The sequence below is a fragment of the Alteromonas sp. ABV4_150 genome (assembly GCF_056311745.1).
In genome coordinates this window covers 2,479,359-2,940,731 of record NZ_CM149971.1, presented here as the reverse complement: position 1 = coordinate 2,940,731, position 461,373 = coordinate 2,479,359, and the positions used below count along the sequence as shown (strand labels likewise).

Here is a 461,373-nt window from a genome sequence, read left to right as displayed (position 1 = left end):
GCTTATCGGCAAACAGACACCAACGTAGAAGGCTATATGCTTGGCGGCCGCCAATTAGGCCCCGCTGTAACCGCACTTTCAGCAGGCGCATCAGATATGAGTGGCTGGATGCTCATGGGTTTACCTGGTGCCATGTACGTATCGGGCTTATCTGCAGGCTGGATTGCCGTTGGGTTAGTTTTAGGTGCACTCGCAAATTATATGTTGGTCGCTCCGCGCCTTCGCGTTTACACCGAAGTGGCGAACAACTCCATTACCCTCCCCGACTATTTTGAAAACCGCTTCGCCGATAATTCTCGTCTACTAAGAGTTATTGCCTCAGTTGTTATTGTTGTTTTCTTTACACTTTATACGTCTTCTGGTGTTGTCGCCGGTGGAAAGCTCTTTGAAACATCATTTGGATTGACCTACGAAACGGGGTTATATGTTACTGCTGGTGTTGTCGTTGCCTACACCCTCGTAGGTGGATTTATGGCAGTGAGCATGACCGATTTCGTGCAAGGCTGCATAATGTTCGTATCACTCATTATGGTACCTGCTGTGGTCATCAGTGAGCTTGGCGGCATTGGGGCTTCAATTGACGCGCTAGATACCATTAACCCTGCGCTATTTGATGCATTTATGGATGCCTCAACTAACGAAGCACTTAGCGTAATCGGTATTGTTTCACTAATGTCATGGGGTCTAGGCTACTTTGGTCAGCCACATATTATCGTTCGTTTCATGGCTATCCGTTCGGTAAAAGATATTCCTACCGCTAGAAACATCGGTATGAGTTGGATGATTGTTTCTATCATCGGCGCGCTAATGACGGGTTTATTTGGGTTGGCTTATATTACCGGTAACGGCAATGACATTGACCCAGAAACAGTATTTATCTACCTTTCTCAAATTTTATTCCATCCGCTTATTGGAGGCTTCTTACTAGCTGCGATCCTAGCGGCTATCATGAGTACCATTTCGTCTCAGCTACTAGTAACGTCTAGTTCACTTACCAGCGACTTTTACCAAGCCTTCCTTCGCAGAGATGCGTCAGATAGTGAGTTGGTAATAGCGGGGCGCGTAAGCGTTGTTGCTGTTGCGCTAGTGGCTATTTACCTGGCTTATGACAGAGACAGCACGATATTGACTTTAGTAAGTAATGCGTGGGCTGGCTTTGGTGCAGCATTTGGTCCGCTGGTGCTGTTTAGCTTATTTAAACGTGAGATGACTCGCCGCGCGGCATTAGGAGGTATGATCGTTGGTGCTGTGACTGTACTACTGTGGATTTATCTTCCGTTAGAAATTGGTGGTCAAAAGCTTGGAGCTTGGATGTACGAAATTGTACCTGGGTTCATTTTATCGAGCTTAACCATAATGATTTTGAGTAAATCAGGTACACCAAGAGAAGGTGTGGTCGATACGTTCGATGCTTTCCAAACCAAGCTGAATGAAAAGTAACTAGAAATAACGCGTAAATAAGACTAAAAGTAAGGCCCTGTTTAGTTTTCTAAGCAGGGCCTTATCTTTTTCTACCCCTCCAAAATAGGGCCTTATGCTTCAATTGTATGACAGTTTTATTTACTGGAATAAGATAGCTATTTTAAATAGCAAAATCGCATACTACTTTTAAATTTAAATATGTTATCGTTCTATGCAGAAAAATAACCCGCATATAACTTTTTTATATATAACATAAATTCGGACTTCAAAATGACTGCTAGTATCCCGTCTGTAACGCATTTGAAACAACTCGAAGCCGAGAGTATTCAAATTTTTCGTGAGGTAGCTGCTGAGTTTGAAAACCCAGTAATGCTTTACTCTGTAGGAAAAGACTCTTCAGTGCTGCTTCACCTTGCCCGTAAAGCGTTCGCGCCAGGCAAAATTCCTTTTCCACTTCTACACGTAGACACCACGTGGAAGTTTGGCGAAATGATCAAATTCCGCGACGAGCAAGCAGAGAAACACGGTTTTGATTTGCTTGTTCACATTAATGAAGAAGGTGTTGAAGCTGGCGTTGGTCCATTTAGCCACGGCTCATCGAAACACACTGATATCATGAAGACTCAAGCGCTTAAGCAAGCGTTAAACAAATATAAGTTTGACGCAGCGTTTGGTGGTGCACGACGCGACGAAGAAAAGTCTCGTGCTAAAGAGCGCGTTTATTCTTTCCGCGACAGCAACCACCGCTGGGACCCTAAGAACCAGCGCCCAGAACTTTGGAATATCTACAACTCACAAGTTAACAAAGGCGAAAGCATCCGCGTTTTCCCAATGTCTAACTGGACTGAGCTAGATATCTGGCAATACATCTACCTAGAAAACATTGATATTCCACAGCTGTACCTTTCTAAGCCTCGTCCTGTGGTAGAGCGTGATGGCGTGCTTATTATGGTTGATGACGACCGTATGCCGCTTGAAGAAGGTGAAGTTCCAGAAATGCGCTCTGTGCGTTTCCGTACTCTTGGCTGTTATCCATTGACCGGTGCGGTAGAGTCAGAAGCAGCAACCCTACCTGAAGTTATTCAGGAAATGCTGCTGACCAAGACTTCAGAGCGTCAAGGTCGCGTTATTGATCACGATAGCGCGGGCTCTATGGAGAAGAAGAAAATGGAAGGGTACTTCTAATGGCCACAGACAACGTTGTTTGGCATAAACATGAAGTAAACAAGACCACCCGCTCTGAAAAGCTTGGTCAAACGCCTCGTGTATTTTGGCTTACGGGTTTAAGCGGCTCTGGTAAATCGACATTAGCAAACCTGCTTGAGAAAAAGCTCCACGAGCAGAACAAGCACACCTATCTGCTTGATGGCGACAACGTACGTCACGGCTTATGCGGCGACTTAGGCTTTAGCGACAAAGATCGCGTTGAAAATATTCGCCGCATCAGTGAAGTTGCGAAGCTGTTCGTTGACGCAGGTACTCTTGTGCTTACCGCTTTTATCTCTCCGTTTAAGGCAGATCGCGATTACTGCCGTAGCCTAATGGATGACGGTGAATTTGTAGAAGTGTTTGTTGATACGCCACTTGAGGTGTGTGAAAAGCGCGACCCGAAAGGGCTATACAAGAAAGCGCGCAGCGGTGAGATCAAGGACTTCACGGGCATAGATTCAGCCTATGAAGCACCTGAATCACCAGAAGTGCACCTAACCTATCAGGATGAACCGGCAGAGCAAACCGCTGAGCGTTTATATGCTTTGCTACAAGAAAAGGGATTGGTGTAATGACACAGCCTTTAAATACCCTTGCACAAAAAGTGCTAACTATTGCCAAAGAAGCTGGCGATAAAATTATGGCGATTTATGAAAAAGATTTCGCCATTTATGAAAAGCAAGACACCAGCCCCCTAACCGAAGCTGACCTTGCCGCCCATAATGTTATTGTAAAGGCCCTTGAAGCGGAATCTGATCTGCCTATTTTGTCTGAAGAGTCAGCTGATATTTCGTGGAACGAACGCAAAACATGGTCGTCATACTGGCTGGTAGACCCGCTAGACGGCACTAAAGAGTTTATTAAGAAAAACGGCGAATTTACGGTAAACATTGCACTTATCGAAAATGGCAAACCGACAATGGGTGTGGTTTACGCGCCTGCGCTAAACAAAAGCTATGTCGGTATTGTAGGTGAAGGTGCGTGGACCGAAGTAGATGGTGAATTCACTGCCATTTCCGCGCGCAAGCACGATGGTGCACAAGTGTGGAAAGTGGTGGGCAGTCGTTCTCACCAAAGCCCTGAAATTCAAAATTTATTGGCACAGCTTGAAGGTGAAACCGAGCTTGTGGCGATGGGCAGTTCACTAAAACTTTGCTTAGTGGCAGAGGGCGAAGCACATCTTTACCCTCGTTTGGGCCCAACATCTGAGTGGGATACAGGCGCTGCACATGCAGTTGCACTGGCTGCTGGGGCAAATGTAACTGTCCTAGACCCAGAAAATCCGTTAGATGACAACGCCGACGCTCTTACCTATAACCAAAAAGAGTCTGTGTTAAACCCCTTTTTCCTTGTGAGCGCATAACATGAACAACGAAAACGAATTATTAAGACAGGACGTTCTGTCTTACCTTGAGCAACACGAAAAGAAAGACATGCTACGTTTCCTTACCTGCGGTAGCGTAGACGACGGTAAGAGTACTCTTATTGGTCGCTTACTTCACGATTCAAAAATGATTTATGAAGACCAGCTTGCTGCCATCACAAAAGACAGCAAAAAAGTAGGTACTACGGGAGAGAAAGTTGACCTTGCCCTTCTTGTAGACGGCCTTCAGTCTGAACGTGAACAAGGTATTACAATTGACGTAGCATACCGCTACTTCTCTACCGACAAGCGTAAATTTATTATCGCTGATACCCCAGGGCATGAGCAGTACACACGCAACATGGTAACGGGCGCGTCAACGTGCGACCTTGCTATTATCCTTGTTGATGCACGTGGTGGCGTTAAAGTGCAAACCAAGCGTCACTCTTTCCTAGTGTCTCTACTAGGCATTAAGCACGTTATTGTTGCTATCAACAAAATGGACTTAATGGACTATTCAGAAGAAGTGTACAAGCAGATTCAGGAAGATTACCTGAAGTTTGCTGAACAGCTTGATATCCCAGACATTCAGTTTGTTCCTATTTCAGCACTTGAAGGCGATAACGTTGTAGGTGTCAGTGAAAAAACACCTTGGTTTGACGGCACGCCACTAATGGAAATGCTAGAAAGTATTGAAATTGGTGAAGATGACAATCAAGAAGATTTCCGCTTCCCTGTTCAGTATGTTAACCGCCCTAACTTAGACTTCCGTGGCTTTGCTGGTACGGTAGTATCAGGCCAGGTTGCACCAGGCGATGAAGTGACGGCGCTTCCTTCAGGCAAAAAATCAAAAGTTAAGCAAGTGGTTACATTTGAAGGTGATCAAGAACGCGCTTATGTACCTCAAGCGGTTACGCTAACGCTTGAAGATGAAATTGATATCTCTCGTGGCGATATGATTGTGAAATCAGACAACTTGCCACTGCTAAACACCCAGTTCAAAACACATTTAGTGTGGATGTCTGAAGAGCCGCTAATGCCAAACAAGCAATACTTGTTCAAATTCGCGACTAAGTCAACGCCAGGGGTTGTTGCTCATATCGATAACCAAATTGATGTGAACACGCTGGAAGAAACAGATGCCATGCATCTAAATCTTAACGAAATTGGTGTGGTAGACGTTAAGTTCACACAGCCCGTCGCCTGTGACCCGTACAAGCGCAATCGTCCTACAGGTTCATTCATTGTTATCGACCGTCTAACCAATGGTACGGTAGGTGCAGGTATGATCATCGATGAAATTGCCGGTGATGCACAACATACTTCGCCTAACTTCTCTGAGTTTGAACTTGAATTCAATGCATTAGTTCGCAAGCACTTCCCGCATTGGAACTCTGTGGATATCAGTAAACTATAAGCAGGACTGGAGCAATATGGATGTGACCCAGTTCATCGTACTGGCAATTTTTGTCAGTACGATATGCGCGCTGATTTTTACCAGTCAGCGCCCTTCCACTGTGTTTTCTGGCGCAGTGTTAGCTTTACTGGTTACCCAGCAGTTATCTCTTGATGACATCTTGCTAAATTTAACGAACAAGGGCCTAATCACCCTTGTTTTGTTGCTTTTAGTAAGCAGTGCTATTGATAAAACCGCGTTAATAAAACGCATTGGTAGAAAACTTGTTAGTGCTAACTTTACGCAGTCTTACTGGCGACTGTTTTCACTTACTTTCGTGTCGTCAGCGCTACTCAACAATACAGCAATTGTGGCAAGTCTTATTGGCCCTATTAAGCAAAACCAGTATCACCCAGCATCCCGATTACTGATCCCACTTTCGTATGCTGCAATACTCGGTGGTACAGTGACTTTAATCGGTACCTCAACCAATCTAATCGTAGATAGCTTTCTACAAGAGCACGGGCACCCAGGCTTCAATTTCTTCGACTTCACTTTGTATGGCTCCATTGCTGGGCTAAGCTGTGGCCTTCTCATGTTCATGTTATTACCTTTGCTGCCTAATATCGGCAACAAAAATAGTAATTACCACGAGTACATGGTTGAGGCAGAAGTTGAATCAGGTTCAGAGCTAATCGGCAAAACCGTGGAGCAAAACCACTTACGTAACCTGCCTGAGCTTTTTTTGGTAGAAGTAGTGCGCAATGGCAACCTAATCTCGCCTGTTGGCCCTGACTTAGTTATTCTGGAAAACGACAAGCTTATCTTCTCTGGTAATGTCCAAAAACTGGATAACTTAAGCCATATAAAAGGCTTAAGCATGTTCGCAGAAACCGATGGGGTATTGCGTGAAAGCTTAACTGAAGTTGTGGTGGCAAACCGCGCTCAAATAATTGGGCAAACCATTAAAAATCTCGGTTTTAGAGCTTTGTTTGATGCGGCCGTTGTAGCCATTCGCCGCGATGGAGAGCAACTATCAGGGAAGTTAGGCGAAATAAAGCTTCAGGCGGGTGACTTCTTGCTTTTAGCTACGGGCCCAGACTTTGCGACTCGTCAAAATTTAAATAAAAACTTTTTTATTTTGTCAGAGCAAAAAATCGCCCGCCCACTAACCAACAAGCAAGAATGGATTACCCTTGGCGGCTTCCTTACAACAGTGTTATTGGCCGCGACTAATGTCATCTCATTGGCTATCGGTCTATTGTTCTTAGCCGCAGTACTTATCGGCGTTAGGGTTACGTCAAACGGCGAAATGAAGCGAAATCTCCCGCTAAACTTGATTGTTGTAATAGTCGGTGCATTGAGTTTAGCCACTGCACTAGAGAACTCTGGGGTCATTACCACTACAACCGAAGCACTAATGCCTCTTTTGGCGGGCACTGATTGGTTTGTAGCGCTCGTGGTTATCTACTTATTCACCCTACTCTTAACCGAATTTGTAACTAACAATGCGGCTGCGGCATTAATGTTCCCGTTTGCTTATGGGCTAGTGCAAATTATCGGCGCACCGCTAATGCCATTTGCTTTAGCCGTTGCCTTTGCGGCAAGCGCGAGCTTTATATCGCCATTTGGTTACCAGACTAACCTTTTAGTCTATAACGCTGCCAACTACAAATTTGCGCACTTTATAAAGATAGGCCTACCTATATCTGTGATGTACAGCACAATAGTGCTATCGCTGCTGAGTATAACTTATCTATAGATTGTTTATGGTTCACTACCATAGAAAATAAGAGGGAAGCCTAGCTTCCCTTTTTACTGCTCTTTAACCGAATCTGCGCGCTACAATTAACTAACTTTATTCATTTCCCCTTACAAAAAATCTCTCTTTATCAGAATCTTGTGCTGTACATAATGTGTGCCCGCCATTACTCTTTATACTCATCCACGTGTAAACGAACAATAATTTACCATCATTGTTTTACACAAAATCTAAGCAGCAAATAAAAACGAAGAAAGAGGAGCAAGGGATGCACACTGTGACGAATCCTTTCCAAGCGTGTAATGATATCTTTTTTAAACCGAATGGCGTCTTCAAAGCGGTTGGCGAGCACAACAACTGGAGCTGGATGCCATTTATCTTGGTTATGGCTATTACGCTGGTATCACAATATCTTTATGTGAACTTTGTCGACATTGAGTGGTTTGCAGAAATGAACATCGCTTCACAAGGCGATATGAGCCCGGCTGAAGAAGAGCAGATGAAGTCTTTTTTCACAAGAGATGCGCTACTTTGGTCTTCTATTATCGGCGCTTTTTTTGTTCCTATCATTGTTAACGCTGTTTATGCCGTGTACGTAAACTTGATGACCCGCTCAGACGATAGCCATGTTTTTGGTTTCACAGATTGGTATGGTTTTGCATGGTGGCTTTCAATGCCTTACGTTCTGACTGGTTTAGTGGGTGTGGCGCTGCTGTTATTTGCAGGCGACCACCAGGTGGCACCATCAATCTTATCGCCAGCATCCTTAGGCTTTATTGCAAGTATTCCTATGGACTCGCCTTGGTATGCTTTCGGACAAGCTTTAAGATTAGAGCTTTTTTGGGGAATTTATTTAGCCACAGTAGGCATCTCCCAGTGGACGTCTTTTCCTCTTAAGAAGGCTGCACTCATTGCAAGCGCACCTTATGTGGTTATTTACGGCATTTGGTTGATTGCTTTAGCGCTATTCTAAAATAACATTTTCAGGAGCCCGCCTTCCATTTGGCTTTTTGTTTGCGCTGCCCCGATATAACAGGGCAGCGCCATGCCCTTAAGACCACAAAGGTAGCTGAATTGTCGGCTTACTTCCCTCACGTAGCGGTCTAAAATAGTCTTTATTCTGATAAAACACTTCATCTTGTTGACCATGCCACAGTGGTACACCAAGCAAAGGCAATGGCTTTAAAAGCGGTGTTTTTTCAAAATAATTTAACGCTTTGATGCGTGCTGTCATCGCATCGTCTAACAGCAAGCGCTGCTGCCATTTATTGAGACGGCTAAAACCATGTGGTACAGCTACTGCTAACCACTTGCCCGTAAGACCTATAAATGGGTTTAACATCATTTCCAAATTCGCGTGTCCGAAGATAAAAGGGCTAACCTGTGTGTGCCACAGCCCCCGTTTTTCGACAAAGACACGCTCCCACTGATGGGACGCTAATTCCGCTAAAAACGTTTCAAGGGTGTCACTATCACATGGCGCACCTTGCATGACTTTACCTGTTGCTTTGCTATATGAGTTAGCAAGTGTTGCTGTTCGCTTAGGCTCATTTAAAGCAGTGTTCTCAGAGGCTTCAATGGCAAGGACTACACCACACTCATCGAAGTGAGTAATGCGATTGCGGCGCGCCGTTCTGGGGTTTACACCGTGTGCATTGATATCACTAATATGTAGCGCGTTTAACAAAGATTTTGTTTTTGGAAACTGCAGCCAGATAAGTGCATTAAACAAGTCGTGCCAGCTATGCTCTCGGGTAGGAACTACACCGTCTTCACTAATGATGGTCTCGTAATACCGCTCGTCATCATGTGAAAACTGGCTTTGTCCCTTAAACAAGGGGCCTTGCCAATGATCATAATATCGAGTCGTTAATTCATTTAGCTGTTCAGGCGTAGGAAATTCGTCGTTACTAAGCAAGCCAACCTCTTCAAGAAGCGCCGTAACCAGTTTACTGGCGTGTTTTAGTAAGTAGTCTTTACAGAAGGGGATTGAGTTTGATTGCATATCAACTATTGGTTCGCTTTGGGGTTTTCTCTATACTGGTCGCGTATTGTAGAGCAAACAGAGACTAACAATGAAAAAAATGTTTTTGCCATTGCTTGTACCTACCCTTTTAGGCGTAAGTGCTTGCACTCCTAACAACGACAGCACCTCAACAAACGAATCAGCGCAGAAGACTATGCCTGCGGCTTCTAACTTCGACAGCGTTTACAGCAGTATTTCTGATGCTGACATTCGCGAGCCGCTAAAAGTTTTGTCTTCTGATGAGTTTGAAGGTCGTTTACCAACGACTGAAGGTGAAAAGAAAACCATTGATTACTTGGTCAGTGAATTTACTAAAGCTGGGCTTAAGCCGGGTAATGGAGATAGCTTCCTTCAAAAAGTAGCGCTTATGGAGATCACTGCTGATCCTGACATGACCATGACCATTGGCGACAATACATTTGCCTACAAAGAGCAAATGGTTGCCTCTTCGAAGCGTGAGCAAAGCTCAGTATCTCTTGAAGATTCGGAACTGGTGTTTGTAGGTTATGGTGTAAATGCGCCAGAATACGACTGGAACGATTACGAAGGGTTAGATGTTAAAGGCAAAACCGTTGTTATGCTAATTAACGACCCAGGTTTTGAAAACCCAGAAAGCGGGAAGTTTCAAGGCACTACCATGACCTATTATGGCCGGTGGAGTTACAAATACGAAGAGGCGAGTCGACAAGGGGCGGCGGGTGCCATTATCGTTCACGAAACCGCGCCAGCGTCTTATGGCTGGTCTGTTGTTGCAAACAGCTGGAGTGGTCCTCAGTACGGTCTAGTGAGTGCCGATAAAGGTGCGAGCCGCGTTGCCGTTGAAGGCTGGCTTACGTTAGATGCAGCGAAAAAAGTGTTTGCCGATGCCGGCCTTGATTTTGACACAGAGAAAGCTAACGCGATGCAGGGTCCATATAGCAAAGCAATGGATATTAAAGCGTCAGTTACCGTGAAAAACACGTTCGAAAAGTCAGAAAGCAACAATGTTATCGCCACATTACCGGGTACCGAGTTTCCTGATGAGCATATCATCTACACGGCACATTGGGATCATCTAGGTAAAGATGAAAGCAAAGAAGGCGACCAAATCTATAACGGCGCCCACGATAACGCCACGGGTACTGCAGCTATACTTGCAATGGCTAAAGCCTATTCAGAACTTACGCCTGCACCTAAGCGTTCAGTGTCGTTTTTAGTAGTGACGGCTGAAGAGCAAGGGCTTTTAGGCAGTAAATTCTATGCCAGCAACCCTGTTATTCCTATTGAAAATACCGTTGCTAACATCAATATGGATGCAATGAACGTGCTGGGTAAAACCAAAACCGTTGCTGTTGTAGGCATGGGTAAATCAGAAATGGAAGACTACCTTGAAGCCGCTGCAGCTAAGCAAGGTCGAACGCTTACCCAAGAAGACCGACCTGAAGCAGGTTACTACTACCGTTCTGACCACTTCAGCTTCGCTAAACAGGGTGTACCGGCACTTTATGCAGAGGGCGGGAATGAACCAGCAGACGAAGAAACGGCTAAGTATAGAAAACGTATGAACGTTATCGTGACAGGCTGCTACCATCAAGTGTGCGACCAATACCGCGATGACTGGGACCTAAGCGGTATCGTACAAGACACTCAGATGCTGTTTGACGTGGGCGTAGGCGTTGCAAATGCTGACGCTTGGCCTAAATGGAATGAAGCAAGTGAGTTTCAACGCAAAAATTAAAATCCGCACCGACTTCTAAGCGTTAAAAATGCTTAGTTATGCAGTGAAATCAAAAGGGCCTTTTTATAGGCCCTTTCTTATTTCTCACTTCCAGAATACTGATTCAAGCGGCTTCGAACTGCTATTTTCTATTACTCAGCAAACTCACTCACAACATAATTATTCACTCGAAATAGGATAAAAATGTTAATAAACGGCTATTTTGGGATAAAAGGAATAAGAATTTCCATTTTCTCATCATAATGTACTTGCAATTTCCTGTCAGACTGGCACATTCAAGGCACGCGAAAAAAGAATAAAAACAATCCTTCGCCCACTCGTACGCGAGTACCGACAGAAAAAACTTCTATTATTTTTTTCAACAAGTGAACAGAGAGAATCCGTTATATGTGTGGTATTTTCGGTATCCTTGATATCAAAACCGATGTGTCTGAACTCAGAACCCAAGCCCTCGATTTATCAAAACTTTTGCGCCACCGTGGCCCTGACTGGTCGGGTATCTGGAATAATGACAATACCATTCTTTGTCACGAAAGACTGGCGATTGTCGACGTAGATACAGGGGCACAGCCTCTTATCAGCCAAAACGATAAGCAAATTCTTGCTGTTAACGGCGAGATTTACAACCACAAGCAGCTAGCCGCTGACTTAGATGAGCCGTATCCATTTAAAACCCGCTCAGATTGTGAAGTTATTCTTCCGCTTTTTCAGCAAAAAGGTATTGATTTTATTGATGACCTAGAAGGCATGTTCGCGTTTATTCTTTACGATGAAGAACAAGACGCTTACCTGATTGCCCGTGACCATATTGGTATTATTCCTCTATATACGGGTTACGACGAACACGGTAACTTCTATGTTTCGTCAGAAATGAAAGCATTAGCCGGCGTATGTAAGACAATTAGTGAATTCCCCCCAGGCCACTACCTGTGGAGCAAAGAAGGAAAAGTCACTAAGTACTACAAACGCGATTGGATGGAATACGACAACGTAAAAGACAACGCAAGCGATTTAGACGAGCTGCGCGTAGCATTTGAAAAAGCAGTGAAGTCACACATGATGTCTGACGTGCCTTACGCAGTGCTGCTGTCTGGTGGTCTAGACTCATCACTGGTTTCTGCAGTGGCTGCGCAGTACGTAGCCAAACGTGTTGAAGATGAAGATAAGACCGACGCCTGGTGGCCACGCCTACACAGTTTCGCCGTAGGTCTTGAAGGTGCTCCTGACCTTAAGGCCGCAAAGAAAGTTGCAGATATGATTGGTACTGTGCACCATGAAATCCACTTCACTATCCAAGAAGGTTTAGATGCCATCCGTGATGTTATCTTCCACCTAGAGACCTACGATACAACCACTATCCGCGCTGCTACCCCAATGTACCTTATGACCCGCAAAATTAAAGCAATGGGTATAAAGATGGTACTTTCCGGTGAAGGCTCTGATGAAATTTTTGGTGGCTATCTATATTTCCACAAGGCGCCAAATGCCAAAGAATTCCACGAAGAAACGGTACGTAAGCTAGATCGACTTCACATGTTTGATTGTGCTCGTGCCAACAAAGCGACGTCAGCATGGGGTGTTGAAGCACGTGTTCCTTTCTTAGATAAGAACTTTATTGACGTAGCCATGCGCCTAAACCCACAAGACAAAATGTGTCTTGATGGAAAAATGGAAAAGTGGATCCTTCGTAAAGCATTTGATAATGGCGAAACACTGCCTGCGGAAGTATTGTGGCGTCAAAAAGAACAATTTGGTGACGGTGTAGGTTATTCGTGGATTGACTCAATTCGCGACTTTGTTGAAAACGAAGTAACCGACCAACAGCTGGCTACTGCGGAGTTCCGCTTCCCAGTAAATACGCCTGACACCAAAGAAGGCTATTACTACCGCACTATTTTCGAGAGCTACTTCCCTCAAGAAAGTGCTGCGCGCTGTGTACCTGGCGGCAAGTCAATCGCCTGTAGTACTGCAGAAGCCCTTGAGTGGGACGAAAGCTTTAAGAACAATGCCGATCCTTCTGGCCGTTCAATGAAAGACGTTCACGCTGGCGAGTCTTAATAGAGGCAACGAAACAACGATAAAAAAACGCAGCTTAGGCTGTAATGCCGTTCACTTAAGGTGAGCGGCATTTTTCTTTCTGCTGTATTGCTGTGGCCTCTGCTTAACAGTTCGGAGTAAGCTTCGTTCTCGTCGTGGGGCCAGAATAAGATTCTCAGCCATTTTATGCAGGTATTTATATTGCCTTGGAATAGCGCCGGGCGTTGAATAAGGCAGACCGACCAGCAGCGACGTCACCTGAGCCAGCGCGCCGTTAAAACTAAGCTGGTAAGGTAGGTAGTTGCCTTTAAGGTTAAAGCACATCTGAACCATCTGGTATCGCACCAGATTGTAAGTCAGCAATACGCCCCACAGTTCTTGCTTCACTAATTCAGGCAGGCGACTACGCAGGGTCAGACGGTTTCCCAGCATGTGTTCTCTGTAACCCAGCTCAATCTCCCAGCGATGCCCGTATAAGTCAGCGATGTCGGCTGCATGATAGCGCATGGCATCGGTCATTGACGTAAGCACTTCATAGGTTTTGCCTTTGATTTTTCGGCTCACAATTCGAGCATTCAGGGTATCGGGCAATCCTGGCCATAGCTTCCTGGAGCGGGGATTACAGCTCAGACTGACCAGTTTATCATTGCGTCCTAGAGAGCGAATTTCCTGATATAACTAGGTATAGGTTTTGATACGGATGAAATGATGTAGTGATAATGCCAAAATTAGACCAAAGCACAGTTTATTGCGCTGTAATTCAGAGTTGATTTGATGTGTAATATGGTGTTTTTGAACTTACCTCAAAATCAAGTCTGTGTAGATTGACCGGGACAATTGCTATGGATGCTTCTGTTTATTTTGAACTAAATGGATTTACTTTTAATCGAGTTGAAAACACGATTGAAAAAAATGAAGCGGTCGTAAAGCTAACTAACAAGGTTTCTGAAGTACTTGCACTGTTGTTAAACGCGAACGGCGCGGTGGTTACGCGAGAGAAATTGCTCGAAGAAGTTTGGCCTCAAAGGTTCGGCGCTGATGAATCACTCTCCAGAGTTATTTCAGATTTGAGAAAAAAACTTGAGTCGCTAGAGCCAGGTTTGAGTTCCGCTGTTGAAACAATTCCGAAACGCGGCTACAAATTCAATACTTCAGTTATCAAACCAAAACAAAATGAAACTGTTAGTGCCAAGAAGCTCAATTCATTAAAGCCGCTGCGCTATATAGCTTATTTTGCAACTATGTTTCTTATTGTAGCGTCACTGTGGGTTTATTTTTCTCAAAATACTAAAGAACCTGAGCTCACGCTTGATGGTGTTGCGGTACTTACGTTTGATGACCTTTCTAATGATCCCAATTTAAAGAACTTACCTGTTGGAATTACAGAAGAAATACTCCAAATACTCGCAAATGAAACTGACATGCGAGTCATCGCTAGAAAATCATCACACTACTTTTCGGTAAAATCATTACCTATCACAGAGGTTGCCAGAGAGCTGCAGGTACGCTTTGTAGTGGAAGGGACTATTCAGTACCATGATAACCTCGTAAAAATATCAACAAGAATAATTGATGGCAAAAATGGAGAACTCATATCCAATGCGGTTTTTTCATTTAATGGTAATAATATCTTCAATATACAGCGTGATGTCGCTAGAAGTATTGCGATGACGACATCATCATTATCTATAGCTGAACAACAAACTAATGTAGAAAACAACATTAACTATAACGCTCAACTGAAATTTTTGTCATTGAAAGCGAGCCTTCTTAATTTAGCGCCTGAAAACCTAAAAGCTTTACAAAACGATGTTCAACAATTGGTAAACAGATATCCTGATTTTCAAGATGCACAGTTTTTACTGTCTAGCATTCTTAGTTTACGCGCTAATTGGGTACAGATTGAAGAAGCTGTTGCACTAGAGATGTCATCTGCAATCTTAAAAGACAAAGAAGAATCAAATGAATTAAATGCATTGTTTTGGTTTGCAAAAGCTATGATGGTTAGCCCAAGGGCGACAACGCCAAGAAGCGGAGATATCGAGCAAGCACTCAAGTATTTTGACAAAGCATATCGCTTAGAACCAAATGATACCCTTATTCTGGAATGGTACTTATTAACGCTACAGATTGTGGGGCAAGCAGATTTCGCTAAACAACTAGCTGAAGATAAATTGCACAGCGACCCGTTCAACAACACATTACTGGACGGATTGGCAATGTATCATTACGCCCATGGGCAGTACGATTTATCTAGAAAATACGCATTGCGTCTAAGCGCAGTTGACCAGATAAGCCCAGAAGGGCCAAATCGGTTGGCATACATTCATATAGTGAAAAATGAAATCGTTGATGCAGATGCTCAAGCACAAGAGTGTCTTGAGCGCAGTATACAATTCATGAATTGTTGGGTACACAAAGCTGAAGTTCATGAATACGCCGGAGAAAAGCAGGTTCTCAATCAAATCTACGACGTAATGAAGAAACTTGCACCACCGGTAACAAAAGCAATTACTTTGCATCAACTCAATCACAGCGAGTCAGAAAACAAAATAAAGCGTATTGAAGCGTACGTAAATAGTGTTAAAGAATACGACTTCAACGTTGGATTCTTTCCTCAAGTATATCTGTACGCGCTTACACAAGTGCCTAATGGACAGCAAGCTCGTTATATTGATCTTGCTTTGTCAAAAATATCAGGCGGTCAAGCGCTCTTGTTCAGACGACTACTTTATCCGAACGATGTCAGCAATGAATTACCGATCGTCGAAGAGATTACGCGAGCGTTGGAGAATGAGCAACGAAGTCGTTATTATGACTATTACTTAGCGCAGCTTTATGCTCAGATGGGCCAATACGATGATGCACTTAACATATTGACAAACCTAATAAACAACAGTGCTGTTCCCGCGAGTTTTCAGCGTTTTTATAGTATCGAGAGTGACCCGTTCTTAAAAAGAATGAAAGAGATACCCAGGTTTAAAATGCTTTTAGAAAAACAAAAACAAAACAAACTCGCACTAAAGCTGGTGCTTTCAGAGACCAATAATACGGTCAACCTTATTGAGCGAGTCAAGACTCTCTAGAGTGTATTATTTAATTGCTCTATGTTGGCTTATTTGTCTATTGGTTAGCCCCAAAAATGTTGCTGCGTTATTATAAAAAATGTCAGCTTTTTGCTGAAGTGATAGCACGTTACTCTCATTTATTGTTGCTATTGCATCATCAATGATTTCGGGCCAAACCATCTGATCACTCCCGTACAAAATACGGTTTCCAAAACCCGCATCGGTTAATGCGATTATATAATTAATGACCTCTTTTTCGGGTAGGATCCAATTAACAACGGCAATATCAACATAAACATTGGGGTGCATGTATAAAAGTGACTTTAAGTCTTCAATAAAAGGCCAACCTCCGTGCATTATGTATAGCTTCAGTTTGGGGTAGGCTACTAACAGTTTTTCTATTTGCTTTGGCGATGCATTCATTGCACGCATACCTCCAAGCATTTCTGGCAAATAGTGCATGCCAAAATTTGGGCCGCCAGGAAAAATATGCACTCCAATCGGTACACCAAGTACTTCTGCAAGTTTGAAATAGCCCTCGAGTGAAGGGTGGTCTAATTTTTTACCTTCATAAAATGGTGCTAATTCAGCGATAACATCCAAATAACCAAGCTCGTGTTGTTTCTTCAATATTGAAGTTGGTTTCGCAGCATTTGCAACCAGGATAGTATCTGGCGCATCGTCTAACCACAGCTCGCCTGCAGTCACAACAGCTTTTACGATATTGTATTTGTGGAATCGCTTCAGTACTTCTTGTTTGAGGTGTAAAGCGCTTTTCGCCGGTTGGTAGGTTTTTCTGCGAAGAGTGGGTGGGTGCTCTAGGCCAAACAATGGACTGCTGTCGTCGTAGGCATGAACATGTACATCAATGATAGGCCCAGTATATTTTTGTGAAGAAAAAACAGATAACGGTAACAAGGTGAGTATTACTGCGGTCATGAATTGTAAACGTAGAGTAGTCATTAGAATGTTATCCAAATAAGTTTAACTAGAGCAAAGGCGTACAAATGGGCGTTGAGGCGATCTATTGCATCGCCTCTTAGTTATCTTAGAAGCGGTAAGCTAATGATGCCGACCATGTCGACAAATCTACTTCTCCGGTACCACCCAAGTCTCCATTTGAATATTGGAAATACTCAAGTCCCACTATAAAATCCTGAGATACATTCCAGTTTACTCCGGCGCCGTAAGAAAACTCGTTACTGTAATTTTCCCTTCCGAACTCAGGACCATCAGGCATAAACGCTGTTAAAACAATATTTGTAGTTGTGCCCAGCATTACATAAGTCGAAAGTGTTTGATCGGAAAAAAATCGATAGCCAATAGATGCGTTAGTTAAGCCATCAAGTTCAATGTCTAACCCCCTAGTTGATTCACCACCTCGAGGTGTCACTTTACTCTCCGACTTTGAAAACCCCATTCCATGACGAAATTCTACAAAAATGCCATTGTCGAAAACGTAACGCAATTGAGCTACCGCCAAATCGATATCTACCTCCGCTTCAATATCGGTTATAGCCCCGTCGGTTGTGCATGCGCATTGATCGTAATTTTTGGGTTTACTTGTACCTAAACTTAGCCCTATCTCAACGTCTGCAAGTACGTCAAAAGATGAAAGCGTTGTAAACGCAAATAAAGCAGTAAGTGTTTTGTTAAGTGAAATTTTCATTTTAATCTCCATGAATGAAATAGCCCTGAAGGCAATAAAATCATGGGGTTTGGCGATAAACAAAACCTTCGCTTTTACGGAATTAAATATGAGTTAAAGGTGATTTCTTTCTGAGGTATAAAGAAAAAGGCCCCTAAAAGGGGTAATGCCGTTCACTTAAGGTGAGCGGCATTTTTCTTTCTGCTGTATCGCTGTGGCCTCTGCTTAACAGTTCGGGAGAAGCTTTCGTTCTCGTCGTAGGGCCAGAATAAGATTCTCAGCCATTTTATGTAGGTATTTATATTGCCTTGGAATAGCGCCATGCCTACAAGCAGCCACACCAGTGATTCAAGCGATAACTTACGTTTGCGCAAGGTGCGCCGTATCAGACATCTGATAAGCTTGCTCAATCAACTCTAATGGAATGAGGTCAGACAGCGCTTTGGCTTGTGGCTGCTTAACGGTATTGATGATGTCTAAAGCTTGAGAAACGTCCATAAAAAAATCCGATATCAGTTACCTGATACCGGATTTTGAAGCCTTAAAAAGATCGGTCGACCGATCATTCAATTCTTAACTGATCGGCATTACAGCTTGGGCTGCGTTTTTTATTTCTTTTTTACTCTTTATAACGTAGGTTTATACCAAAGTGCAGAATTAGTAAGAGGCGTTTCAATGGGGAGCAATGGATTTTCTAAAGTAAAAATTTTGCGCTTATTAACGTCTAAAGATTCTAAAATAGGCGCGTAAGTAGACTCAAAAAGAGCGTCGAATGAGCCGTCTTCTATGGCTCTATTTAAGCCCGTCTGAATGAGGTTTTCTAGTGTTTTGTTATTGCCATTCACGAAGTAGTACATGGCAGTGGGATAATAAAGCGCCATTGAAGACTCTAGATAGAGTCTGGTGCGACGGCCCTCCTCTTCAAGTTCAGCACCTACTTCCATCACGGAACGAGGAAAAAAGTCTCCTTTGCCCCGTTTAACCATGTCATACCCTTCGCGAAACTCAGGTACGGTAAAAACATTAAAGCCGTTGGCTTGCAATATTTTAGTATCTGGCCACTCTTCTCCCTGAATAGGAACAAGTTTACGCATATCGTTCAACGACAATACGTTATCAAATTTTGACTTCTTATCTTCGTTTATAACGAAGACCCGCAAGCCAATAAGTCCTTTGGCGATAGGTATTCGAATGGGAGTCAGTTCTTTTTCACGCTGGCTATCGGTCATGCTCCACACAACGTTCACTTCTCTGTTTTCTCGAAGCTGGCGCATAGCCTTACTCGTCAATAATATTCGGTCCGAGGGACGAAGTTCATAGTTTACCCCCGTTTTATCGAGTGCTAGTTTCAATAATGCAATAGGATATTGTGCACGTGCGTCGGAGTCATCGATCGGCCTGGGATAGGTAATCGTCCATGTAGCGCCATCAGCCATTGGTACAATAGCCCAAAGACATAAAGCAATAGCTGCAGTAACGACTTTTTTAAGCAAGTTGAAGCTGTGCATTTTCTTTATGCCCACGTTGAATTAAAGAGTGAGTTAAAAAATGAGTTGAGTACTTATTATCGCGTTTTGTTCTTTCGAGAAGCCAATGCATATTAAACATTTACTCAATGCCAATGTATTTATGTGTTTGTAAAGATAGCCGCCAGTTGCGCTCAATACAAGTACGAACAGCCAGTTCAGTTGCTCTCTTCTGCTGGCTAATTGGTTGTAAACAAACCTGTTTTCCTTCCAGCGATGATACGCTGCTCAGCAGAGCGTCAAGTTCATCAATATGCTTTTGCATAGCAATAGGATGCTTAATTTCGTTTGCTCTTTCTAATGCGCTGACCAAAACATCGTATCCGCCTTTCATATTTATTTTAGGTGAAACAGTTACGTAAGTGCGCTCATCACAGAGCACTTCAAAGGTACCGCTGGTCTCAATTTGTGTGGTATACCCGTTATCGTGTAGCAGGGTTGTCAACGGACGTAAATCATACATACAAGGTTCCCCCCCCGTGATGACCACGTGTTTTGCCACGTATCCTTGTTTACTAAATTCGGCCAGCAAGGCGTCTTCGCTTGAGATGAAATAACTTTCTGACTCTTCGCCTTTGGTTATCACAGCCTGAGGCGAAACACTTAAATCAGGTTTAATTTCCCACGTATGTTTAGTATCACACCATGGGCAGCCTACAGGGCAGCCCTGCAGGCGAACAAAGATAGAAGGAATACCTGTGTGAGCACCCTCACCCTGGATAGTTTCAAACATCTCATTGATGTTTAATGTGGACATTACAGACAATTTGACACCCTTTAACGATTGTATGTTGGGATTTTACCAAGGATCACATAAAATTCGGGGATAATTTCTTAAATCTTCAAAAACTATGTCAGAAAACGTTGTTGTTATCTATTCAGGAGGCATGGACTCTTTCACTGTACTGCACAAAGCACTAAAGGCAGGTAAAAAAGTCCACGCATTAAGTTTTAACTACGGTCAGCGCCATAAGAAAGAACTCGATTATGCAGCGAACGTGTGTAAATCGCTTAATGTGCCCCACAAAATTGTCGATATTAGCGCTATTAATACACTTATTGGTGGCTCTGCCCTAACGTCAGATATCGATGTGCCCGAGGGTCACTATGAAGAGCCAAGTATGAAGCAAACGGTAGTCCCTAACCGAAACATGATATTGCTGTCATTGGCGGTTGGTTATGCTGTGAGCTTGGACGCCAATGAAGTCTACTATGGCGCACACTCAGGCGACCATGCCATTTACCCCGACTGTCGCCCAGAATTCGTACATAAAATGAATGACGTTTGCGGTATTGCGAACTACACCCCTGTTACCATAATGACGCCCTATATCGACGACAGCAAAACAGCTATTTTGACTGACGGGTTGTCGATGGGTTTGGATTACGGGCAAACATGGACGTGCTACAACGGCAGAGAAAAAGCCTGCGGGAAATGCGGTGCATGTGAAGAGCGTTTAGAAGCTTTTAAGGAAAACAACGCTACCGACCCACTAGAGTACGAATAGGTACTGCTCATACAAATAAACAGACTCAATAAAAAAAAACCTCTTGTTCCCTGCGTATTTATGAACGCGTTAGAACAAGAGGTGTTTTTATATTAGCTGTATTGATGAAACTACTTCTGGCTTTCAGAAATAAAATAACTCAACTCTTTAATGCAGTGGCGTAATACCGGGTTTAACCGTGTGTTTTTACCATTCATGACGAATAGCTCGTGGCTAAAGTTAAAAAGACTCCCTTGTGCAATAGGCACAAGTCCTAACGCCGCCCCCTGCTCTTTCGCCATGTAATCGGGTAATAAACCGATATATTCGCCCGTCATAATTGCGGACATAGCAGCATCAAAAGAATCAGAAAAGGTTTGGATGGATAGTCTGGTTTCATCTTCAATATAGTTAGCCGACGACAGGCCAGCGATACCAATCGCAGGATAGTCACCAATTTTCACATTATCAGGCAATTCAGTATCGCGATACTTCGCCAAAGGATGAGTTGGCGCGCAGTACAAGCGCCCTTCAGTTTCAATCCCCACCGGGTGAAAAGTGACAGATTCTGGCTTTACCATGTCATAGGTCGAAACCACAAGGTGACACTCCCCCGATAACGCTACATGTTCTACTTCGTTGTATAAACGAGTTTGGATATTCACATGAATATCGTCAAACTTTTTCATCGTGCTTTTAACCGCTTTACTAACGGCCAAGTGCATTGATAGCGGCAGACCTGCCATTAACACGAGGGTGATATGGCCAGAATAATCATCGTGTAGCGATTTTAAATTAAAAACAAAGTTATCGAAGGCATTGAAGATGCGCTTGGTTTCTTGAAAAACCACCTCACCTTCTTTTGTCATTTGAAAACCACCACGACCACGATGGCATAGCACCAAATCTAAACGCTCTTCCAGCTTTTTAATGGCGGCACTGATATTTGGTCGTTGCATACGCAACACGGGTTCTGCCGCAGTAAATCCGTTGCAGCTCGCTACAGCATAAAACACACGCAGTAGCTTGATATCTGACTCCTGAAGACGATTAAGCATGTTAGCACCTGTTTATAGGTATAGTTATCGATACTCTAATTAGAACTATATGTAACTAGTAGCGCTATTACAACGACATTTTGCTACTTTTCGTCTCATTTGCTAATAAAAAACCAACTTCCCTATTACGCAAACAGCTATCTAAGCGAATATTTTTACATAAGTAAAAAGAACATAAGTGAAAATAAAAACAAAGGAGTGATGTGTTATTTAAAACAATACGAAACAGAGGGTATAGCAGACGCAATGTAGAATATAGGTAAACTGAATAAAGACGTGGTTGGGCGACTAGAAGTCCCCCAATAAGCATTGGGGGACCTTGGTAATGAAAAATGCCTAAGAAAGCGCTACCACTTGTTTTCTCAGTGACTCAATATCGTCACGAAGTGAAGCCGCTTTTTCGAACTCGAGTTCTCGAGCGTATTCAAACATCTGTTTTTCCAACTCAGTAATTTGATCCATCAACTCAGTCGCACTTGCTGTTTTCTGTTGCTTCTTCTTCTCTTCAACTTTGCGCAGTCTTACTTTACCAGAAGCAGGATGTGCACTATCACCTAAGTCCATGATATCGGTAATAGGCTTATTGAGTCGCATTGGCGTAATACCGTTGGCCTCGTTATGCGCCATTTGTTTTTCGCGACGACGATCCGTTTCGTCTATCGCTTTTTTCATAGATTTGGTTATGCTGTCACCATATAGGATGGCTTTACCGTTCACGTGACGAGCAGCACGACCGATAGTTTGAATAAGCGAGCGCTCTGCGCGCAAGAAGCCTTCTTTATCTGCATCTAAAATAGCGACCAGTGACACTTCAGGCATATCTAAGCCTTCACGCAGCAAGTTTATACCTACTAGTACATCAAATTTACCTAACCGTAGGTCGCGAATAATTTCAATACGCTCAACAGTATCAATATCAGAGTGTAAATAGCGCACCTTTACGCCATGCTCATTTAAATACTCGCTTAAATCTTCGGCCATACGCTTTGTAAGCGTAGTAATAAGCACACGTTCGTCGAGCTCAACACGCTTTTGAATTTCAGAGAGCACATCATCAACTTGAGTTGCTACAGGGCGTACCTCAATAACTGGATCTAATAAGCCCGTAGGGCGCACAACCTGCTCAACAATCTCGCCGTCGGTTTTCTTAAGTTCGTAGTCGCCCGGCGTAGCGGAAACATAAATAGTTTGAGGGCAAATTTGCTCAAATTCTTCAAATTTTAGCGGGCGATTATCTAACGCAGATGGCAATCTGAATCCAAATTCAACTAAGGTTTCTTTTCTAGAGCGATCACCACGATACATAGCTCCTACTTGGGAAACGGTTACGTGAGACTCATCGATAAACATCAGGCCGTCTGCTGGGAAGTAATCTAATAAGGTTGGAGGTGGCTCGCCCGGCGCTCGTCCCGACAAGTAGCGGGAGTAGTTTTCAATACCCGAGCAGTAACCTAGCTCCATCATCATTTCGATATCAAACTGGGTACGCTGTGAGATACGTTGCTCTTCAATAAGCTTATTCGTTTCTTGAAGCTGTTTTTTGCGATCGCCTAACTCATCCTTAATATGCTCAATAGCATTAAGAATTTTCTCTCGCGGTGTTACATAATGGGTTTTTGGGAAAACCGTCGCACGAATAACAGACTTATCTACCGCGCCCGTTAACGGATCGAATAGACTTATTTTATCTATTTCATCGTCAAACAGCTCTACCCTTACGGCTTGCTTTTCAGAATCGGCTGGGAAGATATCTATTACATCGCCTCGCACGCGGAAGGTACCGCGCTCAAAGGCCAAATCGTTGCGCTTATATTGCAGTTCAGCAAGGCGACGTAAAATATCACGCTGGTCCATGGTGTCACCCTGGCGAAGATGCAACAGCATTTTCATATAAGATTCTGGGTCGCCCAAGCCATATATAGCCGAAACACTGGCTACAATGACAACGTCGCGGCGCTCCATAAGTGCCTTAGTAGCAGATAAACGCATTTGTTCAATGTGATCATTTATCGACGCGTCTTTTTCGATAAAGGTATCGGTACTAGGAACATAGGCTTCTGGCTGGTAGTAATCGTAATATGAAACAAAGTACTCTACGGCGTTATTGGGGAAAAACTCTTTCATTTCACCGTAAAGTTGAGCCGCTAGTGTTTTATTGTGTGCCAGTATAAGCGTGGGTCGCTGCACTTCTTTAATGACGTTAGCCATAGTAAAGGTTTTACCTGACCCTGTAACACCCAGCAGTGTCTGGCCGGCCAAGCCACTCTCCAAGCCATCTACCAAGGCTTCGATAGCCTTAGGCTGGTCACCAGCTGGTTTGTATTTAGAATGAAGCTCAAAACCTCTGCTCATTAACTTAACCTTTCCTTTAGCTTACTGCTTAAATATCGCTTGCGGACACATCCGTTAAAAAATCGCGCTAACCGGGATTGGCATTCGCCGCACTAAGAATTTACCGAGTCTGTTTCAAGCTGAGCTAACGCTCGCTTGAAAACAATAAGTGAAACGCATGCCATTGCGATATTGGCAATGACGGTTCCGGCAAATAGCCCTTTTAGATCGAAGAAAAAACTACCCGCAACGCTTATTGGTACGAAGAAAACAAATAAGCGGATGACACTTAATATCAATGCCGTCATGGGGCGGTGCATAGCGTTTAACGATGAGTTAGTCAAAATGATAATTCCCTGCATACCGTAGCCTAACGGTACTATCATCAAAAACAGCTGTATTAATATACTGACTTCGACTTCATTAGCAAAAGCGACAGCTATCCAGCTAGACAGTGCCCACATGACAAGAAAAATGCCGAACTGCCAAATCAGAACAAACTTCAGCGTAAGCGAATATGCTTTTTTTACCCGCTCTATCTGTCCTGCTCCTACGTTTTGACTAATAAAAGGAGGCAGCGTCATAGAAAGTGCTAGCACGACAATACTAGCAATGGACTCCATTCTATTACCTACTCCCCAAGCTGCAACCGCTTCAGCACCGTAACCAGCAACGACAGCAGTCATTACACCACCAGCGACAGGGGTCAGCATGTTTGCACCTGCCGCAGGCAGTCCTATCTTGAGAATTTCACGGCTGCTATCACGCAACTCGGCGAGTGTCAGAAGCCGAGGCAACATAAGCTTTCGGCGAACAGCCAAGATATAAAGTATCCACAAAGCGCCAACAATCCACGCGATAAAAGTAGCTAGAGCAGCACCTTTTATTCCCATTGCAGGGATAGGACCAAAACCGAAAATAAAGAGAGGGTCGAGCAAAGCGTTCAGCCCGCCACCCGTAGCCATAACGATACTAGGTGTACGCGTATCACCACAGGCTCTCAAAACGCTGTTTCCCACCATCGGCATAGCAAGGAAAATACTCGAAAAATACCATAGCCCCATATAATCAGAAATATAAGGCATTAGATTCTCAGAAGCATTTAGCAGTTTAAAAACTGGCTCGATGGTAAGAAAGCCAATTATTGCCAAAATCCCAACAAGCAAAACAGACAGCATCAGCGAGCCTGTAGCATAGTGTCGGGACTTGGTTACCTCCTTGCTACCCTGTAATTTCCCTATAATTGCCGACGTACCTATACCTAAACCAATATTCAGGCTGATTACAGTAAAAGTAACGGGAAAGGTAAAACTAATAGCGGCCAAAGGATCGGTGCCCAACAAGCTCACGAAAAAGGTATCGATCAGCCCAAAGCTCATCATCATTACCATCCCCAATATCATAGGAATAGTCATACGCTTTAACGTTGTGCCTATGTCTCCTTCCAACAAGTCGGAAGTACGTTGTTTAGCGTTACTTTTTATCACTAGAGCTCCGGCTGACTAAAATCCCCTCATTAACTGCGCGCTAGTGTAAAAGAGTAAACGCTATTTAGCTATGCTGTTTCGATAAACATAGCAAAGCATAAGAGGGAGAGAAGAAATACTGTGTTTTTAACAAAAGCACATGCACTTTACGAATTTGGTCGGTATTCGACAAAAGCAGTACTTTGTCAGTAATTTTGTGCAACTAATGTGTCGATGAATCCATGACAGTTTAATTTCTAATTCATTTCACTTTTAATATAGCTACTAGCGAATTACATATACTCTAGGTTTTCATAGCTTAACGGTTGAAAGACCAACAAAAATGTTAATGAATCGTAAACCGGCAAAGGTTGCCACCGATTTAGTTGGATAGCATTTAGTCATTCGTTGAATTAACACACAAGCTACTTTTTGCTCAACCGATCTATTTAGATCGAGAATAACGATCACAAAAACACACCTAAGACATTGTATAACAAAGACTATTATAATGTTTAATGCAATATTCACTTAGATCAAGTGATACTTGATCTCGCAAAAACAGTAGACGAATCTAAGCTATCAACATAGTTATCCACAGATTTAGTGGATAACTACCGCCAGACCATATTCGGCGGGATTTTGTGCTCGATTAATTTCTCATCACGTAAGTGGTGACTAACCTTTTAATCCTCAGGTACAGGTTACAGATTTATTAAAGGCTGTACATAATAACAGTATGGAAGCGATTTTTTATTCTTTTTAGTTATAGCCTTTAACTTTACTGGGATATATAAGAAAAAAGAAAAAACCATTTCTTTAGAAACTAAAACCACACTTGTTTATAAACAAAGAGGTCATAATGGGCAGTTATTAACCATCACTTTCTCAGCATTGACGACAAAATGAACATAAAAGCCGTAAAAAGCTATTTTTTGCGCAGTCAGCACAAATATTTCATTTATGTTGTTGACAGTTCCTAAGTACGTCTTTAATATTCGCCTCCGTTGAAGCACAGGTCCCCCTTAGCTCAGTTGGTTAGAGCGACGGACTGTTAATCCGCAGGTCCCCCGTTCGAGTCGGGGAGGGGGAGCCAACTTCAGCAAACAACTTAGGTGTCGATTCCCCCTTAGCTCAGTTGGTTAGAGCGACGGACTGTTAATCCGCAGGTCCCCCGTTCGAGTCGGGGAGGGGGAGCCACTTAGTTGGCTCTTAATCGCCTCACCCACTTCATTCTATTTTAATTCCTAAAACAACGCGTTTAGACATTAAATAACCCTAATTCAATCAAGTTGTTAAACCCGTTCTAAAAAGGGATAATAGACCTAATCTGTTTTTCTTTTTAATTCGCGGGCATTGTCCGTCAAAATTCCTCGAAGGAATTGCGTTATTCATGACTGAATTTTTACTGCTATTGATTGGTACAGTACTGGTTAACAATTTTGTGTTGGTTAAGTTTCTCGGCTTATGCCCGTTTATGGGTGTGTCTGGCAAACTAGAAACCGCCATGGGCATGTCTATGGCTACCACATTTGTACTCACCCTTGCCTCTGCATCGAGCTACCTAGTTGAAACCTATTTACTTGCTCCACTGGGTATCGGTTATCTTAGAACGCTAGCCTTTATTCTTGTTATCGCGGTGGTGGTTCAGTTCACAGAAATGGTCGTGCACAAAACCAGCCCTACCTTATATAGATTGTTAGGTATTTTCCTTCCTCTTATCACAACCAACTGTGCAGTGCTTGGTGTAGCGCTATTAAACCTTACCGAACAGCATAATTTCATGCAGAGTCTTATTTATGGTTTCGGCGCTGCTGTGGGGTTCTCTCTTGTACTGGTGTTATTTGCGGCCATGCGTGAGCGTTTAGCTGCTGCTGATGTACCTGTATCTTTTAAAGGTGCCTCAATCGCTATGATAACCGCTGGTCTCATGTCCCTAGCATTTATGGGCTTTAGTGGTCTGGTGAAAGTGTAATGACGATATCTACCGCAATTATATTCGCCGTTGTTGCCATTGGCGTCCTTGCGCTTATTTTTGGCTTGGTTCTGGGCTACGCGAGCATTCGCTTTAAAGTTGAGGGCGACCCGCTTGTTGAGCAAATAGATGCCGTACTACCACAAACTCAGTGTGGCCAATGCGGATATCCGGGCTGCAAGCCTTATGCTGAGGCAATTGCTGAAGGTGATGATATTAATAAGTGCCCACCTGGTGGTGAGGCAACGATTAAAAAACTCGCAGACTTGATGGGAGTTGAACCTAAACCCCTTGATGCAGCTCATGGCGAAGAAGACGTTAAAAAAGTCGCGTTTATACGCGAAGACGAATGTATCGGCTGTACCAAATGTATTCAGGCCTGCCCTGTCGATGCCATTTTAGGTGCCGCCAAACACATGCACACGGTTATTACTGATGAATGTACAGGGTGTGACCTATGTGTAGATCCCTGCCCTGTCGACTGTATCGATATGGTGCCAATTGCTCAAACAACTTCTACATGGAAGTGGGATTTTGAATCATCGCCTAAAGGTGATATCCCCATCAAAATGGTGTCGTAATTGTGATGTATCCAAGTTTTGATTCAATTATAGAAACCCTTGAAGCGGGAAAGATGTACTCATTTCCAGGTGGCGTACATCCTGACGATAAGAAATCTCTATCTAATACATCAGTAATAAAGAAACCGTCGTTACCCGAATTATTGATTGTTCCTTTAAGGCAGCACATTGGCTCAGACGGTATCTGCTGCGTAGAAGTTGGCGATACCGTATTGAAAGGCCAAATTCTTTCGCAAAGCTCATCGCCTTTTTCTGTGCCAGTTCATGCGCCAACCTCGGGCGAGGTTGTTGCGATTGCTCCGCATGTTGTAGCGCACCCTAGCGGCCTAACAGAAATGTGTATTTCGATACGTCCTGACGGTAAAGACACATGGTGCGAGCTATCTCCAATAGCAAATTATAGCGGCATAGACAAAAACAAGCTTATAGAAGCTATTTGCCAAGCAGGAATTTCAGGAATGGGTGGTGCCGGCTTCCCTACCCATATAAAAACCTCAACGTCTAAACCTGTTGAGTTTCTTATTTTAAATGGGATTGAGTGCGAGCCTTACATTACTTCTGATGATCGATTGATGCGTGAGCACGCCTGGCAAATACGCCAGGGTCTAGACATTCTTACTCACCTTATTGGGCCGAAGGCCATTGTAGTTGCGGTTGAAGACAATAAGCCCGAAGCGTTTGAGGCGCTCAATATTGCCTGCCAGGATAAAAAAGACTATCGCGTTGTTAGCGTTGAAACTAAATACCCTGCCGGCGGCGAAAAGCAGCTAATTCAGGTAGTTACTGGTCGAGAAGTGCCAAGGAATGGATTGCCAGCCGACGTAGGCGTGATGATGTTTAACGTGGGTACCTGCTATGCCATTGCAGATGCTATTTTACACGGCAAGCCGCTGATTGAACGGGTTGTAACCGTAACTGGTGAAGCCGTTGAATCACCAAGCAATTTTAGAGCGTTGTTGGGTACGCCCGTCTCTCATCTATTGGATGAAGCAAACTACAACCCGAAAAAACAGAAAGCACCTAAAGTGATTATGGGCGGGCCTATGATGGGCTTTACCTTATCAGACGCTACGATCCCCGTGGTTAAAACCACAAACTGTTTGCTGGTTCCTGCAAAAAAAGAGCTAGTAGACGACAATGCAGAGCGCCCCTGTATTCGCTGTAGCGCATGCGCCGACGCATGCCCTGCGTCGTTGCTCCCCCAACAAATGTTTTGGCACGCCAAAGCAAAAGAATACGATAAAGCCGAAGAATACGACCTTTTCGACTGTATAGAGTGCGGCGCATGTGCTTACGTTTGCCCCAGTGAAATCCCACTAGTGCATTACTACCGCCAGGCTAAATCTGAAATACGCATTCAGCGTGATGAAAAAAATAAAGCTGAGAAGGCCAAACAGCGATTTGAGGCACGTAAAGAGCGCTTAGAACGCGAAAAGCTAGAGCGTGAAGCTAAACATAGAAAAGCAAAAGAAGCACGCTTAGCCGCGAACAAGGCCAAAGAACAAAATGCTGCAGCTGTGGATAATGCAAATAACACCGTTGATGCTGGCGCAACTGAGGCTAAGGACAAAGTAGCGGCGGCGCTTGCGCGTGCGAAAGCGAAAAAAGCGGCAATGCAAGCCAAGGTTAAAGACGACAACACACCAGTAAACGCTGACGAACTTAACCCAGCAGCAGACGATAAAAAAGCCCAAGTAGCCGCTGCAATTGCCAGAGCAAAAGCGAAAAAAGCAGCCCAAGCTAAAAGTTCAGATAAGGCTGAGAACGCCAGTGAGCCGGCGGCTCAGACACCTTCGCCAGACGATGATAAAAAGGCCAAAGTTGCCGCTGCTATCGCCAGAGCGAAAGCCAAGAAAGCAGCACAAGCCGGCCAGCATTCAGATGCGTCGACAGAAAACCAAGTGGCTTCTCAAGACCAAACAACTGCGGCTCTTTCAAGTACTAATCCTTCCAATACTGAAACTAATGCAGAGCTATCAGTTGAGGAACAGAAAAAAGCGCGAATTGCAGCGGCAGTTGCTAAAGCTAAAGCGCAAAAAGCCGCTAAAAGTAACGCTAGTGGGGAAGCCGAGCAGGCTACGCCAACTCAATTAGGTGAGCAGCAAGACGATCAGTCTACAGAACAGCTAGATGAAATGGGTGCTAAGGACGAAAAAAAGGCTAGGATAGCTGCTGCCGTTGCTAAAGCTAAAGCCAAAAAGGCCGCGTTGCAAAAAGCACAAGCATCTAGTCCTGTTGGTGAAGCTGACACAGAGAACCAAGACGTTAGCTCGCCAAAAGATGAGAACCCTCAAAACGTCAGCAGCCAAGGCAATGGTGAACAGAATAATAACGCCCTAGATTCATCTAGTAACTTAAGCGAAGCGGAGCAGAAAAAGGCTCGCATTGCTGCCGCAGTGGCAAAGGCTAAAGCAAAGAAACTTGCTCAAAGCGGTAATGGCGATATAGCAGCCTCACAAGATACTGCTGAACAAGCAACAAGCGTACAAACAACTTCTCATCCTACTGCTCAAGATGAAAAGAAAGCACGTATAGCAGCAGCTATTGCAAAAGCAAAAGCGAAAAAAGCGGCAGCTGAACAAGAGAAAGAATCAGAATGAAGTTAAGTTTATCGAGTTCACCACACCAACGGGTTAAACGCGATACCGGACAGGTCATGCGCATAGTCATTTACGCCATGATCCCGGGCATGATAGCCCAATCTATCTTTTTTGGTTGGGGCATGCTTATTCAAGCGGTTATTGCAGTAGTAAGTGCACTGGTAATTGAAGGGGTTATTTTATTTTTAAGAAAACGCCCTATCGAACGCACTCTTACTGATTACAGCGCGGTTTTAACAGGCTTGTTAATTGCTATTAGTATTCCGCCTACTCTGCCGTGGTGGATGACGGTCATTGGGGTATTTTTTGCGATCGCGGTTGCTAAACAAGTCTATGGCGGGCTTGGTTTCAACATTTTTAACCCCGCAATGATAGCCTACGTGGTTTTGCTTATTTCATTCCCGGCAGCCATGAGTCTATGGCTACCCCCTGTAACCCATGCCGGGGTTACGCCAAGCTTCCTTGATTCGCTATCACTGATATTTACCGGCTTCACCACCAGCGGCTACGATGTTACTCAGCTTAAAACTATTGCCGATGGTGTAACCATGGCGACGCCGTTAGACACATTGAGAACCGATCTAACACAAGGCGTAACATACTCAGAGTCATTAGCTAAGCCAATTTTCGATGGCGGAGTATTCGACGCTGCGGGTGCAGGATGGGGAATGGTGAGCCTTGCCTATTTACTTGGCGGTCTCTACCTGTGGAAGACCCGCGTTATTAGCTGGCATATCCCAGGTGGCATGCTGCTGAGCGTATTTGTTTGTGCATCAATGCTTCATTTAGCTAACGCCGATTACTATGCTTCACCGCTATTCCATCTGTTCAATGGTGCTGTAATGGTAGGCGCTTTCTTTATCGCAACCGACCCGGTTTCAGCGTCGACAACGCCAAAAGGCCGAATTATATTTGGTGCTGCGATTGGTTTTTGGATAGTCATAATACGTACGTTTGGTGGTTATCCGGATGCGGTAGCGTTCGCGGTGATCATTATGAACATGGCGGTACCACTTATTGACTATTACACCCGCCCTCGCGTTTACGGTAAAAATATGGGCAAAGGCCGAGGTAAGCAGTAATGATGAAAGAAAGCTTGGCCAAAAACGGCCTTATGTTAGGTGCGTTTGCCGTTGTCACCACAGCGTTAATAGCGTTAACCTTTTTCGGCACCCAAGACAAAATTGAGCAACAAAAGCAGCAAAAGCTTCTAAGCGTACTTAATGAAGTTGTGCCTGGTGAATTCCACGACAATGCCCTTTACGCCAACTGCACAAAAGTCGATGCCCCCGAACTTGGCATGAGAAAAACTCATCAGGTATACCGTGCTACGCTAAACGGCCAACCTAGCGCGCTTGTGTTGGAAGCCACTGCCCCAGATGGTTACAGCGGTGATATAGATATTGTTGTTGGTGTAAAAGTAGATACGTATATTGGCATTGATAAACAACGAAGTATGCAAAACGAATCCCGTAATAGTGAGAGTGAAAATCTCAATACTTCTGCACTGTCAGTTACGGATATAGCAGAACTCGAGACGGGTTCTCTCGCTATGGATACGCCTGAAATGAAAACAACCAATATGAGAGTGCTTGGCGTACGCGTTATCGAACACAAAGAAACCCCTGGGCTTGGTGATAAGATAGAGCTTGCAGTAAGCGATTGGATCACAAGCTTCAGCGGCAAGTCTTTCTCACCAAATAATTTAGCGCCATGGCAAGTCAAAAAAGATGGCGGCGAATTTGACCAATTCACAGGCGCTACTATAACGCCAAGAGCGGTAGTTACAGCCGTACGTGAGGCTTTAGTTTACGCACAAGCTAACCAAAGTGCGCTATTCACTGCTCCCAACACCTGTGCAACAACAGATTCGGTTGAAACAATAGATACCGTTAACGTGGATGAATCGCAACCTCACAGTGTAGAGGAGTTATAACGTGACTGACTTTCGCGACCTATCCTTGCAAGGACTTTGGAAGAACAACCCTGCGTTAGTACAGCTGTTAGGATTGTGCCCCCTACTAGCCGTTACCGCTACCTTTATTAACGGTTTAGGACTTGGCCTGGCTACCATGTTGGTATTAATTGGCAGTAACGTTACCGTTTCACTCGTTCGAAATGTAGTAAGAAACGAGATCCGCATCCCTGTTTTCGTTATGATAATTGCAGCATTTGTAACCATTGTTCAACTATTAATGAATGCTTACACCTACGACCTTTATTTAGCATTAGGTATTTTCATTCCGCTGATTGTAACTAACTGCGCCATTATAGGTCGTGCCGAGGCTTTTGCGTCAAAGAATGGGCCACTCGCCTCAGCCTACGATGGACTTATGATGGGATTGGGCTTTACTGCAGTGCTGGTTATTTTGGGTGGTATGCGCGAAATATTGGGTGCAGGTACGTTGTTAGCAGGTGCTGATAGGCTATTCGGGCCAATCGCTGCTAACTGGACCATAACGCTATTTGACACTGAAAACCCGTTTTTGCTTGCGGTTTTACCGCCGGGCGCCTTTTTAGGCATGGGCCTGCTCATTGCTATCAAAAATAGTATCGATGCGAAGTTAGCCGCTAAGCAAACATCGCCGGCAGTGAAGGCCGAGCGGGTACGAGTTACCGCTGAGAGCTAAAAGCTAATTTAATGTCTAGAAATGTGTTGCCGCTTACTGCTCAATTACCTATGCAGCATCACTCAGATATTAAAATGTACTAGACCAAGCATACACAAAAAAGTATATAGAAATGAATGATGTAGTTAAGCCGGCTAAGCCGCTTTCTAAGCAGGAAAAAGTAAAAGAAATCATGCGAATTTTGGATGACCTTTATCCAGAAATTCCTATCTTTTTAGATCACAAAGACCCATATACGTTACTCATTGCGGTTCTATTATCGGCCCAATGTACCGACGAGCGCGTTAATCAAATTACGCCAAAGTTATTCGCTCGCGCGGATAACCCCTACGACATGGTGTTGATGAGTATTGAAGAAATACAAGACATTATCCGCCCTTGTGGATTATCGCCTATGAAGTCGAAAGGCATCTGGCATTTGTCCGATATGATCATTAAACAACATAATGGTGAAGTTCCAGCAAACTTTGAAGCGCTGGAAGCCATGCCTGCTGTTGGCCACAAAACAGCCGCGGTGGTTATGTCTCAAGGCTTTGGTATTCCTGCTTTTCCGGTAGATACTCATATTCATCGTTTAATGTACCGCTGGGGTTTATCGAATGGAAAAAGCGTAGAGCAAACAGAACGCGATGCAAAACGCCTGTTTCCCAAAGAGAGATGGAACGACCTGCATCTGCAGATTATCTTGTACGGCAGAGAATACTGCCCCGCCCGCGGCTTTGATCTAAATAAGTGTATTATTACCCGTGAATTCGGTAGAAAAAGTTTTATAAACGAAGTGCTAAAAGAGCAAGAGAAAAAGCAAAAATTGGCGCTTAAGAAGAAGCGTAAATAGAACTTAAGGCGAGCCCTTACGAATCAAACAAGGAGTCTATAGACTCCTTGTTTATATAGTCGATAGCCTTAATCTTGAGGGCTAAATTGGCGAAAAGCATAAGCTCTCGATGAGGCCTCTGATGCTATGACAATACCATTTCTCTCAATAATTGAGTTCTGATACTCAAAGGGAAATACGCCATAAGCGAGAAGCCCTTCATAATCGAAATCTTCAAAGCATACCTCTGCTTTAATCTTAATATTGAAAAGCGAACTGATCCCGCTAATTGGCTCAACAGAGCCTGAGTATATGCAACCATTAGTATCTGAACCGCTGATCATCCCTTCGTTATCGATAGCGAACGAACGAGTGTAAGCACCATCAGACCAAGAACTTGCATAATTGCCAGCAATATCGATAAGTGAAACATCCTCGGTAGCGCTGACTTTGTTGACAGAGAAATCAAATGTGAGACCCGATACTGTCGCTGAGCCTTCTAAACTGTCACCATTCGCTGTGAACTGCATTGTGCCATGCTTAGTCATGCCTTCTCCTGGATACAGCATGGTATCGTCAGAAGTAAAGGTATCTTCGCTTATGTCGCCGTGAGCAATAAGCGTGTCTCGCGAGGCCTGCGAAAATACAATAGTCTTACCCTCAGAGGAGACCGCAATAACAACTTCTTCTTGCCCATCTTCAGCTGTTGAAGTTTGCCCAAACCATACGCCTAGTACTGAATTTGGCCTTACTACACTGTCATTATCATTTGAGCTACCGCCACAACCAACAAGCAAGAATGCACAAACCAGTGAAGCGAAGTAAGTCTTATCGTTGATAAAGCCAGAGAAGGTTAATGTGCTATGTTTGAAATAAGTATAGAGTGACATTTTCATATTTACTTTCCTTGTTATTTTTTTCCTTTTCAAAAGGTAACATTATTTTTGACAACCAAGTAGACCTGCTTTGCGATTAACTTACGACTTCGGCTTGTGGTTTACCTCGAAAGCACATCTCAATTTGGCTATGATAAGCACGTCATATTTTTGCTCAAGCAAATAAACAAAAATATAAAAATAATCCACGGAGAACACATGTCCCGATTGAATAACATCGCTAGGAATCTAGCGTTTGGTGCACTAGTAAGTGCATGCAGTTTCGGTGTTTTTGCTGAAACTTCCCCCATTACTGACGAGCAAAAGAAAAATGCCGAGACGCTAATTCAAAAAGCGCTGAAAAGTAACTTAGGCTATAGCATCGTAGAATCACTCACTACAGAGATAGGCCCACGCCTTGGCGGTTCAGAAGCAGAAAAGCGCGCCAGAGATTGGGGTGTTAAGGTAGGAAAGAACCTTGGGTTTGATAAAGTGAGCATTGAAGAGTTTACCATGCCCTTCTGGGACAGGGGTCACTTACATATTTCACTTACTGAGCCATACATGCAGCCCCTTTACGGTACCGCGTTAGGTGGAGCGGCTCCTTCAGAGAGCGAGATCAACGCTGACATCGTGTATTTCAGGGATATTCATGCACTAACCGCAGTTAAAAACGGCGCGCTGAAAGGCAAAATTGCGTTTGTCGATGGCGACGCCATGGTAAAAAGCCAAACGGGTGCAGGCTATGGTCAAGCGAATCAGCGCCGCCGTATTGGTTGGCAACATGCGCAACGCGGTGGTGCTGAAGCCTTAGTTGTACGTTCGGTAGGCTCAGACTCTCATCGCTTCCCTCACTCTGGCATGATGAGCTCAGACGGTGATGAGTGGGCTGATATCCCAGTAGTTGCTATTTCTAACCCCGACGCAGATCATTTACGACGCCTACATAATTTAGGCAAACCACTGTCGTTATCGCTCCATTCTGAGTCAAAGTGGAAAGGCGAAGTAAACAGCGGCAACGTAATACTGGATTTAGTCGGTAGTGAAAAGCCTGAAGAGATTGTGCTCATTGGTGGTCACTTAGATAGCTGGGACCTCGGCACTGGCGCTGTAGATGACGGTGCGGGCGTTGCTATTACCACAGCGGCAGCCGCATTAATTGCATCACTGCCTGAACGCCCTAAACGCACCATTCGTGTAGTTATGTTTGGCGCTGAAGAAGTAGGCTTGTTAGGCGCGTTTGCTTATGCAAAACAGCATGAAAAGAACCTTGCTAACCACGTACTTGCTACAGAGTCTGATTTTGGTGCGCAAACAATTTGGCAACTTGTGTCCAATGTGAACCCTGAAGCAACAGCGCTGGTAGATGAAATCGCAAAATTCCTGTCCCCGCTAGGTATAATTCGCGGTGGTTCAGACGTTGCTGGTGGCGGCCCCGACATTATACCGCTAGCAGCGAAAGGCGTACCTACTATTCGGTTAAATCAAAACGGACGAGATTATTTCGATCTTCATCACACGCCTGATGACACATTAGATAAAATTAACCCTGATGAACTGGCGCAAAACATTGCAGCTTATGCAGCAAGCATATACCTGTTAGCAGATTCAGACGTCGACTTAAAAGCCAAACAATAACCACAGGTTACTTCTATAATGACGTTGGTTAGTACACACCCGTACTAGCCAATGCTTTTCTTGTAACAGCACACCTTTATTTACAGCGCTTAATACATACGACGCAGTTGCACGACTGAACACGCAAGACCTATAACCTTTTAGCCTTTTAGCCTTTTAGCCTTTTAGCCTTTTAGCCTTTTAGCCTTTTAGCATCATTATTGACTATACAGCGATAAAGTCTCTTAAGCGCTTGTTATTAAGCACGAAAGCATAGAATGGGTAGTTAGAACTTAATTAGCTCTCTTGAATAAGCTGATCAATAAATCGCTTTGCTTCTTGTCTTGATGATAACTGAACATGTCGGTAGGTATTCGCATGTTTAAAGGCAACAGCAGTTTTATTTATAGAGATATTTGAAATTAACGCACCTGGAATAAGGCTGTTAATGGTAGAGATAGAGTTTTGAAATTGCATATTAAATACTTCTTTATTGATATTGTTTGTTTTGAATTCCTCGCAGGTTGGGTTAAGAAATCTAAAAACGAAAATTAGGCTCTTTTCACATTTTATGTGAAAAAGAGCCCATCTTTGCGGGTTACTTCAGATAAGAGAAATAACCCTAAGCTTGCTTACAGGTCTTAAAGAACTGTTACGTTAGCAGCTTGTGGGCCTTTTTGGCCTTGCTCAACTTCAAAGCTAACCGCTTGACCTTCAGCAAGAGTCTTGAAGCCGTCAGAAGTGATTGAACGGAAGTGTACGAATACGTCTTTGCCACCAGCTTCAGGAGTAATGAAACCGAAACCTTTTTCTTCGTTAAACCACTTAACTGTACCGTTTACAGAATTAGACATAATAATAACCTTTTAAAAAATTGATGTAATGGTGGAAGCCACCGAATAGCAATAGACATAACTAAGCTAGTAAAGCAGTTGTATATCTATCTAGCACTTCAATTTGAAGGTATAAAGAAAGGTACAGCGCAGTATTAGGTAAAGCATAAAACATATCTAGAGCGGGCGAGACAGTACAGGTTATTGACCGCGATGTCCAACTATTTCGGGATTATTTTTTAAGCATTGCAATGCGATCTAATTACGCCTCCCACAATGAATACGTATGTTTGTATAACGCCAATACCAGCTAAGTTAATCTTATTCTTTTTTCGCTAGGTTTTAATTATGACAGATATGTATTTGTTATCGGGTAAAACCGCCATTGTGACAGGTGGCGGCAAGGGGCTGGGTAAAACTATAACTCACTTTCTATTAGAAGCAGGAATGAAAGTAGCTATCTGCGGACGCACTGAAGAAACGATAACCAAGACAGTTAAACAGTTAGATGCGCTATTCCCCGGTAAAGTCATTGGGGCAAAATGTGATGTATCAAAGAGTGATGAAGTCGCAAGTTTCGTAAAAGAAGTTAAAAATACATTTGGCGAACTTCACGTTCTTATCAATAACAGTGGGTTTGGTAAAGAAACGCTCATCTGGGAAACCAGTGAAGACGATTGGGACGAAGTGATGGATACCAATGTAAAAGGTTCCTTCCTTATGTGTAAGCAAGTGGTGCCCCATATGATTGAAAATCGAGAAGGTTACATTATTAATATTGCCTCTCAGGCGGCACTAAATGGATATGCCAATGCGGGCGTTTATTGCGCGTCGAAATTCGCATTGGTGGGATTTGGTAAAGCTCTTCAAGAGGAAGTGCGACCTTATGGCATTCACGTTCACTCGCTCAACCCTGCGCTAATTCAGTCACAGAAAACAGGATCAGAGAAAGTAGACAAGGGGCTGATTCAAAACGAAGACTTAGGCAAAATGGTGGTTTATCTGTTAAGCCAACCACGTAGACTTAAAATTGATAATATCGGCATGTGGGGTTTTTAATACGTTTAAGTGGAATTGTAAAACTGTCTTAAAGCGTTAACATTTCCCCATTATCATGGTGCGTTGTTTGTGTATATCAATGAATGTGCTCTGTATGAGTGGAGTTCTGGATACATGTGGCAACTGCAAACGCGCACTTACAATGCAGTGTACCATCGGGTAATTCTGATGGTTCAAATAGGAAATAGTTATGCGAATGCTTCACACCATGCTTCGAGTTGAAAACTTAGAGGCTTCACTTCACTTTTACACCTCATTGATGGGCATGCACCTTCTCAGACAATCAGAAAACAAAGAGTATGAGTACACCCTCGCTTTTGTAGGATACGGAGAAGAGACCGATAGCACTGTGTTAGAGCTTACCTATAACTGGGGTGACAACACCTATGATAAGGGTAACGCGTACGGCCACATCGCCATTGAAGTAGACGACATCTATCAGTTTTGCGAAAACTTAGAAGCAAATGGCGCTGAGGTGTATCGTAAACCCGGCCCTGTAAAAGGTGGCTCTACCGTCATCGCTTTTGTACGCGATCCAGATGGGTATGCCATAGAACTTATTCAAAATAAGTCTATTTCACTATAGCAGCACGACGTCGCCAATATCTTCTAAGCGCTTGTAACGTAAGCTTTCTGTGAAATGTACGGCATAAATAAGATGGCGATAAAAGTAAACACATGGAGTGGCAGTCACATGCTAGGTAACCGCTTATTATTTTCTTTAAACTGGGTAAGCAAGGGTATAGCGGGTTCGTCGAACCAGCTCAAGCTGCTATTAAAGGGCAATGCTAGGTTGCGCAATAGATACACGACTAGATTGGCATCGTTACTACCTGCTTTGGTGGTGCTATTTACAGGTGCCCTTGCCTCTGTGAGTGCGTTTGCAGCTGATGCTACGAATAGTAAAACCTCGCACGCTGAAGCAGAACATACCACTAGTGAAAAACTGCATTTTACCGTTATCGCCCATCGCGGTGCTTCTGGCTATTTGCCGGAGCACACCCTAGAAGGCAGCCACGCTAGCGTTCTCGCTGCGTCCTGACTTTATAGAGCAGGATGTTGTTATAACCAAAGATGACATTCCGGTGGTACTACACGACATTCACTTAGAGACAGTCACTAATGTAGAAGATATTTTTCCAGCACGTCACCGAAAGGACGGACGCTATTACGCCCGTGACTTCACCCTCGAAGAGCTTCGAGCATTGCGGGTACATGAGCGTGCCAACAGTGATGGCAAACAAGTTTTTAAAAGTAGGTACCGCGGCTCCCAGGCTAATTTTAAAGTGGCCACGTTAAGTGAACACTTTGAGCTAATCAGCGAGCTTAATCGCCAATTCGGCACGTCTGTAGGCGTATATCCAGAAGTAAAGTCCCCTGCTTTTCACATTGCTGAAGGTGTTGATGCCAGTAAGATGGTTATCGACACATTAAATAACTACGGATTTGCGGGTGAGAGTGGCAATAGCTACCTGCAGTGCTTTGACTTTAACGAAGTAAAGCGCATTCGTGAAACCCTTGGCTATAAGGGCAAAGTGGTAATGCTGATTGGCGAGAACGATTGGGGTGAAAGCGACACCGACTACGATTGGCTGCGTACGCAAGAAGGCATGAAGCAAGTTGCGACGTACGCGAACGGAGTAGGCCCTTGGTTAGGCCATTTAATGGATAATGAGGCGATGGCTAAAGGGGAAATAAAGGCAGCTAGCTGGGTTAAGTACGCCCACGATAACAAGCTAACCATTCATCCCTACACTTATCGTCAGGATGCCCTTCCGACGGGCATGACTGGAGAACAAACTTTGGACGCATTACACAAGGTCGTGAAGGCTGATGGCGTATTCACCGACCACTTAGTGCCTGTATTAACCTGGCGAGACAAACCAAACTAACGCAACCTCACCGGGTTTGAGGCGCTTGAGCAAGGGCCTAAGACTTAGATAATCGCACCACTACGCGTCTGTTTTGCGCGCGGCTTTCTCGCGTATCGTTAGGCGCGATATGACGTTTTTCACCGTGCCCAGTCAGCTGGATCCTATCTTCAGGTACACCTAGCGTAGTTAGATAGCTTTTTACTTCATTAGCCCGTCGAATAGACAATTGTTCATTGTTGTAACGGCCACCGTAACTGTCCGTGTATCCATCAAGAAGCACAAGCTCCAATTCGCTGTCTTCTTTTAAATATTCGCCAATCATAGTTAAACGCTTTTGTGAATACTTAGTAAGTTCGGTGCTGTTATTCTGATAAGACAATACGGTGTAAGCAATGTCATCAAAACTAAAAGGAAGCAGGTTCGACACGCACTTAACAAAGTCGCGATACACGCCTGAGAAGTTGCTTGCGTTTAATGCCACGCTCACCTGGTCATATTTGTTATACCAGTCTTGATAGTAAATCGTGGGCCAAAAGCCTTTTTCTAATTCAGATAGCATGGTCCATGCTGCATCTTGTGGCAGGTCGCCATTGTACTGCTTGCGAATAGTCATATCCGCAATGGTCTTTGGCGCTACACCGGGCATCCATTTCGGTGGGACAGAGTAAACCGCAGCTACACCAAACTTGCTTGGCAACAAATACATGTCCAATTCAAATTCCATGTTCAGCTGCTTCGAAGCTGAACTTGTGAACATGGCTTCGCCGTAACCGGGCAATTCGTGATTAAGTGTACATTGCAGGCGCGTGTCAGTATCAATACGCCAGTTGGAGCTTTCTATGGTTGCAGAATATTGCCGCATGGCAGCATGGGATGACAATGACCCCACCATCCCCAATAAAGCGATATATTTTAATTTCAACACCATTTCGACACCATAACGAAAGTCACACTAATATTGATGTAGGCCTTAGATACGCCCACCACTTATCAAGCGCCATGAATCGTACTCAATCTTCCTAACCCGCAAACTGAGTTTTTAAAAAATTCATGATTAATATAATTATCGTCCAAAGTGTAGAAAAGTTTAGCGCTTAATACCATCACCGTTTCGTACTATTATCACTTTCATCCTACGCGGTTTTTAAATTGAAACTAGCAACTCGAAGATATCCTTGCGATAATTCTGTTTTCCATAAGTTTCGCAGGTAGGTGCGCATGTAAGCGGCCAACCAGTTTCTGCAATCTAGTCTTACAAGAGTGTTTATGTCTGCCAATCCGCCCCTTCTTTGCCAGCGCTTTCGAGGTTATTTTCCCGTTGTTATCGACGTTGAAACAGCCGGATTTAACGCAAGTACTGACGCCTTATTAGAGTTAGCTGCGGTTACTGTGAAAATGGATGAAAACGGAATACTGCATCCTGATCAAACCTTTCACTACCACATAGATCCGTTCGAGGGTGCTAACCTTGAGCCCGCGGCGTTAGAATTTAATGGCATTGATCCAAATTGCGCATTACGAGGTGCTATTGAGGAAAGCGAAGCCATGAAGGATTTATGTAAAGGCATTCGCAAAGCACAGAAAAATGCAGACTGTCAGCGTTCTGTTATCGTTGCTCATAACGCAACGTTTGACCAAAGCTTCGTTAATGCGGCGATTGAGCGCTGCAATATAAAGCGCACGCCCTTTCATCCATTTGTTTCCTTTGATACCACCAGCCTAGCGGGCCTTGCTCTTGGTCAAACTGTACTGGTAAAAGCATGTCGAGCGGCGGGTATATCGTTTGACCAAAATGAAGCACATAGCGCCCTTTACGATGCACAAAAAACCACCGAACTATTTTGCTATATGGTAAATCGCTATAAGGCGTTAGGTGGTTGGCCAGTAGAAAATCAAGAATAGTTTTTTCAATAAACGCCATAAACAAAAACAGCGCCAAAAGGCGCTGTTTTTCTATTATCTTTTAACAGGTTTGCTTATAGCTTATCTGCTTCTTCAGATAGGTATTTAGCTACACCTTCAGGTGATGCGTCCATACCAGATTTACCTTCAGTCCAACCTGCTGGGCAAACTTCGCCATGCTCTTCGTGGAACGCTAGTGCATCAACCATGCGAAGCATTTCGTCAACGTTACGGCCAAGTGGAAGGTCGTTTACTACCTGGTGGCGTACCATACCTTCTTCGTCGATTAGGAATGAACCACGGAAAGCTACACCATCTTCCGGGTGCTCAACATCGTATGCTTGGCAGATGTCGTGTTTCACGTCAGCAACAAGAGTGTATTTAACTGGACCAATACCACCTTGGTTTACCGGGGTATTTCTCCAGGCATTGTGTGAAAATTGAGAGTCGATTGAAACACCAATTACTTCAACACCGCGCTTTTTAAACTCGTCGAAACGCTTGTCAAAAGCGATAAGCTCTGACGGGCATACAAAGGTAAAATCTAGTGGGTAGAAGAATACAACCGCTTTTTTGCCCTTAATAGCTTCACTTAGTGTGAAAGAATCTACGATTTCACCACTACCAAGTACCGCAGCTGCAGTAAAATCAGGTGCCGGACGGCCAACTAATACACTCATGAGTCTCTCCATTTATATTTGGATTGTAATAATAAAGGTGATTACATTGCGCAATCACTTTGATGAGAAATTTCCTACCCAGAAAATAGGTACGAATAGAGAAATAACAATGCTAAACAATGAGTTTTTTTACTGCTCCTACCAATAACTTGTCAGTATAAAGCGAAACTGCCCAGTCATTACCCAGTTCCGGTTCATTAAATCTGCCATTATCTACTTGCCAAAATAAAGAATAACAATTATTATCATTTACAGATTTATTTGGAGTACGTTTAATGTTTGTTTGCATGTGCTATGGGGTAACGGATAAAAGCATTCGCGCGGCGGTTGAAGAAAACGGCGTGGGAAATGTGCGTGAGTTACGTCAACATTTAGAACTGGGCTCACAGTGCGGTAAGTGCATCAGCATGGCGCAACAGATTATCGACCAAACCATTATTGATGAGTCGCTTTTTAAAGACGTAGGCTAACTAGCGCAACGTGACTCCAGACAAGCTTACCCTATCTATTAACTCGAAGTTTTATCCATCTTGGATGGTGCCTTTTAGCACCTTCTCCTTACTGCAAATCAGCTTCGTCAGAACTATTAGCTATTTAAAGCGATACTCCACACCAGCATAGTAAAACGCACCATTAATGCCGCCCGGAGATGTGGGTGGATAAAGCGCTCCAACCTCACCTTTAAACGGATTTTCATCCGGCAATGCATCAAATAGGTTTTGTGCACCAAAAGTAAGTTGAGTATCAGGCGACACTTTCCAAGCGAGTTGAGCGTCAAAAGTGGTTAGTGCACTGCCGTAGATATCTAAGCCTGCCGAAGCGTCAAGATGGTCCTCATAAAATTTACCATAGTAGTTTATACGCCAAGTGAAGGCCCACTCACCTCTTGACTGCTCTAACGTAATGCTCCCTCTATGAGCAGGAAGGTTGTCTTCTAACATACGTATTCGAGCCTCTGTTAAGTTGGGCAAAAGCGTTGTTTCCCCATCGCTTAACACCGGATACAGAGATACGCGTTCAACTTGCGTGTCTGTCCAGTTATAGGCAACTAACACAGAGTTTGACCAGTCACTTAACGCAAAATTGTAGTTTACAACTAAGTCGATACCCTGGGTTTTAGTATCAAAATCGTTGGTAAAATACTTAGCTGAATTGTATCGAGCTGCATCGGGGCGTCCTTGCGCAATAAGCGCATTAACGTCGTTATCGGTTAAAGGAATGGCCGATGTAGTACTGATGCGATCTGAAAGACGAATATTAAAATAGTCTAGCGTAGCAAAGAAATTCTCACTTGCTTGCATAACCAAGCCCAAGCTAAAGTTTACTGATTCTTCAGGCGTCAGCGGCGTGGCGCCAAGCTGCTGCGAGATAAGGTCGGTTGGCGGCAAGGTTGCTTGATCTTCCAAACCATTAATACCATAGGCAGTGGTCACGTTTATAACATTGCTTTGCCCCACAGTCGGTGCTTTAAAGCCCGTATTGACAGAACCTCGCAGTGCAAACATCTCGTTAAGTGTATAGCGTGTACTTAGCTTCCCATCAAATGTTGACCCGAAATCGCTGAAATGCTCTACCCGCGCTGCTAAACCAAACTGCCACGCTTCGGTTGCATAAAACTCCACATCAGCATACGCAGCCCAGTTGCTGCGACTCCAGTGACCAGCCGACTGAGGTTGATAACCTGGAAAACCGTTAGAGCCTATTGAGAAGCCTTCACTTAAGCCTATCGGTGGTTCTAAAGCAAAAGGGCCTGCAACATACGAGGCTTCATCGCCCGCTTTTTGGAAATAGGTCTCTTTTCTCCATTCAACCCCAGCAGCAATGCTCACAGGGTCCTCAAAAATAGTCTGGATAAGTTTCGTAAAGTCTAGGTTTAGTGTGCGTTCTACCTGCGATACTCCGCCTGGCGAAAAGGTCGTTGGGCTTTGCGGGCCAAGAGAAGGATTGACCGTATTTGATATAGTGTATTCAATATCGCTATAGCCCAAGGTGGCACTAATATCCATCGCCCACCCCTTAGGCAATTCATGCTTTATACCCATTGCAATAGAAGCATCGGTAATCGTTCCACCGAAGCGAGGAGTAAAACCACCAGGGAACCATTCATTGAAGGCAAAACAATTTGCTCCAAGTGAGGTCGTGTTATCTGCGATAAGTTGGTAATCGGAGTTTTCTAATACGTTGTCATTTGATAAAGATATTGAAGGGCACGCTATACCACTACTTAGCCCATCTAAATCGGCAACAATAAGGCGGCTTTCGCCGGTATTCGGATCCGTTCGGCTAAATACCCCTTCGCGAGTTTGCGGGTTTCGAAAATAAAAGCCGCCGTTTATTTCTCTTCTCGCAGCAGTTGCAAAACTGTAAAAATGAGAGGTTGTAGAAATATCAGCACCCGCATTGAGCGCGAGCTTAACATCCTCGCTAACATCAAGGGCTCCCCAAATTTGAGACGGCGAGGCAATAAAGCTATTTCCTTGGTCGATTAGCGCCTGAGCATCGTCTCGCTGTACCGAACGGGATGTGCCGTTTTGCTGTCGATATTCTGCAGTAGCGTTGAAAAACCCGGACTCTCCTAAAGCAAAGCCTTTATTAAGCTGAATTTGAAAAAGTTCGCCATCGCCCTCGCTATACTCTCCTACTTTAAGCGCAACGCTCCCCCCCTCGCGGTCATTTTTAAGCACAAAATTGATCACACCAGCAATAGCATCTGAACCATATTGGGCAGACGCCCCGTCTCGCAGTACTTCAACTTGTTTTAACGCATAGGCAGGTATTACGGAAATATCAGGGCCTTGAGCACCATCAGATAAACCACCACCTAAAAAGGTAATAACCGCCGAGCGATGGCGTCGCTTGCCATTTAATAACAGCAAAGTGTGATCTGACGACATCCCCCTTAAATTAGCGGGTCTCACCAAACTGCTAGCGTCATTGATGGGCTGGTCATTCACGTTAAGAGAAGGCACCATAACGCTCAGCATAGAAAGAACGTCGCTATTACCCTGTGAACTCAGTTTATCTGAGCCAATAACATCAAGAGGAACCGCCGAGTCGACTGCACTTCGAGGCGCGTTACGAGAACCAACGATAGCAATTTTTTCGAGCCCGTTTACGCTCTCGTCATCTTGCTGTTCATTATCTTCAGGTTGTTTATTTCGTGCTGTCAGCGATGCACGGGAACGAATGCTCAACGCCCCATTTTCATCGGCGACCACCGCTAATTCCGTCCCCTCAAGTAGCTGTGCCAATGCTTCACTCAAGGTAAAGGTTCCTTTAAGCGCATTGGTCGTCACTTTTTTCGCCAAGTCAAAAGGAAATAAAAGCGTGGTGTTGGCTTGTTTAGCTAATTCGGTTAAGGCTTCGTTAGCGTTCTGTGCAGGAATAGAAAAACTAAAAGCATCAGGCGCTGTTACCGTAAAAGTTTCAGAGGGTGTAGATTTCTTTAAAGGTGAAGGTCTCTCGTCTTGCGCATGAAGTGACTGTGTTGTGAATAAAAACAAACATACACTTGAAGCAACATGTAAAGGCGATGTAAGCGAAAAATATGAAGACCACTCTGTTTTTTTTTGCGAAAAACAACTTGCCGAACACGCAAGGGCATGCAGCTTCTCTATTGCCTTTTTGGTTTGCCTGCTTATCGCAAAATTGCTGTGGTGCAAGATATATAATCGATGTACTTATTATTTTAATTATAGTGTCACATTAAATAATTTGATGCCAACAAGGAATACCTCATAACATCTAACTTTCCGAAATATTTAACTTTTCACCAGCTTGAGCTCAATGCTGGTCTCTGTGACTTTCTCGTAGGTAATATTAAAGCTGCTCTCCAGTGCCGATAACAAACCGTCTATATCGCCAACTTTGAAATAGCCCGCCACTCTGCGTTTACGCAAACTGTCGTCAGAAATATGAAAACGAACTGGCGTGTATCGCCCAATTTCAAGAAGGACAGATTCAAGGGGCTCGCCTTTGAAAACAATCATCCCCTGCTGCCACGCTAGGTCATCATCGATTTCATTTTGAGACATACTTTCACGAGCTTCTACTTTACCTAAAACAGTGGCTTTCTCACCTGCAAACATCAGCAGGCCTTCTTCTGTAACAGGGCGCTTTCCAAACAAAGACTCATTGGATGATGAGGCTTTGAAGCGATCTTTAACTAACACTTTCCCATCGGTAACAACAAGTTCGAATGCATTGTCATCAACATACTGCATATTAAACGCTGTACCCACCGCGGTCACCGTATTATTTCCTGCGGTAACAGAAAAGGGCCGCGTTTTATCGTGAGCGACGTCAAAGTGAGCCTCGCCTTTCAAAAGTACAATGTTTCGTGCCGTCGATGTAAAGTCTATGGTTACCGTAGAGTTAGTGTTCAAGTGAAGCTGTGAACCATCGGCAAGCGTGACATTCTTCTGCTCACCAACGCCGGTTTGTACTTTATGGCTTACCGCAGCGAATTCAGGCGCGCTATTTAACCATGTACGCTGAACAATAACGCCAACAGCAATTGCCATAACTAAAAACGTAGCAGCGATGCTCCATACTGCTGCCTTTGGCAGGCTTTGATTTTTAGCCGTATTGCGAGCTGTCGGTTGAGGGAATAAGCCGCTTAGTTCATTAAGTACAGACATATCATCCCACAAGCTTGCGGCATCTAATAGAGCTTGGCGATGGGCATTACTCTCTGCCAACCATGTGTCTAATTGTTGCTTTTCGTCACTTTTTAAACCGCGATCGAGACGGCTCACCCAGAGGCACGCTTGCTCTTGGATATCTTCTTTGCTTGAAAACTGGCGAATATTATTCATGTTAACTACTGCTTATGTCCTGAGTCGCGGTAGCAGTGGCACGGGGAGATGCACTGTCATTTGAAAGCTCGGCTAAATACCTAGAGCACATCATTAAACCTTTGGCGACATGCTTTTCTACGGTGCTTTCGCTTAGCCCCACAAGCTCTGCAATCTCTTTTTGTCGCATGCCATAGACTTTTTTAAGTAAAAATACGCGTTTTACATCAGCAGACAGCGTGTCTGTCGCTCGGCAAAAATGAATAAAGCGCTCTTTACTCTCTACATTTTTTTCTAAACTGTGCCCCACTAGTTCGTAAGGCAAAATATCCATGTCATCTAGCTGCTGCTTGTTTTTATTTTCTGCTTTTGCAACATGGTTCAACGCTAAATTACGCGCTGTTTTGAGCATGTATGTTCGCTCATATTGTATTTCTTGTTTTAATTCTGCTTCGTAGCTTTTTATGAAAGCTTCTTGCACGATATCTTCAATGTCGTCGGCGCCAACAATAGAACCTACCGCGCGCATTAACTTCGAGCGGTATTTTAAAAAGGTTTCAGCTACTGTCGACTTTCTCGTCATAATAATAAAAGTTGTGTGTTTCGAATTGCTTACAATGGCATCAATAATGCCTGTTTCTTCATGACTTTTCACGTAAATGATGTTCAATATAGAAAATAAAAGGGGAGCTAACGCTCCCCTCCACGTCGAAATAATTGTGAAAGTTGTTTTCGCTAGTATTAGCGATTAGAACGTGTAAACACCTCTTAGATAATAGAAGCCACCGTTAATACCGATTGGTGAGGTAGTTGGATACAACGAACCTGCTATACCGGCATACTGTGTATTCTCATCTGGGTATTCATCAAAGGCGTTTTTCGCGCCTACTGTTACAGTAAACTCTTCAGTGAAGTTATAAGCCACTTCTAAGTCCACAGTAAACTCTGAACCTACTTTATCAATAGGCAATGCAGAATCTAAGTGATCTTCAAAGATGCTACCGTAATAGTTCAAGCGTGCAAGGAAGCGCCAGTCACCGTTGGTGTGATTAGCTGTTGCACTGTAGCGCACTGCTGGAAGGTTGTCTTCTAGCATGCGAATACGCTCAGGTGAAATATTCTCTGACGCGCGGTCTACTTCGGTCGATGTCCAGTTATAAGCAAGCGAGAACTTAGTTTCACCGCCCATCATTTCCATTGCGTAGTTGGCTACTACGTCAAGACCTTCAGTGGTTGTATCGAAGTCATTCGTAAAGAAACTGATCTCTTGGAAACTAGACGCATCATTAATGCCTTGCGCTAGAAGTGCTGCAATATCGTCTTCAGTCAAGGCAATACCAGATGCCGTGCTAATGCGGTCAGTCAGCTCGATGTTGTAGTAGTCAGCAGTAATGAATAAACCATTTTCAAAGTCTGCTACCACACCAAATGTAATGCTTTCTGACTCTTCAGGCGTTAACTGCTCACCGCCTTTAAGCTGTGATACTGGGTCAGTTGGCGGTAAGGTTGCACGGTCAATAAGCTCACCGCCTGTACCGAACGCTGTGGTTACATTACGAACGTTACTTTGACCAAGCGTAGGTGCTTTAAAGCCTGTTGAGAATGCACCACGGAATGCAATGTTCTCAAGCGCTTGCCAACGGAAAGCAATTTTACCTTTCGTGGTATCGCCAAAATCAGAGAAGTCTTCGTAACGTAGCGCACCGGCTAACATGAAGTTTTCAGTGATATAGGCTTCTGCATCAATGTAAAGCGCGATGTTGTTGCGGGACACACGACCTTGGCTATTGGCCGCCAAGCCAGGGAAACCATTTGAGCCAATGCCAAAGCCTTGTGTCGCCAGCGGACCTATTTCATAAGAGGCAGTATCACCTGCAACGCTCTCATAACTTTCGTTGCGGTATTGGAAACCAGTCGCTACGAATAGCGGCTCATACAAACCAACATCGAAAGGTTTTGTAAAATCAATATCAAGAGTTTGCTCAGACTGCGTGTAACGGCCTGGGCTAAATGACGTTGGCGTTTCTGGGCCAAGCGACGGGTTGATAGTGTTACTAATAGCAAAATCAACTTCGTTTTGACCAAGGTTTAAACTTACGTCATAGGTAATGTCGTTGTCTAACTCGCCTTTAGTACCAAAGACAAGAGACATGTCTGTTACCGTACCGCCAAAGCGAGGTGTGAAGCCACCAGGAAGCATTTCGTTAAACGCGAAACAATCTGGGTTGTTCGCAACTTCGTCGATGTAGCGTTGATTCGTAAGTACATTTGCACCAGGAGCAATATCATTAGGGCAATTACCTGACATATCGTCCGTTAGGTCTGCTACTAATAGGTTGCCATCTGGATCAGCGTATACTTGACTACGAGTATGTGGGTTTCGGAAATAGAAGCCACCTTCAACTTCACGCTCGGCAAAGTTACCAAATATATAAGCTTCTGACGTTGCAGAAAGCTCTAGTCCCGCGTTAGCGAAAAGCTTGATGTCATGCTTAATTTCAGGCGAACCCCAAATTTGTGCAGGGTCTGCAACAAATGTGTTGCCCGCAGCGATAAGGTCTGCGGCATCGTCACGCTGTATGCTGCGAGACGTATCGTCAGCAGTACGGTATTCGGCTGAAAGGTTTAGAAAGCCCTTGTCAGATAATGGTAAACCCACGTTACCTGACAGCTGAATCATATCGCCGTCGCCTTCGTAGTAAGAGCCATAGCGGGCTTCAAATGTGCCGCCTTCCGACGCATCATTAAGTACGAAGTTGATTACACCAGCAATGGCGTCTGAACCATATTGCGCCGCTGCACCGTCACGAAGGACTTCTACCTGCTTCAGTGCCGCTGCTGGAATAACAGAAATATCAGGACCTTGTGCACCGTCTGATAGACCGCCACCTAGGAAAGTGATAACCGCAGAACGGTGACGACGCTTACCATTTACAAGCACTAGCGTGTGGTCCGATGCCATGCCGCGAAGGTTTGCAGGGCGAACTAGCGTCGATGCATCGTTGATTGGCTGGTCGTTAACGTTAAAAGACGGAACGACAGTTTGCATCATAGATACCATATCTGTGGCACCCTGCTGCTTGAACTCTTCGTCAGAAATAATGTCAATTGGAACCGCTGAGTCTGCTACAGAGCGAGGCGCTGCGCGTGAACCAACGACGGCGATTTGTTCATAATCTTCAGCTTTAGCACTCTCTTCAGCTTCTTGCGCATAAACAGGTGCTGTAGCCATTACTGAAAACGCCGCAGATGCAGCTAATACGCCGCGCACGTTTTTAGTCAATAAAGACAAGGATGTATTCATGGTGGTTTCCCGGATTTTCTCTAAAACACTTTCAGCGTTATTCACACAATAAAAAAGTATTTCGAGAGGTTGTTGTTTTATACCTTCAACACTGACTCATTTGCGGCCAGCTGCATGTTTTATAGAACGCAAGATATTAAAAAACAAACCTTTTCCGACAAAATAAGAATATTTTTTCAAACCATAGAGGATCTCTATTTCTGACCTGTCTATATAGTTTTTACGGGAATGAAAGTGAGAAGTTTTTGGCGGTTTTTAATGAGAAAAGCTGGCATAAAGCCAGCTTTTTAATCGATATTTTAAATATCAGAAATCTGCTACAAATCGACAGATTTACTCTTCTTCTTTGTATTTTTCAGCTGTCTCTTTGATAAGCGGCTGAAGTTCGTTTTGTTGGAACATTTCGATAATAATATCGCAACCACCAACAAGCTCACCTTCTACCCATAGCTGTGGGAATGTAGGCCAGTTCGCGTATTTAGGTAGTTCAGCACGAATATCAGGGTTTTGTAGAATATCTACATAAGCAAATGGTTCGCCACATGACATCAACGCTTGTGATGCTTGTGAAGAAAAGCCACAGCTAGGTAGTTTAGGAGAACCTTTCATATACAACAAAATTGGGTTTTCTTCGATTTGCTGCTTGATTCTATCTAGCGTTGATTGATTTTCAGTATTATCCATTTGATTCCTCTGAGCACAAAAGTGTATTCCCTCTAAGATGGGAATGCATGAATGATTTATCAAGGCAAAGAGTACCATAAAATTGCCTTTAATTACCCATTACTGAATTGATCTTTTAGTACGCTCTATCCCTATCTACCTGTATATCTACCAACGCTAGATTTTCACAAAATAGTTTTTGAAAAAAATTCACAATTTTGTCATTGAGTTATAAGACTTTATCCCCACATCTGGGATATGCTTTAGCGTCTAAAGTGATATAGTCAGCTAAGCGTTGACTGGCACTTATTGAACAGGCGAAGATAAGTGTGCTTTAGACTACAATACTAAACCAACATGGAGACCGTCATGGCTTTTGAACTACCAGCATTACCATACGAACAAAATGCACTAGAACCGCATATTTCTGCTGAAACGCTTGAGTACCACTATGGCAAGCACCACGCTACTTATGTAACTAAGCTTAACGGCCTAGTTGAAGGTACTGACATGGAAAACAAAAGCCTAGAAGAAATCATTAAATCTTCTGAAGGCGGTGTTTTCAATAACGCAGCACAAGTTTGGAATCACACGTTCTACTGGCACTGCCTAAGTCCAAACGGCGGCGGTGAGCCAACTGGCGCACTAGCTGACGCGATTAACGCAAAATGGGGCTCATTCGCAGACTTCCAAGCTGCGTTTAACGACAAAGCAGTTAACAACTTTGGCTCTAGCTGGACATGGTTAGTTAAAACTGCTGATGGCAGCCTAGACATTGTTAACACTAGCAATGCTGAAACACCTATCTCTGGCGACGACCTAACTCCAGTACTTACTGTTGACCTTTGGGAGCACGCTTACTACATCGATTATCGCAACGCGCGTCCTAAGTACCTAGAAAACTTCTGGGCACTGGTTAACTGGGAATTCGCAAGCAACAACTTTGCATAAGCTAGACGCCGTTTTGTAGTACACACTGTGTGCTACACGGTGTTGAAAAAACAAATGAAAAGCCCCGCTATTTAGCGGGGCTTTTGTTTATGTAAAAGCTTCATTAACAGACACTAAATTCTTATTAAAGTTGCATTTTTTATTAGACGAAAAGATTAAAAACTATACACAATAATTACTATCCTTTTCTCAAATACCTACTAAGCTGAAATTACGGGGTTCCGTATTTAAGGGGTATTCATGGGTATTTTTGAACACTATCAAAGTCGCTATGAAGAGCGAAAACAGGAAGAGTTCACCATTGGGGAGTTCCTTGAAATTTGTAAGGAAGATCAAAGTGCTTACGCAAACGCTGCAGAACGTTTGTTACAAGCCATCGGTGAGCCAGAACTAATCGACACTGCAAACGACCCGGCGCTAAGCCGCATTTTCTCTAACCGCGTCATTTCTCGTTATCCAGCTTTTTCAGAATTCTATGGCATGGAAGAGGCCATTGAACAAATCGTCTCTTACCTCAAGCATGCCGCACAAGGTCTTGAAGAGAAGAAACAAATACTTTATTTACTCGGCCCAGTTGGCGGCGGTAAATCGTCACTGGCTGAAAGACTTAAAGAGCTAATGCAGCACGTGCCTATTTACATGCTTAAAGGCTCACCAGTAAATGATCATCCATTCTGTCTATTCGATGTCAAAGAAGATGGCGACATATTAGAAAAAGAATATGGCATTCCTAAGCGCTATCTAAAAACTATTATGTCACCTTGGGCTCGCAAACGCCTTCATGAGTTCAATGGTGATATTACCCAGTTCAAAGTGGTTCGGGTTTATCCATCTGTGCTTGACCAGGTGGGCATAGCTAAAACCGAACCGGGAGATGAGAATAACCAGGATATTTCGGCTCTTGTGGGTAAGGTTGATATTCGCCGTCTAGAACAATATGCACAGAATGACCCAGACGCTTACAGTTATTCAGGGTCGCTGTGTAAAGCCAACCAAGGCTTAATGGAATTTGTAGAGATGTTCAAAGCACCGATTAAGGTGCTGCATCCCCTATTAACTGCTACACAAGAGGGTAACTACAACCCGACAGAGGGCTTCTCAGCCCTTCCCTTCGACGGGTTAATACTGGCACACTCAAACGAATCTGAGTGGCAATCGTTTAGAAACAATAAAAACAACGAAGCGTTTTTAGACCGTGTTTATATTGTTAAAGTCCCTTACTGCTTAAGAGTAAGCGAAGAAATTCGCATTTATAAAAAATTACTCGATAGCAGTGAACTTAGTGGCGCTCCCTGTGCACCAGACACTTTGGAATGCTTAGCACAGTTTACCGTGCTATCCCGTTTAAAAGAGCCTGAAAACTCTAGCATGTTTTCAAAGATGCGGGTCTATGACGGAGAAAGCTTAAAAGACACCGACCCGAAAGCGAAGTCTTATCAGGAGTACAGAGATTACGCAGGTGTCGACGAGGGCATGGAGGGGTTATCCACCCGCTTTGCATTTAAGATCCTCTCTCGCGTGTTTAACTTCGATCATCAAGAAGTGGCAGCGAATCCAGTTCATTTATTCTACGTATTGGAACGTCAGATTGAGCGGGAACAGTTCCCCCAAGAAACCGCTGATAAGTATTTGGAGTTTTTAAAAGGCTACCTGATCCCCCGCTATGTCGAGTTCATAGGCAAAGAAATTCAAACCGCTTATTTAGAGTCATACTCTGAATACGGGCAAAACCTATTTGACCGCTATGTGACTTATGCTGATTTCTGGATCCAAGACCAAGAGTATCGCGACCCAGAAACCGGGCAGCTGTTTGACAGAGCATCGCTTAATGCTGAGTTAGAAAAGACAGAGAAGCCCGCTGGGATTAGCAACCCGAAAGACTTCCGTAACGAAATCGTTAACTTTGTTTTGAGAGCCCGTGCAAATAACGGCGGCAAAAATCCAGCATGGACAAGTTATGAGAAGCTTCGCACCGTCATTGAGAAGAAGATGTTCTCTAACACGGAAGATTTACTGCCCGTTATTTCTTTTAACACCAAAGGCTCAGCAGAAGAGCAGAAAAAGCACGACGACTTTGTAAATCGTATGACCGAAAAAGGCTATACGCAAAAACAAGTTCGCTTGCTTTGTGAATGGTACCTACGCGTACGAAAAGCGTCATAGCCTAAAGGCTAGAAGCTTCTAGAACGTAATTGGTACTAAAGCGTGCGCTAAGCGCGCTTTAGTACCGGTATTTGTAGTTCACAACAACCCAAGCAGGTGTGTATGGCGCATTTCATAGACCGAAGGTTAAACAGTAAAGGTAAGAGTACGGTAAACCGCCAGCGCTTTATCAAGCGTTACAAACAGCAAATAAAGCGTGCTGTATCTGATGCTGTGGGAAAACGTTCTGTTACCGACTTAGATTCTGGGGAGCAAATAAGCATTCCAGCCAGAGATATTTCTGAACCTATTTTTCATACCGGCCGCGGCGGCAGTAGAGATATTGTCCACCCAGGCAACGACCAATTCACTGCAGGAGATAAAATTGACAGACCGCCAGGTGGCGGCGGTAAAGGCGCAGGTGAAGGCGACGCTAGCAACGAGGGTGAAGGGCAAGACGAGTTCGTATTTTCAATATCCAAAGACGAATATTTAGACTTACTATTTGAAGATTTAGCGCTTCCAAATTTAAAGAAAAATCAGTTCGACAAAGTCACCCAATTCGAAACCTACCGCGCAGGTTATCAGACCGACGGCGTACCAAGTAACCTTGATATTGTTCGCTCACTCAAAGGTTCTGTAGCAAGGCGTATTGCCCTAAGCGGAAGTGATAGAAAGAAACTCAAAGAACTTGAAGAAGAATTGGTACTGCTTGTAGAAGACAAGCATGACAATATGCTGGCTATTAATGCACTAAAAGAAGAAATTGAAGCACTTAAAGCCAAAATAGCTCGAGTGCCTTTTATCGACACGTTTGATTTACGCTTTAAAAACTACGACAAGCGCCCGCTTCCTTCAAGTAAAGCGGTTATGTTTTGCCTTATGGATGTGTCTGGCTCTATGGACCAAGCCACTAAAGAAATGGCAAAACGCTTCTATATTTTGCTGTATTTATTTCTAACACGCACCTACGAAAACGTAGACGTGGTGTACATTCGTCATCACACCCAAGCGAAAGAAGTGGACGAGCAAGAGTTTTTCTATTCTCAAGAAACCGGCGGCACTATTGTTTCAAGTGCCTTGAAACTAATGGATGAAGTAGTGCGTGAGCGCTATAGCGATGGAGACTGGAATATCTATGCAGCACAGGCGTCTGACGGCGATAACTGGGCTGACGATTCGCCACAATGCCGCGATTTGCTTACCACTAAACTGCTGCCGGCCACCCGCTATTATGCCTATATCGAAATAACAGAAAGGCAACATCAAAGCTTGTGGCGTGAATACGAGAAAGTCGCCGCCACTCACGATAATTTTGTATGTAAGCACATACAAACACAGGCCGACATCTATCCTGTGTTCAGAGAGCTATTCAAACGCTCTGAGCAAGATGCGCAGCAAGGAGCCTAATATGACAACCGACGCTATCGCAAGAGAAAACAGCAAGCCTAAATCATCAAAGCGACATTTGCTAAGCGATGGGCCCGACTGGACATTTCCGCTTATCGAAGAGTATGAGCAACACATCGATCGCATCGCTAAAAAGTTTAAGCTAGACACCTACCCTAATCAAATTGAGGTCATTACCGCCGAGCAAATGATGGATGCCTACGCCAGCATAGGTATGCCGCTTAATTACACGCACTGGAGCTTTGGCAAAAAGTTTATTCAAACCGAGCAACAATATCGTCGCGGGCAAATGGGCTTGGCTTACGAAATTGTCATTAACTCTGACCCCTGCATTGCCTATTTAATGGAAGAAAACACCATTACCATGCAAGCGCTGGTGATGGCCCATGCCTGCTACGGGCACAATTCGTTTTTCAAAGGTAATTACTTATTTAAAACCTGGACCGATGCTAGCTCTATTATCGACTACCTAGTATTTGCTAAAAACTACATTGCCAAGTGCGAACAAAAGTATGGCTACGAAGAGGTCGAAAATATGCTCGACTCGTGCCACGCGCTGATGAATTATGGCGTTGACCGATACAAACGCCCGCAGAAAATCTCACTGCAAGAAGAGAAGAACAGGCAGGAAGAGCGCGAAGCCTACCTTCAATCTCAGGTGAATGAACTGTGGCGCACCTTGCCCGATAGCCCGCACAGCAAACACAAAGAAAAAATTCGCTTTCCCAAAGAGCCACAAGAAAACTTGCTCTATTTTATTGAGAAAAACGCCCCACTACTTGAACCTTGGCAGCGGGAAATTGTGCGTATTGTACGCAAAGTTTCACAGTATTTTTATCCGCAGAAACAGACTCAAGTGATGAATGAAGGATGGGCCTGTTTTTGGCACTACCATATCCTCAATGAGATGTATGATGAGGGCTTAGTTAGCGACCGCTTCATGATGGAGTTTTTGCACAGTCATTCAAGTGTAGTGATGCAGCCAGAGTACAACAGCCCTTATTACTCTGGCATCAATCCGTACGCGTTAGGCTTTTCCATGTTCATGGATATTAAACGGGTATGTCAATCACCCACTGAGGAAGATTATAAATATTTACCCAGCATTGCGGGTAAGGACTGGCTGGAAACCGTGCATTTCGCTATGCAAAACTTTAAAGACGAGAGCTTTATCAGTCAGTTTTTATCGCCAAAAGTGATTCGAGATTTTAAATTATTCGCCCTTGAAGATGATACCGCTAAACCCTTTATCGCAGTCAGTGCTATCCACGATGAAAGGGGTTATCAAATTATTAAAGAGAAGCTTTCCGCCCAATACAATTTGAGTAATTTAGAGCCCAACATTCAGGTACATAACGTGGATGTGCGCGGAGATCGCTCACTGACCCTTCGCTACATTCCTCAGCGGGGTATACCGCTTGGTGAGTCTAAAGATGAAGTCATGCGTCACTTGCACAGGCTATGGAAATTCGACGTACGTTTAGAGCAAGATAATGGGGATAGTGGCGTTGAAGTGATATCGGAGTGTAAACGCGCACCGCAGGGATAAGCCTGCGGTACGCCCTTAGAAAAAGGTATTAAGCTGCTTGTGCGCTTTCCATTTCTTTTCGTGAACACATTAGTAATGACAGCGCGCCGACTGCGGCAAACACCGCTGCAGTGACGAAAGTCTCGTAGGCGTTAGTGCCCTGCTGCCATTGCTGACCCGCCATGTAATTACCCAATGCGCCACCCAGTCCAAAAGCTACACTAATGTACACTGCTTGCCCTCGGCTGTGATACGCCTTAGGTAAAAACTGGTGAATAAAGTGTACCGATACCGCATGGGTTAACCCAAAGCTTAACGCATGAATAAGCTGGCTTAATACGATCACCATAAAGCTGTCAGCAAATGCCGCCATCACATACCAACGTAGCCCTGTGAGCGCGATACTTACAAACAATAAATTCCACACACCAAATTGACTAATAAGCCTGCGGGCAAGCAGAAATATCCCCACCTCGGCAAGTACCCCCAGCGCGATAAAGATGCCGGTTTGTTGTCCGCTGTAATCAAGGTCTCGCATGTAGAGGGCAAAAAAGCCGTAATACGCACCAAAGCTAATTTGCAAGCACGCTGAAGCGAATATAAAGATGGCGAAAGGTTTTTGTTTGGCGTATTTCCAAATACTTCCCGCCGTAGACGTTTCAGGCGCAGCTTCTTTGGGCGCACGTATGAACAGGGTACTGATGAACAGTAACGCGAGTACGCCAATACTGGCGTGTACTGGCGTATCGGTAGAAAAAATATCTAGGGCCTTTCCTACACCGACCGTCAAACAAATAAAGCCAACGCTCCCCCATAGCCTTACCTGCCCATACGTAGCCTTGGTTTTCGCCACCGTGTTCATGGTGATAACTTCAAGCTGAGGCAATACCGCTGTCCAAAACATCATCATTAATCCGAAAGCCAGCGTAAGCCCCCAGAAACTAGTGAAGTAAAAGACAGAGCTAAAAGTCAGCACCGTAAGAAAGCAGCCTAAACGCATAACGCCTATAGCATTTCCAGTTTTATCAGCAACGCCTGCCCACAAGCCAGGGCCCAAAATACGCGCTAGGGTAATGACGGCAAAAAGCTCACCGATTTCGGCAGAAGAAAAGCCCCGCCCATCGAGAAAGATCCCCAAGTATGGAACAAGCACGCCAAGTTGCCCGAAGTAAAGCCAATAGGTAATAGCAAGGATAAAGAGCGCAGCTTTGCTACTTTTTGCGCCTGGATCAGCGCTTTTGGCGTGGTTTAGACCATTAGATGACAATTCACATCTCCATATGCAAAAACGCCACTAGCGCAAAACGGGTAGTGGCGAATAGTAAAATTCATTGGCGCAGCATGTTTTTATTGCTGCGCGTATTTGTAAACCGCGTGAATGTGGTGGTTTTAAGATTGCGGTGTTTCGATTATATACCCTATGCCTGACCTGCAATCGGCTTAGTCGTTGATAGCACGCCCGCATTTTGCGCGCGGTGACGTAGCAAGTGATCCATTAACACTAGCGCCAGCATGGCTTCAGCAATAGGAACAGCACGGATACCCACACACGGGTCGTGACGTCCTTTTGTGACGATATCAATCTCTTCATTGTCTTTATTGATAGTTTTACCCGGTACCGAAATGCTTGAGGTTGGCTTAAGCGCCATGTGTACTTCAATATCCTGACCAGTAGAAATGCCGCCTAGCACGCCACCGGCATGATTAGACGTAAACCCTTCAGGCGTTAACGTATCGCGATGTTCACTGCCCTTTTGATTAATAACATCAAAGCCATCGCCAATTTCAACGCCTTTCACCGCGTTAATGCCCATCATAGCGTGTGCGATTTCAGCATCCAGCCTATCGAAAACAGGCTCGCCTAGACCCACAGGGACATTTTTAGCTACAACCGACACTTTCGCGCCAATGCTGTCACCAGACTTTTTAAGATCACGCATGTATTCGTCCAGCGCATCTAACTTAGACTCGTCTGGGCAGAAGAACGGGTTAGTGTTGGTGACGCTATGGTCAACTTTATCTACCGTTACAGGGCCAAGCTGAGACAAATAGCCTAACACCTCGATACCATGCACTTCTTTCAAGTACTTTTTCGCAATACCGCCAGCGGCTACGCGAATAGCTGTTTCGCGGGCTGACGAGCGACCACCACCGCGATAGTCACGGCTACCGTATTTTTGATCGTAGGTATAGTCAGCATGACCTGGGCGGAAGCGGTCTTTAATATTGCCGTAATCTTGGCTACGCTGATCTTTATTTTTAATCAACAAACCAATGCTAGTGCCGGTTGTCTTGCCTTCAAATACGCCAGATAGAATTTGTACTTCGTCGTCTTCTCTTCGCGCTGTGGTATAGCGCGAAGTGCCTGGTTTGCGTCTGTCTAAATCAACCTGAAGATCTTCTTCTGTGATCTCAAGCCCTGGAGGACAACCGTCTACTACACCGCCAATCGCAATGCCGTGGCTTTCACCAAACGTGGTTACAGTGAAAAGTTTTCCGAAGCTGTTACCTGACATAATTAACTATTAATCCTTACTACTAAAATACTGTACTAATGTGTTTTTTTGCACGGCAAAAATACCTGAACCACCATTTTCAAATTCTAACCAAATGACTTCTAAGCCAGGAAACCTTTCGCTCATGTGCACTTCACTGTTGCCTACTTCTACGAATAACCAACCGCCATCATTAAGGTAAGCTGGCGCACTTTTGAGCATAATGTCCACAAGGTCTAAACCGTCGTCACCTGCGGCAAGCGCAAGTTCAGGCTCGTGGTGATACTCTTCGGGTAAGTCAGCCATATCCTCTGCGTCAACGTAAGGTGGGTTAGACACGATAAGATCGTACTTCTGCCCTTCTAAACTTGAAAACAGATCTGACTGGATTGGATACACACGGTGGCTGAGACCATGCTCCTGAATATTAATGTCAGCCACTTCCAAGGCATCTGTGCTGATATCTACCGCGTCCACCTGCGCTTCTGGATACGCATGAGCAAGTGCAATAGCGATACACGCACCGCCTGTGCACATGTCGAGAATAGTGTTAGGCGTCGATTCTACAAAAGGAGCAAATTCGTTTTGAATAAGTTCGGCAAATGGCGAACGTGGAATAAGCACACGCTCATCCACGTAAAATGGCATACCGCAAAACCATGCTTCATTAGTGATATAAGGCAGTGGCATGCGCGTCTGCACGCGTTTTAAAACAAGCTCTGCAATCTTCTCTCGCTCGCTTTTCGTTAAGCGAGACGCCATAACGCTATCGCCCACCTGCTCTAGTATAGGGTGAGGCAAATGTAAGGCTTGCATAACTAGGCTTGTCGCTTCGTCCCACGCGTTATCAGTACCATGACCAAAGTACAAAGCCGCATCGTTAAAACGGCTGGTTGCCCATCGTGTCATATCTAACAGGGTGTGCAGATCTTCAATGGCTTCTTCAAGGTAAAACTTATCGGTCATGGCGTTTGGGTACATCAAAAATTTCAAAGCTGGTATCATACCCAAACTTCATACCGATTCACATAATTAACTACGTACCGAATCTTTCTATTCGTTATAATTTAGGCGTTTTGAATCATTAAACTCGAGTGTATTAACCCAAGCTATATTTGATGAAAACCTTTAAAAAAGAACTCAAAGCATTAAAAAAGCAGCTGGCTGAACCAAAGCGTCCTGTAGGGCGAGCTGGGATAGAGGGCGCTAACAAGCAAAACCCGTCATCGAGCGTTGAAGAAGAGGCCTTTTCGTTTGCTGATGTAATGCAGGGCGTCACACCTTTGTCACAAGATAAGGTAGAGCCTGATAAGCAAGTTGAGTTATTTAAGAAATCGCAGCAGGTAAAAGGTAAACACCTAAAACACAGCAAGCAACTTGCAGCTAGTTTCAATTTTTCTGACATGTATCAAGCGGCTTTACCACAAGAGGGCCCTATGCGCTTTTGCCAGGAAGGTGAGTCTACGCATATTTTGAAACAGTTGCGCCGTGGTGATTACTCGCCAGAAATGACCCTGGATTTGCATGGATTAACCCGAGAAATGGCAAAAGCAGAGCTTGCGGCGCTAATTCACACGGCGAGAAAAGAACTGATTGACTGTGTTTGCGTGATGCATGGTTTCGGGCAGGGCGTGTTAAAAGCAGCCCTTCCCCATTACTTGGTTCAGCATCCACACGTACGTGCTTTCCATCAGGCCCCTCTCGAATACGGCGGTCAAGCAGCGTTGCTAGTACTTATTGATATACCGCTTCAAAACAATAAACGTTAGGGCAATGCTGCGAATTGCGACCTATTTATCTTCGTCTGCACTGTTGTGCATAAACAGATAGGTATAATACATCATCATCGCAATAATAATGCCGATACCTAATAGTGAGCCCCACACCACTGGGTCTTTCATCATCGTCCACATCATAATAGTCTCCTCTTTAGCTAAATGAATAATAGAGAAGACTTGGCTTGAAGATTATGATCTAGATCAATAGCAAAAATTAGTCTTATGACTGCAGCTATCGTGCTTGATCTATGTCAAATTATGATGCGCTGTTAACCCTTTTCAAAAGTAGTTAGGGTTATTGCTGACCAAAATTACAACCCTATTGCGTTCCAAACCGATTAAAGATATTGAGCTCGTTTACATTTCCTAACATTAGCTCAGCAGACCTACAGAGCGATTCCATAGACTCACTCACTTTCACATCAAAGTTAGAAGGTGTAGCTCTCAAACTGTGTTGAAAAATTTTAGCGTTAGTGTGTGATGCTAAAAGCAAAAAGCCAAGGCAGCCGTAAGGTTTCAAATAAGGCAATCGATTACAGAGTTGCTCTGCTGCACTGTGGGTGACGGTTAAACTTTTATCTGGAATAGAAAATATTACCCAATGCTCTCGCTTTCCCCCTTCTTTAACAATCGCGGTAAACCAATCGTCCACTGTTCTGTCGTCGTACACGTTGCTTGGTATATCGAATAACACGTTATTGACGTTGAAAAAGCGATACTGATGGTGACTTCCTATCATGGCTACCTCCTATAATGCCTCATACGATTGATAAGACATATCGCTATGCTTAGATCATTTCAAAAGGCTGGGAAAGTGATAAAAAAACGCACTACTTGGAGCGTTACTTTGTTAATCCTTACCTTAAAACGTTGTTGTTTTGATAAACGCCCTTAGCACGCATAGCAGAAGCAATTTTCTCGCTCAACCACTCTGAGGCCTTCGGTGTTTCGCTAAAAAATTGGAAAGGGAGTGTGGATGCATCATAAATTCTAGACCAAAACTTTTGCTGCAGTGCGAGCCCCTCTGGTTCATGGAGTACTACGGCCGTGGCAACAAGCCCTGAATCAACGGCTTCATCCACTATCATTTGTGCATCTACCGTCGCTTCCATGGGAGCTAGCGCTAGGCCGTGAACGTTTACTAAGCTGGCCCAACAAGGGACATTGATCTTTTTCCTTTCAGCGCCCACCACCCGTTGATATTTACGGATAAACTCTAAATTGAAAGGGCCTTTTAAGTCGATAGCTAAAATTCTTCTTTCTTGGATAAAGTAAGCCTTAACATCACCATGCGCACTAAATTTTTCATTGTCCATAAGTCACAGTTACCACTTTCTTTAATCTGCTAGAGCAACAATCGCTACACATAGAGTATAAGGCAGTTATTAAAATAGCGCCTAAGAACCGGCAAACAAAATGTGAAATTATCGTAAGGGCAAGTCGACACCTAAAGAAAATAAAAACAACACCAAAAAGATATTGCAAATCATTCTCATTTACACTATCTTGTAAATGCCTGTTCGACGTTGGGTAAAAAACGGTCTTGGCTTAGCGTCGCTGAGGGATAGACGCCCGTCTATCCCTCATTTTTTATTTTACGACTCATTTTGTTACTGGCATAAAAAACGCGACTTAAAAGCCGCGTCTTTAATACTAAATAAATACTCGCTTTTAAAAGCTAGCTAAACAGCTTCATAAACCAACCTTTTTGAAGGTCCTCTTCGCAGGTTTTAAGTTGTGTCGCGTAGCGCAACGAGCGGGCTTTTACTTTTGACGCCACTTTCTTAAGCCAAGGTTTTCTGTCATAGCTTCTGCGTTTATAGCCGCCCCATCCTTCGTGATAATTAAGGTATTGTGCATAGGCGTCCCATTTAGAAATACCGTTCACTTTTTGCGATTTATAAATAAACCACCCCATAAAGTCGATGGCATCTTCAAAATCATCCCTATCAGCACCGCTATTATCAGTTTCGCGCATGTAGTCTGACCACGTCGGTGTTTTGGCTTGGGAATAACCATACGCCGAACTGACACGTCCCCAAGGGATTAGCCCGAAGAACACATAATCTCGAGGTGGCAGTGCATCGTGACGAAATGAGCTTTCTTGATACATCATGGCCATTGGAACATGTATAGGCACACCCCATTTATCGCGGGCATCAGCAGCTGCATCATACCAATCGTCCTTTTCGTAGAATATTTCGCACAAATTACTGATGTCTTTAGGAGGCGTAGTTGCACACCCAGCGATAAATAGCGGAAAAAGAACGATGAGAGTTGATAAAAAAACAACCAGTTTTTTGAACTTTTGGTTCATAGCTTGTCTTAACTAATGTTCTAGTAAAATGTGTGTTTCCCTGGAACCCTTCGATGCCTGACCTATGTCAGGCATTTTTTTTTGCTGGGGCCTCAGCGAAATAATCACGAATAAATGTATCAAAGTCTTTCACATCAGCCGCTTCTATTTCTTTTTGAGCAGCAAACGACACGTCAGCTTGGGCAGCGAATCCAGCAGCGTCGGTATCCGTATATTCAAAAGACTTCATCTCAGCTTGATAAGCCTGAGCAAGCTCCAACCCTAGCACACCATTGTCTTTGTCACCTTCTAAAAGCATAGAAAGCAGTTTGCCTGACGGCGTTAAATCGGGGTCTTGTACTTTGGCGAATTCAGTTTTTACTGCTTCACTGTAGCGACAAGTATCGTTAGCCATATCAAGTAATTCAGCGGCCTGCTCGAAAGACTCAAACAGAGAAGTACACCACTGGGGTAATGTGATATCTACGCCGCCATTTTTTAGTACTAGATTTGGATTTCTCCCTTCTAGTACTACTCGGTTCATATTCTCTTTCGCTTCGTTAAGTTGGGTTTCGTCGAGCTCAGTACTTGGCATTAGTAAACACGCAACTAAAAATACATCTAAGAAATCAAACTGGGTTTGTGAAATACCCACTGCCGAAAACGGATTAACGTCTAGCGCTCGTACTTCAATGTAATTGATACCGCGGCGAACCAAAGCGTCTGTTGGTTTTTCCATTGACTTAGTAGGCTGCTTGGGTCGTATAGGCGAGTACAGCTCATTTTCAATCTGAATAATATTACGGCTAAGCTGCTGATAATTGCCCTCATCCCCAGCAGCAAACTGGCTGAAGCGCGTAGACGGCGTATTCATGGCATCCCGCAACAGCTTGACGTAGTTGTCGAGCTGGTTGTAACAGATTTTAAGGGACGATTGCTCGGCACTGGTGTAGCCTAAGTCACTCATTCGAAGGCACGTGGCATAAGGCATGTAAACCGTACCTTTACCCACTTTCTCAAACGGCAAGGCGTGCTTTTTACCTTTCAGGAATGAACCACAAAGTGCAGGAGATGCGCCATAAAGATAAGGTATTAGCCAACAAAGGCGACGATAGTTGCGAATTAACCCAAAATAATCCGCTGAAACCTGATCTTGCGAATATTCTTTTCCGTTCAGTTCAGCCCATAGTTTCCAAAAGCTATTAGGTAGAGAAAAGTTAAAATGAACGCCAGCAATAGCCTGCATCATACTGCCATAACGGTTTTTAAGCCCTATGCGGTACACTCGCTTCATTTTTCCTACATTTGACTCACCGAAGTAAGCGATAGGAATGTCGGCTTCATCTTCGATGAAACACGGCATGCTTAGTGGCCATATCTGCTCGTCACCAATGTTATCGATAACGAATTTATGGATATCTTTTAACTGATTGATAGTTTTGGCTGCGCTATTCTCTGGCGGTGTAATGAACTCAAGCAGCGATTCAGAAAAGTCTGTAGTTATTGAATCGTGAGTCAGTGCAGAGCCCAGAGGTTTAGGATGAGGCGTTTGCGCCAACGTACCGTTCGGGTTTATACGAAGGGCCTCGCGCTCTACTCCGCGCTTTATGTCTTTAAGCGCAGCTAGGAACTCGGGTGACTTAAGCGCAGCGATGCGCGCTTCAAAACGGGATAAGTCTACAGTCAAAATGGTGGTCCGTTATGTCAATATTGCCCCTGTTATGGGGGGCAATAGTGTTAATTCAACAAAAATCAATCTATCAGTTTAACGTTTCTCGGGTATTACTCTCTACTGATAACTCGATAATTGGCATTGATAGCGCGTTTAATTGAGGCAAAATTTTAGTTTTATCACCTACTACAATAATTTGCATCTTATCGAGATTCAAATATTGCTTTGCTAACGCATCCACCGTTTCCTTGTCAATATTGTTGATAATAGCGAGCTGCTCTTCACGGTAGCCTTTTTCCAAATCGTAGCTCAGCAGCTGTCTTAGGAAGCGTGCTTTGCTAGCAGGCGTTTCAAATTCTAACGCATCGCTTAATGTAAAGGCGTTGCGCATGAAGGCTATTTCTTCCTCAGTCACGCCTTCAGTGCGGTAGCGATTAATCTCTTTTAAAATTTCAGCGATACCTTCACCTGTGTTAGCAGCAGTGAGGTCGGTACTTGCTTCAAACCATCCAAGTGTTTTACCACCCACAAAGCCGCTATTTGCTCCATAGGTGAAGCCTTTATCTTCTCGCAAGTTAAGATTTATACGGCTATTAAATGCCCCACCTAACGGGAAGTTCATAAGACGGGACTTAAAGTGATCGCCTGTTGCATCAAAAGGTAGGCTTCGATCAACTAGGTATACCACTGACTGTACCGCCTCTGGACTGTCTACCAGGAATATCTGATTTTCTTCATACTTAGGAAAGTCACTGTAATCAGCGAACTGATAGGTTTTACCTTGCCACTGACCGATGAAATCTAAAGTATTTACCATAGTCTCTTTTGGTAAGTTGCCGACAACAACAATACTCGCTTTATCAGGTGAGTAATAATTAGCATAAAACGCTTTAACGTCTTCTAACGTGATGTTTTGTACTGATTCTAATGTACCTTCGTCAGGCAGGCTTACGCGATTCTCTTCCCCAAACAAGATTAGATCTCGTGCACGACGCGCCAGGCTTGAAGGCGTTTTCGCTTGCTGCTGTAGCCCCTGTACAACACGCTCTTTCATGCGGTTGAAGTCTTCTTGCGTAAACGCAGGGTTGAACAACTTTTCTTTTAACAGTGCTAAGGTTTCATCTAAATGCTTAGTTAATGTTGATACATAGACTTGCGAGTACCTACCAGCAGTGCTGAACCGGATAGCACTCCCCAACTTAGCAAGCTCGTTAGCCAATTCTTCGTTACTATAATTTTTTGTAGTTTCATTCATTAGTAAAGCTGTCAGATAAGCCGTGCCAGCTTTACCTTCAGGGTCTAGCAACATACCACCATCCATGCCTAGGGTTAACGTTACCGTTGGTGTTTCTGCGCTGGTAACGCCAAGCATTTCTATACCGTTAGCAAGTTCAGCTTCCCAATAATCAGGTACTTCTACAACTGGTGCCTCGCCAGCCTTTGGCATTTCGCTTCTATCGAAACTAGATTCTGCGCTGGTAAAGGCTTCCTCATTTGTAACCTCTGTGGTTTCTATCTCAATATTTCTTACCGGGCGCTCAAAGTTCTGCTCGGCAGCAGCAAGTTGTGCCTGCCCTTTTGGCACTACACTTAGCACTACGCTATTAGCACCTTTAATGTACTTATTATACACGCGCATGATGTCTTCAGCCGTTACCGCGTTGTAGCGCTCAATATCTTCGGCTATTAAATCGGGCGTTTGATAAAAGGTTTCGTTTGCAGCAAGCGCTGACACCTTGCCAGACACACTTTGTAAACCAAACACCGTACGCGCCTCAATTTTACCTTTCGTTCGCGCTAAATCATCGGTGGTGACACCTCTTGTTTCAAACTCTTCAAGTGTTTTATTCAGCACATCTTGAAGTGTTGAGAGTGAGGTGATTTTTGCTGGATTAGCCAAGGCAAGTAGCTGAAACTCACAGGCAAGTTCACGGCAAGGGTGAGACACTACGGCCTGCACTGCCATGCCCTCTTTAACTAAGTTTTTATAAAACAATGAAGTTTTACCACCACCTAAAATATCGGCTAAAACATCAAGCGGCGCTTCATCTTCGTGACGACCGTATACCGTGGGGTAGGTTATTTGAAGAAGAGGAAGATGGACTTTATCTTCTAACGTTACATAACGGGTTTCCTTTAACGTCACCTGTTGTGGCTCAGGCTCTTCTACTGCAGGGCCAGCGGGTATTTCGCCGAAGTACTTATTCACCCAAGCTTTAGTGTTAGCTACATCGATATCGCCACCAATGGTAAGCACAGCATTGTTAGGGCCATACCAGCGCTTAAAGAAAGCTTTCAGGTCGTTTACGTCTACTCGATCTAAGTCTTCTACATAACCAATAGTCATCCACGAATAAGGATGCCCTTCAGGATAAAGCGCTTCGCCATTGAGCTCAAAACGCAACCCGTAAGGTTGATTGTCTACCCGTTGTGCGCGTTCGTTTTTAACTGTCTCTCTTTGATTTTCAAACTTAGTTTGGTCTACGGCTTCTAGCAGGTAGCCCATTCTGTCAGACTCAAGCCATAACACTTTTTCTAACTGGTTTGCCGGCACAGTTTCAAAGTAGTTAGTGCGATCGGTATTAGTCGTGCCGTTTAGATTGCCGCCAGATTCTGTGATAACTTTAAAATGCTGTTCATCAGCAACGTGTTTTGACCCTTGAAACATCATGTGCTCAAAGAAGTGGGCAAAGCCAGATTTGCCAATTTCTTCTCGTGCCGAACCAACGTGATAAGTTACATCGACGTGCACAAGCGGGTCAGAATGGTCTTCGTGTAGGATGACGGTCAGCCCGTTATCAAGCGTATATTTTTCGTAAGGAATAGAAACGCTATTTGATGTAGTCGCGGCGGTATCTGATTGACTATTCGCCTGTTCTTCCTGCACGTGCTGACACGCTGATACTGCGATGACGCCTATGGCCATAAAGAGGGTACGAAGGGTCAGTTTTCCTGACATGATGATTCCTTTTAAATTACTACCTGTTTTCGCTCGTCTTCACTCTAACTACATTTTGCCGTAACCACTTAACTTGACGGTTAAGAATGAAGTTGCGATTTCAAAAGCGCGAGCGAATTTTTGAAGACTACCAGACTTTTTAACGCTTTACTTGCTTCGACTTTGCTATGGATGTATTAATTTGTGTATTTCTGAAATACACTTACACTTCGTAGTCTTTAGTAATAAAGGCTTTAGCCAGTTGAATTCGTTAAGTGGTACGAATGAACTGACAAATGGTTTGCGTTTGGACTAGAAATTGTCCGAAAAGAAGTTGCGAAATAAAAGGATAGATGTATGGATCAGTCAACAACAGTACTTGATATAGACTTCGGAATGTCACAGTTAAGTGGTAACAAAAAACTGTTGTTCACCCTACTAGGTAAGTTTACGGACGAATACCGTTCTCTAGATGCTGACTTACAAGCGCATATTGCAAAGGGTGACTTCACTGAGGCTTATTCACTTGTTCATACCCTTAAGGGAGTAACGGGAAATCTAGGTATGTTTGCGCTTCACAACGCAAGCAAGCCAGTTGAAAGTAGCTTTAGAAACGACGGACAAGTCGCTGATGAATACCCTGCGTTTGTCGCCGTGCTAAATGAGACAATTACCACGGTAGATGCATTAATCAAAGAGCCACAAGTTACCGCTTCTGCCCCTGCAAATGGCGCTGCCGCTGAGCAAGCTCGAAAGCAGTTATTGGCCGCACTTAAAGCCAGTGAGTTTATTGCACAGGATAAACTAGACGAGTGGCTAGACGCCCTTGCCTTACCGCAAGAAAAACGCACGGCTATTATCGATGCAGTTGACGAGCTAGATTATGAAGAAGCTATCGAAGAGTTAGAAAATAGCTAGTGCGGCACATTCCTATCCTCTTTGAAAACACCGATCTTATTGTCGTTAATAAGCCTGTTGGCGTTGCCATGCATGACGCTGGCGTAGAACAAGAAACAACTAAAGGAATTAAAGCAGGAAAGGTAGACGGCATTGTTACTGTTCTAAAAAAGCAGCTCGCCGTTAAAGAATTGCACCTTTGTCACCGTTTAGATACCGGTACCTCAGGTTGTTTGTGTCTGGCCAAAAATGCCACAGTGGCGGCAGAAATCGGCGAGCTTTTTTCATCAAGACGGGTGAGCAAATACTACCTAGCCTTAAGCGATAACAAACCTAAAAAGAAGCAGGGCACGATAATCGGCGATATGAAAAATCGTCGCGGCGGCCAGCGCATTTTACTTAAAACTCAGGACAGCCCAGCGATAACTCAGTTTTTTAGTAGCGCAGCTAAACCCGGAACCCGTGGCTTCCTTGTTAAACCTCATTCAGGGAAAACCCATCAAATTCGAGTAGCGCTCAAAAGCGTCGGAGCCCCTATTTTAGGTGATACACTATACGGCGGCGCGGCATCAGACAGGCTCTACCTTCATGCTTGGCACTTGCGCCTTCCTTTATCTTCTGGTGAATTATTGGTTACTGCACCTTTCGATACAGGTGAAGTCATAAACGAAGCCGATGTGCAGACTTGGTACAACGGGCTTAATGCGCCCGAAACTTATCCATGGCCTTCCCTTCCCGCACGCTTTTTGCCGGCGTGCTAGGGGAAAACGCGAACGGCCTAATAGGTGCCAATAGTCATAATAAAATAGAAGCTACTGTGAATGTTTAATAGATGCTAATGGGTAAACTACATATAGTCGGCGGCGGTGCCATAGGAAGCCTAATTGCTGCGAGCGCCCAGAAAAATGGCGTGCCCTATGATTGCTACCCCAGAAATATTAGGAACATGCCAGCTCGCGCAAAGTGGCAAGGCGGTCAAAGCATTGAACTAAAAGCTGCTATGCCTGCGCCTGTCGTTCTTGAAAAAGGTGACGTGTTAATACTTCCACTTAAAGTGTATCAACTTAACGCTGCTCTAAAGCAATGGCTTCCCTACCTCAATCAAAAACCGACGGTTGTGCTGATGCACAATGGTATGGGCGGGCTAGAGGTTGCACGAAACTTGTTAGGCGGCGATTATCCGCTGCTTCTTGCTACAACTAGCCACGGCGCGTTAAAAGAAAGTACATTAAGCGGCGATTTTCATGTGAATTATACTGGGCTAGGGGCAACGCAAATTGGCGCGCCTAATTTAGCTGAGCCAATACCTCAAACACTGGCCGCCCTTTCACAGATAGCGCCCCAGCTATCCAGCGCAATTGCTACCGTAACTAGTGCGCTTCCGCCCGTGCAATACAGTGGTGATATTTTAAAAGCACTCTGGACTAAGCTTTCCGTTAATGCCGTAATTAATCCACTAACAGCACTTCACGATATTCAAAATAAGCACGTTGGTAACACTGAATTTGAACAAAGCCGTATTGCTATATGCAATGAGTTCACACAGGTAGCAAATGCATACGGGCTAGATTTCGATGCTCGGTCAGTCCACGAAAACGTACTCTCGGTAGCCAAAGCAACAGGTGAAAACTACTCCAGCATGCATCAAGATATTGCACATGGCAGGCAAACAGAAATCGATGCCATTAACGGTTATATTGTGGAAATGGCAAAGAAAAAGGGTATCCCCGTTCCCGAGAACACCCTTTTGGTAGAGCGTGTTAAAGCGCTAAGTGTTTAAAGCCTTAGCGTTTATAACCGTTTTTTAGTCTTGCTCACCCGCTTCTTGCGCGTCTTTCGGCGCCTGAGGCTTCATATGTGGGAACAAGATAACATCTTTAATCGTTGAGCTATCGGTAAACAACATCGCTAGACGGTCGATACCAATACCTTCACCCGCTGTTGGCGGTAAGCCATATTCAAGCGCACGAATGTAATCGTCGTCAAAGTGCATAGCTTCATCATCGCCAGCATCTTTTTCTTCAACTTGCTTCGCAAAACGCTCTGCTTGGTCTTCTGGGTCGTTAAGCTCGCTAAAGCCATTCGCTAACTCACGCCCACCTACGAAGAACTCGAAGCGATCGGTAATAAATGGGTTATTGTCATTACGACGCGCAAGCGGTGATACTTCCCAAGGATATTCTGTAATAAACGTAGGCTGCTCAAGCTTTTCTTCAGCGGTTGCTTCGAAGATTTCGCAAAGGTACTTACCTGCACCCCAAATACCGTCAACTTCAGGCTCTTTAATGTGAAGTTGTTTCGCCATTGCTTTAAGCGCATCAAGGTGAGCTTCTGGGTCGCGGATAGCGGCTTCATCAGCTTCTGGCCAATACTTAAGAATAGCTTCACCCATGCTTAAGCGGTCAAACGGCTTACCAAAATCGTATTCAACTTCAGACGTTACGTTACCTTCAGCGTCTTTGGTTGTGTTTTTGATGATGCTTGTTCCAAGAATATCTTCTGCCAAGGTGCGCAGCATATCCTCTGTTAGGTTCATCAGGTCGTTATAGTCTGCATACGCTTGGTAGAACTCAAGCATAGTAAACTCTGGGTTGTGACGGGTTGATAGACCTTCATTACGGAAGTTACGGTTGATTTCAAACACACGCTCAAAACCACCAACGACTAAGCGCTTAAGGTATAGCTCTGGCGCGATACGCAGGTACATATCAATGTCTAGCGCATTGTGGTGAGTCACGAATGGCTTCGCCGTCGCGCCACCAGGAATAACCTGTAGCATTGGCGTTTCTACTTCAAGATAGTCACGTTCAGTAAGGTAGTTACGAATGCCGTTTACAATCTTACTGCGGATCATGAAGGTTTTGCGAGTTTGTTCACTTGTGATCAGGTCAACGTAGCGCTGACGATACTTCGTTTCCTGATCGCTCAAACCGTGGAATTTTTCTGGCAATGGACGAAGTGCTTTCGTTAGCAACTCGTATTGCTCCATATTTACGTATAGGTCGCCTTTACCTGACTTATGCAGGTCACCTGCTACGCCAATGATGTCACCAATATCCAGTGCACCGTATTTTGCTTTTAGGGCTTTTTGCGTGTCTTTATCAGCGTAAGCTTGTATACGGCCAGTCATGTCTTGAAGCAGCATGAAAGGACCACGCTTTGCCATAATACGGCCAGCAATGCTTACCTTGTTACCCTGTTCTTGCAGCGTTTCCTTGTCGAATTCACCGAACTTAGCTTGAAGCTCATCCGCATAGTTTTCGCGACGGAAGCTGTTTGGGAAACCGTTCGCACGGCACTGCTCGCGAATAGCGCTTAGCTTAGCACGGCGCTCTGCAATCAATTTGTTATCGTCTGTTTGTTGGTCAGTCATAACCTTTCACTTCGTTGTTCGGTTTACAGCCCAGATTTAAGGCTGGCTTCAATAAATTTGTCCAAGTCGCCATCTAGCACGGCTTGAGTGTTACGTGTTTCCACGCCAGTACGCAAATCTTTAATGCGAGAGTCGTCCAAAACGTAAGAGCGTATTTGGCTTCCCCAGCCGATATCAGACTTGCTGTCTTCCATCGCTTGTTTTTCAGCGTTTTGTTTTTGCAGTTCAAACTCATAAAGTTTGGCTTTTAACTGCTTCATCGCCTGATCTTTGTTCTTGTGCTGCGAGCGATCATTTTGACACTGCACCACAATACCCGTTGGCTCGTGAGTAATACGTACCGCAGAGTCCGTTCTGTTTACGTGCTGTCCACCTGCGCCTGATGCGCGATAGGTATCGATACGTAAGTCAGACGGGTTGATATCTATATCAATATCGTCGTCAATTTCTGGGTATACAAACGCTGATGAAAATGACGTATGACGGCGGTTACCCGAGTCAAACGGTGACTTACGAACCAAACGGTGCACGCCGGTTTCTGTACGTAGCCAACCAAATGCATATTCGCCCTGAATACGCAAAGTTGCACTTTTAATCCCGGCTACATCACCGTCTGATACTTCAATAAGTTCAGTTTTAAAACCGTGGGCTTCACCCCAACGCAAATACATGCGAAGCAGCATATTGGCCCAATCTTGCGCTTCTGTACCACCAGAGCCCGACTGAATATCAATGTAGCAGTCGCTTTCATCATTTGGACCAGAAAACATACGGCGAAACTCAAGCACTTCTAGCTGCTCAATTAAGCTTTCAAGTTCACTTTGAGCCTCGTTGAAAGTATCTTCATCTTCGGCTTCAACGGCCAATTCAACAAGACCTTCAACGTCTTCAGTTCCCTGATCGAGCTTATGGATCGTTTCAACGATTTGCTCTAGGGCCACTTTTTCCTTGCCAAGTGCCTGCGCTCTGTCTGGCTCGTTCCAAACATCAGGACTTTCTAACTCTCGGCTAACTTCTTCTAAACGCTCTGACTTTGCATCAAAGTCAAAGATACCCCCTAAGCGCTTCGGTGCGCTCGCGGATATCTTTTATCGCATTAGTAACGGGGTTTATTTCAAACATAGTCCGCTTATTTCGTTATAAATTTAAGACCGCGGATAGTACCGAATTTGAAGGAATTTTGATAGGGGTTGGCGCAAATATTGCGACCCAGTTTTTGCACACGCTAGCGAACGTTTTTTAGTCGCTTAAGGTGAATTGAATGATATTACCGTTAAACGGCTTACAGTAGGCATTGGTAATACATTCAAAGCCCATAAGATTAAACTTATGAAGCACCCAACGCTTCTTGGCATCTTAGTTCGATGCACTTGTTTAGCACATTCACGCCTTGTTGAAGTGTGCAGTGCAAACCGTAAAGTCGTTATAAGCGATAAATGGAAAAGTAATAGGAAAGGTATGTCGTTAAATAATTTGTCTTATGCTGTTATCGGAGTACTGCTTGGTCTCTTAGTATTGGCATTAGGCCAACTTGTTGACTGTCAAAATCTAGCCGGCGCAACCATGGCGCTACAGTGCCCTAACGGTAATCCTGTTTCAAAACTATGGCTGATCGCCTCAATAGTAATAGCTGGAAGTGGTATCGCCGCTTGGCTATTTCGAAACCGCAACTTCTAGGCGCGGTGTGATATTTCAATCGCATTGCTATTGGCCGAACGTAAATTAACTAAAAACACTAACGTTTTCTTAATTATAAACTGCAGCGCGTATAGATAGTTAAAAAAGCGCATAAAGAAGCCTAGTTCCTTTATGCGCAGCAGTGTTCACCCCGTAACATTTACGGCTATTTAGCAAACGTATAATCTGTATAGCCTTTCTCACCGCCACCAAACAAGGTATCTGGATTGTGCGTATTTAACGGTAAATTGTTCTCTAATCGATAGGGTAAATCTGGGTTCGCCACGAAAGGTCGACCAAAACCAATCATATCTGCCCAGCCTTCAGTTAGAGCTTGTTCGGCACGCTCTGTGTCGTACTTTCCGGCATAAATGAGCAGACCGCTATAAGCTTCACGAATAGCCATCTTGAATGATATTGGCATTTGCGGCGCATCATCCCAGTCGGCTTCAGCAATATGCATATAGCCAATCTTGAAACTATTAAGCATAGAAGCAATCGCAAGATAGGTCTCTTCGGGATTGTCGTCGACCGTCCCGTTTAATGTTGTTAGGGGCGCCAAACGTACACCTACTTTATCAGCGCCAATTTCCTCAGTCACAGCCTGTACCACTTCTTTCAAGAATCGAATACGGTTCTGTACACTTGTGCCGTATTCATCAGTTCTTGCATTACTCTGAGAATCAATAAACTGGTTAAGCAAGTAACCATTAGCAGAATGCAGCTCAATACCATCAAAACCGGCATCAACCGCGTTTCTTGCAGCGACGCGATACTCTTCCACCACCGCTTTTATATCGTCAATGGTCATTTCCCTTGGCATGACTGAGTCTACAAAGCCAGGGTTGCCATCTTCATCCACGAATACCTTAACCCCTTTTGCTTGAATTGCCGATGCACTGATAGGCTGCTGCCCTTCTGTATTTGATGGATGAGAAACACGACCCACGTGCCAAAGCTGCGCAAACATCGTACCGCCCGCTTCATGTACTTTATCTGTTACTATTTTCCAGCCTGCAATTTGCGCCTTGGTATAAATACCCGGCGTCCACGCATAGCCCTTACCTAGCGCAGAAATTTGTGTGCCCTCGCTGACAATTAGCCCTGCGCTTGCGCGTTGGGCGTAATAATCTGCCATTAACGCATTTGGCACGTCACCAGGCTGGGTTGAACGGGAACGGGTCATCGGTGGCATAACAACTCGGTTTTTAAGCGTTTTTCCAGCCAGCGATACTGTTTCAAATAATTTCATATTTCGGTTCCTTTAAGTTTTTCATTTTTAAAATTTCATCTTGTGTAATCTTATAAATGAGGCCCATTATCTTTGTTAGAACCCGTACTTTTTACAAAGCACTTTTGCATTTTTCGCAAAAGTATTAGCTCATTTCGACGACGTTACACCAAATATTCACTATCACCTCTTGACGCAAAAAAATTTAAACTTACACTTGTACGCCGAAATAGCGTACACTTGTACGCTTAAATATTCTTATCTTTTTTGTATTGAAAATATTCGACGATAAATAGGTGTGATTTCTACATTGAGACTATTACTAGATAAATTTACTGATCGCATATTCCACCACGGCTCTTGGAAGGGCTATTGGGAAGTACTGATTCAGCAAATTAAACCCGCATGGCGCGATGGGTATTTCAGAGCCAGAGTTATAACAGTAAAAAGCTTAAGCACGGATATGCTCGAGGTGGTACTTGAGCCAGATAGTTCGTGGCCCACACATACCGCGGGGCAGCATATCGCGTTAACCATAGAGGTTAATGGAAGGCTCACCACCCGCGTATTTACCATAGCAAGTGGTGCTAATAGCCACCAAAGAGACAAGCAGATCCGCTTGGTCACAAAGGTAAAAGCCCGAGGCGCGCTAACCCCTTACCTACATACCTGTGTGCCTAATCAATGGGTAAATATCTCAGCCCCCAAGGGAGAGTTTGTATGGCCTGAAACGCAAAAGCCTCTGCTCATGATTGCGGGCGGCTCAGGTATTACCCCTTTCATTGCCATGCTTGACGATGCTATTAACAATGCGCAGCTAAATCAAAAAGCAGTACATTTGCTTTATTTTGCCAAGCCCAATGAACACATATTGCTTAATGAGCTTTCTGCCTTCAGTAAACGCTGTGAACACTTCAGCTATGATATTTTAACTAAGCAAAAAAATGGGGACGTAGAAGCCCATTTGTCTTATTTCGCCAATGCACACTGGTTAGTGTGTGGTCCACATGCCATGTTCGAGCAAGTTGAAAGTTATGCAAAAACGATCAACGTACCTGTTTCGAGCGAGCACTTCGCTGCGCTTCCTGTGGTGAACAGCACCAGCCTTACCGAAAACGAAACCTTCTCTTTAGTTCACAATGGCCAATCTTTGGCTATCGACAATCAGCAAACCCTGCTTTCACAGCTTCAACAAGCAGAACAACCCGTGATCTACGGATGTGGAATGGGGATTTGTCACCAGTGCCAATGTGTTAAGAAAAGGGGCGTAGTGAGAGACACCCGTACTGGCGAACTTTCAGATAGTGCAGAGCAACTTATTCAGTTGTGTGTATCACAAGCCGTTACCGATGTGGAGATTCAACTATGAACACTAGCGTTTCAATAGACAAACAACACCGTGAAGCAGCCATCGAACAAGCGCATTTTCCGATAAGTGAAACCAAAGCAATTCGGCCAACGAGCACTAAAGAGAAACCGAACTACGAGTTACTTGCCGCTCAGCTTGATGAAATTAAAGCTGACATTAAACGAAAAGTGGGTGCTGAAGATGCGGCCTATATCCGACGTATTATTCTTGTTCAGCGAATTTGCGAGTGGAGCGGACGGATACTTTTAATGTTGGGGTTCATTCAACCGCTGCTCTGGGTTGCCGGCGTATTGAGTTTAGCTACAGCAAAAATTCTCGATAATATGGAAATAGGCCACAACGTGATGCACGGCCAGTACGATTGGATGAACGACAAACACATTAATTCGAAAGGCTATGAGTGGGATATCGCCTGCGATGGTTCGAGCTGGAATCGCGTTCATAATTACGAGCATCACACGTATACCAATATTATTGGGAAAGACAGAGACTTTGGCTATGGTTTGCTTCGCCTGTCTAACGATTTCAGATGGCGTGTAAAAAACCTATGGCAGTTCGCAACTTATATCGTACTTAGCGTGATGTTTCAGTGGGGCGTGTCTTATCACGAGATGGCTGCAGAACGGGTCTTCTTTGGAAAGAAGAAAGACAACCGCAAGAATCAAGTTACCCATAATGAACTTAAGAAACGCTTTTTTAGTAAAGGCGCACGTCAGTTAGTAAAAGATTATGTACTATTTCCTTTATTAGCGGGGCCGTTATTTTTATGGGTATTTACCGGCAACCTTATCGCCAATTTGCTACGCAATTTATGGACATCTACTATTATCTTTTGCGGCCATTTCACTGGCGACGTGGAAACGTTTAAACAAGAAGATTGTGTTAATGAAACACAAGGACAGTGGTACTACCGACAAGCGCTGGGCTCGTCGAACATAAAGGGCGGAAACTTGTTTCACGTGCTTACTGGGCACTTAAGCTTTCAGATTGAGCACCATTTGTTCCCGGATATCCCCGCTAGGCGCTATAGAGAAATGGCCCCCAAGGTTGAAACCGTATTCAAAGAACACGGCATGCACTACAACACTGGCGGATTTCTAAAACAGTACGGTAGCGTATTAAAGCGCATTATTCGCTACTCTTTCCCTTAACCAGTTGAAACCCTAACCAGCCGGCCATTGCGCTTGCGCTGGTTAGGCACGTGCCCCACGCCCAATCAATCAACATGATAAACAAAGTAAAACCTTCAATAATGCTGTACGCCGTTAAATTGTAGGCGCCATAACTGGCCAACCCTAGAAGCGCGCCATCGATCCCAGCATAAAGTAACGACTTATCTCTGTTCGCCACCACAGCAAGTACAAACACCACACATCCATACATGAGGTAAAAAACCACCCAAGGCCACGTGATAAATTGACTTCTAAGCAGAGGAGCCATTTCACTTTGATACCAGCCATCCGCAATAACGCCAAGCCACAAGAAGTCGAGCACACCAAAACACACAAAGATTGCAATTAACGACACGACGATGTTTTTCGCAAAGCGAATGATGTTGGAAAGCATGAAACCTATCCCTGTAAATAAGCAAATTGCGGATGCAAGTGATTTAAAATATGAATACGCAAGTGTTGCACAATAAGCGCATCGGTAAAACGGTAAACCTCTTTACGGCGCATGATTACTTTACTTAAAACTTACACTGGCAACTGCAACTTAAAAGACCATTGAGTCTCAAAGTGATGTGGTTCAAATAAGCGTAAAATAGAATGAAAAAAACACTTTTAGTAATAACAACTTCTTTAATTGTCAGTGCGTGTGCCCATCGCCCTCCGCCGTTAGACATGGACGAAATATTCTTTGAAACTCAAATTAAGCAAGATGGTACCAAGCTCTTCGCGTTTAGCATTCCGTTAATGCAGCATCGTGACGGTGCCAAAGGTGGCGGTAAAGGCGGCCGTGGTCAGGGAGGCGAACGAAGTGGTCGTGGCGGTCGCCAAGGACAGGAAAGTCGCGAAGGCTCGTCACATAGCAGCGATAGAATGACTGAGCAACTTTATACATCTCTTGATGAGAAACTGGATGAGACCGGTTACTGCCAAACGGGCTTTCTAGAAATAGATACACACCAAACCGAAGATAGACTACACCTATTAGGGGAATGTAATGAAACGGCGAGCGAACTGGACAAAATCGAGTTCCCCAACGTTAATTAACCCGCGTTGTTGTGAAGCGCATTGCCGATGGCGTGCGCTTCATTCAACGTTCGTTTGCTAAACAACCTCTTAGTCAACACACAAGGTATGCTCCACAACGCCGTTAGACACATAGGCTCGACAGCCGAATAAGTCCGTACTTTCTAAACACACGCCGCGCGCCTTTTCTCCCGCTTCCATATTATTGTTTTCCGTAACACAAGCCACTTCGCACTCGCTGCTGTCATTACACGCATTACCAGCATCGTTTGCTGGTAGCACACAAGTATGCGCCTGCTGTCGGCCTACTTTCTTCCAGTTACCACCGTGTTTATCGCACACTTTTTCAGACTCAATGGAATAGGCCTGCTGTACCAACGGTAAAGAGGTATCAACAACTTGCTCTAATCTTTCGACGTCTTCAACACTCGCGATTGGCTCATCAATAGGTTCTGGGGGCTGAGCGCCACAAGCAGACAAGGCTGCACACACGCCTGCTATTAACCAGATCCTAAAACGCTTCTGTGCTCTACTGCTTGCCTGTTTCATTCTTTCCCTCTATTTGTTTTACTTATTAAACAACCACTACTTAAAAGCCACGCTTTTTTAAACCTGCGATACATATGACCACTGCTATTAGATAAGTTCTTATTTTTCCGATAAATCCTTATTCGTGCGCTGCGCTATGCCTAATAAATTATCGAACCTATGAAATTTTAGTGTTACCTCGACAGGTCTCTACATACACTTCGCAAAACTTGCAGTATTTACGGATGCTTTATGACACTACACCAAACCGAAAACCTGGTAACCGCTTTAATAACTTTCAGCTTCGCTGTTCTTGGCCTAACATTTTTACTGGGCGCAAATCCTAATGCACTAATAACTACTTTTAATTTCTATTCGTTAGGCGCAATAGTTAGTGAAAGTGCACTTGGTGCTATCACTGGGATTACATTAATGCTGCTAGCCTTAATGACATTTGCAGCACGATTTAAGCTAGTGTCAGCAAAAATGGTTACGCTATTCGCCGCATTGGTTACCGCTCCCCCCCTACTCACCTTGTTATCGCCCGAGCGATGGATGGCTGATTTAGGCGGCTTTCCGATTATTGGAAGTGGTCAAGGGATCATCAAGTACTTCGCAGTACTACCGCTTTTTCTGTTCTTGTTTTATCGCGACAAACTTTCGCATAAACAGCTGACTTACCTTAACTTTGCACCTGTAGCCATGGTTTTACTATGGATAGGAAGCATGAAGTTTTTCGAGTTTGAAGCCAATGCAATTGTTGGGTTAGTAGAAACCTCGCCGTTTATGTCGTGGCTTTATGATGTGTTCAGTGTACAGGGAGCATCCAATGTAATAGGTGGTTTTGACGTCTTTTTTGCGCTTGTTTTGGGCGTGGGTATTTACACTAAGAACAAGCCAATGATTATTGCGAGTGGAATCGCTTGTTTGTCCGTATTTTTGATGACTCAAACGTTTTTATTTAGCGTGCCTGATACCTTTAATAGTGCCACCATCATTAACCGTTTAGGTCAGTTCGTTATTAAAGACCTTTGGTTTGTCGCTAACTTAGCGGTAGTGGCCTACTTCACAGTATTTAATTCGGTGTCAGACCAAAACCGAGAAGCGCAGATAGACTAAAATGTGCTAAATTTAGTTACATAAGGCCGCTTGCCGCGGCCATCCCCAGTGATATAAAACAACACGTAAATAATGAGCAATCGTTTGATGGTCTTTATTTATCTTGTTCTAGCGACAAGCTTACCCAGACCAACCTATGATCTGAGCTGGCAGCACGGTCTTTAACTAATCGATACAGGTCACTTGTTTTAGCTGGCCAAAAAACGCCTGCATCATGTACATCGAATCCATATTGAGATGGTAGAACATAGTCGGCTCTGGCACCCCAATAGGCGGTAAAACGCTTGCTAAACGCAGCGCCGGATGCGCCCGCGCCACCGGCGCTTGTAGGAATGGTGTCGTTATTAACAAGCGGATTTTCGGTTAGCTGTTCTATTACGCCTTCTCTGTGTTTGTCCCCGATATCAGCAGCATTAAAATCACCTACAAGCACAAAGCGCGTATTATTTGATAGGCTAACTTTATCACCCGTATCATCATAGATATATGCGCCTTTGTCAGGAGAAAGGTAATCTGCCATCAACCTTATTTCATCAAAGTTGCGCTTACCATTTCTGTCCTCTTTTCCATCAAAATTAGGTGGTGTTGGATGCATTGCAAGTATGTGAACGGTCTTACCGCCCACTTTGATTGGTACGTCCCAGTGAGACTTCGAGCTTAACCTCAATGCCTCCCATTCAGTTACATCGTACCAAGGGGTGCCATTGTCCACACTGCCACTTTCATCAGGAATAATGGGGACCTGTGGGTGAGGCATATGATGCCATTTAAACGTCTGGAAAGTACGAATACCCTCAACATCAATTGGGTATTTTGACAGTAGCGCCATACCGTATTGTCCGGGATATAATCCAAACCCATAGGCATCGCCACCAAAACCTTCTGCCTTACCATTATTGTCTAAGTCGAAGGTGGTGGGATCGCCGGTGTTTACTGGCGCTACATACGTGTAAGGGTAGTCAACCGGTTCAAGCCCTTGTTGCGAAATATTCAGGTAGTTTTCTATAAAAGCCTCTACCCCTTTTCGTTTATCTGCAATGTAATCAAACTCATTGAGCAATAAAATATCAGGGTTAACACGCTGAATAATTTCAGCAATATTTTTAACTTGAGGGTGCTCGCCCGTAGACAGAACATGCTGAAGTACTTTTTCGCTCGGCTTCATGCCCAACGCTTTATAGTTAGTGGCTTCCATACTTACGTTAAATGTAGCAACTTTTAGCATTTGCTCTTCTTTCGAATAAGCCAACGTGGATACGCATAACTCGGGTAGAATAGCTGTGGCAAGAAAAAGCGCCCTAATTTTCATGTTGTTACCTTTTAATAAAGTCGTTTGCCAACGATACCAATACAGATGAGGATTCTGAACTTTTTTGTACTGAATAATAGCTAGGGTCTATTTAGCGTTAGGTGCAATGAACCTTGCCCAACGTTACCTTCTTTTCGGCTATTTTTGGCCCTTGTCTTCACAACCTTCGGCCAGTTTCAATTTCTCAAACTCACGCGCCATCACCATTTTAAAAAATTATTGCGACATTTATGCAATTGATACAATTAAATTTTATAAAACCATCTTTATAGTGGAATAATAGAATCTATTACTCATAATGTATTGATATTCTTTTTCTGGCGTTTAGAGAGGACAGCTCTCCCCTGAGCTTTAACTGCAGCGGGCATTTTTAAGTAATGGCCAAGAATTTAATAGAAAGAGATAAGTTTTATGAAAAACTGGGTTTCAAAAGCGATTAATACCATCAATGCAGATTATCAGCGCTCTGCAGACACCCATCTGATAAAGCTTGAGCAAATAGCATTTCAAGGTATCGACATCTATCTAAAAGATGAGAGCACTCACCCCACGGGCAGCTTGAAACACCGTTTGGCTCGCTCCCTTTTTCTTTACGCCCTATGTAACGGAAAAATTGTAGAGGGAACGACTGTGGTAGAGGCATCATCAGGCAGCACGGCAGTGTCTGAAGCTTACTTTGCAAAAATGATTGGTGTGCCGTTTGTTGCCGTCATGCCTAAGTCTACCGCCCAGAGTAAAATAGCGCTTATTGAACGTTACGGTGGTCAGTGTCATTTCGTCGACTGCCCTACACAAATGCATAGCGAAGCGACTAGGGTAGCGAAAGACGTTAATGGCTACTTTATGGATCAGTTCCTTTACGCTGAGCGCGCTACAGACTGGCGCGGCAATAATAATATTGCTGAAAGTATTTTTGAGCAGATGAAAGCCGAGCCCCATCCTGTACCACACACCGTGGTTATGAGTGCAGGTACAGGCGGTACGTCAGCAACCATAGGCCGCTACATACGGTACAAAGGCCTCGCTTCTAAACTCGTTGTAGTAGACCCAGAATTCAGCGTGTTTTTTGATAGCTTCCGGCAAAAGGATCATACACTTACCGCTACCCGCGGAAGCCGTATAGAAGGGATTGGACGCCCTAAAGTTGAAGCCTCTTTTCAGCACGACGTTATAGACGACATGATTTCAGTTCCCGACGCGGCCAGTATTGCTACTATGCATTGGTTAAACAATACCATGGGAATTAAAGCCGGCCCGTCTACCGGCACAAACCTATGGGGCGCATTAAGTATTGCCAAACGAATGAAGCAACAAGGCGAAACTGGCTCAATTGTTACGCTTATGTGCGACAGCGGGGAAAGGTATGGCGACACCTACTACAACGCAAAGTGGGTACTAAGCAATATTGGTTGTACAAGTGTATTTACTGACAAACTGGAAAGTATCGAAAGCTGAATTAAAACCAACGTTGCGTGGTTTACACTATAAGCTGCTACTTAAAGTGCTGGCACGCTATATGTAGCGCAGCTCTTTATTCAAATCACGGTTCACTATACATTGGCGATAGATTTGTAATTAAAAAAGCTCACAAAACTATGATGAAAATAAAGATGAAAATAAAGAACTTTCTTCGCAGCAGTATTGCGTTAACTGCCATAATCGCTACCCACAACGCCTTCGCTACTAGTACACCGACAGCTGAAGCCGTTAGCACCAGCAGTACTGATACAGTTGCAAACTCCTCAGCCGGTACTTCTAACAACAGCTACGAAAGCGTTTTTTCCAATCTAGCACTTCACTGCATTCACCAAGAGTTTCCGAATGTAGTGAAACACATGATGAATAGTGCTGATGACGTTAAAGCGCCTAATAAACTTTACCCAGCATTTTACGGCTGTTTAGACTGGCATTCATCGGTCCATGGCCATTGGCTTTTAGTAAGAATGCTAAATACTGCGCAAGACGCGGTGAATAAAGATGAGATCATCGAAAGGCTTAATATCAGCTTTACGAAGGAAAACATTCAAGGTGAACTTGCGAGCCTTAAGCGCGAAAACAATGCCTCATTTGAGCGCCCCTATGGCCTTGCTTGGTTCCTGCAGCTAACCGCTGAACTACGTCAATCTTCGCTTCCTGAAGCAACAAGATGGCTAAATACCTTACGTCCTCTCGAGGACGAAATTGTGGCAAGAGTAAGTGCGTGGTTACCTAAATTGGCTTACCCTATTCGAACGGGTGAACACAGCCAAACCGCCTTTGCTTTTGGACTAATGTTAGACTGGGCGAAGGTAGCAGATAACAGGGACTTTGAAGCACTGCTTACATCTAGAGTAAAAGAATATTACCAGGCTGATAAGCAATGTCCCCTAGCCTACGAGCCTTCAGGGCAGGATTTTCTATCACCGTGCTTGGCTGAAGCCGACCTAATGCGCCGAGTAATGGCTAAAAAAGACTACAGCCAATGGCTTTCAGCATTCTTTCCAGACCTAACCGCTGAAACATCAAGTTGGCTAGCGCCTGCAACTGTGACAGACAAAACGGATGGTAAGCTCGCTCACCTAGACGGGCTGAATATCAGCCGTGCGTGGATGATTGAAGGCATTATAAGTGCGTTGCCAGATAATGATGCACGCTTACCAGTACTGAAGAGAACACTCAAAGCACACCGTGATGCAGGATTAAACGCGGTGTTTGGTGATATGCACTATATGGGAAGCCACTGGCTTGGTAGCTTTGCCAGCTACTTAGAAACACAGCGCGGCATAAAATAGCTCAAACATAGCTCTAGGAAATATAGTGAGGAAGCCGCTCTCGATTAAGCGGCTTTTTTCGCCACGGTCAACAATTTAAAATAAAGGGTTGAAACATGATACCTTAATCGATGTTGCCTGCTCTCGATTTATCTGTACTTGAGAGCTTCGCAACCTTTTGAAGAATTGCGAGTAAGAGTAAGTTCTGAAACTCAGGCTCTGTTAGAAGCGAAAACCCTTCTGTAGAGATAATACTCTCAAAAAGAGAGATAATATTAATTGCAACAAGAAACCAAAATGCTACGTGGCTATAATTTTTCTTTTCCATGATTATTTACTTTGTCCATGCTTAACTTAAGGTAAAGAAGCAGACCTAAGCCTGCTCGATTAATATTAAGGAATTTCTGGCTCGTTTACCCCATCGTAGAACCCGCTGCCAAGTCCTCTGCCGAATTCATAGGCCAAATCAACCAAAGCCATATAGGTCAATACACGACCTAAGTAACCGCCACTACATTGCATTAGTTCTTCTTGATTCAACTCTTCCATAGCAAAACTCCTTAAGGTAGTAAGAATTCAGCGACATCGTCTAACCAGCGGTTTGACGTCATCACATGACTATAGAAATAACCACCCGCATACCCAGCACCATAATAAAGCTCCTTTTTCAATTTAAGTGATGTGCGAGAGCACTTAGCTAGACTATGACATCAAAGCGATATTGGCGACTGGCCAAGAGTTGGTTTTTATGTTGTCTCGTGAACTAAAATTCATTCTTGCTAAGAAAGGTAATGAGAAGGCTTGATGGTGCTATCTGTTTGTCGTGTTAGGTAGCGCACCATTTAATTGAGGCAATTTCAAAAGCATATTTATTTAACATGGATACGAAAACTGCGCTATGCGTAGCTAGAGTGTCGAAGGCTTACTCTAGCTACTCTGTTCTTATGTCTTAAGCTAGCTTACCTGCCAACTCAGCAGTTTCTTTACCCAAATTTTTAAGCTGCTTAATCGTCTTTTCATCCGTAATTGCGCCATCTTCCATAAGCGTATTTACCTTCGCAATAGCTTTTTGGTTCGGCAGCACCATAGTACCTAGATTTTCAAGTAACATTCTCAGTACCACTAGCACGCGCATGCCACCTAGCCCACCAGCAGACGCAGCCATAATTCCAGCCACCTTACCGCGATATGCTTGTAATGGCTTTTCGCCTTCGCTCATGCGTGATGCCCAGTCAATGGCGTTTTTGAGCAGTGCTGGGTAGCTTGAGTTGTATTCTGGTGAGGCAATAAGAAAACCATCATGACTCATTAGCAATTCTTTGAACGCCTGTGCTTTTTCAGGCATGCCAAACTCGGCTTCCTCATCTTCATTAAACAGTGGCATTTGAAAGTCGGCCAGATCTATAACGGTAACCTCTGCGCCAGCCTCACGTGCGCCGTCAGCGGCAACCTGCATAATCGCTTGGTTGAATGAACCTTTACGAGTACTACCTGCAAAAGCAAGGATTTTAGTCATTTGAGTTTCCTGTCGTTAATTAAAATAGGTTTTAGTTGTTTAGTTTATAAGGCGCTATTGCTCTGTCGGTGCAAATCGAAATGTAATACAGCCATACCTTCGGTAACATGCCACAATTCCGAACATTTTAAATTTCGCTGAATACGCAATTATCTATGTCCATTGGTAAAACGAGCGTTGTAGGGTTGACGCTTATGTTTCGCATAAAAAAAGGCTGACAATCAATGTCAGCCTTTTCAATATCAATACCTATGTTGTACCGCGAACGCTACATTTTTTCTAGTGTTTCGATACCTAGTAGGGTTAATCCTTGCTCTAACGTTTTGGCAACCAGAGCTGACAACGCCAGACGACTATCGCGTACCGCCGGTTCAATACCTTCTTTTAACATCGGGCACGCTTCGTAGAATGACATAAATGCTGAAGCCACATCGTAGAGGTAAGTACATAACACATGAGGCGTCGCTTCACGAGATACAGTACCGATAACTTCTTCAAACTGCATAAGTAACACAGCTAGCGCGTGCTCTTGTTTCTCAACAATATTGATATCCACCGGCATAGTAGCCATATCCACACCCGCTTTTCTGAATAAGCTTTTCACACGGGTGTAGGCATATTGAAGATAAGGCGCGGTGTTACCTTCAAAGCTTAGCATTGAGTCCCAGTTGAACATGTAATCGGTTGTGCGGTTTTTAGATAGGTCAGCGTATTTCACAGCGCCAATACCCACCTTGTGAGCGACTTCTTTAAACTCGTCTTCGCTTAAATCGTTGTCGCGCTCTGCGATAAGCTTACCCGCACGCTCAACGGCTTCATCCAGTAATTCGACCAGTTTAACCGTGCCACCGGTACGGGTTTTAAATGGCTTACCGTCACTGCCTAGCATCATACCAAACGGGCAGTGCTCGTAAGTTTGCTCTTCTTTCATGAAGCCTGCCTTACGGCCTACAATTTCAGTTTGCTTGAAGTGCAGTGCCTGACGCGCGTCAGTAAGAATCAGCGTACGGTCAGCGTTTAACTTGCCGCTGCGATAGCGCATTGCCGCAAGGTCTGTTGTTGCGTATAGATAACCGCCGCCCGACTTTTGAACGATGTAAACCGCAGGGTTGCCTTCTTTATCAGCAAGCTCTGGAATAAATACTACCTGTGCACCTTGGTCTTCTACTGCAAGGCCTTTCGCTTTAAGGTCGCTGATTACGTTGGCTAAATCGTCGTTGTAAGCCGACTCACCCATAATATCTTTACGGGTCAGGCTTACATTTAGCTTGTCGTACACTTCTTCGGAGTGAGCAATAGACACGTCAATGAACTTTTCCCACAGCGCCAGACACTGAGCGTCACCGCCCTGCAGCTTAACTACGTATTCACGGGCGCGGTCGGCAAAACCTTCTTCTTCGTCAAAGCGTACTTTGGCTTCGCGGTAAAAGTCTTCAAGATCAGAGAGCGCAGTTTCAGCCACTTCATCTTGTAGCTTGTCTGAAAGGTGCGCAAGCAACATGCCAAATTGTGTGCCCCAGTCGCCCATGTGATTTTGACGAATAACGTTGTGGCCCAAGAACTCAAGTACTTTAACCACAGCATCGCCGATGATAGTAGTACGCAGATGGCCCACGTGCATTTCTTTAGCCAGGTTAGGCGATGAGTAATCAACAACAATGTTTTGTTCTTTTGACTTAGCAATACCTAAACGTGGGTCGGTTAGCGACAACTCACATTGATTAGACAGCCATTCATCATTTAAATGTACGTTGATAAAACCAGGGCCAGCCACCTCTAGCTTGCTGGCAATATCGTCAAGTTTAACAGTCTTAACAATTTTCTCGGCAATATCGCGCGGCTTTTGCTTAAGCTGCTTGGCTAGCGCCATCGCGCCGTTAAACTGATACTCACCAAATTCAGGTCGAGCGCTGCGCGAAACTGGCACTGGCGCATTTTCTACGCCCATTTCTTGTAGCGCTTCAGTGAAACGGTTAACTAATAGTGCATGTATATTCATAGTATATTGTGTCTTTATTTAATCTTTATTAGCTTAATTTTCGCGCGTGTTCGTAAACTGGATGTCTGGGTAACGCTCTTGCGATAGCTGCAGGTTTACCATTGTTGGCGCGATGTACGTCAGGTTATCGCCGCCATCTAGTGCAAGATTCTGCTCACCTTTACGGCGGAATTCGTCCAGTTTCTTCTCATCATCAGCGTAAACCCAACGAGCTGTCGCTACATTCACGTGCTCATAAAGCGCATCTACGTTGTATTCGGCTTTCAGTCGTGCCACTACCACATCAAACTGAAGCACACCAACCGCACCCACAATCAAATCGTTGTTTGCAAGGGGTCGAAACACCTGTACCGCACCTTCTTCAGATAGCTGAATAAGCCCCTTAAGTAACTGTTTTTGCTTAAGCGGATCTTTCAAGCGAATACGCTTAAATAGCTCTGGCGCAAAGTTTGGAATGCCAGTAAAGCGGTAGTTATCGCCTGACGTAAAGGTGTCACCAATTCGAATAGTACCGTGGTTGTGCAAGCCAATAATATCGCCTGCATAAGCTTCTTCTAGTAAAGCACGATCGCCTGCTAAGAAAGTCAGTGCATCAGAAATACGCACATCTTTGCCTAAGCGACTGTTGCGCATTTTCATGCCTTTCTCATACTTGCCCGACACAATTCGACAGAACGCAATACGGTCGCGGTGTTTCGGGTCCATGTTGGCCTGAATCTTAAAAACGAAGCCACTGAACTTGCCGTCAGTACTTTCAATCGTCCCTTCTTCGGTTTCACGACCAAGTGGTGCAGGTGCCCACTCAACCAAACCGTCAAGCATGTGGTCAACACCAAAGTTACCTAATGCTGTACCGAAAAATACTGGCGTTAACTGGCCTTCACGGAATAGCTCTTGTTCGAATTCGTTTGATGCACCGCGCACAAGCTCAAGCTCGTCACGCAAGGTTTCAGCGAGGTCGCTCCCTACTGCGGTATCAAGCTCTGGGTTATCTAACCCTTTAATGATGCGTACATCTTGAATAGTGTGACCCTGGCCGCTCTGGTACAAAATAGTTTCGTCGCGGTGAAGGTGATATACACCTTTAAAGCTTTTTCCGCAGCCAATTGGCCAAGTAATTGGTGCACACAGGATATCAAGCTCGGTTTCTACTTCATCAAGCAGTTCCATAGGGTCGCGGATATCGCGGTCTAGCTTGTTCATGAAAGTCACAATTGGCGTATCGCGCAGACGGGTAACTTCCATAAGTTTACGGGTTCTGTCTTCTACACCTTTCGCGGCATCGATAACCATAAGGCATGAGTCGACCGCAGTAAGCGTACGATACGTATCTTCAGAGAAGTCTTCGTGCCCCGGAGTATCCAGCAGGTTTACTAAGTGATCGCTATATGGAAACTGCATGACCGAGGTTGTTACCGAGATACCACGCTCTTTTTCCATTTCCATCCAGTCAGACTTGGCATGCTGACCTGACTTTTTACCCTTTACGGTACCGGCAGTTTGCAGGGCGCGCCCGAATAACAATACTTTTTCAGTAATCGTGGTTTTACCCGCATCCGGGTGCGATATGATTGCGAACGTACGTCGCTTTTTAATCTCTTCTAGAAGCTTCTTATCTGACATCAATACTTATCTTCGTTATCTATTATCCCTGTAAACCAATTACTTACAGGCGCGCTTTATAACGGAAAAGCAATGCCTTTCCGCGCAAATTCAATATTGCGGTAAAACGCTTGATACGGCTTGGTAATTAATTGCGCGGATTTTAGCATTTTACTGCACGTAACAGTAGAGCGAAATGACAGAACACACGTCGCTCGAGCAAAAATGGAGAATTTCTTTAAGCACTCCATTCTTTTCAGTACAAAATTCCGATAAATCACATCAAAAGCAACTTTCAATACCAGCAAAACTCTCGAAAAAACAATTTCTTAAATTTTAGCACTACACTCTATTGAAAATGTACAAAATTTATGCGAAGAATATTGAGTGTTCAAAAAACACACTAAAAATAATTAAAGAAAAAAATCAAAGTCAAGGGAGACTAAAATGTTTTCAAACCACAAACTGGCCAAGTCGGTGCGACTGGCCTGCGCGTTTGGCGCTGCTGCATCAATGGCATTTTCTGCCAATATCCACGCCCAAGAAGAAGATGAATCAGAAAAAGAAACCGTTGAGAAAATCGAAGTTACGGGTTCGCGTCTACTTTCAAATCCCAATGTTGCAGCGGCCACACCTGTTTTAAGTGTGTCAGGTGCCGAAGCAGCGGCTCGCGGTAACTTACGTGTAGAAGATTTCGTTAACGTGCTTCCGCAGGTTTTCGCAGGTCAAGCATCAGAAGTTTCAAATGGTTCAACGGGTACTGCAACACTTAACCTTCGTGGTTTAGGTGCGAATAGAACACTAGTACTTATTGACGGCAAACGTCTTCCATATGGCTCTTCGAGTACCAGCGCAGCCAACGTTGACCTAGTCCCTACGCAAATGTTGGAGCGCGTTGACATCCTTACTGGTGGTGCATCAGCGGTATACGGTTCTGACGCGGTTGGTGGTGTTGCAAACTTTATTCTTCGCGACGACTTTGAAGGTGTCGAGTTTGGTGGTCAGTTCAGCACAAACTACGCTGACAACGATAATGGTCTGTATGAAGGCGTGCTAAACGCGGCGCAGCAACCCGTCCCCGGGTCAACAATGGATGGTGACGAAACACTAATTTATACTATGTTTGGCGCTTCATCTGCTGACGGCAAAGGCAACGTAACCATTTACGCTTCTTACGAGGATCGCGAAGAAATCATTCAGGCTGATAGAATTTTCTCTGCATGTACCTTGGGTCAAAGCAACGGCGCATCAAGTTTCGAAGGCTTTGGCTGTGTAGGTTCAGCAAACTTTCGGTTGTTTGGCGGTCCTGGCGGGTTTGCGTTTCAAGAAGAAAACGGCAATATCATCTCTTACGCTGGTGGTCCAACACAGACCTATAACTTCGGTGCAACCAACTTTTTCCAGCGTCCATCAGAACGCTATCATTTCTACGCAAAAGGCGACTATGAACTAGCTGACAACTTAGAAGCTTATGCAGATTTTTCATACATCAACAACACCAGTGATGCCCAAATTGCACCAAGTGCTTCGTTTGGTATAGGTGCCTATGACATCAACTGTGGAAACCCGTTAATTCAAGGTAACAGCGGCATCGCATTTACTGATATTTTTGGTTGCTCGGCTGACGATATTGCGAACGATGTAATTGTTAGCGGAATCACAGCATCTCACCGTAACGTAGAAGGTGGTTCGCGTAATTCTCGTCTTGAAAATAGCGCTTGGCGCTTTGTTGGTGGATTGAACGGTTTCATCGACGACATTTGGGCGTGGAATGTATTTGGTCAAGTTTCTGAAACCCGTGACCAGAGTTCGGCAACTAACGATTTCGTTGTAGCAAACCTTCAACAGGCCTTACTAGCAACAACGGATGATAATGGAAATGTAGTATGTATTGATCAGTCAGGAGGCTGTGTACCCTACAATATTTTCCAACGCCCTGGCGGTGAAAGTTCTGTTACCCAAGCTCAGTTAGACTTTATTCAAGGCATTGGTATAGTAAATGGTGAAACTTCGCAAAAAGTTTTCGGTGCTGATATTCAAGCTAACCTAGGCGATTACGGTATTAAGATTCCTTCGGCAAGTGAAGGTATTGGCGTTCTGTTCGGTATCGAATACCGCAAAGACGAACTAGCCTCTTCTCCAGATGAAATCAGCCAAATACAAGGTGGCGGTTTTACCGGTGTTGGCGGCGCAACGCTCGCTGTTTCGGGCAAGATTGAAGTGCGTGAATTCTTTACCGAGGTCCAGGTGCCACTTGTTTCGGGTGCAGAATTTGCCGAAGAACTCGTATTGAGTGCACAGTATCGTTTCTCTGACTATGACGCAGACGGAAATGGCACTACAAACAGTTTTGACACCAATGCGTATGGCTACCAATTATCGTGGACACCAATAGACGACGTTAAACTGCGCGCTCAATACCAACGTGCGGTTCGTGCGCCTAACGTTATCGATTTATTCACTGGTCAAAATACAGGACTACCCAATCTAAGCCCTGCGGGAACCGACTCTAGCGGCGAGCAGTTGTATGATCCATGTGCAGGTGCAAACCCAATTGCTTCACTTGAAACCTGTGCAAGAACAGGGGTTACAGCAGCTCAATACGGTAACATCCTAGACGTTATCTCTGGCCAAACTCAGTCTCTTACCGGTGGTAACCCACAACTGTCTCCTGAGACTGCAGATACCGTCACGTTCGGTGTTGTAATTACGCCAGCAAGTATCGAAGGCCTTTCTATTAGTGTGGATTACTTTGATATTGAGGTAGAAGATGCGATTTCTGCAGGTATTCCAGCGCAAACTATCTTCGATAACTGTCTTGATTCAGGTGATCCAACCTTCTGTAGCTTAATTACACGCTCTTCAGCGGGTTCACTTGCAGCAGGTACGTTTGGTGTTGGTTTCCAACAAACAAATCTAAACATTGCTACGCTTAAAACTTCAGGTGTGGACGTCCAAGTGGGCTATAACTTCGACACTGAACTTGGTGATGTTAGATTCGACTACGCTGCAACCATGCTTGACGAATTAAGCACTGTACCATTCCCTGGTGGTGATGCCATTGAGTGTGCCGGATTCTTTGGTAACGCATGTGACGCACCAAACCCTGAATATCGTCATAGATTCATGGCTACGTGGAATACTAACCTAGACATTGATATAACTGCGACTTGGAGACACTTCGGTACAACTGATAACGATGATGAAGGTGATACACTTGAAACTGGATTCAGAGCTATCAACTATCTTGATGTCTCTGCTACTTATTTCATGAATGAGAACCTAGAGTTCACTCTAGGTGTTCTCAACCTTCTCGGTGAGCAACCTCCAATTTATTCTGGTGCAGGCCCCGCTCTTGGTAACGGTAACACGTATCCAACAGTTTACGACACTAGCACAAACTGGTTTGCTTCGTTTAGAGGTAAATTCTAAATCCAAATCTCCCTTTGGACCTAAGCCAAAAGCCGTTTATTCTTAATAAACGGCTTTTTTATTTTTTATGAATATTCCACTTCACCCTGTACTTGCTCAGTGCTCAACAGCACTTAGTTAAAGCCTATATATCTGTTACAAACACAGCTTTATATAATTATCCATTTACGCTTTTCCTAATAAGCGCTCAGCTTACAAAATATCATCCTCATCTCAATATTATTTACTTAGCATGCTAAACAATTAAACTAGTTAGCATGCTAAATAAAATCAAGGATGCCGATATGTCATTTTCAGAACCCATGCCACTTCATCTTATTGCGCTTTTTGCCCGTACAGCGCAAAAGTGCAGAAGAGCTGTCACTGAATCTGTCGCACACCTCGACCTTACAGAGTCTAGATGGCGCGTAATGATTCATATGTCGTTACTTGGTGAAGGCTGTACACAGCAGATGGTGGCAGAAAGCTTGGAAATAGAAATGCCTAGTTTAACGCGCACCATCAAGCAGCTTGAAACTACGGGTTTAATCAAACGCGTTACAGGTGATAACGACAAACGAAGTCGCTTGCTTTATTTCACAGATATGGGCAAAGGCCGAATGAATGATATCGAAAGTACGTTAATAGCACTTCGAGATGAAGTGTACGCAGGAGTATCGGACGAGGAATTACGCACTATGGCTAGATGTGTTCAGAAAATTGAAGCCAATGCAGCAAAATTGTTGGAGTCATTTAAGTGAGTCAACGAACACCAGATCAGGAGTTTGCTAGGTATATAAAACTGTCTTTGGTCGGTTTCGCCATCTGTTTTGTCTACTTCATTATTGCAGATATACGCATGCCTATGACGCCACAGGCGAGGGTTTATCATCAGGTCACACAAATCTCACCCCAGATAAATGGGCCTATAAACGAGGTGCTTGTCAAAAATAATCAAACCGTAAAAGAAGGACAGGTTTTGTTCACTATTGACGAAACACCTTACCTAATTGCGCTTGAGAAGGCGCAGATTGCTTTGGCAAATGTGGAACTAGAAAATGCTCAAATTGATGCCAAAGCAGAAGCGATAAGAGCCAAATTAGAGGCAGCATCCGCAATTTACGAAGAGCGTAACAATGAATTTCAACGGCTGCGTTCCCTAAAGCAGACCAAAGTGGTATCTCAACAAAACGTAGATAAAGCCTACGCTCAGCTTAAAAGCGCCGAAGCTGAAATTAGTACGCTTGAAGCCGAACTAAACCAGCAAGTTGTTGCTAGAGGCAAGCAAGGCAACAAAAACCTGAAATATTTAGACGCGGTAAATGCGGTCAAACGGGCAGAATTAAACTTAGCCTATACAAAAATTAAAGCACCGCATAACGGCGTCATGGCAAACATGCAGGTAACTCAGGGTACTTATGCTAAACAAAGTACGCCGCTTGCCTCGGTAGTCGATAATACGTTAGATGTGGTTGCAGACTTTCGAGAGAAATCGCTAACCAATGTAAAGAAAGGCATTCAAGCTAATGTGGTTTTTGATGCGCTACCTGGCAAAGTGTTTAAAGCGAAAGTGGCTGAGTTTGAAGCTGGTGTAAGTGACGGTCAACTCGCTGCCAACGGCACCCTTGCAAGCGTTGAGAAATCGAACCGATGGGTACGCGATGCGCAGCGCCAACGAGTCCATATTAAGCTTGATGAACAAAAAATATCGTTAAAACATCTCACCAGTGGTGCTCGCGCTACCGTACAAATTGTGCCAAACAATCCTGTTGAAAGGGCGGCAGCAAATATTCAAATTCACTTTATAAGCTTACTGCACTTTATTTATTAAACTTAAATTATGGTTTACTAGACATAAAATATGGAATCACAGCTAAGTAAAAATGATGTTCAGCAGATGCTTCGGATCGCGTCAGGTGCCACGTTAGGGTTTGCTATATCGAAAGCGTTGGATTGGCCTAATCCGATATTTTTCACTTTGTATCCAATTCTATTGCTTGGACTGGTGGCCGTTATAAACGGTCACATTGTTCGACAATTTCTTGCCGCAACCATCTTTCCTGCGGCTACTGTTTTAGTGATCTACGGCTTGTTCGGCAGCCACCCATTGCTGATCACACCGCTAATTGCCGCCACTTTTTCCTTTCTGTTTTGGCAGATGAGTAAAGGTACGCTGTATTTATTCGGGGCCTTTTCCCTTGTAGGATTATCGCTGCAACTTCATTTTGCCAGCTACAGTAGTGATGGAATAGATATCTATGCATTGGTCATATCAAACATAGGTGCAGTTCTGTTGGCATTGATAATTGCATTCGCCTTGCATATTGTTTTTCCAGATGAAGCGCCGCGCACGCCTTTGCCCAAAGCGACAAAAGATAAAGCGAGTATTCGTCACGAAGTTATTTTATGTACGACAGTCGCCACATTATCCTTTGCTGTGTTTCAAACCTTTGACTTAGTAGATTCGATATCAGCACAAGCTGCGAGCGTCTTGATACTATTTCCACTTTGTTGGAAAGGCGCAACGATGAGTGGATGGCAACGGGCACTGGGTACACTCATTGGTTGTAATCTTGCCCTGCTCGCCCAGCTCATTTTGCTCAATTATAGTGATACGTTATTTTTTGCTAGCTTTAGCTTGTGGATATTGGTGTTTTTCATTAGCCGGCAACATGTCTTAGGCGGAGGTGGTGCTGGTACTGGCTTCGGTGTGCTTACGACCTTTGGCATTTTGTACGGCCAGTCACTCTCACCTCAGCAGGATATTATTTATAGTGCGCTGTATCGCTTTTCATCGGTAGTGGTTGCCATTGCACTCAGCCTGTGTGTTATTTACGTTGTACATCGCGCTCTCAATGCCTATCAAGTGACACGACATCACACATTTTATTAGCTTCGAGTTCTCTAACGACCTTAATTAGTTATCCACGCTAAAAACGCAACAAGAAATAGGCGATTTACCTATACTTATGTTTTATTTGATGCGTACTAAATTTTTGAAACTATGTGTTATATTGAGTTGTAGATAAAAAAACCAATAAAACAAGGACGATGAATGCTGCGAATATTGCTCGCATGGCTTGTAATAGCATGCTGTTGCCAAACGGCCAACGCAGCTAATTTCAATAACTCACAAACTATGTTGTCTTTAGATAACGATGTAGTTTTTGCGGTAAGTGACTCAGCAATTATAACCGGCGAAGAAGAGTGGTTTTATAGCGCTGATGTTATTGATAGGTCGCCATCACAGTATTTGCATTTCAAAGTTCGTATTTACAATCAGTTAGATACACAAGTTCCCGTCTGGTTTTCAGTTAGTTTCCCTGCAATGAAAACGTTAGTTGTCACCGATGGCAATTATCAATGGGAAACCGGCGACAGTAAACCTTACAGTACTCGAGCGGTAAACACGCCCAACTATCACTTCCCGTCTGTATTGCAGCCTTTGTCTTATACCGAGTTCACCGGCAGCATGTCAGGCGAAATACTTAGATACAGTTTCTCTGTTGCTACACCGGAATATTATAGCAACCTTTACATGAAAACCTTGCAGCGTGATATGGCGTTTTTCGGCGCAATGGGGCTGCTTACTGTTCTCTGTACATTGGGTTTTATTGCTAGCCGCAATTTAGTTTTTCTTAGCTTTGCGTCATTTATCTTTGCCACAACGTTTTGGTTCTTCCGAGTTTTTGGCTATGCATTTGAACTACTGTGGCCTAATACACCAAGTTTGAACGACATTAGCTATGCCGTAAGTATTTACTCTGTTTTGATTACCGCCTTTTGGGTATTGTTTCAGACACTGGCCAGAAACAACCATGAAGTGTACGGGGCAAATACGGTTAAACGTTTTTGCATAGTGCTGCCTTTTATGGGGATTTTACTTTGGCAAACGGTGGGGTTAGATATTGCTTTAAAGCTTCCTGTTGTCCTCTTTTTCCCTTACATACTGATAGCGGGTATAGTTATCGTCGTAGAGCACAAGCGGGGCTCTGATAGAGCCAAGTGGCTTGCTGCCGCAATGTTTCCTGTAGCCTTCAGTACGCTAATTTTGACCGTCATTGCTCTTTTTGAGGTTGACCTTTACTTAGAGCCCATCGCCACTTTTATGTCTGGGCTAGTTATGACATGCCTATTTATGGTTGCACTTACCGCCAGCTATATGGTGAAAGTTGTTCAAAGGGAAAGAGACGCGCAGAAAGAAACTGCACAATTAAAAAGTGAACAGGCATCTAAATTAGAAGCGCTGGTAAAAGAGCGTACCCTTGCGCTCGAACAAACGAATAGCACTCTAGCAGAACTGGCTTCCAAAGATAGTTTAACGGAGTTGCCCAATCGTCGTACGCTGGATATGTTTGTGGACAATACGTTTGATAAAAGCTTACACGATCATGATGCGCTAGCCATTGCGCTAATCGACTTAGATCACTTCAAAAGTATCAACGATACATTTGGACACGATGTAGGTGACGAAGTACTTAAGGGCATTGCTAACATTCTTGCGCCGCTTAATGATGAGGGACAAGTAGCAGCGCGCTATGGTGGTGAAGAGTTTGCCATTGCAAAGCGCGTAAAAGCGCTCAATACAAGCAAGACCACCCAAGCCGACGAGTTTGCAAAGCAACTGGAAACTGTCCACAGTGCCATCAACCAGTTAGCCATTGCATCGATTGATGACAGGAATTTGGGAGCATGTATAGGTTGGACACTATGTAAAGGCTCCGACGATATTGTCGAAGCCTTTAGGCGAGCTGATAAAGCCCTCTACATTGCTAAAGATAAAGGAAGAAACCTAATCGTTCCGGCTTTATGACACGGTTACCACCGCCTTTTGCTTATCTTCTTTTGAAAATTGCAGCGCCTTGTTCAAATTATCAAATTCAAAAAGGTTGGGGATCTCAACCACCAAAGATTGCGCAGCAACTTGTTCAAGTAGAGCTTCACCGTCTTTCACCAATCGCTGCCACTGTGCTAAATCGCCATAATCATGCAGCGCGCCTAGGGCTATTTCATGATAAGAAATAGTGCGCGTAAAAGGCGCATCAACAGGCTCTTCAATCCTGCCTAAAATGCTTACCACGTGCCCATTGGCTTCAAGAAGCGGCACAAGTGACACCGCATAGTCTGAACCATTCGCGTCAAAAAGCGCGTAAAAGGTTTGCCCTTCAGGTTTACCGCGATGGATGGCTTTTACTCCCATCTCATCGGCTTGCTCTTGCGTAAAGCTACCTGAGATAACATGCACACTAAAACCTGCTTGTGAAAGCATTTGCGCCAGCAATTTGTTAACTGCGCCCATACCGCTGACTAACACTTCAGCCCCCTTTCGGACCGGCACTTTACTGAACGCTTGCCAGGCAGTAAGCATTGGACATGGCAACGCAGCAGCTAGTGCAAAATCAACGCTTTCCGGCACCACCATTACGCGGCTAGCATACACCTCACTGTGATCGGCAAAACTTCCGTTTTCACCTAGGCTATGATGGTAAGCCACACGCTTACCCAATAGATTGTTATCTACGCCCTCACCTACAGCGACAACAACACCCGCACCGTCCACACCGGGAATATGCCCTTTTTCCCAGTCGCGCGGATTATCATCGATAAATTTCCAGTCAACTGGGTTAATGCCAATAGCATAGTTGCGCACGACAATACGCCCTGCCTTCGGCTCAGAAAACTCGCGTACCTGCTTTACCAGAGATGCGCCAGCTTGTTCAAATTGCCAAACGTTAGCTTGCATAAAAGCTCCTTAACACAGTGATTTTTCCGATTAGTCCCACGCAGGTGAAAAATCTGGGTTAGCTTGACGGTCGCCACAATCTAGCGCGTCAATCTTTGCGATATCGTCAGCGCCTAAGGTAAGTTCAAGCGCTTTGAAATTGGTTTCCAGATTCTTGCGCTTAGTCGACGATGGAATAGTGACTAAACCATGGGCCAGCTCCCAGGCTACCACTACCTCAGCAGTGCTCACGCCGTGCTTATCTGCAATTGCAATGATGGTCTCGTCTTTTAACACTTTACCAACAGCAAACGGCATATATCCTGTCACTGTGATACCGTGTTTCTCACACGCTGCACGCACTTTTTCATTAGTAAGATAAGGGTGTACCTCTACCTGATTCGTGGAAATAACGCCCTCGCCCAAGATACTCACCGCTTCTTCAATTTGTGCCACGGTAAAGTTAGAAATACCAATTTCTTTTGTGAGTCCCAGCTCCTTAACGCGCAGCAATTCACCTAGGTACTCTTCCATGCTTTCGCCGTTTTCCGGTGACGGCCAATGAATAAGTAGCAGGTCAACGTACGACAGTTGAAGCTTTTCCAAACTCTCTTTTACGCTATCCACAAAGCTTGCTTTATTCAGCTTGTCATTCCACACCTTAGTGGTGACGTATAGGTCTTCACGTGCAACAAGATTGTTTGCAATAGCGTCTTTAATAGCGCGACCTACCGCTTCTTCATTGCCGTAAATTTGCGCCGTATCAATGTGACGGAAACCCACTTCAAGTGCCATTGTCACGCTGTTATAGGCTTCATCGTCTTTTAAGCGAAACGTGCCTACACCTAGCGAAGGAATTTTAGATTGTGACTGATTTACATTCGGCATGATGCCTCCTTGTTGGTTCCGTTATTTATGAAAGTGAGGTAACACCTTGTCAGCAATGCGCTGCATAGCGCCTTCTACTGGTTGCGTATTACGTCTGAAGTGCAGGCCAATATGATCAACCCCCGCATCTTTCATTGCATTGAGTTCTTTGATAAGCCCCTTTACACCAGTTTCAACCCCGAATCGGTGGCGTTTTATGGGCGCTTCGTCGTCTTCAACCAAATTAAGATGAATAAAACTAACGTAAGGCTTATTGCCCGCGACATTTCGCCATAGTTCTACGCGCTTTGCATGGTCGTTTGGTGTACCTGGATACGCCAACCAACCGTCCATATTTTCTCCAACCCACGGAGGGCTTTGCTGAGCGAGACCTGCAACGTACAAAGGCGGCGTGGTTGAGCGCGGTAACAGCGACATGCCAGGCTTAAGGGCATTCTCACCGTGTTTTACAATTTCAAGTGACTGCCTGAATTGCTCGCCGCGACTGTCAAAATCGACATCGAACAACGGATACTCAACCGGTCTATCTCCACTAGCGACACCGAGTATAAGGCGGTCGTTACTTAGCTGCTGCACCGTTGCTGCCGCCTTTTTAACAAGCCATGGCTGCCTAAGAGGTAAAACAACAGCGGCTGTGCCTAATAAAATATTGTCTGTGATACCCGCTAAATAGCCCAGGTAAGTGAAGGTTTCGAAAACCTGAGCGGCGTCACCAAAGCTAGGATCGTAAACTGGTACATCTCGTACCCACGCGGCTTTAAACCCTAATTTGTCGGCTAGCTGAATACGACTGTGATGCTCGGTCATATCAGGTACGCCGAATGGCGTACCTTTTGTGGCGTCGAAATGCGCCCAGTCGTTATCTAGCGGAAGCTCTACACCTACAGAGAACGTATGTTGTGCAAGCTTATCAAAGGTATTTGTCGTCATTGTGACCTCCCTACGCGCTCGTTGTGTTATTCGCCGTATTTGCAGTACCGAGTGCACGCTTGTCTAAATAGCCGCTGTAGCGAGTAACGACCAAGGCTGCGACAGAAATAAGTGCACCAATCCATGCGGTATCTGATAACTGCATACCGTCTACAATTGCACCGCCCAGAATTGAACCCACTGCTATGCCAATGTTAAATGCCGCAATGTTTAAACCTGAGGCTACATCAACAGCATTTGGGGTAAACTTCTCTGCTAATTGAACAACGTACACCTGAAGTCCTGGGACATTGCCAAAAGCAAAGGCGCCCCACACTAAAACGGTGATCACTGCGGCAACTTTACTGCCCATGGTAAACGTCAGGGCAAACAAGATGACTGCAAGGGCTGAAAAGATGATAGTTAACGCGCGGATTGGGCCTTTTTTGTCAGCAAGCTTGCCGCCATAAATATTGCCTACCGCGACAGATACACCGTAAACCAGCATAATTAAGCTGATGGCTGAGGGCGCAAACCCCGCCTCTTCCTGCAATATAGGAGCGAGGTAGGTGAATGCCGTAAACGTGCCGCCGTACCCCAAAATCGTCATTAGATACACTAATACCAGACGAGGCTGAACCAACACTTTCATTTGTTCACCCAAGGTGGCAGGCTTACTTTGTTTAAGATTGCTCGGTACCAACAACGCACTACCAATCAACGCAAGCGTACCTAGCGCAGACACCACAAGGAAGGTTGCTCTCCAACCGAAGTTTTGACCAATCCAAGTTCCCAAGGGTACACCGGTCACAAGAGCTACGGTTAAACCCGTAAACATAATGGCAATAGCACTGGCCTCTTTTTCTTTCGCCACAAGCCCAGTAGCAATAGTGGACCCTATGGAGAAGAACACTCCGTGGGCAAGGCCTGTCAGTATGCGGGCTAAAATTAAGCTCTCGTAGCTAGGGGCTTGCCAGGCAAGAATGTTACCTGCCACAAATAGCGCCATTAAGCTAAGCAGAACGTGCTTTCTATTCCACTTCCCCGTAAGGGCGGTAAGAACCGGTGCGCCAACGGCAACACCAACGGCGTACAAGCTTACCAATAAGCCTGCGCTCGGTAACGTAACGCCAAGATCGGTAGCAATGGTAGGCACAAGCCCCACTATCACGAACTCTGTTGTGCCAATAGCAAACGCACTTAACGTTAACGCAAATAATGCAATAGGCATTTCAATTATCCTCAAAAAGTAATTAACGAGATGGCTTGATTAACAACGCCACCATTGGCTTCTAGAACGAACAACTACACCGTTTTTTGAAAGCCATTAATAAAGTGCGTACAGTTTGACGATAAATTTATTTGCAAAAAACAGCACTAATGACAAAATACTTTTGCGATATTTGAAAATATAAGGTGTGCGATGCCAGTCTCATCAAAAACTGAAGATTTAGAAGCGTTCTTAACCGTTGTGGATACAGGTAGTTTTTCCAGTGCTGCCAATCTACTCAATCAGCAGGTTGCAAAAGTGAGTAGAGCGGTTACCCGTCTTGAAGATGGCTTAGATGTAACTCTATTGAATCGCACTACCAGACGGCTAGAGCTAACAGAAGAAGGTGAGCTTTTCCTGCAATATGCCAGAGACGGGCTAAATATATTAGAAAAAGGTGAAGAAGCATTACGACTATTAAAGCGCGCCCCTTCCGGAAAACTTCGGGTCGATGCTGCGAGCCCGTTTGTATTTCACCAGCTAGCGCCGTTAGTGGGCGAATTTCGAGAAGCATTTCCTGACATTACACTCGATATCACCAGTCACGACAGCATTATCGACCTGTTGGAGCATAAAACCGATATCGCAATACGTATTGGTGATTTAAGCGACTCTAACTTGCACGCTAGACGTTTAGGAAAAAGTAAGCTGCATATTGTGGCGAGCCCACAGTACCTTGAAAAATATCCTATATCTGAAGGTGAGGATGGAATTAGCACGCTAAACAAACACAAACTGATTGGCTTTAGCGACTCACCAAGTCTAAATAAATGGCCGCTCAAGCAAGATATTAACTTGCAGTACAGTCTTCGTGCGTCAAGCGGCGAAACTATTCGCCAGCTGTGCTTGGCAGGTCAAGGTATCGCGTTACTTTCTCACTTTATGGTACACAAAGATATCAGTGCAGGCTCGCTGGTAGAGCTATTTCGCGACGATATCGTCAGTCCAAACCGCAGAGAGCCGGTACAAGCGGTATACTATAAAAATAGTGCAGTATCGTCTCGTATCTCTGCGTTTTTAGATTTTATACAGCCTCGACTAACTCTTTAACTTACCTTTATTTCGCGTGGCCTTTACCTAATATCTTTTTAAGTGTGCTTTGAGGAAGGCCATTTACTATTAGCGCGGCTATCATCAATATTGCACCGGCCATAACCATAGGCAGTAGCGTTTCTTTAAGCAATATCACAGAGCTTACATAGCCCACTATCGGCGTAAGTGTACTAATAAGCACGATTTTATCTGGGGGTAATTTAGGCCCCGCCGCTACCATGAGTCCAAAACCGAGACCCGTTGCCACTGGACCAATGTACGCCAGCAGTAACCAATCGCTTATATCGTAAGCCCCAAAATTAGGTGTTGGTTCAACTATCAGTGCAATAGCAAGCATGGCGAGACCTGCGATGGTAAACTGCCAGAAGACAGCTTCAATGACGCTTCCCTTCCACTTGTGAAAAGACACTCTTCGAATAGCGACCGCCCACAATGCAGATGCCAGCAACATACCAAAGAGCGGTAGCCATGCGCCCGGTTGTCCCGAAGCAAATAAAATCATTGCACAGCCAATGGTAGATATACCGGTTAGAATTAATCGCTTAGAAGGCGGGCGTTGCCGATACCATAGGGTGTCGATAAGCAGCATCCAAAGCGGTGTGGTGTAAATAAGAATACTGGCCGTGCCGGCAGGAATAAACTGCAGTGAGACAGTAATAAGCCCCATTGATAGGATAAACTGGAAAAAGGCAACGACAAACACCACCGAGCGATCTTTACGATTGAGCACCGGTAAACGTTTTTTGGTGATTAATACAAACAACGCAAGTACGGGAAGACTTAACAAAAAACGTAAGCACACCATCCATACAGGCCCCACAATCTCGAGACCTAACTTCATACCAGGCCAATTAAGTCCTAAGCACAACACCGCAACCAAAAGCATTTTAATACCTTTTGATTGCTCTTTTTCCGCCACCGATGATGAAGACATGCGTTTTAAAAAATCCAATTACACGAACTGCGTTAAGAGAAGTTTCTACCGCCCGGTAAGCTGAATGTAGGCGGAGAATTTTAAGGGCGCAAATATAAGTGAATTAGCATGGGATTAAAACCTTCCTGACCGTGTAAATACGCCAATTTATCGACCAAATGGTCAACTTTTTAAAACCTTGTGGAAACTTTGCTATACGGGTGGTTAATCACTGATAAACACTTTGACTTACAGGTACAATGCAACAGACAGCAGCTTCCGCTCCCCTCTTTCTATTTTGCTTACGCTGTGCATGTACTTATCTGGCCGAAAAAAGTAAATGCGGTTAAAGAGATTAAAGATGACTTTCTCTGCCCAAAATTGACCGCCGCGCTTCGGCTTTTTTAGTACTACATTAAATTTAAAGTAACGCCCGCTGCCCATAGGGTCATTATGCTCTAACACGCTATGACCCTCTTTGTAGGTAACCACATTTATAGCAAATCGTTTTGAAGAGATTAAAGCCTTGTTGAGCACTTTAGCCATGCTATTTCTACCTTTACTGATGGGAACGTATCCTAATTTAAACACGCGAGGCTATGGTCTGGAAGCGTATGCTGAGTTCGGATAATGCTTTGATATACGCGAAACGTATATGCCTAGGAATACGAAAGCTAGGCTAAGGTGGGGTTTGTCCACTTCATGATTTTAGCGTTTTCTTTTTGCGCGCTGTTTCCATTACTTTTGTCTTTCCCGTCATCATTACTTTTTACGGTGTAATAATTTTTGCGGGTTTCTATATGCTCAAACCCCGAGCTCTCATAAAGCGCAATAGCAGTATGGTTACTTTCACGCACTTCTAGCCACATTTCACGCAGTGCATTATTCACCGATGTCTCAATGACAAAATCAACTAAAGCGCGACCTATACCCTTGCCTCTAGCGCCACTGTCTACCGCAATATCCATCAGCGTAGCTTCATCAACAACTTCAAGCATGATGGCATAGCCAACAATCTTGTCACTATCAAAGGCGAACACCCCGTAATAGGGTTTGGTGAAACAATCCGCGAAGGTACTTAGTTTCCAAGGCGACACTTGTGCCTCTTGATGGATAGCATGCGCAAGTTCAATGTGCTCGTTAAAGCCTTGTGGCGGTACGATTGTTAACTTCATCGACGCGACTACTGGCCGTTAGCGGAGTGATTTAATGCGCGTGCTGCGCTGATAAGCTGCGCCCACAGCTCCCTTTTTTGCACAGTTGTGAGTTTTAGCGGTGTGGCTGGCAATATAATGGCCGTTTCGGTTACCGATAGCGTACGGCCAATCATTATGGTGTTAGCCCACTGTGACGGTATACCCAACTGAACACAGGCTAGCTGCAAATCTTTTAGCCATTGCTGTGATTTTGCTTTCTGTTCGGCACTTAACGGAATACCTTCAGGCGATACCGGCCCTTTTGCGCCCATAGACTTTGTTAAAGACTCTTGCGAGGTAACCGCATTGTCGAAAGACGGCGAAATGTTGTGTGACTGTGAAGCACCTGTTTCGGTTTGCCCTACTTTCCCTTCATTGTGCGACGCGCCAGGTGTGGAAAGTTTTGCTGCCCCGCCGTCTTTAGGCTTAGCCTTATCTTTCGCGCTACTGCCAACATTTGCCCGCAACTGAGCAAGACGTGATTGCTTTTCTTCTTGAGATATTGGCGTTGAAGGTGGCTTATTGGTTTGAGCGTTTTGGCTGAAGGGTAATTGTGTCGATGAACTACTACCAGTGCCGACGTTGCGTTGTACTGCATTAGTATTGTTTTGTTTCGCTTGGTCTTTCTGCTTTAGCTCAGTGTAGGCTTCTTTGGTGATCCAAACCGGGATCCCCATTTCCTGTAAAACCGCCTGCTGATATGAAGTAAGAGACATTGCGCAAAAACACCTAACGTGGTTAGTTCATTGTATTTGTTTAGTTTACTAAAGTTGCAGGCTTGGTTGAATAACTATCGCGTTCTTTTGTTCGGATTGCACCTGCTGTTTAATGCTCAAGCGTTAATTCATAAGGGTTATTCGCGAATTTATAATGCCTAGCCCTTGGTATAAGAGGAAATAAAACAGCTGCAGAAAATTAAGCACTAGCAACAGAAACCAATAAAATTGAAGAAGAATTTAACAAAGAAACGATTTAGGGTTTGAACGTAAACGTTCACAAGAAGAGAAAGTGGCAGGGGTGGAGGGACTCGAACCCCCAACCATCGGTTTTGGAGACCGCTGTTCTACCAATTCGAACTACACCCCTAGCGCGCTGTGCATTATACGGATGACATTAAAAAGGTAAAGCCTTTTTATCACTACCATGCACTGCATGCTTAATTAACACGCAATGCGCTGTTTTTTCAATCGAATAACGTCAAATATGCCTTTTCAAGCTAACTATTAAACTGGCTTTACCCAAAGGCAAGCCTATAGCGCTTCACGCTTTGCGTCTAGTTACTTTTATTCGCATTAAGCGCAGCAAACCACAGGTCGTTTGTTATATGAACAATGTTGGAATGTAGCTTAAATTTATCCAATGCATCGCATTTGTCGATATTCAGGACGTTTGCGTAGTGAGCAACTAATTCTTCGCTTTCATCCACGTCGAGTTTATTGATAAGGCTGCAGCTTGCTAAATCGAAGTAACGATTTCCCATTGCTGCATACTCCCAATCAATGATCTTGACTGCGCTCTCTTTATCAAGCAATAGGTGATTGATCAATAAGTCGTTGTGGCACAACACGCAGTCTTCATCGTCTTGTTCGCTTTTAATTACGCTCTTTTCAAGAGCCTGCGCCTTCAAGTAAAGCTCACTATTGGTATCAAGCTTTGCAACATTGCTGTAATGCTGCCATCTTGCAATTAGATTTAATGGCTTGGCGGTAATAGACAGCGAATGAATACGCACGAGGGTTTCAGCCAACGTGTGTACAGGACGTCTAGTTGAAGAAAGCTCATCGCTTGCATTATGACTTTCCCACTGTTCTACCCAGATGGTTTCTTCATCGCTTAACCAAATTGGCTGCGGCGCTATCCCTACTTCATACAACTGTTGCTGCAAAGCAAACTGATGTTTGCGTTTCACACCACTGAAATCATCATCGCCCAGCCACTTAACGGCTAAATCGATGGGGACATCTTCAAGCTTTTGATGAGCAGTAATTTGAGGATTACCTTCACTTAAACTTAATAGGCTATTTGCTGGGTCTTGAACGCGATAAACACGGTTTACCGCACCAGCAGGATGTACCGTAACCTCTGCACTCTCGCTAAGATTAAGCGCCTTTTGCAGCGTGGCGATGATATCCAACCTGTTCACCTTGTTTTTTATATTGTACTAGCCATTGGTAATACCCAAATACCGCAAAACCAACATAGCCTAAGAACAGGCAGGCAGACAATGCATACCCCACTTGCAGGTATAAATAGGCGGACGCTAGATTAATGAAAAACCAGTAAACCCAGTTTTGCAGAATTTTATGTGCCACCATAAATGTGGTAACCACACTCAGTAAGTTAATGCTTGCATCTAATAGTAGGTACTCACTATTAAATTGCGAACCAGCCACTTCTGAAAGACCCCAAGCAAGTAATAGCATGCTTGGGACAATGATCAAGTGCAACCACAGCGGCCAATGAAGCACTGGCTTAACCTCGCCCTCTTCCGCCCCTTTCGACCACTGATAATAACCATACCCCGCCATTATCATGTAAAAGAAGTTAAGTGCCGACTGGAATGGCAAGGTTACTTGCCAAAATAGCCAGGTGTAAATTGCTGTACTTACAAAGGCGCACAGCCAACACCAGCTATTTTGTTTAGCTGCTAATAATACATACGCGATGGCAAGTACAACCGCTACCCATTCTAACAATGAAGTAGCGGCAATTTGAGAAGTAAACTCTGAAAAGAAGTTAGCCATTAAGATGACTTTCTTGCTTGCATAGCATCGAAATTTAAAAACTTAGCAACGAATATAGCCTGCCCCACTTCTTCGTGAGTTCTCTGCATTTCGTCGCCGAGTATTTTCATTACTACAGCGTAATCCCCCGTAACCTGGGTGCTAGTAGAGCATGTTGTCACCGTGATATCGCTATAGCTATTTAACCTATCAATAAAGTCTTGAATAGGCGGAATATATTCGTTAACCAAAGGGTACAACGACAGTTCAACCATAACTTGCATGTCTGTTTCCTTTTATTTTAAAACGCGTACTTAACAGTGATACCAAACTGGCGACCGTTACCTATTTGGTAATATGGTTCGTTAAACGCGTATTCATCGCGAGGGTCGTTGCTGAAACCACCAAAACCTCGAGTGTAATACTCGCGGTCAAATGCATTTTGGATCCATAATGAGGTCTGCCAATCACCGTGTAACACAACAATTTCAGAGTTAACCAGAGTCGTACTTGGCGCAGTTACATCATGGCCGTCAGAAAAACGGTATTCGCTTTTATAGTCTACATCTACTCGCCATAGTATGGTGTCTGTAAGTGCGTACTCACTGTAAAGGTTTGCCGTCCACTTAGGTGATTGAGCCTGTCTTTGCTCGGACACTTCAGTACCGTCTGCTAGTGTATACCCTTCAAATGTGGCGCTTAGGTAACCAACACTTGCATCTAACTGCCATGCATCGCTCGCAAACCAGCTTAGTTCAAGCTCTGCCCCTTTGTTTGTGCCTAAGTCAGCATTATCGATAATATCAACAAAACCGGCCGTGCCGTCATCACGGGTAACAACATCAAAATCACTTACCTGCGTATCTGTCCTGTCCATGTAGAAAATCGCAGCACGAGCAATAAGATCAGGCGTTAGTAACGGGCCTTTTACACCCACTTCATAGTTCCAGTTGTATTCTTCTTCAAAGAAACGTTGATTATCGTTTACTCGGCTATCGGGATTAAAGCCAGCACCTTTAAAACCACGTGAAATGCTGCCGTAGTAGAAGTGATCACCCTGCGTATACTGAAGCGCTACTTTCCCACCAACCATGGTGGTGTCAAACGCGCGTGTAAGTTGGTTGTTATCAGCGTAATCGAAGTCATAGTTTTCTACTCTCACTCCGGCTACAAGCACTAAGTTGTCCTTCAAACGGCTTTCCGTCTGAGCATAGATAGCAGTAGTCGTTGGGGTATATTCACTGGCAAAGTCACTATCCAAATATGTGTACTGACGCAGTAACTTTTCTTCTGTATTTTTATAGAATATGCCTAAGGTCCAATCTGTCATACCGTCAAAAAGCGCAGCACTGTCAGACGACACGAAACGCACCTCACCGGTTTGCGTTTCAACGTCTCGGTAGTACGCATCAAAAGAAGTGTATCCCCAAGGGTGAAAGCCCGTGAATGTCCAATCTTCATCGTATCCATAAGCGATATTATGAGACGCATGAGTGGCAATAAGTATGAAGTCGCCCGCGGCTGTACTCGTTGTTGAGCGCGCGCTTACTGCGTGGGTTTGGTGTTCGTCAAAGCCTGGCTCGTCAGACAGTGTTTTATTGTCGTTATCAAGTGAGAAGGCATCGTAGCCGTTGTCAATATCGTACCAGCGGTAGGAAAGTGCGAGCGTGGTTCGTTCATCCACGCTGCCTTCAACAGCAAATCGCAAAGCAGTTTCGTCAATATTATTGGTATCGCTTCTATCTAGGAATGTATTCTCTACAAAGCCATCGCTACGGTTATGCACTAACGCTACGCGATAACCCCAGTCGGAATTGATATCGTTACCCGTTGCTCCCTCGATGCGGTAACTGTCTTTGTTACCAATGCGGGCTTCAACGTAGTCTGGCGCTTCGCTACCCACGTTATTGCTGGATAATTTAACCGCTCCAGCCAGTGCACCTGTACCGTAAAGCGTAGCCTGAGGTCCGCGATAAACTTCTAATTGTTTCGTGTCAAAAATGATACCTGCTGCAGCAAGGCCTGAAAAATCAAATTCATCGACAATAAAGCTTACCGAAGGATTGATAGGCTCGGCGAACTGACTACGCTCTCCAATACCGCGAATTTGCACGAAGCGGCCGCGAGACGCACCAGCTGCAAAGTTTACGTTTGGAATACTGTTTAGCACACTGTCGATATGGCTCGGCTGCCTACTGCGAAGACGTGCTTGATCTAAAATGGTCGCGCTAGCACTTAACTGGTCGAGTGTAGTTTGACGAAAATCACCAGATACGACGACTCGCTCAATATCTGATGGCGTGCTATCTGAAGTGTTACTTACATTGACTTGTTGCGCATAGGCCGCAACGGAACTAGCAAGCAGTGAAAGTGTGAAAAGTGTTTTATACATGGGATCTCTTATTCTTATTTAAGAAAAAAGATCCGGGTCTAACGGCAGGTGATAAGGCTATATTGTGAACCATCCCTACGCCGGTATTATCCGGATCAGGTTTAAGGGTTCCCACGAATGTGGATCTCAGACCGAAAACGGACACCCCTTGGTATAGTGTTGAGCCACTCAAATAGTAGCCTCAACGTCTGCGACGGAGTCTACCAGTTCGATACACGCCGTCAAGCAGATAAGACATCAAGCTAAGGTTATAATTTTTATATGATATAAGGTATTGAAAGCCCGAGGCTATTCAGCGTCAATATTCATATTAAGACGACGTACTTCATCGTCAGTCTGTGCTTTTAACCCTTCTAGCGTTTTGCCGTGTGCTGTTGGTTGGCGAGTATCCGGATCAACCTTTACGAAAACGATGTCATCTGCAAAGCAGATAGTTTTTTTAGTAGCCTTGTTTCTCACCAAACAGCTTACAGTAATCGAAGTGCGGCCTACCGCCTTGGTTTCCAATCCAAACTCTACTATGTCACCCTGCATCGCAGGTGATTCAAAGCTAATTTCACCAATATGCTTAGTCACCAAACAATTGGTCTCTAACTGGCAAATTGCCCAAATGGCAGCCTCTTCGTCTATCCATTCTAACGCGCGGCCACCGAACAAAGAATTGGCGTAATTAAGATCATTTGGCATAACTAAACGCCGAGAAAGAAAGCGCATTCGAATTCCTCACAATAAATCGCTAATATAGCGGAAGATTATACCTAAAAAGTTGATTCATGGCGCTAACTCAATTACGCGAATGGCTTCTTGCCCCCTACAGTAAAAATAACTGCGAAAATGGCTCACGTGTTACTACTCTACTTCACCGAAGAATGTTGGTTATTTCAGGCAGTAATAGCTTTTGTGAAGCTACTTTATCCAACCTTCGAAACTTAACCGATGAGGTGTCATCCTTAAGTATTTCGAACCTCACTGGCAACGCTTTAAAAGGAAAGATGCGAAAACAAGTGCTTGGCGTCGAGTGTGACATTGCCATATTGGATTGCCGCGACTCTTTTAAGCCTGGTGACATTATGGCAGTAGCGGGTATTGTTAAGCGTAGTGGTTGCTTAATACTTATTTGCCCAAAATCTGACGAGTGGGTCGAGAATATATCGGTGCCGTTCTTATCAGAAGGGTTTACGCTCAACAGTAGTCGATACCTTTCTCGCTTTATTAAGAACTTGCGTGAAAACCCATACGTGGGCTTTCATACTGAAATAGAGACTGTTCTTCCCGATATTTCTAGTTACTTTGTAAAACAAGAATCCATTCACAATGAGCATACACATGCCCGATTTCGCTCTATTGAGCAAAAGCACGCGTACTATCAGTTGCATCAAGCATATATGCTTAATTGCCTTAACGCGCTAATCACGGCGCCAAGAGGTAGGGGTAAATCATCCCTCTTAGGCCTATTTATTGATAGCCTTATCAAAGAAGGTAAGAATGTTCTGCTTACCAGCGAGCGTAGTGAAAATGTAACTCATGTTTTATCCCGCTTTACAGAATCTGAAGAAGCAGACAACCTGAACGTCAAAATGTATATGTCGCAAGTGGCAAGTTTGGAAACTCAGCGAGCTAAACAACAAACTGCGCCTAAAGGATTAGTTAAGTGGGTTCCGCCCGATAGTGAGTTGCTTTTTGACATAGAAGATAAGAAATATGACCTCGTAATAGTGGATGAGGCTGCGTCCATGCCACTTCCCGTTATCAAACGTATAATTGCCTATAACCCACAGTGGGTTTTAAGCACAACACTTTTAGGCTACGAAGGCTCAGGAAGAGGGTTTATTCATAAACTCATTCCCAACTTGCCAAAGGGGACTTTACGCCTAACGCTATCGACTCCCTTACGTTGGGCCGAAAACGATCCAATTGAGGCCTTTTTAAATCGAACCTGTTTGTTTGAAAATAATTGCGTGACAGATGCTGGTTGGAACGACAACTCAAAAAGTAGCATACAAAATAACATAGCCTTTCTTACATCACTCAGTACTTCTGAGCTAATAACGGCGTGCGAGTTTACTATTTGCTCTTTTGAGGATGTAGACGAAAGCATGCTGCAGCAAATCATGTCTTTGCTTTCACTTGCTCACTACCAGACCACGCCTGACGATTTCATGCGCCTAATGGACAGTCCAGATGTTCTGGTCGTGACTTTTAAAGTCAAAGACCTAGTACTTGCTACAGCAATAATTAACATAGAAGGCGGAGACTGCCTAAGCGATCTTGCTCTTGATATAGCAGAAGGAAAGCGACGTCCCAAAGGTCACTTAGGAGCGCAACGATTAACACTGCTGTCTGTCGACTTTAAAGCAGCTACACAAAACTATTGGCGAATTAACCGAATTGCTGTTCACCCAAAGCTTCAAAATAAAGGTATTGGCGGCCAATTAATCAAAAAAATAATAGAAAAAGCCCATGAGCGCGCTATTGATGCAATATCAACGTCTTACGGAGCGACAAATAGGCTTGATGGATTTTGGTCTTGCAATGGCTTCCATATCGTTGATTATGGTCGAAAACCTAATAAAGCCAGTGGTGAAACAAGCGCTTTGGCTGTGTTACCTCTTAACAAATATACCGGAGAACTAGTTGAAAAAGCTTTAGCCCTCAAAGTGAGTTTCCTTAGTACACTTAACCTCCACGAACTTCCTAGCTCTGTGCTAGAAATCTATATAAACAAGCTAAACCACTTTACCCAAGGAACGCGAACGCTAGATGATATTTGGCCCATACTGAGAAAATTATCAAGCGATGCCAAACTCCGCCCTGAAGCGATAAGTGACAAGCAAGAACACAGGTGCAGTAGCGGCACTGAATTGCTTAGTGCTCACCTATACGTACTCAATAAGCTTATAAAAATAATGAATACAAAAAGTTACCTCATATCATTATTTGAAGCATCAGATATGAATATGACGCTCGTAAGAGAGGTATTGGAAGAAAACGGTTTTAAAGTGAACGGTGTGAAGGGGTCTACAGCAGCAATTAGAGCAATATTGCGCCCTGCATTCGAGTAACTTTCTTGGACACTGTTAAGTGAATTACCGTTAGATGCGTTATACGCTGTCACCATTCTAACAAGTCACTTTCACGACGTTTTTTTCTACTCTAAAAGCTTACACTTAAACTAAAAGCAAAAAAAAAGCCTCCCAAGGGAGGCTTTCATAGCTAATTCCGGATATTAAATATTAATACCGCGGTTTTTCGCCTTTTCCTTTATGTAAGGTTCCCACGCTGCCGCATTACGACGTAGTGAGCGATCTTTTTTAGCCTCTTGAACGTGCTTGTACGCAGCTCGATAATCTCCAGCATAAAAGTTCGCTTCCATAAGCGTAAAGTGCACTTTTTCCGGATTTTCGATACCACGCTCAAGAGCATTCTCGAGAGCTTTAACCGCTCCTTTGTAATCTTCAGCGATAAGCAACAAGGTACCTTGCTTGCGATAATATTCTGGATCAGAAGTCTCTGCTGCGGCTTTCGCATATAGCTTAGCTGCAGTTTTGAAATCTTTAGCAGCGTGATAAGCATTCGCTATACTAGCCGTTAATTCAGCGTCTTCTTCAAGCACACCAGCTTTGATGAACTTTTCCAAAGTCTTCGCACCGCGGTACGGCATACCATTACTTTGGTAGAGCTGAGCTAGCGCTTTAGCTTCACTTTCTTTCTTCAAGAAACCTTGCATATCTGCAAGTTCGAAAGAAGACAATGCTTTCTTATACTCTTCGACCTGTAAGTAGAACATACCTAGCTGAGTCCACCACCGTGGCTCTTCAGGGAATTTACGAACAAGTTCTTCTGCAACAAGAACCGTCTGGTCATACATCTTACGCTCGTAATAAGAGGTAAGTTTCAAAACATACGGATTCTTGTTTGGCTCTTCGTATAAAGCAATAGCTCTATCTGCTGGCTCAATCATTTTATCTAATTGCTTAGATTCATAATAAGCCTGAGTCAAGCGAGTATAAACGTCGGCATCTTCTTTACACGTGAAGTCCATCCAACTGTTATACCATTTTACAGCGTCGGTATACTTCTCTTCCTGCATGCTCAAGTCACCTAAAAGCTTAAGTGTTTGAGCGTGCTCTAGGTCGTTTAGCACTTTGTTTTTAACAGAATCGACAAGGTAGTTATAAGCCTTTCCACCTTGGCCTTCCTGCGCTGCAAGTAGGTTACCAATGAAGCGATTAACGTATGCCTTATCAAAATCGTCGGAAGGATCGATTTCATAAAGAACGTTTAACGCCTCATCTACCAGGTCTTCATTGTAAAATTCGAAAGCTTTTTGAACTTTCTTACCGGTACGCTCACCTACAAGCGTTGTTTTTCCTTTCTCATAGCCAGGACAAACAACAGGTGATGTCTGCGCTAGGGCAGCGGGTGCTGAAAGCACCGCACCTGCGCCTAGCACTAAAGCAACGGCTGACATTTTGAATGTACGTTTCATCATGATCATTGCTCCAGTTTAAAGTCTAGCTGTACGAACATGCCAGGTTGCTTAACCGGCTTGCCATCTACAATCTTAGGCTTGTATTTCCACTTACGTAGAGCACGACGTGCTTCACGGTCAAATACACGCTTAGGTTCAGCTTCGATAACTTCGATATCTTCAACACCACCAACTTCGTTGATAGTGAAAGACAGTCTTACCCAACCTTCACGGCCATCACGGGCTGCATCAGGTGGATATTTCGGGTCGATACGAACGATAGGTGTAGCTTCACCGTCACGCTGCATTGCACCAACACCACCAATGTTTACACCAACACCACCTGTATCGATAGCTGGAATAGCTAAGCTAAAGCCATCTGCATCAGGTTCTGCTGCTTCCGGTTCTACTTGCTCCATTTTAGGAGGCTGTGGAGGCGGAGGCGGCGGTGGTGGTGGAACACGAGTACGCGTTTGCGTCTGGTCGTCTGGTTCCTGCATTACAATATCGATAACCGGTGCAGGCGGAACTTCGTCTGCTGGTCTAGATGAGTTTTCAATCAACTTAGCCATTAGAACGAAAAGGGCAAATGCAACACCAGCACCTAAAAGTATAGATACAATTATACGTAACATCTTATCCCCTTGCCGCTACCGAGACTCGGTTAACGCCAGCGGCTTTAACCTGATCCATAATTTCAACTACTAAACCATGCTTTGCTTTTACGTCAGCTTGGATGATTACGTAGTCAGTTGGCTGCTCGGTAAGCAGTCTTTCAATATTCGCTCTTACGCTGTCCGGCGCTACTTCACGCTTATCTAGCCATACATTTCCGTCTTCAGTTACGGCGATGAAAATGTTTGCATTTTTGTGAAGAATCGCCTGGCTCGCATCTGGCTTGTTGACTTCGATCCCTGCTTCTTTAACGAAAACAGTGGTAACGATAAAGAAGATCAGCATGATAAACACGATGTCCAACATGGGCGTCATGTCGATCTGTGCATCTTCTTCCTCGGTTCTGACTTTTCGAGCCATAATCTCTCTCTCTAATGATGTGGCAGGCTATCAACTAGCCCTTCTCTTGCCAGCTTCACTTTCGCTTCAAGACGTGAACTGATGAACAGTCCAGATAGCGCAGCTACCATTCCCGCCATTGTCGGGATAGTTGCCATAGAGATACCAGCTGCCATTAGACGTGCGTTGCTGGTGCCCTGTGTTGCCATTGTCTCGAAAACACTGATCATACCGGTTACTGTTCCAAGTAGACCGATTAGTGGACACATTGCGATAATGGTTCTGATAATCAGCATTCTAGCGTTTAGATCGTCTGACGCTTGAGAAATCCACGCGTCACGGATTCTATGCGCATACCATGATGTGGTATCTGCTCGGGCATCCCAATTCGCGATGATGTTTTTCTTCACCTTTGGGAAGACCGAGGTTAAATACCAGTAACGCTCAATCATTAAAACCCACATGAGAAAGAGCGCGGCAGCAACGAAGTAAAGTACGTCACCGCCGGTAGCGATAAAGTCCCTGACCGATTCGAATAATCCAATCAGGTAATTCATATTACGCTTTCTCCGACTCTGTGTGAGCAGCTACGATACCCGCAGTTTGCTCATCAAGAATGTGGATGATTGACTTGCTACGAGAAGCTACGATGCTGTGAGTAAGGATTAGAGGCAGAGCCGCGATAATACCTTGAGCAGTAGTTACAAGAGCCATTGAGATACTTCCCGCCATCATACGTGGGTCACCAGTACCGAATAGTGTGATAGTTTGGAACGTCTCGATCATACCTAGTACTGTACCAAGTAGACCTAGTAGAGGAGCAATTGCTGCGAAAATCTTGATTACGTTGATGCCGCTTTCAATTTTAGGAAGCTCGCGAAGAATCGCTTCATCAAGTTTAAGTTCAAGGTTTTCTGCATCAGCAGTTTTGTTCTCTTGGTAAACTTTAAGAATACGACCTAGAGGGTTACCTTCTGACGGGTTGTTTACATTCTTAAGTTGTGAACGCATTTTACCACCAGTGATGGTCAACGTGATCATCTTATAAAGACCAATTAGTAGGCCAACAGCTAGCATTAGCGTAATTGTGTAACCTACTGGACCACCCGCGTGATAACGCTCAGACATTGTCGCTTTTTGCTTCAATAGACCAAGGATACCGCCTTGAGAAGGGTCAGCGTAGAAAGGCGTGAAACCTGAAGTCGCGTCGATTAGATCTTCAGCAGACGCTACGAAGTGACCGTCTGGTTGACGACCTAGAGGCTGAACAACTTCAGACTCAGCATCGTATGCTAGGTAACCTTCTTCGCCAACAAGGTTGAAAGTACCAATACGAACAACTTCTTGCTGTGAAGAACCGCCGTCTAGGTTAACTACTTCAGTAGTAAACTTAACAACTTCACCACCTTCAGTCATTTCTTTTTGAAGTGCAAACCATAGGTCTTCTAGTTCTTTAATGTTAGGAAGACCTTTAGAGTCTTCTGACATTTCTGCTAGAAACTGGCTACGGCCAGGGAACTGTGCACTAACGATTGATGTAGAGATACGACCGTAAGCTTCAGAAGATGCTTGACGTACCACACCGAACATCTCACCAAGCGTACCAGTAGCTTGGTCAAGCTCAGCGGCTTTTTCGTTAAGTGTTACTTCGTTGTCTGAGAATTGCTTCTGTAGACGATCGCCACGGTCTTGCTCAGCTTTAAGGTTTGCTTGAGCTTTGCGTAAAAGCGCTTGCTTGTCAGCACGTGCTGATTGGAACTCAGCTTCACGCTTTTTGTCTAGACGAGCTTCAGAAACACGGTTCTGTTGAACCTGGTCTAAAAGATCTTTCAGGCTCTTTGCTTCCTGAGCTTGCGCTCCGGTTGCCGCAACTGCAACTGTCGCAGCGGCTAAAAGAGATTTGAATACTGGTTTCATTAACAATTACTCCGCTGCGCTAATTGGTAGTTTAACAAGAGCCGCAGGAATGGTGCCGTTAGCCATTTTTACTGCGTCAATAGTTGAAGAAAGGTACTCATCACCTAGCTTCTCCCAAGTGCGGCTTTCATTGTTCCAAACCCATGCGTGCGTTTGGTCAAGAGAAAGAGCTAGTAAAGCTGTACGACCTAAGTTAAAGAAGTCAACAGTTACTTCAGTACCCGCATCATCGATAGTACCTTGGTAAGAATTGATCTTAGTACCGTACTCAACTTCTACTAGGTAAGCTTCTAGTACCTGACGGAACTGCTCAGAAACAGTAACGTTAGAGTTAGCCATCAGGTCACGAAGACGCTCAACGCGCTGTAGACGCTCTTCCAAACGAATTGGACGGTCTAGCTTGATGAACTGCTCTAGGCTGTCAATCATGCGGAACATAAGAGGAACAATGCCCTGCTTAGTTTGTTCGATGCTGTCGATTTGACGCTGTAGAGAGTCGATTCCACGCTGCTGGTCTGCAACTAGGCTAGCGATGTAATCGTTGTAGATTTTAAGGTTTTCTGTCTCATCTACTGTTTGACGATACTCAACAAGTAGTTCTTGAGACTGTTCAAACAACGTGTTGATTTTTTCTTGAGATTTCGCTGCAGCCGCGTGGATTTTCGCTTCTTCTTTATGAAGATCTTCAAGCGTATCTGCAGAGACTGCACTACCTGTTAGTGCGAATGCACCCATAACAGTAGAAGCAATAAGAGTTCTCTTGCTCATTTTGGACATAGTTCCCAACCAAATTTCTTATTTGAATCCTCGCCGATAAGGAAAATATTCGGGCAAGGGGCGTATAAAACTTTCACAATTTTGTTTCAGGAATGTAGCACTGACGTCAATGTTCAGTACTACGAACGTAGTATACTCACACGGAACGGTGTAATGAGTCAAGTAACGACCTCTTTACATCTACAACTTTCGAGATTGATCGCTTAAATTATATTCATATACTTAAGCGTCTTTTTCTAAATCAATTAAGTCAAGTTGTAGCTTGCCGCTGCGGGAGTTGGTCAAATACCTAGCGAGTTCCAAACCATCCAGTTAATGCGTATCGCGGTTTCTTAGCGAAAGGTGTTAAGTACGTGACGCTATGTATATGTTTCACGTCAAACAAACTTAGTGTATTGAATGTGGGAGTCCAGCTTTCTAAGGTCTCACCATCTTCTTTGAAAAATTGTAGCAATCCTCCCCAATCAGGATGCCACTCTGGCGACAAATTGAAAACATACGCCAATTTTCTGCCTTCAGATTGAACGTCATCTCTATGCCGAGTTAAAAACTGGCCTGGAATATACTTCGTTGCTTGCATGCTAGCGTAGTTAATATCATTTATTCCTGTAATGTTACTAACTGCATCTAACAGCTCCTTACTATTTACAAATTTATAAAAGTTGAGCAGAAACGGGTCTTTTTCTTCGGCTGTTATGTACTTACGCCCGTAAGAGAAACCATTACCCATTGCTGCATTTTCCATCAAATTGAAATATATCTGCTGACGCTGCGTGTCTTCTAACTCAGTCCATTCTTTTTTACTCATCACAGCATTTTTACCATCCACATACATGGCGGTATCGAATTCAACTCTCTCGTTTAATGCTTGAAATGAAAGTGCAGCAAACTCGAAGTCCAATACTTTGTTAACTCTTACTTTGCCGTCTTTAGCGAAGTTCGATTTAATTTCATCGAAGTTTATGTCTTTGTTCCAAAAATTTTTCATTGTTGTCTCTTTTTATTATTCAAGAAGATGAGATATCAAATGCTATAGTTAAACGCTTTTCATCAGATTTAAATGGGATGGTACCGTGCCAAAAATAAGAGGGGAAAATAACTAGCTTTCCAACTTCAGGACGAACAGTGAACTCATGAGTTAGATCAGTTTTAAGGTTAAAATTTGGAGTACCAAAAGACAGATATCCCTCATGTTCCTCATGTGCTAATTCAGATGGTATTTCAATATAAAAAACAGCACTTAATCGTCCTTCTGGATGGACATGATTGGTATGGTAGCCCTTATCAGATAGAAAAACAGACCACGCTCCTACGATTGTAAAATCGTTGTTCGGCAAAACAACGAACTCATGCAGATCGTCTATTGCCTCGACTTCTGATATGTATTTCCTGACCGAATCTTCAAAAAAAAGGCGTAATTCTGCTAGGTGCTCATTATTCGAAGACAAGACATTCCCACGAGTTTGAGTACCACCATTGACCGTCTGTTGAAGAGGTGCCGATTTGGCATTATGCAACTGAGATACATGATCTTTTAACAAAGCAATAAAGTCGCTAGCTGCTTTCCCTCCAACCACTTCAGGTAACTGGAAAGTTCGCACTAACTTTGAATAGCGACAGTAACTTTTTCGATGCAGATTGCGTTTTGAAAGTCTCTCTGCCACAGTCAAATAGGCCTTTGCCATAACAGATGAATCGCTTGTTTTTGTTAGTGGTGGCATAGCATTAAGTACATAGTCTGGCTCATCTACCTGCAATGCGTACTGCGCGGCGTCTAGCATCAAAGCTGAGTCTGTTTTATCCTTTAATAGCATAAAGGCTTCTTGGTAATTTTCACCTGCATGGTATAGCCGTGCCTTGCATTGTAAATACGCTGCCGACGAACGATCTAAATTAGGGTGACTATTCAATAAAGTTTCAGCTAACTCAACGTTCCCCATTCGCAAATATTGTTCTGCTAATGCAATAAGCATTTCATTGCTAGTATTCCCGCTTTGAATGGCAGACTCAAAAATCGCTAACGATTTATTGATTGAACCAACTTCTGCGTATATTGATGCAAGATTTTTATAGCTGTCGACGTAATAGGGGTTTAACTGGATGGCCCTTTCATATGACTCAATTGCGCTTTCAAGTTTATTCAGGTCTGAATACGCATTGCCTAGGTTATGATACAGCTGAAAATTGTTAAGCCCGTTTAATTTAGCTCGCTGTAAAAGGTTTAGCGCCTCTTCAGAATCTTCTAAACGCCTTAAAACTGTCGCTAAGTTATGCAGCGCTGTAGTATTATTCTGGTCCTCTTTGAGAACAGTTTTATAAAGTTCAGAGGCCTTTGTAAGCATTCCTCTACTATCGAACAGACCCGCAACATGATTGGTTAAAGCAATATTATTTTGAGAGGTTTTTAATTTTTTATACCAACTCTCTAGTTCGATGTCATTACAAACACCGCTAGCGGCTCGTAGAAACAGCTTTGTTGTTTCGAATGAATTGTTATTAAAAGGTGCTAGACAACGATAGGCGTCTTCATATCTGTTTAGGCCTAGAAGACATTTAGCATATTCACATAGTACGGTAATATTGGATTGAGTCTTTTCATATGCATATGTCAAAAGCGGCAAAGCATTTTCGGCTCTGTTAGTATCGAGAAGTAATTTTCCGTATAGATAATTTAAGTTTATATCAGAAGCATTCTTATCAAACAGTGATTTATAACCTGCCTCAGCCTCTGTCAAATGGCCTTTCTGATGAAGGCTCATTATGCTTTCAAGCTTTCTCATTATTCACTCTTTTATTAAATCTCAAATCCCATGCTACCGGTAATTCTTTATTTTTGAGTAAAAACGGGCGAACACCCCAGCTATCTGAGTATTCTCCACTGATTATCTGTTTTATGTCAGATGTAGATAATGCAACGTCACAAATAGCTGAGACGCGACGATAGATCGTCCCTAACTGCTGCTCAAAGCCCTTTATCCATGCCAATATATCAGAATGGTCATATTGTTTGTAAGATAGAAATAACTGCTTAATTCCATTGACGAAGTGAAGGCTTCCCGCACACCACTTGTAGTCTAATGTTGATAAATGAGATAGATATTGTTTAGCACGATTTTCATAAGCGTTTGGGTCAGTCGCGATCAGATTAGCTATCTGCAATGCATTTTCGAAGGCATGAATTTCAAATAAGCTCTCCATCCCCTCCTTTTCACGCTTATATCGAGAATATATGTGTCCGTCTTTGTAGTGACAAAGTGCAATGAATTTCGAGCCTTCTTTCATCATCGTTGGCATGTTTTTGATTGCGTCGACACCTAAATACTCGATACCGAACTGACTTACAATAAAATCAAACTCGAGCAGTTTTTCTTTTGGAAGATTGGACGTCTTATTCAAAATAACCTGGGCATCAGGAACATTTTTTTTCAAGGAATTTAGTGCATCTTTACTACAGTCTAAACCTACTTTGCGATTAAAAGGTTTATCTCCGAAACTTTGAAAAAGAGCACCAGCACCGCAAGCTATATCTATTACGCTCTGCATTTCTGTATCATTTGGTATATTTTGAGACCAAAACTGCTCAAAATCTGAAATGCTTTTGCCATTGTCTTCAGTGAACAACACTTTACTATCAGGATTTTCTTTCCAGTACTGATTCCAGTCGTCTATTGTACCCATGATTCTCCTTATAAAGAGCAAAAAAAAAGTGGGCAATGCCCACTTTTTTATAAAGCAATAAGCTATTAGAAGCTAGCTGAGATACCTACGAAGTAAGTTCTACCAAATACATCGTATGTTGCAGGATATGTATTTGACTGCTCAGCATTACCACCGAAGCGAGGCGCTTCACGGTCTGCTAGGTTACGAATACCTGCGTTTAGACGATAGTTTTCGCCAATGTGGTAAGTACCTGACAGATCGAAGTAGCTGAATGAACCAGTGTCTTCTTGGAAGTAAACAGTACCATCATCATCATCTTCAGTTGCACCGATAAAGCGCCATAGAAGCTGAACGTCAAAGTCGTCCATACCCCAAGCAACTGTCATACGGTGAACGTACTCAGGAGTTGGCTCGCCACAGGTATTACCAAATGTACCCGCACAATCGATAACCTCTGAACCAGCGAATGACTGGAACGAGCTCTCAGTTGTGTAAGTAGCAAGGTAGTTAAGACGCATGTCACCGCCCGCTACTTCCATAGCGTAGTCAGCTACGATATCAACACCAGTAAGTTTGATTGAACCTACGTTCTGGCTAAGAATTTCTACGAAATCAATAGAGCCATCTGGGCGACGGTTAACAACATCACAGAATGCAGAACCTACACCACCTAGTTCATTTGACGGGTCATAACACGTAGAAAGAACGTTGTTGGTACCACCACCAAAACCGAATACCGCGTCTTCAATATCAATATCGAAGTAGTCAACAGACACGCTTAGTTCGTCCATTGGCGTAATTACGAAACCAACAGACATTGTGTCAGCTGTTTCTTCTTGGAGATTAGGGTTACCACCACTTACCTGACGAGTCTGGCCAGATACCGCGTCTAGTGTTGGAGTAAACACTGCATCAGCAGGAACGCCTGTCGCTGTACAAATTGCGCGAACTGCATCTGATTGATCAGACGCTTTTGATGAACATGGATCTTCAGCTGGTGGGAAGCCTTCGTTCTGTGGAGAGAAAAGCTCGCCAATGTTCGGAGCACGTACCGCACGGTTGAAGCTTGAGCGGAAACGAAGAGTGTCGTTAACAGTCCATGAACCCGCAATCTTATAAGCGTTTACGCCGCCTACCGTTGACCAGTCTGCGTAGCGATATGCTAGCTCTAAATCAACAAGTTCAGCAAACTCAACACCCTCTACAAGAGGTAGATACGCTTCAACAAAATATTCGTTTACGTCGAAGCCACCAGCAACTGGGCCTGAACCGTTGAATCCAGCAATTGTACCTGCTGCAAGATCCTGTGATGGGTCAAAAGAGAAGCTCTCTTCGCGACGCTCAAAACCAAACGCGATTCCAATTGGGCCACCTGGAAGTTCAAAGAAGTCCATTGTGTCGCCGCTGATGTTGAAACCGTAAAGTTTCTGTTCGTACTCTGACGTAGAGTTTACGCGAGTGCGAAGGAAGTCTGCAGCATCAGCAGAAATGTTGCCTTCACCGAATAGATTCATAGGTGAACAGCTAACTAGTGAACCATTCGCTGCAGTGTTTGCACAGCTTGGGTTTCCATCTGCATCAAGAACAACATTGCCCGCTTCATCTGTAGCAAGAATAAGCGCTTGGTCAAAACGTGCACGGTTAACGTTACCTAACTGAATAGAGTTTTGGTTAACACGGCCAGTTTGGAAGTACGTGTCGTATGTCCATGCTGAATCACCGAATGAACCACGAAGACCAGCAAGCATTGAGAACATCGTGTTGTCATCTTCAACAATACGAGGACCAACTTCTAGCAAACGACGACGTAGGAAAGCAGTACCTGTGTCTGCAATACCATCACCATCAGTGTCAACACCATCACCTACAGCATCAGATAGGATTTGCTGTGCTGCTGGGTCAATAAATGGGTTGCCGTCAAGCGTAAACGTCGATGTTTGGAAAATAGGTGTAGCTGCTAGCTGCTGAGGAACGTCACTGTTTGCAAAACTACCGCGCATATACACTTCAGTAGTGTCATTGATTTCGAAATGACCCATTGCAGTAATGTTATGACGCTGCTGTGGCAACTGTAGATAGTTTACTGGAGCGAAGTTATAGAAATCATTCTCAGCACCACCCTGTACGAATGGACGAATGCTTCCATCTTGGTTGAAAATGGCGCCACTGTTGAATGAATCTGGTAGACCAGCGGTGAAGATTGACGTACCTGGTACGCCAGATGAACCGAATGGTTCTAGGAACAAGCTACCGTCATCATTTTGAGCGTCTGTTAGTGCAACGCTAGAGATATCACGAGAGTCGGCAAAAAGCGCTGAACGCTCTGTGTACTGCATACTTACAACAACGTTACCGCGATCATCTGCGAAGTTACCGCCTAAAGTAAGTGAGCCGTTCCAAATTTCAGCGTCGCCTTCTTCAGTAGTCTCAAAACTTGTATTGAAATCTACGCCTTCAAAGTTCTTTTTAAGCGCAAAGTTAACAACACCCGCTACCGCGTCAGAACCATATACCGCAGATGCACCACCTGTTAGTACTTCTACGTTTTCGATAAGCGCAGCTGGGATTGTGTTGATGTCAACTGTACCACCAGATGTAGTAGGAACAGCGCGAACACCGTCGATAAGAACTAGTGTTCTGTTTGTGCCAAGACCACGAAGGTCAACTGTAGCGATACCACCACCTGGGTTGTTAGACGAACGGTCTAGACCTGGAATTGTTTGTGGTAGTGTGTTTAGAAGCGCTTCGGTGTTAACCGAGTTGGTTAATTCAAATTGCTCGATACCAACAGTAGCAACTGGCGCGTTGCTTACGAAGTCAACCTTGCGGATACGAGAACCAACAACCTGCACTTTTTCAACTGCAGCTTCATCTACCTGTGCATCTTCTTGAGCGTACGCTGGTACGCTAATTCCTGTCGCAGCTACCGCACCGAATGCGCACGCTAACTTTACTGACTTAGCCAGCTTAGAGTTTGTAAACATGTATTGTCTCCCTGGACCACTAAAACTCTTAGTGTGTGTTTCTTAAATCGTTTATATAACGAATTATTATTAGTAAGGTCAAAGCCTCACTTTGATAATAACCACATCCTAAGCGAGCGGTCAACTGAGATCAGACGGGTGCTCCACAAAAGTTCAATTTTTTTTCGACTTTTTATCTCCTTTTGTAAATATTAACTTACATTTAACATTTGGAGCTCAAAAAACAACCTTCGCGATTATTTTTTGTACACCCATGTGACAAGGCGTGAGTTACACTTAAAGTCTCACCGCGCCCTGCCTTAATTTTTGATTATATTCATTGTTTTAAACGAGTAATTTGAGCTGAAACGAATGTATCTAGGTGTTTTTCCATGCGGTCAACAGACCGAAGTGTGAATCTACATACATCGGTTGTTAATTTGCCTATCTGTTCGTGTTAATTTGCTTCAAGGCTACTGCAAATAAAACCCTAATTGCTTTCTCACAGCTTCGGGCAATTCAGGCAATGCACTTTTAGGCAATAAGAATGTTGCCATGTTAAAGAAGTCTAGAAAAATGCGATTGGATTCGGTGGTTTTCTTTAGATAGTGGTGACCAGAAGAGCCGCCCGTCCCTATTTTAGTACCCAGCATACGCTGAACCATCATTGCGTGACGATAGCGCCATATCGTTAACTGTTCGTCTACTTCAGTAAGTGCTGTGATTAATTGAAATGGAAGGTTGAATATTGGCTCTTCAGAGTATTGCTTTATAAATAACGCAGAAAGCATCGCCTTATGGCTTAAACGGAACTTATCTTCACCTCGAAGCTTTTCAAATTTAGTTTCATCAAATAACGCATCGAAGTTTTCTTTAGTGGTCTGAAGATCTTTTAACTCCTGACGCTTGTCAGTCTCCGACAACATATCGCTCGTAGAAATAGTATGATGATCATCATTTAACATCTCGTCTGCTGCATTTTTATAATATTGCCAAAAGTCGAAAGCTTCTGTTTTTAAAAGGGGCATACGAGAAAGCCAATCATCTACCAATTCAAACAAGCTTGGTTTGCTTTCTAGGCTTTCGAGCAGTGCCCGGTCTTTATCGTTAAGTCGGTTATAAAAGCTTTGCTTGTCGAAATCGATTCGGAAATCACGTTTTAGACCGAGAGAAATTTCTAAACGCTTAAACTGTATACTTTGGAAGCCAGACGCAGGAACAAGATAATCTCGAAACGACAAAAATTGCTGTGGCGTCATGGTTTCCATAATAGCAATTTGGTCATTCATAAGTTTCTGAATTTGTATGATTCGCTGCAGTCTGTGCACAACTAGTGTTAGCTGCTGGTCTTTCACTGTTTCTTGGTTAAAAGTATCGATAACCGCATTAAGTTCGTGAAGTACCTGTTTGAACCACAGCTCGTAAACTTGATGTACGATAATGAACAACATCTCTTCATGCGCTGCCTCGCCGTATTTTTCACTTTGCAATTCTTGCGCGCCTAGCACTTTGTCTAAATGTAAGTAATCGCCGTAGTAGCATGGCTCTATATTTTTTTTCATTTTATTGTTGCCTTATTACTGATTTGAACTGTGTTAATCTAACACCCCCGCCTCGACATCCACAGAATACAAGCTATACATAGTAAGGTTACACAGTTATTAGTAATGTCTTAGCACTGTAGCGTAAACGAATGTATCCATTCCAAGCTTGAAGGCTTTGTATAAGCTAAAGACTCTTTTAAGTCTTAGGCTTGTTGTGTAACTTATTGCTTGCACACTATATAAACCGCTAAAGCACGATGCTCACGAAAATTATAAGGGGAACGAAGGTGAAACTAGATGATGACATTCACAACTATTATGAACACCTAGTCTTAGAACGAATTTCCAAGCTTGGTCTTGATACGACTAAAAGCCCCGATTATTTGGCGGATTTATGCTGTCTCGCGCTAAATCAGGTTCCGCCGCGTTATATTCGATACGAAGTTGATATGGCATTTTACCTGCCGCAAAGTGAGCGCAATCAAATGGAAATGAATGTTGAGCACGCGATTAGCAAAGCAATAAAATATTTAGACGAAACAGAGAAAAGTAAGAAAGAAAATACGGAAGAAGATATAGAAGAAGTAGAATAAGAGATTTGGGTGGCGGGCCTCCAGCCACATCCCGGCACATGAGTCGTCTGCTGCGGCTGCTCCCTTCCAGGCCTGACCGGGTTCACAGAGTATCATTGCGGGAGGACCAAAAGCCCACCATAGAAAATTGCATTCAAAGCAAAGTCATTCGCCCCTGCTTGAGTGCGGGGCGCATTATGACTATTTGGCCATGAGTTTTCAACCCTTTATAGAAAATCTCTCTTCAGCGATAACATTTGCTACACGGTTAGTCGCCGCTCCCTCTTGCTCAGCGCGAGTATAAATTTCTTTAAGCGTAGCGCCTATTTGTTCAATGTGTGCACGAAGCGCTTCATTTGAACTCGATTCCATACGCTGATGGAAAATATCAATAACACCACCGGCATTAATGACGTAATCTGGCGCATACAATATGCCACGCTGCTGAAGTAACTCACCAATGTCTTCGCGAGCAAGCTGATTATTAGCCGCACCAGCAATCACTTTTGCTTTAATCGCCGGTAGCGTTTGGTCATTTATTGATGCACCTAATGCACATGGTGCAAGTACATCCACATCTAAACTTAAAATTTCCTCTGGCGCTACCGCAGTTGCGCCGAACTCAGCTACCGCTTTCTCTACGCCCTCAGGAAAGATGTCTGCCACATACAATTTAGCACCGTGTTCATGCAAATGTTTAGCAAGACGATAACCAACGTGTCCCATCCCTTGAATAGCAACACTTACACCATCAAGGCTACGTTTCAAGCCATATTCTACAGTAGCCTTAAGACCTACAAAGACGCCATAAGCAGTTGACGGCGCTGGGTTTCCATCAGGTATTTCACCAGCGTAATGGTACTGAGCTTTGACACCCGCTATGTAATCAGACTCTGTCGCCATGGTTTGCAAATCAGTTACTGAAATTCCCGAGTCTTCAGCAGTGAAGTATTTCCCCCCCAATGACTCTACAAATTTCCCCATCGCTTTCATCATTTCTGGCGATTTTGCTTTTCGGGGATCACCAATTATTACCGATTTTCCGCCGCCAAGTTCTAAATTGGCCATGGCAGCTTTATATGTCATCCCTTTAGACAATCTCAATACGTCGGTCAACGCTTCCCCACTATTAACATAGGGCCACATGCGGCAGCCGCCAAGTGCTGGACCGAGGTTGGTATTGTGTACAGCAATAATGGCACTCAGGCCCGCCTTTTCGTCATGATAAAACGCAACGTGTTCGTGATTATCGAACTCTGGGTGATCAAAAACTGACATATTTTCCCTATTAATACTGTAATGAGTTAAGGCCTATCCAAGTCTGAGCTGTCACGAATTCTAAACGGTGCTCATTTGGATTGAAGTGAGAGTCTGATAACGATTTGCGATACACTTAGTCAATTAGCGTCGGCCTCGCAATAATCGTCAACATTTTAGAAAGTGTATCCGATGGTTCTGAGGACATGCCTTGCAAAGTTTGTTAATGAATTTTACAAACTGAAACGCAATAGAATTGAATACTATTTTTCTAGGACAGCTATCCTAGAATTTTTTTTGATATATAATAAACATCATAAAAACGACGGAAACAGTGTTAATGAAATTGGATAAGTTTGACCGTGAAATTTTACGCGTGCTTCAGCAAGACGCCACGGTATCAATGGCAGATTTAAGTCAACGTGTTGGATTATCACACACTCCATGTTGGCGCCGCGTTAAAAGAATGGAAGCCGACGGAATTATCTTAGGCAAAGTTACCTTACTTAACAGCAAAAAGCTGAACCTGGGCGTATCGGTTTTTATCTATGTCACGCTTAAAAATCATGATGGTGATTCGCTGACCGACTTTGAAAATGCAGTTCAAAATATCGATGAAATAGTGGAGTGCCACACTACTAGCGGCGAAAAAGACTATTTACTCAAAGTAATTGTGGAAAGTATTGAAGAATACGAATTCTTACTTAAAACGAAATTGACGCACCTTCCGCTCGTGGATCATTTAAGTTCAACATTCGCATTGAAGCAAGTCAAAAACACCACCGAACTTCCAATCAAACGTCAATAGCAAAAACTAATGGGGTCAGAGTCATGACTCTGACCCCATTATTTATGACTCTAAAAATTAAAGTGCGTCGGTTTGATTCTCAGGCCTCGCCTTTTCAAATGCATTCAGCTGATTACAATTATCCGCTATTTTACTAATTAGCGGGTAGCGAGTCATGTCCACATTAAAACGCTGTGCGTTGTACACTTGCGGTACTAAGCAGATATCAGCAAGTGTAACGTCAAAGTCGAAGCAATACTTGCCAGCTTGAGTTTGTAGGCGCTTTTCAATTCCATCGAAGCCCAGTGTAATCCAATGCGCAGCCCACTTAGCCACATCACCTTGAGAGGCCTCAAAGTTACCTTTAAGCGCATTTAACACTCGAAGGTTGCCTATGGGTTGTATGTCACAGGCGATATCTTGCGCTAACGCTCTTACTCTAGCACGCTCTGTTCTGTGCTCTGGCACTAGCTTGTACTCACTTTCATACCGCTCATCAAGATATTCGATAATGGCTAAAGATTGATTAAGAATGATATCTTCATCTTCATCAACAAAAGTTGGGACAAGGTGTGCTGGATTTAATCGTGAATATTCACTGCTATGTTGCTCACCGCCGTTGTTGACAAGATGCACTGGCACATACTCGTACTCGACACCTTTTAAATTAAGTGCAATACGCGCTCGATACGACGCGGTTGAACGCCAATAACCGTAAAGCTTGATGCTCATGCTAATACTCCATCGGTCAAACATATAGCCAAAGAAAGCGCCAGTGATCGTTATGCATCAACGCTTTCACTTCTATAAAATATAGTGAGAAAAGCAACGAACAGCCCTGTAAACAAGGGCCTGCTCAGTGAACAAAAGGATCGTTGCCGCTTTTACCACTTTCCCCTGCTAAATCTTTAGTTCAGTGGCTTCACCTGTTGTTCGATAGCCCCGAATACTGAGTTGCCCTCTGTGTCTAGCATTTCAATGCGAATACGATCGCCAAATTGCATGAAAGGCGTAGAAGGTTTTCCGTCGCGTATAGTCTCAATCATGCGTACTTCAGCAATACATGAATAACCTAGCCCGCCTTCTGCAATGGCTGACCCATGGTCTGTGCCCTGTTTATTGGACACCGTACCTGAGCCAATAATTGCTCCTGCCCCCAAGTTTCTGCTCTTTGCGGCATGTGCAACTAACTGGCCGAAGTCAAAGGTCATGTCTTGCCCAGCATGTGGCTTGCCAAACAGTTCCCCGTTATAAGTTGAGCGTAACGGCAGGTGAACTTTACTCTCTTTCCATGCATCGCCTAACTCATCTGGTGTTACTGCAACCGGCGAGAAGCTAGAAGCAGGTTTGGATTGAAAGAAACCAAATCCTTTTGCCAGTTCACCGGGGATCAAGCCTCGAAGGGATACATCGTTTACTAACATGATAAGACGAATGCGCTCAGAAGCTTGCTCAGGTGAACATGCCATCGGCACGTCATCAGTAACAACGGCGACTTCGCCTTCGAAATCAATTCCCCAGTCGTCACTTGGCAGTATTATGTCATCAAGAGGCCCAATGAAGTCATCTGAGCCACCTTGATACATGAGCGGATCAGTCCAAAAACTCTCTGGCATTTCTGCATTACGAGCTTTTCTCACTAACTCAACGTGATTTACATACGCACTTCCGTCTGCCCATTGATACGCTCGTGGTAAAGGCGACTCACAGCGAGAGGCATCAAACGGAACGCTATCGCAGGTGTTGTCGTTAAGTGCTTGGTACTTCAACTGAAGCTGGGGTGCTATCTCTTTCCAGTTATCCAACGCTTGTTGCATTGTTTTTGCAATGTCCTTTGCACTGCAAGCGCGAGAAAGATCCTTCGACACTACCATCAGGCAGCCATCGCGGGTTTCGTTTTTATAGGTAGCTAATTTCATTGTTCTTTCCTCGACATATTTCTTTTGCTTGGAACATGTGCCTAATCTCTCAATTTGTAAAATTTGAAATGAGAGTCGCCTTGCTGTGCCAGCAGATGGTAAGCATTGTGTGAGTACAGTTATGCCACTAGTTGGTATGTGTTGAGAAGTGTTTGAGAAACGAAGTTTTGTTTAGCTGTAAGAAAGGATGTACGCACAATATCGGTTACCGAGAAGGAAAGGCGCTGATTATCTGCCTCTTAGGCGATGTAAATTTATCGTAACGGAGGCGTAGCCTTACTATAAAGCATCAAGCCGTGTTGCCCTTTGTCATTAGGCATGAACCAAAGGGCATTACTTTTTTCGATGGTTAGAGCTTAACAGTAGCTTTGTTGATGCCATACTCTCGCAGCTTGTTTGCAATCGCAGTATGACTCAAGCCGAGCTTTTTCGCTAATTGTCGCGTACTTGGATAGGAAGGGTATAAACGCTTGAGCAGGTCCTTTTCAAACTTCTTTACTTCCTCATCTAATGTCCCGTCAAAGTTCTCATCTATATAGGTTACGCTGGGGGCACAGCTTGGCAGCTGAATATCTTCTTTCGTTATTTCCTTTCCATCAAGCAATGATAATGCGCGATAAAGAGCATTTTGAAGCTGTCTTACATTGCCAGGCCATGGATACTGCTGAAGAAAATCTACGCAAGACTTGCTTAGTTTTGCTGGACGACGGCCCAGTTTAGTACTGTGCTGTACAATAAAGGACTCGGCCAGCGGCACAATGTCCTGCCTTCTATCTTTTAAGGACGGCATAACCAAGCTCAGTACGTTTAGGCGATAATATAACTCTTTTCTAAACCGTCCCTCTTCCACCAGCTGTCCCAAGTCACGGCATGTGGTACAAATAAAGCGTACATCGACTTTAACCGGTTCTGAATCGCCAACGCGTCTAAATTCACCATCCTCTAAAACCCGAAGCAGTTTGGCCTGAAGCTGAGATGACATATCGGCTATTTCATCAAGTAATAGCGTGCCGCCTTTTGCCTGTTCTAGGAGCCCAACCTTAGCGCTTGGCTGATTAAACGCACCAGCCGCATAACCAAACAGTTCAGTCTCTGCAACACTGTCGGGTAGCGATGCGCAATTAAGTGCTAAAAATGCCCCTTCGCTGCGACGGCTAGACTGATGACATGCCCTGGCAATCATCTCTTTACCCGTGCCCGTCTCTCCAAAAATTAGTATAGGTGCGTCTAAATCCGCTATTCGTTTTGCTTCGTGGACCACTCGTTTCATAAATGGCGATTGAGTGATAAAACGATCGAAGCTATCTGTAGGCGACTGGTGGAAAGCAGTAAACTGCTGGCCAAGGCGCATTTCCGATTTTAGAATCACCACGGCACCCGCCATGATCATGTTTTGCTCGCCATCAGGTACGGTAATCGGCAGCATATCAGCAAGGTAATCCTGCTGAATGAACTTCACTTTTGACGACTGTGGGCCCGGTGACTTTCCATCCATCCATTTAGTGAAGTTGAAACCCTTAACAACCTCACTGATCTCAGTACCAACAATTTCATTGCTTGGCGTTTCAAGTCCAGCGCTTACCGCTTCGTTACACAATAAGATGCTGCCCTTAGCATCTATTGAGAAAACTGGGTCAGGCAGGGTTCGCAAAATGGCAGAAAGTTGATTTTTCTCACGCTCTCCCGGCATGAATAAGGTTGTTTTTACATCATCGATACCATCGATACGACGTATTTGAGGCATAAGATGCTGAAAATCAGCAAACTCAATATTGGGAAAATTAAGGAAAATTTTACCTGCGGGATCAATTTCAATACCGCGCAAATCTATTTCTTTTGTAACAAGGATATCTAATACATCTTGAGTGATCCCAAGACGGTCCTGACAGCTTATTTCTAGACGCATAGGGTGTTATAGCTTTATTGTAAACATATATGTACAGGATATCACACTTTTACAAAAAGATAACAAGATAAATGTTACAGAACTTTAAATTTGCGATAAGCAACTACTTTTAAAGACGTAAACAGCACGAAAGAAGAGGACTAAGCCGCAGAAATTAAAAATGCCGCTTCAATGAGCGGCATCCTATATAAAACACATTTGATTAACAATAGTACTAGCTGGCTTTTTTCTCTTTCGGTGGGAAAAGTGGGGAAAATAACCCTAAGGATTTCGCTTTTTGTACTAGCGCCATGATATCCATCTCTGCTAATTCGAACAGATGATCGAACTCTGGCAGAATGTAATAAAGAGGTTGCATAATATCGATACGATAAGGCGTACGCAGAGCATCGATAGCAGTAAGTGGATTACGCAACGGCGTGTCGCTGTCTAACGCATAAATAGTTTCGCCAGGTGAAGACAATATACCACCACCATATATCTTTAACTCATCCTTAGCCCTAACCAGTCCAAACTCTACGGTAAACCAATAAAGACGCGCTAAGTAAACTCGGTCTTCTTTACTGGCCGCTAAACCCAACTTGCCATATGTATGGGTAAAATGAGCGAAGGCTGGGTTTGTTAACAGCGGGCAGTGACCAAATACCTCATGAAAAATATCAGGCTCTTGCAAGTAATCAAATTCTTCTCGTGTGCGAATGAAAGTAGCAACCGGAAATTGTTTGTTTGCCAGCAACCTAAAAAACTCACCAAAATTTATTAATGCCGGCACCTCAGCGGTTTGCCACCCAGTTTTTTCCATTAGAACTTTGTTGATGTCTGGTAGCTGTGGAATTTCTTTTTCATTTAACTTCAACAAATCAAGCCCGTCCAAATACTCTTGGCACGCTCTTTCCTTTACCAGTGGAATTTGTCTCGCATAAAGCTCCGACCAAATTTGGTTCTCTTCGTCTGACCAATGGATAATGCCATTTTCATCAGATTGTCTCGACTGGTATTGCGTTGATTTTGGCATAAATTCTGTGACCAATAGGTTTAAAAAAACTTGCCTTTTAGTCTAATGAAATTCGCGACGCCGAAAAGTAGATGCCCCCATGGCACGTTTGCATTCGCTGTAACAAGAATTTTACATGGAGGACTAAAACCCTTGATTTAAAAAATAAAAACCGCTCATTGCGAGCGGTTTTTTGTATAAAATGTTTATAGGGTATTAGGTCAGTTATAGACGACTAATTTCTTTATTCAGCTGATATTCGCGAGACGTTACATAGGTTTCCATTTTACGTAGACGAATCTCTGCTTTTTCAAAGCGATTGCGAATATCGTGAAAGGCCTGTTTTGGTGGCTCTCCAGCCTGCCAAACTTTAGTTTTCACCTCAACTTTGGGGCTTTTCACTTGTCCAGCGTTTGAATTCGTCCAGCCTTTACCTTTTGAAAAAACCGGTGGTGTGGGTGCATTTTCTAAGCCGGCTGGTCTCTTGTCTAGAATGAACCACGCAGCAATGTAGGCAACAAAGATAAAGGGGCCAGCAAGTAAAAAGAAACCAGTAACGACCAAAATTCTTACAAGCCAGGTTTCTAATCCAAAGTAGTCCGCTATGCCTGAACATACACCTGCAATGCGTGCATTTTCGGGGTTGCGATAGAGCTGCTTACCATTTCTCATGCTCTGTTCCTCCACTCAGGCGCCTCGCTATCTAGAATAGCCTCTAATGTCTCAATGCGCTCACTCATTTTTTCTGCTTTTTCAGCAAGGTCTTGTAAAGAAGCGTGCTCCTCTGCACTCAATCCTTGATTCACCTGCTTTTTGCTTCGGTAATGTAAAATTAGCCAAATGGGAGCAACAAATATTGAGAACACCACAAGGGGCATAACCAATACTGCAATTGTACCTTCATCCATCTCAATGTCTCCTACAAACTCTGATGTAACTACCCTCTTCACGGTATTCCATCAAGAGGGCATACCCTATTCTTATTATTCTGATTTTTCAGTGCTTTTATTTGCACCTTTCACCTTGGCTTTAAGCGCAGCTAATTCGTCCTCGACTTTGTCGCTCGCTTCTAGTTCAGCAAATTCATCTTGCAATGTCTTCTTACCCAAATCATAAGCTTCTACTTGTGATTCAAGATCGTCAATTTTACGCTCGTATTGCTCAAAGCGTCCCATTGCATTATCTACCTTCGTACTGTCTAACGTCTTCTTGACCTCTAGACGAGAACTTGCGGTTTTCTGACGCATGATAATGGCTTTCTGGCGGCTCTTAGCATCGGCAAGTTTCTCTTGCAGCTGACCAATTTCGTCCTGAAGCTTGCTGATTTGTTCATCAACAATAGCTAATTCTTTACTTAGCGCTTCACCAGCTTCTGCAGACTTTTTCTTTTCTTGCAGCGCAGCTCGAGCTAAGTCTTCTCTATCTTTACTTAACGCAAGTTCTGCCTTTGCTTCCCAATCATTTGCATCGCTTTCATGCTTTGCAATTTGATTAGCAATTTCCTTTTTATTGGCTAGCGTCTTTGCTGATGCAGAGCGCACCTCAACCAATGTGTCTTCCATTTCCTGAATGATTAATCTAACCATTTTCTCAGGATCTTCGGCTTTGTCTAAAATCGCATTAATATTCGAATTCACAATATCTGTAAAACGCGAGAAGATACCCATAATAATTACCTCTTGCTAAAAATGGTAAGTGTTAAAAAACACCACACTTGATAAATAGGTTACTCTTGGTATAGGTAGTATTCAATATACTTGCCAACTTTGTTTAAACGCTAACCTGCTATTTTTTATACGCTTTTTGGACGTTCAAATAATACTCGTTTATCAACATGTTTTGTTCTACACTATTAATTGGTCGAAATGACTAATTTTTGAGGGATTTAATGAGTAGGTATCGACAGCAAGACAATTTGCTTGGTCAAGCGAATAGTTTTCTAGAAGTTCTAGAGCAAATTTCACAGATTGCCCCATTAGACAAACCCGTCCTCGTTATTGGCGAACGAGGCACAGGTAAAGAACTGATTGCCGCACGTCTGCACTTTTTATCAAAGCGCTGGGATCAAAACTATATTAAGCTGAATTGCGCCGCACTAAGTGAAAGCCTATTAGAAAGCGAGCTTTTCGGTTATGAAGCCGGTGCCTTTACCGGCGCTTCCAAACGTCGCGAAGGCCGTTTTGAAGTGGCGCACAACGGTACACTATTTCTTGACGAACTGGCTAATACATCGGGTCTTATTCAGGAGAAGCTGCTACGGGTAGTTGAGTATGGTGAATTTGAGCGCGTGGGTGGTAGTAAGTCAGTGAAAACCGATGTACGCCTAATCGCAGCCACAAACGAAGATTTACCTACTCTTGCCGATGCAGGTGAATTTCGCGCAGATCTTCTAGACCGACTTGCTTTTGACGTTATCACCATCCCTCCGCTTCGCGAGCGCCGAGAAGATATCATGATGTTGGCCGAAAACTTCGCCATTAACATGGCCCGTGAAATGGAAATGGAACTGTTTAGCGGCTTTACTGAAAAAGCAAAACGTATCCTGCTTGATTATGACTGGCCTGGTAACATTCGTGAACTCAAAAATGTGGTTGAACGTGCGGTTTACAGAACGAATAATCCTCACCTTCCCGTTCATGAAATAGTCTTAGACCCCTTCGAATCAGTCTACCGCCCGAAAGGCAGAGTAAAAACAAATGATAGGGTGGGCGTTTCAGATTCGTCTGATGTTGTTGCACCGCTAAACACGCCTATGGCTAATGAACGTATTGAAAGTGCTGACGTTACACCGCTTACCCCTGTCAAAAAGCAAGAAATTGTTGAATATCCCATAGATTTAAAAGAACGCTCTCAACAACATGAGATAGATATGATAAAACAGGCACTTGCTGACAGTCAGTTTAATCAAAAGAAAACCGCTGAAAAATTGAGCCTGACTTACCATCAGCTGCGAGGCTATCTCAAAAAATATAACTTACTAGATTCTTCTGCTGAAAACGTCGAGGCGTAAAGCATGTCCCATTGTTTGGTGAAGCGTTTGTCATTATGTTTATGCACAGCGCTTCTTGTTGCATCCTGTGCGAAGCAGAATAAACAAGCGTTTTATAATACAGGTATCATCTATTGTTCTGAAAGTAACCCAGTTACTTTCAATCCGCAGCTTGACACATCAAGCACAACATCAGACGCGTCATCTCACCAACTGTACGACAGACTACTTGATTTCGACCCTGGCTCAGGTCGCATTGTGCCAAGTCTTGCAAGCAGCTGGTTAGTTAGTGACGATGGACTAACCTACGCCTTTCAGCTTCGTAGAAACGTATGGTTTCACACTACGGGCTATTTTGAACCAAGCAGAAACTTTAACGCCGACGACGTCATCTTTAGCATCGACCGCTGGCGCTTAAAATCACACCCCTATCATTACGTGTCGGGCGGAAGCTATCCATACTTTGAAAGCATTGGTATTGCTCAAAATATTGCATCTGTTGAACGAGTAAACGGTTATCGTGTTGAGATTACACTAAAACGGCGGGACAGCTCATTTTTGGCAAATTTAGCCACCGATTTTGCCGTTATACTGTCAAAGGAATATGCAACGGAGCTAGCACAGGCCGGTACGCCAAGCAAAATTGACCAGCTTCCAATTGGCACTGGGCCCTTCAAATTTGAGAGTTATCGTAAAGATCACTTCATTAAGTATTTGCGCCACGACACCTACTGGCGCACACAAACACATGAAGTAAAAGGGAGTGATTTAGCTACCGAGCTACAAAATGTGAGCGAAGAGCAGAAAATTACTCAGGTCGAACAACTCATTTTCGATATAACACCACGAAGTTCATTGCGACTGGCTAAACTAATGACTGGGGAATGTGACGCCACCGCATTCCCGGCACAAACTGAGCTTGAAGTTATTCGCACTGAGGATGACCTAACGTTGGCCGAAAAACCGGGGCTTAACGTGGGGTTTTGGGCGTTTAATACGCAGCGCCCGCCGTTTGATAATCCCGATGTAAGGCGTGCACTCGCCGCGGCTATAGATAAGAACACTTTGTTAGAGGCGGTTTACTTCGACAGTGCAACACGGGCTAAAACCCTGCTGCCCGCGGCAAGTTGGGCATTTCAAAACGATGCCGATGACACGGCTTACAACCCCGTTTTAGCGCGGAAATTACTGGCTGATGCCGGTATAGCCCCCGGATTTTCAATGACAATATGGGCGATGCCGGTCGAGCGCGCTTACAACCCTAACGCGACAAAAATGGCAGAGCTAATTCAGCGATACCTTCGCGATGTAGGTGTAGAAGCAACTATCGTAAGTTACGATTGGGCTACATTTAGACGCCATCTACAAGAAGGCTTGCATGACTCTGTACTTATAGGGTGGTCTGCCGATAATGGTGATCCTGATAACTTCTATCGCCCACTATTGAGCTGCGGAGCAATCCCATCAGGGACAAATCGAGCGATGTGGTGTAATGATGATTATGACAAGTTACTTAACGAAGCACTTCAAACCGATGATATCGACGAGAGATCGGCTATTTACAAGCAAGTAAATAGGCTATTATACGAACGTCTTCCTGTTGTACCCATTGCGCATGCCTACCGCTATCAAGCATACAGGAATGAGTTAAAGGGCATGGCTATTAACCCCTTTGGCGGCGTGCGTTTTGGCGGGGTAGAGAAAAAACTGTGATCCAAATTCTCCTGAGATACTGCACTTTATTTGTATTAACGCTACTCGTGTTAACGATTATTTCGTTCTCGCTCGCCTACCTTTTTCCGGGTGATACATTAGAAAACTTAACCGGGCTTGTGCCACAAAATGAGATGCAGCGCGCAGCGCTTGAGCAACAATTTAAGCTAGACCAGTCTTATATATTTCAGTTTTTATATTATGTAGGTAATTTGCTGACCGGTGATTGGGGCTATAGCTTCACGTCTGGTCTCCCCTTAAGAGAAGAAGTGGGGATTGCAATGCCTGCAACAATGGAACTGGCGACGTATGCAATGCTGACGGCCTTATTTATCGGCATTCCCTTAGGCTACTATGCCGGCATTCGCTGCTATTCAACCTCTGACCACCTAATAAATAGTGCAAGCATTACTACTTATTCTTTTCCCGTTTTCTGGTTCGCACTCCTGCTTATTCTCGTCTTCAGTTTGGAATTGGACGTGGCCCCGCTATCTGGTCGAATAAGTCTAATTTACGACATAGAGCCTGTTACAGGCTTTATTCTAATAGACGTTTTACTGTCAGATAATGAAAACAAGACTCTGGCATTTAAAGATGCACTGTCGCACTTAGCGTTACCAACATTTGCTATTGGCGCCATAACTACTGCTTCACTGATTCGCATAACCCGACGCTCAGTTATAGATGTAAAGCATCGCGAGTATATTGCTGCAGCCCAGTCTCGCGGTCTTTCTAGCTGGCAGATATTTTTTCGCCATATTCTACGTAATGCACTACTACCGATTTTGCCACTGATGGCAATTCAGATTACGACGCTCATTACCAATGCAATGATTGTTGAAACCTTGTTTTCATGGCCTGGAATCGGTAACTGGCTGATTCAAGCCATCTATCAACGAGATTACCCCGCCTTGCGTATCGGTATGATGGCAGTATCAACGGTAGTGATTACCCTTACGATTTTGGTCGATGTATTAAATCGTATGATTGACCCAAGTAGAGAGAAATACGAGCGTGCCACAGTTTAGTTTGTACGAAGAAGAGTTCCATCCATCCCCTTGGCAACGGACTTGGGCTTCGTTCAAGGCCAGCCACATTTCTATGCTGGGTTTAATTATGCTCGCGCTATTTGTGGTGTGCGCCTTATTTGCTCCTCTCATTACACCTTATGACGCTGTAGAACAGAACATTGACGGATTGTTAATTCCGCCTAGTTGGCAAGCGAATGGATCTATCTCCCATTTGTTCGGCACAGACGCGCTTGGAAGAGACTTATTTACCCGTATCATTTACGGCTGCAGAACAACGCTGGGCTCAGCCTTCTTAACCGTAGTACTTGCGATGCTAGTTGGCGTAAGTTTAGGTACGCTGGCTGGTATGCTGCGAGGGGTTCGCTCAAGCGTCGTTAATCATTTACTTGATGCGCTTATGGCAATCCCTACTCTACTAATTGCTATTATCATAGTTGCAATACTGGGCACGGGTTTAGTCAATAGTATGTGGGCCATTACCTTAGCGCTTATTCCCCAGTTTGTGCATCACACGCGAAGTTTCGTGCGCGCAGAAATGAAAAAAGACTACATAGTTGCTTCGACGCTTGATGGCGCAAGCAAGTGGCAGCTTTTCGTTCATTCTATCTTACCTAATATGACAGAAATGCTTGTTGTTCAGGGAACGCTGGCCCTTTCTATTGCGGTTATCGATATCTCAGCGCTTGGTTTCTTAAACCTGGGCGCCCAATCGCCCCTGCCAGAGTTAGGCGTTATTCTCGCCGACGGATTAGACGTTACTTACTTAGCGCCTTGGAACGTAGCGGTGCCGGGTATGGCGATATTTTTTATTGTACTGTCCATCAATATCGTGGGTGACGGCTTGCGTTCTTCACTAAGAAAAAGAGTGAGTCACTAACATGCCGATGCTTGATATCAAAAACCTCACCCTAGAAATGCAGAACGGTGATAGCACCATTAAGGCTCTGGATAAAGTAAATTTGTCAGTGAGTTCAGGCGAGATTCGCGCACTGGTGGGCGAATCAGGTTCTGGTAAAAGCCTTATTGTATCGGCGATCTGCGGTGCGTTGCCAAACCAGTGGAATTTAACCGCCGATCGCATGAGCTGGAATGGTGAAAACCTACTGGGTATGTCGGTTCAACAGCGCCGCGAAGTGATGCGTCGTGAAATCGCGGTGGTTTTTCAAAACCCACAAGCGGCGCTTGACCCGTCAGCCACACTTGGTGAACAGCTTGAAGAAAGTATTCCTGATGAATTTGTTGAAGGAAGCTGGTTTTGGCAACGCGCTCAGCACAGAAAGAAGGTAGCCATTAGTACCGTGCATAAGGTGGGCATAAAGCACCATAAGCATTACCTAAGTGCATTCCCTCACCAAATTCCCGCTGATATTGGGCAAAAGTTTATGATAGCGATGGCGCTGGTGTCTCAACCCAAATTACTTATCGCAGATGATCCTACCCGAGGCATGGAGCCTACGACTAAGACGCAGATCCTTAAACTCTTTACGCGTCTTAATCAAACTCGTTCCCTATCGATTTTGTTTGTCAGCCATGATTTGCTCGCCATCGCGAGTATGTCACATTCAATGACAGTGCTTTACGCGGGGCAAACGGTGGAATCGGGAAAAATGAAGCACATTAAAAAGCGTCCTCTCCACCCTTACACTAAAGCGCTATTAGACAGTGCGCCAAGCTTCAGAAAAGATTTACCGCCTAAATCTGCATTACCTACATTAAGCGGTTCTATACCAACGCTACAACATTTACCTATTGGTTGTCGTTTAGGCCCCCGCTGTCCACGAGCTCAGCGCGCCTGTGTACAAACGCCCGCCGTACGCAAAATTCACGACCATAGCTACAGCTGTCATTACCCGCTACATATGGAGAAGCTGTGATGGATATTTTGCAGGTAAAAGACCTCACATTTATACATAACGAAAAGAAGCGCTGGTTAAAGCGACCTGAAGTATTTCAACTTGGCCCGGTGAATATGAGCGTTAAACGGGGGGAAACTATTGCCATCATAGGGGAAAACCGTTCGGGTAAATCCCTTCTTGCTAAATTATTAGTTGGCGCATTACCTGCCGATGCAGGCGAAATTGAAATAAACACTCACAAGTATTTAGCTAAGTATCAGTCAAAAGACGGGCAACGCAAGCGTACCCACGACATTCGAATGATTCTGCAACATAGTGCTGAATCGATGAACCCATCGGTTCCAGTAGGCAAAATCCTAGATGAACCCTTGCGGTTAAATACGGGTCTTAGCGAGGCGGAACGCAAGCCTATTATCGAAGATATGTTGGTAAAGGTAGGGTTGCTTCGCGAGCACTATTACTTTTACCGGCACATGCTTTCTGACGGCCAACAGCAGCGCGTGGCGTTGGCTAGGGCTATAGTTCTAAAACCCAAAGTGCTCGTGGCAGATGAGCCCTTTGCTGCGTTAGACCCTACTATTCGCTCGCAAACGGTGAACCTAATACTGCAACTACAACAAGAGCTGGGCTTGGCATTCATCTTCATAAGCCATAACTTAGGGATTGTCCGGCATATTGCCGATAGAATTGTGGTGATGGAAGGCGGCGAAATTGTTGAGGAAGGTAAAACTGAAACTATTTTCAGGTGGCCGCAGCACACTCGCACTAAGAAACTAGTCACCGCTTACCAGTCGCTAGTGCCGCAAAATACAATCCGTTAAAACGCTAGGGGCAGTAACCTGCCCCTGCAGCATCAAATATGCCATTACGCTTTTTAGCCAACCAGAGCTAACAAAATACCAGCAGCAACTGCACTACCTAACACACCGGCTACATTAGGCCCCATTGCATGCATAAGTAGGAAGTTGTGAGGGTTTGCCTCTAAGCCAACCTTATTTACGACTCGCGCAGCCATAGGCACGGCAGACACTCCGGCTGCACCAATTAACGGGTTAATACTACCACCGGATAACTTACTCATTAGCTTAGCCATCAACACGCCAGCAGCGGTACCGATACCAAAGGCAATTGCGCCCAAGCCCAAAATACCCAATGTTTCCACCGTAAGAAATGCTTCAGCCGATAGCTTAGAGCCCACGGCTAATCCTAGGAAAATGGTCACAGTGTTAATAAGCTCGTTTTGGGCTGTTTTACTCAGCCTGTCAACAACGCCACATTCTTTCATTAAATTACCAAAGCAGAACATACCTACTAGCGGCGTAGCTGCCGGTAAAAACAAAATGGTCATAAACAACACGGCGAGTGGAAAGATAATTTTCTCTCGCTTTGACACAGGCCGAAGTTGACCCATTTTTATTTCGCGTTCCTCTTTTGTGGTCAGCGCTTTCATAATTGGCGGCTGGATGATAGGCACTAGCGCCATGTAAGAATATGCGGCAACCGCAATAGCACCGAGTAAGTCAGGCGCTAAACGTGAAGCAAGGAAGATAGCCGTTGGCCCATCTGCGCCACCTATAATGGCAATAGCACTGGCATCTTTTAGCGTAAATTCAAAACCCGGAATAAGATTTAATGCTATTGCACCAAATAGGGTAGCAAAAATACCGAATTGAGCGGCTGCGCCAAGTAGCAGCATTCTTGGGTTTGCAATAAGCGCGCTAAAGTCTGTCATTGCCCCGACCCCCATAAAAATGAGCAAAGGAAATACGCCTGTATCAATGCCAATTTTATAGATATAGTGCAATAAGCCACCCGCTTCTGAAAAACCAGCAATTGGAATATTCGTAAGCAGTGCTCCAAAACCAATGGGTAACAAAAGCAGTGGCTCAAACTTTTTTACAATGGCTAAATAAAGTAACCCGAAGCCTACCGCCATCATAATGAGCTGGCCGGCTTCAAAATGCGCAAGCGCGGTACTATCCCAAAGTACCATTAACTTATCCATGTATTACCCCAATAAGATTAACGATTGACCGCTAGTTACAGCATCGCCTTCGCCCACGGTAATGTCAGTGACCGTGCCGGTAAACGCCGATCGGATCTCTGTTTCCATTTTCATGGCTTCAAGGATCATCACTACATCGCCTTCGGACACATTATCGCCGGTTCTTACTAATACTTTAAACACGTTACCCGCTAGTGGCGCATCAATAGACTGGGACGAGGCCGCAGCGGCTGGAGCTGTACTAGCAGTCTGTGGCTGAGATTGTGACGTATCGGCAGGCGTAACGCTCGTTAGCGTACCTGAAGGTGCCACCTCTACGCGATACACTTTACCGTCTACGTTCACGTCGTAAGTTTCACTCGCGGTAGCCCCCAGTGAGTTTGACTTAGCTTCAGCAGGCTTGGGCGCATTTGTACCTTGCGACTCTGGAGCGCCCGGTGCAGGTTCAAACGCATCAGGGTTGCCGCGATTTTCGATAAACTTAAGGCCGATCTGCGGAAATAGTGCATAAGTCAGCACATCATCGATTTTGTCATCTGACAGCGAAAGCTGCTTTTTCTCGGCCAGTTCATCTAGCTCTTTACTCAGCGCTTCGAGCTCTGGGGCAATATTGTCAGCAGGTCTGCAAGTAACAGGCTCAGTACCATCTAGTACACGCTCTTGTAGCTCTTTGTTTACTGGTGCTGCAGTAGCGCCATACTCGCCTTTGAGCACACCAGCAGTTTCTTTGGTAATGCTCTTGTAGCGCTCGCCTGTCAGCACATTAAGTACCGACTGCGTGCCGACAATTTGCGAGGTGGGCGTTACAAGAGGGATAAATCCAAGATCTTCACGTACCCGTGGGATTTCTTTCAACACCTCTTCGAATTTATCTTCAGCCCCCTGCTCTTTTAGCTGACTTTCCATGTTGGTTAGCATGCCACCTGGCACTTGGGCCAGCAGGATACGTGCATCTACGCCTTTAAGGCTTCCTTCAAATTTGCTGTATTTCTTTCTGACTTCTCTGAAATAACTCGCAATGTCTTCCAGTTCAGGCAGCGATATTCCCGTATCGCGTTCTGTACCTTCAACGATTGAAACCATGGTTTCAGTTGCGCTGTGACCGTAGGTCATGCTCATTGATGAGATAGCTGTATCGAGCATATCAATGCCGGCGTCGATGGCTTTCTGATAAGTTGCCGTGCTCAACCCAGTTGTGGCGTGACACTGCATGGCAATAGGCACATCGACGGTCTCTTTTAACCCTGTAATTAATGCTTCGCATTCATAGGGCTTCAAAAGCCCGGCCATGTCCTTCACACAGATAGAGTGCACGCCGAGATCTTCAAGTTGTTTTGCCATATCAAGCCATAGCTCAAGATTGTGCACTGGACTTACTGTGTAGGAAATCGTGCCTTGCGCGTGAGCGCCGCTGTCTATGGTAGCTTTAATAGCGGTTTTCAAATTTCTGATGTCATTCATAGCATCAAAAATTCTGAAGACGTCTACTCCGCTCTCGTGAGCGCGCTCTACAAAGCGAGTGACAACATCGTCAGCATAGTGGCGATAACCTAATAGGTTTTGACCACGCAGTAACATTTGCTGTTTGGTATTGGGCATGGCTGCCTTTAACTTACGAATGCGCTCCCATGGGTCTTCTCCCAAGTAACGGATGCAGGCATCAAAGGTCGCACCGCCCCAAGATTCAACAGACCAAAAACCTGCTTTATCCAACTTTTCAGCAATTGGAAGCATATCCTCAATACGCATACGCGTAGCAAGAAGAGATTGATGGGCATCACGCAGGACCAGCTCAGTAAGGGCCAGAGGCTTAGACATGGTAACTCCTGATATGGATTATTTTTTTGAATTTTGGCGATGGGTATGAATTGCGGCAGAAATAGCAGCGATGACATTACCGTCTATCCCCGGTTGTACCGCTTGATTATCTCGAGCAAAGTTGGCTGAAGAACGTGTCGCTACATTATCAGGCGTTTCACCTGGAAATGCTTCACAAAAACGTGCAATTAAATGAATGCCAACAATAAGCAGCCCCAAGAACGAAAAGACAAATACCATTCCTATGAGCATAAGAGAGCCTGCTTCAATGAGCAAACTAGCGACGGATTCCGAATTCATATTCAATCCTGTTGTTATTTTGTACTTGAATAAGTATCACGAGGTTTTTAAAAACACAACAAAACAGCATAAAAAACCACTTAAATTTGAATAAAACCCACCGATGTGCAACTTAATGCATAATTACTTAATAAATTTGCAACAAAAACATAGTATCAATAGCATACTGAGATATGTTGCTTTAAGCATCGCAGTTAGTTTTTAAATAAACACGGTTTAATGAAAACCAGTATTCTCTGTAAAGTCGCTGTCTAACCGTTTTGCAAAGTCTTTAGCATGCATAGCTACTAATTCTAATTGCATATGCTGCTCGTCTTCTGGAATGTATGAAGGCACGATCACCTGGTTGCCGTCGCAATCTACCGCCATAAATGTAATGAAACAACGGTTAGCTACAGTGGTTGTGTTGGCCGTTGCGTCCCCCGATTTAACCACCACATAAATGTGCATACTCGAACTACCCGTATGAACGAGAGACGCAGTTATCTCAACAAGTTGACCGACTTTTATAGGTTTTATGAAACGTATGCCGTTAGCGGATACCGTAACGCAATAGCATTTCGACCACTGAGCAGCACACGCATAGGCCGCTTGATCAATCCACTTCATGACAATACCGCCGTGGACATTACCGCCGAAGTTAACATCGGTAGGCTCTGCAAGAAATCGAAAAGTAGTGGATGGATGTGCCATAGCGTACCTCGCGCTTAACTGCTGTCAGATACATTAAGTTTAGTTTAATTTTTAAACAACGCGCTTATACAAAAGTAGCGTAAAAAGAAATAAGGCGATAAAGGAGTCAGAAATGAAAAAGCCCACCTAAAAAGGTGGGCTATTCAAAATGGCGCGTGTGGAAGGATTCGAACCTCCGACCGCCTGGTTCGTAGCCAGGTACTCTATCCAGCTGAGCTACACACGCGTTAACTTGTATACTTTTGAGTTTTACTTCAAAAGGTGACGCTTTAAAATAAGTGGCGCGTGTGGAAGGATTCGAACCTCCGACCGCCTGGTTCGTAGCCAGGTACTCTATCCAGCTGAGCTACACACGCGCAAAACTTGTTGTTGACCGCCACTGCCAACTAATAATGGCGGAGAGGGAGGGATTCGAACCCTCGATACGCGTATATGCGTATGGTTCCTTAGCAGGGAACTGGTTTCAGCCACTCACCCACCTCTCCTTGACTGCGGGGTGCATTTTACGGATTCATTGGCCTGAGTCAAACCTTTTTTATAAAGAAATTGTTCACCCGCTGCCATTTTAAACGATTCGAGCAAAAAACCAGTAATTTGTTCGCAATACAAACAATTAAATCAAAAGTTATAAAACGCTTGGCATTAGTTTCCGTTTGAATTTAATCAGTCACTCAACACTTCCTACTGAATTTTTAACTAATTTTTGAATTTACTCGTTTATACCTACTTCGCAATTTGGCTCCAATTGTACTTAAAAGGAAAAAATCCAAAAAATTTTCTGGCCTAAAACAAAAAAGGCCAGCGTAAGCTGACCTTTTCCAATGAAGCGAATAACGCAATTATTCTGCAGAGCCTGGCTGACCGCCTTTTTCTGCCTGAATGCGCATGTATATCTCTTCACGGTGCACAGAAACTTCTTTTGGTGCATTCACACCGATACGTACCTGATTCCCTTTTACACCTAGTACGGTAACGGTTACATCGTCACCAACCATAAGCGTTTCACCAACTCGACGAGTCAAAATAAGCATTCTCTTGCTCCTGTTCCTTAATACTGAACATCATCCATTAAGATTTGCCAACCCATCGGCACGACCCGATGGAGGCGACAGTGATTCCATGTTTCTGTGTCACTTCAAAAACTCACTGTTATAAACACTAATAATTATAGCTTATCTTGTAACCAAGCGTTAACCGAATCTAGCGCCTGGCCCAAGTTCTCAGGCTGATCACCACCTGCCTGTGCCATATCTGGACGACCGCCCCCTTTGCCACCTACTTGTGATGCGACAAAGTTAACTAGCTCGCCCGCTTTAACTTTACTAGTGAGGTTTTTAGTAACGCCAGCAATAAGATTCACTTTCGCGTCATTAGCCACACCTAATACTACGATCCCTTCGCCAATTCGGTTTTTAATGTCATCCATCATTGAACGTAATGACTTCGCTTCAACACCTTCCAAATTAGCAATAAGAACTTTAACGCCATTTATCTCTACTGCATTACTAAGCATATCAGCACCTTGCTGACTCGCCAGTTTTTGTTTCGCAGAATTGAGCGCTTTTTCTAGTTCTTTAGTCTGATTTTGTAGAGAAACTACACGATCAAGTACATTTTGGCTGTCTGTTTTTAATAATGCAGACAATGAAGACAGTGTCGCTTGCTGTGTTTGCACAACTTCAAGTGCGTGTTCGCCAGTGACCGCTTCAATACGTCGAACGCCCGATGCAATACCCGCTTCACTGGTAATTTTGAACAAACCTATGTCACCAGTACGCGTAACGTGAGTACCACCACATAACTCAACAGAGAATGGCCCCATGGTTACCACACGAACTTTTTCGTCGTACTTTTCGCCAAATAGCGCCATAGCGCCTGATGCTTTGGCTTCATCCAAATCCATTAGTTCAGTTGCTAACGTGTGGTTTGCTCGTATTTCTTGGTTAACTCGTCTTTCAGTCTCAGCAAGCTGCTCTGCCGTTACTGCCTCAAAATGCGAGAAGTCAAAACGCATGCGCGGCGCTTCAACCAATGAACCTTTTTGCGTTACGTGCTCACCAAGAATTTCACGCAGCGCCGCGTGAAGTAAGTGTGTAGCACTGTGGTTCTTTTTAATGGCTTCACGGTTTGCTGCATCAATCGCTGCGGTTGCCGTATCACCTTTAGATACAGAGCCTTTAGCAACACCTTTGTGTGCAAACGCATTGCCCATTTTTTGAGTGTCGGTAACAACAAATTCACCGTTTGCCACGCGAAGCACACCTTTGTCACCTGCCTGACCACCGCTTTCAGCATAGAACGGCGTACTGTCTAGTACCACAACGCCTTCCTGACCGTCTTCTAGCTTTTCTACAAACGCATTGTCGGCAATAAGTTCAACCACATTCGCTTGGCCTTCTACATCGGTGTACCCAGTAAATGATGTTGCGTGGTCAATGGCAAGTTTGCTGTTGTAGTCTGCCCCAAAGTTACTTGCCTGCTGAGCACGGGCACGCTGCGCCTGCATAGCCGCTTCAAAACCTTCTTCGTCAATCTTAAGGTCATGCTCACGCGCCACATCATTGGTTAAATCTGTAGGGAAACCGTATGTGTCGTAAAGCTTAAATACTACATCACCTGGCACTGTATCGCCTTCCAGAGTTTCTAGAGTGTCGTTTAGGATAGCCATACCACGGGCTAGGGTTTTGCTAAATTGCTCTTCTTCAACACGCAGTACTTTTTCAATAACAGGCAGCTGATCGACAAGTTCTGGGTACGCCTCGCCCATTTCTTTAGCCAGTGATGCCACCAGCTTATAAAAGAAAATATCATTTGCGCCTAGCTGGTAGCCATGTCGAACCGCACGACGAATAATACGGCGCAACACATAGCCTCGCCCTTCATTGGTAGGCATTACGCCATCACAAATTAAGAAGCTGCACGAACGGATATGATCGGCAATAACACGCAGAGATTTGTTTTCTAAGTCGTCAGTACCAACAACTGATGCCGCCGACTTAATCAAGTTTTGGAACAGGTCAATCTCGTAGTTACTGTGCACGTTCTGCAAAATAGCGGAAATACGCTCTAGGCCCATACCGGTATCTATTGAAGGCTTAGGGAGTGGCTCCATGGTACCGTCAGCTTGCTTATTAAACTGCATAAATACCAAGTTCCAAATCTCAATGAACCGGTCGCCGTCTTCTTCAGGCGTTCCTGGAGGACCACCCCAGATGTGTGCACCATGATCGTAGAATATTTCAGAGCAAGGACCACAGGGGCCAGTATCACCCATAGACCAGAAATTATCTGATGTGCTGATACGGATGATTTTCTCTTTAGGCACACCGATGTGGTTTTCCCAAATATCAAACGCTTCATCGTCGTCAGAGTAAACGGTAACGAGTAACTTTTCTTTTGGTAAACCGACTTCTTTAGTTAGAAAGTTCCATGCAAACTCAATCGCTTCTTTTTTGAAATAATCGCCGAAGCTAAAGTTACCCATCATTTCGAAAAAAGTATGGTGACGGGCGGTATAACCCACGTTTTCAAGGTCGTTGTGTTTACCACCGGCGCGCACACAGCGCTGCGAAGAGACTGCTCGGGTATAACTACGCTTTTCTGCACCTAAGAAGCAGTCTTTAAACTGGTTCATGCCCGCATTAGTAAAAAGAAGCGTGGGATCATCTGCCGGCACCAGTGACGAGCTTGCCACCGCCTGGTGGCCATGGCTTTTAAAATAATCGATAAACTTGTTACGTAAGTCAGCAGTTGATAATGTCATTGAAAACCTAACTTCCTTTATTCTATTTTTGAAACGTGCGAATTGCCTGTTTGATAAGACTTATAATCGGGACATTTCGTCATTACTCAATGTGCCATATCCTATTACCGTTCTTTGAATAATAAAAATGCGCACAAATTTGCGCAACAATACCACGGAAAGCGCAATTTTGTTAAGTGGCAAGGGCACGAGATACCGCCAAATTTTACCTTAATTTAGTAAAAAATAGCGGATATTCATTAGGGTGATTAGTGAGGAAGGTGCGGTGCTTGGCAAAACTGGCCAAAAGGAAACGTTTAGTTTAATTAGCACTGACAGCATAATCGATGTGTTCTTGGTAAAAACCACGATACTGCAAAAATTGTTTTTGCTTTTGTCTTAACGCGAATTCGGTTTCATAAAACTCGCCAAACTTTTTCTCTTTTACTTTTTTCGCGCTTTCAAACCAGTCAGCATCAATCTCTGTCATTGCATGTTCAGCAATACTCTCATCTACACCATATTGTTGTAGGTCTAGTTTTATTGAACGAGGTCCCTTGCCTTTCAAATACAGTGCGCGCGCCCGGCTTTCAGCAAACCTGGCGTCACTTTGAATATCAGCGTCTTTAAATTCCTCCAGAATAGGCATGAAAGCCTCACTCGCGATTCCTTTTTGCTGTAGCTTGCGCATTACCTCGTTAAAGCTATGCTCTCGTCGTGCCAGCATGCGAGTAATCGCGTCGGTAATGATTTTTCGATCGAACTCTGACATTTTTGTAAACTTACTCTTCTGTATTAAACGTAGAAACCGCGTTATTTTAGCGCTAAATACTCGTATATTGCGACTATCTAAGCGTTTTACGCACAAAACCTCTACATGATATTAACTGCATGACAGCACCTGACTATCGCATAACAGTAATAGATTCTATCGAACAGCTTTCGAAAGAGCGTTGGCAACAACTTGCAAAAAATGCGGGCCCTTTTCTTTCTTATGAGTTTTTGCATGCATTGGAAAACAGCGGTTCGTGTAAAAATGAATCGGGTTGGCAACCTTGCCATATTGCTATAAGCCATGATCAGGAAGAAAAAGTCAGCATCATTATTCCTGGTTTTCTAAAAACGCATAGCTATGGCGAGTATGTATTTGACCATGCATGGGCCAACGCATATGCGCAGCACGGGCTCGACTATTATCCTAAATGGATATCAGCAATTCCTTTCACCCCTGTTACAGGCCCAAGGATACTTTGCGATGATAGCGTAACCCTAACGCACGCTCTTATGGAGAAACTGGAGCATGCTTTGACAGAGTATGTAGCGTCAGTGTTTGGGGAAGAGCTTTCTTCTTTTCACTACCTGTTTCCCAATGAGAGAACATCGGCACAACTTTCAGTTAGCAGTGAAACACAAGCTTCGGATTTAACCCATGCTGCAAGGCGATATTTAACCCGTTACGCCGTTCAGTTTCAGTGGCATAACTACGGGTATGGTGACTTCGACGATTTTCTTAACGCACTGACATCCCGCAAAAGGAAAGACATAAAGAAAAGTCGCCGTAAACTCAGTGACCGAGGCGTTCGATTTACCCACCATACGGGAAGTGAAATTAGCCCAGAAACTCTGCAGTTTTTCACAAAGTGTTACAAAGCAACCTATTTAAAACGCAGCGGCCACGTGGGATATTTAATTGACGCGTTCTTTGAGCAACTTGTCGAGACCATGAGCGACAGCATGCTTATTGTGACTGCAATAGAAAATAAAATTGCGGTAGCCAGCGCCTTATTCTTCTATGATGAAACAGGGCTGTATGGCAGATACTGGGGAGCACTGAAAGAAATAGACGGGCTACATTTTGCCTGCTGTTATTTTGAAGGCATTGAATTCGCCATTGAGAAAAAGCTATCGATTTTTAATCCCGGTACCCAAGGTGAACATAAAATACTTCGAGGCTTCGAGCCCATTTATTGCCGTTCTCATCACAAATTACAACATCCGTCGTTTCACACTGCTGTAGCAGACTTTTTACAGCGAGAAACGCCGCATATCGCAAGCTATTTTAATCAGGCACGGAATGCATTACCGTTTAACAAGGAATTTGTGCCTACTTTAAAAACAACGAGTGTCACTGCACCTAACGACGACACTTATAATCACAACGAGAAAAATGATGAAACATAAACTTTTAGCCGTAGCGATTGCGGCATCTTTAGGTCTTGCAGGCTGCGGTCAGCCTGAGCAAGCAAAAGAACAAACTCAGGAAAGCACTGTTGAGGCGAAAGGTGAAGCAGAGCTAGGTTCTTTCGGCGTTGATTTAAGCGCGCGCAACGAAGCAGTAAAACCTGGTGACGACTTCTTTATGTACGCCAGCGGAACATGGTACGACAACTATGAACTTCCTGCAGATAAAACCCGCTATGGCGCGTTTACTGGTCTAGCGGAACGCAGTGAAGAGCAAGTTAAAAACATCATTGATGGGCTAATGGAGAAGTCTTCGCTTAATGCAGAAGAGAAGCTTGTTCATGACTTCTTTGTTGCCTATATGGACACCGATACCATTAATGAAAAAGGTATTGAGCCAATTAAAGACGTACTTACGTCTATTGATAGTATTGAGAACAGAACTGACCTAACGAAAGCGTTTGGCAACAGCTGGTTGGTAGGTTCAAGCACACCTATTTACGGTGGCATGTGGTACAACCGCCTTGACCCGAACGAATACCAGCTAAGCGTTGGTGTAGGTGGTTTAGGCCTTCCTGATCGTGACTATTACTTAAGCGATAGCGAACGCTTTGTTAAGATCCGCGAAGCTTATGTAGCGCACATCGAGCAAATGCTTACTTTTGCAGGTGAAGAAAACGCAGCAGAAAAAGCAGCGAACATTCTTGCTCTTGAAACACAAATTGCAGACATTCAGTGGCCTCGCGAAAAACGCCGTGACCGCGACCTAACGCTTAACCAAATTGAGCGTAGTAAACTGTCTGACGCATACCCAGGTTTTGATTGGGACACGTATTTTGCTCAAACCGGCTATAAAGTGCCTGAGCTAAATATTTCACAGCCAGAGCCTGTAAAAGACGTTATTAAAATTATTAACGAGGCTGACTTAGCCGATTGGAAGTCGTACTTGAAGTATCACACTATTTCAAACAACGCAGGCTTCCTTTCTGAAGATATCTACTTAGCGAATTTTGACTTCTTCGGTCGCACGCTAAGCGGTCAGCAAGAGCCTCGTCCTCGCTGGAAACGCGCGGTAAGCCAAATGTCTGGCACTGAATCACTGGGCTTTGCAATTGGCAAGATTTACGTAAACGAATACTTCCCAGAAAGCTCGAAAGAGCAAATGGCGGAGTTGGTTGAAAACTTACGTACCGCGCTGGGTGAGCGTATTGAAAACCTAGACTGGATGAGCGAAGAAACCAAGGTTAACGCCAAAGAAAAGCTAATGGCGTTTAACCCTAAAATTGGCTACCCAGACGAGTGGCAGTCTTTCGACGGCGTTACCATTAGCGACAAAGACTTAGTGGGCAACGTGCGCAACCTGCGTACTTTCTTCCAAGACCAGTCGGTAGAGCGCGAGCTAGAAAAAACTGACCGCAACCGCTGGGGTATGACACCGCAGCGCGTTAACGCCTACTACAATAGTTCGTTCAATGAAATTGTATTCCCAGCAGCTATCTTACAACCGCCATTCTTCGACCCTAATGCCGATGCAGCTGTTAACTACGGTGCTATTGGTGCGGTAATTGGACATGAGATGGGCCACGGTTTTGACGACCAAGGTTCAAAATCTGATGCAAACGGTATTCAGCGCAACTGGTGGACAGATGCCGACCGTGCAGCATTTGAAGAAAAAGCAGACATGCTGGCCGAGCAATACAGCCAGTACGAGCCTATCGAAGGTAACTTCGTAAACGGTCGCAACAGCTTGGGTGAGAACATTGGCGATGTAGGCGGTCTAGCAATGGCCTACCACGCCTACAAGCTTAGCCTTAACGGCAAAGAGGCGCCGGTAATTGACGGCCTAACAGGCGACCAGCGTTTCTTCTTAGCTTGGGCACAAGTATGGAAAGAAAAGCGCACGGAAGAAAGCATGCTGAATCAACTTCGTGCAGGTACACACGCACCAGGCCGTTACCGTGCTCAAGCGCCAAGAAACCACGATGCATGGTATGAGGCTTTTGATGTGAAGCCAGGCGATGCACTTTATCTTGCGCCAGAAGAGCGTGTAAGAATTTGGTAATTCGTTGAGTTAATCACTTAGTGAGCTCATGCTAGATTTTCGCGCCGGATAGCGACTTGTATCTGGCGCCAGCTAATACCAGTCCGCATAGATCATTTAGAAATGTGTAGTTAATTAAAAAGGGCGGTTCGATTTATCTCGAACCGCCCTTTTTTAGATTTTCTACTCAGTATTCGCTCCGTGGTTTTTCTAAAGTAACAGCAAGTGCTTATTTATCTTGCGGTTATTTTTTATCTTCTCTATACGTGTTTATTTTCCGTATTGAGCCACTAAATCGCGAACGTACTGCTTACAGCGCACCACAGCTTCCGAAAAATCCCCGTTCCCTACGCTTCCCATAGAATAGCGCAGCCAATACCCATCAATGAGTGCGGCGGTGGACGCAGCAGCATTTTTAACCTGTTCCGGTTGAAGTAACATGCGGTAGCTAAACGCTAAGTTACGTTCTAAGCGTTTATGGTTAATAGTTTGCAAACGGTGCAGGCCTTCATTGTGTAGCGATAGCGCCCAAAAGTTAAACCAGGTATTGGTGGCTGAACTTGCCCCTTGCGTTTGCGAAAAGTTGTTCTCAATGATGAAGTCAATACGCTCTAGCGGATCATTAATGCGCTGCGAGATTTTAAGAGCATCGAGAAGGTGGCGCATAGTTGCTTCAATTAACCCTTGTTTATCACCGAAATAGTGACTGATTATCCCTGAAGAAAGCCCAGCTCTTTTACTAATTAAGCTGATCGTTGTGCCGTGATAGCCAACCTCTGCCATCACTTCCAGCGTTGCTTCAATTAATTGCTTCTTACGAACTGGCTCCATTCCCACCTTGGGCATGCTACAACTCCAAACCTTAAATCTAAAAATTAACCTGCAACAGCACTATGCTGTCACAGGCATGATATCACGATTAAAAGGTTAAGCGTGCGTTGACTGCTACTGCTCTTGGTGCACCAATCCAAAATGCACCTGGGGCGATAGTAGACGCATAGTCTTCATCAAACAGGTTATTTACTGTTAAACGCACTTCCAACTCTTCAACACCTGGGCCAATGTTTTCGATAAAACCGCCAATATAGAAGTCGCTAACTATGTAGTCATCAACTTGTGCGGCATTATCAATATCCAAGTAACGACTATCAACGTACTTTGTAGACAAACCAGCAAAGTAGTTATCGCGTGCCCAATCAAGGCTAATTACAGCCATAGTGTCAGGCGTACCGATAACCGTATTACCTTCAATAGCTACCAGTGACACTTCTGGGTTTTCAGGGTCAGCAATGGCTGCCAGCGCATCGTCAAGCGTATCGTATTCCGTGCCTGAACTTCCTACCGTAGCAACGTATTCAGAATCGCTTAGAGTTATAGAGGTAAACAATGAGAACTCATCGGTTAGCATAACGTCTGCTGAAATTTCAAAACCGCTAGACTCTATACCACCCACGTTTTTGTAACCACCAGCGGCCGCTTCAAGAAAGTCTATTCCCTCTGAAGTTTCGTTACTGGTAAATTGGATACGGTCGTTAAACTCAATATTGTAGTAGGTCACACTGGCATTGAAGCCTGGTGATGCATAGCGGAAGCCCACGTCGATGTTGTCAGCGGTTTCTGGCTTTATAAAACGAAGGTCAGTGTCGTTACGCTCTAGCTGCGCGTCTTTAATTGCCGCAAAGTTTTCACCGTAGCCTGCAAAGACTTCTAATCCTTCAAATGGCAATGGTGCGACAATACCGGCTGAAAACAGCGTATCTGAATCAGTATTCACCGATAAATTGTTAGCTGAATCAAAGTTGTCCGTTTTTTCAATATCGACGTTAAATTTCTTCGCACCCGCGCGGATGCGCGCAAAGCCTAAATCTAGCTCGTCTTCCACATAGTACATTAGAGTATCAACCGGGAATGTTCTGTCGTACTGCACCCAATAAGGCGCGTTGTCATAATCTACGCTAATAGATGAATTGGTGATCTTATGCCAGTCCCGAGATTCGCCGCGCTCATAGTCTTCCCACCAAATGCCGAATCGAACCGTATTATCAAAATCACCAACTTTTGTGTACCACACTGCATCGGCATTTATACCGAAACGCTCTTTATCGTAATGAGTATGTCGGTAAGAGCCTACCGGGATAGCACCTTGTTCGTGACAGCCCGGATCGTACTGTGCGCCTGCACCGCCATAAGGGAAAGTAAGCGAGCTTTGACACCCTTCAATAGGGCTTAGCTGATTGCCTTGTCTATCTACGAAGTAGATTTGACCCAGCTCTTGCCCACCAAATACCGTGTTGCCAACAACAAGCTCTGAATGGCCTTCTGAGCCGTCATCAGTAATATCAACGATATATGGAGGCACCCACTCCCCTCGGCCTTCGTTGTCGTGATAGTACACGTTAGTCATAAAATCGACTTGGCCAATGGTGAATTCAGCCTGAAGATAGGCAAAAAGGTTTTCCCGTAATGTAGACCAACCTCTGCGATACGCCTGATCTTGATAAGGAATCCCTGTCCACTCGTCTGTTAGCTGATCCCAGTCTGGATTTTGCTCATATTGCGCTAAGCCATAAATACGCTGGTAGTTATCTTCGTGAGTATCGTCGTAAGACAGGTAACCCGTGAGCGATACGTCGCTCACGGTAGAGATAAACTTCATAGCTAAATGGTCGCGGGTGTTTTCCGCCGCCTGCTGCATAAAGTCAGAGCTTTCTTGGGTTGAAAGACTGATCCAAGCGTAAGTGTCTTTTAATATCTCACCGGTTTCATAACGGACATAATATTTTGACGCATCAAACTCGCCTGCGGTAATGCTAGTGACTAGACCTTGCTCCATAGACGGGTCTATGGTGGTAAAATTGAGCGTGCCGCCTAAAGCTTCGTGTGAACGAGAAGCAATATCTGCTGTACCCTGAGACACTTCTACACCATTCACGTTTTCAGTATCGATATAGCGATTCGCTTTTGCACCACCACCGTAGTTTGAATTACCGTTGGCAATGCCATCTACCGTCATACCTATTTGCTGTTCGTTTAGATTTACCTGAAACCCACGAATAACAATGGACGTCGACCAATCGTCAGCACCAAAGGTATCGCCTTCGTTAATAAGGACACCGGGCAAATTGTCTACCGCGGCTAAAACACTGCTAAGATTTGCCTGCTGTTTAAACATATCGTCGCTAGTTGCGTTATTCGCGTACGAAACGCTGCGCCCTACAACCGTAATTTCTTCTATGCGCTCTTCCTCTGCGCGTTCCGCCTCTTCTGCCAAAACCTGTGACGGTGCAGCCATAGATGAAAGAGCAGCAAGTATTGCTATAGATAATTTGTTCCGTGATTTCATGTGTTTCCCAAAGTAGTTGTGCATTGTTTGCGCACTACTTTAGGCGGGTATTGTTACACTTAGGTTAAGTTTAATTGAACAATCAATTAATTAAATTGCGAATATTGTATCCAAGTAAGTTAGTGGTACATCGGGTTTGAAGAGCTCTTGCATCTCCTTATTCATCTCCAAACGACAAAAGAGAGCTGAACTTCAGGTATAAAAAAGCCCTCCAAAGGAGGGCTAAAAAGGGAAAGGTTTTGTTTACGTCAAACTCTTATTACGATTGCGTTGCGGCTTGAAAACTCGTGTTGCTTTCAGTCCCGGCTACTTGCTTTTTTGCATAAAGCAAGGCGTCGTGAAGTGTTTCGAAGTTAGGTATACCTGGGTGCGCTTCGTTTACGCCTTCAAGCACCTTATTCACTTCAGCGTTAGCACCGCAAATCACAAGCTGTCGACCAGCTGCAAGTGCGTCTGATGTTACCGTATCAACTGCCATAGCTGCCGATACATCCATCAATGGTACTCGAGAGAAGTCTAGAATAGTCACTTTCGCTCCAGGTCTAACTCGCTCGCGTACATGGTGACCTAAATCAGCTGCCGCGCCAAAGCTAAGTGGACCACCAAAGCTAAAGATTGAAACTTTGTCTTTAAGTGACTCTAAAAGCTCATTCTCTTTAGGGTCGTTTAGCGACTCAGGGATCTTTTTAAGTTCTTCAATTTGAAGCTGCGCAATTTGCTTAACGTATGCAAGTGCCGCAAATACAACGCCCACACCTACTGCTGTAATTAAGTCTACAAACACCGTTAGTGCAAGAACCATAATCATTAGGCCGAAGTCCCAACGCGGACCTTTATGTGCGCGCTTCAGGTAGCTCCAGTCGATGATGTCTAAACCAACTTTAACTAGAATACCTGCAAGTACTGCATGAGGAATTTGCGCGGCTAGTGGGCTAAGACCCAACACAATAGCAAGAAGTACTAGCGCGTGAACCATTCCTGAAATGTTGTACTTACCACCGCTGCGAATGTTAACAACCGTACGCATTGTCGCGCCCGCACCCGCGATACCGCCAATAAGGCCAGCAAATGTGTTACCGATACCTTGTCCAATAAGCTCTTTATTACTGTCGTGACGAGTACGTGTCATGTTATCAGCAACAAGTGACGTCAACAGACTATCGATAGCGCCCAATACAGCAAGAATGAATGCTGCTTCAAGGATTAGCAGTGCCTTACTTTGGTCGAAAACAGGTAGGTGTAGACTTGGTAAACCAGTAGGTATATCACCCAGTACAGGTACTGAAAGCGCCAAACTTACTAGCGTGCCTATGATTAGCGCGGCAAGCGCACCTGGCACGTACTTGCCTAATTGAGGTGGCCATTTGTAGGCAATGACTAATGTACCTAAACCTAATGCAAGGGTAGCAAAGTCAATATCAGCAAGGGCTGTAGGTAGGTAAGACAGTGCGCCAATGGTACCGCCCGGAGGCTCATGACCCAATAGTCTTCCTAATTGAAGGATAATAATGATGGCACCAATGCCCGACATAAAGCCCGATATAACCGGGTAAGGCACCAAGCGAATGTATTGGCCCACACCTAAAACGCCAAACACGATCTGGAATATACCGGCCAATATCACGGCGGTGAAAATAAGGCTAGCGTCGCCTGAAAGGCTCGCAAACAAACCCGCAAGTACAACAACCATCGGCCCTGTAGGGCCTGAAATCTGGGCAGGTGTACCACCAAATAGCGCCGCAAAAAAGCCCACTGCGATTGCACCGTAAAGGCCGGCCATTGGGCCCAAACCGGACGCTACACCCAGTGCAAGCGCTAATGGCAAAGCAACAATACCGGCAGTTAAACCACCGGTAAAATCGCCTCGTAAATTAGAGAGATTAATTTTAACCATAATGTTTGACCTTATTCGCCGCGCGTAAGCTGCGCTTCAGCCGCGCCCTGGTCCATGGCTTCAAACTCACCAGTTTCAGCGTTGTAGCAAAGCACATCACCTTCACCTATGTTATAAACCCATCCGTGAAGCTTAACCTGACCTGTTGCAATTTTTGCAGCAACAGCAGGGTGAGTGCGAAGGTGCTGAATCTGCTGAACAACGTTTTCTTTTGTTACTGCTTCTAAATCTTCTAGCGACAAATCTGAATGACCGCAGCGCTCTTTAACTACGTCAGTTGCCACACGACAATGGCCTAGCCACTCTTTAACGTGTGGCAATGAGCTCAAACCTTCTGGGTTAATCGCACCTTTCATCGCACCACAGTCGGTGTGACCACAAATAACAATGTGAGAAACGCCTAGTGCAGCAACTGCAAATTCGATAGATGCTGTCATGCCACCGGTTTGATTACTGTGAGGAGGAACGATATTGCCTGCGTTACGGCAAATGAAAAGTTCGCCTGGGTCAGTTTGTGTTACTAGGTTAGGGTCGATACGTGAGTCTGAACACGTAATGAAAAGCACTTCTGGGTTTTGGCCGTTTGCTAACTTTTGAAACGTAGCCTTTTTGTTCGGATAAACTTCTTTCTGAAATTTAGCCACACCAGAGATAACGTGATCCATATATAACTCCCAATTTTTTTAATAATTGTAATGATTATGTAATTACGTCAGTTTCACCTGATAGATTAATAGTTTAATATACTAACTCGCGATAGCTAAATACTATCACGTGTTAAACATCATCAACTATAAGTCTAGTAAGAGAAGGCTATTTTCACCATGCAATTTAACGGAAAGACCCCGTCAATAAACCAAATCCGCTATTTTGTAGCTGTGGCTAAGTACTTGAGCTTCAGACAGGCTGCGGGAATACTAGGAATTAGTCAGCCTACTCTGACCAGTCAAATTAGTGCACTGGAAAACCTTTTAGGCTTAACTTTATTTGAGCGCTCACGCACCGGCACGCTTTTATCACCGCAAGGTAAGGCGCTGCTAGATGCGGCTGAAGAAGTTTTACAAGCATCTCAGAGGTTCGGCGAAATTGCTCGTGACTTGTCGCAAGGGGAAACGGTGACGTTTAGGCTGGGTATTCCTCCGACGTTAGGGCCCTACTTACTCCCTTTTGTTTTGCCCGATTTGCACAAACGTAAACCTGGCTTGCGTTTTTATGTTCGTGAAGGCGCACCGAATGCCCTACAACATGGCCTTTTACGGGGCGAGTATGACTTAATTTTGTCTCCACTTTCGGGCGAAAACTCACAGTTGATTACCCAGCCACTTTTTAAAGAGCCATTAAAATTTGTCACACCCTCGGATCATAAACTTTCGGGTAAAGCCTATGTTAAGCCAGAAGAAATAAGTGGTGAAAAAGTACTAACGCTAGAAGACCGACATCATTTTCATCATCAAGTACAGCGTATCTGCGATGAAATTGGTGCCGACTTACAGCGTGACTACGAGGGCACTAGTCTAGATACCTTACGCCAAATGGTAGTAATGGGTATGGGCGTGGCCTTTCTACCAGGCCTTTATATTCACTCTGAGCTACACAAACCTGAAGCTCTACATGTGTGTGAAATAGCCGATATGCCCATAGAGCGTCAGCACTCTCTGGCTTGGAGAAATACAGCTCCTGGTAGAAAAACATTCAGAGAGATCTCTATTATAATAAAGGAGATCATCGAATCTCGTCTTACTGACGCAGTCACTATTGTTAGCTCTGCATCTTGTTCACCTCTGATACGTTAATCTGAATATAGCCACTATGATTGATAGACACCATTTAAAAATAGTACGAGCAATTGACGCAGAAGGCACCATGACGGAAGCAGCGAAATCGCTTTTTCTTACTCAATCTGCGCTAAGCCACGCAATGAAAAAGTTAGAAGCGCATTTTGACGTGCCGCTTTGGAAAAAGGAAGGGAGAAGGCTAACGCTCACCCAGGCGGGTCAAAGTGTTTTAGGCCTTGCCCACAGGGTTTTACCCCAGTTTGAACACACCGAAGCTCAGCTTCAAAAATTTGCCGACGGAAAACAAGGCATATTGCGCATAGGCATGGAGTGCTACCCCTGCTTTGAATGGCTGTTAAAAGTAGTAGCGCCTTTTTTAAAGGCCTTTCCCGATGTTGATGTTGATGTACGCCGTGCATTTTCGTTTGGCGGATTACAGGCACTTCACGGATACGATATAGACATCCTACTTACGCCCGACCCGTTGCACCTCGACACCATTACCTACACCCCCGTATTTGAATACGAGCAAGTACTAGTTATGGATAAACATCACAGCTTAGCAGAGAAGTCATTTATAACTGCAAAAGATTTAAGTAATGAAACCCTTATTACTTATCCGGTTGAGCATAGTCGCCTAGACATATTTACTCATTTTCTTACTCCCGCCAACTGCACGGTCAAACAGCACAAAACCATTGAAACCACTGAAATCATTTTGCAAATGGTCGCTGCGGGGCGTGGTGTTACAGCTTTGCCTAAGTGGCTAGTTGAAGAAGCAAAGGAAAGTGAACTGCTATGCACGAAATCTATGGGAGAAGCTGGCGTTACTAAAACCCTTTATTTGGGTCATCGAAAAGCTACTGACGTGTTGGGGTTTGTAGATGACTTTATCACGATGTCTCAAACACTTTCGCTAGGTAATAAGTAGGTTATTTCGCGCTTCGTGTTTTTATTAAAGATAGATTAGGTAACTAAAGAGCTACGCAATATTGATATAGAAGGCAAGATTGCGTAGCTATTAGGTCTTTTACGTTTAGCTGTAAAAGCAAAGGTAAGCGGTAGGCGTAGACACTTTTACGTCAAAAGATACATCTGCAGGCACATTAAAACTGGTACCTGTGGCGAAAGATTGCCATTCATCACTTCCCGGTAGCTTCACCACTAGCTCACCTTCAACCACTTTCATCAGCTCTTTTTGAGAGGTAGAAAATGTGTATTCACCCGGCGACATTACGCCCGAGGTACAGGGTCCATTTGCAGATTCAAATCCGATCGAGCTCACTTTGTTGTCGAAATAATGGTTTACTTTAAAGCTCATAGTTACTCCTTTGATGTAAGGGCTGTTGCTCTTTGCTTTAACTATTCGTAAGGCAAATCACCACAGCCCTGGTGCTTATTTAGCGCTTTTCCCAAATAAGCATATGGTTGTTGGCGGGCATGTCGATTATGTCTTGCAAGCTTAACTCGCCTGCCCAAGCAGTTAGCTCGTTAATATCGCGGTAACCACCATATCCTCGCTCTAGCAGCGAAATGTGGAAGGCTTGGTTACTTTCAGAAGTGAACTTGCCGCTGTGTGTAAAAGGGCCATACTGACAGAATATGCCCCCTTTAGGTAAGTGCAACGCTACTGATTCCATTAGTAGCTTTGCCTCTTCTTTCTGCATGATATGTGCGGTGTTTGCCGTAAAGACGCCGTCTACGTCGAGACTGGGAAAGTCATCTTGCCCAACGGTAAATGCTATGGGAGGTTTTATATTCCCCGCATTTGAATCACTCAGCCACGCGGCAATGCCTTCGTGATAGTGCGGTTGGTCGCTTGTGTGCCAAATAAGATGGGGCAAGTGTTCAGCCAAAAATACGGCATGTTGACCTGTCCCGCTTCCTATCTCTAAAACTTGTCGGCAGTTAGCAAATGTACGTTCAAGCACGCTCAAAATAGCACGCTTGTTGTTTTCACAGGCCTGACTAAAAGGCTTTTCGATTTCCATATACCTTCTCTGCCTTATAAGCGTTAATCACTTAAGTTAGGACCTAACCACTTTTCAGCTTCTTCTAGCGTCCACCCTTTACGTGTAGCGTAATCTTCTACCTGGTCGGCTTGAATTTTAGCAACGGCAAAGTATTTAGCATCAGGGTGAGCAAAATACCAACCCGATACCGACGCGCCCGGCCACATGGCGTAACTTTCCGTAAGCTTCATACCTGTGTGCTGCTCTGCTGACAATAAATCCCAAATAAGCTGCTTTTCGGTGTGTTCTGGACACGCAGCGTAGCCTGGTGCCGGTCTAATGCCCTGATATTTTTCGCGGATAAGTTCTTCGTTACTTAGTGATTCGTTAGCGGCGTAGCCCCAATAGTGCTTACGCACCTGCTCGTGCAGATATTCCGCAAACGCTTCGGCAAGTCTGTCTGCCACCGCTTTAACCATAATACCATTGTAGTCATCACCTGCTCGAATATAACTATCAGCAAGTTCGTCTTCACCTATACCACCGGTGACGGCAAAAGCACCTACATAATCGTTTACGCCGCTGGATTTCTCCGCGACAAAGTCTGCCAGGCAGTAGTTGGCATATTTGTCTTTCAGCGTTTGCTGACGCAAATGATGGGCAACACCTTGAACCTGTTTTCGCGACTCATCTGTATAAATTTCAACATCGTCATTAACGCGGTTAGCAGGAAACAAACCGATTACGCCTTTTGCCTGAAGGCTGTTCTCTTCAATAACTTTATCTAGCATAGCGTTGGCGTCTTTAAACAGTGACTGTGCCTGCTCCCCTACCACTTCATCTTCAAGTATACGCGGGTACTTGCCCGCTAACGACCAGGTTAAGAAAAACGGCGTCCAATCAATGTAGTTGCGCAGCGTAGCTAAATCAGCGGTTACTGGTGTTACGCCTAGGCTCGCAGGTTTTACTGGCAAAGTCGTAAAATCTGGCTTAAAAGCGTTTTCTCTGGCCTGAGCTAGCGTCACCGGCTTGCTGCGCGGCTTTTTACGGGCGTGCTGCTCACGTACCGTATCATATTCTTTTGCCAGTTCCTGTGCGTAAATATCGCGAGACGCTTTGTTCAAAAGACGCTGACACACGCCTACTGCTCGACTTGCGTTTGGAACATAAGCCACAGGCGCATGGTAATTTTGTTCAATTTTTACTGCGGTATGCGCTTTAGACGTCGTCGCCCCGCCAATCAGAAGTGGGATATCAAAGCCCTGACGCTCCATTTCTTTGGCTACGTGAACCATCTCATCAAGTGATGGCGTAATAAGGCCTGACAAACCAATCATATCAACGTTTTCATCTTTAGCGGTTTGTAAAATTGTTGCCGCTGGCACCATTACGCCTAGGTCAATCACTTCAAAGTTATTACACTGAAGTACCACGCCTACGATATTTTTACCGATATCGTGAACATCACCTTTTACCGTAGCGAGAAGAATTTTACCGTTGCTTTTAGCATCGTCTGACTTTTCTTCTTCAATGTATGGCTGTAAATGGGCAACCGCTTTTTTCATAACGCGAGCCGACTTTACCACCTGCGGAAGGAACATTTTTCCTTCACCGAATAAATCCCCTACTACGTTCATGCCATCCATTAACGGCCCTTCAATAACGTGTAGTGGACGTTCAGCTTGCTGGCGCGCTTCTTCGGTATCTTCAATAATATAATCGGTGATGCCTTTAACAAGCGCATGCTCTAAGCGCTTATTCACTTCTTGCTCGCGCCAACTTAAATCTTCTTTCGCGGCAGCCTTACCACCACCTTGATAATTAGGGGCTATATCAAGCAGACGCTCGGTGGCATCGCTTCTGCGGTTTAAAATAACGTCTTCCACTGCATCGCGAAGCTCTGCTGGTATCTCGTCGTATACCTCTAACTGACCGGCATTAACAATAGCCATATCCATACCCGCGCGAATTGCGTGGTACAGGAACACAGAGTGCATGGCCTCTCGTACTGGGTTGTTGCCCCTGAAAGAGAAAGAGATGTTAGAAAGGCCACCAGAAATATGGGAATACGGACAGGTTTTACGTATCTCACGGGTCGCTTCAATAAAATCAACCGCGTAATTATCGTGTTCTTCAATCCCCGTTGCTACTGCGAAAATATTGGGGTCAAAGATAATATCTTCAGGCGGAAAACCAACTTCTTCAGTCAAAAGCTTGTAGCTACGCTGACAAATTTCAACTTTGCGGGCTTGTGTGTCGGCTTGCCCGGTCTCGTCAAACGCCATCACTACGGTTGCAGCACCATAGCGCTTTATTAGCTTAGCTTGATTTAAGAAGAGTTCTTCACCTTCTTTTAAGCTAATCGAGTTAACTATCGCTTTACCTTGTACACACTTAAGCCCGGCTTCGATAATTTCCCATTTAGACGAGTCGATCATAATGGGAACTCGGCTAATATCTGGCTCAGAGGCTATCAAGTTTAAAAAGGTGATCATGGCCTGCTTTGAATCAAGCATGGCCTCATCCATATTGATATCGATGATTTGGGCGCCGTTTTCTACCTGCTGTCTTGCGACATCAAGAGCGGTTTCATAATCACCTTCAAGAATAAGACGTTTAAAGCGAGCAGAACCTGTAACGTTAGTGCGCTCACCGATATTAATAAATGTTGAAAATTCTGCGCTCATAATGCCCTCCTAGTGTACAAACGGCTCTAGGCCTGACAAACGCATTTTAGGCTTAAATTCGGGAATCTTGCGTGGCGCGAGACCTTCAACCGCACTGGCTATATCGCGAATGTGCTCTGGGGTACTGCCACAACACCCCCCTACGATATTTACTAGCCCTGATTGCGCCCATTCTTTGATATGCTCGGCCATCTCTGGACCTTCCATATCGTATTCACCAAATTCGTTAGGTAAGCCTGCATTAGGGTGTGCGGATATGAAGCACTCACTCACATTGGCTACTTCATCTACGTATTGACGCAATAGGTCTGGACCCAGTGCGCAGTTTAAGCCGAAGGAAAACGGACTAATGTGTCGCATTGAGTAATAAAATGCTTCCGCGGTTTGACCCGAAAGCGTACGCCCTGAAGCGTCGGTGATAGTACCTGATACCATCACAGGTAAAGACTTTCCGAGTTTTTCAAATACCGACTCTACTGCAAATGCCGCCGCTTTCGCGTTTAACGTATCGAAGATAGTTTCAAGCATGATTAAATCAGCACCGCCTTCAATAAGGGCTTCAGTAGATTCGCTGTACGCTTCCACTAGTTCGTCAAACGTGACGTTGCGCTTACCTGGGTCATTGACATCAGGTGAGATGGAAGCGGTGCGGTTTGTTGGACCAAGTACACCGGCTACGAAACGGGGTTTCTCAGGTGTTTTTGCGGTGAATTCGTCGGCAGCTTTACGCGCTAACTTAGCCGCAGCCACATTAATATCCCGTGATTGAGCCTGCATATCATAATCGGCCATAGCGATAGTCGTCGCATTGAAGGTATTGGTTTCAATAATATCTGCGCCAGCTTCAAAATAATCACAGTGAATCTGATAAATAATGTCTGGCTGGGTAAGAACCAACAAATCATTATTACCCTTTACGTCGCAATGCCAGTCTGCAAACTGTGTCCCGCGGTAATCTTCTTCTTCCAACTTGTGGCGCTGGATCATGGTGCCCATCGCACCGTCTAGTATAAGAATGCGTTTTTTAGCGGCTTCTGTAAGCGTTGCCTGCGCGCTAGAAATTTCTCTTTGGCTCACGTGCTACCTCTTTGGCTGTGACTTTTCAGCAAGCTGACTTAAATCGTAAGGCGTGGTCTGATAAACATAATAATTCAGCCAGTTTGTAAACAATAGGCTGCCGTGCGAGCGCCACTGTACTATAGGAGACTTGGCTGGATCATCCCCTTCAAAATAGTTTTTCGGCATTGCTGGAGTTTGACCCGCGGCAATGTCCCGTAAGTATTCGTCTTTAAGCGTATCAGGGTCATATTCTGGATGGCCTGTTACAAACACCATTCGCTTGTCTTCTGACGCTACGATATAGGCACCCACGTCCTCAGATTCTGCCACAACGCTAAGGCCTTCAACACTGTTATACAGAGAAGTATCGATATGCCCGTAGCGAGAATGGGGAGCGTGAAAAGTTGGGTCGAAGCCTCTTAAAAGCTCATTGTTCGGGTCGTTCACTTTATGTTGAAAAACTCCTGAAAACTTTTCATCTCTAATCTTTCGAGTTATGCCGTAAAAGTGATACATAGCAGCGTGAGCAGCCCAGCACAAATACAGAGTAGAGTTAACGTGTCGCTGCGCCCATTCCAATATCGTGGTCATGGTCTCCCAATACTTCACTTCTTCATAGTCGATAAGCGCTAGAGGGGCGCCGGTTACTATAAGCCCATCGTATTTTTTATTCGCGACCGCTGAGAAGTCGTGATAAAAGGCATCCATATGTGATTGCGGGGTATTTTTTGGCGCTTGATTATCAATTCGAATCAAATCTACGTTTATTTGTAGCGGCGTATTTGACAACAGGCGAAGCAACTGCACTTCTGTTTCTATCTTATTCGGCATCAAATTAAGAATGCCGACTTCAAGAGGACGAATATCCTGATTAGCAGCCCTGTCCATGTCCATGGTAAAAATATTTTCACCTAGTAGTACGTTCTGCGCGGGTAACTGCTCAGGAATACGAATTGGCATAGAGGACTCCAGTGATAAATTACAATATCTGTATTGTGTCTATAACTGGCGATATGTCAACATCTTTACGTCTAGACGTCTAAACGTTTTTTTTTAAAACGTACTTACTGAAGTAAGATAACTAGCTGTTTTGCTTGTGCACCATAACTAACATCTCAGCTTCAGCGCGAGGTATATCACAGGCTTCGATGATCTCGTCGATACTGGCGCCTTGCTTAACAAGGTCTGCCGCTCTTTGATATAGCCGCAACGAGGGGTCTTGGAGCTTGAGCTCACGAAGCTGGTTTTCAAGGTCAGTTTGTTTCTCGTCTAGCTCTTGAAGGTGGCGAGTAATAACTAATGTACGAGCTTGGGCTTCAGTTTGTTGATTATTTGCGTTTTTAGCAAGCGCTTCAATGCGCGCAATGGCCGACACACAGTTCTGCTCACTTTCACTTAATGATGCGCGCAAATGTTTAATCTGTGAGTACAAAATACTCATAGCAACAACAAGTACAACAATTCCGACGCACAAGATAAGTTCAATTAAGGTAGGTGCAGCAAGCTGCCAATCCATGGACGTAACCCTTGGGGAAATCTAGGCGGCATTAACAATATATACCGCCTATTCATTTATTTAGATATTACTAAGCTCATCCCACTCTTCGTCGCTTAGCAATTTATTAAGGTCGACCAGAATAAGCAGCTCGCCATCGCGGTTGCTTACACCCTGTATAAACTTAGCACTTTCCTCAGTACCAACGTTAGGCGCACTGTCAATTTCTGAAGATTTCAGGTACACCACTTCGGCTACACTATCCACCAAAATACCGACAACCTGTTCGTCAGATTCAATAATCACTATACGTGTATTGTCCGTGATTTCCGTTGGCGGTAGCCCAAAACGTGCGCGGGTATCAATGACGGTTACCACGTTACCACGCAAGTTTATTATACCAAGCACATAATCAGGCGCGCCGGGTACAGGGGCTATTTCGGTATAACGCAAGACTTCTTGTACTTGCATTACGTTAATACCGTAAGTTTCTTCACCTAAGCGATACGTTACCCATTGAAGGACTTCGTCGTTGCTGTCAGTAGCGTTATTATTCATTCTTTCGTCGCTCATGAACCTGGCTCCCAATACTATGGCGTCTGGTCGTTACTGCCTAAGCCTCTGTTAAGCATAGATATTAATTCTTCAACGTCAATTAACGCGCACATTTTTTCTTTAACCATCCCTGCTAACCAGGGACGCTTACCTGTGGACTCGCGCCATTTTACGTCATCGGTAGTCAAATTGACCGTGTTTACAAGCTTTTCGCTTGCTAATCCCCACGCACTCTCTCCTAACATTATAAGATATCGGTAGTTGAGCGATTGTGCGAGATTTTCGTCGTATTTTTCTGGCATTACCCATTTTGCAGAATCTACAACATTTAGTTTAGACTCTCTGTGCAACATTACACCCATAAACCAGTCAGGTTTTCCAAATAAGGGGCCTATTTTTTCAATTTGATGGATACCACCTAGCGATGTTAGGGGTACCGCAAGTGTTAGCCCTGCAACCTCAAAGAATAGCGCCTGAAAACGAAAACCGAGAGTATCCTTTAGTGGAGTTTTTAACTTCTCAGGAGTACTTAACTCACTTTCTTGTTCCGATTGAGCAGGGACGTCAGCGAACGAATGCTGTTTTTCACTTACACTCGTTTGTGAATTCTGACTTTCAATTAACGAAGAGGCCTCTTGTGCTAACACTTCTTCATCATTGACCAGCGGTTCGCTAGTTGTAGAAACAAGCGTTGACTCAGCCATTTGTTGAGAGGCTTGCTCAAGCAGTCTTGCCGTGCGCGCAGTAACATCCTCAGGAGCTTCAGGCTCTTTCAGAAGGCTGTCTAAATATGCCTCCATTACTTCTTCACGGGCAAATGGCGATTGCTTGCTCATGGTCTTGTTATTTCTCCAATACGGCTAACAGTTTATCGTAGGCATTTACACCTCTTGTCCTTGGGTAAGCAGCAGAGATAGGAAGCTGCACCAAACTAGCATCCCTGAAGTGAGTATCCACCGGAATGACCCCCTCCCAAACACGTTCACCGTAATCACTCATTAATCGCTTTCTCGACGCCAGTGCGGCATTTGTACGTTTATCAAACATAGTAGGAATGATTAGGGTGTCAAAAGACTTATCTAACGAACGCCCCATGATTTCCATAGTACGAATCATTCTATCCAAGCCTTTAAGGGCCAGATACTCTGTCTGAGTCGGAACAATTACCTTATCGCAAGCCGCCAGCGCATTGACCATTAACACGCCCAAAACAGGAGGGCAGTCGATGATAGCAAAATCAAATTCATCGGATATCTTTGCGAGTGCTTTTTTTAACACTAAACCCATACCCTGTTCGCTGCCCATTGTTCTGTCTAAGGTTGCCAGAGCCATGGTCGCTGGTAGCACATATAAATTGTCGAGTTTTGTAGGACTGAGACAGTCCATTACTTTATCGGCAGTAATCTGATTAGAATTAATAAAAATGTCGTAAACAGAATGACTTGTCGCCTCTGCATCAATACCAAAGTAATAACTGAGCGATGCGTGAGGATCAGTGTCAATCATAAGCACTCGTTTGCCCTTTTGAGCAAGCAAGCCGCCAAGGCTTACGGTTGTAGTAGTTTTACCTACTCCGCCTTTTTGATTTGCCACAGTCCACACTTTCATAATTACTGTTCCATTACAGTTCAAACTGCTATCGCATTTCGGTTTGAACGCAACTGCTCATATCGTCAATATTGATATTTTTACTGGATATATTAGCCACAGCGACAGCTTGAGGCATTCCGTAAACCACACATGAGTCTTGATCTTGCGCCCAAATAGTCGCGCCTTTATCTCTGAGTAACCGACACCCTTCTCTTCCGTCAGCACCCATTCCCGTTAAGATAATACCAAGTACGTCGCCTCCATAGACTTTAGCTAATGAGCTAAACGTCAGGTCAACGCTTGGCTTGTAACTCACCTTATCAGATTGGCTGGCATCAACGATAGAAATTCGCTTATTGCTGCCAATTGTTTCAAGCAGCATCTGCTTTCCTCCAGGAGCAAGGTAGGCATGTCCAGGCATTAAGAGATCGCCATGCTCTGCTTCTTTTACTTTAATTTTACAATTGCTATCTAAACGCTGTGCAAATGCAGTAGTAAAAGTTCCGGGCATATGCTGCACTAACAATATAGGGTAAGGGAATTCTGCCGGCAGGGGGGAAAGCAATTTTTGCAGTGCAACCGGCCCTCCCGTGGACGCCCCTACCGCTAAACATTCGTACTTTTTCCCGGTTGCTCTTACCGAAGAAACAGTAGGTTGCTTATCAGCATCTTTGTGACCAGATAGCAACCCCGATGTTTTGAAAAAAGCTTGCTTTGGCGCGTTGTCAGGCAGTTTTCGAGTTTCCATTGTGCGAAGAGAAGGACGCTTTACACCTAGCCCTCTTCGCGCTATTAACCTAACTTTAGTGCAAAGTAAGCGCGAAGCATCTTTCCTGTCTTGCGCAATATCTTCGAACTTCTTTGGTAAAAAATCGAGGGCGCCGGCTTCTAGTGCGTCAAGCGTAGCCTGTGCGCCATGGTGCGTTAGCGAGGAAAACATCAAAATTGGCGTTGGACGTTTATCCATAATAACCTTAACGGCTGAAATACCATCCATAACTGGCATTTCAACGTCCATGGTTATTACATCTGGTTTAAGTGCTTCCGCTTTGTTTAATGCATCTTGCCCATTTCTCGCTTCTCCAACAACTTCAAGCTCTCTATCGCCATCGAGAATTTCTCGTACTCGACGGCGATAAAAGGTCGAGTCGTCGACGACTAGGACTTTAAAGACCATGGATTATCATTCCTGTTAATTCATCGCCTTACTTGATTGGTTTACGCGCGTACCGTTTTAGCAGGCTCGGAACATCTAAAATTAATGCAATACCACCGTCTGAAGTAATTGTCGCACCAGCCATACCAGGTGTACCTTGTAGCAATGCGTCAAGGGGCTTAATAACTACTTCTTCTTGGCCTATCAGCGCGTCAACGACAAACCCTACTTGCTGCGTACCAATTTGCACCACAACTACGTGCCCCTTTTCTTTATCGATGTTTTTGGGGCCTCGGATCAACCATTCGCCAAGGAAGAACAATGGAATTGCTTTTGAACGAACTATCATTGTGAGCTGGCCATCCACCGTATTGGTCTTCTTGATGTCCATATTTATTATTTCGTTCACCGCACCTAATGGTAACGCAAAGGTCTGTTTCCCCACAACAATCATTAATGTAGGTAAAATTGCTAGCGTTAGCGGTACTTTGATATCTAATCGCGTGCCTTTGCCAAGTTGCGAATCGATATTGACGGTACCGTTTAGTTGATTAATTTTGGTTTTAACCACATCCATGCCAACGCCGCGACCTGAAATGTCACTAATTTCAGTCTTCGTTGAGAAGCCTGGCGCAAAAATAAGGTTAAACGCTTCAACATCTGACATTCGTGCGGCTGCATCCGCATCTAATACGCCACGACTAATAGCTATCTCTTTTAGCTTCTCCGCATCCATACCCTTACCGTCGTCCTCGATAGTAAGAAGAATATGATCGCCTTCTTGAGATGCTGATAGCTGAACCGTACCCATGCGAGGCTTACCAGCGGCCGCGCGGTCATCTGGCATTTCTATTCCGTGGTCGACAGAGTTTCTAACCAAATGCACAAGCGGGTCGGCCAATGCTTCAACCAAGTTTTTATCTAAATCCGTTTCTTCACCTACAAGCTCTAAGGTAATCTCTTTCTTTAAGCTTCTGGCTAGGTCACGTACAACGCGAGGAAAACGCCCGAAAACTTTCTTAATGGGCTGCATGCGGGTTTTCATTACCGCACCTTGCAAGTCACCCGTCACTACATCTAGATTAGCAATGGCTTTCGACATGCTTTCGTCGTTGCTGTTGATACCCAAGCTTATCAGTCTGTTTCTAACCAGAACTAGCTCGCCGACCATGTTCATAATCTGATCTAAGCGTTTGGTGTCTACACGTACCGTCGTCTCGGCAGGCGGTGGAGCAGGAGCTCCTTTCTTATCATCTTTCTTGGCAGCCGTTTTTGGCGTAGATGCTGTGCTAGCTTTCGCTGGGCTCGCCGCACTGGATGCAGGCTTCACCTCAGGCGCAGAACTAGGGGTTGCTTGCTTTGCCTTCTGAACAGCTTCGGTGGCCGCTTTATCTACAGGAGGTTCAGGTGCCGTTGCAGCAGAGCCTTGTTTAGTAGGCCCTTGACCGGAGCCGTGGAGTTGGTCTAGCAGCGCCTCAAACTCATCGTCGGTGATTTCTTCATCACCTGCACCGGTTGCTGGAGCTGATGCCGGTGCAGCCACGGGAGCACTCTTTTCTTCCCCTCCAAACTGGCCTTTTCCGTGGAGGTCATCTAAAAGCGCTTCAAACTCTTCATCTGTGATGTCATCACTATCTGAGCTCGCCGCGGGAGCTGTTTCTTGAGCTGATTTGGCTGTAGCTGGTTCCGGTTTTACCGACGCAGACTTCCCTGGGGCACCACCGCCATGGAGCTCATCGAGAAGAGCCTCAAATTCATCCTCAGTAATTTCGTCGATACCACCGTCACTCTCACTGGAAGTTGACGCTGAAGGAGCAGGTTCCTCTATAACTAACTCCGGTTCTTCTTCAACAACCTCGGGGTCAGCCACAGGCCCATTAGCGTTTTCAAAAATGTTTTCATCTGGAGATTCAGGGCGACTTAGTTTGTGTAGCAAGTCGACAAGATGTGCATCTGCTGGCTCTAGCGGCTCTTGTGCTTTTACTCGTTCAAACATTTCAACTACCACATCAGTGGCTTGCAAAATGATATCCATTAACTCAGGCGTTAGCGTTCGTTGGCCATTGCGCATAACGTCAAAGACGTTTTCAGCACCGTGACAAATTTCAACTAACTCAGTAAGAGAAAGGAAACCTGCTCCCCCCTTTACTGTGTGATAGCCGCGAAAAATTGCGTTAAGCAAATCCGCATCTTCAGGATTGTTCTCAAGATCAACGAGCTGTTCTTGTAATTGTTCAAGTATCTCTCCAGCTTCAACTAGAAAGTCCTGTAATATTTCCTCGTCAACATCAAACGACATGCACCCGCTCCCCTAAAAACCTAAGCTAGACAGAAGATCATCTACATCATCTTGACCTGAAACGACGTCATCTCGTTTTTCAGCATCAATAATTGGGCCTTCCGCCTCTACACCATCAACCTTATCGGCCTTAACGCTAGATGGTTTAGTTTGTTCTGCACCGTCACGCTCGCCAAACATAGTCAACATGTTTACAAGGCTGTCTTCTACCTCTTTAACCAGGTCTATAACGCGGCGAATAACTTGCCCAGTTAAATCTTGATAACCTTGTGCCATCAAAACTTCAGTAAGTAACTGTGTAAGTTTAGCTGACTGATTCGAACCGTCTTCCAGCAATTCGTCTAAATCTGCGCATAATGCCTTAAACTCACCCAGTTCAATCTGACGGTTCATCAGCTTTTTCCACTCTGGCATTACCTTTTCGATTCGCTGTGAAAGCAATTCAGCTATCGGCATACTCGCTTCGACGGCATCCATAGTAGTATTAGCAGCTTTTTCAGTTTCTTCAATAACGTAGGTAAGGCGGGACTGTGCATCAGGAATATCATCTGTGGCTAGATTTTTGATGCGATCGTCTATTTGGAAGTTATTCAATGCGTCGTGAAGTTGACGCGTTAACTTTCCTACTTCAGCAAACAACTCAACATTTTCTTTCATTGAGACGGCTTCAAGTAGAGCGTTAGCTGAAGTCTTGTCACCCTCTTCAAGATAAGTGACAAGCTGCTTTGCTTCTTCTAACGATATTGGAACGTTTACATTCGTTGACATCCAGTAAACCTCATTTATCTGTTGAGCGTCTGGATCAACCTAAACGTTCGAATATTTTATCTAATTTTTCTTTTAACGTTGCTGCGGTGAAAGGTTTAACGACGTAGCCGTTAACACCTGCTTGCGCGGCGGCTACAATTTGTTCTTTCTTCGCTTCAGCGGTAACCATAAGCACAGGCAAGTGCTTAAGCTTATCATCTGCCCTGATTGCGCGTAGTAAATCTATGCCCTGCATGCCAGGCATATTCCAATCAGTAACTACGAAATCAAAATCACCTTGTTGTAACATTGGCAATGCAGTGCTGCCGTCATCCGCTTCCTGAATGTTGGCAAAACCCAAGTCTTTGAGTAGGTTTTTGATGATACGTCTCATGGTTGAAAAGTCATCGACCACGAGAATTTTCATGCTTTTATCCAAAATAGCCTCCACTGAGGGGTTAATTGTTATTAATTTCTATTCTTCGTCAGCTTGCCACGACTTCATTCGTGATTTGAGTTTTAACATGGCTTGACTGTGAATTTGACTGACTCTCGACTCGCTTACGTCAAGAACCTCGCCTATTTCTCTTAAGTTTAGTTCTTCATCGTAATAAAGTGAAAGAACAATCGCTTCTCGCTCGGGTAATGTCGTTATTGCATGGGCCAACGCTTTTTGAAAAGCCCCCTGCATCAAATCTTCCAGCGGTGCATCACTACCTCTGGTTTGCTCTGTGGTGATCACATCTTCCGACACCCCCAAATCTTCAATGCCCACCAACTTCCCGGCATTGACTTCATTGAGCATCTGGTGATAATCCTGCAAGCTCACATTCAGCTTCTCAGCAATATCAGCATCTCTTGCGTCGCGCCCAGTTTCACTTTCTACCTGAGATATCGCCTCAGTAATCGCGCGACCATTGCGGTGAACAGAACGAGGTGTCCAATCACCTTTGCGTATTTCATCAAGCATTGCGCCGCGAATACGGATGCCCGCGAAGGTTTCAAAGCTTGCGCCTTTTGACCCGTCAAAATTTCGCGCGGCCTCAAGCAACCCAATCATGCCAGATTGGATAAGGTCATCAACAAGTACACTTGCAGGCAGTCGCGCCATCAAATGGTGCGCAATACGCTTAACCAGAGGCGCATGCCTTTCGACTAACTGCGATTTATCTGTTTGCTGTTGATAAGCGGCTGCCTTACTGTTCAACGTTGACTTCCTACGGCTTTTTCTGCAACTAATTGTTCAATAAAAAACTCTAAATGGCCACCGGGCTGCGCTGGAATAGGCCAAGTAAGTGCCCTGCTTGCCAACTTTGTTATAGCTACAGCGGCAGGAGAGCCTGGAAAAGCATCAACAATAGCGGTTTGCTTGCGCACTGCTTTGCGAATGTTCTCATCAAACGGCACCGTTGCCACTAATTCTAGTGCAACATCAAGAAAACGCCCTGTCACTTTGCTTAATTTACTAAATAACTCCTGACCTTCCCGCACATCGCGAACCATATTGGCCACAACTTTAAAGCGAAAAACACCGTGTTCCCGGTTAAGTATTTTTATCAGTGCGTATGCATCTGTTAATGACGTAGGCTCATCACAAACCACGACCATGATATCTTGGGATGCTTTAGAAAAGCTTAACACCATGTCTGAAATGCCGGCCGCAGTGTCGACAATTAATACGTCTATTTGAGAACGCAGTTCGCTAAACGCTCTTATTAAGCCTGCGTGCTGCGTAGGTGAGAGCTCTGCCATTGACTGGGTACCAGAGGTGGCAGGAGCAATCTTAATACCATGGGGACCGGTTACTAAAACCTCGTCTAACGTGCACTCACCAGAGAGAACGTGAGATAGGTTTTTCTCGACTCGCAGGCCTAACATCACATCTACATTTGCAAGGCCAAGGTCCGCGTCAAGAACCATTACACGTTTGCCCTGCTTCGCCATGGCGATAGCGGTGTTAAGTGTAATGTTTGTTTTACCTACGCCACCCTTACCACCAGTGACGGCGATTACTTTGATTAACCGTGATTGCTTCATTTTTCTTAAGCTACTCGCTTGATCGTCAATCATACTGCTTATGCTGTTTTAATTGCGTTGTTGCCACTAGTATGATTCAAACCGTACTTTTTATAAAGCTTTGCAGCAGCGGAAACTAAAGATTTCGCTTCTGCAATCTTAATGTCTTCAGGCACTTTTTGGCCATCGGTGACATAACTAACCGGTAGTTGATATTCAACCGCTGCACTAAGCACCTCTCCTAAAGAGTAGCACTCATCTAACTTTGTGAAAATACAGCCACTTAGTTCAATATCATCATACGCTTGAATGATTCTCTGCAAAGCAGGATATTGCGTATTAGCTTGCGCTACCAAATATTTTTTAACTTTTGGCATTTGTCCGTTATCAAACTGCTTAATTTGTTTAATTAATCGACTGTCTCGTTGACTAAATCCAGCCGTATCAATCAATACTAGTCGCTTATGACGAAGTTGGAACAATAAATCTGCAAGTTCTTCACTAGTTTGCGCTTTTCGCACAGTACAGCCAATAATTTTTCCGTATGTTGCTAGCTGCTCATAGGCTGCAATTCTATACGTATCAATGGTTATCATAGCCACCGACTCTGCACCGTATTTCTGCGCGTAGCGAGCGGCTAACTTTGCAACAGTGGTTGTTTTACCTGTACCTGTAGGCCCGACTAATGCAACGGCACCTTGTGAGCTAAGTATATCGTTTCCGGTAACATTTATGCGATTAGCCAATAGGTTAAGAAGATATACCCATGCGTCACGTTCGTTGTAATGAGCAGGTGTATAGCTAATGAGCTGTGTTGCAAGTGCACTACTTAAGCCCATATCGGTTAATCGAGTGACCAGGTATTGATGAACAGGTTTTTGACGTTTGTTCTTCGCTTCCATCAAGTCGGCCACTTGATATTGCAACACATCGCGAAGCGAGGCTAATTCTTCTTTGATTTGAGCTAGTTCAGCAGACTGAGATGCAGGTGTCTCTCCCATGCTTGAAGCTTGATGCTCGGGGAAAGCGTGTTGATTTTTACTATCTTCAACAGGTGATTGCGTCTCTATATCGTCAATGAAGGCTTCTGAAAAGTCTAAGTGTGATGCTATTTCATTGGCGTGCTTAGCGTTAGCTGACATAGGTTGATCTGGCTGAAGAGTATTCGTTGTCTGCGCTTTTCCACCATGCTGCTTTTCCAGCAATGCTTTTAAGCTGTCAGGGCCGTCGTCGCCAATAATTTCACTTAAGCTAGGCACGGCCTTTTGACCTGGTGTTTTAGCTGCAGCTTGTGGAGCCGCCTTTGGCGTGAAAAGCTTAGCTTCAGGCTCTTTGTCGTAGGCTGCTACAAGCTCGATACCGTCAGCGACTTTGCGATTTGACATGATCACAGCATCACTGCCTAACTCAGCTTTAACTTGGCTTAGCGCCTCACGCATATCTTTGCCGAAGAAACGTCTAATTTTCATTGCAACCTCTCCAATCACCCAGTGTCAGATTATTGACCGACCGAACTGACTATTTTTATTTGTTTGTCGTCAGGCACTTCTTGGTATGAAAGAACATGCAGCCCAACAACAGAATACTTTAAGAAGCGAGACAGAACCGGTCGTAGCATGCCTGAGGTAAGGAGTACTGCAGGTTCTCCTTCTAACTCTTGCTGCTGACTGGCTTGCTGCAATGATTTTTGCAGCTTGTCTGCCAGACCTGGTTCGATACCAGCACCGTCTTCGCCACCTGCTTGAAGGGACTGGTGCAACATCTGTTCCAACTCTGGCGCCAAGGTTATGACAGGTATCTCTTTTGCACCCTGAGTAATTTCTTGAACGATAAGACGCTTAAGTGCTATACGCACTGCAGACACTAGTACATCTGGGTCTTGGCTTCGTGTGCCGTATTCACTAAGAGTCTGAACTATGGTGCGCATATCGCGAATAGGCACACCTTCAAATAGCAAGGTTTGCAGCACTTTCACAACTGTACTAAGCGGCAGAATATCGGGCACCAAACCTTCAACCAATTTAGGGTGCTGTTTAGCCAGCATATCTAGAAGCTGTTGCGCCTCTTCATGCCCAAGTAACTGATAGGCGTTATTGGAAAGTAACTGACTTAGGTGAGTTGCAACAACCGTGGCGGCATCAACAACCGTGTACCCAAGCGTTTGCGCGTGCTCGCGCTTATTAGGCTTAATCCACACCGCATCTAGTCCGAAAGCAGGGTCTTTAGTAGCGCGCCCTTCTAGCTTTCCGAACACTTGCCCTGGGTTAATGGCAAGCTCTTCGTCGTGACTAATAACCGAATCGCCAATAGTGACGCCGAGCATAGCGATGGTGTAAGTATTGGGCTCTAAGTCTAAATTATCGCGGATATGAACTGGTGGAATAAGGAATCCAAGCTCTTGGGAAAGCTTTTTACGCACCCCTTTAATGCGTGTTAACAACTCGCCACCTTGAGACTTGTCTACAAGAGGAATTAAACGATACCCCACTTCTAGACCGATTGTATCGACTTGCTGGACATCGTCCCAGCCCAGCTCTTTAACTTCAGGGGCCACGGTTTCATCTTTTGATATATTCTCAGGCACTTGAGGCTCTGCGGCTTTTTTCTTCGCCTGAACCGACTGCCAGTAAGCAAAGCCTGCAATCAGGAAGGAAAAACCCAAAAATGCGATATGAGGCATACCAGGGATAATACCCATAACAAACAAAACGCCTGAAGCAATATAAAGCGCCTGATTATTGCCTAGCTGACCACGGATTTCTTTACCCATTTCTTGAGTTTCGTTCTCACGAGTCACGATAATGGCTGTTGCTACTGAAAGTAGTAATGAAGGTATCTGCGCCACCAAACCATCACCAATGGTCAAAATGGTGTAGATTTCTATAGCGTTACCAAATGAAAGGCCGTGTTGAATCATGCCAATAAAGAGACCACCGACAATATTAATAAGCATGATGAACAGGCCCGCAACTGCATCACCTTTTACAAACTTTGATGCACCGTCCATCGACCCGTAAAAGTCAGCCTCTGCGGTTATTTCTTCGCGACGCTGACGCGCTTGATCTTGGTCGATATAGCCTGCATTTAGATCTGCGTCAATTGCCATTTGCTTACCTGGCATAGCATCCAAGGTAAAGCGAGCACTTACTTCTGATATGCGTCCAGCGCCAGCTGTAACTACTTTAAAGTTGATAATAAGAAGAATAGCGAAAACAACAATACCGACGGCATAGTTACCACCAATAACGACAGCGCCGAAGGCTTCAATCACTTTGCCAGCTGCATCACCACCTTCGTGACCGTACAGTAATACAACACGCGTAGACGCAACGTTAAGTGCTAGACGAAGAACGGTAGCGATAAGGAGTACGAGCGGAAAAATACCAAAATCCACTGGACGTTGGGTAAGTACCGCCACCAAGATGATGACTAAAGAGAGCGCAATATTAAAGCTGAACAAAACGTCCAATAAGAACGGCGGCATGGGTAGTATTACCATTCCCATGATTGCCAAAAGGACAATAGGCGCGCCTAGACCACTGGTAAAATTTTGCAGCTGATTTTTATCGAATCGCTGAAGATAACCGGATAACTGCATGGCTGGGTGTCTCTCTATCAGAAAATTGACGCTTTATGTAAATCTTCAATAGAGTTTTCAACTAACGTGCCAGCTTTATAGAAAGCAGTATTTAAGCACAACTAATGGTTTAAAAAGTAAGCACCAAGTTTAAATTAGCTTAAAATAACACGGCAATATAGTCACTTAGCGACGGTATTCTGGAGGAATAGGCAAATCTCGTTGAAGTGGCTTAGGACGCTTCCCTTTCCCTGCCCTATGTGCTTTAAGCTGATAAACATGTGCTAGCACCTGCGCTACCGCCATAAACAAGGCGTTAGGGATTTCGTCGTCCACTTCAGTGGAATAGAAAATGGCTCGCGCTAACATGGGTGAAGGGATCAGCGGCACGTCGTTAGCGGTAGCAATTTTTCTGATGTGCATTGCTAACTCATCAGCACCTTTAGCTACTACAACGGGAGCTCTTACCCCTTTTTCGTCATATTTAATGGCAACAGAAAAGTGAGTGGGGTTGGTCACGACAACGTCTGCTTGTGGTACTTCCTGCATCATGCGCTTGGTTGCAGCCTGATATTGCAGGCGGCGAATACGACCTTTGACCATGGGATCGCCTTCCGCGTTTTTGCGCTCGTCTTTAACCTCTTGCTTGGTCATTTTCATTTCTTTGTTGTGCTTATACATTTGATAAGGCACATCAATGAGCGCAATAGGGATCATGCCGCACACTAAAATAAGAAACGCCCACTTAAGCATATCGAGAGCGTGAAAGATGTTTCCCGGATATAGCTCCATATCTAAATGCAGCGCTTCATCTTCGAAGAACAGTAACGCTCCGATAGCCATACCAATTATGACCACCACTTTTGCAATAGACTTAAGTAACTCTACCAAGCCATTCGTGCCAAACATGCGTTTGAAGCCTTGAATGGGGCTCATTTTTGAACCCTTAGGTTTTGCACCTTCCCAGGTAAAGTTGTAGCCTCCAAGCGCGATTGAGCCATAGATACCCGCTATCATAGCAACGACCATGTATAGCAGCACGGCAGGGCCTACCGCCGAAAAAGCTTCTCCCCAGGCGCCAAACATGTGGGTAATATCATAGGTTTCGTCACGAGAGAGAATGAACATCCTCTGAGTAAGTTTAAAAACAGATTCAGCAATCCACCCGCCCACAAACAAAAACATAAAAGCACTGACGATAAGTACTAGGGTCGTAGAAAGTTCACGGGAACGGGCTAGCTGCCCTTTTTTTCGGGCATCTTCGAGTTTTTTCCCCGTGGGGTCTTCTGTTTTTTCGCTTGAATCTGCCATGTTTTCCTACGAACAAATATTCAATAGTTCACACATAAACTGCTCAGCTCTGAACCATTGGGTTTCGAAGTGTGCAGTAAAGTTATCAAGTGTTATCCAAATAATCAGTAAGCCCATTACCTGAGCGATCGAAAAACCAATACTAAAAATGTTTAGCTGTGGTGCAGCTTTGGTCATTACGCCAAACGCCAAATTCACGATTAAAAGCGACACGATTGGCGCAAGAGACAGGGTCACTGCCGATATAAACATCCAACCGCCCCAATGGGCAATATCGCGGAACTGTTCAGCGGTCCACCATGCTTCGCCTATGGGAAACGCCTCGAAGCTCATTACTATCATTTGAATCATGGACAAGTGCCCATCCAAGGTCCAAAACAACAAGGTGGCTAATATCAGATAAAATTGGCCCACTGCGGGCACGTTAATACCGTTTACTGGGTCAACAATAGACGCGAACCCCAAACCGGTTTGCATGGCTATGATTTGGCCTGCAATCACGAAGGTATTGAGTACCATCATTGATATAAAACCAATGGCAATGCCTATCAACAACTGCTGAATAACAATTAAAAATGTGCCCACATCCACTAAATTTTCGATGGGTGACGGGGGCACCACAGGCATGATGATGAGCGTAAGCATTATGCCCAGCAAGGCTCTTACCTGCGGGGGAATTGATTTAGCACTCAAGCCAATCATGGCCACGAACAAGCCGCTAATGCGCATAAATGGCAGCAGCATGTCTGCAAGGAATTGATTGATGGTGGCGAGTTCGACTTCCACAGCTTTAGCCTTCTATCCCACAACCTGGGGGATCATATCAACCATTCTGAAAGTAAAGTCCATAAGCTGTTGCACCAACCAGTTGCCGCCCCAACTCAACGCGAGAAGCGTTACAAGCAAGCGCGGTAAGAAGCTCATGGTCTGTTCGTTAATACTGGTAGCAGCCTGAAATACTGCCACTACTAAGCCCACGATGAGGCTTGGGACAATCACCGCAGATACCAATACGATAACCATAAACATGGCTTCTCGCAGTATTTCTACAAAGACTTCTGGTGACATAAGCCCTCCTAGACGCCCATACCGAAGCTGGTCGCCAACGTACCGAAAATCAGGTTCCACCCATCAACTAGCACGAACAGCATGAGTTTAAATGGTAAGGATACAATCATAGGCGAGAGCATCATCATACCCATGGCCATCAATATAGACGCTACTACCAAGTCAATAATAAGAAAGGGAATAAATAGCATAAACCCAATTTGAAACGCGGTTTTGAGTTCACTGGTTACAAAAGCCGGAATAAGGATGGTTAGCGGTACTTCGTTGGTATCGGCATACTTCCCTTCATCTCCAGCAATCCGTACGAACGTTTCTAGGTCTTTTACCCGTGTTTGTGAAAGCATAAACGCGCGCATGGGGCCTTTTGCTTGCTCAAGAGCGTCTATACTGGTCAGTTGCTCGTTAAGGTAAGGCTGTAAAGCTCGCTCGTTCACCTCTTCAAACACCGGCGCCATAATGAACATGGATAGAAACAAACTAACGCCAATGAGTATCTGGTTTGACGGAGATTGTTGTAAGCCAATCGCCTGACGCAAAATAGACAACACCACAATAATACGGGTGAACGAGGTCATCATCATGATAAACGCTGGAATAAGGCTTAGCGCTGTCATGATAAACAGCGCTTGAAGCGTCATGGTGTAGTCTTGAGAACCATCTTGATTGGTTGTCACCGTGACTGCAGAAATTCCCTGTTGAGCATAGGCGGGCTCGACAAGAAGTAATAAGGGCAGTATTAAAAGTAGCCAGGCAAACTTACGCATCTCTCGACTCTTCCTTTGTTTTATTCTTTTCTATATTCGGGTTGAGCTTTCCCGCCATGGCAGCAACAAGTTTTTGTTTAAACGCATCGGCACCATTTTGTTGCTCGCCTGTGGTTTTGTTCACACCTTTCACAGGCACATCGAGATTCTTATCTAATTTGCTTAAATGAGAGATGTTGTGACTGGTAACACCAATGAGGTGCTGCTCTTCACCTACCTGAATCACCATGATTTTTTCTTTTGTGCCAACAACCATGCTGGCCGCTACTTTCATTTGATTTCCCCCCATCGCAGTGACATTAAATCGACGCATCACATAAGCGAGAGCGAAAATGACGCCAACAACGACAAGTAAAGAAAGGAAAATTGACAGTACCGACGTGGGGTTGGTGATTGACTGGGTCGACTGCGCGACAGCTATCTGGCTAAATAAAAGGGGCAGCATTGCGCAACCCCTTACTTTATAAGAAGTTTTATCTGAGCTTCTTGATTCTCTCAATTTGACTAATAACATCCGTTAATCGAATACCGAATTTGTCGTTGACCACTACTACTTCTCCATGAGCAATCAACGTGCCATTAACTAATACATCTAGTGGCTCACCGGCAACACGATCCAGCTCCACCACAGAACCCTGGTTCAACTGTAGCAGATTTCGGATACTTATTTGACTACGACCCACTTCCATCGAAATAGTCACAGGTATATCTAGAATGGTATCTAGCTTTTTCTTTTCTTCTTGCGTAATCGGCGCGTCGTCGGTTAATTCGTCAAGTTCAGCAACTTGTACGTCTTCGTTATCGCCAGCCTCTTGTTCCGCTTCAGATTCGGCTTGTTCGGCCATTGCCGCAGCCCAATCGTCCATACCGTCTTCACTCATGGGAACTCCCCTTTACCTTACAGGTCTTCTTCGAGTACTTGCAGTTCTGCGTCATTATCAATAATGCGCCCACCGCGGGTTAATAACTGTAGCTCAGACTTCACTGAAGTCGGTCTTGCAATCTTCTCTACAATTTTCAGCGCCAAATTGTCGCGACTGCGACCTAACTTAGCCCTGAACGTGGGTAAATCTTCAATTAATACTGTGATGGTTTCTGGCATCTCCACAGGGATGATATCGCCAGGTTTAAACTCCATCACATCGCGAAGCGGTACATCAACGTCTAGCATATGCGTAGTTAACGCTACTTTAACGTCCATGATTTCATCGCGAAGCGCCTTACTCCAACGTAAGTCTGTATCTTCTTTATCGCTTTGAACACCTGCATCAAGCAATTCGCGAATGGGCTCTAACATTGAGTATGGCAAGGACACGTGGAAGTCGCCACCGCCGCCGTCCAGCTCGATATGGAACGAGCTGATAACCACCACCTCGGTCGGGCTCACAATGTTCGCCATAGCAGGGTTTACTTCTGAGTCCAAATATTCAAACGACACATCCATGACCGGTGCCCAGGCTTCTTTATAATCTTCAAAGATTATTTTAAGCAGCATCTGGATAATACGGCGCTCCGTTGGCGTAAACTCCCGGCCTTCAATTTTCGCATGATAGCGACCATCGCCACCAAAGAAGTTGTCTACCAGAATAAATACCAAACGGGCTTCCATGGTGATAAGCCCCGTGCCTTTAAGTGGGCGGAAGCGCACCATGTTCAAACTCGTTGGAACGAATAATGTGTGAATATATTCGCCAAACTTAATCATCTGAATACCGTTAATCGATACTTCAGCTGAACGTCGCATCATGTTGAACAAACTCACACGCATGTGACGTGCGAAACGTTCATTAACGATTTCAAGCGTAGGCATACGCCCACGCACAATTCTGTCTTGCGAGGAGAAGTCGTACTCGAGCGTAGAAGCATCAGAGTCGCTGCCGCCGACCTCTTCTTCTTCTACATCATCTACCCCGTGTAATAGGGCATCGATTTCATCTTGAGATAATAAATCACTCACCGTCTTCTACCTTACTTAGTCAATGCATTACTGCATGACAAACCCCGTGAACAATACGCGCTCTACAACATCGCTGCCCGTAATGTCCTTCAATGCTTTCTGCACTTCCGTTACCGCTTGCTCGCGAAGCTCAATTTTACCCGCTTCTGTGACCAAGTCGTCTGCATTTGACGTACTAAAAGCTTGCAACAGCGTTCCCTCAATAAGCGGTATATGCGTTTTTGCTAACTCTTCGTTGTCAGAGCCTCGTACTAACAGCTGCACTTTGATTTGAACAAGTCTGTCTCGACCTGACCCTGGCACGTTAAAAACGAAAGGTCTCGGCATAGCAACATAAAGTGCCGTACCAATTTCAGCGTTACCTGTACTCGCTGCCGGCGCACTTGCAGCAGCTGCTGCAGCGTCAGCTTCAGCCAATTCCTCGGCCGCAGGCTCATCGCCACCCGCGAAAAGCAAGAAATAAGCGGCAGCTCCCCCGCCTACAAGAACCACGGCAATGATAATGATCAACATCATCTTGCCCTTCTTTTTACCGCCTTCTTCTACCTGTAACTCTTCATCAGCCATGTGTAACTCATCAGTAATATTAAGAAAAAACGTATTATCAATGTTCCACTGCAAATGGCAATGCCATAATTGGTATCTACAGCTGGTTAACACTGTAGCAGCAGCCATTAATTCGCAATAAGCAGCTGTTCATCGAACTGTTCGTTCAAAATTGAACGAATACTCCAAACATAGCAGTCTTAAAATAATCTCACCATGCTACCTATTGATAATAGTTTTGCCCTGCCTTAAGCGTAGAAATCAATTCCGCCCTTGGCTGCCCGCGTCACTGATTGCTCGACAATTCGCGTTTCGTCCATATCGTCTAAACCGTCATTTTCTCCGCGGTTTCCGGCGCCATTTCTACTGCCACTATTATCTGCAAGTTGCTGGCCATTTTCGTTACTTGAAGAATTATCTTTTCTTACTTGCGCATCACCTAACTCAATACCTTGTTCAGAAAGCATATCTCTTAGTTTAGGCATGGCATCGGCTAGCGCTTCTTTTGCTTGTTGAGACTGAACAACGAAGCTTACGCTTGCCGCGTCACCTGCAACGTTTACCCGAACTTGCATGCTACCCAACTCGGGCGGATCAAGACGAATTTCAGCCATAGTGTTACGCGCATTCACCATCCAGCGAATTTTTTCATTTAGCTGTTGCTGTCCTTCAGGCTTATGAATGTTGACCGCTTTATCAAAGCCTTCAAACTGCTGCTGAGATTTTGACGCTTCAGCGCGAAGCTGTGAGTTTTCTTGCATCACCGTATCGGTTTGTCCTACCAAACCTGCGATAGCTTGTTGCGCGCTAGCCTGCGTTTGCGTCATTAAATTAAGGAACTGACTCGCCTGGCTATCGACCCGAGTCGTCATCGATGCAATAACATCGGTATTCACTGCCGCCTCTTTTGCGGCGTCTGCCACGATAGCTGATAAATCGATGCCAGGCTCTCTACCTTGTTGAACTTGTTGCTGAAACTCATTGATACCGGCAATGATGTTTGTCTTCACAGCTTGTTGTTGTGCACCACTTGGCATTACTGCAACGACGCGTTCAGCAAACGCCTCGGTAGCTTTTTGTGCAGTTTGTGGGGAAAGTTCACTTAACGCAGTTAATAAGTCACTTTGTGGATCACCGGTCATTTCAAATCTAGAATTTTGAGGTGCAGCATTTTGGGTATTCATCACTGACGCTGCGCCAGTAGCCGTTACCTTGGTTTTGTCTGCCCCGTTAGTATTTACACCACCATTTTCCAGAACAGCCCCGTCAATTACTTCTGCGGCTATGTCAGAGGTTACGTCAGAATACAATGCTTCTAATTGAGAGCTGGCTTCATCTGACGATAGTTGCTGCATCGCTTTAAGTTCATCAGATAACAGGCTTAACACAAGAGGTTCATCTGCTGCGTTTTTACTATTTCCCATCGTTCCCTCTGCCCCCTCGCTCACGCTTTGCGCTACATTGTTATCACTCTCTTTTTGCTGCAAGAGTTGCGCTATTAGCGTCGAAAGGTCATTAGCATTTGGGGCTGACTTATCCTCGGTAAGGAATTTGGAAAGTTCAGCACTAGATTCGCTGTTAGCATCATTTTGTTCGCTTTTGCCGCCAATCAATAGGTCAGTTAAAGCACTCAGCGTTTGTTGTGCGTCAGTCGAAAGGGATTCTATAGCGATTTTCCCTTCACTGCTGCCACTATTAAGCTGAGAAAGTAAATGTGCCATTACCGAGGGCGCGTCGTTGGCATCTACACCGTCCGGTATTTTCCAAAGCTTTCCGTTTTCTTTTACAGAAAGAACATTAACGTTCTCACCTTGAACTTCAGAAATACCATTGGTTGCTCTGTTACCTGGTTGCCCTTGAGTTTGCTCTCTGCTATCAGCCTTACCAAAGCGATCTGCTAGGGTTTCAATATAGGCAACCCAGTCAGGCTCTTCATCAGATTTGTCCGGCTTTCCATCTGGCGTACCCGGCGTGGTAATGACGCCAGCCTCCGCATCTTTTTTGCCACCTTCTCCAATAACAAATTGTGCTTCGGTTATGGCTTTTTGTTCAACACCACCTTCAGCGTCATCTAGTGTTAAACTGGCTTGCTCTTCATCGCCCGAGTAGCGCTGTGCTTCTCTCTCTTCTGCTGTCTCATTTGAACCGATAGCAGTTCTTTCTTTTTTTGCCAGCGCAGACTCAGCAGGATTGTCTGTTACTTTCTTTTCAGCGGGAAGATTGGTATGTCCGGCATCCCTATCTTTACCCGTCTTCACCGTTTCATTAGAAACTGAAGTGTTAGCAGATGAGCCTGTCGAACGGGTTGTCTCTCTGGACTGAGAACTTAATGTTTCTTTGCTATTCAAAACAAAATCAGGTTTGCTCGATTTCGCTTCTTGATAAAGTCGATTGAATGCTTGGTTGTTTTCACTGTTCGCTTGTTGTTGCGTACCAATACCCGTTTCAACCGCTTTCGCTGTGCTAGAAGCAGAAAAAGGTAATGCGGCAATGTCTGTTTTATGTGCGGCAACTTGTTGCATATTGTCCTACCGTCCTACATTTATATCGTCTTTCACCAAAAAGACGTAATGTGATGCGAAGTAATCACTGGGCGTTATATTTAAACAGACCAAGAGAAGTAGATCGCAACCCCACAAACGCTTATCCTAATTTCAATCACTTAGCACTGCTCCGATACCCTTTGTGGCTATCGTTCGGTTCTAGGTTTTATGCTCGCTTTAGTTGAATTTCGTACTATATAGCTTGCGTAGAACTTCAAACGTACGCTGTTAGAGCGTAATAACCAGGGCACTGAAATTATGGCGCGCTGTTACATTTCATATTGATTTAGCAAGGGTTGAGCCAAAGTGGCTTGAGAACACACTATTTATTAGAAAGGAGAGCGCTTAGCTCTGAAAAATCGTTGTGTGGCAAACTCATCCATCATGGCCTGTTCGGCTTTAGCTTCTTTTTTCTGCTCTGCCAACTTTTTCTTATCAAGTAGCAAGGTTACGGCTTTCACTTTTTGCTGTTGCTTTAACCACATTTGCTTGCGCTGGTCTGCTGCCATCTGCGCACGAGCAATCACTTGCATCTGCTGCTCACACGCTTTATCTAATTTTCCGACGAAAGATAAGTGTTGTTGATAATAAGTCGCCGTAACGCCGGCTTGACCGGTTTGCTGAATACCTTTGATATAGTCAATACGGTACTGCTCGAGGCTAGTAAGCTTTTGCTTTTGCTGATTTACGTTTTGCTGAGCCTGCTGATAATACCGGGCTTCTCGCTGCTCTTTTTCTCGCTCAAACTCGGCTAGACGCTCTAGTTGTTTAGACATTTTTAGCGCCCTTACTCAAGAGTTCTGATTTCTTCTTCACGAGCGTTTTATTACCTTTTACTAACAAAGCCATCATCCCTGCCCTAACCCTTTGGCAAGTGCTGCCATACCTTCTAGGCTTTCGTCATAAGGAATGACTTGCTTCATTCCTTGCTGCAACAAAGCATTGATTGCGGGCTCTGCACGAATTGCTAGATCAATGCGAGGGTCGGAGCCTTTTGCATAAGCGCCAATAGAAATAAGGTCTTGGTTTTGTTTGTAGTTTGAGTAAACCTGGCGAATACGACGAGCCATTAATTGATGCTCTTCACTGACCACCATTGGCATTACTCGACTTATCGACGCTTCAATATCAATAGCGGGGTAATGACCGCTATCGGCAAGGGTTCGCGATAAGACCACGTGACCGTCTAAAATGGCACGAGCCGCGTCAGCAATGGGGTCTTGTAAATCGTCGCCTTCAGTGAGTACCGTATAAAAGGCCGTGATAGAGCCTTGCCGCTCGCTGCCATTACCAGCTCGTTCAACTAATGCAGGTAACCGAGCAAAGACAGATGGCGGATAGCCTTTTGTTGCAGGAGGTTCTCCCACAGCCAGCGCTATCTCGCGCTGCGCCATGGCATAACGAGTTAACGAATCAATGAGCAGTAGCACCTTCATGCCTTTATCGCGAAAATATTCAGCAATGGTGACTGCAGTTTCACAACCCTTCAAGCGCATAAGCGGTGAAGTATCAGCAGGTGCAGCTACTACAACTGCACGTTGGCGCTCTTCTTCTGTGAGGATTTCGTGAATAAATTCTTTTACTTCTCGGCCACGCTCCCCGACAAGCCCCACAACAACCACATCGGCTTCGCAGCCCCGAGTCATCATACCTAACAATACACTTTTACCTACCCCACTTCCAGCGAAAAGCCCCATACGCTGACCGACACCAACCGTATTAAGTGCGTTAATAGCGCGCACGCCAACATCCATAGGTGCGTTTATTGGCCGGCGAATAAGCGGGTTCATTGGCGGTCTAGTGGTTGGCGCGCGGGCTTCTGCATTTATTTCGCCTAAACCGTCAAGGGGCTGACCATTGCCATCTACCACACGCCCTAAAAGCCCCATACCTACCGGCAAACCGCTTTGTCGATTTAGCGGCATCACGCGACTTCCGGGCACAATGCCGCGAACTGCTTCAGTGGGCATCAAATAAGTAATATCATCGCCAAAACCAACTACTTCGGCTTCTATTTCACCTTCGATAGTTTGCACTAAACACTGACTGCCGACGGGTAACTGACATCCCACAGCTTCAAGAGTTAAACCGATACCTCGGACTAACTTGCCTGCAGCAACAACAGGAGGAGAAGAGACCTGTTTTGTGAGGGACTCAAAGTGAGTATGCCAAGGGCTAGTCATCTGACAAGCCTTGATTTAATAGGAATTTATCAATTACGTCGCGGCAACGGCGTTCAATAGACACGTCGACGGCATTTTGCACAGTAGTAATATCGCAACCGCCACGTTCCATCGCTGGCGCTTCAATTAAATTCCACCCTTTTGTAGAAATCTCTTCGTCGCCAAAGTGGGCTTTTACCAATTCAATATCGTCAGGGTTCATGTGAATTTGATAATCCGCTTGATTAATGGGAAGCGCTTTGATGCCTTCGCTTAACGCTTGGAGTATCACCTGTTGGTTAGTGCTAACCTCTGTTTTAATAACAGCTTTTGCAAGAGTTACGGCAAGTTTCACCAACTGGTCACGCGTTTCATCGTTAGCTTGCGAAAGTGGATCATGAAATTTTTCAGCGAGCATTTGCCACACTTCGGCTTGGGTTGCCATTTGCTGGCGACCTTCTTCTAAACCTTGTTCCAAACCTTCGTTATGACCTTGCTCTTTACCTTCGGCCAAGCCTGTTTCAAGACCTTCAGCTTTACCTTCTTCAAAACCTTTTTCCTTGCCTTCCTTAAAACCTTCATCATAGGCAGCCTGGCGAATAGCTTCTATCTCTTCAGCAGTAGGAGGCTTGATTTCCTCTTCAACTTCAGGGGGCTCATACTTCCAATCTGAGCGTTTGTTCAGTGCGTTGGTTGTCTCGTCTTTTTTAGATGCCCTTGGATCATCGACAAAAGGTAGATCCCACGCTTTAGCTTCGTTTATTTCGTTTTCACTGAAATTTTTATTACCAGACATGTTTTTTACCAGAGACATTTTATTTCGAGGCTATTTATTAGAAGACTCTTTATTACAAGGCTATTTATTACAAGCTTTGGTTATACCTCGGCTACAACAGTAAGGGCATCAGAGCCCTTACAAGAACTCTTCACCGCCACCGCCGCCAAGCATAATTTCACCTGAGTCAGAAAGTCGACGGGCAACAGAAAGAATTTCTTTTTGTGCAGTTTCCACTTCACTGATACGAACAGGGCCAAGCGCTTCCAGATCATCGCCAAGCATTTCAGCAGCACGCTTAGACATATTGCGCATAATTTTATCTTTAAGCTCTTCGTCAGCGCCTTTAATGGCTTTAAGCAGCGCGTCTTGCTGTACTTCGCGCAGTATTGCTTGAATGCCTTTGTCGTCCACATCGACTAAATTGTCGAATACAAACATCAGATCTTGGATTTGCTGGCTCATCTCTTCGTCTTGCTCGCGGATAGCGTCCATCAACTGACCTTCTATCGCGGTATCCAGGTAGTTCATAATATTCGCCGCAGACTTTAAGCCGCCCATTTTCGCTGCTTGCGTTCCCGCTTGACCTGCGAACTGCTTCTCCATAATTTCGTTTAGCTCTTGCAACGCTGCTGGCTGAACTTCTTCTAGGTTCGCAATACGCATCAACAAATCAAGACGCACTTTTTCTGGGAATTGCGCCAAAATCTCAGCGCTTTGCTCAGGTTCTAGATAAGACAGTACAATGGTTTGGATCTGCGGGTGTTCGTTGCGAATAATGCTCGCCACCTGCTTAGAGTCCATCCATTTCAGTGAGTCTAGACCTTTTGCGCCACTACCCATTAGGATCTGATCGATAAGGTTTGCGGCCTTATCTTCACCTAACGCCGCAGTTAGCGCTCGCTTAACAAAGTCTTGGCTCTGGAAGCCAATAGTGCTGTAGTTCTGAATCTCTTCAATGAAGTGTTTGTGAACTGACGTGATTTTGGTTTGCGTCATATCGTCCACTTTCGCCATTTCAGAACCCAGCTTCTGCACTTGTTTCGGTTCAAGGTGCTTTAATATCTGCGCCGCGTCTTCTTCAGATAAGCTTAGTAGTAAGATGGCAGCTTTCTCTACGCCTTCTAATTTACTGACGTCGTATGACGGTTCTTCAACATTGGCAAGTTCTTCAGCCATAATCTTATCTCACTACTCGTCTTGCATTAACCAGCCCTTCACTACTTGGGCTGATAATTCTGGTTCATTGGCCACTAGGGCGCGTACGGCTTTAAGTACATCTTCGTCTTTGTGCAAGTCAGGCAGCATAAGTGATCCATCTGGCGCAAAGCCTACCTGTCCTTCGTCAAAGTCAGACGTTAGCATGCTAATTGTGTCATCGCCTAAGTCTAAGCCTTCATCTGCATCAAATTCATCGGCCTCGTTAGACTCATCTGGGTTGATAAGACGACGCAGCATAGGTCGAATCACAAAGATGATAAGTACTATTATAACCAAGCCACCAACAACTAGCTTAAGAATTGGCAAAAAGCCTGGCTGTTCCCACAAAGGTGCATCTTCAATTTCACCTGCATCCATACGAGTAAAGGGTACGCTAACCACTTCTAGCGAGTCGCCGCGGGTTACGTCAAAGCCAATACCGCCCTGCAATAGTCTGCGGATATTAAGAATTTCTTCTTGTTTACGTGGCGTTGGCGTCATAGCGCCGTCTTCACCTGCGACTTGGGTATAGTCTACTGCCACCGACACACTTAGTCTGCGAATTACACCTGTCTGCTTTTTAGTATGACTAATAGTGGTATCAAGTTCGTAATTGCGCGTTGATTCTTTTGCCGTGCGCCCTGGCATGGTTTGTTGACTGCCGCCCACAGCATTTTCTGGAATATCAGAATCTAACGGAGGCTGATTAGATAATGCGCCAGGAATACCGCCAACGCCGCCACCTACGCTATTCTCTTCCATAATCATTTCGCTGCGCACCGCTGGTAAGTCTGGGTTGTAGCTGCGCTGAGTTTGCTCCATAGCAGTGAAGTCCATGGTAACGTCAGCTTGCGCCGTGTAGTTACCTATGCCCAATACTGGGATCAGTATAGCGTCAATTTTTTCTAGATACTCTTGCTCGCGCTGACGTTCAATCTCGTACTCTTTTCTGGCACGAGCACTCATTGAATCTTGCGAGCCTGAGTTAAGCAGACGACCATTGCTGTCAGTTACCGTTACTTTAGACGGCTCCATGTTTTGTACGGCAGACGCCACGATATCAACGACCGCATCAACCTCTTCACCAGCAATGACGGCACCACGTTTAGCGGTTAATACCACTGTTGCGGACGCTTTCTTCTCTCTACGGGCAAACACATTTTCTTTTGGCATCGCCAGCAGTACTCGAGCTTTTTGAATACTTGCGATATCTTCGATGGTCGAGGCAATTTGCTGTTCACGCGCATGTTTAAGACGTTCCATCTCAACACGCTGGCTTACACCAAACCCCATGTCCTGCATGATGATATCGGTACCTGCATCAGAGGTTTTAGTTAACCCTTGGCGTGTCATACCCAGGCGGATATTTTGGAATTCGTCACTTCTTACATAAACAGTATTGCCTTCAAGCTTATAGTCGATTTGATTCGCATCCATATAATCGAGAGTTTCGATAAGCTCTTGGGTTTCCATCTTAGCAAGGGGACGATAGTCAGGCTCTTGTGACCAAATAAGGATGAAAATAGCAATAGCCACACAAATAACCAAAACAACCACAAGGGCCATTTGGCGCATCATATCTGCGCTACCTAACGTATCCATGAAACCAGATTTATTCTCTGGCTCATTGTCCGCTGTTTGATTTTGATCAGGAACCGTAAGGTTTGTACCTGTTGCTTCAGCCATAACCTACTCCACCTATACCGGCATATTCATTATTGTTTTATAGGCTTCAAGTACTTTGTTACGTACCTGAACAGTAGCTTCGAAAGCAATGCCAGACTTTTCTTTCGCTAACATGACTTGGGCTAAGCTCAAACTAGGGTCACCCATTTCAAAACGTTGCTGTGCATCTTTTGATTCAAGCTGCATACCGTTTACACCGTCAACCGCGTTCTTCAGCATGGTCGAGAAATCGCTTGCAGAGCTGTTTACTTCAGTAAGCGATTGCTGCTGAGGCTCGTTAACTTGAAGACGAGTTTGCCCTATCATGTTTTGCATTTCTTGATACAAACTATTGGCTTTAACGTCCATACCCACTCCTAGCGTTTCTTTAAAAACCGCCTGAACAACGGCGAATAACTAATTATATGAGTGATTTAGCAAGGGGCTTGCCAACTTTAAAAACCCATAGATATCAACATGATAAGAGTCAAAAACGGAAGAAAGCCAAATTTATGGCGTTTGATTTGATGGGAGCAACAAAAAACCGCCGCCTTCTTTACTACAGAGGCGACGGATAACGGGGTTGAACGAGAGGTTCAAAACAGCAGTATTAAGCTGGTACTTCAATGCCGTCTTCACGCATGCGCGCTAGTTTATAACGAAGGGTTCTAGGGCTAATGCCAAGTTTTTCCGCAACGTCCTTACGTTTACCATTGCACGAGACTAATGTATCAAGAATAATTTGGTGCTCCTGATAACGAAGTTCTGAACCCAATTTGTTGTCTTCAACCTGCTCTTGTGTAACTTCAAGCGGGGCCGACATGTCTTCGTCAATCATTAAATCGCTTGCATCTATTTCATTGTTTTCACAAAGAATCAGGGCACGTTGAACCACATTCTCTAACTCTCGAACATTTCCTGGCCAGCTGTATTGCGACAATTTATTGCGTGCTGCAGCACTTAACCTGGTTGTGCCTAGGCCCTGTGAACTTGCGTGACGCTGAACAAGGTGCTCCGCAAGTGGCACAATGTCTCCCGGGCGTTCCGATAGAGGACGCCATTCAATAGGAAATACGTTTAAGCGGTAGTATAAGTCTTCTCTGAATTCGCCAGCATCCACTGCTTTTCTTAAATCTCGGTTACTCGTAGCAATAACTCGCACATTAAGTTTAACGGTTTTTCGTCCGCCAAGGCGCTCTACTTCACGCTCTTGTAACACGCGCAGTAATTTAGCCTGCAGTGCCAAATCCATCTCAGTTATTTCATCAAGTAACAGGGTGCCGTCTTGGGCTTGTTCGAACTTACCCGGACAGGCCTGAATAGCGCCAGTAAAGGCTCCTTTTTCGTAACCAAACAAAGTGGCTTCCAACATGTTTTCTGGAATGGCAGCACAGTTAATGGCAACAAAAGGCGAATCGCTTCGCGGAGACTGGTCGTGAATATAGCGGGATAGCACTTCTTTACCCGACCCACTTGGACCCATGACCATAACGGTAGCTTCAGACTTCGCGACTTTCCGCGAAAGCTCAAGTAGCTTCAAACTTGAGGGGTCGGCTACGATTGGCGTACGTGATTCAATTTTTTGTGCAGGGGCGTAGCGCCCCACTAAGTTTAGCAATACTTCTGGCGCAAAAGGCTTTGAAAGGTAGTCCGTTGCGCCATCACGCATCGCTTGTACCGCATCATCAATGGTGGCGTAGGCCGTCATTAACAACACAGGCATATTCGGGTATTTAGCTTTAATACTTTTTAGCAGTGTTAAGCCACTCATTTCGCCCATTTGTATGTCGCTAACCACTAGGTCCACATTCTGTGACGATAGCATCATTAATGCTTGCTCCGCGCAATCGGCAGCAACCACGTCATAGTTACCTAGCAAAAGAGTGTCTAGGAGCGCCTCGCGTAAACCCGCGTCATCTTCAACAATTAGTATGGTAGTTTTAGACATTATTCTCTCCTATGACTTACGCGACATGAGTCAATGTTTGTGAAGTTTTAGCATGCGCCGAGCACGGTAATGACACGCTGAAGCAAGCCCCACCTTCTGGTACGTCAATGATGTTAAGTGAACCGCTGTGCGCATTTACCACTGACTTCACTACCGCAAGACCTAAACCTGTACCATGCGTTTTTGTAGTAAAAAACGGTTCAAAAATTTTGCTTTTTAGACTCTCTGGAACCCCAGGACCTTTGTCGACCACAGATACATGTAAACGGTGATCACTCACTGTTGCCTGTACGTGCACACGCTCTCCTTTGGGAGTAACTTGGCTTGCATTATGGATAAGGTTTAGCAATGCGCCTTGGAGTGCTGTGAGGTTACCTGTGATAGAAAGATCTTGTTCAAATCCTGAAAACGTTAACGTCTGCTGCGCTTGGGCTACCATGCTATGAGCACTGCCCTCTATCGAGGAAAACAGCTCACCTAAACTGATCTGGCTGACCACCTGCTCTTCGCCCGATTTAGCAAAAAGTAGCATGTCATTAACTTGGCTTTCTAACTCTTTAAGCCTGTCAGTCAGCTTATTAGCAAACTGGGTTTGCGCTTCTTCGCCTAAGCCTTTGCGTGTTAAATTCGACGCATATAACATAGCTGCAGAAAGTGGAGTTCGAATTTGATGGGCAAGTGATGCCACCATTTTCCCGAGGGAAGACAAGCGCTGCATATGGCTTACTCGCGCCTGCAGCTGACGAGTTTCAGTTAAATCTGTGATGACAATGAGCTGACCTGGCTCATTTTCCAGTGGTGTAATAGAAAGTTTTACTCGTCTTCCATCAACAAGCGAGACTTCATGGCCGTCATCAGCACGAGGCTTAAACGAGCGCGTAATAATACTTCGCCACACTTCTTCTTCAAGCGGTTCACCTAACAGCGCCTTCGCTTGTTCGTTGGCTTGGCGTACAATGCCTTTACCATCGATAACAATAACGCCTGCAGGCATTACTTGAAGCAAATGTTCGAGCCGACTCGCCTGCAATCGCAGTGATTCGATATCATCACTTTTCGACGTTTGATAATCAGCTCGAATTACCGTCGAGCCATCGCCGTTGAGCGCAAATGCTGACGCTAAATACTCTGTAGATTCTAGTGTACTGTCAAAAGCCATATTATCCTCGTCAAATTGCAGACGCTGTTTAACTATGGCTTAGATAAAGCAGAAGGTATGCCAACTTAACATTGGCTTATTTATCAGAAGGATAGGTGATATTTTTAAGGAACAGCGTAACGTCAATTAGCTGACATTACGCTTCTTCGGTACGCTGGATATCGTATTTCCGCATTTTTTCAACAAGCGTGGTTCTGCGCATTCCAAGCTTATCGGCGGCACGTGCTACTACCCAATCTTGGTTTTCCAAAGCTTGTTTTATGAGATTCACTTCCAGCTCAGAAAGGTATTCTTTCAGGTTGACGCCTTCCTCAGGTAACGAAGAGGACACCATATTATTCAGACCATCGTTACCCTGCTTATTGACGTCTTCTTCAGGCTCTTGTGCAGCAGCCTCGGCAAATAATTCGTTGAAGGCTTCTCGCTCAAGCATTTCTTCTGGATAGTCTGGCTCGTACGCCTGAACATCACCGTACTGATACTTTTCGGGCAAATCAGCAATATCGACAATTTGACCAGGGTAAAGAATGGTTAATCGCTCAACTAAATTTGAAAGTTCGCGAACGTTCCCCGCCCACTCATGTTCCATTAACGAGGCTATAGCCTGCTCGGTAAAACGCACGCTCTCAACGCCATCCCCTTGAATTCGGCTATTCAATTCTTGAAGAAGTAAGGGTATGTCGTCTTTTCTTTGTCTAAGTGCAGGGCTGTCGATTGGGAAAACGTTTAGTCGATAGTACAAGTCCTCACGGAACTTGTCTTCACTGATCATGGTTTCAAGGTTGCGGTGCGTTGCAGCGATAATGCGTACGTTGCATTGAAGGGGCTTATTCCCGCCTACCCGTTCAAACATGCGTTCTTGCAACACACGTAATAACTTAACCTGCATTTGAAGGGGCATATCACCGATTTCATCAAGAAATAATGTGCCGCCTTCGGCTAGCTCGAAGCGCCCTTTGCGTGCACTGATCGCGCCTGTAAAAGCGCCTTTTTCATGACCAAACAGCTCGCTTTCTAGCAGCTCGCCTGGGATAGCGCCGCAGTTTACCGGAATGAACGGACCGTCTTTACGCTCAGATAAGAAGTGAACATTACGTGCAACCACCTCTTTACCCGTACCAGACTCACCTAAAATCAATACGGTAGCGTCGGTCGGTGCGACTTGCTCAACTAAGCGCCGCACAATTTGGATTTGCTCACTTTTGCCAACAAGGCTTCTGAACAATCGGGTTTTCGTGCCTGCCGCACGAGATAAACCGGGTTTGCGTCTAGAGTACTCTTGGCAGCGATGTATAGCCTGCGTTAAAACTGGGTAAGTTAATGGTGTTGCAATAACACTAACCAGGTTACAGCTTGCAGATGCCTGTGTATTACTCTCAACTAAAGCGACGAACGGTATGTGTGGAAACTTTTCTACCAGATTACTTACTGCAGTGGGCGAGCGGTACTCGATAAGCACGGCGTCTGCACCACTTTCATGGAGGTATCGCTCGCATTCACTGAAGCCTCGTGACTGGCACGACTCTCCCATGAAGGTAACGATAGTTTCCAAGTTTTGAATAAGTTCCTGATTATCACTAATCAGCAAAATGTTCTTCATCAATTCCCCGAGAACGCTTTGTTATTATTTACAGTTTAGCGCATTTCTAAATTGTAACGACAAAAGATCGGAGCGCAACCGCTGTTTTGGGAAATATATCAATAAAAAAAGCAGGTTACCCTGCTTCTTTCGATTAAACTTACTAAGTTCTACGTAAAAAAGCCTAGCTCAACAATGATAAAACTTGGCTTTGTTGTTGGTTCGCTTGGGCTTGAACGGTAAGTGCAGCCTGACCTATTACGTCATTTGATGCTTGTTGCGAAGCGGCTTGCGCAAAATCCAGATCTTGAATACGGCTTCGTCGCTTCTGCGGTATTTACGTTAGCTTGCGTGAGTGAGCGCGCTGCACTTTCAAATCGATTTTGCGTAGCGCCTAAATCGCCCCGTGCACCACCTATGGTTTCTATAGCCGCATCTGCTGCACCTAGCGCATCTTCGATACTAGTACCTGACGTAATATCGATAGATAAAACATCGTTGAGCTGCGCTGCAACATCTTGGGTGTTAACACTAATTGATTGACCAGGGCTAGAACCTGATTGAAATTCTAGTGAGCCATTCTCAGATAATAACGGCTTGCCGGCAAAATTTGTTTGCTCGATAGTTTGCGAGATGTTTTCTTGCAGCTGGGTGATTTCAGATTGAATAGCACGGCGATCACCACTACTCAAAACACCACTGCCTGATTGCAAGGTCAATTCACGAATACGGTTTACATCATCATTAATGCTGCCTAAACCACCTTCTGCAACTTGTGCGAGTGAGATACCATCATAGACGTTGTTTAGCGATTGACGGTTTCCCTCAACTTCGGAAGTCAACCTGTCGATAATTTGTTGGGCTGCTGCGCCGTCAGATGCATTGTTAATTTTCTTACCGCTGGCAAGCTTCTCCATCAAGGATTCTTGCTTCTCTTGCACTTGGCTGAGAAGTGAGGATGTTGAACTATTAACTTGCATGATGCTTTCCTAAAATTTGTAACTCTATAAGTTTAGCAGAAAGCTGAGCAAAATGTAGTCAGCCATTTGTATGATAGTCTATACCTTTAAGAACAAATCTATACGCTCATGGAATAGTTTGACTTGCCGATAAGTTATGAGTGTACAATTTGTTTATTTTCAGAGATTAATGCTATGACTACTGTGGTGACGTACGGCACCTTTGACCTTTTCCATATAGGGCATGTAAGGCTTTTAAAGCGATTACACTGCTTAGGCGATAGGCTAGTGGTTGGCTTGTCCTCTGATGAATTCAATACGGTGAAAGGTAAAAACGTTGTCATACCTTATGAGGACAGAAAGGAAATTTTGCTCTCCTGCCGCTATGTCGACAGCGTCTTTCAAGAAAATTGTTGGGAACAAAAGCGAGAAGACCTTAAGCGAGAAGGCGCTGAAATATTCGCGATGGGTGATGACTGGATTGGAAAGTTCGATGATCTGCAAGATATCGTTAAAGTAGTGTACCTACCACGCACACAAGATGTCTCTACTACTGAACTTAAAACCGTTATTAGCGAAATTCAAAATGAGAAAATTCGCCAATTGCAAAGTCTAACTGAGCATTTAAATGCGTTGGTACAGCGGCTGTAATTCCGCAGACGGGCGATGCGCCCTTTTCTAACAGTATTTGGCGAAATAATCGTTATGGCCTAATGGTTTATGGCAATACTGCCGACACATGGTATATTTAAATTTAAATCATAAAAATAGCGGGCAAAATATGTTCGACGGTAAGTCAATATTGATAACAGGTGGAACAGGTTCATTTGGTCACAAATATACTGAAACACTATTATCACGCTATAAGCCAAAGCGTTTGATTATCTACTCTCGCGACGAATTAAAACAATTCGAAATGCAACAAAGATTCAATGCGCCTTGCATGCGATACTTCATTGGTGACGTGAGGGACCAAGACCGGTTAACTCGTGCAATGCAAGGAGTTGACTATGTTATTCACGCAGCAGCAATGAAGCAGGTTCCCGCCGCTGAGTATAATCCCACAGAGTGTATTAGAACCAATATTGATGGCGCCGAGAATGTCATTAACGCTGCTATTGATAACGGTGTCAGTAAAGTCATAGCGCTTAGCACCGACAAAGCTGCTAACCCAGTTAATCTATACGGTGCGACAAAGCTCGCCTCTGATAAACTTTTTGTAGCGGCTAACAATATGGTGGGAGCAAGAAAACCACGTTTTTCAGTTGTTAGATACGGTAATGTTGTAGGCTCTCGCGGCTCAGTTGTTCCTTTTTTTAATAAACTAATACAAGAAGGCACGGACCATATACCCGTTACTCACCAAGACATGACCAGGTTTTGGATAACGCTACAGCAGGGCGTAGACTTTGTACTTAAAAACTTCGAGCGCATGCTAGGAGGGGAGATTTTTGTTCCCAAAATACCCTCTATACGAATTACTGATTTAGCTAAAGCTATGGCGCCTGACTTACCAATAAAAATTGTTGGTGTTAGGCCGGGTGAAAAACTGCACGAAATGATGTGTCCTGGCGACATGGCGTTTCACACTTTTGAGTTCGACGATCACTTTGTTATTGCTCCTGCTATTAAATTCTTCCACCGCAGCAATAATTTCACAAGCAATGCATTAGAAGAGAAAGGCAAGCCAGTAGATGAAGCATTTGAGTATGTTTCAGATACTAACCCTCACTTTCTTTCTATTGATGAAATTGCGGAATTTAATGAGGAAGCGAAAAAGTGATCCCCTATGGTCGTCAGGACATAGACGATGCAGATGTTGACGCTGTTGTTAAAACACTCACATCAGATTGGCTTACTCAGGGACCGCGCGTTCCGGCATTCGAAAGCTCGTTGGCGTCTTACTGTGGTGCCCAATTCGGCATCGCTGTGAACAGTGCAACATCGGCGCTACATATTGCGTGTTTAGCATTAGGTGTCGGTGCAGGCGATAGAGTTTGGACATCACCAAACTCTTTCGTTGCCTCCGCTAATTGCGCTCTCTACTGTGGTGCTTCTGTAGATTTTGTCGATATAAACATCAATACGGGAAATATGTGTATTAATGCATTGACTGATAAATTAGTAGAAGCGGAAAAGAAGGATTGTCTACCCAAGGTCATTATTCCTGTGCACTTCGCAGGCCAACCGTGCGATATGGCAAAAATTGCTAACCTTGCTGAACAGTACCAGTTCAAGGTCATTGAAGATGCTTCTCATGCCGTGGGTGCAAAGTATGCTGATAGCACCGTCGGCAGCTGCAAATACTCTGATATATGTGTATTTAGTTTTCACCCCGTGAAAATTATAACCGCTATGGAAGGTGGAATGGCAATGACAAATCAACAGGATTTAGCAGACAAGATGCGTCTATTGAGGAGTCATGGCGTATCAAATGACCCAAGTGTAATGCGAAGTAAGGCTCACGGCCCTTGGTACTATGAACAGGTTGGATTGGGCTTTAACTACAGAATGAACGATATTGAAGCCGCACTTGGCACAAGCCAATTAACTAAATTAGACGACTTTATTGCTAAACGGAATTCTGTAGCAGCGCGGTACAGCGAGAGGTTTGCAGAGAATGAGGACATCACACCGTTAGTTGTCAATGAAGCAGCTTACAGCAGCTTTCACTTGTACGTCGTTCGCATACCAAAGCTAACTCAACAACAGCAAAGTAAGCTTGTTGAAACACTTAGAGAAAACGGCATATTTGCGCACCTTCACTACATTCCCATTCATACTCAACCCTACTATACCGACTTAGGTTTTAAGGTGGGAGACTTCCCTAATGCTGAGCGCTATTATAGCCAAGCGATAACTCTTCCCATCTTTCCCAAGCTAACGACTTCACAAATAGATTTTATTGCCGATACCTTTATATCGTCGGTCAATTCTTTAAAAAGGTTAAAAGCTTAATGTAAGTCAACACGCGGATGCGTTACCCACTTACACGACAGCAATGAGTGTTATGAATATAGCCATCATACCCGCAAGAGGCGGAAGCAAGCGTATTCCTCGAAAAAATATTAGATCATTTTGTGGTAAACCTGTTATTGCTTACTCGATAGAAGCGGCGAAAGAAAGCCAGCATATTGATCGCGTTTTTGTATCTACCGATGATCGAGAAATTGCTGAAATAGCACAAACATATGGTGCGGAAGTGCCGTTCTTGAGAGAAGCGTCTCTTGCAGATGATAAAACAGGCACCACACCGGTAATAAGACAAACTTTAAAACAGTTAATTGACCAGGGTCTTTTAATCGACATTTGTGCTTGTATTTATGCCACTGCCCCCTTTCTAACAAGTCAGATAATTGATAAGGCTGTTGAAAAGCTTCAAAAAGAAAGTGCTGGCTTTGTGTTCACCGCTAATCAATTTTCGTTTCCTATTCAGCGAGCGCTGCTAGAGGGTCCGCACGGTGAAGTGACAGCTTTCTCAAAAGAAAACATTGGTAAACGTTCGCAAGATTTAGTCGACACATTTCACGATGCAGGCCAGCTGTATATTGCACAGAATAAGACTTGGATGAATCCTACTGCTCGTGTTTTTTCAGAGAGTTCGCGCATGATAAAGTTACCCAGTCATTTGGTGCAGGACATAGACACGGAACAAGACTGGAAACGCGCCGAAGTTATGTTCAAAGTACTTAAAGAAATGGGAGAATATTAGTGTGCGCTTGGCTATACGCGTAGACGCATCACCGATAATAGGTGCCGGCCACGCAATGCGTTGCATTACTTTGGCAAAAGCGCTTAGACATGCCTTCAAGGTCGACAATATTCAGCTGGACGTCATCGCTGTTAGTACACAGGGCGCTAACATGCTTGAAGCCACTTTTGAGGCTGCCGGCATTAGTATTACGTACGTCCCTAAAGTAGAGAGCGACGTTGGTCACATCAATGCAGAAATTTGGGTTGTCGATCACTATAAACTCAACGCTAAATTTGAAAGTGAATTGGTTGATGATGGCGCTATGGTTGTCGTGATTGACGACCTTGCTAACAGGAGACACAACTGCCACTTACTTATTGATGTAAACTTGTCGGAACATTCCGAACAACGTTATACCTCGCTGGTACCGAAGGGTTGTTCGCAGCTAATTGGGCCAAAATATGCGCTTTTAAGGGAAGAGTTTTATCAGGCACGTCAAAAGAACATCATAAGAAAACCCAAGCATGCACTTGTTTGTTTCGGGGGTAGCGACCCAACGAATACGACCTCTACTGCTTTACAGGCACTGGCAAAAGTTAAAGAATTAAGTTTAACCGCCGATGTGGTGATAGGTGCAGGTAACATGTATAAACAAGCTGTGATCGAACAAGCTCGATTAATTGATGGGGTAACAATTCACATTAATAGCGACAACATGGCTGAATTAATGTGTAAAGCTAGTTTGATGATTAGCGCCGGTGGCAGTATGCATTGGGAACGCTGTGCCTGTGACTTGCCCGGCGTCATTATTACCATTGCAGATAACCAACGCGAGGCAACCGAATATTTAGCCTCACTAGGTGGCTGTGATTATTTAGGTCATGTTAACTCTGTTTCAAGTGACGATATAGCTACTTCGCTAAGAAATCACTTTTCAACCACTGCTAAAGAGCTTGATGCTCAAACAGATTTAAACAAAATTGTACCACTGGGTGGCGGAGCGTCTTTGATAAGCAAAGAAATGATATCGTTAATGAGAAATAGAGATAGTCAACGGGGTTTAAGCATTGAAAAACATTAGAATTGACCGTTTCAATGTGGGAGAAGGGCTTCCCCCTTTTATAATTGCCGAACTCTCTGGCAACCATAATCACGACCTGAATCTTGCACTTCAGATGGTGGATGCTGCCGCTGACGCGGGCGTTCATGCTTTAAAACTGCAAACATACACTGCAGATACGATGACTATCGATGTAGCAAAAGGTGAGTTTTTTATTGATGATGAAAACAGCCTTTGGCACGGTAGTTCTTTATATGAGCTTTATAAAAAAGCATATACCCCATGGGAATGGCACCGCACTATTTTCGAGCGAGCTAAGGCCCGTGGCATGACTGCTTTCAGTACGCCTTTCGACTCAACAGCGGTTGACTTCTTAGAATCGTTAGACGTCCCATGTTATAAAATTGCATCCTTTGAGAACACTGACCATAGCCTACTCGCCAAAGTTGCTAAAACAGGTAAGCCTGTTATCGTTTCTACTGGGATGGCAAGTCTTGTTGAGATTGCCGAGACTGTGGAAGTACTAGAGAACAATGGATGCTCAGAATATATATTACTAAAGTGTACAAGTCAGTATCCCGCCGACCCAGTTAATGCAAACCTTGCAACCATTGAGCACATGAAGCAAATGTTTAACTGTCAGGTTGGACTATCAGACCATACGACAGGCATTGGCGTTGCTGTAGCAGCAACGGCATTAGGCGCTACAGTTATAGAAAAGCATTTCGTTATTGACCGAAAAGCCGGAGGAGTCGATGCAGCATTTTCGCTTGAACCGGCTGAGTTTACAGCGCTGGTTGACGAAACTAAGCGCGCTGCTATCGCGGTTGGCAAGGTAAATTACGGTTGCACGCCCTCTGAGTTAAACTCGCGCACTCATCGACGTTCACTTTACGTTTGCGAAGACTTAGTTGCAGGAGACGTGTTAACCGAATCAAATTTACGGGCCATTCGCCCTGGCCTTGGTTTGGCAGTTAAGCATTTGTCCACGCTTTTGGGTAAGCCTGTTACAAAAGCAGTGCATAAAGGCACGCCAATGTCTTGGGACTTGGTGTAACTATGGCTCCTCGTTCACCCATTAGCCGCTTCTCACCGCTGACTTCAAATGAGCTAGAGTTAGTATTGCAATGGCGCAACCAGCCCCACATACGCAAAAACATGCACAACCAAGATGAAATTACTTGGTCACAGCATGAAGCGTGGTTTGACGCGTTAAAAAATGACGAAAGCCGCTGTTTTTTCGTCTTCTATCAAAATGATAGACCTATTGGTGTGTTAAATTTCTCAGAACATCAATCTACACCTTACACGCTTGAATGGGGGTGTTATATCGGTGAAGATGATGTATGGCCTGGTTCTGGACTTCTATTAGAAATCGCCGCCCTACAATATGCACTTGAATTGAAAGATGCGGCGGTACTCTACGCAGAAGTTCTATCGTTCAATAAAAGCGTCATTAAACTTCACACCCTTTTTCAATACGCGGTCTTAGAGGATGGGCGTACTTTCACGCAAAATGAAGAGAGACATTCGGTGAAGCGTTTTGAATACAAACGGGAACAATGGCAACGCAATAAAACCAAAATATTGAGTCGGTTGCCTAAACAAGTTAGTGCGGCAGCGAACTTTATTCAATTTGATTTATAATCCTTCCACAACAATTTAAGAGAAAAAACGAACATGTCTGAATTAAAACAGACCATATTAACGAGTATGGAACAAGTTGCACTGATAGCAGATTGCACCCTGATTGAGAATATTTCAGACGACACCGTTTTATTGCAAAGTGGTTTAGATTCTTTGGGCTTTGCTATGCTGGTTGCGCAACTTGAAGAGGAATTAGGCGTAGATCCCTTCAGCGAGATGGAGTTAGCCGTCTATCCAAGAACGTTGGGCGAATTTGTTACTGTTTACAGCAACGCATTGAAGTAGAAAAATACATTTCCGTGATACCCTTAATCGAACAAATCAAGGCATTTACTGGCACCGCAATCATCACATCTAGTGGCGAAAAAATCTCGTTCTCTTCACTCGTATCAAGTGCTGAGGCCCTTCGAGAAGAAATAAAAGCTTTTAGTTCATTAGACAGTACTCTTGGCGCAGACCAGAATATTCAAAACTTGGTTTTGTCCGATATAACAATTGGACAACTGCGCGCAGCCGATGACGCTACTCAAGAGCGGGAAGCTTCCTTATTCCTCAATATCAGACTTCATCATCATATTACTCGCGCTTGAGGGGTTCATAGAGCAGTTTTCTATTTCATCGGATAGGTTTTGCTTTTCGCCCATTTCCGCTAAGGAAAGGAAAATTCCGGCTCACTCCACATGGTTGCTTTACACGTCAGGCACCACGGGAACTCCAAAAAAGATAGCGCATAATACTGAAAGCCTATGTGCCTCAATTAGGCTTAGCGAAACAACACCTCATTGTTGGGGACTAACCTATAAGCCTAATAAGTTTGCAGGCCTTCAGGTTCTACTTCAAAGTCTGTTAAACGGCGACTGTCTAGTTGACTGCACCTTGGGCACGTTAGATGAGAAAGTAGCGTTAATGATTACCAGCAAGGTAGGAGCGATATCAGCCACACCGTCTTGGTGGCGACAACTCTTAATGACACAAAGTTTAGAAGCGCTTTCACTATCTCGCATTACGCTTGGGGGAGAAATAGCGGATCAGCAATTGCTCAATGCCCTTTCATCTCATTATCCCTCAGCCAAAATTTTTCATATTTATGCGTCTACTGAAGCCGGTGTGGGTTTTGCTGTTAGTGACAAAAAAGCGGGTTTTCCCCTTTCATGGGTAAAAGACGGTGTAAACAAAACCCGATTAAGGATAAAAAACAATCTATTATGGGTGAAACCTATTTGTGACAATATCCGACTCAATACGACAGTGAACACCATAGAAATAGACGAAATGGGGTATATCAATACGCAAGATGTTGTATTTGTCGAAGACGAACGGGTTTACTTCAAAGGGCGTGTGAATGGCGCCATTAATGTAGGTGGTCACAAAGTTTTTCCTGAGACGGTGGAAAACGTGCTATTAACCTCGCCTCTCGTCGCACAAGCTAAAGTATATGGTAAAGAAAATAAGATTTTAGGTAGTATTGTTGTGGCCGATATAGTGTTGAAAGCGACTCCTGAGAACCTTAAGCACAAAGACATACAGCTCGCTTTATTGCTCCATTGTAAAGCGCACTTGGGCAGAAATGATATGCCCACGAAAATCAATGTCGTCGATGAACTAGCCCTATCCGATACTGGTAAGCTAGTTAGACAATGAACTAATCAGTACTGCAAGGAATAACTCCGTTGAACTCGTCTTTGAAAAGCCAAAAGAATACTGTTGTTGTTACTGGAGCGAGTCGTGGGCTCGGACTTGCCATATGCACGCAGTTACTTCAAGAAAACTACTTTGTCGTGGCTATTTCACGCAGCCTGAGTGAAGATTTATCGCGCCTTTGTGAGGCTCATAAACAGTCAGTTGCTCACATCCCATATGACTTGGCAGATCTTGATGGCATCCACGCACTGTGTAAATCAATCACAGAATTATACGGCCGCCCTTACGGATTGGTGAACAACGCTGCAGTGGGGTTAGACGGTGTGTTGGCCACCATGCACAACAGTGAGATCAGCACATTACTCGATATCAATGTACAAGCTCCTATTTTGTTAAGTAAGTATCTATCCCGTAGCATGATGCTAAATCGCACCGGTCGCATTATTAACATATCTTCGATTATAGCCAGTACAGGATTTAACGGCTTAAGCGTGTATGCAGCGAGTAAAGCCGCATTAGAAGGGTTTACCCGCTCGCTTTCTCGTGAAGTGGGTAAAGCGGGCATAACGGTAAACTGTGTTGCACCAGGCTATATGCAAACTGAAATGACGTCCTCACTGCAAGGTGACAAACTGGAAAGCGTGAAACGTCGCAGTCCTTTAGGCAGATTAGCTTCTCCCGCCGACGCGGCCTCTGCCGTGCTGTATTTAATGAGCGAACAGGCCAAATCTATGACCGGCACAATTATGACGGTTGACGCCGGTTCAACCGCTTAATACTTTCATTGATTAGAGCACGAAGCCTAACGGGAACAACATGCGCACCGGTATTAACAAAAACACCCCGCTTTATATTGCACCTGCCAACCCCGCTGGCAGAAAGTTAGCTAAACGCCTTAAAAGCGCAGGCTATTGTGTAAATGGCTTTGTAGATAACCTCAAACAGGGTGATGATATCGTTAACGATGTTGCTCATTTCCCTGCCGCCGCACAGGTTGTGTTGCACAAGAGTACTTATACTGACGATGTTGCGGCTGGTTTGGTAAAGCGACATTTCCCACAAAAGTCTTTGTGGTTATGCAATGAAATAGATATTTATCCTAAGTCAGAAAATAGCGTATTGCCATCTGAAACAGAGCAGACCAAGCTATCTTTTTCTCGCTATCGTGCCCCAGTAAGTTATTTTATAAGCCGTCTTTGGTTCACTATGTGTGCACTTGCCTTAAAAACAGTGCGAATGGCTGCACCGAAGCGCTCTTATCTCTACTACGCTGAAGGGTTCTTCGATACCAATGTACTACTAGCTTATCGTGAACATAAGCAACAGCACAATAAAGAACCTTTTTTGCTAGGCCTAAACTTAAAACAGCATATTCCTGAACTGGATAATGACGAAACAAAGTTTGAAAAATTATCTTTCAAAGTATTGTGGAAGATCTGTTGTGCCAAGCGAATTATTGTCGACCATGAGTATACTGGAAACACATTCACAATATTGCGCAAGTTTATTCCAGTCGTTCAGTTGTGGCATGGCCTGCCCTATAAGGCTTTAAGTGGCAACAAACACTATCCAGATATTTGCGACGACATTTTTATTTCGAGTTCGGCGTGGTTCAACCAAGAAATTTTCCCGAAGATTTTCAGAGCGAATAATTACTTGGCGTTGGGCTACCCAAGAAATGATGCATTTTTTCAAAGCCCTTCTGAACGTGACTGGATCAATGCAGAGCCTTTTGAGCTTATTGAGAAAGTAAAGCAAGAATCAGGCGATTTTATTGTTTATGCTCCAACATACCGAGACTGGGGTAATAATGAGTACCCTCTTGATTTAGATACACTCAATGCCTGGTGCTGTGAAAATAAACGGGCGTTCGTTCTTAAGTTTCACCCTTTTATCTCACGTTTGTTTGGCGAAGCCATGGGTCTTGAAGAAAGTAACAGTTTACAACGACTTCCTAATCACCCGACCATTTACCTCTATCCGAGCGGTAAAAATATCTACCCTTGGCTTGCAGAGGCATCGGCCCTTGTTACTGATTATTCTTCAATCGCGTATGATTTCTTACTTGCCAATAAACCGATCATCTACTTTCAATACGATAAAGAAGAGTATTTGAAACTGCGAGGTGAGACATTGGTCAGCGACGACGACTTTATCGCCGGTGACGTGGTTTCTAGTATTGAGGAAATGCTCAACTGCTTATCAGTTAAGTCAGAACTCGATGCTCCGATAGTGAATTTCGCTGTGAATAAAAGGCAACCAGAACTGCTAGATAAATTTCAAATGAACAATCGTCCATCATCTAGCTTGATAGTCGCCCGTTTACGTCAAGACTAAACTTTTGATGTAAAAACCAACCAGCGCGTTGGCAGTGCGAATTTACTCTAAATAGTACTGCCCGAAGATTGACATTATTGTCTCAACAGATTCGGGCGTTATATGTCTGTAATCATCTTTCCAAGGCGAATCTACATAACTATTCACCAGCTCATATGAAGGGAAGTAAAACAGATTCTCATCGTTTTTGCTGGATATAAATTCATGAATTACCGCGCGCAAAGTCGCCTTTGAAGCAGTATTAGCACAAACAACAGATTTTCCATGATATGACCCTAGAAGAGGTATGGGTGAAAGCGTAAAAAGAATTTTGGAATCAGGTTTATTGTGTTTTATAAGCGTGTAAATTTTTTCAAGGTTATTTAAATTTTCACTAAAAGAAACAAAACGGCTTTCAAAACGCTCAGGATCAAGTTTTCTATTGGGCACGAACTTCCACAGATATTGCTCATTCTCTTTGTCATACCATGCCTCGGTGAGACCCAATGTGATAATAAAGAAGTCTGTATTTTTGATGATCGACTTACATGCATCCATGCTGTGATAAGTCTGAGCTTTCTCTTCCGCACTCCCTATAAAAACTGAGCCAAGAGGCTTGTCGCTGAAGGCCCATTCAAATTGGGCTAACAATGCTGGAGTGTGAACCATTATCTCATCAATTCTAATTACGTCTGAAAGATTGTGATCCCAACTGTGGGCATTTACTTTGTATCCTTTTTTAAGTAAAAAGCGTGATACGTTACCTGCAAAGCAAGACCCGAATGCCGTAATATTCGTTTCTTTGGATATGATAGGTGCGCTGGGCGAGTAGCCGTGCATAAAGTAATCAGCTACTGCGTCGGCACTAGCAAGCTGCTCATTCCCCGGCCATCGATTGAGCCCGGCAAAGCCATGTTTTTCAAGTACGCTCATCTTTTTCATGAAAATCTCCACTGTTCCAAAGCGCTTTCTTAAGTATCGGCCACAATGCCACTCGCTTTAGATTTTTAGCGTATCGTACTTTTAATAACGATTTTAGTTAAGTAAATCTAAGTGTTGCCGCTACTATATAAACCCGTCTAAGGAGAGAATTAGCAATGCTGTCAAAGCGATTTAGAAGTGATGATACTTCGTTAATGCCCTTAAATAAGGCGCAGACTGAAGCGCTTAATACATTTCGTCAGAAGCTAGCAAACAACAGCTTACGATACGAAGCCGTACAGTGCTTGTGTGGTGAAGATGATTCCTACACACTTGCTCAGAAAGATAGATACGGGATACCGCTTAACACAGTAATTTGTAAAAAGTGCGGACAAGTTTATTCTAAAGAACGGCTAGACCCTGAAAGCTCCGAAATATTTTATGCCTCACTTTATCGAGAGCTATACGTTGGCAAAGAAGTAGCTGATGAACGATTCTTCAACAAACAGCATAGGAGAGGCAATAGAATTTTTTCGTTTCTTGAACCTTACAGAGAGAAAAAGCATCAACACATTTTAGAAATAGGATGTGGAGCTGGCGGTATCCTCTACCCTTTCCTTCGTAACGGTGATTCTGTATTGGGGATTGATCTAGGGGAGCGATACCTTGAGTTTGGCAGGTCCTTAGGTCTTGAGCTAGCCTGCATTTCGTCTCATACGTTAAAAGAAGAACGGCCGAAACACTTCGACGTAGTTATCTTGAGTCACGTGCTAGAACATTTTTCTAGCATAGAAAGCGAGCTTGCTAGCATAAAAACGCTTCTTAAAGATGATGGTTTACTTTATATCGAGGTGCCTGGTCTTTTTAATCTGAAAGAGTCTTACGACTGCGATTTTTTAAAATATCTTCAAAATGCACACAACTATCACTTTAATCTAGCAACATTGAAGAACACACTAAAACGCGCTGGCTTTTCTTTGATAAGTGGCGATGAGTCAATCAGGGCCGTTTTTAAGCAAAGTGATCATGCTACAAAAAGTGTCGCAAACGAATATGGGTCTATTAATAATTTTCTAACTAATTTAGAACATGAACGATACTCTTTAGCTAAGACGTTACATCATAAAAAGTTAGAAAAATGGTCAAAGCTGATATTAACTTTAGAAGAATACATTAGCCGAAAAAGCACTGCGGTTATCGCGCTTTATGGTACAGGGCAACATACATCAACGCTTCTAAGTAGCTTAAATGAAAACATCAAAGCATTCATTGATTGCGTATTAACCCCTGACTCATCTTTTCAAGACAAAACCATAGAAGGGATAAAGGTCACAACACTAGACCGCGTACAACCAGACGTCATTATAATTAGTTCCGACAGCTTTCAAGAAACGATTGCTAGACGATTAGAGTACTTAGAAAAGCGAGGTACTGAAATCCTCTCTCTTTATAAGTAGTGTTAGCTTTGCATTACTTGACACTGAGCGAGAGTGCTTTGTCGAAATCGTCTTGAGTGTCAACATCTATAGAGCTCTCATTAGACATAAGGTACGGTAATGTAGTTTGTTGATACTGGCTACCTAGGTGCTGACTTTCATAAATAAAAATCGCACCATTGGGCATGAAAACATCTGCATTTTCTTGTCTAGCAAAACCAACGCCTCGGTTGAGTTTATCATCGAGGAAACGTAGACATCCCCTTTCATCTTTGTGAAGCAGCCAACGGTATTTCGACTCCACTTGATAAACCGATGCCATTGATTTAGGAGAATAATCTAAAGATAAAAACGTCTTTAGCGCTTCAGAGATATGCGAGGTCGTTCTTAATGGAGAAGTAGGCTGTAATACAACAACAATATCGTAGCTTTCCCCTCTTTTTTTCAGTTCGTCTACTGTACTTTCAACTACTGACATCAGTGAAGCGTTATCATTTGACAGTTCAGGGCTTCTAAGGAACGGAACTGACGCCCCATAACGTTTACCTATTTTAGCGTATTGCTCACTGTCAGTAGACAAAAGCACTTCATCAATCTCATCTACTTTCCGTGCAGCTTCGATAGTCCATGCTAATAGAGGCTTGCCGTTAAAAACGAGAATATTTTTATTTTTAAGTCCTTTAGAACCAGAACGAGCCGGTACTATTGCTAAAACGCGTTTTTTCGCTATCACCTATCGACTCCTGGACGATTAGAATGTCTTAACTGCATCAAAGGTTTGTTTTAACTTATCATCATAGACTTCAAGCGTGATAGTTTTTTCCGAGTAATCATACTTTTTCAGTAAGTGGTAGATTTCTGATGAATTAGTGAAACCTTGATTAGTATCAGCTAGTCCATTGTTGTCACTAAAGTGAAGGTAGTCAGTTTTTGGCATGAGATGTTTTAACTCATCTTCAAACGACTTAGATAAGCTTTCACAACTCACTTTTAGATGAGCAATATCCAGTAATAGGTTAATCTCGCAGGCATCATTTAACTTAGCTATTGAATGGGCGTCTGTTGCTAGAAACGGATTTATATTGCCAAATGCCCTTTTATTGGCACTAGAAAATACGTTATTTTCCACATAGAGCTTTACCCCTTTTTCCTCGGCAACAAGCTTAAGCTCTTTCCATGCAACGGCAAACCTTTCTATTGCTTCATTTTCTTCCTGCAAATCAACAGCATCGAACTGCTGCCCTAGCTTTTTGTAATCCGGCTGGAAGCGAAAACCTGCATGAATTCCATATTCCTTTGCTCCCAACTCCTGTGACAATGAGATTGCCTCTAAAACATGGGAGATAGAACGCTCTCTAACTTCGTCATCGCTTGCAGACAAATTTAAAACAAAGTGGTTCTCTGGGGGGGAAAATAATTGTGACATCTATAAGTAAGTCTATATTGCTCCTTCAGCTGAATTAGCTCATCTTTCCAATTAGGGTAAAGATTGGTTCCTCCAGATAACTCAATATGGGAGAAACCTGCTTTCGCTAACTCCTCGACGCTTTCAGAAATTTTTCGGTTATTTACGCAACTGCTTGAAACAAAGATATTACTATTCACTTTAACCTCTTCACTGGCGTGCCAACATAGATACCTGGTTCATGAATCGACTTGTTTACAAAACTATTAGCACCGACAGTTACATCGTCACAGACTGAAACATTATCTTTTATCACTGCTCCGGCACCAATAAAGCAGCCTTTCCCGACCCGTGCCCGCCCCAATATTTTTGCACCGACCGCTATATGAGAGTTATTACCCACCTTAGCTTCGTGCTCAACTATAGAGTAAGTGTTTAAAATAACATTCTCGCCTACTTGAGCTAACGGGCCGACATAAGAACCTGCAAAAACTTGGCTGTATCTGCCAATTTTTGAAGAGGGTTCTATCAAAGCAGATGGATGTAGTAATGGTAAAGGGTATATTCCCTCACCAATCTCTAATAGAACTTTGCGTCTTGCTGTGTTGTCTCCGATGGCGACTACACTGCTATGTTCGGAGAGCTTGAGATCTTCAATGTTAATGTCACTCACTGGGATACCGAGTATTTGCTCTCCCGGTACTACATTTTGGTCAACCACTCTTTCTACAGAAATATTACACGCCGACAAAAGTGCTAGCAGGGAACGAGAGTGCCCGCCCGCTCCAACTACATTGACTTTTACAACTCGATTCTCAGTGCTCAATGATGTCACCCGGCGCGTAATCTAGCGTAGCAAGTTCTCCCACTAACTCACTAAGAAAGTTAGCAGGAACGCCTTTTCCACCAGTCCTTCTCGCTATCATGTTTTCTGAGGTTAACGCTTCACCTGCAGAAATAGATGTCGCGGCCACTAAGCATTTTTGAAGCGCAAGCCTATTTTCTTTTTCACATAACTCTACACGCTTAATTTCTCTGCCCATCATAGTCTCAACTTTACGTATTTCATCAATAAATAAAGAAAGCTCTGAAGGTGATAAAGATGCTTGATGATCAGGCCCAGGCAATGATTTATCTATAGTAAAATGTTTTTCAATAATTGAGGCGCCAGCTGCAACAGCATAGGGAGAAGCACCAATACCGCTCGTATGATCAGAATATCCAACAACCACTTGGTAATCTTCCGCATATTTTTTCATTACCCTTAGGTTTAGTTGAGATAGCGGCGCAGGATAACTTGACGTACATTGCAACAAGACCAGATCTTTACAATTGCCTTTAAGTACTTCTATCGCTTCGTCTACTTCAGACTGCTCACTCATGCCAGTGGAAAGAATGAGTGGAATATTTGCGTGCGAGGCTCGCTCTATAAATGCTAGATTAGTAAGGTCTGTTGAGGATATTTTTAATGCAGCAATCGGTAAAGTTAGTAAGAAAGTGAGGCTGGGTTCATCAAAAGGCGTAACAATAAAATCTATTCCGTGCTCCGCTGCATATTTAGCTAGATTTTCACAGTCACTCGGCGAAATCTCCAGTGCTTTTAACATCTCATATTGGCTTTGGCTCTCGCTGTCAGTCTCAATTTGATAAGTCGCTTTTTTCACATTAGTCTTGATAAGTGACTCAGTATTAAACAATTGGAACTTTACTGCATCTGCACCTGATTTGATCGCTATATCTATCAACTGATAAGCAAGTCGAATATCGCCATTGTGATTGACCCCTGCCTCAGCAATTACATACACAGGTTTTTGGGCGCCAATAACATGATTAGCAATTTTTATTTCTTTAGAGAAACTCGGCATGATTAACCTCTGATATTCATAAACTGAGTAATTAGCTTGCAGATATGCGTAATTTGGTCATCTTTTAGTCCAATAAAAGTAGGTAAAGACAAACCTGACTGTGACAGAGCGCTCGTTGATTCCAACGCCTCTCTCTCATCACGGTATGGTGGTTGTTGATGAAGAGGGAAAAAGAAGGGCCTAGAGTCAACAAAATTGTCGTGTAACCACTGATGCAGCGCAGTAGCGTTTTGCTTTTTATCATCGGAGGTAACTCGTATCGACATAAGCCAGTTTACCGGAGTCGCATCATCAATTACTTTCTTAAATGTAATTGCAGGCACATGTGACAACATTTCTTTGTAGATACTTTCTTGCTTCGTTCTTGAAGCGGTGAATTCGTCTAATAAAGCAAGTTGCGCCACGCCTATGGCAGCTTGAATATTAGTCATCCGATAATTAAGGCCAGCAAAGTCATGCCAGTAACGCCTTTCTGGAGACATTCCATGATCACGCAAAACGCGTATTTTGCTGGCTAACTCTGGGTTGTTTGTTGTTAGCATACCTCCCTCACCTGTAGAGAGCAGCTTATTGGCAAAAAAGCTATAGCAGCCTATCGTTCCAATTGTTCCTGTACACTTTTGATGTAAGCTTGCTCCCAATGATTCTGCACAATCTTCTATCACTTCGATATTGTGTATTCTCGCCAACGAAAGTAGGGCTGTCATATCCGCTGGGTTACCATACAAATGAACAGGAATGATCGCCTTAGTGTTTGGGCTGATGAGGGTTTTGCAATCATCAATATCTATCGTCCACGTCGCCTGATTTACACAGCACAAAATTGGCTTCGCGCCGCAGAGTAAAACAGCATTGGCAGTCGCTGCGAACGTCAAATCGGGCACAATAACTTCATCACCCGGACCAATATTTAGGGCCATCAACGCAAGGTGGAGCGCTGCCGTGCCGCTTGTTACACTTATCGCGAATTTCGCCCCGACGTAGCTAGCAAACTCGTGCTCAAAGCGCCCAACATACTCTCCTTGAGACGAAATCCAACCTGTATCTAGGCAATCTAAGACAAGCTCTTTCGCTTTGTCATCGACGAAGGGCTGAGATACCGGAATAAATGTTGACTTAGTCATTTCTGTACTTATTCAAAATTGCCTCATCCCTGGCTAGTGTGAGGTCATGCAATACCATTTCTTCAACCATTTCTTTTAGGCTAATAGACGGTTCCCATCCAAGCTTATCTTTTGCTTTGCTCGCATCGCCCCAGAGCACATCTACTTCGTTTGGACGAAAATAATAAGGGTCTATTCGAACAACCACATCACCAGTTTTCAGTGACGACGAGAAACCTTGTGTTCTTTCACCAAGTTTTTCCAAGTTAATACTTTCTACAATACCAACTTCATCGACCCCTTTCCCCTGCCACCTTAGGGTTACTCCCAGCAGATTAAAGCTCATTTCCACGAATTCTCTGACGGATGTTTTTCTGCCTGACGCAATAACAAAATCTTCGGGTACTTCTTGCTGCAACATTAACCATTGCGCTTCAACGTAATCCTTTGCATGCCCCCAATCTCTTTGTGCATCAATATTGCCAAGAAACAAACAGTCTTGAAGGGCAAAGGCAATTCGAGCTACCGTCGATGTGATTTTTCTCGTGACAAACGTTTTACCTCGATATTTTGATTCATGATTAAACAAAATACCGTTGCAGGCATACATTCCATAAGATTCTCGATAATTAATCACTGACCAATAAGCATAAAGTTTTGCTGTTGCGTAAGGAGAACGGGGGTAAAAAGGGGTACTTTCACTCTGGCGAGGTGCCTGAATTTTACCGTATAGTTCACTAGTTGAAGCTTGATAAAACCTAACTGATGATTCCAATTTCAAAGTTCTAATAGCATCAAGTAAGCGAAGTGTCCCCATTGCATTAACATCAGCAGTATTCTCTGGCGTGTTGAAAGATACATGGACGTGGCTTTGAGCAGCAAGATTATAAATTTCCGTTGGGCGCACTTCATTAAGTAATCTGACTAAAGATAGTGAGTCACTCATATCGCCATAGTGCAGATAAAAATTGTTTTTAACTTGCTGAGGAGGGTCGACTAAATCGTGGACCCTGTCTAAATTAGGCAACGACGCTCTGCGCCGGACCCCATGAACTTCGTAGCCCTTGTCTAAAAGCAAGCGAGATAAATAAGCTCCGTCTTGCCCCGTCACCCCAGTTATAAATGCTACTTTTCTTGCCATGTTATCCTCACTTAACTTGGGTAGCGTACTGCAATATTGAACTCATCAAGTCGATTGTAAATAGAGTCTATATGATCTTTTAAGGAGAATTTATCACTTCCCCAATTAATGTTGTCCAAATTTTGCAATTTGGTTTCTTTGATTTTATAGCAAATCGCATCTATCTCTGCGTCAAACAATACCTTCATATTGAATAAGCTAGTTGAGTGCATACCGATGATTTGCATAGGTATTCTATTTTGTTTAGCGCACACTAACTCGTAGGGCTCATCATGCACTTCTATGCTAAAACCAAGGCTTTCTAACAATGGTCTTTTTACAGCTATATTTTCTGCCCGGTGCGCAAAATAGATTAACGACTTAGTCGGATCAGCTAACATTGCTGCATCTCGAAGGATTTCCTCGTAATCTTTCTCGTCAACTATTTTCTTTTCGGATACTGGAGAACCGATAAAGTGGTTTTCTACTTTGCGCTCTGCCGTGTTGTTTTGAAAGATTGTTTTCAATGAAGACAAACGATTCAGCTGGGCGTTCTTATGCTGAGAAAAAGAAAAGACAGAATACAGAACGAAGCGCTTTTTCTGTATTTTTAGTCCTAACTCCTGCTTTATAGACGAAGCTTGCTCTTTTCTAGCCGAACTTTGTTCGTGCATAGATATAGGCAATAAAAATCTAGCAGGCGCCATTAATTTCTCGACGAAAACATTGGTAGCAGCCCCATCATCGACTAAAACAACTTGTTTACACTTAAGGCTACACGCAATATCTTGCATCCAAATCTGTCTAAGGTCACCTAAGATAATGATATCAAATAGATTTTTTGAAAGTAAACAGGCTAAGTCAGCATAGGGTAATATGCGACTCTTTAATTCACCTTGTTTAGGAATAGTCAACGTATGCTCTACAATGTTATTCAGATTTCCATGCAGTTTCTCAATTTGTTCCATTGAATTTGCACAAAAAGTGGCGGCATTTACAACTGTTATCGATTCATTAACTAAACCAAATTGAACGAGATATTCCTGCGCGCACCAATATTGAAATGGTGACGAAACCAGTATAAGGATCGATTTATTCTGTCGCATAATTGTTTTTTTAATTAGATCTAGTGTAAGTGATCGCAGTAATATTAGTTGCTATACAGTATATCGGCCGAACCTTTGAAAGCATAAACGTTAGAACTCGAAATCCTAACTAAGCCAATTCAAACCGTAGTGTTGAAGCAAAAATTGTCACAATAACGATTCAGACTTCGCTAATCAGTTTCGGGCCGCAAAGACTATCAAGGTAGGTTTCTACAAGCGGTATGCGAGAAACCAATGAGTGGTATTCATTAAGACAAAACATTGTTCTTTCAGCATTTTTTAGCAATTCAAATAAAAACGCTATTTTATTTCTATCTCCGTACCTACAAAGCTCGAAACTAAAATGTACCATCGGTAACGTACCTAATACGTTCGCTTTCATCACATAATGACAATAATGGTTTACGAGCGACTCTATTATAAACTGCGACCTATGACGAAAACGGTAGGTTAAATTATTTTCAAACTCTGTTGGAAATTGAAACTTTAACGTTCCAACAATGCTTTTTGTCATAGGCTGAAAACCGTGACTCACATGAATATAGTGGCCATCGTCCTGCCCAAATAGCTTCCATGCGTTTATCATGCCTTGCTGAAAAAGCGTATTGGCACCATTTATGCCCTCACTTGTCCAATCTCCCCATATTTTAGGAATATGACCGTCAAAAAAGAAAGAAGCAGATGTATCGGCACCCAACATAAAGTCATCATTCCCATAGACAAACTTTTCACTCAGGCCCGGGATCCTATCGATTTGGCTAGCAATGGCTCGCGTATTGAATGTGGGAAGGTATTTCTCTTTCCCAACGAAAATATCCTTGTGATCAACAATATATATTCTATCTTGCTCGAGTAATGTTTCAGTAAGAAAAGATGGGGTTTGCCCGTCTGTTACCAACCAAATTTTGCGAAACCAAGGGGCATACCGCTTAATTGATCTAAGGCAGAAACGAAGTTCATCGTGCTGAAGAAACCTATTATCTCCAGTGGATTGTTCAGCATCACTTGCACTGCGCGTTATCTCATTAGACAGATATTTTTCCCTACGCCGTTTGTGTGTTTCATCGTTACCATCAACCCAGAGTATGACGAAATCAATATCATCTTTACACATACACGACGATGTCACTTTGAGGCGAGAAAAATAAAATATTGTTCATTAGCTTGTTCCGCGAGAAACAAGTTCTTGCTTAGATCGAAGGTACGCTGAAGCATTTAGTTTTCTACCGAGTAAATCTAATTTTTTTAATTGCGGTATAAAGGTCAATCGATCACCGGTGCCAAGGTGCAATTCGTTCGAGGTTAACTTACGCTCACTTATCACTATGAAGTCCACCGCACCATAGCAAAAATATCCCTTGAAGCTGGCAAGAATAGTTTCTAATCCAAATGGCTCACTATCTTCAAGATATATTTGCTTAGGTACAATAACAACAGACTTTAGACCGCTTATAATAGAAAGCACTAAGAAATTAACTCGAGTTTCATCATTACAAGATAATGAATATTTATCGTCCGAAAGGCTCCCAGGTAAATAAACAGTATTACCACTTGGGTGAAATAAGGATGAAACTGACGTAACGTAGTTGCGTTGGAGCCTGCAACCAAATGCGCTGTTTAAAACCACTTCGCGATCGCTATCAACGTAAACATCAATCTGTAACGCCTTTTCAGACTCATATTCACGTAACATTTCTAGATATGAGCTTGATGCCGCTCGCAGTGACTGACCTGCGAAGTGTAGTCTAAATGGTTTGCTCTCTAGATAATGTCGGATGAGCAATTCACGTCTTTTCCCCATAAAGCTAGTTATATTGTCGAACTCAAATTTCTGAAACTCAAAACTTTTGAGCATATATAAGGTATATCTGGACCAAATATTTGCTAGCTTTTGACTTAGTTCAATCACGCGTTGTTTGTTTTGCAGATTTGTGATTTTAGTAAAAGAGCTATTAATATAATTAAGCGTTCCATTGAGGTAGAAAAAAAGTATCGATTTCTTTTTAAGCAGTGAATTAACAAGAATACTTCGCTGTTTTTCTATAAGTTCAACCACTTGGCTTTCATTTTCAAACGAGAAGGGAATGATTTCATGAAGCTGCCGCAACTCGCTCAGCAACTCATCGTGATGAAACCGCCTTTCAAATCGCTCAATAAAATCCTTCTTGCCCAATGTCTCGAACCCTATTCTTCTAACGTTCTCGAGCGCAGTTTGTTTATTATCTTCTTTACTGATAATAATTGCGTTATCAATATTTAGAGGCCTTGCACCTAGAATCCTAGCCCCGTCATTCAAGTTATACACATCTACCTGTTTATTTGACAACGTGTTTTCTAATACAGATTTAGAAACCTTGAACTCGTACTTTGTGTTTACGTAAGGCCGGAAATTACCGGGAACAATCAGCGATGTGTTGTTCTCAGCGTTATAATCGTAAAGATCTTGGCCTGTTTCACTGTAGTAGCCTGACGCTTTACTGTGGTGATGTTTTGCATCTACAAAACCAAGGTCTGTTCCAAGCATGTAAAATTGCTGAAACCCTATCTCTGTAAAAAAGTTAACCGCGAAATTTGTCACTGTTGGATAAGCATTATTGAGTGCTGCAAACCCATTTTTGTCATACAGCTCAAAGATTGAGACGGTAGAAGCCTCACCTTGTTTAAAAGCAAGCAGTACGTCTTTATATAATTCGCACGTGTCTGGATGTACACCATTACAGCTTATTAAGGTTATCTTTTTTAAATATTCAGAATCGTTTATTCGTACAGCCCAGTCGAATGTTGAACGGTTTGCCTCAATTTCTGCATGAAAATCGGGAACGATTCCGTTGGCGTGAAGCGTTTGAAGAACTGTTCCACAAGAAACGATGATTCCTCTTTGCCCTTCTTCTTTTAACAAAGGGATTAAATTATCCAGAGAGGGACCATTTCCGACAATGAAAACTGGCACATCTTTGTCATCGACTGACAGTTGGGACGATACGTTTTTCTTCAAAAAAGGTATCTTATTTTGAATAGCCCAAAGTGTGTGAGCCGTTCCATATCTTGCGTTATCAAAATAATCTCCCATTGCAATCATAACTTGTAATTGCTCTCTTAATTGAGAAATTGCTTTAACAAGGTGTTCATTGTAATAGGATTGGTAAAAATAGGTATTCGCAAGTACGTAAGGGCCAATAGACTGAAATTGTACAAGAAGATCGTTGGTTAAATTGGTTCCATCATCTCCGATGTTTAGGTAAAGTCTGCGCTCTTTTTTAGAGAAGTAGTCTAAAATTGTGACCCAGTCTAAAGCGTGCAATGATGCATAAAAGAAGTCTTTGTTCGGCTCACAAATAAATAATTTTTCAACATCATGATGCTCTATAAGATGAGATAAATCATAACCTGCTGCCAGTCCAAAAAAAATGACTGACTTTACGGCTTGGGGTAATGAACCGGTTTCGTCTTTCACACCTTTTAGGACTGACTCGCATTCTATTACCATCTGATAATGCAGATAGTTTCTTAATTTTTTGCCTTTATATCCAAGAATAATTCCATCTTTATGAGGACGCTGCGCAAAACAATGAAAACTATCTTCGCATGCTTTAACTGCATCATACTGATAAAACAACGAGCGGGTATTTTTATGCAATATATTGATATGAGATGAGTCTTCGCCATAGGGAACCCAGACAGACGGTGAGTAGTTTTTAAACTCTTCATAAACTGACGGAAAAAAAGACATAAACGCTTTCAGATTATCTTTAAACCTTTGGCTCTCCAACCGGTTGCTTGCATCTCTTGAGAATACTCTTTTCGTCCATGGTGGCAAATAATTAACTATAGAATTGCTATTATTATCTCCCCCCTTCCAATTGCGCAGCTCAGTCCAAGGCACCGTTCTCAGTTTTAATTCTAAGTCGTCAAAAACACCGTTATTAAGATGTTTATAGTAGTAAAAACCACTACTACCGAGATGCTGCTGCAACTCAGTCATATTTTCAAAAATTTGCTTTCCACTGTCTCCAATCTGAAGAAATAGCCCAACGCCATTCTGCTTCGCGGATTCGAGTATATGCCTCCAGTTGATAACGGAGAGAGAACAGATAAACAACTCTTCATCTGGTTCATAAATAACAATATTTCGAAATTTACTGTGTTCTAGGAGCATAGGAATGTGATAGCCAAGTCCTAGCCCAAATATAACTAGCGCATTAGGTTCTTGCTTGATATCCAAATCGAAGTAGACAGGGGACATATCTTGCAGAGCTTGTGTTACTTCTTCTGAAACATCTTGTGATGGATACAGACCATACAATACTTGCCCCGTGGTGACGTTAACTACATTTAGCTCACCGTATTTATTACACAACAGTGTAGAGTTACTGGTCTTGTCAGTTTTTACGAGAGAAAGTAAAGAAGGAATATGCCGACGAAACGCCTCTACATTTTCGTGATAGCGCAACCTCAAAGAATGGGCAGCCTGCTTCTCTACCTCAAGTTGCTTTTCTTCATCGTCATGAATATGTAGCTGAATATGATTTAGCATAATTATTTATATTTCTTAACAGCTGCGCGGCCTCTAGAAAATTTAACCGCTTCCTTTTTTGCGTTATCAAGCAAGCCTTGCGCCAGCTCTTCAAGCTTATGATTTATCTCAATTTCTTTTTGTGCAAATGATTTTTTCTCATCGTTTTCAAGACGTGATAGCGCTCGAACAACAACTTTATGGCGTATTTGGGAAAGGTACCGAAATCGTTCGGTAGAAAAAGTGTCACTGGACGAAGACAAACAAGCAGCTAACTGGGCGTTAACTGCTTGAAGAAATAATGGAGTGCTGCTGTGATTTAATATCGAGTTTTTCAAATAGCTTGTCGGTTCTGACGCTGGGCCTCATAGGCTTCCTGTTTAGCCTCTTCAGGAATCTGTACCCAAGCATCTCGAATTGGTGTTAATAGGCTAGACACTTCATCTAACATATTCAAGTCGTTATTAAAATGTGCATCATTTAAGCGTTCAATCATATAATTATATAGCGCGAACATATTTTCGGCGACTTCACCGCCCACCTCTAGGTCAAGGGTGTCCCGTAGATGCATAATTATCGCATTCGCTTTTGAGATATAATCAGCTTTGATTACCAATTCTTTACGCTCCATCGCACCTTTTGCGTATGCGATTCGATCGAGTGCTCCTTGCAACAGCATGAGCGTAAGCTTATGCGGATCTGCATTTGCCACATCTTGTTTCAGATTACCTTTACGGTAGGCATTTATACCTTTGAGTGACATAAAAACTCCAACTCTAAATTAATTACAACGACGCTAGCAGCGCAGATCCAGTCTGGTTCAACTGTGCAACGGTCTGGTCGAGGTTCAAATATTTGTCTCGAAGAATCTCTTCGTAATTTAGCATGCGTAGCTCTAAGGTCTCCCGCTCGTCGAACAAATCTTCGCGGTCATCTTTCGCTGCACGCTCTCTTAAGCTAATTAATCCACTGAAAGAAGTGTATTCTTTTGAAAATTCATAGAGCCGTGTAGCAATCCCCTCGTCTGGGTCTGTAAACAGCTTGGCGATTTCATCGAAGCTATCTTCCAGTGCATCTTCTAATCTATCTTCACCAGAACCAAGTCCAAAATCTGTCGTGCCAATTTCCAGCTTACCGTCGTCATCGAACTCAATACCAATCTGAAACAACCCACCTAAGGCAGAAGAACTAACACTATCGCCGACAATGGACGCTAACCCACTTTGGATACCGCGCAACAAAGAGTCACCTGCTAATGCGCCGTCTTCTTCTAGCTCAGACTCTCCATAGCGAGTGAGCGTTTTAATTTCATCAACCAGTGAATTATAGTTATCGACAAAGTCTCTGATTTTTTTATCTAAACCTTCTTTGTCATAACCGATACTTAGTTTGGTTGCTAAAAAGTCCCCTGCAGCATCTTTAGGAGAAACTTCGTTTACTTCAAACGATACGTTTTGAATAGTATTTTCAAACTCATTGGAACTACTTTGAACTTCGATACCATCAATATAGGCGATAGCGTTGCGCGCGCTTTCTATGTTCGCTGCACTAATGTTGTTTGTACCGCCAGTTGTCGATAAGCGATCTAACTCTGCAGCCCCGGTGTCATTAGTGATTACCAAGTCATTGCCATCGCCTGTTTCGCTGGACGAGAAAACCAAACGTGGCCCTGCACCGGTTCCTGTATCAATTATATTTGCGGTTACGCCGAAGTTATCATCAGCGCTGTTTATTTTTTCACGTAACGCGGTTAGTGACATGCCAGCAGTAACATCTACGGTAAAGCTCTCGCTTCCGCCCACGTCAAATGTCAATGAACCTGTACCTGATGAAAGCACAGGGTCGCTACTTGATGTAAACGCACCGGCGTCTGTAGTTATACGGCTTCCAGCAGCAAGTTGTTCGACGATAACTTCGTAACTGCCTCGCAATGCTGAATTTGATGCTTCTGCGGACAGTACATCATTGTCTTCTGAAGGATTTGTGATGGTAGGCTCTCGCCCATTGATACCATTGTCGCTTCGCAACTCGTCGACGGCATCTTTGAAGTCAGAGAGCTTCGATTTTATTTGACCAAGGCCAGAAATTTCAGCCTCAATACGCTCTTCTTTCGCATTCAAACGCTCCTCTTTAGGTTGGCGCTCTGCGGTCAGAAGTTGTTGTACAAGATCATCAAGGGCTAAACCCGATCCTACACCTAGAGACTGAATTGTCATAATTTACCTCATGTTAAACTTGGTTGTTGATAAACACTCCTACGCTGTTACCAACATCCTGCTGTAACTCTTGGATGCGATCAGCAAGCTTTAAAACCTCTTCTGAAGGTATTTGCCTTATCACATCACCAGACGTTGAATCTTTAACCGTCACTACTGAACGATTCGTCTTTTCATCGATAGTGAAAGCTAAGTCTCGATTCTGAACTTTTAAAAATGACTCAACTTTGGCAATAGCATCGTCTAACTCAACACCGTTACTCTCTTCTTCTCTTATATCGGCCTGCGACGGAGAAGCTTGAGAAAGAATTTGCTGACTTCCTGTTTTGTCTAACACATCCTGCGCTGCACTGACGTTAGCATTCTGCCCGTTATTAAGAAAAGACCGCTCTTTAGTCTCAGAGCCTTCTATTTCACGTTTAACGTCACTTTCAACTACACCAGCATTCTTAGGCCCTGGTGATGCAAACGACTGGCCAACTTGGGTATTTTGAATTTCCACCTAATACCTCCCTACTGAAACCACAAAACGGGCCCTTGCTTAAAAAGCAAGCACCCGTTACATCTCAACTAAGGTAACTATTTTAAGTATAGCTTATCCAAGCAATGACAGCGCTGTTTGAGGACGCTGATTTGCCTGACTTAGTACAGAAACAGATGCCTGCTGGATAATCTGGTTTCTCGTTAGCTCAGCAGTTTCAGCTGCAAAATCAGTGTCACGAATCTGAGAACGCGCCGATGATAAGTTTTCGCTGATGTTGCTTAGATTACGAATGGTTGACTGAAAACGGTTTTGAAGCGCACCTAAGTCTGCACGAACCGCCCCGATACCAGAGATAGCAGCATCAACATCGCCAAGTAAAGCAGACGCCCCATCAGCTGTAGCAACACTGTTTGTAGTGATACCAAGACCAGTTGCACTGAATCCACTAATTGATCCAAGGTTTGTAGACGACAGATTTACTGAAATTGTTTGGCCAGCATTTGCACCTACAAGGAATTTTGCAGAAAAGTTACCGTCTAATATGTTCACGTTACCAAACTGTGTATCGGTAGCGATACGCGATATTTCAGTACGTAAAGCAGACACTTCTTTTTGTAGTGCCAAACGATCAGCAGAGCTGTTGATACCGTTCTGTGATTGTACAGCAAGAGTACGAATACGCTGTAGGCTTGTGGTAACTTCGCTAAGTGCACCTTCTGCTGTTTGCGACAAAGATATAGCGTCGTTAGCATTTCGTACTGCTTGGTTAAGGCCCTGTACTTGTGAAGTAAGACGGTCAGAAATTTGAAGACCTGCAGCGTCATCCGATGCACTATTAATGCGGAATCCCGATGAAAGTCTTTCAAACGACGTATTCAAACGATCATTAACGTCAAAAAGCTGACGTTGAGCATTGATCGATGAAACATTGGTATTTACAAATAAAGACATTAGATTACCTCCTAGGGATTCGACGGCAAATCTGCTATCATCAAATCCTTCCAGTTCATATCAGCTGGGTCACTACTCCCGCCAACACCTCAATATAAAAGTAAATTAAATTACCCCTCAACAATAGGTATCGGCCAATGCTTTAGGTTCTTTAGCCTTTTTTGTTATTTTTTTAAAAAAACTTACCAGAAAATAAATAAGCCACTGATTATAAAGACTATTAATCAATTTATTTTTTAAAATTCATTGTAATTCTTTGGAATCTAAGTGGGTAATGAGTTATACGGATTGGTATAAGACACACTGATTCTAGAAATAATCGTTGCCTTGATGCTCTATTAATTGCTTACAATAAATCCAAACTTATTGGAACCTAATACGTTGAAGAATATTAAGATGATAGAGTTACAGAAATTGGCACTTAATATGCATTGTGTTGGGTGAGCTACGGCGTTGCTCTACCGTAGTTTGATATTGGTGAGATGTTTCGGTAAAAAATAAAAAAAAGGCCGAGACAACGATATCTCGGCCAATTTGCTCACGTTAGGAGATAGAGCAAATTCAGTTTCTGTCGGCTGGCAGGGTTTAGTAGGATAAACTGGCCTCTCAACCAACACTTCTACACTCTCAGTCCTGTTAGTCGGCGCTTTCTCAAAGGGGCGGCCTTAATGGCCGCATTCCTTTCTTCAGGGGATGGCCTCTCAACTCCTTCCCAAATAGCGCTTAATACTAACTAAAACTATTAGCCTAGCAGTGATAATGCAGCCTGAGGGCGCTGGTTCGCCTGGGCTAAAATAGTGGTACTTGCCTGCTGTAATATCTGGTTACGGCTTAATTCTGCCGTTTCAGTGGCAAAGTCAGCGTCTTTGATACGCGATCTTGCCGCAGACACGTTTTCAGAAATGTTACTCAAGTTACGGATTGTCGACTGGAATCGATTTTGCAGTGCACCTAAATCAGCGCGAAGGCCACCGATTGCCGATACCGCTTTATCTACCGCGGTTAACAAACGTGATGCTCCTGCTTCGGTTAACACATCATCAGAAATAATGCCTAAACCGGTTGCACTGAACCCATTAACACCTGCACGACCCAGTGCCTGTGCTGACAAGTTTACAGAAATTGTCTGACCTGCATTTGCACCAACAAGGAACTTGGCAGAAAAATCACCTGTTAATATGTCTACACCTGCGAATTGCGTTGTAGTTGAAATACGTGATATTTCTGTACGAAGTGCAGATACTTCTTTTTGTAGCGCAACACGGTCAGCTGAGCTGTTGATTCCATTTTGCGACTGAATGGCTAGTGTACGAATACGTTGAAGGGCGGTTGTCGTTTCAGCCATAGCGCCTTCAGCAGTTTGCGCAAGTGATATACCATCGTTTGCGTTTCGTACCGCTTGGTTCAGACCTTGAATCTGAGATGTCATTCGGTCGGTAATTTGAAGGCCAGCAGCATCATCAGCAGCACTATTGATGCGGAAGCCAGATGATAGACGCTCAAAGGCGGTACTTAAGTTATTGCCAGTTGTGAATAGTTGGCGTTGTGCATTTAACGATGACACATTGGTATTTACAAATAGACTCATGGGTCTCTCCTAACAGTTTCGAGTGTTGCGCTATTGGTTTTATTATGTGCGCAGTGGTTAAAAATTTTGGCATAGCCTGTGCTTTGTTAAGGTGTCAGTCTAATCTGACATTTTATCGGCACACTAACCGGTAAAATTGCTACATAGAGAAGTTACTTCTCTTTGCTGACTGGTGGGTTTGATGTTCCAGACCTCAAACCTCTCACTACCTCCTGGCTTCATTCTCGCCGGTCAGCAGCTCCACTCTTAGCAAACCTTTCTATTTATCGTCACTCAAACAAATTTTCTTTAGAACTTTTTAAAAATTTATTTCAGACTATATAAAGCATTGTTTTTAAAAAATTTTAAGAAAAAGAAAATAAAACAAAGTACATATCAGGATTCAATAAACCTTGATATAAACCATCCTTTTCTTGACTTAGGAAACATAAAACGAGTTATATCGCCCTTTGTAATAGTTATCGTCACTTTGGGAAAATTTCTTTAGTCTTTTTTACAATTATTTTGTGGTAAGTGAAAAATAATTAAAAATCTCGGCATAGGCACTCTCATGCTTTTCAGTAAGCGATGAAGTGGTAGATTTAGTTGGGGAGAAATAAAGTGATTAATACCAATACGTACAGTTAATTGCTCACTCAAAAGGCGCTGTATCATGTTTAGCGTGAACGACGGTCTTACATGACGTTGAAATAAAAAAGCCGATACTCTAAAGGGTATCGGCTTTTTTTCATCGACTCGTGGACTAGAGCACTACCTCCTGACTCCACTCTCGCTAAACAATTAACCCAGTAGAGACAATGCAGCCTGAGGGCGCTGATTTGCCTGCGACAACACAGTTGTGCTTGCCTGCTGGATAATCTGGTTACGTGTTAGGTTAGCTGTCTCAGTAGCAAAGTCAGTATCTTTAATTTGAGAACGTGCAGCAGATACATTTTCTGAGATATTGCTTAAGTTACGAATTGTAGACTGGAAGCGGTTTTGAAGCGCACCTAAGTCAGCACGTAGACCACCGATTGCAGAAATCGCGCTATCTATTTTACCTAGTAGACCAGAAGCGTTTTCGCTAGAAAGAACGTCAACATTAGTTCCTGTGATATTCAATCCAGTCGCACTGAAGCCATTAACACCTGCACGCGTCAGTGTTGGGCTTGAAAGGTTTACAGAAATTGTCTGACCTGCGTTTGCACCTACAAGGAATTTCGCAGAGAAATCACCTGAAAGAATATTTACGCCCGCAAACTGGGTGGTCGTAGAGATACGCGAGATCTCAGTACGCAAAGCAGATACTTCTTTTTGTAATGCTACACGGTCAGCAGAGCTGTTGATACCGTTTTGCGATTGGATGGCCAGCGTACGAATACGCTGTAGTGCTGTAGTGGTCTCAGAAAGCGCACCTTCAGCAGTTTGCGACAGTGAAATCGCATCGTTTGCATTACGTACAGCTTGGTTAAGGCCTTGAATTTGTGAAGTCATTCGATCGGTAATCTGTAGACCTGCAGCATCATCAGCAGCGCTGTTGATACGGAAGCCTGAAGAAAGGCGCTCAAAAGACGTACTCAAAGAATTACTAACATCAAAAAGCTGACGCTGGGCATTCAATGAGGATACATTGGTATTAACGAACATAGACATAAAGTCTCTCCTACACTCTCAGTCCAGCGTGCGCTGGCTGTCGACATTGCCGACGTTTTGTTTTAGTAGTCATCAAGACCTGAGGGGTAATTGATGAACTGGCTCTCTCAGAAACTGTATCGACATCATTTAGAATCCCTTTAGAAAAAATTACGATTTTTGCCGATAGGCGGTAAGATATTGCCGTAGATTGACGATAAGACACGACATAACTGATGGATTTTTAAGGGAGATTTGGCTTGAAAAATAGTTTGATGCTGTTCGACATAAAGCGCATATCCAAGCCTGCAGCCCATTGCGCTTTCACTGATTTAATTGAAAATCCGTTCGACAAAAATCGTAAAACCTTGATGTGCTGTTACCGACAAGCTACTAACCATGTCAGCACTGACGGAGTGGTTATTGTATTAACTCTTGATAAAGCTTCGTTTCAAGTTCGAAACAGAGTAGTTATTAAAGAGGATAATGCCGATTTACGAGATCCGAAGTTCTCATACAATGGCTCTCGTCTCATGCTTACTACCTATGCAAAATCCTTCCTTGATAATAGAAAAGTGGTCACAAAAATGGTGACTTATTTCTCAACCACCGGCTATTCTTGGTCTGCAGGGAATAGTCACGGTAGAAGCGGTTGGTGGCTGTGGAACAATACTTTCTATAACTCAGAAGCTTATGGCTTTGCGTACAATCGACGAGCGAACTCAGTTTCGCTCTATAAGGGTGATCCAACGCGTTCAATGCACGTTCACAAGGAGGAGGCTTTTTGTTTAGACAAACAAGGTAAAGGTTACCCCAATGAAAGCACAATCTTGTTTGATGATGACGGAAATGCCTCGGTATTTTTAAGACGAGATGCCGATACATTCAGCGCACAATTTGGTACGTCAAAACCGCCTTATACCAAATGGAAATGGCATGATTTAGAGATCTATATTGGTGGTCCCGCAGCTGTGGCGTTAAGTGAAAGCTTATATATCGTTGCAGGAAGACATGTTGATTGGGGCTCACATCAATTTACAACCAGGGTATGGTTATTTGATAGCGTAACTAAAATACTTACTGAGCTAAAAACGCTGCCAAGCGGAGGAGATACAAGTTATCCTGGCTTGGTGATTGAAGGCGACAACCTTTACATCTCTTACTACTCTTGCCATATAGACAATCAAGCCAGAGTTTACTTGGCGCACTTGAGCGGCATTAATGACTTGATAAATTATGACCGCTAGACAAAATCAAATAGCGACAAGTTAGCTACTTTAGGAAAAGTGGCTAATGCAGCACTCAACGCTGTCTCTTGCTTCGCAAATTCAGTAGATGCTTCGGCATAATCCACATCCTGAATAGACGAGCGCTGTGCTTTCGCGGCAATTTCCATATCTAGGTTACTTTCGTAAGTACTCTCGGCTATATTTAACCGGCTACCAATCGAGGCACGCTCTAAAGAAAGCTTTTCAAGCCCGTTATCTAAACCTACTAATGCGTCTGCTATCGATTCCTGAAGCGCTGAGTTATCAATAGTAGAGTCCATCAAAATGGTTTGAATTTCGTGAATAGACTGGGCCATGCTTTTTTTCTCAGGCGCATCAAACGATAAATCGATACTATCGCCAGGCGCGGCCGTCGCATCAAACTCCATTCCCTTTATAGTGAACGGCTGACCAGAGGTATAGGAAACGGAGTCGACAACCGTTCCGGTTCCTTGGTTAACTAATTCAGCTTGCCCGGTAGCCAGAAAATTAATGCGGTAATCGTTGTTCGCCGCATTGACTGGGTCGTAGTTTTTATCAAAAAAGGTATCAAATGTGCCTTGCTGTTTGACCACAGCAGTATTAACCGTTGCCCCAGTAGTGCCATCAACTGAAAATTTAAAACGCGAAAGTACGTTTTCGAAGACTTCATACCCGTTACTGGTTGATTGTATCTTAGAGCTATTTGATAGCTGAACGAAGCTCACTCCAGGATCGCCTGCAAAGGTAATGGCATTGCCACCCGCTGCTGGGTTGTATTCAAACGCCTGGTTGCCCGACTGGAAGCCCGCATACAAATAATTGCCATCTGCATCTTGAGTGTTCATCAGATCAAACACTTCAAGTTTTATCTGCTCTAGTTCCGCACCAATGGCGCGTTTATCTGGGTCAGACAATATGCCATTGCCAGACTGAACGATAAGCGTCCGCGCACGATTAATTGAGTCGGTAATGTTGGTAAGCACAGCCTCTTGCTGCTCAAGTGAGCCTGTTACCAAATCGTTATTCCGCTGAAACTGATTTAGCTCATCAATTTCTTCGGTTAAACGAAGTACCTTTGCCGCACCAACCGGGTCGTCGCTAGGCGTAATTATGCGCTTGCCAGAGGCCAGTTGCTCTTGTGTCTTTGCCAAATCGCCCTGATTCTGCATAATCGAGCGCATGTTTTGATCATAAATTTGATTCGTTGATATACGCATAACTCACCTACCTTGCTGACTGCAAAATGGTATTAAATAATTCTTGGGCCGTAGACAAGATGCGTGCTGCAGCAGCATAGCTCTGTTGATATTTTATCAAGTTTGCCGCTTCTTCGTCTAAGCTTACGCCCGACACAGACTCAAACCAATTTTGCGATTGTACCTTCATTGCTTCAGCGGAAGCTAATGAGACACTAGCCATTGATGCATCTTCACCAATACGCCCTACCATAGATGCGTATGCATCTTGGAAGGTTCTTGGCGCATTGGTTGCCTCACTACTCACCTGTACTTTATTTTCATTTTGAAGAGCAGCTAAATTAAGCGCATTGCTGTTATCATTAAAGCCATCTGTATTATAGCTAATCGAAAAGCTATCCCCAGCTTTTGGTACACCGTCTAAGCTTAGGTCAAATCCAGGATCTGGGCTTATACCTGCCTGACTGATAAGGTTGTTTAAATTTGTTGTTCCTGTGACAGTTGCTAATACTGTACCGCTTCCATCTAATACCTCGTAGGTATCTGCAGCGGTAAAGCTAATTTGAGCTGGTGCTGTATTTAAAAGGCCACCCGCACCATCAAAAGCAGAAGTGCCCACTTCCGTATTTGACACAGTTACATCTGTTACGTTGGCACTGCCCAAGTTAGTGCTATCAGCCCCCGCTCTTACTGGGTTTGCAAAGGCTAAATCTTCTGGACGATTAGTGGCTAAACTTATCTTTGAAGCCACGTCTTTAGTGGGTTGAATTAGAAACTCATTGCCAACGGTGTAAGGGTCACTGCCTGAAAAGTCTATTTCAATGCCACCAGGTAGTTCGTTAAAACCAGGGGTTACGGCAAAGTTTGAAAAAATGATGTCATTACCTGAGCCATCTTTTTTAGGCGTGCCGTCTGGATTTAAAAATGTGATTTCTATTTCGCTGGGTACACCAGCAGCAACCGCCGTCACTTCAATTTTGTAATCAGCGTCGGTTAACTCAGCACCTTTGCCTTCAGTTATCTGTGCTGTAACTACGTAGTCGCCATTCGTGTCTTCATAGGCTAAGCCTCTGAACGAAGGAATATCAAAAATATTACCGCCAATTTGACCGTCTAAATCCATACCCAATTTATTTTGAGTATTCATCGCATCAGCGAACGCTACCGACAGTTGACCGACGTCACGCATTGTCGGCCCTAACACTTCGTTGCGATATTCGAACAATCCACCCAATGCGCCGCCAAGGTCACTTTCCAAAATTCGTAACGATGCATTGTTCTTTGTTTGTGAACCAAAGTCAGTTTCTAACTTTATTTCTTTTGTCGTTAAATCGGCACTAGAGCTTAACTCAAAGAGATTAAATGCACCGTTTTCAAGAACAAGCGACTCGCCCGATGTGAGATTAATAGTAACTGCGCCGTTTTGGGTGGTGCTTTCTTTTACCGTGATCCCCATTATTGAGGCAAGCTCGTCTATGGCCTGATCACGCTCGTTTAGCAACGCACTGGGTTGGTCGCTCGTATTGTTGCCGTTGGCGATAACTATGTTGCGGTTCAAGTCGCCAATGTTGCCAATCAACGTGTTCGCTCGATTCACCATCGATGTGAACTCTAGATTGAGCTCTTCCTCTTTTTCTAGCATATAATCGGATAATGTTCTCATTCGGCTATATAAAGACTCTGATTTACTGAGTACTTGTTCACGTGACGCCAAATTGGTTGGGTCGTCTGCTGCCGTTTGTAAAGCAGAGAAATACTCACTTAGCCCCTTTGAAATCGAGTTAGCTTCGCTGGCTAAAAGATTGTCGATTGCCGTAGTTTTACTAGAAAACGCTTCGAGCTCACCCACAGCAGTAATATCGCGACGTAACTGGTTCTGTGCAAATACGTTGATTACCCGCTCGGTGTTGCCAATCTCAACACCAAATACTTGACTGTTTTGAAGCTCAGTACGCTCACGAACATAACCAGGTGTATTCACATTAGCAATATTGTTACTTGTAGTTTGAAGTAACTTGTTGCTAGCGTTTACGCCACTTGTGGCTAATGAATATAAATCAACAGAACTCACTGTATTCTCCTCACCTATAACCCCTAACTATGGCTTTAAACTATGGCATCAACGAACTAAGACGTTCGCTGTTATACACGGCCATTATTTTGCTCGCGTAGTCAGGGTCGGTAGCGTAGCCCGCTTCTTGCAGCGCACTTGTATAGCGCGTAGCATCAGAAGCATTTTCCACAGCATGGCTATAGCGAGGCTGTGTGGTAATAAAACGTCCGTAATCTTCCATCGCATCTTCTACCGATGAGTAAGACCTAAACGCTGCTTTTTGTTTTTGAGGCAGTCCATTGTTAAATTCTAATGTATCCACCACAGCTTGTTCGCCTTGCCAACCTTTATTGGCCTTTATGCCAAACAGATTATGCGAACTAGTGCCATCGGATTTGTGAATAACAAATTTTCCCCATCCCGTTTCTACAGCCGCCTGAGAAACGATTGCTTTTGGATCCATGCCATATTTTGCTGCCACTTTTTCGGCAATAGGCATAAGGCTCTCAACAAAGTGCTCCGGGCTTTCAAACATGGCGTCTTTTTGAGCCGCCTGTGTTTTTATTGAGTTAGATGAAAGCGCTATATCTTGCGCTTCAGCTACCTTGTATTCACGGTTTCTATTGAGCGATGAAATATCACCGTCGCTTCTAATCACGCTTGCTGGTGTATAGCTATCTTCGGATTGACCAAGCTGCTTCACAATTACATCAGCTAGACCTAAGCCTCCGCCAGATGTTAAATCTGTAGCAAGCTGCTGGTCGTGCATGTCGCGATAAAACTTTACTTGTTGCGAATTGAATGGACTATTTTCATCGGCAAGGGCATCTTGCGCTTTACGCATAGATTTCAACATCATTTGCACAAATATCGCTTCAAACTGCTGGGCAGCTTCTTGCAATACCGTCTCATCGCCTGACGCAATGGCTTCGCGCATTTTGTTAATGCTGCCCATATCATGGACATTGCGCGCCATATCAAGCTGATTTTTTGTGCTAAGTGATTCCATCGTATTTATTCCGTTGTAACCCGTTTCATTCCCACCAGATACTGTTAAAAACTGTTCGCTTTAGATAATTACAAGTTCACCGCGTAAAGCTCCCGCTTGACGCAGTGCCTCTAAAATTGCCATTAAATCACCCGGAGCAGCGCCAACTTCATTAACCGCGCGCACTAGCTGGTCAAGAGTCACGCCTGGCTCGAACTTGAACATTCTGCTATCAGCTAAATCGACATCTACAATCGACTGTGTAGTCACCACCGTCTCACCGTCCGCAAATGCATTAGGTTGAGAAACCTGCTGGTTTTCCGAAATAGTCACGGTTAAACCACCGTGAGTAATTGCCGCAGGCAGTAAACGTACGTCGCTGCCAATAACAATGGTGCCGGTGCGGCTGTTTATCACAACGCGTGCTGGCGCATCTGCCGGCGTAAATTCAAAATTTTCTAGGGTAGCCAAAAAGCCTACACGCTGGCCTACATCCCGAGGAGCAGTGACTCGGACAGATGCGGCGTCGATGGGTTTTGCAATGATGTAGCCGTTTTCAGGTTGTGCGCCTAAGCGCTCGTTGATGGTATCTGCTAGTGCTTTAGCTGTTGAAAAGTCTGGATAATGAAGGTTGAGTGTTAGCGTATCCCCATTGGCAAAGCCACTTGGCACAGACTGCTCTACCATTGCGCCATTGGGAATTCTGCCAACCGTAGGTGTATTCACAACAATGCGAGAACCATCTCCACCCTGTGCGCCGAAACCGCTCACTACCAAGCTTCCTTGTGCTACCGCATAGACTTTGCCATCTACACCACGAAGAAACGTTTGAAGAAGTGTTCCGCCTTGAAGGCTTGATGCTTCGCCTACTGACGAAACCGTGATATCAATAGTTTGACCCGGCTTTGCAAACGCAGGCAATTCAGCATGAACAGCCACCGCCGCAACATTTTTGATTTTGGGTTTAGTATTAGCATCTAAACTAATACCAAAGTTACTCAGCATAGTTCTAAAACTCTGCTCGGTGAATGGGCTTTGCTCCCCAGTACCAGGTAAACCAACGACAAGACCATACCCCACTAATTGGTTGCTACGTACGCCCTGTATGCTCGCTAAATCTTTAATACGCTGCGCCGCTGCTTGTGAAGATAAAAGCAGTGCAAACACGGCTAATACGACTGAAAATAAACGCATGTCCACTCTCCTACCAAAACCTAAAGAGGCCACCAAGTTGAATCAAAGAACTTAGTTAACCAGCCCTTTTCCTGTGCTCTCGCAAAAGTACCTGTGCCTGAATATTGAATGCGGGCATTGGCTACCTTCGTAGACACAATTTCATTCTCAGGACTAATATCTGCAGGGCGAATAATGCCAGTAAGACGGATATACTCATCACCATGATTCAGCGTTAGCCACTTCTCACCGCGAATAACTAAGTTACTGTTTGGCAGCACATCCACCACCGTAACTGAAATAGCACCGTCTAAGCTGTTGCTCTGATTTGCTGCTGCATCGCCAGTGAAATCACGAGACGAGCCAATACCTAGTTGGATAGATTGACCGCCAATATTCACAGCCTGGCCGCCAAGACCCGTTATCGTATCTAGATTTACATTGGTATCTTTGGCTGTAGAAGTATCTGCAGATTTACTCGCAGATGTACTCTCGTTAAGGGTGACAGTAATAATGTCGCCTACTCTTCTCGCGGTAACATCCGAATACAAACTGTTAGCCATGTGCGAGCGGAATAACGAGCCGTCTTCTACCACTGTCTCACGCGGGTAATCTGGCACTACTGGCGCAAACGAGGGATCATTTGCCTGAACAGGAGGCTCGTTTGTACTGGCGCAACCGCCAAGTAAAAGTAATGCAACAGATAAACCTAAAATACGCATGACGCTACCTACTAAAGTTGCTGAATAACCTGACCAAGCATTTGGTCAACTGACGAGATAACTTTTGAGTTCATCTCATACAAGCGCTGGCTTTCGATCAGGTTTACTAGTTCTTCGGTCACGTTCACGTTAGATGTCTCTAACGTCCCTTGAGAGATATAACCTAAACCTTGTAAGCCAGGGATCCCCTGAATAGGCGCGCCGCTTGACGCTGTCTCTACATAAAGGTTTTGTCCGGTAGGCTGAAGCCCCGTCGGATTCACAAAATCAGAAATATTTAACTGCCCCAATACCTGAGGTTCAGCTTGACCGCGGATGCTCACGCTGATTTCACCATCTTGAGAAATAGTAATTTGCTGTGCATCTTCAGGAACTGCAATTTCAGGCTGAAGCAAGAAACCAGCGCCAGAGGTAACAATTTGCCCTTGGTCGTTTAAGGAAAATTGACCATTTCGTGAATAAGCGATTGTTCCGTCGGGTTGCAAAATTTCAAAATAACCACGACCTTGAATTGACATATCCAACGCATTTTCAGTGGTGAGCAAATTGCCTTGCGTATGTGCTTTTTGCGTAGCGACCACTTTTGAACCTGAACCGAGCATTAGTCCAGAAGGCAATTCAGTATCAGCAGACGAGCGACCACCTGGTTGATTAATGTTTTGGTAAAGTAAATCTTCGAAAACTGCGCGGTCTTTTTTGAACCCTACGGTTGATGCGTTTGCAAGGTTGTTAGACACAACCGCTACATCGGTTTGTGCGGCGTCTAGACCGGTTTTACTAATCCACAGTGCTGGATGCATGTTGACCTCCGACGTTGCCTATTGGACAACGATGATAAAAATTTTCTTACAGGATGCGCAGTAACTGGTTACCGCGAGTATCAAGCTCTTCCGCTTGCTTCATCATTTTGACTTGTAGTTCGTAATGACGTTGAAGACTTATCATGTCTACCATCTCTTCAACGGCATTTACGTTAGAACCTTCAAGCATGCCAGACATTACTTTGACGTTAGCATTGGCCTGCGCTATTGAGCCATCTTCCATTCTAAACAATCCGTCAGTGCCCCTTTCCATGTCGGCGTAGTCTGGCGAAACTAACTTAAGGCGACCTACTTCTTCGATCACATTGGCTGGGGCTCCTAGCTGTCTCATGGACAAGGTGCCATCAGCGGCAATGTTAAGGTTGTCCAAAGGTACTGGAAGAAAAATCGGCCCGTTGTCGCCTAGCACCACACGGTCGTGAATGTCTGTCAAAATTCCGTCGTCGCCTAGTTTGAAGTTGCCATCACGGGAATAAGCTTCTTGACCATTTTGATCTTGTACCGCAAACCAACCATCCCCTTGAATGGCCACATCTAAATCTCGGTCTGTTTTAATCATTGGACCCGACTCATAATTGTTAGACGGGCTTTCAGTCATAGAAAACACGCGGGTTGGCAAACCTTCACCGTAAGCCGGCATCGATCTCGCTTGCTCTAATTGAGCTCTAAACCCGGTTGTCTGCGCGTTGGCTAAGTTATTGGCTCTTATCCCCGTACCTAATAGGTCTTGGGATGCGCCGCTCGCTGAAATATAGAGAAGTTTGTCCATGACTGACTTTTGACTCTGATTAAACCTTAAACAAGATTTTGCAAAGGCGATGCCAATCTGTGGATTTTTAACTCAGGTAGAAAATATGAAAGGTATTAAATTGATATTTAAAGGAAAATAAAAGAGCCGCTGTTGTGCGGCTCTTGTATATATCGGCAATAATGGCGGGCTTACACGCCAACGTATTGCCGCTTTTATATTCTAATAAACGGCGCTTTACCTTAACTATCGAATGTTCAGAATAGTCTGGTTCAGTGAGTTGTTAACCTCGAGCGCTCTTGAGTTAGCCTGGAAGTTACGCTGAGCAATGATCATGTCGATTAGCTCGGTGGTCAGGTTAACGTTGGCTTGTTCAAGGGCCGATGAATTAATCTCACCGAAAGTACCGGTTGTTGCTTCACCTGCTAGTGCCTCACCCGAAAGAATACTCTCTTTCCACTGTGTGCTACTTTCTTGCGTTAGGCCCTGCTCATTAGAGAAACGAACTAGCGCAACACGAACAATAGGCTCAGAGGTTCCGTTAGAGAAGGTAGCGCGAACTAAGCCATCAGGGCCGATATCGATACCTGTTAGGCGGCCCACTGGCAGACCATCTTGTTCTAGTGACGTTACCTCAAACGCTGAAGCAAACTGAGTTGGCTCGTTAGGCGTGGCGTTATTTACATCAAGGTTGAAATCAATGCTTATCTGCTGCGTAGGGTCTGAGCCGTTTGCGAGGATACCCGCGCCTAGTGCTTCAGTTTGCATTTTGAAATCTAGCGTTGGTAAACCATCTGGCGTTTCCATACCAGAGAAATCACCACCTTGAGAGAAGATGAGCTTAGATGCAGTTACTGCATTACCTGTATTCCCGCCAACCGAGTTAACTGCTGTTGCAGGGTCAGTATCGGCACCCGTAGAGTCTGTCATATCAACAAGGGTATCGTCGATTGCTGTAGCCACGTACCATTCGTTATCAACGCCTGGCGCACCGTCTTTTATAAAGTAATAGGTCATAACATGGCTATCACCCAGTGAATCATAAACGGTAACCGACGTCGCTGCGTTGTAAGTCAACGGATCTTCAGGGTTGAAGTCTTGTGGGTCTAGTCCAACATCACCGGCTGGAAGATTCATACGAATATCAACTTCAGAGGTTTGCTGCGGTGAGCCAGAAGAATCAGGAATACGAACAGGTTCAGTGGTACTTAAAGCAACTGATGCACTTGTTCCATCAGCATTTACCGGAAATCCGAGAAGGTTGTCGCCATTACTGTTTACTACAAAATTGTCACTATCAAGCTTAAATTGACCAGCGCGTGTGAATGAAAAGTCACGTGACGTAATTTCAGGTACCGTTGCAAAGAAACCATTACCTGTAATTGCTAGATCAAGCGACGTGTTAGTAAACTGTAGGCTACCTTGAGAAAATTGCTGTGCAACTTCTTGAGTTAGGACACCGTCACCTACTTTTGTTTTACCACCCGCCAAAAGCGATGCAGCATAAACATCACCAAATTCAGCACGTGATTCTTTAAAGCCAACCGTATTTACGTTTGCGATGTTGTTGGCGGTTACATCCAAATCTTTTTGTGCGGCCGATACGCCACTCAGTGCAATATTAAAAGACATTATTGATTCTCCTACTAACTGCCGATTTGAATGACGTCATCAAGATTGATACTGACATCACCATCCAAATTCAAAATTACGCCCTGACCACTACCGGCCAAGCTGACACTTCCAACATGACGATTAACGGCTGTGTTAAGCTGAACACCTTCGCCGTTAAGCTCGCCAGTGGCACTGATAACATATTCACCGGGTGCCATCTGGTTGCCATGCTTATCTTTGCCGTCCCACTCAAACTCAATGTTGCCGGCACTTTGTGTTCCTGCATCAATGGTTTTGATGACCTCACCGAACTGGTTCTCAATGCTAATAGTCATGTTTTGAACCGTTTTCTCGTTTACTATGACGCCAGAGAGCCCTTCACCTTCGTTCGCCATGTAACCGACATTACCTTGAACTAGCACGTTTTGACCGATAAGACTCGATGCTTGCAATGCTTGATTCGATGTCATTGAAGCCGCGAATGACTCGAATTTTTCGTTGAGCTGGGAGATGCCGTCTGCCATCGTAAATGACGTCATCTGCGCCACCATCTGATCGTTATCAACCGGGGCAGTCGGATCCTGATTAGCAAGCTGCTCAGTCAACATTGAAAAGAAGTCTTCTTGCGTTAACTGCTGCTCGGTACCATCGGCAACTTTGACGGTTTCTTCCTGCCAATACAGATCCGTGTTTAAGCCGGTGTTGTTTATGGTGTTCACTGATTAATCCTCACATTATTCAAGCGGCAAATTACTGCCCTTGACCTAACTGCAGTACGCGGCGGAAGATTCGCTTAGTGGTATCCGCTACCTGTACGTTTGTTTCATACGCTTTAGACGCTGACATCATATTTGCCATTTCTTCTACAATGTTGACGTTAGGTTTATAGATATAGCCTTCTTCGTCCGCCATTGGGTTATTAGGGGCGTATTCAACTTGAAGCGGTGCGTCGCTCTCCACTATTCCTTTAACCTGAACACCTGTACCCTTTGACTGATCGCGCATAGCGTCTTGCAACGCCGTTGCAAAAACAGGGTGACGAGCTCGATAGGTTTCGTCATAGCTACTACTTACCGAGTTTGCATTGGCAATATTACTTGCAGTGGTATTAAGACGGACATTTTCGGCCTCCATACCTGTGCTCGAAATTTGCATTACATTAAATAAACTCATGACTATTGACCTCCTGAGCTAAGTGCTTTTTTCATGCCCTTAATTTTTCCATTCAAAAACTCAAGGCTTGCTTGGTAGCGCAATCCATTGTCTAAAAATCGATTTCTTTCCGCCTGAACTTCTACCGTATTACCGTCACCCGTGTCTGGCTGGGTTGGAACGCGATACTGCATGTCAAAATTTGCCGCCACTGACGTGGAATTGCCGCTTAGGTGGCGCTCATTAGTCCGCACCATTTTTGAAGAGTGCCCTGTTGAACTGCCTGACGCCTCTTGCATAGCAGACTGCATAGCTTTATTGAAATCGATGTCTCTAGCTTTATAACCAGGCGTATTAGCGTTGGCCAAATTACCGGAGATCACCTCCATACGCTCGGTACGTATATTTAGCGCTGATTCGTGAAAACCCACCAACTTATCTAGGTTAATAGCCATAACATGACCTCTGACATACATTTAAAAATTTGTGTCGACAAACTAAACGGAAACTACGAATGAGAATTTTGCCGTTTTATTGTCGTTTGCAGAAATAGTTAGCAAGGCAAATGCCATAATGGGATTTTGGCGGGAAGAATAGGCACTAACGATCCGTCCTGATATATAAAAATCTTTATATATCAAGCGGATAAACTGGATTATTTTTTTTGATAGTAAAGACCGGGGTGACACTTCACCATACTGTAAATATCACTCGCGGCACTTATAGACTCCGACGCGCCAAGAAATAACACGCCATTGGACTGCAGCTGTCCGGCAATTTGTTGCAGGATCCGTTGTTTAACTTCTGCTGAAAAGTAGATCAATACATTACGGCAAAACACAATATCAAATCGACCGAGCGCGGCATAACTTGTTAGCAGATTCAAACTTCTAAAGCTTACCATTCGGCGAACTTCAGGTTTTACCTGCATTAGACCTTCTTCGTTTTGTTGGAAAAAAGCTTGTCTTCGCTGTGGAGATAAGCCTCTGGCAAGAGACAACTCGTCGTAAATGCCAGCTTCACACTTTTGCAGCATCTCAGATGACAAATCAGTAGCGACAATTTCAACGCCCGCTCTAAGAGCCCCGGGACGTTGACGCTGAAATTCAAGCACAGACATTGCGATAGAATAAGGTTCCTGCCCTGATGAACATGCGGCGCTCCAAATGCGGACCTTTTGATTTTTGGTAGATAAGGATGGCAATAAGTCCTTTAAAAGAAGGTCAAAAGGATAGTTATCGCGAAACCATAAAGTTTCATTCGTTGTCATTGCGTCTATAACGCTTTGGAGCAAGTTTCTATCAATTCCACGTACGACAACATCAATCAGTTCGTCTGCAGACTCGTACTTGTGTTTATAAAGCAACGAAGCCAAACGACTACGGACGAGATATTGCTTGTTCTCTCCCAACACTATGCCGCATTGCTTTTCAAGAAACTCTCTAAACTTAAGATAGCTCGCAGGCGAAACGTCTTTATTAGCCAATCCTTTTCTGCTCCATTATTCGCACTCGGTCATCAGCCACTTCTGTACAGCTGTCGCTAATTCGTCTGGGTGGAACTTCGCAATAAAGTCGTCTGCCCCCACCTTTTGCACCATGGCCTGATTAAATACTCCACTTAATGAGGTGTGTAGAACTACGTGAAGTTTTTGAAGCTCAGGAATATTTTTAATTTCTGCAGTAAGGGTATAACCGTCCATTTCCGGCATTTCAATATCCGAGACTAATACACCAACGCGGTTGGTTACGTCGCCATACTCTTCAGCAATTTCTTTAAGTCGATTGAGTGCTTCAAGGCCGTTTTTAGCCAGCTCTATCTCAAGACCTAGGGATGTAAGTGCCTTTTTCACCTGATTTCTTGCTACTGCCGAGTCATCAGCAATAAAGATAATTTTGTTTTCTTGCCCTTCTGTCGTTAGTCCTTCAGCGACATCGGCACTAACTTCGGCATTGAGCGGAGAGATCTCGTTGAGAATTTTCTCTACATCTAATATTTCAATGAGTTCATTTTCTACCTCAGTGACGGCCGTCAAATAGCTGGCTCGCCCTGTACCCTGCGGCGGTGGCATAATGGCATCCCAGTTGGTGTTAATAATGCGCTCAACAGCGCCTACCAAAAAGCCTTGCACAGAACGATTGTATTCAGCAATGACGATAAACGCGTTAGAGAGGTCTTCAATTTTGCGACCACGTGTAGCCATGCTTAAATCGATAACCGAAATCGTTTGGCCTCGAATGTGTGCAACACCTCGAACCAATGGATTTAATTTTGGCATCGCAGTAAGCGGAGGGCACTGCAAAACCTCCCGTACTTTAAATACGTTGATACCAAATCGTTGACGGCCGTTCAGTCTAAACAGCAACAACTCTAAGCGATTCTGCCCAACAAGCTGCGTTCGCTGGTTTACCGAATCTAAAATACCCGACATAGGTCACCTCTAAGTAATACTGGGCATGATCATTGCCTCTTATGATAAGCATAGACAATATCACTAAATTTTTGCAGGTTAAACGACAGAAAAATGACGCCAAAGGTTTGTTCGAATTTTGATAGCGCTTCAACATCGTTGATTAAATCAGCACTGGTTGAAGCATATACGATGCACCCTTTGACTAAAATACTTTGGTAAAACCTGATTTTTACAAATGTAGATTTCATTAAGCATAGCCAATTAATCGTAAACTGAACACGAAAAGTCATGATGAAAAAGATAAACGAAAAAATGCGTATTAATTTATGTCGCTCGTTAGCCTGCTTAGTAGTCGGTTTGCTAAGTGCGCATTGCCATGCAGCAGCGACCAACCATGAGCAAGTTGAAGAAGGTGCCAAGAAGTACTTGATAAATCAACTTAACGATAATGCGCAAGATACTAACATTGATGTGGATATTGTGAAGATAGACGATCGGATAAACATCCCAGAATGTCCAACCGGCTTTCAATACAATGCGTCACAGGAGGCGTTGAGCCAATCCTACATATCGGTTCGAGTAAGCTGTAAAAATAACGAGTGGTATTTATTTACCAGCGGACAAGTAACACGAACAAAAGAAATTGTAGTGACTCAGGGCGCAATTAGTCCCGGTACAGTTTTAACTTCATCAAATTTAACCAAGGCAAAAGTTGACATAAGACGACTACGCCACACAGCATTTACTGATTTAGAGTCATTAATTGGCGCTCGAATGAAGCGCCGCATTACAGATGGACAAGCAATACAATCAAATATGCTATGCTTTGTGTGCAAAGGCGATAGAATAACGATTACCGCAGAGATTGCGGGAATGGAAGTTAAGACAGCTGGAATAGCCCAACAAGATGGTGTGGTTGGTGACAATATAAAAGTGATAAACGCCAGTAGTCAAAAGGCTATAATTGCTAGGGTCGCAAGCCCTGAAGAAGTCGTGATACACTTGTAATAGTATGCGCTAAATATCTACTATTTTGTTCTCAATTTAGCTAAAGATATTTGCCAAATGGCCGATATTAATTACAGAGGCAAAAAAGTAGTGAGGACTGGATATGGCAATTAACAATATAAACAATGGGTTACCCAAAACACCCGTTGATAATGGGAAAGTTGCGCAGCAAAATCAAACGCAACAATCTCAACAACAAGCTTCAGCGCAATCAGCACAAACCGCACAAGCGCCAAGACAAGATTCTGTTTCTTTGACACAGTCTGCTCAGCAGCTAAATCAAGTTCAGAAGAAAGGAACTGAGGCGCCTGTTAATCAGGAAAAAGTAGATCGCTTAAAGAAAGCGATCCAAAGTGGTGAGTACAAAGTCAACCCTGAAGTGCTTGCTAATAAAATAGCGAAACTAGAATCCGAGATTTTTGGGACTAAGTAATTCGACGCGAAGAAATTAAGGTCTTTTCAACAGACACGGTTAATGAGATAAGTACAGTGACAGAACAAGCGAGCCAGTTAACTCAAGCATTATCACGTCAAGTGGAGCAAATGACTTCACTAGCGACGCTGCTTGAAAAAGAACTGCAGCTAATAAGTTCACGTGATGCAGAATCTTTAATGAATTTGTTGGATGAAAAAGCAGACCTTCTAACGTCCATACAAACTTTGGACGCCGAGATTGAAAGTGCTATCAGCAGTGAGAATTCAATGTCGGAGGAAGACAAAGCGTTAATGGCTGACGCTAAGAAGCTTCTCGAAGATTGTAAATATCGAACACAGGTCAATCAAAAAGCCGTTGAGCAAGGACAGCTACGCCTCACACATTTGCGGAATTTGATGATGGAAGTTCGAGCAAAAGAGTCACTCACTTATGACAAAAAAGGAAAGCCGAAAGGCGGAACCTTAGGCTCTGGAGTGAGTGCTTAGTTATCTACGTCGCTGTTTATTATGCCCATCGGCTGTTAGTTTAACTCTGTGACTACGCACCTTCATTTACTCCATGATAAGTTTGCTGGTCCAGCTCCTTTTTGGGTTTGTTTCTAGTAATACTTCACATCCTTCACTCGACGTGGCTTTGCAGTCGACAAGTAAATATCGTAAACCTGCTTCATATCCAGAGAAAGCTCGGTAACGTAGGTATCATCTCCCACAGGATAAGTCTTAACAACCTCGGCACCTCTAATTACTCCCTCAACCGACGCGCGTAATGTTTCGCTGTCAACAATAAGACCCGATACAGACTGTCTACCTTCAATTTTTTGACCATAAACCTGCTCGGTTAACTCACGGTATGCATCTAATTTTGACGCTTTCATTGCCATTATCAATTTCATGCTGTCGGACTCGCCATTTTGCGATGAAATTGGCGCATAGCCTACCGCTTTTAAAACAGGATAAGTTTCAGGCTCAACGGTTTCCCATTCGACGTGTTTATCAATAATGCCGCAACTGCTCAATGATATTGCCAGGCTAAACATGGAAGACCGCAAGAGTAACTTTGAATTCTTTTGTCTGTTCAACCACATAACTTAAAACCTCTGTGTGCATCAATAGTGAGTTAGTGACATCTAAATATTGACCTTATTTACCTTTATAAGCTAGTCGCATTTCAACAAAGCGTTATGAATAACACCAAACTCCATAAAGACGCTTTGTAGTCACATATCTTGGTAATAGTGAAATAAGCAAAAAATGCGCCCATTTTCTTTCAAATTTGACCTCCCCTTAAATTGGCACTTTTTTCGCATAGTTTCCATATAGATTACGACATTGTCTAAGCGCAATAGCTAAGCAACCACAGAGGTGCGACGTGCGACAAACAATCAGAACAACGCAAATGGCATGTTTAAGTAGAGTCATGGCGGTAGTTTGCCTACTTGTTCTAGTGGCGGGGCAAGCCAATGCCGTTTGGTACGAAGCCACGGGACAAGCGGTAGTAATGAATGGTGACAAAGAAGCCGCAAAACACGCAGCAACACAAGAGGCGCTTAAACAAGCTATGTTGTTCGCTGGGGCATCGGTGCAAAGCGTAGCCAAACTAACAAATGGGCTTTTGAAAAACGAAGAAATGACTATTCGCTCAACGGGTGAGGTCGAGCAGTTAGAACTCGTGAGTGAAACTTATGATGGCGATGTAATGACAGTTAGTGTGCGTGCAGACATTTTTCCAAAAGGAAAAGTCTGCTCAGCGCAGAACGACGAAAAGCACTTTGCAACTACTCACTTTAGAATAAGAAACAGAGCGCAATTAACCCAAGGAAGTATTTCGCATTTTGATAAGGCGTTTACACACCGTTTAGCAAAGGTAATGCAAGAGCAGACGGATAATCTCAGTCTAACTTACGTTGCTCCCCATACGGCAAAATTTGATAGCCGCTATACCGACAAAAACGTACGAACACTATCAGATCAAAGCAACACGCAATTTGTAATTATCGGGGTTATTGATGACTTAAGCGTTACGCCAAAAGAGGCATCCGTGTTTACACCGTGGCGAAGCGACACCTCACATCGTTCGTTTGCGATGTCTGTACAAGTTTATGACGGAATAAACGGCGGCCTGCTGTTCAGCTCCTCTTACGATACTAACGAAGAGTGGACGTTTGATAGGTTTGAAGACGTTGACGAATTTTCATCAACCTTTTGGCAGTCACGCTACGGTCAAGCAATAGACGGGTCAATCAGCCAATTGATAGAAGACATTAAAGAAGCGACAGCCTGCCAACCTGTTACTGGTCGCGTTATCAATATTGCGAACAACAGAATTTCAATATCTCTTGGGCGAGATAATGGCATTTCTGAAAAAGATGAACTATATCTTTATCAGGCCAAAGAGGTGGTCGACAATCGCGGTAGAAAATATCTTCAATATACGCTCTACCCCGGTACTTTTATTGTTGATAAAGCTTATGGCAATTCATCTGTGATAGTCAACGCAGCGTCTGGAATTACTGCGAATATTCAGGAAAATGATTTTGTAGTTAAGAAGTAAATCAGTTTTCACTTTATTAAATGTAAGTCACTGGGGTTGGAATAACGGGGTTGGAATATCAACAGACCCGTGTTATACCTATAACTACGTATAGTATCTAATACTTAAACTTCAGAAAGAGACCAGTACTCTCTCTTATACTTTAGTATGACCTACATAATAAAAATATGACCCTTTCTCTGTTTGCGTCGCACTGCTTAGCATTAGTAGCCTTGCTACTGGCTGGACAACAACTGAGGGATCACTATGTTATCGAGTTTCCAAAGCTCGAAAAGGAAGTTAAAAATAATTTTGGGGCTGACAAAGCATTCCATGTCAGTGCGCTAGAAACTAAACTTCACGACCTTGAAAATAAGGCAGTTGAAGAGCAGCTTATCGGTGTAAACGCTTTCTTTGACGAGCATATCCAGTACGCCACCGACGAAAACGTATTCAAACAAAAAGACTATTGGGCCACACCATCGGAGCTTTTTGGTCATTCTCGCGGAGATTGTGAGGATTATGCCATTGCAAAATACGTAGCTCTGCTACACTTAGGTATCGATAGTTCCAAACTTCGTCTAATTTATGTGAAAGCGAAGATTGGTAGAAGCCGAGTAACCCAAGCACACATGGTTTTAGGATACTATGATTCCCCTTCATCGGATCCTCTCGTGCTCGACAGCTTAGTGTCTAATGTATTGCCAGGCTCTCAACGGACAGACTTAATACCTGTTTTCAGTTTTAATGATTCTGGTATTTGGCAGCCAGGTAAGACTGCACAAGTTTCTTCGTCTACCAGCAGACTATCAAGGTGGCGTGACGTTATTGAACGCATGAAGCAGGAGGGGATTAGCAGAAGGTCTTAGGAGTTTATGTCAATAACAAGAGAATTATGGCTTGCCATAGCAGTTGTCGTCCTTGTTGCAATTGCAGGTAGTGTCACAATTCATGGAATAACTACCAAGCAATACGTCGAAGAGCAGCTTTATTCAAAAAATCTAGACAACGCGAGCATGCTTGCCCTTACGCTCAGTGGGCTTGACAAAGACCCTGTTTCGCTAGATCTCTTCATAATGTCACAATTTGACATTGGTCACTACGCTTCCATTGTGCTTCAAAAGTCTAACGGTGATATCGTATCTGCACACACTCACGAAGTGCAACTAGATGAAGATACACCAAAATGGTTTTCAAATAACTTTTCTCCTATTGTGAAGCCAGGTATCGCCCAAGTAAGCGAAGGTTGGGGGCAGTACGGCACGGTTTATGTAGAAACCGACACTAGTTTTGCGGTTGCATCTATGTGGCGAGCTACACAGCGACTTATTTTCGGTTTATCACTTGTAGGTATATGTGCGGGCCTATTGGGAGGCTGGGCATTACGCTTCATTATTCGCCCTCTAGACGGTGTTGTGCGCCAGGCTGAATCATTCCAGAAAATGCAATTTATCCAGCTCAAAGAGCCTCGCACATTAGAGCTCAAGCGTGTTGTACGCGCGATGAACTTTCTCGCCACTAATTCTAGAAAGATCATGGAGGAAGAGAACACGCGTCTTGACCTTATGCGTTACAAAACACAATTCGATGACGAGTCTGGTGTAGCAAATAGGGATTATTTCATCTCAATTCTAAAAGGACAGCTGGCTTTTAGAGACACGGAAGGTGTGAACTGCCTTTTCTTTGTGAGATTCACCGAAGGCGAAGGTTTTTTACGCTCACCGGCGAATATTAGAAAAAAGCGTATTCGTGATTTCGTTGGGGAAATTAACGACTGCTTATCACTACATCATCATCAGTTTACCGACAGCCGGATTGCAAGAATGCAGAAAAACGAGTTTGCTATTCTGCTTACAGAAACCCATGACGCTATGGGTATTTCAGAAGCAGTCCACGGCGCTTGCTTAAGTGCATTCAGTGAAGATGGCGATCCGAAAGTATTCCAATCTGTTGTTAAACTTCGCCCTGACGACAGTTTTTCTGCCTTATTAATGCGGGCAGATGCGATGATTGACGAAGCAGAGTTATTGGATATGGACGAACCCTTCGTAGAGTCAACGCTCAAAGCATTTATTAGCTTAGTAGAACAAAAGCGCTGGGAAAAAGAACTACAAAATACTATTGACGAATGTGGCGTAGAAACCTTTAACTTCCCCGTCTTAGATATTGATCGCAATTTGGTTCACTACCAAAGTTGGGCGGGAGTAACGATAGATGGCGAACTAAGAAAAAGTGGTTATTACACCCACTGGGCTCGCTATCTGGGGCTTTTACCAAAGCTTGAGCTAACTACGGTTACCAGCTTAATTAACTATATAAACCGCACCAATACAGACTCGAAGTTTGCCTTTTTGTGTTCTGAGCAATTAATGCTTAATCCTGAAGTTCTTGCTCAACTTTATTATCAAATTGGAACCAACGAAAAAGCTGCAAAACAATTATGCCTTGAGGTGCGAGAATCTACCGCTACGCGCTTTCCTGATGAGTTTAGAGATTTTTGTACAACGCTCAAATCCAAAGAATGCGAAGTGGGTTTAAAGCGAGTTGGAGAGTCCTTCTCGCAACTATTGAACGTTCAAGAGATGGGTCTAGACTACGTGAAAATTGACTCGGCCTTTATGGCAGATATCGACTACAACCCAGCTAACCACGCTTTTATACGTGGCTTCTGCTCTCTTGCCCATACTTTTGGCATAAAGGTCTATGCAGACGGAGTAAAGCGTTCAGATTACCAAGAACTGTTTATTGAATTAGGGATAGACGGTGTGGTCTCGCATATTGAAGTTATAGAGCATCCTTTAGATGACTAAACTCACCTATACGAAGCAATAAACTTATCCGGTCTTTCGCTTCAAACTTATGAAGGAGCGTACCCACATATTCTTTAACGGTACGCTCAGTAATACCATGCTCTCTTGCTATCTCTTTGTTACTTAACCCTTCCAAAATACCATTCAATACATCTTTTTCTCTGTTTGTGAGCCCTTGCAATGAGGGTAGAACCCGCTTTGTTTGCATATTAGCGGCTATATTTGATGTGGTCTGTGTTAATAATTCATTGGGCAACCACATTCCTCCCGCCTCAATAACACGTGCTACCGAAGAAAGTAGAGATTGAGTACCCAATGCATGGCTGTACGCTCTAGCGCCTAACATCAACGCCGTTTGCATTTCTGTCCGGTCATATTTGTAAGTTAGCAGTACAAGGTTGTTAACTTTTTGTTTGGCCTCTATTAGCTGTTGACGCCAGCTATCATCAGTTGTCAAAAGCCAAACGCAATCGCTCTCATCACACTCCAACTGAGTGACACTACTATAACTGGACCAAGTGTAGTGAGTCAGTGCACCTTGTAAGTCTTTTTCAGCAATGAAATGTCTCATTAACGCTCCCTCAGCGCAGAGGCTGTCACATTAAACAAGGGCGATAAAATATAGTTAAGTACCGTTTTCTTACCTGTCAAAATGTCTACTTGCACAATCATACCTGGCAAAATATCTAGAGACTCATCGGCAATACTGCGCTTTGTTTCTAGCCTTACAAGGTAGTAGGTTTCATCTTTTTCATTGGTGATAGCATCTGCGCTAATGTGCTGAACTTCAGCCGTCATTCCGCCATAAATGGTAAAGTCGTATGCACTAAATTTCAGAATGGCCGGCTGCCCTTCTCTTATAAATGCGATATCCTTTGGTGAAACTTTTGCCTCGACAATGAGCTGATCATCTTGAGGAACAAGCTCAACAACCGCACTTCCAGGCGTGATCACACCACCCACCGTGTTGATAAGTAGGCGTTGAACCGTTCCATTAATCGGTGAACGCAAGTCAGCTTGCGATACCACATCTTCTAAACTCGTTTGAGACTGCTGCAAGGTTGCCATTTCAGCGGTGGCTTCGGTCAATTCTTGATTCCAGCGATTAACAAGCTTCAAACGCGCTTCTTCTTTCTTGATAATTTCTTCTTCGATGGCATTAAGGCCTCGCTCAATGGCGACTTTAGACTTAGTGATATTGCCTTCAAGTTCTACGATTTGACGCTCTAATCGAAGGATTTCTATTTCTGAAACTGCACCTGACGCAAGTAGAGGTTTAGTTACCGCTAGCTCTTTTTTAGAAAGGGTTAATACGCTCTGATATTGGGAAAGATTTGCCCTTTCCTCTTCAACATCCTGTCGACGCTGCATAATTCGAGAATCAGACCCCGCCGCTACTTCATCAAGTTCAGCTAAATTAGAGTTGTAAAGCTTTCGCTCGTTATCAACAATAGTAGGCGCCTGTTCGCGAAGATTTCGATTAAAACGCAACACTTCTCCCTGAGTCAGCGCTGACAAGCGCTGAACCTTCGCAGCAAGTGCTGCAAATTGCGTGGTATTCTCTTCCAAACTGGACAAAAAACGTGTCGGGTCTACTTTCAACAACACCTGCCCTGCTTTAACCGTTTGTCCTTCGTGTACTAAAATCTCCTGTACTATCCCGCCATCGTAAGACTGCAGCACCTGCAGCTGCTGTGAAGGAATAACTTTGCCATCACCTTTGGCTACTTCGTCGATTTCTGCGAAGTAAGACCACACCACCAAAAAAAACAGCGCTATAACTACTGCATAGAGTAAACCACGGGCTTTCACTGGCGTTTGCATAATGCGCGACCATTCTGCTTCTAACACCCAATCTTGACCTGGAGGAGGCGCAAGCCAGCCTCGCATTAGTCGCTGCAACCAGTCTTTTTTCCCACCATCACTTCTCAAAATCATGGCGCCCTCTTCAATACTTGACTGGATTGTTTAAACTGCACTAGCACCTCTTCCTTTTTACCATCGGCAATCACTTTTCCGTTTTCTACAACAATGACCCGTTCAACCAAATCGAGTAATGTGGTTCTATGCGTATTAATAATAAGAGTCTTGCCCGCTGTCGCCGCCTTGATCGTTTCCTTCATTTGCGCTTCGTTAGTTGAGTCCATGGCTGAAGTTGGTTCATCCATGATATAGATTGCCGGATCTCGTACTATGGCCCTTGCCATCGCCACAGCTTGACGTTGCCCGCCAGATAACAAGCAGCCGCGCTCGCCTACATTCTGCTCTATGCCACTGGCGCTTCCATTAACAAGCTTTGCCAAACCACACTGAGTAATGACTTTCCAAAACTCAGCGTCTTCGATATGTGTATCATCTGGCAAAATATTGTCTTTTAGTGAGCCATGAAACAGGCTCACGTCTTGCGGGATATAGCCTATTTGTTTACGTAGTAGCGTAGGGTCATACTGCTGAAGGTCTATTCCGTCCAACAAAAGTTGCCCGGATTCAGGACGGTAAAAAGCCATGAGAAGCTTGTTTAACGTTGACTTTCCGCACCCGTTTTTGCCCAAGATGGCAACGTGTTCACCTTGCTTGATAGAGAAACTCATGTCTTTTAGTGCAAGAACGGTTTCGTCGGGATACTTAAAGCAGAGTTGGCTAGCATCAATATTGCCTTTAAGTACAACGTTGTTTTTTATTTGTTTATTTCTACCTGTTTCACTTGGCAGCGACATAATGTCATCAAGGGCATTCTTTGCCGTTTCAGCGTGATGAAATTGTGCAAGCAATGCAGCAGCCTGAGAAACCGGTCCCATTGCTCGGCTTGATAGTAAATAAGCAGCAATCAACCCACCTTGTGTGATTACCCCCTCAATAATAAGGTAAACGCCAGTAAGGATGATAATTACCCCAACCGATTGCTGGATCCAAAGCGCTGCGTTATTTACCGACATTGATACTAAGCGAAGTTTTGCGTTGACTTTGGCAAGGAAGATAGTCTGCTTTTCCCACGCACTTTGGTTTCTACTTTGGTAACCGAACGCTTTAACGTCCTCTAAAGACGTTACGCTTTCAGTCACAAGCGAGCTTTTACGAGAGCTTATTTCCATCGATTCCTCAGACAAAGAGCGCATTACCCGCTGCGCTTTCATTGCATAAAGAAAAAGCGCAGTGGCCCCAATAAGGATTGGAATGACTAGATAGAAATCAATCATGGCGATAATGACTACAAACAGTAGCCCAAAGGGTAAATCAACCAGTGCCACTAAAGTGACAGAACCAAAGAACTGCCGGATACTTTCAAAAGACTGTAGGCTATTTATAAATGATCCACTTTTGGCAGGTTTACTAGCCAAGTTTATAGACAGCACTTTTTCCATTATTTTTGCCGATAGCGTGACGTCCAACCGACTCGCCGCCAATTCAACGAAGTACTGCCGAAGCATACGTAGTGAAAAATCTGCCGCTAGCACAAGTAAAACACCAACAGCTAGCGCCCACAAGGTCTCCAGCGCTGCGTTTGGCACCACCCTGTCATATACATTCATTACAAAAAGAGGCAGGGCAATGGAAAGCAAGCTAATAAAAACAGAGGCTACTAGTACATCCCTATACAGCCCTTTTGCTGATTTGATAGATGACCACAACCAATGTCCTACTGATGACTTGTCTATCTGCGCATTGGTGTCTTGCGCGTTCATTTCGGGCCGAGCAAAAATGACATACCCTGTATAACTAGCACTTAGCTCATCTCTTGGCACTTCGACCACTGCATCATCGAGTTCTGGGTATGAAACTCTGGCATGCGTTTTGTCAAGCCCATGTAGTACGCAGGCTTGCTTATCACTGAGCACTAAAACCGCAGGTAATATTGCAATATTGATATGGTCTAAATCGCGTTTTACCGTTCTGCTAGCGAGTCCAGCTCGCTTGGCCGCGCGCTCAAATCCTGTGGGCGATAGTTCACCTTGCTCTAAAGGCAACCCGCTAAGTAGGCTAACACGAGACACTTCCAAATGATGCGCATGACAGATTGTTATTAAACAATCCATCAATACGCCACCTTGTTTCTGCAAATAGGATATGTCTTCCAAGACCTTCTTTTCCTTCATATAGGCCTACACATCGCTATTCGTTAGTAGGAAGCTGGATAATAGCCGCTTCAATTCGGCGATTTCGAGCATTCGCTTCATCTGATTCTTCATTAACCAGTGGACGACTCTCTCCGTAACCAACCGCAGTAATTCTTCTTGCTTCTATATTGGCTTTGGTCGTCAGCAACGACGCAACTGCCTTTGCTCTGCGTTCAGACAAGCGCTGGTTGTATGCCGCATCGCCATCTAAAGAAGCATGGCCGTGAATGATGACGCCAGAATTGGGGTCGTTGTTGAGCGCATTAATAACGTCTTGCAGCGAATTTTCGTACTTCGGCAAAACCTCCGTCGAATTAGATGCAAATTCAATATTGACGTTGAAAGACTCTAATATATTCGCATTGTCTAACGTGAAGTCTGCAGCACTTGGCTCTGGCACCATCTCAGGCTCTTTGGCTTCACAGCCGAAATCATCTACCATAGCGCTCGGCGTTGAATCAACACAGTCATCCCATAAGTCAACAATACCGTCACTATCAGTGTCCCGTTTGAGTATATTCAACTCATCTTCAAAGTTGGTGCGAACGGCTGGGCAGACGTAGTTGGGATCATAAGTAATTTTTTCTTCCGCTTCATCTAATACATCAGGCACGCCTTCTTTTGTGATCCCTAATGTATTCGCCAAGCTCCCAGAAGCTGCAAGCAGCCTTACGCGAGCTTTTTCCAGTGTATATTGCGCCTCTAAATACGCGCGACTAGATTCGTAGTACTCATTTTCTGAATCAAGTAAATCCAGTAGTGAGCGTTCACCTATAGTAAATTGGTCCATATACGCAGACTTCACTCGGTCTGAAGATAAGCGATGAGCATTAAGTGAAGGTAGCTGCTCAGTAATATTGATAATGTCGTTATAAGCAATTTGTACCGTTTGTCTCATATCGATACAGGCTTTGTCCCGCAAGTCTTTTGCTAAATCAACCTGCGACAATGCTTGTCGAATCGCTGCTCGGTCCGAACCGCCGTTATACAAGTTATAAGAAAAATTAACGCCAACGCTCGCCTCGGTAATGGTGTTATTTAATGCAGCTTGATCTCGAGTTTGCGCACCATAACTTGCGGTCAGGTTTACCTGAGGGTGGTAAAGACTTCTTGCGCTATCAACCGCATAACGTTGTGCATCTATATTGTAAATAGCAGCGTTGAACTGAGGATTGGTGCCGTATGCACTGGTCAGCAACGATTGAATATCCGTTACATTTGCATCAACGAACGCAGAATTTATCGTTACTGATTGAAGGTTTTCAGCAGGTTTTTCGCCCACTAATCGCAAAAAGCGTGCAGTTACATCGTGTAAGTTAGATAGCTCAGTCAAAACATTAGACTCGGCTAGAGACAGACGACCACTGATTTGTTCTAAGTCAGCTCTGCGACCGACACCTGCCTCAACACTCTCTTCAATTTGTTTGAATACATCTACGTGAGTAATCAAATTTTCTTCAGCGAGCTTTAAAAGCTCCCGGAACAACTGCACGTCCATATAAGCTAGAGATGTATCAAGAGACTTCTGCTCTATTTCGCCCATTAGTTCGAAAAAGCGTACCACTTGTGCCTGCTTAAAACGCTTAACCTCACTGCTAGTTAAGAACCCATCATACAGCATTTGGGTTAACGTAATTTGCCCAGTATGCCCCATGTATTCGCGATCTAACCCATAGTTTCTGTCGGTATAAGCACTAGAGGCCAATACATCTACCTGAGGGCGAAAGCCGCCACGCGCAATATCGACATCTGACATTGCTACTTGAAGTTGTCGCCAACTGGCTTGCACTTCTGGATTTTCGTTTACTACCTTGCGTACATAGTCTTCCAAGCTGACAGACGAGTTACCAACAACATTACTTTGACCTATAGCAACATGGGCTAGCACAGCGCCAGTTGCCCCAATAATAACTCTGGTAAGCACTGATTTCATGAACTTCATATATACGTCTCACTATCTAAAAACGAGGCGACCTTTGTGTCGTTTTTCACTTTTAAAAAGTAGACGCTGTGTATCTTTCTGCAAACTTAACTCACAATTATTAGACTAAAAATTAATAAATTAGGGGTAACTACCTAGGGTTTATACCAAAGGATATGTGCCCCCGTACTACGGTCCGGTAACGAGTTGGAAAAGCCCTGCTACGCTTTTTATATAGCGTGATAATTTATTGATTGAGAGGGAAACATGGCTGAAGTGATCATTGCGGAAGTAAATGGCGAAGCTTCTTTAACTCGCGGAGAAACCGGTGAGCAGGTCAATATTATTGTTGGTATGGCAGTGGCCGAAGGCGACGAATTGAACATATCACCTGATGGATTTGTTATCGTAAGTGTAGATGGAGAACTTCGCACACTTCCAGCCGGACAAAGTGTTACTTTCCCGCTGCAATTAGACTTTACCGAAAGCAATTCTGACGATGAATTTGCTGTTTTTGATGAAAGTGTCGATGAGCTAACAGCATTACTTGACGGTGTTGACGGCGTTGATGGCAACAACCAAGAAGGTGACGCTGACTTTCTTGATGTGCTTGCTGGTGACGGAGACATTTTAGAATCGTTAGAAGCAACCGCAGCGGGTCTAGATGGCGGTGCTGGTACTGACGGCGGTAGTAATTTTGTGCGCGTTGATCGCATAAATGAAGAAGTCGATCCAGTGGGATTCCAATTCGACCAAAATGCTAATGGCAACGACGATGTTGCGCCCGTTGAGTTTTCTGAATCAGGTGAACAAGCACAAGACATTTCACTTACCCTCGACGCGATTGGCTTAACAAGCGACACCACGCCAACACTATCAGGCATTACTTCAGCAATTCCAAGCAGTACAGTCACACTAACTGTTACCGATAGTGAGGGAAATACTCAGATTGTTACCGCCATAGTACAAGACGACGGTACGTTCAGTGTAGACGTACTAAATGCACTGGCTGATGGTGAGTTCACGGTAGATGCTACCGTGTTAGAACCTACAGGTAATACTGCAGATAGTTCTACCACTGGTGAAATTGACGCCACCGCTCCAATCATTACTATTAATGCGCCGGGTTCTGATAACGACACCACACCTACCCTTTCAGGTACAACCGATGCCACTCCTGGCAGCACAGTTACGCTAACCATTACCGACAGTGCAGGCGTTACTCAAACCGTGACTGCCATTGTGCAAGCCGACGGCACCTATAGTGTTGATGTACCTGCTGAATTAGCTGAAGGCGAATTTACCGTTAACGCCAGTGTGTCCGATGAAGCAGGCAATACAGCAACTGCTGATACCACAGGGGAAATTGATACCACCGCCCCAACCATTACCATTAATGCGCCTGGCTCGAATAACGACACCACGCCTACCCTTTCAGGTACCACTGATGCCACACCGGGTAGCACAGTTACGTTAACCATTACCGATAGCGCGGGCGTTACTCAAACCGTGACCGCCATTGTGCAAGCAGACGGCACCTATAGTGTTGATGTACCCGCTGAATTAGCTGAAGGTGAATTTACGGTTAACGCCAGCGTGACGGATGAGGCTGGCAATACAGCAACCGCTGATACTACAGGTGAGATTGATACCACAGCGCCTTCGATCACTATCGACACCATAGCTACTGACAACGACACCACGCCTACTCTTTCGGGTACCACGGATGCCGCACCGGGCAGTACAGTTACGTTAACCATTACCGATAGCGCGGGCAACACACAAACAGTAACTGCCATTGTGCAGGCTGACGGCACCTATAGCGTTGATGTGCCCGCTGAATTGGCCGAAGGTGAATTTACGGTTAACGCCAGCGTGACCGACGAAGCGGGTAACACGGCAACCGCTGAAACCACGGGCGTGATTGATACCACTGCACCGTCGATCACTATCGACACCATAGCTACCGACAACGACACCACGCCAACCTTGTCAGGTACCACTGATGCTACACCGGGTAGCACAGTTACGTTAACCATTACCGATAGTGCGGGCGTTACTCAAACCGTGACCGCCATTGTGCAGGCTGACGGCACCTATAGTGTTGATGTACCTGCTGAATTGGCCGAGGGTGAATTTACGGTTAACGCTAGCGTGACGGATGAAGCAGGCAATACAGCAACCACAGACACCACAGGGGAAATTGATACTACTGCCCCAACCATTACCATTAATGCGCCTAGCTCGAGTAACGACACCACGCCTACCCTTTCAGGTGCCACTGATGCCGCGCCGGGTAGCACAGTAACATTAACCATTACCGATAGTGCGGGCAACACGCAAACTGTAACTGCCACTGTGCAAGCAGACGGCACCTATAGCGTTGCTGTACCTGCTGAGTTGACCGAGGGTGAATTTACGGTTAACGCCAGCGTGACGGATGAGGCTGGCAATACCGCAACCACAGACACTGTCGGCGAAATTGATACCACAGCGCCTTCGATCACTATCGACACCATAGCTACTGACAACGACACCACGCCTACTCTTTCAGGTACCACGGATGCCACACCAGGTAGCACAGTAACATTAACCATTACCGATAGCGCGGGCATTACTCAAACCGTGACAGTTATTGTGCAAGCGGACGGCACCTACAGCACTGACGTACCGGCTGAATTAGCTGAAGGCGAATTTACCGTTAACGCGAGCGTTACGGATGAAGCAGGCAATACGGCCAATGCTGACGCTCAGGGTGCTATCGACGTGACGGCGCCAACCATCTCATTAAACGACCCAGGAATAAATGGCGATGCTACACCCACACTTTCGGGGTTAACGGATGCCGTGCCCGGAAGCACGATAACCCTTACCGTTACCGATAGTGCTGGCGTTACTCAAACCTTTACTACCACTGTGCTTGCCGATGGTACCTTTACCGTTGAAGTTCCAAATGCGGTGGCTGAGGGTACATACAGCGTAACTGCCGAAGTAACAGATGGTGCGGGTAACACCGCACAAGCAACAGCAAGCGGCGATTACGATTCTACGAGTCCTTCGACGACCGTAAATCAACCTGCACCAACGAACGATACTACGCCAAACGTTTCTGGTGAAACCGATGCCCCTCCAGGCAGTGAAGTCGTCATTGTTGTTACAGATAGCGAGGGTAACGAACAAACAATCGTTACTACAGTGGGCGCTGACGGCACATTCAACGAAGATGTTCCAGCGGAACTTAGCGAAGGCGAGTACACGGTGGATGTTACTGTAACAACACCAGCAGGCAACAGTTCTACAACCACAGTGACTGGCGAAATTGACACCACGGCGCCGATAGTCAACCTTGATCCTATTGGCTCAACCAATGATGACACGCCGGTGATAAATGGCGACACCGACGCAGAACCGGGTTCGATAGTAACGCTAGATATCGTACATTCAGACGGCACTACGCAAACCATTACTGCAACAGTGCAAGAAGACGGTAGCTTCAGTGCTGTAGTGCCGCAAGCACTCGCAAACGGCGACTTCACGGTAACCGCTACTGTGTCTGACGATGCGGGTAATCAAGGCTCTGCGTCGACACAGGGCAACATTGATACTTCAGCACCAACGCTATCGCTTGACCCACAAGACATTGGCAACGACACCACGCCACTTATTAGTGGCACGACAGATTTGCCTCAAGGTAGCACGGTAACACTGGTCGTCACCGATAGCTTAGGTATTCAGCAAACTATTGAAGCAGTTGTTGATGAAAACGGAAACTTTAGCGCTGAAGTACCTAGCGCATTGGCGGAAGGTAACTACTCCGTTACCGCCAGCGCAACTGACGGCGATGGCAACACGACAACAGTAACCGACAATGGCGGCGTTGTAGATACCACCGCACCTACGCTTACCCTAGAAAATCCTGGCAGCACGGGTGACACAACACCTACACTTTCAGGCACCACTGACCTTCCTGAAGGAAGCACGGTTACGCTTGTCGTTACAGATAGCGCTGGAAACACGCAAACTATCAATGCTTTGGTTGATGCAAATGGTAACTTTAGCGTAGATGTGCCAAACGCACTTGCTGACGGCGACTTTACTGTGACTGCCAGTGCAACCGACAGTGCAGGCAATACCGCGAATGCCAATACAACAGGTAATGTAGATAGCGAAGCGCCGCTGTTAACCCTTGATACACAAGGCGCTACCAGCGATGTTACCCCAACTATCACAGGTACTACCGACGTGGCACCTGGCACACTGGTTACCATTACTGTGGTAGATGCCAATGGTAACTCGCAAAGTTTCCAAGCAGCCGTGCAAGCAGGCGGCACATTCAGTGCTGATGTGCCTAGCGCCCTGGATGAAGGCGACTTTACCGTTACGGCAACAGTAAGCGATGCGCAAGGTAACACCGCGACGGCAAACGAAACAAATGGAAGTATTGATACACAAGCGCCTGTTGTTAACGTTAACCCGTTAGATTCAGGTAATGACACTACGCCGGTTATTTCAGGTAATACAGATTTACCTGAAGGTGCTGTCGTTGTGATCGCCGTGACTGACAGCAATGGCGACACGCAAACCATTAACGCATTGGTTGATGCAGACGGCAACTTTGCAACAGAGGTATTGTCTCCACTGCCTGAAGGCGACTACAGCGTCGAAGTTACTGCAACAGATGATGCAGGTAATTCAACAACCACAACTGAGGACGGTGGCAATATTGACACCACCGCCCCTGTACTTACGCTAAATCCGCAGGGCACAGGCAACGATGAAACGCCTAACATATCGGGCAGCACTGATTTAGCGCCGGGAAGCACAGTGACGTTAACCGTCACAGATAGCGCTGGCAATACACAAACCTTTGACGCCATTGTGGACGCGAATGGTGACTTCAGAGCAGATGTTCCAAACGCTATACCAGACGGCAGCTACACGGTAACAGCAAGTGCCTCAGACGATGCAGGTAATACAACCACCACTTCTGATACCGGTACGTTAGATACCAGTGCCCCTACGTTGACATTAGATGCGCAAGTTTCGGTTAGCGATACTACACCAACCATTTCGGGTACGACTGACCTACCCGCGGGTTCAACCGTGACGCTTTTTGTCACTGACAGTGCAGGCAACACCCAAACCTTTACTGCACTTGTTGATGCAAGCGGTAACTTTAGTGCTGATGTCCCCGCGCCTCTTGCCGAAGGTGATTACTCAGTAACCGCTACCGCTACAGACAGCAACGGAAATAGTGCCTCTGTCACCGACAATAACGGAATCGTCGATACTGTCGCTCCTGTTATTTCGCTAGATGCGCTGGGTTCAAATAACGATACTACGCCCACCATTTCAGGCTCTACGGACTTAGCAGCAGGTGAGAGCGTAACGCTGTCGATCACCGATAACGCTGGCAATACACAAACTGTGACCGCAACGGTTGATGCAAACGGCAACTTTACTGTGGATGTACCAGCTGCACTGGCCGAAGGTGACTATACGGTTACTGCAACGGCCACCGACGATGCTGGCAACAGTGCGTCAGCCAATGCAACGGGCACCATAGACACCACTGCGCCTACCCTAACCTTAGACGCCCAAGGGTTAGGCAACGACACGACGCCAACCATTTCGGGAAGTACAGATCTAGCGGAAGGTAGCGTGGTCTCCTTGGTTATCACAGATAGTGCAGGCAACATTCAAACGGTTTCTGCAACAGTTGATTCTGCAGGAAACTTTACGGTTGATGTACCCGCGGCCCTTGCTGAAGGCTCTTACAGTGTTGAAGCTACCGCCACTGATGAAGCAGGCAACAGCACGTCGGTTCTCGATAATTCAGGTGTTATCGACATCACGCCACCTGAGCTAAACCTTGACGAATTAACGCCAGAGAATAACGCTACGCCAACCATTTCTGGCACCACAAACCTTCCAGCTGGCGCCATTGTCACACTAACGGTGGTCGACAGTGCAGGTAACACGCAAACCTTTGCCGCAACCGTACAAACCGACGGCAGTTTTGCCGCCAACGTACCTTCGCCACTAGCTGAAGGTGACTATACGGTTACCGCAACCGCTCAAGACGCGGCTGGTAACCAGGGTTCTGATTCTGAAACGGGTGGCAGCGTAGATACCACAGCACCTATTATCACTCTTGACCCGCTTGGCACAGGTAACGATAACACGCCTACTATTAGCGGAAGTACCGACCTAGCCGCAGGAAGTACAGTAACGATTACAGTAACTGACAGTGTTGGCACTGAGCAGACGTTTACTACAACTGTTGATGCTAACGGCGACTTCAGTGCTGATGTGCCTAATCCTTTGGCAGACGGAAACTTCGACGTTACTGCAACGGCGACTGATGCTGCTGGCAATACTGCTACAGATACAGTGAGCGGCGACATAAACTCTGCCGCGCCTTCCCTATCTCTTGATCCTCTTGGTTCGGGCAACGACACGACGCCGACTATTTCAGGTAACACCGACTTAGCGCCAGGTAGCACTGTAACGCTAACTGTGACTGACAGTGCTGGAAACACACAGACATTCAGTGCCATAGTGCAAGGTGATGGAAGCTTTACGGCTGATGTTCCTGCAAGCTTACCTGAAGGTGACTATTCTGTTACTGCGACCGCCACAGACGGCGCTGGCAACAATGCATCGGTAACCGAAAATGGCGGTAACATCGATACCACAGCCCCATCGATAACCATCGATACACAAGGGCTTGGCAATGATGCAACGCCGTCTATCTCTGGCACCACAGACCTCAATGCTGGCGACACGGTTAGCATAAGCGTGACAGACAACGCTGGAAATACCCAAACATTCACAGCAACCGTTCAAAACGATGGCACTTACAGTGCTGATGTTCCTGCCGATTTAGCTGAAGGCAGTTTCAGTGTGACCGTCACTGCGACTGACGATGCGGGTAATTCAGCAACGGCAATAGACAATAACGGCATCATAGATACAGCAGCCCCTACCATAACGTTAGACGCACAAGGCCTGACCAACGACGCTACACCGACTATATCGGGAACCACCGACTTGGCTGCAGGCAACACTGTAAGCATTAGCGTGACCGACAGCCAGGGCAATACGCAAACTTTCACTGCCACCGTTCAAGGGAACGGTAGCTTTAGCACTGATGTGCCGGTTGACCTTACAGAAGGCGATTACACAGTAGAAGTGACGGCGACTGATGATGCGGGTAATCAAAACACAGCGGTTGATAATAACGGTACAGTTGACACCACTCCACCTGTTATAAACTTAGATCCAGTGGCCAGCGGCAATGACGCAACGCCAATTTTGAGCGGTACTACCGACTTGCCAGAGGGAGCAACAATTACACTGGTTGTCACCGATGCAGGCGGAAATGTACAGAACCTTACCGCTACGGTAAACGCGGATGGCACTTTCTCAGTTGAAGTACCCAACGCGCTTGTTGATGGCGATTACGATGCAACAGCCAGTGCGAGCGATGCTGCGGGCAATAGCACGACAGTGACGGATAGCGGTAATATTAATGCAAACGCCCCAGACATTACCCTAGATGCCCTTGGCCAGACAAACGATGCTACCCCCCTTATTTCTGGCACAACTAACGCGCCAATTGGTGCCACTGTCACCTTAACAGTGACAGATAGTGCTGGAGCAGTTCAAACCTTTACTGCAACAGTCCAAGGAGATGGCACCTTCAGCGCAAGCGTACCGTCAGACCTGGCCGAAGGTAGCTACACAGTTGTCGCAGAAGTAACTGACGGTGCCGGAAATACAGGCTCTGACTCTGAAACTGGCGGTGTTGTAGATACCACATCACCGGCTATTGATGTGGCAGAGCAAGGCATTGGTAATGATGCAACACCAACCATTAGCGGCACGACAGACCAGCCAGTTGGAAGCACGGTTTCAATTACCGTCACCGATAACGCTGGCAATATACAAACCTTATCAGCAACCGTGCAAAGCGACGGCTCTTTTAGCGTAGACGTTCCGACCACTTTGGCTGAGGGTAGCTACACAATTCAGGCAACGGTCGTTGATGAAGCAGGCAATACAGCGTCCGACGCTGAAACCGGCCTAGTCGACACAATTTCACCTGTTATTACGCTGGACGAGCCAGGTACAGTTAGCGACTCAACCCCAACCATAAGCGGTACTGTAGATTTACCGCAAGGTTCTACAGTGCAAATAACTGTTGTTGATAGTGCGGGTAATACCCAGGAGTTCTCTGCATTGGTTGGCGCGGGCGGCGTATTCTCTGCCGATGTACCGGCGGCGATGGCTGAAGGAAACTTCACTGTTTCAGCAACCGCCACCGATGAAGCAAACAACAGTACAACCGATAACGAAGCTGGCATAGTTGATACTCTAGTACCTACACTTACTATAGATGTTGCCGATACCACTAACGACGCGACGCCACTCATTACCGGTACAACCGATGAGCCTGCGGGCTCAGTGGTTACTATTTTGGTAACGGATAGCGCCGGTGCAACCCAGACCTTAAGTGCAGTGGTACAGGCCGATGGTTCTTTCTCTATCTCCCCAGGTACGGATTTAGCTGAAGGCGACTTCACGGTAAGCGCTACCATCAGTGATGAGGCAGGTAATACAGCAACAGCGAGTGATGCTGGAAGCATAGACACTACAGCACCATCACTAACATTAACGCCACTTGAAGAAGGTAATGACACAACGCCTACCCTATCTGGTAGCACAAATCTTGCGCAGGGTAGTGAAGTTACGCTTGTGGTAACTGACAGCGCAGGAAATGTTCAAACCATCACAGTTACAGTTGATGTAAATGGAAACTTTACAGTGGATGTGCCTGCGCCTTTAGCTGAAGGTGCATACAGTGTTGAAGCCACAGCGAGTGATGAAGCGGGTAATAGCACTACCGTCGCAGACAACACAGGTATTATTGATACAACAGCCCCTGTTCTATCGTTAGATACACTAGCCCCAGACAGTGACACAACGCCTACAATATCAGGGAATACTGACCTGCCTGCAGGCGCGACAGTAACAATTACGGTTACGGATAACGCAGGTGTAAGCCAAACCTTCGATGCAACCGTTCAGGGAGACGGCAGTTTCTCGGCCGATGTGCCAAGCCCCATGGCTGAAGGAGGGTATACCGTTACCGCCGTTGCCCAAGACCCAGCAGGTAATGAGACGACTGCCACTGAAACAAACGGTAGCGTAGACACTACCGCGCCGACGATCAATTTAGATGCACAAGGCACAGGTAACGATACCACGCCAACGATCACCGGTAGCACCGATTTAAGCCCAGGTAGTTCAGTGACCATAACCGTCATCGACAGCGCGGGAGCAGAACAGACATTTACGGCTATTGTCGACAGCGTTGGTAATTTCAGCGCCGACGTGCCCAATGCAATGGCAGACGGAAACTTCGATGTTACTGCTACCGCCACTGATGCCGCTGGAAACTCGGCGTCTGATACTACCAGCGGCAATATCAATACCGCCGTGCCAAACCTAACCTTGGACGCACTTGGTACAGGAAACGACACCACCCCTACCATTTCCGGTACTACAGATATTGCGCCAGGCAGCACCGTATCCATCAGCGTTACCGATAATGCTGGTAATACGCAAACATTTGACGCCATTGTTCAAGCTAATGGCACCTTCTCTGTAGATGTGCCAGCAGCCTTATCTGAAGGTAATTATTCAGTCACCGCAAGTGCAACAGATGGCGCGGGTAATACGGCAACCGCAAACGAAAATGGCGGTGTTATCGATACTACTGCGCCAGCTGTGCCTACTGTTGATGCAGGCAACGGTACCGAAATTACCGGCACCGCCGAAGCAGGCGCTGTCGTAAACGTAGACATTGACGGAGACGGCACACCAGACTTCACCGTGATCGCTGATGGCGACGGCAATTGGAGCGTAACGCCAGATACACCATTAGCAGATGGAGTTGTAGTAACGGCAACGGCTACTGATGAAGCGGGCAACACCAGTGGGCCTGTATCTGACTCGGTAGACGCCGTGGCACCTGTTGTAACCATCAATGATGTAACGACCAACGACACTACGCCTGCACTAACGGGTACGGTTGACGATCCAACCGCCATCGTGGTCGTTACCATTAACGGTACAGACTATACCGCTACAAACAATGGTGATGGCAGCTGGACACTGGCTGACGATATCGTTGCCGCGTTAGCTGAAGGTAGCTATACCGCTACGGTTACTGCTACTGATGCCGACGGTAACACCGGAACTAACTCTGGCACTGTGGTGATTGATATCACTGCACCAGCTGCGCCTACCGTCGATGCAGGTAACGGCACTGAAATTACGGGTACTGCGGAAGCAGGGGCAACTGTAAATGTGGACGTGGATGGCGACGGCACGCCAGACTTCACCGTCATCGCTGATGGCGATGGAAATTGGTCAGTAACACCCACTACACCACTGGCCGATGGCGTGGTTGTTACGGCGACGGCGGTTGATGAAGCTGGCAATGTCAGTGCACCAGCGTCAGATACAGTAGACGCTGTTGCGCCAGTCGTTGCAATCAATGACTTAACCACTAATGACGCTACACCAGAGCTAGCCGGTACGGTTGACGATCCAAGCGCTATCGTAGTAGTGACCATTGATGGCGTGGACTACACCGCAACTAACAATGGTGATGGAAGCTGGACGCTGGCTGACGATGCAGTGGCTGCACTTGCAGATGGTAGCTATACCGCTATCGTTACTGCCACGGATGCCGATGGCAACGTGGGTTCAAATTCTGGAACGGTAGTGATTGATACTACTCCACCTGCCATACCTACTGTAGATGCAGGCGACGGCACCGAAATTACCGGTACCGCTGAAGCAGGCACAACCGTAAATGTGGACGTTGATGGTGACGGCACGCCTGATTTCACCGTCATCGCTGATGGCGACGGTAATTGGAGCATTACGCCTGATACTCCGCTTGCCGATGGCGTAATTGTGACCGTAACGGCTACTGACGCAGCGGGTAACATTAGCAACCCAGCCTCAGACACGGTTGACGCGGCAGCGCCAGTGGTTACCTTCAACGATTTAACAACGAACGATACAACGCCGGCACTTACTGGTTCGGTTGACGACCCAACAGCCACGGTGGTTGTTACCATCAATGGGGCCGACTATACCGCCACCAATAACGGTGATGGCACGTGGACACTGGCTGACGATGCGGTGGCGGCACTTGCTGAAGGTAGCTATACCGCAACGGTTACTGCAACCGACCCAGAAGGTAATGTGGGTACGAATACTGGTACAGTGGTTATTGATACCACAGCGCCAGCAGCGCCTACCGTTGAAGCGGGCAACGGCACTGAAATTACCGGCACAGCCGAAGCGGGCGCAACGGTAAATGTGGATGTAGACGGAGACGGCACGCCAGATTTCACCGTGATCGCTGATAGCGACGGCAATTGGAGCGTAACGCCAGATACACCATTAGCAGATGGAGTTGTAGTAACGGCAACGGCTACTGATGAAGCGGGCAACACCAGTGGGCCTGCATCTGACACGGTAGACGCCCTGGCACCTGTTGTAACCATCAATGATGTAACGACCAACGACACTACGCCTGCACTAACGGGTACGGTTGATGACCCAACGGCTACTGTAGTAGTCACCATTGACGGCGTTGACTATACCGCTACCAATAACGGTGACGGTACGTGGACGCTGGCCGATGACGTAGTCGCCACGCTCGCTGAAGGCAACTACACGGCAACGGTAACCGCCACAGATGTGGTAGGCAATCTTGCTACTGACGCAGGTACAGTTGTTATCGATACCAGTATTGATGAAAACAATAATGGTCAGACAGTAACGTTCGACAGCATCTCAAACGACTCTGGGGTGGCTGGAGACTTTATTACTAGCGACAGCACGCTTATTTTCAATGGAACGGTTGACCTTGGTGACAATACTACCCTAACCGTTACCGTTGATGGCACGTCCTATACCTTTGGCACGGACCCTGAACTTACCATTGATGGCAGCGGTAATTGGAGCCTTGATTTAACAGGCACAATGCTACCAGCAGGTACCTACGCGGTGGTGGCAACAGTCACCGACGAAGCAGGTAACTCGGCAAGTACGGCAAGCCAAAATGTTATCGTACAGGCTCTTGATGCAATAAACGACGGTAACGCTGTTGATATGGGCGAGCCTGTGGTCACGGTCAATCCACCTGAAACCACCAGCAACGTAGATGTTATCGGCTTAGCTGAGTCTACAGGCGGTGTTGATGCAAGTGCATCCTTTACCGTTTCTCCTAACCATGTAGGTGAAGTGCTAGTAGAAGTTGACCAAATAGCACTGGTTGCTGTTGCCGATGCCTACATTGTTGAGGTGTATGACGAGAGTGGTCAACTTGTTTACAAAGGGGTAAGCGCAGACTCACAACTTGCCGATGTCGGTGGTCTAGACATTTTCAATGTCACAGGTGATGAAACGATTACCTTCTCGTTAGCAGGCCTTGATGCTGGCAACTACAGTGTGGTGGTCCGCAATGACGAAAATATACTGGATGATTTATTAGACAATGACAACAGTAACGACGTTGACCTTAATGAACTAGGGACAGCAGGTGTCGTGCTTGGGCCCGATAACCAAACGGAAGTTCTTAATTTCGTTGAAAGCACATTAAACGGTGGAATTTTAAATGTTGTCTTGCCCGGAACCGTTGGCACGCAAGTTAGAGGGATCCTTGAAGGCCTGCTTGATACAACTACTGTAATTGGCGCAGGTCAGCTGCTTGGTCTGCTAACTACGCCAATAAATGCGCTCGGTATTACCGGTCTTCTCGACGCTGTGGCCGATGTTCTTGCTGATGCATTGCTCAGCAACACGTTAACCCTATTGCAAGACACTGACATCACCACGACATTAACCGAATACACCTACACAGGTGATTTAGTGGCCCAAGGTAACTTAATTGATGGTGATATTAGTGGTGTGGGTGCCGACACTATCCTAGATGGCGCTCAAGTAACGTTGGTTACCAACGCATCAGGCGACAGTATGGCTGTTCCTGCTACTGGTACCGTTACTATTCAAGGTAACTATGGCGTACTGGAAATTGCTGCAGACGGAACATACACCTATACCGCCGATGGCGATCGTAGTGCAATTGGTCAGGACGAAGTGTTTAATTACACCCTATCAGATGGTGAAACTTCTGATATTGCGGCGCTTACTATCACCATATCTGGCAGCGACTTCCCGGCAGTAGTCGCCCAAACCGATAACAATGATATGGAGCTAGGCGCACAAACCGCCATCGTTAATACTCCAGTTACTGATAGCGACTTGCAGGTGATTGACGTAGCAGCTGGTTCACCTGCCGCAGGTTCTCCTACCGCTAGTACAACATTTACTGTCGGAGCCGACTACTTCGGAGAGCTGGTTGTAGAGGTTAGTCAAACTGCGCTAGTTGCAGTGGCCAACGGGTATCGAGTTGATATTGTTGATGCAGATGGCAATGTAGTTGCCTCAGCGACAGCACCAGACAGCCCTCTTGTTGGTGACGCTTTAGGGTTAAATGTCTTAGGCTTGTTAGGTGATGACACCTTGGTGGCAAAGTTCTCTGGGCTCCCTGCTGGAGACTATGCGGTTGTTGTTCGTAACAGTCAAAGTACCCTTGGAAACTTGTTTGACCAAGATGGTGACGGCTCGATAACACTTGCTGAACTAGGTGATGGCGGGGTTGTTCTTGGCGAGGAAAACCAAGAGGTGATGCTAGATGCAATTGAAACTGCGCTAAATGGTGAAGCAGGTTTAGGCGTTATACCTTTAGGAACTCTAGTAAGAGAAATTATTCTTGAGCCAATCCTAGCCACCGCGGACAATATTGGAGCTGGCGATTTGGTCGGTACTATTAACTCAGGTCTTACAACGCTAGGATTAGCACAGCTGTCTGATGTTCTCATTGACGAGATTGCCGAAAACTTGCTTAGCAATACGATATCCTTGCTAGAACAAACGGATGTGACGACAACGCTGACGGAATATCAGTTTGAAGGTAGCACGACTACCTCTGGTAATGTTATTGATGCAGCCAACAGTGGTGACGTAGCAGATAGCATTGCTGAGGGCGGCGTAGTGACACAAGTTACTAATGCCAGTGGAGAGTCTGTGACCGTATTGGGTACTGGCCTATCGGGCATTACTATTGAAGGTGACTATGGCGACCTCACCATCTTTGAAGACGGGAGCTACACCTACGTAGCCAACGGCGTACGTGACGGCTTGGGTAGCACGGATAGTTTCAGGTACACCATTTCTGATGGCACGAATACCTCTACCGCAAACTTAAACTTTAATCTATCAGGACAAGGGGTGTCTGCGGACTCAGCGCGGGCAGAGCTGACCTATGATTTTGCTAGTAGCGCAGGTTTTGCTGAAGCCGAAGCGCTTGAATACACTTGGCTGATTGGCGCTCTTGGTATTGTTATTCCAATCACTGTAGATACCCAAAGCAACACGTTTACAGTAGCAACGGATACCACTATGGATCTTAACTTAACAGTGGATGGAGGCGATCTATTATCATTAGGTTCAGGACTCGACCTATTTATTGAACGAGATAACAACGGCACGTGGGAAGTTGTAGAGACATTCTCCAGCGATCAGTTAATAGGTTTATTAGGCCTCGACGGTAATGGTGTATTTACTTCTTATGGCCTAACGGAAGGTGAGTACCGAGTGACAATGGACGTAGACACAGGAGCAGTCAGTGCTCTAGGTGGCGTTAGTGTCGATTTAAGCTCAACAGTACACTTTTTAGATCAATTTGTTGTCGAAGAAATACAAACCGCTACGGGCAATCTGTTCGATAACGATATACTGTTTGGCCCAACATACGACGTAACCGTATCTACCGATGGAACTAACTTCCAAAATGCCACTGGCGGCATTACGTTAGTGGGAGATTTCGGCACGCTGCAAATTGACGAAACTGGCGCTTACACCTATACCCCGGATAACACGCAAGCCGTGTTTGGTGGGACCCTAACGGATACATTTACTTATCGTATCGAATATCCAGACGGCACTATCGAACAGGCAGAGTTCAATGTGTTTGTAACGGCATCTGGTGAAGGTGTGCCTGAAGTAGTCACGACCACTTCATCTGAGTCTGTAAGTGCGTCAGACAGCAGCGGCACCGTCGTTACCGACGAGCCTACAGCACCTGATGTCATTGATCTAACAGGGCAAACGCTTCAAACCGTTAATCTGAGTGCTGAAACTCGTTTGGTAACGCCAGAAAACGAGCCGACTGCGCCGCTTATGAGTACTGAGCCTGTCGAGAGCATTCAACCTATTGAGAGTGCGCCAGACATCATTACGCTACCTGAAGAGGAAGTGAGCACGCTTGGCACTAATGTGGGCGATGGTTTTGGCGGAGGAGACACTATTGACTTGTCTGGCACTAAGATTGATACCGTTGATATAGGTGGGCCTTTGCCTACTGTACCGAATGAAGGTACAAATCCGCTTTCACCTGATGAGGCTTCGACGCCTGAAAGCACTCTGCCTGTCGACACCATCGCGCTACCAGAAGAAGGCGATATAGTCTCTGGGGGTCCGGTGACAGAGTTTACTGTTGACGTCATCGATATTGATCTTCCCCCAGAGGAGTTGATTCTGCCGTCAACAGAACCTACTTCTGTCGATTCAAACAGTGAGGGCGCATCTCCTGATGCTAGTAACAGACTTGTAGGCGATACGTCTAAAGAAAGTGGCGGTGATGTGACAACAGCTTCTCCGACAGAGTCTGAAGTGCTGAAGACAGCGATAGATAAACTTCCACCAATGGATATCTAGTTAACTCATGAAGTCAGTCTTAAGCCCTCGTATTTAACGGGGGCTTTTTTATTGGGTGCCTAGTATCACAAGATATTTAACAAGACATTTTAGCCGCATAAGCGCAGCGTGATAAAACACTACACCTTGTTGATTAATCAAAGGGTTTCGTATTTTCTGGAACTACGTATAATAAAGCTTCCTACGCATTAGGTCCCCATAGTTTAATGGATAAAACAAGGCCCTCCTAAGGCTTAGATGTTGGTTCGATTCCAGCTGGGGACGCCATTTTAGCTGGCGTAAGCCCAAAATAGAGTAAACCTTCCTATACATTTCACTCCCCAATCATCATGTTTATTTCTTCTACTTTGGTTGTAATTTAATCGAATTAAGCAATACTCTTCTAAACAGGAGAGCACAATGACTTTCGATTCGTCCCCCGAAGAAGAAACTGGCGATGATGTTGAAACACCGAGTGATTCAACATTTACCGAAGAGGAATGGTTTGCCATAGAGGCACTATCTGAGCCCGGTGCCATCTACTAACCGGTGAAATTTCAAAATTAATCCCCACTTTTATAGCCATTGCCTATTTTAAGCGTCATCTTTCTGTGCGTTTAGCTTTCCAATAAGTACACTTCGCATAGACCATCAGGCAAAAAATAACGTATAAATAATGATGTAGTAGTTAATACGGGGAATAGTATGAGCCAATTTGAAAACGACGATATCGATTCGTTTTTTGCTGAAATGCAAGATGTAAAACCCATTGCTTCAGATGATAAGGCTTTATTACACGATCCTGAAAAGGCGCTCGCCGAAAAGCAAAAACGAGCAGCCTTGAAGGTAAGTGTTCGCGACAAGCTTGCTAACCCGTTAAGCATGGAAGGTGTGAAGCCGGTACCGCCTGATGATTTTATACATTTCCAGCAGCCAGGCATACAAGACGGTGTGTTTAAAAAACTGCGTCTTGGCAAATATCCGTTGGAAACCAATGTCACATTATCAGGAAAAACCCTAGAACAAAGCCGCGACCTAATTTATAGCACCATTAAATCAAGCCACGAACGTGGAGTTCGCGCCCTGCTTATAAAACATGGAACGGGTGAAAATAGTAAGCCATTTCCAGCGTTAAAGAAAAGCTACGTCAACCACTGGCTACGTGAACTTGATGAGGTGATTGCCTATCATACAGCACAACCTATGCACGGAGGCTTTGGTGCTACCTATGTGCTTTTGAAAAAGCATCCGCAGCAGAAATTAATTAACAGAGAAAAAAATAAGAAAGGATAAAATGGGAGGCAAGAACTCGTTGAGTCAGCTTTGCTTTTTTGAGCTTGTCTTTAGGTATAGCTTTTAGGCTTTTCTCATGAAGCGCTATATGCTGAACGTTTTTATAGTCCTCCAATGATTAACGCCCGTATCAAGTAACTTGATACGGGCGTTAGAATTTTTCTTTCAGACTACTTAACTGAAGACTGCACACTTAGCGTTGTTGGAGCTTCGGCAGATTTCGCAGATGTGCTAAAAACAGCAGTTACGAACATCAGCACTACAGCTACAGCCACTCCGGTTAAGCCAAACCCTTTTGAAGAACGATTCATTGGTCGTCTCTTATTATTAAAACCAGTAAGCAATTGCTAAACACTGGTACAACCCTAACTCAACTCCTGTAACCTAATTGCAATCCTTGCTTGCACTACAATAGATCAGTGACAAACTGATGACAAGGGCAAAAATCAAATTTTTGACACTTTGCCAAAGCTTTGACGCCTATTTATGGTATGTGCATTTATTAAACAGTATTTTTCTACTGACTAAAACAGGGGTTTCCCCCTGTTTTAGTCAAAATAAACGTGTTTTATTACCCAACAAATTTACGGGCATTTCTGAAGATACGCATCCACGCGCCATCTTCTTGCCAATCGTCTGGACGCCACGAGTTTGCTACTGCTCTAAATACACGTTCAGGGTGCGGCATCATGATAGTGCTTCGCCCGTCTAGTGAAGTTAGACCCGTGATCCCTTGCGGTGAACCGTTCGGGTTTGCAGGGTATTGCATGGTTGGCTTGCCATAGTTGTCTACGTAACGCATCGCCACCTGTGCGCCAACTTGTGATAGCGCGTTTTCATTTGCAAACTCAGCCTGACCTTCGCCGTGCGACACTGCAATAGGCATACGCGAGCCTGCCATGCCATCTAGCAGCACAGACTTGGACTCCATCACTTCAACCATTGCCACGCGAGCTTCAAAACGCGCTGACTGGTTAGTGACAAAGTGTGGCCAGTGCTCAGTACCAGGTATCAACGATTTTAGGTTCGATAGCATCTGACAGCCGTTACACACACCTAAACTAAAGGTGTCATTGCGGTTAAAGAAACCTTCGAACTGCTCCCGAGCCATGCTGTTAAACAATATAGATTTCGCCCAGCCTTCACCTGCACCTAATACATCGCCGTAAGAGAAACCGCCACAGGCAGCAAGACCTGCAAACTGTTCAAGGGTAGTGCGACCCGCCAGCACGTCACTCATGTGTACGTCGATAGCGTCAAAACCTGCACGGGTAAATGCAGCCGCCATTTCTAGATGCGAGTTTACGCCCTGCTCTCTTAATATCGCCACTTTTGGCTTAACGCCTTTGGCAATATATGGCGCTGCAACGTCTTCGTTTAAATCATATGACAACGCAGCATGCAAACCTGGGTCGGCAGCATCTTGCTTCGCCGCATGTTCTTGTTCAGCGCACTCTGGGTTATCACGAAGTTTTTGCATTTCAAACGTAGTTTGCGCCCAGGTAGTACGCATTGATACACGACTATCCGCAAGTACAGCTACACCGTCGCGGTTAAACTCAATCATATCTGTACTATTTAATGTACCGATATCGTGAGTCAATTCAGTTAAGTCGAACTTAGCCAGTACAGCGTTAACTGCGTCTAGGTCGCTTTCAAGCACTTGAATTACACCACCCAATTCTTCATTGAATAGTACTGCAATGTCATTGCCTTCAAGGCTATCAAGGTCAACGCTCACACCTGTTTTACCCGCAAAGGCCATTTCTGCCACTGTAGTAAACAGGCCGCCGTCTGAACGGTCATGGTAAGCGTGCACCAAACCTTTTTCGATAAGCGTTTGCATAGCGTCAAAGAAGCCTTTAAGGCGGGTAGCAGAAACCACATCTGCGGGGCTATCGCCAAGCTGTGTATAGACCTGGGCTAAACAGCTAGCGCCCAAGCGATTTTTACCTTCACCCAAATCTAGTAGCAACAAGCGACTTGCACCTTTATCAGTGCGTAGCTGAGGCGTTAGGGTTTTGCGAATATCTTTTACTGCACCAAACGCTGAAATAACCAGTGACAGCGGAGAAGTCACTGCTTTATCTTCACCGTTTTCATTCCATGCGGTTTTCATCGACATGGAGTCTTTACCTACAGGAATGGTTAAGCCTAGCTCTGGGCATAGCTCTTCACCCACAGCTTTCACCGCCTCATAAAGACCTGCATCTTCACCTGGGTGTCCAGCTGCTGCCATCCAGTTTGCAGACAGTTTAATGCGCTTAATATCACCAATGTTTGCTGCAGCAATGTTGGTTAGTGCTTCCCCCACTGCAAGACGGGCAGACGCACCGTGTGATAAAAGTGCCACCGGGGTGCGCTCACCCATTGTCATTGCTTCACCATGGTAGGTATCAAACGCTGTTGCAGTTACTGCTACGTCGGCCACTGGTACTTGCCATGGGCCTACCATTTGATCGCGACTTACAAGGCCGGTAACCGAGCGATCGCCAATAGTGATAAGGAAGGTTTTCTCTGCAACGGTAGGTAATGACAGAATACGTGTCGCTGCATCACTTAAAGTAATGCCTGCGTCGTCTAATGCTGGTGAGCTTACCTTGGTTGAGCTTACGTCGCGATGCATTTTAGGCGGCTTGCCTAAAAGTACATCTAGCGGCATATCGATAGGTTTGTTGTCAAACTGACTGTCGTTCAGGTTCAGGTGCTGTTCGGCAGTGGCTTCACCAACCACAGCAAACGGCGCACGTTCGCGGGCGCAAATTGCTTCGAATACCGGCATATTTTCCGGTGCCACAGACATAACATAACGTTCTTGCGATTCGTTACACCAAAGCTCTAGCGGCGCCATACCTGGCTCATCAGACAATACTTTTCTAAGCTCAAAGTTACCGCCACGGCCACCGTCATTAACTAGCTCAGGTAGTGCGTTTGAAAGACCACCTGCGCCCACATCGTGGATAAACTGGATAGGGTTGTTATCCCCTAGCTGCCAACATGCATCAATCACTTCCTGGCAACGACGCTCCATCTCAGGGTTGTCACGCTGTACTGAAGCAAAGTCTAAATCTTCGTTTGATTGTCCAGATGCCATTGATGACGCTGCACCGCCGCCAAGACCTATGTTCATTGCTGGGCCGCCAAGTACAATAAGCTTAGCGCCTACCGTGATTTCGCCTTTTTCAATATGGTCACGGCGGATATTGCCTAACCCACCGGCTAGCATGATAGGTTTGTGATAGCCTCTCACCTCTACGCCGTTAAAACTATTAACTTCTTGCTCGTACGTACGGAAGTAACCAAGTAGCGCTGGACGACCAAATTCGTTGTTAAACGCTGCGCCACCTAATGGGCCTTCAAGCATAATATCGAGAGCGCTCACAATGCGCTGTGGCTTACCATACTCAGCTTCCCATGGCTGCTCAGCGCCAGGAATACGTAAGTTAGATACGGTAAAACCAACCAAACCCGCTTTAGGTTTTGAGCCACGACCAGTAGCACCTTCATCACGGATTTCACCGCCAGAGCCGGTTGCCGCACCTGGGAAAGGTGAAATAGCTGTTGGGTGGTTATGAGTTTCTACCTTCATCAAAATATCAATATTTTCATGATGGTATTCGTATTGATGCGACTGAGGGTTCGGGAAGAAACGCCCTGCTTGCCACCCTTCCATTACCGCTGCGTTATCTTTGTAGGCTGAATAGACGTGATCAGGTAACAACTCGTAGGTGTTTTTGATCATTTTAAACAGCGACTTGTCTTGGTCTTCGCCGTCAATAGTCCAGCTAGCGTTAAAAATTTTGTGGCGACAGTGTTCAGAGTTTGCTTGCGCAAACATATAAAGTTCAACGTCTGTCGGATTTCTGCCTAGCTTGGTAAAGCTATCATACAGATAGTCAATCTCATCATCTGCTAATGCCAGGCCTAATGACACGTTTGCATTAACCAGTGCTTCTTTGCCTTCTCCTAACACATCTACACTAGTAAAAGTATTAGCTTCGGTTTGTGCAAATAGTACCTCTGCGTCGTCAGTATTCATAAACACTGACTCAGTCATTCTATCGTGTAAGAAGCTAGCGATAAGTGCAAAGTCATCGTCACTCAAAGTGTCTTCTGTTTCGATATAAAACGCGCATCCACGCTCTATGCGATTGATACTTTTTAAACTGCAGTTGTGAGCGATGTCGGTGGCTTTAGAAGACCAGGGGGAGATAGTGCCAGGGCGAGGAGTAATGAGGAAGAGGGTTCCAGAAGGTGTTTGTGCTTGCCTCGCGGGGCCGTAAGTGAGCAGCTTCTCAAGTATTTCTATTTGCTGCTTAGACAAGTCACCTTGGGAGTCGACTAGGTGAACATATTCGCTATATAGGTTTTTAACCCTAACGCCGGATTGACCCAGCTTTGCAATCAGTTTAGTTTGGTTAAACTCTGATAGTGCAGGAGCGCCTCGAAGGACCAACATATTGATTTACCTGGTTTGTTAGAAACAACGACCACCAATGCGACGCGTTGCCTCTTGGATTGATGAGTATTTCGGCGCGGATTATAGAGCAATTATGCACCGTAAGTAACCTCATAACGCGCTTACGTGAACTTTTTTTTAAACTTAGACGGTTTAATAACAACAAGTAAAGGTCTATGCAGTCACAAGACTATAAAAAACGATTAAAACTACAATTAATAATCATTTTATCCATTGCTATTATAAGCTGCGGTGTGCCCTCCGTCCCCACTGCACTCTCCTTATTATTAGAACGTGAAACCATCCGCGTAGGAACCGTATACGGTGCAGGAACCTTTTATAACGGTGCTGAAGGGCCCCAAGGGTTTGAGTATGAACTGTTGGCAGGGTTCGCCGATTACCTTGGCGTGACTCTCGATTTGTACCCTTTCTATAGCTATGAAGTCATGCTAGAGCAATTGGAAGAAGGCAACTTAGACATTGTCGCCACAGGTGACGCGGTGACACCTTCATTAGAAAACCGCTTCTCGTATGGACCTGCATATCAACATGTAAAACAACAGCTTGTATTTCAAGCTGGAACATCAAGACCTAGAGATCTTTTAGATCTCGATGCCCCTATAATTGCAGTTGCACAAAGTAGTCAAGCTCACTTACTTTCTGGCCTTTTAAGCGATTTAGGCGACGTAGCAACTGACACTGAAAAAGTAGTGATAAAGACCGAGCTCATTACCACCGAAGATTCAGATTCTGAAGAACTGTTGCAACAAGTGGCCAATGGCGACATAGCTTATACAGTGGCCGACAGCAATCGTTTAGCTTTGCAGCGTAGACGTTATCCAAACTTGGCAGTAGCGAAAACTCTTGACGAAAATATTCCGATGGCTTGGGCGCTTCCGTTACACCAAGACGATTCGGTTAAGGCTGCGCTTATTGAATACTTTGGAACCGTACATCAATCTGGCTGGTTTACCGTATTGGAGGACAAGTATTTCGGTCATATCCGCCAGTTTGATTATGTGGACAGTCGCGCATTCAACTATGCAGCGGAAACTGCATTAGCCCAATATAAACCTCTATTTCAAAAATACGCTGGAGATCTAGACTGGCGACTGCTTGCGGCCATGAGTTACCAAGAAAGTCATTGGGATAGTAACGCTGTGTCTAGAACCGGGGTTCGCGGCCTAATGATGTTGACGCTGGATACAGCGAGTGACTGGGATGTGGATGATAGAACCAACCCAGAACAAAGTATTCGCGGCGGATCACGTTATTTTGCTAGTTTACTCAGCCGTATACCCGCGCGAATAAGTGAACCTGATAGAACCTGGATGGCTATGGCATCGTATAATATCGGGATGGGGCACTTGGAAGATGCGAGAGTGCTTACCGAACAACAGGGCGGTAACCCTGACTTGTGGGTAGACGTGAAGCGCCGCTTGCCACAGCTCAGGCAAAAAAAGTATTACCGCACCACCCGCTATGGCTACGCGAGAGGCGATGAAGCGTTGCAATATGTTGAGAATATTCGTCGCTATTACGACAGCCTAGTATGGTTGGACGAACAAGGAAAAATTTGATCTCGTTCGTTTTGCTTCTCTCTTGAAAACTGTCATTTTGATGTCATCTATACTGTGTATCCTTTGAACGAGTTAGTAAGTAACTAACTCGCTTTCTCAGAACTTTAATTTTTCTCAAAGAATATTAACTCTAAAAGAACAGTATCTCTCTAATAATATGAGATTAGTTCAAACGACAGAGTATTTTTCTTGAGGGCGCAATTTAGCCACAACAAGAAAAATAGCCTCAAAGTGAGAAAGGAGAATAAATGAAAAAAAATCGCTTTATGAAAAAAGGAATAAAATTGAAAAACAACAATAGACGTAGACTTATGCTTAAGCGTTGCCACCAAAAAGTACTTCAACGCCGCAAGCTATTTGTTACAAGTGACATGTTCACTCAGCTGGCTCGCAAGCCTAGCTAACGTACTTTTAAGCTAGTTACTTTTATTGATAGGCATCAATTAATTGAGCGCTCTCTTTTTAACCTATTAGCCCAGCAAACCAAATAGGCGCTTAAAACAAACAAGCACATCGTTAAGCCAACGGAATAAGCATTAGCTTGAAGCATCTCCCTCTCGTTGTTTTTTCGCCTTTTTGGCAGCCTTAATTTCCTTTCTACGCTTGCGAAAAAAGTCTGATAATTTGTTAGCACAATCGTCAGCTAATATGCCAGAAACAATCTCAACCTGATGATTTAGAGCAGGATGTTGCAATAGATTCATAACAGAACCTGCAGCGCCTGTTTTCGCATCTTTAGCACCAAACACCACCCGCTTTACTCGCGCATGCACGAGCATACCTGCACACATAGAACAGGGCTCTAAAGTGACATAAAGGGTAGCGTCAATAAGCCGGTAGTTTTGCACTTTAGAAGCGGCCTCTTTGACCGCGCGCAATTCCGCATGGGCAGACGGGTCGTTATCCGATATTGGCGTATTATAGCCTTCGCCGATAAGCTCACCGTTTAATACTACGCAGGCACCCACAGGTACCTCCCCCATCAACTCCGCTTTGTCAGCAAGGGTTAATGCGTGCTTCATCCACGTCACATCTTCATCAGTAACCGTCCCATTAATCACGTTTTCCTGAATAATGTCTTTTCTAGCTGGGTTCTCGCTAGTTCCATTCTGACGAGGAATACTCTCTTTTGAAGCACTTGCTTTTGCGAGCGTCTCTTCAGCGGTTAGCACTTCAGGCGCTACTGCTTGCGCTGCAACAAGTTCGGAGCTTGGCTCTTGAGGCTGTTTTTTCCAAGTATCAATATTTGGTGTCGGAAGGTCGCTATTTTGGTCACTCATTAGTCAATTTTGCTACTTCATTTAGTGAAATTAGTTAACAATAGTTCTGCATAAACCTAGGTAAACATTCTAACTTACTAGAAAGTAATGACTTTTGTCACTTGGCAACCTATTTGCAATCTCTCATTATAACACTGCTGGAGTGAAGGACTTAACTGGTTACACTTTTTATAGAAAACCTTGGTCAATAACCGTTATAGTACTCTAGGCTCAGCAGTAATTTTACTAATAAGTATTTAGCCTCTGTTTATTAAAGATGAAAACTAAATACTGGGTGAATTAGGCAACTGACCACATTTTCACCTAAACTCTTTTAAAGCCATTTGTGAGGGATACCACCGTGAACATGACAGCGATTGCAATAGTAGCCATTTGTGCTTGGGCGTTAGTTACCATTGTCGAAAGTGCAAAAGACAAAAGCAAAAAGAAATTTAGTAACAAAGAAACTGAAGCTTATAGACAAGAAATTGCAGATTTGAAAGAGCGCGTATCTGTACTCGAAAAGATTGTTACTGATGAACGCTACGACCTAAAAAAGCAATTTGCAGATTTAGAGAAAGACCGCGTCGCCTAAGTTTAGTGAAATAGATTCCTCTGCCAGCGCAACCTATGCCAATAGACCATACTGCGCTGGCTGTTAGACATCAATTCCCTTCTAAAAGTTTGCGTTCTGCCCGCTCTACCCGCCGGGGTTTACCTGCAATAACCAGCACATCATGGGCCTGTAAAATTGCGTCTTGGTCTGGGTCTTTAACTTCATTACCGTTGCGCCTTAACCCTTTTATTGCAACGCGCATTCTAGTGAAGTCGATATCTTTTATGGCTTTGCCAATGCAAGACGCGTGTTCTGACAATACTACTGCATGAATAAACTCTAGCTTATCTTCCGTTCCGTACGTAATCTCTGTTGTTTCACCGGGGTAAAAACCATGCATATGATCATAGCGACCTTTTCGCTCCGCCCGCACCCGCTTCAAGATACGTGACATAGGTACACCTGCATAGTGCAGAACCTGCGACACCAGCATTAAGCTGCCTTCTTGTAATTCAGGCACTACTTGGTTTGCTCCTGCGTTGTATAGGCTTTCTAGCTGGTAGTCTCGTTTTGTGCGAACCATAACATCTGTAGCGTTTGTTATACTTCGGGTCTGGGTAATCACTTGCTTAGCCTTATCGACCTGATCAAACGTCACAAGTACAAGCTTTGCACTTTCTACATTTGCATTACTCAAAATATCTTTTTGACTGGCATCACCGAAGATAACGGGTTCGCCCGCATTTCGGCTTTCATGCACTCTGACAGGATCCATATCTATAGCGACAAAATGAATACCTTCCATTTTTAACATGCGCGCTACAGACTGACCCACACGACCAAACCCACAAATAATGACATGATTAGTCAGCGGGCCGGTATTTCCAAAGCTAGTGTTATCATCAAAAGAGATATCATTATTAACAATGCGTTTGGCGATAGTCACACTGTTGTTCATAAGCCATGGGGTTAACGCCATACTTATCACACCCATACATACTATTAGCGATGATTGCTCGGAGGTTAACACACCGTGGGTTGTGGCAAGCGCCGCGATGACGAAGCTAAATTCTCCAATTTGACAAAGCTTAACACCGGCGGACCAGCCATCAATAGCGTCAGTTTTGACTAGCAGGGATGCTGCCCTTACCAAAATAACTTTAACTATCATTAACGCAAACACACCAAACACTATTTCAAACAAGCTGTTCCAGAGCACGGTAAGCTCCAACTGCATGCCAACGGTAACAAAGAACAAGCCCATCAAAATATCCCTAAAAGGCCTGATATCAGCCTCAAGCTGATATTTGTATTGGCTTTCCCCTAACATCATCCCTGCCAAAAAAGCGCCAAGCGCCATGGAAAGACCAAAATAATAGGTAAGGCCACCGGCTAATAGCGCGATTAAAATGGTAGTCAATACAAACAGCTCATCGGTTCTGGTTCTCGCGACCTCTCTAAATACCCAAGGAAGTAACCACTTACCTACCGACATTAAGAACGCGATAACAAACACGCCTTTTAGTAGTGCTTCCCCAAGAGCAAGGGCAATACTCACCTCGCCTGTTTGCGCGAGCAGTGGGATAGCAATGAGAAATGGGACGACGGCCAAGTCCTGAAAGAGTAGGATACTCACGGCGAGTTGTGTACGCCTGTTATTAAGAATTCCCATTTCAGTTGCTTGTTTAATAACAATAGCCGTAGAGCTTAGCGCCAGCGTACCGCCAATAATGATAGATGCGCTAACTGGGATCCCTAAAAAGAGCGGCACGCAGGTAAATACTGCTGTTGTGAACAACATTTGCCCTAATCCCACGCCAAACACCAATGAGCGCATCGCTAACAATTTAGGGAGGGAAAATTCGAGCCCAAGGGAAAAGAGCAGAAAAACAATACCTACTTCGGCTAATAAATGCATTTCTTCGGGATGAGCAAATACAGATAGCAGCTGAGGCCCTGCGAGTACGCCAGCGAATAGATAAGCAAGAATAGGCGGGAGATGAATCCGTTTAAATAATGCCACCGCGCAAACCGATATAAACATCAGTATTACGATATTTAAAAAACTCGTCCCCACTTTACCTCCTCGAGTAACACCAACTTTCGTTTGTTAAATAAGCGCAATAATTAACTCGATTTTACGCATAAAACTAAAGATTAGCGCAACAACTAAGTTGTTGGCATCTAGTTTGCAAATCCCCTTGTGTTAAATGCAGATCCGGCAAGTTTTGCCGCTGTGATCGTCATAAATTTCGCAAGAACGCAGTTATGGCCATAGAAACGTCAGCACTTTGACACTGTTTCTTTTCACATCTATGGCATGTGAGCGTATTTTGTATAGGGGCACTACTGTGGATTTTTCAACGTCAGTCTACGATAGCACACAACACAACAATTTTTACCCTGCTGAGAGCACAGGTAAATCACTCTCTTTTAGTGAATTATCAGGCTTTGTCACACAGCTCCTTTCTACGCTTGAACTTCAAGAGTTGGGTGGCGTGTATTTTCAGCAGCTAAATACGTTACTGCCGGTTGTTGGTTTCAGCTTATCTGACTTTGACTCCCGTTGGGTGTACGGTAATGCAAAAATATCCTCAACACTGATTGATTTACCACTACAAGGTGCCAATGCCATTAATGGCGATCAAGCTCATGTCTATTATTACATTAGTTCACCCTTGTCGTTATCGCAACGGGAGAGTCTATTCCAACTGCATGATTTATTTGGAAAACAAGTAAAGCATGCACTATCGTTAATGCGTGTTCAGCAAATGGCAACTAAAGATGTATTAACAGGTTTAGGTAACCGTGCGGGCTTTGAGCAATCTATGACCAGACAGCTAGGGTGGGCGCAACGCCACGATGAGCCATTTGGATTTTTAATTATCGACCTAGATAACTTCAAATATGTAAACGACAACTTTGGACATGGCGAAGGCGACAAGGTGCTCGCGCATGTGGCAACACATTTAGAAAACGTACTGCGGGATGAAGATGAAGCATTTCGCTATGGCGGCGATGAATTTTGTTGCTTATTAGATTGCCAAACACAGCAGCAACTGGCTTGTGCAGCCCAGCGTATTCAGATGAGTATCAATAGCTCTAACTACTTGTCTCGATTAGGTGTATCAACTAGTCTTGGTGGCGCAATTTACCGCGATGGCGACACAATGAGTAGCCTTTTTGATCGTGCGGACAATGCGCTTTATCGCGTAAAAAACTCTGGTAAGAATAGCTACCACGCGGCATAACTTTGCTACGGACAAGTTTTTAAGTGCGGCAAAGAAATGCCGCTTTTTTGTTTTTCTCGTCGACATTCCACCAAGCGATCTAGTTCGCTGTTTATAGCAAACTCGCGGAAACCCTTCGCTTAATCTTGTTCAAACGTTATTTCTATATTAGGCACTTTGGGCTGCAGATAAACACAGCGTCCTTCAACAATAAGTGCGACAGGCTGCTTGTTTAGAAAAATGACCGGCACGCCATTTCGCTCCCATCGTGGCACACGCCATACCTTAAACCACTCTTTCAATAGCTTAGATACGCTCGCACTCTCTGGTTTTATTTTTAAGTTGCGAGCATTGGTTTGTAAAGAAACTTTATCGCCATTTTTCTGGTCTGATAATGTGACCCTAATATTACCGTGTAACCAAGAAAGAGGGATATCTTGACCTAACGCCAATTCAAGGTTTTGCGGGATCTCGTGGTTATCGTTCACCACCCAATAAAGATCTTGGTCAAACCGCATCACCCTGCCCCATTTAAAGTTTACTTCTGGGGTTGCGTCGTGCTTTGCTTTTAGCATAGCAATTACTTGATCTGTCTGTGCTTTTGAAGGCGACAGCTCGCCTTGCGATTTGAACCACGCACGAATGACCATAGCCTGCCAAGGTAAAGACAATGCAGCGAGTTGTTGCCCGTCGAGTCTGAGATCTGTGCGTTTACAATCTTCAAAATATTTTTGGGCAGAATCACTGACTAGTGCACTTTGCTCAGCACAAAGTTCTGCGCTTCGACCCACTGTTTTGGTTAGTTTCGGCCAGCGCGCCAGCAAGTGAGGGATAATCTCGTTCCTTAAGAAGTTCCTATCAAAGCTGTTTTGCTGATTGGATTCATCCTCGACCCACTGCAACATTTCCTCCTCGGCATAAGCAATGATGTCGGTTTTTTCTAGGGATAGCATGGGCCGCATTACAAGGGTTTCACCGCGAAACTGCACGTCGCCCATACCAGCCAAGCCTTGAGGGCCGGCACCGCGTTTAAGCTGAAGTAATACGGTTTCAAGCTGATCTTCAGCATGTTGCCCCAAAAGCAGCACACCGCCAATTTGTTCGCACACTTCTAGCAGAGCGTTGTATCGAACTTTACGCGCCTCAGCCTCCAAGCTCTTTCTAGAGCTGGTATCAACGGCAACGCGATACTGATGAAATTCAACATCTTCGAGACGGCACTGCAGTTCACAGTGACGAACCCAGTCATCCGCATTTTCACTTAAACCGTGATGTACATGTACAGCGTGAATTGGAGTTCCATATTGCTCCCTGTACGCGACGACAGCTTGAAGCAGAACGGTGGAATCCACACCTCCGCTGTAAGCAACTACTAAAGGCGTTTGAAGTGGTCGCTTTACATCAGTTAGTGACGTGGCTATGCGGTTGACGATATATTCAATAATTGGGGAGTGTAGAGGGGTCACTGACCGGTAATACCTTATTGTTTCAACTTAATTTCTATTATGGGGTACTTGGCTAAGCACAGGCTTTCTAGTAACGCACTTTCTAATAACACACTTTCTAATAACACAAAGGGGTTGGTTACCTATGGTAAACAACCCCCATGTTCTTATGCGACATTACATGACCGACATGAATTAAGCCGCCGCTCGCTAGTTTTTATAGCAAGCGTTTAAACTGATAGAACGCAGCTGTACATAACGGCTAAATGCACCTTTCATGCTAGTTTTCTTTATGAACTTAGCAATAACCGAACGACATCAAACGCTGGTAACGCTCTTCCATCAATTTAGTCTTGTCTAACTCTTTAAGCTGGTTAAGCTGCTGCTTAATTACGGCCTTCAAATTAGCGGCCATGCCATTATGATCGCGATGCGCACCACCTAAAGGCTCTTCAACAATACTATTAATTAGACCCAGCTCTTTAATTTGTGGCGCACTTACGCCCATCGCTTCAGCAGCGAGTGGGGCTTTTTCTGCGCTTTTCCACAAAATAGACGCACAACCTTCTGGTGAAATAACCGAGTACGTAGAATATTGAAGCATATTAACACGATCGCCAACACCAATTGCCAGTGCACCACCTGAACCACCTTCACCAATTACCGTACATACGATTGGAACAGTCAGCTCAGCCATCTCGAATAGGTTTTTTGCGATGGCTTCACTTTGCCCACGCTCTTCAGCACCCACACCTGGATAAGCTCCCGGTGTATCGATAAAGGTGATGATAGGCATGTTAAAGCGCTCAGCCATCTTCATAAGACGCAAGGCTTTACGGTAGCCTTCTGGTTTAGGCATACCAAAGTTACGCTTAATTTTTTCGTTGGTGTCACGGCCTTTTTGATGACCTATGATCATCACCGGCTGATCATCTAGCATTGCGGGACCACCAACAATTGCCTTATCGTCAGCGAACGCGCGGTCGCCTGCAAGCTCATCGAATTCGGTAAAAATACGAGGAATGTAATCCAGCGTGTATGGACGCATTGGGTGACGTGCAAGTTGAGAAACTTGCCATGCGCCAAGATCAGAAAAGATCTTTTTAGTTAGCTCTGCGCTTTTACCGCGAAGCTTATTGATTTCTTCTTCAATACCAACGTCAAACTCGCCACCTTGATTCACCAACCTAAGCTCTTCAATTTTTGCTTCTAGTTCGGCTATTGGCTGTTCAAAGTCCAAAAACTGTATACTCATTTCATGTCCTATTCGTACTACGCTCGTCTATGCAAACGCGAGATGTCCAATCTATCGAACTCTTGCCCCTAATGGTAGAGAATTGAAACGGCTTTGTCTCCCAAACATTGCTTGAGATCGTGCAAAAGTTGGTCTTCAGGGGTAACGTACCATCTTGCACCACACGCTAAGGTTACTTCAGCGTCTGGATGGGTTACCGCTAACTGAACAGGACAACTTCCGCCGTTAAATGCCTGCAGGATAGATTGCATCTGACTCATTTTCTTCGGTTCAAGCAGCTGGGTATCAATATTAAGTGCCAGCGCTCTCGCGTTTTTCTCTCGTGCCTGAACAATGTCCATTACATCACGGGCGGTGATTGTATTGCCCCCAGAGAAATCATCAAAGCTGACCTGTCCCTTTATAAGCAATATTCTGTCAGTTTCTAACACACTTTCGAACTGTTCGTACATATCGGGGAAGAAACGTACATCTATTCTGGCACTCTTATCATCCAGTGTCACTATGGCCCAGCGACGACCCCGCTTGTTCGTCATAACACGCACGCCAAGCACCAGTCCTACTGCACTGGCCATTTGGTCTTTGTTGGTTGGTTTTAAATCAACTAATCGACCGTCGGTGTAGTAACGCAGTTCTTCTGCGTACTGATTGATGGGGTGACCGGTTAAGTACAAGCCCAAAGTGTCTTTTTCACCTTCTAGCCATACTTTTTCAGGCCACTCAGGGACATCGGCAAACGCTTGCTTCACGTCTTCTGGCTCGGTAGTCAGTAGGCCAAACATGTCTGACTGACCAAACGACTCGGCTTTTGCATGCTGTCCAGCGGCGGCAAGGGCCTCGGGTAAACTCGCCATAAGACTAGCGCGATGGGGGCCTAAGTTGTCCATTGCTCCCGCTAATACTAGCTTTTCTAGCACTCGCTTGTTTACCCGTTTAATGTCTATCTTGGCGCAGAAATCAAATAGGTCCTTAAATGCCCCTTGTGTCTCCCGCGCTTCAATAATCGCTTCAATTGGGCCTTCACCTACCCCTTTAATCGCACCGATACCGTAAACAATGCGGCCTTCGCTATCGACGGTAAATTTGTATTTACCTGCATTTAAATCTGGCGGCAGTATTTCGATGCCCATGCGCTCACATTCATCGACAAGCGTCACGATTTTATCGGTGTTATCCATATCCGCCGACATTACCGCAGCCATGAATTCCGCAGGATAATGCACTTTCAGCCACAGGGTTTGGTAAGACACCAAGGCATAAGCGGCAGAGTGAGATTTGTTAAACCCGTAACCTGCGAACTTTTCTACCAAGTCGAAGATTTTCATCGCTAGGTCTGGGTCAATATTATTGCCCTTGGCACCTTCGGCGAACGTGCCGCGCTGCTTCGCCATTTCTTCTGGCTTTTTCTTACCCATAGCACGACGAAGCAAGTCAGCGCCGCCCAGCGAGTAGCCCGCCATTTCTTGGGCTATCTGCATTACCTGTTCCTGATACAAGATAATGCCATAGGTAGGCTCTAGAATTTCCTGCAAGCACTCATGCTGATATTCAGCATCGGGGTAGGAAATTTCTTCACGCCCGTGCTTACGATCAATAAAGTTATCTACCATGCCTGATTGCAGCGGGCCCGGACGGAAAAGGGCCACCAGTGCGATAATATCTTCGAAGCAGTCAGGTTTAAGGCGCTTAATTAGCTCTTTCATACCGCGAGATTCCAGCTGGAATACCGCAGTTGTCTCGGCGTTTTGAAGGATTCTGAAACTCTTAGGATCTTCAAGAGGAATAGCGCTGATATCGACATCAACGTTTTTCCCTTCTTTGATCATATCTATTGCCCACTGAATAATAGTCAGCGTACGAAGACCTAAGAAGTCAAATTTTACCAAGCCGGCCGTTTCAACATCGTTTTTGTCGAACTGGGTTACGGGGTTTTTACCTTCGTCATCACAATACAAAGGCGAGAAATCAGTAATTGTGGTTGGCGCAATAACAACACCACCGGCGTGTTTACCTGCGTTTCGGGTAACCCCTTCAAGTATTCGCGCCATATCGATAAGGTCTTTCACTTCCTCATCGCTTTCATAAACTTCTGGTAGCTGTGGCTCAGCTTTAAACGCCTTTTCAAGCGTCATACCTGGATCGGGTGGAATAAGCTTTGAGATCCTGTCTACAAAGCCGTATGGGTGACCAAGTACGCGGCCTACGTCGCGCACTACCGCTTTTGCCGCCATAGTACCGAATGTAATGATCTGCGATACCGCCTGACGCCCATAAAGCTCGGCAACGTGGTCGATTACCTCGTCTCGTCTATCCATACAGAAGTCGACGTCGAAGTCGGGCATGGATACACGCTCTGGGTTCAAGAACCGTTCAAATAGCAAGTCGAATTCAAGCGGGTCTAGGTCGGTAATTTTTAGGGCATAGGCCACCAGTGAACCCGCACCAGAACCCCGCCCTGGCCCTACCGGAATTCCGTTATCCTTACTCCACTGAATGAACTCCATTACAATAAGGAAGTAGCCAGGGAAACCCATTTGGTTGATAACTTCAAGCTCAATGCGAAGTCGGTCATCGTACTCTGGGCGTTTAGCTTTGCGCACTTCTTCATCGGGAAATAGAAATTCTAGACGTTCTTCCAACCCCTCTTCAGACACCTTGACCAAGAAGTCTTCGGTGGTCATGCCGCCGGTTGGAAATTGTGGCAAGAAGTACTCGTTTAACCGTACGGTAACGTTACAGCGCTTGGCAATTTCAACCGTATTTTCTATGGCTTCAGGAATATCGCTAAATAACTCAACCATTTCCTCCGCAGTGCGCAGATATTGCTGGTCACTGTATCTTTTAGGGCGGCGGTTATCATCAAGCGTGTAGCCATCGTGAATACATACACGAATTTCGTGAGCATCAAAGCCTTCACGGTCAATAAAGCACACTTCATTGGTGGCGACCACGGGTAAGCCGCGCTGCTCAGCAAGCTCCACGGCAAGGTGCAAGTAATCTTCCTCACCTTGTCTACCGGTTCTAATAAGCTCTAAATAAAAGCGGTCGGGAAAATGAGTTTGATAAAACTCAAGGGCACTGTCGAGAATTTTGGCGTTGTTTTTCATTAAACCCACGCCAACATCGCCGTGCTGTGCACCCGATAAAGCAATCACACCTTCACTGTGCTCTGCCAACCATTCTTGATCGATAACCGCTCGGTGTGAGAGGTGCCCGCGAAGATAGGCTTTGGAGATAAGAATAGTAATATTCTTATATCCTTCATTATTCATCGCAATAAGGGTTAGTCTGAAAGGTTCATCGCCAAAGACTTCATTAGTCACCCAAAAATCGGTGCCGATGATGGGCTTGATACCTAAGTTATGTGCTTCGGAATAAAATTTTACCAAACCACACATATTCATTTGGTCGGTGATCGCCACAGCAGGCATGCCAAGCGCGGACACTTTACCTAAAATAGGCTTAACCTTATTCAGGCCGTCCATCATCGAAAAGTCGCTGTGAACACGTAAATGAATAAATGGCGATGACATGATGTTATTTCTCTTCGAGTAGCGCTTTTACGGGTTTAAAACTTTTGCGATAGCAATCTAAGATGCCATATTCGGCGATGGCTTCAAAGTGTGCTTTTGTGGGGTAACCTTTGTGCCCGGCAAAGTTATATTGTGGGTAGGACTCGTGAAGCGAAATCATATCGTTATCTCGCTCTACCTTGGCAATAATTGACGCTGCTGAAATTTCTGCGTGTAGGCTATCTCCCTTCACCACCGCTTCAGAGTCAAAGTTCCACGCCGGAACGCGGTTGCCGTCTACACGCACAAAGTCAGGCCTTACAGGCAAACCTTCCACTGCGCGGATCATGGCGAGCATGGTAGCGTGCAGTATATTTAGTTTGTCTATTTCTTCTGGGCTCGCTCTGCCGATATTCCAGTAGAGCGCTTTTTCACGAATTTCTTGGGCAAGGGCTACGCGTTTTTTTTCACTCAGTTTTTTTGAGTCGGTTAGCCCTTCAATGGGGTTTTCTGGGTCGAGAATGACCGCAGCGGTGACCACATCACCTACCAATGGGCCGCGACCTACTTCATCAACACCGGCAATTAATTTATGCAAACAATTCCTCCACGACAGCTTTTGCTGCTGTTTTATCAGCGTTGCATTTTAGCGTATGGTGGAGGTCGGTGAAACGGGAAATAAGCGCAGAATTATCACTTTCGAAGAAGTTGAGTAGTTGATTGCTCATATTCTCTGCATTTACTTCTTCTTGCAGTAATTCAGGAATAATCGCCTCGTCTGCTAAGAGGTTTGGCAACGTGAAGAAAGGCGCTTTATACAAGCGCTGCATAATTTTATACGTGAGTGGTGCAAGTAAATAAGCTGCTACCATGGGGCGCTTGCATAACATGGCCTCTAAGGTAGCCGTGCCTGAAGCAAGCAAGATAACATCGCTAGCTATCATCGCATCTCGCGATGTGCCTTGCGTTACCTGAATGGGTAAACGTTCCTCTGCATTATTGGCTTCCAGCAAGAGTGCTTTTATTTGTGCAAGACGATGTTCGTTAGCAGCAGGGATAAGAAATTGAATGTCGCTGCGTTTAGCATGAATAGCTTCTATGGTCTCCAGAAATACTGGAAGTAGCGTTTCTACTTCGCCTCTGCGTGAGCCGGGAAGTACAGCCAGTACGGAAGCATTACTATCTACACCTAATTCTTGGCGCGCCGCATTTTGGTCGGGCTCAATTGCTATAGCGTCAGCCATTGTGTGTCCCACAAAGGTATAGGGAACGTGGTATTTATCGTAAACCTGCTGCTCGAAAGGAAATAAACCCAACACACGATTAGTTGCTTTCGCTATTTTATGGATGCGCTTTTCACGCCACGCCCACACGGTAGGACTCACATAGTGCATGGTTTTGATACCGCGTGCTTTAAGCGCTTTTTCTACTCTTAGATTAAAATCAGGCGCATCAATACCCACAAAAATATCGGGTGGATTTTGCTCGAAGTGAGCAAGAAGCTGCTTTTTAACTTTCAAGATGGCTGGTAGATGGGAGAGAACTTCAACAAGCCCCATAACCGACAAGGTTTCCATATCGAACAGACTATGAAAACCCGCGTTTATCATATTTGGACCGCCAATACCTTCGATAACCGCATCAGGGTATTGGCGTTTTAACTCTGCAACCATTCCGGCGGCAAGCACGTCACCAGAGGGCTCTCCGGCAACCATGCCGATACGGATAGGCGTAGACATAATTAGCGAATAATGCCTCGCTCAGAGTCTTGTAAGAACTTCACCATAAGGGCCACACCAGGGAACTTTTCCGCTGGTTCAGCAAGCTTGTCCACTGCTTCGTCAATAGTATTGCCTTCACGATAAATAGCTTTGTAAGCGCGCTTGATTTCAAGCACTTCTTCTTTTGAGAAACCGCGGCGTTTTAAACCTTCAGAGTTTATCCCTTGAGGAATATTCTTTTGACCACTAACCATAACAAAAGGTGGTACGTCACGCAGAATAATACCGCCTGCTCCTAAAAATGCATGAGCGCCTATTTTGCAGAACTGGTGGATACCTGTTGCACCGCCAATAATCACGAAATCATCAATTTGTACATGGCCGGCCACAGCTACATTGTTGGCAATTATAATGTCATCGCCAAGAACACAGTCATGGGCGATGTGGGCATTAGCCATAAAGAGCCCACGGGAACCAATAATGGTAATGCTGTTATCTTGTACAGTGCCGCGGTGAACGGTTACCCCTTCTCTGAATTCGTTATCATCTCCGATGACAAGTTCGGTGGGTTCACCCGCATATTTTTTGTCTTGGCAGTCTTCACCAATTGAAGAAAACTGATAAAACTTGTTGTTTTTACCGATACGCGTCGGGCCGCGTACCACCACATGTGATTTCAGAATACAGCCGTCGCCTATGGTGACGTCGTCGTCTACCACACAAAATGGACCTATGGTGACATTTTCACCAATCGTTGCACTTTCTGAAATTACCGCAGTTGGATGGATCACGTTACGCTATCTCTCTCATCGCACACATAAACTCTGCACTACAAGCTATATCGCCATCGACGCTTGCAGTACCTTTAAATTTCCAAATCCCTCTGCGCTCTTTAACTAGAGCAACATCAAACTCAAGCCTGTCACCTGGAACAACAGGACGCTTAAAGCGTGCGTTATCAATTCCTGCATACAAGTATAACTTATCATTGTTGCCCATGGTCTTAAAACCTAAAACACCGGCAGCTTGCGCCATGGCTTCAAGAATCAAAACCCCCGGGAAAATTGGCTGTTCAGGGAAGTGCCCCATGAAACATGGCTCGTTGATTGTGATATTTTTATAAGCCTTTACAGACTCTCCCAGAACATAGTCTGTAACACGATCAACAAGTAGGAAAGGATATCTGTGTGGTAGCAGTTCCAATATTTCCTGGATTTCGATGGTATTAAGTGAATTGGCCAAAAACTTTCTCCTGTATACAAGCATGACCGTTAGCTATTTCATACCAATACAGATGATACATTGGTATTTGGGTCAAACTCGCCGTAAAACTGAAAACGGCGGCAACCATACGCTGTTAAGCGCAAAAAACAAATCAGACCAACACCTTTGGAGGGGTTGGTCTGACAAATTTTGTAACTGACGAGATCAGTTATTAGTTAGTTTTGCTTACTTGCTGAAGTACTTGTTCAGACAAGTCGTGCTCTTCTTTAGCAAATGCTACTGCACCCGCATTAAGTACTAAGTCGTAACCTTGCTTCGCAGCTACAGAGTCGATAGCTTGCTTGATAAGGCCAAGCAACTTGTTGCGCTCTTCGTTACTGCGACGTTGAATGTTTTGTTGTAAAGGCTGACCTTTCTTAGATAGCTCTTCACGTACTGACAATATTTTTTGTTCTAGTTCTTTCTTCTCAGTGTCGCTCATTGTTGCTGCGTCACGCTGAAGACGTTCTGCGTAGAACTGACCATCGCGCTGTAGTTGATTCACTTCTTCTAGCTGGTCTTTAAACTCAGCTTGAATAGCATTTTGAATCTCAGCCGCTTGAGGCATCGCTTGAAAAATACCTTGCACATCAACAACAGCCACTTTCTGTTCTGCCATTACAGATGTACTTACTAAAGCGCTACCCAACATTGCTCCTGCAACGATATGTTTAACCAACTGTTTCAAAGGGGACTCCTTTTTTTGAATCTTATTATAGAGCGCGGCAAAAACGCGCTCGCTTTAATGTCTTAGAAAGTTTGACCAATATTGAAAGTGAAGAATCTCGCATCGTCACCATCACGCTGCTGTATCGCTTTCGAGAAGCTGAATACCATCGGCCCCATCGGTGATATCCACTGAACCGATATACCCGCAGAGCTACGATACAGACTCCAGTCAGAATAGTCCAATAGCTCACCGCGTTGAGTAGATGCTATGTCAAACTGACGGTAATAGTCATAATCGAACTCAGTATCCCACACGTTACCCACATCCACAAACAAACTTGTGCGAACAGAGTTATCCATGTCTTCTTCAAGAAATGGCGTAGGGACGATTAGCTCAACCCCACCCAGTGCCATAGCGTTACCACCTAGGCTTCGCGTCGACCAAGAAAGTGCTGCATCAGCTGGGTCTGCTGGGAATACTTCACCATCTGGGCCTGTTATGGTGCCAGTGTTACCAAGGAAGATACCACGAGGACCAACCGTATTATTCTCAAATCCGCGCAGTGAGTCTGCACCACCTGCGGTGAAGTTTTCAGTAAACGGTAGAATTTGTTCATTGCCGTTTATATCGCCATAACCATTACCATAGCCAAGACGAATACGGGTTAAGAATGACCAGCGTTGATCACGTGATAACGGGAAATACCATTTACCATCGAATACGGTTTTAAAATAGTTAACGTCTGAGTTTGGCGTAGTAATGCTAAACGACGCACGCTGAGACGAGCCCGCGGTTGGAAATAGACCACGGTTAAGCGTACTTCTACTCCAACTTACGCTAGCTAAATAGCTATCGTATTTAATTGCCGCATCTGGATCTTCACCATTGGTAAACTGGTTATAGAACTGCTCTGTTTGCTCGTAGTAACCACGGTTAAATAGCTCTACATTACTGTAAGTCAAGCCAAAGTTGATACGGTTAAACTCGTTTATTGGATAACCGATGTTCGCACCAATTGACCAACGTTTAGAGTTGTACTGGATTACGTTAAAGTCAGAGCCGTCGAATTCACTGTAGCCTATGCTTCCACCTAAACTGATACCATCAATAGTAAAGTATGGGTCGTTATAGGTGATTTGCGCACTGCGCTGATACGAAACCGTACTTAGGTTAAGGCCAACACGTTTACCTGTCCCCAGGAAATTATCTTGTTGGATACCCGCTTGTAAGCTTAACTTGGTTCTGTCACCGTATCCAATACCTGCGTTAAAAGAGCCCGAAGGCTGCTCTTTCACATTATAGTTAACATCAACCTTATCTTCTGAACCCGGTATACGTACAGTTTCAAATTCTACTTCTTCCATGTAGGTAAGACGAGAAAGCTGGTTTTTAGAAGATTCTAGCAAGTTATTAGATAACCAGGTGCCTTCCATCTGACTTACGTTCTGACGAAGTACACTGTCAGCGGTTACCACGTTACCGTTAAACTTAATACGGTTGACGTAAATACGCTTGCCTGGGTCTACAGATAGCGTCAACTTAACCGTTTTGTCTTCGTCGTTAATCTCAGGAACGGTGGTTACCGTTGGATAAGCATAACCAAAGCGACCAAGATACTTACTAATGAATTCTTCTGTATAAGTGACTTCTGCTTGATTGTAGAGTTCACCTTTTGTTAGCGGCAGTACGCGCTCAATATATTCTTCATGGCCAAGCACATCACCCACGAGTTCTACTTCAGATATGGTGTATTGCTCACCTTCTGTTACGTTCATGGCAATGTAGATACCCGACTTTTCAGGGGTCATCGACACTTGAGTTGAGTCAACGTTGAAGCGAAGGTAACCACGGTTTAAATAGTGGTTACGCAAGGTCTCCATATCACCTTGCAGTGTTTGTTGCTGATAGCGAGTCTCTGATAGAAAGTCCCACCAAGGCGTATCGTATTGTAGCTCAAACGCTTCCATCAGCTCTTCGTCTGAAAAAAGTTCGTTACCTACAATATTAATTTGTTCAATTTTAGCGGCATCGCCTTCTTCAAAGAGTAGTTTCAAGTCAACACGATTACGCGGTAACGGCGTTATAATGGCCGTTACGTCGGCATTATATTTACCTATGCTGTAAAAGAAGTCTTTAAGGCCATTCTCAATAGAGGTTAATACGGTCTTATCAAGTGGCTCACCGATACGGACGCCATTGCCATCCAAACTTTCTTGAAGCTGCTCATCTTTAATATCATCGTTACCTTCAAAGATAATATTGCTGATAGTTGGACGCTCCGCCACACGCACAACAAGGGTGTTGCCGTCGCGGAGAATTTCTACATTTTCAAAGTGAGTTGAAGAATAAAGCGAGCGAATAAGCTGCGTTACCCTAAATGTATTAAGCTCGTCGCCAACTTGAACGGGCAAGTAGGTTAAGGCTGCACCAAGTGCAACTCGCTGTAAACCTTCTACGCGAATGTCTTCAACAACAAATTCACTGTCTTGCGCCGCAGCGTTGGCAAAGCTAGCACTGGAAAGAATGGCTCCGGCTGCTACTAACTGTTTTAACTTCATCTATTTTTCTTTTCCTGGCCGCGTTTTGTATTAGCTGTTTTGTACTTCCTGATTTGTATCAGGTTATGCGAGCGATATCGTTAAAAATTGCGATACCCATGATCATAAACAGAAGCACGCCACCTATTCTGTAACCCCATTCCTGTACCCCTTCAGGCACAGGTTTGCCTGTGATCCACTCCACGATAAAAAACATTAGGTGACCACCGTCAAGCATGGGCAAGGGTAATAAATTTATTATGCCTAAATTTACGCTTATTAAGGCAAGAAAACTCAAAAAGTACGCAAGTCCATACCCAGCACTTGTTCCCGCACCTTGAGCAATTGAGATAGGCCCACTCAAATTTTTCACCGACACGTCGCCCGTGATGAGCTTACCTATCATTTCGACACTGAGTGTCATAAGACGCCATGTTTTATCTAGCGCCTTCCCAATAGCCTCTATAATGCCATATTGATGCGTAAACACATACCCTTCTGGCCAAGGCTCAAATGTTGGGCTTACACCGAGATATCCACTTTGCCCTTGTGGTGTATCGCGGCGCGCTATCGTGGCATCTAACGTTAGTTGCTGTCCATCCCTTTGTATATCAAGAGATATACTTTCACCGGGGCTTTCAACAATAACGTCAACCAAACCATCCCACGACGTCAATTTAGAGCCATTTAGTGCGACAAGTTCATCACCGGGTTTCAACCCTGCTTCCTGCGCCGCGCTTCCCTCACCAACAAACCCAACAGTTAACGTTGCGTCCGGTCGGTATGGGGTTAGGCCTAAGCTGCTTAAAGGAGACTCGCTATCTGGGTCAAAGTTCCAAGAACCCAGTGTAAAAGTCAGTTCTTTTTCAACATTTGACGAATTTTTAACCGTGACTGTGGTTTTTTCTGACCCTATGTTAGAGACAACTTCTAAATTAACCGCTTCCCAGTCCGGTGTAATTCTGTCGCCGATCTTAATGATTTCATCACCAGATTGAACGCCTGCTACTGCTGCAATACTTTGTGGTTCGACAACTTTAACTACCGGCTTTACGGTTTCTAAACCGACAAGATACATAATCCAGAGTGCAAAAAATGCAAAAATAAAATTAACGCCAGGACCTGCCGCAATAACCGCCATGCGCTGCAACACGGGTTTGTTGTTAAACGCTTTATCTTCTAACTCAGGCGGTACGTCATCAATACGTCCATCGAGCATGCGAACGTAACCACCAAGGGGGATCATAGCGATAACATATTCTGTACCGGACTTACTTAACTTGCGCCAAATTGGCTTACCAAATCCAATTGAGAAACGCTCTACCTGTACACCGCATTTGCGAGCAACGTAAAAGTGTCCCCATTCGTGTACGGCAACTAAAATACCTAAAGCAACAATGAATGCCCCTAGGCTCCATAAAAATGCTAGCACTGGAATTTACCTCGAATAATCTCGTTAGCTTTTGTTCTTGCTAGTGAGTCTTGTTCTAATATTTGTTGAATAGAACTTACCGATACGTGCGGCATAGCGTTGAGCGTAGCGTCGTTTACTTTAGCAATATCGCAAAACTGAATTTTGCCTTCTAGAAAGGCTTCGACAGCCACTTCATTTGACGCATTGACTCTTGTCGTTGCACATTGCCCTTCCTTACATGCATCAATAGCCAATTTCAAATTAGGGTAACGCTCAAAACAAGGGGTCTGAAAACTGAAATTGGCAATGTCAGAAAAATCGAGGGGCGTCACACCCGCTTCAATGCGCTCTGGGTGAGCCAAACCATAAGCAATAGGGGTACGCATATCTGGGTTGCCCATCTGCGCTATTACAGAGCCATCGATGTACTGCACCATAGAGTGAATAATACTTTGCGGGTGAATAACCACATCAATATCATTGGCGCCAGCACCGAATAACCAACAGGCTTCTATAAACTCCAGCCCCTTATTCATCATAGTCGCCGAATCGATTGTAATTTTTCTGCCCATCGACCAGTTAGGGTGTGTACTGGCTTCATCGATTGTAATTGATGAGAAGCTATCAAGCGGTCTTTCTCTAAACGGGCCACCAGAACCCGTTAACAGAATTTTACGAATGCCGGATGCCGTAAAGTTACCGTATTCATAATCGTGCGGGAGACACTGGAATATGGCGTTGTGTTCGCTGTCGATAGGAAGGATTTCAGCACCGCTTTGGTTCGCCGCCTCAATAAATAAGGCACCAGACATGACTAACGCTTCTTTATTGGCAAGCAAAACCCGTTTACCCGCTTTTACTGCTGCCAGTGTGGGTAAAAGACCTGCTGCACCAACGATGGCTGCCATTACAGCATCAACTTCAGGCGCGCTTGACACTTCTTCCAGCGCATTTGCACCAGCAAGAATTTCTGCATCCACACCATATTGGGACGCTAACTCGCAGGCTAGTTTGTAATTAGCGTCATCAGCAATTACCACATAGCGCGGCGCGCATTTCTGGGCCTGCTCCATAAGCAACTCAAGCTGAGCGTTACCAGTAATAGCAAAAACGCGGTATTTATCTGGGTGGCGATTTATTACGTCGAGTGTATTACAACCAATGGAGCCTGTGGCCCCTAACACTGTTACTGTTTGCATTACGCCATCCAGGTTACATAGCAGAACGCAAAAACAGGGAATGCTGCGGTTAAGCTGTCTATTCTATCGAGTACACCACCGTGTCCAGGAAGAATTTTTCCGCTGTCTTTAATGCCCGCACAGCGCTTAAGCATGCTTTCGTTTAAATCGCCAAGGGCTGAAACAGCCACCGTAATACCGCCAATAGCAAGGTGAAGCCAAATACGCGAAGGCTCCACCTGATAGTGAAGGGCCGCAAAAGCGATAATAGCGAACGAGGCAGCAATACCGCCTAATAAGCCTTCTAAACTTTTACCCGGCGATACGTTAGGGCGCAGCTTATGGCGACCGAATTTAACGCCCACGAAAAATGCGCCGATATCTGCCGCCCAAACGATGCCCAGCACATAGAAAATGAGTGAAGCACCGTAAAACGGGTCAACATCGTGCAAGCTCGTACGAAGTGCAACAACCGCTACCCATGTTGGTATTAGCGTAAGCGCCCCGAACAGAGTTCTAACGCTACGACTGTCTTTCCAGAATTTAGAGTATTTAGGATAGGCAAGCACCATAAACAAAGAAGCTATCCACCATAATACGGCAACCGTTAATATCGCACGATATAAACCATGTAATTGCCCCTGATACCAAATTGTGCTGGCATCAACAATAAGAGACAAAGCAATGCATATAGCAAAGGCTCCTGCCAAATAAATAAGTTTTTTAGGACGTTCACATACGCCCGACATATTCGCCCATTCATAAGCACCAATACCGACAACACCAGCAATGGCTATTTCAAACCAGAAAATGGGTAGGAAAAGAATGGCGTAAAGCGCCAGTGGCGCTAAGATTAATGCAGTTATTATTCGTTGTTTTAGCATAATTTGCCCTTGGCTTTAGTTACCAGGGTTAGCCTGATAATTGCCTGCATGGTGTTAACCATCGGCTGTGACTACCTGTTCACCGGTTAAACCGAAACGACGCTGGCGAACATTAAAATCGTCTACGGCTACTTGAAAAACGTCTTCATCGAAATCGGGCCATAGTACGTCGGTAAAATACAACTCTGCATAGGCACATTGCCAAAGTAAGAAGTTGCTAATACGGTGTTCGCCACCTGTGCGAATAAGAAGGTCTAACTCAGGAAGGTTAGCCGTTGAAATGTGTGCATTCAGAGCATCTTCAGTGATGTCTTCCAAATCCAAATCGCTGCTTTTCACCTGCGTGGCAAGTTGTTTCGCCGCGTTTACAATATCCCATCTACCACCGTAATTTGCGGCGATATTTAAGACCAAATCTTTGTTGTCTTTGGTCATGTCTTCAGCTTTACGAATTTTTTCGACAAGCTTGGCATCAAACGCCTCAACATCACCAATAACCTGTAGACGTACACCATTTTTGTGTAGTCTTTTTGCTTCGCTATTGAGGACAAGATTGAACAGCTCCATTAAGACACTGACTTCTTCCTCGGGACGTTTCCAGTTTTCGCTGGAAAACGCGAATAGCGTAAGTGATTCAATACCGTTTTGACGTGCAAAGCGCACAACAGAACGTACAGACTCTACCCCGGCTTTATGACCAAAGGTACGAATTTTCCCTTTCTTTTGCGCCCATCGACCATTGCCATCCATAATGATTGCAACATGCTTCGGGCCAGCAGACTCTGCTGGCACCTCGGCTTTTGACGATTTGGCTGCGCTTAAACGCTTTCCAATCATAATACTTACTTATACTTCCATTAGTTCTTTTTCTTTGTCAGCAAGCATGCTGTCAACTTTCTTAATGAAATCGTTAGTAATAGACTGAATGTTTTCTTCAGCAGCGCGGCTCTCATCTTCACTGATTTCTTTTTCTTTCAGCAAGTCTTTTACATCGCCATTCGCATCGCGACGAATGTTACGAATAGCCACACGGCCACCTTCTGCTTCGTTGCGCACCACACGGATTAGGTCTTTACGACGCTCTTCAGTTAGCGGAGGAAGAGGAATACGAATTGAACCACCCGCACTCATTGGGTTAAGGCCCAAATCAGACTGCATAATGGCTTTTTCTACCGCTTGAATGGCGCTTTTATCAAACACAGTTAACGCTAGAGTACGGCTGTCTTCTGCAACCACGTTAGCCACTTGCTTTAATGGCGTGTCTACACCGTAATAAGGTACCATGATGCCATCTAAAAGGCTTGGATGCGCACGACCTGTGCGGATTTTGCTGAATTGGCCCTTAAGAGAAACTAGGCTTTTTTCCATGCGCTCTTGCGCATCTAATTCAATTTCATCAATCACGATTTGTATCCTATTGTTCTTAATTAATCGTTGTCAGCGTGGCGAATAACAGTACCTTCTTTTTCGCCCATCACAACACGCTTCAGGCAACCTGGCTTATTCATGTTGAATACGCGAATTGGCAAGCTGTGATCGCGCGCCAAAGTAAACGCTGACAAGTCCATCACTTTAAGTTCTTTTTCTAGTACTTCTTGGTACGTAAGTTCATCGTATAGCGTTGCCTCTGGGTTTTTCACTGGATCGTCGCTATATACACCATCAACTTTAGTCGCTTTTAATACTGCATCGGCTTCAATTTCGATACCGCGCAAGCAAGCCGCTGAGTCGGTTGTGAAGAAAGGGTTGCCAGTACCGGCAGAGAAGATAACAACGCGGCCCGACTTAAGAAGGCTAATAGCTTCTGCCCAGTTGTAGGCATCGCACACGCCGTTCAACGGAATAGCAGACATCATACGCGCGTTAACAAATGCGCGGTGAAGCGCGTCGCGCATAGCTAGGCCGTTCATTACCGTAGCCAACATGCCCATATGGTCGCCAACAACACGATTCATTCCCGCTTTTGCTAGGCCTTCGCCACGGAACAAGTTACCACCACCGATAACAAGACCAACTTGAACACCAAGTTCAACCAGCTCTTTTATTTCTTGTGCCATTCTATCTAGCACTTTAGGGTCTATGCCAAAGCCTTCTTCGCCCATTAGGGCTTCACCACTAAGCTTTAACAGAATGCGTCGATATGCTGATTTTGGTGTGATACTCATAGTTTGAATCGTCCTCGTAAACCCGTTTTGTCCTATGTCTTTCAATAAAGCATTGACGTAAAAAACATAGGACAAAGCGCTTTCGTTTGTTTGGCAGGCGCACGCTTGTAACTCGCCTAGCTTCACACTTGCGCACTGCATTAGCAATACTAAAGATATGCAGCTATAAAAAAGCACCTCCTAAGAGGTGCTTTGTAGTTTATCTAACTATTGCGTAATGCAAAAGATAAACGCTCAATTATTTCTTAGCAGCTTCCATTTGAGCAGCTACTTCAGCAGCGAAGTCTTCAGTCTTCTTCTCGATACCTTCACCAACTTCGAAACGTACGAAGTTGATTACGTCTGCGCTGTTGTTCTTAAGAAGCTCAGCAACAGAAATTGAAGGATCTTTAACGAAAGGCTGACCAGTCAAGCTCACTTCGCCAGTGAACTTCTTCATGCGGCCTGCAACCATTTTCTCAGCAATTTCAGCTGGCTTACCAGACTGAATAGCGATTTCGATTTGGATTTCTTTCTCTTTCTCTACAACTTCAGCCGGAACATTCTCTGGCTTAACAAACTGCGGGCTAGCAGCTGCAACGTGCATTGCTACGTCTTTTGCTAGCTCTTCGTCGCCGCCAGTAAGGATAGAGATAACACCAATACGGCCGCCGTGTACGTATGCACCTAGCGTGTCGCCTTCAACGTTGATAACGCGACGAGGAGAGATGTTTTCACCGATTTTAGCAACAAGTGCGTCACGAACTTCGCTTACTTTAGAACCGTTAAGTTCTGCATCGTTAAGCGCGTCGATGTCGTTGATGTTGTTAGCCGCGGCTACTTCTAGAAGCTCGTTACCGAACTTAAGGAAACCTTCGTCACGTGCTACGAAGTCAGTTTCACAGTTTAGTTCAAGCATGGTCGCGCGACCACCTTCAACTTTAGTAAGGATAACACCTTCAGCTGCGATACGGCCTGCTTTTTTAGCCGCTTTCGCTTGACCTGATTTACGCATGTTTTCAATGGCTAACTCAATGTCACCATCCGTTTCAACCAGGGCTTTTTTACAATCCAGCATACCTGCGCCAGTACGTTCGCGCAGTTCTTTAACTAGTGCTGCAGTCACTGCCATTTTTCAATTCCTCAGCATTAAATATAAATTCGTTAGGTAAAAGGGGCGATGTCGCCCCTCTCAATACGTTTCGTATTGTAATACCGCCATATTATCTAGATATGACAGTAAGCAATCAGAATTACTCTGCCGCTTCTACGAAGTCGTCTTGCTCAGCTTGTACTTCAAGGTTGCTTTCGCGACCTGAGTTGATAGCGTTTGCAGCAGCATCCAAGTAAAGTTGGATAGCACGGATAGCATCGTCGTTACCAGGGATGATGTAATCAACACCGTCTGGGTTAGAGTTAGTATCAACAACACCAACAACAGGAATACCTAGGTTACGAGCTTCTGTTACAGCAATGTGCTCGTGATCTGCGTCGATAACAAAGATTGCGTCTGGAAGACCGCCCATGTCTTTGATACCGCCAAGGCTGTTTTCAAGCTTGTCCATTTCGCGCTGAAGCATAAGTGCTTCTTTCTTAGTTAGCTTCTCAAACGTACCGTCTTGAGCTTGTTGCTCTAGATCTTTAAGACGCTTGATTGACTGACGTACTGTTTTCCAGTTAGTCAGCATACCACCTAACCAACGCTTGTTTACGTAGTACTGGTCGCACTTAAGAGCAGCGTCTTTTACTGCTTCGCCAGCGGCGCGCTTAGTACCAACGAAAAGGATTTTACCTTTCTTAGACGCAACACCTGAAAGGTAGTTAAGTGCGTTGTTGAAAAGTGGAACCGTTTTTTCAAGGTTGATGATATGAACTTTATTACGAGCACCGAAGATGAAAGGCTTCATCTTTGGGTTCCAGTAACGAGTTTGGTGACCGAAATGCACACCTGCTTTCAGCATGTCACGCATAGAAACATTAGCCATTTTATTTTCCTCTTGGGGTTAGGCCTCCATATACCCCTTGTATCGATTCAGGCCAACCTACGTTGAACTGAACACCCCGATACGAAGTGTCGGTATATGTGTGTTTTAATAAAATAAATTTACCCTCTAAAACGGTGCTTGTTGCACATAGCAAAATGAGCTTTCCGTCAGGGCGCGCGCTTTATATCACAATACCACCACAGCCTCAAGTTTTAGCGTTAAAAAGCCAGACTTTTAAGTATTTCTGCCAACCTTTATTAAAACGACCCACCCCATTGCTATCAGCCTTGAAAATCGCCAATTAAAAACCATGAATATCAGCACCTTACTAAGAATGACCTGAATAGTGTTATACTGCGTAAGTAATTTAAATTCTTCACCAAACTAGTTTCAAACGATTTGAGAGGCGCTGTGACAGCTATTATCAAAACCCCAGAAGAAATCGAAAAAATGCGCGTAGCCGGTAAACTGGCTGCCGAAATACTTACTATGATCGGGCCTTATGTGAAAAAAGGCGTAACCACCGATGAACTGAATACTATTTGTCACGACTATATAGTAAATGAGCAAAAGGCAGTGCCCGCTCCGCTAAACTATGGTCACCCACCATTTCCAAAGTCTATTTGTACGTCGGTGAACCATTGTATATGTCACGGCATTCCTTCTGACAAGAAGCTAAAAGACGGTGACATCATCAACATTGATGTAACTGTTATAAAAGACGGTTATCACGGTGATACTTCGAAGATGTTCGTTGTAGGTAAGCCATCTATTCTTGCCGAGCGCCTTATTCGCGTTACTCAAGAGTGCCTATATAAAGCGATTGAACAAGTGAAGCCGGGCATGCGTCTTGGCGACATTGGTCATATTTGTCAAACCCATGCTGAAGCGCATAACTATTCAATAGTACGTGAATACTGCGGTCACGGCATTGGTGCAAGTTTCCACGAAGAGCCGCAAATTGTTCACTACGGAAAGCCTGGTACAGGTGACGTTTTAGAAGCTGGGATGTGCTTTACCATCGAACCTATGGTTAACGCAGGCAAACGTTACTCAAAAGTTTTGCCAGATCAATGGACTGTTGTGACTAAAGACAGAAGTTTGAGTGCTCAGTGGGAACACACTCTTTTAGTTACCGAGACCGGTGTTGAGATTTTAACGCTGCGTGAGGAAGAAAGCCTAGAACGTGCTATTTCTCACGGATAGTTTTCACACTGCGGCTGTTAAGCATACGGCCGCTTTGTTTGCCCTTTTTTTAATTCAAAACCGCATACTAAATATTTATTCTTTATCCGCATTCAATCAGCCCATTCAACGGCTACACACCTATAACAAAAAACCATAAATATTCACAATTCAACCTAACTTATGCATAAATTTGCTACTGCGAACTAGTATCAATTCATGCTATTGTTCTTAGCGTTTTAATAGAAGTCTATTTCAAAGGTGCATTTTGACGCTGCAATTACTGATAAAGAATATCGACACAATTAACTCTGTTGATGAAATTCCCGTCATTAAATCGTGCGTGGAAGCCAGTTATACTTGGATAACAGAGTCTTTCGATGCAACGCCCGTTAATCAACTCGTTACCGGTCGTGCGCAGTTTGTCGACGCATTGCTTTGTCACCTTTGGCAACTTTACGGCTTAGATACCGTGGGCGAGCTTTCCCTTTGCGCGGTGGGCGGATACGGTCGCGGCCATTTGCAACCCCACTCAGACATCGATTTACTCATTGTCAGCAAGAAGAAGCTAAAGCCTGAAGTGCAAGAAAAAATTGGCATGTTCATCACCCTTTTATGGGACATCAAGTTAGATGTTGGACAGTCGGTACGCACCATTAAAGAAACGGTTAAACTGGCGAAAGACGATATTACAATTGCGACAAATCTGGTTGAAAGCCGCCTGCTTTGTGGGTGTGAGACTACATTCGACAAACTGTGGGATGAAGTAAACGGTCGCAATTCATGGTCGAGTAAATCTTTCTTCTCGGCTAAATATGACGAGCAAAAAAAACGCCACGCCAAGTTTAACGGCACCGCTTACAACCTTGAACCAAACATTAAAGAGAACCCGGGATGTTTGCGAGACATTCAATCTATCGGTTGGGTAGCGAAAAAGCACTTTAAAGAGTATGACGGATGGAACTTGGTGGGTCACGGTTACTTCACCGAACAAGAGCACAGTGAGTTAATCGCCTGTCGTATGCACCTGTGGAAAATGCGTTGTGCATTGCACTTAGTTGCTGGCAGAAGCGAAAACCGACTGCTTTTCGACTATCAACCCGATGTCGCCCAAATGATGGGATACGGTGAAGAAGGTAAGGCGTCTGTGGAAAAAATGATGCGTGACTTTTTCCGCACTGTAGCGCGCGTCTCTGAACTAAACCAAATGTTACTTCAGCGCTTCAAGTACGACATGCTGAATCAAAGCGTACAAAAAAGCGTAATCATAAACGAAGATTTTGAACTGCTCGACAATATGATTTCGCCGCGTCACGAAACCGTATTTTCATCACCTGAGGCAATTTTAGACTTCTTACATTTGGTGGCAAACACGCCAGAAGTAAAAGGCTTAAGTACCATTTGTATTCGACAATTGCGTAACGCTCACCGGGCCTTCGAAGCCGAATATTACGTTGAACGTCCTCTGTGCCGCGATAAATTTATGCGATTAATGAAGCAACCCGAATTTTTCGATTTCGGTTGGGACATTATGCACCAGTACGGTATTTTACAAGCCTACCTTCCAGAGTGGGATACCATTGTGGGTATGATGCAGTTTGACTTGTTTCACGCCTACACGGTAGACGAACACACTCACCGATTAGTGAAGCATGTAAACTATTTTTTCTCGAAAGAGAACAAAGATTTTCCGCGCTGCGGCAGAATTTGCCGAAACCTAGACAAACCTGAAATTCTTTACATTGCCGCAATTTTCCATGACATCGCGAAAGGTCGTAATGGCGACCACTCCACCCTAGGCGCGCAAGATGTGGCTAAGTTCTGTGCTCAGCACGACGTACCAAGTAAAGATGCAGAACTGATTGCATGGCTAGTAGAAAACCACCTGCTTATGTCAGTGGTTGCCCAACGCCGCGACATTTACGATCCTGATGTAATTAGTGAGTTTGCTGGTGCGGTAAGAAGCCATAATCACCTTAATTTACTTTATACACTGACCCTTGCCGATATTCGCGCTACCAACGATAACCTTTGGAATGACTGGAAAGCGTCTTTGCTTCGCGAACTGTATTTAATGACTCAAAAAGCGTTAGATAATGGGCTACAGTGTCAGGTTACACTCAACGAGCGAGTAACCACTCACAAACATCAGGCAAGACAGATTCTGCAAGAGCGTGCTATAGACCCAATTGCCATTGATGCGCTATGGGCGAGACTTGATGATGACTACTTTGTTCGCTTTAAGCCTACGCAAATTGCATGGCATACCGATGAAATTATTAAAGCTCAGAATGAATGGCTTACACCAGAACACGATGGTCTATTAGTAAAAGCTAACGACAACAGCGCTAAAGGCGGCACTGAGGTGTTTGTTTACGGCAAAGATAGAAAAGCATTGTTTGCGCAAGTCGCGTCAGTGCTGGACAGTCGCAACTGTTCAATTCACGACGCCCACGTTACCGTAACTAGAGACGGCTATGTGTTCGATAGCATGCTTATTCTTGAAAATGACGGCAGTCGTATAAGCTCAGAGTCTCGCATTGCTTCTATTGAGAATGCCATTTCTGCCCAATTAGAAAAGCCGGGACGTTCTCACGAAAACAAACGAAAGTTACCGCGCCAAATGAAACAGTTAGACGTGCCAACCAAGGTTCGTTTTTTCAATATCAACGATGAAGCAACGCTTATCGAGTTAGAAGCCCTAGACGCACCGGGCATTTTAGCTAAAATTGGTCATGCATTCGTTGATACTAATATGACACTTAAGCTTGCAAAAATTGCCACCATTGGCGAGCGAGCCGAAGATATTTTTATCGTCAGCAATGAGGCTGGCATCGCATTAACCCAAGAACAACAGGTAAACCTTAAAAAGCGTATCCTGTTTAAACTCGACCAACTTGAAGATATCACAATACCATGAATGAATTGAAAGCCATTATTGAAGACGCCTTCGAAAATCGCGACAGCATTAGCCCGTCATCAGCACCTGATGAAGTAAGAGATGCGGTAGCGCAAGCTATCGACCTACTTAATAGCGGAAAAGGCCGCGTTGCAGAAAAAATTGCTGGCGAATGGGTAGTACACCAGTGGCTGAAAAAAGCGGTTTTACTTTTCTTCCGTCTTCACAACAACGACGTTATTGAAGGCGCTGAAAGCAAGTTTTATGACAAAGTGCCACTTAAGTACACTAACTATACAGCTGAACAATTTGCGGCTGACGGCGCACGTATTGTTCCTCCAGCAGCAGTACGCACGGGTACTTTTGTGGGCAAAAACGCAGTTGTTATGCCTTCTTACGTAAACATTGGTGCATTTGTTGATGAAGGCACTATGGTTGATACGTGGGCTACGGTAGGCTCATGTGCCCAGATTGGTAAGAATGTTCACCTTTCTGGTGGCGTAGGCATCGGTGGCGTATTAGAGCCACTTCAAGCAAACCCAACCATTATCGAAGATAACTGTTTTATCGGTGCGCGTTCTGAAATTGTAGAAGGTGTTATCGTTGAAGAAGGCTCAGTAATTTCAATGGGCGTTTACATCGGTCAAAGCACGCGTATCTACGACCGTGAGACCGGTGAAGTTCACTACGGCCGTGTACCAGCGGGCTCTGTAGTTGTTGCGGGTAACCTGCCTAGCGCAGATGGTAAATACAGCCTATACGCAGCAATTATCGTGAAAAAAGTTGATGCAAAAACCCGCGCTAAAGTAGGTATTAACGCTCTACTTCGCGGTGTTGAATAAAAACTTATGCATCGTTAGCTAACTAACGATGTTCGCATATAAAAAAGAGGCGCCTTAGCGCCTCTCTTTATTTTTAACCCATAAAGCCTTCTAGACTTAAGACAAAAGCTTGTCCTTGATAGTATTAACCCACTCCACCACATCTTTTTCTGGCTCTAGAGTTTCAATAGCATCAACTTCTAACATATTAGTAACCGCGTTACCTTGCAGTTCAGTAAGTAATTCTTGGAATTGTTTACCTGCTCCACAAAAGCTTTCGCCATAGCTACTATCACCTAGCGCAGCAATAGCGAAAGGCTTGCCCGTTAGCATAGGTGATTCGTCTTTTAAATCTGAAAACACAAACTCTAGGTTAGGCGGAACATCGCCCTGACCTGTCGTTGAGGTAATAATTAACAGTGCGTCAGCATCAGTAAAATCGGCTACTGATGGGTCGCTTTCCAGTGAGCAATCTACGCCCTGCTCAGCTAAATTTTCTTCCACCTGTTCAGCTACGTGTTGCGCGTTACCGTATACTGTACCCGCAATAATTTTCAATGTTGCCATTTTTACCTCTTAAAACAATGATCGTCGCCTATGTCGACAGGCGGAAAGTATTTCTATTTTATCAAGCTAAACGGTTTTAACCTGTTTGCGAATTGTTGCATTTCATTGTGCATCTCTCCATCAATTGTTATCCATTTACCGCTAACAGGATGAGAAAAGCCCATATGGGTACAACTTAAGGCCAAATTATTAAAATTAAAGTGCTGTTTAGCGAATTTGTTTTGCTTTCCATCGCCGTGAGTTGTATCGCCGATAATGGGGTGACGAATGTGCACCATATGCCTTCGAAGCTGGTGCTTACGGCCTGTGCTGGGAGAAAGTTTTACTAGCGAATATCTAGCACTTTGGTATCTGCCTACAGGCTCGGGCACTTCAAACTTTGCGAGTGACTCATACATGGTAGACGCTGGCTGAGGTGCTTGCTGTGGCCTTTTGTGTTTGTCTGCAATTTTGTCATAACGATACTTAAGGGCATAATCAATAAAGCCGGTGTGGTTAACGAAGCCTCTAACCAGAGCGTGATATACCTTAACCACCCGCTTATCCATCATTTGTTGACCGAGTTTTGCCGCAATTTCTGAGCTAAAACTAAACACCAACACACCTGATGTAGGTCTATCTAAGCGGTGAGCTGGAAATACATGCTTGCCAATTTGATCTCTCAGTGTCTGCACCGCAAATACGGTTTCATGCTTATCTATAGGGCTCCTGTGCACTAGAAGGCCTGGAGGCTTATTTATCGCAATGATATACTCATCTTGGTATAGAACAGGCAAGTGCAAAGAGCCCGTGCTACCTTGTCTTTCAACATCGGCTTTTGCACTAATCTGCATTTCTAGACGCTCTACCGCGTCATCTGACAGCACATTTTGTGAGGTACTTAAAGCTTGATCTTGCGTACTCATCCAATGTCTCCACTGGCAATATCGTCAATATATTGTAGCGCAGACAGGGTATTTTGATTCTCGGGTGATAAGCACACTTCTGCTGCGGGTGTAATTTGCATCGCCGGTATAGGGTGCGATTGGGCCAACAAAATGCGCATTTTGGGAATAAAAATAAAAGCCAGCCAAGCTTCAAAAGAAAAACAGTCAGCTGCAAAAGGTACTTCACTTCCCATGGCATTTCTAAGCGCTTGTTCATTGGGCACATCATCTGGCCAAACACCATCTTGTTGCATTACCGCTTCTAATTGTTTAAGTGCTTTGATAAAAGCTAAATGACGGCTACTATTCGCTTGATTCACAACTTCTCCGCTTCCCGAATATGCTTCAATTTTTAGCGCGCAGTATATCAGGGGCTTAAAGACAACATAAGTCAGCGTGTCGTATCGTTGAAATTCTTCTGCTGTGATACCATTAAAGAGTTTTGCTGATAGCATCTAGCAAATATAAGCACGCCCTTAGGGCGGTTGATCTTTGCTGAACATCGAAGGTCGACAGGCCTAGCAACATTTAATAAAGCAGTATTTTGGAACGAGTTATGAGCGCTAACAGTATCAATTCTATCAGTGAGTTTTTGTTACACGCAGGCACTGAATATCATGTTTTTGATTTAGGTCGACGAATTGAACCCACAGATAATCAAACGTTTCTAGAAATAGAAAATGGCAGTGCTTACGCGCCCTCCCCTCGTCAGCAACATGCGTGGTTCGGTATTGTTTTTTGGAACAAAAATGCATCTTCGCAACACTATATTTGGTTTATAAAGCTGCCGCTTGATGAGCAAGGCTTGGTCGTTGCTGCTGCTAGAAATCATTTTCTTGAGATTATTGTGGATGCATTAGGGAAGTCGATTGCAGAAGATTCCGAAAATGCACAGCAATTGCCCGACAACCCTTATTCCTTCGTTCCGAACCAAACGCAACTCGCTCAGTTTAATGCGCTAGTCAAAAGCACGTTGAACCATCCCTTAGGCGAAGAGGCGCAGAAAGTTGAAGCTTATATCCAAGCCCCGCAGCTTGTGGATTGGCATCAAATATCTATGCAAAGCGTGGCAGATTTTGTACATGGTTTCAGCATGCACGAAAAGCGAGATGTGTTAGAAGAAGCAATTAAAGCCAATGTAGCAATTTACTCAGATGTGTTTGTTAATACGCTTATGGAGACAAGCGAGAGCGTTTCTTTGTCAGATAACTTGTTGGCTATGTATTTGAGCAAAATTGATGATGGCGACGACATCAATTTAGCTGCGCTTAGAGGAGCTTCAGAAGGAAGGTTTAACCCGGTAATAAACGGTAAGTTAATAGCCTTATTGAAGAAAGAAAAATGCCAGCGTCTCGATATTTTGAGTGTTATAGCGGCACGGCATTTCGAGCAAATGGAACCGCTATTGCTTAGCACCTTTTTGGAACAAGCTGCAAAAGTTGACGAAAAAGAAGGTCACCAGGGTGCCTTATTTGCTGGTTTCTTTTCTGATTTAGTTCAAATTCCGAAATTGCGCAGACAAGTACTAACGCTGCTGCACTCAGATGCCAACCCAGATATCCTCAGCAAGGCATTTCAGCGCTTGTTTGCGCAGGCGAGAAAATAGATGACGTTACTTGAATTGGTTTTATGGTTAACGATTAGTTTTACCGGCTATCAATTTTGGCGTATTCGGGCTATTTCAGAACGAACGAACGCTTATCTGAAGCAATATTGCGATAAACATGGTTTGCAGTTATTAAGTGTGGCGAGGGCCAAAACTCGCTTCTCATTCAAGTTTGGTAAACCGGACTGGCACAGCTTATTCAACTTTGAGTTTTCAAGTAATGGTGAAGACAGATATACCGGCGAAGTCGAATTGATAGGCGTGAGAGTTATGCGAACTGAGGTACCGCCGCATAGGGTATAAATGCTTACGCCCGGGGGTTTACAGACTCTTCAGTACTAAGAAATAATTTTTAGAAAACTGGGAAATAGGCTCCCCAAAACCGCCAAAAAAAAGGGGAACCTGACGGCTCCCCTTTTTCCTGGAATTTTGAGTATCCTTCTCCGCGATCCTTTGCGACTAAAATCTTCCCGATTAAAATCCGTATACGCCCCTTTCCATCTACTCTCGCGACATCCTGTGCGAGCTACACTTCCATGCGTAGGTCCCTTTCCTTTTTTCCTTTGTTACTGCACATCCTACATGCAGTGTTCCTCATCCTGAGGCTGTCCTTGTCAGACTCCGCTGACCTTCCCTTCCTTCGTCCTTCGTTTGCTGCACATCCTGCTACAGCTTTGCTATTCCTTTAGCATGTCCTTTTTTCATCCTTGGTTTGCTCGTCCATGCAAACTGTAAATTCCTTAAAGGCCGCCTTGCCCTTGGCTCCATGCCACTAGCTCCCTGCTAGCTTTGTCCTTATCCATGCTACGTCCTGTCTGTGACATTCCTATCACACGCGCCATCCATGAAATCCGTTTGTTCCCATCAATCCTTTGTCACTTCCCTGTTTTGCAATTCCCTACTGCGTCCTTTCCCTTTACTCACAGCCTTGTGAGAATCTCTTCCTTGAGTTGTCCTGATTCATTCCATTAATGAATTTTTGACTCGCTCCGTGACTCGTCGTGTTTCCTTGTGACATGTTCATAGTATCCCTTCCAATTATTACCGCCATATTGAATTACAGAGATTTAAGAAAAGTTTTTGTTCGACTTTTGGCTAACAAGAAAAAAGCCTTAAAAAACAAAGACCATATACTTTAGTATGAATAATTCTTTCAGAATTTAGGTAAGATCACTCACAGCATTTGTAGGAAATGTCGTACAAACGCTGTAGTAAATTTGGCGTAAAGATTCGAATTGTTGTTGGTGATATTCTGACGGACGTATTGAATTGAATAAAAAAATCATTTCTGTCTGAACATTACCTCTCCCTGAACATGGGAAAGGCTTAGTTGTCCAACAACCTGGTAGTTGTCGTCGTTAAAAAACGTTCGATGCTTATCTATGGTCACAAAGACCGAAACGCCCTCGCTTTTGTCATCTTCTTCGACAACACTATCGATGGCACCTAATAATATATGACCAAGGCCGTGATGTTGATAATCAGGATGAACCGCTATAAAACTCAGCATATGAAAGTTATCTGCAGGCACTAGCGCTCTTACTTTCTCTTCTTTTTCCAGCATTTGTTTGGTGCCGAATAAACCTGCGGTTAGCAGCATTCTCAATCGCCAATGCCAGTAACGCCCTGCACCAAATGCCGCATCTGGGGCGGTAAGGCATGCCACCGCAATCAATCTATCTTCGTCAAATAAACCAATCATGGGCTGTTCTGCTACCCAAAATGCGTTAAGTTCCTCGCGAATGGCTGATCGAAGCCGACTTTCATAACCTTCTTTTTCTGACTGAAAGATATCGATAAATAAGGGGTCGTCCACATAAGCATTGTAAAGTATAGATGCAGCAACTTTGAGATCGTCGACTGAAAGGTAAATCGCTTTGACGGTATCTTGCAAGGGGGCTAACGCGTTGTTATGGGCTTCGGTGTTCATAGGGGGGTCCTTGTAAGCAAAGCTGTTTAGTTACTTATACCTAATACGGTAAAATCAGAAAAAGTGGGCAGTAAGGCACTCGCTTTACTTTCACGTTCCCTCTCAAACTGTTGAAACTTTAGCCTACTCGAAAACCCCTTCCATGTTAACTTTTAATTAACATTTAACTGTTAGACAATCTTTACTCGACATACATCCGCCAAATCACACGTTAAATTAGTGCATTAAGCTATATGCGCTATCGCCCCAACCTACTAAGCTGCTATTTCTAAAAACAAGGGGCGTACACTCATCTTTCGTCGTTATACCATCGCCCATTGTTTTTTGCGTGCGGTAATATAGCACGCGATATGTACCGTCTTGCTTTTCAAACAGTTCGTTAAAGTCTGCAACGCCCATTTTTCTCAAAACACTCTCATAACTCGTGCCAGTCTCAAGATTAGCGATATGTTTGCGATTATTAAACTCTCTATCTTCCCAATCAGCGCCATAGTGGCTATCTGACCCGCCCCCTACAGATATGACACAGCCAGAAAGCAAAACAGAAGATGCTAAAGCGACAGAAAGAAGAACCGTTTTCATGTAAATTCCTTAAAATATTGTGTGTTGATTTTTATTTTTTAAATTAAGCGCCTGAATGCCTTACAGCTGCAAACCTCAGAGGTGCAAATGATCTCAATACTTTTAACTATGCAGAGTATTGCGCCTACTATGTGAATCGACACTGAATGCACTGTCTATGTTTCATCCACTTAATGGTGTAAACAAACGTTATTCAAAACTAAGTAAACAAGAATAGTACCAACAGCATATCCTTTTGATTTTTATAAACTTTAATTATCACTCAACTTTTGCACATTTGAAAAATAGTGAAATCAGCAACTTATTAGTGAAATTGACTATGTGAACAAGCTACACTAGCTATATTCGCGATTTAAAAACTCTTTACTCTTATGTCAAATTCGAACTTGCAGCAGCTTCACGTTTTATGTCTTCAAATGTATCAGGAAGGCAAAACACCAACGGTAGGTATTATAAGGTCTAAAGCCCCATTTAAGGTGTCAGTAACAGAAGCTATTGAAGCTATTAAGCGTTTTAATGCACATAAGCCTCAGCTTGACGCCACCGGCAGAGAAGCCCAGTCCGCACAGAGTACTTCATTAAATACGCACCGACCAGAAAGCCTTCAAACCCGTGTGGAAACATTAGAAAAGGAAGTCGCTGAATTAAAACAGGCACTACTTAAAATGATGAATGCTCAGTGAAAACTAATCGTAGCAAAAAAGTAGTGACTGTTTTTATGTAGGCAATGCAAAGGTGCTAGTTTCAAGCACGAGGAGTGAGTTGCTCTAGAAATACGGCTAGCGACGGGGCAAGTATTTTAGCAGGCTCTCTTCCTACCTGTTCTAATGCAACTTCACCGCTTTCATTGACAATCGTTAATATAAAATCATCTTCGTCTGTTAATCCAAAAAACAACGTAGGTGCTTGTTTTAACCTTTGCTTCATTAACAAATGACCGATTAAATTTTGTTGAAGCCTTTCAAAGTCTTCGCTGTTGAACACTTGAAGTAATTCACAGTTACCTTGGGGCGCCATTGCTTTTAAATTGTCACTGTAATAACGAGTGAAAAACTGACAAAAATCTGTATTGAGCTTTAGCGACAGTGCTTCTTCAACATTATCGAAAGAGTGTGAAGGAGATTGCAGCACGGGAGCCCAACTGACGAGCTCGCCGTCACTCGCACTAGTTTTATAGCAAGGCGACCGCCACTCGCTGTCAAATGCGATTTTTAACCCTTCACCCTCAGCTTGTTCGACATAAGATGATACAAATTTATCTAATTGTGCAGGAATTGTTAGAGCCATTTTGACGTTACCCTCGTATTTTTGGGGTACACTATACAACTAAACAGTTAAGTCAACACTGGGGTTGCTAAGGCTGTGCTGCGAGTTAATAACGTACCCTCATGAAATTACGCTGTCGCAGAACGCCGGTTAGTACTTCGAGTAGATAGATGAAAGGTTCTTATGTCGACTGACAATTCGCCTCAAAAAATTATTATCTCCGCACCTGATGACCTGTCGCTGGGCAAACAGGTTGATTATGAATTTGAATACAATCCAAGCTTATTGCAAGGGGTACCTCGCAGTTTAAGCCGAGATACTTTATCCCTGTCGGGTTTTGAATTACCGTTTGACGGGATAGACACTTGGACGGGATATGAACTTTCCTGGCTTAACCAAAAAGGGAAGCCTAATGTGGCAATTTTGGAATGCAATGTTCCTATTACTTCCCCAAATCTCATCGAATCAAAATCGTTCAAGCTATACCTGAACAGCTTCAATCAATCAAAGTTTGCGTCACCAGAAGAGGTTCAAAACGTTCTTCAAGCTGATCTATCTAAATGTGCAGGGGAGCAGGTTCAGGTAAAACTCATTCTTCCTCAACAGTTTACCGCATTGCAGTTTAAGGAATTCGAGGGAATTTTATTGGATAACCTTGATGTGGAAATCGAGCAATACTCTCCTAACACACAATATTTAGCAGTTACCGAGAACAATGTCGGTACCAAAGAGACCTTGGTTTCTCATTTACTTAAATCTAATTGTTTAATCACAAGTCAGCCAGATTGGGCTAGTATTCAGATTAGGTATGAAGGAAAAGCCATTGATCACGAAGGGCTTTTAAAATATTTGATTAGCTTTAGGCAGCACAATGAATTTCATGAGCAATGCGTTGAGCGTATTTACAGCGATATTATGCAGCATTGTAAGCCCGCTAAATTAACAGTTTGTGCCCGTTATACCCGACGTGGGGGGTTAGACATCAACCCTTTCCGTTCGAATTTCGAAACACCTTATGCTAACCATCGTCAGGCGCGTCAGTAATACAGCGATGAAGCACACAATTAAAAGCTAACTAAATCGCGACAATAATTGCGACTTAGAACAAAGACGAGATTATGGAAGCAAAACAACTACAAGCCCTTAAACAAAATAACGCGCTTCTTTGTCAATTTATCGTGAAGCTCTCAGCATTTTATGAAGGCTTTTCCGATAAAATAGATACAGAACTTAAAGTGCTGCGCGGTCACCTTTCAGGCACGCCTAATTTTAGCCTTGCCGCTCTAAGCATTGAGAAGCTCAATAAATCTCTTCAGCATCAAGAAATCACCTTAAGAAAATACAGTGTTGACACCGTTTCAACGCTAGAAGATGCAATGAAACAGCTGCAAAAAATTGTCTTCGAAGACAACGAGTTAAAGGGCCTTACTACACAAGAGTTAATTAAACTAAACCAGCCTGTAGGCGACATTTTCAGTATTTATAAGCTATACGCCAAAGCCATTGCTCTTCACCGCATTGCGCTCAATAAAGAAATGGTGAGGCTTGAGCCATACGAAGCCGTAGAAGCAAAACCGGAACAAGAAGAAAACGCTACAGCCGACTCAGTTAAAGATGAAAACCCTCATTACCGTTCTATTTTAGTTGAGCTTAATCATCTCATCACCTCTTATGCTCAAAAAAAGCCGAGCGATCGAAAGCTTAATGATATTAAGCGACGGCTTGATGAAGGTATGGATAAAGACCAGCTACTTAAAAGTTGCATTGTAATTTTGCGCATGATCGTGCAAGACGCCATGTCAGAGGCAAGCTTGACAGGCAAAGTGATTCAGAGCCTGCACCGCTCATTAGATGAAGTAAGTAACGACGTAAGCAATACGATTCAAGGTAGTCAAGCTCAGTTTAAACAGCGTAAAGCCGGTACAGAGAAAATTAAACGCCATATAAGTCACATTGAGGAAACCGTATCAGACAGTGACTCCTTAGAATCACTGAAAGAGCAGACAAAGCTTCGCGTTGAAAAACTTGTAGAGACCTTAACTGAACAGCAAGACAGCGACGAACAGGGTCAAGAGGCCCTCATGGCACTGCTATCTTCCATGCAATCGCGCATTGATACACTGCAGCAACAAACCAGTGCTTATAAAAAGAAATTGGCTGAGCAGGCTGTGCAAAGCCGAACCGATCCACTCACTCGCTTACCTAACAGGCAGGCTTATAACGAGAAACTGGATAACGCCTTTACTGAATTTAAAGCTAATGGTACTGAACTCGCAGTCGCGGTCGTTGATATTGACCACTTCAAATCAATAAACGATCGATTTGGTCACGCTGCAGGTGACAAAACCCTTCAAGTAGTGAGTAAATTTCTGAAACAAAGCCTTTCTGAAAACGACTTTATTGCTCGGTGGGGAGGAGAAGAGTTCGTTATGTTACTGCCTGGATCGCAGATGGCAATAATTGAAAAAGAGCTAAATGAAATTAAAACTAAGCTTGCTGCTATGCCGTTTAAATTTAAGCAAGAAAAAGTAAAGATCACCGCATCATTTGGTGCCACCAGCTTTAGCAAAGAAGACACCCCTGAAACTGTTTTCGAACGCGCTGATGAATACCTCTATAAAGCGAAGCGAAACGGCCGAAATCTTGTTGTAACTGACTTAAGCACTGACTTATAGGATGTAAATTATGAAGAAAGTGCAGCTTAACCCCGTTGGCTGGATGAGCCAGCTATCGCAAGTGGAAGTCTCTCGTCTACAGGACGCAACGAATAGCGAACTTTTTGCCATGTTTAGAAACTGCAGCCTTGCAGTGTTAAACAGCGGTGTGGACGAGGATAACTTTGAGGCGCTTTTTGCTCCTTATGAGAATTTCGAAATAAAGCTGATTCGCCGTGAGCGAGGCGTAAAGATTGAACTTGTTAATCCGCCGGACGTTGCATTTGTAGACGAAACGCTGGTGCGCGGAGTTCATGAGCATTTATTTGCTGTACTCCGTGATTTGCTTTACATGGGCAACAAGTATGCTTTTCTTCATCAAACCGCACCCGCTGAGGGGAACGAAATCACCGATATGGTGTTCGATATGCTTCGTCACGCTAAAGCGCTCGAAGGTAACGATAGCGTAAATACGATAGTGTGCTGGGGCGGTCACTCAATTAATCAGGTTGAGTATAAGTACACCAAAGAGGTGGGCTACCAGTTAGGCCTGCGCGATATGAATATTTGTACTGGATGTGGACCCGGCGCTATGAAGGGCCCTATGAAAGGGGCGACGATAGGTCATGCCAAGCAACGTCACAAATCAGGGCGCTATATTGGTATTTCTGAACCCAGTATTATTGCCGCCGAGCCGCCTAATGCGATTGTAAACGAACTTATTATCATGCCAGATATCGAAAAGCGTCTAGAAGCATTCGTAAGACTCGGGCACGGTATTATTGTATTTCCAGGCGGCGTAGGTACGGCTGAAGAGCTGCTTTATTTACTTGGCATATTATTGAATGAGCGCAATGCGCAACAACCATTTCCTGTGATATTAACTGGTCCTGCAGGCAGCGAAGAGTATTTTGAAGCCATCGACACCTTTGTAGGAGCCACGTTGGGCGCAGAGGCCCAGTCAAAATATCAAATTATCGTGAATGATCCTGAAGAAGTAGCCCGCACTATGAGCAAACATCTTGAAAAAGTAAGAAAGTTCAGAGGGGCGATGGGTGACGCTTTCAGCTTTAACTGGTCACTTAAAATCGAACAAGACTTCCAACAGCCTTTTATTCCAACACATAAAAGTATGGCTGCCCTACAGCTTCATTTAAATCAAAGCAAAAGTGATCTCGCTGCAAATTTACGAAAAGCATTTTCTGGTATTGTTGCTGGGAACGTAAAAGCCGAAGGGATCGCACAAATTAAAAAACACGGTCAGTTCGAGCTTACCGGCGATAGCAATCTTATGGAAAAAGTCGATACATTATTAGAGTCATTTGTAAAACAGCACAGGATGAAACTACCAGGCAGCGCCTACGAACCGTGTTATGTCGTGAAAAGTGACTAAGCAAGCAAAATTATAAGGAAATGCATTTGCTTACGTTTACTACTTATGTTTACTAAGGATTTTGAGGTACACTTGCCAGGAGTGGTATTAAACGGAAGCATGTTGAGGTCGATCAGCATACCTTTTCAAAGGCTCATGCTTTGAGACGCTAATAACCCTCACTAACATTTGAGTACAGAAAACGAGAAGTAACGGTCATGAATACCAAGGTTATTCGTCTAATTTTAGCTGGCATCGCGTTATACGCGGTGTTTGTTTTTATGGTTATCGCCTTTTACCCAGATAAACCTGAAAATATGGATTGGAAAGACCGTGAAGAATACAACCGGGTTCAAATTACTAAATTAAAACTAGGCAGTACAAGAGAAGAGGTGCTTGCTTTACTAGGCTCGCCTGATATCACAGAAGCTAAACGACAAGGTGCTACAGCGATTCAGGTAATGTTTTTTAGAACCCAGCATGTACGTGCAGACGGATTGACTACACAAGATGAGTGTACGCCTTTACTGTTTGAAAACGATAAGCTCATAGCATGGGGCGAAGGGGCTTACTCCAGCTACCAAAAAAGTTAGAAGGATGGGGAGTGACCGACATCATTTCCATGCTTAAGCGCCTTATCCATATAGGCGAAGCTGATTTATCAGTCGAGCAGCGTATTAACCATTGGTTGAAAAACGCAAAACGGATATTGACGTTAGTTAATGCAAACCCAGCGCTCGCCGCAGCTACGCTTCACCTCGATAACGAGTTACCTAAAGACACGCAACAGCTTTTGCTGTTGGCTCTGTTTGGTAAGCTATGTCGGTTCAATGACCACTATCTGCAGCACGTTCTCGCATCTTTGCTCGCCACCTTTTGGATATCTAACGGTAAAACACCGCGAGATAAAGTTGCTGAAGTTATTCGCTTTTTACGTAAACATAATCTGACTATTTGGCAAGACACGGTAAAGTTACAAAAAGCGTTGCAGACTGAAAAGCACGTTAATTACATATCAGACAGCCGACTGAACTTAGCGCAGAGGCTTTGTCTTCTCTCAGGTGTGTTTGCCACAAGAACAAAAAAGGTGGGTTACCAAATTGTGTTTACCCACATAGCCAATCGTCTACCAGCCCAACACCGACATCATATTGCACCGCTAATCCCCCTATTCCAGGGCTTACTTCCTGGGGCAAAGGTGTATGCCAATGGCGTACCTGGGGCGTTAGTAGATATCCAGCAATATCATGGTTATGTGTTCACGCTCAGCAAGGACAACGAAGATGGCAAATGGCTTCCTTTATCAGCTATTCGCGCTCCGGTGGCGTTATCATTGCCTTTTGAACACTTTGTGGCGCTGTATACAGACACTGCCAATGCCAGAGTGAATCAAGGCGGCACTCCATTTTTGCCTTCAACTTTTGCCATCCAACATCCTCCGAAGGGACTGATTAACATTATCGATGAATTGCAAAAGCAAGATGTAGAGATTGAACAGCTGTGTGAAAAAATTGAAAAAGTCCCCACTTTTAATCACTTTTTGATGCACACAGCGAGTCAAGACAATAGGCTACAACTGCCAGTAAAAAGTATCAAACAGGCAGTATTAACCTACGGTATAGAACGGGTGGGCGACATGCTTATTCAGTTCGCTCTTTTAGAGCGCCTGACGCAAAATCAATTTCCACTTATGGGAATCTGTAAGCAAATAACCTTGCTAGCGTGTTCACTCTCTAGCTACTTCGCCCAAATTGTAGATTCGAAGTTTACACCACAGTCGGCAGCGTTAACGATGACCTTTGTCTGCACGCCGCTATTTACTCTTCCGGGTTTCAAAGTATCTAAATCCTTGCCTGTCGACCTTAGCAAAGCCGTATCTATCAACAATGCATTTAAAGTGAAGTCGGAAACGCCGTGGCTAGCGATAGCCTCCGAGCTTGCTGGGAGTTGGCATCAGAGCTCGACCTGGCGTGCCGTAATACATCAGTGTGGAAAAGCGAGTACCGAGGTTCCAAAATCGATTCAAAAAGAACAGGCGATTTTAGTATTAAGCTTTGCTATCGCGAAAGCCTGTCTATTTCACCAAGGTATCTATTCGTTACTTCATGATATCAATGTAAAAACGCTCTTGAGCATTCTAAATGTGCAACCCAGTGATGTGCACAGTGCACTTGAGTCCAATGGGCAACTACTCTTTTGCCCTCTTTCTCTTTAGTTGCGCATACGAACTTTTAACCGCACTCACACCAATGAAAATACTTTATTAGGGCCCACCCTATTTTGCCCCCCCTTCTAGCAAACCCGTGATAGTTTACCTATGCGACTTATTAACTAATGCCTGTTGCCTGCTTCAACACTATTTAATAGCTGGATCAGCGCGTAATGACAGATTTATCGCCCTATCACCTTAATTAATCTTTACGAATGGCTATAACTTGCGCCGGCTATCGTATAAAATACGGCAACTTTTGCGGTGCTTTATCCTTTTTCCCTACATTTTCAATTATAATAAGTAAGCAAGCAGAACTTGGCACCTCACGCGCCAAACCAAAAATTGAATAAACCTAACGATTTTGATAACAGAATTACCAGAGGATCCCTCCACATGACTCAGCAACGTATTACAGTCATTCGCGGTGACGGCATTGGCCCGGACATTATCGATGCGACCACAAAAATTCTAGATAAGGTTGGCTGTGACTTTGCCTATGACTATGCCGATGCGGGCTTAGTTGCACTGGAAGAACATGGCGAGCTTCTACCTCAAGAAACACTAGACCTTATCGCAAAAAATAAAGTTGCGCTTAAAGGCCCTTTGACTACGCCAGTTGGCGAAGGCTTCACGTCTATTAACGTTAGTCTTCGCAAACAGTTCAAACTGTACGCAAACCTTCGCCCAGTAATGTCTTTTAAAGGCACAAAAGCGCGCTATGAAGATATAGATATTATCACTGTACGTGAAAATACTCAGGGTATGTACTCAGGTCTAGGTCAAGTTGTTTCAGAAGACGGCAACGAAGCTGAAGCTATGAGTAAGATCACCCGTGATGGCGCTGAAAAAATCGTAACTTTTGCCTATGAGTTAGCGCGTCGCGAAGGTCGTAAAAAGGTGACAGCGGTTCATAAAGCGAACATTCTTAAGTCAACGTCAGGTCTATTCCTAAAAGTTGCCCGTGAAGTTGGCGAACGCTATCCTGATATCGAATCTGCTGAGATGATTGTTGATAACTGCTGTATGCAACTTGTAATGAATCCTCATCAGTTTGACGTTATCGTAACAACTAACCTTTTCGGTGACATTCTATCTGACCTATGTGCAGGTCTTGTAGGTGGTCTTGGTATGGCACCTGGTGCAAACATCGGTGAAGATTGTGCAATTTTTGAAGCTGTTCACGGCAGCGCACCGGATATTGCGGGTAAGAATCTTGCCAACCCAACTTCAGTAGTTCTTGCTGCAGCGCAAATGCTTGAATACCTAAACATGGGCGATAAAGCTGAGAAAATCCGCGCAGCATTGAAAGACGTCATTGAATCTGGTGACCGTACCACTCGCGACTTAGGTGGTGAAGCCGGTACAACAGAATTTACCCAAGCGCTTCTTGATCGTCTATAAGCATTTTTTGCTTTAGCAATTTAAGTATTTCAAACGGGCTTTCTAGCCCGTTTTTGTTAGGCATTATTCTCCACTCTACGAATAAAAACTGTACTAAAACTGGACTACCGCTTTTTCAGCCCGCCTTTATCATCTTGTGTGTACACACAGAAGTGCCTTGCGCTTTACTATTAGTTGCTACATCGAATAGGTTCTAACCTTTATGGCCAGGCTAGTTTCGATAGTCTTGAGACTAGAGAAAGTGAGTGCACTCTGGGTACATAATTTTAAACCCATTTAGCTAAAACGTAATACCCGAAAAACGGATAGCGTATTTAGCAACACATACAAGGAAAGATGATGAAAAAGTTAATTTCTGGCTTACTAGTTCTATCAGCGCTAGCTATTCAAGCTCCTATGGTTCAAGCTGAAGTAGAAAGTGGTAAGCATGCACAGAATAAAGCAACAAACCTACAACAACGCATCGACTTAAACTCAGCGACTGTCGAGCAACTAATTTCGCTGCCAGGTGTTGGTCAGTCAAAAGCAAAAGCGATTATTAAGTACCGTGAGGAAGTGGGCCCGTTTCTCGAAGTCGCGCAACTGACCCAAGTAAAGGGCATTGGCGAAAAAATGTTAAGTAAGATAGAAAGTCATGTGCGTGTTAAATAAATAACACAACCTTTGCTTAACGGCTCTAAACGTTTACTTGATGGTTAGCCCAGTAGCATGGAAAGTGAGTGTTTCAAAAACAGAAAATGCGCCGATGGTGGCGCATTTTTTTACCGTTTAAAGTTGTAGCTTACAAAGTACTTCGTTATTTCACTACAGACGCTAAGTACTCTTTAAACTCATCGCCTAAAGAAGGGTGGCGTAAAGCATATTCCACATTAGCCTTCATGTAGCCTAACTTACTTCCGCAATCGTGGCTCTTACCTTTCATGTAGTAAGCATCTACTTGTTCAAGCTTCATAAGTGCATCAATGGCGTCAGTAAGTTGAACTTCGCCACCTGCACCTGGAGGTGTGAACTCTAGCAGGTCCCAAATCTTTTCTGAAAGCACATATCTACCCACCACAGCTAAATCAGAAGGTGCTTCATCTTGCGGTGGTTTTTCTACCATTGCGTGAATCTTAGCAGAGTCACCCGGGGCAATAGCTGCTCCGTCAAGATCAGCAATACCGAACTTAGAAATATCTTCTTCTGGTACTTGCTCAACCATAACTTGACTTACACGGCTAGTATTGAATTTAGCCACCATGTCAGCAAGGTTATCTTTTTTCGGGTTACTCGCTGCATCATCAATGATCACGTCAGGAAGTACTACAGCAAATGGAGCATCGCCAATCAACGGACGTGCACACAAGACAGCGTGACCTAGTCCGTTAGCAACGCCTTGACGAATGTGCATGATGGTTACGTCTTTCGGACAAATTGACTGTACTTCTTCTAAAAGTTGGCGTTTTACACGCTTTTCAAGGGTTGCTTCTAGCTCAAATGAGGTGTCAAAGTGGTTCTCAATGCTGTTCTTACTAGCGTGAGTAACTAGAATAATTTCCTTTACACCAGCCGCAACGCATTCACTAACAACGTATTGAATGAGTGGCTTATCAACCACAGGTAACATCTCTTTAGGGATGGCTTTCGTTGCCGGAAGCATTCTTGTCCCAAGACCTGCTACAGGAATTACCGCTTTTTTAACCTGACTCATAAGTTAATATCCTTTTTTAAAATCCTAGTTACTAGCTCAAGTCGGCGCCTTGCCGTCTGTTATCTCTTAAGCTTATCTATATTCACTATTATACAAAAGAGTAATGCAATCGATGTTCCAATTACCCTTTTAGAGCATTTATGTGTTGAAATTGGGCAATAGGGCTATCCTTCACGCATTAATGCACCAAATTTGGGATAAATGATATCTAATGCACTATTTTAGTGAAAGTAAACTAAGCATATTTTTCGCTTTGCACACATACCGTTTAGCTAATTGTAGCTAATCAACGACGCTATCCAGGCCTTTTATTCACTTGAATAGGACCACTGCGATGTTTAAGTCCATCTTTTAGACCACGCCGCATGTACTGCCCTCTTGCTTTCCCCTGCCCAAAACAAAATCGATTGACAATATACCTTACGGGTATTGCACAAACATGACGAAGCTTTCCAATAAAGCGGAACGTAGCTACGTCGCGCAAGAATAAGCACATTGCGAAACTGATAGTAGAGTCTAATGGGAGCGCCTTGTTTGAACATAACGCCACACACTTTCACTCTATCGTCGCCTTGCCGATGAGGCATACAAGCACTTAACGACTGATAAATAGCCATCCCTTTTGCTCGGGCTCGCCAGCACCACTCATGGTCAACACCATCAATGAACAGTGCCTCTTCTTTTCCGCCCACTCTATCGAAAGCGCGACGAGAGATAAGCATGCCCGAGGCAATAATTTGTTTCACTTCTTTCAAGCTATCGCAGATTTTTTTACCTCTTTGAAACACACCCTGATCAACACAATCAGAAAATTGACAGTAAATAGAGGGCCCTATAGCGGCGATGGGGGTTTCTTTTTCCAAAGTAGCAAACTGGCGCAGTAATTCCGTAGCAATGCTAGGCGTAAACTGACTATCCTGATCGAGCAGGAAAGCATACTCAACGCCTTTATCAAAGAGTTTTGTTAAGCCTATATTTTGAGCTTTCGCAATACCCACATTAGTTTTACAGTGGATGTAGGTGCAGCTAGATATAATCAAACGCTCATCAGCGTTAGCAGAATTATCAACTAATACTAAATCCCATTCAGGCGCCGAAAAAGCACTAATCACGTTCGCAAGGTGCCCAAAATCGGGGTTATAAAGTATTACTACAATCCCTGTTTTCAATGCTTGCCAAACCTCTCTAATAAATGCCTGTCGAGTTTGTATGCTAGTTTAACCACTTTCCCTGGCATTAAGCGCAACGACAAGACACCGCAAGCATAAAAAAAGTTATAGGGTGAAAACTGTTTTAATTTGGTGATCGCAAAGATGCGCGCTTTAAATTCATTGAGAGATTTGCTTAACCCGCGACGCTTATAGAAGTTATTCACTCTTCTAAACTTCAATAATCGGTCCTTCAGGTTTCTAAAGATGTAACCTTGTGAGGCTAGCGAAATCCAGAAAAAATAATCTTGCGTGTTGAGCAAGTCGCCATTGTACCTGTGTCCATCATGAAACACGCTATACCGAATCACCACTGTAGGATGATTAAGTGAGCAACGCCTAGGTAGTATTCGGGTTATTTGTTTGTGCGAAGCAGGCATTACCCGCGCTCCGACTTTTTTCCCGCTTTCGTTAATTTCAGTAAGCGCAGAACCGAGCACGGAAATATTGCTATGCCTATTTAGGTAAGTAATTTGACGTAACAAGCGATGCGCTTCGGAAATATCGTCTGCATCCATTCTCACAAAATAAGAGGGAGTAAACTGCAAACCATAATCGATAGCAGAATTCATGCAGCTTGCAAGACCAATATTATGGCTATTTTGCGCTAGAACGATTCTATCGTCGTTCTCGGCTGCGCTTTGCAGGACTTGAGTTATTGGCTTAGGCACCGGCCCATCAATAACAATGATGAAAAGAAAATCCGAATAGGTTTGCTCTGTTATGCTTTTAATCGATTCTTGAAGCCATCTCGCATTGTCCGCCTGGTAAACGGCCATGGCGACAATCGATTCAACATGCTTTTTTTTATTTTCATTGTGAATGACAGAGAATTGATTTATCAAGAATTTTTTACCAGCAATAAATAGTAACAAAGAAAATAAAAGCGCTGTTATGCGCTTCGTTTTTGAAGATATGTTACAGAGATTTCTCTAAACCCGCTACGGGTTTTACTTAATCTACGACCTAAACCGCTTAACAAAGCGAAGTACGCTCCAAATATGCTGGATCACAAGACTATAAATAATTAGGAGTACCATGAAGCCATAAAACATAACCGATTCCGGCACGCGATAAACTTCACCTAGGATACCGATTAGACAATAGCACGCCCCAAGCGCCAATATAGCCACCAACGACTGTCTACTACTTAACCCTGCACGCATAAAAATATTGTGTAGATGCTGCCTGTCTGGTTTCAACATTGACTGGCCCTTGCGCGCGCGGCGATACATGATTGCAGCCATATCCATTAAAGGAAGTCCAACAAGCCACACCGCAGTTATAGGCCTAAACGCCGCCGTGTCACCTTGGGTGTGATCAACAAGCAGCCATACAATGGTGAGACCGACAAACATACTGCCTGCATCACCCATAAATATCTTGTTTCCCTTAAACCCTTTCCAACTAAGATTAAACGCCAAGAAAGGAACGATAGCGGCAACGATTATAAGAGGCTCCATGATGGAGGCGCCATTACCTGTAAAAATCAAAAAACCAGCAACGGTGAGCAATATAACCAAGCTCATACCACCTGCAAGACCATCGATGCCATCTATCATGTTAAATGCATTGATGACCCCTACAACACAAACGATGGTAAAGAAGTACCCGCCGAGGTCGAACATTACCTCTCCGGTTCCGAAAATATTTCCTAGCGAAGTGATATAATTTTGCGCGCTCCATGCCATGATAGCGGCCACACCAAACTGACACATAAGGCGACCTTTCGCGCTTAAATCAAAGCGATCATCTAGCATACCGAGCAATACCACGAAAGCAGATGCAGTAAAGAAAAGTGGATTGTTCTTCATCCATACATCGGTTGCAACGCTCGCAACTAGCACCGCCATAAATATAGCGACGCCCCCTGTTAAAGGGACGATTCCGGCATGACGTTTACGTGCCGTAGGTTGGTCAACTAAGCCAAACTGATGCGCTAAAGGCGTCATCACCACTAAAAGGATTAGGGCTACGAAAAATGCAGTAAAAAGCGGGACGAACTGCAAGTACGCTAGCATAAAACACACAACCTCTCGTCACCGGTTACCAAAACACTAGTGTTTACCAGCCTAACCAATGCACTTGTAAATTTGTTTAAAAAGCTCAATATCGATTCCATCTATGTACAACTTCCATTTCTTCCAGCGCGGTGAGGGATTATTGTTATAACTATGCAGGTCGAAAACTGCCATATGATATAAAACATTTGTTTAAGTAACCACCCAAATCGCAAAAATTATCGTTTCAAAACGTTTCATAACAAATGCGATTCCCCCTATATACGTGGAAATTTTCCTCTAACACTTCGAATGCTCACTGAGGCATAAAATAAACGGGCAAAAAACACGTTTATTCCACCCAATGTTTAAATTCATAGCACCTATGAACTTTCTAACGCCAATACAGTCTTTATGGCATCTGAAACCAAGGTGCAGGTTGGATAGCAAACATGCTTTTTTTTAAACTTGTGTTATCCTAGCGCGAAATTGCTATATGGATATGAAAGCTAATGTTCAAACAATTCCAACGTTTAATCTTGCCGTTCGCACTTATTGTGAGCGCAGCCGGGTGCACTAACTCACCTACAGTTACCGAAGCTGACATACCCTTGGTGCACTCTTCCCTTGCATATTCTCTTGCGCCAGATAAAGAGCTTGCAATAAATATTCCAAAAGCCAATGTTTATTTTGATAAAAAAGAATCTTTTTCAATACGCATCAACGGCAATGATTATGAAGCCACCAAGCACTACACTTCAGCCAGCGGCAATAAGTGTATACGCTTTTCTTTACAAGACAGTGACTCTGTTCAGACGGGCGCGCAGCGCAAAGTAACCACTTGCCAGCGGGATGGGCGATGGAAAGTCGTGTCTCCTCTCGTAGTTTCGGCAACCGCGCAAGGTGAATAAGTTAATGAAGTTTATGGATATAAAAAACACAATCAAAACACTTTCAATAACAGCGTGTTCAGCAGTAATTGGCTGTCTTCTTTTACAGCCGGTTTTCGCACAAAGTGTCGAACAACTACAGCAGCTAAGAGAAAGAGCTCAACAGTCGCAAAGCTCAGGGGCTACACAGTCAGTCTCTCCTCTAAGTATCTCAACACAACGAACGTTACCTGGCGCAACGGGCTCAGCAAGTTCTATGGGGCAATTTTCCACTCAGCCGCGAAATGGTGTTAACTTACCAGGAGAGCCCACTATTGATACAGTGTTCCCTGCCCAAGCTCCTATGGAAAATCCGCCATTTGCTGCGAACCTATTTATTGGTGGCTTTGAATCTGAGCGCAGTTCAGGCTTGAACGATAATTACCTGGTTGCGCCTGGCGACAAGATAAATATTTGGCTATGGGGTGCGGTTAATTTTTCTAGCGTTGTTACTGTAGACAACCAAGGCAACATTTTTATTCCTAACATCGGCCCTATCCGCGTTGCAAATACACCGGCAGGTAGTGTAAACCAGACAGTTACTGCAAAAATTAGGCAAGTCTACACAAACGATGTGAATGTCTACGTTAACCTTCTGACATCGACACCTGTGTCTATATTTGTATCAGGTCCAGTATTGCGCCCTGGTCAGTATGCCGGCCTTGCTTCAGATAGTGTGCTCTATTATTTAAAACGTGCAGGCGGCATCGACTTCCAACGTGGCAGTTTTAGGCAAATCGACGTTGTTCGCAATGGCAAGGTCGTCGCAACAGCAGATTTGTATGCCTTTTTCAGAAGTGGAAAGCTTCCAGAAGTATCTTTCAAAGACGGCGACACTATTTTGGTGCATCCAATCGGCAACACAATCGTGGTTGAAACCGGAGCTCGCAATAGCTTTACCTTTGAATTTTTAAATGAAGAGCTTAACGGTGGCGTGGTTAATTACTTTGCACGACCTGGTGAATTCGCTTCTCATGCCTCAGTATCAGGTGTTCGCAATAATAAACAGTTCGCACGCTACCTAGATTTAAAAGAGTTCGCTTCTTTAGAGCTAAGCGCAGGCGACACGGTAGAATACATTGCGGATCACGAGCCGCAAATATATCGAATCAATGTTGCTGGCGCCTTCGCAGGCGCATCACAAATCATGGTTGATAAAGGCGCACGCTTACTTGACGTCTTAGACCATATTGAAGCTGATACCACGCTCTCTGACACGCAAAATATTTACCTACTTAGAGAAAGTGTTGCCGTTAAGCAAAAGGAAATCATTGAAGAAGGTCTACAGCGTCTTGAGAGAAGCATGTATACCGCTCCGATAAGCTCGACGGGTGAAGGTGCTATACGCGCTCAAGAAGCACAGCTTGTCGCAGACTTTATAGCTCGCGCAAGGCGAGTGGAACCCCAAGGCCGTGTTGTTGTATCTGAAAACGGCGACATAGCTAATATTTTACTTGAACCTAATGACACCATCGTCATTCCTGAAGTGACTGACTTGATACATGTAGGCGGTGAAGTACTACTGCCGCAATCTGTAGTATTTAACCCAGATGCAACTACTGAAGATTACGTAGCTTGGGCTGGTGGCTTTACTGAACGCGCTGAAGACGAGCGTATACTTATTGTTCGCAAAAACGGTAACGTTACCTTTTCTAGCGTGAACGATTCATTCCTTTCAAGCGACAAAAGCAAGCTTGAGCCAGGGGATCAGATTATCGTTCTGCCTGCCATTGATACCAAAGTACTGCAAGCGGTTAAAGATATCACCCAAATCGTTTATCAAATTGCTATTGCAGCTAACGTTGCTACTAACTAAGCATGGTAACGTTTAAAGATCAGCTCTATGCATGGAGAGGCGTAATTTTTGCGCTTTTCCTGCGTGAGCTTCAAAGTAAATTTAATGATAAGTTTGGCTTGGGTTGGGCATTCCTAGAACCTTTTATTTTCATATTTGCTCTTTCATTTTTCCGAAGCCTACTACACGATGGAGACGTTCACTCAATCCCACTCTTTATATTTATGATGATTGGATTGATGGGGCTTCAAACGTTCACTTCCTGCATGAATAGTGTTTCTACTTCAATACGAAGGAATAAACCGCTCTACGCGTTTAGACAAGTTCAGCCGTTTGCTGCAATTTTAACTGCTGGGTTTCTAGAGTTAATAATAAAAACTACCGTGGTTTTTCTTCTGTATATTGCTCTGTACCTTCTAGATGAAACATTTGTACTAAATGATCCTTTGCTTCTCATATTTCTCTTCACGTTATTGTGGGTTTTCGGTGTCGCGGTCGGTATAGTATTCGCTATCACTAGCGCATTTGTTCCCGAAGTAGACAAAATTAAGTCTATGCTATCTAGGCCTCTACTATTCATCTCTTGTGTATTTTTCAGCTTACAGGACGTACCTGAAGAAGTTTGGCCATACCTAACTTGGAACCCTTTGGTTCACTTTAACGAGTTAGCCAGGTTCGCATGCTTCGAGTCATACGGGAAACACGGCGTTGAGTTAGGCTATATTTTAGAAGTAACAACGATTGCCCTATTTCTAAGCCTTTCGATGTACCACATCACGTGGAAGAAGGTGTTGTCACGATGATAAGAATTGAGAATTTAACAAAGAGCTATCCCAGTAAAATGGGCCCTCAGTATATATTTAAAAACTTAAATTTTGATTTTCCAACCGAGAATAACGTCGCAATTTTAGGTAAAAATGGTGCGGGTAAGTCAACCCTTTTCCGCATGCTAGCGAAAAGTGAATACCCCGACAAAGGCCGCGTTTTAACAAACAAATCTATGTCGTGGCCGGTGGCTCTGCAAACGGGTGTGCACCCGCAAATGACCGGGCGTGAAAACACGCGTTTTGTGGGAAGAATCAACAACGTTAAATCCCTCCCTGAATACGAAGAAAAGGTGCAACAGTTCGCTGAGTTGGGCAAACGCTTTGATTTACCGGTCAAAACTTACTCCTCGGGCATGCGCGCTAAGTTAGTGTTTGCATGCTGTATGAATATAAATTTCGATATTTACCTTATCGATGAAGCAACATCTGTTGGCGATCCGCTTTTCAGAAAAAAAGCGCGTTTATCACTTAAGGAAAAAAGCGAGCAGGCGGGCGTTATCATGGTGAGCCATGAACTTGACCAAATCCGCGAGTTCTGCACCTCTGCCGTCATCATTGATGATGGTAAACTCACTTATTATCACGATCTTGAAGAAGGCATCGACGTTTATACGCAGGATGCAGACAATAAGAAATCACTTAAATAGGTTCGAATCACAGTGGAAAAATCTCTTACACAGCTCAATGCCCTTCTAAGCAAACATAAAATGCTATTACTTGTGCTTCCATGGTTACTTTACGCGGCCTATCTTGTTCTATGGGCGGCGCCACAATACGAAAGTAAAAGTCAGCTTATCGTTAAATCAAGCGAAGGCGGCAGCAGCTTTGACCCATCTTCGCTACTAATGGCAGCCGGTGTATCTGGCGGGTCTGGAGGCACAGAAAGCCAGTTAGTGGAAGCTTATATTCAATCTGCCGATATGATTAAGTATCTGGATGACACTATTGGTCTTCGAGACCATTATATGTCAGACAAAGCTGATATGTTCAGCGGTCTGTCGTCTTCTCATAAGCAAGAAGATTTTTATCAATTTTACTTGGATCATATTGAGGTAAGCGTTGATTCAGCGTCTTCCGTAATTAGCCTGCGTACCCGTGCTTTTGACGCAGAATATGCCCAAATAATCAACAAAGCCATTGTTGATAAGGCAGAAGAGTTTATTAACAATATCAATAACAACTTGGCGAAATCAAAACTCACTTTTGCCAAAGGCGAGCATGAGATTGTTGAACAAAAACTTCAACAAGCAAAGACTGAAATTTTGGCCTTTCAGTCTGAATACAATGTGCTCGACCCTACTGCTGAAGGTGCTGCTTTTCAACAAATAGCATTTTCGCTCCAAGCAACCCTTGCCCAGAAAAAGGCTGAGCTAAGTACCATGTCGACCATGATGTCTAACGTTGCACCTGAAGTCATCAATATTAAGCGTGAAATAGCGGCATTACAAAATGAAGTAGAAAAGCAGAAAGAGCGAATCAGTACTGCTGAAGGGAAAAGCGAGGCCCTGTCAGTGAGTGAGCTTATGGCGCAATACAGTAACCTTCAAGTACAACTTCAATTGGCTATTCAAGCGTACTCTTCATCGTTGATTACGCTTGAAAACGCTCGCGTAGAGGCATACCAAAAACTTCAACATTTGGTGACCGTAGAATCGCCTACTCTTCCAGATGATAACGCTTATCCAACCGTTATTTACAACCTCGTTCTTTTCGGTGTGTCCTTGCTGCTTATTTACGGCATAGTAAGAATTGTAGTGGCTACCATCCGCGAACTTTAGTGCATTTCAATTCACATAAGCCTTGTTATCAATCGGCTAAGTCGCTTAAGGCTTAGCCGATTGACACTGCTTTAATGAAGTTTGTCGCCCAAATCTTGTGTCTTTAAGCAAGCTCTAGTATAAGAAGCTATCCGCCTTACGGACTACTATCAAAGAGCCTATCCTATAAGTGCTCTACAATAACAACCATAAGCAATATGGAATTAAAATATAATTATGAAATCATCTAACGATACTAGCTTTTTCGGCCATCCAGGGGGCCTAAGAACGCTATTCTTTACAGAAATGTGGGAGCGCATGAGTTATTACGGAATGCGCGCGCTACTTGTTCTTTTCATGACAGCAAGCTTACAAACCCAAGGGTTGGGCTTTACCGTTGCAACGGCTGGCGCTATCTACGGCCTATACACTGGCGCGGTATACTTTTTAGGGTTGCCAGGTGGTTGGCTAGCTGACCGCTTGATCGGTGGTAAAAGCGCTGTATGGTACGGCGGCATTATCATTTTCGCCGGTCACGTAGTGCTTGCGATAGACTTACAAAATTTATTTTTCGTAGGCCTAATTCTTGTCGCTTCAGGTACCGGCTTACTTAAACCCAATATTTCAGCCATGGTTGGTCAGCAATATGGTGAGGATGATGGCCGTCGTGACAGTGGCTATGCGCTGTATTACATGGGTATTAACATTGGCTCTCTTATCGCCTACCTAGTGACTGGTTATTTACAGGAAAACTGGGGCTGGCACTACGCATTTGGTGCAGCTGCCATTGGCATGGCAATCGGCCTAATTCAATATTACTTTAGCAACCGTTCGTTATCGTCAGACTCTGTTGCTCCTGCAAACCCATATCAAGGTGCCGCTAAACAGCGCGCTTGGATGGGCGTTTGGGCTGTGGTTGCCCTTGCTGTTGTGGTTATTGTGCTTGCGCACATGGGCATCATTGTTATTGAGCCAGTTGCCCTTGCTCAACAAGTTGCCGTTGCCTTTACTGTTATCTTCTTCCTTTACTTCGGCTTTATTTATTTTAAAGGCCAACTAAGCGACAACGAGAAGAAGCGCATGTGGGCGCTGTTCTTAGTGTGTGTTGCGTCAGCCTGTTTCTGGTCTGGTTTTGAGCAAGCAGGTTCTTCACTCAATTTATTCGCTCAGAACTACACTGACCGCGTACTTGAAAGCGGCTCGCTACTTACATCTTGGTTTGGGATGGACGCTATTCCAACAGTATGGTTCCAGCTTTCAAACTCGCTATTTATTATAATTTTGTCGCCTTTCTTCGCCGCCCTTTGGATTAACCTTGCTAAGCGAATGATAGACCCGTCGTACACCATTAAGTGTGCTATTGGTATCGTTATTATGGCATCGGGCTTCTTGGTAATGTTTATGGCCTCACAATACGCCGCTCAAGGCCTTAAAGTTGCGCCTATGTGGCTGGTTACTACTTATTTCTTGCATACAGTTGGTGAGCTTTGCCTAAGCCCAGTTGCACTAAGCGCCGTCAGTAAGCTTTCGCCTAAGCGCTTTGCAGGGCAAATGATGGGGGTCTTCGTACTTACCTATTCTATCGGTAACATCATTGCTGGCCTGCTTTCTGGTAACTTTGATCCAGAGAAGGTTGAGCAAATGCCTGACTTGTATCTTCAGATTGCCCTATTCAGCATAGCTATTGCTATCGTGATTGGTTTAATGAGCTTTAAGTCTCGTTTCTGGGAAAAAGCTGGTATTGAAGAAAAAGCGTAATTTATAGTTAGCATGTTTTAAGTGCTGACCAATTACCCTACAATAACCGCCGCGACGTAACGTTCCGGCGGTTTTTTATTTAAGGTTTCGAAATAAAGGCTTAGAGCAAACCTATGAAGTTTTATTTTTCTACAAGAGACATTCCTGCCTTAAAAGGTCTTCCATTAACAGAGCGCGTTAAGTTGCTCGACCAGGCATCCAAGCGGCTTAGTGTTCCAGAAAAGACCTTACTGAATGTTCTTAAGTTACTCGTTATCGTGCCCGTATTTGCCCTTATTCTTCAAACCGCATCAAATTGGACCTCGTTACTCTGGGCTTTTGTGGTATTTTTAGTTTATCCATTGGTTATAAAACCTATTCAATATTCCATCTGCGCTAAATACATTGCGCAACCGTCTAGCAAGGAGAATGCATGAAGACCATCTTAGTCACTGGTGGTGCAGGCTATATAGGTAGCCACACAGTTCTACAGTTACTTGAACAAAACTACGGCGTTGTCGTACTCGACAACCTAGCCAATTCAAGTGCTGAGTCGTTGCGTCGCGTGGAAACACTGACGGGCAAGTCAGTGACATTTGTTCAAGGCGATATTCGCGACACTGCTGTGTTAGATGACATCTTCAGCGAGCATAATATTTTTGCTGTTATTCACTTTGCGGGCTTAAAAGCCGTTGGCGAATCTGTACAAAAGCCCCTTTCGTATTACGAAAACAACGTGTACGGCACGCTGACGCTATGTAAAGCCATGCAGAAGCACAATGTAAAGAATATTGTATTTAGCTCCTCTGCTACGGTTTACGGCGACCCAGCATCGCTACCTCTACGCGAAGACATGGCCACAGGCCAACCGACTAATCCTTATGGTATGTCGAAGCTTATGGTTGAACATATGCTTAGCGATCTTTACGTGTCGGACAACGAGTGGAACATCGTATTACTTCGCTACTTCAATCCAGTTGGTGCGCATGAGTCTGGTCAAATTGGTGAAGACCCTAACGGCATCCCAAACAACTTAATGCCTTATATCTCTCAGGTAGCCACCGGTAAGCTAGAGCAACTAAGCGTATTTGGTGACGACTATGATACCGTTGATGGCACTGGCGTTCGCGACTACATCCATGTTGTCGATCTTGCCAACGGTCACTTAAAAGCGCTCGATCGACTCAACCTAAACATGGGCCTAGATAAATACAATCTAGGTACAGGTCAGGGCTATTCAGTAATCGAAATGATTAAAGCCTTCGAAAAAGGTTCGGGTAAAACTGTATCTTATAAGATTGCCCCGCGTAGAAGCGGCGATGTGGCAGCCTGTTATGCGGACCCAACGAAAGCGGCCACAGAACTTAACTGGCATGCTGAAAAAGGCTTAGAAGAGATGTGCGCAGACACGTGGAACTGGCAGTCGCAAAACCCTATGGGCTATCCAAAGGACTAGTTTGTCGTTTGAACGCTGCCAATAGGCTTATTCACATACAAAAAAGCCATGCTGTTGAGCATGGCTTTTTTGTTTGAGCATGACCCATCCTAAATAGCGTTGACACTTTTCAAACTTAATTTGGAGAGTGTAATGAAATCAAATAGCAAAAGAACTCAACGCGATTATTCCCTCGCTTTTAAACTGGCCGTTGTAGACCAAGTTGAAAAAGGCGAATTCACATATAAACAAGCACAAGACCACTACGGAATTCAGGGGTGTTCAACGGTTTTAGTTTGGCTTCGTAAGCATGGTCGTCTAAATTGGACGGATGGTACACCTGAGTTTCTTAAACGAGGTAACTGCGTGGATAAGTCCAAAGTAGAGCTCACTCCAGAACAGCGTATTAAGGCACTGGAGAAAGAACTTGCTGATACGAAAATGAAAGCTGATTTCTTTGAAGCCGTCGTGAATGTTCTTGAAACTGATTATGGAGTAAGCGTTGTAAAAAAGCGCAAAAGAAAGTCATCCAGGAAAAAGTGATAGACGGGGTTTCCGTAGCCAAAGCTTGTTGTTATCTGAATATTTCTCGCCAGGCCTATTACCAACATTGTGCTCGTTCAATCAAGCGCGAAGCGCATGAGGCTAGAGTCATTCAATTCGTACGTCATGAGCGAATGATTCAACCTCGCATCGGCACTAGGAAATTACAGTATCTTCTTGCGCTCGTAAAAATAGATATTGGTAGGGATCATCTCTTTAATTTACTAAGAGAAAGGCGTCTATTAGTGCCTACAAAGCGTGCCTATCACAAAACAACGAACAGTCATCATCGGTTCCGCTGTCATCCCAACCTTATTAAAGCGGGGTTAAAAGCGGATAAACCCAATCAGCTATGGGTAGCGGATATTACGTACTTACCGACGCGAACTGGAGAGAGTTATGTGAGTCTCATTACAGATGCTTATTCGCGGAAGATTGTGGGCTATCAGGTCGACGATAACATGCGAACGCAGTCAGTAAAGCAAGCATTTACTCGAGCGCTTAAACAAAAAAGTACAAACGAAAAACTCGTACATCATTCTGACAGAGGTATACAGTATTGCTCAGAAGAGTATCAAAAACTCCATAGAAAACATGATGTACAGTGCTCAATGACAGATGGCTACGACTGCTATCAAAACGCCCTTGCAGAGCGGATAAACGGTATTCTTAAAAATGAATACTTACTCCATAAGCCAAGAGATTTAGAAGAAGCGAGAAAGATGGTTGCAGAGTCAGTAACAATCTATAATGGTAGGAGGCCACATTTGGCTCTTAAATACAAAACGCCCGATGAAATACATCGGGCGTTTTAACCGAAATAAGTGTCAACCTATTTCAGGACTAGTCAGCATTATAGCTAGGGTAACGTTGAAGTTGAGGTTAAGGTTAGATAAAAATAAATAACCCCTTCCCCCGAATTTTACCCGAATTCGTCCTATTTATTACTCTACTCTCTAATTGCCGTCTTTCGACTTAGCGTCTTTTTCTTTTAGCTTAGCCTTCTCAGTGTCATTCACCGACGTATCTTCTATCTCTGTAGGCTCATCAACAGCTTCCTCTGACGCTTCTTCATAGCTATCAAAGTCGCTGCCTTCCAGCATGGCTTCGAAATCAGCAAAGTCGTCTAGCTGCTCATCATCAATGGCTTTATCGCCGCTTTTACCGTCAGTAACGCGGAATTCTAAATTCTCAAAATACGCGTTTTTAACGAACGCATAATCGTCCACTGACTGCTCTAGCTGCGCCTCTTGGTCAAGTAATTGGGCTCTTGTTTCAAGTACCGAAATACCAATACGCGCTAAGTTTACCGACCCTTCAAGCAAAGACATAGGAAAAGCAAAACCGTCAACATAGTCTCCGGTAAAACTTCGCGGATCGCTTGGGCCTAAAAATGGCAACATTAAGAAAGGGCCTGTATCAACACCCCATACAGCCAGTGTCTCGCCAAACTGCTCACGCTTTCGTTCAATGCCAATTTTAGACGCAACATCAAAGGTGCCGACTAAGCCCACCGTAGTATTGATCAAGAAGCGAGCAAGGCTGTCTAATCCATCATCCACCTTGCCTTGAAACATATTATTTAAAAAGTTTGCTGGCTCTTGTAGGTTATCCGTAATGTTCACTAGGCCAGTACGTGCAGGCTGAGGCATAATAGTAACGTAGGTAACGGTAATAGGGCGCAAAATATATGCATCCAATACATCCCAGTTGAAATCCCAAATCTCACGGTTTACCGGTTCAAGGGGATCCCGTGGGTCCGATGTATCCACTACAGCCTCGTTTGACCCAGCGTTTTGAGAATATGCTTGAGCCTGATCTTGAGTATGGTTACTCGCACAGCCACCTAGAAGACTTGCCGCAACAATCAAGCCGGTTGCGAGTGATTTAGACAGTTCCATACTTATAATTCCTTATCAATAATAACGCTTAGTGAAGATATTTCGTTGGCAGTAACGCTTGCACTCACACTCCCCTGCCATTCACCTTTCGAAACTGCCACATTACCATCTTTAGATAGCCTTGCGGTAACCACCACATTAGAAAGTGTGGCTAGCGTGAATTGTGGCATCATTGCGTTCTCTGTGGTTAGAATAACAGAAACGGGGAAGTCATCTATGGGCAGTTTAACCACAGCAGCAGGCATTTTATTATCAGAGTTCGCATCTTGAGCAAACACAATCAAGAAACCCTCTTTAGGCGCTTTTGTTTTTGCGTCGTCAGACAAACTTACCGTAATCGTGAAGCCGGTCTGTGCTTCGCTGCTAGTATTTTGCGCTGTTGGTGTATCAGTAATTTCAGCACCCGTATTTTGTAGCGCTGCCATTTCACTGGTATTCCCTTGTAGCTCTTTTATACGTGCAACTAAACGCTGGGCCATGTCGCTATCAGCTGGCAACTTACCTTCAACTTGCTTATAAAAACGCTGAGTATTTTCAAGGTCACCAAGTTGAGCCGACACCACTGCCATCATAAGCGCGAGATTATCATTCTCAGGGTTATCATTAAGCAAGCCTAATAAGATAGATTGTGCTCGTTCCAGATTGTTTACATCACCTGTGGTCATCAAAGCTTGAGCTAGCGTAATACGGTTAGCTGAATTAGAAGGTGCCAAACTCACTGCTTTATCGATAGCTTCAATGGCCTGTACTTCTTGGCCAATACTCAGCATTAATCTGCCAAAATACATCCAACCGGTGTCGTCTTCGGGCTCTTCTCTCAGACGCTGGCGTATAGCAAGAGCAAGGCTTGCGATATCTTGCTGGGTCAGGTTGTTCGCATTACCGCTGGCGAGTTGCTGACTCAGCTCGGGTAGCGCTTCAATAGACTGCTGGGCTTTCGCAACACCTTCCATTTGGTTAACTTGCGAATACACAATTGCTCCGCAAACCACGGCAAGTAGACCACCTATTGCCATTGGCAATTTAGCGTTACCGGTTTTGTTTTGGTGAAATGCACTTTCATCCACCAGCGCCAGTTTAAGCTCATCAACCGCCTGGCGCTTGTCGTGCTCACTAATAAGCCCTTCTTGCACCTCGCGGTCAAGTTCAGCTAGACGCTGCTTAACAATTTGCGTATTGCTTAAACTGTCTTGTTTTGCGTGATTTTTGTTACGCAGCCATGGAAAAGCGACAATTAAAAGAACAAGCGTGATTAAGCCTGAAACAATAATATAAAACTCAGACCAACTCATTCTTTCTCTTGCTCCAACATTTTGTCTGCTTTGGCTAACTTAGCGGCCATATCTTCAGGTGGCGTTACCGACTTCCGGCGAATAACAAACAACAAGGCAATGAATATAAACAATACGGGGCCAGCCCAAAGCCACAAGGTCGCAGCCGTAACTGGCGGTTGGTAGTGAACAAAGTCGCCATAGCGCGACTTCATGAACTCAATGACTTCCTGCTCTGTCTTGCCCTGCTTGAGTAAGGTATATACTTTTCGGCGCATGTCGTGGGCAATCATGGCGTCGCTATCGGCAATATTCTGGTTTTGACACATTGGGCAACGCAGTTCAGCGGTAAGTTTTAAAAAGCTCTCACGTTGTGCTGAAGTGTCGAAGGTAAATTTATCTTCTGCTGCGTGTGCCGAGAAAGCGCTAATTATCAACAAAAGAGCAAAAACATTAGACACTAGCGCTTTGAAAACGGAAAAGTTGATAGTTACATTGTGAGCAACACACATATCTGTATCAACCTCATAGGCTCCAGAAGGTATATGGGTAGCATTTCTAGCTAACATCCTCACTCGCCTCCTTGAACACTTTGGGCATCACTCATTACAGCATCAACGTCCACTTTCCTATCTTCACTTACTTTGCCAGACGCCTCTGCAACGAGTTTGTTATATAGCGGCCCAACTTTAGAATTCCACACGCGCTCATTAATATCGCCTATGTGGTGCATGCGAATAATGCCTTCAGCATCAATCACAAAGTGCTCTGGTGCACCAGTAACGCCAAGGTCAAGGGAGGTATCGCGATAAACATCGAAGATGTTGTACGCGTAGGGGTTGCCATAGCGGCTGAGCATGTCGGTAACTTCTTGCTGCACGCGACTGAGTGTCTTTGTGCCAAAGTCTGGGTCTAAATCCTGGTCGAAATACAATCCCACAATGTGAACATTTTGCTCATTCTTAAGCCGAGTAAGATACGGCATTTCGACAGCGCAAGTCACACACCATACCCCCCATACATTCAAGATAGTCACCTTTCCTTTTAAATCTTCTGGGGTATAGGTTACATCTGGCTGCATAAGATCTGGCAGTGAGAATGCAGGTAATGTTTTATCTTGAACTTGTGAGTCTAGCTCTCTAGGGTCAGAAAAAAGCCCTTTGAATAAGAAAATAACCAGCAAAGAAAACAGCACCAATGGAATGGCAACAAGTGGAGCTTTTTTCATTATGCGCCTCCTTTCACTGACGTATTTGATGAAGTGGCTACTTGACCATGAGATTGCTCTGCGTCGTTCTCACTTTTCCCACCAAATACACGTTTGATCTTCTTAACCTTAGCCATGCGGTAACGTTTGTCGCTAATAGAAAAGATACCGCCTATAGCCATAACGACTGCACCCGCCCATAGCCAGATAACAAACGGTTTAATGTAAATACGAATCGCCCAAGCACCGTTGTCTAGCGGTTCACCCATAGCAATAAATAAGTCTCGTGCTAGGTTTGAATGGATAGCCGCTTCTGTCATTGGCATACGCTGAACAATATACAAACGTTTCTCAGGCTCTAAATGCGCTATTTGTTCGCCGTTTTTATAAACGTCGAATACGCCTTTGTCCGCCTCAAAGTTCGGGCCTTGTACTTTACGTACGTCTTTGAAGTTAAAATCATAACCACCTAGAGAAACGGTATCGCCAATGTCCATGCGAACATCCCGCTCCATTTCGTAGTTTGAAACAAGGGTAATACCAATAATGCAGATAGCAAAGCCAACGTGGCCCAACACCATGCCCCAGTGGCTTGGTGTAAGTTTGCGAAGTTTAGATAGTACCGATGCATTATCAGAGCTACTTGAAGGCATAGCAGATAAACGCTGCATGACTTCTTGCACTGTGGTGACGAGGATCCAAAACACCAACACCATTCCCAGTACACCCATGTAAGTTGGTTCGTCGTAGGCAAAGTTCACTAGTACACCTGCGCTTAGTGCAATTCCACCTGCAATCAACAGTTGTTTTTGCAGTTCGCTGGCTTTTTGCTGCTTCCAACGCGTTAGCGGACCAAGCCCTAGCATCAATACAAAGGGCACAATCAACAAGGTGAACATTTGGTTAAAGAACGGAGCGCCTACGGAAATACTGCCCAAGCCTAACTCTTTGTGAACAAGAGGCAGTAGCGTACCGAGAAGAACAACTAATGTTGCTGCACACAGAAAGACATTGTTGCCCATTAACAACACTTCACGGGAAAACGCTTGATAGCGGCCTGGGCTTTTAAGTGAAGCTGCACGCATAGCGTAAAGCAGCAAGCCAAAGCCACTAAGCACAATCAATATGCCTAAAATGAACAAGCCTCGGGTAGGGTCGCTTGCAAACGAGTGCACCGAAACGATGACCCCGGAACGTACTAAAAAGGTACCTAATAAACTCAAACTAAATGCGGCAATTGCAAGTAGCACTGTCCATGATTTAAACGCCTTTCGCTTTTCGGTTACGGCAAGCGAATGCATAAGCGCAGTACCTACCAACCAAGGCATAAATGAGGCATTCTCTACTGGGTCCCAGAACCACCAGCCGCCCCAACCTAGTTCGTAATACGCCCACCAGCTACCTAGTGCAATGCCCACTGTGAGAAACGCCCAGGCAGAGATAACCCAAGGCCTTGACCAGCGCGCCCAGGTTGAATCTAACTGACCAGAAATAAGCGCCGAGATAGCAAACGCGAAAGCGACAGAAAAACCAACATAGCCCATGTAAAGCATAGGCGGGTGAATGATCATGCCAAAATCTTGCAGCAGTGGGTTGAGATCCCGCCCGTCTACCGGGAAAAACGGCAGCATGCTGTTAAACGGGTTTGAGGTAAGCAGCATGAATAAGTAAAAACCAATACCTACCATGCCTAATACTGATAATACTCTAGCGACCATAGCAAGTGGAATACCCTTGCTGAATATCGCCACAGCCACGGTCCAGATTGAAAGCATCAGTACCCACAGAAGGAAAGAGCCTTCATGACCACCCCATACAGCGGTAATCTTATAATAGATAGGAAGCCGACTATTTGAGTGCTGCGCAACGTAAGCCACGCTGAAATCATCGGTAACAAACGCGTAGGTCAAGCACACATAGGCAATAAGCGTAAACGTAAATAGGCCAATGGCTAACGGCTTGGCAGTAGCCATTAACGTTTCATGCTGACGATGCGCTCCCCACAGGGGGTAAACCGCCAATAAAATAGACAATACCAACGCTAAAGTTAGCGCTATATTTCCAATCTCAGGCACCATAAATTATTTGCCTCCAGTGCCGGTAGTCGACTCGTAGGAAGGCATATTGTCAGGTTTAACGTGTTTAATGCCTTTCATTTTTTCTGCTAGCTCAGGTGGCATGTATTCTTCATCGTGTTTAGCGAGTACTTCCTGCGCTTTGATATTCTTCTCTCCGGTAAGTATCCCCGTTGCCACAATGCCCTGCCCTTCGCGGAACAAATCAGGCAAGATGCCAGTATAAGTTACGGTAACCGTTGGGCCGGTATCGATTAAGTCGAAGCTCACAGCCAAACTTTCTTGGTCACGTTTCACACTGCCAGGCACCACCATACCGCCTATACGAAGACGCTGGCCAACCTGTGGTTTTTGTCCATTTTTGCCGTCAATTATTTCGCTGGGCGTATAGAAAAGGTCAATACTGTCATTTAGAGCGTAAAGCATCAATCCAATTGCACTTACTACTAAAAAACCGATAATTCCTACTACGGCCAATCGCTGCTTTCGTCTCGGGTTCATGCAACTCTCACTTCGAAAAAACTAATAAACGATAAAAACGCAAATAAATGCTAAGTTCACTTTTACACCAACACTAGGTGTTGTCTCGCTGTTGCTCTCGCGCTTTCTTAATGCGCGCTTTGCGCTCTTTTTCCACCACCACCTGCTTTAAAAGGCCGCGATGTTTAATAAAGCTTTGCACGGCGATAATAGCCATTGCCATAAAAGTAACGCCAAACGACAGCCATACATAAAATGCATAGCCGCCCATATTTAAAAAATCGGCAAAGGAGTCAAACTGCATGTTAATTGCCCTCTTTTCCAAACGAACTTGCCGTCTCGCTTTGCTGCTTTGACATTGCTTTCATTGCCAACGCTTGTACCCAAGGCCTGTGCATTTCTCGTAATACAATTTCGTTGCGTAGACGCACTGTGGTTACAGCACCAATAAAGAAAGCAAAACCCAGTAAGTTAATTAACAGCGGCCACAACATTTCTGGCGCAATCGAAGGGTTGTCGAACTTACTGATAGTTGCCCCTTGATGTAACGTGTTCCACCACTCTACTGAGTAGTGAATAATGGGGATATTTACAACACCAACAAGAGCCATTACGCCTGCGGCTTTACCAGCCTGCTGTTTGTCTTCAAATGCTCCGTAAAGGGCTATAACTCCCATGTACAAGAAAAGCAGAATAAGCTCTGACGTCAGTCGCGCATCCCACACCCACCAAGCGCCCCACATAGGTTTACCCCAAGCCGCCCCTGTGAACAAAGCGATAAAGGTCATTACTGCGCCGATAGGCGCCATGGCAATCATGCTCATATAAGCAGTACGCCACTGCCAAACCATACCCACTAGGGCTGCAATTGCCATAGCAACATAAGTTCCCATAGACAAGATGGCGCTCGGCACGTGAATGTAAATAATACGAAACGAATCACCTTGCTGATAATCTTGGGGCGCAAAGGCAAGCCCCCATACACTGCCTACGCTCAAACACACTAAAGCACCAACCCAAAACCAAGGCTGTAAAGTTAAACAAAGCTGGTAAGCACGCTCTGTTTTTGCGTAGGGGTGTAACCACTTCCACATTAGTTTTGACTCACTTTTAAAGAATACGCGATGGCAAACGGTGCCAATGCCGCAGCCAATAAAAGCATGGCGGCAATAATAGCAAGTTGCGCATGATAAGGTAATTGCAGTGCGGCAGAATCCACAGCCGACGTGGCAAATATCAGTAAAGGAATAAAGACAGGGATAAGTAACAGTGCTAAAAGTACCCCTCCCTTTTGCAATCCGACGGTAAGTCCTACCGCAATAGCACCAATTAGAGAAAGTAGCGGCGTACCCAGCAGCAACGTTAAAACAAGCGCGATATACATATCTACTGTCAAATTCAAAAACATCGCTAATAAAGGGGAAAGCAAAAATAAGGGCACGAAGCTAACCAACCAATGTACGGTCACTTTCACCGCGCTTACCGCTGGCAACGCCATACCAGAAAGCATGTATTGCTCTAACGAACCATCTTGAAAGTCATCGCGAAACAGCCTTTCCATCGCCATGAGAGAGGACAGTATGGCGGCAATCCAAATTACCCCTGGTCCAATGCGCTGAAGGGTATCAGGAGACGGACTAACGCCTAACGGAAACAAAGTCACTACCATGGTTAAAAACATCAGTGGTTGCACCAATTCCGCTTTTTGCTTGAACGCAATCTGCATGTCGCGCTTAAAAATACCTTGATAAAGTGACATTAGAAGCGGTACTCCAAGTCGAATACACGGTGTTCCCCAGCGGTTTCTGAAAGGGGTTGATGCGAAGTAGTAATGATGAGACCGCCGCGACCTACGTGCTCTTTCATGCTAGTTTCAAGCATGTGCACTCCTTTTACATCAAGTGCTGTAAAGGGTTCATCTAATATCCACACCTTTGCTGGCTTAAGCCATAGTCTCGATAGCGCTACACGACGTTGCTGACCTGCCGACAAATACCTAACAGGCACGTCTTCAAGACCAACTAACCCCACTTTTTCTAATACGTTATATAGTGTATTAACTGGCACCGATACCTTGTGCTGAGCTAACCAGAACGACAGGTTATTTAATGCCGAAAGGCTTCCATTAGTGCCGCTTTTGTGACCTAGATAAAGGAGCTCATGGTAATAGCCTGACTTGTCCTTAGATACGTCTGTTCCTTGATAAAAAACGGTACCTAAGTCAGGTGAGCTCAGTCCTGTGAGAATGCGAAGCAAACTGGTTTTCCCCGCGCCATTAGGTCCACGCAAATACAGCAATTCACCAGCACTAACGGCAAGTGAAAGACCTTCAAAAAGGGTTCTGTCTCGTTTGCTGCATGTTAACCCGCGCGCCTCTAACACTGCCTAGCTACTCCAACGTTCAGAAGAGGTTATAAAAAAATGGCGCTAGTCTACCACACGAACGCTTTTTCGCAGTCGTGAATTCCAATTAAATATGATTTACTTCAACGACAAAGGCATTTTCATTTAAGTTCTCTTGCCTTTAATGGGAAGCTTTTCTCTTTTCTATTGGTGGCCATGCGTAAACTGGAAACAGCCCTTAATAGCTTTGCTATACTTTAATTAGTAAGGAAAAGCGCCACCGTGCCGATATTACAATCATGACAACACCATTATCATCACTATTGGCAGCCGCTTCGAATCCATCTTCTGGCTCGGCTTCAGCATCCTTATCACAAGCAGGAAGTGTAAACGCTGCGGCTCAAGGGCAAAAAGGAAGTATGTCTCCCGCTATTACTAATGCCACACTGTCTCAGGCTGCCGCGTTAGATAATGCGGCAAAAGTAATAGTTGAACGCTTGCCCGAACGGGTATTAGCGATAAGCGCCCCGGTAAATAATATTCTATCAAGTAGTACTGTTTCAGCTTCACAGACACTAAATATTGTTTTACCCGCCGAGACAGATGCAAAACTGCCAAAACAAGTAATTAACAATGCTCAGCTTGCACTTTTGCCTCAAAGTACTCTACCTGACCAATCTGGTGCTCAGCGTGCGGTATTGCTTTTTACAACTTCCTCGCAACAGAACGCCGTATTAACGCCTCCTGATAAAGCAGATTTATTCAAAGCCGTGGCAAAGGCGCTCGCTGCAAATAATGCTGCCGTGATCCTCAAAGGTGAACTCACTATTTCAACAAAAAGCGAGAAGCTTCGGGCAGCTTCAAATTAATACCTCCAAAAGCGACGTTCTGGCGCTTAACGACATAAGCACTGCAAGGCTTGATAGTGCAGCTAAAACCGCACTTCAAAAGCTGCTTGGACAGCAAGTTGTCTTAAGACTAAGTAGAGAAAGTAATGGCCATATCACACTTCAGGTTTCTCAGGAGATCTCAAAAGCAGGCAATGCTCCAAGACTTAACGCCGGTAATTTAGCTACCATCACACACAAAAATATAAGTGCTAATTTACAACAGCAGGTTATTGCAAGTTCGATTAGACAAGGTGGCGTCGCCATTGAGCACAATTCCAACAACCCGCCAAGTCTTAATGCTGTTATAAATAGTTCAGGCACCAAACCCGATGCATTAAAAGCTGTATCTGCGCTAACCTTGATTGATAGCAAACTTTCCATACGTACAGTGCAACAAAGTCCGTTATTACAAATAAGTTTGCCTCAGAGTAGCTCACCTTCCTTAGCCATTCCCTCTTTAAACGCAGAGCAGGTAAACAAACTCGATCTGTCACAACTTCCCAAAGTAAACGCAAAAGGGGTCGAGACTGTCTCAGATAGAGGTGCTGGAAGTATCACATCTACTGTCGCACACATTGATAAAGAAGCCCCCACATCACTTAAAGGCTCGGATGTGCACAGGGCGATCACCGCCCTTTCTCGAGTCTTACTAAGTCAGACGGGCAATACAAACCAAGCGTTAAGCCAACTCGTCACTATTGTTGAAAATGGAAAGTTATCGCAAGATCGCGGTGCGACAAAAATAACCGAAGTACAGCATATTGATAAAATATTGCAGCAGCTAAAAGGCCTTGATGCCCTTAACGCCAAACCTTCGCAAGCTAGAATGTTTAATGGGGACTTTATCGGGCCTCCTAAGCCTACTATTGAACAATTGATGGCGGCGGCAAATGCGTTAAAGCAACCCAAGAGCAATGGGTCTGAAGAAACGGTGGGAATACAAGGAAAAGATAGTGGAAGTAAGCCAACCTTTGCATCACAGGTATCACTTGCCTCACTCGCTCAGTCCCTAAGCACACAAGCAAAAGGGTTATCAAATAGTTTACTGAGTAGTATTGCTCAACAGTTGACAGCTATACAAAGCAAGGGCGCAGAAGTCCCCCCTATTGTTTCAGATACCGATAAGCCTCTTGGCGACGTTAATAACGAACCTAAAAAACTCGCACTAGACATGAACGACCAAGGTTTATCCCAACGCTTGCAGCAGCTTATCTCAACACAAGCATTGGTGACGACTCCAATTAATTTAACATCGCCTGTAAGTTCATCAAGTTTCGTACAAGGCATGGTTGCGTTAGTTCAGCTAGCGCTAGCAGGCCGTGCCATGCAAAGACAGCCTAGCTTAAAAACCCAAATAGATGCACCCGACTCTATCGTTTCTAAGACGCTATCGAATATGGGAGTAACCACCCAACCAAGTCGTGTTAGCCAAGACATGAACCAGTTAGACGGGCGACAGCAGTTGCTTTCTCAACTTAAAACCTTACTAAGCAGTCATCAGCAAAGTAAAGTAGCGAGTGTCGATTCCCGTATTCAAGGACAAGATAGTTTCTATTATGTGTTACCGTCGCTTTCACAACATCACAGTCCGCCTGAGCTCTTGATAAAGCGAGACCAAAGTGGGCAACACAATAAGCAAACACAAGCGGGTCAGCGCTCGCTTTGGAATATCACGATGAAATTAGACATTGGCGATAGCGGGCAAGTATTGGCGAAGTCAAAGATCGATAAAGACACGATTAACTTAGACTTATATGCATCGAACGATGAAATCCTTAGGCGTATTGGTGATACGCTACCCTACCTGCATAAACGCCTTTCCTCTCTCGGACTTGTGGTTGAAAACACAAGTTACCAACGAGGCCATATTCCTGAGACGTTAAACACACGCCCCCATCAGATATTTGAAACTAGGGTATAGGTAGAAGGAGTATGACTGATTCTCAAAAGACAAAACGCGCTATTGGTCTAAAATATGATGGCGGCGACAAGAAAAATGCACCTAAGGTAGTATCTAAGGGGTATGGAGACTTAGCTGAAGCAATAATTGCCATGGCTGAAGAAACTGGGATACTTATTCATGAAGACCCGTATCTAAGTGAAGTCCTCACTACATTAGATGTAGGGCAAGACATACCCGAGTCACTTTATTACGTCATCGCCGAACTTCTTGCTTACTCATATGTTTTGCAGGGGAAAATCCCCCCTGGGTGGGAAGGAATTATCAAACGGGTGGACTTTGAAGTGTGAGGGTAAAAAAAGAGCCCGCTTTAAGCGAGCTCTTTTGCTATTCATTACTTTTCAAACTATCTAAACAGTACTTTCTCTTTGTTAAACCAATGGATACAGAAGAAAATCAGTCCGGTTGCAATCACTGCGGTAGACGTAAATATGCCAAAGAGTGCAAAGTAGTCCATAGTACCTTTGAACAGCTCTTTCATCGCCAAAGCAACGTTAGTCAGCGGTACCCAAACCCAGCCTCCTTTTAGCTCTACACCAGGCATCATGGCTATAATTACAGGGAAAATAACCACCATAATCAGTGACCCCATGTAGCTTTGCGCTTCTTTAAAAGAGCGAGCATAAATAGAAAGCGATAACAATACCGCCGCAAATACTGCGACCACTGGTACTAACATCAAGAAAATCAGTAGGAAATCTACAAGACCTATCATTGACATGATCTCTACGACAAACTCAACGGCCATGCCTTGGGATAACACTAGCCCCCATATGGCCATGGAAGACACCGTTATTAGCGCGGTAACAATACCTGCGGTAGCTACCGTAAAGAACTTACCCAATACCAACTTGTGACGGTCCATTGGCGAAATAAGCAGGGTTTCTAAGGTACCACGTTCTTTTTCACCTGCCCCTAAATCTGCTGCTGGCGCCATTGCACCTTGTAGGCACAAGATGAATATAAAGTAAGGCAGCATACCGCCTAAACGCTCACCCCACACTTCGCGATCATCCGCCACATTTTGCTTTTCTATTTTGATTGGTTTTAGTAAAGCCTCTTGCTGGGTTTCGTCAAGGTTTAGCTGTGCAAACGCGCTTTGCTGAAACGCGTCTGTATATTCATCAATAATATCGGAAACACGCCCCATAACTTTGTTAAGGCCTGCATCGTTTAAATAAAGCTGAATCTTATGTTGCCCTGAACTTAATATGTCACTATCGAAACTCTCTGGTATAACCAACACAAAGTCTAACGTTTCGTTTTTAATGAGTTTGGCGTAGTCAGTCTCATCACCAATCGCAACTGATTCGAATTTATCTGATGCATCGTTAAAAGACTGTACAATTGCTGGTGCATACGCTTCACCAACTATCGCGTATTTCAGTACTTTATTTTCAGCTTTGTCCGCCGCTGAACTCATAAAAAAGAATGCGACACCAAAGATGGCAGGGAATAATAAAAGTGGTAAACCAATCATAAATATGATGGTTTTCTTATCCCTTAATAGCTCTTTGAACTCCTTTTTAAAGATTAACCACATTGCCCATCTCCTCAGAATCCATTGATAGTGTTTTTAGAAAGCTCTTATGCATTTGCCCAGCCTCTACGCCATTATCAGAAAGCGCACTAAAGGCGGCAAGCGAATCGTTAAATACTGTTTCTCCTTGATTAATGACTGTTACTTTGTCACAAAGAGTTTGTACTTCGTCGAGGTGGTGGGTAGAGAAAATTACCGGGGTACCTTTATCTTTAAGGCGCTGAATGAATTCCATCACGGTACTCGTTGCCATAATATCAAGGCCAGTTGTAGGCTCATCGAGAACCACTAACTCTGGCTCGTGAATAACTGCACGGGCAATCGACACTTTTTGTTTCATGCCTGATGAAAAATTCTCCGCTCTTCTATCAAGGAAGGTTTGCATATCTAGTAAATCAGCTAGCTCTTCAATACGTGCATTAATCACATCTTTTGAAATGCCGTGTAGCTCACCGAAGTAGCTAATATTTTCACGCCCACTTAAACGGCCGTATAGACCTGTTGAACTGGAAAGAAAACCTATCTTTTTTCGCGCTATGTTTGGGTTGGAAAGTACGTCCTGGCCACCTATGAGCACTTTACCGCTGTCAGGTTTGAGCGCCGTTGAAAGCATACGCAATGTAGTGGTTTTACCTGCGCCGTTAGGTCCTAACAGTCCCAGAACCTGACCTTTTTCGCAAGTAAAAGACACATCCCTTACTGACTGAAAATAACGCCCTTTTAAACGCGGGTCCTTCTTCTCTTGTTCGCTAAGCTTTTTCGGGTTTTCCACCGTAAAGCGTTTAGCGAGACCTGATATTTCAATCATTCCCTTTTCCCTCTTGATGTAAGCTGTTCTCTATATTAATTGTTGTTTAAGGCATTGTTTGCTGTAGCCGCAAATTTTCCTGATTTAGATTCCGAAACGTTGAGCCTTGGAAATACACCAAAAGCCAACCTTTCTTTATAGTCTTCGCTTATCGTACTTTATTACAGCATTCCCTGTTTTTATTTTTTGTACAAGTTTCAACCGGATATTAAGTGTTAGTAAATATTTCTTAATATACCCTGCGTAGCAAAGGCATAAAAAAACCCACCTTTCGGTGGGTTTTTAAGATACTTGTAAAACCTATCTTATTCAGGAAGTACGTCGTCTTCGCCCTGTGGCAATGCTTCTTCAGCCTGCATGGTTTTAGAGAGCAATAGCTCTTGACGGATCTTTGTTTCGATCTCATTAGCCGTTTCAGGGTGTTCCTTAAGGTACTTCATTACGTTCGCTTTACCTTGACCAATGCGATCGCCTTTGTAGCTGTACCAAGCGCCGGCTTTATCAACAAGCTTCTGCTTAACACCAAGGTCGATAAGTTCAGCTTCTTTACTAATACCTTCACCGTAGCGGATCATAAACTCGGCCTGCTTAAACGGAGGCGCGACTTTGTTCTTAACTACTTTCACGCGGGTTTCGTTACCTACTACCTCGTCACCTTCTTTCACTGCGCCGATACGGCGGATGTCTAAACGAACAGAAGAGTAGAACTTAAGCGCGTTACCACCAGTAGTAGTTTCTGGGTTACCGAACATTACACCAATCTTCATACGAATCTGGTTAATGAAGATACACAGCGTATTAGAGCGTTTAATGTTAGCAGTAAGCTTACGCAACGCTTGTGACATTAGACGGGCCTGAAGACCAACGTGAGAATCACCCATGTCGCCTTCAATTTCAGCTTTAGGTGTAAGCGCTGCTACCGAGTCAACGATAACAACATCTACCGCACCTGAACGTACTAGCATGTCGCAAATTTCTAGCGCTTGCTCACCAGTATCAGGCTGAGATACCAATAGTTCGTCGATGTTTACGCCAAGCTTTTCAGCGTAAACTGGGTCTAGAGCGTGCTCAGCATCTACGAACGCACAGGTTTTACCCTTCTTCTGCGCTTCAGCAATAACTTGAAGCGTAAGCGTTGTTTTACCAGACGATTCAGGACCGTAAATTTCTACTACACGCCCACAAGGTAAGCCACCTATACCTAGAGCGATATCAATGGTTAGTGAGCCAGTAGAAATCGCTTCAATATCCATGGCTTGGTTGTCGCCTAAGCGCATAATAGCGCCTTTACCAAACTGCTTTTCAATTTGGCCAACTGCGGCGGTTAAAGCTTTTGATTTGTTATCGTCCACGTATGTATCCTCTAGGATTTGCGGTTAAATTCTTTCTTGGTACTAATTTACATTCTTAATGACGAAGGCAGCTGTTATGTTTTAAAACGCTGTACCTGCTTCATCTTAATCAACTAATTGTCCGTTAACTGGCTATACATTAATCAATTGCCTGTGCTTTCAATTACTTGTTACACACTATTGTTAACGGTTTTACTAACTAGAAAGTAAACGTATCAAATAATGATCACATTCTATACTGTACAAGCATACAGTTTCAACCAGTGTTTTTAAATTTCGCTCAACATTTTAACTAAGTGCGTTATGGCAAAGGTAATAGCATGCTCTCGCACTTCGTCTCTATCACCACTAAACACTTTTTTAACTTGTTCTTCTTTCTGATCACATAAAAAGCCAAACCACACTGTGCCTACTGGCTTTTCTTCGCTGCCCCCGCCAGGCCCGGCGATACCGCTTACGGTCACAACTAGCTGCGCACCGCTATTGCGTCGCACGCCTTCTGCCATTTCTTTTACCGTTTGCTTCGACACTGCACCATGCTCTTTAAGCGTCTGCTCGGTAACACCTAATATGCTCTGCTTCGCATCATTTGAGTAGGTCACCCAAGATTGATTAAACCAGTCAGAGCTTCCTGAAACACTGGTGAAAGCAAAAGCAAGCCCCCCACCTGTACAAGATTCTGCACTAGATACACTCCAACCTTTTGCTCTAAGTGCGTCACCCAACACCTGGACTTGCGCAGATAATGCGCTATCAAGCTTTAAAGGGCTGGCGTTTACCGTTGAATCAGTTGAAAATGTTGCGCTCATTTAGTTATACCTAGTTACACCTGTTGTGCTTTATCAGATCTTCGCTTGATCTTAGTGGGCGTGAGTTTATCATTTATTCCCCTTAACAGGCATTAAACCCAGCAACAAATTCGCAGAGGCATTTTTTTGGAATCACATACTCCTATGATGCGCCAGTACCTGACTATTAAGGCGCAGCATCCGAATATTTTACTATTTTATCGCATGGGCGACTTTTATGAGTTGTTTTACGACGATGCCAAAAAAGCTGCGGAATTACTGGATATATCGCTAACAGCAAGAGGAAAATCTGGCGGCGAGCCTATCCCTATGGCGGGTGTGCCCTATCATGCAGTGGAAAGCTACCTCTCGCGCTTAGTCAAAATGGGCGAGTCAGTAGCCATTTGTGAACAGGTTGGCGATCCGGCCACCAGTAAAGGCCCCGTTGAACGTGCAGTGCAGCGTATTGTTACGCCCGGTACAGTCACCGACGAAGCGCTGTTAGAAGAACGCCGCGACAATATCCTAGCCGCTGTTTGCGGTCATAGTATGCATTATGGTCTGGCAACCCTAGATGTTACAAGCGGTCGTTTTGTTGTGTTTGAATGTGACAGCGATGAAAGCCTACTTGCTGAAATTCAGCGCATTAACCCAGCTGAACTCCTCTATCCTGAAGGATTTGAAAGCTTAGCATTGGTTGAAAACCGCAAAGGACTTAGACGCCGTCCAGAATGGGAATTCGACATTGATACCGCCACAGAGCAATTAAACGCACAGTTTGAAACCAAAACACTAGATGGCTTTGGAATAAAAGGCGTCACTAAAGGATTAGGCGCAGCGGGCTGCGTTTTACAATATGTAAAGGATACCCAGCGCACTGCTCTGCCTCACATTCGCCGCATCCAGACCGAACAGCAAGACAGCCGCGTTCAGCTTGATGCTGCCACCCGCAGGAACCTAGAACTTACCCATAATTTGTCGGGCGGACAGGAAAATACGCTGTTTAGCGTGATGGATACCACCACCACGGCCATGGGTAGTCGTATGCTACAGCGCGTTATTCATTCGCCTTTAACAGACCAACACGAATTGCACAGCCGCTTAGACGCTGTTGAAACTTTCATTAATGATGACCCTGAAGATATTCGCACCGCGCTAAAGCACATTGGTGATATAGAACGTATTATGGCGCGCTTAGCCCTTCGTTCAGCGCGACCACGCGACTTTGCTCGCCTAAAAAATGCGTTTAACGCGCTGCCTGATTTACAAGATGCCTTAGCTAGGTTCGATACAGGGCAAGTCAGAAGTATCAGCGAAACCATTGGCACTTACCCTGATCTTCAAGCCCTGTTAAACGATGCTATTATCGATAACCCGCCAGTGGTAATACGGGATGGCGGCGTAATTGCCGAGGGATATAACGCCGAGCTTGATGAGTTGCGCAAGCTATCACAAGGCGCTACTGACTACCTAGACGCTATGGAGCAGCGAGAGCGCGAGCGCACCGGCATTTCCACGTTGAAGGTGGGCTATAACAAGGTCCACGGTTTTTTTATTGAGATTAGCCGTGCAAACAGTGCGTTAGCGCCTGCAGAATATATTCGAAGACAAACCCTTAAAAACACTGAACGTTATATAACGCCAGAACTTAAAGAGCACGAAGATAAAGTGTTAAGCAGTCAAGGCGCTGCCCTTGCTCTTGAAAAGCAGCTTTATGAAGCCTTGTTCGACAACTTTGCTCCACACTTAAATAACTTAATTGAGACCGCCGCAGCGCTTGCCAAGCTCGACGTGCTGTGCTGTTTTGCCGAACGCGCAGTTTCCCTTGATTGGTATCGACCTAACTTGAGTCAAGAATGTGCGCTTACTTATGATTCCGGTCGCCACCCTGTTGTCGAGAATGTAATGAAAGACCCCTTCATTGCTAACCCGCTACAGCTAGACAAAGAGCGCCGCATGCTGATTATTACTGGCCCGAACATGGGCGGTAAATCGACCTATATGCGCCAAACCGCGCTCATTGCATTATTAGCCTGTATTGGCAGTTTCGTGCCTGCAGAAAATGCACACATAGGAAAGCTTGATCGCATCTTTACCCGTATTGGTGCATCGGATGATTTAGCTTCAGGTCGCTCAACCTTTATGGTTGAGATGACAGAAACGGCGAACATCCTAAACAATGCCACAGAAAATTCTTTGGTATTAATGGATGAAATAGGACGCGGTACCAGTACCTATGATGGTTTATCACTGGCTTGGGCCTGTGCAAGTTACTTAGCAAAACAGCTGAATGCTTATACCCTTTTTGCTACCCATTATTTCGAACTTACTGAACTACCTGAAACACAAAGTGGCGTGGTGAACGTGCACTTAGACGCGATGGAGTTTGAAGATACCATACGCTTCATGCATACCGTATCAGAAGGCGCGGCGAGCAAAAGCTTTGGTTTACAGGTTGCGCAACTTGCAGGCGTGCCCAAGGTGGTAATAAAAGCGGCCCAACAAAAGCTTGCGGTGTTGGAATCATCACACCTTATGACCAGCGATGAAGGCGAACTAAGTGAAAAGCCATCTGAATCAGAGAGTTCACAGCAAAGCGGAAATCAACCGAGCGCACCAGGTAAAGACACATCAAATACCAAAGGCCAAGCTGAAATGCTGTTCCCTGATAAGCCACACCCGGTTGTAGAAACTCTTGAAAACTTATCACCCGATGAGTTATCACCGCGCCAAGCGCTAGACCTTATCTACACACTCAAGCGCCTAAGCCAATCTTGAACTAAGCTTAAGCGCGTATAAATTGCGCATCATGTGGGCAAATTGATTGTCTGCCCACATGATTTTGCGTATACTATCGCCCCGTCCAAAGTGTAGCTGGTTTTGTTCTAAACTCAGCCTATATTTACCATACAACCCAAACGTTCTAGGTTTCGCATGACAAATTATATTTTCGTCACAGGTGGTGTAGTTTCATCGCTAGGTAAAGGTATTGCTGCAGCATCGCTGGCCGCAATTCTGGAAGCTCGCGGTCTCACCGTAACCATGTTAAAACTCGACCCTTACATCAATGTCGACCCGGGCACTATGAGCCCTATCCAGCATGGTGAAGTATTTGTTACTGATGACGGCGCTGAGACCGACCTCGATCTTGGTCACTATGAGCGTTTTATTCGCACCCGCATGACAAAGCGCAACAACTTTACTACTGGTCGTGTGTATGAGGAAGTACTTAAGCGCGAACGTCGCGGTGATTACCTTGGTGCAACTATTCAGGTTATCCCTCATATCACCAATGAAATTAAGCGCCGCGTAATTGAAGGTGCTGAAGGTCACGATGTGGCTATCGTTGAAGTAGGCGGAACCGTAGGTGACATCGAGTCACAACCATTCTTAGAAGCAATTCGTCAGCTGGGTACAGAAGTGGGCCGTGAACGCGCTATGTTCATGCACCTAACTCTTGTACCTTATATGCCAGCGTCAGGCGAAGTAAAAACTAAGCCTACGCAGCACTCGGTAAAAGAGCTTCGCTCTATAGGTATTCAACCAGACATTCTCGTTTGTCGTTCAGTAGGTGCATTGCCGGCTAGCGAACGTTCTAAAATCGCGCTGTTCACTAACGTTGCTGATAAAGCTGTTATTTCACTTAAAGACGTAGACAGCATTTACCGTATTCCTGCTGCACTTAAAGCGCAAGGTATGGACCAGCTGGTTGTAGACCGCTTTGGTTTAGAGTGCAACGAAGCAGACCTTTCTGAGTGGGAGCAAGTACTTTACGCAGAGTCTAACCCTACAGCTGAAGTAAACATCGGTATGATTGGCAAGTACGTTGAATTGCCTGATGCTTATAAGTCAGTTAATGAAGCGCTTAAGCATGCCGGTCTTAAAAACCGTCTTACCGTGAACATTCATCACATCGACTCGCAAGATGTGGAAAGCAAAGGTACACAAATTCTAGAGCAGTTAGACGCTATCTTAGTACCTGGCGGTTTTGGTGAACGCGGTATTGAAGGTAAAATTGCTGCTGCCCGTTATGCCCGTGAAAACCAAGTGCCTTATTTAGGCATTTGCTTAGGTATGCAAGTCGCGCTAATCGAATACGCACGTAATGTTGCCGGCATGGAAAACGCGAACAGTACTGAATTTAATCCAGACACACCTTATCCGGTTGTAGGTCTTATTACCGAGTGGTTAGACGCAGCGGGTACCACTGAAGTACGTACCGAAACGTCTGACTTGGGCGGCACTATGCGCTTAGGTAGCCAGCTTTGCCACCTTATCGAGGGCACGAAAGTTCACGAGATGTACGGCAATGCCGAGATTTACGAGCGTCACCGTCACCGTTACGAAGTGAACAACAATCTGCGCGACCAAATTGAAGCGGCGGGATTGAAAGTAAGTGGTTTGTCCACTGACAAGCGACTTGTAGAAGTGGTGGAAATCCCTGATCATCCATGGTTCATTGCGGGCCAATTCCACCCTGAGTTCACATCAACTCCTCGGGATGGACACCCATTATTCACTGGTTTCGTTGCTGCGGCAGGAAAGTACCAGAAAGAAAATCACTAATTTCTAATAAAAGGGGTGCTCTCTCCCGTTGCACCCCATTCAATTGTTGAGGAAAAAACATGGCGAAAATTAGTCGCATTATCGGACGCGAAATCTTAGATTCACGCGGAAACCCTACTGTAGAAGCAGACGTATATTTAGAATCGGGCGTAATGGGCCGAGCTGCAGCACCATCTGGTGCCTCTACTGGTAGCCGCGAAGCACTAGAACTACGCGACGGCGACAAGTCTCGTTACCTAGGTAAAGGTGTAACAAAGGCAGTTGCAGCAGTTAACGATACCATCGCGCCAGCACTTATCGGCAAAGATGCACTAGCACAAGCAGATATCGATGGCATCATGATTGACCTTGATGGCACTGAAAACAAAGAAACTCTTGGTGCAAATGCTATCCTTGCGGTATCTCTTGCTGTAGCTAAAGCGGCAGCGGCAGAAAAAGGCGTTGCACTTTACGAGCACATTGCAGACCTTAACGGCACTTCTGGTCAGTACTCAATGCCTGTACCTATGATGAACATCATCAACGGTGGTGAGCACGCTGACAACAACGTAGACATTCAAGAGTTCATGGTACAGCCAGTTGGCGCGAAGAGCTTCAAAGAAGCACTACGCATGGGTGCTGAAATCTTCCACGCACTTAAGAAAGTACTTTCTGCTAAAGGCCTTAACACAGCAGTTGGCGACGAAGGTGGTTTTGCACCTAACCTTAGCTCAAACGCTGAAGCACTAGCAGTTATCGTTGAAGCCGTTGAAAATGCCGGCTACAAAATGAATGAAGATATCACCCTTGCACTAGACTGTGCGGCGTCTGAATTCTACAAAGAAGGCAAATATGTACTATCTGGCGAAGACAAGAGCTTCGATTCAGAAGCATTTGGCGACTATCTTGCGGACCTTTCTTCACAGTATCCAATCGTATCGATTGAAGACGGCCTAGACGAAAGCGACTGGGACGGCTGGGCGAGCCTAACTAAGAAAATTGGTGACAAAGTACAGCTAGTTGGCGACGACTTATTCGTTACTAACACTAAGATTCTTAAGCGCGGTATCGATAACGGTATTGGTAACTCAATCCTTATCAAGTTCAACCAAATTGGTTCACTAACTGAAACCCTTAACGCGATTAAAATGGCGAAAGACGCTGGCTTTACAGCGGTTATCTCTCACCGTTCAGGCGAAACTGAAGATGCGACCATTGCTGACCTAGCAGTAGGTACAGCGGCGGGACAAATTAAGACTGGTTCACTATGTCGTTCTGACCGTGTTGCTAAGTACAACCAGCTACTTCGCATTGAAGAGGCTCTAGGTGACGCAGCTACCTATAAAGGACGTAGCGAAATTAAAGGTCAATAAGCTTAAGCCAAATATGGTTTAACTAGCTTTGTTGAAAGGCACCAGCGTAATTCGCGGTGCCTTTCTTGTTTGCCCAGCGAAGCTGACAAACAAAAAAAGCCCTAACTGGCGTTAGGGCTAATGCACACATCACAACCACACTTTGTGATCCAGGGTGTAGTTACTGCCGCGTGCCACGGCAGTTGTTTTACAAATTAAAAACGATAGTTTGCACCTACAGTAATTCTTCGGTCAGTAAGACCTTGGAAGCACAGAAGTGAGCCTTCGTTAACACAGTACTGCTCTACTTCAGACTCAGTAATGTTTACAGCCTCAACACCAATATTAAGGTTTTCGTTAACATCGTAAGTCACACTTGCATTTAACTGACCACGATCAGCTTGTACCGCTGGGAAGCCCCACGGGAAGCTAGACGTACTACCGAAGTCATCAGTACGGTAAGCTTCACGCCATGTGTAGCGCATACGAGCAGACAAACCAAACTTCTCGTAGTAAAGCGTAATGTTGTAAGCGTTTTCCGACAGGTTTAGTAAGCCTTGAACTCTAGTAACTTCTTCGTCGCTTCCTGTAGTCGCGGCAAATACTTGACCAGCTCTATTAGTGGCCTTGTTCACCACTTCACCGCCAGAAGACTCTTGTATTGTGTAGTTAGCAAGAACGCCAAAGCCTGAAGCCCACCCCAGCTCATTTTCAAAGCCAGATAAATCATATTGAACCGCGAATTCAATACCTTTCTGTGTAGTTTCGGCGGTGTCATTTACTTTTGTTTCTGTACCTACACAAACACCTGCACCTAGATCGGGACCGAACACGTTAATGTCAGCAATTGGATTGAAAATACCGCCGCCCTCACAAGGGTCAGTAAGATCGCGAAAACCTGTTATAGGATCCTCAACAGGAGTCACAATCTGATCTACGAAAAGGTCTTTGCGAGTTTTATGAAAAATGCCCACGCTAAAAACACTGGCTTCTGCGAAATACCATTCAGCCGCTAAGTCATAGGAAATTACTTCTTCAGGCGTTAGGTTAGGGTTGCCAATAGCCACATTTGGATTAGGACTTGTACTAAAAGTTACCGACGTTGAAAGGTCGTTGAAATTCGGACGACGAATATCCTTGCCCGCACCAAATCTTAATACTACGTCATCAGTAACATCTGCCACTAAGTTGAAGCGAGGTAGAATGAAGTCGTAGTCACCCGTGTTAGTCACTCGAGAAACCAACTCATTACCGTCTTCATCTACTGTTATTGAATTACCCACAGACGTTACATCTGTTTGTAAATAACGTACACCGAAGTTACCGCGGAACATCTCATACTCGAAGTTAGCCTGCGCATACAACGCATGGGTTTCTTCTTCGATGTCAAAGAAGCCTGAAGAGCTCGTAGAAGGCGCATTTAACGTTTCCGAAGAGCCGTGTTCTTCCAATGCAGCTTGAAGTGTGGCTAGCACTGCATCAGGGTCAGACGACACTTGTTCTGGGTCAATAAGTAAGAAGTCGCTAACAAAAAGCTCTCGTCCGTCTGCTTCGTTAAAGTTGTCAGGCCCAGCAACCAGTAGGTCGCTAAACAAGCTGCCTCGAGGGCTGTCTTCCATTGTACGCAATGGAACGCTTGTTCCAATATCTTCACGTTTACTGCCAGATTTATTGTAGCGGTAACCAAAATCGACTGACGTTATCATGGTGTCTACAAAATAAGTGAAGTCTACGCGAAACGCATCTTCAAAGTTTTCGGTAGTATCACGACCAATATTCACATCTCGAAGCACTACATTGTTCGGATCAAGTAATTGTTCAACCGTAGGAGCGTACTCTGCGCCTTCAGCAATACCAAAGGTCAATGCTCCGCCAGTAAGATCGTACGCGAATGGAACGGAGTTATCGTTACCGCCACCGGCATCTAACGGCGCATTCGGGTTAATAAAGTTAAGCGTTGTATTAAAGCTTGGGGTTGTAGTATCAGATGTTGTTGATGCAACTTCTGCAAATACGCTCCACTTTTCGCCCTGCCATTCACCACCTAAGCGGAAAATTTCGCTTTTTGTTACCCGAGAATTAGTATCAGTTGAAAATCGTAAATTTGGATCGTCGTCGTCATGATCTAAGTTGACCGGTATGACGCCACGTAGCGCTGCTTCTATTGATCCCAGATCGGTGCCACCTAAAGAGCCAAAATCAATCGTCTCAAATTCATCTGGAACCGAAATTTGACGTAAATTACTTACACCAGAAGCTTGAACACGAGAACTTTCTTGCAAACGTTCTTGGTCGTTGATGATAGCGTCAAAGAAAAACTTAGTATTATCATTTGGTGCCCACTCAATAGTACCCACTAAATTTTTGGTTTCGTATTCAAAGTTATCGTAGTCTTGAACAAAAAATTGAATAGGTAAAAAGTTGAATGACTGCGCACTTGGAAAATCGCTGTCAGAGCGCACTATATTATCTCTGTCTGCACGAGGTCGAAACGCCGTTACGTCTTGTTGTGCATAGCTACCGCTTATAACAACACCAATGGTACCGTGGTCGGTATCCCAGTTATCGCCAAACGTACCTGAAATTCGGGGTTGAAAGTTGCTATCGGTGGTTAAGCTGCTGTTCTCACCTTGAACACGAAACGCTGCGAGCTGTTCATTAAGCTGTAAGGGGCGGATTGTTTTTAGGTTAATCGTCCCCCCCACTGACCCTTCGATAGTTTTAGCGTCGGGCGACTTAGTCACTTCCAAGCCAGCAATAATCGCAGCTGAAACGTCTTCAAAGTCAATACCGCTTCGACCTGCACCAGAACCAACTGTTGAAACACCGTTAATTTCTGTACGGTTAGCATCGGTACCACGAATTTGTACGCCTGTACCAACACCCGCTTCACGAGTAATCTGAATACCTGTAATGTTTTCTAATACTTCTGCTAAGTTTTGGTCTGGTAACTTACCAATATCCTCTGCTTCGATAACTTCAACAAGGTTATTTTTAAAGCGTTTTTCATTCATTGCGCTAGCGAGTGACGCTCGGATACCCGATACCTCAATGACTTCTACATCTTCGTTTTGTTCTTGCTGTGTTTCTTGTGCGTTTACTGATGCGGTTAGGCTTAGTGTCGTAGCCGAAAGTACCGCAAGTGTAATCTTTGATAATTTGTGTGCCATGTGTGTTTTCCTCTTAAGGATTGAGGAATGTCTAATCACTCATTCCTTACCACTTAATTGATTTGCAACTTACCCGCCTTGTAAACTTGCCTTACACCTACTTTACAAGACTATTACAAAAGTAAGACAAGTCTTCATATTGGTCAACACTAAATGTTAAATAATGGTCAATTATTTTTATATTTTTGGCATTACCAATATCTATAAAAGATGATTAAATTAGGTTAAACATCATGAAAAACACCAAACAACACATAAAATACAGTAACTTACTTAAGTTGAATGTATTTTTCGTTGTTTTTAACATCACTTACACAAGCGGTAAGGTCTGCAACATAATTGGTCATACAGGTTAGTTATTAATAAGTAGTATGCCTATCCATTGTTTAAAAAAAGGATGAAACTTAAATTTGTCGTTCGCTCAGCTCATTGGAGACAATACCTATTGAAATCGCTATGTGGCGCTTTTTGCCATTTCTTGATACGGTTAAACAATAATCAAACACATGTGCAGATAAGTAATGACATCAGAGAAACCTTCTTCTCGATCTCAGACAGGCTTTTTCAGTGAGTCGGGTGAATTAGGGGGAAGCCATGCGCAGTTCACCGAAATTTGTACTGCGCTCTATGAGAGAGAATTATTAACACTTGCTCATTTGAACACAAACAACGCGTCGATGTTGAAACGTCGAATGGGTGGCCTGCCCTATCATATTCGAAGCGTTGCTCGCTTTATGGTTACACAACTTCAATTTTCCCCTCCGCTGAAAGTCGATACGCACAATGGAAGTTGGTTTGCTAAGCAACCTGGCAAGTGTCCTGGTTCAACGCAAGATAATGAAAAATGCGTGCAATGGTTCAAGAAGAATACGGATTACGGTTTAGTTGTTCCTGTACTCGTTCAAAGCATTGAAGGACTTACGATTGAGCTTGATTCTATTGATATGTTTCGCGAGTCTAGGGATAAGATTCATTTAAATAAGCATGGTTGGTTCGATATAGGCGAAGGCCAATTAACTAAAAAATGCGCGTCACAAGATGCTATTAACATTCAACCGATTGATGAACCATCAAAAAGCGTATTCTCTTCGTCCCAACTATCAAGCACAACACTTACGTTGCTAAAACCTACTAAAGCTATAATGAGTAGTGCTTGCTGCGGTCATATGTGGAACTATAAATCAAAATCTAGCCCGCGTTCTCTTTCGTTACGAGAGATGCGCTTATCCACTCGGCTCAATTGGAAAAATTTCACTTCAACACGCAAAAAGTAATAATTATTCACTTTTACTGCATGGTATCTCATTAATCCAAATATCATCTTTTTAAGCTTTTTAGTATATACATCCTAACAATTTGCTTAAGCGATATTAAGATTTACCGAATACATCGTAAAGCGCAAAGCCCCTTCAGCCTAAAGAACAGATATTAGGATGAGCATCCTAAATAATTAAAAGATAGCTTTTATATACGAAAAATATACTCATTATCGTAAACAATGGTTGACCTCTCCGCATCACATGGGTACATTGTCGCTATCAACTTGGTCAGCAAAGAAACAACAGCAAATGCGTACTCGTTTCATTCTTCTATCTCTACTCCTTATGGCAGCCAGACTGCACGGGTAGATTGCGACCAGCGATTTAATTTCACAAAAACCCGTGCTTAGCACGGGTTTTTTTTTAACTATTCAACTGAGAGAGCGTCATGACAAATCAAGTGAAGATCTTTGATACCACATTGCGAGACGGTGAGCAGGCCTTACCTGCAAGCCTAAGTGCCAAAGAGAAATTACAGATCGCGCTGGCGCTCGAACGCTTAGGCGTAGATATTATTGAGGCGGGTTTCCCCGTGTCTTCTCCGGGTGACTTCCGCTCTGTACAAATGATTGCGAAAGAAGTTAAGAACTCTATCGTTTGTGGCCTATCTCGCGCATTGCCGGGCGATATCGATGCTTGTGGCCAAGCGCTAAGCGTTGCCGAACAATTCCGTATTCATACCTTTATTGCCACCTCCGAAATTCACGTAGGTGCCAAGCTTCGCAAGTCACAAGATGAAATTGTTGAAATGGCGGTGAAGGCGGTTAAGCATGCACGTCAGTACACCGATGACGTAGAATTTTCCTGTGAAGATGCTGGTCGTACTCACATCGACTATCTATGTCGCATGGTAGAAGCTGCGATTAATGCCGGTGCAACTACCGTCAATATCCCAGATACAGTGGGCTACACTACCCCCACAGAGTTTGGCGGTATCATCCAGCAGTTGTTTAACCGTGTACCTAATATCGACAAAGCGACAATCTCAGTTCACTGTCACAACGACTTAGGCTTAGCGGTAGCTAATTCATTAGCTGCTGTTGAGCAAGGGGCTAGACAGGTTGAATGTACTATAAACGGAATTGGTGAGCGTGCCGGTAATGCATCGCTTGAAGAAATCGCGATGATCTTGCAAACCCGTAAGAACATGTTGGGTATAGATACCAACATCAACTCTACGGAGATTTCACGTACCTCGAAATTAGTGAGCCAGCTTTGTAATATGCCGGTTCAGGCCAACAAAGCTATTGTAGGTGCGAATGCGTTTAGTCACTCATCAGGCATTCACCAAGACGGTGTCTTAAAAGCGCAAAATACCTATGAAATTATGACCCCTGAAAGTGTGGGTATTAATAAAAACAATTTAAACCTAACGTCTCGCTCTGGCCGTCATGTGATTAAGCACCGCTTAACTGAACTTGGCTATAAAGCGGAAGACTACGACCTAGAGGCCGTTTACGACGCTTTCTTGAAGTTAGCGGACAAGAAAGGTCAAGTATACGACTACGACCTTGAAGCATTATTATTCTTCGATAAGCAAAAGCACGACCAAGCACACTTCCAGTTGCTTTATCTTCAAGCTAATTCAGGGCGTGAAATCATTCCAAGTGCTACCGTTAAAATGAAAGTGGGCACTGAAGAGATTACCCAGTCTAGCATTGGAAACGGCCCGGTAGATGCGGCTTACAAGGCCATCATGTCTATACTGGGTCACGAAGATTTAGAAGTGGTGGACTTCAAATTAGATTCAAAAGGTGAAGGTGCCGACGCCCTAGCACAGGTGAGCGTTATCGCTACCTATAAAGGCCGCCGTTTTCACGGAATAGGTCTTGCTACAGATATTGTAGAGGCTGGCGTGAAAGCCCTTATCTTCGTATTAAACAACACTTATTTAGCCGATCAAATTGATCAGCAAAAAAATCAACAAGAACGCGTTGCAGGAGTATAAATGAGCCAGTATTCAATTGCCGTATTAGCCGGAGACGGTATCGGCCCAGAAGTTATGCAGGAAGCCAATAAGGTTTTAGATGCTGTTGAAAAGAAATTTAAACTTACCCTAAACCGCACTGCATATCCTGTGGGTGGCTACGCCATTGATACTGAAGGTGAAGCGCTACCCTCAAAAACGCTATTGGGCTGTGAGCAAGCCGATGCGATCTTGTTTGGCAGTATCGGTGGCCCTAAGTGGGACACCTTGCCGTTAGAGCAACGTCCTGAGCGTGCCGCACTACTTACCCTTCGCAGTCATTTTGACCTGTTCAGCAACTTGCGCCCAGCTCGCATTTATCCGGGCCTTGAAAGCCTGTCTCCCCTTCGTGAAGACATTGCTAAATCAGGCGTAGACGTTTTAGTTGTGCGTGAGCTAACCAGCGGCATTTACTTTGGTCAGCCAAAGGGCCGTGAAGGTGAAGGCGAAGAAGAGTTCGCGTATGACACCATGCGCTATAGCAAACGTGAAATTCGCCGTATTGCTATCGCAGCGTTTGAAGCAGCACAGAAGCGTCGCGGCAAAGTGACTTCAGTAGACAAAGCCAACGTACTGGTAACCAGCCGCTTATGGCGTGAAATTGCAGAAGAAGTAGCAAAAGATTATCCAGATGTAGAGCTAGATCACATCTATATCGACAACGCCACTATGCAGATTATGAAGAACCCAGCGCAGTTCGATGTAATGCTGTGTTCGAACCTTTTTGGCGATATCGTTTCTGATGAATGTGCCATGATGACAGGCTCTATGGGCTTGTTGCCATCGGCAAGCATGAACGAAGAAGGCTTCGGCCTTTATGAGCCAGCAGGCGGTTCGGCCCCAGATATTGCAGGGCAAGGCATTGCTAACCCTATCGCACAAATTTTATCGGCTGCCATGATGCTGCGTTTCAGCATGAACTTGAATGACGCTGCCGACGCAATTGAAAAGGCGGTAGTGGCAACGCTAGAAGCAGGTGTACTTACAGGCGAGTTACTTCCTTCTGACAAACGCAGCCAAGCGGCAAGCACGTCGCAAGTAGGCGATGAAATCGTTAAACAATTAATGGCGCAGGAGTAAAAACATCTCATGGCCAAGACCTTATATGACAAAGTGTGGCAAGCCCACATTATTGACCAAATCGGTGAAGACAGCTTAATTTATATCGACCGTCACCTAATTCACGAAGTAACGTCACCCCAGGCATTTGCTGGCCTTAATGAAAAAGGCCGTAAAGTACGACGCCCTGACCGCACTGTTGGCACTATGGATCACAGCATTTCAACCCGTTCATTGGCAATTGATGCCTGTGGTCCGGCGAATGCGCTTCAGCTACAAACCTTAGCAAAAAACTGTGAAGAACACGGCATTCAGCTATTTCCAGTGGGTCACCAAAAGCAAGGTATTGTGCACGTTATGGGCCCGGAATTAGGTCTAATTCAGCCTGGTATGACGGTGGTGTGTGGTGACTCACACACTGCAACCCACGGTGCATTTGGTGCGCTGGCATTTGGTATTGGTACCTCTCAGGTAGAGCATGTATTGGCAACGCAAACGTTGAAGCAAAGCCGCGCGAAAAGCATGCTTATCAACGTAAATGGCAAGCTTCCTGTCGGTATTACCGCAAAAGACATCATTCTTGCCATTATTGGCAAAATTGGCCACGCTGGCGCTACTGGCCATGTCATCGAATACGCAGGTGAAGCTATCCGCGGTTTGAGCATGGAAGAGCGCATGACGGTGTGCAACATGAGTATTGAAGCTGGTGCGAAAGCTGGCCTTGTTGCACCAGATGAAACAACATTCGCCTACCTTGAAGGCCGCGAATACGCGCCTAAGGGCCAAGACTGGGAAGACGCTGTCGCTTATTGGAAGACCCTTTATACCGAAGAGGGCGCAACCTTTGACACTGTAGTTGAACTTGAAGCGGCAGATATCGCGCCTCAGGTTACGTGGGGCACTAACCCAGGCCAGGTTATTGGCGTAAACACACCGGTACCTGCCCCTGAAGATTTCAGTGATCCGATTGAAAAAGAGAGCGCAGTAAAAGCGCTTGAATATATGGGATTAAAACCCGGTGAAAAGCTTGCCGACGTTGCAGTAAACCACGTATTTATCGGCTCATGTACCAACGGTCGTATTGAAGATATGCGCGCAGCGGCACAAATCGCCAAGCGCGGTAAAGTCGCCGACTCAGTGACTGCTATTGTCGTTCCAGGGTCAGGTAATGTTAAACGCCAGGCTGAAGCAGAAGGCTTAGATAAAATCTTTATCGATGCTGGCTTTGAGTGGCGTTTGCCAGGTTGCTCTATGTGCCTTGGTATGAATGACGACAAGCTAGTGGCAGGCGATAGATGTGCCTCTACCAGTAACCGTAACTTTGAAGGCCGTCAAGGCCGTGGTGCGCGTACTCACTTAGTAAGCCCAGCAATGGCTGCCGCAGCTGCAATTACCGGTCGCTTTGCTGACGTTAGAGATTATCAGGAGTAAGTTATGTCTGAACAAGGTTTTACACAACACACAGGCATTGCTGCGCCGCTTGATCAGGCCAATGTCGATACCGACCAAATTATTCCAAAACAGTTTCTAACTGGCGTAACGCGTGCTGGCTATGGCAAACATTTGTTTCACGACTGGCGTTATTTGGATTTAGAAGAGAAAGAGCCAAACCCAGCGTTCGCGCTGAATAAGCCTGAGCACAAAGGTGCAAGTCTGTTGCTGGCTCGCGAAAACTTTGGCTGTGGTTCAAGCCGAGAACACGCGCCGTGGGCACTTGCCGACTTTGGATTTAAAACGGTTATTGCCACCAGCTTTGCTGATATTTTTTACGGCAACTGCATTAATAATCAGCTAGTGCCTGTGGCATTATCAAGCGAGCAAATGGACGCTTTGTTTGCTGCAGTGAAGGCAGATCCAGCAACTAAGATCACCGTTGATCTTCCAGCGCAAACGGTAAGTTTTAACGATACAAGCTTCAGCTTCGATATTGCTGAGCATCACAAAAACAACCTTATTAAAGGCTTAGATGCTATCGGTCAAACGCTTGAACTCACAAGTGCTATAGAAGCCTTCGAAGATAAACAGCCTGCGTGGTTGTAAAAGCGTGGGGCTTTAGCGCTTAACAAAGCCCTAATATGACACATGGGTACTGTCGCGAGATGGTACCCTGTTTAATTCTCTCCTCCATACCTCGAACCTAACTCCGCATCAAGATACCTATTACCGTTGGGTATAGAGAATATCCGTTCGCCTGATTTGAACTATCAGTTAATTTTCGGCACATTTACACGTCACACGTTCTCTCACGAATTCATTAATCAAATACTCGCAGACTCTAGCTATACTAAAGGCTAATAAACTCCTCACTTTTTTCACTGGAATATCGTACTATTCGTTTCTATTGTAATTAAAGGCTATGGCAACGTTGTGCCTCACAGGAGAGATAATGCTAGAACAGGTACCCATTGATGATTTGCAGCCCGGAATGTACGTCAATCAAGTACTTGAACAAACAGGTTCACTTAAAATGCGTTCTAAAGGCATTGTGAAAACCCAAGCCATTATCGATAGTCTAAAATCGAAAGGTATTTTAAGCGTCGAAGTAGATCTTGCGAAGTCCAAGCTGCACGAGCCAGCTGTGCCACCCGAGCCAGATAAAGAAAAAGAGCCTGAGGTGACTAAACCGGTTGTTAAGCCAGTGGGTCGCGATTCAATTAACGAAGCCAACGAGCTCTACAGCAGCGCAATTGCCATTCAAAGTAGCTTTTTAAAGTCGCTAAAAGACGGGGCGGTAAAAGATTTATCGCCGATGGAGTCGCTGTCTCACAGCCTCATCGAAAGTGTATTTGACAATAAAGATGCGCTGAGCTGCCTGACTATGATTAAAGATACTGACCAGTATCTTCTTGAGCACAGTATTAATTGCAGTGTACTAAGCGGTATTTTCTGTGAGTTTCTTGGCTATGACAGAGATACCACAGAGCAAGTGAGTTTAGGTGCCCTGTTGATGGATATCGGGATGTCTTCCCTGCCAGACGAAATTCGCAATAACACAGGCGAATTTTCCAGTGATGATTGGGAAGTGATGAAAACCCACGTTGAAATTGGTGCAGACCTAGTTGAACAGTGTGGCGATATTTCTGACCTATCGCTACGTATCATTGAAGAGCACCACGAGCGCGTTGATGGAAGCGGCTACCCGAGAGGATTGGTTGGTGACGAAATATCAGAGTTCGCGCGTATTGCTGCCATTGTGGACGCATACGATGCCATGACATCTAACCGTGCTCACAAAAACAGTATCACGCCTACTCAGGCGCTAAAGCGACTAACTGCGACAGAGAACTTAGACCAAGAATTGGTAAAACAATTTATCCAGTGTATTGGCGTGCACCCTGTTGGCTCTTTGGTGAGGTTAAAGAGCGGTAAATTAGGTATTGTTAGCAAAATCAACCCTAAAGACCCAGTAAGCCCTCACGTTATGACCTTTTACAGCGTTACGTCGCAGCATTTCAACGAAGTTAAGCGCGTTGATTTAAGTCAGTACGACGATGAGATTGTGTCAGGCGTTCGCCCCGAAGAGTTTAGTTTGAACTTACCAAAATTCTTTAAAGACGTTTTCATCAATCAGATGCCGCTGTAGAAAACACAGTTTAACCAGCGAGAGGCCCTTTTTTCAAAGGGCCTTTTTTGTATTTCTTGTTAGTGTTTTTTGGAGCTCACAGATAGCAATTACCAATCGGTTAACGCCGCCATAGTAAAAATCTCATCTTCGAAAGCAAGCACCACACGTTGCGCTTCAATATTGACGATCTGCACTCTATCAGCAATCCAGTCGCCCTCACCTATTTGACGGCCATTGACTCTCACCCACCTATCGGCAGGACGAGACGCATACATATGCGCGCTAAAGTTCATGGTAGGAAGTCGTGTTAACAAGCGAACGGGTAGCTGATCTACACGGGGTAGTTCGTCTTTAACCGTCACCCTTGTTTGCTCTTCAGCGGGTGTATTATCTTGTGCCTTTGAGTCTAGCGCTTCAACGGCAGCATTAAAACGGGCCATGAGCTCTGGTGACACGGATACGTCAGATGGAGACGCAGCTTCATTTAATACTTTCCCTTCATAATTCCCTGAAGTCTCAGTTTGTCTTGTATCCATTGAAGAGCTACGCTCATATCCACTACTTGGCTCGGCGCCAGAACGTTGGGAAGCCTCATTATTGTAGCGATTCTGAGTACCTGTTGTGTTTGGGTTTGTATTTGGAACTGCACCTAAATCAGTATTTTGCGTTGCAGCTAAGTTGCCAACAGACTGGTTATTTACCATAGCGTTCGCTTGGGTGCCTTGCTTAGCTGCACCGCCGTTACTAACGTTGGTATTTACCGCTGTGTTAGCAGTTTCATTTAAACCTGCGCTTTGCCCACTTCCCTGAATGCTAGAAGGTACCTGTTCGCTTTTGTTGCTTGAAGTGCCTGGTGCTTCATTACTACTTTGCGTGGTCGTAAGCGCTGAAGCGCCTCCGCTTGTTTCAGCCTGTGAAACTGAGCTTTCGGAGTCTGCCACCTGTACAGAAGCGGGTGCTGTTAACATTGGCCACCAGCGTTTTGCCGTAGCGGCGGAAAAGCCAATGCATAAACCGCCAAGAATAACGACGGAAAAAAGGGCAACTTGCTTGGTGTAAAGCTTCCATGCTGACGGAAGCCCTTCTACTGTGGGTAAAAACAAGCTTCGATTAAACTGCTCGTTAAGGGATTTATCAAATTTGGCGGTAGTGTCGTGCTCGCCCCGAAGCAAAGCTTGGGTCTGTGTTCTATGATGAACTGCCGGCGCTATTTCAACGGTTTGCTCAGGGTCTATTTCTAACTCTTGCACGCCCATTTCAGACAAGCCCTGCACCATAGCATCGCTGGTCACTAAACCCGACTTTCTAATTTTAACTGGCCCATTTTGCTTGGTAATTTGAACAATCACCATACCGGGCACTAAATTGTCAATGGCGACGATATTAGACATACAAACTCCCTAACCCGTAGCCGAATATGATGGCCAAAACAAACGCCGATGCGAGATACCATTTACGCTGACTTTGCACGCGCTGACTGACAACATCTTCACCAAGAATTTGCTCTGCCGCGGCCAAGAATATAGGCTTTTGCACAACCGCATGCTGCTTAGTAAAAGATAAGGTTAACGCCCGATCGCACAGCAAATTAATTACCCTTGGGATCCCACCAGTAATTTGATGCACCGCGCGCAATGTAGACTTACTGAAAATGCTGATATCACCTTCAGCCACGCTTAAGCGGTGTGCTATGTAAGCACTGACTTCAGGCGCAGTTAAGGGCAGCAGATGATAACGAGCGGTAATGCGTTGAGCCAGCTGACGTAATTCGTTACGCTTTAACAACTGCTGTAATTCAGGCTGACCTATCAATACCACCTTTAACAGCTTTTCACGATTCGTTTCTAGGTTGGTCAATAAACGAAGTTGTTCTAGTACTTCGGGCAATAGATGCTGCGCTTCATCAACCATTAGTACCGTATTCATGCCTGACTGATGATTCTCTGCTAACTTAGACAAAATCAAATCGGTGAAGTACTTAAGGCTTGCTTTTTCAGGTGTATAAGCCAAGCCCAGCTCATCACAAACCGTTGCTAATAGCTCAAGGGCGGACAAGGTAGGATTCAAAATCATGGCTACCTGCGTATTATCGGGTAGCTGCTGCAACAGTTTTCTCGATACCGTTGTTTTTCCCGTGCCCACTTCTCCGGTGAGCATTACGAAACCACCGCTTTCTCTGAGGCCAAAGGTCAAATGGGCCAAAGCCTCTTTGTGCCTTGGGCTCATATATAAATAATCGGGGTTAGGCGCAATCGAAAAAGGATTGTCATTTAACCCGAAGTAGTTCAAATACATGGTTGCTGAAGCGCCTATCTGTTTTAATTTTTAACGACGATTAAACTACCAGACGCAACCTTGAAGTGAAAGCGCATAACGATGTGGCTACGAATTTTATTTGTAACATTGCTATACTGCGCCTCTGTTACCTTGGGAAGGTTGATTTTCGTTACACGTCAAAAGTCGATGTATTCCCAATCTAAAAAAGTATTACTGACTAAAAAATCGTTGGAAGAGCATGCAAGTATATCTCGTTGGTGGCGCAGTGCGTGACGCACTGTTAAACAGAAAAGTTGTTGAACGCGACTATGTCGTGGTGGGCGCCACGCCAGAAGAAATGCTCAGCCAGGGTTTTACCCAAGTAGGCAAAGACTTCCCTGTTTTTTTACACCCTAAAACACAGGAAGAATACGCACTTGCACGTACAGAACGTAAGTCAGGAAAAGGTTACACGGGTTTTGTGTGCGATGCGTCAAGCTCGGTCACGTTAGAAGAAGATTTATTACGCAGGGACCTTACCGTTAACGCGATAGCGCAAGACAACCTTGGAAACCTTATCGACCCCTATGGTGGTAAAAAAGATTTAGAAAACCGCCTACTTCGCCACGTATCTGAAGCCTTTAGTGAAGACCCTTTACGCGTATTTCGCGTTGCTCGGTTTGCCACCCGCTATGCTTATTTGGGATTTACTATCGCCACTGAAACCATGGCTCTTATGCAGTCTATGGCGCAAAGCGGCGAGCTAAGCACCCTAAGTGCAGAGCGGGTATGGCAAGAAACAAAGCGCAGTCTTTTAGAGAAAACACCGTATGTTTTTTTCACTGTATTAAACCAAGCCCATGGCCTTAATGACTGGTTTACTGAGCTTGAAAGAAACATAGATACTGCTCTGGAAACGTTAAAAACGGCGGTAGACCTAGAAAAGGCTGAAAACGAAAGCGTTGTTAAAGACACGGGGTCAGAAACCCCATTATCTGAAAGCAACGATTCAGAAACCTCTAGGCTGATAACAAGGTTTACTGCCCTGCTCACTCACCTCAGTGAGGAAGAAGCAAAACAGTTATGCAGTCGGCTCAAAGTGCAAAACCAAATTAGTGAAATCGTCAGCCTTGCCTGTAAATTCAAAGGCTTTCTTTTGAACGCGCAGAACTCGCCCGCCGATTTACTTGCCCTGTTCAATGGCTGTGATGCGTGGAGAAGAGAGGAACGTTTCACATTATTACTTAGCGCTTTTGCGCCTTATGCTCATAACAAGGGCGTAGATTGGCAACACCAACAAAAACGCATTGAAAATGCGTTAGCCGCCGCCAACCAAGTGAACGTGCAAGATATCATTGCCACGGGCGTTAAAGGCCCTGAGATAAAAGACGCGCTTAACCGGGCAAAGCTATCCGCTATTGCCTCAATTACTGATTAGATTAGATGTCCTCTTTCTCTGATTTTTTAGGTAACCTCAAACCACAATGTGTATTTACCTACGGTGTGCGAATTTAACGCCAGTTTTTCTCAATGTTTTGGTATAGCAATGCTACAATACGCCCCATTCATTTAGAGCGTTTTTTATACTATGACTTTCGAAGAACTCGAATTAGACGAAGCACTGTGTCACGCAGCTGCCGATATGGGGTTTGAAACTCCAACTAGCATTCAAGAACTGGTTATCCCGCATGCGTTGGATGGACGAGATATCTTGGCCTCTGCTCCTACAGGTACTGGTAAAACAGCCGCTTTCTTATTGCCTGCATGCCAGTTTTTACTTGATTATCCGCGCAGACAGCCTGGTGCTACACGTATTTTGATCCTAACGCCTACCCGCGAGTTAGCGCTACAGGTTTATGAACAAGCCCTGGCCATAACAAAGCATACACAAATTGTGTGCGGCGTAATAACCGGCGGTATTAACTACGGTACCGATAAAGAAACCTTAAGCAAGAATCTTGATATTCTTGTGGCTACACCAGGTCGCTTGCTTGAGCATATCGAAAAAGAAGCCGCAGATTGCCGTGATATCGAGTGTTTGATCCTTGATGAAGCTGATCGCATGTTGGATATGGGTTTCTCAACGGTAGTTAACCAAATTGCTGCCGAAGCGCGCTGGCGCAAGCAAAACCTATTGTTCTCTGCCACGCTTGAAGGCAAAGGCGTTAAGACATTTGCCCACGACATTCTTAACAACCCTGAAGTAGTTGAAGCTAATCCGTCGCGCAAAGAAAAGAACAAAATTCATCAATGGTATCATCTTGCTGACGATATGAATCACAAGCAGGCTTTGCTGGTAAATATCTTAAAGCAAGATACGACTACATCTGCCGTTGTTTTTGTTAAAACTCGCGACCGCTTACAGATGCTAAAAGATTTCCTAGCATCTAAAGACATTCCAGTGTGTTGGCTACAGGGCGAAATGCCACAAGACAAGCGTAATGCAGCCATGGCTCGCTTTAAAAGCGGTGAAGTTCCTATCTTATTGGCAACTGACGTTGCTGCCCGTGGTATTGATGTGCCTAATGTAAGCCACGTTATTAACTTCGACATGCCGCGCAAAGCTGACATATACGTTCACCGCATTGGCAGAACCGGCCGCGCTGGCGCCAAAGGTACGGCAATATCTTTGGTTGAGGCCCACGATTTTGACATGGTAGCCAAAACCGCACGTTACATGGGCGAACCGCTTAAAGCTCGCGTCATTGACGAGCTTCGCCCTAAAAACAAAACACCTAAAATTGGCCCGAAAAAGAAAAAAGTAAAGGCCAAAGATAAAGCCAAGGCAAAAGCTAAGCCTAAAAAGAAAAAGTAAAGCTTGAGCACGTTGAGGGTGAGTGATGCGAAGGCCGAAGGTTGGGAGTGGCTTTCGCAAACACGCGGTAAACACATCCATGTGCGCTCCGCTGCCGCATCCCTGCGGCAGAGGGTTTGCTCAAACCGCTCCCAACCTCCGTCCTGAATAACCTTATGTACTCGTTTAATGTATTCGAGCTTATTTCAGGAACAAAGAAAGAACGAGGAGTCTGGCACAATGAAATTCCCAGAAAAGATTGTTTTAGCCACAGGAAACCAAGGCAAAGTACGTGAGTTTGCATCCTTGTTTGCAGACTACGGCGTAGACGTTGTGGCGCAAAAAGAATTAGGTGTATCTGATGTGCCTGAAACAGGCACAACATTCGTTGAAAATGCCATTATTAAAGCGCGTCATGCGGCACAAGTAACAGGCCTTCCTGCTATTGCTGACGACTCAGGCTTAGTGGTTGACGCCCTTGGCGGTGCGCCCGGTATCTATTCAGCCCGCTATGCTGGCGCTGATGCAACTGATGATACCAATATCGACAAGCTATTAGCTGCCCTTGATGGCGAGAGCCAGCGTAAAGCGCACTTCTTTTGTACCTTGGTGTTTATGCGCCATGCAGATGACCCAGTACCCTTGGTTAGCCAAGGCAAATGGAAAGGTGAAATCTTAACTGCTCGCTCTGGTAACGACGGTTTTGGTTACGACCCAGTTTTTCACGTGCCAACTCATGGCTGCACTGCGGCAGAATTGGAAAAAGCCGAAAAGAACCGCATTAGCCATCGCGGCAACGCCCTAGCGATTTTGCTTGATAATATGAGAGCGACTTTTGCGTAATCCACCGCTTAGCCTTTATATACACATTCCTTGGTGTGTTCAAAAGTGTCCGTACTGTGATTTCAACTCTCACGGGCTTAAGTCTGACTTGCCCGAAAAAGAGTATGTGGCGCATCTACTGGACGATTTAGCCATTGATGCCAAACGCATTGGCGACCGCCCTGTCGAGACAATCTTTATAGGCGGAGGCACGCCCAGTTTGTTTTCAAGCGAAGCCATGGCTGACATTTTAAACGGCGTTAAACAGCGAGTTAACCTAAGCGATACAGCTGAAATTACCATGGAAGCCAATCCGGGTACCGTTGAGGCAGGTAAGTTTGCGGGCTTTTATCAGGCAGGCGTAAACCGTATATCGGTGGGCATTCAAAGCTTTCAGCCTAAGCATTTAAAGGTGCTAGGCCGTATTCATAATGAAAGCCAAGCCGAAAATGCGGTGAAACAAGCGCACAGCGCGGGGCTACCTACATTTAATTTAGATCTTATGCATGGATTGCCGGAACAAAGCGTCGACAATGCCATGGCAGATCTAAAGCAAGGTATTGAGTTAAATCCCTATCACCTGTCGTGGTATCAGCTGACTATCGAGCCAAACACGCCTTTTTATTCCAAGCCGCCAGAGCTACCTGACGACGACATTCTGTGGGAAATACAGGAAAAAGGCCACAGCCTCCTAGAGCGTGCAGGCTATCACCAGTACGAAATTTCAGGCTACGCCAAAGCGGGGCACCAATGCCGCCATAACCTTAATTACTGGCGCTTTGGCGATTACTTAGGTATTGGCTGTGGTGCACACGGGAAGATTACTGATGCCGCTAACGGCACCATTCATCGTACCGTCAAAGTGAAGCATCCAAGAGGCTATATGGAAATGAGCCGACCGTATTTAGATACGCAAACGCTGGTTAGTGCAGACGATCTGCCGTTTGAATTCTTTATGAACAGGTTTCGCTTAGTTGAGCCTTGCCCGATGAGTGACTTTAGTGACTTTACAGGTACTGAGTTAACGGATGACGTTAAGCGCGCATTGTCTGATGCTCATCACCAGGGGCTGCTTTCTATTTCAGATAGTCACTGGCAGGTAACTGCTAAAGGGCGAAGATACCTTAACTCCCTACTGTCGTGCTTCGTTTAAACCCGCTCTTTTAAGCTCTTTGCTTTCCTGGTTTCTATGAGGACTTAGAACGAAAAAGCCTGCTCGCGCAGGCTTTATTATTCTAATCAGTTTTTAATAGACAGTATTACTCTTCTAACTGCGTCTAGTTTTCGCTTTCGTCATGACGAGTAATGATATTGTAAGGCTTGAAAGCAGGCACACTTGCTCGAAGGTTCTCCTCCGCTACGTCTAGGCGTTTAAGTTTTTCACAAAACCACTCTGCTTTTTTACGCAAGGTGGTAGCTTTATCACCTACATCTAAGTGCTCACCGACATTGTTTAACTGACGAGTAATTTCCGCCACTTTCTCTTGGTTTACCTCTCCGCTTCCGGTATTAATACCACTGATTGCAGACAATATACCGCCAACAGAGGTCGAAATAGCTTCCTCAAGCTGAGCTTCAATTTCACTATCGACAAATTCGTCCACGCTTTCCAGCGACCCGGGGCCGATAAAGTAATGATTACTAGCATGTCTAAATTTATCTTTCACCCGATTTTGAACGCGCTTCATAGCAGCGTTTAAACGTTCATAGCTATCGTGGTCACTGCCTACTAAGCCTAGGTAAACATGCTCAATGGTATCAATAGCCAAGTCCACACCTTCAGTTGCCAGAACAATCATTTTCGGAACCACATAGTGTAAGCCTGAAGAATACTCGTTAAGCCACTGCTTTTCCTGTTCGCTTAGTGTCTGCCAACGCCCGCCTATAAAAAGCTGTTTTTGGTCGTTAATTTGAACCACGGTACGAGTTTTATCCATTACGCGCAATTGCGCGTCATTAACGGCAATACCGTAGGCAAAATCTATATTGCAGGTATATTCGGCTTGAGCCGTTGTACTAAGCCCAGCGAATAAAAAAATTGTAAAAAGAAAAGCCTTAAGGCGCGATATCATTTTCATACCATCATTGTGGCTAGCTTACTAAGAAATAAAAAGCCATCATGAGTCTAACGTGCTAAAAATCAGGTTGAACATGTCGAGATGATCAATTTACGCAACACGCAAATGGGTCATTAATGAAAACGATAAATATCTAGACTCTTAACATTCAAACCAAAAACAACGAAGCACGCATTATAGAGCGTGCTTTATTGATAAAAAGTCTCAGGTCCGGATATTAGACGAAAGACTAATAAGAAAGGGGGTGGATTTTTCTACGCCTATTCATTGGTATAGGTACGCACCAAACGTACGTAGATGAAGCGGTCTTTTTCTTTTATAGAGTGACTAGCGTTGAAGAACGCAACAACCCAGGTTCTGTCTGGATCGTCCGCTGAAGGCGTAGATGTCCAAAAGTCATCCGGTGGCGTTGCCGGAAAAAGTGAGCTGTTAATTGCGGGTCGCACACAGTCGCGCTCTGTTATGGTTGCCAACTCTTTGACGTTAGGTAAGCGCCACCCCAACAGGTCATTGTCGCTTGCTTGCTGCGCAAGTTGCAAGGCTTGCTGCCACGTATATTTAACCGCTTCGCCGCTGCACGTAGAACCATCCCACGTTTGTCCTTCCGAACAACGCCTCCACACCAAGTCTGTGGTGGTATCCAGCAGAGTACTAGTGGTAACCGCTTCAAAATTATCGTTTGGCGTAGTTTCTAGTCCATCTGATAAACATTCTTGGGCATGAGCTGTTACAGACACTCCTAAAATCAGTGCAGATGCAGCGAGCAGATTGAGTGAAGTTAACATTGTTTTCTTCATCACTTTATCGGTGATTGTATTGATTGGTTTACTCATGACTATCTCCCTGCTCTTACTAAACGAACACGTCCGGCCGTCGACTTATTAAGAAAGTTGTCGACGCCTGAGTCAAAATCTAACGCCCATGCATTTTGTGCGTCGTCGCTATTTACCCCGTCAGCACTGGGCACGGATGTCCAATACCAAAGCGGTTCGGTTGAGATTGCGCCTGTATTAGGGAAATAATCTTCATCAATGGCAACATCATCGGCAATGCCTAAATGCATTAAAGAAAACAGTTCATGGTGAGTAGGTAAACGCCAGTCATAAAAGCCACATAAGCCTTGCGAATTCACTGCTTCAACATATGCAGACGTATTGCAGTTAGTTAATAAACAGGTGGCGTTTGCCCCCGTCTCATCACCTTCAAACCCACCGTTTACTTCTTCGCTATACCACGAGTACGTATAATCCTTATCTTGAAATGCGCCGTCGTCAGTTTTCACTTCCCATACTAGCCCGGTTACGTTATCGCGAACGCATGACCACGTATCAGCACTAGCATCTTGCTCATCACCGTTAGCGTTTAAGCGCGTGAAGTCAAACCCAGCTTTACCCCGCCCTGCTTTTTCTGTTAAACCGTTTTGCTCAATAATATCAGCGCCACGTTGCCCGTCCTGCCCAGGAAAGTCGTTTTGCTGGGCTTCGGTTAATGCGTTACTGGTCGCTTGCTTTAAAAAGCCAGTGTCGTTTAAAAGCGGCGTAGGCATTGGGCGCACATTTACGTTAATTGTATCTTCAACGCTATTACCGTTGGCATCAGTCACAGTGAGGGTATAGGCCACAACAGTAGAAGACGATACCGAAGGTGCTATGGCAAATGTGGATAGTGCATCGCTGTCATCTACAGGACGGTTAGCCGCGCCAGTAGTAGCCCCACTGCTCGAAGAAACATTGTTGCTGCGCTCCCAAGAATAAATAAGCGGTGAAGCGCTAGGAATACTGGTACTGGCCTCGCCTTCTAAAATAACTACTTCGCCACTGAAAACACCCTGCGAAAACCCCGCATCAACAACTGGCAAGGTTTCAGTTTCCGATTGGACTGAAATTGTAACGGCACCAATGTCAGTAGCGCCTTCGCTGTCGGTTACTTCCAACTGAAAGGTAAGCTGCTGAGCTTCGTTGGCAATGGGCGTTACTATGGTCAAAGTAGAAAGATTAGTTTCCACCCCCGTTATTACGTTGCTACCGCTGGTTTGCGTCCACTCGTAATCAGCGATTTCGCCTTCTATGGCAGTGGAATCTGCGTCACTGCTTTCGGTGCCATCAAAAATAATTTCCACTCCGCCAGGGAATGTATTTTCCGGCAAATTATCCCACTGTGGAACATTGATACTGGCTACAGGAGCAATGTTCACGGGCGCAACCGTGATGATAGTAAAGTCATCTGCTGTATTACCGCTTTGATCATTAACCGATACGGTCAACATGTATTCAGTAGCATTCTCTACTACCGGCGCTACAAAGCTTGCAGCAGAAGAGCTCGTATCTTCATGAGTAATCGATAACGAAGGAGACGCACTCCAGTTATAAGTGTAAGCTCCATCGCCTCCGCTCACCTCAGCGCTTAGCGAGTACGTTACGCCTTCTGTGACTGTAGCATCGGGGCCCGCATTTATTACTAAATTGCCGTTGCCCGTTTCCCCACCAGTTGAGTCACCATCTCCGCCACCACCGCAGGCAGCAAGAATAAATACGCCGCCAACAATGGCTAGCCCTCTAACCACTGTTCGTGGAAGGTAATCTAAAAATGAAGACTTGATTAATTGCATACATACTCCCGCTACACTTGATGCTAAAACCTCAGGCGCAGTGCGTGAAAAACTCAATGTAGATGAAATTGCAAAGTGGCTATTAGCCTCTGCTGCGTTACGTAGCGGTTAAGATAAGGTGTGTTTCAATTTACTCGCGACTAATCGCGCTTCTTGTTCTTCGGACATCGTAACTTGCAGTGCCTCGAGCTGCTTTTTACCTACCGCCACATCAGTCATGTCGTAAATCATCATGCTTATAAAGTCCACCTTTCCTGTTGCTGAGGTAAGTGGAGATAGCGTGATGTTTTGATACATAAATGACTCACTACCTGTAATCGGCCGGTAGTTAGGAAACTTGAATAAATACGGACGCTGCTCCCAGGTCATGAAAGCGCGCGTTTTTAAGTCGAAGACAGGCTTAGCTTTTTTCATAAACCAGTCTTGCTTAATTGAAGGGAAAAGCGAAAATAACGTTTTGTCTCTTACTTCGCTCGGCAAGAGCCCACTATGACTTTCCATAAAGCCATTCCATACCTGTACGGTAAAGTTGCGGTCAAGTACAACGATCCCAACATCTACCGTTTGTAGCATGTCCATCATCCAATGGAACTCTTGTAACTCATCTAAATGCTGGCTCATTAGAAATCCTCCAACAAGTGGGCAAGCTTTGAATTCATCATTTTCATGGACTCTTCCGTGAACAGTAGAATCAAGTCGCACTGAACGTTGTAGCCTTCGAGCCCATAGCTGAGTTCAATTGCTAACGTCCGCTTCCACTTGATTTGGTTCATGCTAATAATTTCAGTAATTGCGCGGTGCTGACCAAGCACAATTGGGTGCCCCTGGCTGAAGTTAATATCCATTTGATTTGCTAAGCCAGTTAGACAGGTTCCAATCAGAATACTTGCCGCATCCATTAGCAGCTCTAGCTGAAGTTGGTCATCGACTTCACCTTCAACGTTTAGGATCTTGGCAACATCATCAAAGCTAGAGTCGCTCAAAATGCACAGTGCCTCCCCACTGACACCCGGCCCCAAAAAGCCTTGGCAAACCGCGGTAACTTGTTCGTGGCTTTCAATATCAGAAAGCATCATATGAAGCTCTGAAACTTCAATGAGATTTACGTTAGGTATGGGGAGCTCAACGAATACATCCATGGTTCGCGCGAGGTGGTCTCCCGCTTGTCCCATCGCTATATTGGTAATTTCTTGGTAGCAATCGCGAATATCAGGGTCAAGTGGCGTAATATCTTCTGGCTCTTCGTCCTCGGCATGAAGAATATTATATTTATCAAGAACCTCAGCGAGCTTCTTCGGGTCTACAGGCTTGCGGATAAAGTCCAGCGCCCCCAGCGACGTCACTCTTTCATGCGCTTCTGGCTGTATGTCACCAGACACTACAATAACCTTAGTTTTAAGACCACGCTGTTGGATTGCTTCTAGCGTGCCGTATCCATCAAGAACAGGCATGTTTAGATCTAAGAGTAAAAGATCCCCTTTACCATCGGCGAGCGCAGATAAAGCATCTTGGCCATTCTTCGCAAAGTGCACGGCTACTTCCCAGTCTTGAGGGAGGCACTTAGCCACTTGCTTGCGCGCAACTAACGAGTCGTCACATACGAGTACTGAAAACATTAAGTTCTTTTACCACCTAGCTTTTCCAACCAGCTGCCGCTGTTATTTTCTAGTAATTTCAATTGTATCGGCACAACTACTGTGAACTGAAGTATTGATTTTGCTTCGGTTACAGTGGGTGGTGCTACTCTATCGACTTTTTAAACTGATAGTCTGTATATGGTGATACGAAACACCTCACTAAGAAATAGCACTTTTGGGGAATTTTGCCAGCGCCTTTCACATTAAACTACCGACTTACAATATGGTAAAGAGTAGCAAGCCTTCGGCAGTAGGTTTAAAGAAATACGCCAAATACCAGAGGCAACACCAAAGCAGTGAATATTCCATTCACGCAAAGCCCGAGGGTAGCCATAGCGGCGACATCTTCCCCCATATGGATAGATTTAGCAGTCCCAATAGCATGGGCAACAGTACCTAAAGCAATGCCTTGTGCCTGTCGATTTCGCACGTTTAATACAGAAAAGGCTCCGGTTGCCACAATAGCGCCCACGATACCTGTAGTGATAACAAAAACGGCTGCTAGCGCAGGAATTCCGCCAATGTGAGCGCTGGCTTCCATCGCTAAAGGCGTGGTAATAGATTTAGCCAACATGGTCATTTTTAAGGCCGACGGCGCGTCTAACGTAAACAACGTGAACCATGCGGTAATAGGCGCAAATATTCCACCAAAGCCAATACTTAATATTAACCTCCATCCGTAGTGCTTTAAATTTTGCCATTGTCGATAAATTGGTAACGCGAGCGCAACAGTCACAGGCCCTAATAACCAGTGAAGTAATGATGCCGAGTGCTGATATTCATTGACTTCGGTATTAGTCAAATAAAGGAGTAAAGAGACAAAAGCAGCCGTAAAAATAATGGGGTGCGCGATTGGGTGACCGTTACATTTTTTATTAACCCATAGCGCGATAATGTAACCGACAACTGAAATGCAGAGCCACAACAAACTACTCAAGCTAAATGTTTGATTTAAAGCATCAATCATTCAAATTTTCCACCCGCTTGTGAAGTACTTGAAGGTTTATTCAATTTGCTGCAAAACAGTTTTTGCGCGAACCAAGCCGTGATACCTAAGCTCAATGCTGTAGTAAGGATAATAGCTATGGCGATTGCCAGCGCATTGGCCTGAATATCATCCCAATAAATAGACACACCAAGTACGGCGGGAACGAAAAATAGTGACATATGCTTCAAGGGAAAGGTAACAAACAGAGCCGTAGGTACTTCCAGCTTAGGAGAAATGAAAAGCATACCAAGCAGCAGACAAAGGCCGACCAATGGCCCCGGAATAGGTAAATCCAAAACGGTTACGGCGAAAAGCCCAGCATAATACGCTGCGAAAACCACTATGGCCCCCACTATCGTGCCACTCACATCTCGCACTTTCTATCCTTGCTTTAAAGAATTCAGCACTAAGTGTAACGATTAGCGAGTTCGAGCACCAGCAGGACCATAGTCGTATGATCTTCCTTAGTATTTAATGGCCCTCTGCATGCCAAAACTGATAGTAATATTTATGAGTTACTTTAAAGATTTCGCCACCTTGCATAACCACTCTTTGCTGACTTAGCCTTTGCTCTACATGCGCAACATATTTTGCATTTACTGCAACTGAACGACTACAGCGCTTGAAATGGTGCTCGCCAAGTCTCTTAATTAATTCACACATCGTTGTGCGAACCACATAACTTTCAGACAGTGTTTGCACGCACATGTAATCCCCAGCCGCTTCTATCCATTTAATATCAATGGGGTTTAAGCAACACCACCCATTATCAGTTCGAACACCAACCACGTTAGGCCTAGAACTTTTGCTTAACTGATTGCGTAATGTTGCTAACAACGCGGGCTTAGATACACCATATTGTTTGCACAGCCCTTGTAGCATTGCATTGAATTGAACATCACGTTCAAAGTAACCAAATTTGTTTTTAACGTATCCGATAGCGTCTATTAACTGGTCTTCTTCAAAAGGCGTTTTAATAAAACCAGATGCATTGTGCGAAAAAGCAAGAAGCGCCTCTTCATCCTTGTCGCCCACTGCTAACCAATACTTCGAAGCGATATTACGACATGACTTTGAAGCCGAATAGAAGCCGATTGTTTGAGGGTACTTTTCAGCCAAAGCCAAACAGTGGCCCACTGACTCAGCTCCATACACATGGCTAAACAGGTTTAGTTTCCTCAATATTTTGCAAAGTGAGTCTTGCTTAGATGCAGATTGTAAGAACACTAATGAGATCATCTGCGCTCCTTTGCAATTAAATAACGGTTATGTCTTTCTTGGCACTCTATTTCACAGCGGCCAAAAGAAAGTGAATTACGAAGAAGGGTAAAAAGGGCTACGCATTACATAGCCCTAACTCCAGGGCAAAGCATTGACTAGCGCTTAGCGGTCAGTACGCTTGGGCTTGCATTAATGCGGCGTGCAATATGCTGAGCAGTTTCAGACGCGTTATGAGTAGCCGCAAAAGTCAGCATATCTTGACCATTACACACTAAGCCCTCGTGAAGGACTCTCATATTTAAGCCTGTTGCTTTTACCGCGCGATGCAGTTTTAAGCGGCTATCGCTTTTAATCGCTTTACACACAGCAACTAAGTTGCCTTCTAGTTCGGCGGGGTAATAGCCAGCATGTGCAGCAGTAGCAGTTAAAGAAAGGGTGGTTCCTAGTAAAGCAATTTGGGTAACACGGCGTAACGTAAACATAACAATTTCCTCTGATAGTATTAGGCAACGCGGTGACGACCTCTGCTTGTCGCCGCACCAATAAACTAGTTGGGTTTTATGATATTCACGCTACAAAAGCGTTAAAATACGGTTACCTGAGTTGTAGCGATAAGTGCACAAAAGATGAGGTTTAACTATCGGTTCAAACTGTTATTAATCGTAGTTAAGACACACTTTGCAACAGTTAGGAAATTAGAGTGGGTAGCGGAAGAAATGGAGTCACCAGGGGTGGAAACAGGTGTTAACTCTTAAGAGCCAAAAGATTGGGGTCAGATTACCCAACCCCACATAGCTAAAAGCTCGTTTGCCTGACACAGGTAGGCCTACTTTTAGAAAATACTGTCTTGGTGAATTTTGATAAACATGCCCGTACCAATTTTCGAGTAGTCAATCTTGTATTCTTTTCCGTTTAGCGTTTGGATGAACACTAGTGTTTTTTCGTCGCCAAAAACGTCGCTAGTAGTTACATCAACCAGTTCCATATCCATCATTTTGGCATCGCGTTTATTTTCAGGCACCTTGCCTTCATACTGCTTAATGCCTTTATAGGTTACTAAGATTGGCGGGTTATCATCGCCATTAATAACCAACAAATCTAACTTTCTAATTTTATGAATGATGGTGTTTCGACCACTTGTTATGAAGGGTTTTTCAGTCATTCTCATCTCCGCGACCGCTTACCTGCTTTTTTTTAATTATTAACATAGAATGTGAAACTTGATTCTATCACGATGTTAACAAACAGCACATAAGCATTTGGTTGATACATGTGTGCAAAGTATAAACATAAAACTCATAAAGTAAGCAACAAATCGCTAATTTTTGCTTGATGCGTGCATTTCTACAAATTTTTCGTCAGTTAAGCTTTGTAAGAAAGCCACAAGGGCAGCTCTTTCTTCTTTCGAAATACTAAAGCTTTTAATGAACGGACTGCGATAGGCATTGTGACTTCCCGCATGGTTTCCGCCTCGGGCATAAAAATCTATCACTTCCTCTAGGGTAGCTATACTTCCATCATGCATATACGGCGCAGTTAGCGCGATATTACGCAAAGTAGGTGCTCTAAACTTTCCCATATCTTGTTTGTTATGCGTCACGCTATACAGGCCCATGTCCGATTTTGGATAGCCTCCCATCCCATCCACGTTATACAAGCCAGTGTTGTGAAAAGGTTGGGCACCGAAAGGCTGAAAACTATGCTTTGAGGATTGTGTAAAGTTGAGACCACCGTGACAGTGAAAACATTCGGTGCGCTCAGAAAAAAACAAATTTAAGCCTTTAAGCTGCTGTGCAGTTAACGCTTCGTCATCTTGAGCATAGGCGTAAGCATCAAATGCACTACTGAACGAAATAAGACTTCTTACATAACTTGCCAGTGCCTTGATGACATTATTAAAGCTGGGGGTTTGTTCACCATACGCAGCAGAAAACAGTTCCGGGTAGTCACCACGCTTAAGACGCTCCAATATTGCATCTTCGTTTCCGGTTACTCCCATTTCTACAGGGTGCTCATTGAAAAGCGGAATCAATAGCTGTTTTTCAATACGGTCTAAACCGTTATGTGCCCAAGTAAATGAAGCGTTGTACGCTACGTTGACCAAGGCTAATGCGTTGCGATTAAGCGCGTCACCATGCGCACCAACAGACTTGGCTTTAGGTTCTGCAAACGCTTTTTCAGGATGGTGACAGCTGCTACAAGACGTCGTATTGTTGGCGCTCAACGCGGTATCAAAAAACAACTTCTTTCCCAATTTAACGCTTTCTACAGTCATCGGGTTATCGGCTGGTACCGTAGGCGCGGGAATATTATTAGGTAAATTCCACTCATAGGGCGTTGGGGCTTTTGTGCACGCACCTGTCCCAACTAGAACAAAAAGAAAGCCCACGAATAAATAAAAGGCATGGGCTCGCTTCTTATATCGCGCGAAAAACATCTTTATTGCCATTTGATCCAAGGCCGATGCACAAGGTTTTGAATCAGTTTTTCACACGGCTCTGTTTCAGGAGATTCAAACATACAACTTGGCGCCTCGTTTAAATCAACTTGCGCTACTATGTTAGACACAGAAATCTCTAGGTCTAAATCGGTATCAAGCTGAGTCATCGGTAAAATAAACTCTACACGGTTAGTAAAAGCACAGGATTTTTCAGGTGACCTGACAGCTGACTCAGAATCACAACCAACGCTGCCCAAATGATAAGACCATTTACGATCTCCTGTTCCATTTTTTGAAACGTCTAACCTGAGAAACTTATGACCATTTTGCCAACTCCAGAACATTGAGCTGTCGTTTAAAGGCGAGGGTTGGGTAAGCGGGTTAGCGTGATTTACGTCAAAGGGAAGTCCCATAGTAAAACGCAAGTTCGTCGATAGTTTCAATAGCTCTTCGGACACATCCAATACAATTTTGCTGTTTGCGTCGTCAGGATTGCTGCATTTGTTGTGGAATTTCAGCAGGGCTTCATTCGCCGTTTGCCATTCTGTTTGTTTAAACTTAACGCGCTGCCACTTTCCGTCAATGCGTACTTCAGGCTTACTGAGATAAAAGCCGAAATAATCCACATTCCAACGCTGTTGCCCAATACTCATTATCATTGGACATGCCCCCGTATCAATACCCACAAGCTTAAACGGAATCTCGCCGGGCTCACGTCCTTTGAAGTTTACTGAATCACACCCCACTAACGACACGAACGCCGCTAAAAGTAACGAAGGCATGACACTCATGCGAAAAGGCATTTTCATTTACTTATGTACTTCCTTTGATTATCTGGTAATTTTTTAAACAACCAGCAATTTTTAATACTTGCACGGACGACAAGATGAATGCATTACAAATAACGCTAATAGTGCTGCTTTTAACATTTATGAGTCAAGCTGCACAGGCTCACACTGACCACGACAAAGCACGCTTTGTCGCCGAAAACGGCATTGACACAGGAAACTGTGACAACCGTTTCAGACCCTGTAAAACCCTGACATACGCGGCAAGGCAGGCCAATAAAGGCGATAAAATTTTAGTCGCTGAAGGTCAGTATTTTTTCGACAACGCACAGCAAGCTCAAGTTCTAAACGACAGTCTTCTTCCTGTGCTTGGCGGCTTTTCTCGTAAAGATCACTTCCAAGCGCAAAAGCCTGCGTTGCACAAAACTACGCTTCTAAACGTACCCGTATATCTATCAGAAGCATTGTACCAAAAAGGCTTCGACACTATTGTTGATGGTAAAGCAACAGTACCTTTTTCATCACTAACCGCACAACATATGGAAGTAAGTACTACCGTTAGCGCGAATAAAAGCTGTAGTGATGGGACGGCTGCGGACTACCCGTGCAACAACATCGATTTACTTTCCCACGTCCCGGTTAGCGTACTGTCATCGGTATCAAAAGGCGCTAATGATATCTGGGGGCATGTGGATCTAAACAATAGTAGAGAGTACGCCATCGTTGGTATGCAGGCCAGTATAGCGGTTGTAGATGTTACCGAACCGACTTCCCCCGTGGTTGTGGGAGAAATTACTGGGCAGAGTACATCTTGGCGCGACATTAAGGTATACCAATATTTTGATAGCGCTGCGGGTCGTTTTAAAGCTTATGCCTACGCCAGTGCAGACAGTGTAACCGAAGGGTTTACCATAATCGACCTGAACGACTTACCTGAAAGCATAAGCCTAGTTAGCCGCAATACCGATGACAACCGCGCACATAACATCTACATTTCTAATGTTGATTATTCACTGAACATACCGCTAACCGGCGCAATACCTCAGCTTCACTTAGTAGGCCAAGATAGCAATGGCGGCGCATTTCGCTCTTACGCACTGAGTTCCCCTCAAGCACCAACAGCCTCTTATGTACCTAGCGAACTTACTCGAGCAGATTACACTCACGACGCATCGTCAATGCACATCACCGATGCACGAGCTGAAGCGGAATGCGTAAATGCAACCGCATCTGGATGTACCGTAATGCTTGACTTCAACGAAGGCTCAATGCGCCTTTGGGATCATACCGATACTGACAGTACGTCAGAGCTAAGTAGCACTAGCTACAACGAAGTTGCCTATACCCACAGCGGCTGGTTCAGTGAAGACAAGCAATACGCATTTGTTCACGATGAATTGGATGAGCGTAACTTTAGCCTGAATACTCGGGTCATGATTTTTGATATTTCATCGCTCACTGCGCCCGTACTGGCGGGCGTTTGGACCAGTGACAACGGCACCATTGATCACAACGGCTACGTAAGAGGCAACCGCTATTACATGTCGAATTACGAACGTGGCTTAACCGTACTAGACATTTCAGATCCAACCGCACCTGAAGAAGTAGGTTTCTTCGACACCTACCCTGCTTTTAACAGCACTAATTTCAACGGTGCCTGGGGCGTTTATCCATTTTTACCTAGCGGTAATATCTTAGTCAGCGATATTCAGCGTGGCTTGTTTGTTTTAAAAGACAATACGCTTACCACGGCAACTGTTGTGGCGGTTTCACAAAGTAGTTATGAGACAGAAGCCGATACAACATTTAACCTTCCCGTTACTAAAAGCGGCGACAGTGCCATATCGGTAAACTACGAGGTATTATCGGGCTCAGCTACAAGTGACGATGTTTTGCAAGCCTCTGGCGAGCTTACTTGGGGCGCAAATGATACCGAGTCTAAAAACATTACACTTAGCGTAAGCGCTAACGATGATACTGAAAGTGATGAAATACTTTTTGTAAGGCTATTTAACCCCCAAGGCGGCGGTATTGCCTCGGGTAGCGGCTATACACAAGTGACTATACTTGGCACAGCGCAACAAGGAAAAGTTGAATTAAACACGGCAGAACGCGCTGTACTAGAGACCGATCCTGAACTTACTTTAAGACTTGCTCGTCAGGGCGGAAGTGAAGGTGAAGTTAGCGTGAATTATTCACTAGAAAATGGCACAGCAGTGAGCGGTGAAGACTTTGTAAGTCAGTCTGGCACACTGACTTGGAGCGACGGCGACACTGTCGACAAAACGGTTACGGTAACGCTCATCAACGACAGTATTGAAGAAGATAGCGAACAGTTTCGTTTAGTACTTACAGCAGAAGATGCAAACCTTCTTGGCGGTGTTGCGGAAACTCTCATTGTCATAAAGGATGATGAAAGTAATCAAGCCCCCATAGTAAATGCTGGCACTGACGTAGACACCGATGTTAGAGCAAGCGTTGAACTTACAGGCAGCGCACAAGACCCTGAAGGTAATCTGGCGAGCATAGAGTGGACACAGACCGCTGGCGAAACAGTTGCAATAAACAGCGCTGACACATTAACTATGTCTTTCACCGCCCCTGCGAACGCAAGCAACTTAACATTTGCCCTAAATGCAACTGATGAATTTGGCGTTAGCTCTAGCGATACCGTGGTAGTTAACGTAAATGAAAGCCCAGCAAGTGTACCTGTTGAAAATAGTTCAAATAGTTCGAGCGGTGGCGGTACAACGACCCTATTGAGTATTTGCGGTCTAATTTTGGCATTTGGACTGCGCCGTGTTCAACTGCCGATTAAAAGGACTAAACAATAGGCTAGTGAACAAAAATAAAGCAAACAAATCACAAAGCTACCAGCGAGACGTGACAAGGCAATTAAAACTGCTTATACTTGCGCTCGCTTGTGGTTGTTATGCAAAACAATTTGCAAATATAACAATACAACGCATCTCAGTATGGCCCCATAGCTCAGTTGGTTAGAGCATCCGACTCATAATCGGCAGGTCCCCTGTTCAAGTCAGGGTGGGGCCACCATCTTTTCCAAAAAAACCTGTAAGAACAAGGCTTGTAGCGCTTTCATAAGTCTTTTATTCCACTTCATAGACTAATTATTCCACCCTTTTTGTCAATGTTACTCTCTGAAAACCTCTACTTATAGAAATGTTTTAGTCAAGGTTCAATTGGATAAAGAAGCTGTTTGATAATTCAAATATGCAAACCATTTACCTGATGTTAGTGTTACGCTATAAAAACAAAAGCCGCAAGAAACAATGAAAAGGATATTTCAAATGGGCGATATTATTAAAGTGTAACCCTTCGATAAGTATATTGCCCCGTTGGAATATTCATCTGACGGACGAATGGCCGCGACGCATTTGGCAAGTGTTAAGTGGGTTAACAATATCGCTGGAAGATTTTTCGTTAAAGCATACCCTACTTGCCACCCCAAAGGTCTAATAAACGAAATTACTGGCTTTTTAGTTGCCCATGCGACAGGCATTCCACAGCCTAAAAAAGTAGCTGTCATTCAAATACCTAAGGAAGTAGTAGAAAAAAACTTCAAAGGCGATTTCCACTGTATAGGTGATTATTACTTAGGGTGGGCAAGCGAAGATTCAGGGCCGACGCCAAATACTTTTCTAAACATGAAAGACTTAATCTCATATCAGAGGTGCTTAGAAAACTTAAAACAATGGAAGTTTTTCCCGCGCCTGCTTGCTTTTGATGACTGGGTTGCTAATCAGGATAGAAACACAGGCAATTTAACTGTTAGGGGGAATAATGACTTCTCCATCATTGATCATGGTAATGTTCCAGTTTCCGAAAGATGGACCAAGGAACAGTTAATCGTCGAAAGACAGTATGAAAATAAGCTTCTCGACGGCTTGTATGAAAGAAATTATCCACTACCTCTATCTGCGTCACTAATTGAATCAAGTAAAGAGCATTCTCGTGCTTTTGAGGAAGCTAAGGATAAGTTAACAAAGTGGACTAATGCTTTACTTGACGAAAGTTGTTCATCACACCTCCACAACTTTCTAGAGACCCGAGCCAACCTCAGTGTTTCAAGAATGAAAAATAAAACTGGATTACTGGTGGCATAAATGAGTGATATAGAAAAGCTATTTACGCAAAGTAGTGATATTAACCTGATTAGAGGGGAGTGGTTCAATATCAGATGGACTCCTAATTTAGCCTCTGGAGAAAAGCTTAATATTGGAGTGGGGTTTGAAGAGAATGGTAGAGTACACAGTCTATTATTAAGCTACTTTGAAATGGATTGAGCTTTACGAAGAAACCAATAATGCGGGCCTAGTTTGTCGTCGGTGTGGAATTTCTAGGCCCACTCTTCGAAAGTGGTACAAGCGATACAAAGAGAAAGGACTAGAAGGCCTACAAGACGTTTCTAGACGCCCGCACAGTTCCCCTAACACTAAAATTGACAATCGAATTGAAGACTGGATTCTCAAACTCAGAAAAGATAGAAAACTTGGTGCCAGAAGAATTCAAAATGAGCTGCTTCGCGAGCATAACTTTCAGTTATCGCTTGCTTCAATTCACAAAGTGCTGACCAAACACGAAGTAAAACCAATAGTTTTTCAGCGGAAGAAAAAAGACTTCATTCGATATGAAAGACCTATTCCTGGCGACCGAGTTCAGATGGATACATGCAAAATTGCACCAGTGATTTATCAATATACTGCTGTTGATGATTGCTCTAGATATCGCGTGTTGGACGTTTTTAAACGTAGAACAGCAGCCAATACTCTTACCTTCATCGATAAGGTAATAGAAGAAATGCCATTCCCGATACAGCGAGTTCAAACAGATCGCGGAACGGAGTTTTTTGCAGAAAAAGTACAACTCAAGTTGATGGAGCATGGCATTAAATTTCGCCCTAATAAGCCAGGCTCACCTCACTTAAATGGCAAGGTTGAAAGGTCACAAAGAACTGACAAAGAAGAGTTTTATTCGACCGTTAATTTGGATTTGGAAGAACTCAAAAATGAAACGTTACCTGAGTGGCAGCATTACTACAATTGGCAACGCGCTCACGGCTCATTTAAAGGTAAAACTCCAATGGATATCGTATGTGAACGCCTTGAAAAAACACCGCTTTGGGAAGACGTTCACGCTAACTACGAAACTGAAAATGAGCGCATTCAGCTATCGAATTATCAGCGTGATCTTCAACTACGAAAAGTGAAATGATGTCTATGAATCACACTCCTTGGCTTAATGCTTATCAAAATCTGCGCTATTTAGAGCCACCGTCCGTGGAGTAAAACTTCTTTCAAAAAATATCAATTGAATTAGCTGTATTAGCTCAAACCTAATCTGACGCCGACACCAGAAAAATGGGGTAACTGCCAGTCCAGGTCTGAGCTAATACATTTAAATCAATACGATTAACACAAAAAATTGTTTCGAAAGCTAGGCTTCTCGTATTATACAGTTAAGCTTCCACGCATCTTGTTTGTTACTTTGGTTTACCCAAAAATAACCGCTGTCTTTGCCAGAATCGTACTCAAACCTCGTTTTGTACATACCATCAACAACCACCATCACTGCATTGGGACCGTTTTCAACCGCTAAACTTTTTTTGTCGTTACCAATATGCGTTGTCCAATCATGGGTAAAATATTCACTGCCATTTAAATATTTTATTGTTATTGAACCAACATTCTTATTTTCAAAGTCAGCTTTTGCAACAAGTGTTCCTCTCATATCTACAAAACTACAAGCATAGTCAGTTTCTTTTGCAATAGAACTAAACCCTAGCGCTAAGCTTAATAGTGGTAAGTATCTTAAAAATTTCATGAGTAATCCCTTTATGAAAAATTAGGTTTATAATCGTACTCATCTGTCAGTCCAGATTGAGTGAAGGTCTTAAGCTTCTCTTTCTTGGCAAGTAGACCGTTAACGATGTTAATAGGAAACATCTCAACAGAATTATTAAACTGTTCAACGCTTCGGTTATAAATTGTTATCGCAGCTGCAACATTTTCACTCTTATCTGCAATTTGACTAAGTAGATCTCTTACAACTTGTGTTGATCCGAGTTCTGGATAGCTTTCTGCTACGGCCTTAAACGTACCAAAAACCTGATTAGAGCGAGCCTCAATTTCGTTCAATTTCTCGATATCAATATCATCTTTAGAGATTGACGATATTGCTGTACGCATGGCTGTAACTTGCTCGATAAAACTTGTTTCGAAAACTTTAAACTCTTCTGTAAGACTTACTAATTTTGGTATTAACTCAGTTTTTAGCTTTTCGTAGGTTATTACATCCGACCAAGCTCGCTTCGCCCGATTCATTCTTCCTATAATTGTGTTGTACATTACGATAATTGAGATGACAACTATCGCGATTATTAGGTATGGGACAATATTACCCATTAAACCGCTTCCTTTTTAATAACGCTTCTTGAGTTCGAATAATCAACAAAGTCTCTTAATACTCTAAGGGCTTCTATTTTTGGAGGGGCTGACAAATACGATATGTACTCATCAGTTTTCTTGATATGGGGGACACCAAAGCTTTTCGGGAATATATCTCTTTTAGCAGATATACAAACATATGAAGAGGGGGTCATATCTAGGTAACGTATATTCTTAAATGACTCTTCAAATTTAAGTACGCAAGCAGGATTGAAAAACTTTGCTGTTTCTACAGGATTGGAGCACCTTATCTTGAATTTTTTGTTGAACTCATTACTCGCCGAGTCCCATTTCTCTTTGAACTGACTTCTCGTATTAATTGTCATCAAAGGCAAAGATGGCATATGGGTAAGGACACCATATTCATAATGCGTAGTTCTTCTTTTGGTGGTTGTTTTGTTTCCGTCGGAGTCTTCGTCCTCTTCCTCTGTAACATCTACATATTTGAATTCGAACAATTGGAAGAATGCTCCATCTTCTGTCTTCCCGTCGTAGAACGCTGTAATCTCCTGACTTTCATCGCCAGCTCTGAACACGCGGAATTGTCTTTTTAAATCTTTCCATAATTCGCGCCCGTTAAAAGCTTCATTAGGAACTAAATTATTCGCTAAAGCTAAAGCCGTATGCCCTAGGTTTCTTCCCACGTTGTTTACTTGCTTTTTCTTTGAGAAAAACGCAAAAACACTACCTATGAATACTATAAATGAAGCACCTGCAAGCATAAGCCCTTCATCAGAGGTCGAATTTGCATAAATAATTAGGGTGAGGAAAAAGGAGATAAATAATAGATAGATAACAAACGGTTGTTGAAAGTTATAGGAACCTGATTTGGAATATTCTTTTATTTCTTCCACAACACTAGCTATATCATCCCTAGACTTTGCAGATATTCGCAAATCTTCCAGTTTTGCTAGATGCGTTTTCAAAGCTTCATTGCTCATACTACTTCCTTGTTCTTGTTAGCGCTGATAAAAAATCTAGTTTTTCTATACGCACTTTATTATTTTCGACGAAGATTACAGATTTTTATATAAGGTGTCTAGTGCCCAAAGCTGAGAAGATTGAACGCGAAAACGCGCTATTTTCTTAAGTTACTTTAGGGCACTAGCAGCTATTTTAGTTTACATTGAGATTGTCAAACGCTCCGACAATTGAGTTTCTAACTTGAGCGATATTGGCATATGCATAAACCATTGTATGCTTTAACGATGTATGGCAAAGAGCCTTCGAAACCACACTAACATCAACCCCCGACTGAATTTGCCATGTTGCAAATGTCCTTCGGAGGTCGTGTGGTCTGGGGCGAATATTAGGGTTATCATGATACAGGCCTGCTCATTTAATCGCCACCTTCCACTCCGAGTCGCCACCTGTTATGTAGCCGCATTTTGATTTCTGCTTGGATGGAAATACAAAATGGTTACCTAGACAACTTTTTTGACGTTTTCTAAGAAGAGAAACTGCCAGCGGGTGAAGCGGAATTTCGTAAACCTGATTAGTTTTTGTCCGAGTCGCAGGAATCAACCAAACAGCGTTACTTAAGTTGATATCTTTCCATTCCATAGTCTTCACATTTGTCAGCCTAGCACCAGTGAAAAGTGCCATACTATATATATCAGCTACGTCCTGATTTGAGGCATGTTCCAATGCTTTCATCAACTGTCCAGCCTCTTGATGAGTAAGATATCGGCTTCTCGTTACACCTGGCATCTTTTTAATGCGCTCAAATGGATTAAGTATTAATCCTGCATCTTCAAAATCGATGACATAATTACACGCTGCTTTTAACACTGATACTGCTTTGTTGTGAGCGGAATATCCCTTATCTTCGAGTTCTCGGAAGAACGAACTTCTTTTCTATCCAGCTGTGCAACAACACGATGGCCGAGGTTGGCTTTGACATGAAGATTATACGCAACTTCAAGAGCATGTTTTCTGCCAGCAACCGTTCTTCTATGTTTAAGTTCATTCTCTCGATACAACTCAAACATACAGTTAACAGTAAGACTTTTAATACTGCTCGGTACTGAAACGTCTTTTTGGCTCTCGTTTTTGAATCCCGAATGCTGACTATCTGCAATTAACCTTGCTGTTGCTAAACTCATGGTCGAAGCATCACCTATCTTCCGCTTTAGGTCTTTCCCATTCTTTTTTGCTCTATAGTAAAAACTCTTGGAGCCGCTGGGCCGCACAACAAATTTCAAATAGGTTCTGTGCTTGTCGCGAAAAATTTGGCTCGATGACTTAGGCTTGATATCACATAAAAATTTATCGGTTAGGTTCTTAATTATTTCTGGCATGTTCCACCTTTGTTCCACTTCGATTATTTAAATTAAGGTGGAACAGAGTGGAATAAAGACTGATAAAACGGGGGTTCGAGTGGCCCTTACCCCGTTAAAAATGCCTAAATTGGCATAATTCTAGGAAGGGTGGGGCCACCATTTTTCTACTCTTCGACGATAGTTACTACTAACACCAACTTTTCAGTTGGTTTTTTTGTGTCTAGAATTCAGCAAATCGCCACGCAAGCGTGGCGGCCGAGTTTCGCTTCACCGCATTGGGACCAATCAAGCCCCGATTTAGGTGTCTGCTCTTCTATGCCACTGCATCCCAATATGCGTCTAGCAACCTCTGAGTTAACAAGGCCAAGTGTTGCGCTTTTGCATTTTCGGCCGATTCCACATCTGATGTTAGCGCCGCGAAATTTCTCATCATAAAGACTGACTGCGCTTCTGAGGAATCTGCTTCAATATACTGATGTTCGCTGGGCTGCTGCATTTCTTTGCGCTTAGTAAAGCCGACAACATGGTCTTGGTTATCAAATGCAAAACCATTCTTCCAGTCAAGTACATAGTCAGACATGCTAAATACCCCCTCATGACCCAGAATATCTAAATCCATCAAGCACGTTCCAACGTTGTAGCCAAAGTCAAAGGTAGACGATTTGCCATCTTCAAACACTGCAACGCCCGAACCTCTTATGACAGCATTGGTTTCCTCGTCTCTAACAATAGCGCCAGAAATAAGTTTTAGCGGTGCCGTTGGCTTCAAATATTCGGCAATGGCCCGCATTGAATACCAAGTCATGTCACCCACTGCACCTGTCGGCTCTTTTGAGGTATCGAAACGGATGTTGGTTTTATCCATGAATGGGAAGAAAAAAGACGTTCTAACCGCTTGCGGTGCGCCTATTTCCTTCTCCATTATGTCATTAATAACTTTAGTGCGAGGATTATGGGTAAAATGCGTGGCGTCCATAAAGCTAACACCATTCACATTTGCAGCATTTATCATGTTTTCTAGTGACTTTGCGCTTGAGTAAGGCTTTTCCACCAGCAAATGCTTTTTGTTTTGTGCGCCATAAATCGCAATTTCTTCTTTGCTTGCCGTTGGTGTTGCTACATAAATTGCATCAATCGAGTCTGACGCTAACATCTCTTGCCATGTATCAAACACGAGGTTAATGCCATGCTCATCAGCAAATGCTTTAGCTGAAACCGGGCGGCGACTTGCCACGGCTGCTAATTCAATACTTTCTACCTGCTTTACTGCATTTGCGATAATACCCGCTATCATGCCTGAACCAACAATACCTAAACGTAACTTATTCATACTTACCTCCAGTGATTAATTGACGGGAAGTTTAAGTACAAACTAGAATCACAAGAAATGAATAGGTTAAATAACACCAATCCAATTTATGAATATCTCAACCAAAGACGTAAACTTACTTTATGTATTCAAGGTTTTATTTGAAGAGAGGAACTTATCCAATGCAGCTAAACGCATGGCTCTTAGCCAGCCTGCACTTAGCCATAAGCTAAATAAGTTAAGGAATGAATTCGATGACGCGCTTTTCGTGAGGGCAGCTAGAGGCTTAACCATAACCCCATTAGCTGAACAAATTGCGCCGCTCGTATTGCAAGCCGTTCAATCTATCGAAGGCTTATATCATCAACTCGAATCTCAAAACTTTTTACTTAATGAAGATATTGTTCACATATATACGACAGACTTTATTGAGCAACTGTTATTGCCTGATCTGTTAACGCGAATAGAAACGAAGGCACCAAACCTTAAGATAGTCTGCCACAATACCTTGGGCAAAGTGCCCAAAAAAGAGTTGGAAACAGGCGAATGTGATTTAGCTATTGCAGGCTTTTACAATGAGTTACCTGATACCTTTTATCAGCAAAAACTAAGAGACGAGTCTTTTGTTGTTTTAAGTAGCAGCGAAAAACTTGCCCCAACAGCGCAACTAGACCTAAACACTTTTTTAGACGCTAGGCATATCGTCACCACACTAACCGGAGATCTTGACGGAATAGTAGATAAAGCACTACGTAATCTAAACTTAACCAGAAATGTTGTTGCTGGCGTTTCAAGTTTTTTAACGCCCCCGCTTATTGCAAAAGATACAAACTGCATTTTAGTGTGCTTGGAGTCTATCGCAAAAATGTATGCTTTCACTTTTGACAGATTAACCATACATGAGTGTCCGATTGACTTACCAAAGGTAAACATTAGCCAAATATGGCATGGACGCACGCATCAGGACCCAATGAGAAGGTGGTTAAGAAATGAAATACACCAAGTCTTGTCTAATTGAATAGAGTGAAAATTTACTGTTTGCCTAGAAGCAATAAAAATAAGCTTCGTTGCAGTAAGCGCTTGAAGGCTGCAATAAACTTCGCTCGACAACCCACTTTCTTTAATCACTTAACCAATTGATTCAAAGTCAATTTATACAATATCCCATTAATCCCCAACATAGTCACCAAAACACCACTAGTTGTTTAAAGTTAAAAGGTCACTAAAATAAACCACCTATGAGCAATAAGCTTTATTCAATTTTTTGGGAGTTTTGAGATGACCACCACAAAGACAGGCAATGTGCTAATTATCAATGCACACCAGTATTACCCTTTTTCAGAAGGCAAGTTAAACGCGTCTTTCGTCGATAAAGCGGTAACGCTGCTTGAAGCTAAAGGCTATAACACTCGCGTAGTGACAATGGCCGAAGAACACAACGTTGAAGAACAGTTGGCCCATCATCAGTGGGCTGACATCGTTCTTCTACAGGCACCAATTAATTGGATGGGTGTGCCATGGTCATTCAAAAAGTACATGGATGAAATATACACTGCAGGTATGGGTGGCGCCTTATGTGCCGGCGACGGTCGCGTTGAAGAAGCGCCGAAGAAAAACTACGGCACAGGCGGTACCCTTACCGAAGTTAAATATATGATGTCTTTAACCTTCAATGCTCCAGAAGAGTCATTTAACGACAGCGAAGAGTTTTTCGAAGGTAAATCTGTAGACGATTTACTGTTTCCAATGCATATGAACTTTAAGTTCTTTGGCATGAAGCCAATTGAAACTTTCGCCAGCTTTGACGTGATGAAAAACGCCGATGTAGAAAACTATTTCAAACGTTTTGAAGCCCACATCAACAAGCATTTTTAAGGAATTATCATGAGTACTGAATACACCAATAAGTTACATGCAGGTTCTGCTTTTCCAGATATTTCAGCAAAGCTGTTAAATGGCGACACTATAAAGTTAGCGACACCTGAGAACGGTCTTGACTGGAAAATGGTGGTAATTTACCGAGGGCAACATTGCCCGCTTTGCACTCGATACCTCAATCAACTTGAAAGTGTTAGGCATCATCTAGCCGAAATTGGCGTAGACCTTATTGCAGTGTCTGGCGACAGTGAAGAGCAGCTTGAAAGTCACCTGCCTAGATTGGATATCAACTTTCCAATTGCGTGCGGCTTAACGGTGGAGCAGATGGAAGAATTAGGCGTTTATATCTCTGATCCAAGATCTCCTCAAGAAACTGATCACCCGTTCTCTGAGCCAGCGCTGTTTGTTGTGAACAATGAAGGCAATGTGCACGTTGCTGATATTTCTAACAACCCATTTGTTAGACCTGAGTTAGAGACCTTAGTAAGTGGTTTGGGCTGGATTCGTAATCCTGATAACAACTACCCTATTCGCGGTATGCACAAATAATATTATAGAAAATACTCGCTCACTAATGAATCCAGTGCAAATGTTGTGCTGGAATATAGTCTCTTAACTGTACATGCCGAGATTCTTCAGGGTTACTTCGTTTGGAACTGAGTAACAATTGAAGTAACCCACCAAACCAATTAAAGTCGCTCAGCACAAACCCTTCTCACTTCTTAAAAGGCTTTAATTAATGAACATTGAACGAATGGAAACTAAGCAGCGCATGAGTCGCATTGTGAAGCATAATGGCGTCATCTACTTATGCGGGCAAGTATGCGCAGATGCCACGCAAGATATTACTCATCAAACTCAAACCATGCTTGATAAAGTAGATAGCTTACTTGTTCAAGCGGGCAGCGATAGAAAGCATATGCTTTCAGCGACCATTTATCTTAAAACCATGGACGATTTTGCGAAAATGAATGAGGTATGGGATAACTGGGTACCTGAGGGTTATGCACCGGCTAGAGCTTGCGTTACTGCCGATATGGCGCGTGAGGCTCTGCTTGTAGAAATCTCTGTTGTAGCTGCTGAGATTGCAGACTAAGCATTAAAAGCAAGAACGGATTCTAGGCTCTATGATTGATGATATACCGCAATTGCATAGAGCCCTTTCATGCTAAATTTATCCAAATATTTCTCGCCGTCATATCTCTGAAATAAATATCCTATAGCGTATAAGGTTCTCTGAAAGTGCCGTCAAACGCACTATTTCAAAATGCACATTGCTCCGATATGAGTTTTCATGAAGAAATTGAAACGCTATCAATACGAACGATATGCCATTCTCTGCCAACTTGCCTACCCTGATGCAGCCGCACAATATCAGAAAATACTAGACCCTTTTCATGAACGTCATCTTGTCGATAAGTACGGCAGAATGAGCGTAAGAATATTGTGGGTTGAGAAAAAAAAAGAAGTCATCATCGTTTTTCGTGGATCATTGGGGGTAAGAGATTGGCTAGCGAATTTATTCTTCATCCCAAACAAACTCAATCAGTTAAACAGAAAATTCTGGGTCCACTGGGGGTTTGCGCGGCTATTGGCTCAGCCAATGTATTCAAGTACGAAAACCTCAGAAGACGCACTACCGCTTAGAGAACTACTGGTTAAAGTGTTAGAACCCCTTCGCGAGCAAGGCAAGCGGTTTTCTTTTATTGGTCATTCATCTGGCGGTGCGGTCGCTGTGTTAATGGCCGATTATTTCGAAAGGCGATTCCCAAAGTCGGTAAAAAGAGTGGTTACCTTTGGACAACCTGCCGTCGGCACCCGCTCTTGGTACAAGCATTACACGCTACACCACAGAACCTACCGTATTTGCTGCGACTTAGACGTAATTACCTTTATGCCTCCCTTCCCTTTTTACTTCTGGCATGTAGGTAAAATGCTGTGGCTGCACGACGATAAAATTTATGAAAACACGCCTACTCACAGGCGATTTTTAATGTCTCTTAAAAGCTGGTTGTTGCGCCCTATTACCTACCACTACATGCGGAAATACATTCGCAATAAGTCGCTTTTTGACGAGCATTGAAGCGATCATTTTTAGCCATTTGAGCGTAATTTAAATGAGTTAATACACGCATACCCATCCAAATGAGTTAGTTGGCAGGCGAGAGGAAAGATGGCTTCACTAATGATCGAGCGAGCGAAAGCGGCACTCAAAAACGCATTCGTCGGCGACGCACTCGCAATGCCGGTGCACTGGTTTTACAACCCTGCTGATATTTACAAAGCATTTCCATTAGGGGTAAAACAATTTGAGGATGCGCCATCCCTTCACCCCTCTTCAATAATGTCGCTACACTCTACTCAGCAAGGTGGACGGGCAAACAAAGCATCAGCTAGCCCAAAAGAGATAGTGGGAGAGGTCATTCTAAAAGAAAAAAGACACTACTGGGGTAAAGACAACGTTCATTACCATCAGGGAATGAAAGCTGGTGAAAATACGCTTAATGCCCACTGTGCTCGTATCGTTCTAACCTGTGCCCTTAAAGGCTATGATTCAGATGAGTTTTTAAACCAATATATTAGCTTTATGCGCGCTGATGTGCCTAAGCACTCTGACACCTATGCCGAGTCTTATCACAGAGGTTTCTTCGCGAATCTTGAGCAAGGCATTCCGGCAGAAAAATGTGGAGCAGTTACCCATGATACAGCTTCAATAGGCGCTTTTGTGTCAGTAACACCTTTGGCGATAGTAGAAGCAGCTAAGAATACAGCACTTAACGAGATCCAACAGCTGTGCCGAAAGCATCTGTATTTAACGCATCCCGATGAGTCATTAGCATCGGTATGCGATGTCTACGTTGAACTTATATACAAATTAGCGCACCGCCAAGATGATTCACCCAAAAACATTTTAGAAGATATTGCGAGTAAGTCAGCAGGGCTGAACTTGGCGTCCCTTACGGCGAAGAACAAAAGCGATATTGAAGTTGTAGGGCGAATGTATTCGCCGGCATGTTATATCTCAGACGCCTGGCCCGCTGTTTTGTATTTCGCATACCGCTACGCAGATAATCCGAAAAGAGCGCTTATAGCAAACACTAATGTGGGCGGTGACAACGTGCATCGTGGTTATGTTTTAGGGGCCATACTAGGTTTAGTGCACGGGGCCGAGATATCTCTATGGTTTAATCAATTAACTTATACGAAAAAGTTAAACTCGCTAATCAGTTCTCTGGGCGTTGAATGACTCAAGGAAAAAGCCTTACAACGTTACCGTTTGACCCGTTTTCGCCGCTTTAAATATAGCGTTAACAATCTTAATATCAGCAAGCCCTTCACTACCGGTTACCATTGGCTGGCGCCCAGTTAATATGGCTAGAGCGTCGTTATCCATTTGAAGTGTTTGCTGCATGCCGTCAATAGGTGGCAGTGTTTTCCCATCAGATGTTGTACCCGTAACACCGTTGTAGCTCTGCATAGGTTTTAATTGATACCAACCGTCTTCACAGTCTGCTTTAAAATGGTTAAACCCTTTTACTACGCTAGTACCGCAATCTGCCACCAGCCCGTTGCCAAAATCCAGCGTAAACAAGGTAGTTTCATCAACTTCAGTAAATTTTTCGGGGAAACGTTGAGGAGGGTGGCTACCGGTAACAGACAAGGGCTCACGCCCCGTTAAAAAGCGCGCACTGTTTATCGCATAAACGCCCATGTCATAGAGTGCGCCGCCTCCCATATGCTTTTTCATGCGCCAGTTGTCTGCCGCTCTGCCTTGCCCCGCATAACCGGCGAAGCTCGATACTGCGGTTATATCTCCATAGGGTTTAGTTTCAAGGTATTGATGAAAAGTGCGTGTATTAGGTTCGTGCTGCATGCGATAGCCGATAGACAAAGTCACATTATTTTTACTACAGGCATCGATGATGGCCTGGCACTCCTCACTATCCATGGCCATTGGCTTTTCACACCACACGTGTTTCCCCGTATTTGCGGCTTGCACTGCGAAGTCTTTATGCGTACCTGTGGGGGTAACGACATAGATAACGTCGATATCGTCGTTATTGGCTATTTCTGCCATTGAGCTGTATGTATATACGTTGGGGTCTTTAATACCGTATTTTCTTTGCCACTTAGGAATTTTTTCCTCGCTACCCGTGATGATGCCTCGCAGCTCGCAATGCTTGGTGTGCTGTAGCGCTGGCGCTAATAAATTTGTGCTGTAGTTGCCTAAGCCAAGCAAGGCTACGCCTAATTTCTTCTTAGGTGGCTGAGCTAACAAATAAGGGCTGTGGGCAAGGAGTAAACCTGAACCCGCTATTTGAAGGAAGTGACGACGAGTAATACGAGACATTAGCCCTCTCCATAAGACAATAATCCATGTATGCTTTTAATAGTGATTTACTTGCCTATACAGATCACCCAAATATTGTCGAATAATATACGAAGACTAGGGTTTGAAGAAATTGAACCTTAAACATGAAATTTTCGTAATATTTATACTCTATCTTCTCCAAGATTGACGAAAAAATCGCGCAAATTTCGCTTCTCACCCAAGGCTAAGACATGGATAACGCTGGTTCTACTAACGACGAAAAAGTAAAAAAGAATTTAACTGGTGCGTACCCTAAAATAGCCAAGCAAACTAAATTGCTGAATACCTTAGTAATCTTCGCTTTTATTTACACCATGTACTTGGCGAAATCTTTACTTATCCCGCTGTTCTTTTCTGCCTTTATCGCTTTACTATTAAGTCCTCTTGTTGCCATTGCTCGAAAAGTATATGTACCACGGACAATGTCAGCAGGTGTATTGATTGCTCTATTGATAGCCCCTTTCACGTTGCTTATTTTAGAGCTTGCTGAACCCGCCGAACGCTGGATGCATTCACTGCCTAAAATAGCTGCCGAGATAACAGAAGAGATAGAAGAAATTAGCAGTAGCATTGATGCCTATACGTCACCGCCTGAGGCCGCTCCCGAGGAAAAGGGGCCTTCTATTTTTGACTGGTTTGGCGACGATGACTCTAATAAACAGGTGCTTACTCCGCCAGATACTTCAAATTCAGTGACCGACAAGATCAAGCAAAGTGGCATTGATATGGGTTTGAACCTCTTCAGCAGTGCGCCTTTCTTACTAGCGCAAGTGCTTGGCTGCGTAGTATTGATCTTTTTCTTACTAGTCTTCGGTCCAAACCTCTTCCACGTTTTCATTAGAGATTTTCCAGTGGTCACGGATAAAAGACGAGCATTAGTGTTGGTCGATCAAATTCAACGAGAGCTTTCTTCATACATAGTAACGATAAGTATCATAAACACCTGTTTAGGGCTGGCTACGGCTGGTGCCTTTCATTTTTTCGGAATTGAAGATGCATTATTGTGGGGAGCGCTGGTTGCTTTGATGAACTTTGTACCCTATTTAGGCGGTATCGCAAGTTGTCTCGTGTTGCTCGTTGTGGGTCTAGTTCAATTTGGGCTTACCGGCAGCGCATTTTTACCAGCCGGTGTATTTTTAACATTAAACATTGTCGAGTCTCAGTTGATTACACCCGCCGTACTTGGGCGCAGTATGCAGCTCAACCCGCTGATAATCATAATTTGGATAGCCATCACAGGCTGGCTATGGGGCGTGATAGGAGTCCTATTAGCAGTACCAATTCTGATGTGTGTGAAAATCATCTTGGAAAACGTAGGCGTTTTTAATCATTGGATTCGGCTTATCGAGTCAAAATAGTTAACTGATTATCGCTTGTTTACACACGCAACGCTTTAGCAATACGCTTACGCCTTTAACGCTAAATCCTTGGGCGCACTGCATGCAGTTCAAAATCTACCGTACCGTTTTTAAGCTTTTCTAGCTGCGCTGCATATTCTGATGATTCAAGAACCGCCTCAATATCATTTGTACTATTCCACTCTATAATCACAATTTGCTGTGGCGCTACAGCGTAGGGGTTATGGTCGCTTAGTGATATACCCTGAGTTTTGGATACTACTTTACCGCCCAACGCTTGCGCTTTTTCCGAAAAGCTGTCGATAAAAGCATAATAGTTGTTAGGTGCTTTGGGGTTCACCCAGGCCAATGAAACTGAATATACCTTGTCTGCTGAAAATGTCAGCGTGGTAGGCTTACTTACCTCATAGTCATAAAGCTTTAGTGCCTCCCATGCCTCTCTTCTTAATGCCTTTATATCGCTAAACAGTGGTAGCGATTGAAATGATTTTTGTGCATTAAGTGAAGGCCACTGGCTTACCACAAAAACATTAGGACTAAAGGTTCCTATTAGCGTTTTTTCAACGACAAGCACCCCATTTTGGGTATACCCGTATTCGCGTGCTGTTGATGCTCCCAATTCAAAATACTTGTCTCGCAGCGGACGCTTTTCCGCTTCAGTTACAGGTGCAATAAGCTGCATCACCGCTCCTGGATTAAAATGCACCGACAACACTTTCTCTTTTTCGTCAGCAATTACGGGGGAGGTAAACAAAAAACTTAACAACCCGAACCCTAAAACTCTGAATTTTAATAAACTAAGTAACATTTCAACTCTCTCTTTAATAGTTAACTTTGTAGTTATGCGAATACATTAACAAGTGAATCACCCCAAAACACGGTTTGTTTTTTGTTCACAATGGTGCATTATCGTTCCATGAAAGATTGGAATGATTACGCATTAATTCTTGCCCTTCACAGGTCGATAACCTTAAGAGCGGCCGCAGTAGCTTTGGGAACCACTCATACCACGGTAGCAAGACGCTTGGCGTTATTGGAAAAGCAATATAACGCCAGTATTTTCGAGCGCATTCCCGGCGGGTACCGCGCTACCCCGTTTGGCGAGCAGCTTGTCGCCACCGCTATGCAGGTTGAAAGTGTTATTCGTGATTCAGAACGGCTTTACTGCGCAAGTAATGAAAAACTCGCAGGCCCAATAACGCTCTCACTGGGCGAGCCCATGTCGCAGTTTTTGTTGGTCAAAGAACTCGGTGAGTTCGCTCGGCTTTATCCGTCTATTCAATTAAAAGTGAAAAGCTCTACAAAATTCGCCGACTTAGACAAAGGCGAAGCGGATGTCGTTATACGCGGGGCACCTAAATTACCGGAACACTTAATTGGAAGGCGACTTTACAAGCTAGGCTTGTGCTTTTATGCACACAAAGATTACTGTGAAAATAAACCCCGTAAAGACTGGCGATGGATTGCGCCGTTAGAGAATGAAGTCTGGCCACTATGGCTAGCACAATCGCCTTACCCAGAGGTACCAATTGGAATAGCAATAGATGACATCATCTCTCGATATCACGCTATATTAAACGGCGTGGGTATGGGAAGAGCTGCATGTTTCATGGGCGACCCACACCCCGACCTAGTGCGACTGCCGGGCAGCGGGCCCGTGTTGAAATACGATATTTGGCTTCTCACTCACCCTGATTTATATGAACAGCCTAAAGTAAAATTGCTGATGCAGTTTTTAACCGATGCGTTAATGGCTAAAAAAACGCTCGTTGAAGGAGAGGTATAAGTCAATTTACGGTGAACCAATGAGCAGGCTTACTGCTGCAAAACAACGCTTTGTTTATAACAAACGGACTGTGTCGGCAGCTGCAAGCTCAAACCTTCTAACACAAAAGCGACTCACGTTAAAAGCCGCTCCGTACGGATGTAGTATCATGCGGTCAGGCTACGACACCGCTTTGGGTACGTTAAGCACACTCCGTGCGCCATTGGTTAGTTTCACTAACGCTTTTCGTACGTCCGTTGACGACATGCATAGCGCCTCAAAAGGAATAAACCAAGTCTGCTTTTCTGTACCGCAATGCATGCCTTCTGGAAATACGCTGTGCATTATCGGCGCTTCAACGTTTACACCTGCTTTATGCTGCAAGATAAGCTGCATCGCGTCCTGATGGTCTTCATTCATATGGGTGATCATGCCCTCTGGTGCGCTATGCCAGTCTTGGGCTTCAACGCGCCAATAGTTTTTATCAACCCAGTGGATTTTTCCGAAACCACCAATAAAACGTACTCGTTCAGTACGAATAATGTAAAAATTGAAATCGTGGGTCTGCTCGTATTTTTTAGCTTGTGGGAATAAACGAAGATACTGCGCTTTCACGTCATCTTGGTTCGCAAGCTCCGCACTCCCCATAATAGTCACCCGGCCATTCGCCTGAGAGTCGTCTTCACTAGCATCGAATATGGTTAAGCTAACCTTGTCGTTCGCTTTAATATTACGCGTATGCAGTGCGATATCGCTGATGTAGATAATTGCGTCACCGGCAGGCGTTAAATAATAAGGTACAACCGAACCAAAAGGATAGCCGGGCATTGATGTTGAATGCGTACCCAATACACCGCTGTGATGGCTGCGGCTTAGCTGTTTTGCTTGAAATGCAATATCTTGCATGCTCATGGTTAACTCCGTTCTTGATTTTTCGGTTTACGCGAAAGTTAATGTGTCACGAAAACTTGGTTTTGTTCGTTTTTAATTAGGTTTAACTGGGTGTGATAGCACCGAGATAGCATATCGGTAGTAAGTACTTGCTCAGGTGATCCGTCGGCTAAACACTGCTTTTCACCCAGTAAAATGAGTCTGTCGCAATAAGGGGAAATTAAATTGAGGTCGTGACTTACGCAAATAATGCACAGCCCTTTTGCCCGCAGTGCGACCAGTTGCTGCATGACGAGTTTCTGATGGCGTAAATCTAGGGCTGAGGTGGGTTCATCTAACAGCAACAGCTTGCCTTTCAAACTCTCGTTTTGGTCGCTCGGTATTATTTGAAGAATAGATTTAGCTAACAATATTCTCTGCCTTTCCCCGCCAGATAAGGTTTGAATATTGCGAGCAAGTAAATGCGTAATGTCAAACTGCTCGGCAATACCATGAATCAACCGACTCTTTTGTTCCAATGACTCAACGTACTGATACCGCGCCAAATGGAGTAACTCGTCGGCGATAAATCCAAATGGCGTCGACGCGCTCTGTGCCATCACTGCACGCTGTATTGCTAATTGATTCGCGCTTAGCGCACTAATTTTTTTCCTGCCAAGCGTTAGCGTTCCTCCAGATGGCGTTTCTACACCACTGAGCATACTTAACAGCGTAGATTTACCGCATCCGTTTTCACCCGCTATCGCGGTAAACTCACCAGTGTTAAATGACAAAGATATTTGCTCAAGTAAACGCGTGTTACCTCTGGCTATCACAAAATCTTTTAATGTGAGCAACACCGTGTTTAACCGGTTACCATTGTCGCTTTGCTCTAGAATTTCCACGTTCATTTTAGCTCCCCCCACCACTAAATATGCGGCGTTGTTGCCACAGTAAGTAAAGGAAAAATGGCGCCCCTACTGCTGATGTAACAATACCAATAGGTATTTCCATAGGCACAAATAAGGTACGAGCCAATGTATCGGCAACCATTAATAGCAACGCGCCCATTAGTGCGCAGGCAGGTATTAGCACCTGGTGATTTACACCAAAAATTGCCCTGCACATGTGGGGCACTACCAATCCTACAAAGCCAATAATGCCGCACAGCGCCGTCGCTAGTGCTACTGAGAACGCCACCAGCCATAAAACCCAGTGTTTGTATCGGGTAACATTAAGCCCCATATAAGCCGCTTCTTTTTCACCAAGCGCGAGTAAATTTAGCGCATTACGTGACTTCATAAGACCAGTAAAAGCAACAAGCCCAGCTAGCGCTATAAGACCACAAAGCGTCCAGCTTGCTCCGGCAAGGCTACCCATGGTCCAGTAGCTTATTTGGCGAAGTGCATCATCGCTTGCTACATAACTAATAGCCCCTATCACAGTTCCGGTTAAGGCGTTAATGGCAACCCCTGCCAAAATAAGCGCGGCTACTGAAACGCCTTGCGGCCCATTTGAAAACCGAAGCACTGTCCATACAGAAAGTAGTGCACCACCAAAGGCCCACATGGCTACCCATATAGACTCAAGCGCAGGGATGAGGGGAGGTACTATGGTCATACTAAGAGCTGCGGCTGCGGCTGCGCCACCTGCAATACCAATTAAACCAGGGTCGGCAAGAGGATTACGCACTAGCCCCTGCATTGCACAGCCAGATACGGCTAGAAGCGCGCCAATCAGCATTGTCATGATCACCCTCGGCAGCCTTATTTCAGACAACACATACCAATGGGTGGCATTTGCTGCCGTATTTTTTACCGTATTTGCGCCGCCAATGAAGTATCGAAGTTGCTGTTCAATATCAATTGGTAGACTGCCGTGGGTTAACCCCACGTAAGCACAGAGCAACAGCAATACAACCAATATTCCTATGCCAATACGTTTTCGCTGCGCGCGGGCATTAATAAGCTGAAGTACCACAGACATAGACGCACTATCGCCTGGCTTATCAGCTAGGTTATCACTGTGCTTAGCTGCCGAAGATAACTGCATTATTGACTCGTACTACTGTTAGCCGCGTTTTGCGCTTGCTTAATTTCAATAGCTTTTTCTGCATACTCTGCAACATGCTGAAGCGCTACATCAAAGCGCGGAGAAAGGCCCAAACTTATGCTGCTATCCATGGCTTCAACCAGGCAATGGATACCAGCAAAGGTGGCTGCCAACGCATGGTGCGTACAAAGGGCGTCCTTCGCGCTTTTCCCACGTAGCATGTGCCCAGCGGCAATCACAATATCAGGATTTTGCATCAGCACAGACTCGGCGCTCATCACTTTGTAACCTTCCACTGCTGCACCTATATTAACGATACCCAGCGTATCGAATAGCGCTTGGGGCACAGTATTTTTACCCGCAACCGTTATTCCTCTGTCATTATTCGCCACCACAAAAAGCGCTTTAATTGGCGTATTGAACGCTAAGGTTTTATCTGCGAACTGCGCTTTTTGTTGCTCTACCTTCTTTTCAATATCGTGAACAAGGGTAATGGCGTTATCACTTGCCGATAGTTTTTCGCCAATATCCAGTACTAGGCGCTTAAGGCCACTTAAGTTTTTGTCTACGTTAAAGGTAGTAACCTCTACGCCAGCATGGGCTATTTGTTCAAGCGCAACACTTGGGCCTGTCGCCTCAGCTCCTAGCAGCATTGTGGGCTGTTGGGCCAATACTCCTTCAGTGCTGAGCTGTCGAAAGTACCCAAGCTTAGTTAAACTTGCCGCTTCTTTTGGGTACATACTGGTACTGTCAGTAGCAATTACCCAATCGCCTCGTCCTAACGCGAAAACAATTTCGGTGATACTGCCGCCAGCGGTAACAATTCTAGGAGATGTAGTTTGCGGTTCAACTAAAGGGGCGCTAAACGCCCCTCCCGCAAACAAACTCCACCCCGCCATCACAGTACACATCGCTTTTACGGCAATAGATGAAAGTGAAAGAGCCTTTTGCAACATTGTTTACTCTCCACTTACCGGGTCGGCGCGGAAACTGTACGCACCTGATGTTCCCTCTTCATCGTAATAGCTGGTAATTTGAAGCTTGTAGGTAGTGTCGCCAGACTGAATTAAATAAACCCCAAACTGTGAGTAAAGTAAGTGGCTGGTACTGTCGTAGAAATACCAGTTGTTCGTAGCCATAGCGTACTCGCTAACGGTCTCTTCACTGAAGCCATAAAACTGTGCCGCTTCGGTGTCTACGCCATCGTATGTTTCAGCGTCTGTGCGAAGCACGGTCGCGTCATCAGCAATAGAAAGGGTAAATTCCCCCGCCCCGTCCGCACACGGCATTGATAAATCCCAGCCATCAGTTTGTGTAACTACTTGCTGAACATCAAAGTCAATATAAACCGTGTCGCTGCAACCCACCGCATTAATGGTAAGTGCGACTTCTTCAGCAAAGGTGCTTTGCCCGTCAAGAACGCTTTGATGCATAACGCCAAGGGTTATTTCACCGATACCTCGCCCTTCGGTGACGATATCGGTAACGTGAAATTTTGTGTAGTTGCTATCAGAGGAAACGATGTAATAGGTCTCTTCATTTGGCGTTACTACGTGAGTAGTAAAGTCGTAGTTGTAAAAGGTATCGCCGATCACTTGGGTTTCTGTATCTGTGCTGAACGCTTCAGCTTCTGGTATATCGCTTTGAGTAACAGCTAAGTAGTCGTCTAGTTCGCTATCAGCCGTAGCATTTAAGAACAAGTCAGACACTGGTGCGCCCGTATCATCGTAAAAGTCGCTGTTATTTCCGGTAAAGTAAAGGCTAACAGCGGTTTCCTGGTTTGTATTCAAAAACACATTGGTACGCTTAAAGCCAATATCCCACGTGGTATCCGTTGCGGCTTCTTCTTCAGTAAGCGTAAGTTGTGTTTGTGTATCTAAGTCAAAATAAACGGCCACAGGCTCGGATGTAGACCCTGTACTAAAAGGCCCGTAAATTGTTGCCTCTTCGTTTTCGCCGTTACTGCTTCCGTCATCTGAATCTCCACTGCCATCGGTTACTTGATCAGGCGTTTCAACTGAGGTGTCATCGCTACTTGAACCACCACAAGCAGTTAAACCGAATGTCATGGCAAGCAATAGCGCCAAATACGTTTTGTTCATGTGTTTTCCTTTTTTAAAGTTCGCCGAATTAACCAGCGGTTTTTAGTTGTTGGTTTGGGATCTGCCGTTAGGTATTTTTTGTTTTGATCTCAAACGCTGTTTTCTATGTCGGTACTTTTGTTTTATGTTTTTTCAATACTGGTAACTCACGCCCAAATACAACCGCCTTGCAGCAATCGGCCTTGCGTCGAAAGTCGCCGCTAGAAGTGCGTCGGTTGAGCGATGCTCATCGGTGAGGTTTTCAAGCCCGAGGCGCGCTTGCCACTGAGGCGTGAACTGGTGCTGTACAACTGCGTTTAGCGTGGTAAAGCTGTCTTTGAAAACTGATGTATAGCCACTGGAAGGAGATACATTTCCCTCATGCACTCCGTAAAGCTGAAGGCTGGTGTCGGTTTGGCTAAACTGATAAGTAACGGATGCTTTAACTAAGTGCGTAGGGCGTTCAGGCAAGCGCTGAGAATTACCATCTTCAGCAATTAAATAACTGTAATTCAGTTGCCACTGCCAATTATCATTCTCCGCGCTGGCGCTTAGATCTGCACCGTATAGGGTCGCTTCATCGAGGTTTTGATAAACTGAAATATCTAAACCTGCTTCTTGCGATGCGTCCACATCTACCGCTGTAGTGATAAAGTCATCAGCTTTAGTGTAATGAAGGTTAATATCAAGGTGATATAACCAGTCACTTTGGGTCGGTTCTACTCGAAGGTTAGCGCCTAAGTTGGCATTTAGCGCTGTTTCAGGGGTAAGCGCGTCGTTGCCTAGAACCATATAACCTAAGTTACTATGGTCGAAGATGTAATAGCGTTCCTTGAGGTTAGGCACGCGATAACTACTGCCAGCCCCTGCGCGAAGTTGCCACGAAGTACTGTCAGCACTAATTGACTGGCTTGCACTTGCTTTAAATGCAGTATGCCAACCAAAATCAGAATCGTTTTGTATTCTTGCGCCAGCTAAAAGCTGGGTGTCGTTTTTCTGCCAGTTTCCTTGTAAATAAAGCTCGGCACTTTCACGACTTACATCGTCAACTTCAACCGTGCCCGTGCTGAGGTTTTGCTGGTCCAGCGTGTCGCCATGTAAAACAAGGCCGCCTACCCACTCGATATCTTCGGTAGAATAAATTTTCTGCGCTTCTAGTTCCGCTAGCTGAATATCGGTTTGACGCAGCCCGTTGCTGTTACCGCTTTCTTCATCGTGTGAAAGATAGCGCGTGTTGATATGCCAATCGTATTGTTGCTCAACGCGAACATCGTGCTGCCACTGAGTAACGTTAGAAAGATAACTAATAATGGTGGCTTGGCCGGGTATTGATGATTGAGGTTTGTCTTTTTTCTCGTCCAGCCATTGCCCTTTATATTGCACGCTAACGCTATTTATCAACGTAGATAAAGACATTTGCACAAAAGATTTGTCTACCGCGCCACCATCTTGTGATGTAGTTTCGCCGTCGTAATCAAAACCCGGGTTAGTAATGTTCTGAGCCGTGATGCCAAGCTGCCAATCGCTTACTGCTTTCGCTGCAGTGACCCTAGACGTGTGCCCGAATTCATCACCGTCAATTGCATCATCGGTAAAATAAGATCCCTCGTAGTCTGCTGAAAACCGCGAGCCTTCTACCCTTTCGGTAATGATATTGATAACGCCGCCCATAGCAGAGCTGCCGTAAAGCACAGAAGCAGCGCCTCGCACAATTTCAATTTGCTTAATATTAGCCACGCTAATTTGGTCAAGGTCGACCGAAGAACCTGTAGGTGAAATAATAGGTTGGCCGTTGATTAGCACCAGCACATGGTCACCATTGAAGCCATTTAGCTGAACGTTGTACCCGTCTTTTTGACTGCGCCTAACCACAACACCGGGCATCACTTCAAGCACTTGGCGTAGCGTGCCTTTACTTAATCGAGCAATCTCTTCTTTATCAACTACATCAACCTTCACTGGTGAAGAAGCCAGTAATTTCGGCGTCCTAGTACCAGTCACTACAACGCGCTCTAGGTCATCTTCCGCTAAAACTGAAAAAGCCAAAGGAAGCGTGGCGGCTATGGCAAGTGAAGGTACAACGTAGGCTCGTTTCATTTATTTTTCTTTTAACGCAAATGATAATGATTTGCGTTTGATCTTATTTATTTAGAAACGTTTTGCAAGAAGAAAAATGGATATTCAGTATAAATACCCCACATGGCCATTTATTTTTAAACGCTTTTTGCAATAAAAACAGAATGATAGGCAATGATAAAATTTTCAGCCTTGTGCGACAAAAACAGTGGAAAGATGTGGAGTAAACAACATGGAGAAGTGAAAGAAGGAATACCAAAAAGCTGAACTGAAAGAAAAGTTGCCTATTCCTTTCTATTTTTAGAAATAGTATTCCCCTACTAAAGGATAAATTGGAATAAAGAAAATACCACTACACAAGTTGTGTAGCGGTATGTAATTTGTAGCTAGTTAGTCGAGTCGCTTACGTAAAACACATTGTCTGGTATTTCATTTCCAATACCTGTGTTGTTACGAATAACATCAGCTAGCGTCACCCCCTCAATCATGTCTAGCTCTTCATCTGTTAGATAATTTTGGTACCAAAATCTGTCACCATCTCGAAGTGCTTCAAACTGCTCGGTAATCATTGCGCGAAACAAAGGGCCTAACTGGGACCCTTCTTCCGCCACAGGGTCTTCAGCAAGACCGCCCGTGAACAAGTCAATATCGTCAATACTGTCGTAGGTCGCCTCTAGCGCAAGTTGTAACTCAGTATTTGAGGTTACTTCACTAAAGGACTGTCTAGGCTCCAAACCGAATTGGGCACGCATGTCATTGTAAGAAGGTACGCCATGATCTCGCCCTCGTTGAATGTTTAGTGCAACTAGGTCTAGTCCGCCTTGCCCCGGCAAACCGAATAGAAAGTTACGCAGCTCACTGGTTACTTTCACGTCGATGGCTTGGTGCAACTGACTTGCGAGGCCTCTTAAAATAGGCTCAATACTTTGCTCATCGGTAAGAATCCTGGGCGCAGTAAAGAACACTTCTCTTACCGATAAATTCCCTTCGTCAATCGTATTTCCTTGTGCATCAAGTCGCAAAATTTGGTCGTTTATTAGCGAATGACCATGACGAAACGCAGCCACAGAAAACGCATTATAAAGCCCAGGGTCCACTGTGTTGTCATAGCCTTGATAGCGAGACAATGCGTTGTCGCCTATCAGTGCAGGCAAGTATTCGTTGTAAGTAATAGACTGTATTTCAGCTATAACCAGTCGCCGTGCTGCTTGGAAAATTTCTTCACCAGATGCACCTGGCAACTGTTCTTCCAATATAGCCGCAAGTCGATTGTGCTCCCTTACCCACAGAGTGTGCATAACAGTAAGTCCAACCTGCTCATTGGCACGCACTTCACCACCTAGAAACAGCTCGTCGTCTTCCACACCAAACGCGTTACCATTGGTTTGCCCGCTGGTATTGAAAGGCAGTAAGTTACCTTCGCTTGTGTCTAAGTAAGGGCTGTTTTCCCCTACTCTTATCGCCAACGCACGTTCTTCGTCAGACCCATAGACCATGCTTCCATCGATCCACGCAGTTAGCTCGTTTTCTTGCTCTCGCGGATTTCGGGCAGATGTGCCCGTATCATGGTCGAAAATAGCTCTTGAGAACAGGATAGTTGCGGTTCCCGTACTTCGAGGGTCAAAAAGCGCATCTCCAACGGGCACCGGAATATCGGCCACTTCTTCTAAGCCATCCGTTAGACCAAAATCATGATCAATAAATTGCCCCCACTGCCAAACAAAATCAGATGTACCGAAAGTGTTTGGGATAACTTCGCCTGTATCTTGATGATGTATATTATTGGAAATCAAACGAGCACTAGGTCGATTAATGCCTGACATTGAAGCAACGCCATCTTCGTAATCAGGATCAACCCAGCGTTTTAATTGAGTAAATGCTGCCCCCCAAAGTGGATTGGCATTATTATTTAGAGAGCCATCAATTGTTCTAACTTCTCTGTTATCAACAAAGTCGTTGTCGTTGTCCCTGTCATTATTTACTCGTTCGCGTCGTTCATTGGCGTCTTCGTCGATACCTTGTGACGAGGCTCTACGGTCGTTCACCACAACGGTTACATCGTCTGAGGCCGTGACCCCTTCACTATCTGTTGCGGTAAGTCGAAACACTAGGGTTTCGTCATCTGAGGTAGACGGTGCTCGAAAACTCGCATTAAGTGAGCTTGCATCTTCGATATCAACCGACTCTCCTGATATTTGCTCCCATTGAACGCTAACGCTACCTTGTGTATCGCTAGCATTACCCTGAAGCACTACCATAGACCTTTCATCTATTGTTTGCCTCTCCCCTGCTTCTACTACAGGGGGTGTATTAACATTGTTTTCATCAGAACTACAGGCACTGATGGCAATAACAGCTGCTGTCAGTGACATTCTTACTTTTTTCATATTCAACGCCTTCTTTCACTTCTACAAGAAGTAACTAGGTTTACGAGAACAGATTAAAACGTACTTAATCATGAACTCACTGCTTAGTAATAACTCACTACAACGTGCTAATAGAGCAACACGCGGAGAAACTACTTATAATTTCGACATGGAAAAGCAGCCGTTATCATTAGGTTTAATAGATATCGCTGAACGCAAAACAAGATTAGAAATAATTTAAATGATACAAAAAACTGATAAGCAACAATTTTTGCACAAAACCGTCAGAAAAAAGTTGGCAAGTTTATTGAAGTATTTAGTTGAAAATAACGTTTTTGATAACGCTATACCTTGAAAATTTAGCTTTCATGCTAGAAAACAACGAGATTTTGACACTATGCGCCTACCTACTAAACAACTTATCAATAAAATCGAAAATTTGTCTAATGGCCTAACGCCAGAGCAGTTATCAAGCTTTTTAGATATTATTGACGCTATGACGGCGCTGGTTGAGGAAGCTGGCGAATTTAAGGAAAGTAATAAGGGCAACAAAAAAGTTGAGTCAGCACCAGTGCCTGTACTTTCTAGCGTTGTTCACTAAATGTTATCAGTAATGTCCAAACAAGCTATTAGTTGATAAATACTGCCCATTGCAATACTTTAGCGCGCGTCCTACTTAGAAAAAGAGAAACGCGTGCTATACCTTGTTGCAGTTACAGTCCTATGGGCATTTTCCTTTTCGCTTATCGGTGAATTCTTGGCCGGCTCAGTAGATAGCTACTTTGCCGTATTAACCCGCATCATTCTTGCTGCAGCAGTGTTCCTTCCGTTTCTAAAAGTATCATTGTTAAGCGCAAAGCAAAAAGCGGCGTTGGCGGCTTTAGGTGCTGTGCAGCTGGGGTTAATGTACATTTTCTTCTACCACGCGTTTTTGTATTTAACCGTGCCAGAAGTGTTGCTTTTCACCATTTTTACGCCACTTTATGTCGTTATGTTAAACGACGCCCTGTTTAAGCGGTTTACCCCGTTTTATTTATTGTGCGCACTTATCGCCACCGCTGGGGCAGCAATAATTCGTTTTGATGGCGTGACTGATAATTACTGGTTTGGTTTTGCCATTGTTCAAGGTGCTAACCTTTCCTTTGCGCTAGGCCAAGTGGGTTATAAAAAGCTGACCTCGACTTTTACCGCCCAAGTACCCTATCACAACGTATTCGCCTGGTTTTATTTAGGCGCGTTAGTTATAGCTTTGCCCGCGTTTTTCCTTTTCGGCAACCCAAGTCAACTACCGCAGAACACCGAGCAATGGGGTGTGCTGCTGTGGTTGGGTATTGTAGCATCGGGGCTTGGGTATTACTTTTGGAACCAAGGGGCGCTAGCCGTTTCTGGTGGTACCTTAGCTATTATGAATAACGCACTCATTCCCGCGGGGCTTGTGGTTAATTTACTGCTTTGGCAAAAAGACACTGATTTTACACGTCTGTTTCTTGGCGGTGCCATCATTGCTATTGCACTTGGGATGTCTCATCAACACTCCAAGAAACAAAAACAGATTTAAGGCCCAAAAAGGCCAAAGCTACGCAGGACTATACTCACTCACCATGGTGTAGTCTTTGCGCGGCCCAATGACCTGCCATGTAGAGCGCCACACAGGCCACGCTGTGAAGTCATAGCGCACCACGTAATTATCATCGCCACATAAGTGTTTGGCGTTCGGGTTGCTCGCACTAAATGTATGGAAATAGCGCTTATCGTCGAACAACACTTCAAACAAACCCGTTTGAGGCTGCAGCCAAAAATACCGACGTTCTGCGAGCATTACGCTATTATTAGGTGAGGTTACTTCGCCTTTTTCATAATACCCTAAGGTGCAACTCTCTTTATGTGCGCTGCCATTATCTTGGTCTTCTTTGCCTTTGTGTTTTTTGGTTATATTGTCTTTGCCGATGTGGCCGTTATCTAGGTAGTCTTCACTTATGTAGCTTTTACCTTCTAGCCAGCTAAATTCAGCTTGGCCAAAAAAGGTAAATACATCGCCATTTCGCTGCATGATTTTGCGCGTTAGCGCCCATCGTCCAGCAAAATCGTCTAAGGTATGAGGATGATTCTCTATCATTGCTCTCCCTTACCAAAAATAGGTTACGGTGGCAGAATATTGGTCGCCGCGCCCCGGCGTACCAGGAATTTCTTCAAAGCGCTCATCCCATAGGTTATCCACGGCTAATACTAGGTTCAACCCTTCAATCTGAGCCGGTGAATAGGTAAGGGTAACATGCGAGAAGAATGCTGAGTCACTGCCGCTTCTAAGCGCGTTGGTTTCTTGTTTTCGCCACTCGTTGTCAATGCGAACTTCAACCGTATCGGTTGCAAACCACACCAATCCAAGAGTTGCGCGATGCGGCGGATAGTTAAGCGCGTAAAAACTCGCGTCTACTTCATCAATTCGATAGTCTTCAGACTTATCTAAATAGGTATAGCTGGCCACCACATCTGCGCTATCGAAGCGTTTAATGGCAATCACCTCAACACCCAGGGTTTCTATATCTACCGGGTTTGCACTGCGAGCTGAAGTAGCGTCGAAGCTATACGTCCAATCCGTCAGTTCGTTATCCCAGCGATAGAATACGGCGGTATCAACTTTGAAAGACGATTTATCAAATGACGCCCCAAACTCTAGGTTTTTGCTGACTTCTCGCTGTAACTGATTGTTACTTCTAAATAGACCGCTTGTGGTGCTGCCGCCTACAGCCGTGTAGCCAGCCACCTGCGTCGCCTCTGCATACGAAAGATAGAGTGTACGCGAGGCATTGCTCCCTGTTTGGGTAAGCCAACTAATATCGCCCACAAAAGACAGTCGGTCGTCGTCGCGATTCGTATCGTCAAATGCCCCACCTAAACGAACAGTAAGCGATTCATTGCTGTTCAACTGAGTTCGATACTCGGGCACTACACTTATTTTGTAGTAGTCGCGAGAGGTGAAATTGTTCTCTAGCGTGGTTGATGTAATGTCGTCTGCAGTAAGCTGTGCCGCGTAGTTAATACCGAATTCTTGCGAAACATTATGAGTACCTGAAACTGCCAATGACTTCACTTGGGTTTCATGAAACGCCTGAAACGCTTCAGGATTTTCACGTGAGAATACGTAATGGTCGTCATTCTCTCTGTAGTAAGCAGAAACTTCAAAGGTGTTTTTCATACTCTCTTCACCGTAGCGCTGTTTGTGATTTAGCATGACCAAACGGGTTTGAATGTCTTCTGTCTCGTTTACATTAAAAGGCGTGTACAAGTTAGGCCAGCCAAAAAACTTTTGCTGAAAGCCATAAAACACGTCGGTTTGTGAGTCATTACTTGCCAGCTGAATACGCCCTGACGCGCGTTCGAAATTATGATCGCCATTAGCAATAGTGCCATCACTTTCAGAGCGAGAATACTCCCCTTCAACCCCAACAGACCAACCGGATGAATCACTAAACGCGTGCTTTACTGCACCGTATACACGCTGCAAATTGAAGTTGTTATTACCTACTCCCACTGACACACTGCCTGCTGTTTGGATTGGACGCCAGCCGTAAGACACCGTACCTACAGAGCTATTTACGCCGTAAAGCGCGTTATCGACCCCCGTGAAAATACTCGGTTTCGTCAACATTTCTGGCGCAATAGGAATTTCAGCGAAATAGTGCCCCGTTTGCGGGTCAATAAGCGTCGCGCTTCCTATGCGAAACCCCGTGTTTTCGAATATACCGCCGCGAATAGTGACATCAGCCTGCGCTTCTGCCATGTTCCTCGACTGCAAATCGACACGCGGGTCGTACTCTAAATTTGAAATAGGTGAATTAAACGTGCCTACTGGCTTGTCATTCGCCGTCGCCGCCCCTTCAATCGTAATTTTCTCCACGCCTTTTTCGTTACTGTTCACGCCAGCGTTAGCGCTTGAAGTATCAACACTTTCAGCGGCCATGACAGAAAAAGGTAGAGTACAAAAGAGTAATGAGAGGGTTGTATGACGCATTTAGGGTCCTAGTTCAAATTTACGGGTAGCCAGCAAGAAGGCGTAACAAAGACGCGAAGTGTATAGCATTGGCAGGCAGAGGAAAACGCCAGACAGTTGAGTTTGGACCAGTATATTCACTTTGCAACAACGCTTTGTAATAACGCTTTGCGCGTTTTCACCTTCCGAATGAAGCGCCCGATATGCAATTAGTCTTCAAGAATCATTAATCTCACCTTTTGGTTCCTAAGCCCTCTTGCGGAAAGAAACGAGATAACATAACATTCGCGACCTCTGAAAAACCTGCCAAAGACACGTGATACCTTGCTTATGCTTGATCTTAAAACACCGTTTATATTTTCTTTAGTTGCGTTATCAGTAAGCGCCGCTGCGCAAAGTGATGAAAGCTCCCTTCAAGGTGCTCATGATGAACTTGAACACATTGAGGTAAAAAGACACTTTCAGCCATACCGTGGTAATGTACCGCTAATCGACACCCCACAAGCAATCGACCGAATTACTGCTGATACCTTAGCGAATGAAGGGATCACGCGCTTCATTGATGCGCTAGATTTTGCGCCCACCATTGTTAGACAAAACAACTCTGGCGGCATGTTCGATAGCTTTGCGATCCGAGGTTTTTCTGGCGATGAAAATAACCCATCGGGTTATTTAATAAACGGCTTCAACGTGCGTGGCTATAGCGGTAATAGAAGCACGGTTAACGTTCAAACCATAGAAGTAATGAAGGGTCCGGGATCAGCCTTATATGGTCAAGGGGAACCTGGCGGTACCATTAACGTTATTACCAAAAAACCTCAGTTCGAAGAGCAAGGCTACATCCAGGGTACCGTAGGTAATTTTGATAAAAAACAAGTAGAGTTCGATTACACGAACGGCATTAATTCAGACATGGCGTATCGCGTTAACGGTTCATACGAAGACTCTGATACTTATCGCGATAACGTGTTTTTCAAGAATTTGAACCTTAACCCTTCATTCATTTGGAACATTTCTGATCACACCAGCTTAAGCTATCAGATGGAAATACTGGATCAGGAAAAGCCGCTTGATCGCGGTGTGTTCATATTAAATAACGACTTTGACGCCGTAGATGCCGAAGACTTTTATGGTGATGTTAGAGACGGAGCCCATGAAGTTAAAGCCTTCGGACATCAGCTAGTGTTAAATCACGAGTTGAATCACAACTGGCATTTACTCAGTGGCTTCGCCTACAGAGACTCTTCTTTTGAAGGGCAGTCTTCAGATACCGAACTGTCGGAAGGCCGTCAGCTTTTGTATACCGACCCATCTATACTTTCAAGGCAACGTAGAACCCGTGACTATCAAGCGCAAGACTTATCGCTACGCTTTGAATTAAGTGGCGTGGTAGACGTGGCAGGTTTTGTAAACAACGTCTTATTTGGTTTGGACTATTACAACTACCATATTGATACAGACTATGGTCGTTGGCGCACTGCGTGGGGTGCAGGTGATACCACGTATAGCATCGACCCTGAAAATCCAGACTACACCATTTTCAGACCTGATGTTACGCCCACTACACTCACGGCTGAAAAGCAAAAAGGGTTAGGTTTCTACGCACAAGATGTTATTGAACTTACCGACGCCACCAAACTTTTAGTTGGCTTTCGTGTGGACAAGTTCGAGCAAGACATTTTCAATAAGTTAAGCAATGAAGGGCAACAACAAGACCAAACGGAAGTGACGCCGCGCTTTGGCTTCGTGTATGAAATCAATGATTCTGTAAGCCTTTACACTAGTTATGCAGAAGGTTTCAGACCCAACCCCGGACTTGACTCTGACCGCAACGCGTTTGACCCTGAAGAGACCACCTCTTTTGAGGTAGGAGCTAAGTGGGAAAACATTGCTGATATGTTTTCAGGTAGCGTCGCTATTTTTGATGCTGAAAAGACCAACATGCTTACCGCTGAACCTAACACTGGCTTTTCAGCCACGCTCGGTGAAGTTGAAAGCCAAGGGGTTGAATTTCAGTTAACAACTGATCTTACTTCAGACATTCGTCTTGATATGGCCTACGCATACATAGATGCTAAAACCGCAAACGAAGTAAATAACTTGGATTGGGGCGTGCCTATTCCTAAAGGATCGCGCTTAATTAATATTGCAAAACATTCGGGGTATATCTCACTCAATCATTTCACCAATGTATTTGAAAAAGAAGCGTTCTTTGGTGTGACTATGCGTTACGTGGGCGACCGTTTAGGGCAAACCACAGATCCAACATTCATCTTGCCGTCTTACACGCTTGTGAACTTAGCAGGGTCTGTGAATATTAGCGAGAAGCTCGCTATGAGATTTGACGTGAACAACCTGTTCGACAGAGATTACTTTGAAAACTCATACCACCAGCTTTGGACGATGCCAGGGTCTCCGACTAACTATACTGTAAGCGTTAAGTATCAGTTTTAGGATTCCGTTTTGAAAACCTCTGTTTCGGTAATTTTTCCCAAGTGCGCTAGAAGCGCGTTTAATACCAAAAATAAAAGCCGGAAGCGTTTTCATCGCTTCCGGCTTTTCAATTTTATAACTCCGGCAAATGAAAGGGTTGTTTGCCTTGTTATAAACTTTCTAAATCAAACGCGCCTTGCTTCGAAAGCTTTTCGTTTAAGGGCTTCACTTCTTCACCAAACAAGGTTTCTAGCTGCACTTTGTACTGCTGCCACTTTGACTCTAAGTCTTCCAACCGTTTTAGTGCACCAGCTTGTGCAGGCGCGCCCGTTCTGTCGAAGTTATCCATCAAGAAACGTACTTGTCTGTCGAGCATATTCGGCCAGTTAATGTCATCTTCAAAAGTTTGATGTTTGGGCTGAATAACCAACGCTTCCCAGTCGTCGATGGCGCTAACAATACGCTCTATTGACGCCGATACATCGCTTGCCAGCATTACGTTATCTTCAGAAACATCACTTAACTGCGCGCGCACATCGCGGGCTTTTTGCAGGTGTGCAAACAAATCATTCAGTAAGGTTTCTGTAGCCTGAATGCTCTTTTCAACCACTTGAAGCTGCGCTTTATCTGCTTCTTCTCTTGGGTCAGGAAGCACTTTAAACGCGCGGGTTTGTGCCTGTTCACCTACTGTAATCTTCGCTTTGTAATCTCCCGGCATCACGCGGGCGCCATTCCACCCCCCAAACAGTTTTACGTTTTCGATGCAGTTTAGTGGCTCGCGGCGAAGGTCCCATACAAATTCGTTATATCCCGCTTTTGCCGATGGGTGTTTAAATTTGATAGGGCTACGAGCGTCTTCATTACCCTTCGCGCACTTCTCAAATGCACTGGGTGCAGATGACAGTGTGCGAACAAGCTCGTTATCGGCATTAAATATATCAATGCGTAGCGTTTGCTCTTCTTCTAACGCATCTTTCAGGTAATAACGGAAGGTAGCGCCACGTGGTGGGTTTTTCGCTTGAGGCTGGTCAGTCATGCCACCGCCAGATAGCAAGCGAATGCCATCTACGGGTTCAAACTGAAACAGCGCTTCGTCATCTAGCGACTTATGCACTTCACGTAGCGGACTCATGTCATCTAATATCCAAAAGCCTCGCCCTTGGGTTGCAATGACCAGATCATCACCTTTAACCTGCATATCAGTAATCGCCACAGGCGGCAGGTTTAAGTCTAGTTCTTGCCAGTGTTTACCGTCGTTAAAGCTAATAAACATGCCGCTTTCTGTACCCGCGAACAGCATACCCTCGCGCTCTGTATCTTCTCGCACTACACGAACAAAGGCGTCCTCTGGTAGGCCTTCGTCAATACGCTTCCAGCGATTGCCGTAGTTGTCGGTTTTGTAAATGTAAGGCGTGTAGTCATTTAATTTATAGCCTGCCACTGCCACATAGGCTCTGCCTTGTGCGTGGGGGCTAAGTTCTATGGCATTGACCTGCGCTTCTTTTTTGTGAGGGGTAATATCTTTCCAGTTTTTACCTTCATCACGGGTTATATGAAGCTTACCGTCATCGGCTCCCACCCAAAGCTCACCTTTGTTAACTACTGACTCGGCTATATAGAACACCGTATTGTAGTATTCAGCTCCAGCTTGTTCATTGGTAATCGGCCCGCCGTTTAGTCCCTGCTTTTCAGGCTCGTTACGGGTTAAGTCTGGGCTAATTTCTTGCCAATTCACACCGCGATCTGTGGTTTTTAAGATCATCTGCGTGCCATAGTATACGGTGTCAGGATCATGCTTTGACACTATCACTGGGGCATTCCAGTTGGTGCGATACTTTTGATCCCGTGCGTTTCTACCAAACACATATTCAGGGTATGGCATGATGGGGCGCGTAAGCCCAGTGTCGCGGTTATACTCCGTTAACGTGCCATTGATGGTAGTGGCGTAAATAAGAGTTGGATCGTCTGGGTTAAACGCTATATGCGCACTCTCGCCGCCGCCAACAGAAAACTGATCTTCTATTCCCATACCGTCGCCCCACGTCTCAGACGGTGTAGCCATGGTCGAGTTATCTTGCTGGCCGCCATAAGCGTAGTAAGGGTTTAAATTATCGGTAATAACGCGGTAAAACTGTGCCGTTGGCTGGTTGTAAATGCTTGACCACGATTCACCACCATCGAAGGTAACGGTTGCGCCACCGTCATTAGCGTTGATCATATTTAAGCTGTTTTCCGGGTTTATCCACATATCGTGGGTATCGCCGTGGGGCAGTGATTTAATTTCGAAGGTTTTGCCGCCATCAATAGATTTATGCAGCTGCACATTCATCACATACAGGGTATTTTCGTCGTTAGGGTCAACCTTAATATGATTGTAGTACCACGCACGGGCTTTAAGAATATTGTCGCCGTTCATTAACGACCAAGACTTACCCGCATCGTCACTGCGATATAGGCCACCTTCATCCGCCTCGATAATGGCGTAGAGGCGTTTGGGGTTAGATGCGGCAATATCAACACCCACTTTACCGATAAGCTTAGGTAACCCTTTTTCTAGCTTGTCCCAGCTTTCGCCACCGTCTGTTGACTTATAAAGGCCACCGCCCTCACCGCCCGATTTAATAAACCAAGGCGTTCTGCCGTGATGCCACATGCTGGCATAGAGAATTCTCGGGTTAGTAGGGTCAATAGCCAAATCGGCAGCGCCAGTATCTGCGTTCACTTTTAACACATGCTGCCATGTTTCACCGCCGTCTGTCGTTTTGAATATACCGCGCTCTTCATTCGGCCCCCAAATATTGCCCTGCACTGCAGCCCAAGCTATATCGGGGTTGGTGGGATGAATGCGAATTTTAGGGATTTGACCGCGTTTATCTAAGCCTACCAGCTTCCAGGTTTCACCGCCGTCTGTAGATTTATAAACACCTTTTCCATGACTAGTAGTTACACCTCGAATAGGGCCTTCACCCGTACCTACATAAATAACGTTAGGGTCTGAAGGCGCAACCGCGATAGCGCCAATACTACCTACTTTAAATGTTTTATCGGATATGGCTTTCCACGATAAACCCGCGTTTTCGGTTTTCCAAACACCGCCACCCGCTGTGCCCATAAAATAAAGGTTGGTATTACCTTCAACCCCTGTAACCGCCACCGAACGCCCACCGCGGTAAGGCCCAATAAATCGATACTCCATTTTATCGAAAAGCTCAGGATTAACCGTATCTTCAAGCGCGAATGCAGAATGCGAGAAACTAGAAAGCGCGCTTACGCAAATAGCAAAAGCTGCCACCATTTTCCCAGAAACCAGTCTCTGTGAAACCATAGAAAGTGCCTTGTAGTGTTTTTATTTTTAATAAGAAGAGTTTCTTATACTGCTTTGTTACGGGCGTTATGGCAAAAGTTTTTGTTTGGTGCCTGTATGCATTTTTCGCAGCAGTTCTGCAACAATTTCATTGTTCATCCCTTTCCTCAGCCCGTACAATAGAAGCACTTCGTTGTTGCAGCATGAGTATTCAAGGCTCTCGCTGTGTAATTCAACAACTCATTGCTAAAAGAGACTTTTTATGAGAATTCTACTTTCCATTGCCTTCGCTACCATTCTTGCAGGCTGCGCTACTCTCTCTCAACTGGCGGTTTACACTGTATCTAATGCCGAGTTAGAAAAGGTGCTTGATAGCCAAGTGAGTAAGCTGCAAAAACAAACTTCACTCGCTGGTATTCCTCTTTATTTAGACGTGGAAGATATGACAGCAACCATAGGCCCAGACGGCAGAGACGTGGTTCAGCTAGGCGCTATTGCCACGGCGCGTGTTAGTGCATTTGGGTTGAACTACCCTGCAAAAGTGAGTCTTGCTTTAGAAGGCACGCCTTATTACGACAGTGAAGAAAAAGCGATTTTTGTGCGCTCATTATCTCTACTCGATAGCACAATTGATGCTGGCGGCTTTAAGGGTAATTTAGCCCCTGTAAGTGGCGAATTCATGCAGCTAATCAATGGCTATTTAGCATCGAACCCGGTTTATCGCTTAGACCCTACAAACAAAGCGGTAAGCATGCTTTCAACGGTACCTTTACAGCTAACTGTAGAGCAAGGGCAGCTTGCACTTCGACCTAAACAATAATCATTGAAAAAACGTATGAAGTGTCGAGGTTGTTAATGGTTAAAGGTACGAAAGTAACCTGAGCCTCGATGCTCGCAAACAGATTTTCCCATTCAGTGAAATAGGTAAGCATAGTGACAGAACGTATCAAAACACTAGATGAATTCGCAAAGCACGTAGATTACTCTTTGCTGAATACCCTTACCCCAGACCCACAGTCGACGTGCAATGGTGACGACCATGACCCGCGCCAAGTGTTCTCAGGTCACTATGTGCCAGTTACTCCGACCCCATTAACTGCACCGATGTACGTTGCTCATAGCGAAACGCTGTTTGCCGAATTAGGCTTAGACGATAGCTTGGCAACATCTAAAGATTTCACCCAGCTGTTTTCAGGGGACATGTCGGATGTACCTGCTCCAATGAAGCCCTTAGGCTGGGCAACCGGCTACGCACTTTCTATTTACGGTACGGAATACACACAGCAGTGCCCGTTTAGAACAGGTAACGGCTACGGTGATGGCCGCGCAATCTCTATTGTTGAAGCGGTATTAAACGGCAAGCGTTGGGAAATGCAATTAAAAGGTGCTGGTCGCACGCCTTATTGTCGCGGCGCAGACGGGCGCGCCGTATTGCGCTCAAGCGTGCGCGAATTTTTAGTGCAAGAACACATGCATGCGCTTGGCGTACCCACTTCCCGCTCTTTAAGTTTGTTCATGTCTGAATCAGACACAGTAGACAGGCCCTGGTATCGCGAAGGGTCTCATTCCTATGAACCTGAAGTGATGGTAGAAAATATAACGGCTATTTCTACCCGCGTGGCGCCCTCCTTTTTGCGCGTAGGCCAAATAGAGCTTTTTGCTAGGCGAGCTCGCTGTAACGAACACAGCGAAGCGTTAAACGAACTAGAAGCCATTGTTAAGCACCTTATTGAGCGAGAGTACTCAAGTGATATTGACACAACCACGTCGTTTGAAGAGCAAGTGGTAACGCTGGCTGCACTATTTCGAGACCGGCTAACACGTCTTGTTTCTGGTTGGGTTCGAGTCGGTTATTGCCAGGGCAATTTTAATAGCGATAACTGCGCCGCAGGAGGCTTTACGCTGGATTATGGACCATTCGGCTTTTGTGAATTTTTTGAAGCAGACTACCAACCTTGGACAGGCGGCGGTCGTCACTTCTCGTTTTTAAACCAGCCCATTGCTGCGCAAAAGAACTTCGATATGTTCTGTCGCTCACTGATGCCGCTACTTGAAGGCAACAGTGAACAGCTCTCTAAGCTTAACGAGATCAACGACGGTTTTTCTGGCGTGATGGAACGCGCCATGGAGAGCATGTGGGCAACAAAGCTCGGCCTTGCGAGCTACGACCATGACTTGCTAATTAAGCTGCTGCAATTAATGCTTCGGACTGGCGTTGACTACAATATGTTTTTCAGAGAGCTATCATCGATACCTGAAGATATGGCGAGTTTGACGAAGAGCTTTTACTACCCGCCTAAAGCAGAGGTCATTACAGAATGGGAGGCTTGGTTACAAAGCTGGCGTGAGCGGATTGAAAAGGACGCTGAAGCACAGGGTGATATAGCGAGTGCTATTGCTACAACCGCAGAAAACATGCGCAAAGCAAACCCTAAATTCACATGGCGCGAATGGCTTATTGTGCCTGCTTGTAAAGCCGCAGAGAAAGGTGACTTTACTCAAATACACGAACTTCAGAAGATTCTTACCGCGCCTTATGATGAGCAGACAGAAGAGGTAGAGAATAAGTACTACCAGCTGCGCCCACTTAAATTTTTCAGTACTGGCGGAGTCGCACACTACAGCTGCTCTTCGTAATAAAGAGCAGCTTTAATTAAGTTTACTTACAAAGAGTCGATAGATTCACTAGGCTCAGTAAACCACACCGGGCCATCTTCGGTCATATAAAAGTGATCTTCTAAGCGAATACCGAACTCGTTCGGCACCACTATCATAGGCTCGTTACTGAAACACATGCCAGATGCTAGCGGGTGAGGATTATCTTTTACTAAATACGGCCATTCGTGAATATCCATACCTATGCCATGCCCTGTTCGATGGGGTAAGCCTGGCAGATTATAATCTGGCCCTAAGCCATCTTTTGCTAAGCTGTCTCGCGCGGCTTTATCCACTTCGCCGCAAGGAACACCGACTTTGGCGGCATTAAATGCCGCAAGCTGTGCGCGCTTTTCGCTTTCCCATAATGCTCGTTGCTTATCGGTTGGCTCACCAAAACAATAGGTTCTCGTGATATCAGAGAGGTAGCCGTGCACCTTACAGCCAGTATCAATCAATACTAAGTCGTTCTTCTTTAGTACTTGAGGGTCTTTAACGCCGTGGGGGAACGAGGTGGCTTTTCCAAAAAGTACAATGCAAAAATAGTTACCGGTGGCCCCCACTTTCTTATGTGCATCGTTAATAAATGCTTCAACTTCTGTCGTGGTAATGCCTTCATAAAGCATACTGGCTGTAGCTTTGTGCACAGCAAGGGTCATGTCCATTGCACGCTGAATGAGCGCTAGTTCATTGTTCGATTTGTGCATACGACAGTGCGCAGTAACCTCAGCACCATTGATAATTTGCCACGGCTGTTCAAGCAGTTTATTAAAGCCATCTACAATAAAAAATTGCGTAGACTCATCCACACCCAGTTTGCTGCCACCCGCTGTATCCAGCTCGCTTAACATAGAAATGGCAAGCGTGTATGGGCTTTCATGTTCTTGCCAACCGATAATGTCGCCTTCCACTAATTTGCGTTCGTTTAAAGAGTCGATTTCAAAGGTAGGAGCTAGATATACAAGGTCGCCTTTTGCAGGCAAAACCGCGCCGACTAAGCGTTCGCTGGCGTACCATTGCATACCTGTAAAATACGCTAAGTTAGTCCCCGCGTTTAGATATAACGCGCCAATGCCATGCTGTTGCATGTAATGCTGCGCCTTGGCAATTCGGGCTTTGTATTCTGAAAGTGGGATGGGTGTTAGGTCGCCAATCATGTTGACGAGGCTATCTAAAGCCTGTTGTGGTGTTTTTGTGCCTATTGTTCTGCCCATTTTTTGTCCCTACACTAGCGCAAGGCCGATAATCTATTGGAGTGCGTTCAGCCCGCCTTAACTATAAATTTATTAAAACGGGCACACTGTACAATAATGGGTAGGAAAGTCGAGATAAGCGAGGGTAGTGATGCCTGTTAAATGGCGTAACTATTGCTGAACACTCGCTTACTACAACTCAATTTTAAAGAGCACTTTTCCACGCAGCTTCTGGAAGTAAGTACAAACCTTTCTCGCTTGTTGCTCCTTCATTCACGATATAGCCGATGCCCGCAGCCATCACGGCAAGGGTTACGTCAAACGCATTGATGCTGTCGCCATAGCCCGCAGTTAAGTTAAACATAGAACCATCAGCGAGAAGATACAGTGTTTTATTGCCCAGCTTATAAGCGTTTACATAAGGCATTGGCTCACTATGGGTAGCGTTGTTTTTAAGGTAAGGCACGTCAATTTCTTGAGCTACATGGCCTACATTTAAAATAAACGCCCCGTCTTTCATGCTGTCTAAATGGCTTGAATTCACTACGCCATACGCACCAGTTGCAGTGGCAATAACATCAGCCTGGCTAGCCGCTTCATTTAGATCAACCACTGGCCAACCGTCGTATTTCGCCTGCAGCGCTCTTGCTGGGTCAAGTTCTGCAACTTGAACCTGTGCACCAAACGCCTTTGCCGACGCTGCCACGCCCTGCCCTACCAAACCATAACCAATAACAACCACTACTTTTTCGTGCAGGGTTAAGTGGGTGGTTTGAAAGAAAGTTTGCCATGCGCTTAAACCCACCATGTGCCTGTTGTGAAGCCCTTCTTTAACTGGCAAGTCATCCCAGTTAAATATTGGATAGTTTGGCGCCATACCATTTAAACGGTTAATGCCAGAGCCCGTTGCTTCTGAGGCCCGATACTATATTTGGCACAGGCTTGTTTGCTTTTGTATTTTCGTGAAGTCGAGTTGTCAGATCAGCGCCCATTTCACACAAATGGGTAGGCTGCCACGCCAGCGCTTTATCGAATGACTCAGACCAGTCAGCGTCGCTCATATCTCGCCACGCATGCGCTATTGCGCCTTTATCAACAAGGTAAGACACAACATCATCTTGTACCGTAGTAGGATTGCATGTGGTCAAAAAAATATTGCAGCCTCGTGATAGCAGCCCCTCTACCAAAGGTGCCATTTTCAAATCTAAATGCATGTTGCAGGCAAGCTTGACGTTAGACAGATCGGGAAGTGCGTCGATAGCCTTACGAGTGCGCGGCATATGCAGGCTGGCCCACGCCAACTCTGCTTGAAAATCTTGGTACATGAAAACGATACTCTGAAGAAACGAAAACAGAATAATACGTGAGAAACGTGGATTTACAAATTAGCGTTCGATTTCAGCCTCATTCCACAACACCACCCTATTTCTTCCCCTAGATTTGGCTAAATAGAGCGCTTGGTCGGCCTCTTTAATGAGCACCATAACGTCTGTATCACCTGGAGACGAGCCCGCTACGCCAATACTCACCGTGATTCTCACCAGCTTGTTAATATCATGCATTGATAGGTGAACACGTAAGTTTTCAGCAATTTGTTTGGCGTATTCGGTGCGAGTGTAGGGCAAAAATACCAAAAACTCTTCGCCCCCCCAGCGAAAGGTAATATCTGAGCCGCGCACTTGCCCCTTAATCTCTTCTGCTACCTTTTGGAGTACTTTATCTCCCACGTCGTGCCCGAAGGTATCGTTAACTCTCTTGAACCAGTCTAGGTCGATAAGCATTACCGACATAAATTTATTGCTGCGCTTTCCCAGTTCCCAAATTGGATAAACGAGATCTTCAAATGCACGGCGATTATAGAGTAACGTCAACGGGTCCAGTCGCGCATCCCGCTCTGCATTTTTTCGAGCTTCTTGCACTTGCTTGTAATTGAATGCTAACGAAATAGATAACAGTGACATTTCCAGCACCATGCCTATCTCAATGCCTCTAAACGCCCATTTCGAGTAGGGAATAAGCCCCCATGTCGCTAGGCTTGAAACGGTCGCCCCCCCCGTTCCACACAAAATAGCGGGCAAGAAAAACTTGGCTAACGCATCACCATTTCTATAGGCCAAAATGCCGATGCACAGCATCCAAAACGCTATCGTTGTTAATACAACAAGCTGCGACATTACGGCAAATGAGCGACTGCCAACGGCGATAATTATCACGGCTAACATGAGCAAAACGCCGTAGATATACTTTCTAAAACGATAGAGCTTCGGTAAGTAAAGCTGAGTATCTAAAAATTCGATGGTGAACCTTACCGCACTAAATAGATAGAAAAACATCAGTGTGGGCATTAACCATTGCTGAAGGAACACAGATTCTGACCATAACAACCAAAAGCCATGCCCTGTGTATGTGAAATTAAATACCAAAAACGACAGTAGATATAATGAATAAAGCAGGTATCTGCGTTCTTTTAGATAGGAATATAGAACCAGGTTATAAACGAGTAAAATAATAAGTGAACCGTATAACGCGCCATAAAAATAGGCATTTTCGGTAGATTGGTTTTGTGCATCCCTTGGCGTCCCCATGTAAATAGGAATTGTCATGGGGTCTTCAGACGCAAACCGGAACACAACTAAAGTTTCGGGCGTTGTGAGCCGGAAAGACGTAGAGGGCATTCTGTTTTTTTCAGCTCGACTGCTATGGACGTTGTCATCACCTAGACTTATGTGACGCTTTCTTTGACCACCTTCGAAAAAGAACACGTCAATCTTATCAAGCCATGCATTATCAATTTTGATTTTTAGGGGGATAAATGCACTATCTGCTGCATTTTCTACTTCATTATTTGAAATGTTAAGTTCATAGGCATAGGGCTCGGTAGGGAGTACAGCCCATATTGTTTTATCAGTAAAACCCCAGCTTACTTTGCCGCTACCGTTAGCGCTCAGTGTGTTTTGTTGATATTTATCGACGATATCCTCTGCAGTAAGGATACTCCCGTCTTCCTCAAAAAATTGTAAATGCTTGTTAACGAGCAACATTGTTGGTGCAGGCGCTGTATTTTTAGAGACTCCGAAAGCGGGCCCGATCGACAAGCTTACGAGGAGAATTAAACTGACGAAGAAAAGAAAACCATTCATATTTCTATTCTTTATTCTCTTTTATTTGTTCTAAAAATTTAAATGCAGGCCGTACCTCAATATCAATAACAACAAACGCCAGCCATTAAGATATTAAGTTACGCTTATTCAAATGGTTTGTGAATAGATTTAAGTCACTAATAGCCGCATCTAATCCTTTTTCTTATATCAGTTTAGAATTTGTCTTATGCGCACATGAAAAACCTTGGCATACTATGCCTTAAGCACTTGCAGTCAGCTCAGCTTCGCTCGCTCTTCTTAATAGATATAAAGGCCTCTTTCTTTTTATGCTTAGCTTTATTACCAGCACGCTCATTCCCGTTCTTATTCTTTTATTAATGGGGTGGCTATTTTTCCGAATTAAATGGCTTAATGAGGGCTTTATTGAAGCAGGCTCAAAACTGGTGTTTAACGTGGCACTCCCTGCCTTGTTATTTTTATCGATAGCGCGAGCAGACTTTTCTAAAGCCGCTAACCCCACCCTTGTCATGGTAGGAATTACAGGAACCCTTGCGGTATTCCTCGCCTTAATGATTTGCGCTCACTTTACCGTTCAGCCATATAAAGCCAGAGGAGTGGTAGTTCAAGGCGGCTTTAGAGCCAACATGGGCATTATCGGCTTAGCTTACTGTGCCAATACCTATGGGCAAGAAGGGCTTGCTGTAGCCTCGGTCTATATGGGCTGTATCACCATATTATTTAACGTGCTGTCTGTATTTGTTCTTAACTTTTACCAAGGTACGTCACGCTCATTAATGGGCCAAGTTACCGGCATGGCGAAAAACCCGTTGATCTTATCGATTGCCGCAGCCCTGCCTTTTTCATACTTCGAATGGCAGCTTCCAGATACCGTCGTGAAAACAGGGGAGTATTTCGCTCAACTTACCTTGCCACTTGCACTTATATGCACCGGAGCGTCCTTACAGTTCCGCTCTTTCTCCAGTGACTGGTTTAATATCGTGCTTAGCACAACCAGCAAATGTGTGGTTTACCCCTTTGTATTGGTTGCCCTTGCCTATGCTTTTGGTTTTAAAGGGATGGAGCTGGGTATTGTTCTTTTATTAGCCATCTCACCAACTGCTGCAGCAAGCTATGTCATGGTGAGAAATTTAGGAGGTGACTATCGCTTAGCAGCAAGTATTATCGCAGTCAGCACATTAGCGTCTTTACCTATTACTGCTCTGGCTTTTGGAATACTAAGCAAATTGCACCTTGTGTAAGGCATCAAGGTTATTCTTATTTGCATAGAGCTATTTCGCAATTTTCTCGTTCACAGCGTTCCACTTGATTAAAAAAAGCTCCCACAGCATAGTAATATCCAGCCAACTGGCATTACCAATTTAAATTTTATTTTTTACCAAAGTTTAAAATTGGCCTACCCATCACATCTTCTATTCTGTTATTGTGTTTATTACAAATTGTCATTTTTAAATAACAACATTTTCCCCCTACATCCGTTGTTGCCTGTTTTCATTAATGGCTAATTGACAACAAGGAAATAAATACAATGAACATTAAGAAATTTAGCCTTACCATGCTAGCTGTTGGTATCAGCCTGTCGTCTTTTGCTAGCGAAGCAAAAGCTCATCCTAACCTTATTCTTACCGAGCCTGGCGTAGAAAGAATGAGAGACAACTTGGGTGAAGTTCCTCTGTTTGATAAAAGCTTGGAAACCGTTAAGCAAGAAGTAGATGCCGAAATTGCTATGGGTATCGATACGCCCATTCCAAAAGACTTTTCAGGTGGCTACACCCACCAGCGCCATAAACAAAACTTCTTTATTGCGCAAAAAGCTGGCGTTCTTTATCAAGTGTTACAAGATGAAAAGTACGCCAAATATATTCGTGACATGTTGTTTCAATATGAAGCCATGTACAAAGACTTACCCCTTCACCCGCAAGAGCGCTCATATTCGCGGGGTAAATTATTCTGGCAATGCCTAAACGACAGCAATTGGCTGGTTTACATGAGCCAAGCTTATGATGCTATTTACGACTACTTATCTGCAGATGAACGCAAAACACTGGAGGACAATTTATTCCGTCCGTTTGCTGATTTCATTTCATTAGAAAACCCTCAATTTTTTAACCGCGTACATAACCACAGTACTTGGGGCATTGCTGCCGTTGGTATGATTGGCCTTGTTATGAACGATGAAGAGCTTATTCAACGGGCGCTTTATGGTATCGAAGACGATGGCTTAGAAGTGGGCGGTAAAGACAACGATGGCGGCACTATTAAAGTAGAGGGTCAACGTAAGGGCTTTTTCGCTAATTTAGAAGAGCCCTTCTCTCCTGATGGCTACTATACCGAAGGCCCTTACTATCAGCGCTATGCAATGTATCCTTTCCTAATACTCGCACTGGCGATGGAGAACAATCGACCAGACTTAAAAGTGCTACAGCACAAAGACAATGTGTTGTTAAAAGGTATCGATGCGCTTCTTAATTTGTCTGACGCCGATGGCGAATTCTTCCCGCTTAACGATGCTCAAAAGGGCATGTCTTATCAGAAAGCCTCTTTGGTAACTGCCGTCGACCTCGCCTACTTTTATGGCGAGAAAGATCCTCGCTTGCTGAGCGTGGTAGAGAAGCAAGGACAGGTACTTCTCCAAGAGTCGGGGCTTGAAGCTGCTATTGATATTCGAGATGGCAAAGCGGTACCTTTTGTAAAGTCCTCCGTGAATTTAAGTGATGGCCCTAACGGTGACCAAGGGGGGGTAGGCATTTTGCGTTATGGCAATGAAGACCTAACCCTGGTTTTTAAATATGCCGCTCAGGGTTTAAGTCACGGTCACTACGATAAGTTGTCGTTCTCTTTATATGAAAAAGGTGAGGAAGTCTTGCAAGATTATGGGCTAGCTCGCTTTGTTAATATCGGTCAAAAAGGCGGTGGTAACTATCTAAAAGAAAACACGACCTGGGCTAAAACAACAATTGCGCATAATACCCTATCAATAAATGGCAAAAAGCATTTTGATGGGAAGTACGAGATTGCCAGCCAACATCACTCTGAGCTTTTCACTTTTAACGCAGAAGATGACAACGTAAAGGTGGTTAGTGCAACAGAAGAAAATGCCTACCCAGGTACGTTAATGCACCGCACTATGGCTGTGATTAAAGACGAAAACTTTGAAAAGCCGTTTGTACTAGACATTTTACGCGTTGATTCTAACAAGAAAAATCAATACGACCTCCCCTTCTATTACATGGGTCAGATAATTGATAAGAGCTTTACTCACGAGTCACCTACCACGTTATCACCATTTGGTGATGAAAATGGCTATCAACATTTATTTGTAGAGGGCAAAGGTAACGCAAGTGACGGCAACACCAAGTTCCAATGGCTCCAGCATGGCAAGTATTACACGCTGACTACGGTTACCAACGCTAAAGACGAGGTGTATTTGACTCGCATTGGCGCAAACGATCCAGACTTCAACTTGCGCCGTGATGCAGCTTTTACGCTTAGACGAAATGACACCCAAGACACTTTGTTTGTTTCTGTGGTAGAACCCCATGGTTCATACAGCCCAGTAAGTGAATCGTCGATTAACTCAAGAAGTAGTATCAAAAACCTTAAGGTGGTTTTAGATAGCGATGCGTACACAGGCGTGCGTATTACCGACGTAAAAGGCGGTACACAGCTATTAATCATTGCTAACAGCGATAATAATAAAAGCGCAAAACACAAAGTTGAGATAAACGGTGAAAGCTACAGTTGGGTTGGCCCTTATTTTTATAAGTAAGCACCTGAAAGTAACAGCCGCCTCATACTTTAAACATTGTAATGTGTAGCAAGGCCTCATTAGAGGCTTTGCTTGATTTAGTTACTAGCCTTTTACTTTTCACAGGTTTTTTAATCATGGTGGATGATCACCTTCCAGTTATCATCAACACTTTCTAAATAGTTATAGTTCATACTGTTATTTTTGGAGGCGAAGAGATCATTACCTCCAAGATTTGCATATCACTTGACCTAAACCGAGCATTTTATCTTTAGCAATTGTTTCATAAGTTTTTACTATACTGGATATAACTGTTATTACTTAATCGCACGTTCAGTTTTCTTGGAAGGTTGTGAGTATCAAAAAACACTGATTTTTGCCAAACTACTTAAGCTTAAATGGATTTAAACGAGATACCATGTCACAAATCCTTCAGACACTTCAGGCTAGAATCATCATTCTTATTCTGATGATTGCTATACCCGGCTTCGTTGGCATTTTTTACGATGCATATGTAGAAAGAGAGCAGGCAATAAAGTCCGCCCTTAGCCGAGCAGTGAACACTGCAAAAGCTCACTCGAAGATTCAGGCCAATCTTGTAGAGGAGACGCGACATTTTCTAAAAAATTTAGCCCAATTCGACGCAGTGCAACAACCTAGTTCACCGCGGTGCAGTCGGTTCCTTGCTAATGTACTCAAAGTAAACAGTAACTATGTTAATTTAGGCGTTCCTAAGACAGATGGTGAGTTATTGTGTAATGCTCGGAAGTTGAAGCGATCAATAAATGTTTACGATCGCCCTTATATACAACAGGCAATCGCTACTCGAAAATTTTCAATCAGCGAATTCCAAATAGACCGAGCGACCAATTTAACCAGTGTTAATTTTGCCTATCCCGTCATCAATCTAGATCAGGGGAATTTAGTAGGCGTAGCTGTAGCTGTTATTTCCCTCGACTGGTGGAGTGAAATACTCTCTGAATCCTATCTGCCTGAAAATACGGTTGCCTATATAACCGATAGCGATAACAAAATTGTGGCAGCATTCCCCGCTAGACAAGAACTGATAGGCACTTCATTAGCGGTTCAAAGAAATAAAAGCGAATATTTAAGTACAAAAGCAGATAGTAATCTTTTTCTGAGCAGAGACCCTTACCAACGAGTTTATGTGACACATCCTCTATTTGACGATGGAAAGCATATCAACATTACGATTGGTATTCCTCTGAAACTCACGTTCGAAGCTATTGATGCTAGGTTAATGACAACTACTCTTATACTGACGTTCATCGTCTTATTCTTCATCGGTGTTTCAGTATGGCTAATACGAAGAAATGTTTTACTACCCATAAAAAACCTTTTGCAGTCAACCAAAGCACTTGCCGAAGGTAAGGAAGTCAATGATTCATCAATGAAGGGCAGTATTGAACTCAAAAAGTTGCAGCAGCGCTTTTTACAGATGGCAAGAACGCGACTGGATGCAGAAAAAAAACTTATAGATAGCCAGAATTCGTTGCAGGAAAGTCGAGACATCTTAGCCAGTCACATAGAAAACACACCTTTGGGTTGTGTAACTTGGGACACTGACTTTATTTGTACCGATTGGAATAAGTCGGCTGAGACAATTTTTGGGTACAGTAAAGACGAAGCTATTGGCAAGCATGCATCTGAACTAGTTGTCCCTCTAGAATTGCGACACGAAATAGACAGTGTCTTCGAATTGCTTGTTGAAGGCAAAAAGACTGTCCGTAAGGTGAACAACAACATTACTCGCCTTCTTGAAACCGTCACCTGCGAATGGTACAGCACACCTATTATAGATTTTACTGGTAAAGTAATTAGCGTTGTATCTTTGGTTCAAGACGTTACAGTCAACAAACGTTTAGAAGATAAATTAAAACTTTCAGCGAGCGTCTTTTTTCACGCAAGAGAAGGCATTTTCATTACAGATGAAGACGCCAAAATTATCGACGTAAACAAAACCTTTGAAGAGATAACCGGCTACTCGCGAAGCGAAGTACTGGGCAATAAGCCCAGCATGTTTAAATCTGGAAAGCAGTCTTCGGAATTTTACGAGAACCTATGGAAGTCAATTATCAATGAAGGTTATTGGGCTGGGGAGATCTGGAACAGACGAAAAAACCATGAAATATACGCACAACTGTTAACCGTCAGTGCAGTAAGAGATGACAACGGCACCATCAAAAACTATATCGCTATTTTTAGCGATATTTCTGAAACAAAAGAACAGCAATATCGTCTCGAGCAGATGGCTCACTACGATGTCTTAACAAATCTGCCTAACCGCACGCTACTCGCTGAACGTTTAGATAGCGCCCTTACACAATGTAAGACAAATAGAAATTATGCCGCGGTGGCAATGCTTGATTTAGACGGGTTCAAGAATATAAACGATAGTTTCGGACACAGTGTGGGGGACGAATTGCTTATTACTTTGGCTCATCGCTTCAAAAACAAGCTAAACGCGGGAGACACCGTTTCCCGTTTTGGTGGAGATGAATTTGTAGCTGTACTCACCAACCTAAAACGAGCTCAAGATTTTGTTCCTATTGTAAAGAGCATGCTTGAAGCAGCCTCAACACCAGTTAAGTATGGTGAAAACGAACTTAAAGTTTCAGCAAGCATTGGGGTAACGGTTTACCCTAATGACGATACAGACGCTGAACAGCTGATTAGACATGCAGACCAAGCCATGTACTTGGCAAAACAGAAAGGTAAAAACTGTTTTCACCTTTTTGATATTGAATCAGAGGATGCTATCAAAACCCGTCATGAAGTGATAAAGAGTATTGGCAACGCGCTTAAAACCGATGAGTTTGAACTTTACTACCAACCCAAAGTGAATATGCGTAGTGGGGAAATAGTTGGCGTAGAAGCACTGATACGCTGGCGACACCCAATCCGTGGCCTTCTTTCTCCTGCAGAGTTTTTACCGTTTATCGAAAATCATCCACTTAGTATTGAAGTTGGCGAATGGGTTATCGAAGAGTCATTGCGGCAGCATTATCAATGGAAACAATTAGGCATAGACATAAAAATTAGTGTGAATATCTCTGCATTGCAGATACAACAAAGAAACTTTCCAGTTCGTTTAGCACATTTACTTTCAAAAGTACCCGAGACACCGCCTAAAGCAATACAACTGGAAGTGCTCGAAACCAGCAAGCTATCTAATATTAAAAAAGTGTCTGAGATTATGGAGGACTGTGTAAAGCTTGGCGTTACTTTTGCCATTGATGATTTTGGAACGGGTTACTCCTCTTTAACTTACTTGCGACGCCTGCCCGCCGAAGTGATTAAAATTGATCAGTCATTCGTTCGCGATATGTTAGAAGACTTGGAAGATAAAACGATTGTTATCGGTGTAATAGCCTTGGCCAATTCATTCAATCGCAGTGTTATCGCTGAAGGTGTAGAAAGCATTGCTCACGGAACATCACTGTTAGCATTGAATTGTGAGCTCGCACAGGGGTTTGGTATAGCCCGCCCTATGCATGCCGACTCCCTGCCAGGTTGGATAAAGCAGTGGGAAACGAGTGAAGAGTGGAAATAAGCTTTGAAACAAACTTTACTTTTAACGTATTACATAAAGAGGCTAAGTTAAACGGTAAACAATCTTGGATAAAGTTCGGGTAATTCTTGCCAGTGCGCTATCGCGGGAACTCCTTCAAACGTATTAGGCTGCCCCTTTTCTAAATGGCTTGCCCCCGTGTATTTCACTACCGACATTCCGGCACTTAACGCTCCTTCAATGCCTGCATCGGAATCTTCTATCACTAAACACTTCTCAGGTGGAACCCGCATTTTTTCAGCAGCAAGAAGAAAAATATCGGGTGCTGGTTTACCCCTTGTTACCTCTGCGCTAGTGGTTACATACCCATTAAAATCCAGATCTAACGCCGTTGTTTTTAAAGAAAAGGATACCCGTTCAAGATGGCTACTGGTCGCAATACACTTTTTAATTAAAAGGCGCTGTAAGATAGCCTCTAAGCCAGGTGTGGGGCTTAGCTCTTCGGCAAACACAGCCAATAGTGCTGTGAAATAATCATCCCTAAACGCTAAGGGAAGGCTGATTTCAAAATCTTCGGCTATTTGGGCTTTTGCAGAGTCATAACTTTTACCTAGAAAGTGCCTATCAAAGTAATCGCCATCTATTTTTACGCCAAGGTCATGCAGCATAGATATAAGCACGCGCTTGCACAAAATCTCACTGTCAATAAGTACTCCATCACAGTCAAAAATAACCAACTCTATATCGGCGTTTGTTGCTGTTGGCTTTTTCTGCTCCATAATAATTCCTTGCTTACTCCACTCATCGTTAACAAATATGCCTTTAATACCTTGCTACGATTACTGACTAAATCTCGTTTTAAAACGTGCTATTTTTGTCTTTCCCTAGCGTTGAACATTAAGGGCTTTTGTATAACCAAGTACATTATTAGTGGTTGTTCACCATCAAATAGTGGACTTGTGTTGTACCCACAAAGCCCTTGCGTTCAACTCTCCATTATCTCGTTAAGCCGCCGAAGACGATGCTTGCTCACCCCAAGATAGCTCCGGGATGGTTACGCCATCTTTGTCGAAGTGCATAATTTTTTCCTCGGCAGCCGTTAGGTTAATTGTGTCTCCGTAAGCGACTTTACAATCCCCATCAGCTTTCACTGTTAATGTACCGGCTCCTTCAACATGAACATGCAAAAAGGTTTCAGACCCCAAGTGCTCAATCACGCCAACTCTTCCAGTCCACAGCCCTTTATCGCTGGTAATTCTAAAGTGCTCTGGGCGCACTCCTAAGCTGCATGTCGGGTCTCCCGCTTTTGCATCAACGCTTATAAAATTCATTTTTGGCGAACCGATAAAGCCTGCCACGAACTGATTTACTGGCTTTTGATAAAGCTCTAAAGGCGTGCCCACTTGTTCGATAATACCGCCATTAAATACCGCAATACGGTCGGCCATTGTCATGGCTTCAACTTGGTCGTGGGTAACATAAATCATGGTGGTATCTAAACTCTTATGTAGCTCAGATATTTCAAGGCGCATGTTCACGCGAAGTGACGCATCTAAGTTCGACAGTGGTTCATCAAATAAGAACGCTGAAGGCTGGCGTACTATAGCACGTCCGATAGCAACACGCTGGCGCTGCCCGCCCGATAGCTGACCCGGTTTACGGTCAAGGTAATCGGTAAGGTTTAGCATTTTCGCCGCTTTTTCAATTTTCTGTTCAATAATTGCAGGCTCTACTTTCGCCTGCTTTAGCGGAAAAGCAATGTTGTTACGTACCGACATATGAGGGTAAAGGGCGTAAGACTGAAACACCATTGCTAAACCACGCTGGGCGGGCGGCATGTCTGTCGCGTCTTGATTATCGATTTCGATAGTACCGCTTGTGGTATCTTCAAGGCCGGCAATCATACGCAGTAAGGTTGACTTGCCGCAACCCGACGGCCCAACAAACACGATAAATTCACCATCTCTAATTTCTAAGTCCAGCGGCTTAATCACGTTAACGTCGCCGAAGCTCTTTGTTACTTGCTTTAAGGTAATACTTCCCATTTTGAAGCTCTCCTATTTAACTGCGCCGAAGCTTAAGCCGCGCACTAACTGTTTCTGACTAAACCAACCAAGAATAAGAATGGGCACTACGGCCATTACTGAGGCGGCTGATAATTTTGCGTAAAATAAACCCTCTGGACTTGAGTAACTGGCAATAAACGCGGTAAGGGGCGCTGCGTTAGCCGCGGTAAGAATTAGGGTCCAAAATGCCTCATTCCACGCCAAGATAACGTTCAACAGTAATGTTGATGCGATGCCTGGCAGCGCTATCGGCAGCAGCACTTGGAAGATCTCTTGTTTTATTCCCGCGCCATCCATACGTGCTGCTTCCAATATTTCGTTAGGGATCTCTCTAAAGTAGGTATAAAGCATCCACACCATGATAGGCAGGTTAATAAGCGTCATTACAACGACCAAACCAATGCGCGTATCTAATAATCCAAAATCGCGAAATAGCAGGTAAATAGGAATTAACACGCCTACCGGTGGAAGCATCTTGGTAGAAAGCATCCACATAAGTAGGTTCTTTGTGCGCTTAGTTTGGACAAACGCCATCGACCAAGCTGCTGGAATAGCAATTAGCAACCCAAGGAGGCTAGCCCCAAGCGAAATCACAACTGAGTTCATAAAATGGTCGAAATAAGGAGAGCGAGAAAGCACCTCTGTATAGTTCTCTAAGGTCCAATCGAACATAAACAAACTAGGCGAAGCAGAAATGGCCTCTGACTCTGTTTTGAAGCTTGTAATAATCGTCCAAAGAATGGGGAAGAAAATCATCCCGCTTACTGTCCACGCCGCAAGGGTGTAGATAAGTTTTGATTTATTCGTATCTTTAATCGCCATTACTTATCCCTCTAAGTTCTTGCCAATAAGGCGCATTAGGAAAATAGCGACTATATTGGCAATAACCACTGCCACGATGCCGCCTGCCGAACCACCGCCTACATCAAACTGCAAAAGCGATTGGGTGTAAATAAGGTAAGTAATGTTGGTCGATGAATATCCAGGGCCACCGCTGGTCGTTACTAGGATTTCAGCGAAAATCGACAGTAAGAAGATCGTCTCAATGAGGATCACCGCCGTGACCGCACGAGAAAGGTGAGGTAGCACAATATAAACGAACTTGCTCCACGGGCCTGCACCGTCAAGATCTGCCGCTTCTAGCTGCTCTCGGTCAAGCGATTGAATAGCGGTAAGTAAAATCAGTGCAGCAAACGGTAGCCACTGCCACGACACAATGATGATGATTGACAGTAAAGGCAGTTCCGCAAAAAAGTCGATAGGCGTTACGCCAATAAACTCAGCGAAGTGGGCAAACAGACCGTTCACTGGGTTCATAAACATGTTTTTCCATACCAGCGCAGATACCGTAGGCATAACGAAAAATGGCGCTAGCACCATAATACGTACGTAGTTTCGTCCCCATATTGCCTGGTCTAATAAAACCGCTAAGCCAATTCCGCCGCAAATGGTAATAAACAACACACCGCCTACTAGCAATAGGGTGTTAAAAAATGACTCGATGAATGCGGGGTCAGTTAAAAAGAACTCGTAGTTGAGAAAGCCGATGAATTCGTTATCGCCCGGCATAAGCAAGTTATAGTCTAATACCGAGAAATAAAGGGTCATGCATAAAGGCACGATCATCCATGCTAAAAGCAAAGAGACCGAAGGAAAAAGCATGATTTTGGCTAAAGTACGAGATTGTGTGGTCGCCATGACTAGCCCTCTTATAATTATTAAATGGGAAAGTACAATAAAGCACTTTCCCTGTGGTTAACGCTGTTTATTTTGGGTAGCGAGCTTTGCGCATAGCGCGTTCAACTAAACGCTGTGAGCTTTGCAGTGCTTGGTCTACCGTCATTCGGCCGGTTAACGCGGCGCTAAACTGCTGACCTACTGCGGTACCAATACCTTGGAACTCAGGAATTGCCACAAACTGAATACCTACGTAGGGCACAGGCTCTACTGTTGGGTTTTTCGGGTCTGCAGAATTAATCGAATCTAGGGTAATTTGTGCAAATGGCGCGGCTTCTAAATAAGCGTCGTTCTCATACAATGAGGTACGTGTGCCCGGAGGGACATTCGCCCAACCTTTTTTATCTGCAACTAAGTTTGAATAGCCCTTTGATGTTGCCCAGCTGATGAACTTCATCGCCGCATCGGTTTTCTTACTGCTTGATGGAATAGCTAAAGTCCAGGCCCATAGCCAGTTTCCGCGTTTACCTAGACCGTTATCAGGAGCAAGGGCGAAGCCTACTTTGTCGGCAACTTCAGAGTCTTTTTCATTAGTAACAAAGCCACCCGCTACTGTAGCGTCAATCCACATGCCGCATTTACCGGTTTGGAACAGTGCTAAGTTTTCGTTAAAACCATTGGCTGATGAACCTGGAGGACCGTATTTTTCCATCACATCTACGTAGTACTCTAAGGTGTCTTTCCACGCTTTAGAGTCGAACTGCGGCTTCCAATTTTCGTCGAACCAGCGAGCACCAAAAGAGTTAGACATCGACGTTAATAGCGCAATGTTTTCGCCCCACCCAGCTTTACCGCGAAGACAAATGCCGTATACCCCGGCGTCTTTATCGGTCATTGCTGCAGCAGCTTCTTTGATAAAGCTCCACGTTGGCGCTTTTGGCATTTCTAAGCCCGCTTTTTCCATTAGGTCAGTGCGGTACATCACCATTGAACTTTCACCATAAAACGGTGCAGCATAAAGCTTGTCGTTTACGGAAAGGCCACTGCGAATGGCAGGTAACAAGTCGTCAATATCGTAATCATCACCTAGCCCGTTAAGTTCGGTAAGCCAGCCTTGCTTGCCCCAAATTGGTACTTCATAAGTGCCAATTGTCATTACATCGTACTGCCCACCGCTAGTAGCAACGTCGGTAGTAACGCGCTGACGAAGAATGTTTTCTTCTAACGTTACCCATTTGAGGTCGATATCAGGGTGCTGCTTTTCAAACTCGCTGCTAAGCGACTTCATGGTGATCATGTCGCCATTGTTAACGGTAGCGATAGTGATAGTTTCTGCTTGCGCCGCCGCATTAATGGTTAGTGCGCTGGCTACAATTAAAGATAGTTTTTTTAACATCGGGTCTCTCCCCTTTGTACTCTTATCAGATATGACTTTCCCCTCCCCGCCCAAATTTGGTTAAAGCGGGGATAAAAAAATCAGAGGTATTAAAGTAAGTTAGGTGGTTAGGCAGCGAAGCAACTCAGTGCCTAACCTTTTGTGTTAAAACTCGGCTCGGACTTAAAACTTAACTGAAATTTCAGAGGTTAGGCCGTCGAAACCAGCACCAATTTGACCGCCAGAATTAACGCCTTCGTCTTGGTCTACGTATTCAACTTTCCAAAGGGTACGGTCGTTGATCCAATAGCCCGCTGATACCTGTAGACGAGTCACGTCATTATCTGTTTGCTCAATAAGGTCTGACGTATTTTCAGATTCTGCATAACGTGCAGCAACATAGAGCTTCTCTGGAATAATGTATTGCTGCGCTTCTACTACCCAGTATTCAACTGACGAATCAGCCTCAATGACTTGGTTAGAATCGAACGTAGTGCCTGTTGGGTCTAACACGCCTTCATTACCGAAGTAAGTGATACCTGCAACAGCATTACCTTCTACGTCTGCAAAGGTATAATCATCAGTTGCTTTACCTAACATTAAAATAACGCTGGTTTGGTCACTTGGCTGATACGCCAAGTTAAGTTGCATAATTGATTGATTAAGCCCTGGTAGTGCACCTACGTGAGTATCACGTTCACTAGAGGCAGACGCAGAAAAGTTATAGTTTTCACCGTCACCAAAACGATAGTTGGTAGTGGTAACGCCATCTAAGCTGGCAAGACCGTTTTCGAATACAAGTTGCTCGCCTTGATTAGCATTGAAGAAGTTAAGTCCGGCTTTAAAGCCACCTTCAAATTCCAAGGTACCTTGCAAACGGTAGTTGTAGCCGCGATCTTCCTGAAAAGCTTCACCAAAGCTTGACGTAGTCATGTGACCCGCCACATTGTATGAGCGAAGAATGCCGCTATCGAAGGTTTCGGTGTAGCTTAGCTGAATACCGTTTTCGGCAGTGGCGTAGTCGTTAATGCCGTTACCGATAAGTGCGTTACCTTGGTTGTCCGCACCGTCTTGGAAACCTTTAAACTGGAAAGGAGAGGCACCTATGTTGCCCACACGCAGAATAAGGCTAGCGTTCTCTTTTTCATAGCCAGTCAGTCCAAACATATCAAACTCAACGCCGGCAAAATCTTGGTGGAATGAGAAGTCTCTGTCACCATTATTACCGAAGTCATTAGGCTCTTCAGCGATATCAATATCGGCAGTTATGTTTTCAGTAATTTTGAACTTGAACATTAAGTTAACGCGAAGACGCCCAAAGCCATCTGACTGAGTTTCATCTTCTGGGCGGAACGCACCATCTTTGGCTTGGATAGCTTGGTAGTTCTGCATAGCTAAGAAGTTAACTTGCACTCGTCCATCAAGAAATTCATTGGGTTCACTGGGTGGTACGTACATCGGCTTTTCTTGGCTTAGCTCTTGCGCCATACCTAACGTTGGCACGGTGGCCGCCAATACAGCGGCAGCGATCAGACTTAAAGATGCGCGTTTAGCGAACTTAGTTGATTGCGTCACGTGTTTCGTTGTATCTAGTCCCATTGTGAACCCTCTATTATTCTTTCGTAATTGTGTGGAGTGTAATTTTTGAAGAGTCTTCGTATCTTGGAGAAATCGGGAAAAACATCAATAAAACCCAAATGCTCACATAAAGATCAATTGCTCAACATGCGAGAATATGACCACCATTTGTTACCCCCGTCAACCAAAAAATTAACAAGTTTTTATCAACGAATATCGAAAACACCGCAAGCGATTGATATTAAAGTGTTTTAAATTGTTAACTTTAATTGTAAATTTTCAAAATTTAATAAAAAGTAAAATCACCTTTTACACACCCTTACCTTTAAAGGCTATCAAAAGGGTCATTTTTGATTACAAATAATGAATAAATAAAGCAATGATAATCAAAAAAACACAGCAAGAGCATTTGCGCCATATTAAAATTATCGGGAAGCATCGCTAAATTTTGTGCTGTTGTCGTATCTAGGCGAGGATGAGTGGGTAGATAAAAACGGGTATGCCATACTGGGCTCGATCCGCTCTTGATCTGGCCAGAAGGTGATTTATGCTCAAAAATGTAACGGTATTGCTAATTCATGGCATGCTGTCATTGCTACTCTTTTCACACGTATCTCTTGCACTGGGAACCGACGCCAATTCCCTAGACCGCCCCGCATTTGATAAACGCTTGAGCACGGTGGAGTATCCGTTCGAAGTAAAAATGTTTAGTTTCTCATCGCAGGGAAACGACCTAGAAATGGCCTATATGTTTTTGCCTCCCAAAGAAGAAAAGCCTGTGGTAACGCTTTTTCATGGGAAAAATTTTAACGGAGCTTACTGGGAAAGTACGGCTCGCCTTCTGCAAAGCCAGGGCTATGGTGTGCTTATACCCGAACAAATAGGCTTTGGAAAATCGTCTAAACCTACACAATATCAATACAGTTTTGCCACGCTTGCGAACAATACGCGACAACTAATGCAGTCTTTAAACATCGAAAAAAGTATTATCGTTGGGCACTCCATGGGCGGTATGTTGGCTACGCGATTTGCATTGCTTTCCCCCGACAAAAGCGAAGAGCTGATATTAATAAACCCAATTGGTCTAGAAAATTATCTTCTATATGAAAGTTACACCGATATAGAAAAGGTGTATCAAAACGAGCTTAAGAAAACGCCAGAGATGATCGTTAATTATCAAACAAAAAACTATTACGACGGTGCGTGGAACAACACATATGCCGAGCATGCCGAGTTTTTACAAGGGTGGATAAACGGCCCAGACTGGGAAACGCTAGCACGGGTTAATGCACTGACCTACGATATGATATTTACACAACCGGTTATTGAAGAGTTTGATAGTTTGACCCTGCCAACCACACTAATATTAGGTACCCGTGATCGCACAGCGCCTGGCCGTGCTAACAAACATAACGACGTAAGTAGAGAATTAGGTCGCTACGACAGACTAGGCAAGGAAGTAAAAGCACGTAACTCAAACATCCATGTTGTTGAATTAGAAGGGTTAGGCCACTTGCCTCACATTGAAGCTTTTGAGCGATTTAAGGTACCATTTTTAGACGCATTACATGACTAATCTCTGCGTAGTTATTACTTTCTAAAAAACCGATGGTAAATTTCTGGGGCGTATTAAGGTATTTGCCTTTGTGCTCAAACCCCAAGACGGTTCATGACCATCATACAAGGGCATTATTTAATGCCCTGAAATACCAGCTTTTGAACTCGTCTCCCCGTATTTACTTCGGTGGTGTACAAGTTTCCTTCGCTGTCGGTATCAATACTGTGTAGCCATATAAATTGACCTGGATAGCGGCCGTTTTTACCGATCGAACCTAGCTTTTCATGAGATTTTCTATCGTAAATCCAAATACGTCCGTTCATCATGTCGGCAACGTACAAGTATTTTCCATCCGGTGAAAATGCCACATCAGTTGCAGTACCTAGCCCCCCGGTTTCTGGGCGTACAGCAAAATTTTTAACAAAGCGGATATCACCGCTTTTTTCCCGTTTAAATATTTGAAGGCGGTTGTTTCTACGATCGCAAACATAGATAAATCCGTCGCTGTCTTGATTTATACAGTGCACAATATTCCCAAATAATGGGTTTTCCGGGTCTATCCCCTGCTTTTGCGGCTGGGTGGCTTGGGACTGATCAAAGTCTCCTTCACGAGTGGGCCCTAATGGCTTTTCTCCATAAGCACCAAGCACATGAGTCGCCCTCTCTTTCTCAACATCAAAACTTGCAATGCGCGCATTAATATAGCCATCCGCAATCACTAATTCGTTATGCTCACTGTCCATAAACATATCTGCGGGATTGCCCAGTGTAACAAGGTCCATGTTGCCGTTAGTTTGCCCACGTCTACCTATGCCTTTTACAAACTCTCCATTAAAAGTAAAACCCACAGAAACATGATCGTCTTTACCATTGCCAGCTAACCAAACCGTGTCATTCTTATCAACAAATAGACCGTGTACGTTTATCGGCCATTGGTTTACACCATCAATCGTAGGCGCATTGCTTTCACCGCCCCATGCTTTAGCTACCTCGCCATCGGGCGTAAAACGGATAACATGGGGGGCAGGTTTACAGCAAACGGCAGTGGGGGGCGTTGCAGTAAGGCCAGTATCGGTTTTGCCAAGAGAATTGGGACGCTGCAATATCCATACGTGATCATATTTATCGATAGAAAGGCCAGACACCTGCCCTAGCATCCAAGTTTCTGGCAACGACGGCCAACTTGCATCAACGCTAAATCGCGGCAGAGGCTTGTTTACTATTGGATAGGTGGCCAAAGGGATAAGCGGCGTTTTAGTTTCTGATAATGAAAGACTTTTTACTGTTTCGGTACCCACTGATGGAGACATGGCTTGTGGGGTATTAGCGAGGGTCAAACTGCTAAAAAAAGATACAGCAGTTAGTGCAGTAACACAAACAGCATTTGGATGTATTCTGGTCATAGGGCTTTCCGTATAGGCATGATAGGCAAAGGGTGAACACATCTACCATGCTGCAAGGCAGCCAAGATAATTGCAATAAAAAGCGCCAGCTTGTACGAGTTTTAAGCTAACCTGAAAAGCCTTTTAACCCTTAGACTAGATGGAGAAAATTCATCCTATCTAGACAGGATGAATTCAATTTTCAAAAGCATTTTCTTCCAAAGAATAGCAGCACTTCTGTATTTAGCGGGAGATACGTATTTCTAGGTAACTAGCTATAATAACGGCGACTAACTTCCTAGACGACTAGAAAACTGCCCCACTGCATCAACGACTTCTTTTGCACCGTCTTGAATTTGTTCGATAACTTCACCCGCCTCTCTGGCGTAGTTGAGCCCTGATTGCGCCTTTTCATCACCTTCATTAACCAAATTTACTGCGTCTGTGGCCAATGTCTGGTTGTGTTTAACCACATTGATGATTTCTTCTGTGGCTTCGGTTGTACGCGATGCTAACTGACGCACCTCGTCAGCAACTACAGCGAAACCTCGCCCCTGATCGCCAGCACGTGCCGCCTCAATCGCAGCATTTAGAGCAAGTAAGTTGGTTTGTTCGGCAATAGCACTGATACTTCCGATAATCGTGGCAATTTGTTGAGACTGAGCGTCCAACGCGTTAATCCCTTCTTTTGCCCTATCCATTTGCTGCGACAGTGAAGACATTTCAGAAAGCAGCTCGCTAATAACGTCTTTGCCTCTGGACGCGATTTGATCTGTGGTGTTTGAAGAACGGTAGGCAATATCAGCGGCACTGGATACCGCACTTTCTCGTGCCACCTGCTCAGTAATATCAGTAGCCAGCTTAACCACTTTATACATGCGCCCGTGGGAATCACAAATAGGGTTATAGGTGGCTTCAAGCCAAATAGAATTGCCGTGAGCGTCGAACCGTTCGAATCGTCCTGCTACAAACTCGCCTTGAGCAAGTCGCTCCCAAAACAATTTATATTCTCGTGAGTTCGCATATTCGGTATCACAAAAAATTCTATGATGCTTACCTTTAATATCATTCAGACTGTACTTAACGGTTTTTAAGAAAGCTTCGTTTGCGTCCTGAATATTTCCGTTTAAATCGAATTCTATCGCTGCATTTGACTTATGTAGCGCGGCCACCAAATCTTCGTGTTCTTTCGACTTAGCAATGGTTCGCGTGAGATCATTCAGGTTTACCGAGAATTTATGGATATTGCCGTTAATATCAAAAATCGGCTCAACTACACCCCTTAGCCACGCTTCCTCGCCGTTTTCACGAAAAAATTCAATTGCTCCCCAGTAATGAACGCGCTTCTCAATTGAATTTTTAAGCTTTTTATAGTGTGGCGTATTCCTCGCAATTTCGGGAACAAATTCAAAGAAGCGTTGCCCTTTAACTTGAGACAGTGAGTAACCAAGCTCTTTTTGAAACATCTCATTGACATCGTCAATTTCGCCGCGCTCGTTGAGACGAAGAAAGATCATATCTTCGCGCAAGCCATCTCGCACTTGCTTGAGTATATGTAGTTCCTCTTTAAGTGCTTCGTTTTCTTTAACTAGGTGTTTGTTGAACATGAACGCTTCTCTGACAAAATTTTGCGGTAATAAGACGTTTATCGACTAAACTGCCGTTTTTCTTAGTAAATTTACAATTCTATTTGAAAGATTACTTAGATATAAACTTAGCTTCGTTTGTTTTACTGACTTAAGCATTTTGCCGCAGGATGATGTTACGAATAAACGGCTTTTGAATGGAGTAAACTTTTGTCTGTACTACTCCAACTCGGTATTAGACCTTACAATTCAATAGTTTCAATCAAGATGGGATCTTTACTATATCGATCATCGCTAGTCAGTAAAACTTGTTTGATAACGCGCTACGTTTTCAATTAGCCAGTGTGTAAATGCTTGGAAACGAGCTTGAGAATGCGTTTCTTTGTGCGTAGCCAACCAGAACGTGCGTTTGATGTGAATCTCGTTTTCAATTAGCCGAACCAAGCCTGGTTGTTTCTCAGCCATAAACTTGGGCAAAATCCCTACGCCAGCCCCATTAATAAGCATCTGATATTGCGCATTAATGCTCGTACTGCGAAGTGCACTTAACTGTGAAAGTGCAGTCTCTTCAATGAACTTTAACTGTGGCGCATACACCAGATCGGGTACATAGCTCACTAAATTGAATGAGGTAAGATCTTGTAATGTTTGCGGTTTTTTAGCGTCGACAAGAGACTGATGGGTATAAAGATAAAGGTTATAGTCAGTCAGTTTTTGTGTAACCAATAAGCCTTTACTAGGCTTTTCTAACAAGATAGCCATATCGGCTTCCCGTTTATTCAGGTTTAGAAAACCGCTTGTTGCCACAAGCTCAATACTAATTCCCGGGTACTGCTTCTTGAAGTCGGCCAGTAGAGGTGCTAAAAACCAACTTCCAAAGCCTTCAGAAACGCTAACTCTAATGGAGCCGGCCAAGTGGGAACGTTCATCGCCAAGCTCATTTTGCGCTTCTAAAAAATAATGCTCTGCTTTTTCAATATACGTAACTAGCTCACTACCATGGGTGGTAAGCACATACCCTCTTTTAGTCAGCTCAAACAATTTACAATTTAGTGAGTCCTCCAGTTTTTTTACACGACGTATCAAGGTCGTAGGATCTACCTTTAAGCCTTTAGCTGCAATAGCTACGCGGCCATTTCTTGCCAAACCAAGAAATAAACGCATGTCATCCCAATTCATTCAAACACCTGCATTTTTACAGCACCATACTGCAAGTATATGTATTGCCTTTGCAAACACAAGGTTTCAATATTGTTAAAAATTACAGGAGCTATGTCATGAGAAAGATTGTTCACTTTATTGCAGGTAAAGATTTTGAGGATAGCAGCGAAAATACCGCGTCGGTATTTGCGCCTAACACAGGTGAAGTACAAGCTGAAGTAAGCTTAGCTAACACTTCAACTTTGGCCTATGCAATTGAAACAGCCCAAGCTGCACAGGTTGAGTGGGCAGCGACAAACCCTCAGCGACGCGCTCGTGTCATGTTCAAGTTTAAAGAACTAGTTGAAGCAAACCGCGATCGCCTAGCCGCGTTGCTATCTAGCGAGCACGGAAAAGTGTTGGTTGATGCGCAAGGTGATATTCAGCGCGGCCTTGAAGTTATCGAGTTTGCCTGTGGTATCCCTCATGCGCAAAAAGGTGAATATACCGAAGGCGCAGGCCCGGGAATCGATGTGTATTCCATGCGCCAAGCGTTGGGTGTAGTGGCAGGTATTACGCCATTTAACTTCCCGGCTATGATCCCAATGTGGATGTTTGGTGTGGCAATTGCCTGCGGTAATGCGTTCATTTTAAAACCATCTGAGCGCGATCCGTCAGTACCTGTTGAACTGGCAAAGCTTATGATTGAAGCCGGCCTTCCTGCAGGCGTGCTTAACGTTGTGCACGGTAACAAAGAAGTGGTTGATGGTATTTTAGATCATCAAACTATCAAGGCGGTGAGCTTTGTAGGCTCTTCTGATATCGCTAACTACGTGTACGAGCGTGGTGCTCGTTCAGGTAAGCGCGTTCAAGCTATGGGCGGCGCGAAAAACCACGGTATCGTAATGCCTGATGCTGATTTGGATCAGGTAGTAACCGACTTAGTAGGTGCTGCGTACGGCAGTGCCGGTGAACGCTGTATGGCGCTACCGGTTGTCGTTCCGGTGGGCGATGAAACCGCTGAGAAACTGAAAGCCAAGCTTATTCCGGCTATTAAAGACATTATGGTAAGTCATAGTGAAGATCCTAACGCTCATTATGGCCCTGTGGTTACTGCTGCTCACAAAGAGCGCGTTGAAGGCTATATCGACCTTTGCATAGAAGAAGGTGCTGAGCTTGTGTATGACGGCAGAACCAGTCAGATCCCAGACGACAGTCGAGGCTACTTTATCGGCCCAACGTTCTTCGACCACGTGTCCAAAGATATGCGCTCATACCAAGAAGAAATTTTTGGTCCAGTGCTGCAAATGGTGCGCGCTAAAGACTTCAATGAAGCGGTTAACTTAGCAAGTGATCATCAATACGGTAATGGTGTTGCTATGTACACTCGTAACGGCCATGCGGCGCGTGAATTTGCGCAACGTGTAAACGTGGGCATGGTTGGAATTAACGTACCTATTCCTGTGCCAGTTGCTTACCACACATTTGGGGGCTGGAAGCGCTCTGCGTTTGGTGATACCAACCAGCACGGTATGGAAGGGGTGAAATTCTGGACCAAGGTTAAGACCATTACACAGCGCTGGCCTGATGGCTCAGATACGAACGACAACGCCTTTGTTATTCCAACCATGGGCTAAACGAGGAGACTATTATGACCACAGTTGCATTTATTGGCCTAGGTAATATGGGCTCAGGGATGGCAGATAATCTGGTTAAGAACGATTACAACGTATTGGCTTTTGACTTAAGCGAAGCGGCACTGGCCAAAGCCAAAGCGGCAGGGTGTACTATTGCGCAAAGTACCGAGCAAGCTGCTGCTGAGGCCGACATCGTTATCACTATGTTACCAGCAGGCAAGCACGTACAAGATATCTATTCAAATCAGATCTTGGCTTCTGTCCGCGAAGGCACCTTGCTTATTGATTGCTCCACCATCGACGTAGAAACGGCGAAGAGTGTGTCGGAACTGGCAGAGAAAAAAGGCCTTAAAATGTTGGATGCGCCGGTTTCTGGTGGTGTTGCAGCGGCTGCGGGCGGCACACTCACGTTTATGGTGGGCGGCGATACTGACGCTTTCAATAAAGCGCAATGCGTTCTTGGTGCTATGGGCAAAAAAATTGTTCATGCGGGCGGCCATGGCGCGGGTCAAGCTGCGAAGATTTGCAACAATATGCTGCTTGGGGCAACTATGATAGCCACCTGCGAAAGCTTCCAGCTGGCCCAAAAGCTAGGCCTAGATCCACAAGTATTCTTCGATATAGCGTCTAATGCGTCAGGACAGACATGGTCAATGACCACCTACTGCCCTGTAAAAGGTGTAGGGCCTCAAAGCCCAGCTGATAACGATTTTGCAGGCGGTTTCGCTTCAGCGCTTATGCTTAAAGACTTAGGCCTTGCCATGCAGGGCGCGAAGGGCGTCAACGCGCAAATACCTATGGGTGAGCTTGCTGCAAAGTGGTTTGAAATGCATTGCGAAGAAGGCAATGCAGGGATGGATTTCTCTTCAATAATCAACCGATTAGCGTAATAGAAAACCAACAGTTCTCCGACGGCTACTTTCCCTCAGAAGAGGTGGCCTTCTTACTGAGCGAGTAAAGGATTTTACTCGCTCTTTTTTTATATTTTCCCTACCTGTCCCGCTTTTTTTTGCGCTCTTGTTACCTCGCTATCTCTCTTATCAAGTGGGATTATTCCTTCGTTATTTTTAGTGTTCTCTTTTCATCATCCAGAAGCCATTTTCAGGTGACTTATTCGTTCTCACTCACATGGTTAAAACAAGCCAATTCAGCGTTCGGTCTACATCTTGCAGTCCCGTATTTAGCCTAAGAAATTTACACTGCATTAAAGGGCTAAATTTTATACCCCCTTATGCAAAGCGATACTTTTATAACCGTGAAAATGTTATACGTTTTAATGACTTACTTAATTCACTAAGCAATTTCACTAAACACATTGGTTCTCTATATCGCTCACCTAGAGCGCGCTTTGAGGATCAGAGTGTCGCTAATTTCTAACGTTCAATTTCCTAAATTCAGTAAGTAAAAATAAAAGGAACACACTATGAAAAAGCGTATTGTTGCCGCTTCGACGGCAATTGTAGCTATTGGTTGTATTTTCGCCTTTATCGATACAACCCCCTCGGGCAAAAAAGAGGTAGCAGCGGCGAATGCTGAGACCGAATCTGTTGGTAAAGAAAGCACTGTTGAAAGGCAACGAAACGGCAAAGTGTTATCGACCGGTGTCGATAACTTCAAACCAAAAAATGAAGCCGAGCTAAAAGCTCAGGCTACAACTACTACTAACGGTAGATCAGAGAAAGACACCATCGTCTGGACAACATCAGAAGATGGCAAAACGATACTTGAAGCAGAAGGCTATATTCCCGCTGACGTAACCGATGAAGCTTACATTGAGCTTGATCGTGAAGAATTAATGACGGTAGAAGTTGGCGAGTATCTCGATTTATACATCCCACAATTCGGTGGCAGTTACACCGGTGAAGTTGACCACGTTGTCACTCATCCAAACGGCGATCGTACCGTAGAGGCCCACATCCCAGGTGCGGGCTCTCTCTACGCCGCCGTTATAACGCTTGGCGAAAATGCCACCTACGGAAACTTAGCCACGCCTCGCGACGTGTTTGTGCTTGAAGGCAATGATAAATACGCGTGGATAGCCCCAAAGTCTTCAATGATGCAAAACCACATCGAACGTGAACCCGACAGCGAACGCCCGCTTAGCGACGACAACGCTGAAGAAGTCTTCGATCTCGGCCAAAACTAATCCCCTAGTGCCTGTTGAGCTTCACAGGAAATTCAACAAGCTCAAATAAAACAACAAGAAGGAAATAAAAATGAAACACACATTTAAGTGTTTAACGGCAATGGCAGTTTCACTGCTTTGTGCAACATCAGTAACAGCAGCCACCATCGATGTAATGGTGCTTTACACCCAACCTGCTGCAAACAATGTGTCTAATATCGACACTAAAATTAACCAATACATCTCACACGCCAACCGTGTTTATCAAAATAATGCGGTAGATCTGCAGTTGCGTTTAGTAGGCGCTCAGTCTTCTGCTGCAACATCTAGCGACCTTCAACCTACAGAAAGTGCGCTAGACTTGTTAACTGATAGCAGTGGTGTGCAAAACGCACGATCTTCAAACGGCGCAGACATGGTTGTGCTTTTAGGTAATCGTGAAAACATTTATGAAGGCGGTCAGCTAGCGGGTTACGTGTGCGGCATTGGCTGGGTTGGTCAAGGCAACAACGGTACACTGTACGCTAGCTCGCAAAGCCGCATGTACAGCATCAGCGCCGTTGACTGCGGTCTGTCTACATTTGTTCATGAACTCGGTCACAACATGGGCTTAGGCCACTCTGTTCGCCAAGGTTCAGTAGGCGGTGTATATAGTGATGGTATTGGTCACGGCGTTGATAACAACTTCTCAACTATCATGGCCTACCCTCAGGCATTCGGCAGTGCTACACAGCTAGACTACTTCTCTGACCCTTACTGGTCAGGCTGTAATGGCCAAGCCTGTGGCGTTGAAAACGAATCAAATGCTTACCGCGCGGTAAATGCGGTTATTAACCAAATTGCTAACTACTTCTAAGTAAGTAATTAATTAGGGGATAAATAAGGGAAAGCAGCCTTGCTTTCCCTTCAACCTAAGCCCCTGCGGATTGTTTACTCTTTAGGCTGCGTCAACATGTCATCATACGCATCCATTTCCCAAGGCAGTTCGCCTGGGCTGGTATCGAGGAAGTGCAGATAACTTTCGAACTGATCTAAAATGTCCTTAGTAATACTCTCTTTATCATAGCCGTAAAT

Annotated in this window: 390 protein-coding genes, 8 tRNA genes, 1 other RNA gene, 4 pseudogenes and 1 riboswitch (2 of these 404 running past the window's edge); of the genes and pseudogenes, 152 read left to right on the top strand and 251 right to left on the bottom strand. The window is 44.4% G+C overall.

Features of this window, described 5'->3' with window-relative positions:
• From putP to ACYX4M_RS12790, 7 genes are all read left to right on the top strand, one after another.
• On the top strand, positions 1-1,440 hold the 3' portion of the coding sequence (gene putP / locus ACYX4M_RS12820) for a sodium/proline symporter PutP (RefSeq protein ID WP_476080389.1). It extends 66 nt beyond the left edge of the window; 1,440 of the gene's 1,506 nt are visible here — the last part of the coding sequence; the start codon falls outside the window, past its left edge; it ends in the stop codon at positions 1,438-1,440.
• Positions 1,441-1,692: 252 nt separating this feature from the next.
• The gene (cysD, locus tag ACYX4M_RS12815; RefSeq protein ID WP_179982784.1) at positions 1,693-2,607 is read left to right on the top strand and encodes a sulfate adenylyltransferase subunit CysD; all 915 of its coding nucleotides are present in this window, start codon (positions 1,693-1,695) and stop codon (positions 2,605-2,607) included.
• The gene (gene cysC / locus ACYX4M_RS12810) at positions 2,607-3,203 is read left to right on the top strand and encodes an adenylyl-sulfate kinase (RefSeq protein WP_474807967.1); all 597 of its coding nucleotides are present in this window, start codon (positions 2,607-2,609) and stop codon (positions 3,201-3,203) included. Before cysD ends, cysC begins: the two co-directional genes overlap by 1 nt.
• Positions 3,203-3,994 carry a 3'(2'),5'-bisphosphate nucleotidase CysQ gene (cysQ, locus tag ACYX4M_RS12805; RefSeq protein ID WP_476080388.1) on the top strand — a complete coding sequence of 264 codons (792 nt, stop codon included), beginning with the start codon at positions 3,203-3,205 and terminating at the stop codon, positions 3,992-3,994. Before cysC ends, cysQ begins: the two co-directional genes overlap by 1 nt.
• 1 nt (position 3,995) lies before the next feature.
• Positions 3,996-5,411, top strand: coding sequence for a sulfate adenylyltransferase subunit CysN (gene cysN / locus ACYX4M_RS12800; RefSeq protein WP_476080387.1), 1,416 nt, complete (start codon positions 3,996-3,998; stop codon positions 5,409-5,411).
• A 16-nt stretch (positions 5,412-5,427) separates the two neighbouring features.
• A complete protein-coding gene (locus ACYX4M_RS12795) occupies positions 5,428-7,152 on the top strand; it encodes an SLC13 family permease (protein ID WP_476080386.1) in 1,725 nt (574 codons plus the stop codon).
• 268 nt (positions 7,153-7,420) lie between these two features.
• Positions 7,421-8,125, top strand: a complete 705-nt coding sequence (locus ACYX4M_RS12790; protein WP_334057744.1) for a YIP1 family protein — start codon at positions 7,421-7,423, stop codon at positions 8,123-8,125.
• A 78-nt stretch (positions 8,126-8,203) separates the two neighbouring features.
• Here the strand turns inward: ACYX4M_RS12790 and ACYX4M_RS12785 are convergent, their stop codons facing one another.
• Entirely contained in the window at positions 8,204-9,157 is a 954-nt protein-coding gene (locus ACYX4M_RS12785; protein WP_476080385.1) for a DUF3025 domain-containing protein, read from the bottom strand.
• 70 nt (positions 9,158-9,227) lie between these two features.
• Between ACYX4M_RS12785 and ACYX4M_RS12780 the strand changes: the two genes are divergently transcribed.
• Both ACYX4M_RS12780 and asnB read left to right on the top strand, forming a co-directional pair.
• A complete protein-coding gene (locus ACYX4M_RS12780; RefSeq protein WP_476080384.1) occupies positions 9,228-10,895 on the top strand; it encodes a M28 family metallopeptidase in 1,668 nt (555 codons plus the stop codon).
• Positions 10,896-11,282: 387 nt separating this feature from the next.
• Complete coding sequence (gene asnB, locus ACYX4M_RS12775) at positions 11,283-12,953, top strand: asparagine synthase B (RefSeq protein WP_334057739.1); 1,671 nt, start codon at positions 11,283-11,285, stop codon at positions 12,951-12,953.
• 51 nt (positions 12,954-13,004) lie between these two features.
• On the opposite strand, the pseudogene ACYX4M_RS12770 reads toward asnB, so the two are convergent.
• Positions 13,005-13,607, bottom strand: a pseudogene (locus tag ACYX4M_RS12770) (transposase); the annotation flags it as partial.
• Between the two features lie 167 nt (positions 13,608-13,774).
• On the opposite strand from ACYX4M_RS12770, the gene ACYX4M_RS12765 reads away from it, so the two are divergent.
• Complete coding sequence (locus ACYX4M_RS12765) at positions 13,775-16,018, top strand: winged helix-turn-helix domain-containing protein (RefSeq protein WP_476080383.1); 2,244 nt, start codon at positions 13,775-13,777, stop codon at positions 16,016-16,018.
• Positions 16,019-16,024: 6 nt separating this feature from the next.
• Here the strand turns inward: ACYX4M_RS12765 and ACYX4M_RS12760 are convergent, their stop codons facing one another.
• The 5 genes and pseudogenes from ACYX4M_RS12760 to queE all read right to left on the bottom strand — a co-directional run bounded on the left by ACYX4M_RS12760 (position 16,025) and on the right by queE (position 19,931).
• Entirely contained in the window at positions 16,025-16,963 is a 939-nt protein-coding gene (locus tag ACYX4M_RS12760) for an amidohydrolase family protein (RefSeq protein ID WP_476080382.1), read from the bottom strand.
• Between the two features lie 85 nt (positions 16,964-17,048).
• Positions 17,049-17,669, bottom strand: coding sequence for an outer membrane beta-barrel protein (locus tag ACYX4M_RS12755; protein ID WP_476080381.1), 621 nt, complete (start codon positions 17,667-17,669; stop codon positions 17,049-17,051).
• 290 nt (positions 17,670-17,959) lie between these two features.
• Positions 17,960-18,146 (bottom strand): annotated as a pseudogene (locus tag ACYX4M_RS12750) (transposase domain-containing protein); the annotation flags it as partial.
• 128 nt (positions 18,147-18,274) lie between these two features.
• Positions 18,275-19,156: a type 2 periplasmic-binding domain-containing protein gene (locus ACYX4M_RS12745; RefSeq protein ID WP_476080380.1), complete on the bottom strand. Its 882-nt coding sequence runs from the start codon at positions 19,154-19,156 to the stop codon at positions 18,275-18,277.
• Positions 19,157-19,256: 100 nt separating this feature from the next.
• Positions 19,257-19,931 (bottom strand): 7-carboxy-7-deazaguanine synthase QueE, encoded by a 675-nt coding sequence (queE, locus tag ACYX4M_RS12740; protein ID WP_476056458.1) that lies wholly within the window; start codon positions 19,929-19,931, stop codon positions 19,257-19,259.
• Between the two features lie 94 nt (positions 19,932-20,025).
• Between queE and queC the strand changes: the two genes are divergently transcribed.
• Positions 20,026-20,682 (top strand): 7-cyano-7-deazaguanine synthase QueC, encoded by a 657-nt coding sequence (gene queC / locus ACYX4M_RS12735; RefSeq protein WP_334057735.1) that lies wholly within the window; start codon positions 20,026-20,028, stop codon positions 20,680-20,682.
• Positions 20,683-20,792: 110 nt separating this feature from the next.
• Here queC and ACYX4M_RS12730 read toward each other — a convergent pair whose 3' ends face one another.
• From ACYX4M_RS12730 to ACYX4M_RS12720, 3 genes are all read right to left on the bottom strand, one after another.
• Positions 20,793-21,719, bottom strand: coding sequence for a LysR family transcriptional regulator (locus ACYX4M_RS12730; protein ID WP_334057733.1), 927 nt, complete (start codon positions 21,717-21,719; stop codon positions 20,793-20,795).
• A 336-nt stretch (positions 21,720-22,055) separates the two neighbouring features.
• Entirely contained in the window at positions 22,056-24,071 is a 2,016-nt protein-coding gene (gene uvrB, locus ACYX4M_RS12725) for an excinuclease ABC subunit UvrB (RefSeq protein WP_476075336.1), read from the bottom strand.
• A gap of 92 nt (positions 24,072-24,163) precedes the next feature.
• Complete coding sequence (locus tag ACYX4M_RS12720) at positions 24,164-25,537, bottom strand: MATE family efflux transporter (RefSeq protein ID WP_476080379.1); 1,374 nt, start codon at positions 25,535-25,537, stop codon at positions 24,164-24,166.
• 998 nt (positions 25,538-26,535) lie between these two features.
• On the opposite strand from ACYX4M_RS12720, the gene ACYX4M_RS12715 reads away from it, so the two are divergent.
• From ACYX4M_RS12715 to ACYX4M_RS12675, 9 genes are all read left to right on the top strand, one after another.
• Positions 26,536-26,612, top strand: a tRNA-Asn gene (locus tag ACYX4M_RS12715).
• Positions 26,613-26,639: 27 nt separating this feature from the next.
• A tRNA-Asn gene (locus ACYX4M_RS12710) sits at positions 26,640-26,716 on the top strand.
• A gap of 193 nt (positions 26,717-26,909) precedes the next feature.
• Positions 26,910-27,491, top strand: coding sequence for an electron transport complex subunit RsxA (gene rsxA / locus ACYX4M_RS12705; RefSeq protein WP_014975993.1), 582 nt, complete (start codon positions 26,910-26,912; stop codon positions 27,489-27,491).
• Positions 27,491-28,072, top strand: a complete 582-nt coding sequence (gene rsxB, locus ACYX4M_RS12700) for an electron transport complex subunit RsxB (RefSeq protein ID WP_014975992.1) — start codon at positions 27,491-27,493, stop codon at positions 28,070-28,072. The genes rsxA and rsxB overlap by 1 nt, the downstream gene beginning before the upstream one ends.
• A 5-nt stretch (positions 28,073-28,077) precedes the next feature.
• Positions 28,078-30,672, top strand: coding sequence for an electron transport complex subunit RsxC (rsxC, locus tag ACYX4M_RS12695; protein ID WP_476082878.1), 2,595 nt, complete (start codon positions 28,078-28,080; stop codon positions 30,670-30,672).
• Positions 30,669-31,754 carry an electron transport complex subunit RsxD gene (gene rsxD, locus ACYX4M_RS12690; RefSeq protein ID WP_476080378.1) on the top strand — a complete coding sequence of 362 codons (1,086 nt, stop codon included), beginning with the start codon at positions 30,669-30,671 and terminating at the stop codon, positions 31,752-31,754. Before rsxC ends, rsxD begins: the two co-directional genes overlap by 4 nt.
• Positions 31,754-32,608 (top strand): RnfABCDGE type electron transport complex subunit G, encoded by an 855-nt coding sequence (locus tag ACYX4M_RS12685; protein ID WP_476080377.1) that lies wholly within the window; start codon positions 31,754-31,756, stop codon positions 32,606-32,608. Before rsxD ends, ACYX4M_RS12685 begins: the two co-directional genes overlap by 1 nt.
• Position 32,609: 1 nt before the next feature.
• A complete protein-coding gene (locus tag ACYX4M_RS12680) occupies positions 32,610-33,302 on the top strand; it encodes an electron transport complex subunit E (protein WP_476080376.1) in 693 nt (230 codons plus the stop codon).
• A gap of 112 nt (positions 33,303-33,414) precedes the next feature.
• Positions 33,415-34,137 (top strand): endonuclease III domain-containing protein, encoded by a 723-nt coding sequence (locus tag ACYX4M_RS12675; RefSeq protein ID WP_476080375.1) that lies wholly within the window; start codon positions 33,415-33,417, stop codon positions 34,135-34,137.
• 68 nt (positions 34,138-34,205) lie between these two features.
• Here the strand turns inward: ACYX4M_RS12675 and ACYX4M_RS12670 are convergent, their stop codons facing one another.
• Positions 34,206-35,012, bottom strand: coding sequence for a putative periplasmic lipoprotein (locus ACYX4M_RS12670; protein WP_476080374.1), 807 nt, complete (start codon positions 35,010-35,012; stop codon positions 34,206-34,208).
• A 198-nt stretch (positions 35,013-35,210) separates the two neighbouring features.
• On the opposite strand from ACYX4M_RS12670, the gene ACYX4M_RS12665 reads away from it, so the two are divergent.
• Positions 35,211-36,629 (top strand): M20/M25/M40 family metallo-hydrolase, encoded by a 1,419-nt coding sequence (locus tag ACYX4M_RS12665; RefSeq protein ID WP_476080373.1) that lies wholly within the window; start codon positions 35,211-35,213, stop codon positions 36,627-36,629.
• A gap of 276 nt (positions 36,630-36,905) precedes the next feature.
• Here the strand turns inward: ACYX4M_RS12665 and ACYX4M_RS12660 are convergent, their stop codons facing one another.
• Both ACYX4M_RS12660 and cspE read right to left on the bottom strand, forming a co-directional pair.
• Entirely contained in the window at positions 36,906-37,085 is a 180-nt protein-coding gene (locus tag ACYX4M_RS12660; RefSeq protein WP_334057716.1) for a hypothetical protein, read from the bottom strand.
• Positions 37,086-37,249: 164 nt separating this feature from the next.
• Positions 37,250-37,462 (bottom strand): transcription antiterminator/RNA stability regulator CspE, encoded by a 213-nt coding sequence (cspE, locus tag ACYX4M_RS12655; RefSeq protein ID WP_025254517.1) that lies wholly within the window; start codon positions 37,460-37,462, stop codon positions 37,250-37,252.
• A gap of 327 nt (positions 37,463-37,789) precedes the next feature.
• Here cspE and ACYX4M_RS12650 point away from each other — a divergent pair, with 327 nt between their 5' ends.
• From ACYX4M_RS12650 to glpQ, 4 genes are all read left to right on the top strand, one after another.
• Positions 37,790-38,500: an SDR family oxidoreductase gene (locus tag ACYX4M_RS12650; RefSeq protein ID WP_476080372.1), complete on the top strand. Its 711-nt coding sequence runs from the start codon at positions 37,790-37,792 to the stop codon at positions 38,498-38,500.
• 190 nt (positions 38,501-38,690) lie between these two features.
• Positions 38,691-39,086, top strand: coding sequence for a lactoylglutathione lyase (gene gloA / locus ACYX4M_RS12645; RefSeq protein ID WP_476080371.1), 396 nt, complete (start codon positions 38,691-38,693; stop codon positions 39,084-39,086).
• Between the two features lie 72 nt (positions 39,087-39,158).
• The gene (locus ACYX4M_RS12640; protein ID WP_476080370.1) at positions 39,159-39,542 is read left to right on the top strand and encodes a hypothetical protein; all 384 of its coding nucleotides are present in this window, start codon (positions 39,159-39,161) and stop codon (positions 39,540-39,542) included.
• On the top strand, positions 39,532-40,392 hold the full coding sequence (gene glpQ, locus ACYX4M_RS12635; RefSeq protein WP_476082877.1) for a glycerophosphodiester phosphodiesterase: 861 nt from the start codon (positions 39,532-39,534) through the stop codon (positions 40,390-40,392). Before ACYX4M_RS12640 ends, glpQ begins: the two co-directional genes overlap by 11 nt.
• 37 nt (positions 40,393-40,429) lie before the next feature.
• On the opposite strand, the gene ACYX4M_RS12630 is transcribed toward glpQ, so the two are convergent.
• The gene (locus ACYX4M_RS12630; protein WP_334057707.1) at positions 40,430-41,302 is read right to left on the bottom strand and encodes a flagellar protein MotY; all 873 of its coding nucleotides are present in this window, start codon (positions 41,300-41,302) and stop codon (positions 40,430-40,432) included.
• A 338-nt stretch (positions 41,303-41,640) separates the two neighbouring features.
• On the opposite strand from ACYX4M_RS12630, the gene rnt reads away from it, so the two are divergent.
• Positions 41,641-42,276 (top strand): ribonuclease T, encoded by a 636-nt coding sequence (rnt, locus tag ACYX4M_RS12625; protein ID WP_334057705.1) that lies wholly within the window; start codon positions 41,641-41,643, stop codon positions 42,274-42,276.
• A gap of 74 nt (positions 42,277-42,350) precedes the next feature.
• Here rnt and ACYX4M_RS12620 read toward each other — a convergent pair whose 3' ends face one another.
• Positions 42,351-42,956, bottom strand: a complete 606-nt coding sequence (locus tag ACYX4M_RS12620) for a peroxiredoxin (protein WP_476080369.1) — start codon at positions 42,954-42,956, stop codon at positions 42,351-42,353.
• Between the two features lie 275 nt (positions 42,957-43,231).
• Here ACYX4M_RS12620 and ACYX4M_RS12615 point away from each other — a divergent pair, with 275 nt between their 5' ends.
• Positions 43,232-43,426, top strand: coding sequence for a bacterioferritin-associated ferredoxin (locus tag ACYX4M_RS12615; RefSeq protein ID WP_334057701.1), 195 nt, complete (start codon positions 43,232-43,234; stop codon positions 43,424-43,426).
• A 120-nt stretch (positions 43,427-43,546) separates the two neighbouring features.
• Here ACYX4M_RS12615 and ACYX4M_RS12610 read toward each other — a convergent pair whose 3' ends face one another.
• The 5 genes from ACYX4M_RS12610 to ACYX4M_RS12590 all read right to left on the bottom strand — a co-directional run bounded on the left by ACYX4M_RS12610 (position 43,547) and on the right by ACYX4M_RS12590 (position 51,740).
• A complete protein-coding gene (locus tag ACYX4M_RS12610; protein ID WP_476080368.1) occupies positions 43,547-46,618 on the bottom strand; it encodes a TonB-dependent receptor domain-containing protein in 3,072 nt (1,023 codons plus the stop codon).
• A gap of 99 nt (positions 46,619-46,717) precedes the next feature.
• A complete protein-coding gene (locus ACYX4M_RS12605) occupies positions 46,718-47,773 on the bottom strand; it encodes a FecR family protein (protein ID WP_476080367.1) in 1,056 nt (351 codons plus the stop codon).
• 1 nt (position 47,774) lies between these two features.
• Entirely contained in the window at positions 47,775-48,335 is a 561-nt protein-coding gene (locus ACYX4M_RS12600) for an RNA polymerase sigma factor (RefSeq protein WP_474831674.1), read from the bottom strand.
• A 165-nt stretch (positions 48,336-48,500) separates the two neighbouring features.
• Complete coding sequence (locus ACYX4M_RS12595) at positions 48,501-51,056, bottom strand: TonB-dependent receptor plug domain-containing protein (protein WP_476080366.1); 2,556 nt, start codon at positions 51,054-51,056, stop codon at positions 48,501-48,503.
• Between the two features lie 333 nt (positions 51,057-51,389).
• Positions 51,390-51,740, bottom strand: a complete 351-nt coding sequence (locus tag ACYX4M_RS12590) for a Grx4 family monothiol glutaredoxin (RefSeq protein ID WP_136780857.1) — start codon at positions 51,738-51,740, stop codon at positions 51,390-51,392.
• A 348-nt stretch (positions 51,741-52,088) separates the two neighbouring features.
• Between ACYX4M_RS12590 and sodB the strand changes: the two genes are divergently transcribed.
• From sodB to ACYX4M_RS12570, 4 genes are all read left to right on the top strand, one after another.
• Positions 52,089-52,670: a superoxide dismutase [Fe] gene (sodB, locus tag ACYX4M_RS12585; protein ID WP_476080365.1), complete on the top strand. Its 582-nt coding sequence runs from the start codon at positions 52,089-52,091 to the stop codon at positions 52,668-52,670.
• 240 nt (positions 52,671-52,910) lie between these two features.
• On the top strand, positions 52,911-54,833 hold the full coding sequence (locus ACYX4M_RS12580; RefSeq protein ID WP_269916060.1) for a PrkA family serine protein kinase: 1,923 nt from the start codon (positions 52,911-52,913) through the stop codon (positions 54,831-54,833).
• A gap of 102 nt (positions 54,834-54,935) precedes the next feature.
• A complete protein-coding gene (locus ACYX4M_RS12575) occupies positions 54,936-56,222 on the top strand; it encodes a YeaH/YhbH family protein (protein WP_476080364.1) in 1,287 nt (428 codons plus the stop codon).
• Position 56,223: 1 nt separating this feature from the next.
• A complete protein-coding gene (locus ACYX4M_RS12570; RefSeq protein WP_476080363.1) occupies positions 56,224-57,771 on the top strand; it encodes a SpoVR family protein in 1,548 nt (515 codons plus the stop codon).
• Positions 57,772-57,799: 28 nt separating this feature from the next.
• On the opposite strand, the gene ACYX4M_RS12565 is transcribed toward ACYX4M_RS12570, so the two are convergent.
• From ACYX4M_RS12565 to prmB, 3 genes are all read right to left on the bottom strand, one after another.
• Positions 57,800-59,017 carry an MFS transporter gene (locus ACYX4M_RS12565; protein WP_476080362.1) on the bottom strand — a complete coding sequence of 406 codons (1,218 nt, stop codon included), beginning with the start codon at positions 59,015-59,017 and terminating at the stop codon, positions 57,800-57,802.
• Positions 59,018-59,168: 151 nt separating this feature from the next.
• Positions 59,169-60,266, bottom strand: coding sequence for a chorismate synthase (aroC, locus tag ACYX4M_RS12560; protein WP_474854215.1), 1,098 nt, complete (start codon positions 60,264-60,266; stop codon positions 59,169-59,171).
• 9 nt (positions 60,267-60,275) lie between these two features.
• Positions 60,276-61,211, bottom strand: coding sequence for a 50S ribosomal protein L3 N(5)-glutamine methyltransferase (gene prmB, locus ACYX4M_RS12555; protein ID WP_476082876.1), 936 nt, complete (start codon positions 61,209-61,211; stop codon positions 60,276-60,278).
• A gap of 152 nt (positions 61,212-61,363) precedes the next feature.
• On the opposite strand from prmB, the gene smrB reads away from it, so the two are divergent.
• Positions 61,364-62,014, top strand: coding sequence for an endonuclease SmrB (gene smrB, locus ACYX4M_RS12550; protein WP_476080361.1), 651 nt, complete (start codon positions 61,364-61,366; stop codon positions 62,012-62,014).
• Positions 62,015-62,035: 21 nt separating this feature from the next.
• Here smrB and ACYX4M_RS12545 read toward each other — a convergent pair whose 3' ends face one another.
• The 6 genes from ACYX4M_RS12545 to ACYX4M_RS12520 all read right to left on the bottom strand — a co-directional run bounded on the left by ACYX4M_RS12545 (position 62,036) and on the right by ACYX4M_RS12520 (position 68,950).
• A complete protein-coding gene (locus ACYX4M_RS12545) occupies positions 62,036-62,161 on the bottom strand; it encodes a DUF3149 domain-containing protein (RefSeq protein WP_334057681.1) in 126 nt (41 codons plus the stop codon).
• A 181-nt stretch (positions 62,162-62,342) separates the two neighbouring features.
• Positions 62,343-62,762 (bottom strand): hypothetical protein, encoded by a 420-nt coding sequence (locus ACYX4M_RS12540; protein ID WP_476080360.1) that lies wholly within the window; start codon positions 62,760-62,762, stop codon positions 62,343-62,345.
• A gap of 118 nt (positions 62,763-62,880) precedes the next feature.
• Positions 62,881-63,339, bottom strand: coding sequence for a hypothetical protein (locus tag ACYX4M_RS12535; protein ID WP_476080359.1), 459 nt, complete (start codon positions 63,337-63,339; stop codon positions 62,881-62,883).
• A 362-nt stretch (positions 63,340-63,701) separates the two neighbouring features.
• Positions 63,702-64,340 (bottom strand): transglycosylase SLT domain-containing protein, encoded by a 639-nt coding sequence (locus ACYX4M_RS12530; protein WP_014948754.1) that lies wholly within the window; start codon positions 64,338-64,340, stop codon positions 63,702-63,704.
• Between the two features lie 67 nt (positions 64,341-64,407).
• A complete protein-coding gene (gene gshA, locus ACYX4M_RS12525) occupies positions 64,408-66,006 on the bottom strand; it encodes a glutamate--cysteine ligase (protein ID WP_476080358.1) in 1,599 nt (532 codons plus the stop codon).
• Between the two features lie 73 nt (positions 66,007-66,079).
• A complete protein-coding gene (locus tag ACYX4M_RS12520) occupies positions 66,080-68,950 on the bottom strand; it encodes a M16 family metallopeptidase (protein ID WP_476080357.1) in 2,871 nt (956 codons plus the stop codon).
• 336 nt (positions 68,951-69,286) lie between these two features.
• Between ACYX4M_RS12520 and ACYX4M_RS12515 the strand changes: the two genes are divergently transcribed.
• The 3 genes from ACYX4M_RS12515 (at position 69,287) to ACYX4M_RS12505 (ending at position 71,606) form a co-directional block, all read left to right on the top strand.
• Positions 69,287-69,847 carry an Hpt domain-containing protein gene (locus tag ACYX4M_RS12515; RefSeq protein WP_476080356.1) on the top strand — a complete coding sequence of 187 codons (561 nt, stop codon included), beginning with the start codon at positions 69,287-69,289 and terminating at the stop codon, positions 69,845-69,847.
• Entirely contained in the window at positions 69,847-70,587 is a 741-nt protein-coding gene (locus tag ACYX4M_RS12510; RefSeq protein ID WP_476080355.1) for a pseudouridine synthase, read from the top strand. Before ACYX4M_RS12515 ends, ACYX4M_RS12510 begins: the two co-directional genes overlap by 1 nt.
• Positions 70,588-70,664: 77 nt before the next feature.
• On the top strand, positions 70,665-71,606 hold the full coding sequence (locus tag ACYX4M_RS12505; RefSeq protein ID WP_476080354.1) for a ketopantoate reductase family protein: 942 nt from the start codon (positions 70,665-70,667) through the stop codon (positions 71,604-71,606).
• A 24-nt stretch (positions 71,607-71,630) separates the two neighbouring features.
• Here the strand turns inward: ACYX4M_RS12505 and lysS are convergent, their stop codons facing one another.
• A complete protein-coding gene (gene lysS, locus ACYX4M_RS12500) occupies positions 71,631-73,199 on the bottom strand; it encodes a lysine--tRNA ligase (RefSeq protein WP_476080353.1) in 1,569 nt (522 codons plus the stop codon).
• 23 nt (positions 73,200-73,222) lie between these two features.
• A protein-coding gene (gene prfB / locus ACYX4M_RS12495; protein WP_476080352.1) for a peptide chain release factor 2 occupies positions 73,223-74,321 on the bottom strand; the annotation gives its coding sequence in 2 pieces (ribosomal slippage) (positions 73,223-74,245 and positions 74,247-74,321; 1,098 coding nt in all).
• A 336-nt stretch (positions 74,322-74,657) separates the two neighbouring features.
• On the opposite strand from prfB, the gene ACYX4M_RS12490 reads away from it, so the two are divergent.
• Positions 74,658-74,876, top strand: a complete 219-nt coding sequence (locus ACYX4M_RS12490; RefSeq protein WP_334057659.1) for a hypothetical protein — start codon at positions 74,658-74,660, stop codon at positions 74,874-74,876.
• Between the two features lie 166 nt (positions 74,877-75,042).
• On the opposite strand, the gene ACYX4M_RS12485 is transcribed toward ACYX4M_RS12490, so the two are convergent.
• The gene (locus ACYX4M_RS12485; protein ID WP_476080351.1) at positions 75,043-76,128 is read right to left on the bottom strand and encodes an alkene reductase; all 1,086 of its coding nucleotides are present in this window, start codon (positions 76,126-76,128) and stop codon (positions 75,043-75,045) included.
• Positions 76,129-76,417: 289 nt separating this feature from the next.
• Between ACYX4M_RS12485 and ACYX4M_RS12480 the strand changes: the two genes are divergently transcribed.
• Together ACYX4M_RS12480 and ACYX4M_RS12475 are read left to right on the top strand one after the other, a co-directional pair.
• Positions 76,418-77,476, top strand: coding sequence for a flavin reductase family protein (locus tag ACYX4M_RS12480; protein ID WP_476080350.1), 1,059 nt, complete (start codon positions 76,418-76,420; stop codon positions 77,474-77,476).
• A complete protein-coding gene (locus tag ACYX4M_RS12475; protein ID WP_476080349.1) occupies positions 77,473-78,627 on the top strand; it encodes a fatty acid desaturase family protein in 1,155 nt (384 codons plus the stop codon). The genes ACYX4M_RS12480 and ACYX4M_RS12475 overlap by 4 nt, the downstream gene beginning before the upstream one ends.
• Here the strand turns inward: ACYX4M_RS12475 and ACYX4M_RS12470 are convergent.
• On the bottom strand, positions 78,605-79,042 hold the full coding sequence (locus ACYX4M_RS12470; protein WP_014948742.1) for a DUF2177 family protein: 438 nt from the start codon (positions 79,040-79,042) through the stop codon (positions 78,605-78,607). The genes ACYX4M_RS12475 and ACYX4M_RS12470 overlap by 23 nt on opposite strands.
• Positions 79,043-79,245: 203 nt before the next feature.
• Here ACYX4M_RS12470 and ACYX4M_RS12465 point away from each other — a divergent pair, with 203 nt between their 5' ends.
• Entirely contained in the window at positions 79,246-79,692 is a 447-nt protein-coding gene (locus ACYX4M_RS12465) for a hypothetical protein (protein WP_476080348.1), read from the top strand.
• A gap of 69 nt (positions 79,693-79,761) precedes the next feature.
• Here ACYX4M_RS12465 and ACYX4M_RS12460 read toward each other — a convergent pair whose 3' ends face one another.
• Entirely contained in the window at positions 79,762-80,220 is a 459-nt protein-coding gene (locus ACYX4M_RS12460; protein WP_476080347.1) for a hypothetical protein, read from the bottom strand.
• 231 nt (positions 80,221-80,451) lie between these two features.
• On the opposite strand from ACYX4M_RS12460, the gene ACYX4M_RS12455 reads away from it, so the two are divergent.
• Complete coding sequence (locus tag ACYX4M_RS12455; protein WP_476080346.1) at positions 80,452-81,318, top strand: DUF417 family protein; 867 nt, start codon at positions 80,452-80,454, stop codon at positions 81,316-81,318.
• A gap of 94 nt (positions 81,319-81,412) precedes the next feature.
• Here the strand turns inward: ACYX4M_RS12455 and ACYX4M_RS12450 are convergent, their stop codons facing one another.
• Positions 81,413-82,627, bottom strand: a complete 1,215-nt coding sequence (locus ACYX4M_RS12450; protein WP_476080345.1) for an endonuclease/exonuclease/phosphatase family protein — start codon at positions 82,625-82,627, stop codon at positions 81,413-81,415.
• Positions 82,628-83,038: 411 nt separating this feature from the next.
• Here ACYX4M_RS12450 and ACYX4M_RS12445 point away from each other — a divergent pair, with 411 nt between their 5' ends.
• A complete protein-coding gene (locus ACYX4M_RS12445; RefSeq protein ID WP_476080344.1) occupies positions 83,039-84,082 on the top strand; it encodes a PLP-dependent cysteine synthase family protein in 1,044 nt (347 codons plus the stop codon).
• 59 nt (positions 84,083-84,141) lie between these two features.
• Complete coding sequence (locus ACYX4M_RS12440; protein WP_476082875.1) at positions 84,142-85,398, top strand: DUF2891 domain-containing protein; 1,257 nt, start codon at positions 84,142-84,144, stop codon at positions 85,396-85,398.
• A 103-nt stretch (positions 85,399-85,501) separates the two neighbouring features.
• On the opposite strand, the gene ACYX4M_RS12435 is transcribed toward ACYX4M_RS12440, so the two are convergent.
• From ACYX4M_RS12435 to prfC, 5 genes are all read right to left on the bottom strand, one after another.
• The gene (locus tag ACYX4M_RS12435) at positions 85,502-85,705 is read right to left on the bottom strand and encodes a hypothetical protein (RefSeq protein ID WP_476080343.1); all 204 of its coding nucleotides are present in this window, start codon (positions 85,703-85,705) and stop codon (positions 85,502-85,504) included.
• Between the two features lie 65 nt (positions 85,706-85,770).
• Positions 85,771-85,926: a hypothetical protein gene (locus ACYX4M_RS12430; protein ID WP_334057634.1), complete on the bottom strand. Its 156-nt coding sequence runs from the start codon at positions 85,924-85,926 to the stop codon at positions 85,771-85,773.
• Positions 85,927-86,326: 400 nt separating this feature from the next.
• A complete protein-coding gene (locus ACYX4M_RS12425) occupies positions 86,327-86,893 on the bottom strand; it encodes an NADPH-dependent FMN reductase (RefSeq protein ID WP_476080342.1) in 567 nt (188 codons plus the stop codon).
• 268 nt (positions 86,894-87,161) lie between these two features.
• Entirely contained in the window at positions 87,162-88,892 is a 1,731-nt protein-coding gene (argS, locus tag ACYX4M_RS12420; RefSeq protein ID WP_476080341.1) for an arginine--tRNA ligase, read from the bottom strand.
• Positions 88,893-88,925: 33 nt separating this feature from the next.
• Positions 88,926-90,515 (bottom strand): peptide chain release factor 3, encoded by a 1,590-nt coding sequence (gene prfC, locus ACYX4M_RS12415; RefSeq protein WP_476080340.1) that lies wholly within the window; start codon positions 90,513-90,515, stop codon positions 88,926-88,928.
• 426 nt (positions 90,516-90,941) lie between these two features.
• On the opposite strand from prfC, the gene ACYX4M_RS12410 reads away from it, so the two are divergent.
• From ACYX4M_RS12410 to ACYX4M_RS12390, 5 genes are all read left to right on the top strand, one after another.
• Entirely contained in the window at positions 90,942-93,926 is a 2,985-nt protein-coding gene (locus ACYX4M_RS12410; RefSeq protein WP_476080339.1) for a TonB-dependent receptor plug domain-containing protein, read from the top strand.
• Between the two features lie 284 nt (positions 93,927-94,210).
• Positions 94,211-94,666, top strand: a complete 456-nt coding sequence (locus tag ACYX4M_RS12405; protein WP_476080338.1) for a MarR family transcriptional regulator — start codon at positions 94,211-94,213, stop codon at positions 94,664-94,666.
• Positions 94,663-95,736: an HlyD family secretion protein gene (locus tag ACYX4M_RS12400; protein WP_476080337.1), complete on the top strand. Its 1,074-nt coding sequence runs from the start codon at positions 94,663-94,665 to the stop codon at positions 95,734-95,736. The genes ACYX4M_RS12405 and ACYX4M_RS12400 overlap by 4 nt, the downstream gene beginning before the upstream one ends.
• Positions 95,737-95,766: 30 nt before the next feature.
• The gene (locus ACYX4M_RS12395) at positions 95,767-96,798 is read left to right on the top strand and encodes a DUF2955 domain-containing protein (protein ID WP_476080336.1); all 1,032 of its coding nucleotides are present in this window, start codon (positions 95,767-95,769) and stop codon (positions 96,796-96,798) included.
• A 162-nt stretch (positions 96,799-96,960) separates the two neighbouring features.
• A complete protein-coding gene (locus tag ACYX4M_RS12390; RefSeq protein ID WP_476080335.1) occupies positions 96,961-98,718 on the top strand; it encodes a diguanylate cyclase in 1,758 nt (585 codons plus the stop codon).
• Here the strand turns inward: ACYX4M_RS12390 and ACYX4M_RS12385 are convergent.
• Genes ACYX4M_RS12385 through ACYX4M_RS12370 form a run of 4 tightly spaced genes read right to left on the bottom strand, consistent with a single transcriptional unit; the run spans position 98,713 to position 102,655 of the window.
• The gene (locus ACYX4M_RS12385; protein WP_476080334.1) at positions 98,713-99,648 is read right to left on the bottom strand and encodes an alcohol dehydrogenase catalytic domain-containing protein; all 936 of its coding nucleotides are present in this window, start codon (positions 99,646-99,648) and stop codon (positions 98,713-98,715) included. The genes ACYX4M_RS12390 and ACYX4M_RS12385 overlap by 6 nt on opposite strands.
• A gap of 30 nt (positions 99,649-99,678) precedes the next feature.
• Complete coding sequence (dkgB, locus tag ACYX4M_RS12380; RefSeq protein ID WP_014978653.1) at positions 99,679-100,515, bottom strand: 2,5-didehydrogluconate reductase DkgB; 837 nt, start codon at positions 100,513-100,515, stop codon at positions 99,679-99,681.
• A gap of 21 nt (positions 100,516-100,536) precedes the next feature.
• The gene (locus tag ACYX4M_RS12375; RefSeq protein WP_476080333.1) at positions 100,537-101,445 is read right to left on the bottom strand and encodes a TIGR03571 family LLM class oxidoreductase; all 909 of its coding nucleotides are present in this window, start codon (positions 101,443-101,445) and stop codon (positions 100,537-100,539) included.
• A gap of 10 nt (positions 101,446-101,455) precedes the next feature.
• Positions 101,456-102,655 carry an MFS transporter gene (locus ACYX4M_RS12370; protein ID WP_476080332.1) on the bottom strand — a complete coding sequence of 400 codons (1,200 nt, stop codon included), beginning with the start codon at positions 102,653-102,655 and terminating at the stop codon, positions 101,456-101,458.
• Positions 102,656-102,847: 192 nt separating this feature from the next.
• Between ACYX4M_RS12370 and ACYX4M_RS12365 the strand changes: the two genes are divergently transcribed.
• Positions 102,848-103,744, top strand: coding sequence for a LysR family transcriptional regulator (locus tag ACYX4M_RS12365; protein ID WP_474873690.1), 897 nt, complete (start codon positions 102,848-102,850; stop codon positions 103,742-103,744).
• A gap of 7 nt (positions 103,745-103,751) precedes the next feature.
• Here the strand turns inward: ACYX4M_RS12365 and ACYX4M_RS12360 are convergent, their stop codons facing one another.
• From ACYX4M_RS12360 to ACYX4M_RS12315, 10 genes are all read right to left on the bottom strand, one after another.
• Positions 103,752-104,681 carry a DMT family transporter gene (locus ACYX4M_RS12360; protein ID WP_476080331.1) on the bottom strand — a complete coding sequence of 310 codons (930 nt, stop codon included), beginning with the start codon at positions 104,679-104,681 and terminating at the stop codon, positions 103,752-103,754.
• Between the two features lie 228 nt (positions 104,682-104,909).
• Positions 104,910-105,206 (bottom strand): hypothetical protein, encoded by a 297-nt coding sequence (locus ACYX4M_RS12355; RefSeq protein ID WP_014948713.1) that lies wholly within the window; start codon positions 105,204-105,206, stop codon positions 104,910-104,912.
• A gap of 128 nt (positions 105,207-105,334) precedes the next feature.
• On the bottom strand, positions 105,335-105,835 hold the full coding sequence (gene rimI / locus ACYX4M_RS12350) for a ribosomal protein S18-alanine N-acetyltransferase (protein ID WP_476080330.1): 501 nt from the start codon (positions 105,833-105,835) through the stop codon (positions 105,335-105,337).
• An 8-nt stretch (positions 105,836-105,843) separates the two neighbouring features.
• Positions 105,844-106,572, bottom strand: a complete 729-nt coding sequence (locus ACYX4M_RS12345; RefSeq protein WP_476080329.1) for an alanine acetyltransferase — start codon at positions 106,570-106,572, stop codon at positions 105,844-105,846.
• 293 nt (positions 106,573-106,865) lie between these two features.
• Positions 106,866-106,942 (bottom strand) — tRNA-Trp (locus ACYX4M_RS12340).
• A 187-nt stretch (positions 106,943-107,129) separates the two neighbouring features.
• Positions 107,130-107,990, bottom strand: coding sequence for a phosphotransferase (locus tag ACYX4M_RS12335; RefSeq protein ID WP_476080328.1), 861 nt, complete (start codon positions 107,988-107,990; stop codon positions 107,130-107,132).
• Positions 107,956-108,600, bottom strand: a complete 645-nt coding sequence (gene pnuC / locus ACYX4M_RS12330) for a nicotinamide riboside transporter PnuC (RefSeq protein ID WP_334057600.1) — start codon at positions 108,598-108,600, stop codon at positions 107,956-107,958. The genes ACYX4M_RS12335 and pnuC overlap by 35 nt, the downstream gene beginning before the upstream one ends.
• Positions 108,600-108,863 carry a hypothetical protein gene (locus tag ACYX4M_RS12325; RefSeq protein ID WP_476080327.1) on the bottom strand — a complete coding sequence of 88 codons (264 nt, stop codon included), beginning with the start codon at positions 108,861-108,863 and terminating at the stop codon, positions 108,600-108,602. The genes pnuC and ACYX4M_RS12325 overlap by 1 nt, the downstream gene beginning before the upstream one ends.
• A 17-nt stretch (positions 108,864-108,880) precedes the next feature.
• Entirely contained in the window at positions 108,881-110,971 is a 2,091-nt protein-coding gene (locus ACYX4M_RS12320) for a TonB-dependent receptor (protein WP_476080326.1), read from the bottom strand.
• Between the two features lie 55 nt (positions 110,972-111,026).
• A riboswitch (TPP riboswitch) is annotated at positions 111,027-111,130 on the bottom strand.
• Positions 111,131-111,259: 129 nt separating this feature from the next.
• Entirely contained in the window at positions 111,260-111,685 is a 426-nt protein-coding gene (locus tag ACYX4M_RS12315) for an acyl-CoA thioesterase (protein WP_012517742.1), read from the bottom strand.
• 59 nt (positions 111,686-111,744) lie between these two features.
• On the opposite strand from ACYX4M_RS12315, the gene ACYX4M_RS12310 reads away from it, so the two are divergent.
• Positions 111,745-114,033: a GNAT family N-acetyltransferase gene (locus ACYX4M_RS12310; protein ID WP_476080325.1), complete on the top strand. Its 2,289-nt coding sequence runs from the start codon at positions 111,745-111,747 to the stop codon at positions 114,031-114,033.
• Between the two features lie 164 nt (positions 114,034-114,197).
• Here ACYX4M_RS12310 and ACYX4M_RS12305 read toward each other — a convergent pair whose 3' ends face one another.
• From ACYX4M_RS12305 to ACYX4M_RS12255, 11 genes are all read right to left on the bottom strand, one after another.
• Positions 114,198-115,463 carry a tetratricopeptide repeat protein gene (locus tag ACYX4M_RS12305; protein ID WP_476080324.1) on the bottom strand — a complete coding sequence of 422 codons (1,266 nt, stop codon included), beginning with the start codon at positions 115,461-115,463 and terminating at the stop codon, positions 114,198-114,200.
• Positions 115,464-115,465: 2 nt separating this feature from the next.
• Positions 115,466-116,077: an energy transducer TonB gene (locus tag ACYX4M_RS12300; protein WP_476080323.1), complete on the bottom strand. Its 612-nt coding sequence runs from the start codon at positions 116,075-116,077 to the stop codon at positions 115,466-115,468.
• Between the two features lies 1 nt (position 116,078).
• Entirely contained in the window at positions 116,079-116,477 is a 399-nt protein-coding gene (locus tag ACYX4M_RS12295; RefSeq protein WP_012517737.1) for an ExbD/TolR family protein, read from the bottom strand.
• 11 nt (positions 116,478-116,488) lie between these two features.
• A complete protein-coding gene (locus ACYX4M_RS12290; protein WP_012517736.1) occupies positions 116,489-117,013 on the bottom strand; it encodes a MotA/TolQ/ExbB proton channel family protein in 525 nt (174 codons plus the stop codon).
• A 1-nt stretch (position 117,014) separates the two neighbouring features.
• Positions 117,015-118,373, bottom strand: a complete 1,359-nt coding sequence (locus ACYX4M_RS12285) for a MotA/TolQ/ExbB proton channel family protein (protein ID WP_476080322.1) — start codon at positions 118,371-118,373, stop codon at positions 117,015-117,017.
• Positions 118,374-118,379: 6 nt separating this feature from the next.
• Positions 118,380-119,141 carry a DUF3450 domain-containing protein gene (locus ACYX4M_RS12280; protein ID WP_118489934.1) on the bottom strand — a complete coding sequence of 254 codons (762 nt, stop codon included), beginning with the start codon at positions 119,139-119,141 and terminating at the stop codon, positions 118,380-118,382.
• Between the two features lie 298 nt (positions 119,142-119,439).
• A complete protein-coding gene (locus ACYX4M_RS12275) occupies positions 119,440-120,138 on the bottom strand; it encodes a 2OG-Fe(II) oxygenase family protein (RefSeq protein ID WP_476080321.1) in 699 nt (232 codons plus the stop codon).
• A gap of 19 nt (positions 120,139-120,157) precedes the next feature.
• Positions 120,158-121,930 (bottom strand): 2OG-Fe(II) oxygenase family protein, encoded by a 1,773-nt coding sequence (locus ACYX4M_RS12270; RefSeq protein WP_476080320.1) that lies wholly within the window; start codon positions 121,928-121,930, stop codon positions 120,158-120,160.
• The gene (locus tag ACYX4M_RS12265) at positions 121,917-122,828 is read right to left on the bottom strand and encodes a class I SAM-dependent methyltransferase (protein ID WP_476080319.1); all 912 of its coding nucleotides are present in this window, start codon (positions 122,826-122,828) and stop codon (positions 121,917-121,919) included. Before ACYX4M_RS12265 ends, ACYX4M_RS12270 begins: the two co-directional genes overlap by 14 nt.
• A 65-nt stretch (positions 122,829-122,893) precedes the next feature.
• Positions 122,894-125,794, bottom strand: a complete 2,901-nt coding sequence (locus tag ACYX4M_RS12260; protein WP_476080318.1) for a TonB-dependent receptor domain-containing protein — start codon at positions 125,792-125,794, stop codon at positions 122,894-122,896.
• A 452-nt stretch (positions 125,795-126,246) separates the two neighbouring features.
• Positions 126,247-127,335: a tryptophan 2,3-dioxygenase family protein gene (locus tag ACYX4M_RS12255; protein ID WP_476080317.1), complete on the bottom strand. Its 1,089-nt coding sequence runs from the start codon at positions 127,333-127,335 to the stop codon at positions 126,247-126,249.
• Positions 127,336-127,604: 269 nt separating this feature from the next.
• On the opposite strand from ACYX4M_RS12255, the gene ACYX4M_RS12250 reads away from it, so the two are divergent.
• Positions 127,605-127,910 (top strand): late competence development ComFB family protein, encoded by a 306-nt coding sequence (locus tag ACYX4M_RS12250; protein WP_476080316.1) that lies wholly within the window; start codon positions 127,605-127,607, stop codon positions 127,908-127,910.
• A 15-nt stretch (positions 127,911-127,925) separates the two neighbouring features.
• Here ACYX4M_RS12250 and ffs read toward each other — a convergent pair.
• An RNA gene (ffs, locus tag ACYX4M_RS12245) (signal recognition particle sRNA small type) lies at positions 127,926-128,022 on the bottom strand.
• Positions 128,023-128,108: 86 nt separating this feature from the next.
• Entirely contained in the window at positions 128,109-129,167 is a 1,059-nt protein-coding gene (locus tag ACYX4M_RS12240) for a Glu/Leu/Phe/Val dehydrogenase dimerization domain-containing protein (protein WP_476080315.1), read from the bottom strand.
• A 319-nt stretch (positions 129,168-129,486) separates the two neighbouring features.
• Here ACYX4M_RS12240 and ACYX4M_RS12235 point away from each other — a divergent pair, with 319 nt between their 5' ends.
• Entirely contained in the window at positions 129,487-129,954 is a 468-nt protein-coding gene (locus ACYX4M_RS12235) for an Lrp/AsnC family transcriptional regulator (RefSeq protein WP_014948689.1), read from the top strand.
• 57 nt (positions 129,955-130,011) lie between these two features.
• Here the strand turns inward: ACYX4M_RS12235 and maiA are convergent, their stop codons facing one another.
• The 7 genes from maiA to pspA all read right to left on the bottom strand — a co-directional run bounded on the left by maiA (position 130,012) and on the right by pspA (position 136,419).
• Complete coding sequence (gene maiA, locus ACYX4M_RS12230) at positions 130,012-130,665, bottom strand: maleylacetoacetate isomerase (RefSeq protein ID WP_476080314.1); 654 nt, start codon at positions 130,663-130,665, stop codon at positions 130,012-130,014.
• 176 nt (positions 130,666-130,841) lie between these two features.
• Positions 130,842-131,852 carry a fumarylacetoacetate hydrolase family protein gene (locus tag ACYX4M_RS12225; RefSeq protein ID WP_476080313.1) on the bottom strand — a complete coding sequence of 337 codons (1,011 nt, stop codon included), beginning with the start codon at positions 131,850-131,852 and terminating at the stop codon, positions 130,842-130,844.
• Positions 131,853-132,201: 349 nt separating this feature from the next.
• A complete protein-coding gene (gene tyrR / locus ACYX4M_RS12220) occupies positions 132,202-133,758 on the bottom strand; it encodes a transcriptional regulator TyrR (protein WP_476080312.1) in 1,557 nt (518 codons plus the stop codon).
• Between the two features lie 214 nt (positions 133,759-133,972).
• Positions 133,973-134,773: a phenylalanine 4-monooxygenase gene (phhA, locus tag ACYX4M_RS12215; protein WP_476080311.1), complete on the bottom strand. Its 801-nt coding sequence runs from the start codon at positions 134,771-134,773 to the stop codon at positions 133,973-133,975.
• A 204-nt stretch (positions 134,774-134,977) separates the two neighbouring features.
• Entirely contained in the window at positions 134,978-135,424 is a 447-nt protein-coding gene (pspC, locus tag ACYX4M_RS12210) for an envelope stress response membrane protein PspC (protein ID WP_334057570.1), read from the bottom strand.
• Entirely contained in the window at positions 135,421-135,660 is a 240-nt protein-coding gene (pspB, locus tag ACYX4M_RS12205; protein WP_039222985.1) for an envelope stress response membrane protein PspB, read from the bottom strand. The genes pspC and pspB overlap by 4 nt, the downstream gene beginning before the upstream one ends.
• Positions 135,661-135,735: 75 nt before the next feature.
• Positions 135,736-136,419, bottom strand: a complete 684-nt coding sequence (gene pspA, locus ACYX4M_RS12200) for a phage shock protein PspA (protein ID WP_334057568.1) — start codon at positions 136,417-136,419, stop codon at positions 135,736-135,738.
• Between the two features lie 221 nt (positions 136,420-136,640).
• Between pspA and pspF the strand changes: the two genes are divergently transcribed.
• The 6 genes from pspF to ACYX4M_RS12170 are packed head-to-tail and all read left to right on the top strand — an operon-like array spanning position 136,641 to position 143,162.
• The gene (pspF, locus tag ACYX4M_RS12195) at positions 136,641-137,762 is read left to right on the top strand and encodes a phage shock protein operon transcriptional activator (RefSeq protein ID WP_476080310.1); all 1,122 of its coding nucleotides are present in this window, start codon (positions 136,641-136,643) and stop codon (positions 137,760-137,762) included.
• 3 nt (positions 137,763-137,765) lie between these two features.
• Positions 137,766-139,454: an ABC transporter substrate-binding protein gene (locus ACYX4M_RS12190; protein WP_476080309.1), complete on the top strand. Its 1,689-nt coding sequence runs from the start codon at positions 137,766-137,768 to the stop codon at positions 139,452-139,454.
• Positions 139,451-140,482: an ABC transporter permease subunit gene (locus ACYX4M_RS12185; RefSeq protein ID WP_476080308.1), complete on the top strand. Its 1,032-nt coding sequence runs from the start codon at positions 139,451-139,453 to the stop codon at positions 140,480-140,482. The genes ACYX4M_RS12190 and ACYX4M_RS12185 overlap by 4 nt, the downstream gene beginning before the upstream one ends.
• Positions 140,469-141,362: an ABC transporter permease subunit gene (locus ACYX4M_RS12180; protein WP_476080307.1), complete on the top strand. Its 894-nt coding sequence runs from the start codon at positions 140,469-140,471 to the stop codon at positions 141,360-141,362. The genes ACYX4M_RS12185 and ACYX4M_RS12180 overlap by 14 nt, the downstream gene beginning before the upstream one ends.
• Position 141,363: 1 nt before the next feature.
• Positions 141,364-142,359 (top strand): peptide ABC transporter ATP-binding protein, encoded by a 996-nt coding sequence (locus ACYX4M_RS12175; RefSeq protein WP_476080306.1) that lies wholly within the window; start codon positions 141,364-141,366, stop codon positions 142,357-142,359.
• On the top strand, positions 142,359-143,162 hold the full coding sequence (locus tag ACYX4M_RS12170; protein WP_476080305.1) for an ATP-binding cassette domain-containing protein: 804 nt from the start codon (positions 142,359-142,361) through the stop codon (positions 143,160-143,162). Before ACYX4M_RS12175 ends, ACYX4M_RS12170 begins: the two co-directional genes overlap by 1 nt.
• A gap of 53 nt (positions 143,163-143,215) precedes the next feature.
• Here the strand turns inward: ACYX4M_RS12170 and ACYX4M_RS12165 are convergent, their stop codons facing one another.
• The 10 genes from ACYX4M_RS12165 to ACYX4M_RS12120 form a co-directional block, all read right to left on the bottom strand.
• Positions 143,216-144,346: a sodium ion-translocating decarboxylase subunit beta gene (locus ACYX4M_RS12165; protein ID WP_214993825.1), complete on the bottom strand. Its 1,131-nt coding sequence runs from the start codon at positions 144,344-144,346 to the stop codon at positions 143,216-143,218.
• A 3-nt stretch (positions 144,347-144,349) separates the two neighbouring features.
• Positions 144,350-146,164: a sodium-extruding oxaloacetate decarboxylase subunit alpha gene (gene oadA, locus ACYX4M_RS12160; protein WP_476080304.1), complete on the bottom strand. Its 1,815-nt coding sequence runs from the start codon at positions 146,162-146,164 to the stop codon at positions 144,350-144,352.
• Between the two features lie 18 nt (positions 146,165-146,182).
• Positions 146,183-146,464 carry an OadG family protein gene (locus tag ACYX4M_RS12155; RefSeq protein WP_476080303.1) on the bottom strand — a complete coding sequence of 94 codons (282 nt, stop codon included), beginning with the start codon at positions 146,462-146,464 and terminating at the stop codon, positions 146,183-146,185.
• Positions 146,465-146,680: 216 nt separating this feature from the next.
• A complete protein-coding gene (locus ACYX4M_RS12150) occupies positions 146,681-147,157 on the bottom strand; it encodes an acyl-CoA thioesterase (RefSeq protein ID WP_476080302.1) in 477 nt (158 codons plus the stop codon).
• A gap of 149 nt (positions 147,158-147,306) precedes the next feature.
• Positions 147,307-147,383, bottom strand: a tRNA-Arg gene (locus tag ACYX4M_RS12145).
• A 53-nt stretch (positions 147,384-147,436) separates the two neighbouring features.
• Positions 147,437-147,513: transfer RNA gene (locus ACYX4M_RS12140), tRNA-Arg, on the bottom strand.
• A 37-nt stretch (positions 147,514-147,550) separates the two neighbouring features.
• Positions 147,551-147,642 (bottom strand) — tRNA-Ser (locus ACYX4M_RS12135).
• 354 nt (positions 147,643-147,996) lie between these two features.
• A complete protein-coding gene (gene csrA, locus ACYX4M_RS12130) occupies positions 147,997-148,188 on the bottom strand; it encodes a carbon storage regulator CsrA (protein WP_012517705.1) in 192 nt (63 codons plus the stop codon).
• A gap of 134 nt (positions 148,189-148,322) precedes the next feature.
• Positions 148,323-150,920: an alanine--tRNA ligase gene (gene alaS, locus ACYX4M_RS12125; RefSeq protein WP_476080301.1), complete on the bottom strand. Its 2,598-nt coding sequence runs from the start codon at positions 150,918-150,920 to the stop codon at positions 148,323-148,325.
• Between the two features lie 301 nt (positions 150,921-151,221).
• Positions 151,222-151,671, bottom strand: coding sequence for a regulatory protein RecX (locus tag ACYX4M_RS12120; protein ID WP_476080300.1), 450 nt, complete (start codon positions 151,669-151,671; stop codon positions 151,222-151,224).
• A 119-nt stretch (positions 151,672-151,790) separates the two neighbouring features.
• On the opposite strand from ACYX4M_RS12120, the gene ACYX4M_RS12115 reads away from it, so the two are divergent.
• Both ACYX4M_RS12115 and ACYX4M_RS12110 read left to right on the top strand, forming a co-directional pair.
• Positions 151,791-153,080 carry a GNAT family N-acetyltransferase gene (locus ACYX4M_RS12115; protein WP_476080299.1) on the top strand — a complete coding sequence of 430 codons (1,290 nt, stop codon included), beginning with the start codon at positions 151,791-151,793 and terminating at the stop codon, positions 153,078-153,080.
• Positions 153,070-155,142, top strand: coding sequence for a M13 family metallopeptidase (locus tag ACYX4M_RS12110; RefSeq protein ID WP_476082874.1), 2,073 nt, complete (start codon positions 153,070-153,072; stop codon positions 155,140-155,142). Before ACYX4M_RS12115 ends, ACYX4M_RS12110 begins: the two co-directional genes overlap by 11 nt.
• Positions 155,143-155,391: 249 nt before the next feature.
• Here the strand turns inward: ACYX4M_RS12110 and betI are convergent, their stop codons facing one another.
• The 4 genes from betI to ACYX4M_RS12090 form a co-directional block, all read right to left on the bottom strand.
• The gene (betI, locus tag ACYX4M_RS12105; protein WP_474808155.1) at positions 155,392-155,967 is read right to left on the bottom strand and encodes a transcriptional regulator BetI; all 576 of its coding nucleotides are present in this window, start codon (positions 155,965-155,967) and stop codon (positions 155,392-155,394) included.
• Between the two features lie 73 nt (positions 155,968-156,040).
• Positions 156,041-158,464 carry a TonB-dependent receptor domain-containing protein gene (locus ACYX4M_RS12100; protein WP_476080298.1) on the bottom strand — a complete coding sequence of 808 codons (2,424 nt, stop codon included), beginning with the start codon at positions 158,462-158,464 and terminating at the stop codon, positions 156,041-156,043.
• A 259-nt stretch (positions 158,465-158,723) separates the two neighbouring features.
• Positions 158,724-160,358, bottom strand: a complete 1,635-nt coding sequence (locus ACYX4M_RS12095) for a SulP family inorganic anion transporter (protein ID WP_476080297.1) — start codon at positions 160,356-160,358, stop codon at positions 158,724-158,726.
• Between the two features lie 11 nt (positions 160,359-160,369).
• Positions 160,370-161,023 carry a carbonic anhydrase gene (locus tag ACYX4M_RS12090; RefSeq protein ID WP_476080296.1) on the bottom strand — a complete coding sequence of 218 codons (654 nt, stop codon included), beginning with the start codon at positions 161,021-161,023 and terminating at the stop codon, positions 160,370-160,372.
• A gap of 159 nt (positions 161,024-161,182) precedes the next feature.
• On the opposite strand from ACYX4M_RS12090, the gene ACYX4M_RS12085 reads away from it, so the two are divergent.
• Together ACYX4M_RS12085 and ACYX4M_RS12080 are read left to right on the top strand one after the other, a co-directional pair.
• A complete protein-coding gene (locus tag ACYX4M_RS12085; RefSeq protein ID WP_476080295.1) occupies positions 161,183-162,151 on the top strand; it encodes a hydrogen peroxide-inducible genes activator in 969 nt (322 codons plus the stop codon).
• 16 nt (positions 162,152-162,167) lie between these two features.
• Positions 162,168-163,064, top strand: coding sequence for a LysR family transcriptional regulator (locus ACYX4M_RS12080; protein ID WP_476080294.1), 897 nt, complete (start codon positions 162,168-162,170; stop codon positions 163,062-163,064).
• Positions 163,065-163,169: 105 nt separating this feature from the next.
• Here the strand turns inward: ACYX4M_RS12080 and ppnP are convergent, their stop codons facing one another.
• From ppnP to ACYX4M_RS11900, 36 genes and pseudogenes are all read right to left on the bottom strand, one after another.
• The gene (gene ppnP, locus ACYX4M_RS12075; protein ID WP_476080293.1) at positions 163,170-163,454 is read right to left on the bottom strand and encodes a pyrimidine/purine nucleoside phosphorylase; all 285 of its coding nucleotides are present in this window, start codon (positions 163,452-163,454) and stop codon (positions 163,170-163,172) included.
• 79 nt (positions 163,455-163,533) lie between these two features.
• Entirely contained in the window at positions 163,534-164,124 is a 591-nt protein-coding gene (locus ACYX4M_RS12070) for a DUF938 domain-containing protein (RefSeq protein ID WP_476080292.1), read from the bottom strand.
• A 23-nt stretch (positions 164,125-164,147) separates the two neighbouring features.
• Entirely contained in the window at positions 164,148-166,772 is a 2,625-nt protein-coding gene (gene metH, locus ACYX4M_RS12065) for a methionine synthase (RefSeq protein ID WP_476080291.1), read from the bottom strand.
• Positions 166,773-166,781: 9 nt separating this feature from the next.
• The gene (locus tag ACYX4M_RS12060; RefSeq protein WP_476080290.1) at positions 166,782-167,849 is read right to left on the bottom strand and encodes a homocysteine S-methyltransferase family protein; all 1,068 of its coding nucleotides are present in this window, start codon (positions 167,847-167,849) and stop codon (positions 166,782-166,784) included.
• Between the two features lie 3 nt (positions 167,850-167,852).
• Positions 167,853-168,791 (bottom strand): homoserine O-succinyltransferase MetA, encoded by a 939-nt coding sequence (gene metA / locus ACYX4M_RS12055; protein WP_476080289.1) that lies wholly within the window; start codon positions 168,789-168,791, stop codon positions 167,853-167,855.
• A 121-nt stretch (positions 168,792-168,912) separates the two neighbouring features.
• Positions 168,913-169,347, bottom strand: coding sequence for a DUF2802 domain-containing protein (locus ACYX4M_RS12050; protein ID WP_476080288.1), 435 nt, complete (start codon positions 169,345-169,347; stop codon positions 168,913-168,915).
• Between the two features lie 60 nt (positions 169,348-169,407).
• The gene (locus ACYX4M_RS12045) at positions 169,408-169,899 is read right to left on the bottom strand and encodes a chemotaxis protein CheW (protein ID WP_039223036.1); all 492 of its coding nucleotides are present in this window, start codon (positions 169,897-169,899) and stop codon (positions 169,408-169,410) included.
• 17 nt (positions 169,900-169,916) lie between these two features.
• On the bottom strand, positions 169,917-170,717 hold the full coding sequence (locus ACYX4M_RS12040; protein WP_476080287.1) for a chemotaxis protein CheW: 801 nt from the start codon (positions 170,715-170,717) through the stop codon (positions 169,917-169,919).
• Positions 170,718-170,724: 7 nt separating this feature from the next.
• Positions 170,725-171,489 carry a ParA family protein gene (locus tag ACYX4M_RS12035; protein WP_476080286.1) on the bottom strand — a complete coding sequence of 255 codons (765 nt, stop codon included), beginning with the start codon at positions 171,487-171,489 and terminating at the stop codon, positions 170,725-170,727.
• A gap of 28 nt (positions 171,490-171,517) precedes the next feature.
• A complete protein-coding gene (locus ACYX4M_RS12030; RefSeq protein WP_476080285.1) occupies positions 171,518-172,648 on the bottom strand; it encodes a protein-glutamate methylesterase/protein-glutamine glutaminase in 1,131 nt (376 codons plus the stop codon).
• A 28-nt stretch (positions 172,649-172,676) separates the two neighbouring features.
• Positions 172,677-174,926, bottom strand: coding sequence for a chemotaxis protein CheA (locus tag ACYX4M_RS12025; protein ID WP_476080284.1), 2,250 nt, complete (start codon positions 174,924-174,926; stop codon positions 172,677-172,679).
• Between the two features lie 12 nt (positions 174,927-174,938).
• Positions 174,939-175,694 (bottom strand): protein phosphatase CheZ, encoded by a 756-nt coding sequence (locus ACYX4M_RS12020; protein WP_476080283.1) that lies wholly within the window; start codon positions 175,692-175,694, stop codon positions 174,939-174,941.
• A 34-nt stretch (positions 175,695-175,728) separates the two neighbouring features.
• Positions 175,729-176,112 carry a chemotaxis response regulator CheY gene (gene cheY, locus ACYX4M_RS12015; RefSeq protein ID WP_025254383.1) on the bottom strand — a complete coding sequence of 128 codons (384 nt, stop codon included), beginning with the start codon at positions 176,110-176,112 and terminating at the stop codon, positions 175,729-175,731.
• 36 nt (positions 176,113-176,148) lie between these two features.
• Positions 176,149-176,880, bottom strand: coding sequence for an RNA polymerase sigma factor FliA (locus tag ACYX4M_RS12010; protein WP_334057512.1), 732 nt, complete (start codon positions 176,878-176,880; stop codon positions 176,149-176,151).
• A complete protein-coding gene (locus tag ACYX4M_RS12005) occupies positions 176,877-177,743 on the bottom strand; it encodes a MinD/ParA family protein (RefSeq protein ID WP_025254381.1) in 867 nt (288 codons plus the stop codon). Before ACYX4M_RS12005 ends, ACYX4M_RS12010 begins: the two co-directional genes overlap by 4 nt.
• A 5-nt stretch (positions 177,744-177,748) precedes the next feature.
• Complete coding sequence (flhF, locus tag ACYX4M_RS12000) at positions 177,749-179,158, bottom strand: flagellar biosynthesis protein FlhF (protein ID WP_476080282.1); 1,410 nt, start codon at positions 179,156-179,158, stop codon at positions 177,749-177,751.
• A 29-nt stretch (positions 179,159-179,187) separates the two neighbouring features.
• A complete protein-coding gene (flhA, locus tag ACYX4M_RS11995; protein ID WP_476080281.1) occupies positions 179,188-181,287 on the bottom strand; it encodes a flagellar biosynthesis protein FlhA in 2,100 nt (699 codons plus the stop codon).
• A 165-nt stretch (positions 181,288-181,452) separates the two neighbouring features.
• A complete protein-coding gene (gene flhB, locus ACYX4M_RS11990; RefSeq protein ID WP_476080280.1) occupies positions 181,453-182,577 on the bottom strand; it encodes a flagellar biosynthesis protein FlhB in 1,125 nt (374 codons plus the stop codon).
• Between the two features lie 6 nt (positions 182,578-182,583).
• Positions 182,584-183,363 (bottom strand): flagellar biosynthetic protein FliR, encoded by a 780-nt coding sequence (fliR, locus tag ACYX4M_RS11985; RefSeq protein ID WP_474873638.1) that lies wholly within the window; start codon positions 183,361-183,363, stop codon positions 182,584-182,586.
• Between the two features lie 12 nt (positions 183,364-183,375).
• A complete protein-coding gene (fliQ, locus tag ACYX4M_RS11980; protein ID WP_012517675.1) occupies positions 183,376-183,645 on the bottom strand; it encodes a flagellar biosynthesis protein FliQ in 270 nt (89 codons plus the stop codon).
• Between the two features lie 8 nt (positions 183,646-183,653).
• Complete coding sequence (gene fliP, locus ACYX4M_RS11975) at positions 183,654-184,409, bottom strand: flagellar type III secretion system pore protein FliP (protein WP_476080279.1); 756 nt, start codon at positions 184,407-184,409, stop codon at positions 183,654-183,656.
• Positions 184,402-184,854: a flagellar biosynthetic protein FliO gene (gene fliO / locus ACYX4M_RS11970; RefSeq protein ID WP_014948640.1), complete on the bottom strand. Its 453-nt coding sequence runs from the start codon at positions 184,852-184,854 to the stop codon at positions 184,402-184,404. The genes fliP and fliO overlap by 8 nt, the downstream gene beginning before the upstream one ends.
• Before the next feature lie 28 nt (positions 184,855-184,882).
• Complete coding sequence (gene fliN / locus ACYX4M_RS11965) at positions 184,883-185,290, bottom strand: flagellar motor switch protein FliN (RefSeq protein WP_014948639.1); 408 nt, start codon at positions 185,288-185,290, stop codon at positions 184,883-184,885.
• A gap of 17 nt (positions 185,291-185,307) precedes the next feature.
• The gene (gene fliM / locus ACYX4M_RS11960) at positions 185,308-186,366 is read right to left on the bottom strand and encodes a flagellar motor switch protein FliM (RefSeq protein WP_014948638.1); all 1,059 of its coding nucleotides are present in this window, start codon (positions 186,364-186,366) and stop codon (positions 185,308-185,310) included.
• 27 nt (positions 186,367-186,393) lie between these two features.
• Positions 186,394-186,933, bottom strand: a complete 540-nt coding sequence (fliL, locus tag ACYX4M_RS11955; RefSeq protein ID WP_039223619.1) for a flagellar basal body-associated protein FliL — start codon at positions 186,931-186,933, stop codon at positions 186,394-186,396.
• A 227-nt stretch (positions 186,934-187,160) separates the two neighbouring features.
• Positions 187,161-189,434, bottom strand: a complete 2,274-nt coding sequence (locus tag ACYX4M_RS11950; protein ID WP_476080278.1) for a flagellar hook-length control protein FliK — start codon at positions 189,432-189,434, stop codon at positions 187,161-187,163.
• A 350-nt stretch (positions 189,435-189,784) separates the two neighbouring features.
• Positions 189,785-190,231, bottom strand: a complete 447-nt coding sequence (gene fliJ, locus ACYX4M_RS11945) for a flagellar export protein FliJ (protein ID WP_039223068.1) — start codon at positions 190,229-190,231, stop codon at positions 189,785-189,787.
• A gap of 72 nt (positions 190,232-190,303) precedes the next feature.
• Positions 190,304-191,638: a flagellar protein export ATPase FliI gene (fliI, locus tag ACYX4M_RS11940; RefSeq protein WP_039223070.1), complete on the bottom strand. Its 1,335-nt coding sequence runs from the start codon at positions 191,636-191,638 to the stop codon at positions 190,304-190,306.
• Entirely contained in the window at positions 191,631-192,413 is a 783-nt protein-coding gene (gene fliH / locus ACYX4M_RS11935; protein WP_476080277.1) for a flagellar assembly protein FliH, read from the bottom strand. The genes fliI and fliH overlap by 8 nt, the downstream gene beginning before the upstream one ends.
• A 117-nt stretch (positions 192,414-192,530) precedes the next feature.
• Entirely contained in the window at positions 192,531-193,571 is a 1,041-nt protein-coding gene (gene fliG, locus ACYX4M_RS11930; RefSeq protein ID WP_025254367.1) for a flagellar motor switch protein FliG, read from the bottom strand.
• A 12-nt stretch (positions 193,572-193,583) separates the two neighbouring features.
• Complete coding sequence (gene fliF / locus ACYX4M_RS11925; RefSeq protein WP_476080276.1) at positions 193,584-195,278, bottom strand: flagellar basal-body MS-ring/collar protein FliF; 1,695 nt, start codon at positions 195,276-195,278, stop codon at positions 193,584-193,586.
• Positions 195,279-195,290: 12 nt separating this feature from the next.
• A complete protein-coding gene (gene fliE, locus ACYX4M_RS11920) occupies positions 195,291-195,626 on the bottom strand; it encodes a flagellar hook-basal body complex protein FliE (protein ID WP_474873629.1) in 336 nt (111 codons plus the stop codon).
• A 241-nt stretch (positions 195,627-195,867) separates the two neighbouring features.
• Positions 195,868-197,205, bottom strand: a complete 1,338-nt coding sequence (locus tag ACYX4M_RS11915; RefSeq protein WP_476080275.1) for a sigma-54-dependent transcriptional regulator — start codon at positions 197,203-197,205, stop codon at positions 195,868-195,870.
• A gap of 16 nt (positions 197,206-197,221) precedes the next feature.
• Positions 197,222-198,364, bottom strand: coding sequence for a sensor histidine kinase (locus ACYX4M_RS11910; RefSeq protein ID WP_476080274.1), 1,143 nt, complete (start codon positions 198,362-198,364; stop codon positions 197,222-197,224).
• A 136-nt stretch (positions 198,365-198,500) separates the two neighbouring features.
• The gene (locus ACYX4M_RS11905) at positions 198,501-199,964 is read right to left on the bottom strand and encodes a sigma-54 dependent transcriptional regulator (RefSeq protein ID WP_476080273.1); all 1,464 of its coding nucleotides are present in this window, start codon (positions 199,962-199,964) and stop codon (positions 198,501-198,503) included.
• A gap of 163 nt (positions 199,965-200,127) precedes the next feature.
• Positions 200,128-200,923, bottom strand: a pseudogene (locus ACYX4M_RS11900) (flagellin).
• Positions 200,924-201,097: 174 nt separating this feature from the next.
• Between ACYX4M_RS11900 and ACYX4M_RS11895 the strand changes: the two are divergent.
• The 12 genes from ACYX4M_RS11895 (at position 201,098) to ACYX4M_RS11840 (ending at position 211,281) form a co-directional block, all read left to right on the top strand.
• Positions 201,098-201,553 carry an adenylyltransferase/cytidyltransferase family protein gene (locus ACYX4M_RS11895; RefSeq protein WP_476080272.1) on the top strand — a complete coding sequence of 152 codons (456 nt, stop codon included), beginning with the start codon at positions 201,098-201,100 and terminating at the stop codon, positions 201,551-201,553.
• A gap of 130 nt (positions 201,554-201,683) precedes the next feature.
• Entirely contained in the window at positions 201,684-202,685 is a 1,002-nt protein-coding gene (gene pseB, locus ACYX4M_RS11890; protein ID WP_476080271.1) for a UDP-N-acetylglucosamine 4,6-dehydratase (inverting), read from the top strand.
• Complete coding sequence (pseC, locus tag ACYX4M_RS11885; protein WP_476080270.1) at positions 202,682-203,860, top strand: UDP-4-amino-4,6-dideoxy-N-acetyl-beta-L-altrosamine transaminase; 1,179 nt, start codon at positions 202,682-202,684, stop codon at positions 203,858-203,860. The genes pseB and pseC overlap by 4 nt, the downstream gene beginning before the upstream one ends.
• A 52-nt stretch (positions 203,861-203,912) precedes the next feature.
• Positions 203,913-204,614 carry a pseudaminic acid cytidylyltransferase gene (gene pseF, locus ACYX4M_RS11880; protein WP_476080269.1) on the top strand — a complete coding sequence of 234 codons (702 nt, stop codon included), beginning with the start codon at positions 203,913-203,915 and terminating at the stop codon, positions 204,612-204,614.
• A gap of 1 nt (position 204,615) precedes the next feature.
• Complete coding sequence (gene pseG / locus ACYX4M_RS11875; RefSeq protein WP_476080268.1) at positions 204,616-205,677, top strand: UDP-2,4-diacetamido-2,4,6-trideoxy-beta-L-altropyranose hydrolase; 1,062 nt, start codon at positions 204,616-204,618, stop codon at positions 205,675-205,677.
• Positions 205,664-206,713 carry a pseudaminic acid synthase gene (gene pseI / locus ACYX4M_RS11870; protein ID WP_476080267.1) on the top strand — a complete coding sequence of 350 codons (1,050 nt, stop codon included), beginning with the start codon at positions 205,664-205,666 and terminating at the stop codon, positions 206,711-206,713. The genes pseG and pseI overlap by 14 nt, the downstream gene beginning before the upstream one ends.
• A 2-nt stretch (positions 206,714-206,715) precedes the next feature.
• Positions 206,716-207,303: a UDP-4-amino-4,6-dideoxy-N-acetyl-beta-L-altrosamine N-acetyltransferase gene (gene pseH / locus ACYX4M_RS11865; RefSeq protein ID WP_476080266.1), complete on the top strand. Its 588-nt coding sequence runs from the start codon at positions 206,716-206,718 to the stop codon at positions 207,301-207,303.
• 33 nt (positions 207,304-207,336) lie between these two features.
• Positions 207,337-207,588 carry an acyl carrier protein gene (locus tag ACYX4M_RS11860; RefSeq protein WP_071950987.1) on the top strand — a complete coding sequence of 84 codons (252 nt, stop codon included), beginning with the start codon at positions 207,337-207,339 and terminating at the stop codon, positions 207,586-207,588.
• Between the two features lie 14 nt (positions 207,589-207,602).
• Entirely contained in the window at positions 207,603-207,893 is a 291-nt protein-coding gene (locus tag ACYX4M_RS11855; protein ID WP_476080265.1) for a hypothetical protein, read from the top strand.
• The gene (locus tag ACYX4M_RS11850) at positions 207,820-208,944 is read left to right on the top strand and encodes an AMP-binding protein (RefSeq protein WP_476080264.1); all 1,125 of its coding nucleotides are present in this window, start codon (positions 207,820-207,822) and stop codon (positions 208,942-208,944) included. Before ACYX4M_RS11855 ends, ACYX4M_RS11850 begins: the two co-directional genes overlap by 74 nt.
• A gap of 29 nt (positions 208,945-208,973) precedes the next feature.
• Positions 208,974-209,720 carry an SDR family NAD(P)-dependent oxidoreductase gene (locus ACYX4M_RS11845; protein ID WP_476080263.1) on the top strand — a complete coding sequence of 249 codons (747 nt, stop codon included), beginning with the start codon at positions 208,974-208,976 and terminating at the stop codon, positions 209,718-209,720.
• A 40-nt stretch (positions 209,721-209,760) separates the two neighbouring features.
• Entirely contained in the window at positions 209,761-211,281 is a 1,521-nt protein-coding gene (locus ACYX4M_RS11840) for a CDP-glycerol glycerophosphotransferase family protein (RefSeq protein ID WP_476080262.1), read from the top strand.
• 42 nt (positions 211,282-211,323) lie between these two features.
• Here ACYX4M_RS11840 and ACYX4M_RS11835 read toward each other — a convergent pair whose 3' ends face one another.
• Positions 211,324-212,202, bottom strand: a complete 879-nt coding sequence (locus ACYX4M_RS11835; RefSeq protein ID WP_476080261.1) for a GSCFA domain-containing protein — start codon at positions 212,200-212,202, stop codon at positions 211,324-211,326.
• Between the two features lie 155 nt (positions 212,203-212,357).
• Here ACYX4M_RS11835 and ACYX4M_RS11830 point away from each other — a divergent pair, with 155 nt between their 5' ends.
• A complete protein-coding gene (locus ACYX4M_RS11830; protein WP_476080260.1) occupies positions 212,358-213,638 on the top strand; it encodes a class I SAM-dependent methyltransferase in 1,281 nt (426 codons plus the stop codon).
• Positions 213,639-213,651: 13 nt separating this feature from the next.
• Here ACYX4M_RS11830 and ACYX4M_RS11825 read toward each other — a convergent pair whose 3' ends face one another.
• From ACYX4M_RS11825 to ACYX4M_RS11750, 16 genes are all read right to left on the bottom strand, one after another.
• Complete coding sequence (locus tag ACYX4M_RS11825; protein ID WP_474831578.1) at positions 213,652-214,350, bottom strand: acylneuraminate cytidylyltransferase family protein; 699 nt, start codon at positions 214,348-214,350, stop codon at positions 213,652-213,654.
• Positions 214,351-214,368: 18 nt separating this feature from the next.
• Positions 214,369-215,043, bottom strand: coding sequence for a sugar phosphate isomerase/epimerase family protein (locus tag ACYX4M_RS11820; RefSeq protein WP_476080259.1), 675 nt, complete (start codon positions 215,041-215,043; stop codon positions 214,369-214,371).
• Positions 215,044-215,218: 175 nt separating this feature from the next.
• The gene (locus ACYX4M_RS11815; protein ID WP_476080258.1) at positions 215,219-215,848 is read right to left on the bottom strand and encodes a NeuD/PglB/VioB family sugar acetyltransferase; all 630 of its coding nucleotides are present in this window, start codon (positions 215,846-215,848) and stop codon (positions 215,219-215,221) included.
• Positions 215,838-216,887, bottom strand: coding sequence for an N-acetylneuraminate synthase family protein (locus ACYX4M_RS11810; protein ID WP_476080257.1), 1,050 nt, complete (start codon positions 216,885-216,887; stop codon positions 215,838-215,840). The genes ACYX4M_RS11815 and ACYX4M_RS11810 overlap by 11 nt, the downstream gene beginning before the upstream one ends.
• 2 nt (positions 216,888-216,889) lie before the next feature.
• A complete protein-coding gene (locus tag ACYX4M_RS11805) occupies positions 216,890-218,011 on the bottom strand; it encodes a DegT/DnrJ/EryC1/StrS family aminotransferase (protein WP_476080256.1) in 1,122 nt (373 codons plus the stop codon).
• Positions 218,004-219,131, bottom strand: a complete 1,128-nt coding sequence (gene gmd / locus ACYX4M_RS11800; protein ID WP_476080255.1) for a GDP-mannose 4,6-dehydratase — start codon at positions 219,129-219,131, stop codon at positions 218,004-218,006. Before gmd ends, ACYX4M_RS11805 begins: the two co-directional genes overlap by 8 nt.
• A gap of 11 nt (positions 219,132-219,142) precedes the next feature.
• Positions 219,143-220,216 (bottom strand): hypothetical protein, encoded by a 1,074-nt coding sequence (locus tag ACYX4M_RS11795; protein WP_476080254.1) that lies wholly within the window; start codon positions 220,214-220,216, stop codon positions 219,143-219,145.
• Positions 220,217-220,376: 160 nt separating this feature from the next.
• Complete coding sequence (locus ACYX4M_RS11790; RefSeq protein WP_476080253.1) at positions 220,377-221,330, bottom strand: stealth family protein; 954 nt, start codon at positions 221,328-221,330, stop codon at positions 220,377-220,379.
• A 45-nt stretch (positions 221,331-221,375) separates the two neighbouring features.
• Positions 221,376-224,750 (bottom strand): motility associated factor glycosyltransferase family protein, encoded by a 3,375-nt coding sequence (locus ACYX4M_RS11785; RefSeq protein WP_476080252.1) that lies wholly within the window; start codon positions 224,748-224,750, stop codon positions 221,376-221,378.
• A 2-nt stretch (positions 224,751-224,752) separates the two neighbouring features.
• Entirely contained in the window at positions 224,753-225,067 is a 315-nt protein-coding gene (locus ACYX4M_RS11780) for a hypothetical protein (RefSeq protein ID WP_476080251.1), read from the bottom strand.
• Positions 225,064-225,492, bottom strand: coding sequence for a flagellar export chaperone FliS (fliS, locus tag ACYX4M_RS11775; RefSeq protein ID WP_474831601.1), 429 nt, complete (start codon positions 225,490-225,492; stop codon positions 225,064-225,066). The genes ACYX4M_RS11780 and fliS overlap by 4 nt, the downstream gene beginning before the upstream one ends.
• 22 nt (positions 225,493-225,514) lie before the next feature.
• Entirely contained in the window at positions 225,515-226,945 is a 1,431-nt protein-coding gene (gene fliD / locus ACYX4M_RS11770) for a flagellar filament capping protein FliD (RefSeq protein WP_476080250.1), read from the bottom strand.
• A gap of 13 nt (positions 226,946-226,958) precedes the next feature.
• On the bottom strand, positions 226,959-227,447 hold the full coding sequence (locus ACYX4M_RS11765; protein WP_474834950.1) for a flagellar protein FlaG: 489 nt from the start codon (positions 227,445-227,447) through the stop codon (positions 226,959-226,961).
• Positions 227,448-227,540: 93 nt separating this feature from the next.
• Complete coding sequence (locus ACYX4M_RS11760) at positions 227,541-228,380, bottom strand: flagellin N-terminal helical domain-containing protein (RefSeq protein WP_474834948.1); 840 nt, start codon at positions 228,378-228,380, stop codon at positions 227,541-227,543.
• 742 nt (positions 228,381-229,122) lie between these two features.
• Positions 229,123-229,968 carry a flagellin N-terminal helical domain-containing protein gene (locus tag ACYX4M_RS11755; protein ID WP_474834946.1) on the bottom strand — a complete coding sequence of 282 codons (846 nt, stop codon included), beginning with the start codon at positions 229,966-229,968 and terminating at the stop codon, positions 229,123-229,125.
• Between the two features lie 780 nt (positions 229,969-230,748).
• Positions 230,749-231,600, bottom strand: coding sequence for a flagellin N-terminal helical domain-containing protein (locus ACYX4M_RS11750; RefSeq protein ID WP_474834944.1), 852 nt, complete (start codon positions 231,598-231,600; stop codon positions 230,749-230,751).
• A gap of 239 nt (positions 231,601-231,839) precedes the next feature.
• Between ACYX4M_RS11750 and ACYX4M_RS11745 the strand changes: the two genes are divergently transcribed.
• Positions 231,840-232,826, top strand: coding sequence for a hypothetical protein (locus ACYX4M_RS11745; RefSeq protein WP_476080249.1), 987 nt, complete (start codon positions 231,840-231,842; stop codon positions 232,824-232,826).
• Here the strand turns inward: ACYX4M_RS11745 and flgL are convergent.
• From flgL to ACYX4M_RS11680, 13 genes are all read right to left on the bottom strand, one after another.
• Positions 232,823-234,046: a flagellar hook-associated protein FlgL gene (flgL, locus tag ACYX4M_RS11740; RefSeq protein WP_476080248.1), complete on the bottom strand. Its 1,224-nt coding sequence runs from the start codon at positions 234,044-234,046 to the stop codon at positions 232,823-232,825. The two genes, ACYX4M_RS11745 and flgL, sit on opposite strands and share 4 nt — an antisense overlap.
• Positions 234,047-234,053: 7 nt before the next feature.
• Entirely contained in the window at positions 234,054-236,096 is a 2,043-nt protein-coding gene (flgK, locus tag ACYX4M_RS11735) for a flagellar hook-associated protein FlgK (protein WP_476080247.1), read from the bottom strand.
• A gap of 40 nt (positions 236,097-236,136) precedes the next feature.
• On the bottom strand, positions 236,137-237,087 hold the full coding sequence (gene flgJ, locus ACYX4M_RS11730; RefSeq protein ID WP_476080246.1) for a flagellar assembly peptidoglycan hydrolase FlgJ: 951 nt from the start codon (positions 237,085-237,087) through the stop codon (positions 236,137-236,139).
• Between the two features lie 60 nt (positions 237,088-237,147).
• Entirely contained in the window at positions 237,148-238,260 is a 1,113-nt protein-coding gene (locus tag ACYX4M_RS11725) for a flagellar basal body P-ring protein FlgI (protein WP_476080245.1), read from the bottom strand.
• Between the two features lie 20 nt (positions 238,261-238,280).
• Positions 238,281-238,961, bottom strand: a complete 681-nt coding sequence (gene flgH, locus ACYX4M_RS11720) for a flagellar basal body L-ring protein FlgH (RefSeq protein ID WP_474808273.1) — start codon at positions 238,959-238,961, stop codon at positions 238,281-238,283.
• Positions 238,962-238,972: 11 nt separating this feature from the next.
• On the bottom strand, positions 238,973-239,761 hold the full coding sequence (gene flgG, locus ACYX4M_RS11715) for a flagellar basal-body rod protein FlgG (protein WP_039223165.1): 789 nt from the start codon (positions 239,759-239,761) through the stop codon (positions 238,973-238,975).
• Positions 239,762-239,807: 46 nt separating this feature from the next.
• The gene (locus ACYX4M_RS11710) at positions 239,808-240,551 is read right to left on the bottom strand and encodes a flagellar basal body rod protein FlgF (protein WP_476080244.1); all 744 of its coding nucleotides are present in this window, start codon (positions 240,549-240,551) and stop codon (positions 239,808-239,810) included.
• A 225-nt stretch (positions 240,552-240,776) separates the two neighbouring features.
• Positions 240,777-242,162 (bottom strand): flagellar hook protein FlgE, encoded by a 1,386-nt coding sequence (gene flgE, locus ACYX4M_RS11705; RefSeq protein WP_334057431.1) that lies wholly within the window; start codon positions 242,160-242,162, stop codon positions 240,777-240,779.
• 14 nt (positions 242,163-242,176) lie between these two features.
• The gene (flgD, locus tag ACYX4M_RS11700) at positions 242,177-242,863 is read right to left on the bottom strand and encodes a flagellar hook assembly protein FlgD (protein ID WP_474831633.1); all 687 of its coding nucleotides are present in this window, start codon (positions 242,861-242,863) and stop codon (positions 242,177-242,179) included.
• A 31-nt stretch (positions 242,864-242,894) separates the two neighbouring features.
• Positions 242,895-243,317, bottom strand: a complete 423-nt coding sequence (gene flgC / locus ACYX4M_RS11695) for a flagellar basal body rod protein FlgC (RefSeq protein ID WP_334057427.1) — start codon at positions 243,315-243,317, stop codon at positions 242,895-242,897.
• A 2-nt stretch (positions 243,318-243,319) separates the two neighbouring features.
• The gene (flgB, locus tag ACYX4M_RS11690) at positions 243,320-243,751 is read right to left on the bottom strand and encodes a flagellar basal body rod protein FlgB (protein WP_476080243.1); all 432 of its coding nucleotides are present in this window, start codon (positions 243,749-243,751) and stop codon (positions 243,320-243,322) included.
• Positions 243,752-243,951: 200 nt separating this feature from the next.
• Positions 243,952-244,782, bottom strand: a complete 831-nt coding sequence (locus ACYX4M_RS11685) for a CheR family methyltransferase (protein ID WP_476080242.1) — start codon at positions 244,780-244,782, stop codon at positions 243,952-243,954.
• Positions 244,783-244,797: 15 nt separating this feature from the next.
• Positions 244,798-245,727 carry a chemotaxis protein CheV gene (locus ACYX4M_RS11680; RefSeq protein WP_025254324.1) on the bottom strand — a complete coding sequence of 310 codons (930 nt, stop codon included), beginning with the start codon at positions 245,725-245,727 and terminating at the stop codon, positions 244,798-244,800.
• A 270-nt stretch (positions 245,728-245,997) separates the two neighbouring features.
• Between ACYX4M_RS11680 and flgA the strand changes: the two genes are divergently transcribed.
• From flgA to flgN, 3 genes are all read left to right on the top strand, one after another.
• A complete protein-coding gene (flgA, locus tag ACYX4M_RS11675; RefSeq protein WP_476080241.1) occupies positions 245,998-246,717 on the top strand; it encodes a flagellar basal body P-ring formation chaperone FlgA in 720 nt (239 codons plus the stop codon).
• A 103-nt stretch (positions 246,718-246,820) separates the two neighbouring features.
• Entirely contained in the window at positions 246,821-247,150 is a 330-nt protein-coding gene (gene flgM / locus ACYX4M_RS11670) for a flagellar biosynthesis anti-sigma factor FlgM (protein WP_476080240.1), read from the top strand.
• Between the two features lie 56 nt (positions 247,151-247,206).
• Complete coding sequence (gene flgN / locus ACYX4M_RS11665; protein WP_476080239.1) at positions 247,207-247,638, top strand: flagellar export chaperone FlgN; 432 nt, start codon at positions 247,207-247,209, stop codon at positions 247,636-247,638.
• A gap of 113 nt (positions 247,639-247,751) precedes the next feature.
• Here the strand turns inward: flgN and ACYX4M_RS11660 are convergent, their stop codons facing one another.
• Positions 247,752-248,237 carry an LPP20 family lipoprotein gene (locus tag ACYX4M_RS11660; RefSeq protein WP_476080238.1) on the bottom strand — a complete coding sequence of 162 codons (486 nt, stop codon included), beginning with the start codon at positions 248,235-248,237 and terminating at the stop codon, positions 247,752-247,754.
• A gap of 284 nt (positions 248,238-248,521) precedes the next feature.
• Here ACYX4M_RS11660 and ACYX4M_RS11655 point away from each other — a divergent pair, with 284 nt between their 5' ends.
• The 3 genes from ACYX4M_RS11655 to ACYX4M_RS11645 all read left to right on the top strand — a co-directional run bounded on the left by ACYX4M_RS11655 (position 248,522) and on the right by ACYX4M_RS11645 (position 252,492).
• On the top strand, positions 248,522-249,703 hold the full coding sequence (locus tag ACYX4M_RS11655; protein ID WP_476080237.1) for a flagellar assembly protein T N-terminal domain-containing protein: 1,182 nt from the start codon (positions 248,522-248,524) through the stop codon (positions 249,701-249,703).
• A 167-nt stretch (positions 249,704-249,870) separates the two neighbouring features.
• Positions 249,871-250,551, top strand: a complete 681-nt coding sequence (locus ACYX4M_RS11650) for a transglutaminase-like cysteine peptidase (protein ID WP_476080236.1) — start codon at positions 249,871-249,873, stop codon at positions 250,549-250,551.
• A 6-nt stretch (positions 250,552-250,557) separates the two neighbouring features.
• Positions 250,558-252,492, top strand: coding sequence for a bifunctional diguanylate cyclase/phosphodiesterase (locus ACYX4M_RS11645; protein ID WP_476080235.1), 1,935 nt, complete (start codon positions 250,558-250,560; stop codon positions 252,490-252,492).
• Here ACYX4M_RS11645 and ACYX4M_RS11640 read toward each other — a convergent pair.
• The 4 genes from ACYX4M_RS11640 to ACYX4M_RS11625 form a co-directional block, all read right to left on the bottom strand.
• Positions 252,467-253,063: a response regulator transcription factor gene (locus tag ACYX4M_RS11640; protein ID WP_476080234.1), complete on the bottom strand. Its 597-nt coding sequence runs from the start codon at positions 253,061-253,063 to the stop codon at positions 252,467-252,469. The two genes, ACYX4M_RS11645 and ACYX4M_RS11640, sit on opposite strands and share 26 nt — an antisense overlap.
• A complete protein-coding gene (locus ACYX4M_RS11635; RefSeq protein ID WP_476080233.1) occupies positions 253,063-254,430 on the bottom strand; it encodes an HlyD family type I secretion periplasmic adaptor subunit in 1,368 nt (455 codons plus the stop codon). Before ACYX4M_RS11635 ends, ACYX4M_RS11640 begins: the two co-directional genes overlap by 1 nt.
• Positions 254,427-256,526, bottom strand: coding sequence for a type I secretion system permease/ATPase (locus ACYX4M_RS11630; protein ID WP_476082873.1), 2,100 nt, complete (start codon positions 256,524-256,526; stop codon positions 254,427-254,429). Before ACYX4M_RS11630 ends, ACYX4M_RS11635 begins: the two co-directional genes overlap by 4 nt.
• A gap of 76 nt (positions 256,527-256,602) precedes the next feature.
• Positions 256,603-258,549 carry a TolC family outer membrane protein gene (locus ACYX4M_RS11625; RefSeq protein WP_476080232.1) on the bottom strand — a complete coding sequence of 649 codons (1,947 nt, stop codon included), beginning with the start codon at positions 258,547-258,549 and terminating at the stop codon, positions 256,603-256,605.
• 246 nt (positions 258,550-258,795) lie between these two features.
• On the opposite strand from ACYX4M_RS11625, the gene ACYX4M_RS11620 reads away from it, so the two are divergent.
• The 4 genes from ACYX4M_RS11620 (at position 258,796) to smrA (ending at position 275,670) form a co-directional block, all read left to right on the top strand.
• Positions 258,796-274,398 (top strand): BapA/Bap/LapF family large adhesin, encoded by a 15,603-nt coding sequence (locus ACYX4M_RS11620; protein ID WP_476080231.1) that lies wholly within the window; start codon positions 258,796-258,798, stop codon positions 274,396-274,398.
• 192 nt (positions 274,399-274,590) lie between these two features.
• A tRNA-Arg gene (locus tag ACYX4M_RS11615) sits at positions 274,591-274,665 on the top strand.
• Positions 274,666-274,797: 132 nt separating this feature from the next.
• Entirely contained in the window at positions 274,798-274,923 is a 126-nt protein-coding gene (locus tag ACYX4M_RS11610) for a hypothetical protein (RefSeq protein WP_334048256.1), read from the top strand.
• A gap of 159 nt (positions 274,924-275,082) precedes the next feature.
• On the top strand, positions 275,083-275,670 hold the full coding sequence (gene smrA, locus ACYX4M_RS11605) for a DNA endonuclease SmrA (protein ID WP_334048257.1): 588 nt from the start codon (positions 275,083-275,085) through the stop codon (positions 275,668-275,670).
• 170 nt (positions 275,671-275,840) lie between these two features.
• On the opposite strand, the gene ACYX4M_RS11600 is transcribed toward smrA, so the two are convergent.
• Both ACYX4M_RS11600 and purL read right to left on the bottom strand, forming a co-directional pair.
• Positions 275,841-275,981, bottom strand: a complete 141-nt coding sequence (locus ACYX4M_RS11600) for a hypothetical protein (RefSeq protein WP_162889815.1) — start codon at positions 275,979-275,981, stop codon at positions 275,841-275,843.
• Between the two features lie 260 nt (positions 275,982-276,241).
• Positions 276,242-280,129: a phosphoribosylformylglycinamidine synthase gene (purL, locus tag ACYX4M_RS11595; protein ID WP_476080230.1), complete on the bottom strand. Its 3,888-nt coding sequence runs from the start codon at positions 280,127-280,129 to the stop codon at positions 276,242-276,244.
• A gap of 176 nt (positions 280,130-280,305) precedes the next feature.
• On the opposite strand from purL, the gene mltF reads away from it, so the two are divergent.
• Entirely contained in the window at positions 280,306-281,709 is a 1,404-nt protein-coding gene (mltF, locus tag ACYX4M_RS11590) for a membrane-bound lytic murein transglycosylase MltF (protein WP_476080229.1), read from the top strand.
• 536 nt (positions 281,710-282,245) lie between these two features.
• Here mltF and tadA read toward each other — a convergent pair.
• On the bottom strand, positions 282,246-282,989 hold the full coding sequence (gene tadA, locus ACYX4M_RS11585; RefSeq protein WP_476080228.1) for a tRNA adenosine(34) deaminase TadA: 744 nt from the start codon (positions 282,987-282,989) through the stop codon (positions 282,246-282,248).
• Between the two features lie 346 nt (positions 282,990-283,335).
• Here tadA and ACYX4M_RS11580 point away from each other — a divergent pair, with 346 nt between their 5' ends.
• Positions 283,336-283,563, top strand: a complete 228-nt coding sequence (locus ACYX4M_RS11580) for a hypothetical protein (protein ID WP_476080227.1) — start codon at positions 283,336-283,338, stop codon at positions 283,561-283,563.
• A gap of 70 nt (positions 283,564-283,633) precedes the next feature.
• Here the strand turns inward: ACYX4M_RS11580 and ACYX4M_RS11575 are convergent, their stop codons facing one another.
• Positions 283,634-285,601: a monovalent cation:proton antiporter family protein gene (locus ACYX4M_RS11575; RefSeq protein WP_334057391.1), complete on the bottom strand. Its 1,968-nt coding sequence runs from the start codon at positions 285,599-285,601 to the stop codon at positions 283,634-283,636.
• A 274-nt stretch (positions 285,602-285,875) separates the two neighbouring features.
• Here ACYX4M_RS11575 and ACYX4M_RS11570 point away from each other — a divergent pair, with 274 nt between their 5' ends.
• On the top strand, positions 285,876-286,775 hold the full coding sequence (locus tag ACYX4M_RS11570; protein ID WP_476080226.1) for a GGDEF domain-containing protein: 900 nt from the start codon (positions 285,876-285,878) through the stop codon (positions 286,773-286,775).
• A 119-nt stretch (positions 286,776-286,894) separates the two neighbouring features.
• Here the strand turns inward: ACYX4M_RS11570 and tilS are convergent, their stop codons facing one another.
• The 17 genes from tilS to rpsB form a co-directional block, all read right to left on the bottom strand.
• Complete coding sequence (tilS, locus tag ACYX4M_RS11565; RefSeq protein ID WP_476080225.1) at positions 286,895-288,220, bottom strand: tRNA lysidine(34) synthetase TilS; 1,326 nt, start codon at positions 288,218-288,220, stop codon at positions 286,895-286,897.
• A 277-nt stretch (positions 288,221-288,497) separates the two neighbouring features.
• The gene (gene accA / locus ACYX4M_RS11560) at positions 288,498-289,454 is read right to left on the bottom strand and encodes an acetyl-CoA carboxylase carboxyl transferase subunit alpha (protein WP_014948567.1); all 957 of its coding nucleotides are present in this window, start codon (positions 289,452-289,454) and stop codon (positions 288,498-288,500) included.
• A gap of 68 nt (positions 289,455-289,522) precedes the next feature.
• The gene (gene dnaE, locus ACYX4M_RS11555; RefSeq protein ID WP_476080224.1) at positions 289,523-292,987 is read right to left on the bottom strand and encodes a DNA polymerase III subunit alpha; all 3,465 of its coding nucleotides are present in this window, start codon (positions 292,985-292,987) and stop codon (positions 289,523-289,525) included.
• 4 nt (positions 292,988-292,991) lie between these two features.
• Complete coding sequence (gene rnhB / locus ACYX4M_RS11550; RefSeq protein WP_476080223.1) at positions 292,992-293,564, bottom strand: ribonuclease HII; 573 nt, start codon at positions 293,562-293,564, stop codon at positions 292,992-292,994.
• Entirely contained in the window at positions 293,557-294,705 is a 1,149-nt protein-coding gene (gene lpxB, locus ACYX4M_RS11545; protein WP_476080222.1) for a lipid-A-disaccharide synthase, read from the bottom strand. Before lpxB ends, rnhB begins: the two co-directional genes overlap by 8 nt.
• A 2-nt stretch (positions 294,706-294,707) precedes the next feature.
• Positions 294,708-295,478, bottom strand: a complete 771-nt coding sequence (gene lpxA / locus ACYX4M_RS11540) for an acyl-ACP--UDP-N-acetylglucosamine O-acyltransferase (protein ID WP_476080221.1) — start codon at positions 295,476-295,478, stop codon at positions 294,708-294,710.
• A 1-nt stretch (position 295,479) separates the two neighbouring features.
• The gene (gene fabZ, locus ACYX4M_RS11535; protein ID WP_476080220.1) at positions 295,480-295,929 is read right to left on the bottom strand and encodes a 3-hydroxyacyl-ACP dehydratase FabZ; all 450 of its coding nucleotides are present in this window, start codon (positions 295,927-295,929) and stop codon (positions 295,480-295,482) included.
• Between the two features lie 193 nt (positions 295,930-296,122).
• A complete protein-coding gene (locus tag ACYX4M_RS11530) occupies positions 296,123-296,638 on the bottom strand; it encodes an OmpH family outer membrane protein (RefSeq protein WP_012517573.1) in 516 nt (171 codons plus the stop codon).
• 62 nt (positions 296,639-296,700) lie between these two features.
• The gene (bamA, locus tag ACYX4M_RS11525; RefSeq protein WP_476080219.1) at positions 296,701-299,178 is read right to left on the bottom strand and encodes an outer membrane protein assembly factor BamA; all 2,478 of its coding nucleotides are present in this window, start codon (positions 299,176-299,178) and stop codon (positions 296,701-296,703) included.
• A 58-nt stretch (positions 299,179-299,236) separates the two neighbouring features.
• Positions 299,237-300,589 (bottom strand): sigma E protease regulator RseP, encoded by a 1,353-nt coding sequence (gene rseP, locus ACYX4M_RS11520; protein WP_476080218.1) that lies wholly within the window; start codon positions 300,587-300,589, stop codon positions 299,237-299,239.
• The gene (ispC, locus tag ACYX4M_RS11515) at positions 300,583-301,770 is read right to left on the bottom strand and encodes a 1-deoxy-D-xylulose-5-phosphate reductoisomerase (RefSeq protein ID WP_476080217.1); all 1,188 of its coding nucleotides are present in this window, start codon (positions 301,768-301,770) and stop codon (positions 300,583-300,585) included. The genes rseP and ispC overlap by 7 nt, the downstream gene beginning before the upstream one ends.
• Positions 301,770-302,633, bottom strand: coding sequence for a phosphatidate cytidylyltransferase (locus ACYX4M_RS11510; protein ID WP_476080216.1), 864 nt, complete (start codon positions 302,631-302,633; stop codon positions 301,770-301,772). Before ACYX4M_RS11510 ends, ispC begins: the two co-directional genes overlap by 1 nt.
• A gap of 54 nt (positions 302,634-302,687) precedes the next feature.
• Positions 302,688-303,470 carry a polyprenyl diphosphate synthase gene (gene uppS / locus ACYX4M_RS11505; RefSeq protein WP_476080215.1) on the bottom strand — a complete coding sequence of 261 codons (783 nt, stop codon included), beginning with the start codon at positions 303,468-303,470 and terminating at the stop codon, positions 302,688-302,690.
• 9 nt (positions 303,471-303,479) lie between these two features.
• The gene (gene frr, locus ACYX4M_RS11500; RefSeq protein ID WP_334057365.1) at positions 303,480-304,037 is read right to left on the bottom strand and encodes a ribosome recycling factor; all 558 of its coding nucleotides are present in this window, start codon (positions 304,035-304,037) and stop codon (positions 303,480-303,482) included.
• Between the two features lie 23 nt (positions 304,038-304,060).
• Positions 304,061-304,798: a UMP kinase gene (pyrH, locus tag ACYX4M_RS11495; RefSeq protein ID WP_159623659.1), complete on the bottom strand. Its 738-nt coding sequence runs from the start codon at positions 304,796-304,798 to the stop codon at positions 304,061-304,063.
• Positions 304,799-305,036: 238 nt separating this feature from the next.
• Positions 305,037-305,909, bottom strand: a complete 873-nt coding sequence (gene tsf / locus ACYX4M_RS11490) for a translation elongation factor Ts (RefSeq protein WP_012517564.1) — start codon at positions 305,907-305,909, stop codon at positions 305,037-305,039.
• Between the two features lie 121 nt (positions 305,910-306,030).
• Positions 306,031-306,762 (bottom strand): 30S ribosomal protein S2, encoded by a 732-nt coding sequence (gene rpsB, locus ACYX4M_RS11485; RefSeq protein WP_015066407.1) that lies wholly within the window; start codon positions 306,760-306,762, stop codon positions 306,031-306,033.
• Positions 306,763-307,173: 411 nt separating this feature from the next.
• On the opposite strand from rpsB, the gene map reads away from it, so the two are divergent.
• The 3 genes from map (at position 307,174) to dapD (ending at position 311,688) form a co-directional block, all read left to right on the top strand.
• Positions 307,174-307,968 carry a type I methionyl aminopeptidase gene (gene map, locus ACYX4M_RS11480; protein ID WP_476080214.1) on the top strand — a complete coding sequence of 265 codons (795 nt, stop codon included), beginning with the start codon at positions 307,174-307,176 and terminating at the stop codon, positions 307,966-307,968.
• A gap of 247 nt (positions 307,969-308,215) precedes the next feature.
• Positions 308,216-310,867 carry a [protein-PII] uridylyltransferase gene (gene glnD, locus ACYX4M_RS11475; RefSeq protein ID WP_476080213.1) on the top strand — a complete coding sequence of 884 codons (2,652 nt, stop codon included), beginning with the start codon at positions 308,216-308,218 and terminating at the stop codon, positions 310,865-310,867.
• Positions 310,864-311,688, top strand: coding sequence for a 2,3,4,5-tetrahydropyridine-2,6-dicarboxylate N-succinyltransferase (dapD, locus tag ACYX4M_RS11470; protein WP_118490066.1), 825 nt, complete (start codon positions 310,864-310,866; stop codon positions 311,686-311,688). Before glnD ends, dapD begins: the two co-directional genes overlap by 4 nt.
• A gap of 96 nt (positions 311,689-311,784) precedes the next feature.
• Here dapD and ACYX4M_RS11465 read toward each other — a convergent pair whose 3' ends face one another.
• The 3 genes from ACYX4M_RS11465 to ACYX4M_RS11455 form a co-directional block, all read right to left on the bottom strand.
• Entirely contained in the window at positions 311,785-312,234 is a 450-nt protein-coding gene (locus ACYX4M_RS11465; RefSeq protein ID WP_476080212.1) for a flavodoxin domain-containing protein, read from the bottom strand.
• 53 nt (positions 312,235-312,287) lie between these two features.
• Complete coding sequence (gene truC / locus ACYX4M_RS11460; RefSeq protein WP_476082872.1) at positions 312,288-313,067, bottom strand: tRNA pseudouridine(65) synthase TruC; 780 nt, start codon at positions 313,065-313,067, stop codon at positions 312,288-312,290.
• A gap of 68 nt (positions 313,068-313,135) precedes the next feature.
• The gene (locus tag ACYX4M_RS11455) at positions 313,136-313,480 is read right to left on the bottom strand and encodes a YqcC family protein (protein ID WP_476080211.1); all 345 of its coding nucleotides are present in this window, start codon (positions 313,478-313,480) and stop codon (positions 313,136-313,138) included.
• 236 nt (positions 313,481-313,716) lie between these two features.
• Between ACYX4M_RS11455 and ACYX4M_RS11450 the strand changes: the two genes are divergently transcribed.
• Both ACYX4M_RS11450 and ACYX4M_RS11445 read left to right on the top strand, forming a co-directional pair.
• On the top strand, positions 313,717-314,766 hold the full coding sequence (locus ACYX4M_RS11450; protein WP_476080210.1) for a DUF3549 family protein: 1,050 nt from the start codon (positions 313,717-313,719) through the stop codon (positions 314,764-314,766).
• Positions 314,767-315,069, top strand: a complete 303-nt coding sequence (locus tag ACYX4M_RS11445; protein ID WP_476080209.1) for a DUF3301 domain-containing protein — start codon at positions 314,767-314,769, stop codon at positions 315,067-315,069.
• Positions 315,070-316,048: 979 nt separating this feature from the next.
• On the opposite strand, the gene ACYX4M_RS11440 is transcribed toward ACYX4M_RS11445, so the two are convergent.
• A complete protein-coding gene (locus tag ACYX4M_RS11440) occupies positions 316,049-316,696 on the bottom strand; it encodes a GNAT family N-acetyltransferase (RefSeq protein ID WP_476080208.1) in 648 nt (215 codons plus the stop codon).
• A 216-nt stretch (positions 316,697-316,912) separates the two neighbouring features.
• Positions 316,913-317,278 (bottom strand): DUF3192 domain-containing protein, encoded by a 366-nt coding sequence (locus ACYX4M_RS11435; RefSeq protein WP_476080207.1) that lies wholly within the window; start codon positions 317,276-317,278, stop codon positions 316,913-316,915.
• Positions 317,279-317,649: 371 nt separating this feature from the next.
• Between ACYX4M_RS11435 and ACYX4M_RS11430 the strand changes: the two genes are divergently transcribed.
• Entirely contained in the window at positions 317,650-317,961 is a 312-nt protein-coding gene (locus tag ACYX4M_RS11430) for a hypothetical protein (protein ID WP_476080206.1), read from the top strand.
• 61 nt (positions 317,962-318,022) lie between these two features.
• Here the strand turns inward: ACYX4M_RS11430 and syd are convergent, their stop codons facing one another.
• Complete coding sequence (syd, locus tag ACYX4M_RS11425) at positions 318,023-318,565, bottom strand: SecY-interacting protein (RefSeq protein ID WP_476080205.1); 543 nt, start codon at positions 318,563-318,565, stop codon at positions 318,023-318,025.
• A gap of 162 nt (positions 318,566-318,727) precedes the next feature.
• Here syd and queF point away from each other — a divergent pair, with 162 nt between their 5' ends.
• The 7 genes from queF to ACYX4M_RS11390 all read left to right on the top strand — a co-directional run bounded on the left by queF (position 318,728) and on the right by ACYX4M_RS11390 (position 326,834).
• Positions 318,728-319,588 carry an NADPH-dependent 7-cyano-7-deazaguanine reductase QueF gene (queF, locus tag ACYX4M_RS11420; protein ID WP_476080204.1) on the top strand — a complete coding sequence of 287 codons (861 nt, stop codon included), beginning with the start codon at positions 318,728-318,730 and terminating at the stop codon, positions 319,586-319,588.
• 74 nt (positions 319,589-319,662) lie between these two features.
• Positions 319,663-321,219 carry a GGDEF domain-containing protein gene (locus tag ACYX4M_RS11415; RefSeq protein ID WP_476080203.1) on the top strand — a complete coding sequence of 519 codons (1,557 nt, stop codon included), beginning with the start codon at positions 319,663-319,665 and terminating at the stop codon, positions 321,217-321,219.
• Between the two features lie 10 nt (positions 321,220-321,229).
• Positions 321,230-322,591 (top strand): nucleotide 5'-monophosphate nucleosidase PpnN, encoded by a 1,362-nt coding sequence (gene ppnN, locus ACYX4M_RS11410; protein ID WP_476080202.1) that lies wholly within the window; start codon positions 321,230-321,232, stop codon positions 322,589-322,591.
• Positions 322,592-322,788: 197 nt separating this feature from the next.
• Positions 322,789-323,163 (top strand): DUF3192 domain-containing protein, encoded by a 375-nt coding sequence (locus ACYX4M_RS11405; RefSeq protein WP_014948536.1) that lies wholly within the window; start codon positions 322,789-322,791, stop codon positions 323,161-323,163.
• A gap of 11 nt (positions 323,164-323,174) precedes the next feature.
• On the top strand, positions 323,175-324,785 hold the full coding sequence (locus tag ACYX4M_RS11400; RefSeq protein WP_476080201.1) for a histidine kinase: 1,611 nt from the start codon (positions 323,175-323,177) through the stop codon (positions 324,783-324,785).
• A gap of 390 nt (positions 324,786-325,175) precedes the next feature.
• Entirely contained in the window at positions 325,176-326,183 is a 1,008-nt protein-coding gene (locus ACYX4M_RS11395; RefSeq protein WP_012517475.1) for an isocitrate dehydrogenase, read from the top strand.
• Between the two features lie 339 nt (positions 326,184-326,522).
• A complete protein-coding gene (locus tag ACYX4M_RS11390; protein WP_476080200.1) occupies positions 326,523-326,834 on the top strand; it encodes a ComEA family DNA-binding protein in 312 nt (103 codons plus the stop codon).
• Positions 326,835-326,979: 145 nt separating this feature from the next.
• On the opposite strand, the gene galU is transcribed toward ACYX4M_RS11390, so the two are convergent.
• The 4 genes from galU to wecA all read right to left on the bottom strand — a co-directional run bounded on the left by galU (position 326,980) and on the right by wecA (position 331,102).
• On the bottom strand, positions 326,980-327,873 hold the full coding sequence (gene galU / locus ACYX4M_RS11385) for a UTP--glucose-1-phosphate uridylyltransferase GalU (protein WP_334057336.1): 894 nt from the start codon (positions 327,871-327,873) through the stop codon (positions 326,980-326,982).
• Between the two features lie 338 nt (positions 327,874-328,211).
• Positions 328,212-329,042 (bottom strand): glycosyltransferase family 2 protein, encoded by an 831-nt coding sequence (locus tag ACYX4M_RS11380; protein ID WP_476080199.1) that lies wholly within the window; start codon positions 329,040-329,042, stop codon positions 328,212-328,214.
• A complete protein-coding gene (locus ACYX4M_RS11375; protein WP_476080198.1) occupies positions 329,039-329,926 on the bottom strand; it encodes a glycosyltransferase in 888 nt (295 codons plus the stop codon). The genes ACYX4M_RS11380 and ACYX4M_RS11375 overlap by 4 nt, the downstream gene beginning before the upstream one ends.
• A 114-nt stretch (positions 329,927-330,040) precedes the next feature.
• Complete coding sequence (wecA, locus tag ACYX4M_RS11370) at positions 330,041-331,102, bottom strand: UDP-N-acetylglucosamine--undecaprenyl-phosphate N-acetylglucosaminephosphotransferase (RefSeq protein ID WP_476080197.1); 1,062 nt, start codon at positions 331,100-331,102, stop codon at positions 330,041-330,043.
• 491 nt (positions 331,103-331,593) lie between these two features.
• Between wecA and ACYX4M_RS11365 the strand changes: the two genes are divergently transcribed.
• From ACYX4M_RS11365 to ACYX4M_RS11325, 9 genes are all read left to right on the top strand, one after another.
• Positions 331,594-331,992 carry a hypothetical protein gene (locus ACYX4M_RS11365; RefSeq protein WP_476080196.1) on the top strand — a complete coding sequence of 133 codons (399 nt, stop codon included), beginning with the start codon at positions 331,594-331,596 and terminating at the stop codon, positions 331,990-331,992.
• A gap of 4 nt (positions 331,993-331,996) precedes the next feature.
• Positions 331,997-333,826 carry a polysaccharide biosynthesis/export family protein gene (locus tag ACYX4M_RS11360; RefSeq protein WP_476080195.1) on the top strand — a complete coding sequence of 610 codons (1,830 nt, stop codon included), beginning with the start codon at positions 331,997-331,999 and terminating at the stop codon, positions 333,824-333,826.
• Positions 333,827-333,828: 2 nt separating this feature from the next.
• Positions 333,829-334,608 (top strand): ABC transporter permease, encoded by a 780-nt coding sequence (locus ACYX4M_RS11355; RefSeq protein WP_476080194.1) that lies wholly within the window; start codon positions 333,829-333,831, stop codon positions 334,606-334,608.
• On the top strand, positions 334,605-335,279 hold the full coding sequence (locus ACYX4M_RS11350) for an ABC transporter ATP-binding protein (protein ID WP_269918828.1): 675 nt from the start codon (positions 334,605-334,607) through the stop codon (positions 335,277-335,279). Before ACYX4M_RS11355 ends, ACYX4M_RS11350 begins: the two co-directional genes overlap by 4 nt.
• Before the next feature lie 12 nt (positions 335,280-335,291).
• A complete protein-coding gene (locus ACYX4M_RS11345) occupies positions 335,292-336,410 on the top strand; it encodes a KpsE/RkpR family capsule polysaccharide export protein (RefSeq protein ID WP_476080193.1) in 1,119 nt (372 codons plus the stop codon).
• Positions 336,411-336,626: 216 nt separating this feature from the next.
• Positions 336,627-338,147, top strand: coding sequence for a peptide MFS transporter (locus tag ACYX4M_RS11340; RefSeq protein ID WP_476080192.1), 1,521 nt, complete (start codon positions 336,627-336,629; stop codon positions 338,145-338,147).
• Between the two features lie 113 nt (positions 338,148-338,260).
• On the top strand, positions 338,261-338,563 hold the full coding sequence (locus tag ACYX4M_RS11335; RefSeq protein WP_476080191.1) for a DUF6170 family protein: 303 nt from the start codon (positions 338,261-338,263) through the stop codon (positions 338,561-338,563).
• Positions 338,560-339,582, top strand: a complete 1,023-nt coding sequence (galE, locus tag ACYX4M_RS11330) for a UDP-glucose 4-epimerase GalE (RefSeq protein WP_476080190.1) — start codon at positions 338,560-338,562, stop codon at positions 339,580-339,582. The genes ACYX4M_RS11335 and galE overlap by 4 nt, the downstream gene beginning before the upstream one ends.
• 132 nt (positions 339,583-339,714) lie before the next feature.
• A protein-coding gene (locus ACYX4M_RS11325; protein ID WP_476080189.1) for an IS3 family transposase occupies positions 339,715-340,919 on the top strand; the annotation gives its coding sequence in 2 pieces (ribosomal slippage) (positions 339,715-340,087 and positions 340,087-340,919; 1,206 coding nt in all).
• A gap of 141 nt (positions 340,920-341,060) precedes the next feature.
• Here the strand turns inward: ACYX4M_RS11325 and ACYX4M_RS11320 are convergent.
• The 10 genes from ACYX4M_RS11320 to ccmA form a co-directional block, all read right to left on the bottom strand.
• On the bottom strand, positions 341,061-342,005 hold the full coding sequence (locus tag ACYX4M_RS11320; protein ID WP_476080188.1) for an MlaA family lipoprotein: 945 nt from the start codon (positions 342,003-342,005) through the stop codon (positions 341,061-341,063).
• Between the two features lie 2 nt (positions 342,006-342,007).
• Entirely contained in the window at positions 342,008-343,297 is a 1,290-nt protein-coding gene (gene ccmI, locus ACYX4M_RS11315) for a c-type cytochrome biogenesis protein CcmI (RefSeq protein ID WP_476080187.1), read from the bottom strand.
• Positions 343,294-343,788, bottom strand: coding sequence for a cytochrome c-type biogenesis protein (locus ACYX4M_RS11310; protein ID WP_476082871.1), 495 nt, complete (start codon positions 343,786-343,788; stop codon positions 343,294-343,296). The genes ccmI and ACYX4M_RS11310 overlap by 4 nt, the downstream gene beginning before the upstream one ends.
• A gap of 59 nt (positions 343,789-343,847) precedes the next feature.
• Positions 343,848-344,504, bottom strand: coding sequence for a redoxin family protein (locus ACYX4M_RS11305; protein ID WP_334057308.1), 657 nt, complete (start codon positions 344,502-344,504; stop codon positions 343,848-343,850).
• The gene (locus ACYX4M_RS11300; protein WP_476080186.1) at positions 344,504-346,561 is read right to left on the bottom strand and encodes a heme lyase CcmF/NrfE family subunit; all 2,058 of its coding nucleotides are present in this window, start codon (positions 346,559-346,561) and stop codon (positions 344,504-344,506) included. Before ACYX4M_RS11300 ends, ACYX4M_RS11305 begins: the two co-directional genes overlap by 1 nt.
• 3 nt (positions 346,562-346,564) lie before the next feature.
• Positions 346,565-347,059 (bottom strand): cytochrome c maturation protein CcmE, encoded by a 495-nt coding sequence (ccmE, locus tag ACYX4M_RS11295; protein ID WP_476080185.1) that lies wholly within the window; start codon positions 347,057-347,059, stop codon positions 346,565-346,567.
• A gap of 73 nt (positions 347,060-347,132) precedes the next feature.
• A complete protein-coding gene (gene ccmD / locus ACYX4M_RS11290) occupies positions 347,133-347,342 on the bottom strand; it encodes a heme exporter protein CcmD (RefSeq protein WP_476080184.1) in 210 nt (69 codons plus the stop codon).
• Between the two features lies 1 nt (position 347,343).
• Positions 347,344-348,132: a heme ABC transporter permease gene (locus ACYX4M_RS11285; protein WP_476080183.1), complete on the bottom strand. Its 789-nt coding sequence runs from the start codon at positions 348,130-348,132 to the stop codon at positions 347,344-347,346.
• Positions 348,132-348,797 (bottom strand): heme exporter protein CcmB, encoded by a 666-nt coding sequence (ccmB, locus tag ACYX4M_RS11280; RefSeq protein WP_474853910.1) that lies wholly within the window; start codon positions 348,795-348,797, stop codon positions 348,132-348,134. The genes ACYX4M_RS11285 and ccmB overlap by 1 nt, the downstream gene beginning before the upstream one ends.
• On the bottom strand, positions 348,797-349,420 hold the full coding sequence (gene ccmA / locus ACYX4M_RS11275; RefSeq protein ID WP_476080182.1) for a cytochrome c biogenesis heme-transporting ATPase CcmA: 624 nt from the start codon (positions 349,418-349,420) through the stop codon (positions 348,797-348,799). The genes ccmB and ccmA overlap by 1 nt, the downstream gene beginning before the upstream one ends.
• Before the next feature lie 260 nt (positions 349,421-349,680).
• Here ccmA and ACYX4M_RS11270 point away from each other — a divergent pair, with 260 nt between their 5' ends.
• From ACYX4M_RS11270 to ACYX4M_RS11260, 3 genes are read left to right on the top strand one after another with little or no spacing between them, the layout of a single operon-like run.
• Positions 349,681-350,250 carry a hypothetical protein gene (locus ACYX4M_RS11270; RefSeq protein ID WP_476080181.1) on the top strand — a complete coding sequence of 190 codons (570 nt, stop codon included), beginning with the start codon at positions 349,681-349,683 and terminating at the stop codon, positions 350,248-350,250.
• Positions 350,198-352,192, top strand: coding sequence for a flagellar hook-length control protein FliK (locus ACYX4M_RS11265; RefSeq protein WP_476080180.1), 1,995 nt, complete (start codon positions 350,198-350,200; stop codon positions 352,190-352,192). Before ACYX4M_RS11270 ends, ACYX4M_RS11265 begins: the two co-directional genes overlap by 53 nt.
• Positions 352,193-352,203: 11 nt before the next feature.
• Entirely contained in the window at positions 352,204-352,521 is a 318-nt protein-coding gene (locus ACYX4M_RS11260; RefSeq protein WP_025254245.1) for an EscU/YscU/HrcU family type III secretion system export apparatus switch protein, read from the top strand.
• A 56-nt stretch (positions 352,522-352,577) separates the two neighbouring features.
• Here ACYX4M_RS11260 and ACYX4M_RS11255 read toward each other — a convergent pair whose 3' ends face one another.
• The 4 genes from ACYX4M_RS11255 to ACYX4M_RS11240 form a co-directional block, all read right to left on the bottom strand.
• Positions 352,578-353,774 (bottom strand): ABC transporter permease, encoded by a 1,197-nt coding sequence (locus ACYX4M_RS11255; protein ID WP_476080179.1) that lies wholly within the window; start codon positions 353,772-353,774, stop codon positions 352,578-352,580.
• Positions 353,758-354,579 carry an ATP-binding cassette domain-containing protein gene (locus ACYX4M_RS11250; protein WP_476080178.1) on the bottom strand — a complete coding sequence of 274 codons (822 nt, stop codon included), beginning with the start codon at positions 354,577-354,579 and terminating at the stop codon, positions 353,758-353,760. The genes ACYX4M_RS11255 and ACYX4M_RS11250 overlap by 17 nt, the downstream gene beginning before the upstream one ends.
• 305 nt (positions 354,580-354,884) lie before the next feature.
• Positions 354,885-355,931 carry a recombinase RecA gene (gene recA, locus ACYX4M_RS11245; protein WP_179982559.1) on the bottom strand — a complete coding sequence of 349 codons (1,047 nt, stop codon included), beginning with the start codon at positions 355,929-355,931 and terminating at the stop codon, positions 354,885-354,887.
• Positions 355,932-356,200: 269 nt separating this feature from the next.
• The gene (locus ACYX4M_RS11240) at positions 356,201-356,740 is read right to left on the bottom strand and encodes a CinA family protein (RefSeq protein WP_476080177.1); all 540 of its coding nucleotides are present in this window, start codon (positions 356,738-356,740) and stop codon (positions 356,201-356,203) included.
• Between the two features lie 144 nt (positions 356,741-356,884).
• Here ACYX4M_RS11240 and mutS point away from each other — a divergent pair, with 144 nt between their 5' ends.
• From mutS to eno, 3 genes are all read left to right on the top strand, one after another.
• On the top strand, positions 356,885-359,497 hold the full coding sequence (gene mutS / locus ACYX4M_RS11235) for a DNA mismatch repair protein MutS (protein WP_476082870.1): 2,613 nt from the start codon (positions 356,885-356,887) through the stop codon (positions 359,495-359,497).
• Positions 359,498-359,653: 156 nt separating this feature from the next.
• Positions 359,654-361,285 carry a CTP synthase gene (locus ACYX4M_RS11230; RefSeq protein ID WP_474873188.1) on the top strand — a complete coding sequence of 544 codons (1,632 nt, stop codon included), beginning with the start codon at positions 359,654-359,656 and terminating at the stop codon, positions 361,283-361,285.
• A 59-nt stretch (positions 361,286-361,344) separates the two neighbouring features.
• Complete coding sequence (gene eno, locus ACYX4M_RS11225) at positions 361,345-362,637, top strand: phosphopyruvate hydratase (protein WP_014975823.1); 1,293 nt, start codon at positions 361,345-361,347, stop codon at positions 362,635-362,637.
• A 194-nt stretch (positions 362,638-362,831) separates the two neighbouring features.
• Here eno and ACYX4M_RS11220 read toward each other — a convergent pair whose 3' ends face one another.
• The gene (locus ACYX4M_RS11220; RefSeq protein ID WP_476080176.1) at positions 362,832-365,786 is read right to left on the bottom strand and encodes a TonB-dependent receptor; all 2,955 of its coding nucleotides are present in this window, start codon (positions 365,784-365,786) and stop codon (positions 362,832-362,834) included.
• 521 nt (positions 365,787-366,307) lie between these two features.
• Between ACYX4M_RS11220 and ACYX4M_RS11215 the strand changes: the two genes are divergently transcribed.
• The 6 genes from ACYX4M_RS11215 to ACYX4M_RS11190 all read left to right on the top strand — a co-directional run bounded on the left by ACYX4M_RS11215 (position 366,308) and on the right by ACYX4M_RS11190 (position 373,713).
• On the top strand, positions 366,308-367,060 hold the full coding sequence (locus tag ACYX4M_RS11215; protein WP_476080175.1) for a hypothetical protein: 753 nt from the start codon (positions 366,308-366,310) through the stop codon (positions 367,058-367,060).
• Positions 367,061-367,493: 433 nt separating this feature from the next.
• A complete protein-coding gene (gene leuA / locus ACYX4M_RS11210; protein ID WP_476080174.1) occupies positions 367,494-369,053 on the top strand; it encodes a 2-isopropylmalate synthase in 1,560 nt (519 codons plus the stop codon).
• Positions 369,054-370,151, top strand: a complete 1,098-nt coding sequence (gene leuB, locus ACYX4M_RS11205) for a 3-isopropylmalate dehydrogenase (RefSeq protein ID WP_476080173.1) — start codon at positions 369,054-369,056, stop codon at positions 370,149-370,151.
• A gap of 9 nt (positions 370,152-370,160) precedes the next feature.
• On the top strand, positions 370,161-371,561 hold the full coding sequence (leuC, locus tag ACYX4M_RS11200; protein WP_168462615.1) for a 3-isopropylmalate dehydratase large subunit: 1,401 nt from the start codon (positions 370,161-370,163) through the stop codon (positions 371,559-371,561).
• Positions 371,562-371,564: 3 nt separating this feature from the next.
• Positions 371,565-372,170 carry a 3-isopropylmalate dehydratase small subunit gene (gene leuD / locus ACYX4M_RS11195; protein WP_014948483.1) on the top strand — a complete coding sequence of 202 codons (606 nt, stop codon included), beginning with the start codon at positions 371,565-371,567 and terminating at the stop codon, positions 372,168-372,170.
• Between the two features lie 346 nt (positions 372,171-372,516).
• The gene (locus ACYX4M_RS11190) at positions 372,517-373,713 is read left to right on the top strand and encodes an HD-GYP domain-containing protein (protein WP_476080172.1); all 1,197 of its coding nucleotides are present in this window, start codon (positions 372,517-372,519) and stop codon (positions 373,711-373,713) included.
• 89 nt (positions 373,714-373,802) lie between these two features.
• On the opposite strand, the gene ACYX4M_RS11185 is transcribed toward ACYX4M_RS11190, so the two are convergent.
• Together ACYX4M_RS11185 and ACYX4M_RS11180 are read right to left on the bottom strand one after the other, a co-directional pair.
• Positions 373,803-375,086, bottom strand: a complete 1,284-nt coding sequence (locus ACYX4M_RS11185; protein ID WP_476080171.1) for a general secretion pathway protein GspB — start codon at positions 375,084-375,086, stop codon at positions 373,803-373,805.
• Positions 375,079-375,990: an ExeA family protein gene (locus ACYX4M_RS11180; protein WP_014948480.1), complete on the bottom strand. Its 912-nt coding sequence runs from the start codon at positions 375,988-375,990 to the stop codon at positions 375,079-375,081. Before ACYX4M_RS11180 ends, ACYX4M_RS11185 begins: the two co-directional genes overlap by 8 nt.
• Positions 375,991-376,210: 220 nt before the next feature.
• On the opposite strand from ACYX4M_RS11180, the gene ACYX4M_RS11175 reads away from it, so the two are divergent.
• From ACYX4M_RS11175 to hemW, 4 genes are all read left to right on the top strand, one after another.
• Complete coding sequence (locus ACYX4M_RS11175) at positions 376,211-377,389, top strand: tRNA nucleotidyltransferase/poly(A) polymerase-related protein (RefSeq protein ID WP_476080170.1); 1,179 nt, start codon at positions 376,211-376,213, stop codon at positions 377,387-377,389.
• A 150-nt stretch (positions 377,390-377,539) separates the two neighbouring features.
• On the top strand, positions 377,540-378,766 hold the full coding sequence (srmB, locus tag ACYX4M_RS11170) for an ATP-dependent RNA helicase SrmB (protein WP_476080169.1): 1,227 nt from the start codon (positions 377,540-377,542) through the stop codon (positions 378,764-378,766).
• Between the two features lie 219 nt (positions 378,767-378,985).
• Positions 378,986-379,588 (top strand): XTP/dITP diphosphatase, encoded by a 603-nt coding sequence (locus tag ACYX4M_RS11165; protein ID WP_476080168.1) that lies wholly within the window; start codon positions 378,986-378,988, stop codon positions 379,586-379,588.
• Positions 379,581-380,720: a radical SAM family heme chaperone HemW gene (gene hemW / locus ACYX4M_RS11160; RefSeq protein WP_476080167.1), complete on the top strand. Its 1,140-nt coding sequence runs from the start codon at positions 379,581-379,583 to the stop codon at positions 380,718-380,720. Before ACYX4M_RS11165 ends, hemW begins: the two co-directional genes overlap by 8 nt.
• A gap of 124 nt (positions 380,721-380,844) precedes the next feature.
• Here the strand turns inward: hemW and ACYX4M_RS11155 are convergent, their stop codons facing one another.
• From ACYX4M_RS11155 to ACYX4M_RS11100, 12 genes are all read right to left on the bottom strand, one after another.
• Positions 380,845-381,639 (bottom strand): DUF2884 family protein, encoded by a 795-nt coding sequence (locus ACYX4M_RS11155; RefSeq protein ID WP_476080166.1) that lies wholly within the window; start codon positions 381,637-381,639, stop codon positions 380,845-380,847.
• 266 nt (positions 381,640-381,905) lie between these two features.
• Complete coding sequence (locus tag ACYX4M_RS11150) at positions 381,906-382,478, bottom strand: Lcl C-terminal domain-containing protein (RefSeq protein ID WP_476080165.1); 573 nt, start codon at positions 382,476-382,478, stop codon at positions 381,906-381,908.
• 2 nt (positions 382,479-382,480) lie between these two features.
• The gene (locus tag ACYX4M_RS11145) at positions 382,481-384,253 is read right to left on the bottom strand and encodes an Lcl C-terminal domain-containing protein (RefSeq protein WP_476080164.1); all 1,773 of its coding nucleotides are present in this window, start codon (positions 384,251-384,253) and stop codon (positions 382,481-382,483) included.
• 108 nt (positions 384,254-384,361) lie between these two features.
• Positions 384,362-384,874, bottom strand: coding sequence for a PAS domain-containing protein (locus ACYX4M_RS11140; protein ID WP_476080163.1), 513 nt, complete (start codon positions 384,872-384,874; stop codon positions 384,362-384,364).
• Positions 384,874-385,869, bottom strand: a complete 996-nt coding sequence (locus ACYX4M_RS11135) for a response regulator (protein ID WP_476080162.1) — start codon at positions 385,867-385,869, stop codon at positions 384,874-384,876. Before ACYX4M_RS11135 ends, ACYX4M_RS11140 begins: the two co-directional genes overlap by 1 nt.
• Before the next feature lie 277 nt (positions 385,870-386,146).
• Complete coding sequence (locus tag ACYX4M_RS11130; RefSeq protein ID WP_476080161.1) at positions 386,147-386,857, bottom strand: LrgB family protein; 711 nt, start codon at positions 386,855-386,857, stop codon at positions 386,147-386,149.
• Complete coding sequence (locus ACYX4M_RS11125; protein ID WP_476080160.1) at positions 386,854-387,246, bottom strand: CidA/LrgA family protein; 393 nt, start codon at positions 387,244-387,246, stop codon at positions 386,854-386,856. Before ACYX4M_RS11125 ends, ACYX4M_RS11130 begins: the two co-directional genes overlap by 4 nt.
• A gap of 103 nt (positions 387,247-387,349) precedes the next feature.
• Entirely contained in the window at positions 387,350-388,117 is a 768-nt protein-coding gene (locus ACYX4M_RS11120; RefSeq protein WP_476080159.1) for a LytR/AlgR family response regulator transcription factor, read from the bottom strand.
• A gap of 137 nt (positions 388,118-388,254) precedes the next feature.
• Positions 388,255-388,581: a DUF3718 domain-containing protein gene (locus ACYX4M_RS11115; RefSeq protein WP_476080158.1), complete on the bottom strand. Its 327-nt coding sequence runs from the start codon at positions 388,579-388,581 to the stop codon at positions 388,255-388,257.
• A 350-nt stretch (positions 388,582-388,931) separates the two neighbouring features.
• The gene (locus tag ACYX4M_RS11110; RefSeq protein ID WP_334057245.1) at positions 388,932-389,261 is read right to left on the bottom strand and encodes a hypothetical protein; all 330 of its coding nucleotides are present in this window, start codon (positions 389,259-389,261) and stop codon (positions 388,932-388,934) included.
• 156 nt (positions 389,262-389,417) lie between these two features.
• Positions 389,418-390,536 (bottom strand): MbnH family di-heme enzyme, encoded by a 1,119-nt coding sequence (locus ACYX4M_RS11105; RefSeq protein WP_476080157.1) that lies wholly within the window; start codon positions 390,534-390,536, stop codon positions 389,418-389,420.
• A 2-nt stretch (positions 390,537-390,538) separates the two neighbouring features.
• On the bottom strand, positions 390,539-391,348 hold the full coding sequence (locus ACYX4M_RS11100; protein ID WP_476080156.1) for an MbnP family copper-binding protein: 810 nt from the start codon (positions 391,346-391,348) through the stop codon (positions 390,539-390,541).
• A 77-nt stretch (positions 391,349-391,425) separates the two neighbouring features.
• Here ACYX4M_RS11100 and ACYX4M_RS11095 point away from each other — a divergent pair, with 77 nt between their 5' ends.
• From ACYX4M_RS11095 to ACYX4M_RS11075, 5 genes are all read left to right on the top strand, one after another.
• Positions 391,426-394,161 (top strand): choice-of-anchor B family protein, encoded by a 2,736-nt coding sequence (locus ACYX4M_RS11095; protein WP_476080155.1) that lies wholly within the window; start codon positions 391,426-391,428, stop codon positions 394,159-394,161.
• Positions 394,162-394,304: 143 nt separating this feature from the next.
• Positions 394,305-394,381 (top strand) — tRNA-Ile (locus ACYX4M_RS11090).
• A 326-nt stretch (positions 394,382-394,707) separates the two neighbouring features.
• Positions 394,708-395,451, top strand: coding sequence for a HipA family kinase (locus ACYX4M_RS11085; protein ID WP_476080154.1), 744 nt, complete (start codon positions 394,708-394,710; stop codon positions 395,449-395,451).
• Positions 395,452-395,631, top strand: coding sequence for a hypothetical protein (locus tag ACYX4M_RS11080; protein ID WP_476080153.1), 180 nt, complete (start codon positions 395,452-395,454; stop codon positions 395,629-395,631).
• Entirely contained in the window at positions 395,618-396,559 is a 942-nt protein-coding gene (locus tag ACYX4M_RS11075; protein WP_476080152.1) for an IS481 family transposase, read from the top strand. Before ACYX4M_RS11080 ends, ACYX4M_RS11075 begins: the two co-directional genes overlap by 14 nt.
• Positions 396,560-396,781: 222 nt before the next feature.
• Here ACYX4M_RS11075 and ACYX4M_RS11070 read toward each other — a convergent pair whose 3' ends face one another.
• From ACYX4M_RS11070 to ACYX4M_RS11045, 6 genes and pseudogenes are all read right to left on the bottom strand, one after another.
• Positions 396,782-397,168 carry a hypothetical protein gene (locus ACYX4M_RS11070; protein ID WP_476080151.1) on the bottom strand — a complete coding sequence of 129 codons (387 nt, stop codon included), beginning with the start codon at positions 397,166-397,168 and terminating at the stop codon, positions 396,782-396,784.
• 11 nt (positions 397,169-397,179) lie between these two features.
• The gene (locus tag ACYX4M_RS11065; RefSeq protein WP_476080150.1) at positions 397,180-397,749 is read right to left on the bottom strand and encodes a LemA family protein; all 570 of its coding nucleotides are present in this window, start codon (positions 397,747-397,749) and stop codon (positions 397,180-397,182) included.
• Positions 397,749-398,732: a hypothetical protein gene (locus ACYX4M_RS11060; protein WP_476080149.1), complete on the bottom strand. Its 984-nt coding sequence runs from the start codon at positions 398,730-398,732 to the stop codon at positions 397,749-397,751. Before ACYX4M_RS11060 ends, ACYX4M_RS11065 begins: the two co-directional genes overlap by 1 nt.
• 175 nt (positions 398,733-398,907) lie before the next feature.
• Positions 398,908-399,447, bottom strand: a pseudogene (locus tag ACYX4M_RS11055) (site-specific integrase).
• 128 nt (positions 399,448-399,575) lie between these two features.
• Positions 399,576-400,091, bottom strand: a complete 516-nt coding sequence (locus tag ACYX4M_RS11050; protein WP_476080148.1) for an Arm DNA-binding domain-containing protein — start codon at positions 400,089-400,091, stop codon at positions 399,576-399,578.
• 295 nt (positions 400,092-400,386) lie between these two features.
• Positions 400,387-401,403, bottom strand: a complete 1,017-nt coding sequence (locus tag ACYX4M_RS11045; RefSeq protein ID WP_476080147.1) for a Gfo/Idh/MocA family protein — start codon at positions 401,401-401,403, stop codon at positions 400,387-400,389.
• 88 nt (positions 401,404-401,491) lie between these two features.
• On the opposite strand from ACYX4M_RS11045, the gene ACYX4M_RS11040 reads away from it, so the two are divergent.
• From ACYX4M_RS11040 to ACYX4M_RS11015, 6 genes are all read left to right on the top strand, one after another.
• Complete coding sequence (locus tag ACYX4M_RS11040; RefSeq protein WP_474809484.1) at positions 401,492-402,400, top strand: LysR family transcriptional regulator; 909 nt, start codon at positions 401,492-401,494, stop codon at positions 402,398-402,400.
• Between the two features lie 260 nt (positions 402,401-402,660).
• Positions 402,661-403,257, top strand: a complete 597-nt coding sequence (locus tag ACYX4M_RS11035) for an NAD(P)H-dependent oxidoreductase (RefSeq protein WP_476080146.1) — start codon at positions 402,661-402,663, stop codon at positions 403,255-403,257.
• Positions 403,258-403,266: 9 nt separating this feature from the next.
• Positions 403,267-403,809, top strand: coding sequence for a redoxin domain-containing protein (locus tag ACYX4M_RS11030; protein WP_476080145.1), 543 nt, complete (start codon positions 403,267-403,269; stop codon positions 403,807-403,809).
• 190 nt (positions 403,810-403,999) lie between these two features.
• On the top strand, positions 404,000-404,356 hold the full coding sequence (locus ACYX4M_RS11025; RefSeq protein WP_476080144.1) for a RidA family protein: 357 nt from the start codon (positions 404,000-404,002) through the stop codon (positions 404,354-404,356).
• Positions 404,357-404,554: 198 nt separating this feature from the next.
• Positions 404,555-405,343: a lipase family protein gene (locus ACYX4M_RS11020; protein ID WP_476080143.1), complete on the top strand. Its 789-nt coding sequence runs from the start codon at positions 404,555-404,557 to the stop codon at positions 405,341-405,343.
• Positions 405,344-405,433: 90 nt separating this feature from the next.
• Positions 405,434-406,507: an ADP-ribosylglycohydrolase family protein gene (locus ACYX4M_RS11015; protein ID WP_476080142.1), complete on the top strand. Its 1,074-nt coding sequence runs from the start codon at positions 405,434-405,436 to the stop codon at positions 406,505-406,507.
• 15 nt (positions 406,508-406,522) lie between these two features.
• On the opposite strand, the gene ACYX4M_RS11010 is transcribed toward ACYX4M_RS11015, so the two are convergent.
• Positions 406,523-407,611 carry a Gfo/Idh/MocA family protein gene (locus ACYX4M_RS11010; protein ID WP_476080141.1) on the bottom strand — a complete coding sequence of 363 codons (1,089 nt, stop codon included), beginning with the start codon at positions 407,609-407,611 and terminating at the stop codon, positions 406,523-406,525.
• A 212-nt stretch (positions 407,612-407,823) separates the two neighbouring features.
• Between ACYX4M_RS11010 and ACYX4M_RS11005 the strand changes: the two genes are divergently transcribed.
• Positions 407,824-408,990, top strand: coding sequence for an AI-2E family transporter (locus tag ACYX4M_RS11005; protein ID WP_476080140.1), 1,167 nt, complete (start codon positions 407,824-407,826; stop codon positions 408,988-408,990).
• Between the two features lie 61 nt (positions 408,991-409,051).
• Here ACYX4M_RS11005 and ACYX4M_RS11000 read toward each other — a convergent pair whose 3' ends face one another.
• Positions 409,052-409,798, bottom strand: coding sequence for a hypothetical protein (locus ACYX4M_RS11000; protein ID WP_476080139.1), 747 nt, complete (start codon positions 409,796-409,798; stop codon positions 409,052-409,054).
• A gap of 108 nt (positions 409,799-409,906) precedes the next feature.
• On the opposite strand from ACYX4M_RS11000, the gene ACYX4M_RS10995 reads away from it, so the two are divergent.
• Positions 409,907-410,776 carry a LysR family transcriptional regulator gene (locus tag ACYX4M_RS10995; RefSeq protein WP_476080138.1) on the top strand — a complete coding sequence of 290 codons (870 nt, stop codon included), beginning with the start codon at positions 409,907-409,909 and terminating at the stop codon, positions 410,774-410,776.
• Positions 410,777-410,935: 159 nt separating this feature from the next.
• Here ACYX4M_RS10995 and ACYX4M_RS10990 read toward each other — a convergent pair whose 3' ends face one another.
• The 7 genes from ACYX4M_RS10990 to ACYX4M_RS10960 all read right to left on the bottom strand — a co-directional run bounded on the left by ACYX4M_RS10990 (position 410,936) and on the right by ACYX4M_RS10960 (position 420,221).
• Positions 410,936-411,667 carry a HugZ family pyridoxamine 5'-phosphate oxidase gene (locus tag ACYX4M_RS10990; protein WP_476080137.1) on the bottom strand — a complete coding sequence of 244 codons (732 nt, stop codon included), beginning with the start codon at positions 411,665-411,667 and terminating at the stop codon, positions 410,936-410,938.
• A 38-nt stretch (positions 411,668-411,705) separates the two neighbouring features.
• A complete protein-coding gene (locus ACYX4M_RS10985) occupies positions 411,706-412,536 on the bottom strand; it encodes an ATP-binding cassette domain-containing protein (protein WP_476080136.1) in 831 nt (276 codons plus the stop codon).
• 1 nt (position 412,537) lies between these two features.
• Positions 412,538-413,677: a FecCD family ABC transporter permease gene (locus tag ACYX4M_RS10980; protein ID WP_476080135.1), complete on the bottom strand. Its 1,140-nt coding sequence runs from the start codon at positions 413,675-413,677 to the stop codon at positions 412,538-412,540.
• On the bottom strand, positions 413,677-414,633 hold the full coding sequence (locus tag ACYX4M_RS10975) for a heme/hemin ABC transporter substrate-binding protein (protein ID WP_476080134.1): 957 nt from the start codon (positions 414,631-414,633) through the stop codon (positions 413,677-413,679). The genes ACYX4M_RS10980 and ACYX4M_RS10975 overlap by 1 nt, the downstream gene beginning before the upstream one ends.
• A gap of 3 nt (positions 414,634-414,636) precedes the next feature.
• Entirely contained in the window at positions 414,637-415,779 is a 1,143-nt protein-coding gene (locus ACYX4M_RS10970) for an HmuY family protein (RefSeq protein WP_476080133.1), read from the bottom strand.
• Between the two features lie 132 nt (positions 415,780-415,911).
• The gene (locus ACYX4M_RS10965) at positions 415,912-417,855 is read right to left on the bottom strand and encodes a TonB-dependent receptor plug domain-containing protein (RefSeq protein WP_476080132.1); all 1,944 of its coding nucleotides are present in this window, start codon (positions 417,853-417,855) and stop codon (positions 415,912-415,914) included.
• 365 nt (positions 417,856-418,220) lie between these two features.
• Positions 418,221-420,221 (bottom strand): peroxidase family protein, encoded by a 2,001-nt coding sequence (locus tag ACYX4M_RS10960; RefSeq protein WP_476080131.1) that lies wholly within the window; start codon positions 420,219-420,221, stop codon positions 418,221-418,223.
• Positions 420,222-420,597: 376 nt separating this feature from the next.
• On the opposite strand from ACYX4M_RS10960, the gene ACYX4M_RS10955 reads away from it, so the two are divergent.
• Positions 420,598-420,801 carry a hypothetical protein gene (locus tag ACYX4M_RS10955; RefSeq protein WP_474805073.1) on the top strand — a complete coding sequence of 68 codons (204 nt, stop codon included), beginning with the start codon at positions 420,598-420,600 and terminating at the stop codon, positions 420,799-420,801.
• Positions 420,802-420,894: 93 nt separating this feature from the next.
• The gene (locus ACYX4M_RS10950) at positions 420,895-421,758 is read left to right on the top strand and encodes a DMT family transporter (RefSeq protein ID WP_476080130.1); all 864 of its coding nucleotides are present in this window, start codon (positions 420,895-420,897) and stop codon (positions 421,756-421,758) included.
• Between the two features lie 18 nt (positions 421,759-421,776).
• On the opposite strand, the gene ACYX4M_RS10945 is transcribed toward ACYX4M_RS10950, so the two are convergent.
• Both ACYX4M_RS10945 and ACYX4M_RS10940 read right to left on the bottom strand, forming a co-directional pair.
• Positions 421,777-422,316: a DUF6314 family protein gene (locus tag ACYX4M_RS10945; RefSeq protein ID WP_476080129.1), complete on the bottom strand. Its 540-nt coding sequence runs from the start codon at positions 422,314-422,316 to the stop codon at positions 421,777-421,779.
• 9 nt (positions 422,317-422,325) lie between these two features.
• Positions 422,326-424,212 (bottom strand): TonB-dependent receptor domain-containing protein, encoded by a 1,887-nt coding sequence (locus tag ACYX4M_RS10940; RefSeq protein WP_476080128.1) that lies wholly within the window; start codon positions 424,210-424,212, stop codon positions 422,326-422,328.
• 309 nt (positions 424,213-424,521) lie between these two features.
• Between ACYX4M_RS10940 and ACYX4M_RS10935 the strand changes: the two genes are divergently transcribed.
• Positions 424,522-426,645: a TonB-dependent siderophore receptor gene (locus ACYX4M_RS10935; protein ID WP_476080127.1), complete on the top strand. Its 2,124-nt coding sequence runs from the start codon at positions 424,522-424,524 to the stop codon at positions 426,643-426,645.
• 148 nt (positions 426,646-426,793) lie between these two features.
• Here the strand turns inward: ACYX4M_RS10935 and ACYX4M_RS10930 are convergent, their stop codons facing one another.
• Entirely contained in the window at positions 426,794-429,949 is a 3,156-nt protein-coding gene (locus tag ACYX4M_RS10930; protein ID WP_476080126.1) for a WD40/YVTN/BNR-like repeat-containing protein, read from the bottom strand.
• Positions 429,950-430,190: 241 nt separating this feature from the next.
• On the opposite strand from ACYX4M_RS10930, the gene ACYX4M_RS10925 reads away from it, so the two are divergent.
• On the top strand, positions 430,191-430,748 hold the full coding sequence (locus ACYX4M_RS10925) for a YceB family lipoprotein (RefSeq protein WP_476080125.1): 558 nt from the start codon (positions 430,191-430,193) through the stop codon (positions 430,746-430,748).
• Positions 430,749-430,861: 113 nt separating this feature from the next.
• Complete coding sequence (locus ACYX4M_RS10920; protein ID WP_476080124.1) at positions 430,862-432,565, top strand: protein adenylyltransferase SelO; 1,704 nt, start codon at positions 430,862-430,864, stop codon at positions 432,563-432,565.
• 26 nt (positions 432,566-432,591) lie between these two features.
• Here the strand turns inward: ACYX4M_RS10920 and ACYX4M_RS10915 are convergent, their stop codons facing one another.
• The 4 genes from ACYX4M_RS10915 to ACYX4M_RS10900 form a co-directional block, all read right to left on the bottom strand.
• Positions 432,592-433,797, bottom strand: a complete 1,206-nt coding sequence (locus tag ACYX4M_RS10915; protein WP_476080123.1) for a M24 family metallopeptidase — start codon at positions 433,795-433,797, stop codon at positions 432,592-432,594.
• Between the two features lie 184 nt (positions 433,798-433,981).
• Positions 433,982-434,653, bottom strand: coding sequence for an adenosylhomocysteinase (locus ACYX4M_RS10910; protein ID WP_476080122.1), 672 nt, complete (start codon positions 434,651-434,653; stop codon positions 433,982-433,984).
• Between the two features lie 13 nt (positions 434,654-434,666).
• Positions 434,667-435,101, bottom strand: a complete 435-nt coding sequence (locus ACYX4M_RS10905) for an adenosylhomocysteinase (protein ID WP_476080121.1) — start codon at positions 435,099-435,101, stop codon at positions 434,667-434,669.
• A gap of 60 nt (positions 435,102-435,161) precedes the next feature.
• On the bottom strand, positions 435,162-436,916 hold the full coding sequence (locus tag ACYX4M_RS10900) for a sensor domain-containing diguanylate cyclase (RefSeq protein ID WP_476080120.1): 1,755 nt from the start codon (positions 436,914-436,916) through the stop codon (positions 435,162-435,164).
• A gap of 287 nt (positions 436,917-437,203) precedes the next feature.
• Between ACYX4M_RS10900 and ACYX4M_RS10895 the strand changes: the two genes are divergently transcribed.
• The 3 genes from ACYX4M_RS10895 (at position 437,204) to ACYX4M_RS10885 (ending at position 444,217) form a co-directional block, all read left to right on the top strand.
• Entirely contained in the window at positions 437,204-438,136 is a 933-nt protein-coding gene (locus tag ACYX4M_RS10895; protein ID WP_476080119.1) for an AEC family transporter, read from the top strand.
• Between the two features lie 287 nt (positions 438,137-438,423).
• Positions 438,424-440,664, top strand: coding sequence for an alginate lyase family protein (locus tag ACYX4M_RS10890; RefSeq protein ID WP_476080118.1), 2,241 nt, complete (start codon positions 438,424-438,426; stop codon positions 440,662-440,664).
• Positions 440,665-441,061: 397 nt separating this feature from the next.
• Positions 441,062-444,217, top strand: a complete 3,156-nt coding sequence (locus tag ACYX4M_RS10885; protein WP_476080117.1) for a bifunctional diguanylate cyclase/phosphodiesterase — start codon at positions 441,062-441,064, stop codon at positions 444,215-444,217.
• 47 nt (positions 444,218-444,264) lie between these two features.
• On the opposite strand, the gene ACYX4M_RS10880 is transcribed toward ACYX4M_RS10885, so the two are convergent.
• The 6 genes from ACYX4M_RS10880 to ACYX4M_RS10855 all read right to left on the bottom strand — a co-directional run bounded on the left by ACYX4M_RS10880 (position 444,265) and on the right by ACYX4M_RS10855 (position 450,751).
• Positions 444,265-444,954, bottom strand: coding sequence for an HAD family hydrolase (locus tag ACYX4M_RS10880; RefSeq protein ID WP_476080116.1), 690 nt, complete (start codon positions 444,952-444,954; stop codon positions 444,265-444,267).
• Between the two features lie 225 nt (positions 444,955-445,179).
• Positions 445,180-446,220, bottom strand: a complete 1,041-nt coding sequence (locus tag ACYX4M_RS10875) for an ABC transporter ATP-binding protein (protein WP_476080115.1) — start codon at positions 446,218-446,220, stop codon at positions 445,180-445,182.
• A 12-nt stretch (positions 446,221-446,232) separates the two neighbouring features.
• On the bottom strand, positions 446,233-447,063 hold the full coding sequence (locus ACYX4M_RS10870) for a carbohydrate ABC transporter permease (protein WP_476080114.1): 831 nt from the start codon (positions 447,061-447,063) through the stop codon (positions 446,233-446,235).
• A 3-nt stretch (positions 447,064-447,066) separates the two neighbouring features.
• Positions 447,067-447,939, bottom strand: coding sequence for a carbohydrate ABC transporter permease (locus ACYX4M_RS10865; RefSeq protein WP_071952603.1), 873 nt, complete (start codon positions 447,937-447,939; stop codon positions 447,067-447,069).
• A gap of 67 nt (positions 447,940-448,006) precedes the next feature.
• Positions 448,007-449,314, bottom strand: a complete 1,308-nt coding sequence (locus ACYX4M_RS10860) for an ABC transporter substrate-binding protein (RefSeq protein WP_474830109.1) — start codon at positions 449,312-449,314, stop codon at positions 448,007-448,009.
• A 162-nt stretch (positions 449,315-449,476) separates the two neighbouring features.
• On the bottom strand, positions 449,477-450,751 hold the full coding sequence (locus tag ACYX4M_RS10855; RefSeq protein ID WP_476056419.1) for a hypothetical protein: 1,275 nt from the start codon (positions 450,749-450,751) through the stop codon (positions 449,477-449,479).
• A 667-nt stretch (positions 450,752-451,418) separates the two neighbouring features.
• Here ACYX4M_RS10855 and ACYX4M_RS10850 point away from each other — a divergent pair.
• A complete protein-coding gene (locus tag ACYX4M_RS10850; protein WP_476080113.1) occupies positions 451,419-452,447 on the top strand; it encodes an alpha/beta fold hydrolase in 1,029 nt (342 codons plus the stop codon).
• Positions 452,448-452,560: 113 nt separating this feature from the next.
• Here the strand turns inward: ACYX4M_RS10850 and ACYX4M_RS10845 are convergent, their stop codons facing one another.
• From ACYX4M_RS10845 to ACYX4M_RS10835, 3 genes are all read right to left on the bottom strand, one after another.
• On the bottom strand, positions 452,561-453,832 hold the full coding sequence (locus ACYX4M_RS10845; RefSeq protein WP_476080112.1) for a beta-propeller fold lactonase family protein: 1,272 nt from the start codon (positions 453,830-453,832) through the stop codon (positions 452,561-452,563).
• A 269-nt stretch (positions 453,833-454,101) separates the two neighbouring features.
• On the bottom strand, positions 454,102-455,418 hold the full coding sequence (locus tag ACYX4M_RS10840) for a methyl-accepting chemotaxis protein (protein ID WP_476080111.1): 1,317 nt from the start codon (positions 455,416-455,418) through the stop codon (positions 454,102-454,104).
• A 273-nt stretch (positions 455,419-455,691) separates the two neighbouring features.
• Positions 455,692-456,576: a LysR family transcriptional regulator gene (locus ACYX4M_RS10835; protein ID WP_476080110.1), complete on the bottom strand. Its 885-nt coding sequence runs from the start codon at positions 456,574-456,576 to the stop codon at positions 455,692-455,694.
• Between the two features lie 98 nt (positions 456,577-456,674).
• On the opposite strand from ACYX4M_RS10835, the gene ACYX4M_RS10830 reads away from it, so the two are divergent.
• From ACYX4M_RS10830 to ACYX4M_RS10815, 4 genes are all read left to right on the top strand, one after another.
• Complete coding sequence (locus ACYX4M_RS10830; protein WP_474871820.1) at positions 456,675-458,174, top strand: CoA-acylating methylmalonate-semialdehyde dehydrogenase; 1,500 nt, start codon at positions 456,675-456,677, stop codon at positions 458,172-458,174.
• 14 nt (positions 458,175-458,188) lie between these two features.
• Positions 458,189-459,064, top strand: coding sequence for a 3-hydroxyisobutyrate dehydrogenase (gene mmsB, locus ACYX4M_RS10825; protein ID WP_474871822.1), 876 nt, complete (start codon positions 458,189-458,191; stop codon positions 459,062-459,064).
• Between the two features lie 533 nt (positions 459,065-459,597).
• Positions 459,598-460,320: a lipocalin/fatty-acid binding family protein gene (locus ACYX4M_RS10820; RefSeq protein WP_474871824.1), complete on the top strand. Its 723-nt coding sequence runs from the start codon at positions 459,598-459,600 to the stop codon at positions 460,318-460,320.
• Positions 460,321-460,390: 70 nt separating this feature from the next.
• Positions 460,391-461,155, top strand: coding sequence for a zinc-dependent metalloprotease family protein (locus ACYX4M_RS10815; protein WP_474871826.1), 765 nt, complete (start codon positions 460,391-460,393; stop codon positions 461,153-461,155).
• Positions 461,156-461,229: 74 nt separating this feature from the next.
• Here ACYX4M_RS10815 and ACYX4M_RS10810 read toward each other — a convergent pair whose 3' ends face one another.
• A protein-coding gene (locus tag ACYX4M_RS10810; RefSeq protein WP_476080109.1) for a BCCT family transporter crosses the window boundary here: on the bottom strand, positions 461,230-461,373 show its 3' end. Its footprint extends 1,887 nt past the window's final position; 144 of the gene's 2,031 nt are visible here — the last part of the coding sequence; the start codon falls outside the window, past its right edge — the gene reads right to left on this strand; it ends in the stop codon at positions 461,230-461,232.

Excerpts from the sequence above, each read along its gene's own strand:
- cysD (WP_179982784.1), top strand. The coding sequence starts at position 1,693 with ATGACTGCTAGTATCCCGTCTGTAACGCATTTGAAACAACTCGAAGCC.
- cysC (WP_474807967.1), top strand. The coding sequence starts at position 2,607 with ATGGCCACAGACAACGTTGTTTGGCATAAACATGAAGTAAACAAGACC.
- cysQ (WP_476080388.1), top strand. The coding sequence starts at position 3,203 with ATGACACAGCCTTTAAATACCCTTGCACAAAAAGTGCTAACTATTGCC.
- cysN (WP_476080387.1), top strand. The coding sequence starts at position 3,996 with ATGAACAACGAAAACGAATTATTAAGACAGGACGTTCTGTCTTACCTT.
- ACYX4M_RS12795 (WP_476080386.1), top strand. The coding sequence starts at position 5,428 with ATGGATGTGACCCAGTTCATCGTACTGGCAATTTTTGTCAGTACGATA.
- ACYX4M_RS12790 (WP_334057744.1), top strand. The coding sequence starts at position 7,421 with ATGCACACTGTGACGAATCCTTTCCAAGCGTGTAATGATATCTTTTTT.
- ACYX4M_RS12785 (WP_476080385.1), bottom strand. The coding sequence starts at position 9,157 with ATGCAATCAAACTCAATCCCCTTCTGTAAAGACTACTTACTAAAACAC.
- ACYX4M_RS12780 (WP_476080384.1), top strand. The coding sequence starts at position 9,228 with ATGAAAAAAATGTTTTTGCCATTGCTTGTACCTACCCTTTTAGGCGTA.
- asnB (WP_334057739.1), top strand. The coding sequence starts at position 11,283 with ATGTGTGGTATTTTCGGTATCCTTGATATCAAAACCGATGTGTCTGAA.
- ACYX4M_RS12765 (WP_476080383.1), top strand. The coding sequence starts at position 13,775 with ATGGATGCTTCTGTTTATTTTGAACTAAATGGATTTACTTTTAATCGA.
- ACYX4M_RS12760 (WP_476080382.1), bottom strand. The coding sequence starts at position 16,963 with ATGACTACTCTACGTTTACAATTCATGACCGCAGTAATACTCACCTTG.
- ACYX4M_RS12755 (WP_476080381.1), bottom strand. The coding sequence starts at position 17,669 with ATGAAAATTTCACTTAACAAAACACTTACTGCTTTATTTGCGTTTACA.
- ACYX4M_RS12745 (WP_476080380.1), bottom strand. The coding sequence starts at position 19,156 with ATGCACAGCTTCAACTTGCTTAAAAAAGTCGTTACTGCAGCTATTGCT.
- queE (WP_476056458.1), bottom strand. The coding sequence starts at position 19,931 with ATGTCCACATTAAACATCAATGAGATGTTTGAAACTATCCAGGGTGAG.
- queC (WP_334057735.1), top strand. The coding sequence starts at position 20,026 with ATGTCAGAAAACGTTGTTGTTATCTATTCAGGAGGCATGGACTCTTTC.
- ACYX4M_RS12730 (WP_334057733.1), bottom strand. The coding sequence starts at position 21,719 with ATGCTTAATCGTCTTCAGGAGTCAGATATCAAGCTACTGCGTGTGTTT.
- uvrB (WP_476075336.1), bottom strand. The coding sequence starts at position 24,071 with ATGAGCAGAGGTTTTGAGCTTCATTCTAAATACAAACCAGCTGGTGAC.
- rsxA (WP_014975993.1), top strand. The coding sequence starts at position 26,910 with ATGACTGAATTTTTACTGCTATTGATTGGTACAGTACTGGTTAACAAT.
- rsxB (WP_014975992.1), top strand. The coding sequence starts at position 27,491 with ATGACGATATCTACCGCAATTATATTCGCCGTTGTTGCCATTGGCGTC.
- rsxC (WP_476082878.1), top strand. The coding sequence starts at position 28,078 with ATGTATCCAAGTTTTGATTCAATTATAGAAACCCTTGAAGCGGGAAAG.
- rsxD (WP_476080378.1), top strand. The coding sequence starts at position 30,669 with ATGAAGTTAAGTTTATCGAGTTCACCACACCAACGGGTTAAACGCGAT.
- ACYX4M_RS12685 (WP_476080377.1), top strand. The coding sequence starts at position 31,754 with ATGATGAAAGAAAGCTTGGCCAAAAACGGCCTTATGTTAGGTGCGTTT.
- ACYX4M_RS12675 (WP_476080375.1), top strand. The coding sequence starts at position 33,415 with ATGAATGATGTAGTTAAGCCGGCTAAGCCGCTTTCTAAGCAGGAAAAA.
- ACYX4M_RS12670 (WP_476080374.1), bottom strand. The coding sequence starts at position 35,012 with ATGAAAATGTCACTCTATACTTATTTCAAACATAGCACATTAACCTTC.
- ACYX4M_RS12665 (WP_476080373.1), top strand. The coding sequence starts at position 35,211 with ATGTCCCGATTGAATAACATCGCTAGGAATCTAGCGTTTGGTGCACTA.
- ACYX4M_RS12660 (WP_334057716.1), bottom strand. The coding sequence starts at position 37,085 with ATGCAATTTCAAAACTCTATCTCTACCATTAACAGCCTTATTCCAGGT.
- cspE (WP_025254517.1), bottom strand. The coding sequence starts at position 37,462 with ATGTCTAATTCTGTAAACGGTACAGTTAAGTGGTTTAACGAAGAAAAA.
- ACYX4M_RS12650 (WP_476080372.1), top strand. The coding sequence starts at position 37,790 with ATGACAGATATGTATTTGTTATCGGGTAAAACCGCCATTGTGACAGGT.
- gloA (WP_476080371.1), top strand. The coding sequence starts at position 38,691 with ATGCGAATGCTTCACACCATGCTTCGAGTTGAAAACTTAGAGGCTTCA.
- ACYX4M_RS12640 (WP_476080370.1), top strand. The coding sequence starts at position 39,159 with ATGGCGATAAAAGTAAACACATGGAGTGGCAGTCACATGCTAGGTAAC.
- ACYX4M_RS12630 (WP_334057707.1), bottom strand. The coding sequence starts at position 41,302 with ATGGTGTTGAAATTAAAATATATCGCTTTATTGGGGATGGTGGGGTCA.
- rnt (WP_334057705.1), top strand. The coding sequence starts at position 41,641 with ATGTCTGCCAATCCGCCCCTTCTTTGCCAGCGCTTTCGAGGTTATTTT.
- ACYX4M_RS12620 (WP_476080369.1), bottom strand. The coding sequence starts at position 42,956 with ATGAGTGTATTAGTTGGCCGTCCGGCACCTGATTTTACTGCAGCTGCG.
- ACYX4M_RS12615 (WP_334057701.1), top strand. The coding sequence starts at position 43,232 with ATGTTTGTTTGCATGTGCTATGGGGTAACGGATAAAAGCATTCGCGCG.
- ACYX4M_RS12605 (WP_476080367.1), bottom strand. The coding sequence starts at position 47,773 with ATGAATAATATTCGCCAGTTTTCAAGCAAAGAAGATATCCAAGAGCAA.
- ACYX4M_RS12600 (WP_474831674.1), bottom strand. The coding sequence starts at position 48,335 with ATGACGAGAAAGTCGACAGTAGCTGAAACCTTTTTAAAATACCGCTCG.
- ACYX4M_RS12595 (WP_476080366.1), bottom strand. The coding sequence starts at position 51,056 with ATGAATACATCCTTGTCTTTATTGACTAAAAACGTGCGCGGCGTATTA.
- ACYX4M_RS12590 (WP_136780857.1), bottom strand. The coding sequence starts at position 51,740 with ATGGATAATACTGAAAATCAATCAACGCTAGATAGAATCAAGCAGCAA.
- sodB (WP_476080365.1), top strand. The coding sequence starts at position 52,089 with ATGGCTTTTGAACTACCAGCATTACCATACGAACAAAATGCACTAGAA.
- ACYX4M_RS12580 (WP_269916060.1), top strand. The coding sequence starts at position 52,911 with ATGGGTATTTTTGAACACTATCAAAGTCGCTATGAAGAGCGAAAACAG.
- ACYX4M_RS12575 (WP_476080364.1), top strand. The coding sequence starts at position 54,936 with ATGGCGCATTTCATAGACCGAAGGTTAAACAGTAAAGGTAAGAGTACG.
- ACYX4M_RS12570 (WP_476080363.1), top strand. The coding sequence starts at position 56,224 with ATGACAACCGACGCTATCGCAAGAGAAAACAGCAAGCCTAAATCATCA.
- aroC (WP_474854215.1), bottom strand. The coding sequence starts at position 60,266 with ATGTCAGGTAACAGCTTCGGAAAACTTTTCACTGTAACCACGTTTGGT.
- prmB (WP_476082876.1), bottom strand. The coding sequence starts at position 61,211 with ATGACCGATAAGTTTTACCTTGAAGAAGCCATTGAAGATCTGCACACC.
- smrB (WP_476080361.1), top strand. The coding sequence starts at position 61,364 with ATGAAAACCTTTAAAAAAGAACTCAAAGCATTAAAAAAGCAGCTGGCT.
- ACYX4M_RS12545 (WP_334057681.1), bottom strand. The coding sequence starts at position 62,161 with ATGATGTGGACGATGATGAAAGACCCAGTGGTGTGGGGCTCACTATTA.
- ACYX4M_RS12540 (WP_476080360.1), bottom strand. The coding sequence starts at position 62,762 with ATGATAGGAAGTCACCATCAGTATCGCTTTTTCAACGTCAATAACGTG.
- ACYX4M_RS12535 (WP_476080359.1), bottom strand. The coding sequence starts at position 63,339 with ATGGACAATGAAAAATTTAGTGCGCATGGTGATGTTAAGGCTTACTTT.
- ACYX4M_RS12530 (WP_014948754.1), bottom strand. The coding sequence starts at position 64,340 with ATGAACCAAAAGTTCAAAAAACTGGTTGTTTTTTTATCAACTCTCATC.
- ACYX4M_RS12520 (WP_476080357.1), bottom strand. The coding sequence starts at position 68,950 with ATGTCAGGAAAACTGACCCTTCGTACCCTCTTTATGGCCATAGGCGTC.
- ACYX4M_RS12515 (WP_476080356.1), top strand. The coding sequence starts at position 69,287 with ATGGATCAGTCAACAACAGTACTTGATATAGACTTCGGAATGTCACAG.
- ACYX4M_RS12505 (WP_476080354.1), top strand. The coding sequence starts at position 70,665 with ATGGGTAAACTACATATAGTCGGCGGCGGTGCCATAGGAAGCCTAATT.
- lysS (WP_476080353.1), bottom strand. The coding sequence starts at position 73,199 with ATGACTGACCAACAAACAGACGATAACAAATTGATTGCAGAGCGCCGT.
- ACYX4M_RS12490 (WP_334057659.1), top strand. The coding sequence starts at position 74,658 with ATGTCGTTAAATAATTTGTCTTATGCTGTTATCGGAGTACTGCTTGGT.
- ACYX4M_RS12485 (WP_476080351.1), bottom strand. The coding sequence starts at position 76,128 with ATGAAATTATTTGAAACAGTATCGCTGGCTGGAAAAACGCTTAAAAAC.
- ACYX4M_RS12475 (WP_476080349.1), top strand. The coding sequence starts at position 77,473 with ATGAACACTAGCGTTTCAATAGACAAACAACACCGTGAAGCAGCCATC.
- ACYX4M_RS12470 (WP_014948742.1), bottom strand. The coding sequence starts at position 79,042 with ATGCTTTCCAACATCATTCGCTTTGCGAAAAACATCGTCGTGTCGTTA.
- ACYX4M_RS12465 (WP_476080348.1), top strand. The coding sequence starts at position 79,246 with ATGAAAAAAACACTTTTAGTAATAACAACTTCTTTAATTGTCAGTGCG.
- ACYX4M_RS12460 (WP_476080347.1), bottom strand. The coding sequence starts at position 80,220 with ATGAAACAGGCAAGCAGTAGAGCACAGAAGCGTTTTAGGATCTGGTTA.
- ACYX4M_RS12455 (WP_476080346.1), top strand. The coding sequence starts at position 80,452 with ATGACACTACACCAAACCGAAAACCTGGTAACCGCTTTAATAACTTTC.
- ACYX4M_RS12450 (WP_476080345.1), bottom strand. The coding sequence starts at position 82,627 with ATGAAAATTAGGGCGCTTTTTCTTGCCACAGCTATTCTACCCGAGTTA.
- ACYX4M_RS12445 (WP_476080344.1), top strand. The coding sequence starts at position 83,039 with ATGAAAAACTGGGTTTCAAAAGCGATTAATACCATCAATGCAGATTAT.
- ACYX4M_RS12435 (WP_476080343.1), bottom strand. The coding sequence starts at position 85,705 with ATGGAAAAGAAAAATTATAGCCACGTAGCATTTTGGTTTCTTGTTGCA.
- ACYX4M_RS12430 (WP_334057634.1), bottom strand. The coding sequence starts at position 85,926 with ATGGAAGAGTTGAATCAAGAAGAACTAATGCAATGTAGTGGCGGTTAC.
- ACYX4M_RS12425 (WP_476080342.1), bottom strand. The coding sequence starts at position 86,893 with ATGACTAAAATCCTTGCTTTTGCAGGTAGTACTCGTAAAGGTTCATTC.
- argS (WP_476080341.1), bottom strand. The coding sequence starts at position 88,892 with ATGAATATACATGCACTATTAGTTAACCGTTTCACTGAAGCGCTACAA.
- prfC (WP_476080340.1), bottom strand. The coding sequence starts at position 90,515 with ATGTCAGATAAGAAGCTTCTAGAAGAGATTAAAAAGCGACGTACGTTC.
- ACYX4M_RS12410 (WP_476080339.1), top strand. The coding sequence starts at position 90,942 with ATGTTTTCAAACCACAAACTGGCCAAGTCGGTGCGACTGGCCTGCGCG.
- ACYX4M_RS12405 (WP_476080338.1), top strand. The coding sequence starts at position 94,211 with ATGTCATTTTCAGAACCCATGCCACTTCATCTTATTGCGCTTTTTGCC.
- ACYX4M_RS12395 (WP_476080336.1), top strand. The coding sequence starts at position 95,767 with ATGGAATCACAGCTAAGTAAAAATGATGTTCAGCAGATGCTTCGGATC.
- ACYX4M_RS12390 (WP_476080335.1), top strand. The coding sequence starts at position 96,961 with ATGCTGCGAATATTGCTCGCATGGCTTGTAATAGCATGCTGTTGCCAA.
- ACYX4M_RS12385 (WP_476080334.1), bottom strand. The coding sequence starts at position 99,648 with ATGCAAGCTAACGTTTGGCAATTTGAACAAGCTGGCGCATCTCTGGTA.
- dkgB (WP_014978653.1), bottom strand. The coding sequence starts at position 100,515 with ATGCCGAATGTAAATCAGTCACAATCTAAAATTCCTTCGCTAGGTGTA.
- ACYX4M_RS12375 (WP_476080333.1), bottom strand. The coding sequence starts at position 101,445 with ATGACGACAAATACCTTTGATAAGCTTGCACAACATACGTTCTCTGTA.
- ACYX4M_RS12370 (WP_476080332.1), bottom strand. The coding sequence starts at position 102,655 with ATGCCTATTGCATTATTTGCGTTAACGTTAAGTGCGTTTGCTATTGGC.
- ACYX4M_RS12365 (WP_474873690.1), top strand. The coding sequence starts at position 102,848 with ATGCCAGTCTCATCAAAAACTGAAGATTTAGAAGCGTTCTTAACCGTT.
- ACYX4M_RS12360 (WP_476080331.1), bottom strand. The coding sequence starts at position 104,681 with ATGTCTTCATCATCGGTGGCGGAAAAAGAGCAATCAAAAGGTATTAAA.
- ACYX4M_RS12355 (WP_014948713.1), bottom strand. The coding sequence starts at position 105,206 with ATGGCTAAAGTGCTCAACAAGGCTTTAATCTCTTCAAAACGATTTGCT.
- rimI (WP_476080330.1), bottom strand. The coding sequence starts at position 105,835 with ATGAAGTTAACAATCGTACCGCCACAAGGCTTTAACGAGCACATTGAA.
- ACYX4M_RS12345 (WP_476080329.1), bottom strand. The coding sequence starts at position 106,572 with ATGTCTCTTACTTCATATCAGCAGGCGGTTTTACAGGAAATGGGGATC.
- pnuC (WP_334057600.1), bottom strand. The coding sequence starts at position 108,600 with ATGGCTAACTTCTTTTCAGAGTTTACTTCTCAAATTGCCGCTACTTCA.
- ACYX4M_RS12325 (WP_476080327.1), bottom strand. The coding sequence starts at position 108,863 with ATGCAAGTTATGGTTGAACTGTCGTTGTACCCTTTGGTTAACGAATAT.
- ACYX4M_RS12320 (WP_476080326.1), bottom strand. The coding sequence starts at position 110,971 with ATGTATAAAACACTTTTCACACTTTCACTGCTTGCTAGTTCCGTTGCG.
- ACYX4M_RS12315 (WP_012517742.1), bottom strand. The coding sequence starts at position 111,685 with ATGCGCTTTCTTTCTCGGCGTTTAGTTATGCCAAATGATCTTAATTAC.
- ACYX4M_RS12310 (WP_476080325.1), top strand. The coding sequence starts at position 111,745 with ATGGCGCTAACTCAATTACGCGAATGGCTTCTTGCCCCCTACAGTAAA.
- ACYX4M_RS12305 (WP_476080324.1), bottom strand. The coding sequence starts at position 115,463 with ATGATGAAACGTACATTCAAAATGTCAGCCGTTGCTTTAGTGCTAGGC.
- ACYX4M_RS12300 (WP_476080323.1), bottom strand. The coding sequence starts at position 116,077 with ATGTTACGTATAATTGTATCTATACTTTTAGGTGCTGGTGTTGCATTT.
- ACYX4M_RS12295 (WP_012517737.1), bottom strand. The coding sequence starts at position 116,477 with ATGGCTCGAAAAGTCAGAACCGAGGAAGAAGATGCACAGATCGACATG.
- ACYX4M_RS12290 (WP_012517736.1), bottom strand. The coding sequence starts at position 117,013 with ATGAATTACCTGATTGGATTATTCGAATCGGTCAGGGACTTTATCGCT.
- ACYX4M_RS12285 (WP_476080322.1), bottom strand. The coding sequence starts at position 118,373 with ATGAAACCAGTATTCAAATCTCTTTTAGCCGCTGCGACAGTTGCAGTT.
- ACYX4M_RS12280 (WP_118489934.1), bottom strand. The coding sequence starts at position 119,141 with ATGAGCAAGAGAACTCTTATTGCTTCTACTGTTATGGGTGCATTCGCA.
- ACYX4M_RS12275 (WP_476080321.1), bottom strand. The coding sequence starts at position 120,138 with ATGAAAAATTTTTGGAACAAAGACATAAACTTCGATGAAATTAAATCG.
- ACYX4M_RS12270 (WP_476080320.1), bottom strand. The coding sequence starts at position 121,930 with ATGAGAAAGCTTGAAAGCATAATGAGCCTTCATCAGAAAGGCCATTTG.
- ACYX4M_RS12265 (WP_476080319.1), bottom strand. The coding sequence starts at position 122,828 with ATGGGTACAATAGACGACTGGAATCAGTACTGGAAAGAAAATCCTGAT.
- ACYX4M_RS12260 (WP_476080318.1), bottom strand. The coding sequence starts at position 125,794 with ATGTTTACAAACTCTAAGCTGGCTAAGTCAGTAAAGTTAGCGTGCGCA.
- ACYX4M_RS12255 (WP_476080317.1), bottom strand. The coding sequence starts at position 127,335 with ATGAAAAAAAATATAGAGCCATGCTACTACGGCGATTACTTACATTTA.
- ACYX4M_RS12240 (WP_476080315.1), bottom strand. The coding sequence starts at position 129,167 with ATGTCAGTTTTTGATCACCCAGAGTTCGATAATCACGAACACGTTGCG.
- ACYX4M_RS12235 (WP_014948689.1), top strand. The coding sequence starts at position 129,487 with ATGAAATTGGATAAGTTTGACCGTGAAATTTTACGCGTGCTTCAGCAA.
- maiA (WP_476080314.1), bottom strand. The coding sequence starts at position 130,665 with ATGAGCATCAAGCTTTACGGTTATTGGCGTTCAACCGCGTCGTATCGA.
- ACYX4M_RS12225 (WP_476080313.1), bottom strand. The coding sequence starts at position 131,852 with ATGAAATTAGCTACCTATAAAAACGAAACCCGCGATGGCTGCCTGATG.
- tyrR (WP_476080312.1), bottom strand. The coding sequence starts at position 133,758 with ATGCGTCTAGAAATAAGCTGTCAGGACCGTCTTGGGATCACTCAAGAT.
- phhA (WP_476080311.1), bottom strand. The coding sequence starts at position 134,773 with ATGCCAAAATCAACGCAATACCAGTCGAGACAATCTGATGAAAATGGC.
- pspC (WP_334057570.1), bottom strand. The coding sequence starts at position 135,424 with ATGAGAAATGGTAAGCAGCTCTATCGCAACCCCGAAAATGCACGCATT.
- pspB (WP_039222985.1), bottom strand. The coding sequence starts at position 135,660 with ATGGATGAAGGTACAATTGCAGTATTGGTTATGCCCCTTGTGGTGTTC.
- pspA (WP_334057568.1), bottom strand. The coding sequence starts at position 136,419 with ATGGGTATCTTCTCGCGTTTTACAGATATTGTGAATTCGAATATTAAT.
- pspF (WP_476080310.1), top strand. The coding sequence starts at position 136,641 with ATGAGTAGGTATCGACAGCAAGACAATTTGCTTGGTCAAGCGAATAGT.
- ACYX4M_RS12190 (WP_476080309.1), top strand. The coding sequence starts at position 137,766 with ATGTCCCATTGTTTGGTGAAGCGTTTGTCATTATGTTTATGCACAGCG.
- ACYX4M_RS12175 (WP_476080306.1), top strand. The coding sequence starts at position 141,364 with ATGCCGATGCTTGATATCAAAAACCTCACCCTAGAAATGCAGAACGGT.
- ACYX4M_RS12170 (WP_476080305.1), top strand. The coding sequence starts at position 142,359 with ATGGATATTTTGCAGGTAAAAGACCTCACATTTATACATAACGAAAAG.
- ACYX4M_RS12165 (WP_214993825.1), bottom strand. The coding sequence starts at position 144,346 with ATGGATAAGTTAATGGTACTTTGGGATAGTACCGCGCTTGCGCATTTT.
- oadA (WP_476080304.1), bottom strand. The coding sequence starts at position 146,164 with ATGTCTAAGCCTCTGGCCCTTACTGAGCTGGTCCTGCGTGATGCCCAT.
- ACYX4M_RS12155 (WP_476080303.1), bottom strand. The coding sequence starts at position 146,464 with ATGAATTCGGAATCCGTCGCTAGTTTGCTCATTGAAGCAGGCTCTCTT.
- ACYX4M_RS12150 (WP_476080302.1), bottom strand. The coding sequence starts at position 147,157 with ATGGCACATCCATCCACTACTTTTCGATTTCTTGCAGAGCCTACCGAT.
- csrA (WP_012517705.1), bottom strand. The coding sequence starts at position 148,188 with ATGCTTATTTTGACTCGTCGAGTTGGTGAAACGCTTATGGTTGGTGAC.
- alaS (WP_476080301.1), bottom strand. The coding sequence starts at position 150,920 with ATGACATTATCAACTGCTGACTTACGTAACAAGTTTATCGATTATTTT.
- ACYX4M_RS12120 (WP_476080300.1), bottom strand. The coding sequence starts at position 151,671 with ATGTCAGAGTTCGATCGAAAAATCATTACCGACGCGATTACTCGCATG.
- ACYX4M_RS12115 (WP_476080299.1), top strand. The coding sequence starts at position 151,791 with ATGACAGCACCTGACTATCGCATAACAGTAATAGATTCTATCGAACAG.
- ACYX4M_RS12110 (WP_476082874.1), top strand. The coding sequence starts at position 153,070 with ATGAAACATAAACTTTTAGCCGTAGCGATTGCGGCATCTTTAGGTCTT.
- betI (WP_474808155.1), bottom strand. The coding sequence starts at position 155,967 with ATGCCCAAGGTGGGAATGGAGCCAGTTCGTAAGAAGCAATTAATTGAA.
- ACYX4M_RS12100 (WP_476080298.1), bottom strand. The coding sequence starts at position 158,464 with ATGAAATCACGGAACAAATTATCTATAGCAATACTTGCTGCTCTTTCA.
- ACYX4M_RS12095 (WP_476080297.1), bottom strand. The coding sequence starts at position 160,358 with ATGGTTAAAATTAATCTCTCTAATTTACGAGGCGATTTTACCGGTGGT.
- ACYX4M_RS12090 (WP_476080296.1), bottom strand. The coding sequence starts at position 161,023 with ATGGATCACGTTATCTCTGGTGTGGCTAAATTTCAGAAAGAAGTTTAT.
- ACYX4M_RS12085 (WP_476080295.1), top strand. The coding sequence starts at position 161,183 with ATGCAATTTAACGGAAAGACCCCGTCAATAAACCAAATCCGCTATTTT.
- ACYX4M_RS12080 (WP_476080294.1), top strand. The coding sequence starts at position 162,168 with ATGATTGATAGACACCATTTAAAAATAGTACGAGCAATTGACGCAGAA.
- ppnP (WP_476080293.1), bottom strand. The coding sequence starts at position 163,454 with ATGAGCTTTAAAGTAAACCATTATTTCGACAACAAAGTGAGCTCGATC.
- ACYX4M_RS12070 (WP_476080292.1), bottom strand. The coding sequence starts at position 164,124 with ATGGAAATCGAAAAGCCTTTTAGTCAGGCCTGTGAAAACAACAAGCGT.
- metH (WP_476080291.1), bottom strand. The coding sequence starts at position 166,772 with ATGAGCGCAGAATTTTCAACATTTATTAATATCGGTGAGCGCACTAAC.
- metA (WP_476080289.1), bottom strand. The coding sequence starts at position 168,791 with ATGCCAATTCGTATTCCTGAGCAGTTACCCGCGCAGAACGTACTACTA.
- ACYX4M_RS12050 (WP_476080288.1), bottom strand. The coding sequence starts at position 169,347 with ATGGATTGGCAGCTTGCTGCACCTACCTTAATTGAACTTATCTTGTGC.
- ACYX4M_RS12045 (WP_039223036.1), bottom strand. The coding sequence starts at position 169,899 with ATGAGCGACGAAAGAATGAATAATAACGCTACTGACAGCAACGACGAA.
- ACYX4M_RS12040 (WP_476080287.1), bottom strand. The coding sequence starts at position 170,717 with ATGAGCAAGCAATCGCCATTTGCCCGTGAAGAAGTAATGGAGGCATAT.
- ACYX4M_RS12035 (WP_476080286.1), bottom strand. The coding sequence starts at position 171,489 with ATGAAAGTGTGGACTGTGGCAAATCAAAAAGGCGGAGTAGGTAAAACT.
- ACYX4M_RS12030 (WP_476080285.1), bottom strand. The coding sequence starts at position 172,648 with ATGGTCTTTAAAGTCCTAGTCGTCGACGACTCGACCTTTTATCGCCGT.
- ACYX4M_RS12025 (WP_476080284.1), bottom strand. The coding sequence starts at position 174,926 with ATGTCGTTTGATGTTGACGAGGAAATATTACAGGACTTTCTAGTTGAA.
- ACYX4M_RS12020 (WP_476080283.1), bottom strand. The coding sequence starts at position 175,694 with ATGTCAACGAATGTAAACGTTCCAATATCGTTAGAAGAAGCAAAGCAG.
- ACYX4M_RS12005 (WP_025254381.1), bottom strand. The coding sequence starts at position 177,743 with ATGATTGACGATCAAGCGAGTAGCTTAAGAAAAATGAAGCAATCACGG.
- flhF (WP_476080282.1), bottom strand. The coding sequence starts at position 179,158 with ATGAAAATTAGACGTTTCTTCGGCAAAGATATGCGTGAGGCGCTAAGC.
- flhA (WP_476080281.1), bottom strand. The coding sequence starts at position 181,287 with ATGCAGTTATCCGGTTATCTTCAGCGATTCGATAAAAATCAGCTGCAA.
- flhB (WP_476080280.1), bottom strand. The coding sequence starts at position 182,577 with ATGGCAGATTCAAGCGAAAAAACAGAAGACCCCACGGGGAAAAAACTC.
- fliQ (WP_012517675.1), bottom strand. The coding sequence starts at position 183,645 with ATGTCACCAGAAGTCTTTGTAGAAATACTGCGAGAAGCCATGTTTATG.
- fliP (WP_476080279.1), bottom strand. The coding sequence starts at position 184,409 with ATGCGTAAGTTTGCCTGGCTACTTTTAATACTGCCCTTATTACTTCTT.
- fliO (WP_014948640.1), bottom strand. The coding sequence starts at position 184,854 with ATGCTGCCCCTTTTATTTAGCCAGATAGCTGTCGCGCAGTCGACCCAG.
- fliN (WP_014948639.1), bottom strand. The coding sequence starts at position 185,290 with ATGAGTGAAGACGGTATGGACGATTGGGCTGCGGCAATGGCCGAACAA.
- fliL (WP_039223619.1), bottom strand. The coding sequence starts at position 186,933 with ATGGCTGATGAAGAGTTACAGGTAGAAGAAGGCGGTAAAAAGAAGGGC.
- ACYX4M_RS11950 (WP_476080278.1), bottom strand. The coding sequence starts at position 189,434 with ATGCAACAAGTTGCCGCACATAAAACAGACATTGCCGCATTACCTTTT.
- fliJ (WP_039223068.1), bottom strand. The coding sequence starts at position 190,231 with ATGTCTAAACAACTAGAGCGTCTAGCCGAGTTTGAGCGAGAAAAAGAG.
- fliI (WP_039223070.1), bottom strand. The coding sequence starts at position 191,638 with ATGACTAGCCCTTGGCATACTCACTTTGAGTCCCTCACAAAACAGGTC.
- fliH (WP_476080277.1), bottom strand. The coding sequence starts at position 192,413 with ATGTCTGGTAATAAAAATTTCAGTGAAAACGAAATAAACGAAGCTAAA.
- fliG (WP_025254367.1), bottom strand. The coding sequence starts at position 193,571 with ATGGCTGAAGAACTTGCCAATGTTGAAGAACCGTCATACGACGTCAGT.
- fliF (WP_476080276.1), bottom strand. The coding sequence starts at position 195,278 with ATGGCTGAAGCAACAGGTACAAACCTTACGGTTCCTGATCAAAATCAA.
- fliE (WP_474873629.1), bottom strand. The coding sequence starts at position 195,626 with ATGGACGTTAAAGCCAATAGTTTGTATCAAGAAATGCAAAACATGATA.
- ACYX4M_RS11915 (WP_476080275.1), bottom strand. The coding sequence starts at position 197,205 with ATGTCTAAAACTACCATACTAATTGTTGAAGATGACGCGGGTTTACGC.
- ACYX4M_RS11910 (WP_476080274.1), bottom strand. The coding sequence starts at position 198,364 with ATGGCTTTTGACAGTACACTAGAATCTACAGAGTATTTAGCGTCAGCA.
- ACYX4M_RS11905 (WP_476080273.1), bottom strand. The coding sequence starts at position 199,964 with ATGAAGAACATTTTGCTGATTAGTGATAATCAGGAACTTATTCAAAAC.
- ACYX4M_RS11895 (WP_476080272.1), top strand. The coding sequence starts at position 201,098 with ATGACTACTGTGGTGACGTACGGCACCTTTGACCTTTTCCATATAGGG.
- pseB (WP_476080271.1), top strand. The coding sequence starts at position 201,684 with ATGTTCGACGGTAAGTCAATATTGATAACAGGTGGAACAGGTTCATTT.
- pseF (WP_476080269.1), top strand. The coding sequence starts at position 203,913 with ATGAATATAGCCATCATACCCGCAAGAGGCGGAAGCAAGCGTATTCCT.
- pseH (WP_476080266.1), top strand. The coding sequence starts at position 206,716 with ATGGCTCCTCGTTCACCCATTAGCCGCTTCTCACCGCTGACTTCAAAT.
- ACYX4M_RS11860 (WP_071950987.1), top strand. The coding sequence starts at position 207,337 with ATGTCTGAATTAAAACAGACCATATTAACGAGTATGGAACAAGTTGCA.
- ACYX4M_RS11850 (WP_476080264.1), top strand. The coding sequence starts at position 207,820 with ATGACGCTACTCAAGAGCGGGAAGCTTCCTTATTCCTCAATATCAGAC.
- ACYX4M_RS11840 (WP_476080262.1), top strand. The coding sequence starts at position 209,761 with ATGCGCACCGGTATTAACAAAAACACCCCGCTTTATATTGCACCTGCC.
- ACYX4M_RS11835 (WP_476080261.1), bottom strand. The coding sequence starts at position 212,202 with ATGAAAAAGATGAGCGTACTTGAAAAACATGGCTTTGCCGGGCTCAAT.
- ACYX4M_RS11830 (WP_476080260.1), top strand. The coding sequence starts at position 212,358 with ATGCTGTCAAAGCGATTTAGAAGTGATGATACTTCGTTAATGCCCTTA.
- ACYX4M_RS11820 (WP_476080259.1), bottom strand. The coding sequence starts at position 215,043 with ATGTCACAATTATTTTCCCCCCCAGAGAACCACTTTGTTTTAAATTTG.
- ACYX4M_RS11810 (WP_476080257.1), bottom strand. The coding sequence starts at position 216,887 with ATGCCGAGTTTCTCTAAAGAAATAAAAATTGCTAATCATGTTATTGGC.
- ACYX4M_RS11805 (WP_476080256.1), bottom strand. The coding sequence starts at position 218,011 with ATGACTAAGTCAACATTTATTCCGGTATCTCAGCCCTTCGTCGATGAC.
- gmd (WP_476080255.1), bottom strand. The coding sequence starts at position 219,131 with ATGGCAAGAAAAGTAGCATTTATAACTGGGGTGACGGGGCAAGACGGA.
- ACYX4M_RS11795 (WP_476080254.1), bottom strand. The coding sequence starts at position 220,216 with ATGCGACAGAATAAATCGATCCTTATACTGGTTTCGTCACCATTTCAA.
- ACYX4M_RS11790 (WP_476080253.1), bottom strand. The coding sequence starts at position 221,330 with ATGTGTAAAGATGATATTGATTTCGTCATACTCTGGGTTGATGGTAAC.
- ACYX4M_RS11785 (WP_476080252.1), bottom strand. The coding sequence starts at position 224,750 with ATGCTAAATCATATTCAGCTACATATTCATGACGATGAAGAAAAGCAA.
- fliS (WP_474831601.1), bottom strand. The coding sequence starts at position 225,492 with ATGTCACTCAAAGGTATAAATGCCTACCGTAAAGGTAATCTGAAACAA.
- fliD (WP_476080250.1), bottom strand. The coding sequence starts at position 226,945 with ATGACAATTCAGTCTCTAGGTGTAGGATCGGGTTTAGCCCTTGATGAT.
- ACYX4M_RS11760 (WP_474834948.1), bottom strand. The coding sequence starts at position 228,380 with ATGTCTTTATTTGTAAATACCAATGTTTCATCGATCAATGCTCAACGT.
- ACYX4M_RS11755 (WP_474834946.1), bottom strand. The coding sequence starts at position 229,968 with ATGAGTCTATTTGTAAATACCAATGTGTCATCGTTAAATGCACAACGC.
- ACYX4M_RS11750 (WP_474834944.1), bottom strand. The coding sequence starts at position 231,600 with ATGTCTATGTTCGTTAATACCAATGTATCCTCATTGAATGCCCAGCGT.
- flgL (WP_476080248.1), bottom strand. The coding sequence starts at position 234,046 with ATGCGTATATCAACGAATCAAATTTATGATCAAAACATGCGCTCGATT.
- flgJ (WP_476080246.1), bottom strand. The coding sequence starts at position 237,087 with ATGGAATCACTTAGCACAAAAAATCAGCTTGATATGGCGCGCAATGTC.
- ACYX4M_RS11725 (WP_476080245.1), bottom strand. The coding sequence starts at position 238,260 with ATGCGTTTATTTTCAGTCGTATTAGCCGTGTTTGCACTGCTTTTATCT.
- flgH (WP_474808273.1), bottom strand. The coding sequence starts at position 238,961 with ATGCGTATTTTAGGTTTATCTGTTGCATTACTTTTACTTGGCGGTTGC.
- flgG (WP_039223165.1), bottom strand. The coding sequence starts at position 239,761 with ATGCATCCAGCACTGTGGATTAGTAAAACCGGTCTAGACGCCGCACAA.
- ACYX4M_RS11710 (WP_476080244.1), bottom strand. The coding sequence starts at position 240,551 with ATGGACAAACTTCTCTATATTTCAGCGAGCGGCGCATCCCAAGACCTA.
- flgE (WP_334057431.1), bottom strand. The coding sequence starts at position 242,162 with ATGTCTTTTAATATTGCACTGAGTGGCGTATCGGCCGCACAAAAAGAT.
- flgC (WP_334057427.1), bottom strand. The coding sequence starts at position 243,317 with ATGAGTTTATTTAATGTAATGCAAATTTCGAGCACAGGTATGGAGGCC.
- flgB (WP_476080243.1), bottom strand. The coding sequence starts at position 243,751 with ATGGCTATTAACCTAGATAAGTTGGTGGGTTTTCACGAATCAGCGCTA.
- ACYX4M_RS11680 (WP_025254324.1), bottom strand. The coding sequence starts at position 245,727 with ATGTCGGGTATTTTAGATTCGGTAAACCAGCGAACGCAGCTTGTTGGG.
- flgA (WP_476080241.1), top strand. The coding sequence starts at position 245,998 with ATGATGAAAAAGATAAACGAAAAAATGCGTATTAATTTATGTCGCTCG.
- flgM (WP_476080240.1), top strand. The coding sequence starts at position 246,821 with ATGGCAATTAACAATATAAACAATGGGTTACCCAAAACACCCGTTGAT.
- ACYX4M_RS11660 (WP_476080238.1), bottom strand. The coding sequence starts at position 248,237 with ATGTGGTTGAACAGACAAAAGAATTCAAAGTTACTCTTGCGGTCTTCC.
- ACYX4M_RS11650 (WP_476080236.1), top strand. The coding sequence starts at position 249,871 with ATGACCCTTTCTCTGTTTGCGTCGCACTGCTTAGCATTAGTAGCCTTG.
- ACYX4M_RS11645 (WP_476080235.1), top strand. The coding sequence starts at position 250,558 with ATGTCAATAACAAGAGAATTATGGCTTGCCATAGCAGTTGTCGTCCTT.
- ACYX4M_RS11640 (WP_476080234.1), bottom strand. The coding sequence starts at position 253,063 with ATGAGACATTTCATTGCTGAAAAAGACTTACAAGGTGCACTGACTCAC.
- ACYX4M_RS11635 (WP_476080233.1), bottom strand. The coding sequence starts at position 254,430 with ATGATTTTGAGAAGTGATGGTGGGAAAAAAGACTGGTTGCAGCGACTA.
- ACYX4M_RS11630 (WP_476082873.1), bottom strand. The coding sequence starts at position 256,526 with ATGGATTGTTTAATAACAATCTGTCATGCGCATCATTTGGAAGTGTCT.
- ACYX4M_RS11625 (WP_476080232.1), bottom strand. The coding sequence starts at position 258,549 with ATGAAGTTCATGAAATCAGTGCTTACCAGAGTTATTATTGGGGCAACT.
- ACYX4M_RS11620 (WP_476080231.1), top strand. The coding sequence starts at position 258,796 with ATGGCTGAAGTGATCATTGCGGAAGTAAATGGCGAAGCTTCTTTAACT.
- ACYX4M_RS11610 (WP_334048256.1), top strand. The coding sequence starts at position 274,798 with ATGACTTTCGATTCGTCCCCCGAAGAAGAAACTGGCGATGATGTTGAA.
- smrA (WP_334048257.1), top strand. The coding sequence starts at position 275,083 with ATGAGCCAATTTGAAAACGACGATATCGATTCGTTTTTTGCTGAAATG.
- ACYX4M_RS11600 (WP_162889815.1), bottom strand. The coding sequence starts at position 275,981 with ATGAATCGTTCTTCAAAAGGGTTTGGCTTAACCGGAGTGGCTGTAGCT.
- purL (WP_476080230.1), bottom strand. The coding sequence starts at position 280,129 with ATGTTGGTCCTTCGAGGCGCTCCTGCACTATCAGAGTTTAACCAAACT.
- mltF (WP_476080229.1), top strand. The coding sequence starts at position 280,306 with ATGCAGTCACAAGACTATAAAAAACGATTAAAACTACAATTAATAATC.
- tadA (WP_476080228.1), bottom strand. The coding sequence starts at position 282,989 with ATGAGTGACCAAAATAGCGACCTTCCGACACCAAATATTGATACTTGG.
- ACYX4M_RS11580 (WP_476080227.1), top strand. The coding sequence starts at position 283,336 with ATGACAGCGATTGCAATAGTAGCCATTTGTGCTTGGGCGTTAGTTACC.
- accA (WP_014948567.1), bottom strand. The coding sequence starts at position 289,454 with ATGAGTATACAGTTTTTGGACTTTGAACAGCCAATAGCCGAACTAGAA.
- dnaE (WP_476080224.1), bottom strand. The coding sequence starts at position 292,987 with ATGTCATCGCCATTTATTCATTTACGTGTTCACAGCGACTTTTCGATG.
- lpxB (WP_476080222.1), bottom strand. The coding sequence starts at position 294,705 with ATGTCTACGCCTATCCGTATCGGCATGGTTGCCGGAGAGCCCTCTGGT.
- bamA (WP_476080219.1), bottom strand. The coding sequence starts at position 299,178 with ATGAAGTTAAAACAGTTAGTAGCAGCCGGAGCCATTCTTTCCAGTGCT.
- ispC (WP_476080217.1), bottom strand. The coding sequence starts at position 301,770 with ATGCAAACAGTAACAGTGTTAGGGGCCACAGGCTCCATTGGTTGTAAT.
- ACYX4M_RS11510 (WP_476080216.1), bottom strand. The coding sequence starts at position 302,633 with ATGCTAAAACAACGAATAATAACTGCATTAATCTTAGCGCCACTGGCG.
- uppS (WP_476080215.1), bottom strand. The coding sequence starts at position 303,470 with ATGATTGGAAAGCGTTTAAGCGCAGCCAAATCGTCAAAAGCCGAGGTG.
- pyrH (WP_159623659.1), bottom strand. The coding sequence starts at position 304,798 with ATGAGTATCACACCAAAATCAGCATATCGACGCATTCTGTTAAAGCTT.
- tsf (WP_012517564.1), bottom strand. The coding sequence starts at position 305,909 with ATGGCAGTGACTGCAGCACTAGTTAAAGAACTGCGCGAACGTACTGGC.
- rpsB (WP_015066407.1), bottom strand. The coding sequence starts at position 306,762 with ATGGCTAATGTTTCTATGCGTGACATGCTGAAAGCAGGTGTGCATTTC.
- dapD (WP_118490066.1), top strand. The coding sequence starts at position 310,864 with ATGAATGAATTGAAAGCCATTATTGAAGACGCCTTCGAAAATCGCGAC.
- ACYX4M_RS11465 (WP_476080212.1), bottom strand. The coding sequence starts at position 312,234 with ATGGCAACATTGAAAATTATTGCGGGTACAGTATACGGTAACGCGCAA.
- truC (WP_476082872.1), bottom strand. The coding sequence starts at position 313,067 with ATGCAGATTAGTGCAAAAGCCGATGTTGAAAGACAAGGTAGCACGGGC.
- ACYX4M_RS11450 (WP_476080210.1), top strand. The coding sequence starts at position 313,717 with ATGAGCGCTAACAGTATCAATTCTATCAGTGAGTTTTTGTTACACGCA.
- ACYX4M_RS11445 (WP_476080209.1), top strand. The coding sequence starts at position 314,767 with ATGACGTTACTTGAATTGGTTTTATGGTTAACGATTAGTTTTACCGGC.
- ACYX4M_RS11440 (WP_476080208.1), bottom strand. The coding sequence starts at position 316,696 with ATGAACACCGAAGCCCATAACAACGCGTTAGCCCCCTTGCAAGATACC.
- ACYX4M_RS11435 (WP_476080207.1), bottom strand. The coding sequence starts at position 317,278 with ATGAAAACGGTTCTTCTTTCTGTCGCTTTAGCATCTTCTGTTTTGCTT.
- ACYX4M_RS11430 (WP_476080206.1), top strand. The coding sequence starts at position 317,650 with ATGTCAAATTCGAACTTGCAGCAGCTTCACGTTTTATGTCTTCAAATG.
- syd (WP_476080205.1), bottom strand. The coding sequence starts at position 318,565 with ATGGCTCTAACAATTCCTGCACAATTAGATAAATTTGTATCATCTTAT.
- queF (WP_476080204.1), top strand. The coding sequence starts at position 318,728 with ATGTCGACTGACAATTCGCCTCAAAAAATTATTATCTCCGCACCTGAT.
- ACYX4M_RS11415 (WP_476080203.1), top strand. The coding sequence starts at position 319,663 with ATGGAAGCAAAACAACTACAAGCCCTTAAACAAAATAACGCGCTTCTT.
- ppnN (WP_476080202.1), top strand. The coding sequence starts at position 321,230 with ATGAAGAAAGTGCAGCTTAACCCCGTTGGCTGGATGAGCCAGCTATCG.
- ACYX4M_RS11405 (WP_014948536.1), top strand. The coding sequence starts at position 322,789 with ATGAATACCAAGGTTATTCGTCTAATTTTAGCTGGCATCGCGTTATAC.
- ACYX4M_RS11395 (WP_012517475.1), top strand. The coding sequence starts at position 325,176 with ATGACTCAGCAACGTATTACAGTCATTCGCGGTGACGGCATTGGCCCG.
- ACYX4M_RS11390 (WP_476080200.1), top strand. The coding sequence starts at position 326,523 with ATGAAAAAGTTAATTTCTGGCTTACTAGTTCTATCAGCGCTAGCTATT.
- galU (WP_334057336.1), bottom strand. The coding sequence starts at position 327,873 with ATGAGTCAGGTTAAAAAAGCGGTAATTCCTGTAGCAGGTCTTGGGACA.
- wecA (WP_476080197.1), bottom strand. The coding sequence starts at position 331,102 with ATGCTAGCGTACTTGCAGTTCGTCCCGCTTTTTACTGCATTTTTCGTA.
- ACYX4M_RS11365 (WP_476080196.1), top strand. The coding sequence starts at position 331,594 with ATGTTCAAACAATTCCAACGTTTAATCTTGCCGTTCGCACTTATTGTG.
- ACYX4M_RS11360 (WP_476080195.1), top strand. The coding sequence starts at position 331,997 with ATGAAGTTTATGGATATAAAAAACACAATCAAAACACTTTCAATAACA.
- ACYX4M_RS11355 (WP_476080194.1), top strand. The coding sequence starts at position 333,829 with ATGGTAACGTTTAAAGATCAGCTCTATGCATGGAGAGGCGTAATTTTT.
- ACYX4M_RS11350 (WP_269918828.1), top strand. The coding sequence starts at position 334,605 with ATGATAAGAATTGAGAATTTAACAAAGAGCTATCCCAGTAAAATGGGC.
- ACYX4M_RS11340 (WP_476080192.1), top strand. The coding sequence starts at position 336,627 with ATGAAATCATCTAACGATACTAGCTTTTTCGGCCATCCAGGGGGCCTA.
- ACYX4M_RS11335 (WP_476080191.1), top strand. The coding sequence starts at position 338,261 with ATGAAGTTTTATTTTTCTACAAGAGACATTCCTGCCTTAAAAGGTCTT.
- galE (WP_476080190.1), top strand. The coding sequence starts at position 338,560 with ATGAAGACCATCTTAGTCACTGGTGGTGCAGGCTATATAGGTAGCCAC.
- ACYX4M_RS11320 (WP_476080188.1), bottom strand. The coding sequence starts at position 342,005 with ATGGAACTGTCTAAATCACTCGCAACCGGCTTGATTGTTGCGGCAAGT.
- ccmI (WP_476080187.1), bottom strand. The coding sequence starts at position 343,297 with ATGAGTTGGTCTGAGTTTTATATTATTGTTTCAGGCTTAATCACGCTT.
- ACYX4M_RS11310 (WP_476082871.1), bottom strand. The coding sequence starts at position 343,788 with ATGTGTGTTGCTCACAATGTAACTATCAACTTTTCCGTTTTCAAAGCG.
- ACYX4M_RS11305 (WP_334057308.1), bottom strand. The coding sequence starts at position 344,504 with ATGAAAAAAGCTCCACTTGTTGCCATTCCATTGGTGCTGTTTTCTTTG.
- ACYX4M_RS11300 (WP_476080186.1), bottom strand. The coding sequence starts at position 346,561 with ATGGTGCCTGAGATTGGAAATATAGCGCTAACTTTAGCGTTGGTATTG.
- ccmE (WP_476080185.1), bottom strand. The coding sequence starts at position 347,059 with ATGAACCCGAGACGAAAGCAGCGATTGGCCGTAGTAGGAATTATCGGT.
- ccmD (WP_476080184.1), bottom strand. The coding sequence starts at position 347,342 with ATGCAGTTTGACTCCTTTGCCGATTTTTTAAATATGGGCGGCTATGCA.
- ACYX4M_RS11285 (WP_476080183.1), bottom strand. The coding sequence starts at position 348,132 with ATGTGGAAGTGGTTACACCCCTACGCAAAAACAGAGCGTGCTTACCAG.
- ccmB (WP_474853910.1), bottom strand. The coding sequence starts at position 348,797 with ATGTCACTTTATCAAGGTATTTTTAAGCGCGACATGCAGATTGCGTTC.
- ACYX4M_RS11270 (WP_476080181.1), top strand. The coding sequence starts at position 349,681 with ATGACAACACCATTATCATCACTATTGGCAGCCGCTTCGAATCCATCT.
- ACYX4M_RS11260 (WP_025254245.1), top strand. The coding sequence starts at position 352,204 with ATGACTGATTCTCAAAAGACAAAACGCGCTATTGGTCTAAAATATGAT.
- ACYX4M_RS11255 (WP_476080179.1), bottom strand. The coding sequence starts at position 353,774 with ATGTGGTTAATCTTTAAAAAGGAGTTCAAAGAGCTATTAAGGGATAAG.
- ACYX4M_RS11250 (WP_476080178.1), bottom strand. The coding sequence starts at position 354,579 with ATGATTGAAATATCAGGTCTCGCTAAACGCTTTACGGTGGAAAACCCG.
- ACYX4M_RS11240 (WP_476080177.1), bottom strand. The coding sequence starts at position 356,740 with ATGAGCGCAACATTTTCAACTGATTCAACGGTAAACGCCAGCCCTTTA.
- mutS (WP_476082870.1), top strand. The coding sequence starts at position 356,885 with ATGATGCGCCAGTACCTGACTATTAAGGCGCAGCATCCGAATATTTTA.
- ACYX4M_RS11230 (WP_474873188.1), top strand. The coding sequence starts at position 359,654 with ATGACAAATTATATTTTCGTCACAGGTGGTGTAGTTTCATCGCTAGGT.
- eno (WP_014975823.1), top strand. The coding sequence starts at position 361,345 with ATGGCGAAAATTAGTCGCATTATCGGACGCGAAATCTTAGATTCACGC.
- ACYX4M_RS11220 (WP_476080176.1), bottom strand. The coding sequence starts at position 365,786 with ATGGCACACAAATTATCAAAGATTACACTTGCGGTACTTTCGGCTACG.
- ACYX4M_RS11215 (WP_476080175.1), top strand. The coding sequence starts at position 366,308 with ATGACATCAGAGAAACCTTCTTCTCGATCTCAGACAGGCTTTTTCAGT.
- leuA (WP_476080174.1), top strand. The coding sequence starts at position 367,494 with ATGACAAATCAAGTGAAGATCTTTGATACCACATTGCGAGACGGTGAG.
- leuB (WP_476080173.1), top strand. The coding sequence starts at position 369,054 with ATGAGCCAGTATTCAATTGCCGTATTAGCCGGAGACGGTATCGGCCCA.
- leuC (WP_168462615.1), top strand. The coding sequence starts at position 370,161 with ATGGCCAAGACCTTATATGACAAAGTGTGGCAAGCCCACATTATTGAC.
- leuD (WP_014948483.1), top strand. The coding sequence starts at position 371,565 with ATGTCTGAACAAGGTTTTACACAACACACAGGCATTGCTGCGCCGCTT.
- ACYX4M_RS11190 (WP_476080172.1), top strand. The coding sequence starts at position 372,517 with ATGCTAGAACAGGTACCCATTGATGATTTGCAGCCCGGAATGTACGTC.
- ACYX4M_RS11185 (WP_476080171.1), bottom strand. The coding sequence starts at position 375,086 with ATGTCTAATATCGTCGCCATTGACAATTTAGTGCCCGGTATGGTGATT.
- ACYX4M_RS11180 (WP_014948480.1), bottom strand. The coding sequence starts at position 375,990 with ATGTATTTGAACTACTTCGGGTTAAATGACAATCCTTTTTCGATTGCG.
- ACYX4M_RS11175 (WP_476080170.1), top strand. The coding sequence starts at position 376,211 with ATGCAAGTATATCTCGTTGGTGGCGCAGTGCGTGACGCACTGTTAAAC.
- srmB (WP_476080169.1), top strand. The coding sequence starts at position 377,540 with ATGACTTTCGAAGAACTCGAATTAGACGAAGCACTGTGTCACGCAGCT.
- ACYX4M_RS11165 (WP_476080168.1), top strand. The coding sequence starts at position 378,986 with ATGAAATTCCCAGAAAAGATTGTTTTAGCCACAGGAAACCAAGGCAAA.
- ACYX4M_RS11155 (WP_476080166.1), bottom strand. The coding sequence starts at position 381,639 with ATGATATCGCGCCTTAAGGCTTTTCTTTTTACAATTTTTTTATTCGCT.
- ACYX4M_RS11150 (WP_476080165.1), bottom strand. The coding sequence starts at position 382,478 with ATGAGTAAACCAATCAATACAATCACCGATAAAGTGATGAAGAAAACA.
- ACYX4M_RS11145 (WP_476080164.1), bottom strand. The coding sequence starts at position 384,253 with ATGCAATTAATCAAGTCTTCATTTTTAGATTACCTTCCACGAACAGTG.
- ACYX4M_RS11140 (WP_476080163.1), bottom strand. The coding sequence starts at position 384,874 with ATGAGCCAGCATTTAGATGAGTTACAAGAGTTCCATTGGATGATGGAC.
- ACYX4M_RS11135 (WP_476080162.1), bottom strand. The coding sequence starts at position 385,869 with ATGTTTTCAGTACTCGTATGTGACGACTCGTTAGTTGCGCGCAAGCAA.
- ACYX4M_RS11130 (WP_476080161.1), bottom strand. The coding sequence starts at position 386,857 with ATGATTGATGCTTTAAATCAAACATTTAGCTTGAGTAGTTTGTTGTGG.
- ACYX4M_RS11120 (WP_476080159.1), bottom strand. The coding sequence starts at position 388,117 with ATGATCTCATTAGTGTTCTTACAATCTGCATCTAAGCAAGACTCACTT.
- ACYX4M_RS11115 (WP_476080158.1), bottom strand. The coding sequence starts at position 388,581 with ATGTTTACGTTACGCCGTGTTACCCAAATTGCTTTACTAGGAACCACC.
- ACYX4M_RS11110 (WP_334057245.1), bottom strand. The coding sequence starts at position 389,261 with ATGACTGAAAAACCCTTCATAACAAGTGGTCGAAACACCATCATTCAT.
- ACYX4M_RS11105 (WP_476080157.1), bottom strand. The coding sequence starts at position 390,536 with ATGTTTTTCGCGCGATATAAGAAGCGAGCCCATGCCTTTTATTTATTC.
- ACYX4M_RS11100 (WP_476080156.1), bottom strand. The coding sequence starts at position 391,348 with ATGAAAATGCCTTTTCGCATGAGTGTCATGCCTTCGTTACTTTTAGCG.
- ACYX4M_RS11095 (WP_476080155.1), top strand. The coding sequence starts at position 391,426 with ATGAATGCATTACAAATAACGCTAATAGTGCTGCTTTTAACATTTATG.
- ACYX4M_RS11085 (WP_476080154.1), top strand. The coding sequence starts at position 394,708 with ATGGCCGCGACGCATTTGGCAAGTGTTAAGTGGGTTAACAATATCGCT.
- ACYX4M_RS11080 (WP_476080153.1), top strand. The coding sequence starts at position 395,452 with ATGAGTGATATAGAAAAGCTATTTACGCAAAGTAGTGATATTAACCTG.
- ACYX4M_RS11070 (WP_476080151.1), bottom strand. The coding sequence starts at position 397,168 with ATGAAATTTTTAAGATACTTACCACTATTAAGCTTAGCGCTAGGGTTT.
- ACYX4M_RS11065 (WP_476080150.1), bottom strand. The coding sequence starts at position 397,749 with ATGGGTAATATTGTCCCATACCTAATAATCGCGATAGTTGTCATCTCA.
- ACYX4M_RS11060 (WP_476080149.1), bottom strand. The coding sequence starts at position 398,732 with ATGAGCAATGAAGCTTTGAAAACGCATCTAGCAAAACTGGAAGATTTG.
- ACYX4M_RS11050 (WP_476080148.1), bottom strand. The coding sequence starts at position 400,091 with ATGCCAGAAATAATTAAGAACCTAACCGATAAATTTTTATGTGATATC.
- ACYX4M_RS11045 (WP_476080147.1), bottom strand. The coding sequence starts at position 401,403 with ATGAATAAGTTACGTTTAGGTATTGTTGGTTCAGGCATGATAGCGGGT.
- ACYX4M_RS11040 (WP_474809484.1), top strand. The coding sequence starts at position 401,492 with ATGAATATCTCAACCAAAGACGTAAACTTACTTTATGTATTCAAGGTT.
- ACYX4M_RS11035 (WP_476080146.1), top strand. The coding sequence starts at position 402,661 with ATGACCACCACAAAGACAGGCAATGTGCTAATTATCAATGCACACCAG.
- ACYX4M_RS11030 (WP_476080145.1), top strand. The coding sequence starts at position 403,267 with ATGAGTACTGAATACACCAATAAGTTACATGCAGGTTCTGCTTTTCCA.
- ACYX4M_RS11025 (WP_476080144.1), top strand. The coding sequence starts at position 404,000 with ATGAACATTGAACGAATGGAAACTAAGCAGCGCATGAGTCGCATTGTG.
- ACYX4M_RS11020 (WP_476080143.1), top strand. The coding sequence starts at position 404,555 with ATGAAGAAATTGAAACGCTATCAATACGAACGATATGCCATTCTCTGC.
- ACYX4M_RS11015 (WP_476080142.1), top strand. The coding sequence starts at position 405,434 with ATGGCTTCACTAATGATCGAGCGAGCGAAAGCGGCACTCAAAAACGCA.
- ACYX4M_RS11010 (WP_476080141.1), bottom strand. The coding sequence starts at position 407,611 with ATGTCTCGTATTACTCGTCGTCACTTCCTTCAAATAGCGGGTTCAGGT.
- ACYX4M_RS11005 (WP_476080140.1), top strand. The coding sequence starts at position 407,824 with ATGGATAACGCTGGTTCTACTAACGACGAAAAAGTAAAAAAGAATTTA.
- ACYX4M_RS11000 (WP_476080139.1), bottom strand. The coding sequence starts at position 409,798 with ATGTTACTTAGTTTATTAAAATTCAGAGTTTTAGGGTTCGGGTTGTTA.
- ACYX4M_RS10995 (WP_476080138.1), top strand. The coding sequence starts at position 409,907 with ATGAAAGATTGGAATGATTACGCATTAATTCTTGCCCTTCACAGGTCG.
- ACYX4M_RS10990 (WP_476080137.1), bottom strand. The coding sequence starts at position 411,667 with ATGAGCATGCAAGATATTGCATTTCAAGCAAAACAGCTAAGCCGCAGC.
- ACYX4M_RS10985 (WP_476080136.1), bottom strand. The coding sequence starts at position 412,536 with ATGAACGTGGAAATTCTAGAGCAAAGCGACAATGGTAACCGGTTAAAC.
- ACYX4M_RS10980 (WP_476080135.1), bottom strand. The coding sequence starts at position 413,677 with ATGCAGTTATCTTCGGCAGCTAAGCACAGTGATAACCTAGCTGATAAG.
- ACYX4M_RS10975 (WP_476080134.1), bottom strand. The coding sequence starts at position 414,633 with ATGTTGCAAAAGGCTCTTTCACTTTCATCTATTGCCGTAAAAGCGATG.
- ACYX4M_RS10970 (WP_476080133.1), bottom strand. The coding sequence starts at position 415,779 with ATGAACAAAACGTATTTGGCGCTATTGCTTGCCATGACATTCGGTTTA.
- ACYX4M_RS10965 (WP_476080132.1), bottom strand. The coding sequence starts at position 417,855 with ATGAAACGAGCCTACGTTGTACCTTCACTTGCCATAGCCGCCACGCTT.
- ACYX4M_RS10960 (WP_476080131.1), bottom strand. The coding sequence starts at position 420,221 with ATGAAAAAAGTAAGAATGTCACTGACAGCAGCTGTTATTGCCATCAGT.
- ACYX4M_RS10955 (WP_474805073.1), top strand. The coding sequence starts at position 420,598 with ATGCGCCTACCTACTAAACAACTTATCAATAAAATCGAAAATTTGTCT.
- ACYX4M_RS10945 (WP_476080129.1), bottom strand. The coding sequence starts at position 422,316 with ATGATAGAGAATCATCCTCATACCTTAGACGATTTTGCTGGACGATGG.
- ACYX4M_RS10940 (WP_476080128.1), bottom strand. The coding sequence starts at position 424,212 with ATGCGTCATACAACCCTCTCATTACTCTTTTGTACTCTACCTTTTTCT.
- ACYX4M_RS10935 (WP_476080127.1), top strand. The coding sequence starts at position 424,522 with ATGCTTGATCTTAAAACACCGTTTATATTTTCTTTAGTTGCGTTATCA.
- ACYX4M_RS10930 (WP_476080126.1), bottom strand. The coding sequence starts at position 429,949 with ATGGTTTCACAGAGACTGGTTTCTGGGAAAATGGTGGCAGCTTTTGCT.
- ACYX4M_RS10925 (WP_476080125.1), top strand. The coding sequence starts at position 430,191 with ATGAGAATTCTACTTTCCATTGCCTTCGCTACCATTCTTGCAGGCTGC.
- ACYX4M_RS10915 (WP_476080123.1), bottom strand. The coding sequence starts at position 433,797 with ATGGGCAGAACAATAGGCACAAAAACACCACAACAGGCTTTAGATAGC.
- ACYX4M_RS10910 (WP_476080122.1), bottom strand. The coding sequence starts at position 434,653 with ATGGCGCCAAACTATCCAATATTTAACTGGGATGACTTGCCAGTTAAA.
- ACYX4M_RS10905 (WP_476080121.1), bottom strand. The coding sequence starts at position 435,101 with ATGTACCAAGATTTTCAAGCAGAGTTGGCGTGGGCCAGCCTGCATATG.
- ACYX4M_RS10900 (WP_476080120.1), bottom strand. The coding sequence starts at position 436,916 with ATGAATGGTTTTCTTTTCTTCGTCAGTTTAATTCTCCTCGTAAGCTTG.
- ACYX4M_RS10895 (WP_476080119.1), top strand. The coding sequence starts at position 437,204 with ATGCTTAGCTTTATTACCAGCACGCTCATTCCCGTTCTTATTCTTTTA.
- ACYX4M_RS10890 (WP_476080118.1), top strand. The coding sequence starts at position 438,424 with ATGAACATTAAGAAATTTAGCCTTACCATGCTAGCTGTTGGTATCAGC.
- ACYX4M_RS10885 (WP_476080117.1), top strand. The coding sequence starts at position 441,062 with ATGTCACAAATCCTTCAGACACTTCAGGCTAGAATCATCATTCTTATT.
- ACYX4M_RS10880 (WP_476080116.1), bottom strand. The coding sequence starts at position 444,954 with ATGGAGCAGAAAAAGCCAACAGCAACAAACGCCGATATAGAGTTGGTT.
- ACYX4M_RS10875 (WP_476080115.1), bottom strand. The coding sequence starts at position 446,220 with ATGGGAAGTATTACCTTAAAGCAAGTAACAAAGAGCTTCGGCGACGTT.
- ACYX4M_RS10870 (WP_476080114.1), bottom strand. The coding sequence starts at position 447,063 with ATGGCGATTAAAGATACGAATAAATCAAAACTTATCTACACCCTTGCG.
- ACYX4M_RS10865 (WP_071952603.1), bottom strand. The coding sequence starts at position 447,939 with ATGGCGACCACACAATCTCGTACTTTAGCCAAAATCATGCTTTTTCCT.
- ACYX4M_RS10860 (WP_474830109.1), bottom strand. The coding sequence starts at position 449,314 with ATGTTAAAAAAACTATCTTTAATTGTAGCCAGCGCACTAACCATTAAT.
- ACYX4M_RS10855 (WP_476056419.1), bottom strand. The coding sequence starts at position 450,751 with ATGTACGTACCACCCAGTGAACCCAATGAATTTCTTGATGGACGAGTG.
- ACYX4M_RS10850 (WP_476080113.1), top strand. The coding sequence starts at position 451,419 with ATGCTCAAAAATGTAACGGTATTGCTAATTCATGGCATGCTGTCATTG.
- ACYX4M_RS10845 (WP_476080112.1), bottom strand. The coding sequence starts at position 453,832 with ATGACCAGAATACATCCAAATGCTGTTTGTGTTACTGCACTAACTGCT.
- ACYX4M_RS10840 (WP_476080111.1), bottom strand. The coding sequence starts at position 455,418 with ATGTTCAACAAACACCTAGTTAAAGAAAACGAAGCACTTAAAGAGGAA.
- ACYX4M_RS10835 (WP_476080110.1), bottom strand. The coding sequence starts at position 456,576 with ATGAATTGGGATGACATGCGTTTATTTCTTGGTTTGGCAAGAAATGGC.
- ACYX4M_RS10830 (WP_474871820.1), top strand. The coding sequence starts at position 456,675 with ATGAGAAAGATTGTTCACTTTATTGCAGGTAAAGATTTTGAGGATAGC.
- mmsB (WP_474871822.1), top strand. The coding sequence starts at position 458,189 with ATGACCACAGTTGCATTTATTGGCCTAGGTAATATGGGCTCAGGGATG.
- ACYX4M_RS10820 (WP_474871824.1), top strand. The coding sequence starts at position 459,598 with ATGAAAAAGCGTATTGTTGCCGCTTCGACGGCAATTGTAGCTATTGGT.
- ACYX4M_RS10815 (WP_474871826.1), top strand. The coding sequence starts at position 460,391 with ATGAAACACACATTTAAGTGTTTAACGGCAATGGCAGTTTCACTGCTT.